Origin of the sequence: Pseudorhodoplanes sinuspersici (assembly GCF_002119765.1) — a bacterium.
In the GTDB taxonomy this organism is placed as follows: Bacteria; Pseudomonadota; Alphaproteobacteria; order Rhizobiales; family Xanthobacteraceae; genus Pseudorhodoplanes; species Pseudorhodoplanes sinuspersici.
Window position 1 is genome coordinate 1 of the sequence record NZ_CP021112.1, and the last position, 461,373, is coordinate 461,373.

At 59.9% G+C, this 461,373-nt stretch carries 431 protein-coding genes, 1 tRNA gene, 12 pseudogenes and 1 riboswitch (1 of these 445 only partly in view); of the genes and pseudogenes, 189 read left to right on the top strand and 255 right to left on the bottom strand.

The genetic code is table 11. The annotated features are described in order from the left end of the window. Nucleotides 1–23 precede the first annotated feature (23 nt). Nucleotides 24–380, top strand: coding sequence for a recombinase family protein (locus tag CAK95_RS30340; protein ID WP_198343885.1), 357 nt, complete (start codon nt 24–26; stop codon nt 378–380). Between the two features lie 122 nt (nt 381–502). Beyond that, nucleotides 503–1,033 (top strand): hypothetical protein, encoded by a 531-nt coding sequence (locus CAK95_RS00010; protein WP_086085954.1) that lies wholly within the window; start codon nt 503–505, stop codon nt 1,031–1,033. Nucleotides 1,034–1,285: 252 nt separating this feature from the next. Here the strand turns inward: CAK95_RS00010 and CAK95_RS00015 are convergent, their stop codons facing one another. The 3 genes from CAK95_RS00015 to CAK95_RS00025 form a co-directional block, all read right to left on the bottom strand. Next, nucleotides 1,286–2,527: a vanadium-dependent haloperoxidase gene (locus tag CAK95_RS00015; protein WP_157699470.1), complete on the bottom strand. Its 1,242-nt coding sequence runs from the start codon at nt 2,525–2,527 to the stop codon at nt 1,286–1,288. Between the two features lie 285 nt (nt 2,528–2,812). Beyond that, nucleotides 2,813–3,652, bottom strand: coding sequence for a class I SAM-dependent methyltransferase (locus CAK95_RS00020; RefSeq protein ID WP_086085956.1), 840 nt, complete (start codon nt 3,650–3,652; stop codon nt 2,813–2,815). Between the two features lie 37 nt (nt 3,653–3,689). Beyond that, nucleotides 3,690–4,202 carry a DUF3455 domain-containing protein gene (locus CAK95_RS00025; RefSeq protein WP_086085957.1) on the bottom strand — a complete coding sequence of 171 codons (513 nt, stop codon included), beginning with the start codon at nt 4,200–4,202 and terminating at the stop codon, nt 3,690–3,692. A 146-nt stretch (nt 4,203–4,348) separates the two neighbouring features. Between CAK95_RS00025 and CAK95_RS00030 the strand changes: the two genes are divergently transcribed. Further along, a complete protein-coding gene (locus CAK95_RS00030; protein ID WP_425349656.1) occupies nt 4,349–6,376 on the top strand; it encodes a BTAD domain-containing putative transcriptional regulator in 2,028 nt (675 codons plus the stop codon). A 227-nt stretch (nt 6,377–6,603) separates the two neighbouring features. Here the strand turns inward: CAK95_RS00030 and CAK95_RS00035 are convergent, their stop codons facing one another. The 7 genes from CAK95_RS00035 to CAK95_RS00065 all read right to left on the bottom strand — a co-directional run bounded on the left by CAK95_RS00035 (nt 6,604) and on the right by CAK95_RS00065 (nt 11,866). Continuing rightward, complete coding sequence (locus CAK95_RS00035) at nt 6,604–6,828, bottom strand: nuclear transport factor 2 family protein (RefSeq protein WP_147413748.1); 225 nt, start codon at nt 6,826–6,828, stop codon at nt 6,604–6,606. Between the two features lie 10 nt (nt 6,829–6,838). Continuing rightward, on the bottom strand, nt 6,839–7,306 hold the full coding sequence (locus CAK95_RS00040; RefSeq protein ID WP_086085960.1) for an SRPBCC family protein: 468 nt from the start codon (nt 7,304–7,306) through the stop codon (nt 6,839–6,841). A 22-nt stretch (nt 7,307–7,328) separates the two neighbouring features. Then, nucleotides 7,329–7,529 (bottom strand): hypothetical protein, encoded by a 201-nt coding sequence (locus CAK95_RS00045; RefSeq protein WP_086085961.1) that lies wholly within the window; start codon nt 7,527–7,529, stop codon nt 7,329–7,331. A 432-nt stretch (nt 7,530–7,961) separates the two neighbouring features. Continuing rightward, nucleotides 7,962–9,185 (bottom strand): acyl-CoA dehydrogenase family protein, encoded by a 1,224-nt coding sequence (locus CAK95_RS00050; RefSeq protein ID WP_086085962.1) that lies wholly within the window; start codon nt 9,183–9,185, stop codon nt 7,962–7,964. Between the two features lie 211 nt (nt 9,186–9,396). After that, the gene (locus CAK95_RS00055) at nt 9,397–10,152 is read right to left on the bottom strand and encodes a TetR/AcrR family transcriptional regulator (RefSeq protein WP_086085963.1); all 756 of its coding nucleotides are present in this window, start codon (nt 10,150–10,152) and stop codon (nt 9,397–9,399) included. Between the two features lie 188 nt (nt 10,153–10,340). Next, the gene (locus CAK95_RS00060) at nt 10,341–10,814 is read right to left on the bottom strand and encodes a MaoC family dehydratase (RefSeq protein ID WP_086085964.1); all 474 of its coding nucleotides are present in this window, start codon (nt 10,812–10,814) and stop codon (nt 10,341–10,343) included. A gap of 71 nt (nt 10,815–10,885) precedes the next feature. Continuing rightward, nucleotides 10,886–11,866 carry a Bug family tripartite tricarboxylate transporter substrate binding protein gene (locus CAK95_RS00065; protein ID WP_157699471.1) on the bottom strand — a complete coding sequence of 327 codons (981 nt, stop codon included), beginning with the start codon at nt 11,864–11,866 and terminating at the stop codon, nt 10,886–10,888. A 179-nt stretch (nt 11,867–12,045) separates the two neighbouring features. On the opposite strand from CAK95_RS00065, the gene CAK95_RS00070 reads away from it, so the two are divergent. Both CAK95_RS00070 and CAK95_RS00075 read left to right on the top strand, forming a co-directional pair. Beyond that, complete coding sequence (locus tag CAK95_RS00070; protein ID WP_086085966.1) at nt 12,046–12,840, top strand: HpcH/HpaI aldolase family protein; 795 nt, start codon at nt 12,046–12,048, stop codon at nt 12,838–12,840. A 61-nt stretch (nt 12,841–12,901) separates the two neighbouring features. After that, the gene (locus tag CAK95_RS00075; protein WP_086085967.1) at nt 12,902–13,750 is read left to right on the top strand and encodes a cupin domain-containing protein; all 849 of its coding nucleotides are present in this window, start codon (nt 12,902–12,904) and stop codon (nt 13,748–13,750) included. 21 nt (nt 13,751–13,771) lie between these two features. Here the strand turns inward: CAK95_RS00075 and CAK95_RS00080 are convergent, their stop codons facing one another. Next, complete coding sequence (locus tag CAK95_RS00080) at nt 13,772–14,737, bottom strand: Bug family tripartite tricarboxylate transporter substrate binding protein (RefSeq protein ID WP_157699472.1); 966 nt, start codon at nt 14,735–14,737, stop codon at nt 13,772–13,774. A gap of 464 nt (nt 14,738–15,201) precedes the next feature. On the opposite strand from CAK95_RS00080, the gene CAK95_RS00085 reads away from it, so the two are divergent. The 3 genes from CAK95_RS00085 (at nt 15,202) to CAK95_RS00095 (ending at nt 18,560) form a co-directional block, all read left to right on the top strand. Next, on the top strand, nt 15,202–15,684 hold the full coding sequence (locus CAK95_RS00085; protein WP_086085969.1) for a (2Fe-2S)-binding protein: 483 nt from the start codon (nt 15,202–15,204) through the stop codon (nt 15,682–15,684). Continuing rightward, entirely contained in the window at nt 15,681–17,786 is a 2,106-nt protein-coding gene (locus CAK95_RS00090; protein WP_086085970.1) for a molybdopterin cofactor-binding domain-containing protein, read from the top strand. Before CAK95_RS00085 ends, CAK95_RS00090 begins: the two co-directional genes overlap by 4 nt. A gap of 96 nt (nt 17,787–17,882) precedes the next feature. Next, nucleotides 17,883–18,560 (top strand): glutathione S-transferase family protein, encoded by a 678-nt coding sequence (locus tag CAK95_RS00095; protein ID WP_157699473.1) that lies wholly within the window; start codon nt 17,883–17,885, stop codon nt 18,558–18,560. A 76-nt stretch (nt 18,561–18,636) separates the two neighbouring features. Here CAK95_RS00095 and CAK95_RS00100 read toward each other — a convergent pair whose 3' ends face one another. The 5 genes from CAK95_RS00100 to CAK95_RS00120 are packed head-to-tail and all read right to left on the bottom strand — an operon-like array spanning nt 18,637 to nt 23,390. Then, on the bottom strand, nt 18,637–19,413 hold the full coding sequence (locus CAK95_RS00100; protein ID WP_086085972.1) for an SDR family NAD(P)-dependent oxidoreductase: 777 nt from the start codon (nt 19,411–19,413) through the stop codon (nt 18,637–18,639). Next, nucleotides 19,410–20,933 carry a class I adenylate-forming enzyme family protein gene (locus CAK95_RS00105; protein WP_086085973.1) on the bottom strand — a complete coding sequence of 508 codons (1,524 nt, stop codon included), beginning with the start codon at nt 20,931–20,933 and terminating at the stop codon, nt 19,410–19,412. The genes CAK95_RS00100 and CAK95_RS00105 overlap by 4 nt, the downstream gene beginning before the upstream one ends. Further along, nucleotides 20,930–21,388, bottom strand: coding sequence for a MaoC family dehydratase (locus tag CAK95_RS00110; protein ID WP_086085974.1), 459 nt, complete (start codon nt 21,386–21,388; stop codon nt 20,930–20,932). The genes CAK95_RS00105 and CAK95_RS00110 overlap by 4 nt, the downstream gene beginning before the upstream one ends. Further along, nucleotides 21,388–22,422 (bottom strand): NAD(P)H-quinone oxidoreductase, encoded by a 1,035-nt coding sequence (locus tag CAK95_RS00115; RefSeq protein ID WP_245303569.1) that lies wholly within the window; start codon nt 22,420–22,422, stop codon nt 21,388–21,390. Before CAK95_RS00115 ends, CAK95_RS00110 begins: the two co-directional genes overlap by 1 nt. Nucleotides 22,423–22,451: 29 nt before the next feature. Next, on the bottom strand, nt 22,452–23,390 hold the full coding sequence (locus CAK95_RS00120; RefSeq protein ID WP_120265461.1) for a DUF6282 family protein: 939 nt from the start codon (nt 23,388–23,390) through the stop codon (nt 22,452–22,454). A gap of 127 nt (nt 23,391–23,517) precedes the next feature. Between CAK95_RS00120 and CAK95_RS00125 the strand changes: the two genes are divergently transcribed. Further along, complete coding sequence (locus tag CAK95_RS00125) at nt 23,518–24,330, top strand: IclR family transcriptional regulator domain-containing protein (protein ID WP_245303570.1); 813 nt, start codon at nt 23,518–23,520, stop codon at nt 24,328–24,330. A 1,055-nt stretch (nt 24,331–25,385) separates the two neighbouring features. Further along, a pseudogene (locus tag CAK95_RS30345) lies at nt 25,386–25,553 on the top strand (FAD-dependent oxidoreductase); the annotation flags it as partial. Nucleotides 25,554–25,646: 93 nt separating this feature from the next. Here CAK95_RS30345 and CAK95_RS30350 read toward each other — a convergent pair. Further along, a pseudogene (locus CAK95_RS30350) lies at nt 25,647–25,718 on the bottom strand (hypothetical protein); the annotation flags it as partial. 59 nt (nt 25,719–25,777) lie between these two features. On the opposite strand from CAK95_RS30350, the gene CAK95_RS00140 reads away from it, so the two are divergent. Together CAK95_RS00140 and CAK95_RS00150 are read left to right on the top strand one after the other, a co-directional pair. Next, nucleotides 25,778–26,931 (top strand): IS3 family transposase gene (locus tag CAK95_RS00140; protein WP_157699474.1). Its coding sequence is split into 2 segments (ribosomal slippage): nt 25,778–26,027 and nt 26,027–26,931, totalling 1,155 coding nucleotides; the frame shifts between segments, so codons are not numbered across the junction. A 285-nt stretch (nt 26,932–27,216) separates the two neighbouring features. Then, nucleotides 27,217–27,849, top strand: a complete 633-nt coding sequence (locus tag CAK95_RS00150; protein ID WP_147413712.1) for a hypothetical protein — start codon at nt 27,217–27,219, stop codon at nt 27,847–27,849. Nucleotides 27,850–27,858: 9 nt separating this feature from the next. Here the strand turns inward: CAK95_RS00150 and CAK95_RS00155 are convergent. Next, nucleotides 27,859–27,933 (bottom strand) — tRNA-Gln (locus tag CAK95_RS00155). 200 nt (nt 27,934–28,133) lie between these two features. Between CAK95_RS00155 and CAK95_RS00160 the strand changes: the two genes are divergently transcribed. Together CAK95_RS00160 and CAK95_RS00165 are read left to right on the top strand one after the other, a co-directional pair. Then, the gene (locus CAK95_RS00160) at nt 28,134–29,918 is read left to right on the top strand and encodes an acyl-CoA dehydrogenase family protein (RefSeq protein WP_086085981.1); all 1,785 of its coding nucleotides are present in this window, start codon (nt 28,134–28,136) and stop codon (nt 29,916–29,918) included. A gap of 1 nt (nt 29,919) precedes the next feature. After that, complete coding sequence (locus CAK95_RS00165; RefSeq protein WP_086085982.1) at nt 29,920–30,672, top strand: crotonase/enoyl-CoA hydratase family protein; 753 nt, start codon at nt 29,920–29,922, stop codon at nt 30,670–30,672. A gap of 165 nt (nt 30,673–30,837) precedes the next feature. On the opposite strand, the gene CAK95_RS00170 is transcribed toward CAK95_RS00165, so the two are convergent. The 9 genes from CAK95_RS00170 to CAK95_RS00210 all read right to left on the bottom strand — a co-directional run bounded on the left by CAK95_RS00170 (nt 30,838) and on the right by CAK95_RS00210 (nt 39,994). Continuing rightward, a complete protein-coding gene (locus CAK95_RS00170; protein ID WP_086085983.1) occupies nt 30,838–31,785 on the bottom strand; it encodes a ring-cleaving dioxygenase in 948 nt (315 codons plus the stop codon). A 121-nt stretch (nt 31,786–31,906) separates the two neighbouring features. Then, nucleotides 31,907–32,461 (bottom strand): NADPH-dependent FMN reductase, encoded by a 555-nt coding sequence (locus CAK95_RS00175; protein WP_086085984.1) that lies wholly within the window; start codon nt 32,459–32,461, stop codon nt 31,907–31,909. Nucleotides 32,462–32,467: 6 nt separating this feature from the next. Continuing rightward, entirely contained in the window at nt 32,468–33,028 is a 561-nt protein-coding gene (locus CAK95_RS00180) for an NADPH-dependent FMN reductase (protein ID WP_086085985.1), read from the bottom strand. Between the two features lie 51 nt (nt 33,029–33,079). After that, nucleotides 33,080–34,174 (bottom strand): malate/lactate/ureidoglycolate dehydrogenase, encoded by a 1,095-nt coding sequence (locus tag CAK95_RS00185; protein ID WP_086085986.1) that lies wholly within the window; start codon nt 34,172–34,174, stop codon nt 33,080–33,082. Nucleotides 34,175–34,178: 4 nt separating this feature from the next. Beyond that, nucleotides 34,179–35,210: an ABC transporter substrate-binding protein gene (locus CAK95_RS00190; protein WP_086085987.1), complete on the bottom strand. Its 1,032-nt coding sequence runs from the start codon at nt 35,208–35,210 to the stop codon at nt 34,179–34,181. After that, nucleotides 35,210–36,082 carry a fumarylacetoacetate hydrolase family protein gene (locus CAK95_RS00195; RefSeq protein ID WP_086085988.1) on the bottom strand — a complete coding sequence of 291 codons (873 nt, stop codon included), beginning with the start codon at nt 36,080–36,082 and terminating at the stop codon, nt 35,210–35,212. Before CAK95_RS00195 ends, CAK95_RS00190 begins: the two co-directional genes overlap by 1 nt. A gap of 156 nt (nt 36,083–36,238) precedes the next feature. Further along, complete coding sequence (gene egtD, locus CAK95_RS00200) at nt 36,239–37,216, bottom strand: L-histidine N(alpha)-methyltransferase (protein ID WP_086085989.1); 978 nt, start codon at nt 37,214–37,216, stop codon at nt 36,239–36,241. Continuing rightward, the gene (gene egtB, locus CAK95_RS00205) at nt 37,216–38,442 is read right to left on the bottom strand and encodes an ergothioneine biosynthesis protein EgtB (RefSeq protein WP_086085990.1); all 1,227 of its coding nucleotides are present in this window, start codon (nt 38,440–38,442) and stop codon (nt 37,216–37,218) included. Before egtB ends, egtD begins: the two co-directional genes overlap by 1 nt. A 127-nt stretch (nt 38,443–38,569) precedes the next feature. Further along, on the bottom strand, nt 38,570–39,994 hold the full coding sequence (locus CAK95_RS00210) for a sodium:proton antiporter (protein ID WP_183044331.1): 1,425 nt from the start codon (nt 39,992–39,994) through the stop codon (nt 38,570–38,572). Between the two features lie 285 nt (nt 39,995–40,279). Between CAK95_RS00210 and CAK95_RS00215 the strand changes: the two genes are divergently transcribed. Further along, the gene (locus CAK95_RS00215) at nt 40,280–41,167 is read left to right on the top strand and encodes an energy transducer TonB (protein ID WP_086085991.1); all 888 of its coding nucleotides are present in this window, start codon (nt 40,280–40,282) and stop codon (nt 41,165–41,167) included. 76 nt (nt 41,168–41,243) lie between these two features. Here the strand turns inward: CAK95_RS00215 and CAK95_RS00220 are convergent, their stop codons facing one another. Both CAK95_RS00220 and CAK95_RS00225 read right to left on the bottom strand, forming a co-directional pair. Next, entirely contained in the window at nt 41,244–42,770 is a 1,527-nt protein-coding gene (locus tag CAK95_RS00220; protein WP_086085992.1) for an indolepyruvate oxidoreductase subunit beta family protein, read from the bottom strand. Further along, on the bottom strand, nt 42,767–44,908 hold the full coding sequence (locus tag CAK95_RS00225; RefSeq protein WP_086085993.1) for a thiamine pyrophosphate-dependent enzyme: 2,142 nt from the start codon (nt 44,906–44,908) through the stop codon (nt 42,767–42,769). The genes CAK95_RS00220 and CAK95_RS00225 overlap by 4 nt, the downstream gene beginning before the upstream one ends. A 123-nt stretch (nt 44,909–45,031) precedes the next feature. Here CAK95_RS00225 and dctP (CAK95_RS00230) point away from each other — a divergent pair, with 123 nt between their 5' ends. The 5 genes from dctP (CAK95_RS00230) (at nt 45,032) to CAK95_RS00250 (ending at nt 49,495) form a co-directional block, all read left to right on the top strand. Then, the gene (gene dctP, locus CAK95_RS00230) at nt 45,032–45,997 is read left to right on the top strand and encodes a TRAP transporter substrate-binding protein DctP (protein WP_086085994.1); all 966 of its coding nucleotides are present in this window, start codon (nt 45,032–45,034) and stop codon (nt 45,995–45,997) included. A 135-nt stretch (nt 45,998–46,132) separates the two neighbouring features. Beyond that, the gene (gene dctP / locus CAK95_RS00235; protein ID WP_086085995.1) at nt 46,133–47,104 is read left to right on the top strand and encodes a TRAP transporter substrate-binding protein DctP; all 972 of its coding nucleotides are present in this window, start codon (nt 46,133–46,135) and stop codon (nt 47,102–47,104) included. Nucleotides 47,105–47,176: 72 nt separating this feature from the next. Then, nucleotides 47,177–47,689 (top strand): TRAP transporter small permease, encoded by a 513-nt coding sequence (locus CAK95_RS00240; RefSeq protein ID WP_198343781.1) that lies wholly within the window; start codon nt 47,177–47,179, stop codon nt 47,687–47,689. A gap of 3 nt (nt 47,690–47,692) precedes the next feature. Beyond that, nucleotides 47,693–49,009, top strand: coding sequence for a TRAP transporter large permease (locus CAK95_RS00245; RefSeq protein ID WP_086085996.1), 1,317 nt, complete (start codon nt 47,693–47,695; stop codon nt 49,007–49,009). A gap of 24 nt (nt 49,010–49,033) precedes the next feature. Next, nucleotides 49,034–49,495, top strand: coding sequence for a MarR family winged helix-turn-helix transcriptional regulator (locus CAK95_RS00250; RefSeq protein WP_157699475.1), 462 nt, complete (start codon nt 49,034–49,036; stop codon nt 49,493–49,495). Between the two features lie 4 nt (nt 49,496–49,499). On the opposite strand, the gene CAK95_RS00255 is transcribed toward CAK95_RS00250, so the two are convergent. The 13 genes and pseudogenes from CAK95_RS00255 to CAK95_RS00315 all read right to left on the bottom strand — a co-directional run bounded on the left by CAK95_RS00255 (nt 49,500) and on the right by CAK95_RS00315 (nt 64,134). After that, entirely contained in the window at nt 49,500–51,425 is a 1,926-nt protein-coding gene (locus tag CAK95_RS00255) for a DUF2207 domain-containing protein (RefSeq protein ID WP_086085998.1), read from the bottom strand. Continuing rightward, nucleotides 51,422–51,985 carry a LemA family protein gene (locus tag CAK95_RS00260; RefSeq protein WP_086085999.1) on the bottom strand — a complete coding sequence of 188 codons (564 nt, stop codon included), beginning with the start codon at nt 51,983–51,985 and terminating at the stop codon, nt 51,422–51,424. Before CAK95_RS00260 ends, CAK95_RS00255 begins: the two co-directional genes overlap by 4 nt. A gap of 131 nt (nt 51,986–52,116) precedes the next feature. Next, complete coding sequence (locus tag CAK95_RS00265; protein WP_198343782.1) at nt 52,117–53,574, bottom strand: aldehyde dehydrogenase family protein; 1,458 nt, start codon at nt 53,572–53,574, stop codon at nt 52,117–52,119. 661 nt (nt 53,575–54,235) lie between these two features. Next, nucleotides 54,236–54,940: pseudogene (locus CAK95_RS29745) on the bottom strand (ABC transporter ATP-binding protein); the annotation flags it as partial. Continuing rightward, nucleotides 54,933–55,667 (bottom strand): ABC transporter ATP-binding protein, encoded by a 735-nt coding sequence (locus CAK95_RS00275; RefSeq protein WP_086086001.1) that lies wholly within the window; start codon nt 55,665–55,667, stop codon nt 54,933–54,935. The gene CAK95_RS00275 and the pseudogene CAK95_RS29745, both read right to left, overlap by 8 nt. Continuing rightward, a complete protein-coding gene (locus tag CAK95_RS00280; RefSeq protein ID WP_086086002.1) occupies nt 55,664–56,641 on the bottom strand; it encodes a branched-chain amino acid ABC transporter permease in 978 nt (325 codons plus the stop codon). Before CAK95_RS00280 ends, CAK95_RS00275 begins: the two co-directional genes overlap by 4 nt. Further along, nucleotides 56,638–57,504 (bottom strand): branched-chain amino acid ABC transporter permease, encoded by an 867-nt coding sequence (locus tag CAK95_RS00285; RefSeq protein WP_086086003.1) that lies wholly within the window; start codon nt 57,502–57,504, stop codon nt 56,638–56,640. The genes CAK95_RS00280 and CAK95_RS00285 overlap by 4 nt, the downstream gene beginning before the upstream one ends. Nucleotides 57,505–57,573: 69 nt before the next feature. Continuing rightward, a complete protein-coding gene (locus CAK95_RS00290) occupies nt 57,574–58,776 on the bottom strand; it encodes an amino acid ABC transporter substrate-binding protein (RefSeq protein WP_245303572.1) in 1,203 nt (400 codons plus the stop codon). 254 nt (nt 58,777–59,030) lie between these two features. Then, nucleotides 59,031–60,014: a Bug family tripartite tricarboxylate transporter substrate binding protein gene (locus CAK95_RS00295; RefSeq protein WP_086086005.1), complete on the bottom strand. Its 984-nt coding sequence runs from the start codon at nt 60,012–60,014 to the stop codon at nt 59,031–59,033. 38 nt (nt 60,015–60,052) lie between these two features. Then, entirely contained in the window at nt 60,053–61,330 is a 1,278-nt protein-coding gene (locus tag CAK95_RS00300; protein WP_086086006.1) for a TRAP transporter large permease, read from the bottom strand. Then, the gene (locus tag CAK95_RS00305; RefSeq protein WP_086086007.1) at nt 61,327–61,842 is read right to left on the bottom strand and encodes a TRAP transporter small permease; all 516 of its coding nucleotides are present in this window, start codon (nt 61,840–61,842) and stop codon (nt 61,327–61,329) included. Before CAK95_RS00305 ends, CAK95_RS00300 begins: the two co-directional genes overlap by 4 nt. 13 nt (nt 61,843–61,855) lie before the next feature. Continuing rightward, nucleotides 61,856–62,857 carry a TRAP transporter substrate-binding protein gene (locus CAK95_RS00310; RefSeq protein ID WP_086086008.1) on the bottom strand — a complete coding sequence of 334 codons (1,002 nt, stop codon included), beginning with the start codon at nt 62,855–62,857 and terminating at the stop codon, nt 61,856–61,858. A 71-nt stretch (nt 62,858–62,928) separates the two neighbouring features. Then, nucleotides 62,929–64,134 carry an acyl-CoA dehydrogenase family protein gene (locus tag CAK95_RS00315; protein WP_157699476.1) on the bottom strand — a complete coding sequence of 402 codons (1,206 nt, stop codon included), beginning with the start codon at nt 64,132–64,134 and terminating at the stop codon, nt 62,929–62,931. Between the two features lie 189 nt (nt 64,135–64,323). On the opposite strand from CAK95_RS00315, the gene CAK95_RS00320 reads away from it, so the two are divergent. Beyond that, entirely contained in the window at nt 64,324–64,857 is a 534-nt protein-coding gene (locus CAK95_RS00320; protein WP_086086010.1) for a MarR family winged helix-turn-helix transcriptional regulator, read from the top strand. On the opposite strand, the gene CAK95_RS00325 is transcribed toward CAK95_RS00320, so the two are convergent. The 8 genes from CAK95_RS00325 to CAK95_RS00360 form a co-directional block, all read right to left on the bottom strand. After that, nucleotides 64,841–65,821 carry an amidohydrolase family protein gene (locus tag CAK95_RS00325; RefSeq protein WP_086086011.1) on the bottom strand — a complete coding sequence of 327 codons (981 nt, stop codon included), beginning with the start codon at nt 65,819–65,821 and terminating at the stop codon, nt 64,841–64,843. The genes CAK95_RS00320 and CAK95_RS00325 overlap by 17 nt on opposite strands. A gap of 148 nt (nt 65,822–65,969) precedes the next feature. After that, a complete protein-coding gene (locus CAK95_RS00330) occupies nt 65,970–67,613 on the bottom strand; it encodes a CocE/NonD family hydrolase (protein WP_157699477.1) in 1,644 nt (547 codons plus the stop codon). A gap of 61 nt (nt 67,614–67,674) precedes the next feature. Further along, a complete protein-coding gene (locus CAK95_RS00335) occupies nt 67,675–68,694 on the bottom strand; it encodes a Bug family tripartite tricarboxylate transporter substrate binding protein (RefSeq protein WP_086086013.1) in 1,020 nt (339 codons plus the stop codon). Nucleotides 68,695–68,795: 101 nt separating this feature from the next. Then, entirely contained in the window at nt 68,796–70,067 is a 1,272-nt protein-coding gene (locus tag CAK95_RS00340) for an amino acid ABC transporter substrate-binding protein (protein ID WP_086086014.1), read from the bottom strand. Between the two features lie 69 nt (nt 70,068–70,136). Continuing rightward, nucleotides 70,137–71,021 carry a VOC family protein gene (locus CAK95_RS00345; RefSeq protein WP_086086015.1) on the bottom strand — a complete coding sequence of 295 codons (885 nt, stop codon included), beginning with the start codon at nt 71,019–71,021 and terminating at the stop codon, nt 70,137–70,139. A 13-nt stretch (nt 71,022–71,034) separates the two neighbouring features. Beyond that, on the bottom strand, nt 71,035–71,904 hold the full coding sequence (locus tag CAK95_RS00350) for an NAD(P)-dependent oxidoreductase (protein ID WP_086086016.1): 870 nt from the start codon (nt 71,902–71,904) through the stop codon (nt 71,035–71,037). 56 nt (nt 71,905–71,960) lie between these two features. Then, nucleotides 71,961–72,329, bottom strand: a complete 369-nt coding sequence (locus CAK95_RS00355; protein ID WP_086086017.1) for a YciI family protein — start codon at nt 72,327–72,329, stop codon at nt 71,961–71,963. 62 nt (nt 72,330–72,391) lie between these two features. Then, nucleotides 72,392–73,327 (bottom strand): fumarylacetoacetate hydrolase family protein, encoded by a 936-nt coding sequence (locus tag CAK95_RS00360; RefSeq protein ID WP_086086018.1) that lies wholly within the window; start codon nt 73,325–73,327, stop codon nt 72,392–72,394. Nucleotides 73,328–73,452: 125 nt separating this feature from the next. On the opposite strand from CAK95_RS00360, the gene CAK95_RS00365 reads away from it, so the two are divergent. Continuing rightward, nucleotides 73,453–74,124 (top strand): TetR/AcrR family transcriptional regulator, encoded by a 672-nt coding sequence (locus CAK95_RS00365; RefSeq protein WP_086086019.1) that lies wholly within the window; start codon nt 73,453–73,455, stop codon nt 74,122–74,124. A 24-nt stretch (nt 74,125–74,148) separates the two neighbouring features. On the opposite strand, the gene CAK95_RS00370 is transcribed toward CAK95_RS00365, so the two are convergent. From CAK95_RS00370 to CAK95_RS00465, 19 genes are all read right to left on the bottom strand, one after another. Beyond that, nucleotides 74,149–74,487 carry a Rieske (2Fe-2S) protein gene (locus tag CAK95_RS00370; RefSeq protein WP_086086020.1) on the bottom strand — a complete coding sequence of 113 codons (339 nt, stop codon included), beginning with the start codon at nt 74,485–74,487 and terminating at the stop codon, nt 74,149–74,151. A 16-nt stretch (nt 74,488–74,503) separates the two neighbouring features. Then, nucleotides 74,504–75,208, bottom strand: coding sequence for an ABC transporter ATP-binding protein (locus tag CAK95_RS00375; RefSeq protein ID WP_086086021.1), 705 nt, complete (start codon nt 75,206–75,208; stop codon nt 74,504–74,506). Beyond that, nucleotides 75,195–76,034 carry an ABC transporter ATP-binding protein gene (locus CAK95_RS00380; protein ID WP_342587980.1) on the bottom strand — a complete coding sequence of 280 codons (840 nt, stop codon included), beginning with the start codon at nt 76,032–76,034 and terminating at the stop codon, nt 75,195–75,197. Before CAK95_RS00380 ends, CAK95_RS00375 begins: the two co-directional genes overlap by 14 nt. Continuing rightward, entirely contained in the window at nt 76,031–77,065 is a 1,035-nt protein-coding gene (locus tag CAK95_RS00385) for a branched-chain amino acid ABC transporter permease (protein ID WP_086086022.1), read from the bottom strand. The genes CAK95_RS00380 and CAK95_RS00385 overlap by 4 nt, the downstream gene beginning before the upstream one ends. Further along, nucleotides 77,065–77,937, bottom strand: a complete 873-nt coding sequence (locus CAK95_RS00390; protein ID WP_086086023.1) for a branched-chain amino acid ABC transporter permease — start codon at nt 77,935–77,937, stop codon at nt 77,065–77,067. The genes CAK95_RS00385 and CAK95_RS00390 overlap by 1 nt, the downstream gene beginning before the upstream one ends. 80 nt (nt 77,938–78,017) lie before the next feature. Continuing rightward, nucleotides 78,018–79,184, bottom strand: coding sequence for an ABC transporter substrate-binding protein (locus CAK95_RS00395; RefSeq protein WP_086086024.1), 1,167 nt, complete (start codon nt 79,182–79,184; stop codon nt 78,018–78,020). A 20-nt stretch (nt 79,185–79,204) separates the two neighbouring features. After that, a complete protein-coding gene (locus CAK95_RS00400; protein ID WP_086086025.1) occupies nt 79,205–80,185 on the bottom strand; it encodes an isopenicillin N synthase family dioxygenase in 981 nt (326 codons plus the stop codon). A 15-nt stretch (nt 80,186–80,200) separates the two neighbouring features. Beyond that, nucleotides 80,201–80,956 carry an SDR family NAD(P)-dependent oxidoreductase gene (locus CAK95_RS00405; RefSeq protein WP_086086026.1) on the bottom strand — a complete coding sequence of 252 codons (756 nt, stop codon included), beginning with the start codon at nt 80,954–80,956 and terminating at the stop codon, nt 80,201–80,203. A gap of 259 nt (nt 80,957–81,215) precedes the next feature. Next, the gene (locus CAK95_RS00410; protein ID WP_086086027.1) at nt 81,216–81,701 is read right to left on the bottom strand and encodes a MarR family winged helix-turn-helix transcriptional regulator; all 486 of its coding nucleotides are present in this window, start codon (nt 81,699–81,701) and stop codon (nt 81,216–81,218) included. Further along, a complete protein-coding gene (locus CAK95_RS00415; protein WP_086086028.1) occupies nt 81,691–82,809 on the bottom strand; it encodes a 2Fe-2S iron-sulfur cluster-binding protein in 1,119 nt (372 codons plus the stop codon). Before CAK95_RS00415 ends, CAK95_RS00410 begins: the two co-directional genes overlap by 11 nt. Beyond that, nucleotides 82,806–83,591 carry an FAD binding domain-containing protein gene (locus CAK95_RS00420; protein WP_086086029.1) on the bottom strand — a complete coding sequence of 262 codons (786 nt, stop codon included), beginning with the start codon at nt 83,589–83,591 and terminating at the stop codon, nt 82,806–82,808. The genes CAK95_RS00415 and CAK95_RS00420 overlap by 4 nt, the downstream gene beginning before the upstream one ends. Continuing rightward, a complete protein-coding gene (locus CAK95_RS00425) occupies nt 83,588–85,942 on the bottom strand; it encodes a xanthine dehydrogenase family protein molybdopterin-binding subunit (protein ID WP_086086030.1) in 2,355 nt (784 codons plus the stop codon). The genes CAK95_RS00420 and CAK95_RS00425 overlap by 4 nt, the downstream gene beginning before the upstream one ends. Further along, nucleotides 85,942–86,841, bottom strand: a complete 900-nt coding sequence (locus tag CAK95_RS00430; protein ID WP_086091108.1) for an alpha/beta hydrolase — start codon at nt 86,839–86,841, stop codon at nt 85,942–85,944. Before CAK95_RS00430 ends, CAK95_RS00425 begins: the two co-directional genes overlap by 1 nt. Further along, nucleotides 86,841–87,476 carry a DUF1989 domain-containing protein gene (locus tag CAK95_RS00435; RefSeq protein ID WP_086086031.1) on the bottom strand — a complete coding sequence of 212 codons (636 nt, stop codon included), beginning with the start codon at nt 87,474–87,476 and terminating at the stop codon, nt 86,841–86,843. The genes CAK95_RS00430 and CAK95_RS00435 overlap by 1 nt, the downstream gene beginning before the upstream one ends. A gap of 47 nt (nt 87,477–87,523) precedes the next feature. Then, nucleotides 87,524–88,801, bottom strand: a complete 1,278-nt coding sequence (locus CAK95_RS00440; protein WP_086091109.1) for an amidohydrolase/deacetylase family metallohydrolase — start codon at nt 88,799–88,801, stop codon at nt 87,524–87,526. A gap of 397 nt (nt 88,802–89,198) precedes the next feature. Then, complete coding sequence (locus CAK95_RS00450; RefSeq protein WP_086086033.1) at nt 89,199–89,780, bottom strand: hypothetical protein; 582 nt, start codon at nt 89,778–89,780, stop codon at nt 89,199–89,201. Nucleotides 89,781–89,913: 133 nt separating this feature from the next. Continuing rightward, a complete protein-coding gene (gene acuI, locus CAK95_RS00455) occupies nt 89,914–90,900 on the bottom strand; it encodes an acrylyl-CoA reductase (NADPH) (RefSeq protein ID WP_086086034.1) in 987 nt (328 codons plus the stop codon). Nucleotides 90,901–91,111: 211 nt separating this feature from the next. Then, the gene (locus CAK95_RS00460) at nt 91,112–92,350 is read right to left on the bottom strand and encodes an MFS transporter (protein ID WP_086086035.1); all 1,239 of its coding nucleotides are present in this window, start codon (nt 92,348–92,350) and stop codon (nt 91,112–91,114) included. Further along, nucleotides 92,347–93,600, bottom strand: a complete 1,254-nt coding sequence (locus CAK95_RS00465; protein ID WP_086086036.1) for an MFS transporter — start codon at nt 93,598–93,600, stop codon at nt 92,347–92,349. The genes CAK95_RS00460 and CAK95_RS00465 overlap by 4 nt, the downstream gene beginning before the upstream one ends. 99 nt (nt 93,601–93,699) lie before the next feature. Here CAK95_RS00465 and CAK95_RS00470 point away from each other — a divergent pair, with 99 nt between their 5' ends. From CAK95_RS00470 to nadC, 3 genes are all read left to right on the top strand, one after another. Continuing rightward, on the top strand, nt 93,700–94,650 hold the full coding sequence (locus tag CAK95_RS00470; protein WP_086086037.1) for a LysR family transcriptional regulator: 951 nt from the start codon (nt 93,700–93,702) through the stop codon (nt 94,648–94,650). A gap of 121 nt (nt 94,651–94,771) precedes the next feature. Beyond that, entirely contained in the window at nt 94,772–95,890 is a 1,119-nt protein-coding gene (nadA, locus tag CAK95_RS00475; protein WP_086086038.1) for a quinolinate synthase NadA, read from the top strand. Between the two features lie 10 nt (nt 95,891–95,900). Then, nucleotides 95,901–96,824, top strand: a complete 924-nt coding sequence (nadC, locus tag CAK95_RS00480; protein WP_086086039.1) for a carboxylating nicotinate-nucleotide diphosphorylase — start codon at nt 95,901–95,903, stop codon at nt 96,822–96,824. Between the two features lie 41 nt (nt 96,825–96,865). Here the strand turns inward: nadC and CAK95_RS29750 are convergent, their stop codons facing one another. The 3 genes from CAK95_RS29750 to CAK95_RS00495 all read right to left on the bottom strand — a co-directional run bounded on the left by CAK95_RS29750 (nt 96,866) and on the right by CAK95_RS00495 (nt 101,914). After that, nucleotides 96,866–98,587 (bottom strand): cell wall hydrolase, encoded by a 1,722-nt coding sequence (locus CAK95_RS29750; protein WP_245303574.1) that lies wholly within the window; start codon nt 98,585–98,587, stop codon nt 96,866–96,868. Between the two features lie 311 nt (nt 98,588–98,898). Then, nucleotides 98,899–99,867, bottom strand: coding sequence for a TAXI family TRAP transporter solute-binding subunit (locus CAK95_RS00490; RefSeq protein ID WP_086086040.1), 969 nt, complete (start codon nt 99,865–99,867; stop codon nt 98,899–98,901). Between the two features lie 25 nt (nt 99,868–99,892). Next, nucleotides 99,893–101,914, bottom strand: a complete 2,022-nt coding sequence (locus CAK95_RS00495; RefSeq protein WP_086086041.1) for a TRAP transporter permease — start codon at nt 101,912–101,914, stop codon at nt 99,893–99,895. 231 nt (nt 101,915–102,145) lie between these two features. Between CAK95_RS00495 and CAK95_RS00500 the strand changes: the two genes are divergently transcribed. After that, the gene (locus tag CAK95_RS00500) at nt 102,146–103,510 is read left to right on the top strand and encodes a PAS-domain containing protein (RefSeq protein ID WP_086086042.1); all 1,365 of its coding nucleotides are present in this window, start codon (nt 102,146–102,148) and stop codon (nt 103,508–103,510) included. A 112-nt stretch (nt 103,511–103,622) separates the two neighbouring features. Here CAK95_RS00500 and ppdK read toward each other — a convergent pair whose 3' ends face one another. The 5 genes from ppdK to CAK95_RS00525 all read right to left on the bottom strand — a co-directional run bounded on the left by ppdK (nt 103,623) and on the right by CAK95_RS00525 (nt 110,411). Beyond that, on the bottom strand, nt 103,623–106,310 hold the full coding sequence (gene ppdK / locus CAK95_RS00505) for a pyruvate, phosphate dikinase (protein ID WP_086086043.1): 2,688 nt from the start codon (nt 106,308–106,310) through the stop codon (nt 103,623–103,625). Nucleotides 106,311–106,449: 139 nt separating this feature from the next. Continuing rightward, nucleotides 106,450–106,593 carry a DUF3096 domain-containing protein gene (locus CAK95_RS00510; RefSeq protein WP_086086044.1) on the bottom strand — a complete coding sequence of 48 codons (144 nt, stop codon included), beginning with the start codon at nt 106,591–106,593 and terminating at the stop codon, nt 106,450–106,452. A 160-nt stretch (nt 106,594–106,753) separates the two neighbouring features. Next, nucleotides 106,754–108,928 (bottom strand): glycine--tRNA ligase subunit beta, encoded by a 2,175-nt coding sequence (gene glyS / locus CAK95_RS00515; RefSeq protein WP_086086045.1) that lies wholly within the window; start codon nt 108,926–108,928, stop codon nt 106,754–106,756. Between the two features lie 3 nt (nt 108,929–108,931). Next, entirely contained in the window at nt 108,932–109,381 is a 450-nt protein-coding gene (locus CAK95_RS00520; protein WP_086086046.1) for an endonuclease domain-containing protein, read from the bottom strand. Nucleotides 109,382–109,457: 76 nt separating this feature from the next. Further along, nucleotides 109,458–110,411, bottom strand: a complete 954-nt coding sequence (locus CAK95_RS00525) for a glycine--tRNA ligase subunit alpha (protein ID WP_086086047.1) — start codon at nt 110,409–110,411, stop codon at nt 109,458–109,460. A 196-nt stretch (nt 110,412–110,607) separates the two neighbouring features. On the opposite strand from CAK95_RS00525, the gene CAK95_RS00530 reads away from it, so the two are divergent. From CAK95_RS00530 to CAK95_RS28940, 3 genes are all read left to right on the top strand, one after another. After that, nucleotides 110,608–111,390, top strand: coding sequence for a P-loop NTPase family protein (locus CAK95_RS00530; protein WP_086086048.1), 783 nt, complete (start codon nt 110,608–110,610; stop codon nt 111,388–111,390). Nucleotides 111,391–111,486: 96 nt separating this feature from the next. Then, nucleotides 111,487–112,194 (top strand): P-loop NTPase family protein, encoded by a 708-nt coding sequence (locus CAK95_RS00535; RefSeq protein WP_086086049.1) that lies wholly within the window; start codon nt 111,487–111,489, stop codon nt 112,192–112,194. Nucleotides 112,195–112,311: 117 nt separating this feature from the next. Continuing rightward, nucleotides 112,312–112,470 carry a hypothetical protein gene (locus tag CAK95_RS28940; protein ID WP_157699479.1) on the top strand — a complete coding sequence of 53 codons (159 nt, stop codon included), beginning with the start codon at nt 112,312–112,314 and terminating at the stop codon, nt 112,468–112,470. Between the two features lie 9 nt (nt 112,471–112,479). On the opposite strand, the gene CAK95_RS00540 is transcribed toward CAK95_RS28940, so the two are convergent. From CAK95_RS00540 to petA, 5 genes and pseudogenes are all read right to left on the bottom strand, one after another. After that, complete coding sequence (locus CAK95_RS00540; RefSeq protein WP_086086050.1) at nt 112,480–113,028, bottom strand: adenine phosphoribosyltransferase; 549 nt, start codon at nt 113,026–113,028, stop codon at nt 112,480–112,482. Nucleotides 113,029–113,119: 91 nt separating this feature from the next. Beyond that, nucleotides 113,120–115,339, bottom strand: a complete 2,220-nt coding sequence (locus CAK95_RS00545; protein ID WP_086086051.1) for an MFS transporter — start codon at nt 115,337–115,339, stop codon at nt 113,120–113,122. 93 nt (nt 115,340–115,432) lie between these two features. Further along, nucleotides 115,433–116,308: an S-methyl-5'-thioadenosine phosphorylase gene (locus tag CAK95_RS00550; protein ID WP_086086052.1), complete on the bottom strand. Its 876-nt coding sequence runs from the start codon at nt 116,306–116,308 to the stop codon at nt 115,433–115,435. Between the two features lie 135 nt (nt 116,309–116,443). Beyond that, nucleotides 116,444–118,536 (bottom strand): annotated as a pseudogene (locus CAK95_RS30135) (cytochrome c1); the annotation flags it as partial. A gap of 55 nt (nt 118,537–118,591) precedes the next feature. Continuing rightward, the gene (gene petA, locus CAK95_RS00565; RefSeq protein WP_086086055.1) at nt 118,592–119,119 is read right to left on the bottom strand and encodes a ubiquinol-cytochrome c reductase iron-sulfur subunit; all 528 of its coding nucleotides are present in this window, start codon (nt 119,117–119,119) and stop codon (nt 118,592–118,594) included. A gap of 257 nt (nt 119,120–119,376) precedes the next feature. Between petA and CAK95_RS00570 the strand changes: the two genes are divergently transcribed. The 5 genes from CAK95_RS00570 (at nt 119,377) to CAK95_RS00590 (ending at nt 123,617) form a co-directional block, all read left to right on the top strand. After that, nucleotides 119,377–119,856, top strand: a complete 480-nt coding sequence (locus CAK95_RS00570; RefSeq protein ID WP_086086056.1) for a tRNA (cytidine(34)-2'-O)-methyltransferase — start codon at nt 119,377–119,379, stop codon at nt 119,854–119,856. 165 nt (nt 119,857–120,021) lie between these two features. Further along, nucleotides 120,022–120,960, top strand: a complete 939-nt coding sequence (gene hemF / locus CAK95_RS00575; RefSeq protein WP_086086057.1) for an oxygen-dependent coproporphyrinogen oxidase — start codon at nt 120,022–120,024, stop codon at nt 120,958–120,960. Further along, on the top strand, nt 120,957–122,129 hold the full coding sequence (locus CAK95_RS00580; RefSeq protein WP_086091111.1) for an AAA family ATPase: 1,173 nt from the start codon (nt 120,957–120,959) through the stop codon (nt 122,127–122,129). The genes hemF and CAK95_RS00580 overlap by 4 nt, the downstream gene beginning before the upstream one ends. Before the next feature lie 82 nt (nt 122,130–122,211). Continuing rightward, the gene (locus CAK95_RS00585) at nt 122,212–122,475 is read left to right on the top strand and encodes a YodC family protein (RefSeq protein ID WP_086086058.1); all 264 of its coding nucleotides are present in this window, start codon (nt 122,212–122,214) and stop codon (nt 122,473–122,475) included. Between the two features lie 410 nt (nt 122,476–122,885). Next, nucleotides 122,886–123,617: an outer membrane protein gene (locus tag CAK95_RS00590; RefSeq protein ID WP_086086059.1), complete on the top strand. Its 732-nt coding sequence runs from the start codon at nt 122,886–122,888 to the stop codon at nt 123,615–123,617. 55 nt (nt 123,618–123,672) lie between these two features. On the opposite strand, the gene CAK95_RS00595 is transcribed toward CAK95_RS00590, so the two are convergent. Genes CAK95_RS00595 through CAK95_RS00610 form a run of 4 tightly spaced genes read right to left on the bottom strand, consistent with a single transcriptional unit; the run spans nt 123,673 to nt 126,450 of the window. Continuing rightward, nucleotides 123,673–124,929 (bottom strand): CCA tRNA nucleotidyltransferase, encoded by a 1,257-nt coding sequence (locus CAK95_RS00595; RefSeq protein ID WP_086086060.1) that lies wholly within the window; start codon nt 124,927–124,929, stop codon nt 123,673–123,675. Next, complete coding sequence (locus CAK95_RS00600) at nt 124,926–125,189, bottom strand: DUF6111 family protein (protein WP_086086061.1); 264 nt, start codon at nt 125,187–125,189, stop codon at nt 124,926–124,928. The genes CAK95_RS00595 and CAK95_RS00600 overlap by 4 nt, the downstream gene beginning before the upstream one ends. After that, the gene (locus CAK95_RS00605; protein ID WP_086086062.1) at nt 125,186–125,851 is read right to left on the bottom strand and encodes a CoA pyrophosphatase; all 666 of its coding nucleotides are present in this window, start codon (nt 125,849–125,851) and stop codon (nt 125,186–125,188) included. Before CAK95_RS00605 ends, CAK95_RS00600 begins: the two co-directional genes overlap by 4 nt. Next, nucleotides 125,851–126,450: a DUF1285 domain-containing protein gene (locus tag CAK95_RS00610; RefSeq protein ID WP_086086063.1), complete on the bottom strand. Its 600-nt coding sequence runs from the start codon at nt 126,448–126,450 to the stop codon at nt 125,851–125,853. Before CAK95_RS00610 ends, CAK95_RS00605 begins: the two co-directional genes overlap by 1 nt. 348 nt (nt 126,451–126,798) lie before the next feature. Here CAK95_RS00610 and CAK95_RS00615 point away from each other — a divergent pair, with 348 nt between their 5' ends. The 4 genes from CAK95_RS00615 to CAK95_RS00630 are packed head-to-tail and all read left to right on the top strand — an operon-like array spanning nt 126,799 to nt 133,716. Beyond that, nucleotides 126,799–127,806: an AAA family ATPase gene (locus tag CAK95_RS00615; protein ID WP_086086064.1), complete on the top strand. Its 1,008-nt coding sequence runs from the start codon at nt 126,799–126,801 to the stop codon at nt 127,804–127,806. Between the two features lie 3 nt (nt 127,807–127,809). Further along, nucleotides 127,810–128,760 carry a DUF58 domain-containing protein gene (locus tag CAK95_RS00620; protein ID WP_086086065.1) on the top strand — a complete coding sequence of 317 codons (951 nt, stop codon included), beginning with the start codon at nt 127,810–127,812 and terminating at the stop codon, nt 128,758–128,760. Further along, nucleotides 128,757–131,633 (top strand): DUF4159 domain-containing protein, encoded by a 2,877-nt coding sequence (locus CAK95_RS00625; protein WP_086086066.1) that lies wholly within the window; start codon nt 128,757–128,759, stop codon nt 131,631–131,633. Before CAK95_RS00620 ends, CAK95_RS00625 begins: the two co-directional genes overlap by 4 nt. Before the next feature lie 16 nt (nt 131,634–131,649). Further along, entirely contained in the window at nt 131,650–133,716 is a 2,067-nt protein-coding gene (locus CAK95_RS00630) for a hypothetical protein (RefSeq protein WP_086086067.1), read from the top strand. Between the two features lie 63 nt (nt 133,717–133,779). On the opposite strand, the gene CAK95_RS00635 is transcribed toward CAK95_RS00630, so the two are convergent. Further along, nucleotides 133,780–134,289 (bottom strand): GNAT family N-acetyltransferase, encoded by a 510-nt coding sequence (locus CAK95_RS00635; RefSeq protein ID WP_086086068.1) that lies wholly within the window; start codon nt 134,287–134,289, stop codon nt 133,780–133,782. 156 nt (nt 134,290–134,445) lie between these two features. Here CAK95_RS00635 and CAK95_RS00640 point away from each other — a divergent pair, with 156 nt between their 5' ends. After that, on the top strand, nt 134,446–135,426 hold the full coding sequence (locus CAK95_RS00640) for a glutathione S-transferase family protein (protein WP_086086069.1): 981 nt from the start codon (nt 134,446–134,448) through the stop codon (nt 135,424–135,426). A gap of 64 nt (nt 135,427–135,490) precedes the next feature. Here CAK95_RS00640 and CAK95_RS00645 read toward each other — a convergent pair whose 3' ends face one another. Next, nucleotides 135,491–137,128, bottom strand: a complete 1,638-nt coding sequence (locus CAK95_RS00645; protein WP_086086070.1) for a caspase family protein — start codon at nt 137,126–137,128, stop codon at nt 135,491–135,493. Nucleotides 137,129–137,438: 310 nt separating this feature from the next. Here CAK95_RS00645 and CAK95_RS00655 point away from each other — a divergent pair, with 310 nt between their 5' ends. From CAK95_RS00655 to CAK95_RS00670, 4 genes are all read left to right on the top strand, one after another. Next, on the top strand, nt 137,439–138,395 hold the full coding sequence (locus CAK95_RS00655) for a D-2-hydroxyacid dehydrogenase family protein (protein ID WP_086086072.1): 957 nt from the start codon (nt 137,439–137,441) through the stop codon (nt 138,393–138,395). A gap of 811 nt (nt 138,396–139,206) precedes the next feature. Next, entirely contained in the window at nt 139,207–140,136 is a 930-nt protein-coding gene (locus CAK95_RS00660) for a polysaccharide deacetylase family protein (protein WP_198343783.1), read from the top strand. Continuing rightward, the gene (locus CAK95_RS00665; RefSeq protein WP_157699480.1) at nt 140,136–141,329 is read left to right on the top strand and encodes an amidase; all 1,194 of its coding nucleotides are present in this window, start codon (nt 140,136–140,138) and stop codon (nt 141,327–141,329) included. The genes CAK95_RS00660 and CAK95_RS00665 overlap by 1 nt, the downstream gene beginning before the upstream one ends. Before the next feature lie 67 nt (nt 141,330–141,396). Then, nucleotides 141,397–141,606, top strand: a complete 210-nt coding sequence (locus CAK95_RS00670; protein WP_086086074.1) for a DUF1328 family protein — start codon at nt 141,397–141,399, stop codon at nt 141,604–141,606. Between the two features lie 128 nt (nt 141,607–141,734). On the opposite strand, the gene CAK95_RS00675 is transcribed toward CAK95_RS00670, so the two are convergent. The 6 genes from CAK95_RS00675 to CAK95_RS00700 form a co-directional block, all read right to left on the bottom strand. Further along, complete coding sequence (locus CAK95_RS00675) at nt 141,735–141,965, bottom strand: hypothetical protein (RefSeq protein ID WP_086086075.1); 231 nt, start codon at nt 141,963–141,965, stop codon at nt 141,735–141,737. 240 nt (nt 141,966–142,205) lie between these two features. Beyond that, nucleotides 142,206–142,439, bottom strand: coding sequence for a hypothetical protein (locus CAK95_RS00680; protein WP_086086076.1), 234 nt, complete (start codon nt 142,437–142,439; stop codon nt 142,206–142,208). 236 nt (nt 142,440–142,675) lie between these two features. Beyond that, nucleotides 142,676–142,939 (bottom strand): hypothetical protein, encoded by a 264-nt coding sequence (locus CAK95_RS00685; protein ID WP_086086077.1) that lies wholly within the window; start codon nt 142,937–142,939, stop codon nt 142,676–142,678. Nucleotides 142,940–143,290: 351 nt separating this feature from the next. Continuing rightward, nucleotides 143,291–144,898, bottom strand: a complete 1,608-nt coding sequence (locus CAK95_RS00690) for a bifunctional 3-(3-hydroxy-phenyl)propionate/3-hydroxycinnamic acid hydroxylase (RefSeq protein ID WP_086086078.1) — start codon at nt 144,896–144,898, stop codon at nt 143,291–143,293. Further along, entirely contained in the window at nt 144,895–145,710 is an 816-nt protein-coding gene (locus CAK95_RS00695; protein ID WP_086086079.1) for an IclR family transcriptional regulator, read from the bottom strand. Before CAK95_RS00695 ends, CAK95_RS00690 begins: the two co-directional genes overlap by 4 nt. Before the next feature lie 169 nt (nt 145,711–145,879). Continuing rightward, nucleotides 145,880–146,116 carry a DUF6496 domain-containing protein gene (locus CAK95_RS00700; protein ID WP_086086080.1) on the bottom strand — a complete coding sequence of 79 codons (237 nt, stop codon included), beginning with the start codon at nt 146,114–146,116 and terminating at the stop codon, nt 145,880–145,882. Between the two features lie 259 nt (nt 146,117–146,375). Between CAK95_RS00700 and CAK95_RS00705 the strand changes: the two genes are divergently transcribed. After that, nucleotides 146,376–146,666: a DUF3175 domain-containing protein gene (locus CAK95_RS00705; protein ID WP_086086081.1), complete on the top strand. Its 291-nt coding sequence runs from the start codon at nt 146,376–146,378 to the stop codon at nt 146,664–146,666. Between the two features lie 2 nt (nt 146,667–146,668). Here CAK95_RS00705 and CAK95_RS00710 read toward each other — a convergent pair whose 3' ends face one another. Both CAK95_RS00710 and asd read right to left on the bottom strand, forming a co-directional pair. Further along, the gene (locus tag CAK95_RS00710; protein ID WP_086086082.1) at nt 146,669–147,016 is read right to left on the bottom strand and encodes a hypothetical protein; all 348 of its coding nucleotides are present in this window, start codon (nt 147,014–147,016) and stop codon (nt 146,669–146,671) included. 189 nt (nt 147,017–147,205) lie between these two features. Beyond that, nucleotides 147,206–148,075 (bottom strand): archaetidylserine decarboxylase, encoded by an 870-nt coding sequence (asd, locus tag CAK95_RS00715; RefSeq protein WP_086086083.1) that lies wholly within the window; start codon nt 148,073–148,075, stop codon nt 147,206–147,208. Between the two features lie 35 nt (nt 148,076–148,110). Between asd and CAK95_RS00720 the strand changes: the two genes are divergently transcribed. After that, entirely contained in the window at nt 148,111–149,778 is a 1,668-nt protein-coding gene (locus tag CAK95_RS00720; RefSeq protein ID WP_086086084.1) for an aminotransferase class III-fold pyridoxal phosphate-dependent enzyme, read from the top strand. Here CAK95_RS00720 and CAK95_RS00725 read toward each other — a convergent pair. The 7 genes from CAK95_RS00725 to murA form a co-directional block, all read right to left on the bottom strand. Then, the gene (locus tag CAK95_RS00725; RefSeq protein ID WP_086086085.1) at nt 149,766–150,425 is read right to left on the bottom strand and encodes a hypothetical protein; all 660 of its coding nucleotides are present in this window, start codon (nt 150,423–150,425) and stop codon (nt 149,766–149,768) included. The genes CAK95_RS00720 and CAK95_RS00725 overlap by 13 nt on opposite strands. A gap of 24 nt (nt 150,426–150,449) precedes the next feature. Next, nucleotides 150,450–151,145 carry a class I SAM-dependent methyltransferase gene (locus CAK95_RS00730; protein WP_086086086.1) on the bottom strand — a complete coding sequence of 232 codons (696 nt, stop codon included), beginning with the start codon at nt 151,143–151,145 and terminating at the stop codon, nt 150,450–150,452. Between the two features lie 1,207 nt (nt 151,146–152,352). Next, nucleotides 152,353–154,680 (bottom strand): Tex family protein, encoded by a 2,328-nt coding sequence (locus tag CAK95_RS00740; RefSeq protein WP_086086088.1) that lies wholly within the window; start codon nt 154,678–154,680, stop codon nt 152,353–152,355. A gap of 139 nt (nt 154,681–154,819) precedes the next feature. Next, nucleotides 154,820–155,851, bottom strand: coding sequence for an SIS domain-containing protein (locus CAK95_RS00745; RefSeq protein WP_245303575.1), 1,032 nt, complete (start codon nt 155,849–155,851; stop codon nt 154,820–154,822). Continuing rightward, nucleotides 155,838–156,731: an N-acetylmuramic acid 6-phosphate etherase gene (locus tag CAK95_RS00750; protein ID WP_086091114.1), complete on the bottom strand. Its 894-nt coding sequence runs from the start codon at nt 156,729–156,731 to the stop codon at nt 155,838–155,840. Before CAK95_RS00750 ends, CAK95_RS00745 begins: the two co-directional genes overlap by 14 nt. 32 nt (nt 156,732–156,763) lie before the next feature. After that, the gene (locus CAK95_RS00755) at nt 156,764–157,666 is read right to left on the bottom strand and encodes a glucosamine kinase nucleotide-binding domain-containing protein (protein WP_086086089.1); all 903 of its coding nucleotides are present in this window, start codon (nt 157,664–157,666) and stop codon (nt 156,764–156,766) included. Next, nucleotides 157,663–158,925 (bottom strand): UDP-N-acetylglucosamine 1-carboxyvinyltransferase, encoded by a 1,263-nt coding sequence (gene murA / locus CAK95_RS00760; protein WP_086086090.1) that lies wholly within the window; start codon nt 158,923–158,925, stop codon nt 157,663–157,665. The genes CAK95_RS00755 and murA overlap by 4 nt, the downstream gene beginning before the upstream one ends. Before the next feature lie 127 nt (nt 158,926–159,052). On the opposite strand from murA, the gene nagA reads away from it, so the two are divergent. The 4 genes from nagA to CAK95_RS00780 all read left to right on the top strand — a co-directional run bounded on the left by nagA (nt 159,053) and on the right by CAK95_RS00780 (nt 165,399). Next, a complete protein-coding gene (nagA, locus tag CAK95_RS00765) occupies nt 159,053–160,240 on the top strand; it encodes an N-acetylglucosamine-6-phosphate deacetylase (RefSeq protein WP_086086091.1) in 1,188 nt (395 codons plus the stop codon). A gap of 245 nt (nt 160,241–160,485) precedes the next feature. Then, on the top strand, nt 160,486–161,094 hold the full coding sequence (locus CAK95_RS00770; RefSeq protein WP_086086092.1) for a TetR/AcrR family transcriptional regulator: 609 nt from the start codon (nt 160,486–160,488) through the stop codon (nt 161,092–161,094). Between the two features lie 5 nt (nt 161,095–161,099). Then, nucleotides 161,100–162,242, top strand: a complete 1,143-nt coding sequence (locus CAK95_RS00775; protein ID WP_086086093.1) for an efflux RND transporter periplasmic adaptor subunit — start codon at nt 161,100–161,102, stop codon at nt 162,240–162,242. 22 nt (nt 162,243–162,264) lie between these two features. Then, entirely contained in the window at nt 162,265–165,399 is a 3,135-nt protein-coding gene (locus CAK95_RS00780) for an efflux RND transporter permease subunit (RefSeq protein WP_086086094.1), read from the top strand. A gap of 44 nt (nt 165,400–165,443) precedes the next feature. Here the strand turns inward: CAK95_RS00780 and CAK95_RS00785 are convergent, their stop codons facing one another. From CAK95_RS00785 to CAK95_RS00800, 4 genes are all read right to left on the bottom strand, one after another. Further along, nucleotides 165,444–166,367 (bottom strand): LysR family transcriptional regulator, encoded by a 924-nt coding sequence (locus tag CAK95_RS00785; RefSeq protein ID WP_086086095.1) that lies wholly within the window; start codon nt 166,365–166,367, stop codon nt 165,444–165,446. A 243-nt stretch (nt 166,368–166,610) separates the two neighbouring features. Continuing rightward, nucleotides 166,611–168,302 (bottom strand): thiamine pyrophosphate-binding protein, encoded by a 1,692-nt coding sequence (locus CAK95_RS00790; RefSeq protein WP_086086096.1) that lies wholly within the window; start codon nt 168,300–168,302, stop codon nt 166,611–166,613. Between the two features lie 60 nt (nt 168,303–168,362). Then, nucleotides 168,363–169,799, bottom strand: coding sequence for a UbiD family decarboxylase (locus CAK95_RS00795; protein ID WP_086086097.1), 1,437 nt, complete (start codon nt 169,797–169,799; stop codon nt 168,363–168,365). Between the two features lie 56 nt (nt 169,800–169,855). Further along, nucleotides 169,856–170,827, bottom strand: coding sequence for a Bug family tripartite tricarboxylate transporter substrate binding protein (locus CAK95_RS00800; RefSeq protein ID WP_086086098.1), 972 nt, complete (start codon nt 170,825–170,827; stop codon nt 169,856–169,858). A gap of 268 nt (nt 170,828–171,095) precedes the next feature. On the opposite strand from CAK95_RS00800, the gene CAK95_RS00805 reads away from it, so the two are divergent. Next, nucleotides 171,096–172,337: an alpha-hydroxy acid oxidase gene (locus tag CAK95_RS00805; RefSeq protein ID WP_086086099.1), complete on the top strand. Its 1,242-nt coding sequence runs from the start codon at nt 171,096–171,098 to the stop codon at nt 172,335–172,337. A 244-nt stretch (nt 172,338–172,581) separates the two neighbouring features. Here CAK95_RS00805 and CAK95_RS00810 read toward each other — a convergent pair whose 3' ends face one another. From CAK95_RS00810 to CAK95_RS00840, 7 genes are all read right to left on the bottom strand, one after another. Further along, entirely contained in the window at nt 172,582–173,652 is a 1,071-nt protein-coding gene (locus tag CAK95_RS00810; protein WP_086086100.1) for an Ldh family oxidoreductase, read from the bottom strand. A 58-nt stretch (nt 173,653–173,710) separates the two neighbouring features. Continuing rightward, nucleotides 173,711–175,210, bottom strand: coding sequence for a tripartite tricarboxylate transporter permease (locus tag CAK95_RS00815; protein WP_086086101.1), 1,500 nt, complete (start codon nt 175,208–175,210; stop codon nt 173,711–173,713). A 3-nt stretch (nt 175,211–175,213) separates the two neighbouring features. Further along, entirely contained in the window at nt 175,214–175,771 is a 558-nt protein-coding gene (locus CAK95_RS00820) for a tripartite tricarboxylate transporter TctB family protein (protein WP_086086102.1), read from the bottom strand. After that, nucleotides 175,768–176,727, bottom strand: a complete 960-nt coding sequence (locus CAK95_RS00825) for a Bug family tripartite tricarboxylate transporter substrate binding protein (RefSeq protein ID WP_086086103.1) — start codon at nt 176,725–176,727, stop codon at nt 175,768–175,770. Before CAK95_RS00825 ends, CAK95_RS00820 begins: the two co-directional genes overlap by 4 nt. Before the next feature lie 101 nt (nt 176,728–176,828). Further along, nucleotides 176,829–177,575: a GntR family transcriptional regulator gene (locus tag CAK95_RS00830; RefSeq protein WP_086086104.1), complete on the bottom strand. Its 747-nt coding sequence runs from the start codon at nt 177,573–177,575 to the stop codon at nt 176,829–176,831. Continuing rightward, nucleotides 177,575–178,594: an amidohydrolase family protein gene (locus CAK95_RS00835; RefSeq protein WP_086086105.1), complete on the bottom strand. Its 1,020-nt coding sequence runs from the start codon at nt 178,592–178,594 to the stop codon at nt 177,575–177,577. The genes CAK95_RS00830 and CAK95_RS00835 overlap by 1 nt, the downstream gene beginning before the upstream one ends. A 259-nt stretch (nt 178,595–178,853) precedes the next feature. Further along, a complete protein-coding gene (locus CAK95_RS00840) occupies nt 178,854–179,837 on the bottom strand; it encodes an SMP-30/gluconolactonase/LRE family protein (RefSeq protein WP_086086106.1) in 984 nt (327 codons plus the stop codon). A gap of 302 nt (nt 179,838–180,139) precedes the next feature. Here CAK95_RS00840 and CAK95_RS00850 point away from each other — a divergent pair, with 302 nt between their 5' ends. From CAK95_RS00850 to CAK95_RS00860, 3 genes are read left to right on the top strand one after another with little or no spacing between them, the layout of a single operon-like run. Continuing rightward, nucleotides 180,140–180,559 carry a DoxX family protein gene (locus tag CAK95_RS00850; protein ID WP_157699482.1) on the top strand — a complete coding sequence of 140 codons (420 nt, stop codon included), beginning with the start codon at nt 180,140–180,142 and terminating at the stop codon, nt 180,557–180,559. A 29-nt stretch (nt 180,560–180,588) separates the two neighbouring features. Further along, nucleotides 180,589–181,044, top strand: a complete 456-nt coding sequence (locus CAK95_RS00855) for a cupin domain-containing protein (RefSeq protein ID WP_086086109.1) — start codon at nt 180,589–180,591, stop codon at nt 181,042–181,044. Nucleotides 181,045–181,056: 12 nt separating this feature from the next. After that, nucleotides 181,057–181,977 (top strand): VOC family protein, encoded by a 921-nt coding sequence (locus CAK95_RS00860; RefSeq protein ID WP_086086110.1) that lies wholly within the window; start codon nt 181,057–181,059, stop codon nt 181,975–181,977. A 102-nt stretch (nt 181,978–182,079) separates the two neighbouring features. On the opposite strand, the gene CAK95_RS00865 is transcribed toward CAK95_RS00860, so the two are convergent. Beyond that, entirely contained in the window at nt 182,080–183,402 is a 1,323-nt protein-coding gene (locus tag CAK95_RS00865) for an NAD(P)/FAD-dependent oxidoreductase (protein ID WP_086086111.1), read from the bottom strand. 210 nt (nt 183,403–183,612) lie between these two features. Here CAK95_RS00865 and cyoA point away from each other — a divergent pair, with 210 nt between their 5' ends. From cyoA to cyoD, 4 genes are read left to right on the top strand one after another with little or no spacing between them, the layout of a single operon-like run. Then, nucleotides 183,613–184,575 carry a ubiquinol oxidase subunit II gene (gene cyoA, locus CAK95_RS00870; RefSeq protein ID WP_245303576.1) on the top strand — a complete coding sequence of 321 codons (963 nt, stop codon included), beginning with the start codon at nt 183,613–183,615 and terminating at the stop codon, nt 184,573–184,575. A 20-nt stretch (nt 184,576–184,595) separates the two neighbouring features. Further along, nucleotides 184,596–186,629, top strand: coding sequence for a cytochrome o ubiquinol oxidase subunit I (cyoB, locus tag CAK95_RS00875; RefSeq protein ID WP_086086112.1), 2,034 nt, complete (start codon nt 184,596–184,598; stop codon nt 186,627–186,629). Continuing rightward, entirely contained in the window at nt 186,626–187,246 is a 621-nt protein-coding gene (gene cyoC, locus CAK95_RS00880; RefSeq protein WP_086086113.1) for a cytochrome o ubiquinol oxidase subunit III, read from the top strand. Before cyoB ends, cyoC begins: the two co-directional genes overlap by 4 nt. After that, nucleotides 187,247–187,561: a cytochrome o ubiquinol oxidase subunit IV gene (gene cyoD / locus CAK95_RS00885; RefSeq protein ID WP_086086114.1), complete on the top strand. Its 315-nt coding sequence runs from the start codon at nt 187,247–187,249 to the stop codon at nt 187,559–187,561. It abuts the gene before it with no gap. 37 nt (nt 187,562–187,598) lie between these two features. On the opposite strand, the gene CAK95_RS00890 is transcribed toward cyoD, so the two are convergent. From CAK95_RS00890 to CAK95_RS00940, 11 genes are all read right to left on the bottom strand, one after another. Continuing rightward, the gene (locus tag CAK95_RS00890; protein ID WP_086086115.1) at nt 187,599–189,152 is read right to left on the bottom strand and encodes a GMC family oxidoreductase; all 1,554 of its coding nucleotides are present in this window, start codon (nt 189,150–189,152) and stop codon (nt 187,599–187,601) included. An 11-nt stretch (nt 189,153–189,163) separates the two neighbouring features. After that, nucleotides 189,164–189,931, bottom strand: a complete 768-nt coding sequence (locus tag CAK95_RS00895; protein ID WP_086086116.1) for an SDR family NAD(P)-dependent oxidoreductase — start codon at nt 189,929–189,931, stop codon at nt 189,164–189,166. 95 nt (nt 189,932–190,026) lie between these two features. Further along, complete coding sequence (locus CAK95_RS00900) at nt 190,027–191,856, bottom strand: glycoside hydrolase family 15 protein (RefSeq protein WP_086086117.1); 1,830 nt, start codon at nt 191,854–191,856, stop codon at nt 190,027–190,029. A 339-nt stretch (nt 191,857–192,195) separates the two neighbouring features. Next, nucleotides 192,196–192,909, bottom strand: coding sequence for an ABC transporter ATP-binding protein (locus CAK95_RS00905; RefSeq protein WP_086091116.1), 714 nt, complete (start codon nt 192,907–192,909; stop codon nt 192,196–192,198). Further along, entirely contained in the window at nt 192,890–193,654 is a 765-nt protein-coding gene (locus CAK95_RS00910) for an ABC transporter ATP-binding protein (RefSeq protein ID WP_086086118.1), read from the bottom strand. The genes CAK95_RS00905 and CAK95_RS00910 overlap by 20 nt, the downstream gene beginning before the upstream one ends. Then, nucleotides 193,651–194,652 carry a branched-chain amino acid ABC transporter permease gene (locus CAK95_RS00915; RefSeq protein WP_086086119.1) on the bottom strand — a complete coding sequence of 334 codons (1,002 nt, stop codon included), beginning with the start codon at nt 194,650–194,652 and terminating at the stop codon, nt 193,651–193,653. Before CAK95_RS00915 ends, CAK95_RS00910 begins: the two co-directional genes overlap by 4 nt. Next, the gene (locus tag CAK95_RS00920) at nt 194,649–195,518 is read right to left on the bottom strand and encodes a branched-chain amino acid ABC transporter permease (RefSeq protein WP_086086120.1); all 870 of its coding nucleotides are present in this window, start codon (nt 195,516–195,518) and stop codon (nt 194,649–194,651) included. Before CAK95_RS00920 ends, CAK95_RS00915 begins: the two co-directional genes overlap by 4 nt. A gap of 8 nt (nt 195,519–195,526) precedes the next feature. After that, a complete protein-coding gene (locus tag CAK95_RS00925; RefSeq protein WP_086086121.1) occupies nt 195,527–197,161 on the bottom strand; it encodes an amidohydrolase in 1,635 nt (544 codons plus the stop codon). A gap of 84 nt (nt 197,162–197,245) precedes the next feature. Next, nucleotides 197,246–198,424 carry an ABC transporter substrate-binding protein gene (locus CAK95_RS00930; RefSeq protein ID WP_086086122.1) on the bottom strand — a complete coding sequence of 393 codons (1,179 nt, stop codon included), beginning with the start codon at nt 198,422–198,424 and terminating at the stop codon, nt 197,246–197,248. Between the two features lie 102 nt (nt 198,425–198,526). Continuing rightward, on the bottom strand, nt 198,527–199,963 hold the full coding sequence (locus CAK95_RS00935) for a glutamine synthetase family protein (RefSeq protein ID WP_086086123.1): 1,437 nt from the start codon (nt 199,961–199,963) through the stop codon (nt 198,527–198,529). Between the two features lie 30 nt (nt 199,964–199,993). Beyond that, nucleotides 199,994–201,361 (bottom strand): aromatic ring-hydroxylating dioxygenase subunit alpha, encoded by a 1,368-nt coding sequence (locus tag CAK95_RS00940; RefSeq protein WP_086086124.1) that lies wholly within the window; start codon nt 201,359–201,361, stop codon nt 199,994–199,996. A 291-nt stretch (nt 201,362–201,652) separates the two neighbouring features. Between CAK95_RS00940 and CAK95_RS00945 the strand changes: the two genes are divergently transcribed. From CAK95_RS00945 to CAK95_RS00960, 4 genes are all read left to right on the top strand, one after another. Further along, on the top strand, nt 201,653–202,924 hold the full coding sequence (locus CAK95_RS00945) for an NAD(P)/FAD-dependent oxidoreductase (protein WP_086086125.1): 1,272 nt from the start codon (nt 201,653–201,655) through the stop codon (nt 202,922–202,924). Continuing rightward, on the top strand, nt 202,896–203,684 hold the full coding sequence (locus tag CAK95_RS00950) for an IclR family transcriptional regulator domain-containing protein (RefSeq protein ID WP_086086126.1): 789 nt from the start codon (nt 202,896–202,898) through the stop codon (nt 203,682–203,684). Before CAK95_RS00945 ends, CAK95_RS00950 begins: the two co-directional genes overlap by 29 nt. 36 nt (nt 203,685–203,720) lie before the next feature. Further along, the gene (locus tag CAK95_RS00955; protein ID WP_086086127.1) at nt 203,721–204,068 is read left to right on the top strand and encodes a 5-carboxymethyl-2-hydroxymuconate Delta-isomerase; all 348 of its coding nucleotides are present in this window, start codon (nt 203,721–203,723) and stop codon (nt 204,066–204,068) included. Between the two features lie 287 nt (nt 204,069–204,355). Then, nucleotides 204,356–205,096, top strand: coding sequence for an SPFH domain-containing protein (locus CAK95_RS00960; RefSeq protein ID WP_086086128.1), 741 nt, complete (start codon nt 204,356–204,358; stop codon nt 205,094–205,096). Between the two features lie 503 nt (nt 205,097–205,599). Here the strand turns inward: CAK95_RS00960 and CAK95_RS00965 are convergent. After that, entirely contained in the window at nt 205,600–206,541 is a 942-nt protein-coding gene (locus CAK95_RS00965; protein ID WP_086086129.1) for a MurR/RpiR family transcriptional regulator, read from the bottom strand. Further along, the gene (locus CAK95_RS00970) at nt 206,538–207,299 is read right to left on the bottom strand and encodes an HAD-IIA family hydrolase (protein ID WP_183044330.1); all 762 of its coding nucleotides are present in this window, start codon (nt 207,297–207,299) and stop codon (nt 206,538–206,540) included. The genes CAK95_RS00965 and CAK95_RS00970 overlap by 4 nt, the downstream gene beginning before the upstream one ends. A 147-nt stretch (nt 207,300–207,446) precedes the next feature. Between CAK95_RS00970 and CAK95_RS00975 the strand changes: the two genes are divergently transcribed. The 5 genes from CAK95_RS00975 (at nt 207,447) to CAK95_RS00995 (ending at nt 212,527) form a co-directional block, all read left to right on the top strand. Continuing rightward, on the top strand, nt 207,447–208,598 hold the full coding sequence (locus CAK95_RS00975; RefSeq protein ID WP_086086131.1) for an ABC transporter ATP-binding protein: 1,152 nt from the start codon (nt 207,447–207,449) through the stop codon (nt 208,596–208,598). Continuing rightward, entirely contained in the window at nt 208,595–209,524 is a 930-nt protein-coding gene (locus CAK95_RS00980) for a carbohydrate ABC transporter permease (protein WP_086086132.1), read from the top strand. Before CAK95_RS00975 ends, CAK95_RS00980 begins: the two co-directional genes overlap by 4 nt. 5 nt (nt 209,525–209,529) lie before the next feature. Continuing rightward, nucleotides 209,530–210,348, top strand: coding sequence for a carbohydrate ABC transporter permease (locus CAK95_RS00985; protein WP_183044329.1), 819 nt, complete (start codon nt 209,530–209,532; stop codon nt 210,346–210,348). Between the two features lie 39 nt (nt 210,349–210,387). Next, entirely contained in the window at nt 210,388–211,644 is a 1,257-nt protein-coding gene (locus tag CAK95_RS00990; RefSeq protein WP_086086134.1) for an ABC transporter substrate-binding protein, read from the top strand. A 76-nt stretch (nt 211,645–211,720) separates the two neighbouring features. Then, on the top strand, nt 211,721–212,527 hold the full coding sequence (locus tag CAK95_RS00995; RefSeq protein ID WP_086086135.1) for a phosphodiesterase: 807 nt from the start codon (nt 211,721–211,723) through the stop codon (nt 212,525–212,527). Nucleotides 212,528–213,229: 702 nt separating this feature from the next. On the opposite strand, the gene CAK95_RS28950 is transcribed toward CAK95_RS00995, so the two are convergent. After that, on the bottom strand, nt 213,230–213,403 hold the full coding sequence (locus CAK95_RS28950; protein WP_198343784.1) for a hypothetical protein: 174 nt from the start codon (nt 213,401–213,403) through the stop codon (nt 213,230–213,232). 111 nt (nt 213,404–213,514) lie between these two features. Between CAK95_RS28950 and CAK95_RS01000 the strand changes: the two genes are divergently transcribed. Both CAK95_RS01000 and CAK95_RS01005 read left to right on the top strand, forming a co-directional pair. Beyond that, nucleotides 213,515–215,209: an AMP-binding protein gene (locus CAK95_RS01000; protein WP_086086136.1), complete on the top strand. Its 1,695-nt coding sequence runs from the start codon at nt 213,515–213,517 to the stop codon at nt 215,207–215,209. Further along, the gene (locus CAK95_RS01005) at nt 215,206–216,363 is read left to right on the top strand and encodes an FAD-dependent monooxygenase (protein WP_086086137.1); all 1,158 of its coding nucleotides are present in this window, start codon (nt 215,206–215,208) and stop codon (nt 216,361–216,363) included. Before CAK95_RS01000 ends, CAK95_RS01005 begins: the two co-directional genes overlap by 4 nt. A 21-nt stretch (nt 216,364–216,384) precedes the next feature. On the opposite strand, the gene CAK95_RS01010 is transcribed toward CAK95_RS01005, so the two are convergent. Then, nucleotides 216,385–216,840 (bottom strand): acyl-CoA thioesterase, encoded by a 456-nt coding sequence (locus CAK95_RS01010; protein ID WP_086086138.1) that lies wholly within the window; start codon nt 216,838–216,840, stop codon nt 216,385–216,387. 134 nt (nt 216,841–216,974) lie between these two features. Here CAK95_RS01010 and CAK95_RS01015 point away from each other — a divergent pair, with 134 nt between their 5' ends. The 8 genes from CAK95_RS01015 to CAK95_RS29520 all read left to right on the top strand — a co-directional run bounded on the left by CAK95_RS01015 (nt 216,975) and on the right by CAK95_RS29520 (nt 223,220). Further along, complete coding sequence (locus CAK95_RS01015; protein WP_086086139.1) at nt 216,975–218,147, top strand: ABC transporter substrate-binding protein; 1,173 nt, start codon at nt 216,975–216,977, stop codon at nt 218,145–218,147. A gap of 30 nt (nt 218,148–218,177) precedes the next feature. Then, entirely contained in the window at nt 218,178–219,071 is an 894-nt protein-coding gene (locus tag CAK95_RS01020) for a branched-chain amino acid ABC transporter permease (RefSeq protein WP_086086140.1), read from the top strand. Then, on the top strand, nt 219,068–220,006 hold the full coding sequence (locus CAK95_RS01025; protein ID WP_086086141.1) for a branched-chain amino acid ABC transporter permease: 939 nt from the start codon (nt 219,068–219,070) through the stop codon (nt 220,004–220,006). Before CAK95_RS01020 ends, CAK95_RS01025 begins: the two co-directional genes overlap by 4 nt. Beyond that, the gene (locus CAK95_RS01030; RefSeq protein ID WP_245303577.1) at nt 220,003–220,758 is read left to right on the top strand and encodes an ABC transporter ATP-binding protein; all 756 of its coding nucleotides are present in this window, start codon (nt 220,003–220,005) and stop codon (nt 220,756–220,758) included. The genes CAK95_RS01025 and CAK95_RS01030 overlap by 4 nt, the downstream gene beginning before the upstream one ends. After that, a complete protein-coding gene (locus tag CAK95_RS01035; protein ID WP_086091118.1) occupies nt 220,751–221,455 on the top strand; it encodes an ABC transporter ATP-binding protein in 705 nt (234 codons plus the stop codon). Before CAK95_RS01030 ends, CAK95_RS01035 begins: the two co-directional genes overlap by 8 nt. 59 nt (nt 221,456–221,514) lie before the next feature. Continuing rightward, nucleotides 221,515–222,228, top strand: a complete 714-nt coding sequence (locus CAK95_RS01040; RefSeq protein WP_157699483.1) for a TetR/AcrR family transcriptional regulator — start codon at nt 221,515–221,517, stop codon at nt 222,226–222,228. A 102-nt stretch (nt 222,229–222,330) separates the two neighbouring features. Continuing rightward, a complete protein-coding gene (locus CAK95_RS01045; protein WP_198343785.1) occupies nt 222,331–222,954 on the top strand; it encodes a VOC family protein in 624 nt (207 codons plus the stop codon). Beyond that, complete coding sequence (locus CAK95_RS29520) at nt 222,951–223,220, top strand: hypothetical protein (RefSeq protein WP_198343786.1); 270 nt, start codon at nt 222,951–222,953, stop codon at nt 223,218–223,220. Before CAK95_RS01045 ends, CAK95_RS29520 begins: the two co-directional genes overlap by 4 nt. 24 nt (nt 223,221–223,244) lie before the next feature. Here the strand turns inward: CAK95_RS29520 and CAK95_RS01050 are convergent, their stop codons facing one another. Both CAK95_RS01050 and CAK95_RS01055 read right to left on the bottom strand, forming a co-directional pair. After that, nucleotides 223,245–224,435: an alpha/beta hydrolase family protein gene (locus tag CAK95_RS01050; RefSeq protein ID WP_198343787.1), complete on the bottom strand. Its 1,191-nt coding sequence runs from the start codon at nt 224,433–224,435 to the stop codon at nt 223,245–223,247. Nucleotides 224,436–224,869: 434 nt separating this feature from the next. Next, nucleotides 224,870–225,730, bottom strand: coding sequence for an IclR family transcriptional regulator (locus CAK95_RS01055; RefSeq protein WP_086086143.1), 861 nt, complete (start codon nt 225,728–225,730; stop codon nt 224,870–224,872). A 163-nt stretch (nt 225,731–225,893) separates the two neighbouring features. On the opposite strand from CAK95_RS01055, the gene CAK95_RS01060 reads away from it, so the two are divergent. From CAK95_RS01060 to CAK95_RS01070, 3 genes are read left to right on the top strand one after another with little or no spacing between them, the layout of a single operon-like run. Then, the gene (locus CAK95_RS01060; protein WP_086086144.1) at nt 225,894–226,865 is read left to right on the top strand and encodes a Bug family tripartite tricarboxylate transporter substrate binding protein; all 972 of its coding nucleotides are present in this window, start codon (nt 225,894–225,896) and stop codon (nt 226,863–226,865) included. A 30-nt stretch (nt 226,866–226,895) separates the two neighbouring features. Continuing rightward, nucleotides 226,896–227,816: an NAD(P)-dependent oxidoreductase gene (locus CAK95_RS01065; protein WP_086086145.1), complete on the top strand. Its 921-nt coding sequence runs from the start codon at nt 226,896–226,898 to the stop codon at nt 227,814–227,816. Between the two features lie 22 nt (nt 227,817–227,838). After that, on the top strand, nt 227,839–228,810 hold the full coding sequence (locus tag CAK95_RS01070; RefSeq protein ID WP_157699484.1) for a Bug family tripartite tricarboxylate transporter substrate binding protein: 972 nt from the start codon (nt 227,839–227,841) through the stop codon (nt 228,808–228,810). Between the two features lie 29 nt (nt 228,811–228,839). On the opposite strand, the gene CAK95_RS01075 is transcribed toward CAK95_RS01070, so the two are convergent. Continuing rightward, nucleotides 228,840–229,631 (bottom strand): SDR family NAD(P)-dependent oxidoreductase, encoded by a 792-nt coding sequence (locus CAK95_RS01075; protein ID WP_157699485.1) that lies wholly within the window; start codon nt 229,629–229,631, stop codon nt 228,840–228,842. A gap of 146 nt (nt 229,632–229,777) precedes the next feature. On the opposite strand from CAK95_RS01075, the gene CAK95_RS01080 reads away from it, so the two are divergent. From CAK95_RS01080 to CAK95_RS01105, 6 genes are all read left to right on the top strand, one after another. Beyond that, a complete protein-coding gene (locus CAK95_RS01080; RefSeq protein WP_086086148.1) occupies nt 229,778–231,142 on the top strand; it encodes an MmgE/PrpD family protein in 1,365 nt (454 codons plus the stop codon). A 45-nt stretch (nt 231,143–231,187) separates the two neighbouring features. After that, nucleotides 231,188–232,180: an aminopeptidase gene (locus CAK95_RS01085; protein WP_086086149.1), complete on the top strand. Its 993-nt coding sequence runs from the start codon at nt 231,188–231,190 to the stop codon at nt 232,178–232,180. Nucleotides 232,181–232,208: 28 nt separating this feature from the next. Further along, entirely contained in the window at nt 232,209–233,120 is a 912-nt protein-coding gene (locus CAK95_RS01090; protein ID WP_086086150.1) for an ornithine cyclodeaminase family protein, read from the top strand. A 203-nt stretch (nt 233,121–233,323) separates the two neighbouring features. Continuing rightward, the gene (locus tag CAK95_RS01095; RefSeq protein ID WP_086086151.1) at nt 233,324–234,289 is read left to right on the top strand and encodes a Bug family tripartite tricarboxylate transporter substrate binding protein; all 966 of its coding nucleotides are present in this window, start codon (nt 233,324–233,326) and stop codon (nt 234,287–234,289) included. Between the two features lie 26 nt (nt 234,290–234,315). Continuing rightward, a complete protein-coding gene (locus CAK95_RS01100; protein ID WP_086086152.1) occupies nt 234,316–235,185 on the top strand; it encodes an alpha/beta fold hydrolase in 870 nt (289 codons plus the stop codon). A gap of 43 nt (nt 235,186–235,228) precedes the next feature. Next, entirely contained in the window at nt 235,229–235,912 is a 684-nt protein-coding gene (locus CAK95_RS01105; protein WP_157699486.1) for a cyclase family protein, read from the top strand. Nucleotides 235,913–235,965: 53 nt separating this feature from the next. Here the strand turns inward: CAK95_RS01105 and CAK95_RS01110 are convergent, their stop codons facing one another. Next, nucleotides 235,966–236,160: a hypothetical protein gene (locus tag CAK95_RS01110; RefSeq protein WP_086086154.1), complete on the bottom strand. Its 195-nt coding sequence runs from the start codon at nt 236,158–236,160 to the stop codon at nt 235,966–235,968. 307 nt (nt 236,161–236,467) lie between these two features. On the opposite strand from CAK95_RS01110, the gene CAK95_RS01120 reads away from it, so the two are divergent. Then, a complete protein-coding gene (locus tag CAK95_RS01120) occupies nt 236,468–237,127 on the top strand; it encodes a cupin domain-containing protein (RefSeq protein WP_147413709.1) in 660 nt (219 codons plus the stop codon). Between the two features lie 47 nt (nt 237,128–237,174). After that, nucleotides 237,175–237,348 (top strand): thiamine pyrophosphate-binding protein, encoded by a 174-nt coding sequence (locus tag CAK95_RS01125; RefSeq protein ID WP_245303928.1) that lies wholly within the window; start codon nt 237,175–237,177, stop codon nt 237,346–237,348. Between the two features lie 178 nt (nt 237,349–237,526). Here the strand turns inward: CAK95_RS01125 and CAK95_RS01130 are convergent, their stop codons facing one another. Next, complete coding sequence (locus CAK95_RS01130; RefSeq protein ID WP_086086158.1) at nt 237,527–238,327, bottom strand: TetR/AcrR family transcriptional regulator; 801 nt, start codon at nt 238,325–238,327, stop codon at nt 237,527–237,529. A 44-nt stretch (nt 238,328–238,371) separates the two neighbouring features. On the opposite strand from CAK95_RS01130, the gene CAK95_RS01135 reads away from it, so the two are divergent. The 7 genes from CAK95_RS01135 (at nt 238,372) to CAK95_RS01165 (ending at nt 246,107) form a co-directional block, all read left to right on the top strand. Further along, on the top strand, nt 238,372–239,139 hold the full coding sequence (locus CAK95_RS01135) for a polysaccharide deacetylase family protein (protein WP_157699488.1): 768 nt from the start codon (nt 238,372–238,374) through the stop codon (nt 239,137–239,139). Between the two features lie 71 nt (nt 239,140–239,210). Then, nucleotides 239,211–239,978, top strand: coding sequence for a glutathione S-transferase family protein (locus CAK95_RS01140; RefSeq protein ID WP_183044328.1), 768 nt, complete (start codon nt 239,211–239,213; stop codon nt 239,976–239,978). A 23-nt stretch (nt 239,979–240,001) separates the two neighbouring features. Beyond that, a complete protein-coding gene (locus CAK95_RS01145) occupies nt 240,002–240,943 on the top strand; it encodes a Bug family tripartite tricarboxylate transporter substrate binding protein (protein ID WP_280949891.1) in 942 nt (313 codons plus the stop codon). Between the two features lie 403 nt (nt 240,944–241,346). Continuing rightward, nucleotides 241,347–242,324: a TRAP transporter substrate-binding protein gene (locus tag CAK95_RS01150; RefSeq protein WP_157699489.1), complete on the top strand. Its 978-nt coding sequence runs from the start codon at nt 241,347–241,349 to the stop codon at nt 242,322–242,324. Between the two features lie 37 nt (nt 242,325–242,361). Further along, nucleotides 242,362–242,913, top strand: a complete 552-nt coding sequence (locus CAK95_RS01155) for a TRAP transporter small permease (RefSeq protein WP_086086163.1) — start codon at nt 242,362–242,364, stop codon at nt 242,911–242,913. Next, nucleotides 242,910–244,214 (top strand): TRAP transporter large permease, encoded by a 1,305-nt coding sequence (locus tag CAK95_RS01160; RefSeq protein WP_086086164.1) that lies wholly within the window; start codon nt 242,910–242,912, stop codon nt 244,212–244,214. Before CAK95_RS01155 ends, CAK95_RS01160 begins: the two co-directional genes overlap by 4 nt. Before the next feature lie 51 nt (nt 244,215–244,265). After that, nucleotides 244,266–246,107 (top strand): LysR family transcriptional regulator, encoded by a 1,842-nt coding sequence (locus tag CAK95_RS01165; RefSeq protein WP_086086165.1) that lies wholly within the window; start codon nt 244,266–244,268, stop codon nt 246,105–246,107. On the opposite strand, the gene CAK95_RS01170 is transcribed toward CAK95_RS01165, so the two are convergent. From CAK95_RS01170 to CAK95_RS01210, 9 genes are all read right to left on the bottom strand, one after another. Further along, a complete protein-coding gene (locus CAK95_RS01170) occupies nt 246,101–247,465 on the bottom strand; it encodes a UbiD family decarboxylase (RefSeq protein ID WP_086086166.1) in 1,365 nt (454 codons plus the stop codon). The genes CAK95_RS01165 and CAK95_RS01170 overlap by 7 nt on opposite strands. A gap of 14 nt (nt 247,466–247,479) precedes the next feature. After that, complete coding sequence (locus tag CAK95_RS01175) at nt 247,480–249,129, bottom strand: thiourocanate hydratase (RefSeq protein ID WP_086086167.1); 1,650 nt, start codon at nt 249,127–249,129, stop codon at nt 247,480–247,482. Nucleotides 249,130–249,140: 11 nt separating this feature from the next. Beyond that, nucleotides 249,141–250,238, bottom strand: a complete 1,098-nt coding sequence (locus CAK95_RS01180) for a thiohydantoin desulfurase (protein ID WP_086086168.1) — start codon at nt 250,236–250,238, stop codon at nt 249,141–249,143. A gap of 9 nt (nt 250,239–250,247) precedes the next feature. Further along, entirely contained in the window at nt 250,248–251,519 is a 1,272-nt protein-coding gene (locus CAK95_RS01185; RefSeq protein WP_086086169.1) for a Zn-dependent hydrolase, read from the bottom strand. Continuing rightward, nucleotides 251,519–252,886, bottom strand: coding sequence for a dihydroorotase (locus CAK95_RS01190; protein WP_086086170.1), 1,368 nt, complete (start codon nt 252,884–252,886; stop codon nt 251,519–251,521). Before CAK95_RS01190 ends, CAK95_RS01185 begins: the two co-directional genes overlap by 1 nt. A gap of 122 nt (nt 252,887–253,008) precedes the next feature. Continuing rightward, nucleotides 253,009–254,217, bottom strand: a complete 1,209-nt coding sequence (locus CAK95_RS01195) for an acyl-CoA dehydrogenase family protein (protein ID WP_198343789.1) — start codon at nt 254,215–254,217, stop codon at nt 253,009–253,011. Nucleotides 254,218–254,227: 10 nt separating this feature from the next. After that, a complete protein-coding gene (locus tag CAK95_RS01200) occupies nt 254,228–254,719 on the bottom strand; it encodes a flavin reductase family protein (protein ID WP_086086172.1) in 492 nt (163 codons plus the stop codon). A gap of 91 nt (nt 254,720–254,810) precedes the next feature. Next, a complete protein-coding gene (locus CAK95_RS01205; RefSeq protein WP_198343790.1) occupies nt 254,811–255,749 on the bottom strand; it encodes a VOC family protein in 939 nt (312 codons plus the stop codon). Between the two features lie 56 nt (nt 255,750–255,805). After that, complete coding sequence (locus tag CAK95_RS01210; RefSeq protein WP_086086173.1) at nt 255,806–256,687, bottom strand: fumarylacetoacetate hydrolase family protein; 882 nt, start codon at nt 256,685–256,687, stop codon at nt 255,806–255,808. Nucleotides 256,688–256,815: 128 nt separating this feature from the next. Here CAK95_RS01210 and CAK95_RS01215 point away from each other — a divergent pair, with 128 nt between their 5' ends. Beyond that, on the top strand, nt 256,816–257,520 hold the full coding sequence (locus tag CAK95_RS01215) for a GntR family transcriptional regulator (RefSeq protein WP_086086174.1): 705 nt from the start codon (nt 256,816–256,818) through the stop codon (nt 257,518–257,520). A 228-nt stretch (nt 257,521–257,748) separates the two neighbouring features. Here CAK95_RS01215 and CAK95_RS01220 read toward each other — a convergent pair whose 3' ends face one another. Genes CAK95_RS01220 through CAK95_RS01230 form a run of 3 tightly spaced genes read right to left on the bottom strand, consistent with a single transcriptional unit; the run spans nt 257,749 to nt 260,276 of the window. After that, nucleotides 257,749–258,480, bottom strand: coding sequence for an HAD family hydrolase (locus CAK95_RS01220; protein WP_157699490.1), 732 nt, complete (start codon nt 258,478–258,480; stop codon nt 257,749–257,751). A gap of 37 nt (nt 258,481–258,517) precedes the next feature. After that, nucleotides 258,518–259,540 carry an amino acid ABC transporter substrate-binding protein gene (locus CAK95_RS01225; protein ID WP_342587981.1) on the bottom strand — a complete coding sequence of 341 codons (1,023 nt, stop codon included), beginning with the start codon at nt 259,538–259,540 and terminating at the stop codon, nt 258,518–258,520. A 40-nt stretch (nt 259,541–259,580) separates the two neighbouring features. Continuing rightward, the gene (locus tag CAK95_RS01230) at nt 259,581–260,276 is read right to left on the bottom strand and encodes a GntR family transcriptional regulator (RefSeq protein ID WP_086086177.1); all 696 of its coding nucleotides are present in this window, start codon (nt 260,274–260,276) and stop codon (nt 259,581–259,583) included. A gap of 141 nt (nt 260,277–260,417) precedes the next feature. On the opposite strand from CAK95_RS01230, the gene CAK95_RS01235 reads away from it, so the two are divergent. From CAK95_RS01235 to CAK95_RS01245, 3 genes are read left to right on the top strand one after another with little or no spacing between them, the layout of a single operon-like run. After that, a complete protein-coding gene (locus CAK95_RS01235) occupies nt 260,418–261,581 on the top strand; it encodes an amino acid ABC transporter permease (protein ID WP_086091120.1) in 1,164 nt (387 codons plus the stop codon). Nucleotides 261,582–261,583: 2 nt separating this feature from the next. Continuing rightward, complete coding sequence (locus tag CAK95_RS01240) at nt 261,584–262,720, top strand: amino acid ABC transporter permease (RefSeq protein ID WP_425349660.1); 1,137 nt, start codon at nt 261,584–261,586, stop codon at nt 262,718–262,720. Nucleotides 262,721–262,736: 16 nt separating this feature from the next. Beyond that, entirely contained in the window at nt 262,737–263,528 is a 792-nt protein-coding gene (locus tag CAK95_RS01245; protein WP_086086178.1) for an amino acid ABC transporter ATP-binding protein, read from the top strand. A gap of 313 nt (nt 263,529–263,841) precedes the next feature. Here the strand turns inward: CAK95_RS01245 and CAK95_RS01250 are convergent, their stop codons facing one another. Together CAK95_RS01250 and CAK95_RS01255 are read right to left on the bottom strand one after the other, a co-directional pair. Beyond that, nucleotides 263,842–266,925, bottom strand: a complete 3,084-nt coding sequence (locus CAK95_RS01250) for an efflux RND transporter permease subunit (protein ID WP_086086179.1) — start codon at nt 266,923–266,925, stop codon at nt 263,842–263,844. Continuing rightward, nucleotides 266,922–267,998: an efflux RND transporter periplasmic adaptor subunit gene (locus CAK95_RS01255; protein ID WP_245303580.1), complete on the bottom strand. Its 1,077-nt coding sequence runs from the start codon at nt 267,996–267,998 to the stop codon at nt 266,922–266,924. Before CAK95_RS01255 ends, CAK95_RS01250 begins: the two co-directional genes overlap by 4 nt. A gap of 254 nt (nt 267,999–268,252) precedes the next feature. Between CAK95_RS01255 and CAK95_RS01260 the strand changes: the two genes are divergently transcribed. Further along, on the top strand, nt 268,253–268,981 hold the full coding sequence (locus CAK95_RS01260) for a response regulator (protein WP_086086181.1): 729 nt from the start codon (nt 268,253–268,255) through the stop codon (nt 268,979–268,981). A gap of 433 nt (nt 268,982–269,414) precedes the next feature. On the opposite strand, the gene CAK95_RS01265 is transcribed toward CAK95_RS01260, so the two are convergent. Next, on the bottom strand, nt 269,415–270,647 hold the full coding sequence (locus CAK95_RS01265; RefSeq protein ID WP_342588020.1) for a patatin-like phospholipase family protein: 1,233 nt from the start codon (nt 270,645–270,647) through the stop codon (nt 269,415–269,417). Nucleotides 270,648–270,718: 71 nt separating this feature from the next. After that, nucleotides 270,719–271,441 carry a response regulator transcription factor gene (locus CAK95_RS01270; RefSeq protein ID WP_086086182.1) on the bottom strand — a complete coding sequence of 241 codons (723 nt, stop codon included), beginning with the start codon at nt 271,439–271,441 and terminating at the stop codon, nt 270,719–270,721. Between the two features lie 214 nt (nt 271,442–271,655). Between CAK95_RS01270 and CAK95_RS01275 the strand changes: the two genes are divergently transcribed. Further along, on the top strand, nt 271,656–272,825 hold the full coding sequence (locus CAK95_RS01275; RefSeq protein WP_086086183.1) for an aspartyl/asparaginyl beta-hydroxylase domain-containing protein: 1,170 nt from the start codon (nt 271,656–271,658) through the stop codon (nt 272,823–272,825). A gap of 16 nt (nt 272,826–272,841) precedes the next feature. After that, entirely contained in the window at nt 272,842–273,660 is an 819-nt protein-coding gene (locus tag CAK95_RS01280; protein ID WP_245303582.1) for a DUF3313 domain-containing protein, read from the top strand. Between the two features lie 273 nt (nt 273,661–273,933). On the opposite strand, the gene CAK95_RS01285 is transcribed toward CAK95_RS01280, so the two are convergent. The 4 genes from CAK95_RS01285 to CAK95_RS01300 form a co-directional block, all read right to left on the bottom strand. Further along, the gene (locus CAK95_RS01285) at nt 273,934–274,251 is read right to left on the bottom strand and encodes a lipid-A-disaccharide synthase N-terminal domain-containing protein (protein WP_086086185.1); all 318 of its coding nucleotides are present in this window, start codon (nt 274,249–274,251) and stop codon (nt 273,934–273,936) included. Further along, nucleotides 274,241–275,008 carry a glycosyltransferase family 2 protein gene (locus CAK95_RS01290; protein ID WP_086086186.1) on the bottom strand — a complete coding sequence of 256 codons (768 nt, stop codon included), beginning with the start codon at nt 275,006–275,008 and terminating at the stop codon, nt 274,241–274,243. The genes CAK95_RS01285 and CAK95_RS01290 overlap by 11 nt, the downstream gene beginning before the upstream one ends. After that, on the bottom strand, nt 275,005–275,847 hold the full coding sequence (locus tag CAK95_RS01295) for a phosphatase PAP2 family protein (protein ID WP_086086187.1): 843 nt from the start codon (nt 275,845–275,847) through the stop codon (nt 275,005–275,007). Before CAK95_RS01295 ends, CAK95_RS01290 begins: the two co-directional genes overlap by 4 nt. A gap of 209 nt (nt 275,848–276,056) precedes the next feature. Then, nucleotides 276,057–276,698, bottom strand: a complete 642-nt coding sequence (locus CAK95_RS01300; RefSeq protein WP_157699491.1) for a methyltransferase family protein — start codon at nt 276,696–276,698, stop codon at nt 276,057–276,059. 662 nt (nt 276,699–277,360) lie between these two features. On the opposite strand from CAK95_RS01300, the gene CAK95_RS01305 reads away from it, so the two are divergent. After that, on the top strand, nt 277,361–277,588 hold the full coding sequence (locus CAK95_RS01305; protein WP_086086189.1) for a hypothetical protein: 228 nt from the start codon (nt 277,361–277,363) through the stop codon (nt 277,586–277,588). 115 nt (nt 277,589–277,703) lie between these two features. Here the strand turns inward: CAK95_RS01305 and CAK95_RS01310 are convergent, their stop codons facing one another. The 4 genes from CAK95_RS01310 to CAK95_RS01325 all read right to left on the bottom strand — a co-directional run bounded on the left by CAK95_RS01310 (nt 277,704) and on the right by CAK95_RS01325 (nt 281,358). Then, on the bottom strand, nt 277,704–277,982 hold the full coding sequence (locus tag CAK95_RS01310; protein ID WP_086086190.1) for a hypothetical protein: 279 nt from the start codon (nt 277,980–277,982) through the stop codon (nt 277,704–277,706). Between the two features lie 111 nt (nt 277,983–278,093). Beyond that, nucleotides 278,094–279,329 carry an MFS transporter gene (locus CAK95_RS01315; protein ID WP_086086191.1) on the bottom strand — a complete coding sequence of 412 codons (1,236 nt, stop codon included), beginning with the start codon at nt 279,327–279,329 and terminating at the stop codon, nt 278,094–278,096. Nucleotides 279,330–279,354: 25 nt separating this feature from the next. Then, complete coding sequence (locus CAK95_RS01320; protein WP_086086192.1) at nt 279,355–280,506, bottom strand: patatin-like phospholipase family protein; 1,152 nt, start codon at nt 280,504–280,506, stop codon at nt 279,355–279,357. Between the two features lie 30 nt (nt 280,507–280,536). Continuing rightward, complete coding sequence (locus CAK95_RS01325; protein WP_086086193.1) at nt 280,537–281,358, bottom strand: 3-hydroxybutyrate dehydrogenase; 822 nt, start codon at nt 281,356–281,358, stop codon at nt 280,537–280,539. A gap of 238 nt (nt 281,359–281,596) precedes the next feature. Here CAK95_RS01325 and CAK95_RS01330 point away from each other — a divergent pair, with 238 nt between their 5' ends. The 3 genes from CAK95_RS01330 (at nt 281,597) to CAK95_RS01340 (ending at nt 283,545) form a co-directional block, all read left to right on the top strand. Continuing rightward, nucleotides 281,597–282,091: a DoxX family protein gene (locus CAK95_RS01330; RefSeq protein ID WP_086086194.1), complete on the top strand. Its 495-nt coding sequence runs from the start codon at nt 281,597–281,599 to the stop codon at nt 282,089–282,091. Nucleotides 282,092–282,217: 126 nt separating this feature from the next. Continuing rightward, a complete protein-coding gene (locus CAK95_RS01335) occupies nt 282,218–282,646 on the top strand; it encodes a cupin domain-containing protein (RefSeq protein WP_245303931.1) in 429 nt (142 codons plus the stop codon). Nucleotides 282,647–282,915: 269 nt separating this feature from the next. Continuing rightward, entirely contained in the window at nt 282,916–283,545 is a 630-nt protein-coding gene (locus CAK95_RS01340; RefSeq protein WP_245303583.1) for a peroxiredoxin-like family protein, read from the top strand. 14 nt (nt 283,546–283,559) lie between these two features. Here the strand turns inward: CAK95_RS01340 and CAK95_RS01345 are convergent, their stop codons facing one another. From CAK95_RS01345 to bufB, 4 genes are all read right to left on the bottom strand, one after another. Beyond that, nucleotides 283,560–284,447 (bottom strand): LysR family transcriptional regulator, encoded by an 888-nt coding sequence (locus CAK95_RS01345; RefSeq protein ID WP_086086197.1) that lies wholly within the window; start codon nt 284,445–284,447, stop codon nt 283,560–283,562. A 25-nt stretch (nt 284,448–284,472) separates the two neighbouring features. Then, the gene (locus CAK95_RS01350) at nt 284,473–285,777 is read right to left on the bottom strand and encodes an NAD(P)/FAD-dependent oxidoreductase (protein WP_086091123.1); all 1,305 of its coding nucleotides are present in this window, start codon (nt 285,775–285,777) and stop codon (nt 284,473–284,475) included. 131 nt (nt 285,778–285,908) lie between these two features. Continuing rightward, nucleotides 285,909–286,703 (bottom strand): HvfC/BufC N-terminal domain-containing protein, encoded by a 795-nt coding sequence (locus CAK95_RS01355; protein WP_086086198.1) that lies wholly within the window; start codon nt 286,701–286,703, stop codon nt 285,909–285,911. Nucleotides 286,704–286,707: 4 nt separating this feature from the next. Beyond that, a complete protein-coding gene (gene bufB, locus CAK95_RS01360) occupies nt 286,708–287,502 on the bottom strand; it encodes an MNIO family bufferin maturase (RefSeq protein ID WP_245303932.1) in 795 nt (264 codons plus the stop codon). On the opposite strand from bufB, the gene CAK95_RS30355 reads away from it, so the two are divergent. Next, on the top strand, nt 287,413–287,646 hold the full coding sequence (locus CAK95_RS30355) for a hypothetical protein (RefSeq protein WP_245303938.1): 234 nt from the start codon (nt 287,413–287,415) through the stop codon (nt 287,644–287,646). The two genes, bufB and CAK95_RS30355, sit on opposite strands and share 90 nt — an antisense overlap. A gap of 8 nt (nt 287,647–287,654) precedes the next feature. On the opposite strand, the gene CAK95_RS01365 is transcribed toward CAK95_RS30355, so the two are convergent. From CAK95_RS01365 to CAK95_RS01375, 3 genes are all read right to left on the bottom strand, one after another. Further along, nucleotides 287,655–287,945, bottom strand: coding sequence for a BufA1 family periplasmic bufferin-type metallophore (locus CAK95_RS01365; protein WP_086086199.1), 291 nt, complete (start codon nt 287,943–287,945; stop codon nt 287,655–287,657). A 113-nt stretch (nt 287,946–288,058) separates the two neighbouring features. Then, on the bottom strand, nt 288,059–288,259 hold the full coding sequence (locus CAK95_RS01370; protein ID WP_086086200.1) for a hypothetical protein: 201 nt from the start codon (nt 288,257–288,259) through the stop codon (nt 288,059–288,061). Nucleotides 288,260–288,372: 113 nt separating this feature from the next. After that, nucleotides 288,373–289,083, bottom strand: coding sequence for a peroxiredoxin-like family protein (locus CAK95_RS01375; RefSeq protein WP_086086201.1), 711 nt, complete (start codon nt 289,081–289,083; stop codon nt 288,373–288,375). Nucleotides 289,084–290,290: 1,207 nt separating this feature from the next. Here CAK95_RS01375 and CAK95_RS01385 point away from each other — a divergent pair. After that, nucleotides 290,291–291,493 carry an FAD-dependent monooxygenase gene (locus CAK95_RS01385; protein ID WP_245303585.1) on the top strand — a complete coding sequence of 401 codons (1,203 nt, stop codon included), beginning with the start codon at nt 290,291–290,293 and terminating at the stop codon, nt 291,491–291,493. Nucleotides 291,494–291,651: 158 nt separating this feature from the next. Here the strand turns inward: CAK95_RS01385 and CAK95_RS01390 are convergent, their stop codons facing one another. The 5 genes from CAK95_RS01390 to CAK95_RS01410 form a co-directional block, all read right to left on the bottom strand. Next, complete coding sequence (locus tag CAK95_RS01390; protein ID WP_086086204.1) at nt 291,652–292,662, bottom strand: TAXI family TRAP transporter solute-binding subunit; 1,011 nt, start codon at nt 292,660–292,662, stop codon at nt 291,652–291,654. A 104-nt stretch (nt 292,663–292,766) separates the two neighbouring features. Next, entirely contained in the window at nt 292,767–294,719 is a 1,953-nt protein-coding gene (locus CAK95_RS01395) for a TRAP transporter permease (RefSeq protein ID WP_086086205.1), read from the bottom strand. 17 nt (nt 294,720–294,736) lie between these two features. Next, nucleotides 294,737–295,477 carry an enoyl-CoA hydratase/isomerase family protein gene (locus CAK95_RS01400; protein WP_086086206.1) on the bottom strand — a complete coding sequence of 247 codons (741 nt, stop codon included), beginning with the start codon at nt 295,475–295,477 and terminating at the stop codon, nt 294,737–294,739. Beyond that, nucleotides 295,474–297,918, bottom strand: a complete 2,445-nt coding sequence (locus CAK95_RS01405; protein WP_245303586.1) for a xanthine dehydrogenase family protein molybdopterin-binding subunit — start codon at nt 297,916–297,918, stop codon at nt 295,474–295,476. Before CAK95_RS01405 ends, CAK95_RS01400 begins: the two co-directional genes overlap by 4 nt. Continuing rightward, complete coding sequence (locus CAK95_RS01410; RefSeq protein ID WP_210190728.1) at nt 297,854–299,425, bottom strand: UbiD family decarboxylase; 1,572 nt, start codon at nt 299,423–299,425, stop codon at nt 297,854–297,856. The genes CAK95_RS01405 and CAK95_RS01410 overlap by 65 nt, the downstream gene beginning before the upstream one ends. 77 nt (nt 299,426–299,502) lie before the next feature. Between CAK95_RS01410 and CAK95_RS01415 the strand changes: the two genes are divergently transcribed. Continuing rightward, on the top strand, nt 299,503–300,354 hold the full coding sequence (locus tag CAK95_RS01415) for an IclR family transcriptional regulator (RefSeq protein ID WP_086086208.1): 852 nt from the start codon (nt 299,503–299,505) through the stop codon (nt 300,352–300,354). 57 nt (nt 300,355–300,411) lie between these two features. On the opposite strand, the gene CAK95_RS01420 is transcribed toward CAK95_RS01415, so the two are convergent. Continuing rightward, nucleotides 300,412–300,633, bottom strand: a complete 222-nt coding sequence (locus CAK95_RS01420) for a VOC family protein (protein ID WP_198343792.1) — start codon at nt 300,631–300,633, stop codon at nt 300,412–300,414. A 215-nt stretch (nt 300,634–300,848) separates the two neighbouring features. Here CAK95_RS01420 and CAK95_RS01425 point away from each other — a divergent pair, with 215 nt between their 5' ends. From CAK95_RS01425 to CAK95_RS01440, 4 genes are all read left to right on the top strand, one after another. Next, on the top strand, nt 300,849–301,337 hold the full coding sequence (locus CAK95_RS01425; RefSeq protein WP_147413707.1) for a hypothetical protein: 489 nt from the start codon (nt 300,849–300,851) through the stop codon (nt 301,335–301,337). A gap of 117 nt (nt 301,338–301,454) precedes the next feature. Further along, complete coding sequence (locus CAK95_RS30360) at nt 301,455–301,658, top strand: helix-turn-helix domain-containing protein (protein WP_086086210.1); 204 nt, start codon at nt 301,455–301,457, stop codon at nt 301,656–301,658. 83 nt (nt 301,659–301,741) lie between these two features. After that, nucleotides 301,742–302,302 (top strand): helix-turn-helix domain-containing protein, encoded by a 561-nt coding sequence (locus CAK95_RS30365; protein ID WP_425349720.1) that lies wholly within the window; start codon nt 301,742–301,744, stop codon nt 302,300–302,302. A gap of 165 nt (nt 302,303–302,467) precedes the next feature. After that, nucleotides 302,468–302,881 (top strand): hypothetical protein, encoded by a 414-nt coding sequence (locus tag CAK95_RS01440; RefSeq protein ID WP_086086212.1) that lies wholly within the window; start codon nt 302,468–302,470, stop codon nt 302,879–302,881. Nucleotides 302,882–303,266: 385 nt separating this feature from the next. On the opposite strand, the gene CAK95_RS01450 is transcribed toward CAK95_RS01440, so the two are convergent. From CAK95_RS01450 to CAK95_RS01465, 4 genes are all read right to left on the bottom strand, one after another. Further along, a complete protein-coding gene (locus CAK95_RS01450; protein ID WP_210190729.1) occupies nt 303,267–304,934 on the bottom strand; it encodes a bifunctional 3-(3-hydroxy-phenyl)propionate/3-hydroxycinnamic acid hydroxylase in 1,668 nt (555 codons plus the stop codon). A 29-nt stretch (nt 304,935–304,963) separates the two neighbouring features. Continuing rightward, nucleotides 304,964–306,823: a TRAP transporter large permease gene (locus CAK95_RS01455; protein ID WP_086086214.1), complete on the bottom strand. Its 1,860-nt coding sequence runs from the start codon at nt 306,821–306,823 to the stop codon at nt 304,964–304,966. Between the two features lie 75 nt (nt 306,824–306,898). Beyond that, a complete protein-coding gene (locus CAK95_RS01460) occupies nt 306,899–307,927 on the bottom strand; it encodes a TRAP transporter substrate-binding protein (protein WP_086086215.1) in 1,029 nt (342 codons plus the stop codon). Nucleotides 307,928–308,089: 162 nt separating this feature from the next. Then, entirely contained in the window at nt 308,090–309,049 is a 960-nt protein-coding gene (locus tag CAK95_RS01465; RefSeq protein WP_120265438.1) for an IclR family transcriptional regulator domain-containing protein, read from the bottom strand. On the opposite strand from CAK95_RS01465, the gene CAK95_RS01470 reads away from it, so the two are divergent. The 4 genes from CAK95_RS01470 (at nt 309,048) to CAK95_RS01485 (ending at nt 312,509) form a co-directional block, all read left to right on the top strand. Beyond that, entirely contained in the window at nt 309,048–309,959 is a 912-nt protein-coding gene (locus CAK95_RS01470) for a 3-carboxyethylcatechol 2,3-dioxygenase (RefSeq protein ID WP_157699492.1), read from the top strand. The genes CAK95_RS01465 and CAK95_RS01470 overlap by 2 nt on opposite strands. Before the next feature lie 44 nt (nt 309,960–310,003). After that, nucleotides 310,004–310,873, top strand: coding sequence for an alpha/beta fold hydrolase (locus CAK95_RS01475; protein ID WP_086086217.1), 870 nt, complete (start codon nt 310,004–310,006; stop codon nt 310,871–310,873). A gap of 85 nt (nt 310,874–310,958) precedes the next feature. Next, nucleotides 310,959–311,747 carry a 2-keto-4-pentenoate hydratase gene (locus CAK95_RS01480; protein ID WP_086086218.1) on the top strand — a complete coding sequence of 263 codons (789 nt, stop codon included), beginning with the start codon at nt 310,959–310,961 and terminating at the stop codon, nt 311,745–311,747. An 18-nt stretch (nt 311,748–311,765) separates the two neighbouring features. After that, on the top strand, nt 311,766–312,509 hold the full coding sequence (locus CAK95_RS01485; protein ID WP_086086219.1) for an SDR family NAD(P)-dependent oxidoreductase: 744 nt from the start codon (nt 311,766–311,768) through the stop codon (nt 312,507–312,509). Nucleotides 312,510–312,898: 389 nt separating this feature from the next. On the opposite strand, the pseudogene CAK95_RS01490 reads toward CAK95_RS01485, so the two are convergent. Beyond that, nucleotides 312,899–313,116 (bottom strand): annotated as a pseudogene (locus CAK95_RS01490) (transposase); the annotation flags it as partial. 199 nt (nt 313,117–313,315) lie between these two features. Continuing rightward, nucleotides 313,316–313,537, bottom strand: a pseudogene (locus tag CAK95_RS29765) (IS110 family RNA-guided transposase); the annotation flags it as partial. 235 nt (nt 313,538–313,772) lie between these two features. Between CAK95_RS29765 and CAK95_RS01505 the strand changes: the two are divergent. Beyond that, nucleotides 313,773–314,209 (top strand): annotated as a pseudogene (locus CAK95_RS01505) (molybdopterin-dependent oxidoreductase). Between the two features lie 90 nt (nt 314,210–314,299). Here the strand turns inward: CAK95_RS01505 and CAK95_RS01510 are convergent. Beyond that, complete coding sequence (locus CAK95_RS01510) at nt 314,300–314,578, bottom strand: hypothetical protein (protein ID WP_147413706.1); 279 nt, start codon at nt 314,576–314,578, stop codon at nt 314,300–314,302. 319 nt (nt 314,579–314,897) lie between these two features. On the opposite strand from CAK95_RS01510, the pseudogene CAK95_RS01515 reads away from it, so the two are divergent. The 7 genes and pseudogenes from CAK95_RS01515 to nhaA form a co-directional block, all read left to right on the top strand. Continuing rightward, nucleotides 314,898–314,984 (top strand): annotated as a pseudogene (locus CAK95_RS01515) (BA14K family protein); the annotation flags it as partial. 127 nt (nt 314,985–315,111) lie between these two features. Then, on the top strand, nt 315,112–315,273 hold the full coding sequence (locus CAK95_RS01520) for a CsbD family protein (protein ID WP_086086223.1): 162 nt from the start codon (nt 315,112–315,114) through the stop codon (nt 315,271–315,273). Nucleotides 315,274–315,862: 589 nt separating this feature from the next. Next, a pseudogene (locus tag CAK95_RS01525) lies at nt 315,863–316,054 on the top strand (glycosyltransferase family 4 protein); the annotation flags it as partial. 383 nt (nt 316,055–316,437) lie between these two features. Continuing rightward, a pseudogene (locus tag CAK95_RS01530) lies at nt 316,438–317,166 on the top strand (fatty acid desaturase); the annotation flags it as partial. 405 nt (nt 317,167–317,571) lie between these two features. Beyond that, nucleotides 317,572–318,003, top strand: coding sequence for a PRC-barrel domain-containing protein (locus CAK95_RS01535; protein ID WP_086086224.1), 432 nt, complete (start codon nt 317,572–317,574; stop codon nt 318,001–318,003). A 53-nt stretch (nt 318,004–318,056) separates the two neighbouring features. Beyond that, nucleotides 318,057–318,374: a hypothetical protein gene (locus CAK95_RS01540; protein ID WP_086086225.1), complete on the top strand. Its 318-nt coding sequence runs from the start codon at nt 318,057–318,059 to the stop codon at nt 318,372–318,374. A gap of 98 nt (nt 318,375–318,472) precedes the next feature. Further along, entirely contained in the window at nt 318,473–319,786 is a 1,314-nt protein-coding gene (nhaA, locus tag CAK95_RS01545; RefSeq protein WP_086086226.1) for a Na+/H+ antiporter NhaA, read from the top strand. Nucleotides 319,787–319,811: 25 nt separating this feature from the next. Here nhaA and CAK95_RS29770 read toward each other — a convergent pair. Then, a pseudogene (locus CAK95_RS29770) lies at nt 319,812–320,033 on the bottom strand (transglutaminase family protein); the annotation flags it as partial. 131 nt (nt 320,034–320,164) lie between these two features. Here CAK95_RS29770 and CAK95_RS01555 point away from each other — a divergent pair. The 4 genes from CAK95_RS01555 (at nt 320,165) to CAK95_RS01570 (ending at nt 322,856) form a co-directional block, all read left to right on the top strand. Beyond that, nucleotides 320,165–320,683, top strand: coding sequence for a VOC family protein (locus CAK95_RS01555; RefSeq protein ID WP_086086227.1), 519 nt, complete (start codon nt 320,165–320,167; stop codon nt 320,681–320,683). A 400-nt stretch (nt 320,684–321,083) separates the two neighbouring features. Then, on the top strand, nt 321,084–321,404 hold the full coding sequence (locus CAK95_RS28960) for an ester cyclase (RefSeq protein WP_157699495.1): 321 nt from the start codon (nt 321,084–321,086) through the stop codon (nt 321,402–321,404). Nucleotides 321,405–321,462: 58 nt separating this feature from the next. Further along, nucleotides 321,463–322,215, top strand: a complete 753-nt coding sequence (locus CAK95_RS01565) for a 3-oxoacyl-ACP reductase family protein (RefSeq protein ID WP_086086229.1) — start codon at nt 321,463–321,465, stop codon at nt 322,213–322,215. Nucleotides 322,216–322,253: 38 nt separating this feature from the next. Then, nucleotides 322,254–322,856 carry an NADPH-dependent F420 reductase gene (locus CAK95_RS01570; RefSeq protein ID WP_086086230.1) on the top strand — a complete coding sequence of 201 codons (603 nt, stop codon included), beginning with the start codon at nt 322,254–322,256 and terminating at the stop codon, nt 322,854–322,856. A 1,184-nt stretch (nt 322,857–324,040) separates the two neighbouring features. Here CAK95_RS01570 and CAK95_RS28965 read toward each other — a convergent pair. After that, nucleotides 324,041–324,271 (bottom strand): hypothetical protein, encoded by a 231-nt coding sequence (locus CAK95_RS28965; RefSeq protein WP_147413705.1) that lies wholly within the window; start codon nt 324,269–324,271, stop codon nt 324,041–324,043. Between the two features lie 1,141 nt (nt 324,272–325,412). On the opposite strand from CAK95_RS28965, the gene CAK95_RS30370 reads away from it, so the two are divergent. Beyond that, on the top strand, nt 325,413–325,529 hold the full coding sequence (locus CAK95_RS30370; protein ID WP_120265443.1) for a hypothetical protein: 117 nt from the start codon (nt 325,413–325,415) through the stop codon (nt 325,527–325,529). Between the two features lie 119 nt (nt 325,530–325,648). After that, nucleotides 325,649–325,843 carry a hypothetical protein gene (locus CAK95_RS01585; protein ID WP_086086233.1) on the top strand — a complete coding sequence of 65 codons (195 nt, stop codon included), beginning with the start codon at nt 325,649–325,651 and terminating at the stop codon, nt 325,841–325,843. Nucleotides 325,844–326,088: 245 nt separating this feature from the next. Here the strand turns inward: CAK95_RS01585 and CAK95_RS01590 are convergent, their stop codons facing one another. Both CAK95_RS01590 and CAK95_RS28975 read right to left on the bottom strand, forming a co-directional pair. Next, nucleotides 326,089–326,640: a DUF1236 domain-containing protein gene (locus CAK95_RS01590; protein WP_157699496.1), complete on the bottom strand. Its 552-nt coding sequence runs from the start codon at nt 326,638–326,640 to the stop codon at nt 326,089–326,091. 146 nt (nt 326,641–326,786) lie between these two features. Then, nucleotides 326,787–327,167 (bottom strand): DUF1236 domain-containing protein, encoded by a 381-nt coding sequence (locus CAK95_RS28975; RefSeq protein WP_157699497.1) that lies wholly within the window; start codon nt 327,165–327,167, stop codon nt 326,787–326,789. A 193-nt stretch (nt 327,168–327,360) separates the two neighbouring features. Between CAK95_RS28975 and CAK95_RS01600 the strand changes: the two genes are divergently transcribed. From CAK95_RS01600 to CAK95_RS01620, 5 genes are all read left to right on the top strand, one after another. Continuing rightward, a complete protein-coding gene (locus tag CAK95_RS01600) occupies nt 327,361–327,822 on the top strand; it encodes a hypothetical protein (protein WP_086091130.1) in 462 nt (153 codons plus the stop codon). 156 nt (nt 327,823–327,978) lie between these two features. Further along, complete coding sequence (locus CAK95_RS01605; protein ID WP_086086235.1) at nt 327,979–328,737, top strand: ribonuclease T2 family protein; 759 nt, start codon at nt 327,979–327,981, stop codon at nt 328,735–328,737. Between the two features lie 209 nt (nt 328,738–328,946). Then, a complete protein-coding gene (locus tag CAK95_RS01610; RefSeq protein WP_086086236.1) occupies nt 328,947–329,792 on the top strand; it encodes a 23S rRNA (adenine(2030)-N(6))-methyltransferase RlmJ in 846 nt (281 codons plus the stop codon). A 208-nt stretch (nt 329,793–330,000) separates the two neighbouring features. Then, entirely contained in the window at nt 330,001–330,216 is a 216-nt protein-coding gene (locus CAK95_RS01615) for a cold-shock protein (protein WP_086086237.1), read from the top strand. Between the two features lie 220 nt (nt 330,217–330,436). Beyond that, nucleotides 330,437–331,042, top strand: a complete 606-nt coding sequence (locus CAK95_RS01620) for a glutathione S-transferase family protein (protein WP_086086238.1) — start codon at nt 330,437–330,439, stop codon at nt 331,040–331,042. A 77-nt stretch (nt 331,043–331,119) separates the two neighbouring features. On the opposite strand, the gene CAK95_RS01625 is transcribed toward CAK95_RS01620, so the two are convergent. Beyond that, nucleotides 331,120–331,737 carry an outer membrane protein gene (locus CAK95_RS01625; RefSeq protein ID WP_086086239.1) on the bottom strand — a complete coding sequence of 206 codons (618 nt, stop codon included), beginning with the start codon at nt 331,735–331,737 and terminating at the stop codon, nt 331,120–331,122. 290 nt (nt 331,738–332,027) lie between these two features. Here CAK95_RS01625 and uvrC point away from each other — a divergent pair, with 290 nt between their 5' ends. The 4 genes from uvrC (at nt 332,028) to CAK95_RS01645 (ending at nt 335,562) form a co-directional block, all read left to right on the top strand. After that, nucleotides 332,028–334,049, top strand: coding sequence for an excinuclease ABC subunit UvrC (gene uvrC, locus CAK95_RS01630; RefSeq protein WP_086086240.1), 2,022 nt, complete (start codon nt 332,028–332,030; stop codon nt 334,047–334,049). A gap of 97 nt (nt 334,050–334,146) precedes the next feature. Continuing rightward, nucleotides 334,147–334,803, top strand: coding sequence for a CDP-diacylglycerol--glycerol-3-phosphate 3-phosphatidyltransferase (gene pgsA, locus CAK95_RS01635; RefSeq protein ID WP_086086241.1), 657 nt, complete (start codon nt 334,147–334,149; stop codon nt 334,801–334,803). Nucleotides 334,804–334,808: 5 nt separating this feature from the next. Further along, complete coding sequence (gene moaD, locus CAK95_RS01640; protein ID WP_086091131.1) at nt 334,809–335,060, top strand: molybdopterin converting factor subunit 1; 252 nt, start codon at nt 334,809–334,811, stop codon at nt 335,058–335,060. Nucleotides 335,061–335,082: 22 nt separating this feature from the next. Beyond that, nucleotides 335,083–335,562 carry a molybdenum cofactor biosynthesis protein MoaE gene (locus CAK95_RS01645; RefSeq protein ID WP_183044324.1) on the top strand — a complete coding sequence of 160 codons (480 nt, stop codon included), beginning with the start codon at nt 335,083–335,085 and terminating at the stop codon, nt 335,560–335,562. Nucleotides 335,563–335,612: 50 nt separating this feature from the next. On the opposite strand, the gene CAK95_RS01650 is transcribed toward CAK95_RS01645, so the two are convergent. Further along, a complete protein-coding gene (locus CAK95_RS01650; RefSeq protein WP_086086242.1) occupies nt 335,613–336,500 on the bottom strand; it encodes a branched-chain amino acid aminotransferase in 888 nt (295 codons plus the stop codon). Between the two features lie 239 nt (nt 336,501–336,739). On the opposite strand from CAK95_RS01650, the gene CAK95_RS01655 reads away from it, so the two are divergent. Genes CAK95_RS01655 through CAK95_RS01665 form a run of 3 tightly spaced genes read left to right on the top strand, consistent with a single transcriptional unit; the run spans nt 336,740 to nt 339,425 of the window. Next, complete coding sequence (locus CAK95_RS01655; RefSeq protein ID WP_086086243.1) at nt 336,740–337,279, top strand: MarR family winged helix-turn-helix transcriptional regulator; 540 nt, start codon at nt 336,740–336,742, stop codon at nt 337,277–337,279. Between the two features lie 36 nt (nt 337,280–337,315). Further along, entirely contained in the window at nt 337,316–338,029 is a 714-nt protein-coding gene (locus tag CAK95_RS01660) for a response regulator (RefSeq protein ID WP_086086244.1), read from the top strand. A 10-nt stretch (nt 338,030–338,039) separates the two neighbouring features. Continuing rightward, nucleotides 338,040–339,425, top strand: a complete 1,386-nt coding sequence (locus CAK95_RS01665) for an ATP-binding protein (protein ID WP_086086245.1) — start codon at nt 338,040–338,042, stop codon at nt 339,423–339,425. A gap of 69 nt (nt 339,426–339,494) precedes the next feature. On the opposite strand, the gene CAK95_RS01670 is transcribed toward CAK95_RS01665, so the two are convergent. Both CAK95_RS01670 and CAK95_RS01675 read right to left on the bottom strand, forming a co-directional pair. Then, a complete protein-coding gene (locus tag CAK95_RS01670; protein WP_086086246.1) occupies nt 339,495–339,902 on the bottom strand; it encodes a hypothetical protein in 408 nt (135 codons plus the stop codon). Between the two features lie 254 nt (nt 339,903–340,156). Further along, nucleotides 340,157–340,471 carry a hypothetical protein gene (locus CAK95_RS01675; protein WP_086086247.1) on the bottom strand — a complete coding sequence of 105 codons (315 nt, stop codon included), beginning with the start codon at nt 340,469–340,471 and terminating at the stop codon, nt 340,157–340,159. Nucleotides 340,472–340,817: 346 nt separating this feature from the next. Between CAK95_RS01675 and CAK95_RS01680 the strand changes: the two genes are divergently transcribed. After that, nucleotides 340,818–341,624, top strand: a complete 807-nt coding sequence (locus CAK95_RS01680; protein WP_086086248.1) for a L,D-transpeptidase — start codon at nt 340,818–340,820, stop codon at nt 341,622–341,624. A 98-nt stretch (nt 341,625–341,722) separates the two neighbouring features. Beyond that, entirely contained in the window at nt 341,723–342,661 is a 939-nt protein-coding gene (locus CAK95_RS30140) for a YidB family protein (protein WP_198343794.1), read from the top strand. Between the two features lie 4 nt (nt 342,662–342,665). On the opposite strand, the gene CAK95_RS01690 is transcribed toward CAK95_RS30140, so the two are convergent. After that, complete coding sequence (locus CAK95_RS01690) at nt 342,666–342,977, bottom strand: hypothetical protein (RefSeq protein ID WP_086086249.1); 312 nt, start codon at nt 342,975–342,977, stop codon at nt 342,666–342,668. 91 nt (nt 342,978–343,068) lie between these two features. Between CAK95_RS01690 and CAK95_RS01695 the strand changes: the two genes are divergently transcribed. Continuing rightward, a complete protein-coding gene (locus CAK95_RS01695; protein WP_210190730.1) occupies nt 343,069–343,209 on the top strand; it encodes a hypothetical protein in 141 nt (46 codons plus the stop codon). Between the two features lie 4 nt (nt 343,210–343,213). Here CAK95_RS01695 and CAK95_RS01700 read toward each other — a convergent pair whose 3' ends face one another. Then, entirely contained in the window at nt 343,214–343,522 is a 309-nt protein-coding gene (locus tag CAK95_RS01700; protein WP_086086251.1) for a polyhydroxyalkanoic acid system family protein, read from the bottom strand. Nucleotides 343,523–343,823: 301 nt separating this feature from the next. On the opposite strand from CAK95_RS01700, the gene CAK95_RS01705 reads away from it, so the two are divergent. Then, nucleotides 343,824–344,729 carry a 50S ribosomal protein L11 methyltransferase gene (locus CAK95_RS01705; protein ID WP_086086252.1) on the top strand — a complete coding sequence of 302 codons (906 nt, stop codon included), beginning with the start codon at nt 343,824–343,826 and terminating at the stop codon, nt 344,727–344,729. A 52-nt stretch (nt 344,730–344,781) separates the two neighbouring features. Here CAK95_RS01705 and CAK95_RS01710 read toward each other — a convergent pair whose 3' ends face one another. Further along, nucleotides 344,782–345,000 carry a hypothetical protein gene (locus tag CAK95_RS01710; protein WP_086086253.1) on the bottom strand — a complete coding sequence of 73 codons (219 nt, stop codon included), beginning with the start codon at nt 344,998–345,000 and terminating at the stop codon, nt 344,782–344,784. 308 nt (nt 345,001–345,308) lie between these two features. Here CAK95_RS01710 and CAK95_RS01715 point away from each other — a divergent pair, with 308 nt between their 5' ends. From CAK95_RS01715 to CAK95_RS01725, 3 genes are read left to right on the top strand one after another with little or no spacing between them, the layout of a single operon-like run. Next, on the top strand, nt 345,309–347,144 hold the full coding sequence (locus tag CAK95_RS01715) for an aminopeptidase P family protein (protein WP_086091134.1): 1,836 nt from the start codon (nt 345,309–345,311) through the stop codon (nt 347,142–347,144). Next, nucleotides 347,105–348,409 (top strand): multidrug effflux MFS transporter, encoded by a 1,305-nt coding sequence (locus tag CAK95_RS01720; RefSeq protein ID WP_086086254.1) that lies wholly within the window; start codon nt 347,105–347,107, stop codon nt 348,407–348,409. The genes CAK95_RS01715 and CAK95_RS01720 overlap by 40 nt, the downstream gene beginning before the upstream one ends. A 46-nt stretch (nt 348,410–348,455) precedes the next feature. Next, nucleotides 348,456–349,352, top strand: a complete 897-nt coding sequence (locus CAK95_RS01725) for an alpha/beta fold hydrolase (RefSeq protein WP_086086255.1) — start codon at nt 348,456–348,458, stop codon at nt 349,350–349,352. Between the two features lie 59 nt (nt 349,353–349,411). On the opposite strand, the gene CAK95_RS01730 is transcribed toward CAK95_RS01725, so the two are convergent. Both CAK95_RS01730 and ligA read right to left on the bottom strand, forming a co-directional pair. Next, nucleotides 349,412–349,651, bottom strand: a complete 240-nt coding sequence (locus tag CAK95_RS01730; RefSeq protein WP_086086256.1) for a hypothetical protein — start codon at nt 349,649–349,651, stop codon at nt 349,412–349,414. Between the two features lie 110 nt (nt 349,652–349,761). Then, nucleotides 349,762–351,906, bottom strand: a complete 2,145-nt coding sequence (ligA, locus tag CAK95_RS01735; protein ID WP_086086257.1) for an NAD-dependent DNA ligase LigA — start codon at nt 351,904–351,906, stop codon at nt 349,762–349,764. A gap of 106 nt (nt 351,907–352,012) precedes the next feature. Here ligA and CAK95_RS28980 point away from each other — a divergent pair, with 106 nt between their 5' ends. Next, a complete protein-coding gene (locus tag CAK95_RS28980; protein ID WP_157699499.1) occupies nt 352,013–352,168 on the top strand; it encodes a hypothetical protein in 156 nt (51 codons plus the stop codon). A gap of 9 nt (nt 352,169–352,177) precedes the next feature. On the opposite strand, the gene recN is transcribed toward CAK95_RS28980, so the two are convergent. The 15 genes and pseudogenes from recN to CAK95_RS01810 form a co-directional block, all read right to left on the bottom strand. Next, entirely contained in the window at nt 352,178–353,848 is a 1,671-nt protein-coding gene (gene recN, locus CAK95_RS01740; RefSeq protein WP_086086258.1) for a DNA repair protein RecN, read from the bottom strand. A 156-nt stretch (nt 353,849–354,004) separates the two neighbouring features. Then, on the bottom strand, nt 354,005–354,877 hold the full coding sequence (locus CAK95_RS01745; protein ID WP_086086259.1) for an outer membrane protein assembly factor BamD: 873 nt from the start codon (nt 354,875–354,877) through the stop codon (nt 354,005–354,007). Nucleotides 354,878–355,151: 274 nt separating this feature from the next. Then, a complete protein-coding gene (gene lpxC / locus CAK95_RS01750) occupies nt 355,152–356,096 on the bottom strand; it encodes a UDP-3-O-acyl-N-acetylglucosamine deacetylase (RefSeq protein ID WP_086086260.1) in 945 nt (314 codons plus the stop codon). Between the two features lie 477 nt (nt 356,097–356,573). After that, complete coding sequence (gene ftsZ, locus CAK95_RS01755) at nt 356,574–358,295, bottom strand: cell division protein FtsZ (RefSeq protein WP_086086261.1); 1,722 nt, start codon at nt 358,293–358,295, stop codon at nt 356,574–356,576. A gap of 88 nt (nt 358,296–358,383) precedes the next feature. Beyond that, nucleotides 358,384–359,706, bottom strand: coding sequence for a cell division protein FtsA (ftsA, locus tag CAK95_RS01760; RefSeq protein WP_086086262.1), 1,323 nt, complete (start codon nt 359,704–359,706; stop codon nt 358,384–358,386). Next, entirely contained in the window at nt 359,703–360,608 is a 906-nt protein-coding gene (locus CAK95_RS01765; RefSeq protein ID WP_086086263.1) for a cell division protein FtsQ/DivIB, read from the bottom strand. The genes ftsA and CAK95_RS01765 overlap by 4 nt, the downstream gene beginning before the upstream one ends. Nucleotides 360,609–360,957: 349 nt before the next feature. Continuing rightward, nucleotides 360,958–361,878, bottom strand: a complete 921-nt coding sequence (locus CAK95_RS01770; RefSeq protein ID WP_086086264.1) for a D-alanine--D-alanine ligase — start codon at nt 361,876–361,878, stop codon at nt 360,958–360,960. Then, a complete protein-coding gene (locus CAK95_RS01775; protein ID WP_086086265.1) occupies nt 361,875–363,074 on the bottom strand; it encodes an FAD-dependent monooxygenase in 1,200 nt (399 codons plus the stop codon). Before CAK95_RS01775 ends, CAK95_RS01770 begins: the two co-directional genes overlap by 4 nt. Then, on the bottom strand, nt 363,071–363,988 hold the full coding sequence (murB, locus tag CAK95_RS01780; RefSeq protein WP_086086266.1) for a UDP-N-acetylmuramate dehydrogenase: 918 nt from the start codon (nt 363,986–363,988) through the stop codon (nt 363,071–363,073). Before murB ends, CAK95_RS01775 begins: the two co-directional genes overlap by 4 nt. A gap of 10 nt (nt 363,989–363,998) precedes the next feature. Further along, the gene (gene murC / locus CAK95_RS01785; RefSeq protein ID WP_086086267.1) at nt 363,999–365,402 is read right to left on the bottom strand and encodes a UDP-N-acetylmuramate--L-alanine ligase; all 1,404 of its coding nucleotides are present in this window, start codon (nt 365,400–365,402) and stop codon (nt 363,999–364,001) included. 10 nt (nt 365,403–365,412) lie between these two features. Then, a pseudogene (murG, locus tag CAK95_RS01790) lies at nt 365,413–366,491 on the bottom strand (undecaprenyldiphospho-muramoylpentapeptide beta-N-acetylglucosaminyltransferase). Nucleotides 366,492–366,603: 112 nt separating this feature from the next. Continuing rightward, nucleotides 366,604–367,758: a putative lipid II flippase FtsW gene (gene ftsW / locus CAK95_RS01795; protein ID WP_086086268.1), complete on the bottom strand. Its 1,155-nt coding sequence runs from the start codon at nt 367,756–367,758 to the stop codon at nt 366,604–366,606. A 265-nt stretch (nt 367,759–368,023) separates the two neighbouring features. Then, a complete protein-coding gene (locus CAK95_RS01800) occupies nt 368,024–369,013 on the bottom strand; it encodes a TRAP transporter substrate-binding protein (RefSeq protein ID WP_086086269.1) in 990 nt (329 codons plus the stop codon). A 14-nt stretch (nt 369,014–369,027) separates the two neighbouring features. Continuing rightward, complete coding sequence (locus CAK95_RS01805) at nt 369,028–370,335, bottom strand: TRAP transporter large permease (protein ID WP_086086270.1); 1,308 nt, start codon at nt 370,333–370,335, stop codon at nt 369,028–369,030. Between the two features lies 1 nt (nt 370,336). After that, nucleotides 370,337–370,882 (bottom strand): TRAP transporter small permease, encoded by a 546-nt coding sequence (locus CAK95_RS01810; RefSeq protein WP_086086271.1) that lies wholly within the window; start codon nt 370,880–370,882, stop codon nt 370,337–370,339. 53 nt (nt 370,883–370,935) lie between these two features. Here CAK95_RS01810 and CAK95_RS01815 point away from each other — a divergent pair, with 53 nt between their 5' ends. After that, on the top strand, nt 370,936–374,586 hold the full coding sequence (locus tag CAK95_RS01815) for a hydantoinase B/oxoprolinase family protein (RefSeq protein ID WP_086086272.1): 3,651 nt from the start codon (nt 370,936–370,938) through the stop codon (nt 374,584–374,586). A 64-nt stretch (nt 374,587–374,650) separates the two neighbouring features. Here the strand turns inward: CAK95_RS01815 and CAK95_RS01820 are convergent, their stop codons facing one another. From CAK95_RS01820 to CAK95_RS01830, 3 genes are all read right to left on the bottom strand, one after another. Continuing rightward, the gene (locus tag CAK95_RS01820) at nt 374,651–374,959 is read right to left on the bottom strand and encodes a GCG_CRPN prefix-to-repeats domain-containing protein (protein WP_086086273.1); all 309 of its coding nucleotides are present in this window, start codon (nt 374,957–374,959) and stop codon (nt 374,651–374,653) included. A gap of 110 nt (nt 374,960–375,069) precedes the next feature. After that, nucleotides 375,070–375,984, bottom strand: coding sequence for a cation diffusion facilitator family transporter (locus CAK95_RS01825; protein WP_086086274.1), 915 nt, complete (start codon nt 375,982–375,984; stop codon nt 375,070–375,072). Nucleotides 375,985–376,119: 135 nt separating this feature from the next. Next, nucleotides 376,120–377,508, bottom strand: coding sequence for an extensin-like domain-containing protein (locus CAK95_RS01830; RefSeq protein WP_245303588.1), 1,389 nt, complete (start codon nt 377,506–377,508; stop codon nt 376,120–376,122). Between the two features lie 191 nt (nt 377,509–377,699). Here CAK95_RS01830 and CAK95_RS01835 point away from each other — a divergent pair, with 191 nt between their 5' ends. Continuing rightward, on the top strand, nt 377,700–377,924 hold the full coding sequence (locus CAK95_RS01835) for a DUF2798 domain-containing protein (RefSeq protein ID WP_086086276.1): 225 nt from the start codon (nt 377,700–377,702) through the stop codon (nt 377,922–377,924). A 568-nt stretch (nt 377,925–378,492) separates the two neighbouring features. Here the strand turns inward: CAK95_RS01835 and metH are convergent. The 3 genes from metH to CAK95_RS01850 form a co-directional block, all read right to left on the bottom strand. Beyond that, entirely contained in the window at nt 378,493–382,227 is a 3,735-nt protein-coding gene (gene metH / locus CAK95_RS01840) for a methionine synthase (RefSeq protein WP_245303934.1), read from the bottom strand. A gap of 127 nt (nt 382,228–382,354) precedes the next feature. After that, nucleotides 382,355–383,269, bottom strand: a complete 915-nt coding sequence (gene metF, locus CAK95_RS01845) for a methylenetetrahydrofolate reductase [NAD(P)H] (protein WP_425349663.1) — start codon at nt 383,267–383,269, stop codon at nt 382,355–382,357. Next, nucleotides 383,266–384,258 carry an ArsR/SmtB family transcription factor gene (locus tag CAK95_RS01850; RefSeq protein ID WP_086086278.1) on the bottom strand — a complete coding sequence of 331 codons (993 nt, stop codon included), beginning with the start codon at nt 384,256–384,258 and terminating at the stop codon, nt 383,266–383,268. The genes metF and CAK95_RS01850 overlap by 4 nt, the downstream gene beginning before the upstream one ends. A 509-nt stretch (nt 384,259–384,767) precedes the next feature. Between CAK95_RS01850 and tsaA the strand changes: the two genes are divergently transcribed. Together tsaA and ilvD are read left to right on the top strand one after the other, a co-directional pair. Further along, nucleotides 384,768–385,283, top strand: coding sequence for a tRNA (N6-threonylcarbamoyladenosine(37)-N6)-methyltransferase TrmO (tsaA, locus tag CAK95_RS01855; protein WP_086091136.1), 516 nt, complete (start codon nt 384,768–384,770; stop codon nt 385,281–385,283). Nucleotides 385,284–385,324: 41 nt separating this feature from the next. Beyond that, on the top strand, nt 385,325–387,013 hold the full coding sequence (gene ilvD, locus CAK95_RS01860) for a dihydroxy-acid dehydratase (protein WP_086086279.1): 1,689 nt from the start codon (nt 385,325–385,327) through the stop codon (nt 387,011–387,013). Between the two features lie 239 nt (nt 387,014–387,252). Here the strand turns inward: ilvD and CAK95_RS01865 are convergent, their stop codons facing one another. After that, nucleotides 387,253–388,236: an ABC transporter substrate-binding protein gene (locus CAK95_RS01865; RefSeq protein ID WP_086086280.1), complete on the bottom strand. Its 984-nt coding sequence runs from the start codon at nt 388,234–388,236 to the stop codon at nt 387,253–387,255. A 430-nt stretch (nt 388,237–388,666) separates the two neighbouring features. Here CAK95_RS01865 and CAK95_RS01870 point away from each other — a divergent pair, with 430 nt between their 5' ends. The 4 genes from CAK95_RS01870 (at nt 388,667) to CAK95_RS01885 (ending at nt 393,113) form a co-directional block, all read left to right on the top strand. Continuing rightward, nucleotides 388,667–389,566: a L,D-transpeptidase gene (locus CAK95_RS01870; RefSeq protein ID WP_245303589.1), complete on the top strand. Its 900-nt coding sequence runs from the start codon at nt 388,667–388,669 to the stop codon at nt 389,564–389,566. Nucleotides 389,567–389,692: 126 nt separating this feature from the next. Next, complete coding sequence (locus CAK95_RS01875; protein WP_086091137.1) at nt 389,693–390,616, top strand: ketopantoate reductase family protein; 924 nt, start codon at nt 389,693–389,695, stop codon at nt 390,614–390,616. Nucleotides 390,617–390,722: 106 nt separating this feature from the next. Then, on the top strand, nt 390,723–392,267 hold the full coding sequence (locus CAK95_RS01880; RefSeq protein WP_086086281.1) for a DUF4403 family protein: 1,545 nt from the start codon (nt 390,723–390,725) through the stop codon (nt 392,265–392,267). A 39-nt stretch (nt 392,268–392,306) separates the two neighbouring features. Next, on the top strand, nt 392,307–393,113 hold the full coding sequence (locus tag CAK95_RS01885; protein WP_086086282.1) for a transporter substrate-binding domain-containing protein: 807 nt from the start codon (nt 392,307–392,309) through the stop codon (nt 393,111–393,113). 92 nt (nt 393,114–393,205) lie between these two features. Here the strand turns inward: CAK95_RS01885 and CAK95_RS01890 are convergent, their stop codons facing one another. Further along, entirely contained in the window at nt 393,206–394,183 is a 978-nt protein-coding gene (locus CAK95_RS01890; protein WP_157699500.1) for a Bug family tripartite tricarboxylate transporter substrate binding protein, read from the bottom strand. A 71-nt stretch (nt 394,184–394,254) separates the two neighbouring features. Further along, a complete protein-coding gene (locus CAK95_RS01895; protein WP_086086284.1) occupies nt 394,255–395,901 on the bottom strand; it encodes an alkaline phosphatase family protein in 1,647 nt (548 codons plus the stop codon). 116 nt (nt 395,902–396,017) lie between these two features. Then, nucleotides 396,018–396,125, top strand: a riboswitch (TPP riboswitch). A gap of 47 nt (nt 396,126–396,172) precedes the next feature. Between CAK95_RS01895 and CAK95_RS01900 the strand changes: the two genes are divergently transcribed. From CAK95_RS01900 to CAK95_RS01925, 6 genes are all read left to right on the top strand, one after another. Continuing rightward, nucleotides 396,173–397,198 (top strand): FAD-dependent oxidoreductase, encoded by a 1,026-nt coding sequence (locus tag CAK95_RS01900; RefSeq protein ID WP_086091138.1) that lies wholly within the window; start codon nt 396,173–396,175, stop codon nt 397,196–397,198. Further along, the gene (thiS, locus tag CAK95_RS01905) at nt 397,189–397,386 is read left to right on the top strand and encodes a sulfur carrier protein ThiS (protein ID WP_086086285.1); all 198 of its coding nucleotides are present in this window, start codon (nt 397,189–397,191) and stop codon (nt 397,384–397,386) included. The genes CAK95_RS01900 and thiS overlap by 10 nt, the downstream gene beginning before the upstream one ends. Before the next feature lie 112 nt (nt 397,387–397,498). Further along, the gene (locus CAK95_RS01910) at nt 397,499–398,281 is read left to right on the top strand and encodes a thiazole synthase (RefSeq protein ID WP_086086286.1); all 783 of its coding nucleotides are present in this window, start codon (nt 397,499–397,501) and stop codon (nt 398,279–398,281) included. Further along, nucleotides 398,268–398,885: a thiamine phosphate synthase gene (locus tag CAK95_RS01915; protein WP_086086287.1), complete on the top strand. Its 618-nt coding sequence runs from the start codon at nt 398,268–398,270 to the stop codon at nt 398,883–398,885. Before CAK95_RS01910 ends, CAK95_RS01915 begins: the two co-directional genes overlap by 14 nt. An 11-nt stretch (nt 398,886–398,896) precedes the next feature. Next, complete coding sequence (gene thiC, locus CAK95_RS01920; protein ID WP_086086288.1) at nt 398,897–400,861, top strand: phosphomethylpyrimidine synthase ThiC; 1,965 nt, start codon at nt 398,897–398,899, stop codon at nt 400,859–400,861. A 121-nt stretch (nt 400,862–400,982) separates the two neighbouring features. Further along, nucleotides 400,983–401,492 (top strand): CC0125/CC1285 family lipoprotein, encoded by a 510-nt coding sequence (locus CAK95_RS01925; RefSeq protein WP_086086289.1) that lies wholly within the window; start codon nt 400,983–400,985, stop codon nt 401,490–401,492. Nucleotides 401,493–401,701: 209 nt separating this feature from the next. On the opposite strand, the gene CAK95_RS01930 is transcribed toward CAK95_RS01925, so the two are convergent. Beyond that, nucleotides 401,702–402,115, bottom strand: coding sequence for an NUDIX domain-containing protein (locus CAK95_RS01930; protein ID WP_086086290.1), 414 nt, complete (start codon nt 402,113–402,115; stop codon nt 401,702–401,704). A 106-nt stretch (nt 402,116–402,221) separates the two neighbouring features. Between CAK95_RS01930 and CAK95_RS01935 the strand changes: the two genes are divergently transcribed. After that, nucleotides 402,222–402,620 (top strand): hypothetical protein, encoded by a 399-nt coding sequence (locus CAK95_RS01935; RefSeq protein ID WP_086086291.1) that lies wholly within the window; start codon nt 402,222–402,224, stop codon nt 402,618–402,620. Between the two features lie 28 nt (nt 402,621–402,648). After that, on the top strand, nt 402,649–403,599 hold the full coding sequence (locus CAK95_RS01940) for a YiiG family protein (RefSeq protein WP_086086292.1): 951 nt from the start codon (nt 402,649–402,651) through the stop codon (nt 403,597–403,599). Between the two features lie 17 nt (nt 403,600–403,616). Here the strand turns inward: CAK95_RS01940 and CAK95_RS01945 are convergent, their stop codons facing one another. Then, nucleotides 403,617–404,042, bottom strand: coding sequence for a helix-turn-helix domain-containing protein (locus CAK95_RS01945; protein ID WP_086086293.1), 426 nt, complete (start codon nt 404,040–404,042; stop codon nt 403,617–403,619). Nucleotides 404,043–404,138: 96 nt separating this feature from the next. On the opposite strand from CAK95_RS01945, the gene CAK95_RS01950 reads away from it, so the two are divergent. From CAK95_RS01950 to CAK95_RS01975, 6 genes are all read left to right on the top strand, one after another. Next, the gene (locus CAK95_RS01950; RefSeq protein ID WP_086086294.1) at nt 404,139–404,630 is read left to right on the top strand and encodes a DUF2938 domain-containing protein; all 492 of its coding nucleotides are present in this window, start codon (nt 404,139–404,141) and stop codon (nt 404,628–404,630) included. A gap of 66 nt (nt 404,631–404,696) precedes the next feature. Further along, nucleotides 404,697–405,314 (top strand): class I SAM-dependent methyltransferase, encoded by a 618-nt coding sequence (locus CAK95_RS01955; RefSeq protein ID WP_086086295.1) that lies wholly within the window; start codon nt 404,697–404,699, stop codon nt 405,312–405,314. 122 nt (nt 405,315–405,436) lie between these two features. Further along, entirely contained in the window at nt 405,437–405,952 is a 516-nt protein-coding gene (locus CAK95_RS01960) for a CvpA family protein (RefSeq protein ID WP_086086296.1), read from the top strand. 130 nt (nt 405,953–406,082) lie between these two features. After that, nucleotides 406,083–406,331 (top strand): DUF2188 domain-containing protein, encoded by a 249-nt coding sequence (locus tag CAK95_RS01965; protein ID WP_086091139.1) that lies wholly within the window; start codon nt 406,083–406,085, stop codon nt 406,329–406,331. Nucleotides 406,332–406,559: 228 nt separating this feature from the next. Continuing rightward, nucleotides 406,560–407,024 (top strand): cupin domain-containing protein, encoded by a 465-nt coding sequence (locus tag CAK95_RS01970; RefSeq protein WP_086086297.1) that lies wholly within the window; start codon nt 406,560–406,562, stop codon nt 407,022–407,024. A 141-nt stretch (nt 407,025–407,165) separates the two neighbouring features. Next, nucleotides 407,166–407,588, top strand: a complete 423-nt coding sequence (locus CAK95_RS01975) for a cupin domain-containing protein (protein ID WP_183044323.1) — start codon at nt 407,166–407,168, stop codon at nt 407,586–407,588. A gap of 128 nt (nt 407,589–407,716) precedes the next feature. On the opposite strand, the gene CAK95_RS01980 is transcribed toward CAK95_RS01975, so the two are convergent. Then, nucleotides 407,717–407,917: a hypothetical protein gene (locus CAK95_RS01980; RefSeq protein WP_086086298.1), complete on the bottom strand. Its 201-nt coding sequence runs from the start codon at nt 407,915–407,917 to the stop codon at nt 407,717–407,719. Nucleotides 407,918–409,140: 1,223 nt separating this feature from the next. On the opposite strand from CAK95_RS01980, the gene CAK95_RS01985 reads away from it, so the two are divergent. From CAK95_RS01985 to CAK95_RS02000, 4 genes are all read left to right on the top strand, one after another. Then, a complete protein-coding gene (locus CAK95_RS01985) occupies nt 409,141–409,353 on the top strand; it encodes a DUF1059 domain-containing protein (protein ID WP_425349664.1) in 213 nt (70 codons plus the stop codon). A 327-nt stretch (nt 409,354–409,680) separates the two neighbouring features. Next, nucleotides 409,681–411,336, top strand: a complete 1,656-nt coding sequence (ettA, locus tag CAK95_RS01990) for an energy-dependent translational throttle protein EttA (protein WP_086086299.1) — start codon at nt 409,681–409,683, stop codon at nt 411,334–411,336. Continuing rightward, the gene (gene tam, locus CAK95_RS01995; RefSeq protein ID WP_086086300.1) at nt 411,336–412,106 is read left to right on the top strand and encodes a trans-aconitate 2-methyltransferase; all 771 of its coding nucleotides are present in this window, start codon (nt 411,336–411,338) and stop codon (nt 412,104–412,106) included. The genes ettA and tam overlap by 1 nt, the downstream gene beginning before the upstream one ends. Nucleotides 412,107–412,121: 15 nt before the next feature. Then, a complete protein-coding gene (locus CAK95_RS02000) occupies nt 412,122–413,357 on the top strand; it encodes a lytic murein transglycosylase (RefSeq protein ID WP_086086301.1) in 1,236 nt (411 codons plus the stop codon). A gap of 100 nt (nt 413,358–413,457) precedes the next feature. On the opposite strand, the gene CAK95_RS02005 is transcribed toward CAK95_RS02000, so the two are convergent. From CAK95_RS02005 to CAK95_RS02040, 8 genes are all read right to left on the bottom strand, one after another. Beyond that, nucleotides 413,458–413,763, bottom strand: a complete 306-nt coding sequence (locus tag CAK95_RS02005) for a hypothetical protein (protein ID WP_086086302.1) — start codon at nt 413,761–413,763, stop codon at nt 413,458–413,460. A 174-nt stretch (nt 413,764–413,937) separates the two neighbouring features. Then, nucleotides 413,938–414,246 (bottom strand): hypothetical protein, encoded by a 309-nt coding sequence (locus tag CAK95_RS02010; RefSeq protein WP_086086303.1) that lies wholly within the window; start codon nt 414,244–414,246, stop codon nt 413,938–413,940. A gap of 133 nt (nt 414,247–414,379) precedes the next feature. Continuing rightward, the gene (locus CAK95_RS02015; protein ID WP_086086304.1) at nt 414,380–415,006 is read right to left on the bottom strand and encodes an NUDIX hydrolase; all 627 of its coding nucleotides are present in this window, start codon (nt 415,004–415,006) and stop codon (nt 414,380–414,382) included. A 200-nt stretch (nt 415,007–415,206) separates the two neighbouring features. Next, nucleotides 415,207–415,626: a hypothetical protein gene (locus CAK95_RS02020; RefSeq protein WP_086086305.1), complete on the bottom strand. Its 420-nt coding sequence runs from the start codon at nt 415,624–415,626 to the stop codon at nt 415,207–415,209. A 243-nt stretch (nt 415,627–415,869) separates the two neighbouring features. Beyond that, nucleotides 415,870–416,100 (bottom strand): hypothetical protein, encoded by a 231-nt coding sequence (locus tag CAK95_RS02025; protein WP_147413704.1) that lies wholly within the window; start codon nt 416,098–416,100, stop codon nt 415,870–415,872. A 110-nt stretch (nt 416,101–416,210) separates the two neighbouring features. Then, nucleotides 416,211–416,948, bottom strand: a complete 738-nt coding sequence (locus CAK95_RS02030; protein WP_086086307.1) for a phosphatase PAP2 family protein — start codon at nt 416,946–416,948, stop codon at nt 416,211–416,213. Between the two features lie 287 nt (nt 416,949–417,235). Next, nucleotides 417,236–417,781 (bottom strand): hypothetical protein, encoded by a 546-nt coding sequence (locus tag CAK95_RS02035; RefSeq protein ID WP_147413703.1) that lies wholly within the window; start codon nt 417,779–417,781, stop codon nt 417,236–417,238. A 113-nt stretch (nt 417,782–417,894) separates the two neighbouring features. Further along, nucleotides 417,895–418,242: an antibiotic biosynthesis monooxygenase family protein gene (locus CAK95_RS02040; protein WP_086086309.1), complete on the bottom strand. Its 348-nt coding sequence runs from the start codon at nt 418,240–418,242 to the stop codon at nt 417,895–417,897. 119 nt (nt 418,243–418,361) lie between these two features. Between CAK95_RS02040 and CAK95_RS28985 the strand changes: the two genes are divergently transcribed. Together CAK95_RS28985 and CAK95_RS02050 are read left to right on the top strand one after the other, a co-directional pair. After that, entirely contained in the window at nt 418,362–418,877 is a 516-nt protein-coding gene (locus CAK95_RS28985) for a hypothetical protein (RefSeq protein WP_147413702.1), read from the top strand. A gap of 174 nt (nt 418,878–419,051) precedes the next feature. Then, nucleotides 419,052–419,555: a hypothetical protein gene (locus tag CAK95_RS02050; protein ID WP_086086311.1), complete on the top strand. Its 504-nt coding sequence runs from the start codon at nt 419,052–419,054 to the stop codon at nt 419,553–419,555. A gap of 24 nt (nt 419,556–419,579) precedes the next feature. Here CAK95_RS02050 and CAK95_RS02055 read toward each other — a convergent pair whose 3' ends face one another. Then, on the bottom strand, nt 419,580–420,497 hold the full coding sequence (locus CAK95_RS02055; protein WP_157699501.1) for a methylenetetrahydrofolate reductase: 918 nt from the start codon (nt 420,495–420,497) through the stop codon (nt 419,580–419,582). 193 nt (nt 420,498–420,690) lie between these two features. After that, nucleotides 420,691–421,719, bottom strand: coding sequence for an LLM class flavin-dependent oxidoreductase (locus tag CAK95_RS02060; protein WP_157699502.1), 1,029 nt, complete (start codon nt 421,717–421,719; stop codon nt 420,691–420,693). Between the two features lie 386 nt (nt 421,720–422,105). On the opposite strand from CAK95_RS02060, the gene CAK95_RS02065 reads away from it, so the two are divergent. Continuing rightward, nucleotides 422,106–422,618 carry an alpha/beta fold hydrolase gene (locus CAK95_RS02065; protein ID WP_086086314.1) on the top strand — a complete coding sequence of 171 codons (513 nt, stop codon included), beginning with the start codon at nt 422,106–422,108 and terminating at the stop codon, nt 422,616–422,618. 234 nt (nt 422,619–422,852) lie between these two features. After that, on the top strand, nt 422,853–424,007 hold the full coding sequence (locus CAK95_RS02070; protein WP_086086315.1) for a class I SAM-dependent methyltransferase: 1,155 nt from the start codon (nt 422,853–422,855) through the stop codon (nt 424,005–424,007). Nucleotides 424,008–424,144: 137 nt separating this feature from the next. Here CAK95_RS02070 and CAK95_RS02075 read toward each other — a convergent pair whose 3' ends face one another. Then, complete coding sequence (locus CAK95_RS02075) at nt 424,145–425,200, bottom strand: mandelate racemase/muconate lactonizing enzyme family protein (protein WP_086086316.1); 1,056 nt, start codon at nt 425,198–425,200, stop codon at nt 424,145–424,147. Between the two features lie 32 nt (nt 425,201–425,232). Then, nucleotides 425,233–425,478 (bottom strand): fumarylacetoacetate hydrolase family protein, encoded by a 246-nt coding sequence (locus CAK95_RS29785; protein WP_245303771.1) that lies wholly within the window; start codon nt 425,476–425,478, stop codon nt 425,233–425,235. Between CAK95_RS29785 and CAK95_RS02085 the strand changes: the two genes are divergently transcribed. After that, nucleotides 425,454–426,080: an IclR family transcriptional regulator domain-containing protein gene (locus tag CAK95_RS02085; protein WP_086086317.1), complete on the top strand. Its 627-nt coding sequence runs from the start codon at nt 425,454–425,456 to the stop codon at nt 426,078–426,080. The two genes, CAK95_RS29785 and CAK95_RS02085, sit on opposite strands and share 25 nt — an antisense overlap. A 1,072-nt stretch (nt 426,081–427,152) precedes the next feature. Here the strand turns inward: CAK95_RS02085 and CAK95_RS02090 are convergent. The 10 genes from CAK95_RS02090 to CAK95_RS02135 all read right to left on the bottom strand — a co-directional run bounded on the left by CAK95_RS02090 (nt 427,153) and on the right by CAK95_RS02135 (nt 436,379). Beyond that, a complete protein-coding gene (locus CAK95_RS02090; RefSeq protein WP_245303590.1) occupies nt 427,153–428,121 on the bottom strand; it encodes a Bug family tripartite tricarboxylate transporter substrate binding protein in 969 nt (322 codons plus the stop codon). 60 nt (nt 428,122–428,181) lie between these two features. Next, nucleotides 428,182–428,592, bottom strand: coding sequence for a rhodanese-like domain-containing protein (locus tag CAK95_RS02095; RefSeq protein ID WP_086086319.1), 411 nt, complete (start codon nt 428,590–428,592; stop codon nt 428,182–428,184). Between the two features lie 23 nt (nt 428,593–428,615). Next, nucleotides 428,616–429,122 carry an aromatic-ring-hydroxylating dioxygenase subunit beta gene (locus CAK95_RS02100; protein WP_086086320.1) on the bottom strand — a complete coding sequence of 169 codons (507 nt, stop codon included), beginning with the start codon at nt 429,120–429,122 and terminating at the stop codon, nt 428,616–428,618. Between the two features lie 10 nt (nt 429,123–429,132). After that, nucleotides 429,133–430,416 (bottom strand): Rieske 2Fe-2S domain-containing protein, encoded by a 1,284-nt coding sequence (locus tag CAK95_RS02105; protein WP_086086321.1) that lies wholly within the window; start codon nt 430,414–430,416, stop codon nt 429,133–429,135. 128 nt (nt 430,417–430,544) lie between these two features. Beyond that, nucleotides 430,545–431,441, bottom strand: coding sequence for a LysR substrate-binding domain-containing protein (locus tag CAK95_RS02110; protein ID WP_086086322.1), 897 nt, complete (start codon nt 431,439–431,441; stop codon nt 430,545–430,547). A 656-nt stretch (nt 431,442–432,097) separates the two neighbouring features. Beyond that, nucleotides 432,098–432,328: a hypothetical protein gene (locus CAK95_RS29690; protein WP_086086323.1), complete on the bottom strand. Its 231-nt coding sequence runs from the start codon at nt 432,326–432,328 to the stop codon at nt 432,098–432,100. Between the two features lie 429 nt (nt 432,329–432,757). After that, nucleotides 432,758–433,411 carry an isochorismatase family protein gene (locus CAK95_RS02120; RefSeq protein ID WP_245303591.1) on the bottom strand — a complete coding sequence of 218 codons (654 nt, stop codon included), beginning with the start codon at nt 433,409–433,411 and terminating at the stop codon, nt 432,758–432,760. Between the two features lie 252 nt (nt 433,412–433,663). Next, nucleotides 433,664–434,284: an NADPH-dependent FMN reductase gene (locus CAK95_RS02125; protein WP_086086325.1), complete on the bottom strand. Its 621-nt coding sequence runs from the start codon at nt 434,282–434,284 to the stop codon at nt 433,664–433,666. A 16-nt stretch (nt 434,285–434,300) separates the two neighbouring features. Then, a complete protein-coding gene (locus tag CAK95_RS02130; protein ID WP_086086326.1) occupies nt 434,301–435,536 on the bottom strand; it encodes an LLM class flavin-dependent oxidoreductase in 1,236 nt (411 codons plus the stop codon). 21 nt (nt 435,537–435,557) lie between these two features. Then, nucleotides 435,558–436,379: an alpha/beta fold hydrolase gene (locus CAK95_RS02135; protein WP_147413699.1), complete on the bottom strand. Its 822-nt coding sequence runs from the start codon at nt 436,377–436,379 to the stop codon at nt 435,558–435,560. Nucleotides 436,380–436,631: 252 nt separating this feature from the next. Here CAK95_RS02135 and gcvA point away from each other — a divergent pair, with 252 nt between their 5' ends. Further along, entirely contained in the window at nt 436,632–437,552 is a 921-nt protein-coding gene (gcvA, locus tag CAK95_RS02140) for a transcriptional regulator GcvA (protein ID WP_086086328.1), read from the top strand. 40 nt (nt 437,553–437,592) lie between these two features. On the opposite strand, the gene CAK95_RS02145 is transcribed toward gcvA, so the two are convergent. Next, nucleotides 437,593–438,603, bottom strand: a complete 1,011-nt coding sequence (locus CAK95_RS02145; RefSeq protein ID WP_086086329.1) for an LLM class flavin-dependent oxidoreductase — start codon at nt 438,601–438,603, stop codon at nt 437,593–437,595. A 60-nt stretch (nt 438,604–438,663) separates the two neighbouring features. On the opposite strand from CAK95_RS02145, the gene CAK95_RS02150 reads away from it, so the two are divergent. Further along, entirely contained in the window at nt 438,664–439,482 is an 819-nt protein-coding gene (locus tag CAK95_RS02150) for an IclR family transcriptional regulator (RefSeq protein WP_086086330.1), read from the top strand. 29 nt (nt 439,483–439,511) lie between these two features. Here the strand turns inward: CAK95_RS02150 and CAK95_RS02155 are convergent, their stop codons facing one another. The 4 genes from CAK95_RS02155 to CAK95_RS02170 are packed head-to-tail and all read right to left on the bottom strand — an operon-like array spanning nt 439,512 to nt 444,302. Continuing rightward, nucleotides 439,512–440,219 (bottom strand): ABC transporter ATP-binding protein, encoded by a 708-nt coding sequence (locus CAK95_RS02155; RefSeq protein WP_086086331.1) that lies wholly within the window; start codon nt 440,217–440,219, stop codon nt 439,512–439,514. Further along, nucleotides 440,216–441,991, bottom strand: a complete 1,776-nt coding sequence (locus tag CAK95_RS02160) for a branched-chain amino acid ABC transporter ATP-binding protein/permease (RefSeq protein ID WP_086086332.1) — start codon at nt 441,989–441,991, stop codon at nt 440,216–440,218. The genes CAK95_RS02155 and CAK95_RS02160 overlap by 4 nt, the downstream gene beginning before the upstream one ends. Before the next feature lies 1 nt (nt 441,992). After that, nucleotides 441,993–443,030: a branched-chain amino acid ABC transporter permease gene (locus CAK95_RS02165; protein ID WP_086086333.1), complete on the bottom strand. Its 1,038-nt coding sequence runs from the start codon at nt 443,028–443,030 to the stop codon at nt 441,993–441,995. 48 nt (nt 443,031–443,078) lie between these two features. Continuing rightward, a complete protein-coding gene (locus tag CAK95_RS02170; RefSeq protein ID WP_245303592.1) occupies nt 443,079–444,302 on the bottom strand; it encodes an ABC transporter substrate-binding protein in 1,224 nt (407 codons plus the stop codon). 43 nt (nt 444,303–444,345) lie between these two features. Between CAK95_RS02170 and CAK95_RS02175 the strand changes: the two genes are divergently transcribed. Then, on the top strand, nt 444,346–445,146 hold the full coding sequence (locus CAK95_RS02175) for an IclR family transcriptional regulator (protein WP_086086334.1): 801 nt from the start codon (nt 444,346–444,348) through the stop codon (nt 445,144–445,146). Nucleotides 445,147–445,168: 22 nt separating this feature from the next. On the opposite strand, the gene CAK95_RS02180 is transcribed toward CAK95_RS02175, so the two are convergent. The 4 genes from CAK95_RS02180 to CAK95_RS02195 form a co-directional block, all read right to left on the bottom strand. Next, a complete protein-coding gene (locus CAK95_RS02180; protein WP_086086335.1) occupies nt 445,169–446,182 on the bottom strand; it encodes an aldo/keto reductase in 1,014 nt (337 codons plus the stop codon). A 191-nt stretch (nt 446,183–446,373) separates the two neighbouring features. After that, on the bottom strand, nt 446,374–447,393 hold the full coding sequence (locus CAK95_RS02185) for a Bug family tripartite tricarboxylate transporter substrate binding protein (protein WP_245303593.1): 1,020 nt from the start codon (nt 447,391–447,393) through the stop codon (nt 446,374–446,376). 427 nt (nt 447,394–447,820) lie between these two features. Continuing rightward, entirely contained in the window at nt 447,821–448,726 is a 906-nt protein-coding gene (locus CAK95_RS02190) for an ABC transporter substrate-binding protein (protein ID WP_157699505.1), read from the bottom strand. 13 nt (nt 448,727–448,739) lie between these two features. Further along, complete coding sequence (locus tag CAK95_RS02195) at nt 448,740–449,798, bottom strand: hydroxyacid dehydrogenase (RefSeq protein ID WP_086086337.1); 1,059 nt, start codon at nt 449,796–449,798, stop codon at nt 448,740–448,742. A gap of 330 nt (nt 449,799–450,128) precedes the next feature. On the opposite strand from CAK95_RS02195, the gene CAK95_RS02200 reads away from it, so the two are divergent. Beyond that, nucleotides 450,129–451,040, top strand: coding sequence for an ABC transporter substrate-binding protein (locus CAK95_RS02200; protein WP_245303594.1), 912 nt, complete (start codon nt 450,129–450,131; stop codon nt 451,038–451,040). Between the two features lie 46 nt (nt 451,041–451,086). Beyond that, on the top strand, nt 451,087–451,695 hold the full coding sequence (locus CAK95_RS02205) for a hypothetical protein (protein WP_147413698.1): 609 nt from the start codon (nt 451,087–451,089) through the stop codon (nt 451,693–451,695). A 520-nt stretch (nt 451,696–452,215) separates the two neighbouring features. On the opposite strand, the gene CAK95_RS02210 is transcribed toward CAK95_RS02205, so the two are convergent. From CAK95_RS02210 to CAK95_RS02225, 3 genes are all read right to left on the bottom strand, one after another. Continuing rightward, nucleotides 452,216–453,691, bottom strand: coding sequence for an aldehyde dehydrogenase (locus CAK95_RS02210; RefSeq protein ID WP_342587984.1), 1,476 nt, complete (start codon nt 453,689–453,691; stop codon nt 452,216–452,218). A gap of 83 nt (nt 453,692–453,774) precedes the next feature. Continuing rightward, nucleotides 453,775–455,022 (bottom strand): amidohydrolase family protein, encoded by a 1,248-nt coding sequence (locus tag CAK95_RS02215; protein ID WP_086091146.1) that lies wholly within the window; start codon nt 455,020–455,022, stop codon nt 453,775–453,777. Between the two features lie 331 nt (nt 455,023–455,353). Next, a complete protein-coding gene (locus tag CAK95_RS02225) occupies nt 455,354–455,716 on the bottom strand; it encodes a Rieske (2Fe-2S) protein (RefSeq protein WP_086086341.1) in 363 nt (120 codons plus the stop codon). 630 nt (nt 455,717–456,346) lie between these two features. Here CAK95_RS02225 and CAK95_RS02230 point away from each other — a divergent pair. Then, nucleotides 456,347–456,751 carry a MarR family winged helix-turn-helix transcriptional regulator gene (locus CAK95_RS02230; RefSeq protein ID WP_086086342.1) on the top strand — a complete coding sequence of 135 codons (405 nt, stop codon included), beginning with the start codon at nt 456,347–456,349 and terminating at the stop codon, nt 456,749–456,751. Nucleotides 456,752–456,791: 40 nt separating this feature from the next. Here the strand turns inward: CAK95_RS02230 and CAK95_RS02235 are convergent, their stop codons facing one another. Then, nucleotides 456,792–458,531: a thiamine pyrophosphate-binding protein gene (locus CAK95_RS02235; RefSeq protein ID WP_183044321.1), complete on the bottom strand. Its 1,740-nt coding sequence runs from the start codon at nt 458,529–458,531 to the stop codon at nt 456,792–456,794. A gap of 245 nt (nt 458,532–458,776) precedes the next feature. Here CAK95_RS02235 and CAK95_RS02240 point away from each other — a divergent pair, with 245 nt between their 5' ends. Then, nucleotides 458,777–459,634 carry an alpha/beta hydrolase gene (locus CAK95_RS02240; protein WP_086086344.1) on the top strand — a complete coding sequence of 286 codons (858 nt, stop codon included), beginning with the start codon at nt 458,777–458,779 and terminating at the stop codon, nt 459,632–459,634. 138 nt (nt 459,635–459,772) lie between these two features. Here CAK95_RS02240 and CAK95_RS02245 read toward each other — a convergent pair whose 3' ends face one another. Further along, entirely contained in the window at nt 459,773–460,303 is a 531-nt protein-coding gene (locus tag CAK95_RS02245) for a MarR family winged helix-turn-helix transcriptional regulator (RefSeq protein WP_157699507.1), read from the bottom strand. A 416-nt stretch (nt 460,304–460,719) separates the two neighbouring features. Here CAK95_RS02245 and CAK95_RS02250 point away from each other — a divergent pair, with 416 nt between their 5' ends. Beyond that, on the top strand, nt 460,720–461,373 hold the 5' portion of the coding sequence (locus CAK95_RS02250) for a PDR/VanB family oxidoreductase (RefSeq protein WP_086091147.1). It continues 315 nt past the right edge of the window; only the first 654 of its 969 coding nucleotides appear in the window; the start codon lies at nt 460,720–460,722; the stop codon falls past the right edge of the window.

Genomic DNA, 461,373 nt, shown 5'->3' on the forward strand with positions numbered 1-461,373 from the left:
GTCCATCAAACCGGCAGCAGCTCATTTATCTTCTTCTTCAGAACCGGACCTACCGCGGAGAAGCTACGCATAAGGGCAACGCCTATCCCGGCGAGCATGCCGCGATCGTTGACAAACCACTCTGGGATGCCGTGCAGGCCGTGCTCGCCGAGAACCGCGTGCAGCGCGCAGCAAGTACCAATACCAAGGCGCCAAGCCTCCTGACCGGCCTGCTCTTCGACGAGGCCGGCGAGCGTCTGACGCCGACATGGTCGATCAAGAAGGGCACGCGATATCGTTACGTGTCCACATCTCTCGTGAAAGGTGGCAGCAAAGCTCATTCGACGCACCGTCGCATCCCCGCCGGAAATCTCGAAAGCGTTGTCATCGAGAGGCTTTAAAGGCTGTTTTCCAACCAGGCCGAACTGCTTGACGTCATCGAGAGCGCAAACATCGGCGGTGGCGGACAAAGACAGATGATTCAGCGCGGGCGCCAAGTGAGATCGCGGATGAGTTTGCTCACATGCCGGAGCAAAATCGATCAATCGTTAAGGCGTTGGTCCGCCGTGTGGAGATCGGACCCGACAGCGTTAAGGTCGATCTTTCGCAAGATCGCCTGGCTGCAGTGCTCCGTTCCGAGCATGTGGAGTTACCGCGCAATAAGGTGGTCGACCCATCCGACCGTGTTCTGACATTGACGGCACCTGTCCAACTGACCCGCCTTGGTCGTGAAATGAAACTTCTGGTCGGCGACTCAAGCGACAACAGAGCGCCTGATTTGAGCCTCTTGCGCATCGTCGCGCATGCGCATGATGTTCAGCGACGCCTTTCCCAGAACACAACACTCACCGTGCATGACATCGCTCGCGAAGAGCATGTCACATCTGACTACCTATATATCCTGCTACGTCTGCGCTGGCTCGCACCCGACATCACCACAGCGATCATTAACGGCCGACAGCCCCCTCAGCTCAATGCCAAGCGATTGATGCGGCTGACTGCGCAGCTACCGACCGACTGGTCCGAACAAAAAGCCTTGCTCGGCTTTCGCTAATACTGGTTAATGTCCGCAAGTATCACTAAGCCGACACGGCGACCGCATGTCCCGCCGCAACCAGCAGCCTTGCTCGGCTTTCGTTGACGATCATTCGCTGCTGATAACAGCGTGACGCCACCATGCGGGGCCGACCTGCTTCAGACCCTTGAGTGTATTTCTGTCGTAAAGGCAGCCTATCCCGATTTACGTGTGCCGCTGCGTGCGGCGGTCGACGAGTGACCGCCGCACGAATCTCAAATGCAATACAATTCAATGCGTTCGGCTTATGAACGCACGCTCGACCGTCTTCTGCGCAACTTTGCGTCCGATTTCCCGTCCTGCCTCGACGTCGAAGCGGTAGTGGATGCCAGCCCAAACACGCGCTTCAGCAGCTTCATTACCAAGCGCCATTAGACGGTCGCGGTCGCTTTGGAAAACGCTGGCAAGAAATGTTGCAGCCGCAGTCGAATAACAGCCGTGGGCCGCTGGATAGCTGGGGTGGTTAGGCGGCGCGAACAGAGGCTTAAGTTCCCCATCGAGCTGCGGCGGCCGGATATACCAGAATGTGTACTTGGCATCCCAGCAGGCGGTGCCGGCGTCTGCAAGTGCTATGTTGAGAGCCGCCAATGTCCGAGCCGTGGTCTGCCCGGACATGCCGGCTTCGAGAAGCTTAGCGCGGGCAACCTCGTTCCAATGCGTATGCGCGCGTGCGCCGCCGTGAACCTCCCAATAAGTCGCTCGGTGGTTCGTTTTGGGAGAACGTGCGAATGTCTTCAGTTCGTTAAGCGCCTCTTTCATCTGGTCAGAATCCACGGCGGGAGGTCTGGATGGACGCACCTCACCACCATGCGTCAGCACCCACGTCTGCCAAGTTCCCGCAAGTGGCGCTATGGGATTGGATCCCTTCCATTTATCTTGCCCCTCCGGCACTACGCCGCTCCATTTTGTGCCCGATCGGTCGGCTTTACCGCGCGCAATCGCAAGTTTTGCAACCTCCAAGCCAATCTTACGGCCCGCAGCCACCTCTTGTGGATACTCAACGCCGGCGAGGAGGCGTGCCTGGGTTGCTTCTTCTGCCTTGCGCGCAAAAAGCGCAGCGCGTTCTGGAAAGAGATAGCCGAGGACCTCAGCTGCAGCCGCCGACACAGCCGCATGCCCCGAAGGAGAAAGTGTCGCCAATGACGATTTTCCAGCGAATTTAAGTGCGGCATCGAGCTCCGTATCGGAGCGCTTCTTGTCCATGCGATACGAAGACGCTACTGCCAGCGCATCATCCAGCGCCGCGTGGTACAGCGCGAGATGACGCGCCGCGAGCGGCAATGTGACGAATGACGCCTGGATTTCGTCCAGAATGATTTCGTTCCATCGATAGGCGGGACCTCCCGTCGTCCACCACCGGAAACGTTCAATATCTTCCGGACTGCGCTTTGCGACGATCGCCTTGAGTTCAATGAATTCGTTACGAAGACTTGCAGATGAGATCGGATTTGCGATCTCGCTGTAGGATTTCACGAGCCATCCCTCCTGGCGGAGGACTGGGGCGTTCAACCTCTCATGTGCGAGGGCTTGTGGCCCTGCGACAGTGGTCATGGAAAGCGCACATGCAACTATTGCTGAGGCGACGGTGCCCGAAGTTGCCATAGTAATACGTCTGCGCGATTTGGCATCGGGATTGCGGGATGCGAGATTGTGTGCAGAGTGACGAATGAGCGAGACGACGGGCGCCATTTTCATTCTCCTGTGGTGGAGGTGTTGAGTTAGAATGAGGCGGCTCCGGTGCAGCCATTAAGCTGAAACTCAGTGCCGCGTAATCACGATTTCGAGGTATTCGCTCGGCACCACCATCGTGCCATCATCGGTGCGGTTGAATTGGCAGACGAGCGCCAGCAAGTCGTGCTGCAAGGCCTCTTGATTCACCGTGTCGAGCGCGGCGAAGGTCTTGAGCACCGGCCCATAGTGAGTCTTGAACACATCGAGCCAATGCTCGGGCGAGCGATAGCGAAACACGAAGTTGCGCTGCGCCGATTTGACCGAGACTGCATGCGGCTCGAACAATTCAGTGATCCGCGCACGGGTGCCCCAGAGTGCAGGCGATTTCGCGCCAGCCGGTGAAGGCATATGTTTGCCGATCGCCTTGAAAAGCTGGCCGATGAAACCGTCCGGCGTCCAGTTGGCCAGCCCGATTTTGCCGCCGCGTTTACAGACGCGGACCATTTCGGCGGCTGCGCGGTCGTGGTCAGGTGTGAACATCACCCCGAAGGTGGAGACCACGACGTCGAAGCTGTCGTCAGCGAACGGCAGAGCCTCGGCATCCGCCTGCTGAAACTGAATAGAGACGCCCTCGGCATTGGCCCGCTCTCGGCCGCGCTCCAGCAGCGAAGGGACGTAGTCGGTTGAGACCACTTCGCACCAGCGGCGCGCAGCGGCAAGCGAGACGTTGCCGTTGCCGGCAGCGACGTCGAGCACCGTCTGTCCTGCGCGGATATCGAGCGCTTCACACAAATCTTCACCGACGATCTGAAGCGTGGTGCCGACGACAGCATAGTCGCCGGAAGTCCAGGCGGCCTGCTGGGCTGTCTTGATGGCGGCGAGATCGGGCGCGGGTACGGATTTAGTCGCAAAAGCGGTTGGCGTCATGACTTTCTCCTGTTGATCGTCGATTGATCGCGGGCGTTCACCGGCGTGTGTCGGACTTCCTGAAGAAGGTGTAGTCAGCGGTGTAGGGCACGCTTAAGAGGGCACCCGCCTCGGTACAGACGCCGGCGACCACACCGCCCTTGGTGTTGATCCGCTGAATGGTCGTCACGTCGGACAGACGACCCTCGCCACGACGTGCCGTGATCGCGAGTTTGAGTAGCGGAATGTCGTTCGCGCTGGCTGCGGGAGCGCGCGCGGCGACCTTGCCTTGTACGGCGCTCCCGTCGATCAGTTCCCAGTTCGGTCCCGCATAGTGGCGGCCGACAGTCTTGCCGGAGATGAACAGTGTCGCGATCGGCTCCCGGAATTGCCAGGTGGCAGTACCGGCGGCCGGATCAGCCTTGCACTCATAGATTTGCGAGCCGACCGCATGGACGGTCGCCACCAGCGCTTCGCCGGGCGCGGAGATTGCGTCCGGCAATTCGGCCGCTACTGCCTGAATTGGCAGCAGCGACAATGCAAGCGCGGTCATGCGCAGGGTTGGTTGCATCGATGACTCCAATCGGGCGCTGGATACTGCTATGCTGCCGCTTCGCCCGAATGCTGGCGGCAGTGCTGGGCCCCCTGAGAGCACCACTCAGTCGTATCCGTTGGTAGCGGACCCATATGGTGTCGAGCGTGGTAGGCAGCGTGGAAATGCCCGTGGAATCTCACAATCCAGAGCGGATTTTGCGCAGCTCGACTTGCGAGGTGCGGATGCTTGGGCCACTGGCAGCAAGCCGGGACGGCAATGCGCTGAAGTTTCCTGCCTCGCGAAAAGTGCGGGCGCTGTTCGCCTACCTTGCTCTTGCGCCAAAGGCCGTTCAACGAACGCAGTTATGTGAATTGCTCTGGGACGTTCCAAATGATCCGCGCGGCGAGCTTCGCTGGTGCCTGAGCAAGATCAGGAGCGTTATCGACGGGCCGGACCGGCAAAGGGTCGAAGCGAGGGACGACACCGTCAGACTTGATCTGTCCGATTGCCGCATCGATGTGTTGCAAGTTGCCGCGGCTGTGAAGGACGGCGTGGAGAAGCTTGATCCGGAACGGCTACGGACACTGGTGGAGCTGTTTGGCGGCGACTTCCTTGAAGGTATGGAAATCGAACGCAGCCCCGGGTTCAACAACTGGCTGGTGGCTCAGCGACGCCGGTTTCGCGCTTGCCATGCCGCTTTTCTGGAACATCTGGTGAAGGATGGATCGGACGACGACGCGCTCGTGCATCTCGATCGATGGCTGGATCTCGCGCCCTTCGATCAACGTGTTCATAAGATCCTGCTCGAGGCGCTCGCACGGCGCGGCCGTATCCGTGACGGCGAGGAGCATCTTGCTGCAACGAGTCGACTGTTCGAGTCCGAAGGGCTCGACTCCCGGCCAATTCGCGACATCTGGCGCGCCGCAAGAGAGAAGACTGAAGTGGCGGGGCAGTTGCTGGCCGCCGCCCCGACCACACCGCCGCCACGCATCGCTTCCGAAGTCGAAACAACGGGCACATCATCGCATCGCGCATCCATCGCGGTGATGCCGTTTGGCGAGAGCGGCGCTGCATTGGGCTCGGGCCGCGATGCCGGCGGCGCGCTCGCCCATGACGTGATCACCCGGCTTGCAAAGCTCCGCAGCCTATTCGTGATCGCGCAAGGTACGGTCTTTGCCTTGCATCAGCGACATATCGGATCAGAAGAGGCCGGCCGGATGCTCAATGTGGACTACGTTGTCAGCGGATCGATGCAACGGCAGAGCGATCGCATCACGGTGACGGTCGAGCTTGCGGAGACGCGCACGGCACGCATCATCTGGGCAGAGATATTCAACCACAGGCGGACCGACGCATTTGTAGTCTTGGATGAGATCGGCAACAAGATCGTTGCGTCGGTCGCCAGTGAAATTGAAACTATCGAACGCAACCGTGCCATCCTGCGTCCACCCAATTCCCTCAACGCGTGGGAATCGTATCACCGCGGGTTGTGGCACATGTATCGTTTCAGCATGGCTGATAACGAGCGCGCGCAGCACTTCTTCGAGACGGCAATCCGTCTCGATCCGACCTTCTCGCGCGCTCATGCCGGCCTGTCCTTCACGCATTTCCAGAACGCCTTTCAAGGCTGGGCGAAGCGCGGGCCGGAAGTCGATCGCGCTTTTGAGGCGGCCGGGCAAAGCCTGATGGCGGACGACCGCGATCCTGCGGCGCATTGGGCGATGGGGCGTGCGCTCTGGCTGCGCGGCAATTCCGATCAATCCGTTCACGAACTGGGGCAGTCCGTCGACCTGAGCCCGAACTTCGCTCTGGCTCACTATAATCTTGCATTCGTCCACTCGACGAATGGCGATCCGGGCGCAGCCATTCCATCCTCTGATTACTCGCGCAACTTGAGCCCCTTCGATCCGATGCTGTTCGGGATGCTCGGTGCCCGTGCTATGGCCCTGGTGCGGCTGGAGCGGTTCGACGAGGCCGCGGAATGGGCGATTAAGGCGGCCGCTCGCCCCAATGCATTCGCGCACATCCACGCTATTGCTGCGTATTCATTGGTACTCGCTGGGCGGGTGGAGGAGGCACGCGAGTATATGGCATCAATTCATAAGACGCTTCCGCATTACGGAGTGAAGGATTTTGTGACGGCGATGCAGTTCGATGCGCTCGGCGCAGCCATGTTCCGAGACGCGGCCAAGCGCCTCGGAGCGAAGTAACCCAAAGCTAGGTCGCGATCGAAAGGGCGAAGTCGGATGGTTTGGAGAGAACCAGGCCCAGAGAGAGTATTTTCGGCCTAAACGGTCTCGGCGGAGTGCAGGCCGTCCTTTGCCTCAGGAACATAATGTTAAGTTGCCGCTGAACCAGATCGGATCGGCATATTTTGAGACAGCCCTGTACTAGGATTTTCACGCCCCGAATTGGATAGAACATCCAACGCGCACATCTAGCAAGATTGACGTAGTCGCATTGCAATTGAATCACGCAACGAGAATTGGATGCCGTCGATCGCGGAGAACAACTGTCTGATGCCGGCCTTCACCTGCTCGCGGCCTTTCATCGCCGGATTGGTGCCGACCACGACTTCGACGTCGGGGGTCAGTCCGGCCACGAAGTCTTCGAGACGCATCGCGTCGATATGGGTGTAGAGATCAGAGAACCAGTGTTTCATGCCATCCTCCTCACGCAGCGGCATAGCGCGGATCGGCCACCATCTGGCGAATGGCGCCCAGCGTGGCATCGACCGCCTTGAGGTAATCGCGCTCCATGATGGCGCGGAACTCCTGTTCCTGCGTGCTGTCCGACGGGGCATCCACAAGCTGCAGCGCGAAGGAGAAGCGCAGACGCAGGTTGTCGTCGTCGCCAAGGATTTCGTTGACGATGAACCCGTCCACATTGCCGGATTCACGTACGAAGACGACCTTTTCCTCGGGATAGAGCGTGATGCGCTCGCGCGCATCCTCGCCCCGGAACACGATGTCGCGCACGATGCTGTTCCCCGAGCGCGAGATCACGTCGCATTTCGCCATGCCGGGGACGAAAGGCAGCGCGTTCTCCGCTTTCATCACCAGACCGCGCCAGATGTCGCTGCGGCTCAGCCGCTGCTGGCCCGGCGCGTTAGCGGGAACTTCCTTCGATACGTAAATCATGCTCACTCCCTGTCGGTTGGCTTCAGTTGACGAGCGGGTCGCGGCCGCTTCCAGACCAGCGTGTTCGCGTCTGTCGCTTCTTCATCACGCCGAATTCGAGATTGAGGTCGACGAGCGCGTTGAGGCGTTCGCCGGATTTGTCGGGGCTGCAGTCGCAGCGCATCGGCTTTCGTGATTTCGGCCCGAACGCTGGGGCCGCGGTGGCGAACGGCCAATCTGCCATGTCGCTGAGCGACGGATATGCGCCTCCCGCATCGAGAGATTTTCGAGAATATTGTTCACGATATCGTCCGCTGTGGTGCTCCAAACCGCCAGCCCCTGCTTGAAGGACCACCCGGGTACATCTTCAGTGTCAGCGTGCCGCTGGACCCCTTTGCCAGTTCCTCGCCGAACACTTGAACACCAAGGCGTTGGTGTGATGTTGCGGCGGAAGGAAGCTGGCAATGGTAAGCTCTTCAGCAACGGCGGTGGCGGCCACCAGCCCCCCACCGATTATCATTGCTGCAACAAGGGTTGCGCTTCCTGAAAAACGGTTCCGAGATCAAACGGCTGCTTGGTGGGAATCTTGCTCTGCTCCCTTCAGGTGATTCGTCAGCGACTGCGCTTCGATGCGCCGTCGCGCCGGTGAGGCTGAGGCCTGTAGTCCGGTCTAGGGCTAGAAAATGCCCTGCGGCTGCAGCCCCAATTGCTGCGTTCCGTACAGCGCCGACAGCGTGTCCCAGTCGATACTGGCATGCGTGGCGGCGATGTTGGCATCGCGCCAGAACCGCTGAACGCTGTTCTTCTCGTCGGCCGCCGCGGCGCCCGACTTGTTGAAAATCTCGTTCACCACATCTGCCGAGGTTCGGCTGGCAAAGCCGTGGTTGCGCCGGATCCGCACCCGCAGTTCGATGTCGGGTGTGCCACCCGCGAGTACGATGTCCTGTCCATCGCGGAGACTTGTCACCATCAGCGTTCGCGCCGCTTCGATATGGGCCGCGGACCGGCCGATCAGGCTCTGAATCAGCGGCTGCTCGGCGACCTTCTCGAACACGCCTGGACGCGCCATGCGTTTCGCATCGCGCGCGGTCTCGGTAAAAGCATCGATCGCGCCCTGCGCCATGCCCACGATCGGCGCGACCAAAGCGGTCGGACCGAAGGTCGGATAACCGAAGCGCGCCTGACCGTTATCGGGGACGTCGAGGCCGGGTATCTTGCCGGTGAAAATGGCGCCGAGCGGCAGGATGCGATGCTTCGGCACGAAGACCCGTTCGGTGATGTGAACGGTTTTCGAGCCGGTGCCCCGCAATCCGGCGACGTTCCAGCTATTGTGATCGACCACGACGTCCTTCACCGGGACCAGGCACCACGCCACCGTGGGCGGGCCATCCTTGTTCGGGATCGCCGCCGAAAGGATGAGCCAGGTGGCGCTGTCGACACCGCTGGCCCAGGGCCAGCTTCCGGTGATCCTGATTCCGCCGTCGACCACCTCGACTTTTGGTGTGGGAATGTAGGACACCGCGAGCAGATTGTTGGTGTCGTCCCACACCTCCTGCTGCGCTTCGAGCGGGAAGAACGCGGTCATCCATCCGAAGCAGACCGCGAGCGTACTACACCAGCCGGTGCTGCCGCAGGCGCGCCCAAGCTCGAAGCCGACCTGCGCTAGCTCGGCGGGACCGTATTCGTAACCGCCGAAACGCTTCGGCTGCATCAGGCGAAAGACATTCGCATCGCGCAGCGCGTCCATGGTCTCTTGCGGGACGCGCTTTGCCTTTTCCGCGCTAAGCGCCCGCGCGCCGATCTCCGGCGCGAGCTTTCTGATTCTTGCGATGACGTCGGCGAATTCGGGCCGCGATGCCAGAGTGTGAACCGCGGCGGAGCGTTTCGCTTCCTGCTGCATTTCGCTTCCTCCCTGAAAGCGTACCGTTCGTTACGGTACGCTATACTGCACGGCTTTCGACATTTGGCAATGACAATTCGTTCGTTGCACCGCGAAGAGCGCGCGCTTTCATTCGTTGCAAACGCAACGGACTGGTGGAGCGAGAGCGTTTTGCTTTGGATAAACAAGCTGCAAGCACAGATTCGGCAGCGTCGTGCTGAAGCTTTCTCTGCTAGCGATTCGTCTTCGGCTGGGACGCTTTGGCCCGGCGCGGCGACGCGCGGCTTGTCGTCACCGTCTTGGGCGAACGCTTCGAACCGGCATCGATCGCACAGCCTGTCAGGAATACGGAGACGGCGAGTTCAACGGTCTGGTTGATCCGCTTCGCGCGATCCCTTTCACTTGCCGCCGACGTGAGCCAGCTCAGGATCTGCTCGCCGATCAGCATATCGTGCAACAGAATCGCGAGTTGGCGCGGATCCTTGTCCGCGCGGATTTGGCCGTTCTGCTGCTGCAGCGCGATCCATTCCGAAAAGATACGATAAACCGTCTCCGGGCCGGTCCGATAGAACAGCCGCCCGGCTTCGGGAAATTCCCGACCGATCGATGTCACCAGGCGATGGAACGATATGATCCGCGGCGACAGCACCATCGAGACGAAGGAGCGCGCCATGCGGGTGGCCTGCCCCTCCAGCGTCCCGACCGGCCGGGTATCGATGTTGATCGTGACGTCGGAACACAATTGCTGGACGACGGCCTCGAACAGCTTAGCCTTGTTTCCGAAATTGGAATAGATCGTCTCCTTCGAGCCACCGACGACCGAAATGATTTCGTTGATAGACACGGAATCGTAGCCGCGCTCCAGAAACAGCTTCGCAGCCGAGCGCACGATCGTCTCGCGCTTCTTGGCCGTGCTCTTGCGCATTCCGGCGGCAGCGCCGTTGCTGTCCGTCGCAGCCTGCGCGGCCGATTTTCGGAGCGAGTTCATGTCCCAAGCTATGACATGAATCGCCCTTGAGGCCAGTGGAAAAACTCGATATCGCCGTGCGCCGATGGCAGGCGTTCGCAGGGCGAGTCGCGACCCATGCAGGCGATGGTCAAGGTTTCGAGGAAATTGCCGCCCTACGGGCGGCACAGCGCAAAGACCACGGTCACTGCGGCTTTGCGAGAAGACGGTCAGGCTTTGCACGGTGCAGCCAAGGACAAAGTACCGTGCGCACGCACCTGGCCGAGCGCATAATATGTCATGACGGTCTCGTCCCGCTGGTTCAAGACCGCGACGCGGGTGCGGATCGTGCCGCGGTCTGGCTTGGATGCAGACCTGCGCACCTCGACGATCTCACGGGTGGTGCGGAGCGCGTCGCCGGGCCGCACCACCTGCTTCCAGCGCAATTCGTCAATGCCGATTCCAACGATGGGCGCATCGCCGTGACCGCCGGCTTCGACGAAGAGCCGCATCGACAGCGCGGCGATCTGCCAACCGCTGGCAATGATCCCACCGAACGGTCCGTTCTTGGCCGCATCCGGGTCGACATGGATCGGTTGCGGATCGTTCGCTCTGGCATAAGCGATCATCTCCTCTTCCCCGATCACGATCGATCCGCTCTGCCAGATTTCTCCTTCGCGAAAATCCTCGAGGTATTTCACCATTGTCCTTTCCGCACGTGTCCTTCGCGCGACCAACGCCGCTTCCTGTCCCGTCCCGCGAAAAAGCGCTCGCGTCACATCGAGATGTTCGCCTCCTTCACCACCGGGCCCCATTTCTGGAGCTCGGAGGTAATGAAGGCTTTCAGATCGGCCGGTGAACCGCCAATAGCCTGCATGCTCAGGGTCGCGAGCACTTCCTTGCCTTTCGGACTTTGCAGGAAGGCATTGGTGGCTGCGTTGAGCTTGTCGACGATCTCCTTTGGCGTACCCGCCGGCGCCGCCAGAGCAAACCAGGCGGTGGCCTCAAACCCTTTGAATCCCGCGTCCTGAACGGTCTTCACATCCGGCAGATCGCTCGAGCGTTGGGCGGAGGTCACGCCCAGCGCGCGGATCTTGCCCTCGCGCACCAGCGGCACATAGGACGGCATGAAATCCATCGCGAGGTCGACCTGGCCTCCGAGCAGGTCGTTGACCACCAGCGCCGTGCCGCGATACGGCACGGTCGTCATGTTGATCCCGAGTTCCTTCTGCAGCAGCAACGCGGTGATGTGACCAAGCGTGCCGTTGCCGGGAACGCCGACATTGAGCTTGCCCGGATTAGCCTTGGCATAGGCCGCGAGTTCCTTGATATCGTTCACCGGAAGCGACATCTTCGCCGCGATGATCACCGGCGACTTGGCGATCAGCACGATCGGGATGAAAGCCTGCTCCGGATCGAATGGCAGGCTCTTGTACATCAGCTTGTTATTCGCGAGCGGCCCGGGCGTGCCGAACATGATGGTGTAGCCATCGGGGGCGGCTTTGGCGACGGCACCGGCGCCGATATTGCCGCCTGCGCCGGCGCGATTGTCGACCACGAATTGCTGGCCAAGCCGCTCGCCGAGATCCTGCGCGAGCGCTCGCGCCAAGAGGTCTGTCCCGCCGCCCGCAGCAAATGGCAGGATCACCGTGACGGGCCGGGACGGCCAGCCTTGCGCGACCGCGCCGGCCGGTGCCGCGCACAGGCTCGCCGCAGCGATGGCAAGCGCGATCCTGCGAGTGATGCGAATATTCATGATCTCCTCCCGAGCCACGCAACTGAGCTGCGCCATGTTGTTTTGCGCACCCTAGCCGACCCGGTTTCCGGCAGCGCGCCTTTGTGGAAGCGTTTCGCCACGCGAAATAGGAGCATTCGCCCACCCGGCGCACGCTCCACATCGGGTAGCGTCCCGCCGGAATGACGAAAGGACATGACATGGCCGATCCCACGATGCTCCGCAGCCGACTGCTCGCTCGCGAGCACCTAGTCGGCACCTTCGTCAAGACGCCGACCACTCACGCGACCGAAATCATCGGCGCGCTCGGCTTCGATTTCGTCGTGATCGACGAAGAACATGCCCCCTTCGACCGCATGGCGACGGATGCGGTGTTGCTCGCGGCAAGAGCTGCCGGCACGGCGGCGCTGGTGCGCGTGCAGAGCGTGACGAATATTCTCTCTGTCCTCGATTGCGGCGCGACTGGCGTGCTGGTGCCGCATGTCGCGACGGCCACCCGCGCCCGCGAAGTCGCTGCGGCCTGCCGCTATCAGGGTGGCCGTCGCGGCTATTCGGGCTCGCCGCGGCATGCCGGTTACGGTGCTACCGGAATGTGGAAGACGGTCGAAGCAGCCGACGCCATCACCACCGTGATCGCCCAGATCGAGGACCCGGAAGCGCTCGAGGAGATCGATGCCATCGCCGCAGTGGACGGCATCGACGCGCTTTTCATCGGTCGCGGCGACCTTTCCGTCGCGCTTGGAGCGAAATCCTCCGATGCGCCTGAGGTGCGCAGGGCGGTTGAACGGATCGGCAAGGCGGCACGCGCCGCCGACAAACCCGTCTGCGTGTTCGTTGGCGGCCAGGCCGAGGCGTCATGGCTGCGTGACCAGGGCGCGACCGCGTTCGTGGTTGCCTCCGACCAGAGCTTCCTCCGCAAGGCGGCAGCCTCAACTCTGGCCGAGATGCGCGCGCTCGACACGCCCGCCATCAGTGCGCAGGCCAAGACCGCTTAACGAAGCCTGCCTTACGAAGCCTGCCTTACGAAGCTTGCTTAACAATAAGGAGACCCTGTGAATGAGCGCGCAGATCAGACCGGCCAGCGCCGGCCGCACCTATGACGCCCCGCCGCAACTGGTGGAAACCGGTAGCCAGACCTGGATCACGCGCGGCGCCAATTTTGTCGTCGCCATATCCGACGTCCGTCCGGGCGCGGTGCTGGGCCGTGCCGACAATCCCGACGAGTACATGGTGCTGCTTGGTGGTGTCGCCGCCGCCATCACAGCGGGCGCGGAAACGATCGAGGCGGCGCCAGAGTCACTCACCATCGTTCCGCCCGGGTCAAGCGAGATTGTGGCGAAGGGCGTGGGTTATGTTGTTCGCGTGCTGTCGAATCGCGCCACCGACCTTCTCGCGCAAGCGGAGAATGCCGCGACCTATGCGGACGGCGCGGCTGAGGTCGCGCCGCTGGTTGATTGGCCGCAGCCACCTGGCGGTTTCAGGCTGCGCAATTACAAGCCGTTCGAATACGACAAGCCCGACACCAATATGCGGCTGTTCCGCTGCACGAATCTGATGATCAACGTGCTCACCAAGCGCACGGCGCCGCGCGACGTCACGAAGCTCAGCCCACATTCCCATGATGATTTCGAACAGGCCTCGCTGCTGCTTGAAGGCGATTACATCCACCATCTTCGCTATCCATGGGTGCCGGACATGTCGCAATGGCGCGCCGACGAACACGTCGAGATCGGCAGTCCGTCGGTGACTGTCATCCCGCCCAAGGTTGTGCATACGAGCCGTAATATCGGCGACAAGCGCTCCTGGCTGATCGATATCTTCTCGCCACCGCGAGTCGATTTCTCGCGCAAGCCGGGATTGGTGCTCAATGCCGACGAATATCCGATGCCTGAGGGGTTGCAGTGAGGGCAGCGTTCTCGTCGACGACTATTTCTTGATCCCTGAAGACTCAATCAGCCGGATGTAGGTTTCCGAGTCCTTCTTCACGAAGGACTCGGCCTCCGCATGCGGCATATATTTTATTTCGAGCCCGGCCCCCGTGAAGGCCGTGATCACGCGCGGGTCGGCCAGCGCCTGGTCGATCAGACCGCTCAGCTTGGTAACGACAGCGTCGGGCATACCTGCGGGCCCCGAGATTGAGTTCCAAGCCTCGATGACGAAACCAGAATAGCCCAGTTCATCGAGCGTTGGCACATCAGGTGTCTGAGACGAGCGCCCGATACTGGTCGTTGCCAAAATCCGAAGGTCTCCGGATTTTTTTCCGGGCACTAATGGGCCAAGATTGATGACTCCAAGATCGATATGTTTACCCAGAAGATCGGTCACGACCGGCGGCGCACCGCTATAGGGCACGTGTGTCATCTTGATTCCCGCCATTTCCATGAAGCGGATCATCGCCAGATGGGAGACGCTTCCAACGCCCGGCGTCCCGAAAGTGACACTGTTCGGATTGGCCTTCGCCTTGGCGACCAAATCCTCAATCGACGTGATTCCGCTCTTCGCGTTCACCGCAATGCCGTTGGTACTTCTCGACACGACGGCAATCTGGGTGAAGGCCTTGTATCCATCATAGGGAACATTCGGGATCAATGTTGGATTAATCGAATATGTCGGCGGACCGGCGATCAAAAGTGTGTAGCCGTTGGGCGCCGCTCGCGCGACGAACGCGCCAGCGATCGTCGTTCCCGCTCCTGACTTGTTTTCGACGATGACCGGCTGGCCCAGGATCGGACTGAGATAATTGCTAAGCGCCTGCGCCTGCACTGCAGCCGTGCCGCCGGCAGCAAAGGGATTAATGATCCTGATCGTGCCGGTCGGATAATCCTGCGCCACTGCGGGACAGCCGATGGCGGCGATGGCGATAACGATTACGAGGCGCGTGTTTCGAAGCACTGCACTGTTTCCTCCCAAGAGAACTTTTTATGGCGTCCACATTTTTTCGGCCTGCCGGCGTGTCGTGGATCGAATTCGCATTATGTGACTGATGGCGCGCAGCCGCACGCGCCGGAAAACAACGTTCCGCGGAGCGAAACGGCATGGCAATTACAGCTTGGCAATTCATGTCAGGCTTTCGCCATTCAAAGTGAGTGCGACGCTTGGCTCGACCGAGCCGGCGGCGGCCGTGCATGAAGCATGTCCGGGCGGGCGATGGTGAGCAGGCGAATGCACATGGATCGCCAAGGCCATTTCGAGCAGCGAAACGAGAGGGATTTTAAGTTGAAAGCCTCGGAAGTCAGATCTCTAAGATAGATCCGATTTTTAAAATGGCGGAGCTTGGCGCCTGTCGATTTCAGTCGCCGATCGGATCCGCTCCCGCCCCGACGCTGACGAGAGTACCAACCGATGGCCGGTACCACATGAGCGGACCTCTCACGCTGACCGTCAATGGCTGCATGTACCAGGTCGATGCAGCGCCGACGACGCCGCTTCTCGACATTTTGCGCAACCATCTCGGGCTGACGGGCAGCCGCTACGGCTGCGGGCTGGAGCAATGCGGGGCCTGCATGGTGCTGGTCGATGGCGTGACAGCCTATTCCTGTAGCCGCGAGGCGGGCACGCTCGAGGGCCGCTCCGTCACGACTGTCGAAGGTCTCGGATCGCCTGAGGCGTTGCATCCACTGCAGAAGGCATTTCTCGACGAGCAAGCCGGACAGTGTGGCTATTGCCTGTCCGGCATGCTGATAGCAGCCAAGGCGTTGCTCGATCGCAATCCGGCCCCCACGCGAGCCGACGTCGCCACCGCGCTCGACCCGAACCTATGCCGCTGCGGCACACATCCGCGCATATTGCGCGCGGTGCTCAGGGCTGCGGCAGACATGCGCTCGAGGGCTGATTCATGACCGCGCTCACCCACAGTCTCAAGGACAATCCCCGGCTCGACCGCTGGCTCTGCTTTCAGGACGACCGCACCGTGCGCATCGCGACCGGCAAGGTTGAGCTTGGCCAGGGCATCCTGACGGCGCTTGCGCAGATCGCCGCGGAAGAGCTGGATCTCGGCATGCACCAGGTGCGCATGATGTCGGGCAACAGCCTTGAAGGCCCCGGCGAGGGCTACACCGCATCGAGCTGGTCAATCGAACATTCGGGCGCTGCTATCCGTCTTGTCGCCGCCGAGGTTCGCGCGATGGCTCTGGTCCGTGCCGCACTGCGCCTGAACGCCGGCATCGGCGAACTTGCCATTGACGAAGGCGAGTTCCTGAGGGACGGCGCACCGACCGGCCTCGATTATTGGCACATCGCATCCGAACTCGACCTTGCGGTCGACGCTACAGGTACGGTGCCGCCAAAGCCAGCGAACGCCCATCGCATCGTCGGCACAAGCGCGCCCAGGCTAGACCTGCTCGCCAAGCTGACCGGATCCGGCTTCATTCAGGACCTAGTGCTGCCAGGCATGCTTCACGCCCGCACGTTACGCCAGCCGGGTCGTGGCGCGACGCTCGCGGTGCTTGACGAAGATGCCATCCGCCGTCGCGCCGGCGGCGACATCCGTATCGTCCGCGTCGACAATTTCGTGGCCTTTGTCAGTCCTGACGAAACCGTTGTGCGTGCCGCGGCGGCGGCCGCCGCCGAGCGCGCCCTCTGGGACAATGCCGTTAAACTCCGCTCTGAACAGGCTACGCCCGACTGGATCGCCGCACAGCCCTCCCACGACCGCCTGATCGGCGATCCGTTGCAGGAGGCCATGCCCGACTGTATTTCCGTGCGCTTCACCAGACCTTTTCTGTCGCACGGCTCGATCGCCCCGTCCTGCGCACTGGCCGAGTTTAGCGACGGGATGCTCACGGTCTGGTCGCATGCGCAGGGCATGCACCCGCTGCGCGTCAACATCGCCAAAACCGTCGGCCTGTCGCTCGATCAGGTGGCTTGCCATCACGTACAGGGTGCCGGGTGCTACGGTCACAACGGTGCCGATGATGCCGCGCTCGACGCCGCCCTCGTTGCACTGGCGCTTCCCGGCCAGCCAATTCGGTTAAGTTGGCGGCGCGAAGAGGAATTCGCGCACGAGCCGTTGTCCTCGGCGATGGCGGTCACCGTCCATGCCGCGCTCGACAAAGCAGGCCGCCCCGCCGATTGGACCACCGAGATCTGGAGTGCAGCACACGGCCAGCGCCCGGGCGTCGGCGGCGCCTATTTGCTCGCGGCCGATGCGTTGAAGACGCCGCCGCCCGCGCGCAAGCCCTTCGATATTCCCGAGGATCGCGGCGGCGGAGCCACGCGCAACGGCATCCCGCTCTACGATGTCGGCTCGAAGCGAATAAACTACCACCTGGTCCACGACGTGCCGGTGCGGACTTCTTCATTGCGCGGTCTCGGTGCGACCCTCAACGTCTTCGCGATCGAGGGGCTGCTCGACGAACTGGCGGACCGCGCCGGCGAAGACCCTTTCGCCTATCGCCTCGCGATTCTTTCTGACCCACGTGCGCGCCGCGTGCTCCTGCGAGCGGCGGCGATGGCCGGTTGGTCGACGCGGGGCGAAGGCGGCAGCGGAAGTGGCATGGGGCTGGGCCTTGCCCAGTACAAGAATTCCTCGGCTTATGCCGCAGTAGTCGCCGCCGTCGAGGTCGATGAAGCCGTGCGCGTCACCAATATCTGGTGCGCGGTCGATGCTGGCCTCGTCATAAATCCTGATGGGCTAATCAATCAGGTCGAGGGCAACATCGTCCAGGCGATCAGCTGGGCATTGATCGAGGAGGTTCGGTTCGGCGATGCTGGTGTCGCCAGCCTCGACTGGGAGAGTTATCCCGTCATCCGCTTCACCGACATTCCCGAGATCCGGGTCGAACTGGTCGAGGCAACAGAACACCCGTCTCTCGGCGTCGGCGAATGCGCCGGCGGACCTGCGGCGGCGGCTATCGGCAATGCCGTTGCCCATGCGCTCGGCATACGTATCCGCGATATGCCGATGACTCGCGATAGGATCGTGTCGGCGTTGATGCAGTGATCAATCGGGACACAAGTCGACGGACAAATGTTGAATATTGCGCGCACACGCCGAGATGACCCGGACTGCGCTCACCTAAAAAACGGAGATCACCAAATGAATGATGTGTCAGCAGCGACGGATGCGATGGCAAGCGTTACGCACGAGCCCATGCTGTTCTATAGCCCTGGCGCATGTTCGCTGGCCTCTCACATCGCACTGGAAGAGACGGGCAAGCCATACAAGCCGATGGAGACGCTGCTGTCCCAGAAGCAGCACCTGACGCCGGAGTACCTGGCCGTCAACCCACGCGGCAAGGTCCCCGCTCTTATTGCCGACGGCCGGGTGATCACGGAGAACACGGCGATCCTGACCTATATCGGCCTGACATATCCCGAGACCGGCATGTGGCCGACAGACACCATCGACCAGATGCACTGCATTTCTCAGATGGCCTGGTTCTCCAACACGCCACACATCTCCCAGCGCGCCAAGTTTCGCCCGTACCGTTTCGTCGACGACGAGGGAATGCATGAGGCAGTCAGTGCAAAGGCGAAGGCGAATTATTGGCAAGACATGAAGGAAATCGACGATCTTATCGCCGGCAAGAAATGGATCATGGGCGACAGCTACACCGTGGTTGATCCCTATGCACTCGTCTTCTACGGCTGGGGCGCAAGCCACGCATTACCGATGGACGAGCTTAAGGCCTTCACCCAGCACAAGAACCAGATGCTCGAACGGCCAGCCGTAAGGGCCGTGCTGGAGCGAGAAAAGAATCCCCATTTCAAATGAGCTCTGCCGTCGGCTTCAGCCGTCCGGCGATCGAGCTCAAGGAGCGACATCGACGGGAAGTGTCCTTCGGTCAGACTTAAAGGTGCCGGCCCTCATCGACCGGCACGACAATTCCGGTCGAGCTCGTGAGATGGACGATGCAGGCCACCACCGCCCTTGCGACATCGTCCGGCGTGGTGATGTGGGCGAGCGGAAGCTTCTCAGCGGTTTTCTGCAGCTGCTCGCGGCTGCGCCCTGGCACGAAATCGGTATCGACGCCCGCTGGCGAGACGGAGAAGACGCGGATTTTCGGCGCCAAGATTTTCGCCAGTGCGACGGTGAGTGCGTCTACCCCCGCCTTTGCCGCCAGATAAGCCAGGCTGCTGCCCAATCCGGTCCGGGCCGCGATCGAGGAAATATTGATGATCGCTGGAGCCGTGCCGTGCTCCAGCAATGGCCGGAAGGCGCGCATCATGGCGAATGGTCCCCGCAGATTGATCGTAACAGTTTTGTCGAAAATAGCGTCGGTGAGCTTGTCGAGATCGTTGAGCGGAACCGGCGTAGTGGCGCCGCCGCAATTGATCAATGCATCGAGCCGCCCGTACAGCTTTTCCACGGCGGCGGCAGCCTCTGCGATGGAATCGGTCTCATCGATGGCGATGCGCATGGCGCAATGCGGCGGATCCTGTCGGCCCGCGACCTGCAAGCCGTCTACGACCTCCTGCGCCCTCGCACTGCCGCTGTTGTAGCCGACCACGACGGCCGACCCCATCGCGGCAAGGCGCGCCGCCGTTGCTTTGCCGATACCGCTGCTGCCGCCGGTGACCAGTGCGACCTTCGGAAATTGCAGTGCCGGAATGTCGATGCCGGTCATACGTGGCTCTCCCAATAGGGCCGTCGAAGCTCCTGCTTCAGGATTTTCCCGACATTCGATCGGGGCAATGTTTCGCGCTGTTCTATGGCCGAAAGCCGCTGCATCTTCCCGAGCTGCGCATTGGTCCATTCCAACAATTGGTCGAGATCAACAGCCGCCTTTTCCTTGACCACCACCAATCCGAGCGGTGTCTCGCCCCATCGCTCGCTGGGCACTGCGATGACCGCAGCTTCCGCCACATCCGGATGCGACAGCAGCTTTTCCTCCAGGTCGCTCGCATAGATGTTGAAGCCGCCAGAGATGATCATGTCTTTCTTGCGGTCGAGCAAGACGAGGAAACCGTCCTCGTCGAACAGTCCGATATCGCCGGTCCGATGGAAGACGGTCCCTTCCCCGTCGCGCCAATAGAATGCCTGATTGGCTGCTTTGTTGCGGAAATAACCCGACATCATCGTCGCCGAGCGCCCGACAATTTCGCCGCGCTTTCCGGCCGGGAGAAATTGCCCGTCCTCGTCGATGATCCGTATGTCATTTCCTGCTGCCGGCTTGCCAACGGTGTGCGCCTTATGGGGAAATTCGGAGACGTCAAGAATGCAGGTACAGCCGCCCTCCGTCAGGCCATAGATTTCAAAAAAGCGGCCTGGCCATCGCTCGACTGCCGCACGCTTGACCGCCGCAGGTAATGGCGCGCCGGTACATTGCTTCATCCGGAATGCAGAGAGGTCGCGTTTCGCAAAACCGTCCGAATCCAGAATCCGTTGATACTGCACCGGCACCAGCATGGTGTGCGTCACCCGCTCGGATTCCGCGAGGTCGAGGTAAAGTTCGGCGTCGAACTTCGGCATCAGGATCACGCGTCCGCCATGGAATAAGGTGGCGAGCAACGGCATCAGGGTTGTGTTTGAGTAAAGCGGCGTGGCGAGCAGCATCGTGCTGCCCTGGTCGATTCCAAAGAGGCTTCTGGCAGCTTGCCGGTATCGCATCGCGTGCGAGTGAACGATGCCTTTGGCAAGGCCCGTCGTTCCCGAACTGTAGATGATGTTGAAGTCTGCGTGCGGCTCACAGCTACGCGCATGCTCCAGAGGTGCACTGCGCCCGAAGCTGCGAGGGAATTCCCCGCCCGGGGTGAGCGCAAAAACCGGCACGTTGGCAACATCGCCTGCGAGTTGCTCACTCTCCTGGTGAACAATAACGAAATCTGGTTCGCAGTCGGCGATCATGCCAGAGAGAGCGTCGCGATGGGCCGAGACTGGCAGCGGCACGGCACACCCGCCGGCAGCGACAATTGCCAGGTAAGCGACGACAAGTTCGACGCTCGTCGCGCCGAAAAGCCCAATGCGGCCTCCGCCTTCGGTCGCCGCCTGAACGAAAGTCCCAGCGGTCTCGAGCACTGTTTCTCGAAGTGACTGCCAATCAAGGCTTGCGCTTCCGCAGCGCAGCGCTTCATCGCCTGGCCGCTCGAGCCCGTGCGAGAGTATTCTCTTTAAAAGGTCGCCTTCCTCGTTCAGTGCCGACATCATTCGTCCTCGATCAAAATGATGCTCCTGGCGATCAGGGCCGGTTTGTCAGACCCTTCGACATCCACCATCGATTCCAATTCGACGCGCGCACCGGCCGCATGCCGGGTGGCCTGAACAAGTGACATGGTCAGCCTGATGCGACTGCCGGCCTGAACGGGCGTCAGGAAGCGTACGCGGTCATAGCCATAGTTGAGGCCGCGGCCACGCCTGCGAATCGCAAAAATATTGCGTTGGAGCCATGGGATCAGCGAAAGAACGTAAAGACCATGCGCAATCGTCTTTCCGTCCGGCAATTCGCGCGCCGCGCGTTCGGCGTCGACGTGAATCCAGTTGTCATCTCCCGTCAGCCGCGCGAAGTCACTAATGTGTCGCTGCTCTATTGTGAACCATTGCGACGATCCTATCGGACGCCCAGCATGGCGCTGCAGGTCGATTGCGTGTTCGACAATCAGCATCAGATGGACTCTGAGCGCATCAGCCGGTCCGGAACACTTTGCGCTTGCTGCAGATCGACCAGGAGCACCACCTTGCCGATCTGCTCGTTTCGATCGAGCAGATCATGTGCTTCCCGGACCTGCTCCCATGGAAACAGAGCGTGGATTTTGCTCACGATGCGGCCTTTCTCAATGAGCGGCCAAACGTATTGCACCAGTTCGGACGCAATCGCCCCCTTGTAGGAGGCAGGCCGCGGCCGCAATGTGGAACCCGTCAATGTCAGCCGGCGGCGAACGACAGCCCGGATGTTGACTTCGGCAGTCTCGCCAAGATGGCTCGCAATGAAGACCAGGCGCCCATCCGGTTTGAGAAGGTCGAGCTGCTTCTGCGTGTAGTCACCGGCCTGCGCATCGAGCACGACATCGACGCCTTCGCCACCGGTGACGCGCCTGACTTCGCTTTCCCAGTCGCCGCGATAGTCAGTCGCGTAATGCGCGCCGGTCTCAAGACAGACTTGCCGCTTCTGCGCCGTGCCGGCGGTCGCAATGACAGTGGCGTCGCGCAACTCGCGGGCAATCTGGATCGCTGCCAGGCCGACGCCGCTCGTCCCGCCCTGGATCAGAAGCGTCTCGCCGTGTGCGAGCCGTCCAAGCCAAAAGACGTTGTTCCAGGCAGTGAAGAAGACTTCCGGTAGCGACGCCGCCTCAGCGAATGTCAGACCGCGCGGAATCGGCATGCATTGCAATGCCGGCACGCTGCAAAACTCGGCATAGCCACCGCCATTAACAAGCGCGCACACGCAATCGCCAACTTTCACATTGCTGACCTCTGGCCCTACTTCTTCAACAACGCCGGCCACATCGAGACCCGGAAGAGGAGACGCGCCGGGCGGCGGTGGATAAAGGCCGCGACGCTGCTGTATGTCCGGACGGTTTACAGCGGCGGCAAGAACGCGGATCACCACTCCGCCACCCTTCGCTTGCGGACGCGGCATTTCGATCATCCGCAACACCTCGGGACCGCCCGGGCGTTCGATTTCAATCGCGCGCATCATGCTCGCGTCTCTTTCCCGCGGGCCGCTGGTCAGGCCACCTGGAGGCCAACGATTGTGGCCGGATTGTCACGAACCATCGTCCTGACGTCGTCTTCCGAAAATCCGAGCGCGATGCACAGCTTTATTGCCTGTCTCATCCCTTCGACCGGCGTCGGATTGTCAACCTGCCCCAGATCCGAACCGATCGAGGAATGCGCAACACCCGCCGCGAGGATGTGCTCCTTCAGCTCCCGGGGAGAAAAGACATTGAACCGGGAATCGACATAGAGGCAGGCCGATTGCTCGATCAATGCGCCAAACTCGGCCATCTCCTTGATGTCATCGTAAGTGAAATGCAGGCCATACATCGGATGGTTGACCAGCAGCCGCTTCACGCCGCGCTTCTTCGCCTCCGCAAAGAGCTTCCAGATTTCCCAGACATGCAAATGACCGGATGAAAGGATGGCATCGAATTCTGCAATGGAGTCCAGAATCTCCTTCACAACATCGAGGATCTCGCCATAGCTGTCCACCACGGTGAGACCTGGCGACGGCTTCAGCTTCACATTGGAGACGAGCCGCTGCTTGCGGCTGGAGCTGCGGATGTGGTTGGCTGATTGCGCCGTCGGCATCCAGATCAGCTTTGCTCCCTGCTTGAGCTGGGCATCGACAACAAAAGGATTCAGGCCGCCGGTGCTGTTGTTGAGAACGAGACCGCTGAACATTGCAACGTTGTGATGCCCCAGCACCCGATCCATGAGGGGAATGAAGGGCGCGACGGAATAGTGATGGTCTTTGAATAAAATGCCTCTCATTCCGGCGGCCGCCGCCTCTTCGACAGCCTGGAAGTGGTCGACCTGCCGCGGCATCGTCGAGGGTCCGGAATGGACATGCAGGTCCAGCGCACCTTGCAGCAACCTGTTCGCCGTCGCGTCATCGACCTGCGCGATCAGCGCACGCGCCTCTTCCCGATATGTCACCGAAGCCACCCTTCTTCCACTGCTTGCCAGGAGATGCTTAGAACTTGACACCGTCGGGTCACAACGTAAGCATCTCGCCGTTCCGCACCGCGGAATGCGGGAGTGAGCCGTGGGAATACGATCAATCGAGCGCGCGATGAAGGTATTGCAGGAAATGAACCTGCAGCCCTACACCTCGATCGCTCATCTTCATGCCCGGACCGGCCTGCCCAAGGCGACGCTGGTCCGGATCCTCAAGACGCTGGAGGATCTGGGCTATGTCGAGAACGACCAGAGGCTCGGAGGCTATCAGGTCAGCGCACTGGTGGGTTCGCTGAGTTCGGGCTTTCACAAGGAGCCGATGGTCGTCGAGGCCGGCAGGCCATGGGCCGTCGCGTTCACGCGCAGGCATCAGTGGCCAGTCTCGATCTCGTTACTCGACCAGAATGCAATGGTCGTGCGCTTTAGCACAGTGCCCGACAGTTCGATGTCACCCTTCCACAAGACGGTCAACATGCGCCTGCCGTTGCTGACGCGCGGCATGGGCCTGGCGTATTTGGCTTTCACGCCGAAGGAGGAATTCGATCTGATCGTCGAGATGCTTCGTCGATCGGACGATCCAGAAGACAACCTGGCGCAGGATATGGACAAACTTGATCGGCTGGTTCAGCAAGTCCGGCGGCAAGGCTACGCATCGCGAGCCAAACATGTCGAGCCGAGAAACTCGAACACGATCGCCGTGCCGATCATGAACGAGGTGGGGCGCGTGGTGGCGAGCTTCGGCCTGACGTATTTCACTGCCGCGCTATCCGAGTCAGAGGCGTGCAAGCGCTATGTGCCCGTACTGAAGTCGACCTCAGCCGAAATAACTCAGGATCTCGCCAGGATCGCACGAACCTCCTCTGGATGGTCTTCAGACAGGGCTCTTGCCGACGATGCGGCAGCGGCCAATCACTCGACGGGTGCCTGAGTTCCAGAACACGCCGGATAAATAAAGAGACCGCTTTCACGTACCGGAATTGACCCATTACATGGATTATTCACGACTCGGCAGATAGTTTTTTAGAAGGTCCGTCGCCCATTTGCGCGCAAGCTCTGCGGTGAGGCGCTGATGATGTTATGAATGAACCTGTCATTGCTCTCATGGACGCAACCGGATTGATCGGGCAATACTTGCTGCATTGAGAATGCAGGCCGTCTTGTCGCAAGCAAAGCGTGCTCATCGCTTGTGCTGATGGAGCGAACGTGGGCCTGACAGTTCGCCCAAAGCCTTCGGCCAACATGTCTCGCTACGCTCTCAGCGTGCGCCGGCATTGATCAGAGCCAGCCCGGTCTGCGGATCGTGCTTGCGACGCAGGTGCTGCGGCGATTCGGTGATCATCACTTCCAGGGTCGGGCGGAGGTGTCCCTCGGCAAGGTGCCCCGCGATTGCCGCACCGCTACGCTTTCACTGGCAAGCGACCCACACGCACTTCGACAGCCGAGGTTGTCCTGCCTGGCAGTGCGTGTGGGTTTGTCTTTTTGGAGTCATTTATGAGCGCAGATGTCTCACGTGCAATCGCCTTAAGCCAAGCAGACGAACTTCGGAAGAAGGCCGCACAAGCTAAGCGCAAGTATGGCGCCGCTCACCACCGCCCGCCAAACCGATAGACCCACTCGGATGTGTTGCCAGATTTTCTCGCCGTGTTCCTTTGACGATGCCCGATAGAAGACACGGCCGGAGCCGAACTCCTGAATGAATGAGAGGTAGACCAACTCACTCGATTTGAGGGCAAAACAAGGCTCATTGTGAGAAATGAGGCCGGTTCCGGACATTCATTGGCATCAGATGCCATCCCTGCGCTGCTTGCCGGAGGACGATGGTATAACCATCGACAGGTGACGTGAGTTCCAGACAAAAGCGATCCCCAATGGATAGATGCGCAACGCGCAACCCAATCGCCTGACTATTGTCTGCGAAGCGAACGTCCACGGCTCTCAAATCTGCGGTACGCGAGATGGCGCGCCTTCACGGCTTCCCCGATGCATCGCTGGTCGGGTCAAGTTCTCGATACGATCGATTACTGCGGTTTCATTGGGCGCAATCCGGGCAACGAGCGTGTCTACGTCGCAACGGGCGATTCCGGACAAGGAATGATGCACGGCGCGCTCGCCGGCCTCGTCGAAGAGCAGGCCGGTCAGGAGGCTTGGCGCCTTGGTATTGGTACTTGCTGCGCGCTGCACGCGGTTCTCGGCGAGCACGGCCTGCACGGCATCCCAGAGTGGTTTGTCAACGATCGCGGCATGCTCGCCGGGATAGGCGTTGCCCTTATGCGTAGCTTCTCCGCGGTAGGTCCGGTTCTGAAGAAGAAGATAAATGAGCTGCTGCCGGTTTGATGGACACCAAGATAGGGTGTTTCATGAAGCCGGAGGTTGCCATGCAAAGACGGAAGTTTGGTCGCGAGTTCAAGCTTGAAGCGATAAAGCTGGTCAGGGAGCGCGGGGTCTCGGTCGCACAGGCAGCGCGTGACCTGGATGTCCATGAGAACGTGCTGCGCAAATGGGTGCGCGAGCTGGGCGCCGATCCTGCACAGGCCTTTCCCGGCCACGGACAGATGAAGCCAGAGCAGCAGGAGATCGCGCGCCTGCGCCGCGAAGTGGCCAAGCTCAAGGCCGAGAGGGATATCCTAAAAAAGGCCGCAGCCTTCTTCGCGAAGGAAGCGACATGAAGTTCGTCTTCATTGCGAAGCACCGGGGCATCTGGCCGGTGGCATGGCTGTGCAACGCATTGGGCGTCTCCCGGTCCGGCTTCCATGCTTGGCTGAACCGCTCGTTCAGTGCCCGAGCCCGTAGCGATGAAGTGATCGGCGGGCGGATCAAGGCAAGCTTCGTCAATAGCGATCGGACCTACGGAGCGCGACGCGTCTGGCGCGACTTGCTTGCCGACGGTATCGAATGCGGTCTGCACCGGGTCGAACGACTGATGCAGCAGCAGGCCTTGCGAGCCAGGCCACGACGACGGCGCTTGCCTAAGGATAACGGTGATCGCCAGATTGCAGTTGCTCCCTCGAACCTGCTGGACCGGCAGTTCGCAGCTGAGCGACCGAACCAGAAATGGGTTGCCGACTTTACCTATATCTGGACGGCCGAGGGATGGTTGTACGTCTCTGCCGTGATTGACCTGTTCTCACGGCGCGTCGTCGGCTGGTCAATGAGTGCCGGTATGACGGCTCAGTTGGTCGCGGATGCCCTGCTGATGGCGGTGTGGCGTCGTGGCAAACCGGACGCGCTCATGCATCACTCTGATCGCGGCAGCCAATATGCCAGTGACCAGTTCCAGCGCTTGATGGCCGACAGTGGCATCACCTGCAGCATGAGCCGATCCGGCAACGTCTGGGACAATGCCGCTATGGAAAGCTTCTTCTCATCGCTGAAAACCGAGCGCATCGCTCGAAGGAACTACCGCACCCGGAACGAGGCCAAGGCAGATGTGTTCGATTACATCGAGCGGTTCTATAACACGACCAGGCGTCCCTCGACGATCGGATACGTCAGCCCCGTTGAGTTCGAGCGGAAGCTGGGATTAGCTTAACTGGCTGTCCACTGAACCGGCAGCAGGCCAAATCTCGTCATCAAAGGAAAGAAGGGACTACGCCTCCGGCAAGGTGAGAAGGCGATCAAGCTGTGCAGCAAGGCCTGGCGCGTTGTCCGCCGGCTCTTTCCCGACCAGTTCAACACCGATGTCCCGGATCCTTGGTCCGGCGTCGCGCTGAAACGCCGGACCAAGAAGACGAAGCCCGCGGTCACGCGTGAGCAGGTCTATCATTTCGCGTGGGGCTGCATTGGGCTCGGAGAGCCTGAGCCCGCAGCTGCGGCGGTGATTTGCTTTGAATGGCTCCAACGCCCGGAAAATGTTCTGGCCGGCTGTGTTCGCTGGACCGATTACCGCAGCCGAGAACATCCGAACGGGATTCAGATTGAGCACCACAAAACAGGGGCTCAGGTCTGGCACCCTCTCGAAGAGGAAACCGAACAAGGCGTCATGAAATTCTATGAAGATGCCGAGGCGGTACTAGCAAAGCTGCCGCAGCGCGGCATTCCGATGATCCTGCGCGACGTCAAGTCGGTCAAGCCAAAGGACGAAGATGCGACCGCGTCGAAGCTGTACTCCTTCAGCGGCTTCGAAAAGAAAATCCAGATGCTCCGCAAGAAGATCGAAGGTGTGCCATCGTTCTTCACACTCGATGCCTGCAGGCACGGTGGCATGACCGAGCTAGAGGAAGCTGGTCTCACCGACGGCCAAGGGCGGGCGCTCTCTGCACACAGCAGCAAGGCTTACGATGGCTACGCAAAACGCACCGAAAAACGGGCTCTGGCCGCGACGCGCAAGCGCCACGCTCACGTCATGGCGGACAAGGAGCGAACAGAATTTCGGAATGGCGGGCGGAATGAATTTCGGAATGGCGATTCTACGCCGACGAAGAACGCGCGTAAGTCTCTGAAATCTTGAAAGAAACGCTGGCTGGGGCGCCTGGATTCGAACCAGGGAATGGCGGAATCAAAATCCGCTGCCTTACCACTTGGCTACGCCCCAGCAGTGTCGGAAAGGCCACGGTTCTAGCGGCGGCATTCGCTCCTCGCAATGTCTAATGTTTGGCCGTCAGCCTTGGGAGGCACTGGACCGGGCTCGGGTGACCTGAGGCCGCCAGACAACCACGATGGGCCCCGATTGACGCCTTCCGCCGGCTGCTCTAGCCGTTAACAAGACCTAAAACCGCGTCCGGAAAGAGGCCCATGTCCTATCGCGCGCCGGTTGCTGATATCGCCTTTGCGCTCAAGTACGGCGCCGGCATGAACGAAGCCTTGTCGCAGGGCCTTTACGGAGACTTGGGACCAGGCGATCTCGACGCTGTTCTGGGGGAAGCCGGGCGTTTTGCGACCGACGTCATCGCGCCCCTGAATGTGGTCGGGGACCGGCACGGCACTCCGCTCAAGGACGGCCACATCGTCATGCCGCCCGGCTGGAAAGAAGCTTATACCGCCTGGGCCGCCGCTGGCTGGAACGGCCTCGCCTCGCCCACCGCGTGGGGCGGACAGGGCCTGCCGCGTGCGCTGAACGCCGCCTGCGTCGAAATGTGGAATGCGGCGGCGATGTCATTCGGTCTCGGCCCGGTGCTGACCATGGCCGGGATCGACGCGCTGGCCTTGCATGGCAACGACGATCTGAAAAAGACCTATCTGCCGAAGCTCGTGAGCGGCGAATGGATGGGCACGATGCAGCTCACCGAGCCGCAGGCGGGCTCCGACGTCGGCGCCTTGCGAACACGGGCCGAGCGCAATGCCGACGGCACCTATCGCCTGTTCGGACAGAAGATCTTCATCACCTATGGCGAGCACGATCTCACCGACAACATCATCCATTTCGTGCTGGCACGTCTGCCCGATGCGCCGCCGGGCACCAAGGGCATCTCGCTGTTCCTCGTGCCGAAATTCCTGCTCAATGCCGATGGCACGCCGGGGCAGCGCAACGACGTGCATGTGCATTCCATCGAGCACAAGATGGGTATCCACGCCTCGCCGACCTGCACGATGGTGTATGGCGACAAGGGCGGCGCCGTCGGCTACCTGATCGGCAAGAAACATGCCGGCATGGCCTGCATGTTCACGATGATGAATGAGGCCCGGCTGATGGTCGGTCTGCAGGGCGTTGCCATTGCCGAACGGGCCACGCAACAGGCATTGCAATACGCCCGAGATCGGAAACAGGGCCGTGGTAGCGGCGCGAGCGGCACAGCCTCCGTCGCCATTATCGAGCATCCCGACGTGCGCCGCATGCTGCTGACCATGCGTGCGCTCACACAGGGGGCGCGTGCGATTTGCTACGCCACGGCTGTCGCACTCGATCGCTCTCATCTTTCGAAAGATGCGGATGATCGCAAGGCGGCCACCGATCGCGCCGCCTTGCTGACACCTATCGCCAAAGCCTTCTCCACCGATATCGGCATCGATGTCGCTTCGCTCGGCATCCAGGTGCATGGCGGCATGGGCTTCATCGAAGAAACCGGTGCGGCGCAACATTATCGCGACGCGCGCATTGCCGCGATCTATGAGGGCACCAACGGCATCCAGGCCATCGATCTTGTCACGCGCAAGCTGCCGCTGAATGGCGGTGAGACGGTCAAGACATTCATTGCCGAGTTGCGCGAGATCGCCCACAATGTGCGTGGGGCCAACAATCCCGCCTTCGGCGCGACGGCCAGTTGCCTGGGCGATGCCATCGACAGCCTTGAGAATGCAACGGCATGGCTGACGGCTCATCTCAACAACGAGACGACATCGGCTCTTGCCGGCGCAACGCCCTATCTGCGTCTGTTCGCCAATGCAGCCGGTGGATGCATGCTGGCCAATGAAGCGCTGGCGGCGATCAAACTCGGTGACGACGCTGCCAGTACAGACCACATCGCAACGGCGCGATTTTTTGCCGAGAATATCGCCGTCCAGAATCGCGGGCTCGAGGCGATCGTTGTCGAGGCCGCAGATTCAGTAACAACGGCCCCGCTTCCAGGCGATGTGGTCTGACATGTCGGCGCACATCAACGTCACCAACGAAGACGGCGTTCGCGTTATCCGCATCAATCGCCCGGACAAGAAGAATGCCCTGACCGCCGATATGTATGACGCGATGGCGGTGGCCTTGACCAGCGCCAAGCTGTCGCCCGATGTCCGCTGCATCATGTTCGCAGGCCTACCGGGTTCATTCTGCGCAGGCAACGATCTTGAGGAGTTCCGGCAGGCGGCGGAAGCCGGCGAAGGCCTCGGCGATTCCGTGCTGCGCTTTCTCCATGCCCTCGCGTCCGGCGAAAAGCCCCTTGTCGCAGCGGTGAACGGGCTTGCCATTGGCGTCGGCACGACCATGCTGCTGCATTGCGATTATGTCGTCGCTTCGCGCGAGGCCCGTTTTGTCACACCGTTCGTCAATCTCGGGCTTGTACCGGAAGCCGCGTCATCCCTGCTCGCGCCGCGCCTGATGGGACCGCGACGTGCCTTCGCCATGCTGGTGATGGGCGAGCCGCTGGACGCACAAGGCGCGGTGTCTGTCGGCCTCGTCAATGCGGTCACTGACAGCGCCGATGTCGATCAGCACGCGCTGGAGGCGGCACAGAAGATCACAAAACTTCCTGCCGAAGCAGTGCTGGCGTCACGCCGCCTGATGCGTGGCTCGCCGGAAGAGATCATTGAGCGCATCGACACGGAAGCTGATTTCTTCCGTGAGCGTCTGCAATCGCCGGAGGCGCAAGCGGCGTTCGCGGCGTTCTTTGCAAGGAAGAAATAAGCAGCTTTACCCTCCCCTGGAGGGGGAGGGTCGCGTGTCGAGCGACAGCGAGGCATGCGGGGTGGGGTGATCCTCATCGCGTATCACAAACACCACCCCACCCCATCTCGCATTTCACTTCGTTCAATGCTCGCCGACCCTCCCCCTCCAGGGGAGGGTAAAGAGTCACAACGGCCTCAACCCCGCCTCGATTTCAGCGCGGCGCTTTTCCAGGAATGGCGGCAGCGACAGTTTCTCTCCGAGAGTCTCCATCGGCTCGTCCGCTGCGAACCCCGGACCGTCGGTCGCGATTTCGAACAAAATGCCGTTCGGCTCTCGGAAATAAAGCGACTCGAAATAGAACCGATTCACCTTGCCGCTGTTCGGCACTTTCAGATCGATCAAGCGCTTGGCCCATTCGTCATATTCGTTGCGGTTTGGCGTACGAAAGGCGACGTGATGCACGCCACCTGCGCCAGGCTGCGCCGGCGGCACATTGGGCCGCGCCGCGACATGCAGTTCGGCAGCAGGACCGCCCTCACCCATCTCGTAAACATGCACGATATCGGAATCAGAATCCGGCACAGGATAATCGCGCACATGCCGCATCAGCATCAGTTCGCGGAGTACGATGTCACTGATGGTCCGATCAGGCACGGTGATGGTGATTGGTCCAAGCCCGCGGATCTGATGTTCCGCCGGCACCGGGCTTTTCGCCCAAGGATGAGCCTCGCCAATACCGCCGTCATCGATCAAACTCAGACGCTGGCCTTCGGGGTCCTCGACATCGAGCGTGAAACGGCCATCGCGTTCACAGATATCGCCAACTGTTACTTTGGCATCGGCAAGATACGTGCGCCACCATTTCAGCGTGTCGTGACCGCTCACACGCAGCGCCGTGCGCGTGATCGAATTGTTGCCGCGGCGTTCAGGGCCAACATTAAAGTCGAAAAACGTCAGATCGCTGCCGGGCGACGCGACGCCATCACCGTAGAACAGGTGATAAGCCGACACATCGTCCTGATTCACCGTCTTCTTGATCAGCCGCATGCCCATCACCTGCGTATAGAAGCGCAGGTTTTCCGGTGCGTTGGCGGAAACGGCGGTGAGATGATGAATGCCGGTGAGCTGCATATCAAATATCCTGGACGCCAATGGGGGGCTGACCGGTACGCCCTTGCGTTCAGATGTAGTCAGCCACGCTCTTTCGCGCCAGCCCGGCCTATGTTCGAACGACCGGGCTGGCCTTACGGATTTAGCCGTTGATCTGCTTCACAAATACCGCAAACGCCTCAAGCTGCTGCCTGACGATGTCCTGACCCTGCTGATCGGTGAATTCGAGCGTCTTTTCATCGAATTTCTGGTTGGCATGGGTGACAATCACCTCCGGCCGCCCGAAGCAATGCGCATCGACCGACACGAGGCATTGGCGCATATGATATTGCGCGCGCGAACCGCCGAGCAGCGCGATCGATGCGGATTGCAGCGCGACGGGCTTACCCTTGAAGGGCTGCTCCTTCATCCGCGACACCCAGTCGATTGCATTCTTCAGCGTACCGGGGATCGTCCAGTTATATTCCGGCGACACGATGATGATGCCATCGGCGGACCGGATCGCGTCGGCGAATGCGGTAACGCTGGCTGGAAACCCGCCCGTTTGAACATCGAAATCGTAATGCGGAATGTCCGCAATCGAGGGCGAAGCCGTGAAGGTCATTCCCGCTGGCGCAAGGGCCGGCAGCGCACGGATCAGCGCCGCATTATAGGAGCCTTTGCGCAGGCTCCCACAGATCGTCAAAATGTCGAGCATGTCCTGTTAGCCGCGCTTTTGGCCGTGCTGCGCGATAAACTTTTCGAAGCCCTCAAGCTGCTGCTTGATGATGTTGCGGGTGGCTTCGTCTTTCAATTCGCCGGTCTTCTCGTCGAACTTGGTCTGCGCCATGCCGACGAAAATTTCCGGCTTGTTGAAGACGAGCGCGTCGAGAAACACCATCATGGTGCGGGTGTGATACTGCATACGGGCGCCGCCCAAGGGCCCTTGAGTCGCCGACTGAATACAAACCGGCTTGTTGGCAAAGGGTTGATCTTTCAGGCGCGATACCCAGTCGATGGCATTCTTCAGCGCGCCCGGCATCGAGTAATTGTATTCCGGCGTGACCAGGATCACCCCGTCCGCAGCGCGGATAGCATCGCCCAGCGCGGTGACCGGCGCGGGCCAGCCTTCGGCCTGCACATCGGCATTATAGAGTGGCATCTCGATCGAGGGCGATGGCTTGATGGTCATACCGGCAGGTGCGAGCCCCGGAAGCGCATCGGCCAGCATGCGGTTAAAGGACGCCTTGCGCAGCGAGCCGCAGATAGTGATCACATTCGACATCGTTTAAATCCTCGCATGGTCACGATAAAAGGAAATCGACATGGCCATGCATCACGGCATGGCATCCGTCAATCCGCGGATCGCTTGATCGCTAACGCCGGCGTCCCGCGCAGTCGCAATCAAGGCATTGAATGTATCGTCCGTCAGCGGCACGCCATTGGCGATACGCTCCGCACGCTTAAGTGCTTCCGGTTCGCCGGGCAGCAGCACCGGTGCATCGGGGTCAATCGGCTTTGTGCCCTTCACATAAGACAGGAAGCGCGACAATTCGGCCGGCAGGAAATTCTGCGGATCGATTTTCGCCGGGTCGACATAGAACGAGAACATTCCTTGCGACCATCGCTTGTCCGGATTGGACGCACCGTTCCCCGTCAATGCGCCACCGAGAAGTTCGCACATCAACGCAAGGCCGGAGCCCTTGTGCTCGCCGAAGGCACGCAACGCGCCCCGGCCCTTCTTATGGTCACGTGCAGCACCAGAGCCGTAGTCACCGTAGAGTTCACGCGGATCGCCGCTGAGCTGGCCGTCGGCCGAGACCAGCGCATTCGCCGGCAATGCCTTGCCGCCCTGGCTCGCCACCAGCACCTTGCCCTCGGCGACGAGCGACGTCGCAAAATCGAGGATCACCGGCAAACCGCCCGGACGCGGCATGCCGATGCAGACCGGCGCCGTCGAAAACCGCCGTTCGATGCCGCCGAATGGCGCCACCAACACGGACCCTGCAACATTGACGAAATGCACCGAGACGATTCCAGCTTCGGCGGCCATCTCGGCCCATTCGCCGACACGTCCAACATGCCCGGAATTGCGCAATCCAATGGCCGAAAGGCCATGCTCCCGGCATTTCTCGATCCCAAGCGCGACCGCCTGCGGCGCGATGGTCTGTCCGAAACCGAACTTGCCGTCGAGGATCGCGATCACCGGCGTATCGACAACACGCTCCACAACCTGATCGGCCTGCAACAAGCCATCACGTTTCCACGATGCGTAGCGCGGCACCCGAGCAACGCCATGGCTGTCATGTCCGGTGAGGTTGGCGTTCACGAGATAGCGGCCGATGCGCGCGGATTCCTCCGGCGAACAGCCAAGCTGTGCAAAAATCCCGGCAACGAAATCGATCAGCCGGTCTGCGTTGACGATTGGCATAGCGTTATGATCCCGATCCGGACGCCAGTACGGGCGCAACGACATCTTTCCAGCTTGCCGGCACATTCTTCAATCGGCCATTGCTGTTCATGAAAGAGGCCGTCGCCTCGATACCAAAAATGCCGCTGCCGAAGTCATCCTTCAGGTCGCGGAGGATGGCTTCGACGGCGCTTGCGTTCAGCGTGTTTGAGGGTTCGTATTTCAGCCACATCACCGCCGCGCGGCGCGGATCGTTACGGATGATCGCCGATGCTTCATCGATTGCTTTAGAAAGAATTTCAGCCAGCTTCGGCTGCGACCTCAGCGTGTCGCGCGATGCTGCAATCACAAGAAATGAGATCTTGCCGCCCATAATGTCATCGGAAGACAACAGGGCACGCACCTTCGGCTCTTTCAACGCAACCTGCGTGAAGGGCGGTGACGAAAAATAGGCGGCGATGTTGCTCTTGGCCGAAGCCATGGCGTCGAGCGCATCCTGATGCGGCATCGCCACGATCTGTTGCCTCAGCCTGTTCCACGCACCGAAGGCTGATTTGTCCGCTTGCATGCGCAGATAAGCCATCTGCGGCGCTGTCAGCATCGGCACAGCAACGCGATCGTTCGATTTGAGATCGGACAGCGATTTGATACTGGGCCGCGCAGTCAGCAGCACCAGCGGCAAGGTGGTCAGGCCGGAGACGGCGAGCATGTCCCTTGATGTGTCGCGCGCCATGAGGAACGTTGAGAGACCGTAGGCGCCGGCCGCCACTTCGCCCTTGGCCACCGCCTGCTGCAGTGGGACAGCGGTATTGTAGCGCTGAATTGAAATGCGCGACGTAATGCCAGCGGCCTTGGCGTGCTTCTCAAACAGCTTCAAATCCTGCGCCAGATACAGCGGCAGGAAGCCGATGCCGTGCCCGATGCCGATTTTGATTTCAGCGGGCTGCGCCGGCCCACGTTGCAACTTGCTTCGCGCCTGCGCAGATACTGACAGCGCGACCGCGGTGACAAGCACCGCGGCCGAAACTGCGATCAGCGCAGAGCGAAACCGCCGCATCAGGCTTTCTTTTCGTCCTTGATCGGATTGGAGAGAATGCCGATGCCTTCAATCTCGATTTCGCAGGTGTCGCCATCCTTCATCCACAATGGCGGCTTGCGAGCGTGGCCAACTCCTGACGGCGTGCCCATCACAACCACATCGCCCGGCATCAGAGTCATCGCCTGGGTCAGATCGACCAGCGTTTCGGCAACCGGGAAGATCATGTTGGCGGTGTTGTCGGATTGCAGAACCTGGCCGTTCAGCCGCGTCTCGATCTTCAGACCAATGGCCCCCTCGGGCAGCTCATCGGCGCTGACGAACCACGGACCGAAACCGCCGGTCTTGTCGAAATTCTTGCCCATGTCCCATTGCGCGGTCCGGCGCTGGAATTGACGGATCGAACCATCATTGAAGCAGGAATAGCCGGCAATGCAGGAATAAGCATTCTGCATCGTCAGGTGCTTGGCCTTCTTGCCGATGACGATGAGCAACTCGCATTCATAGTCCAGCGTCTCGGACGCCAGCGGCCGGATGATCGGCTGCTGGTGCGGCACAAGCGACGTGGTGCAGCGCATGAAAATCGAAGGTGCGGTCGGCTTCTGATGACCGCCCTCCTTGGCGTGCTCGAGATAGTTCAGTCCGAGGCAGACGATCTTGCCCGGATTGGCGACCGGCAGGGCATACTGAATGCCAGCAAGCGGTACGCGGGCCGATGCCGGCGCACCTTTGGCCACGTCGGCGATCGCCTTCAGGTCGCCGCCCGAGCGGGCCAGCACGTCACCCAGATCGGCGGGGATTTTCGGATCGACGGCCTGCAGATCGATCACCTGGTCGCCCTCGACGACGCCCAGACGCAATTGTTGATTTTGCTCGAAACCGACGATCTTCATATGCAGCTTGTCCCGATGGCTTTGGAAAGGAAGGATTGGAGGGGACGGCGGGCGCCGTCTGCGGCGCCTGTTTAGCCCTAAAATCCGTCATTCGCAAAGCGGATCGGGAGTCCGCAGAGCGGGCGTTCCCGCCCGCATCAGTGGCTGCCGATTTTGCTATTTCAGAACAAGCGCATGGACCGAAAACAGGCCGGCCTTGTCGGTCCACATATCCAGCGGGGTCCAGCCGGAGCTGCGCGCGAGGTTACGGAACGAGTCCGGCGTGTATTTACAGCTGTTTTCAGTGTGGATCGTTTCGCCTGCGCGGAAATCGAATGTGGCGCCGGCGACCTTCACTTTCTGCCGTTTCCGGCTGGCCAGATGCATCTCGATCCGGCTCTTTTCATGGTTGTAGAAGGCCTGATGCTCGAACGTATCAAGCTTGAAATTACCTCCGAGCTCCCGGTTCAGGCGCCGTAGAAGATTGAGGTTGAATTTCGCGGTCACGCCCGCCGCATCGTTGTAGGCGGCATTCAGGACATCGGCATCCTTCACGAGATCCACGCCGACGACCATCACCGACCCGCGGCCCAGCACGGTCCCGGCATGGCGCAGGAACGCCGAGGCCTCATGCGGATCGAGATTGCCGATCGTCGAGCCGGGAAAGAAGCCGACCCTCGGCATGTCAGCAACGTCATTCGGCAGCGCGAACGGCTTCATGAAATCCGCGGCCACCGGCAGGATCTTCAGCCGCGGATAATCCTTGCGCAACGTCTCCGCCTCGATCGACAGAAACTCGCCGGCGATATCGACCGGCACATAGGATTTCAGCTTGTCGGCCGCGTTGAGCAGGAATCGCACCTTGATACAGGCGCCGCTGCCGAATTCGACCAAAGCGGCACCGGTCGGAAAATGCTGCACGATGGCGCGGCCATGCTCCCGCAGGACCTCGTGCTCGCTGCGCGTCGGATAATATTCGGCGAGTTGCGTGATCTCCTCGAACAGCCGCGAGCCTTCGGTGTCGTAAAAGTATTTCGGCGAGATATGTTTCGGCGTCTCCGAAAGACCCGAAACAACGTCGGCAGCAAACTGCGCGCTGTCTTCATCCGGTTCGAATTTGGCGGCAGGTTTTGCAACACCGGCGTAATAGGTCATCATGCATACTCCGCGAGCCGCAGCCCGGTGAATTGCCAGCGTGCCGGCGGTTGAAAGAAATTACGATAGGTCAAACGCGCGTGCCCCTCCGGCGTTGCCAGCGATGAGCCGCGCAACACCATCTGGTTGATCATGAATTTGCCGTTGTATTCGCCGATCGCGCCATCCGGCGCCCGATAACCGGGATACGGAAGGTAGGCGCTGCGGGTCCATTGCCAGACGATGCCGAACGCGTTGTCGATCAGATTATGGCGCGCGGCGACTTCCCATTCCGTTTCCGTCGGCAAATGCTTGCCGGCCCAGCGCGCGAATGCATCCGCTTCATAATAGCTGATATGCATCACCGGCGCCTTCGGGTCGACCGGCCGCAGTCCGCCGAGAGTCATCACATGCCACTCGCCATCGACATGATGCCAATAGCCCGGCGCATGCCAGTCATCGGCCTCACGTTTTGCCCAGCCGTCGGACAACCAGAGCGATGGCGTCGTGTAACCACCGTCAGCGATGAAATCGCGCCACTGCCCGTTCGTGACCAGGCCTCGCGCAATCCGCATCGGTTGCGTCAACGCACGATGCGCCGGACGCTCGTTGTCGAAATGAAAGCTGTCACCGTCATGACCGATCTGATGGATACCGGGCGGAATCTCGACATAGCTGTCGTCACTCTGTGCCACTGGCGCTGCCCATGACGGGTCGTAAGCCGGATGCGTCGGGTTCTGCGCGAAGGCATGCAAGATATCTGTCAGCAGCAATTCCTGATGCTGCTGTTCGTGATGCAGGCCGATCTCGAGAATCGTGAAAATCTCGCGACTCGTCGTTTCGTCCGCAGTTTCGATCAGTTGCGCGACGGCATGATCCACATGCGCGCGATAGGCGGCAACATCGGCCGCATTGGGGCGTGTGATCAGACCGCGCTCCGGACGCGCATGGCGCGGGCCAGCGGCCACATAGTAGGAATTGAACAGGAACGGGAAACGCTCGTCGAAAATCCGGTACCCCGGCACATACGGCACCAGCAGGAACGTCTCGAAGAACCAGGTCACATGCGCACGATGCCACTTCGTCGGACTGGCATCGGGCATCGATTGGACGATCTGGTCTTCCGGCGACAATGGCGCAGCGCGCGCTTCGGTCTCGGCGCGAACATTACGAAATGCCTCAAGCCAGTGATGCCGCCCTGCAGCATCAGATGACACATTCACTTCGCGCAATACATGAGACGGCATGGGTCTGGAAAACTCCCCCGATTGTGGGGCCTAGAGATGGGGCGCGTTTGAACCCTTTCCAATGTTCCGAGAGCATTATTGTTCCGCCTTTTTCGCAAAGGTGGAAAAGTGGCCTCCGAAGGGCCGGTCAGCGGAAAAATATCAACGTCACCAACAGGAAAGACGGGACCAGGATCGCCCCTGACCAGATCATATAGCCGAAGAAGGACGGCATTTTCACACCGGCACCGCGGGCAATCGCGTAGACCATGAAGTTCGGTGCATTGCCGATATAGGTATTCGCGCCCATGAAGACCGCGCCGATCGAGATCGCCGCCAGTGTCGGGGCCAAACCCGTCATGAGCATTTTCGGATCGCCGCCGGCCAGTTCGAAGAACACGAGATACGTCGGCGCGTTATCGAGAAATGACGACAGCATCCCGGTCAGCCAGAAATAGGCGACATTATCCGGCAATCCATCGGGCTGCGTGACCAATGCGACCAGCGATGCGAACGCCCCTTGCGAGCCGGCGTTCAGCATCGCAATCACCGGTACGATGCAGATGAAGATGCACGCAAACAGCAGTGCAACTTCCAGAATGGGTCCCCACGAAAATCCATTGGCGATCCGGAACGACGTCTTGGTCAGAACCAGCGATGCCATGGCCGCAACGACGAAGATCGCATCGCGCACGACATTCTGCAGTTGGACCTCGACACCCGCCAGCGAGAACGAAATACCCGGTTTCCAGTAAGCGCTCATCAGGATTGCGCCGATCACGACGCCGAGAAGGGCGAAATTGATCATGCCGTGCAGACTGAGCGGCGAATCCGGCGTCGGATCGAGCGGATGATGCAAGCGGTCCTCGCGCTTGTGCAGGACCATGTCCAGCACGAAGAAGGCAGTGAGCACGATCAGCGCGACGAACAACGTCTCAAGCCAAAGGCTCTTCGCCGTCCAGAAGAAATCGACGCCTTTCAGGAAGCCGACAAACAGCGGCGGATCACCCAGCGGCGTCAATGCACCGCCGATATTGGAGACCAGGAAGATAAAGAACACCACCGTATGCACACGGAAGACGCGATCGTCATTCGCACGCAGCAGCGGCCGGATCATGATCATCGAAGCGCCGGTGGTGCCGACGAAGCTGGCGAATAATGCACCGATCGCAAGAAGGAGGGTGTTCGCAGCCGGCGTACCGCGCAGATTGCCTTCGAGATAGATGCCGCCGGCAATCGTATAAAGCGCGAACAACAACAGGATGAACGGCACATATTCCAGCAGGATGGTGTGCAGCAGCGCATGGCTCGCGCTGGCGAATCCGGCCGACAATAAGAGGGGAATAATGATGCAGGCCGACCAGAACGCGGCGAACTTTCCGTAATGGTGCTCCCAGAGATGCGGATAGAATAGCGGGCCAGTGGCAATCGACAGCAGAATGCCGGCGAAGGGAATGGCCCAGATGAGGCTCATCCGCGCGCCGTCGAGAGCTTCGGCTGCCTGAGATGCGGTGGAGGCCATACAGAAGCATGTCGCGAGCAAAAAGACGCGCAGAAGATACTTGAATGTCATCGACGTCCGGCCCCTCCCCAGCCAGCCTGCCGACCAGCCTTCACTACCTGCAACATTGAAGCGGAGGGAGCAACGTCTCACCCCAAAGCCGCTCACGGCATCGGCCACGGGAGGATCGGCCTTGTCATGCCGATAAGAGAGCGTTTGGCGCAGCGGGTTTTGCAGCCGCCGAAACAGCCTTGTTATCCTGCTATTTGAACCGTTTCTAATGTTCACGTCGACGCGATACAACGCTTGCTTGACGGATGACAATACCCCTACGGTGGGCGCCACGAGCGTGGCGTGATGACAATTGGTCTCAATCCCTATCTGAACCAGCAGAAGGCGCAGCATTTCCGCCGTTTTGATGCGGCGCAGAGCGCAGCCGCGCAGCGTGCGGACGACAGCAATGTCGTCCTTCTGTTGCAACGCAGGCGCATGGTGGATCCTGCGGGGTTGCACGTCTTTCCGGGCGATGGCGCACGGCCGGCGCCAGAGACGTCGCGCCTTCGCAGAACGCTCTACTGGTCGGCGCTGACCGGCACTGTTCTGATGCTGCATTCGGCGGTGGTCCTGGCCTTCATGGGACACACCAAACCGCAAGCCAGCGTTGGCCTCGAAGCCATTTCGGTCGAGATCGTGCTGGGCGCACAGACCGCCGCAGGCCTCGCCTCTGCACCAAGCGAGAGTGAAGCCGCAGAGTCCGAGCCGGCATCCGAGCCGACGCCGCCCGAGCCGGAAGTGACAGAAAAGGCGCCTGAGATACCGCAGCCTACGATCGAAGCGGAGGCCGTGAAGCGCAGCAAGCGAGCGGAAAAGCCGCGCCCGCAGAAGACGCAGCCGAAGAAACCAGCGGCCATAACCGCACCCGCTTCAACCGCCTCCAGCGGCATCGGCCAAGGCCGCTCCAGTATCGACAGCAATTATCTCGGTCTCGTGGCGGCACATCTCGCACGGCATAAGCGCTTCCCGCCGGAAGCGAGCGCCACCGGCAGCACCGGCGTCGCCACCATCACCTTCTCGATCGATGGGCATGGCAACTTCATCTTCGCGCAACTTGCGCAATCGTCCGGCGTGGCAAGCCTCGATGCCGAGACGCAGGAGATGGTGCGGCGCGCCTCGCCCTTCCCGGCTCCGCCGTCTGGCCAGGAGACGAGCTTTACGGTGCCTGTGAATTTCAGCTTGAAGAATTAATTCTTCGTCGATTGCGACGCTTTCTTTCCCTCCCCCCGGCAAAGCGGTGGGGAGGGATAAGAGCGTGAGTTGCGAGTTATTGAATTGCCGCCACAGCCTTCTTCAAGGCGTCGCCGGATTCATCCACCATCCCCGCCTTGCGCAACCCGGCCAATTCCCGCGCAGCATCGCCACGCTCGCGCAGCTTCGGCAGCAGTGCCATCAGCGTGTCGTATTTTTCGCGGCCGCGCTCATGCGTATCGCCATAGCCTTTGACGAGGCCGATGCAATGCGCGATCTCGACCGCCAGCGGATAATCCTGCGGCGCGATCTCGAGCACCTTGGCGAGCCATTCTTCCTGCCGCTTGGTCTCGTCGATCCAGCGCAGCGAACGCGGACGGATCGGCTTCAGGCTGGCGACGATGTAGAGGAGCATGAAGCCGTGGATCGACGAGGTCTTCACCTTGCGGCCCTTCGTCGTCATGCTGTCGACCAATGCGCGCGCCCATTTGGTCCGCAACAGCCAGCGGCCAAGGCCGGCCGGCATGGTCTCGGCGATTTCCTGCGTCCGCGGGTGCATGAACTCGACGATCTCGAGCAACTGGCCTTTCTTGACCACCGCTTCTTCGCGCACGCGCTCGAAGCGTGAGGCGCGGATCTTCAATTCGGCAACGCGGATCGTGTCTTCATAGGCCATCGCCAACGCAAGTTGACGCGCGACTTCAGTCAGAAGCTCGTCCGACTTGCCAGGACGCGACTTCTCGATCGCCAGCACCGGCTCGAGCCGTTTCAAGTAAAGCTTGGCATAGTCTTCGTTCTGATAATCGGTCAGGCGCACGACACCGGCGCTGACGATCGGACGCGACACGATCGATAATTGGTCGTCGATCGGCGCGACCAGCGACTGCACCGACGCATCGCGCGCCTGCGGATCGAACGGCAACACGGCTTTCACCTGCGGCGTGTTGCCGGAGGCCGCGGCTTCGAAACCGGCATTGAAAGCGCGTACGCTCGGCTCGACGCCAACGCCGCCACGGCGAATCGTCGCCTCGAACGCCATGCGCTGGAACGGCAGCGCGCCAGAGCCTGCGAGCGCACCAAACAGCACCGCGCTGACCAAGCTTCCGGTCGCGTCCGCAATGCTCAACATGTCAAAAGCATGCAGACGTTTCGACGCTTCCTCGCTCGCCTTCAGGAACGCATTGCTGTCGGTGCGATCGTCCGCGAGCGCGATCCGCTCCTGCATCGTGTAGACGCGATGCGTCGAGGTGATGAGTGTCGTGCGATCCGGCGTGACGAGGCCGCGCGAAATGGCGCGACCGGCCTCCATGAATTCGGAGGCCAGCACGATATCGACATCGCCCGGCACTGGCATCAGCGCCAATACGGGCTTCTGCTCGCGGGCGGCGGCTTTTGGAAATAATTCGACATAATAGACCGTGGCGCCGGTGCGCTGCGCGACGCCGGGCACCGAGGTTTTCTGCGCCAGATAGCCGCCATGCTCGGCGAGATCGATGATCCAGTCGGCCAGCACGCCACCGCCCTCACCGCCCATGGCGAGAATGGCGATGCTGATCGGCCGGATGCGCGATGCGCCGCGCGTATCGACGAGAGGCGTGTTCATGCGCTCACCATCTTGCGCTCAAGCCGGCGCTGGAAGAAGCCGATCACCGCATCGCGGATACGCTGCTTGAAAAAGTCCCAGCGGGTCGGATTGTCGATGATCGAGGCGCGGAAGAAGGACGGACACAGGATCGCGGCATGCGCGACCTCACCGCAATTGCCGCAACCGACGCAGGAATTGATCACCTTGGTCACCGGGTCACGGCGCAGCGGATCAGGATTGGGCGCGATCGTCAGCGACGGACAGCCCGACAGCCGGATGCAGGAATGATCGCCCGTGCAGGTGTCCGGATCGACGCCGAACCGCTCGCGCACCACGCGCTCACCACGCTTCACCGCAGCACGCAGCAGCGGCTTCACCCGGCGCTGCTTGTTCAGCATGCATTCCGAGGAGGCGATGATGACCTTCGGCCCCTTCACATCGGTCGTCAGCGCCTCCCGCAAGGTGTCGCGCATCTTGGCGACGTCATAGGTGCGGGTGATGTGCTTGACCCATTCGACGCCGACACCGCGCACGGCTTTCTCGATCGGATGCTGCGTCGAGCGCGTCTCGACATTAGCCGCGGACGACAGGATATCCTGACCGCCGGTCGCTGCCGCATAGCCGTTATCGACGATCAGCATCACGCCGTCGGTCTTGTTGAACACCTGGTGGCCGACACTCGAAACGAGGCCGTTGTGCCAGAAGCCGCCATCGCCGACCACCGCGACCGGGCGCTTGCCGCCCTGCCCCGACAATGGCGAGGCGCCGGCGCCGCCAAGGCCGTACCCCATCGTCGTCTGGCCGATATTGAACGGCTGCAAAGACGCGAAGGTATGACAGCCGATATCGGCACTCACATGCAAGGGCCCGACCTCGCGCTGAACAAGTTTCATCGCCGAGAAGATCGGACGCTCCGGACAGCCGGTGCAGAAGGACGGCGGCCGGCCCTGCACATTGGTGCCGAGCGTTTCCAGCGCCGCCGGCAGGCTCTTGTTGGTCTGCGGCGGCTCATCCGGCGCAAGAAGATCAGGCCGATGGGCGATGCAGAATTTCTGCAAACCGGCCTTCAGCACAGAGCCGGTATATTCGCCGGCCATCGGCAGAACCGACTTGCCTTCAATCCTGGTCTGGATGTCCCTGCGGCGCAGCATGGTGTTGATGGCCTGCTCGATGAATTCCGGCTGGCCTTCCTCGACCACCATGATCGCTTTCTTGCCGGCGCAGAATTCCACGAATTCGTCGTCGACCAAGGGATAGGTGGCATTCAGGACATACAGCGGAATGCGACTGTTGCCGTAGACATCGGCAAGACCCATGATCTCCATGGCGCGCAGCACGCCGTTATACATGCCGCCCTGCATGACGATGCCGATGTCCTTGGCTTCGCCATCGAAAAATTCGTTGATCTTGTTGTCCTTGATGAACTTCACCGCCGCCGGCCAGCGCTGTTCGATTTTCTCGTGCTCGTGCTGATAGGTGAAGGGCGGCAGCGCGTAACGCGAGACGTCACGTACCGGATTCTGCAGCGCATCGAGACGGGAGAATTCCGACCGCTTGTTATCCTTGGCGATGAAGCTGCCATAGACATGGCAGGCGCGGATGCGAAGCTGCAGCATCACCGCCGTGTTGCTGACCTCCGAAAGCTGGAAGCCCTTCTCGACCATATCGACGATGGTCTGCACATTCGGCCGAGGATCGAGCAGCCACATCTGCGACTTCATCGCAAAAGCGTGGCTGCGCTCCTGCATGATCGAGGAGCCTTCGCCGTAATCCTCGCCGACGATGATCAGCGCGCCGCCCTTCACACCACCGGACGACAGATTGGCCAGCGCGTCGGATGCGACATTGGTGCCGACCGGCGCCTTGAAGGTGCAGGCGCCGCGCAGCGGGTAATTCACCGAGACGGCCAGCGACGCCGCAGCGGCCGCTTCATTGGCGCTCGATTCGAACCGGACGCCGAGCTCCTGCAGCATCTCGTTGGCGTCATTGAGCACGTCGATCAGATGCGAGATCGGCGCGCCCTGATAACCGGACACATACGACACGCCCGACTGCAACAGCGCCTTGGTCACCGCGAGGATGGCTTCGCCCTTGAACTCCTCGCCGGCCCCGAGCTTGAGCTGTTTGACTTCTTCCTTGAATGACCGCTCAGCCATCGCGCTCTCCAGATTGGCCGGAATGTTGCATTACCCCCGGAAGGGATTTAACCCATGATACCGCGGGGAAATTATATTCAAAAGAATATAATTCGAAACCGCACTGGCAAACAGGATCACGGCATGCGTGTGAATTCAATTTTGGCATTGTCCGCTGTTATTTTGTGCAGCGCATCATTGGCGTCGGCGCAGGAAGTCACCTTGCGGGCGGTGTCCTCCTTCAACGAGGGAAGTCAGATTTCCGTGCCTTTCGAGCGCTTCATCGAGAAGGTCAACAAGGACGGCAAGGGCGTCATCCAGATCAATTATATCGGCGGACCGCGCGCCATGCCGCCGTTCGAGGTCGGCAACGCCGTCCGCTCGAAAGTGGTGGATATCGCCAATGTCGCGGCGGCCTTTTACACCAACCTGATGCCGGAAGCCGACGCCATCAAGCTGATCAACAAGCCGGTGGCGGAGCAGCGCAAGAACGGAACCTGGGACTTGCTGAGCGACATTCACCGTCAGAAGCTCAACTCCCATTACCTCGCCCGTCTGTTCGTGTCGGTGCCCTATCACATCTATCTCAACAAGAAGATCGACAAGCTGGACTTCTCCGGGCTGAAAGTCCGCGTCACGCCGGTTTATCGCGATTTTGTCCAGAACCTCGGCGGCACGCCGATCACCACACCTCCGGGCGAGGTCTACACCGCACTCGAGCGCGGCGTGGTCGACGGCTATGGCTGGCCGATCCTTGGCATCTTCGATCTCGGCTGGGAAAAGGTGACCAAGTTCCGCATGGACCCCGGCTTCTACAGCGTCGATGTCGGCCTATTGGTCAATCAGGACACCTGGAAAGGCCTGAACGACGCGCAGCGCAAGGTGCTGACCGAGGCCGCAGCCTGGCTGGAAGCGCTGGACGCCACCGAAAATGCCGAGTTGGTCAAGGCCGAGCGCGAACGCCAGGCCAAGGCCGGCGTGCAAACGATCGATCTGGGGCCGGCCGTCTCTCAGGAATTCCTGAAAAAGGCGAATGCCCTCGCCTGGGACGCGGTGATCGCTCGCAGCCCGGAATTCGGCAAAAAGCTGCGGGCGCTGAACGGCGAGTAATGCCTCACGATGGCCGCAGGCCTTGAATTTGAAGGGGTCCTGCGGTCACTGCCGAATCTTGCAATTTGACTTCCCAGGACGAGCCGGGAATATATTCGAAAGAATATAATTCAAGAGCCATCCTGGGAGGTTTTGATGATGGATCGCAAACTCGTATCTCTTGTTTCCGCATTCGTACTCGCCGGCACGATGACGGCCGCCAGCGCGCAGGAAGTCACCCTGCGCGCTGTTACGTCATTTGCGGAAGGCACCCAATTTTCCAAGAATTTCGAACGCTTCATCGACAAGGTGAACAAGGATGGCAAGGGCGTCATCCAGATTAACTATATCGGCGGGCCGCGCGCGATCCCGCCCTTCGAGGTCGGCAATGCCGTGCGCTCGAAAGTGGTCGATATCGCCAACGTGACCGGCGCCTTCTACACCAACCTGATGCCCGAAGCTGACGCATTCAAGCTGATCAACAAGCCGACGGCCGAGCAGCGCAAGAACGGGACCTGGGCTTATATCAATGAACTGCACAACCAGAAGCTCAATTCCTATTATCTGGCACGCCAGTTCGTATCGGTGCCGTTCCACATCTATCTGAACAAGAAGATCGACAAGCCCGACTTTTCCGGCCTGAAGATCCGCGTGACGCCGGTCTATCGCGACATCGTGCAGGCGCTCGGCGGCACACCGGTAACGACCGCGCCGGGTGAGGTTTACACCGCGCTGGAGCGTGGCGTGGCCGACGGTTATGGCTGGCCGATTCTTGGTGTGTTCGATCTCGGCTGGGACAAGGTGACCAAGTTCCGCATGGAGCCACCCTTTTACAGCGTCGAGGTCAATGTGCTGGTCAATCAGGATGCCTGGAAGGGGCTGAACGACGCACAGCGCAAGGTGCTGAGCGACGCAGCCTTGTGGCTTGAGGGCCTCGATGCAAGCGAAAGCGAAGGACTGGTGAAGGCCGAGCGCGAGCGGCAGGCCAAGGCCGGCATCCAGCAGATCGAGTTCACCAAGGAGGCGTCCGATGCCTTCCTGAAAAAGGCCTATGACGTGGCCTGGGACTCGGTGATCGCCAAGTCGCCGGAGAGCGGCAAAAAGCTTCGCGCATTGGCGGGGAATTGATCTGACGATAGGCATCTGACGATAGGGGCGCCGGATCGTATCCGGCGTCCCGCAACAAGAACGAAGCGGGACGTGCAACGATTATCCGATATCTACGGGCGCCTTCTGGATGCGCTGGCCGGTGCCGCCGCGCTGCTGTTGCTGGCGATGGTGATCATCGTCACCGGCGACATCATCCTGCGCAATGTGATTGTCAAAGGCTTCGTCTGGGCCAATGAAGTCTCCGAATATGCGCTGTATCTGATCACGCTGCTCACCGCGCCGTGGCTGTTGCGGCGCGGCCAGCATGTCCGGCTCGATCTCATTCTCACCGCCGTGCCCAGGCGTGTGGCCTGGCTGATGGAAGCGGCCGCCGACATCATCGGCTTCATCGTCTGCCTGGTGATGATCCGTTATGCCTGGCTGATGACCTTCGAGGCTTTTCGCAACGGCTCGCTCACGATCAAGAATCTCATCTTCCCGGAGTGGTGGATGCTGGCGCCCTTGCCGATATCCTTCGTACTTCTGGCGATCGAATTCGTGTTTCGTTTCCACCGCCTGTTGCAAAGCCGAGATCGACGCGCGGAGGCGACTTCGGTCGCGTGACGCATGAACTGGATCGAAGCAACCATCATCCTGTTCGGCGGCCTGTGCTTCATCATGGCGCTTGGCCTGCCGGTCGCCATCGCCTTTCTGGCGATCAATCTCGTCGGCGCCTGGATTTTCCTGGGCGGTGAATCCGGACTGATCCAGTTTAACCGCAACGCGGTGCAGTCGGTCACGTCCTTCGCGCTGACGCCGATTCCCTTCTTCGTGCTGATGGGCGAGGTGCTGTTTCAGAGCGGCGTGGCGATGAAGGCGATCGACGCTTTCGCGCTGCTGATCCGCCGCGTGCCCGGCCGATTGTCGGTGATCGCAATCGTTGCCGGCACGGTGTTCTCCGCGATTTCCGGCTCGACGATTGCCACCACGGCCCTGCTTGGCAGCCTGATGCTGCCGACCATGCTGGCGCGCGGCTATCATCCGAAGATGGCGATGGGTCCGATCATGGGGATCGGCGGCGTCGACATGCTGATCCCGCCCTCGGCACTGACGGTGCTGCTCGGCAGCCTCGCCGGCATTTCGATCTCAGGGCTCCTGATCGGCGGCATTGTGCCGGGCCTGATGCTGAGCGGATTATTCATCGGCTATATCATCCTGCGAGCCTTGATGAATCCCGAACTGGCTCCGGCGGAAACGCTCGAGGCCACGCCGAGCGCCTGGGAGCGCTGGGGGCCGTTCCTTATTTACGTGCTGCCGCTTCTTTCGATCTTCGGCCTCGTCGTCGGCGCCATGTCGGCCGGCTGGGCGACACCGACGGAAGCCGCAGCCCTCGGCGCGACCGGCACGATCATCGCTGCTATCGCCTATCGCGGCCTGACGATCGACAATCTGATGAAGTCGCTGCTCGGCACGGTGGCGATTTCCGGCACCATCCTGTTCATCATCGTTGGCGCCACCACCTTCTCGCAGGTGCTGAGCTTCTCCGGCGTGGTCAACGGCATTATCGGCCTCATCACCGGGCAAGGGCTGTCGACGATGACGGTGCTTATCGGGATGATTTTGATCCTGCTGTTCCTCGGCTGTTTCGTCGATCAGGTGTCGATGATGCTGATCACCCTGCCCTTCTTCATGCCGCTGGTGATCAAGCTGGGGATCGATCCAATCTGGTTCGGCATCATCTTCCTGATCTGCATGCAGCTCGGCCTGCTGACGCCGCCTTTCGGGCTGCTGCTTTACACGATGAAAGGTGTCGCGCCGAAAACGATCACCATGAACCAAGTCTATATGGCGGCGACGCCTTACGTTCTGTTTGGTCTTTTCGTACTCGCCGCCATCATCATGTTCCCACAGCTGGCCACCTGGCTTCCAAGCTTGCTGAACTAGTCCATGAAGCAACCACACAAAAAAATGAGCAGCAAGGCTAAGCCGCACCTCGACGACCTTCTGCCGTATCTGATGAACCGCCTGATCGCGCGGATGAATCAGAACCTCGCGGAAGCGCTGCGCGAGCGCGGCTTCACGTTCCAGGACTGGCGCGTGCTAGCGGTGCTGGCCGCGCATGAAGGGGCAAACCTCACCGAGCTTGCGGAAGCCACCGTCATCCCGCAACCGAGCGTCAGCCGTCTCGTCGCCAATCTTACGCGCCGCGGCTATATCGAACGGCAAAATGGCGCGACGGATTCGCGCGTCGTGCATCTGCACATCACGGCGAAAGGACGCGGCATCTACAACAAGATGCTACCGCTTGCTGTTAAAGAATATCGCGCGGCGACGAAGGGTTTCAGCGCCAAGGAATACGACCAGTTGCGCGAGTCACTGCTGCGCATGATGAAGAACCGCAAGGTCAGCCTGCTGCCTTCTCGCAAGTAACCGCTCACCAGCCCGAGCCACCGCCGCCACCACCGCCACCGCCGGACGAGCCGCCGCCGCTCGATCCTGACGAGCCGCCGCCGCTGGAGCCGGGCGCAGTCGAGGCTGAGGCCACCGTGCTCGACAATGAGCTGCCGATACGATCAGCAAAAGCGCCCGGGTTTGACGCGATGTCGCGATTGCCCGAATACCACGCCGCGGTCGTCGCGCCCGCAGCGGCGGCTGTGGCCAGCACGCCGGCAAAGCGCTCCGCCCAGCGGTTCTCGACATCGAGCGCGACCGCGTAAGGCAGATAGCGCTCGAACAGCTCCGGCGTCTTTTCCGGCGGGTGCAAATAATTGAGCCGGTCTTCCTCGGCGACACCGAGATATTGCTTGAAGCCTTCGATCTCATCCATGACCTTGCGGCCCGCCACGGTCCGCGCTTTCAGCAAAACGAATGCGATAGCAATGACCGGAGCCACCAGAGCCGGCAACAACATCGCAAGGCTGTAAGCGCTGAAGAGGGAGTGCGTGGCCTCATATGCCGCACCGAGAATAACCGCGATGCCGGCAACCGCGAATGCTCCCGTGAACAGGAAGCCGAACAGAAACGTCAGAAACCCCGTTCGCCCGAAGATGAGACCGAGCACGAAGAAGGTCATGATGATCAAGGCGGGACCTGCGAACGCAGTGCCGAACAGCATCGCTCCGCCAAGTTCGCTGCCGTAAGTCAGAAAGATCGAGATCGCGACCGCAGCGGCCAGCAGCAGCCAGAGCATGATGCCAATGCCAGTCCAGCGGTAATTGTTGCTGAACAGCTTGCCAATATAGAGAGTGGACAATTCCCTCCGCAGCTTCTCCTTTGCGCCGCCGATCTTCTTGTGATTGGTGTTGTTCAGCGACAATGTCGCGCCTGACTTGAAGAGTTCATCCGACATCGCGGCAACGGGACGCGACACGCCGGTGCCTGCACCAACGTACTTGAGCTGCATGTCCTTGCCGACATCGACAAGCTTGGCGCCACCACGCACGGCGAGATCGAGAATGCCGGCGCTAAAGGTGCGATCGTCGAATTCCATATTCGCGACATAGCGGACTGCCGGTGCCGACATGTCCTTCGGCGGCGCGAATAGCGGAATGATCGTGCCGCCACGCGGATCGCGTCCGACTTTCAGCCAAGCATAAAGATAATAGCCGAGCAACAGCAGGAGGCCGGCGCCACCGATGAACACCGGCAAATTATCGCGCAGCCAATAGCGCGCAAGCTGCGTCTGGCTCGGCGGTGCCACGACGCCCTTTGGCCAGGCGGCAGCAACCGTAAGGCCGCTGCGTGGCGGCAACGGTCGCGTGGTGCGAAAGACGATAACGCCGGGCCGCTGCTCGATGATGGCCGCATCCTTGCCGGTCGCGCCCTGCGGGCCTGTATAGAATGCGCTCTGCGTGAAGTTGACCGGTTCCGGCAGGGTAATCCGCGCTTCGGCGACATCGATCGGAAAGGTCCAGCCCGTCCCCGTGGCGTTCCAGTAAAGCTCGTCGAAATTCTGGAAGAAGCCGATCTGCCGTGTGGTGCGATAACGGATCACGTAAGTGACCTGGCCCGGCGTCACGGTGCGGTCTGCACGGCCGATGCGAATGCGCACACCATTGCTCAGCCGCTCCAGCTTGTAATCTTCCTCAGCGCCGCCACGAGTCACCGACTCCACATTGAAACCGACCTCGACGCGGCGGCCATCGCGCACGGTGTAAACCGTCGGGAAATCACGCAAGATTCCGCGGCGAATCTCCCGCCCTTCCGCCCGCAATCGGATGGTTTCCGTGACGATTAGTTCGCCATTCCTCTCGACTTTCACATCGCTGACGAAATGCAGTATCCGCTCGTCCGCCTGCGCGGAATGCAACGAAATAGCCAGCAGCAAGGCCGCAAGCGTTGCGCGAATGAGCATCATCATGACGCAGCCCGATCAAAAGTGACTTGGGGCGTTGCGCCCTCGCCGGCCTCGATCTGGAAGAAGTCGGCCTCCTTGAAGCCGAGCGGCCGCGCGATCAGCACATTGGGAAAGGACTGGATCATGATGTTCAGATTTCGCACGCTGCCGTTGTAGTAGCGCCGAGCCATCTGCAGATTGTCCTCGATTTCGGCGAGTTGCTCCTGCAGCTTCAGGAAAGTCCGATCGGCCTTGAGATCGGGATAGGCTTCTTTCAGAGCGATCAGGCGCGAAAGCGCGCCTTGCAGTTCGCGCTCTGCATTCTCCTGGGTCTTGATGTTTGCAGCGGCAATGCTGTCGGACCGGATCTTGGTAATATCCTCGAACAGCTTGCGCTCATGCGCGGCATAGGCCTTCACCGTCTCGACCAGATTGGGCACAAGATCGGTGCGCCGGCGCAACTGGACGTCGATACCGCTCCAGCCTTCGCGCACAAGATTGCGCTCACGGACCAGACGATTGAAAATCCAGACGAGATAGATCGCGAGGGCGAGGACCAGCCCGCCAATGACGTAAAACCCCATTCCCAACGCCCCACATGCCGGCTGCCGGTGCGGTCAACCGTCCCGTTTGTAGCATCGGCAGCGGAAAAGTTCAGGTGCGGGCGCGGCGGCCGGCGTCAACCACTCTCAATATGATGTTATTTGCGGCCGCCTCAGAACATCGGCGGGAACGGCCGGCCGCCGCGATCGAGCGTGATCCAGCGTGTCTCGGTGAAGGTCTCCAGCGACCAGCGTCCGCCATGCTTGCCAACGCCTGAGGCCTTGAAGCCCCCGAACGGCACATGCGGCTCGTCATTCACCGACGAGCAATTGATGTGGCAATTGCCTGTGTCGAGCCGGTTGACGATGGCAAGCCCCCGCGCCTCATCGCGCGTCATGACGCCGGCCGAAAGGCCATATTCCGTGTCGTTGGCGATCTGCACGGCTTCATCATCCGTCCGGAACGGAATGACGGGCACCACCGGACCGAAGGTCTCGTCCTGATAGAGCTTCATGTCCGGCGTGACGCCGGTGAGAATCGTCGGTTCGACGAAGCGGCCTTCGATCTTACCGCCCACCACAACCTTGGCGCCCTTGGCGATCGCATCCTCAAGTTGCTCGCGTACCTTGCCGATCTGCTTGTCATTGATGAGCGGACCGATGATGTGTTCCTTGCTCTTGGTCGGATCACCAACCTTGAGTTTCTTGGCGCGCTCGGCGAACTTCTTCAGGAATTCATCGAAGATCTTCTCATGCACGAGCACCTTTTCGACCGACATGCAGATCTGGCCCTGATGCATGAAAGAGCCGAAATTGGCCGCATGCGCAGCGCGCTCCATGTCGGCATCGTCGCAGACGATCAGCGAATCCTTGCCGCCGAGTTCGACACAGCATTTCTTCAAGTGTGCGCCGGCCTTGGCGGCGATCTGCCGGCCGACCGCCGTCGAGCCGGTGAAGGAAATGCCTTTCACATAAGGATGCTCGATCAGTTCATCGCCGACCTCCTGCACGTGATCGCGCGAACAGGTGACGACATTGAAGACGCCTTTGGGAACACCGGCTTCCTCGAAGATCTCGGCGAAGACCAGTCCGCCGCAATAGGGCGTCTCTTCCGATGGCTTGAGCACAATGGTGTTGCCAGCGGCCAGCGGAAACGCGAAACCGCGCGACGACAGGATGCAGGGAAAATTCCACGGGCTGATGACCGAGACGACACCCATCGGTCGGCGCACAGCGGTGGAGATCTTCCCATATTCCGACGGCAGCACCTCACCGATCGGCTGCCAGGTCGAAGCCGCAGCCGCATGAAAGACTTCGGTTGTGTAGCCGGTCTCAAACATGCCCTTGCCGAACCAGCCGCCACCTTCAGCCTGCAGCGCCTCGACGATCTCCATCTTCCGCTTCTCGAAGATCTCGGCAGCCTTGGTCAGATAATGCGCGCGCTTTGTGAACGGCAACGACGACCATTCCGGGAAAGCGGCATGCGCCGCTTCGATCGCGGCGGCAGCTTCGGCTCTACTGCAATCGGGCACCTCGGCCCAGATCGAGCCGTCGGCGGGATTGAGGTCCTTGAACATCCGGCGCGCGGAGACGCGGCCTCCGGCATATTGCCCATCGAATACACGTGCCATGTCAGTCTCCTTATTCATCGTCGTCTCGTGTGCAGAGACGGAGTTATTCGCTGTCCGTCGTCTTGATATCAGCCGGCGGCTGCTCACTGAGCTTCACCACCGTCAAAGTTCCGCGGCGCGACGCGATATGTTCGGACATGATCGTTGCTGCGCGCGACACAAGCGCTGGAATATCGATCGCCGTCACCGCGCGATCCTGACCGGATTCAGCATCGCTGCCGGCACTGTTGTGGCCCAGCACGCCATGCAGGTTATCCTGCATCAGATCGGCACCGTTACGCACAAAAGCGCTTGGAACGGGACTGATGCGGCGCTGGCGCTTCACATGCTCCGCCATGCGCTGGCCGGCCGCGCGCGCCAGTTCCGATCCGCGGTCACTGATGCGCCTTGCATCCACGGACACGGCCGCTGGCGCTGCAGGCGGCGACTGCAAACCCTTACCAAGCACATCCCAGAGATCGCCCTGGCGTACAGGATCATAACGCCCGACAAAGGCACTTGGCACCGTTTTCTGCTGCCGCGATGCTGCGACGAAGGTGGACTGGATCGCACCGGCCCGCGCGGCAAGGCCTGCGATCAGCGGGCCCATCGCAGCAACATCGAGCGGCAGGACGAACGGCGCCGGCAGGCGAATGGATGAGACAGCCGGACGCACCACACCGCCGCCGAGATAAGCATTGATGACGGCGGGATCGCTCATCAGACTCTCGGCACTGCCCTCGCCGGTGATACATCCGACTTCGATCAGGTAGCCGCGATCGGCAATCTTCAGGCTCTGCCGGGCATTCTGTTCGACCAGCAGAATGCCAACGCCGGTGGCCGCGATCGATTTGAGCGAACGAAATAATTCCTTTGTCAGTACTGGCGACAGGCCGAGCGAGGGCTCGTCCAGCATCAGAATATCCGGCTGGGACATCAAAGCCCGACCAATGGCAACCATCTGCTGTTCGCCGCCCGACATCGTGCGCGCGATTTGCGATTTGCGTTCGGCGAGGCGTGGAAACAGCGTGTAAATGCGTGTGAGCGTCTCGCTTTCGCCGCTGCGGGCGCGGCCGGGAAAGGCGCCGAGTTGCAGGTTTTCGGCGACCGTCAGTTCACCGAAAATGCCGCGCCCCTCCGGCACCAGCGCGATGCCCTTTTCGACGATGCGATGCGCCTTCATGCCGGTGATGCGGTCGCCATTCATGCGGATTTCGGAGCCGGGCTCGACCTTCACCATACCGGCGATGGCCTTGAGAAGGCTCGATTTTCCGGCGCCATTGGCGCCGAGGATGACGCAGACTTCGCCCTTCGTAATGCTCGTAGAAACGCCCGAGAGCGCCTGGTGACGACCGTAACGAACGCTGAGATTTAGGACCTCAAGCATCCTCGTCGTCCCCGAGATAGGCCTGCACGACCTCCGGATCGGAAAGAACGTCGGAGACGCCGCCCTCCTTGATCTTGCGGCCCGAACTCATCACCACGCAGCGTCCGCACAGCGAACGGATGGCGTCCATGACATGCTCGACCATGATGATGGTCCGGCCTTGGCGGTTGAGCGTCTCGATCAGCGAAATGCCGATATTCAGTTCGCTTGGATTGAGCCCCGCCAACCACTCATCCAGCAGCAGGACACGCGGATCGGAGGCGAGCGCTCGGGCCAGTTCCACCCGCTTCTGGTCGATATAGGTCATCGCCGCGACCGGCACATGCTCGCGACCACGCAGGCCGACCAGCGCCAGCAACTCGCGCGCAAGCGCGTGGGCCTCGGCACCCCAGACGCGGCGACGGCCAAATACCGCGCCGGCGATCACATTATGCTCGGCGTCCATCGACGGCAGCACGCGCACGAGCTGGAACGTGCGAGCGACGCCAAGCCGCGCAATCTCATGCGCGGCAAGACCGGAGATTTTTGCGCCGCCGAGATCGATGTCACCCGCATCGGGCTTCAACGCGCCGGAGATGAGGTTCAGCATCGTCGTCTTACCGGAGCCGTTCGGGCCGATCAGCGCGAACAGCTCGCCGTCGCGGACATCGAAGCTCACGTCATTCACCGCCACAAGGCCGCCAAAGGCCTTGCGCGCACCGGAAACGCGAAGAGCGAGCGCGGTCATGCCGGCTCCTTCAACGCCGCGGGTTCCGGCTCGACTTCGGATCTTTTTCGCTGCAGCCGAGCGCGCAATTGCTCGAGCCGCCCGGTCACACCATCGGGCAGAAGATAAACAATCAGGAGGAACGCAAGACCGATGACGATGGAGGTGTCATTCGGGAACCGCACCGAAACGAAGTCCATCACGATCGTGAACGGGATGACGCCGACCAGCGGTCCCCATAGCCGGCGTGTACCGCCCAGCAGCGCCATGATGACGACGAGGAACGAGATCATTGGATTGAAGGCCGATGGCGGCTCGACATAGGCATAGCGTGGCGCCAGGATAGCACCGGCCATGCCGATGAAGGCGCCGGAAATCATGAACAGGATGATCTTGGATTGTGCGGTGTTGATGCCAACGTGGCGGGCGACGGTTTCGTCATTGCCGATGATCCGCATCGCAAATCCGAGCCGCGACCGGTTGATCAGCCAGCCGGTGACGAACACGACCACGGTCAGCGCTAGCAGCATCCAGTAGATATGCTGCTCGGTGAAATCGGTGAAGACATAAAGCCCCATCCGGTTGGTCAGCTTGATCTGCAGCCAGGACACAACCTGCCGGACGAGTTCTGCAAGACCGAGCGTGAAAATGACGAAATAGACGCCGGAAATGCGCAGCGTCGCAGCACCGACGAGACCGGCCAGAATCGCGGCGGCAACTGCGGCGGCGATCACCAGAAATGGATACGGCACATAGTCGAGACCGAGTGCGACGGCGTAAGTGCCAAGCCCGAAAAACGCTGCCGTCGCCAGCGAGATATAATGTGTCGGGCCGGAGAACAGCGTCCAGGCCGTGCAGAGCGCGGCATAGAGGACGATGTTCAGCGCCAGCGACAGGTAATAGCCCTGATCGAAAAACGGCAACGTCGCTGCGGCCGCAACAGCGACCGCACCGATCAGTGCGATCCGGATTTCCTCGGATGAGAGACGGGTCATGTCTGCTGCCTGCCGAAAATGCCTTGCGGCCGGAACAGCAGCACGAGCGTGAACAAAGCATAGGTTGCGGCCAGCGTCAGACCGGGATCGACCAGACGCGCTACGGCGGTCTCGGCAATACCGAGAATGAGTGCCGCCAGCACCGCGCCGCGCACGTCACCGACACCGCCCATGATGACGATGATGAGTGCCTTCATGGTGAAGACCACGCCCATCGATGCATTGAAGGTGTAATAGGTCGAGAGCAGCGTGCCGCCGCATGCGGTCAGCGCGCCGCCGAGCGCAAAAGCCAGCGCCGCCGCGCTGGCGACATCGATGCCGACCAGGTTGGCGGAGTTCGGATTGACAGCGACCGCACGCACGGCGGTGCCATATCGCGTCCTGTAGAGAAAGAGATAAAGCGCCCCTGCGATCAGACAGGCCGCGACGAAGGCGACGACGCGGTTCAGGCCGTAATAACCGCCAAAGATTTCAAAGCGCTCGGCGAGAAATGTGTAGGACGTGTAGGCGCCGCCGAAGCTGCGCAGCATCAATCCCTGAAACAGGAATAACAGCCCGAAGGTGGCGAGGATCGAATCCACCTCCAGCATGCCGGCAGTCTTGGCGCGATCGACCAGTGGGCGCAGCAGCCAGGTGTAGATCGCCCAATTGATAACGAACGCAGCAGGCGCGATCAGGAACAGGCCCCAGAGCGGGCTGACCTGATACGACGCAAACAGCCAGAAAGCGATGAAACAGGCCGCGACCAGCGTCTCACCGGTGGCGAGGTTCATGATGCGCGCGACGCCGTATTGCAGCGTCAGCCCCAGCGCAATGAGTGCATAGGTGCCGCCGAGCAGGATGCCGGTAATGAGCGTTTCCATTCCTCTTCCCACACGAACACATCCGGCGCAGCGTCGGCCGCGCCGGATGCAGATCGCCGGATCGCTCCCTTACTTCCAGGCTTCTTTCTTGACTGGCGCTTTCGCGCCGTCGACGCCCTTCGAGGCGGCGACGCCGTTGAACGATCCGTTCTGCCACTGACCGACCGACCACACCTTGTGGTTGATGTTGTCAGCCAATGAGATTTCACCAACCACCGTGTTAAAGGGCTTTTTCTTGATCTCGGCGATGACGGCCGCCTTGTCGGTCGTGCCGGCGCGCTCGATCGCCTGCTCCAGCACCTGCAGACCGGCATAGGTCACCGCACTCGCCCAGGAATCGGGGTCTGCGCCGGTCACCTCTTTGTGCTTCTTCCGGTATTCCTGCAGCGCCTTGGAGTCGGCGTTGATGCCGCCGACGCCCATGACGCCATTGGCATTGTCCTTGAAGCGCCCCGCATAACCCGGGAAGGCGGTGCCGACGCCGACATAGAAGGCACCGACATCGAACTTCTGGATCTGCGCCTGTTCGGTCAGCGCGAAGGTGTCCGGCGGATAGGAGAAGGCCACGAAGGCATCCGGGTTCGCGGCCTTGGCCGCGCTGATGATCGGCGCCACGTCCTGCGTGCCGAGCGGATAGGATGCTTCATAGACGATATCGAAGCCGGCCTTCTGTAGCGCCGGCTTGCCGGCATTGAAGAGCTCGAGTCCGAATGCGTCGGCGACGTTGACCAATGCCACGCGTTTGCCGATCGCACCGGAGTCACGCAGCTTCACCAACGCATCGGCAACACCTTCCGCCAGTTGCTTCGAGGTGCCGAGCAGCCAGAACGAATTCGGCCAGCGCTTGGCGAATTCGGGCACGTTGTCGGTCGCCGCGCTGGTGGTGATGTGCGGATAGCCATAACGCGCGATCAGCGGCGCCGTCGCGACATTCAGGCCGGTCGAGTATGGGGTGACGATGAAATCGACCTTGTCGACGGTTGCGAGACGCTGGATGTTCTTCACCGCCTCTTCGCCTGAGGTCTTGTCGTCGTATTCGACAAGCTCGAGTTTCATGTTTTTGCCGCCGACCTTGAGGCCGCCGCGGTTATTCACCTCCTGAATCCAGAGCTTGATGTTCGGCCAATGCGTCACCGCCGCGCCGCCCGCAAGCGGACCAGTCTTTGGCGCGCTGGCGCCGATTTTCAACGTATCCTGCGCTGCGGCAAAACCCGTCGCTGCGGCGAGCGTGGCAACACTCACAGCAAGCGTCATCATGTGTCGTCGAAACACTTTTAATCCTCCCTCTTTAACGCGCGTTGTCCGCACCTTTTCTTATCGTCGATCAGTTTTTCTGTTGGCGCAGTCCGCGCCACAGTAATTTCGCTTATCGTCAAATCAGAAGAGTGGCCACAACAGAATGCAATTACGCAGCCGTCTGCGGCCATCTGCCGCTTATCGTCGGCTGATGGAGACGGTTCGTCAAGACAGCGCGCCAGTGGGCAGGCGCGTGTTTATACGTTTACCAAGTTTGAACTGGCAGCGGCCTAGTCGGCCACGAAGCCGGACGCCTTCACGATCGGCCCCCATCGTTCGAGATCGGCACGAAGTGTCGCCGCAAATTCGGCGGGTGTTTGGTAGGCCGGTTCGTTTCCAAGCACGGCCAGCTTCTCGACAACGTCCGGTGCGCTGAAGGCCTGCTTCACCGCCTGATTGAGCTTGGCCACGATATCGACCGGCGTCTTGGACGGCACCAGTACGCCAAGCCAGGCCTCGATCACGACGTTGTATCCGGCCTCTTTCATCGTGGGCACATCCGGCAGGAATTTCGAGCGTTGCGGGCTGGTGACCGCCAGCACGCGGACTGAGCCAGCCTTTGCAAAGGGCAAGGTCTCGCCGACCGGATTGATGCTGGACGAGACATGGCCGCCGATCAGGTCCTGCAAGGCCGGCGCGCCGCCTTTGTAATGGACCGGCGTCATCGGCACCTTGGAGTCCTGCGACAACATCAGGCCGGTGAAATGCGGCGTGCCTCCCGCCGCCGTCGTGGCATAGGTCGCCCTGTCCGGGTTCGCCTTGGCCCAGTTCACGAAATCGGACAGCGTCTTGATGTCGGCAGGCACCGCCGGACCGACACTGAAAGCCAATGTGGATTTGGCAGCGGGCGCAACGGCCGTGAAATCCTTCACCGGATCGTAATTGAGCGAGCGGAAGCTGAAGGGATAGACGGTCATCGGAAAGTCCGGCGTGAACAGCAGCACGCTCCCATCGGCTTCGGCATTCTTCACAAATTCGATGGCAATGCGTGTCGCTGCACCCGTTCTATTCTCGACGATGCTCGAGGCCGCGTACCCGTCTTTCAGCTTCTCGGAAAGAAGGCGCGCCAGCACATCGGTGCCCCCTCCCGCTGGAAATCCGACAATGATGCGGACATTCTTTGCAGCATTCTGCGCCTGCACCACCCCGAAAGCGCCACTTGCAACGGCTATTCCAGCAGCCGCATTTCGCATCAAGGCTCGGCGTGTCAGCATGGCGAGATCCTCCGTTGTGACGATTGTCGGTCGAACGATCAGTTCAGCAGCACCCAGACGCCCGCCAGTGAGATCGCCGGCACATAAGTGATCAACGCCAGTGCGACGAGGTAAAGAATGACGAAGGGAATGATGCCCCGATAGATCGTGTTCAGGCTGATCCCCAAAACCGACTGGGCGACGAAGATGTTGATCCCGAACGGCGGATGGAACAACCCGATCGCCAGATTGACCATCACGACGATGCCGAAATGCACCGTATCAATACCCAGCGCCTTCACCACCGGAATCAGCAGCGGCGTCAGCAGCAGGATCGACGAGAGGGGATCGAGGAAGCAGCCAACCACCAGCAGCAACACATTGACGACCAGGAGGAACGACCAAGCCGACACTTCGAAATGCTGGATCCAGGCCACGAGCGCGGCCGGCACCTGATTGACGGTCAGCAGCCAGGAGAAGACGCCGGCGCATGACACAATGATCAGGATCTGCGCGGTGAAGCGCACCGTGGCCGCGGCGGCTTCGAGGATATCCCGCCACGACAGTTCTCGAAAAACGACAAGCGTGACGAAAACAGCGTAAACACAAGCAACGGCCGCGGCCTCTGTCGGCGAGAAAACACCACCATAGATGCCGCCGAGGATGATGGCCGGTGCGCCGAGCGCCCATAATCCGCGCATCGTCGAATGGATGAAACGGCCGACATTGAACGGCGCACCGGCGCCGAAATTGCCGGACCAGGCACGCCAGATCACATAACCGGCAATCAGCAGAGCGATCAGCAATCCCGGCAGGATGCCCGCCGCGTAAAGGCGCGGCACGGATTCCTGCGCCGCCGCGCCATAGACGATCATCGGAATGCTGGGCGGAATGATGATGTCGATCGCACCGACCGCGGTGATAAGGCCCGCCGCGAACGGCTTCGGATAACCAGCCCGCACCATCGACGGATACATCACCTTGCCGATGGTCGCGACCGCCGCGGCGCTGACACCGGATATGGCACCGAAGATCGTTGCCGTTCCGACTGTGGTGACGCCAAGGCTGCCGCGCACCGAACCGACACCGCCCTGCACGAAATCGACCAGACGCTGCGCGACGCTACCCCGCCCCATCAACTCGCCGGCATAGATGAAATAGGGGATCGCCAGCAGCGCATAGGCATTGACCGACCCGAACAGGTTCTGATGCAGGGCCGCCAGCGGGATATGCATATAAAAGACCAGTGCCACCGTGACCGCGGTCAGCAGCACCAGAAAGATCGGAAAACCGACCAGCAGGAGAACAAGCGGCAGAAGGCCGAGAGCAAAACTCATTGCGGCGTCTCCTCCTGAACGCGAGCGGGCAACGGTGCGCCCATCACCCTTTTGATCCCGCGCAGGACGACGAGCAGCGCCATGCTGCCAAACCCGATGGTGATCGCGCTATGCGGGATCCAGGTCGGGATGCGGGCGATGTCGCTCAATGCGCCAAGGGAATGGATGCGTTCGACGTAAAGAAATGACTGCCACGCGACGAAGGCGGTGACGGCAAACATCACCAGCGTCTCGATGACCGCTTCGGCCTTCTGCACCCACACTGGGCAGGCACTCAACAGCACGTCCATCCGCAGGTGTTCGCCGCGCCACGTGACGATCGCCGCACCGAGGAAGGCAATCCAGATCAGGATATAGATCTCGACTTCATCGACGCCGTTCATGGTGAAGCCGGCGACGTAGCGGCCGACCACATTGATGAAATTCAGCGAGATACCGAGAATGAGCGCCAGCGCAAGGACGCGCTCGACCGTAAAGGTGAGCGCGTCAACCAGCTTGTCGACGGATGTCATTCGGGTCGCTTTATCAGTTGTTCAAACGCTGGGCGGCCGCCGACAACACGTCGAAATCGGCCTTGATTGCAGCATTCGCACTCAGCAAGCCCGGCAACACCGACTTGACCTGATCGAGATAGGCTTTGCTCTCTCCGTCAGACAACACGATGTTTTCGCCGCCATTCTTCTTCCAGACATCGACGGTGCGGGCGACATCCTCGATCGCGAATTTCCCGACCTTCTGCTGCGCCTTGAAGGCTTCTTCACGGACCATCGGCTCAAGTTCCGGTCCAAGCGATTTCAGGAAGTTCTTGTTGGCCATGACAGGCGCTATCAGGAACGAGCCCGGCAAGGACGTCAGCCCCTTGGCGAGATCGTAATATTTGAATGCGGTGAATACAGTCGCGCTGGCGATCAGTCCGTCGATGGTGCGGTTCTGCATCGCCGACAGGACTTCGCCGAGCGGCATCGACACCGGCGCAGCCCCGAGTTTCCTGAACGGCTCGATCTGCAGGGGCGCCGCTCCCGGCACGCGGATTTTCTGACCCTTGAAGTCGGCGACGGCACGGATCGGCTTATGCGACAGCAGCATCAGCGGGCCATGCGGCAGGATCGCAATCGGTTCGACGCCCTTGGTGCCGCCGAGGGTCGAAAGCTGTTTGCGCACCTCGGGATCTGCGAACACGCGTTGCGCATGCGCCATGTCCGTAAACAGACCCGGCGCATCGAAGACCTGGAATCGCGGCTCAAGCCCAATGAAGAAGCCGCTGGCCGGCACCACCGCTTCGATTGTCCCCATCGCGGTCCCCTCGACCGTCGCCGGGATCTGACCCAGCTGGCTGGCGGGATAGAACTCCACCTTGATGCGGCCCTTGGAGCGTGCCTCGACGCCAGCCTTGAACTCCTTCGCCCATTCCTGCGACAGGTCGTTCACCGTCGGCGACGAGATCTTCATCGTGAATGTCTGTGCCTGCGCGACTGTCGTCAACAGGCACACTGCAGCGCTCAACGCCAGAATACGAAGCCGTGTCATATTTCCTCCCTTTATATCGCGCTCCGGCGTGTATCGCCGTTATTCTGTTGATGCCAAATTGTCAGAGCCGATCAGTATTGCCCCTTAGGTTCGAGACCGAAGACATGTTGTCCGTACATCGCGCTGACCGAATCCCAGTTCAGGCTGATATGCGAGCTTGCGGCATGGATATCGCGCCAAAAGCGCTGCACCGGATGATGCATGCCGAGCGCACTGCCGCCCATCGCAAGAAAAACTGCATCCACGGCCTGCACCAGGAGTTTGGTCGCGAAAGTGTGCGTTAAACGATTGCGCATGCGCATATCGACGTCGACACTTTTGCCGCTATCGACAATCTCGCGTGTTTCACGAAGATCGCGATGGATCATCAGTTGCGCAGCATCGATGGAAGCGGTGGCTTCGGCAACGCGCATCTGCACCGTGGCGAATTCGGACATGCGATTGTTGCCGCCGGCGACCGCGCCGCGGGTCGTGCGGTTTCCCACTTGCTCGATAAACGCCTTGACCGCACCGCGTGCCATGCCGAGCGCCGGCGAGACAAGGCATTGCGGCACAACGGCAAGCATCGGCTGCTTGTAGATGGGATTGGTGTTGAAGGCCGTGCCCGGCCCGCGCCCGGTAAGCATGTCGCCAAAGGTGACGATGCGATAGGCCGGCACATAGGCTTCGGAAATCACGATGGTTTTGCTGCCGGTGCCGGCCAGCCCCATCGGATTCCAGTCGTCATGAATTGAATAGTCGGAGCTCGGTACGAGGAAAAATCCCGGCTTGGCGCCGTCCCCTGTGGGGATCATGCCGCCCAGGATTCCCCATGTCGCATTGTCGACGCCGCTGGCGAAACTCCAGCGCCCGCTCAACCTGAAGCCATCACCGTCCGGCGTGGCTTTGCCAGCCGGCGCATAGGACACAGCGGCAACAGTGTCGAACGTATCGCGCCAGAAATCCTGCTGCGCCTGATCGGGATAGCAGGCCACCATCCACGGATGCACGGCGCCAAGGCTGTAGACCCAGCCCGTCGAACCGTCGCCGCTGGCAATGACCGAGACAGCTTCGACGAAGACGTCATAGCCATATTCGAAACCGCCATAACGGCGCGGCTGCATGATGCGAAACAGCTCGGCCTGTCGCATCCTGTCGACGAGATCGGCGGAAACCTGACGGGCCGTCTCGGTTTCAACGGCGCGCTCGCGCGCAATGACGGATATCTCTTCCGCTCGCCGCAACAACTCGGCAACGCTCGGAATGTCCGCACCTTTCGCTGTGGCAGCAAGCGCCATGCCCATCTCCCTGGATTTTTATTATTGAGCGAAGCCTATTGAAGGCGGACGACACCTGCAAGCATTAATTTGCATTTGCAAGTATTTTTGATCCCCGGAATGTTGCGTCGCAAAATTGCAAGCTTCCAGGAAATTTTCTTGCGCTTCAAAGGGTTCACATCTATTTCGGGATGAACATCCGGCATCATCATGTCTCGCAAGCTGAACCTTCAAGACTTCCTGCCCTATCTCCTGAACCGCGCTGGTCTTCGGATCGGCGTGATGTTTTCGCGCGACATCGAAGACTACGGCGTTACATTGCCGATGTGGCGCGTGCTGCTCGAACTTTGGCATCGCGGCGATAACCGGCTCGGCGAATTGTCCGAACGCACCAGCATCGATCTTTCAACGCTGTCACGCCTGCTCGTCGCCATGCAGCGGAAAAAATTGATTGTACGGCGACGATCGGGACTCGATGGCCGGGCGCTCAGTGTGACGCTGACGCAACGTGGCCTCGAGTTGGCCGAGTCGATCTCGCCCTATGCCATCCGCTACGAAGACATTGCGATGAAGGGCCTGAGCGATAGCGATGTCAGAACGCTCAAGGAACTTCTGAAAATCGTTTATCAAAATCTGGAAACCGCCGATCGCGAAGTGCTGCGGCAGCAGAACAGCGAGCGGCCGCGCGACAAGCCACGCGCGGCCAAAACTCCCGCAAAGCGACGCGTCAAAGCTTCAGCTTGAACAGCTTCTCGGTATTGGTGCGGCCGATCTTGATCCGGTCAGCCTCGCTGATGGTCGCGACGTCAAACCAGTCAGCGGCGTGATCGATATTCTCGAACGGCCAGTCGGTCGAGAACAGAATGCGGTCGGCGCCGATTTCGAGAATCGCATCGATCAGCGTCTGGGTGCGGAAATTGCCCGATGTCGTCAGCCAGAAATTGTTCTGGAAATACTCGCCGAGTTTCTTCTTGGCCGGATACCGCGGCGGTTCCTTGACCCAGCCGTTGCGATTGTCGACACGCCACATGCTGTAGGGCAGACCTTCGCCCATGTGGCCGAGCACGATCTTCAGGTTCGGATGCTGGTCAAACAGCCCCGATGCCATCAGCCGCAAAGAATGAACCGCTGTCTCCTGCCCAAACGCCCAGGTCGGGCCGAGCAGCCAGGGATGCCCGTCATAGATTTTTGCATCCGCCGGCAGCGGATTGCGCGGATGCAGATAGAACGGCACATCCAGCTTTTCGTTTTCCGCCCAGAACGGCCAATATTGCTTGAGATCGTAATAGACCGCGACATTCGGATCGTTGATCTGCGAGAAACCGTTGACCAGCGAACCGACGAAGCCGAGATCCCGCACGCAACGCTGCAGCTCACGAATGGCCATATCCGGATCCTGCATTGGCAACGCCGCAAGGCCCTGGAAGCGATCCGGCCGCTTCGCCACCTGCTCGGCCAGCCAGTCATTGGCCTTTATCGCAAGATCGTTGGCTTTCTTCGGATCGGGAATGGCCTGCACCGCCGGCGCATTCAGGGACAACAGCATCATTTCGATGCCATGGGCGTCCATCAGCTTCAGGCGCTTCTCGTGAATATCGAGCAGACGTACGCTCAATTCATTCCAAACCGATTCTGCCAGGAATCCCGCCGAATCCTGCAAAGTGTCCGGAATCGCGAAATGCTCCTCGAGCGCAATTTTGCCTTTCACGGCTCTTCCTCCCTGATCATCCGATAGACACGGGTTTACGTCTTTCCCAGCGTCCTAAGGCATTTTATTTTCATATGCAAATATTTTGCAGCGCGGCAAAAATGTCGCCGGTTGGAGTTCGGGCGATGTGCCTAGACTGAGTGATGCGTCAATCCGCACATGTCACAATCGGCAGCATGACGTGCGAAGGGTGTTGCGCGTCATGGTGGATCGTGTCTCGGCCCACTTTGTTCGGCGTATATTCGTGCTGGAACACGAATTCGGTGAGTTGGGAATCACCATTGGCGATCTCGACGCGAATTCTGCTGCCCTTCTTGAGGCGATAGGCCGTCGGCATCACCGCGATTTCGTAATGATAGACCTTGCCTGGCTCGATTGGTTCCGGCGCGAGGTGCAGATACCAGGGCGCGTAAGGCAACGACCTCTCCCGGTCGATCATGCGATGCGAGGCGCGCAGCCAGCCCTTGGTCACGACGCGGTTGCGCGGCTGGGCTGAAGGATCTGCGCCTTTGTCGCGCGGATATTGTTCTGAAATCTTGACGATGAAATCTGTATCGGTGTTGCTCGACGATGCATAAAGGTTCAGCTGGATCGGCCCCGCGATCTCGACATCCTGCGCAAGTTCGTCCGACGTGAATGTCAGCACATGGCCAACCGGATCGGGACGGCCATTGCGATCGAACCCGACGACGCCCGCACGCCATTGTGGATTGGGATAATCATAGGATGTCTCGCCTTCGCCTGGTTTCTCCTCACTCAGGGCGCCATCGTTGAGCGAGGAGACAGAGCCCGTCGGCCCCGCACGGAGATAGAACGGCTTGTATGAAATCTCCTTCGGCGGCCAAGTTTCGGCTGTGCGGAATGTCTCCGCGCCGGCGACGAAATATCGAACCGGAGGTTCGCTCGGATAGGAAGTCTCAAGACCTTTCAGATAATGATCGTAGAACGGCCGCAGATAGGTTTCGTGGAACGCTTCGCTGGAGAAATCAGCGACAGCGGCAAACAGGCTCGACGAGCCGAACACCAGAAGTTTCTTTGGCGACTTCGTGCGCTGGAAGCCGACAATGTTGCCATTAAGGTGGAGATCGACCTTCGACCACACGCCAATGGAAAACACCGGCACTTCGATCTTGTCGAGATTTTCAGCCGCGGCGCGCGATTTCCAGAAATCGTCATAGGTGGAATGCGCCTTCACCGCGCCGACATAGTCCCATTCCAGTAGGCGCGATGGGCCGCTCGCCGGGTATTGATTGATGCAACGCGTTGTCGAGTTGTACCACGTCGAAGGAAAAGCGCCGGGAATGCCGCCGGTATAGGCCGACGACCGATAGGTATCGACATTGCCATCATAGGGCGCGATGCAGGCGAGGCCCGGTGGGTTCTGGATGCCCATGAACCATTGCATGCGGGCATAATAGGACTGGCCGATGCCGCCGACCTTTCCGTTTGACCAGTCCTGCCGCGTGATCCATTCGATGACATCGTAGAGATCGCGCTGCTCCGCCTCGCACATGTAGCGATAGTCGCCTTCGGAACGACCGGTGCCCCGCACATCGAGATGGACGAAAGCGTAGCCGTGCTTCAGGTAATAATCGATCGGGCCGGTTTCACGCCAAAGAAAGATCGGCATCGCCGGCGCCGCGTTGTTGTCGAAACGATAAGGCGATGCCGCAAACAGGGTCGGGTATCTGCCCTCGTCTTCGGGCAGATACACGGCGGCTGCCAACTTGATCCCGTCGCGTGCTGTGATGGTCGCAATAAAGCTCGGCTTGAGATGGCTCACGTCAGTCATTCCCCAATCCATTTCCAGCACGCCGTAGCAGTCGACGTTATTCCCTTTGAATGTACAGACGTCACTGCACCTTTCGCCCAGAGGCTTTCGAAACCTGCTCGGCGGCCTTGCGATCTTTTTTCAGGAATTCGCCGAAATCCGAAGGCGAGGACATCGCTGGGTCCAACCCTTTGGCGATCAGTTGCTTTTGTACGAAATCCTGATCCTTGAAAGCAGTCGCAATGGCGTCATTCAGCGTCTTGATGACCTGCGGAGGGGTTTTTGCCGGCGCGACGAGACCGAAATAACTGCGGGTGATATCGCCGGTATAGCCCGTCTCACTGACCGTCGGAACATTGGGGATGAGCGGGGATCGCCTGTCGCCGTCCATCACCAGGGCGGTCGCTTTTCCGGATTCAATAAACGAGATCACATTGCCGAGGCCAAGGAAGACGATCGGGACACTTCCCGACAAAAAGTTGGCCATCGCATCACCACCGCCTTTGAAGGGAATCCAGACGAGGTCCGCGTTGTTCTTTTTCTTGAACTCCTCGACAAACAGCGTCTGCGACAGCCCGGGCGACGAATAGCTCAGCGTTCCCGGCTTCTGCTTCGACAAAACCGCGAGTTCGGCGAGATCCTTGGCGCCGAGCGAAGAGTTGATCGCCAGCACCTGGGTGATGAAAAACAGGTTGGTGATCGGCGCGAAACCATTCACCGGATCGTAGCCGATGTCCTTGTACAGGAACTGATTATACGTCAGCGGCTCGCCCGGCAGCAGGCAGATCGTGTAGCCATCCGGCGGCGACTCCGCGCAAGCGCGCGCTGCAATGTTGAAGGCGCCGCCGGGCTTGTTCTCGATGATGATCGGCTGCTTGAGGCTGTCACTCAGCTTCTCGCCCAACGCCCGCATGAACAGATCGCCGACACCGCCGGGGCCAACGGCAACGATGACACGGATCGGGCGGGTCGGATAATCGGCCCCTTGCGCGCTCACAATCGCGGACGTCGCCAGCAGGATCGCGGCCGTGAAAACGCCGAAGAGCACATGCATGCGCGCGCACGACATCATAGACGACAAAAGCCCTCGCCGCAGAGCCATGACTTCCTCCGAATTTTATTGCTGTGGGATGGGAAGGCGCCCCGCATTGATCGCGGTTGCAGCGCCTTCCCTCTGAAGCATATTACGCCAGGCCGCCGCCCTTACTTCTTCTCGGCGGAATAGGGATAGATCATCGTTCCGGTCTTGTATTTTTCAGGCCATAAAATTGGTTGCTTGGAGCCGTCGCGGAACTGCGTGACGTCGTTGGGCTGCACATCCTGGAACTGGGTGAACACCGTTCGCGGCTCAGACCATTCGCCGTCTTTGCCGAACGAGATTTCGCCGGCCACGGTCTGGAACTTGTTGGCATGGATGTATTTGGCGATCTTGTCGTGATCGAGCCCTTTGGTCTCGGTCACAGCCTTCGCCAGGATCTGCCCGGCCGCATAACCGAACGGCGCGAACCCGATACCATAAGGATCGATCTGCTGACCCTTGGCCTTGTCGCGATACTTCGCCAGCATCTCCTGCAGGCCCGGGAAGTTGAAGGTCGGCGCCTGCACGAAACTTTCCATGATGACGAGATTGTTCGTCAGCGGTCCAAGCTGCACTTTCAGCGGTGTCGCCAGAAGGCCGATCATGGTGCCCCCGAACATTTTCGGCTTCAGTCCCACCTCATGCGCCGAGCGGACAATACCGACCGTGTCCGGCGGATAGGCCGCCACGAACACGATATCGGCATTCGCGGCCTGCACCGCGCGCACAACCGGCGCGAAGTCCGTGGTCGTCGGCGGATAGCTGCGGTCATAGATGATCTTGAGTCCGAGCTTCTTCGCATTCTCCTTTGCGCCATCGGCTGCCGTGCGGGCGAATTCCGCATCTGCAGCGATCATTGCAACGGTCGTGGGCTTCGGATTTTGCGCCGCTGCCAGTTCGAAGAAACCGCGCGAGAAGGCCGCGACCCCCTCGGAACTGATCGGCACCATCGAGAAGTAACGGTCGTAATTGAAGTGCCGATTCACGCCGATCGCCAGCAGCGAGATTGTCGTCTTGTTGGCCTGCATGATGATCGGCATCGCTGGCGCCGTCATATTGGTGGCATAGGGTCCAAGCAGCAGGTCGACTTTGTCGACCGACATCAGCTTGGTGTAGATCGCCGGTACGTTGGCGGGCGTGCTTTGATCGTCATAATACACGAGCTCGACCGGCCGGCCGAGCAGACCGCCGGCCGCATTCACATCGTCTCGCCAGATCTCGAGCGACGTGAGAAGCTGACGCCCGTTCGGCGCGACCGCGCCAGTAAGCGACATGCTAAAACCAATCTTGATCGGATCCTTGCTTTGCGCGTGGACCGTTACGGACCACGCGATCGACAACATAACAGCAAGTGATGCGACACAACACATCACTGCCTTTTGCAGCATCCTGGACATTTCGTTTTCTCCCCTAGTTTGTACTTTTCGTACTTATTCTAACGGTGCGCCTCACGTCGGCGCCGGCACTTACTCCATCATTTCATCCGGCGGCATCGGACCCCACAGGTTGGCGGCTTCCGGCGTCTTCGGCCATGTCTTCGGACGCTGCGGATTATCGCGGTGCCAGGGGCGCGGTTCGAAATAACCAAACTCCTCATTCATCTGATCGAGCTCGGCGAACAGCTCGGTGATCATTCCGTTCGGGCTGCGATGATAGGAGAACAGGTTGTGGCCGATGCCATGACGCCCTGGCCCCCAGAGCGTGCGGTAACCATTCCTGCTCAGCCAATCGAGCGCCGTCTGCATGTGGCCCCAATCGCGCAATTCGAAGGCCGTATGGAAATGCTTGTTGGTACCGGTCTCGACAAGGTTGATGGTGTGGTGGTCCTTTCCGCAACGCAGGAACGAGAAATAGTCGCCCATCCAGTCCGACACGCGAAAGCCGAGCACATCGCAATAGAAGCGGGTGATCGCCTTCACGTCCGCGACATGGAATGCGATATGGCCGAGCTTGTGCGGCACCACGCCCTGGCTCCGGAATGGCTGGTGAAGCGGCTCTGGCCGCTTGAACACCTCCATCACCGTGCCTTTCAGATCCTCAAAGGAGACCATATCGTCGATGGTCGGCTCGGCATCCTTCTTGCGCGTCACGCGGATGCCATGCGCCGCAGTCTGCTTTTCAAAAGCATCGAGGTCATCATCAGCTCCCAACTGAAAGCCGATGCGCGTGCAGCGCGGATGCGAACCGTGCCTCAGGATCACCGAATGGTGCTCGATCGTGCTGGCCAGATAGACCGCATCTCTTTCGCGCGCGATCAACGAAAGACCGAGAATGTCGGTGTAATACTCGATCTGCCGTTCGAGGTCCGGCGTCTCGTAGCTCGCGTGGGAAATCTTCTTCACTCCGATCATGGAGGACTCCTTTTCAGTTTTTACGGGTGGTTTCGAAATATTCGAGCATGGCCGACACATCGCGCTCGCCGATATTCGGCACAGCGCGATCGAAGACGCCGATCAGGCAGTCGAGCAGATCGGTCGCGACGCCGGCGTCGGTGGCGAGATCCTTGGCCGTATCGAGATAATGCGCGAGCCCGGCGGCCGAACCCTGCTGCGGCAGAAAGCGCCGTTCGGCCATCCAGGGGGCGCGAATGCCGAACTGCAGAGAGCCGCCGCTTCCGGTCGCGACAGCCTTGATCAACAGATCCTTGTCAACGCCGGTCTTCAAGCCCAAAGCCATCGCCTGCGCTGTCCCCGCGATATGCAAAGCCACAAGAAAATTGTTGACCAGCTTGACCTTGGTGGCCGCGCCGAAATCCCCGAGATGCATGCACAATTCAGCAAAGGACGAGACGACCGGTTCGATTTTCCTTACGGCTTCGGCAGGTCCGCCAAGATAGATCACGGCTTTGCGCGCCGTTACCATGCCTGGTGTGCCGCTGACTTCGCCGTCGAGGAAGGTCACGCCTTTTTCGGCAAACGGCGCAACATATTGCTGTTTCACCGATACAGGGTGAGAGCCAAATTCAACTACGATTTGTCCCGGCCGCGCGGATTTCAAAAGCCCCTCTGACCCACGCACCACCTCTTCCAGTGCTTCGTCGTTGGGAAGACAGGTGAACACGATATCGGCCTGCTGCCCGACATCCGCAGGCGATTGCGCCGCAATGCCGCCCAGTTTTTCGAAATCGGCGAGCGAACTGCGCCGATAGCCGATCACTGTGTAACCGCTTTTGATCAGATGTTCGCAGATCGGCAGGCCGATCTTGCCTATCCCGATGAAGCCGATCTTCCGCATGTATTATTCCTCCCCATGATGTGTTTTTCTTTTTTTAATTCGCGATCGTTGTCGCGTCAGGAAATCCTGGCCGTCTGATCGGAAAAGTTCACCGTCACGCTCAGCGAGCCTTCCATCACGATCCATGGCTGCAGCGTGAAAGTACGGATGCCGTTGACAACGAACGGATCGCGCATCGCAAGCTCTCGCGCTTCGGCTTCACTGGCAGCACGCACGATCGTCATGCCGTCGCCTCTTGTACTGTCGCCGAGCGGTCCGGATGCAAACAGCTTTCCCTGACGCTCGAGATCAACCATGTATTGCAGGTGCTCGGCGAGATACGGCTTCAGGTCGAGACCCTTTCCTTGAGAAAAGATCACGAACAGCTTGAGCTTCAGCATGCCTTTCGTAAGTTCTGCGATCTTGAGTTCTGTGGCGGACGGCATCACGCAACTCCTACATTTTGGCCTTCACGCGCATTTGGACTTCAGGCGCGACCTTTTCACCCTCACGTGGCGGTATCAGCAACCATCCGGTTGACCAGCGTACCGAGCCCATCGATTTCAATTTTCACTTCGTCGCCGGCTTTGAGAAATTCACCGCGCGGCAGCCCGACGCCTGCTGGCGTGCCCGTGGCAATGATGTCACCCGGCTGCAAGGTCACGTGCCGGCTGAGATAGGCAATCTGCTCAGCGGTGTTGTGCACCATCTTGCCGGTGTTGGAATCCTGTTTCAGAACGCCATTGACCCAAAGCTTGATGCCGAGGTTGTTGGGATCCTTCACATAGGCTGCCGGCGTCAGCCACGGTCCCATCGGCGCACCATCCTCGAAACACTTCTGACCGATCCAGTCGTAAATAAACGGCGAGTTCTCCCGCTTCATCAGATCGCGGGCCGATAGGTCGTTGACGATCAGGTAACCGGCAACGGCGCTCAGGGCGTCTTCTTCCGAAATGTTTCTTGTCGGCCGGGCGATAACGGCGCCCAGTTCGGCCTCCCAATCGATCTGCCTGGAGAAATTCGGCAAACGCGCCGGCGCACCATCGCCGATGATCGAGCCGGCGGTCGTTTTCATGAAGAACCAGGGCTCCGGCGCCTTGGTCATCGATGGCGCCTTGCCGGTCGTGCGCTTGGCGATCTCAGACATCTCTTCGAGATGATCCCAATAATTCGCCCCGGCGCAGAAGAGAGCACCCGGATACAAAACCGGCGCCAGCAACTTTAGCTCGGAGAGATGCCTGCTCTTGTCCGCAAATGCATTGACCTCAACGGCACGTGCGAGATGCTGATGCGCTTCATCCCACGAGCGCAGCACGTCCATGACGGTCTTGAAGTTATGACCGAGAACATCCGGCAGGGCGAGGACGCGCCCTCTGGCCAGAATGCCCCCCTGCGGCCTGCCTTGAGCGTCAGCATAGCTGACAAGCCGGTAACCGGCTTCCATGCGCAACCTCCCAGAACGTCTTTTTGTTGTTTGGTACTGTACTGTACGTTACAGTAGGTTTGTTGCCTGATGCAATCGTAAAGTTTTGGGACTAGATCTATCCGACGTTTGATTTGGTAAACCGCATGTCTATTCAGAATACGAAGCCATCCGGGCCGGCGCGCCGCCCGCGTGGCTCTACCCCTGGACCCGGCCGGCCGGAATCGGTCGATCAGCGCCGCGAACGCATTGTCCGCGCAGCCGCGCCGCTCTTTCTTAAAAAAGGCTATGACAACGTCACGATCGACGACATCATCGGTGTCGTCGGCGGGTCAAAGGCGACGATCTACGCCTGGTTTGGCGGCAAGGAAGGCTTGTTTGAAGCGGTCGTCCGCCAGAAATGTGAGGACGTGACACTTGCGATCGATATCGACCCCCAAGGCAGTCTCGAAGAGCAATTAACGACGATCGGTCATTCCTTTCTGGCCACCGTGCTCAGCCCGCCCATTCTGGAATTTCACAGATTGATGGTTTCGATCGGACGCACGTTCCCAGACGCTGGCCGCCTGTTCTTTCAGACAGGTCCCGCATCAGCCTACAAGCTCGTCGCGTCCTGGATCGAGAAACAGCAGCAGGATGGACAGATCGAGAAGGAAGACCCGTACCGGCTTGCCGTGCTGTTTCTCGATATGCTGATCGGAGAGCATCAGCTCGGCTGGCTGACCAGCATGCCGCGCGCTGCGAAGCGCGACAAGATCGACGAGACCGTGCGGATCGCGGTGAAGGTATTCCTGCGCGGCTGCGCACCGCCACGTTAATCAGAGAAGCGCACGCGACACAGATCACTGACGATCTTTAACGCTCGCGCGGGCGAGACCGATCCAGACGTCGCTCCCCACAACACGGACGGGATAAATCTGAAGCGCGCGGAAAGACCATCCCGGCGACACCGCGCCGCTGTCCAGATCAAACCAGGCCAGATGACGCGGGCAATGGAGTTTAGCGCCCGAACAGCGGCCTTGCGCGAGATCGGCTCCCTCATGCGGGCAGGCGCGTTCGGCGGCAAAGAAGCGATCATCATCACGGACAATGACGAGATGCTGCCCTTCTACCGTCACGCCGATAATCTGCCGGTTCTCGAATGCCTCAAGACGACAGGCATGAACCCAATGTGCCGGCATTCGTGACGGACTGCTCTCAACCGCCGAGATAGGCGCGGCGCACGTGAGCATCGCCCAGCATCTGCTCGCCAGTGCCGAACTGAACGACACGGCCGGTTTCCAGAAGATAGCTGCGGTCGCACATATCAAGCGCGGCGAGCGCATTTTGTTCGACCATCAGCACCGTCGTGCCCTCGCGGCGGATATCCTCAATGATCTCGAAGATGATCTCGGTGATGTTCGGTGCGAGGCCAAGCGAAGGCTCGTCGAACAGGATCATGCGCGGCCGCGACATCAGGGAGCGTGCAATTGCCAGCATCTGCTGCTCGCCGCCAGACAACGTACCGGCGATCTGGGCGATACGCTCTCGCAATCGCGGAAGCTTGAAGAAAATCCGCTCCATGTCCCCCTTCACTGCCGTCTGGTCGCGCCGCAGGAAGGCACCCATTTCGAGATTTTCGCGAACGGTCAGATGCGGAAACACCCGCCGCCCTTCGGGGCAATGGGCGATGCCGAGAGCAAGGATCTGCCTCGGCGTGGCGCCGCTGATCTTGCGGCCATCGAATGTGATCGTCCCTCCGGCGAGCGGGAGCATGCCGCTGATCGCTTTCAGCGTCGTCGTCTTGCCTGCACCGTTCGCGCCAATAAGCGTGACGAGCTCGCCCTCCTCGACCTCGATCGAGACGTCACGCAGCGCCGTCACGGCACCATAACAGACAGTGAGGCTCTCAAGTTTTAGCACGCTTCTTCAATCCCGTTCCAAGATAAGCCTTGATCACTTCCGGATCGTTCTGGACCATGACTGGTGTTCCGGATGCGATGATGCGGCCCTGATTGAGCACAAACACCGTGTCGGAAATGCTCATCACCATCTGCATGTCGTGCTCGACCAGCAGCACGGTGACGCCATCGTCGCAGATCCGGCGAACCAGTTCCTTGAAGCGTTCGGTCTCGGACGGGTTGAGGCCGGCCGCCGGCTCATCGAGCAGCAGCAGTTTCGGACGCGCTGCAAGCGCGATTGCGAGACCGAGAAGCCGCTGCTCGCCATAAGCAAGACTGCCAGCCATTTCTCCGGCGCGTCCTTGCAAACCCACAAAAGTAAGAATGTCTTCGACTTCGGACTGCAGGCGCGCTTCCTCGCGCAGCACCGACGGCAAGCGAAGGATCGCGCCCCATAAACCGGCACGGCCGCGCAAATGCATCGCGGTCAGGATGTTCTCGGCAACCGTGCAGCCGGCAAAGATACTGGTGCGCTGGAATGTCCGAACGAGCCCGAGCCCTGCAACCTCATCCGGTGTCATATCGATGAGATTTTGCCCCTCGAAGAACACAGCACCGGCCGTCGGTTTCATATAGCCGGTGATAATGTTGAATGCCGTCGTCTTTCCCGCACCGTTAGGCCCGATCAAGCTGACGATCTTGCCTTTCGGCACCGACAGACTCATCTGCTCGAGAATGACCAAGCCGCCGATATGAACAGCAAGATCCCTGATCTCGAGCGATGCGTGAATGGGCGAAGCAGGCGCGATGGTGCTGTCCACCGTCATGTTGGGTGCAACCATCGTCATGACAGGCGTGGCCTCAGGCGTTCGGGTACGAATCGGACACTCCAGGCTGCGATCCGCTGCCAGATCTTTCCAACGGCCGGAACGATGCCGTTCGGCAGGAAGAAGACGATCAGCACGATCGCCACGCCATAGATGATCCACTGCACCTCCGGCCGCGCGTAATCGCGCAGCACTTCCGGCATCAACCCGAAGATCAGCCCACCGATGATCGGCCCGGTCAGCGTGCCTTTCCCGCCCGTCACGACCATGATGATCATGGTGACGGTGTAGATGAACATGAACACGTCCGGATCGACGATGCGCACATAATGCGTATAGAGACCGCCCGATGCACCGGCGATCGCCGCCGCGACGATGGTCGACAGAACAAGATAATGCGTCACCGGGATGCCGACGGAGCGCGCGAGACCCTCATTTTCCCGCAGGGCGATCAGCGCGCGCCCGACACGCGAGTGGACGATATGCGCAACCAGAACAAACGAGATCACCGCCACGGCCAGGATCAGCCAGTAATTCTGCGCCTTGCTGGTCAGCGTCGTCACGCCGAGACCCGGCAGCCACAATGTGAATGGCGGAATATTGTTGATGGCCATCGGCCCTTCGGTGAGATCGACCCAGTTCAGCGCAATCAGCCGCATCACCTGCGCGAAGCTGACGGTGAGAATGACGAAATAGGCGCCGCGCACACGAAAGGCCAAGCGGCCGACAACCCAGCCGAACAGGGCCGCCATCACGATGCCGGCGAGGAATGACAGCCACACCGGTTTCGCCGCAACATCGAGCACAAGGCCGAAGCCGAGGTCGACGTCAAAGCCGCGCGACAACAAGGCGCTGGTGTAAGCGCCGATCCCGAAGAAGGCGACATGCCCGAGGCTGAGCTGGCCAGTGTAACCCAGCAAAAGATTGAGACTGATCGCCGCCACGATGAAAATGCCGGTCAGGATCAACAGCCCCAGAATGTAGGGGTCGTTCATCCAGAACGGCAGCGTCGCAAAAATCAGAACGACAAGCAGGCCGAAAATCCGTTGCATCAGCCCACTCGCTCTTTGAGGGTGAACAAACCTTGCGGCCGCAAGATCAGCACGGCGACGATGACAAGGAAGCTGAACGCGTCGCGATAATCGGCCGAGATATAACCGGCGCCGAATTCCTCAACGAGCGCAATCGCAAATCCGCCGATGGTGGCGCCGACGGTGCTGCCAAGCCCGCCGAGAATGACGATGGCGAAGGCTTTCAGGCTCGCCAGATCCCCCATCGTCGGATTAACCAGGAAGATCGGGCCGAGCAACGCGCCGGCAACAGCTGCGAGCCCGGAGCCGAGCGCGAAGGTAGCCATGTAGATCGTGCCGACATTGACTCCCATGAGCGCCGCCACGTCACGATCCTGGAAAGTCGAGCGCATGGCGAGGCCGAGACGCGTGTGATTGATCAGGAAATGAAAGGCGACCAGCAGAACCACCGCGGTAATGAGCACGAAGATCTTGAGCGGCGACACCGACACTGGACCGAACACCAGCGGCTGCTGCGAGAACGGCGACGGAATGAGCTTCGCCACACCGCCCCAGATCAGTTGCTCGGTATTCTGCATGGCGATCCAAAGGCCGATCATCAGCAGCATCACCGAATCGATATCCGTCGTTTTCAGCCGCCGCAGAATGAAGAACTCCAGCGCCGCACCGACGAGAATGCCGACAATTGTTGCCAGTAGAATGGCCACGAAGAAATTCAGGCCAAGCTGGGCGACGAACAGATACGCCATATAGGCGCCGAGCGCATAGAATTCGCCATGCGTGAAATTGACGATCCGCATAATGCCGAAGACAAGCGTCAGGCCGATGCCGAGCAGTGCGTAAGTGCTGCCGAGCATCACGCCGTTCACGATATGTTGGAGAAATTGATCCAAGCTTCCTGCCCTAAGCTGAGTTGCTTTGTGCCGGCCCGGCTCATGGCGAGCCGGACCGGATCATTGGTACGATCAGCCGATCACGGCAGCGGCATCGTCACTTTGCCCTGATTGAGCAGGACGACATAGATGTTGGGTTCGTTCTGCCCGCTTTCCTGACCGGCAGGCCCTTCCTTGATGAAGGCGATGTCGCCGTTCACAGCCGGCAGCTTGGTTTTCCACAGCGCTTCACGCAGCGCTTCGGACTCAGCTTTGCCCGCGGTCTTGATCGCTTCGGCAGCTGTGAGCACGGCGTCATAGCCACGGAAGCCTTCAGTCAGACCCGGGAAATCCAGCTTGCGCTTGGTCCATTCGTCCACATAAACCTTGGCAATGTCCGGATACTTGGCCTTGTCCGGGAACCAGGGCGAGAAGAAGAGCAGATGATAGCTCGACATTTCCTTCGGCCCGGGCTGCGCGATCAACTGATCCGGAAATGAGCCGCCGGTCGTGATGATGCGCTGGGGCAATTTCAGTTCGGCCGCCTGCTTGAGCGCAAGCGTCATCTGCTCGACGCCGGTCGTGACGAACAGCGTGTCGCCGCCGGATTGCTTGATTGCCGTGAGCTGCGCCGACAGGTCGGTTGCATCCGGCGCCATGTACTGGATCGAGCCAACCTGCACGCCCTTGGTCTTCAGATACTTGCTGAATTCGTCAGCGGAGCCGCGGCCCCAGTCGTTGTTCACCGACAGGAAATCGACCTTCTTGATGCCCGGCTTGAAGCTGTCATATTTCGCCAGGAATGCCTTGGCTTCCATTTCCGATGTCGGACTGATGCGGAACACCCACGGATTGCCCGAGGTGGTGATCTTGCCGGACGAGGACGTCTCGACAATCAGCGGCACCTTGTACTCGATCAGCTTCGGCATGATCGCGAGCGTGTAGGTCGAGCTCCAAGCGCCGATCAGCAACGGCACCTTATCGCGCAGGATCAGCTTTTCGACGGCGTTGACCGCCTCCTTCGGGTTCGACTTGTTGTCCTCTAGGATCAGCTCCAGCTTCTTGCCGAGAACGCCGCCTTTCGCATTGATGACATCAACAGCGATCTTGGCTCCGTTGGCGACATAATTGCCCGAGGCAGCCACGGCACCGGTGAGCGGCTGCGTCATGCCGATCTTGATCGTCTCTTGCGCCTGCGCGCTTGTCGCGGCCAATGCCGCTCCCAATGTTGTTGTGATGGCCGTCGCTAGCAATCGTATCGTTTTCATCAATAGCTCCTGTGCTTATATCAGGCTGATTTCAGGCGGGTCTGCTGGTACTTCAGGTCACGATATTCGCCGGAATAGACCGGCGGATATTTCGCTTTCCCTGGAGGCGCGACGCATTCGATCAGTGCGTCGTAGTTTGGGTGGTGGAAGAACGCGATCGACAGGCGCTTGCTGCGTGCCGCGACACTGTCCGGCGGATTGATGACGCGGTGGACGTTCGACACCCAGCGATCGTTGGTCCAGCGCATCAGGAGATCGCCGATATTGACGACAAACGTGTCCTGATCGGTCTCGACATCGATCCATTCGCCGGTGCGGGTCTGCACCTGCAGGCCGCCGGGAACGTTCTCGCCGTTCAGGATCGTCAGCAGGCCGTAATCGGTATGATCGCCGGCACGAAGCTGGCCCGGCTTCGGCGCGGTCGTCTGTTCGGGGTAGTAATTGAGGCGGATCGCCGTGATGTGCTTGTCGATTTTGTTCTGGAAGAATGTTTCGGGAAGCCCGAGCGCCAGCGCGGTCAGCTCCATCATGCTTTCGGAGAGCTTTTCCAGCGCGAGATAGTATTTCTCCGCAGCCTCGCCGAAGCCCGCCGGATAATCCGGCCACAGATTGGGAATGAAGTAACGCGGCCCCTCGCCTTGCGTGTAATAAGGCTCTTCCGGCCAGCGCTCGCGGCCAAGATGGTAATACTCTTTCAGATCGGCAGGCGTCTCGATGGCATTGCCGGCAGATAGCGCTTCGATGCCGAGCGCGCGATAACCGCGCGGCGTCTTGCCGTCTGGATGCGCCGCTTTCAGCTTTTCGTTGAGCGGCCGCGCAAAGAAGGCATTGGCCTTGTCGCGAAGCTCATTGATCAAGGCCAGCGAAATGCCGTGCCCCTTGATCGTAAAGAATCCGATCTCCGTACAGGTGCGGTCGATCTGCGCCGCAACAGCGCGCTTGTCCGCCGCCGAGCCCTTGAGTGCTGGCTCGAGATCGATGACGGGAATGGTAATCGGCATCGGCACCTCCGGCTTTCAGTGAAAGTAAGCGCCGCCGTCCACCACCAGCGTCTGGCCAGTGATGAAGGCAGCATCCGCGCTGGCGAAGAACGCAACCGCGCCGACGAGATCCGCGGGCGTCATGGATCTTCCGATCACCCGATTGCGGAGCGACGGTTCTTTCACGCCAGCGACAAGCGCCGGGTTGCGTTCGACGCCATCACTCAATGTGAAACCAGGCGCGACACTGTTGACGAGAATGCCGCGCGGACCAAGTTCGGTCGCAAGCGCGCGCGTCAGCGACACAACGGCGCCTTTGCTGGCGACATAATGCGCCATCAGCGGATTGCCCTTGAAGGCAACGCCCGATGAGATGTTGATGATGCGGCCGGCTCCCTGCTGCTCGAAAACCGGAACCACCGCCCTGCAGCACAGAAACACGCCCATCACGTTCACATCCATGATGCGACGAAACTCGGCGACGTCGATCTGCTCGAACGGCTTCGGCTGCAATGTCGAATAGATGCCGGCGTTGTTGACCAGAATGTCGATGCGGCCGAACTCTTTTTGCGCGATCGATACCATCGCTTCGATATCGGCTTTCGATGTCACGTCGGTCTTCACGCCAACGGCGCGATGACCGTTGGCAACAAGCTTTTGCGCGCCGGCGTGCGCGTCACTCTGATCGGCAATCACGACGGCGGCGCCGCGCGCAGCGAGATCCTCGGCGATCGCGAAGCCAATGCCCATGGCTCCCCCGGTGACGATTGCGACCGCGTTCTCAAGGCTCATGCCTCAACCTCAACGGTATTTGTACGCGGCGATCTCGCGGCTGCCGCGGTCATCATTCCTGAGGGCTTTTGGCGCATTTTCATGCGCAAGGAGGGTTGCAACTCCCATGCCAGTCGTAGGCGGCTGCGGGGCCTGATTTATAACAGTTTTAGGTCGTCAGTATGCTGACATGTTTTTGAAAAATAGCAACACACTGATTGCGAAGTGAGCAATTGTCGGGAAAGTGTGCAGAGGGCTGTGGCGCGGATAAAATTTGCCGTCAGCCGAGGCGCAGCGGCGCGCGTCCGAAATCGTTACCAGCGTCAACCAATCGGGCCAGAAAATGCAGGAATGCCGCACGTTCAGCCGGCGACAGGATTTCGACCGTCCTTGCATGCGCGCGCTGCGCCGCCTGCGTCATTTGGTCCAAAAGCCGTTTGCCTTTTGCCGTCAGAACAACCCGCTTCAGCCGCCGGTCGGCTTTCGTCGTTGTCCGCCGCAACAAACCGCGCGATTCCAACCGCGCGACGACATTCGCCAGGGTTGCACGATCGACGCCGACCTCCTGCGCCAGCCGGGCCTGCTCCAGCCCGGGCTGTTCGGCGATCGCCGTCATCATGCTGTATTGAACCGGCGTGACGTTGAACTTCGCGCATTCCTCGATGAACAGCGCGGTGTGAATCTGGTGCAGCCTGCGGATCAAAAAACCCGGACGGCTGGCGAGATCGAAAGCAGAAGGCGGCGTCGTGAACTGTCTATCGGACATGAAAACGGGATAACAGGTCGCGCAACCAACGCCAAGCAACACGTGAGACAAGATGGCCTGCGTGCATTTTGGCACCGGCCGCGGGCGCTTCCTCGCCGCGCAAGCGCGCTTCGAGATTGCGCGCCACCATTGCCGCCAGTTCGGCCGCGAACACACGGACAATTGGACCTCTGCTAAACTGGGCCAACGCACCTTTCAGCGCATAGGTAACATCGATCACGATCGTGGATGCCGCAGGTCCGTCTTCCATCAGGCTGAATGTGGCTTCCGCCTGCAACCGGGTGCCGCTGGCATTGTCGCGCCCCGAACCGGCGACGCGACCGGTCCGCGCCGCATCGTCATAGGTCAGCGTGGCATCGCCGGTGAACTTCGCCTGGATCGGTCCAAGTGCAGCGACCATTTCGCCGCGAATCTTGTCGCCGTCTCGCGACAGGATGGTCGCGCCCGGCAGGCAGCTCGCGATCAGGGCTGGGTCTCGCAGCGCCTTCCACACCTCGATAGACGGCAGACCGATGTTCAACTCCTCATGCAGACCTTCGCCGGTTGGCTTCGCCGTGATCGGTATGACCTCGGCAAGCGCCGTTGGCTCAAGCGAGAACTGCTCGAACGTTCCTGTCTTCACTGCTGGCCGTTCGAGCGGTGCGACATCCGGTCGATGCGTCAGCACATGCCGGATCGCACGAACGATGCCGTTATAACCGGTGCAGCGGCAGAGATTGCCGGCAAGCTCGAGCCGGATACGGTCGTCATCGGCATCCGGCAAACGCAGAATGATGTCGCGCGCCGTCACCAGCATTCCGGGCGTGCAATAGCCGCATTGCAGTGCATGCTCGGCGGTGAAAGCCGCGCGCAAGGCGGACATGATCGGATCGTGTTCAAGGCCTTCGATGCTCTGAACCTCGCGGCCGCCGCAGGTCGCGGCGAAGGTGATGCAGGAGCGAACCGGTTCGCCATCGAGCAACACCGTGCACGCGCCACAGACGCCATGCTCGCAGCCGATATGCGTGCCGGTCAGCAAAAGGTCTTCGCGCAGGAAATCGGCAAGGTGGGTCCGCGGCGCGACTTCGGCGTTGACGGCGATGTCGTTGACTTTGAGGCTGACGGTCATGTGGCCTGCTCCATCGCACGGCGCAACGCGGTCAGCTGCATGCCGCGGCCGATCTCATCGAGGCCGCTCTGCATCAAGGCTCGTTCGGCAATGTCCGGTGCGAGATTCGCGCCATCGAGCACGATTGGCGCGCCGCCGACCGCACCGATCACCGCCCTGCGGATATTGCGCGCCGGATCGAGCAGTACCGCAGCCATGGCATGCGCAAATTCACCCGGCTTGCGGCACGCTTTGTAATAGCTCCAACGCGCATTCAGAGAGATTTTGGGAATGCGAACCGCCTGCACGATTTCTCCCGGCGCAAGCGCATTGCGGAACGGACCAACCACAAAGTTCGTCAATGCAATGGCGCGACCGCCTTCCGATGAAAGCGTCAGCACGGCCGCATCGAGCGCCGTCAATGTGCACAGCCAGTCCGCCGCCGGATCGGCATGACACAAGCTGCCGCCAATCGTACCGCGATTGCGCACCGCGCGATAAGCAATGCCTTGCGCGATGGCCGGCAGAATGCCCTTGCCAATATCCGGCACGCGGCCATCTGCAATCGCCGCATGCGTCACGCAGGCACCGATTGTCACCGCATCAGCAGTCTCTTCGACCGCAACCAACTCCGGAAGGCTCGCGATGGACACCACATGTGACGGCCGCGCGAGCCGCAGATTCAGCATCGGCCCAAGCGACTGCCCGCCGGCCATGATGCGGCTTTCGCCACGCTGCATCAGCATCGCCGCGAGCTGCGGCGCACTGGATGGCTGGTCGAGCGTGAAGGCAGCGGGCTTCATGCGGCCGCCCTCTTACGTGACGCGGCGATCGCTTCGAGGATGCGGTGCGGTGTGATCGGCAATTGGTTGATTTCGACGCCGAGGGGATGCAAGGCATCATTCACCGCATTGGCGATCGCCGCGGGCGGGCCGATCGCCCCACCCTCGCCGATGCCCTTCTGGCCAAAAGCCGAATATGGCGACGGCGTTTCCATGTGATCGACGCGCAGCATCGGCACTTCGGTTGCGCCCGGCAGCATGTAATCGGCCAGTGTAGTCGCCAGCGGCTGGCCGTGATCGTCGAACGGCATCTCCTCGTACAACGCAGTGCCGATACCTTGCGCCACGCCGCCGCAGACCTGACCATCGACAATCATCGGATTGATCAGAACGCCGCCATCTTCGCACAACGCATAATCGAGGATCTTCACGTCGCCCATTTCGGTATCGACCGAGACAACGACGGCATGCGCGGCATAGCTGAAGGTGCCAGTATCGCGCACGGTCTTGTAGCCGCTGGTGACTTCCAGCCCGCCCGTATTGACATCTTTCGGCAGTTCCTGCGGGCGCAGATACCAGGTGCGCGCGACCTCTTCGATCCTCACGCTGGCGATGCCGGTCGAGACAAGCCCGGCTTTCACCTGCACCTTGTCCGCGGGCACCTGCAACAGATGCGCGCCGATACGCGCAATACGATCCCCCAATTCTCTGCATGCAGTCGCGACGGCGCCGCCGGCCATGACGGCGCAGCGCGAGCCCCAGGTGCCGGTCGAATACGGCGTTACGGCTGTATCTCCGTGCACGACGCGGATGCGTTCGAGCGGAATGCCGAGCACTTCGTGGCCGATCTGGGCCAGCGTCGTCTCGAGGCCCTGCCCGTGCGACTGAATGCCGACGCGCAATTCGAGACCGCCATCCGGCGTCAATCGTGCAACGGCTTGTTCGAAACCGGGCACCATCGGAATGCCCCAGCCATAATAGACCGATGTGCCATGGGCGCCCTGCTCACAAAAGATCGAGAATCCGACACCGATCCGCACGGATGAGTTGGCCGTTTCCTTCTGCTTCTGCCGCACAGCCGGCAAATCGATTGCTTCCACCACGCGGCGCAAACATTCGGGATAATCGCCGCTGTCGAAATGCTTGTTGGTGATGTTGTCGAACGGCATTTCTTCCGGCTGAACTAGATTACGCAGCCGGACTTCGTAAGGCTCCTTACCCACGGCATGGGCGATGGCATCGATCACCGTTTCCATCGCGTAGCAGACGCCAGCCCGCGCAACGCCGCGATACGGCACGATGCCCGGCTTGTTGGTGGCCGACGACCAGGTGATGCAGCGATAGGCGTCGAATTTGTAAGGGCCCGGCAGAATGCTGGCGACCTGCGCCGATTCGAGACAGGCCGAGAACGGATAGATCGAATAAGCGCCGGTATCGACTGTCGCAGCCGCATCGAGCGCGATCAACCGGCCATCCTTATCCGCATAAGCCGTAATGTCATAATGATGCTCGCGGCAATTCGCATTGCCGGCCAGCTGCTCCCGGCGATCTTCCAGCCAGCGCACCGGATGACCAAGGTGCTTGGCAAGAAACGCCGCGCAGACCTCCTCCGATAGCAGCATGCCCTTGTAGCCGAAGCCGCCGCCGACATCGGGGGCGACAATGCGGACATTCTCTTCCGAGACGCCAAGGCAACCGGCGAGACCGGTGCGGATGATATGGGGCATCTGCGTTGCCGTATGCAGCACGATCTGATCGAGCCGCCGGTCATAGACAGCAACAATACCGCGGCCTTCCATCGGCGACATGCATTGGCGCGCCGTCCGCAAGCTCCGCCGTACCACGACCGGTGCGGTCTTCTTGATTTCGGAAAGGTCCGCCTCGACACGGCTTTCCAGAAAAACGTTATCGCCCCATTGTTCGTGCACGAGTGGTGAGCCGGGCGCGCGCGCCGCCAGCATGTCAACGATAGCCGGCAGTTCCTCGAAATCGACTTCCACCGCCGCCGCAAGATCTTCGGCCTCGGCCCGCGTTGCCGCCACGCAAACGGCGATCGCTTCCCCGACATGCCGCACTTTCTCATCGGCAAGGATCGGTTGGGCAGACGGCTTGAAGCCCGGCAGACCAGAATTGGCAACAATTGGCTTCACTCCGACAAGGTCGGATGCAACAAAAACATTCTTCTCAAATCCCGCAGGCTTGCGCACAGTCAGGATTTTCGCGTGCGCCAGCGGGCTGCGCACGAAGGCCAGTTCGCGCATGCCGGCGAGCCTGATATCGCCGACAAATTCACCCTTGCCGCGCAGATAGCGGTCATCTTCCTTGCGGTGAACGGAGCGGCCGACGCCGTATCCTGCCCCTTCCGTCTTCATCACGCGGCCCTGCCGGTATGGCTTTCACCGATCTTGCAAGCCCGTGCGAGATCGAGCGCGGCCAGTGTCAGTTGGCCCTCGGGGTCGGCAAGCTGCTCAAGAATGTTGAAGTGATTGGCGTGAGCGACCGGCAACAGCACACCGGGCGCGTGGGCAGCCGCACGCATGGCATGCAGGTTGCGCGAGTCGTTAACCAGTGCCGGCAGTTCGGCTGTGCCATAGGCGATGGTCATCGGCTTGTTGACCATCGGCAGTCGCAGCGGAGACAGCGTCGCAATCTCATCGTCGGTCAGTTGCAGCAGCTGGTTCAGCTTCGTATCACGCAGCGCTTCGAGATCGTAGACGCCCGATATGGCAAATCCGGCAGCAACAAGCGGGTGATCGAGCGCCATTGCGGTGAGATGGCCACCGGCCGACCAGCCCGACAGGATGACGGGACCGGCAATCCCATGCTTCGGCCCTTCGGCCTTCAACCAATCCAGCGCCGCACGAATCTCGCCCACGATGTCGCCGAGCTTGGCCTCGGGCGCGAGCGAATAGCCTGGCAGCGCCGCCGACCAGCCGTGCGCCTGCACGCCGGCCATGAACGTCGCGAAATCTTCGCGCGTATTGCGTTGCCAGTAACCGCCATGAATAAAGACAAGACACGGCGCATCCGCATTTTTGGCGGGATAGAGATCCCAGCGATTGCGCTCCTTCGGCCCATACGGAATATCGAGACCCGCAGGATGCGCCTTGCGATAGGCAGCAGAACCCCTGTTACGCTTTTCGATCAAGGCCGGACTGTCGGCAACAGCGCCATTGTTGTCATAAGCCGCATCGCGCTCGCCTTGCGTCAACGACGTCCAGGTCGAGCGCGGGTCGGCAACGGCGAAAGCCACGTTGGTCAGATCCTTCATCATTGCGGCGTATGACCCGTCTGCCAGATCGTGAGCCGGATCGGCGTCGGCTTACCGCCGCAGCAGGGATTCAGTTCCTGCGGACAATTGGAAATGACGACAAGCACGTCCTTTTCGGCGCGCAGATCGACATAGTCGCCAGGCCTGGAGATTCCATCATCGATAGAGATGCCGCCATCGCCGCTGACCGGCACATGCATGAAGAAGTTGATATTCGGTGGAATGTCCCGGCCATTCATGCCGAGATTACCGAGCGCTTCCAGGAAATTATCGCGACAGCTCCACTTGCCGGGCTCACCGTAGCGCACGGTGTTGATCTCGCGGCTGCAGCAGCCCGCAAGCGTGTCGTGCCGGCCAACGGTATCCTCGATCACCGTCATCATGGGTTGCGCGAGATCGTCATACAGCACGACGCCCTTCGTGATATAAACGTTCTTGGCCAGCTTGATCGTATTTGGCACATTGTAGCGCACATCGCTCCGCAGGGCATCGAAGATCAGCGTGTCGACAGACTGGCAGCCTTCCAGATCGACAATGCGAAGCACTGTGTCCTTCGGTATCTTTCGGTACCAATGCGTTCCGGCTGCTACGATTTCATCGCTCACAACGCGGCCCGGAATTGTTCTGGCTAGCATCGTCTCCGCCTCTGCGATGTCCAGGCACTCCGACAGGTTGTGAAACGTCAGGCCGCCACAGCCTGCGGCAGGATCGGCGCCGTTGCATCGAAACGCTCGCCTGCACGGAAGCAGAAGGCCGGCTGCAGAAGGCGCTCGGCAATAACCTGGTTCTTTTCGTTGTCGGCGAGCACGAAGCGGCCGCGCAGATCGGACAGCACAGTGACATCGGCGATACGCCCGACCTGCAGCGAGCCGAGTTCGTCGGAGCGGCCAACCATTGTCGCCGGATTGGTGGTGACCATCGGCACCACCTGCTCGAGCGTCAGGCCGAGCGCCATCATCGAACTCATCGCCTGCGTCAGGCTGAACTTGGCCTGTCCCGCAAAGGGATGGTTTTCGTCGTCGGGATGCTCGCCCGGCGTTCCGGCTGGCGCCGGCACATGCGTATTGTATCCGTGCATGTCGGCCCCCAGCGTGTCCGGCACGATACCGGCATCGAGAGCCTTGCGCGCCAGACGATACGAGAAGTGACTTCCGTGGCCGACATCGACTTTCAGGCCACGATCCAGCGCCGCCCGAATGACCGAATGCACATTGCCGTCGCGATCAACGAAACCGCCGGGATGGCGCGTGAACGGATGGGCGAGAATGTCGCCCGGCCGCAATTGCGGGATCACACGCTCGATGATGGTATCGGCATCCTCGCCATTCGCTCCACTGTCCGGCAAGCCCCAGAGTTGGCCGAAATGCACGTAGAGCGGCAATTGAGTCTGCCGGCCGATCTCGGCCGACATTTCCAGCACCTTGATACCCCAGCGCGCGAAACCGCCGATCTCGGCGTGACCCTTGATGCCGCGCACGATATCCTTGTTGGCATTCGCCGACAGAACCGTTGCATCGATGTCCACGCAATCGGGGCTGTAAAGGTTTGGATAGAGATGCCCTTCCAGGCCGCCGACCAGATAGGCCGACAGGAACGCCAGAACACGCGTCTTTGATGTCTCGGCGACAAACTTGCGAAAGCCGGGCAGCGTCATACAGGACGGCCCGCCCTGATCGATGACTGTGGTCACGCCGGATTCCACGCCGACCATGTCGGCATTCATGCCGAAACGGCCGGTCACATATTGATAGACGTGACCGTGCGTATCGATGAGGCCGGGCAGCACGATCTTGCCTTTGGCGTCGATCACCTGCTTGGCCGAACTCGGCAGGATGTCCTTCTGCACCGCAGCAATACGACCGCCCCGGATGGCGACATCCATGACGCCATTGACGTCCGAGGCGGGACAGATCACGTGCCCGCCGGTGATGACGATATCGAAGAGATTGGTGTCGGTCATGCGCATCTCCCGTTTGTCATCGGCTTTCTCGGTTCCGCTAACTCGTCAGTATACTAACGTCTTTTTTTTGCAAATCATATGCCAGTCTGAAGGCGTTGAAAACTAAGACTTCCTCGGGAGGCGGAATCGTCGCCTGCCCGCTTCCTAGGCAAAAGATGCGGCTTCCGTTGGCACCAACAAAAAAGGCGCCCACAGCGGGCGCCCCTGTTGAGTATTCGGCTGAATGATCCTCGGCCGAAGGCCGCATCATCATGCACGCGTCTCAGCAACGCGCATGATTGTCCCGGCGCAGAAATATCTAGAGAGCGTTTTCGAGCGAAGTGGGCACCGGTTCGCGTGAAGAAAACGCGTCAACAAAAAAGCTAGAGCCCGGCTTTGATTCCACCAAAGCCGAGCTCTAGCGGGTCGTGGAGCGCAGTTCCGGCTTTTCGTCCGACGATGCCGCATCATTGCCTTTCGGCAATTCTTTTTTCTCGACCGGCGTTGTTGGCGCCGCAACCGTATCCGGTTTGGCCGGCGCATCATCCGCATCGACGCGAGCCGGCGTTCGCGTGCGGGACCTCAATTGCTGTTGCGCCTCGGTCGAAGCGATTACCGGCCGATCGCGGCGGACGAAATCGCAATAGGCGAAACCAAGCCCGTTGACCGAACCGCGGAAGCTGTTGGCGCTGGTCTTGATCAGATTGAAGCACGGCTCGAACGGCATGCCCCTGACTGACGCACAAACCTTCTCGCCGACGACGCGGATCGTGTTCTGCGGCAGGACCGCATAGCGCGTCGCACCATTGCCGCGGAACTGGATCGTGCCACCCACGGAGCCATTGGCGTTGATGCGGCCGGCGCCGCGCGTGCCTTCGAAGCAGGTATAGGTGAACAGCTTGCCGACCACGAAGCTCCGCGCTTCAGAAGCGTTCATCTCCTGGGCGTTTGCTGGAAATGCCGCGAAAACTGCCGCGATCAAGGCTCCATAACGCAACATGCCGGACCCCCACACACTAGATCATGATGCTTCACACTTTTCAGCATCACGCTCTGAACAAGGCTATTAACCCGCCTCTTACCATAACGGTCATGAAATATGACCCAACTTCGTAGCCAAATCCTGAATGGATTTACTGAATATTGACCACGATCCGTCCCCGGACACCTCCCCCGAGAATCGATGGCGCCGTTTCGATGACCTGAGCCAGCCCGATCTCGGTGGTCATTGCGGCCAATTTCTGCCGGTCGAGGTCCGTTTCCAGCCTTTTCCACGCCTCTTGACGTTTGGGCAACGGGCACATGACGGAATCGATGCCCAAAAGTGACACTCCGCGCAAAATGAACGGGGCGACGCTGGCCGGTAAATCCATCCCGGCGGCGAGACCACAGGCGGCGACCGAACCGCCATAGCGGGTCATCGACAGCACGTTGGCGAGGGTGGTCGAGCCGACCGAGTCGATCCCGCCGGCAAAGCGTTCTCTGGCCAGCGGCTTTGCCGGCCCCGACAATTCCTTGCGGTCGATGATCTCTGCGGCGCCGAGGCCCTTGAGGTAATCCGCCTCCTGCACCCGTCCGGTGGAGGCGACGACCTGATAGCCAAGCGTCGCCAGGATCGCGACCGCGACGGAGCCGACACCGCCCGCAGCCCCGGTCACGACCACCGGCCCCTTGTCGGGTGTGACGCCGGCATTCTCGAGCGCCATGACGCTGAGCATGGCGGTGTAGCCGGCCGTACCAATCGCCATCGCATCGCGCGCACTGATCGTTGCCGGCAACTGCACCAGCCAGTCGCCTTTGACGCGCGCCTTCTCTGCATAGGCGCCGAGATGGGTCTCACCCATGCCCCAGCCATTGCAGATAACTTTGTCGCCCGGTTTCCAGCCGGGATGCGAGGATTGTTCGACGGTGCCGGAGAAATCGACCCCGGCGATCATCGGAAAACGCCGCACCACCGGCGCCTTGCCGGTAATGGCGAGGCCGTCCTTGTAGTTGATGGTGGAATATTCAACGCGGACGGTGACATCGCCGTCCATGAAATCCTTTTCGTCGAAGTCTTTCAGCGCGACGGACTGGCCGCTGTCGGTCTTGTCGATCACGATGGCTTTGAATGTGGGCACGGTTCCTCCGGCTTTGCGGCGTTTCCATATGGCACAATCTCATCTCCGTCATCCTGAGGCGGCCGCATCGCTGGCAAGTTTACGCCGCCAGCGTAAACTTGTCGGCGTGCGGCCCTCGAAGGATGCACGGCCAGTATGCGGGCCGTCGCCCTTCGAGGCTCGCTACACTCGCACCTCAGGGTGACGGAGCAAGAGAGGTGTCTGCCAATCTCTACGCAGCCGACGCAGCCGCGACCCTTGCAACCGGCTGTTCCTTGATCGGCAGATTGATCACTCCCGCTAAAATGCCAAGAAGAATTGCGAGCCACCAGATCGGATCGTAGGAGCCGCTGCGCTCGAACACCACACCGCCAAGCCAGACGCCGAGAAACCCGCCGACCTGATGGCTGAAAAACGCAAAGCCCGCGAGCATGGTCAGCCAGCGCGTGCCGAACATCACCACCACCAGCGCATTGGTCGGCGGAACGGTCGATAGCCACAGCAATCCCATCACCGCCCCGAAGACGAGCGAGCTTGCAACGCTGACCGGCAGCATGATGTAGATCACGATCGCGATCGAGCGCAGGAAATAGATCCCCGACAGCAGATAACGCTTGGGCATCCTGTTGCTGAGATAACCGGCGCTGATCGATCCGATGATATTGAACAAGCCGACGGTACCGATGGTGTAAGCGCCGATATCGGCGGACAATCCGCGATCCACGAGATAGGCCGGCAGATGCACGGTGATGAAGAAGATCTGGAAGCCGCAGGTGAAGAAGCCGAGCACGAGATAAATATAACTCGGATGAACCAGCGCTTCACGCAAAGCCGCCGGCGCCGATTGCAGCGCCGCCTGCTGGGCAGGCGTTATCGTTTCGGCCGGCTTGGCCAGCGCAAGCGACAGCGGCATGATCGCCAGCACCACCGCAGCAAAGATCAACAGCGTCGTGTGCCAATCGAAAGTGGCATTCAGCGCGACGGCGAGCGGCGAAAACAGGAATTGTCCGAATGAGCCTGCGGCGGTGCCGAAGCCGAACGACAAGGAGCGCCATTTCGGCTCCAGCAGCTTGCCGAATGCGCCGATCACCACGGTGAAGGACGAGCCGGCAAGCCCGAACCCGATCAGCACACCGGCGGAGAGATACATTTCACCTGGCGTCGTCGCAAATGTCATCCAGGCAAAGCCGATGGCGTAGAGCAGCGCGCCCAAACTGAGCACCAGCACCGGGCCGAAGCGATCGGCAATCGCGCCAATGAATGGCTGCGCCGCACCCCAGAGCAGCATCTGCAATGCAAGCGCCAGCGCGAACACATCGCGCCCCCAGCCATTGGCGGCCGACATCGGTGTCAAAAACAGACCGAGCGTCGAACGCGGTCCGAAGCCGAGCATGGCGATCAACGATCCGCAGACAAGAATGAGCGGGACCGATTGCCAGGCGGCCCGCCGAATGGCCGGTGTTGCTGTCATGACGATGATCCGGCTGCTGCGGTGCGCTCGACCGGCTTCTCGACGATTGGCAGATTGATGATCGCGGACGCGACGCCAAAGGCGATCGACAGCATCCAGACGAGATCGTAGGAGCCGGTATATTCAAAGGCGAGCCCGCCCAGCCACACGCCAAGGAAACCGCCGACCTGGTGGCTGAAGAAGGCGAAGCCGAACAGCATCGCCAGCCAGCGCGTTCCGAACATCAGCGCGACCAGTCCCGATGTCGGCGGCACGGTCGAGAGCCAGGTGAGACCGGTGGAGACACCGAAGATCAACGCAGACGTCGTCGACAATGGCAGCGCGATGAACAGCGCAATCGATACGGCGCGCGCGAAATACAACGCCGCGAGGAGATAGCGCTTGGGCATTCTGTTGCCGAGCCATCCGGCCGTGAGCGAACCGACGATATTGAACAGGCCGATCACCGCGAGCACCCAGCCGCCGACCTGAACCGACAAGCCGCGATCAATCAGATAGGCCGGCAGATGCGCGGTGATGAACGCGAGCTGGAAACCGCAGGTGAAGAAACCCAGCACCAGCAGAACATAGGAGCGATGGCCGAAGGCTTCCGACAAGGCGTGCCGGATCGATTGCGGTGCGTCGGCGACGGCGCCTGATGCCGCGGCTTTCGTGGCCGGTGGCGTCGCCAGCACGATCGAGAATGGCAGGATAATCAGGACCGCTGCCGCGAACGCAAACAGCGCAAAGGACCAGCCATAGTTGCTGATCAGCGCAGCGCCGAGCGGCGCGAACAAGAACTGGCCAAAGGAGCCCGCCGCCGTGCCGGCGCCAAAGGCGGTCGAGCGCATATGCTCCGGCACCAGCTTGCCCAAAGCGGCGACGACAAGATTGAACGAGCAGCCCGACAGACCAAAACCGATCAGCACGCCGGTTGTGATGTTGAACGACAGCGGTGTGGTCGAATAGGCCATCAGCACCAGGCCAAGCGCATAGAGCAAGGCGCCGCCGCACATCACCCGCACCATGCCGAAACGATCGGCAATGGCGCCGGCGAATGGCTGCCCGACACCCCACAACAGATTCTGCAACGCGAAGGCGAGCGCGAAGACATCGCGTCCCCAGCCATTGGCATCGCTGATCGGCTGCATGAACAGGCCGGTCGCCGAGCGCGGTCCGAACGCAATCAGCGAGATGACGCAACCGGACAGGATGACGATCAGCGGCGTGCGCCACGACGGCGTAGCGGACGGGGTAACCGGCATGGGCATATCGTTTTTGTTTCCGTGAGCCTGACAGGGCTTGCAAGCTAACAGCCCGATCATCATAATAAAAATGAATTATCGTGATTGTCGTTATGAGCAAAACGCATGAACATTGACGATGTCCGGGCCTTTGTTGCTGTTGTCGATAACGGCTCGGTGGGCAAAGCGGCGCTTCGCCTGAATGTCACCCAGCCGGCTATCACCCGCCGCGTACAGCGGCTGGAAGAGACGCTCGGTCTCGTGCTGCTCGATCGCGATTCAAAACCCGCCAAACCCAGCCGCGTCGGCGAGAATATCTATCAGCGCTGTCTCGCTGTGCTTCGCGCCACCGACGAACTGACCGCGGCAACAGCGGCCTCCCCGGCCCTGCCGCTTCGTGTCGGCCTCAGCTACGCGATTTCCGAATGCGTGTTTGCGGCGGCATTGGAAGCCGTGCGCGAATATCAGCCCGACCTCAAGCTTCATCTGGTCGCTGGTGCAAGTCCGGAACTCCAGGATTGCGTTTCGAACGGCACACTTGATGCGGCTGTGGTTGTATCCAAGAGCGGCTACTCCCCGCACGGTCCGCATGTCACGGCGATCGGTGAAGAGCGGGTCGCGGTCGTGGCCGCAAAATCATCCGGGCTGCCGGCGAAGGCCAAGATGGCCGACCTCGCCGGACAGTCCTGGATCATCAATCCCAATGGCTGCGGATTCCGGTCCCAACTCGAGCGAGCGTTGACCGCCGTCGGCAGCCCTCTGAACGTGATTGCCGAGACCTGGGGCAATTCGCTGCAGCTTGCCATGGTGGCACGCGGTGACGGTCTCGCGCTTGTGCCGGAGCGCATGGTCCAAACCTCGGCTTATCGTGACCGGTTGCAGGTCATCCAGATCCGCGGCTTTGAGCCTAAAGTCGCTGTTTCGATGGTCCGCGGCGAGGTGCCAAGCACCTTTTCCGGCGCCCTCGACATCATGACCGCGGCGGTTAAGTCCGTCCTCACGGCAACTGTGCCGGGCAAAAAACGCACGACTGAACCGCTCACGCGCTCTGGCGTTGCCACCCATCCGGTGCTATAGTTGTTTTGCTCCAATTGAGGATAATTGGAGATTTTAGGAACTGAATGAACCGGCGTCTCGCGCGCCGGCTGTTTTCGTACCCAAATATGCTCATAATGAGCATAATTATGAGGAGGCTGTCATGCCGCTTCTTGAATTGCGAGGGCCGGAAAGCCTTCACCCCGCAGGCGAGCGCGCACTCGCCGACATGCCGATCCCGACCGGATCGGATGCCGCAGCGCGCAAGCACGGCGTGCTGCCGATGCCCAAGCTGACATGGAACGAAGAGGTCGCGCGCGAGACCGCGCATCTCTACGAGCGCATCAAAACCATTGTGCCCGCCGTCGAATGGCCGGTCTTTGCGCCCTATGTCAAAGCGATCAACGACCTGAAGCGCGAGCGCAATGCCGTGATCCTGGCGCACAATTATCAGACGCCGGAAATCTACAATTGCGTCGCCGATTTCGTCGGCGACTCGCTGCAGCTTGCGCGCGAAGCCGCCAAAGTGAAAGCCGACGTCATCGTGCAGGGCGGCGTGCATTTCATGGCCGAGACCTCAAAGATTCTCAGTCCCGAAAAGACCGTGCTGATCCCTGACATGCGCGCCGGCTGTTCGCTCGCGCAGGCGATCACCGGTGAGGACGTGCGGCTGCTGCGCGAGCGTTATCCCGGCGTGCCGGTCGTCGTTTACGTGAACACGTCTGCCGAAGTGAAGGCGGAGAGCGATATCTGCTGCACGTCATCGAATGCTTTGCAGGTGGTCGAGAGCCTTGGCACCGACACGGTGATTTTCCTGCCCGATCAGTATCTCGCCAAATACGTCGCCTCGCAGACCAAGGTGAAGATCATCGCCTGGCAAGGTGCCTGCGAGGTGCATGAGCGTTTCACCGGCGACGAGTTGCGCGTGTATCGCGAAAGCGACCCGAGCCTGCAGATCATCGCGCATCCGGAATGCCCGCCGGATGTGATCGCCGAAGCCGATTTCACCGGCTCAACCGCACACATGATCGACTGGGTGCGCAACAATAAACCGAAGCGCGTCGTGATGGTCACCGAATGTTCGATGGCCGACAATGTGCAGGCGGAACTGCCGGACATCGAATTCGTGCGGCCGTGCAATCTCTGTCCGCACATGAAGCGCATCACGCTGCCGAAGATCCTCGAAAGCCTCGTCTACATGCAAGAGGAAGTCGTGGTCGATCCGGTCATTGCCGAAAACGCGCGCCGCTCGGTCGAGCGCATGATCAATCTGAAGAATTAAAGGAAACGCCATGCTCCAATCGTTACGCGGCAAGGATGTGGAACGCACGAGCGCAGCATCGCTCTATTGCCCCGACGCTTTCATCTCTCCACTGGAGATCGAGGATGTGGTGACGCGGGCTCTCGCCGAAGATCTCGGCCGCGCCGGCGACGTCACGTCTGTTGCAACGGTGCCGGAAGATGCGCAGGCCCACGCCATCGTGATCGCACGTGCGGCCGGCCATATCGCCGGACTGCCGGTTGTCGAAAGCGTGATGCGCCGTCTTGCACCGGATGCGCGGATCGTCGCCCATGCGCGCGATGGCGATGCGGTGTCAGCGAAAACCTCTCTGATGACCGTGACCGGCAATGCGCGCGCTGTGCTGGCGGCCGAACGCACGGCCTTGAACTTCATCGGCCTCCTGTCCGGCGTTGCGACAGCAACGGCGTCACTGGTGACGAAAGTCGCCGGCACCAACGCACGCATCGTCTGCACCCGCAAGACCACGCCGGGTCTGCGCGCGTTGCAGAAATATGCCGTGCGATGCGGCGGCGGCTTCAATCACCGGTTCGGCCTCGACGATGCGGTGCTGATCAAGGACAATCATATCGCCGTAGCGGGCGGCATCCGCCCTGCCCTCGAACGCGCGAAATCAGTCGTCGGCCATCTGGTGAAGATCGAGATCGAGGTCGACAATCTCGATCAGCTTCGCGAGGTCCTCGCCACCGGTCAAAATACGCCACTGGCCGATGTGCTGCTGGTCGATAATTTCACCGTGCCGATGCTGAAAGAGGCGGTGGCGCTGGTCGGCGGCAGGATGGTGATTGAAGCCTCCGGTGGCATCACCTACGACAACGTGGCGGAGATCGCGACAACCGGCGTCGATTACATCTCGTCCGGCGCAATCACGCATTCGGCGCCCAATCTCGATATCGCACTGGATATCGAGATTTAATCAGGACCTGTGGCGTGCAATTGAACCGTATAGATTCATAATCACCCACCGGGTTTGATTTCTTCGACCGGATCGAAGATCGATCGCCGAACGATCGGCTGTGCTTCGATGCGTTTGTCGTCCGGGCTCTTTTCAGACGGCTTCTGCGGCGTGATCGAGCCGGTCACGTCCAGCCTGTCGCCCCAGACCGGAATGTCCTCGCCCTCACCCCAACGCCGCGGCCGGTAAAAGACGTGGATGCCAAGCTTGGTGTGTTTGGTCATCGTGCGCACCCACCACGGCCTCACATAGGTCGCGTGATAGTGGGTCGCCTTGCCGACTTCCGGCAGCCAGAACTTTCCATCGAGCGCATCGCGCGCGATACGGCTGGCCGTCTCCCAGGCCGCCGGTTCGCGTACCACGTCGCGGTGATTGTCGCAGGCGAAGGTGAACTGGCAGGCCAGATGCCGATGCGCGTTCTGATAAACGACGTCGCAGACATTGCCGGGATAATACCCGGTAAAGGCGCGATTGAGCACGACCTGCGCCACCGCCATCTGACCGCGCTCGACTTCGCCCCGCGCTTCGAAATAGATCGCGTTGGCGAGACATTTCTCGTGCTTTGCGCGCGAGGCGCCCGACAGATTGAGCCGCTCTGCCGGCGTGCGCGGACGGTGGCCTTCGCCAGTGACTTCGCCTTTCGGCGCCACGGTTTCACCCGCCGTTTCCGCATCGATCGCGGCATCCGGCAACGGATCGGCCGCAGCGCGCTTGATTTCGGGATCGACATGCGGTGCGGCGAGCACCGTCGGTACTTCATCCCGCTCCCATGGCTGTATGCTGCCCTGACCGAAGCCGATGGCATGCGTGCCGAAAAACAATGTTGTCTGCTTTTCCGGCTGCGCAAACTGGACGAGGGCATCGACGACGCGATCGCCGTCATCGACACCGGGCGCTAGTTCCGCAGGCGCTTCGGTCTTGGCCTCTGCGATCGGCGCAGGCGCGGGAGCCGCGACCACGATCGGCCCATGGACATCAGCGCGGCCGGATTCCAGATCTGCCGTTTCCGTGTTCAGTTGCGGTGCCGATTGCTCTCGCCCAGCGGCAACGCGCGGCTCACTGGCATCGGGCTGCTGCTGCATCGTGGCATCAGCCGTTTCCTCGTTGGCCGGAGGAACGGCATCGGCTGCGGTTTCGTCTGGCGCATCGGCCGCCTGCAATGCGGACCCAGCAATGCGCGTCGCCCGCTCGATCGAGACAATTGCGGTCACGGCGCGATCCAATGCCGTATCAGCGGGGCTCGTCACTGAGGGAACAGCCCTGTCGCCCTTGCGTGCAGCGGTGGGTCGCAGTGCATCCGATGGCGAGGTTGCGACCGGCTGCGATGGAGCGGTCAGGCTTGCCTGATCCTTCTCGCCCGAGGCGCTCGGCTCTGGCGGCACCGTGGCCGGCTCGACGGGCGGCTTACGGATGACGGTGAGGCGATCGCCCTTCTTGCTGCGATCGACCCGCGGGAAATCATAGGCCGGGCGACGCGTCACCGTTTCGATCGGTGCCTGAAGCGAGACCGAACCCGTGATCTCGAGCGCGCCCGGATCGAGACTCGCAAGCTGCGTGAAATAAGGATCGGGGATGGCCGCCCCCATCGGCCGGGGAAAGCTGAAGGTCGCGGCGTGAATGGTGCCAAAAGCGGACGTGCGGATGTGCTGACGCCAGCGCTCCGTCACCGCCGGCTGACGCGCAATCAAGGCCGCAAGGTCCTGGTAGCCGATCGAGGTCGGCATCAGGACCGAAGCACACAGAACGAGGCCGAAGGCTCTTCGAGAAGTGCTCTTCGGCCTCCTACGCGACGCTTTCATACACACGCTCACGCAACGCAACTGATACGCAACACAGACCCTCACGGGGCAACGGCCGCGCGATGTCCGTAAATTTGTCGGATTATCGTTGCGATCGGGTTAACTATGAGCCGGCGGCGAAAAGCACCGAGATCGTAAACAATTGGTCAACACCAAATAAAACGGCCCCGCATGAACGGGGCCGCTCTAGCAAGAGAATTCACTCTCCGAATGTGTTCAGATAAGCCGTCCGGCCGCTACATCTTCGCACCTTGCTCCTTGAAGTATTTCTCCGCGCCCGGATGCCACGGGATCGTGGTGTTCTTGTTGTTCTGCGTCTCAAGCGAGATCGCCCTCGCCTCGCCATGCGCCAAGGCGACTTCGCCACGCTTTTCGTAAAGTGTTTTCACGATGTCATAGACCGTCTTTTCCGGAGTCTTGGCATCGGCAACAAGGATGTTCTGTACCACCGCGATCTTGTTGTCCTTGTCCTGACCCGGATAGGTCTTGGCCGGAATGACGCCGTCGCTGTAAATGCCGCCATACTTGGCGTTCATCTTTTCGACCACGTCGGAATGATCGATCAGCTTCAGTTTGACGCCAGGTGTCGCACCAAGGTCGGTAACGGCGGACGTCGGCAGTCCGCCAACCCAGAAATAAGCGTCGATCTTGCCGTCCTTCAGCGCGTTTGTTGACTCGGCCGCACCGAGGCGTTCGCGCTTCATGTCCTTGTCGCGATCAAGTCCGGCGGCTTCGATCACCCGGAACGCCATCACTTCCGTCGCGCCGCCCGGCGAGCCGGTAGAAACGCGCTTGCCTTTCAGATCGGCCATCTTTTCGATGCCCCTGCCTTCGACGGTCACGACATGCATGCGGTTCGGATACAGCACCATCAGGGTGCGCACATCGACCGGATTGCCTTTGAACTTGTCGACGCCCTTCAGGGCGTCGCGCGCGGCATCCACCATCGTGAACGCAACTTCGCTCTGGCCGGACCCGACGAGCTTGAGATTGTCGACCGAACCGCCGGTCACGCGCGCCGTCGCCTGTATACCCGGCAGGTGTTTGGACAGCACATTGGCCATGCCGCCGCCCATCGGATAATAAACACCGCCCGTTCCGCCGGTCGCAATTGCGATATTCGTCTGCTGCGCGACGGCGGCGCCGCTAAAAATGGCGGCGCTCAAGACAACGCCGGCCAGGATCAATCCATTCCGTTTCGACATTCCATATCCTCCCGTTTTACGCTGCTTATTTATTGCTGCCTGACGCCGGAATTGGCGGCGCTGCCGGTTGCAGACGCTGTTTCAACAATACAATGGCAAACAGAACGGCGCCAACGCTCGCGGTGTAACTGATGTCGCGGCCAATGATCGCTTCCGCGAGTGCCTCTAGCAGACTTGGAAACACCAGCAGCAAGCCAGCGAGCACCAGCAGCACGCGCTCCGGCGCCGTTGTGCGGCGGAATGCCCAGCCTTGCGCCGCGCAAGCCAGTGCACCAAGACCAACCGCCGCTTTCAGCGTGATTAGCACGATATCGACCCAGCTTCCGTCAGCCGGAAGCTTTAGCAACAGCCCCAGCCCCTGCGGATCGAGCACGAACACGAACGGCACAAGGAAGGCCGGCAATGTGTATTTCCACGCCTGCAGTGTGGTCTTGTAAGGATCGCCGCCGGTGATCGCGGCCGCCGCGAACGGCGATAACGCCGTCGGCGGCGAGACTTCGGACAAGACCGAATAATAGAAGATGAACATGTGCGCGGCGACATCCGGCACGCCGAGCTTGATCATCGCTGGGGCTGCGATCACAGCACAGATAATGTAAGAAGCGGTCACCGGCACGGCGAGCCCGATGACCCACACAATCAACGCGGTGTAGATGGCCGTCAGCAGCAGGCTGCCGCCGGCATAGTCGATGACGATCGACGAGAATTTCAAGCCGAGGCCGGTGAGCGTGACGACGCCGACGATAATTCCGGCGGTGGCGCAGGTCGTCGCAGCCGTGAGGGTCTGGATCGAGCCATCCTTCAGTGCTGTCACAAGCTTCTTCGGCATCATCGCCGTTTCGCGGGTGAGGAAGCTCATCAGGAAGACCATGCCGGTAGCGTACAGCACCGATGTCGTCGGTGAGTAGCCCCACAGCATGAACACAACGATGGAGATCAGCGAGACGAAATGAAACCAGTAACGCCGCGACAGCTCACCCAGCGAATGCTCGGGCACATAAGGCTCGCCGCGCACGCCGTAGCGTTTCGCATCGAGCTCGACCATGAAGAACAGCGACAGATAATAGAGAATGGTCGGGATCACCGCCATCCAGATCACATCGAGATAGCCGATCTTCAAAAACTCGGCGATCAGGAAGGCAGCGGCGCCGAGCACAGGCGGCGAGATGATGGCGCCAAGGCCGCCGGCTGCAAGCAATCCGCCAGCGGCGTTCTTGTCGAAACCGGCCTTCTTCATCATCGGATAGGCTACAGCGCCGATCGAAACGGTCGTTGCAACGCCGGAACCGGACGGGCCGCCAAGCAGAAAGGAGGACAAGACGACGGTGCGGCCGGCGGCATTGGGCTTGTTACCCATCAGTGTCATCGAGAAATCGATGAAGAATTTGCCAGCACCGGAATGCTGCAGGAAGGCACCGAAGATCGTGAACAAAACGATCAAGGTCGCCGAAACATCGACTGGCACGCCAAAAATGCCTTCGAGCGTGATGAACAGATGTCCGACCAGCGCATCGAAGCCATAGCCGCGGTGATTCCATGGCTGCGGCAGATAAGGCCCCGCCAGCGCGTAAGCGATGAACAGCAATGAGATGAAGGGCACGATCCAGCCGATGGTGCGGCGCGTCGCTTCGATCAACAGGACGATGAAGATGACACCGAGAACAACATCGGTGTGATTGGGCAATGTTGCCCGGTCGGTGAAATCCTCGCCGCCGACAATCGCGTAAATGAGAATGCCGACACAGGTCAGACCGGCGATGACATCCCACCAGCGGATGCGATCGCGAAAGCGCGACGCCATCGGGAACAGCAGGAAGGCCAGCAGAAGCACGAAGGCGACGTGCGTGTAGCGCAGTTCCTGCGTCGGCACGATCTCGTAGGCCGCGTAGAGGTGGAACAGCGACATCGCTACCGCGATGCAGGTGACGATAAGACCGGCCGTGCCGGTGAGCCTGTTGGTGGCGCCCTCGTCCTGCTCGATGAATTCCTCGGCCTTGCGCAGGCTTTCGGCTTCGATCGCGTCCTGTCCGGACCCTTGCCCGGACATCTGCTCGGAATCCGCCCTTGGTTCCCCTGCCATCGGCCTCCCCAACGCATTTTTGTTGGGCCGTTCATTGGACATCGCGGGTCCATGACGACACCTTGGCGGCAACGCTAACACGCGAAAACAAGGCCGAATACCCTCCTCAGACGGCCTTCCCACATCGAGAAAAGATTCTGTTAACCGTGCGGAAAGTCGCAAAGGGTAAGACAATCCCGCCTTGTCGTGGGGGATACAATGCTGGACACCTTAGCCGGGACCGAACTCGGCACGATGGGACATACGGCCTTACTGACGCTGACGGTTCTCCTGGCCGGCCTGCTGCTCATGCTGACAGGTGCCTATCTTCGGCTGCGACGACAAAATGCAAGACTGATGCTGGCGTTGAGCAATACGCCGCAAGGCCTGTGCATGTGGGATGGGGCCGGGCGGCTCCTGATCTGCAACGAACGCTATGTCAGCATGTATGGCATGTCGCCGGAGATCGTGCGACCGGGCATGACCTTGCGCGAAATTTTGAAGCATCGCGCCGAGATCGGAAATTTCAGCGACGATCCGGACCAATACATTACCAATATCAAAAAACGCATCGCCTCCGGCAAGGGAGGCATCACCAATGTCACGTCCGTCAAAGGTCGCGTCATCGCCGTGACCGAGCAACCGATGCCGGACGGCAGCTGGGTGGCGACGCATCAGGACGTCACCGAACAGCAGAAGCTCGAGCAGGAGCGCGCGACACACGCGGTGGAAGAGCAGCGCCGGGCGCTGATCGAAAGCGCGATCACCTCTTTCCGCGGCAGCATGGACAGCGTTCTTCGCACCGTGAACGAGAGCGCCGCCACGATGAAGCTGACGGCGAGTTCGTTGTTCGCCGCCTCTGGTCAGACCTCGCAACGCGCCGAGAGCGCGGTGCAGGCTTCGAACGAAGCCTCCACCAATGTCGCCACGGCAGCGACCGCAGCCGACGAAATGGCCTCATCGATCGGCGAGATCAGCCGCCAGCTTGTGCAAACGACGGATGTAGTCCGTCATGCCGTGCGCGAGGCGCAATCGACCAACGAGAGTATCAAGGGCCTCGCCGACGCGGCGCAGAAAATCGGCGATGTTGTCGAACTGATCCGCACCATTGCCGGTCAGACCAATCTGCTGGCGCTCAACGCGACTATCGAAGCGGCGCGGGCTGGCGAATCCGGACGCGGCTTTGCCGTCGTTGCTTCGGAGGTGAAATCGCTTGCCGTGCAGACGGCAAAAGCGACCGAGGACATTTCCAGTCAGATCCTGTCGGTGCAGGCCTCCACCGGCAATGCGGTCGAAGCGATTGCCCGCATCACCGGGCGGATGCAGGAGATCGAGAAATTCTCGTCAGCGGTGGCGGCCGCCGTCGAGCAGCAGAATGCCGTCACCGGCGAGATTTCGCATAACGTGTCGAGTGCGGCGAATGGCACGAGCGACATCGTCGCCGTGCTCGATCAGGTCGCCCGCGCCGCGACCGACACGCGCAGCACCGCCGAGACCGTGCTCAGCTCTTCCGACGCGGTCGAGCAGGCGGTGACAAATATGCGGACCGAGGTTGAGAGCTTTTTGAAGAAAGTGGCGGTGTAAGCAGCTGTCATTCCGGGGCGCGAGCAAAGCTCGCGAACCCGGAATCCAGAGCCAAACAAGACATGGATTCCGGGCTCGCCGCTGCGCGGCGCCCCGGAATGACCAAAACTGCTTAAGCCTGGCTGGCCACTTCCTTGCCGAGCGCCGCCTGGGCGGCCGCAAGACGGGCGATCGGCGTGCGGAACGGCGAACAGGAAACATAATCCAGCGCGACCTCATGGCAGAAGGCGACCGAGGCCGGGTCGCCGCCATGCTCGCCGCAAATACCGACTTTCAGCTTGGGCTGCACCCGGCGGCCGCGCTCGACCCCGATCTTCACCAGTTCGCCGACACCGTCACGATCAATCGACACGAACGGGTCGACGGGAACGATGCCGCGCGCGGTGTAGGTCGCAAGGAAGCTCGCCGCATCGTCGCGGCTGATGCCGAAGGTGGTCTGCGTCAGATCGTTGGTGCCGAACGAGAAGAATTCGGCGCCGCCCTCGCCTTCGGCGATCTTGTCAGCCATCAGCGAAGCGCGCGGCAATTCGATCATGGTGCCGACCTGATAGTCGAGCGTGACGCCCTTCTCCTTCGACACCGCTTCGGCCATCGCATCGATACGCGCCTTGACGATGTCGAATTCGGCGCGCGTTGCGATCAGCGGCACCATCACTTCGGGCACCACCGGCTTGCCGGTGCTCTTGGCGGCTTCGGCCGCGGCCTCGAAAATCGCGCGCGCCTGCATCTCGGCAATTTCCGGATAGGCAATGGCGATGCGGCAGCCGCGGAAGCCGAGCATCGGGTTGAACTCGGCGAGTTCCGCCGCACGGTTCTTGATCTTCTGCGGCTCGGTGCCGATCGCCTTGGCGACTTCGGCAATCTCGGCATCGCCATGCGGCAGGAATTCGTGCAGCGGCGGGTCGAGCAGACGGATCGTGACCGGCAGGCCCTTCATGATCTCGAACAGTTCGACGAAGTCGCTGCGCTGCATCGGCAGGATTTTCGCGAGCGCGGCGCGGCGGGCTTTCTCGTTGTCGGCGAGGATCATCTCGCGCACCGCCTGGATGCGGTCGGCCTCGAAGAACATGTGCTCGGTGCGGCACAGGCCGATGCCTTCGGCGCCGTATTTCAGCGCGGTGCGCGCATCTGACGGCGTATCGGCATTGGCGCGCACACCAAGCCGGCGCGCCTTGTCGGCCCAGGACATCAGCGTCGCGAATTCCCCGGACAATTCCGGCTCGATCATCTTCACCTGACCGAGGAGAACCTGACCGGTCGAGCCATCGATGGTGACAATCTCGCCCTGCTTCAGCGTCTGGCCGGCGACCGTCATCGTCTTGGCGTTATAGTCGACGCGCAACGATCCAGCGCCCGAAACGCAAGGCTTGCCCATGCCACGCGCGACCACAGCGGCGTGCGAGGTCATGCCGCCGCGAGTCGTCAGGATGCCTTCGGCGGCATGCATGCCGTGAATATCTTCCGGGCTCGTCTCGACGCGCACCAGGATGACCTTGCGGCCCTTCTCCTTCAGCGCCTCGGCTTCTTCCGATGTGAACACGATCTCGCCCGATGCCGCGCCGGGCGACGCCGGCAATCCCGTCGCCAGAATCTTGCGCTCGGCCTTCGGATCAATGGTGGGATGCAGAAGCTGATCGAGCGAAGCCGGATCGATGCGCATGACCGCCTCGTCCTCCGTGATCAGGCCTTCGCTCGCCAGTTCGACCGCGATCTTCAGCGCCGCCTTGGCGGTGCGTTTGCCCGACCGCGTCTGCAGCATCCACAGCTTGTTCTGCTCGATGGTAAATTCGAGGTCCTGCATGTCGCGGTAATGCTTTTCGAGCGTGCCGTAGATGCGCGTCAGCTCGTTGAAGGCGTCCGGCATCGCTTTTTCCAGCGACGGCTTGTCGGAGCCGGCTTCCTTGCGCGCATCCTCGGTGATTTCCTGCGGCGTGCGAATGCCGGCAACGACGTCTTCGCCCTGCGCGTTGATCAGGAATTCGCCATAGAGCTTGCTTTCGCCGGTCGACGGATTGCGCGTGAAGGCAACGCCGGTCGCCGAATCGTCGCCCATGTTGCCGAACACCATCGCCTGCACATTGACCGCGGTGCCCCAGCTTTCCGGAATATTGTGCAGGCGGCGATAGGTTTTTGCACGCGCATTCATCCATGAGCCGAACACGGCGCCGATCGCGCCCCAAAGCTGCTCGCGCGGGTCCTGCGGGAACGGCTTGCCGTTTTCCTCTTCGACGCGCGCCTTGTATTGTACGACCAGCTTCTTCCAGTCGTCGGCGGTCAGTTCGGTGTCGAGCGTATAGCCATGCGCGTCCTTGTGCTCTTCAAGAATGTCCTCGAACAGATGATGTTCGAGACCGAGCACGACGTTCGAATACATGGTGATGAAGCGGCGATAAGAATCGTAGGCAAAGCGCGGATCGCCGGATTTCTTCGCCAAGGCTTCGACGGTTTCGTCGTTGAGCCCGAGATTGAGCACGGTGTCCATCATGCCCGGCATCGAGGCCCGAGCCCCTGACCGCACCGAGACCAGCAGCGGGTTGACCTTGTCGCCGAATGTCTTGCCGGTCAGCTTGCCGACCTCGGCCAGGGCGGTATCCACCTCGCCGGCCAATTCCTTCGGGTAGCTCTCGCCATGGGCGTAAAAATAGGTGCAGACGTCGGTGGTGATGGTGAAACCTGGCGGCACCGGCAGGCCGAGATTGGCCATTTCAGCAAGGTTTGCGCCCTTGCCGCCGAGCAGGTTCTTCATATCCGCCTTGCCTTCGGCTTTACCACCGCCGAAGCCGTAAACCCATTTCGCCATCGTCTTCAGTCCTGAAAATAGTCGGGAAACCAGCCTGCTTTGGCAGATCTATTTTGGCCGGCTTGTCTTGGCGGGTTTCCCGGCGCGATTCAACCTTGACAAAAGATTCCGCCCCGCGGGTCAGGGAAGCGCCGAGCGCCTACCTGAACAGACCGAGGCCGAGCAGACCAATCGCGATCAGATAGATCGCTACGATAAAGTTCAGCAGCCGCGGCATGATCAGGATCAAAATCCCGGCAGCGAGGGCAATAATCGGCTGCAAATGAGCAATCGTGATGGTCATACGGCTCTCCGGTAGGGTGACGTTGATGAACGCGAATAGTGACGGTCAGTTCCTGGGACAAGCTCGTGACACTGCGGTCCCGGCTCATCCTGTCCGATCCTAGCTATCCGATTCCTCGTACACCGCTCGCCGCAAATACCTGCATTTCCGGCTTTCTTTTTTACCCCTCGATCTTGGAGAAATCGGCCACGGTGCCTGTGGCCTCACGAATGCGATTGAGCAGGAGCAGCCGGTTGGTCCGCAAGGCCTGGTCGTCGACATTGACGGTGACCTTGTCGAAGAAAGCGTCGACCGCCGGCCGCAGCTTGGCCATCGCCGACATGGCGCCGGCATAATCCTCGCGGGCGTAAGCCGCGCTCGCTTCCGGCGCGATGCTGACCATCGCCTGGGCCAGCGCGATTTCCTCCGGCTCCTTGAGCAGCGACGGATCGGGATCGCCGGTATAGCTGCGTCCGTCCTTCTTCTCCTCGATGCGCAGAATGTTGGCCGCACGCTTGTAACCGGCGAGCAGATTCTTGCCGTCGTCGGTCTCGAGGAATTTGGCCAGCGCTTCGACGCGGCGCACGATGGTGACGAGATCGTTTTCATTGTGCAGGGCGAGAACCGCGTCGACCAGATCGTGCCGTGCGCCCTGCTCGCGCAGTTGCACTTTCAGGCGATCGAAAAAGAAATCGCGAAGGTCCGTTCCGGTCACCGCATCGAAACTGGCTTTCAGACCTGAGAGATCGTCCTTGCCTTCGTTCGCCTTGTCGACGAAGTCGCGCACGAAGGTTTTGCCCTGATCGAGATAGCCTTCCGTCGCCATGCCGAACAGCTCGGCAAGATTGAGACGCAGATTGTTCGACAGGATGATGCGGATGACGCCGAGCGCGGCGCGGCGCAACGCATAAGGATCTTTCGAGCCAGTCGGCTTTTCGTCGATCGCCCAGAAGCCAACCAGCGTATCGATCTTGTCGGCGAGCGCGACGGCAATCGAGACCGGATCGGTCGGCACGCGATCGCCAGGGCCGGCCGGCTTATAATGATCCTCGCACGCAGCAGCAACCGACGGATCCTCGCCCTGCGCCAGCGCGTAATATTTACCCATCAGGCCCTGCAACTCGGGGAATTCGCCGACGACTTCCGTCAACAGATCGGCCTTGGCGAGCTTTGCGGCGCGCTTCGCCTTCTCAATATCCGCGCCGACCAGTGGCGCGATTTCACCGGCGAGTTTCTCGATGCGGGCGATGCGTTCGGCCTGCGTGCCAAGCTTTTCATGGAAGATGATCTGGTCGAATTTCGGCAGGCGATCTTCCAATCTCGTCTTCAGATCGGTCTCGTAGAAGAACTTGGCATCCGACAGCCGCGCGCGGATCACCCGCTCGTTGCCGGCGACGATGGCCTTGCCGCCATCGGTCGCTTCCATGTTGGAGACGAGGATAAACTTGTTGGCGAGCGCGCCATCGCGCTGCTTCACGACAAAGCATTTCTGATTGTTCCGGATCGTGGTGCGGATCACTTCCGGCGGGATCGCGAGGAAGCTGTCCTCGAACGAGCCCATCAGCACCACCGGCCACTCAACAAGACCGCCGACTTCGATCAGCAGGCCCTCGTCCTCGACCAGTTCGAAGCCTTGCGCGAAAGCAAGATTCTTGGCTTCGGTCGAAATGATTTCGCGCCGGCGCGCCGGATCGACGATGACCTTGGCTTTTTCCAGCTTGGCCATCCAGTCGTCCTGACGGCGCACCTCGATCGCGCCGGGCGCGAGGAAGCGATGGCCGTAGGTGATGTTGCCGCTTGTGACGCCGAAATTCTCGAGGCCGAAGCTGATGATTTCGGGCTCTTCGGTTTCCGGCCCGAAGGTTGCGACGATGGAATGCAGCGGACGCACCCATGTCAACGCACCGGGCTTTGCCGATGCCGCGCCCCAGCGCATCGATTTCGGCCAGGGAAAAGTCAGGATCGTCGCAGCGACGATATCCTTGATCACATCGATCGCCGGGCGGCCCGGCTTTTCGATCACCGCAACGTAAAATTCGCCCTTCTTGGGATCCTTCTCGATCTTGGCTTGATCGATCGAGGTCAGCCCCGCGCTTTTCAGAAAGCCGGTGACAGCGCCTTCCGGCGCGCCGACGCGCGGGCCTTTCTTTTCTTCGCGGATATCGGCCTGCTTGGCGGGGATGCCATGCACGGACAAGGCCAGGCGCCGCGGCGTCGCGAACGCCTTGGCGCCCTCATAGACGAGACCGGCATCGACCAGGCGATCGGTAACGAGCTTCTTCAGGTCGTCCATCGCGCGCGGCTGCATGCGCGCGGGGATTTCCTCGGAAAACAATTCAAGCAGAAGATCGGGCATGGCCTATTCCGGGCGCTGGTGCTCCCCTCCCCCTTGTGGGGAGGGGTCGGGGGTGGGGGGCGTCATCATTGCGCGCCGAATGACCTCCAGCACACCGTCGATATTCGACATCACGTCGTTGTTCCAGAAGCGTAAGACGCGATAACCATCCGCTTCGAAACGCTTCGTTCTTTCGTTGTCATAGGCGATGACCGAGGCATGTTGTCCGCCATCCACTTCAATGATCAGTTTCAAACCGTGGCAGGCGAAATCAGCAATGTAGGAACCGATCTGCACCTGTCGTCGGAAATGTGCGTCTGGAAGCTTCAGGCGATGACGCAAATGCCACCACAATGTCTTTTCGGCTTCAGTCGGCGTGTGGCGCATGGCGCGCGCAAAACGGCGTTGCGGCGATTGGGATGACCGATCCGCAACCGCCCATCGCCGTTCGCCATCCACGCGCTTCGCCGCCATCACGGCCCTCGCTCCTACCCCCACCCCTAACCCCTCCCCACAAGGGGGAGGGGAACACACCGCAATCATGGCGCTCTTACACTGCCCCTCCCGCTTCGGTCGCAAGCCAGGCTGCGCCGCAGGCTTTGGCAAGCTCGCGCACGCGCAGGATATAGCTCTGGCGTTCGGTGACCGAGATCACGCCGCGGGCATCGAGCAGATTGAAGACGTGGCTCGCCTTGATGCACTGGTCATAGGCCGGCAGCGCCATCAGGTGCCGATCGTTCTTGCCGGGATCCTTTTCGTTTTTCTGCCAGCCGGCATCGAGATATTTCTGGCAGGCGGCTTCGGCCATCTTGAATTGCTCGAACAGCATGGCGGTGTCGGCATATTCGAAATTGTGCCGCGAATATTCCTGCTCGGCCTGCAGGAACACATCGCCATAGCTGACCTTCTTGTCGTCGGTCCGGCCGTTGAAATTCAGATCATAGACGCGCTCAACGCCCTGCACATACATAGCGAGGCGTTCCAGCCCGTAAGTCAGTTCGCCGGAGACCGGCGCGCATTCAAAGCCGGCGACCTGCTGAAAGTAGGTGAACTGGCTGACTTCCATACCATCGCACCAGCATTCCCAGCCCAGCCCCCAGGCACCGAGCGTCGGGCTCTCCCAGTCGTCTTCAACGAACCTGATATCGTGGATCTTCGGATCGATGCCGATGGCATAGAGCGACTGGAGATACAGGTCCTGCAAATTTTCCGGCGACGGCTTCAGGATCACCTGGAACTGGTAATAATGCTGCAGCCGGTTCGGGTTCTCGCCATAGCGGCCATCCTTCGGCCGGCGCGACGGCTGCACATAGGCCGCGTTCCAGGGCTTCGGCCCGAGCGCCCGCAGGGTCGTCGCCGGATGGAAGGTGCCGGCCCCGACTTCCATGTCATAGGGCTGAAGGATGACGCAGCCATGATCCGCCCAATACCGCTGAAGGGCCAGAATCAGACCCTGAAAAGAGCGCGGGGGCTCCGGCGCGAGTGCGGTGGCGGAGGCTGACATTTCTGACAAAATCCAAGGAGTCGGCTTGTGGCCGCTTACCTATCGGCCGGGCCGGAACGGGTCAAGGAACCGCGCTTTACCGTGCCTTCGAAATACCTAAGCGAACCAATTGAAATAAGCCGGCCGGTTCGTCATGGTGCGCCGGACCGAAGGGCATGGGGACAAGGTCCGCCCGCTATCAGTGCGAAGGAAGGTCATGGCAAAGCCGACAGTCATCATCGTGGGGGCAGATAAGGGCGGTGTTGGCAAGACCACCGTTTCACGCACCATTCTCGACTATTTCACAGGCCGGAACGTGCCGATCCGGGCCTTCGATACCGAATCCCCCAAGGGAACGCTGAAGCGGTTCCATCCGGACATCACCGAGGTCGTCGACGTGACCCAGGTGCCGGACCAGATGAAGATCTTCGACACGCTGTCCGAGAGCAAGGTCACGCTGATCGACGTTCGCGCCGGACTGCTCTCGACCACCCTCGCCGCCCTGCGCGATATCGGGTTCCTGGAATCGGCCAAGCGCGGCCAGATCCAACTCGGCGTGTTCCACATCGTCGGCCCCTCGATCGCCTCGCTGAACGAGATCGCCGAAATCGCGCCGTTCGTGACCGACGGCAAATATTATCTGGTGAAGAATTTCATCAACGAGACCAGCTTCTTCGATTGGGACGAGACGACCTACAATTCCTATTTCAAGAAGATCAAGGACGCGGTCGACATCACCATCCCGAAACTGAACGAAATGGCCTTTGAGCAGGTGGAGCTGGCGTCGGTGCCGTTCGTCACCTTCATCGCCAACAAGGGTCCGAATGGCGACGGCGCCAATTACTCGTTCGTGCTGCGCGGCTATGTCCGCCACTGGCTCGGCAATGTGTGGGCAGAATTCGATCGCGTGAAGCTACCGGACATCGTCGCACCATCGGTGGCACCGGCCGGGAAGTCCTCGAGCGGCGAACGCGGCGGTGGCCAGGCCAAGAGCGGCTGAGGCTAGCTGCGCGCTTTGCAACCCTATTTTTAAGTGTTGTCTCTACGCGTAAACCGGTGCCCAATTTCCGGATTCTCTAAAGCGCGTTGAGCCATCATGGCGCGGCTAAAATCGATCTTCATCGTCTGCTCGCCGCGCCAGCGCGTGGGCAAGACGCTTGTTGCGCGGGCGCTGACCGAATTCGTTCTCGCCAATGGCCGGTCGGCCGTGGCGTTCGATCTCAATCCGAACAATGCCGCCCTGTCCGGCTTTCTGCCGCGCTATACGGCGCCGGCCGATATCGAGGCCACGCGCGGACAGATGGCGCTGTTCGATGAATTGATCGCCGAGGACGAAGTGGTGAAAGTCATCGACCTTGGCGATGAGGTCTTCGACAAATTTTTCACGCTGATCCGCAAGATCGGCGTGGTCGACGAGGCCAAACGGCGCGGCATCGATGTCGTCACGCTGTTCATTGGCGACCCCGATCCGCGCTCGGCGCAGAGCTATGCCGACACCTATCGCGCGTTCCGGCAGATGGCGCTCGTCCCGGTGCATAACGAGCAGATCGCCAATCTGCAGGATTACATGCAGAATTTTCCCAATCCGGTCTCCGGCGAACCGCCGGTGCGGATCCCGGTGCTCAGTCCGTTCCTGAAATCGATCGTCGACAAGCCGGGCTTTTCCTTCGACGACTATCTGGAGCGCGCCACCACGATGCGCACTGAGCTGCATGAATGGATCGAGCGCGTCTTTGTGGAATTCCGAGAGCTCGAATTGCGGCTCTTGCTGCGCGAGCTGAAGTCGTCGCTGACGCTGCGGTAATTTGTGCCGGCTGCACACCAGCACGGAAAATTCATCACTGCTTCGAACCTTCCTCCGGGCTGACGCGACGAAGTTTCAGAGACCTTGAAACTTCAACAAACATAGCCTGGAGGCGTGATGAGCATCGAATTCGCCATCATTCTCGCTATCGCCGCATTCTCCGGCGTCGCGATGCTCGGTCACCTGTTCGTGTTCGGCGCCATGTTCGCCCATGCCGATCGTATCAGCGCCCGTCACGACGAAATGCCGGAAGACCTGTCCGAGCTGACGGCCTGAGCGACAGGCTCAATGCCCTTCGAAGGATACCAGCGTGCGCACATTCACGCCGAGCGCACGCAGTTTGTCGGCGCCGCCAAGTTCCGGCAGATCGACCATGAATACCGCCGATACCACCTCCGCGCCCATCTGGCGCAGCAGTTTCACCGCGCCTTCCGCAGTACCGCCCGTTGCAATCAGGTCATCCACCAGAATGACGCGCTCGCCCGGCGTAACTGCATCCTCGTGCATCTCCATTTCGTCGATGCCGTATTCCAGCGAATAGGCGATCCGCACGCTCTTGTGCGGCAGCTTGCCCTTCTTGCGGATCGGGATGAAACCGGCCGAAAGCTGGTGCGCGATCGCGCCGCCAATGATGAAGCCGCGCGCTTCGATGCCTGCGATCTTGTCGATCTTGGAGCCCGCCCATGGCTGCACCAGTTCGTCCACCGCGCGACGGAAAGCCCGCGCCGAGCCCAGCAATGTGGTGATGTCGCGGAATATGATCCCCGGCTTCGGGTAATCCGGAATGGCGCGGATGGCGGCCTTCAAATCGTTTTCAAATGCAGGACTTGTCATCTTTATCTCGGTGGCATGGGGCGAATTGGCGCGCAATCTGGCCAACCCGGCTGCATTGCGCAACCGGCAAATTGGCTGCAGCGCGCGGCGATTATTCCTTCATTTTCTTGAGGATGGCGCCGATGACATTGGAATAATCATCGGTCCAGACCCATTCCTTTTCATCCGGCGGATTGGGCTCCCAGCCGTCGTCTTTTGCCAGTTCGCCCAGATCCGCATCGGTACGGGCGACGGCCACCACATTCGAGCCGAACATGTGGTTCTCTTCGTCATAGCCCTTGTCGGAGTCATTGGCGCGCGACACAAGGCCGTTGGCCTCGGCAATGCCGGCAATCACCGGACCAAGCGTCATGTGCTTGTTCGAGATGTGCATGAGGATGATGCCGTCCGGCTTGATCTTGCGCGCGTAGATCGCCATCGCCTCTTTGGTCATCAGATGGGTCGGGATGGCGTCGGATGAAAACGCATCGACAATGAGGATGTCGTATGTGCCGTCCGGCGTATCGGTGAGCGTCAGCCGCGCATCGCCGATAACGATCTTGGCGTCCGGTGCGCAATCGGTGAGGAACGTGAATCGATTGCGGTCCCTGGCGATCCGCACCACCGCCGGATCGATTTCGTAATAGGTCAGCGCGTCGCCGGGCTTCATCTGGCAGGCCAGCGTGCCGGTGCCGAGGCCGACTACGGCAACGTTGATCGGGCCCTGGCGCTTCAGCCGCGCGGCGTTGAGGCCTTCGGCCATCGGCGACTTGTCGTGATAATAGGTGGAGGCCACGGGCCGTCCGGTGACCGGTTTGCCGTTGTCGTCGCGGATGCGCTGCGCGCCATGCTCGATGGTGCCGTGCTTGAGGATGCGGAATTGTCCGGCATCCGATTCCATCACCTTGTGCACGCCGAAGAAGCTGCGCACGAAATCGCGCTTGCCGGCATCGGCACCGAACAGAAGAACAAACATCAGCGAGGCGGTAATGACGACGGCGAAGGTCGCCACATTACGCTGCAGGCCGAATGCCAGCACCAGCAAGGCTGCGACCCAAAGATTGAACGAATCCTCGTAGAACTCGTAGCGCCAGACGTGAGCCGCATAGAGCATCGCAGCAATGCCGGCGAGCAGCACGACCCAGACGGCCTGATAGAATTTGCTGCGCGGCCAGGCGAGGCCCGGGCGGCACAAGGCGGCTGCGATGATCAGCAGCGGATATTCCGCGACCCAGGAGAAGATCTGCTGCGCGATCAGGCCGGCGAAAATGCCGCCGATCACGCCGCCCAACGACAGATAGAGATAAAACGAGGTGAGATAACGCGCCGGCGGACGGCGGCGCGCCAGTTCGCCGTGGCACATCAGCGCCAGTACGAAGAAGCCGACGAGATTGATCGCGATCAGAACGAGGATCTGATCGGCGGAACCGAGCGCCAGTGACACAACGAGCAGAATGATCGCAATCGGCGCAATCCAAAGGATAAGCCGATGCGGCAGGATCGGTCGCGACTGGAAGGCGATGACGAAGGTTGCAAGATACAGCGCCAGCGGCACCACCCACAGGAACGGCGCAGCGGCCACGTCTGTCGAAATATGCGCAGTGATGGCGATGAGCAGTGCCGAAGGCACGGCCGCCAGGGCGATCCAGATCAAGGCATCGCGCCAGGTCGGCGGCGCCGCATCGTCGGTCGCAATGTCGGGCAGTTCGTTGCGCGAACGCAGAAGCCATACGCCACACAGGGCAATCAGCGCGATCAGGATATAAAAGCCGATGCTCCAGCCGCCGGTCTGCTGGCCGAGCCGGGAGAATGGCTCGACCGCAAAGGGATAGGCCAGCAGCGCAAGGAAACTGCCGACGTTACTGGCAGCATAAAGGAAGTAAGGGTCCTTGGCTGAGGGATGCCCCGTGCGGGCGAACCAGGCCTGCAGCAATGGGCCATTGGCCGACAGCGCAAAGAACGGCAGGCCAATGGACGCGGCAAACAATCCCAGCAACCAGAAAGCCTCGCCTTGTGCGGGGGCCCGGCCCCATCCAGCCGCAATCGCCAGCGGCAGCGCAAAGGTCGCGACGATCATGACGACGAGATGAACGGCGACGGAAACCCGGCCCGGCAGGTAATGCGTCAGCAGATGGGCGTAGGTATAGCCGGCCAGCAGCATCGCCTGGAAAAACACCATCGCCACCGACCACACCGCCGGTGTGCCGCCGAGCTGTGGCAGCACCATCTTGGCGAAGAGCGGTTGGACCGCGAATAGCAGCGCGGCGCTAACGAAGATGGCCGCAACATAGGTGAGAAGCAGGAGCCTGTTGGACGAGGCGGAAGCCGGCATGAAAGTGCTCTTGGATAGGGCATTTTTTATGCCCCATCCGGTTCTTGATCCGGCGGAGCCGCCGCTTATAGCCTATCCGCAGCGGCCGGGCAGTCACGAATTGAGAATTCGGCCCGCAACCGCATCCAGCTTTTTGACGAGGTCCGGATCCCGGGCCTCCGGTGCCGTGATCAGAGCGTTGTCGAGCGCGCGGTCGGAACCGATCGGGCAAGGCTCGTGCTCGCGCGGAAAATCCTTCGCCAGACGCGCGACCAGCCGTTTTGCCTTTTCGGCATTGCCGACCAGAACCTTGATCACGTCCTGCACCGTCACCGCATCATGATCCGGGTGCCAGCAATCGAAATCGGTGACCATGGCGACGGTCGCGTAGCAAATCTCCGCCTCGCGGGCGAGTTTGGCCTCCGGCATGTTGGTCATGCCGATGACGGAATAGCCAAGTTGCTTGTAGGTCAGGCTTTCGGCCAGCGTCGAGAATTGCGGTCCCTCGATGCAGACATAGGTGCCGTCCCGGACGACGTCGATGCCCTCCTCGCGCCCCGCCGCCGCCAGATGGATGCGCAGACGCGGCGAGACCGGATGCGCCATCGACACATGAGCGACAAGGCCTTTCCCGAAGAACGAGCTTTCGCGCTTATGCGTCCGATCGACGAACTGATCGACCAGCACGAAGGCGCCCGGCGGCAAATCTTCCCTGAACGAGCCACAGGCGGAGAGCGAAATCAGATCGGTGACGCCGACACGTTTCAACACATCGATATTGGCGCGGTAATTGATGTCGGACGGCGACAGGCGATGCCCCTTGTCATGCCGCGGCAGGAACACCACCGGCAGGCCGGCCATCTCGCCGATGCGCAGCGCCCCGGATGGCTCGCCCCACGGGCTCGCGACGTGCTCCTCGCGCACATTCTCAAGTCCGGGCAGATCATAAATGCCGGAACCGCCGATGATGCCGAGAACGGATTTGGTCATGAGCTTCACCCTCAAAAGCAATATGCCCGGCAGAGCCGGGCATATGTTTGTAGAATGTGATCGACGCTACGTGCGTCCCTTGTATTCGGTCGGAGCGCGCTGGCCCTCGAGCAGTTCCGGATGCTCCTTCACTGCCGCCCACACCTTCTTCTTGGTAAAATAAAGCAAGCCCGCGAAGATCAGCAGGAAGATCATCACCTGAATGCCGAGACGCTTGCGCGCCTCCATATGCGGCTCCGCCGCCCACATCAGGAATGCGGTGACGTCCTTCGAATATTGAGCGAGCGTCTGCGGCGAACCGTCATCGTAGGTCACCTGCCCGTCGCTCAGCGGCGCCGGCATGCCGATGGCATGGCCCGGGAAATATTTGTTGTAGCTCGTTCCCTCCGGCAGCGTGAAGTCCTTCGGCGCTTCGGTGTAACCCTGCAGCAGCGCGTCGATATAATCGGGGCCCTGCTCCTGATATTGCGTGACAAGATCGAGCAGGAACCACAGACCACCGCGCTCATAGGTCCGCGCCTTGGCGATCAGCGACAAATCCGGCGGTAACGCGCCGCCGTTGGCCGCGCGTGCGGCGTTGTCGTTCGCGAACGGCTTCGGAAACCGGTCGGCCAGACGACCAGGACGCTCAAACATCTCGCCGGCGTCGTTCGGGCCGTCCTGGATCTTGTATTCAGCCGCGACAGCCGCGGCTTGTGCCGTGGAGAAACCGGGACCGCCCGGCTCGGCCAGATTGCGGAAGGAGATCAACGACAGGCTGTGGCAAGCTTGGCAAACCTCGCGATAGACCTTGAAGCCGCGCTGAAGCTGCGCACGATCGAATTTTCCGACCGGCCCCGAGAAGGACCACGACTGCTTCGGCGGCTGCTCTTGCCCTTCGGCGGCGATCGCCGGGGCTGCCATGCCGAGAACAAGCGCGAGAGCAATGAAGGAACGTTGCATTGTCATCGTCTCTCTCCGTGCCTTCACGCTTTCTTCGGTGCCGGAGCCGACGCGCCGATCGGCACGCCGCCCTTCAGCACCGCTTCCGAAATCGAATTCGGCAGGGGCTTGGTGGTCTCGAACCGCGACAGCAGCGGCAGGATGATCAGGAAGTGTGCGAAATAATAGAAGGTCAGGATCTGCGAGGCGATTACGTAGCCGCCTTCCGCCGGCTTGGCACCGAGATAGCCAAGGCCGAGACAGACTGCGACGAAGATCCAGAAGAATTGCCGGAACAGCGGACGGAAGCGGGCCGAACGCACCTTCGATGAGTCGAGCCACGGCAGGAACACCAGGATGCCGATCGAAGCGAACAGCGCCACAACACCGAGCAGCTTGTTCGGGATCGCGCGCAGAATTGCGTAGAACGGCAGGTAATACCATTCCGGCACGATATGGGCTGGCGTCACCGCCGGATTGGCCGGGATGTAGTTGTCAGCGTGGCCGAGATAGTTCGGCAGATAGAATACGAAATACGCGAAGAACAGCATGAAGCAGACCATGCCGAAGCCGTCCTTGATCGTCGCGTAAGGCGTGAACGGCACGGTGTCCTTGTCGCCCTTCGGCTCGATGCCGAGCGGGTTGTTCTGACCGACGACATGCAGCGCCCAGACGTGCAGGACGACGACACCCGCGATCACGAACGGCAGCAGGTAGTGCAGCGAGAAGAAGCGCTGCAGCGTCGGGTTGCCGACCGAGTAACCGCCCCAGAGCCAGGTGACGACGGTTTCACCGACCCACGGAATGGCTGAGAAGAAGTTGGTGATGACGGTCGCGCCCCAGAAGCTCATCTGGCCCCATGGCAGCGTGTAACCGAGGAAGCCGGTGGCCATCATCAGCAGATAAATAATGACGCCGAGGATCCAGAGCACTTCGCGCGGCGCCTTGTAGGAACCGTAATACATGCCGCGGAACATGTGGATGTAGACGGCGATGAAGAACATCGACGCGCCGTTGGAGTGCAGATACCGCAGCAGCCAGCCGTAATTCACATCGCGCATGATGTGCTCGACCGAATTGAAGGCCAGCGATTCATGCGGCGTGTAATGCATCACCAGGATGATGCCGGTGACGATCTGCGCCGCCAGCATGAACGAGAGAATGCCGCCGAACGTCCACCAGTAATTCAGGTTGCGCGGGGTCGGATAGGCGATGAAGGACGAGTGGACGAGGCCCGCGATCGGAAGCCGCTGCTCCATCCATTTCATGAATGCGCTTTGCGGCTGGTAGGTCGAGTGTCCGCTCATTTCGGGAAGCCTTCTCGGAAGAACCTGCGTTCAGAATCAGAAAACGAAGACGGCCTCAGCCGATCTTGATCTTGGTGTCGCTCAGGAATTCGTAGGGCGGCAGCGCCAGGTTCAGCGGCGCGGGGCCCGAACGGATACGGCCGGAGGTGTCATAGACCGAGCCATGGCATGGGCAGAAATAGCCGTTATACGCGCCGGCATGGGTCAGCGGGATACAGCCCAGATGGGTGCAGATGCCAATCAGCACCTGGAAATTCGCATGCCCCGGCTTCACACGCGCCGAATCCGGCTGCGGGTCCGGCAGGCTCGCCAGGTTGACGTTGACCGCTTCCTCGATCTCTTTCTTGGTGCGGTGGTTCACGAAGATCGGCTTGCCGCGCCAGAACACCTTGATGATCTGTCCTTCGGCGACCGGCGTCAGGTCGACCTCGATCGGCGCACCGGCGGCAATCGTGGAGGCATCCGGATTCATCTGCGAGATCAGCGGCCAGGCGGTGAAGGCAGCGCCGACGGCACCGACCGCTCCGGTTGCGACGTAAAGAAAATCGCGGCGCGTATGAGCCGCTGCTGCTGTGGATGCCACGGTAAGGTCCCTCTTCCGACATGCCGGGGCCCGCGCGCGCTGCGAACCGCAAAGTGGACTTGACCGTCTTCGTCCGTCCCACGGCGGCGAGCGAACCGGCCACGTCCGACCTTCAAGAAAAGGCCTTCGGCAGCGATCCGGCGGCGTGTTATTGGCACCCTTACCGGGGGAGTGCAAGCCTGCCTTTGCAACAGAGCTAAAGAGACGCACAAGCCCTTCGACGAACGACGTAATTTTGTCATCCCGGACCCTGTAATTTGACCACCGGATACCCACTCGCGATTGCACTCTACGAGCCGGACATCCCGCAAAATACCGGAACGATTCTGCGGCTTTGCGCCTGTCTCGGGGTCGCAGCGCATCTGATCGAGCCGGCCGGGTTTCCGATCACCGACCGGGCCTTCCGCCGCGCGGCGATGGATTACCTCGATCAGGTCACGATCCATCGGCACGCATCATGGCAGGCATTCGATTCGTGGCGCCGGTCGGAACGGCTCGAACTCGCGCTGTTCACCACCCGCGGGTCCACCTCTTACCTCGATCATGACTATCGGCGGCCCGGAATTTTGATGTTCGGCCGCGAATCCGCCGGGGTACCGGAGCGAGTTGCCGAAGCGGCCGATGCCCGGCTGGTCATTCCAGTTCGGGAGGGATTGCGGTCACTCAATATCGCGATGGCCTGCGCCATGGCGGTCGGCGAAGCGATCCGGCAGACGCGCGGTCCGGCGGTGGTATGAATAAGTATATGTGCAGACAGATAATGCCGCCAGGAATGGAGCAGCCGGCCGCTTTGACCTGCCGCAAGTTGCAGGCCCATGCCCGGTGGCATGGATATCCGGGGCACGCTGCCCACTTCCACCACGATGGCGCATCATGATGCGTAAGCCTGGACCCGATCTCGCATGACCATTGCATCACAAAAGACGTCCGCCAGCGTTTACCCCCTGCCCGATCCGGCTGAGCTCGAACGGCGGAAGACAACGGCACGGACCTGGTTCGAAACTCTGCGCGACCAGATCTGCAGCGCTTACGAACAACTGGAAGACGACTTGCCGCCCGGTCTGCCGCAATCCACCCTGCCCGCGGGCCGCTTTGTACGCACGCCATGGAACCGGACGGACCACACCGGCAATCCTGGTGGCGGCGGGGTCATGGCAATCATGAAGGGCCGCGTGTTCGAGAAAGTCGGCGTGCATTGTTCGACCGTACACGGCGAATTCGCGCCGGAATTCCGAAAAGAGATTCCCGGTGCCGAGAGCGATCCGCGCTTCTGGGCCTCGGGCATCTCGCTGATCGCGCATCCCTGGAATCCGAATGTGCCGGCCGTGCACATGAACACGCGCTTCGTGGTCACGACCAAGGCGTGGTTCGGCGGCGGCGCCGACCTGACGCCGGTCCTGAACAAGCGACGGACGCAGGACGATCGGGACAGTCTCGCCTTTCATGCCGCGATGAAAAAGGCCTGCGACGATCACGCCGCGATCGCGCCCTATGAGAAATACAAGACATGGTGCGACGAGTATTTCTGGCTCAAGCATCGCAACGAACCGCGCGGCATCGGCGGCATCTTCTATGACTGGCACGATAGCGGCGACTGGGCGGCCGATTTCGCCTTCACCCAGGATGTCGGCCGCGCCTTCCGCGACATCTATCCGCAGCTCGTGCGCCGCAATTTCAAGACGCCATACGGCGAAGCCGAGCGCGAGGAGCAGCTCGTGCGCCGCGGCCGCTACGTCGAATTCAATCTGCTCTATGATCGCGGCACGATTTTCGGACTTCGGACCGGCGGCAATGTCGACTCCATCCTGTCATCGATGCCGCCGATGGTGAAATGGCCGTGATGCAGGTCCGCGAGGTCTATATCGCGGGGTATCGTTCGATTCAGGGCATCCGGTTTCCGGTCGATCCTGTCACTGTGTTCGTCGGCGCCAACGGCGTCGGCAAGACGAACCTCTATCGCTCCTTGCAATTGCTGCAGGCGGCCGCGGCCGGCACCCTTGCCCGCGACCTCGCCGCCGAAGGCGGGATGGAATCGGCGCTCTGGGCCGGCAGGCGCAACGCCAGTCTCCCGGCCCGCATCAAACTCTCGGTCGGACTCGGCGGCAGCCGTGACTCCGAACCGCAACCGACATTCGAATATGGCGTCGAGGCCGGCGTCACATTCTCCTATGAAGCCGAAATCGGCGTGCGCCAGCCGACCGCCGCCGCGTTTCCGCTTGAGCCGCAGATCAAGGAAGAGCGGCTTGTCTATTGCGGTGGTCGAAAGCCAGCCCCCGTCTTGGAACGCAAAGGCCCGCGCGCCGTCGCATTCGATGACAACGGGCGCAAGCATCCGCTCGGGACCGATCTCTTTCCAACCGAAACGGCTCTCGGCATCTCGCCGGACACGACCGATCACGCCGATATCGCAGCCGTTCGCCGGACGATGCTCGCCTGGAGATTCTATCACGATTTCCGCAGTGATCGTCTTTCACCGTTGCGGACGCCATGTCTTGCCGTCACCACGCCGACATTGGCATCCGACGGGTCTGACCTCGCCGCTGTTTTTGCAACACTCGTTCATATCCGCGAGGACACAGCCGATCTCGACCAGGTCATCGATGATGCTTTTCCGGGCGCGCGTCTCGTCGTTCCCTCCCCGGGCCGCACGGCATCGTTCGGGCTGATCATGCCGGACTATCCGAAACGGGTTTTCGAAGCCGAGGAATTGTCCGACGGCACATTGCGCTACCTCGCCATTGCCGGCGCGTTGCTGGGCTATCGTCTTCCATCCTTCATTGCATTGAACGAGCCGGAAACAAGCCTTCATCCGGATCTGCTGGAGCCGCTTGCACGCCTGATCCTGCGCGCCGGTCAACGCACCCAGATTTGGGTGGTCACGCATTCGGAACGCCTGGCGCAGGCCTTCATGCGCGAAAGCGCCGTCACACCGCGGACGGTGATCAAACGCAACGGCGCGACATGGATCGACGGACTGAAATTGTCCGGAACATTCGGCGACGACGACTGATCAATACCAAAAACAATCCGCCGTGATGTTGCTGTCATGACGCCTCGCTAGCCTTCTCGCTGCTTCACCAGAGGAGAAGGTCATGACGTTTCAGCCAGGCGATGTCGTTGCGTTGAAGTCCGGCGGTCAGCCGATGACGGTCGCGAAGGTGACCGATGAAGGCATTGAGTGCATCTGGATTGGCGAGGAAGGCGAATTGTTCCGCGAAACCCTTCCTGCGCTCGTTCTGCAAACGGCCGACATGTACGAGCCCGAGGACGACGATGAAGACGAGGCCGAACATGAGGATGACGCTGAGGATGAAAAGGCCGAAGCAGACGAGAACGAAATTCGCAAGATTGCCTGATTGATAAAACGGCCGTCGTTCCGATCGTTGGCTGCGCCGGAGCGACGGCCGTTTCATGTTCGGACTCTGCTGCGGTTGTGCGGCTCAGCATCTTCACCGAATTCGGAACGCCGGGATCGCGGCAGAATCGCTCGCAAACCATTCGCCTGATCGTGACAAAATCCACAGCGGTCTCGTTCAAAGAGGCCGAGCAATGCAGATTTATCATTCGCTAACCGTTCCGCTATGCAATTAAGCAGTAGTTAGCCACGAATTTGTTGCGACGACGCCACACTGCCTAGCGATGTGGCGCCAAGAGCGAATTGTGGCACTTTTTTAGTAAGTTCTGCCGCAATTGGTCCGTACACGAACACTGGGACGAACAAGTCAGACGTCTTGTCACACACCCAAAACAATGCGGGGGACTTTCTATGCGTTATCTTTCGACCATCGTGGCTGCTGGCCTCGTGCTGGGCACCGCTCAAGTCGCTTCGGCGGCTGACCTGGGCCGCCCGGTCTACAAGGCTGCGCCGCCAGTCGTGATGGCTTACAACTGGTCCGGCTTCTACGCCGGTATCCACGGCGGCTATGGCTGGGGTGAACTCGGCTCCAACGTCTTCAGCGGCAACGCCAAGCAGGACGGTTGGTTTGGCGGCGGCCAGATCGGCTGGAACTGGCAGGGCGCTGGTTCGCCATGGGTGTTCGGCGTCGAAGTCGACTCGGCCTGGGCGAACATCAAGGACGACGTGTCCGCCAATCTCGGCGGTGGTGTCGTTGCCAACGCGTTCAGCGAGATGGACTATTTCGGCACCGCTCGTCTGCGTGTCGGTTACGCGGTTGACCGCGTCCTGTGGTACGCAACCGGCGGTCTCGCCTGGGGTCATAATGAAATCGGTGCGAGCGTTGCGGGCCCCGGCTTTGCTGCTGGCGCCACCTCAGCCAACACGCACATCGGTTTCGCCGTTGGCGGCGGCCTGGAATGGGCTCTCGTCGACAACTGGACGGCCAAGGTCGAGTACCTCTATCTCGACTTCGGCAGCGAAAACTACTTCGGTGGCCCAGCCGCCGGCGGATTCGACGCCGACCTGAGCGCACACACCGTGAAGGTCGGTCTGAACTATCGCTTCGGCTACGGCAAAGGCCCGGTCATCGCGAAGTACTAATCGGACGGATCGTCCCGATCTTGAAAGCCCCGGCCTTGGCCGGGGCTTTTTTATTTTAGTCTTTGTTGGGTTCGGGATCCGCTTTCAATGCCTCGTCGACCATGGCCGCAATCGTGACCTGATCCTGCGGGAAATCGGCCGCGATCCAGGCGGCTTCCGCGGCGCGCAGCGCCGCGCCGAGGCCTGGGCCCTTTGCGATCCCGCGGGCGATCAGGTCACTCGCGGAGATTGGCAGCGACGGCACCGGCCAGTGCCCGGGCAAGGCGAAAAGATCGCGCCAGCGCGTATCGTCGGTTGCGTCCTGCGACCGGCTCCAGGCTAGCAGCACCCGGTCGAGGAACTTCGCAGGCCCCAATCGATAGAGCAGCGCTCGTGCCGCGGCGGGCTTCATTGCGCCGCTGATGCGCCACCAGCCATCCGCCATCGACAGCAACCGCTGAGCTTCACCGTTCGACATCCGCAGCCGCTGGAATAACCGTTCGGCGTCTTCCGACACGAACAGCGCCAAGGCGCCTAACCGCCGCACCGCATCCGGCGTGAGCTCCAAAGCGCTCTCGATCCGGACCATCTTGTCCAGCGATCCCGGCAAGGGGACGCCACCCAGGATGCGCACCAGCAATCCTATCTCTGCCATCTCGGCGACCGCCGGAACGGCGCGGTTTGCGACCAGCAGCTTGAGCAATTCGGCGCGTACCCGCTCGCGCGATAGCGTCTCCATCCCCTCGCGTCCGGCGATACATGCAGCCAGCGCCGCTTTGTCGGGTTCGCCTTCGCCATAAGCAGCGCGGAAACGGAAGAACCGCAGGATCCGCAGATAATCCTCTTCGATCCGGGTCACCGCATTGCCGATGAAGCGAACATGCCGCGCCTTCAGATCGGCCAATCCGCCAACGTAGTCATGCACAATGCCGTCGCGCGACGCCGATAATGCATTCATGGTGAAGTCGCGCCGCTCGGCATCGCGTTTCCAGTCGCGGCCGAAAGCAACCCTGGCCTTGCGGCCATAGGTCTCCACATCTTCACGCAGCGTGGTCACTTCAAACGGCTGCCCGTCGACCAGCAACGTCACCGTGCCGTGATCGATGCCGGTCGGCACCGTGCGGATACCGGCCTGTTTGGCACGGCGCATCACCTCATCAGGCAAGGCCGTGGTCGCGACATCGATTTCGCCGACCGGCAAACCCAGCAAGGCATTGCGCACAGCCCCACCGACAGCCCGCGCTTCCTCGCCATCGCGATCAAGAATGTCGAACACGCGCGCGAGCGGCCCGTCAGTCAGCCACGCAGCATCGGCCAGACGCTGCTCGGTCATTTGAATTGCCCGGGAACGAGCCTTCCGTCTTCCATATGCGGGGGCACGTATTTCGAACCGGCCGGATGCCCAGTCCAGTGCGCAAGCAAAAAGAAACTGCCAAACAGAAGCAGCAGCGCAATGATCGTCAGGATGCCGAGGACGCGCAGATTCCAGGCCGATGCGTCAATAACACCATTGCGCGTGGCCATCAGAAACAGCGCATAGATGGCAAACGGCGCAACGAACAGCAGCAATTCCGTCAGGATCGGCCGGATCATGCGCCGTAGATCCTCTCGTATAAATTCCTGAAAATACCCGCCGTCACGCCCCAGATATAACGTTCGCCGAAGGGGATCGCATAATAGGTGCGCATCAGGCCCTGCCACTCGCGACTATGGGTCTGATGATTGGCCGCTTCCATCATGAAGGACAGCGGCACCTCGAATGCATCGTCGACCTCGCCGGGATTGAGGGTCAGCGAAAACTCCGGGCGCACACGCGCCACCACCGGCACGATGCGATAGCCGAGCGTCGTCATATACACATCGAGATAGCCGATCGGATCGATCACATCGGCAGCCAATCCGATTTCCTCATCGGCCTCGCGCAGGGCGGCAGCCAGCGGCGTCGCGTCGGTCGGATCGATCTTTCCTCCCGGAAACGAGATCTGGCCGGCATGTTGCGGCAGATGCGCGGTGCGCTGGGTCAAGAGCACCATCGGCTCATTGCGATCGACAATCGGAATCAACACGGCAGCCGGCTTGATCGGACGCACCGCGGCCATCGCTTTCGATACCGGATCGAGATCGTGATCGCCGCGCGATGGCACAGCATCGGGGTCGGACAAACCAACAGGCTCTTTCAACGTCAGCACACGTCGGGCGCGGTCGAAGAAATCGCTGTGCGGGATATCCCGGGATGGGGCGGACGCCGGCGTCATCAGGTCAATTCCTTCAATGCGTCAGCCTTGGCCATCGGAAAGAACTCGCCGCCTGATTCAACGCCGAACATGGGCTCCCCATTGACATCGCGTTCCTCGCCCAGCGCCACCAGATCGTAAAACAGCGCGCGCGTCACTTTCGCCCACAGATCGCGCCTGACATGGAGATAGGGTTTCAGCCCACCGGACGAGATTTCCGGCTCGAAGCGCAAGCCATGATCGGCATCACAGATGACCCAATCATCAACATTGGTCCGGAAAAGCAAGCGCGAGCCCGCGGACGTGCTGTCCTGCCGCATCTCGACCGCGAGAAAGGGAGCGTCCTCGACAATGATCCCGATTTTTTCGACCGGCGTCACAAGAAAGTATTTGTCATGTTCACGTTTGAGCACCGACGCAAACAGCTTGACCAGTGGCGCACGGCCGATCGGCGTTCCGAGGTAGAACCAGGTGCCGTCCGACGCGATCCGGATATCGAGGTCCCCGCAATAAGGCGGGTTCCATAAATGCACCGGGGGCGGGCCTTTTTCACCAGTCTCGCGGATCGCTGCGGCAACCCCATCCAGCCCGCCGGTATCCTTCTGCCTTTGCTTCGCCATGGTTTGCCTTGACCCTGTCGTCACCCCCTGGAAACGGAGTTTTCCCCTGCGTGCAGATGATCACCGCCAGATGACCGGTCACCAGCGAAAATTAGCGTAAGCTGCTGGAAATCGGGATCTGATGGGGAGATTCGGCGTGCCATTTCGAGCCTTCCCAGTCTTCACTGGCGCGCTTGTTGCATCGTTTCCCGTAGATATATGGCCTAGAGCATGATGCCGAAAAGTACGAAGCGGTTTTCGGACAACATGATGCTCTAATGTATTGGAATTGATCACGTTTATGATCTTGGATGGATTCTACCCAAAACCCTCGTGATCTAACGGCGGGACGACAGAAGGAGCAAACGGATGCCGGTATCCGGTGAAAGCCTCGATAAGCTCGAAGACATGATCGTCCGCGCCGCCGAAACCACGGCCGCCCATGCGCGGGCCGCCAAGGACGCCGTCGGCACCGTCATCTTTGGTCAGGACAAGGTCGTCGAACAGGCGCTGATTACCATCCTCTCGGGCGGACACGCGCTGCTCGTCGGTGTGCCCGGTCTCGCCAAGACGAAACTTGTCGAAACCATGGGCGTGGTCCTCGGCCTCGATGCCCGCCGCATCCAGTTCACGCCCGATTTGATGCCGTCGGACATTCTGGGTTCGGAGGTGCTTGAGGAAAATCCGGGCGGCAAGCGCAGTTTCCGGTTCATTCCGGGACCGGTCTTCGCCCAGTTGCTGATGGCCGACGAAATCAACCGCGCCTCGCCGCGCACCCAATCGGCGCTGCTGCAGGCGATGCAGGAACTGCATGTCACCGTTGCCGGCGCACGCCACGATGTGCCCAAGCCGTTCCACGTCCTCGCAACCCAGAACCCGCTCGAGCAGGAAGGCACCTATCCGCTGCCGGAAGCCCAGCTCGACCGCTTCCTGATGCAGATCGACGTCGATTATCCCGACCGCGATGCCGAACGCCGGATGCTGTTCGACACCACCGGCGCCGAAGAAGCCAAGCCGAGAGCGGCGATGACCGCCGACGAACTGATTGCGGCGCAACGCCTGGTGCGGCGTCTGCCGGTCGGCGAATCCGTCGTCGAAGCCATCCTTGCTCTGGTCCGTTCGGCCCGTCCCGGTGCTGACGCCGATGATGCGACGAAATCCATCGCCTGGGGACCAGGGCCTAGAGCCAGCCAGGCGCTGATGTTGGCGGTGCGTGCACGCGCATTGCTCGACGGCCGTCTCGCGCCATCCATCGATGACGTCGTGGCGCTCGCAGAGCCGGTGCTGAAACACCGTATGGCGCTGACTTTCGCTGCACGTGCCGAGGGCGAAACGGTCGAGGCCGTGATCGGCCGGTTGAAATCGCGGTTAGGGTGATCGATGGCGGTCGAGCCAGACGCTCGTAAACTGGAAAATGATGCGGTCCGTCTTGCCAGCGGCAAGTCTCGTACACTTGCCTCAAGCCTGCCGCGGCTGATCCTGGAAGCGCGCCGTATCGCTGCGACCGTGATTCACGGATTGCACGGCCGGCGCCGCGCCGGATCGGGCGAGAATTTCTGGCAATATCGGAGATTCACATCCGGCGAGCCGGCGCGCCGCGTCGACTGGCGCCGTTCGGCGCGTGATGATCATCTGTATGTGCGCGAGCGGGAATGGGAAGCGGCGCATACCGTGTGGATCTGGCCGGACCGGTCGGCCTCGATGATGTTCACCTCGCCGCTGGCGAGCGAGAGCAAACTCGACCGCACGCTCGTGGTCGCCTTTGCGCTGGCGGAAATTCTGGTCCAGGGCGGCGAACGTGTCGGCATTCCCGGCCTGATGCGCCCGACCGCCAGTCGCAATGTCATCGACAAGATGGCGCAGGCGATGCTTCACGACCTTACCGAACGCGACAGCTTGCCGCCGTCCTTCGCGCCGGCGCCATTGTCGGAAGTCGTCATGCTGTCGGACTTCTGGAGTCCCATTCCCGAATTCAGGCAGACGCTTGCGCAATTGTCCGGCGCGCGGGCCGGCCTGCATGTCATTCAGATCGTCGATCCGGCCGAGGAGACATTCCCGTATTCCGGCCGCATCGAGTTCCTCGAACCCGAAGGGTTCGGCAGCGTGATTGCCGGCCGCGCCGAGACCTGGCGTGACGATTACGTCCGCAAGCTCGCAGACCATCGCGCCGCCATGCGCGAAGACACCGGCCGGCTGGGCGCCAGCTTCATCATTCATCGCACCGATCGTCCCGCGAGCGAGATCGTTCTCGCGCTGCATGCACGCATGGGTCAGGTCGATGTCGCCGCGGGCGCTCAAGCCAGAAATCCTGAAGTGGAGGTTCGCCCATGATCGGCGGATTGCCGCTTGGTTTTGCGCAGCCGCTGGTGCTGCTCGGCCTGCTCAGCCTGCCGGTGCTGTGGTGGCTGCTGCGGCTCATTCCGCCGCGTCCGCAACGTCTCGCGTTTCCGCCCGCGCGATTGTTGTTCGATATCGCACCAAAGGAAGAAACGCCGGCGCGGACGCCATGGTGGCTGACGCTGCTCCGCCTGTCGCTGGCCGCGTTGCTGATCTTCGCCGCGGCCGGCCCGTTGTGGAATCCATCCGTTGCAACATCGGGCGGTTCGACACCGGTCGCCTTGCTGATCGATGACGGCTGGGCGGCGGCATCGACCTGGGACGCACGCATCCGCACCGGCGAAGACATCCTGTCCCGCGCCGAAGCCGACGGACGCTCCGTTGCGATCATCGCCATGTCGGAGGCCGGCCGCGGCATCACATTACAGACCGCTGCTGCTGCACGCGTGCAACTGCGTCAATTGACGCCGAAGCCGCATGCGGTCGAACGCACCGAAGCGCTCCCGGCGTTGTCGCGCTTCCTCAACGCAACGCCGGACGCAGAACTGGTCTGGCTGTCGGATGGCACGCATCTCGGACGCGCGGACGAGTTCATCTCCGGTCTGTCGGGCCTGATCGGCTCGCGCACCATGACCGTGGTCGAAGGCGGCGTACCCCAGACCCTCGCGCTCAATGCCGCCAACAATGCCGCCGGGGCTTTGACGGTCAAAATACAGCGCGCCACCGCTGGCGCTGCGCAAGGCGGTATCGTGCGTGCGCTCGACCTGAAGAGCCTGCCGCTCGGCGAAGCCCGCTTCGACATCAAAGCCGGCGAACGCGAGGCGGCGGCCACGTTCGATCTGCCGGTTGAAATCCGCAACGACATCGCGCGTCTTGAAATCGCCGGTGAGCGCTCCGCAGGCGCTGTGCAATTGCTCGACAAGCGCTGGCGGCGGCGCAGCGTCGGCGTCATCACCGGCGCCACCGCGGACACCGCGCAGCCGTTGCTCGCCTCCACCTTCTATCTGCAGCGCGCCTTGTCGCCCTTCGCCGATGTGCGGATGGGCGATCGCGTGTCACCGTCCGACGCCGTGTCCCGCTTTCTCGATCAGAATATTCCCATGCTGATCCTCGCCGATGTCGGTAATGTCGTCGGCACCGCGCGCGAGAGGCTGACAAAGTGGGTTGAGGACGGCGGCGTGCTGGTGCGTTTTGCCGGACCAAGACTGGCTGCGTCGGACGACGATCTCGTCCCGGTGCGCCTGCGTCGTGGCGGGCGTACGCTCGGCGGTTCGTTGTCGTGGGAGAAGCCGCAGCCTTTGTCGGCCTTCGCGCATGACGGCCCGTTCGGTGGCATGGCGGTGCCGGGTGACGTTACGGTCAGCCGGCAAGTTCTTGCGGAGCCCGATGCGGGGCTTGCTGAGCGAAGCTGGGCGACCCTCAATGACGGCACGCCGCTCGTGACCGGCGCACGCCGGGGCAAGGGCATGGTCGTCCTGTTCCATGTCACCGCCGATACGCGCTGGTCCGATCTGCCGCTGTCAGGGGCGTTCGTCGACATGCTGAAGCGGCTCGTAGCGCTCGCAGGCTCAAACGTGACGGCTGAACAGGCCAATACCGAACGCGACCGCGAGACGCTGGCGCCGGCGCGCACGTTGGACGGCTTCGGCGCCTTCACTGCGGCACCCGGCAGCGCCAAGCCAGTCCCCGCGAACTATGCAAGCCGCGCGACGGGCGAGTTTCCGCCGGGCTTTTACGGACCACCGGAAGGATTGCTGGCCGTGAACACACTGACCGCGGCCGACACGCCGGAAGCTCTTGATGTTTCGCCGCTGAATGCACGCCGCGATGTCTATCGCCTGAGCGAACCGGTTGATCTGCGCGGGCCAATTTTCCTCGCCGGCCTCGCGCTGCTGCTGATTGATGCGCTGGTGGTGTTCTGGCTTGCAGGCGGCATCAGCCGTTTGACGCGGCAACGCCGGCGCGCGGCCGCCACTGGCATTGCGATCGCGCTCGCGTTGTCGAACATGTCTTTCCATTCTCCGGCGCAAGCGCAGACGCTGCCGCCGCAACAACGGCAGGCCGCAGCACCGGCAAAGCCCGGCCTGTCCGCTGCCGACGAATTCGCCATGAAGTCGGCGCTGGAAACGAAGCTCGCTTATGTCGTCACGGGCGATACGGAAACCGACGCCGTCAGCAAGGCCGGCCTCAATGGATTGACGCTGTTCCTGGCGCAGCGCACCGCGCTGGAAGCCGGCGAAGCCGTCGGTCTCGACATCAGCCGCGATGAACTCAATTTCTTTCCGCTGATCTATTGGCCGATCGTGGCGAATGCGCCCAAGCCTTCGCCCGAAGCGCTGGCGCGCATTGACGCTTACATGAAGCAAGGCGGCACGGTGCTGTTCGACACACGCGACGCAATCATGGCGCCGCCCGGCCCCGGCGGCGAATCGCGCAGCCCCGGCATGATGGCGCTGCGGCAGATTCTCTCTGCGCTCGACATTCCCGAACTCGAGCCGGTGTCGAAGGATCATGTGCTCACCAAGACGTTCTTCCTGCTGCGCGATTTTCCCGGCCGCTTCAATGGCGGTCAGCTCTGGGTGGAAGCCTTGCCGGCGCAGGACGATCCTGACAGCGAAAGCGAAACGAGCCGCCCTGCTCGCGCGGGCGACGGCGTGTCTTCGATCCTGATCACCTCGAACGATCTCGCCGGTGCATGGGCGATGCGGCCTGACGGTCAGCAGATGCTGCCGATGGTGGCGAATGAGCCCCGGCAGCGTGAGATGGCCTACCGCGCCGGCGTCAACATCGTGATGTACACGCTGACCGGCAACTACAAGGCCGACCAGGTTCACATCCCGGCGCTGCTGGAGCGGCTGGGGCAATGAACGGACACAACGCCTTATGAACTTCGGCATCGCCTTCGCGCCATTGGTCCCGGCCTATGTATTATGGGCCGCCGGCATCGTTGCGCTGATCATATCGGCGATGCTGCTCTTCATCCGCAGCCGCGGCGCACTGATGCGCGCCACCGCCTTCGCGCTGCTGATCCTCGCTTTGGCGAACCCGTCCTTTACGCGCGAAGATCGCGATCCCATTCCCTCCGTCGTCGCTGTCGTGATCGACAAGAGCCCGAGCCAGAGCTTCGGCGAGCGCGCGAAACAGACCGAGGAAGCGCGCACCGCGCTGAACGAGCGGCTGGCGCGCATCCCCAATCTCGATGTGCGCGTGGTCGAAGCCGGTGTGGCCGATGGCGAAACCGATGGCACGCGATTGTTCAATGCGCTCGGCGCCGCGCTGGCCGATGTGCCCCCGGATCGCATTGCCGGCGCGTTCATGATCACTGACGGCCGCGTGCATGATGTGCCAACCGATGCCGCTGCGCTGGGTTTCGCGGCGCCATTGCATGCACTGGTCACCGGCGTCGCCAACGAACGCGATCGACGAGTCGTGCTGACCACCGCGCCGCGCTTCGGCATTGTCGGCCAGTCCCAGACCATCGCCTTCCGCGTCGAGGATCAGGGCGTCGGTCCCTCCTCAGCTCGCATCACCGTGCGACGCGACGGCGAACAGATCGAAACGCGCAACGTCAATACCAATGCGCCGGTGCGCGTGCAGATCCCGATCCCGCATGCCGGGCCGAATATCGTCGAGATCGAAGCCTCGCCGTTGGAAAACGAGTTGACGCCGGTCAACAACCGCGCGGTCGTGTCGATCGATGGCGTGCGCGACAAGCTGCGCGTGCTGCTGGTCTCCGGCGAACCGCATGCCGGTGAGCGCACCTGGCGCAACCTGCTCAAATCCGACGCCTCGGTCGATCTTGTGCATTTCACCATCCTGCGGCCACCGGAAAAGCAGGACGGCACGCCGATCAACGAACTATCGCTGATCGCCTTCCCGACCCGCGAATTGTTCCAGCAGAAGATCGGCGAGTTCAATCTGATCATCTTCGATCGCTACGCGCGCCAGGGCGTGCTGCCTGTCGTCTATTTCGACAACATCGCCCGCTATGTCCGTGACGGCGGCGCGGTGCTGATTGCAGCGGGTCCCGATTATGCGAGCCAGACCTCTCTCTGGCGCACGCCGCTTGATGCCGTGCTGCCGGCCGAGCCGAGCGGCACGATGATCGAGCGGCCGTTCCATGCCCGCCTGAGCGACATCGGCAAGCGCCATCCGGTCACCCGTGCGCTGGACGGCGCCGGCGAAGAACCGCCGCATTGGAGCCGCTGGTTCCGCCTGGTCGACACCCGCAGCAGCCAGGGCAATGCGGTGATGGAAGGCCCGGACGGCAAGCCGCTGCTGGTGCTGTCGCGCGAAGGCGAAGGCCGCGTGGCGCTGCTGCTCTCCGATCACATCTGGCTCTGGGCGCGCGGCTTTGAAGGCGGCGGCCCGCATCTCGATCTGCTGCGCCGTCTGTCGCACTGGCTGATGAAGCAGCCCGATCTTGAGGAAGAAGCTTTGCGCGTCGTTGCGCGCGGCCGCGCTCTCGCGATCGAGCGTCAGACGATGGCGGAGACGGTCGAACCGGTGACGGTGACCACGCCATCCGGCGAAACGCGCACCGTGACGTTACAGCAGGCCGAGCCCGGCCTGTGGCGTGGCGAGACGCCAGCCAACGAGCTTGGCCTGTGGCGCGCGACCGACGGCAAGCTGACCACGCTGGTGAATGTCGGCCCGGCCAATCCGCGCGAATTCGCGGAAGTCACATCGACCACCGACGTGCTGCGCCCGCTCAGCCATGCGACGGGCGGCGATGCACGGCGGCTGGACGACAATGGCTCGCTCACCGTCCCGCGCATCGTCGGCGTGCGATCGAGCGAAACCTTCCGCGGCGACGACTGGATGGGTCTGAAGCTGCGCGACGCCTCCGTGCTGCGCGGCATCGGCGTGCTGCCGATCTTTGCCGGCATCCTCGGCCTGTTGCTGCTGATCGGCTCGCTGGCCGCCACATGGGCACGCGAAGGCCGATAAATCGGCCTTCGATGGCATGCGAGGGGCGGTAACTCTTCTGTCCCTCCCCGTTGGGGGAAGGGATCAAACCTCCGGCCAGTCCGGCAGGACCGCGCCTTTCACGCCCTCGAAAGCGCCCTCTGTCAGTTCGACCACCAGCAGGCGCGCCGGGTCAACAGGTCCCGGCATTTGCACCCGGCCGCGCGGGACGCGCTTGAAGCCGACACGAGCGTAATAGGGCTCATCTCCAACCAGGATGATCAGGGTGTGGCCGCGCTCCTTGGCGTTGGCCAATGCCCGCTGCAAGAGCGCAAGGCCGATGCCGCGATCACGGAAAGGCGGCTCCAGCGTCAGCGGGCCAAGCAGCAGCGCCTTGGTGCCTCCAATCCGCACCGGCGACAGCCGCACCGACCCGACCAGCAATGTACCGATCCGCGCGGTGAAGGACAGATCGCGGTCATGGCCGACACCCTCGCGGATGCGGAAGGCCGTGCGCGCGAATCGTCCCGGGCCGAAGGTGCGCTCGTGCAGACGTTCGATCGCCAGCGCGTCGTCTTCGGTTTCCGGCAGGATGGTGATGGAGAGATCGGTCATTCGGCATCGATCATGGCGGGACGGCTCGCCGCTTAGCACCTGCCGGGGCCGAAATCCATTGGCCCCTGCATTGATTTGCATGGACAGCGCCAAATTCCGCCCTTGGCGCCTCCTCCCGATCCCGCCATATCAGGCTTCACAAACAGGGAGCGCGCGATGGGTTTCTTTCTTGACGGCATCTGGCACGATCAGTGGCACAACACCGGCGCGACCAAGGGCCGCTTCCAGCGCGAAGCCACGCGCTTCCACAACTGGATCACCGCCGACGGCGCCGCAGGCCCGACCGGCGAAGGCGGCTTTACGGCAGAGGCCGGCCGCTACCATCTCTATGTCGCGCTCGCCTGCCCCTGGGCGCATCGCACGCTGATCTTCCGTAAGCTGAAGAAACTGGAAGATCTCATTTCGGTCTCGATCGTGTCGCCGATGATGCTGGACAGGGGCTGGACCTTTAATAAAGACGAAGGCTCGACCGGCGACCACCTGCACGGCGCGGAGACGCTCGGCGACATCTATCTCAAGACCAATCCGAAATATTCCGGCCGCGTCACCGTACCGGTGCTGTGGGACAAAGAGCGCCACACGATCGTCAACAATGAATCGTCGGAGATCATCCGCATGTTCAACAGCGCCTTCAATGCGCTGACGGGTGACACGACAGATTACTATCCGGAGGCTCTGCGCGCCGAGATCGATGCGATCAACAAGCGTGTGTACGAAACGGTGAACAACGGCGTCTATCGCTGCGGGTTCGCGACGACGCAGGAGGCCTACGACGAAGCCTTCGCGCAGTTGTTCGAAACCCTGGATATGCTGGACGGGCGGCTCGGCGCGCAGCGCTATCTCGCCGGCAGCACGATCACCGAAGCCGACTGGCGGCTATTTCCGACATTGATCCGCTTCGACGCGGTCTATGTCGGTCATTTCAAATGCAATCTGCGCCGGATCGACGACTATCCGAACTTGTCGAACTACATGCGCGAGCTTTATCAATGGCCGGGCATTGCCGAGACGGTCAACATCGATCAGTACAAGCAGCATTACTACGGCAGCCACAAAGGCATTAATCCGACCGGCATTATCCCCCTTGGCCCGGCGCTGGACTTCAACCGCCCGCACGATCGCGGGCGGTTTGGATAAAGCGTTTTCGAGCGAAGTTACATACCGGTTCGCGTGAAGAAAACGCGTCAACAAAAAGCTCTGATCACGGGCAGAAAATGCGCGCCGCCCCGCGTTCAGGCGTGACCTCGCAGCACGCCCTGCCGCCCACCGTAAGCGGTGAGCCTTCGGAACACGTGCGACGCGGTTCGGGACGTGTGCTGAGCTGACGCTGTTCGCGGATGCGCTCCTGCGCCCGCTCACGCACGCGCTCGCGAAGCCGCTCGCGGGGGCTCGGCTCCGGCGGCCGTGCGGCTTCACGCTTCACTGGTTTCGGCTCGGCCGGGATCGCGACGCATTGATCGCCCTCCACCCGCTCGCCGCGGCCGCAGATCAGCGGGCAGATGCGGCCCTTCTGTCCCTTCACAGCGTCGAGCGCACCAAGGGTCGCGACCTTGACATCGAGCTTCATGCCGGCACGGCGATTGAACTGATTGAGCGCTTGCACGGACTTCGGCGACCAATTGCCATCAAGAGCGCCGGGATCGCAGCCAACCCGTTTCAATTCGGTCTGCAGATCGCGCGTCAGCACACGAATATCCGGCCTGGCTTCAACCGTTGGCTTGGCCGCGTCCGACGGCGGCAAGACCGCAACCTTCTGTTCCGGTGATGGCGAGGCTGGTGCGACCGATGGAGGGATCACCGCAACATTCGGCACCGGCGGCACTGCCGGAATCTTGCTGTCGAATGTCTGCGACTGGGAGCGAGCCGCCAGCTTGTCGCGCTGCGCTCTCGCCAGATCGGCGTAGAAGCCCGATTTGTGTACCGACAGAAACGAATCCCAAGCCTCCTTGGTGCCGACCCGCTCGGCGAATTCGTAATCACGGCGCGGATCACTGCCAGATGGCGCGGCGATATTGGGTTGCGGCGCCGGCAATGATGGCTGCGCGGCAATCTCGCGCTTCGGCTCCGGCACCAGCGCAACGGTCGCGCCGCCGAGCGAGCCATAGACGAACGGCTCCTGCTTGTTGCCGGTCGTTTTGATCACTTCGTCGCGCACATAACCGAGTGCGATACGAACGTCACGGCCCGGCACCGTCAGATGATTGAGAAGCGCCGTCGTGAATGGCGAGTTGGGTCCACGTCCGTCATCCGCCGTCGAACCGGCCTTGGCCGCGAAAGCAACGAGCGTATCGCTGGTGGCTGGCTCGACCTTCGCCAATCCACTTGAAACCGCGCGCGATGCGACGCTGCGCTGCATCGTCTGGATGAACGGGTTGTCGCGGCAGGCATCGAGAATAATCAGCCGCAGCCGCCGTGCCGGCTCCAGCGCCCGCACAAGACGATCGAGCGACAGCGCTTCGTCTTCCACATCGAAATCGGTCGCCAGCCGCGCGTCGATCGGGATCAGATAATTGGTGCCGTTCACCTCGATGCCATGACCGGCGAAATACATCACCGCCACATCGGCATCGCGGGCCGCCACGGTAAATTCGCGGGCCACGCGCTTGAATTCCAGATTGCCGAGATCCTGTCTGGCCTCGACCACGTCGAAGCCGGCGCGGCGAAACAAGTCGGCCATGGCACTGGCATCGTTGCCTGGATTGGTGAGTCTGGAGGCATTTTGATAAGCGGAATTGCCGATCACCAGCGCGACGCGCTTTTCGGCCTGCGCTTCCGACGGCGCCGCCGCCGCCGCAAGGACGGCCCAGAAACCGCATAAAAGAGCCGCCAGACGCTTCATGGTGCCAGCCTCCGCATAACCCGCCCGGGCGCATGTGAATTGTACCAGTGCGTACTCACCGATCCAAGGTGGTCGCTGACCCGGGAAAGGAGGTTCAACAGAAGGTGAGCAGGTTTCGGCGGTTGCGCCGAACCGCAGGATTGATATTGCTTGCCGGCTTTCGCGACTGCTTCCAGAGCATGATGCCGAAAAGTGCGAAGCGGTTTTCGGACGACATCATGCTCTAATGTATTGGAATCGATCACGTTTATGACTTTGGATCGAATCGATCCAAAGTCATCGTGATCGAGGCATTTCAAAGGTTATCCTCATGCCGATGCGCTGCGCTGTCCTCGATGATTATCAGAATGTGGCTTTGACAATGGCGGACTGGTCCAGGGTGACCGGAGACGCCGAGGTCACGGTCTTCAATGAAATGCTGGGCAATACCGATGCGGTCGCAAAGGCTCTGCAAGGGTTCCAGATCGTCTGCCTTATGCGTGAGCGCACCCCCTTCCCGCGTGCCCTGTTCGAAAAACTTCCCGATCTGAAACTTCTCGTCACCACCGGCGGCCGGAATGCAGCGATCGATATCTCTGCCGCGAAGGATCACGGCGTCGTCGTCTGTGGCACCGACGGTGCCAAGCATCCGACAGCCGAACTTGCGATCGGTCTGATGATCGATCTCGCACGCAACATCAGCGTCGAGAATGCCCGCATGAAAGCGGGGGAAGCCTGGCAATCGACGGTCGGCCGCGACCTGTTCCAGCACACGATCGGTATTCTCGGTCTTGGCAATCTCGGCGGACGCGTCGCCAAAGTGGCGCAGGCTTTCGGCATGCGGGTGCTGGCCTGGAGCCAGAACTTGACTCCCGAACGATGCAAGGAGCTTGGCGTCGAGTATGCGACGAAGGCTGACCTGTTCCAGCAATCAGACTTCATCACCATTCACATGGTGTTGTCGGATCGCTCGCGCGGCCTCGTCAGTGCGACCGATCTTTCGATGATGAAGCCTTCGGCCTACATCATCAATACATCGCGCGGGCCGATCATCGATGAAGCGGCGCTGATTACGGCGTTGCAGGATCGCACGATTGCCGGCGCCGGTCTTGATGTGTTCGACACCGAGCCATTGCCGCGCGATCATATTCTTCGCAAGCTGCCGAACGTCATCCTGACGCCGCATCTCGGCTACGTGACGCAGGATGGTTACAAGCTGTTCTATGGCGGCACAGTCGATGCGATCCGTGCATTTCTCGATGGCAAGCCGATCCGGGTGATCAGCTAGTCGCAAACCGCGACGACGGGCCAGCAAGCGTAGCCGGATGGAGCGAAGCGAAATCCGGGATGATCTCATGCCGCAACTTCGGCCCCGCATTTCGCTGCGCTCCATCCAGACAACACCCTCACCCCGCTCGTCCCCGCGAAGGCGGGGACCCAGAGCCACAAACACCGATTTCGCCGAAGTATTCTGGATCCCCGCCTGCGCGGGGATGAGCGGATGTTGAAAGAGCCGGCAAAACAACCGCCGCCAAAATCCCACTTGACATCCACCCCAGTATATGATTTTTTTCCTATATCCCGTCCCATCCAAGGGGCGTCTGATCAGCGTCGTGAGACGTGGGGCGGGATGCGGTGGCCGTTGAGGAGCGCTGGACGTAGCGTTCTTCAGCGGAGGCCCAAGCTGCGATGATCCGGCTCACCGGCCGTGGGTCACCAGCGGAGGATAACAAGAAGAGCCGCCCGGTGTCGTCCGGTCCACGGTGTCTGTCCTCCGGGGTTGTCGCAGAGCAAGCCTCAAACACCGCGCGCGGAGCGCCGGATTCTTTCGGCGGTTCGTGGTGCTACCAATCTCATGCGCTTTACTCACATCGCGCATGGGGCCGCGGGCAGGCTGAGAGCCCGGCGTTCCGCGCGCCCTTGGATTTCAAGGGCAAGTTGCGGCGATTGGACGACGGGCGCGCCCGCGCCGGCTAAACAATAGGGCCGGCGGAGCTTTGTCTGCATGTCCCCCCGGCCGCAATCCTGATCTGCATGCTCACGCGCAGGCTTGACCCGCAGGTGCATCACCCGACAAAAAAGCCTTTCACGAAAAACAGATGGCCGGCCGCAAAACCGGCCATGACCATAACAATCGTCAGGGAGTGACCAACATGCAGCCGCGCGAGCGCGTTACCTTTTCACCGATCGAAGGCCGGCCGACGCTGAAATTTCCGGACGGCGTGCGGATGGTGATCTGGCCGGTGCTGGCGCTGGAGGACTGGGACATCTCGCGGGCGATGGCGCGCATGGTGATCGTACCGCCGCAATTGCAACCGCTCTTGCCCGACCATCCGAACTGGAGCTGGCACGAATACGGCATGCGCGTCGGCTTCTGGCGCATGAAGAAAATGCTGGAGCGCGTCGGCGCAACGCCGACGGTGACGCTCAATGCGAGGGTCTGCGAAAGCTATCCGCAGGTGGTGCAGGCCTGCGTCGATGCGGGGTGGGAATTGAACGCGCATGGCTACGAGCAGATTCCGATGCACAAGCTCGACGATCAGCGCGCCAGCATCAACAAGTCGATGGATACGATTGAGAAATTCTGGGGCCGTCGGCCGCGCGGCTGGTTCGGACCGGGCCTGACGCAGACTTTCGACACGCTGGATTATCTCAGCGAGGCTGGTATCGAGTATATTGGCGACTGGGTTCTTGACGACGAGCCGGTGACGCTGAAGACAACGCATAAGCCGGTTGTCGCCCTGCCCTACAATTTCGAGATCCACGATATCGTGATGTTCACCTCGCAATATCACCCATCCGGCATGTTCTATGACCGCGCGATGGATCAGTTTAATTGCCTGTATGAAGAGGCGGCAGAGCGGCCGAAGATCATGGCGATCGCCTGCCATCCCTATCTGTCCGGCGTGCCGCATCGCCTTGCGCATGTAGAGCGCACCTTTGCCGAGCTCCTTGGCCGCGACGGCGTGGTCTCATGGACCGGCGAACAAATCCTCGACTGGTATCTCAAGCAACAGAAAGCATCTTGATGTCCCCCCGCATTCGCTCCGCCTTTGTCCCTCACGATCTGAAAGCGCCGATCAAGGGTGCGAGCACAGGTCCCCTCGCCGGCCTCTCGGTCGTGATCAAGGACATGTATGACATCGTCGGCGAACGCAGCGGTGGCGGCAATCCCGACTGGCTGGCCGCGCAACAACCGGCAACGAAGAACGCCAGCGTCGTACAGAAGCTGCTGGATGCCGGCGCCACCATCACCGGCAAGACCATCTGCGACGAATTCTTCTACAGCCTCGCCGGCGTCAATGCGCATTACGGCACGCCGGTCAATCCACGCGCGCCGGGACGGCTGCCTGGTGGCTCGTCGAGCGGCTCGGCCTCGGCCGCCGCGTCCGATGCCTGCGATTTCGCCATCGGCAGCGATACCGGCGGATCGGTCCGCGTGCCGGCATCGTTCTGCGGACTGTACGGCATCCGCACGACGCATGGCCGTGTCGATCTCACCGGCGCGATGCACATGGCCGGATCGTTCGATGTCGCCGGCTGGTTCTCCAACGCGCCGGGCGTTTTCAGGCGCGTTGGCGAGGTGCTGCTTGGCGGCACGTCAACGGCTGCGCCGGTCTCAAAATTGATCGTACTCGATGACGCTTTCGCCGAAGTCGATGCCGATATCGCAGCGTTGATGAATGCCGCGCTGGCCGCCATGTCGGACGAATTGCCGAAAGCCTCGCATCAGCGCATCGCGCCGGATGGCCTTGAGATGTGGCGCGAAGCCTTCCGCATCATTCAGGCGCGCGAGGTCTGGAATGCCTATGGCGATTTCGTCAGCCGCACCAAGCCGAATTTCGGCCCCGGCGTCGCCGACCGTTTCGCGGCCGCCGCTACAATAACCGAAGAAGCGGCTGCGAAAGCTCGTGTCACGCAAGAGCGTGCCCGCGATCGCATCCGCGCCATCGCAACGCCCGGCACGCTGCTGGTGATGCCGACCTGTCCCTCCGTCGCGCCGCTGGTTGCTGCGCCACTGGAGGTCCACGAATCCTTCCGCGTGCGTGTCATGCGCATGACCTGCATCTCCGGATTGTCCGGACTGCCGCAGATATCGATCCCGATCGGAACGATCGGCGGCTGCCCGGCCGGTCTGTCCTTCATCGGCTGGGCCGGTGGCGATGAAGCCTTGCTCGATCTTGCCGTGCGGCTGTCGAAATATTGCGGGATCGAAGCGTAACGACAGAAGCGGAACCCTATGGCAGCCGCAGCGTTCAACACATTGCTTCCGGGGCTGGAGAGCAATCATGTTGAAGTGGGCCATTCTGTTCTTGATCCTGTCGATTGTCGCTGGCGCGATCGGCTTCACCAACATTTCGGTTATCGCCAAACGAATCGCGATGGTGTTATTCGCCCTCCTGTTTCTCGGCTTCCTGGCACTGCTTGCCTTTGCCTGGATTATTGGCGAGGCTATCAGCACCAATCGCGTGATGTTGTTTTTCCCGTCATTCGTCTGATGACAAACAGCCCTTCAGAAGAACAGCGTTGGAAAAGTTCGAGCCGGCGGGACAATGTCCCGCCGGCTTCAGACCCGGCTATGGATTCGTGTAGATCGAAGCCAAAGTCCGCTGACAATCTTCAACGTTTAGTTGCCGTGGAAATTGTCAACCAGCGGATTGGCATCATGCATCCGCGTGCCCGCCGCGCCACCGGCACGCGCGAACGCGCCACGAGCTTCGGCGGAAATCGCAGAGCCATACACGACCGGCGAGTTGCCATGGATACCGCTGTTGAGTTCTTCGCGGCCTTGCGCATTGGCGGTGGCAGCGACGGCAACAAACGATGCGGCGATGATAACAGTTCTGATAATCGACATGGTCGTCTCCCTCTGTTTGGTGTTGAACCACGGTTGCGTGGTCGAGCGTGTCGTAACGCTTCTTGTTCGCGAACAATGTGAGCGGCGTTACACTGGAGCGATCAACGGAGCGTGATCGCGGATGAAGCGGCTGTGGATTTCAAGCAACCTCTCAACAGCCAAACCGGCGGGACCATGGGCCCCACCGGTTTCGTCAGATGATCTGCCGATCGCATCATATTGCGACCGACGTCGGAATGATTAGCGGACTGCCAGCCCATGGAACATGTCGTTCAAGGGATTCATCCTCGACAGGCGATATACCGTGCCGGCCTGCGCGAACGCTCCACGTGCGTTCTGCGAAGCTGTCGTGTTGGTGGTGAATGTCGTGTTGCCGTGGAAGCCGCTATTCAGGTCTTCGCGACCCTGCGCATTGGCGGCGGTGATGGCAAAAACGAGCGAAGCAGCAACGAGAGCGGTCTTGACGATGGACATAGCAAACTCCCTCAGGAACGGTTGATGTGAAGCTCACCATTGAGCGTTCATGCCCTGTCATTCGCGACGAAGGCGGACGCCGTTACAGAGCTACAGATCAAGGGACCGTGATTACAGCTCACAGGCTTCCCCCCTTTGAAACAGCTGAGCCGGCGGGACTGTGTCCCGCCGGCTTCATCAACGGATCCCGAATCGCTCACGCGAGCCGGATCATCCGCAGGCTGATCGTAGAGTGATTAGTTGCCGTGGAAGTCGTCAAACAGCGGGTTGGCTTCGTACTGCTGCAGCTGCGGACGAACATAGTTCGTGTAGGCCCGTGCGTAGGCACCCCGTGCATTCTGCGTATACGCAGCGCGCGGCGCTACATTGTACGACTGAGACTGCGAAACGGCAGGCTCGCCATGAATGCGGCTGTTGAGGTCCTCGCGGCTCTGCGCATTGGCGGCAGCAGCGACGACAACAAACGAAGCGGCAACAAGAGCGGTCTTGATAACAGACATTGTAGACTCCTTTGAAACCCTAAGAGGCGAACCTCACCGTGAGCGTTCGTGCCTCTCGGCTCCCAGCGAGCTAAGTGGTCATCGCCAGACTTCCAATCAACGCGCCGTGATGCATCGGTGATCGACGTCTATCGAATAGGTGCACGCCGTTTGCAGCCGCAAATTGTTCATCAGACAAAAGTCGAACGAACAGATTGAGGCGTGAGGCCACAAATGGAAAGGAGAGTCGAAAATCCTAAAAAGCGAGCGCTTTGGAGAGTTTCTTTTTGCCAAACGCGACTTGCGGAGAACCCTGCCGCAATGTCGATACATTCATTTGGATTTATTCCCCGAAGGGACTGCGACGTGTTGTCAGTGCCGGAATGTCGCGTTTACCAGGGATGCAATTCTCGAAGACCCGCTATGCCACTCATCGACAGGGATACACGCCATCACATAGCGATCCGGACGCAACAGGAAGACATGATCGGGAGGTATTGCCGACCAGTCCTGAACGTCCTTTGCATGGACCGCGATTCCACTGGCGGATGAAGCGGGCAGCGATCCATCACCGATAATTATGACTATCTTCGGTTTGATTGATGAAAGAACGGGGTCGGTTACAGGCATGATACCGACCTCACCTGAGCGCATCACAATCGAAAAGCCCTCGCCTAGAACATTGTCAAGCAGCACGCTCTGTCCATCTGCCAGCAAGACCCGCGGTTGAGGGAAAAGCCGGCCGACCAGGGTTTTTTTCGCATTCCGGCCGTCCGGCACTAGGAAGCCCTCGACGAAGCGCGGTGACGGCTTGAATTTCATCTGCGCGATATAGTCGCGCGCAGGAGGATAGAGCCCCAGCAGACGAAATGCACTTTGCACCGCGAACGCCTCGGCACGGCTGCGCGGCGCCATGACACGGCCCATGCGCAAGGCCATATCGATCATCGCCCAGACATGGTCGCGCCGCTCGACTTCATAGGTGTCCAGCAGGTTTGGTCCGAGTTCTCTACGCACCACAGCCGCCAGTTTCCAGGCAAGGTTATAGGCATCGCGCAGGCCGCTATTCATCCCCTGCCCTGCGAAGGGCGGGGTCAGGTGCGCGGCATCACCGGCAAGGAAGATACGCCCTAACGACCATCGCTCGGCGATGCGGGCATGAAAGGTGTAGATGACCTGCCGCACGATCCGGCTGCCCGGATCGGCATCATGCGTCTTCAGTAGGTGCTGCACCATCTCCGGATTAAGCAGATCCTCGTCGCGCTCATGCGGATGCAGGTAGAATTCGTAGCGGCGGGTCTGGTTTGGTCCGGGCAAAGCGATACAGGGCCGCTCGGGACTGCAGAACACCTTGGTATGGCGCGATGGCGTCGGTGAGTTTTCAAGATCGACGATCAGCCAGCGCTCACCGAAACTCGACCCACCGAGCGTCGTGCCGATAGCGCGGCGCGTAGCGCTGCTCGCACCGTCGCAGCCGATGAGATAATCGCAGGCAACTTCCGCCTCGCTGCCATCGGGTTGCCGCACACGCAGAGTTACGTGTTCGGCATCCTGTTCGAACGACAGCAATTCATGTCCGAAGGCGGTCGCAACCTTTGGAAAGCGCGCCAGCGCCTCACGCAATTGCCGTTCGAGAATCGGCTGACGAAACGCATTGCGGCGCGGATAGCCATAGGGCTGGCCAGTCGGCTGCACCCGCGCGAAACATTGGCCCGCCGCCGAATAGTAATCCGATCCGTAACCCGAGACGGTCTGAGCGAACACCTCCTCAACAATTCCAGCCGCCTGCATGGTACGGAGCGATTCATCGTCGATCGAGACCGCGCGCGGCTCGTGCACCGTTGCAGTCTTGCGTTCGATGATCACACATTGGACGCCATAGACACCAAGCAGATTGGCCAGCGTCAGTCCGGTGGGGCCGGCGCCGACAATCGCCACCGGATAATGCGGCTTGAGAGCCACGCGCGTTTCTGTCGTCATGCTGGGATCTTCGCCGGAGCCTTTGCGGAAACCTTATTCTTGCGCGACGCGATGCGGCCACCCTTGGCATCGCGCATTCGTTCGATTTCGCGCGCCGCATTGATTACCGACGTGCGCAGCCGTGCAACCGCGGCATCATTCGTACGTGGCGACATCAGCACGATGCTGAGGCTGCCGATGATGCGGCCATGCGCGTCGAACAGCGGCGCTGAGATTCCGATCCGGCCGGGGTCAACTTCACCGGCGCTGACACGGACACCGTCCTTGCGGATCTCCTGCAATGCCGATTTGAATTCATCGTAGCTGCTGCCAAGACCGGCAGCGACGATCTCGCGGCGATGACTTTGCCACAGATCGGACAAAGCCCGCGGTGGCAGATGAGCGAGGATGACCTTGGAGGTCGAACCTCGAAACAATGGCCGGCGGGCCCCGCGTTCATAGGAACTGACCGGCTCGTCGGGCCGGTTGCTCTCTTCGTGAATGCACATCACCTGTTCGCGGAAATAACGGCACAGAAGAACTGTCGCGGGTTGGCGAACGCGCTTAAGCAGCCTGACCATGATGGGACGGGCGATCGCAAGCACCGGGTCAGCCGCACGGACCTGCTTGTCGAGTTCGACAATGGCTGGCCCCAGCACATAGCGATTACGTTGCAATCGCTCCAGCATGCCGCAAGCCACAAGGGTATTAAAGTAGCGGTAGCTGGTGGCAAGCGAAACACTGAGCTGGCGCGCAGCACGTTCCGGCGACCACACATTGCGGCCAGCCGTATAAAGAGACAACACGCTCAGCACCTTCCCGGCGCTTTTCATAAATCCCCGGCGCTTCCCGCTCGCTCCCCGGGACAGGCCGGCATTTGAGGGTTCCTGCCCTGTCCCTTCGAACCACGCAACCACAGCGCCGGGGCGACGTCAAAGTGAATTCACAAAAATCTCACATTTTGCGAAAATCGCTTCACCCGACGCGTGCCTGCAGAGGGGGTTATTTCCGCTTCTTGGCCGATCGCTTTTTGGCTGATCTCTTTTTGGGGACTTTCTTACCCTCGGCCCGCGCCCTCGAAAGGCCGATGGCAATGGCCTGCTTTCGACTCTTCACTTTGCCACCGCGACCGCCCGGCCCGCTGCGCGCCGTGCCTCGCTTGTAGGCTCTCATTTCTTTCTCGACGTCTTCACTGGCACTGGGGGAATATCTGCGTTTCGCTTTGCGCTTCTTTGCCATCTCAAAATCTCCGGCTCGGCCAGGAACGCCGCGGAGTGCGCGCACGTTCTCCCACCATGACAAGGTTTTCAAGACACTCAAGGCCACGATACCGGCGGATGAAGCGCTTGGCCCGCGCGCGAACTGTCTCCTTCGACGACAACGAGGCTGACGATGAAATCCTCAGCCTTGGTTTCGTCGGCCAGAAAAGCGCAACCTCCACTGGCACCGGCAGTCAATTCTTGGAGAGCGATGAAGGTTCCAATCCGGGAGCAACGTAATGCCTAGCCGCCATGCACACAGGAAGAAAAAGTGGTCAGCCGACGTCACCGAACGCAGCGACGCGCTGGATTTGAAGGACGATACCTTCAAGGGTTCACCGAAGAAAATTGCGCAGTCGCTAAAGCGCTCCGCCACACACAGCCGCCGACGCAAATCGAGTCCGTTCCGCTCGGCGATGTCGATGCTGACATTCTATATTAACCGCGCCGGCAAGAACCTGTCCGCGTCTCGCCGCAAGAAGCTGGAATCTGCGAAGGATGAACTGCGCGCCAGGTTCAAGCGCGGCTAATCTCAGGTGCGTGCCAAGGGCTGGCGAAACGATATGACAACGTGAGATGTGTCTTCCGGCAGTTCTTCGGTGACCTGCCATCCGGCTTGTCTAACAATGTCCGCCACCGGCAACATCGGGCTAACATCGGTAATTTCGCTGTAATTTATCGAATTCTGATAGCCGAACTTGTCGATCAGAACGACGAAAAGGTCGCGGCAAAAAATTCTCATTGCAGAGATTGTCGTCGTTTTTGTTTCCACAATCGCAGGCTTTTGATTGTCAGCGAATTTGAAAAGCTTGGCTTTAAGCTTTTCCTTCCGAAAATCCGCGAGTGCAATGATCTGGCCCATGCCGGTCAACGCGAACACGGCCAGAGTGTTCCAGCAGAGACCTCTCCCTAGCCACACATGGCATCACAGATTGGAGATTGAAGAGAATCCTGCAGCATGATCGTTAGTCGGACCTTAAACAGAAGGCGCATGTAGGACCGCGGATCAATATTTAGGAAATCCTATTCCGATCTATTTCCCCTCTCCTGGTTGATGGAAAACTTCTCCTCAATGAGGAATACGCATCAGCGGGCGTCCCATGCGGATTATCGCCCCCTCGCCCACATCGTCGCAAAGCTCGAAACCCTCCGGCGCAAAGACGATGATGGTCGAGCCGTGCTCGAACCAGCCCATCTCCTGCCCCTTGGTGAAATTCGCGTCGCAGACAAATTCGTTTGCGCCGCGATGCTTTATCCCCAGAACTACGTCGAGACAATGCAGCCTGATGCTGGCAACAAGAATGGCAGCGACCGGGACAAGCGTGACCGGATATCCAGAAGGCGTCAGCCTGGTTCGAATGACAGCCCGCTCGTTCTTGCAGAAGAGTTTTTCGATACGCTTCAGCGCGATCGGATTGACGTTCCAAGTATCGCCGGAAATGTAGGTAACATGCTTGACGCTGCAATCGTAAGGCGCATGGAATCGATGATACATGGAGGAGGTCAGACGTAGCGTCACATACAGGCCGTCGCGATAGGTGTCCTCAAAATCCGAATCCGGCACGAGATCTCTCAAATGATAGGGAAATCCCTTCACCTGAAACAACTCGGTGTCAGCAATCCGCCCACAGGCGCCAACGATCGCATCGCAGGGACTAATCATGACCGCCGGATCAGGGGCGATCGGACGCGCACCATCCTTGAGTTCGCGCACAAAGCAATCGTGCATGCTTTCGAAGCTGGTTTTCTTCGCCTCCGAGACATCGAGGCCTGAGAACAGCTTCCAGATGCCGATCGAGACATCCCGAACGATCGGGCTTTCAATCTTGCTCAACCAACCCACGAATTGCGTCGCCCAGCGCCGTGGAATCCGGTTGGTCAGCAGGAAGTTGAGATCCTCACGGAACGGCAGTTTTGCCATCAGCCCGTCTGTTGTCATCGTCCTGTATACTTTCCCCGTTACCGCATTCATTCATGGATTCGTCATATACGGCTTTCGCCCTTTACGCCCTCGGCGCCATTGCGCTGACGGTGCTGCTCATCAAATTCAAGGCCCGCCTCGATCTCTCGAGAGCCAAGCATCGGTCGATCGAAGGTCATGCGCGCATGTCGCGCCGCCTGGCGCGACTGCTTCCGTTCTACGAATACGACGATAGCCGCTTCTTCCGTGCCGACGACGCGCCGGCGGAAATTGAGAGCCATCGCCGCCTGGCGTTCGGCCGGCTTACGGAGCTTTACAAGACACGCTTTGCGAAGACCGCCAGCCTGACCGCCGAGGCCGCAACCGGCATTTCCGACATGCAGTTCACGGCGCGGTATCGCGTGCCGTTTCAGTTCAGCCGTCTGGTTCGCGAAAACCTGAAGGGTGGTTCGCTGCTGACCTCGTCCAGCGGCGTGACCGTGACCGATCTCGATGGCAACAGCCTCTACGATCTCACCGGATCCTATGGCGTCAATGTCTTTGGCTACGATTTTTACAAGGATTGCATCGCGAAGGGCGAAGAGCGTGTCAAATCGCTTGGCCCCGTGCTCGGCGCCTTCCATCCGGTGATTGTCGACAATGTTCGCCGGCTGAAAGATATATCCGGCCTTGACGAGATTTCCTTCCACATGTCCGGCACCGAGGCCGTCATGCAGGCAGTGCGGCTGGCGCGTTATCACACGCGCCGCTCGCACCTCGTGCGTCTTTGCGGCGCCTATCACGGGTGGTGGGGCGACGTGCAGCCGGGGATTGGCAATCCCATTCCCGCGCACGAGACTTACACCCTGAGCGACATGTCCGAAAAGACGCTGCATGTGCTCCGTACCCGCAAGGACATTGCCTGCGTGCTGGTGAACCCGCTGCAATCGCTGCATCCCAATGCCAATGCGCCGAGCGATACGTCGCTGGTGGACAGCTCCCGCCGCGCCCATTTCGACCGGTCCGCCTATGCGGACTGGCTGAAGCAACTCCGTAAAATTTGCACCGAGCGCGGCATCGTACTCATCTTTGATGAAGTTTTTCTCGGCTTCCGCATCGCCCGCGGCGGCGCACAGGAATACTTTGGCGTAGAAGCCGACATGGTCACCTATGGCAAGACGCTTGGCGGCGGCCTTCCGGTCGGCGTCGTCTGCGGCCGCAAGGAGCTGATGAAGCGCTACCGTGATGATAGGCCTGCCGACATCTGCTTCGCCCGCGGCACGTTCAATTCCCACCCTTATGTGATGGGAGCCATGAACGAATTTCTGATGCGGCTTGATGAAGCGCCCCTCGCAAATATCTATGACGGCCTTGACCAGCTCTGGAACCTGCGGGCAGAGATCCTCAACACGCGCCTGAAACAAGCCGATCTGCCGCTGCAGGTGGCAAACCTGTCGTCGATCTGGACGGTTCTTTATACCCAGCCTTCGCGTTACAACTGGATGCTTCAGTTTTATCTGCGGGCCCATGGATTGGCGCTGAGCTGGATCGGAACCGGCCGTTTCATCTTCAGCCTGAATTACACCGATCAGGATTTCACCGAAGTCGTGAACCGCTTTGTCGCGGCGGCCACCGAGATGAAGCAGGACGGCTGGTGGTGGACAGACGGGACCACCACCAACAAATCGATCAGGCGTTCATTGCTGAAGGAAATGCTCAAGCATCGCTTTCAGGTGTTCTGAGTCTTCAGCACCGGTTCAACATCGCCATCTTCGATATCTTCGTCCGGCCGATGAATGCCATGACCGGGATCGATCAGCTCACCGCGAAGCAGCGCCAGAGGCGCCTTGTAGTAGAGCTTCACGTCATGGAATGGGTCGGTGAGGATTTTCGTCGCCCAGACAAGACCAGTCTGCACATCCTTGATGAAGAATAACTGGATGGTGCGCGCCAGCAAGCCACCGAGGCCGATCGCCAGCCAGATCTTGGCCGTCTGCCGGATAAAATCGGATACGCCATGATACGGCTCGAAGATGCCGAACAGCGTTGGATCGATCAACAGCACCAACGGTGACAAGGCCCAGAGACTCATCAGCACGACCTTGCGCTGCAGATTGTAGCCGACCTTGATCTCTTCCTTGTATTCGTGCGTCGCCTGATTGTTATGATCGTAACCGCGCGGCTCGAAGAAGAAGTGACCGGCCTGACGCGACGTCATCGAAACCAGCCAGCCGACCAATGCGGAAATCACCGGGTCGAAAAACAGCATCACGTACGCGCCGAGAAAGCTCAGCGCGCTGACAAGATGGAGCGACTGATTGATCCGGCTGTGATGATAATAACGGTGATCGTCCCAGCGCTGCTCGCGAAGCGCTTCTCGAAATTGCATGGTGGCTCCCCTTGGTGTGAAAAGTTACGAATTCGCGGCTGCGAGAATATTGTGGCCGTTGGCATGGACGCTGATTTCGTGCTTGCCAAACCGGATTAGCGAGAAGTGGCCGAATGGCGGTGTCGGCCGCCGCTCTATGAGCTCAATACCAGGGGTGCGGGAAAGCCAGGCCAGATACCGCTCCCACCCAAATTCAGTTCGCCAGCCGAGCTTGCGCGCCGCTGGCGCAACCAGGTGCTCGATTGAGCGCCGCAAACCGGTTTCGTCGCTGACCCGGCTTAAGAGGATGATCTCGCCACCCGGCTTCAGAACGCGTGCGAATTCGTCGAGCGTCGCCTCAGGCTTCGGAACCGTTGTGACAACATATTGTGCCACGACCACGTCGAATGAATTATCCGCAAAATCGAGATTGCTGGCGTCCATGACGGCAAGCTGCTCGACATGGGTGAGACCAAGCTCCTTCACCCGCGCATGGGCCTTTTCGAGCATCGAGGCCGAGATATCGACGCCGACGATCTTGTTGCGCGGGGAATAATCCTGCAGCGAGATGCCGGTACCGACTCCGACCTCCAGGATACGTCCACCGATCTTCTCGGCAGCCTCGATGGCGACCTGCCGGCCGCGCTGGAATACCGGACCGAAGATGAAATCGTAAACTGGCGCCCAGCGGTCATAATCGCCAACCATCGTATCGTTGCTGAATTTTGCGTTCGCTTTCATGTGTCGCGCCAATAGACCAATTGAAGAGTGAAGCGTTCGTTCTTCGAAACGGGACTTCCGCCACGCTGTCACAGTCACGACACCGGACATTCTTCGGCCCGTCATCAAAAGCTGTTTGGCGCCGAGAAAACTCACCTGTCGGCACAAAGACCTTCAGCCAATGTCTTCCCGGGACTGTTTTAGAATCAACTCTGTGAAAGTATTAAGAAGTCACATAACAGCAATATTACAGAGACACCTTGAGCTTACGGGCAATCCATCTCCACCCGCTCATTCCCGCCAACGAGCCGCGCTTGCGCGCGCCCGATGACAACGAGAATCCAAAATGCTTCCATGAAGGTCGGCGCTGATGGTTCTCGATCCTTGCCTTCGCGGAGATGACAGCGCCGTTTCGTAGCGAAGCGCCATGCGGGCGATCGATAAAGCACCCTGGGATTTCGCTGCCCTCCATCCGGGCTACTTCTCACATCAGACAAAGCTCCGCCGCCCCTGTTTTTTACCGGCGCGGGGTACGCCGTCGTCCAAAACCGCCGCTTCATGCCCTTCGAAGAGAAGGGCGCGCGGAACGCCGGGCTCTCAGCCTGCCCGCGGCCCCATGCGCGATGTGAGTAAGCGCATGAGATTGGTAGCACCACGGAAAAGCCGAAAAGACTCCGGCGTTCCGCGCGCGGTGTTTGACGGTCTGCTCCATCGTCCCCAGTGGACGTTCCTCCACCGAAACGCCGGGCAGCTAGCCTGGCGGGACGCGGCTTGAACCGACCGCACAGCGGGTTACGTCTGCCCGCCGCACGGCCACCGCTCCCCGCCCCGCGTCTCACGACGCTCATGAAACGCCCCTTCAGCGGGACGGGATATAGGAAAAAAATCATATATCGGAGAGGATGTCAAGAGGGTTATTTGATTGTCGTGCTGTTTGTTGACTTGGCAAAATGTCTCCCCGCTCGTTCCCGCGAAGGCGGGAATCCAGAATGCATCCGAACGAGCGGTGTTTATGGCTCTGGATCCCCGCCGGAGCCTGTCATCGGGCCGCGCTATGCGCAGACCCGTTGGCGGGGATGAGCGGGGTGAGGGTGTTGTCCGCATGGAGCGCAGCGAAATGCGGGGCCGCCGTTGCGGCATGAGATAATCCGGATTTCGCTTCGCTCCCGAACCAGAGAGCAATGCCGGAATGCAAAAGAGCCTCCCGAAGGAGGCTCTTTATCAATCGCTACTTTCTGTTCATCGCGGCGGCCAAAGCCGCAGCCAAAGCTCCTTGCGGCTCGGATTTGGGCGGTGCCCCTCTTTTCTCCTGAGGACGAGACGAGAATGAGCCGCTCTTTGGTGCGGTGCCTCGCTGTTCGGACCGTGGGGCCGAGCCATCGTCATGCTTGCGCATCGACAGCCCGATCCGCTTGCGCTTGATGTCGACTTCGACGACGCGCACTTTGACGACGTCGCCCGCCTTCACCACTTCATGCGCGTCCTTGATGAAGCGGTCGGCCAATTGCGACACATGGACAAGGCCGTCCTGGTGTACCCCGATATCGACAAAGGCACCAAAGGCGGCGACGTTCGTCACCGTGCCTTCCAGCATCATACCGGGCTTCAGGTCCTTGATGTCGTCGATGCCGTCAGCAAATGTCGCGGTCTTGAATTCGGGCCGCGGATCGCGACCTGGCTTTTCCAGCTCCGCGATGATGTCGCGAACCGTCGGCAAGCCGAAACGCTCATCGACAAAAGCGCGTGGATCAAGCGCCTTGAGCGCAGCACTGTCACCCATCAACGTGCGCAAATCGCGGCCGCAGGATTCGACGATCTTGCGGGCGACGCCATAAGCTTCCGGGTGAACAGCCGAAGCATCGAGCGGTTCTGTACCATTCGGAATGCGCAGGAACCCGGCGCATTGTTCGAACGTACGCTGACCGAGACGAGTGACCTTCAATAAATCCTTGCGGCTACCGAACGGCCCGGTTGCGTCCCGGTGTGCCACGATGGCCTCTGCCAGAGACTTACTCAATCCTGACACGCGAGCAAGCAAGGCAGCGGACGCCGTGTTGAGATCGACACCCACCGCGTTCACCGCATCTTCAACGACCGCCTCCAGCGAGCGGCCGAGCCGATATTGATCGACGTCATGCTGATATTGCCCGACACCGATGGACTTCGGCTCGATCTTCACCAATTCGGCCAGCGGGTCCTGCAAGCGGCGCGCAATTGAAACAGCACCACGCAACGACACGTCGAGATTGGGAAATTCCGCAGCCGCCGTTTCGGATGCTGAATAAACAGACGCACCCGCTTCACTAACGATCACCTTCAGCGGCTTCGGCGACGGCATGCGCGCCAGCATCTCGGCGACAAGACGCTCGGTCTCGCGGCTGCCGGTGCCGTTACCGATCGCGATCAGCTCAACCTTGTGCAGCATAATCAGCTTGGCAAGCTCGGCCTGTGCGCCGAGCGCATCGTTGCGTGGCTGGAACGGATAGACCGTCGATGTGTTCAAAAGCTTGCCGGTCTGATCGACCACCGCCACCTTCACGCCGGTGCGAATGCCCGGATCAAGCCCCATCGTCGCACGCGAGCCGGCCGGCGCCGCCAGCAGCAAATCTTTCAGATTGCGCGCGAAGACCTTGATCGCTTCGTCCTCGGCATTTTCGCGCAGTTCTCGCATCAGATCGAGCGACAGCGAAAAAGCCAGTTTCACGCGCCATGTCCAGCCGACAACACCCATCAGCCAACTATCGGCCGCCCCTTGACGGCCAATATTGTAAGTATCGGCGATCATCTGCTCGACCGGTTTGACGGGCGAGGTGTCGTCAGCATCGACTTCGATATCAACGGTCAACACTTCCTCGTTACGTCCGCGCAACATCGCCAAGGCGCGATGACTGGGCGCAGTGGCCCAGCGCTCGGTATGGTCGAAATAATCGGAGAATTTCGCGCCTGCCTCTTCCTTGCCTTCGACGACCTTCGATCGCAGGAACGCCTTTTCCTTCATGTAAGTCCGCAGGCGTCCGACGAGATCGGCATTCTCGGCAAAGCTCTCCGAAAGTATGTCGCGGGCGCCTTCCAGCGCCGTCTTCACATCCGGCACATCGTCGGTGATGTAGGACGTTGCAATGTCCGCCGGCACCACGGAGCGGTCGGCAAGAATGGCTTCGGCCAATGGCCCAAGGCCGCGCTCGCGGGCGATCTCGGCGCGGGTGCGGCGCTTCGGCTTGTAGGGCAGATAAATATCTTCGAGTTCCGCCTTGGTTGTGGCGGCGGTGAGGCTGGCGGTCAGTTCGTCCGTCAGCTTGCCCTGACTGCGGATCGATTCGAGGATCGCATCGCGGCGTGCGTCGAGTTCACGCACATAGATCAACCGTTCAGCCAGCAGGCGCAGTTGCGTATCGTCGAGGCCGCCCGTGACCTCCTTACGGTACCGCGCAATGAAAGGCACGGTTGCCCCTTCATCCAACAGGCCGATAGCAGCAGCGGCCTGAGCCGGCTTGGCGCCGATCTCTCCCGCAATGATTGCAGCGATGCGTTGCACGTCAGCCGTATTCGTCGTCATGCCATTCCCGAATCGAAGAAAAGGCGGCGACCATAATTTTAATCGCGCGCTTCGGCTAGCGGTGGTTATTCACAGGTATGCCGAACCGGTGAGGCGCATCAAATCGCCCGCGATATCGGCGCAAAGCCCCATTCGGGCGTCATAAGGTATGCGTGACTTTACTCAAATGCCGCGGCTTATCGGGATCCAAGCCGCGCTGGCGCGTCGCGCGCTCGATCGCGATATAGGCCGGCAGCAGCATGGCAATGGGATCGCAGATCGGATGATCGTCGCCAATCCAGGGTAACGTTCCGGCCGGGCCGCCCGCCGCGAAGACTGTCTCGTTCTGCTCGACCAAATCATAGACCAGGTCATCGACTGTCGCAGCCGCCTCATCGTTCTGACGCAACACCAGGACTGGCGTGGCCGGGGTGACAGCCGCGCGTGGACCATGCCGCAACTCGGCGGCGCTATAGCCGAGCGCTGGAATCTGCATGGTCTCTGTCAGCTTGAGCGCAATCTCGCGCGCCGGCCCGAAACCATATCCTCGCCCGATGACGAATGCGGCGGGTGCCGTATGCAAACGCTTGCCCCACGCCGACCAGTCACAGGCAAGAGCCGCCGTCAGTCGTTGCGGAAGGCGATCGAGCGCCTGCGTCAAATCCTGATCGTCCGTCAGCGCGGCAATGAGTTGCGCGCCCGCAACCATCGACAATGCAACGGTTTTGGTTGCGGCAACGGCATGTTCCCGGCCCGCCCTCACCGGGAGAACCAGCTCGGCTTCAGCGGCAACGGGAGAGTCCACCTCATTGACGAGCGCGATCGTCAGGGCGCCGTACTCGCGCGCCAGCCTCGTCGCCGTCACCAGATCGGGGCTGCGTCCGGATTGCGATATCACGATGAAAATGACATGCCGCATATCGGATGGCCGGCGATAGGCCGTCACGACGGACGGCGCAGCCGCAGACACAAGAAGGCCGAGCCGCGTTTCGAAAAGATAACGCAGATAAACGCCGACGTGACCGGAGCTGCCCCGCCCGCAAATGACAATGAAATGCCGTTTCGATTTGCGAATGCTTTCGGCGATGGCGGCAATCTCGCCAAATTGCGCCAACAACGATTTTGTTGCCGCCGGAATCTCCGCGATCTCGCGGGCCATTGCAGTCATGGGCGGATTTTTATGTACGGTCATGAACAAGCTCGCCGATCGCCGACCGCAGATTTCCGTCATGCCGCTGCAGGGTGGATATCGCTTTATCCTTTTCCACTCCGAAGCCGAGCAAAACGGCGGTTTTGACTTCGCCATCCGCATGTTCGACGAAACGCGCGGCCTCCTCTGCGCTGCAGCCGACAATGTAGCTGACCATCCTCTCCGCGCGTTTCCGAAGCTTCGCATTGCGGGCGCGCATGTTGACCATCATTCCGCGATAGACACGGCCGAGCTTTACCATGACGCTGGTCGAGAAGAGGTTCAGGACGATTTTTTGCGCCGTGCCGGCCTGCATGCGCGTCGAACCGGCGATGACTTCCTTGCCGGTGTCGACCAGAACGGGATGGCGTGCCACATCGAATAATGGCGCGCCGGGATTGTTGGCAACCGCGATGGTCACCGCACCTGCTGCTCGCGCAGCGCGCAGCGCGCCAATGGTGAAAGGCGTCGTTCCACTGGCGGCGACGGCGATCACGACATCATCGGAACCGACCTTCGCTTCGGCAACCGACTGCGCGCCGACGCCCTCTTTATCTTCCGCGTCCTCGGCCGCCTGCACCAAAGCGTTCAGCCCACCGGCCATGAGAAACACGAGACGGTCTGGCGACCAGTCATAGGTCGGCGGCAATTCCGTACCATCCTGGACACCAATGCGTCCCGAAGTGCCCGCACCGATATAGACAAGGCGGCCACCGCGCAGCAGGGCCGGGACCGCATCATCGACCGCTGCCGCGATGGCGGGGAGCGCGCCCCGCACGGCTGCCGCCGCCGCAAGCTGACCTTCATACATCGCTTCGATCATCTCGCCGGTGGACCAGGAATCGAGATCGACATAACGCGGGCTGATCTGCTCGGTGAGCATTGAAGGTTTCGCCAGCATGTTGCTCATTGTCCTTACGAGGCCCTCGCCAGTGCGGCTCTTCGGGCCAGATATAGTGCGCCGGCAACCGCATCGCCTTCGATCGGAGAAAGGCGACGCTGCACGTCGGGCGCCAGCCACGGCTCCATCGGCGACGCCAGCCCCCCCAGCAACGCAACACGCGGCGCGCCGGATCCTACCAACTGGCGGATCAACTCGTCGATTTGTTCAGCGGCATCCCGGACAATGCGACGGCTGATCGGGTCGCCGGCATCGGCATGACGCATCACCAGCGGCGCCAGCCTCGCGTAGTCGGTTGCCGTCGCGCGATCCATCCAGGCAACGGCCTCGAATGGATCGTTGTGGAAGCGCATCATGACCTCGCGGGTGAAGCCGGTGGCAACGGCTCTGCCATCATACGCACGAAGAGCCATACGGATCGCCTGCAGGCCAAGGTCTGCGCCGCTACCTTCGTCGGAAATCGGAAAACCATATCCACCAAAGCGGATCTCACGTCCGCCGACGACGGCAAGGCCGACACTGCCGGTGCCGACAATGACGATTCCGCCATCACGTCCGCCATGTGCGCCGATGCAGGCGATATTGGCATCGTTCACGTAAATGACGGAGCGGAAGGGATGCGGCTGTGCCATGAGCTGTTCGAGCGCGCCTTTGCGACCGATTCCGGCAAGTCCTATGCCTGCATCCATGCTGGCCAGCGCTTCGGGCGGCAAGCCTGCCTCGGCGGCGGCTGCGAAACACGCCGTTTTTAGAGCCGCCATGGATTTCTCGATACCGAGCCGCACGGCGGCTGGCCCGGCAATACCTGTCCCGAGCACGCGGCCCTGGCCATCCTCAATGCGGGCACGACAACCCGTGCCGCCGCCATCGACACCGATGAACAGCGGGGCACCGCATTGTGGACGCCGCTGCTTCATGCCGCGACTCTCCGAATATCCGCGCCGCACTGAATGAGCTTCCTGTCCAGCGCCTCATATCCCCGATCAAGATGATAGATGCGATGGATGACAGTCTCGCCCTCGGCGACGAGCCCGGCCAGAACAAGACCGACCGATGCGCGCAGGTCAGTCGCCATGACTTCGGCGCCGCGAAGCTGCTCGACGCCTCTGACAAATGCTGTCGTTCCCTGAAGGGAAATATTCGCGCCAAGCCGTGCCAGTTCCGGCACATGCATGAAGCGGCCTTCAAATACGGTTTCCCGCAGCATCGATGCGCCGGGTGTTACCGCCATCAACGCCATGAACTGCGCCTGCAGATCGGTTGGAAAACCGGGATAGGGCTCGGTCACGATATCCACGGCGCGCAGCGGTTCATCGCGCGAAATCATCAACCCGCGATCGGTCGGCCAGATCTGCACGCCAGCCTGTTCCAGCGCCGCACCAACCGTTGCCATATGCTCAAGATGGGCGTTGAGCAGCTCGAGATGTCCGCCGGTGATCGCTGCGGCAATTGCGTAGGTTCCAGCCTCGATGCGATCCGCGATCAGTTCGTGCCGCGCGCGATGCAGATTATCGACGCCGCTAACGACGACGCGGTGTGTGCCGGCGCCCTCGATCCTTGCGCCCATGGCGGTGAGACAAAGCGCAAGATCGCAGACCTCGGGATCGCGGGCCGCGTTGATGATTTCGGTCTCGCCGCGCGCGAGTGTCGCGGCCATGAGCGCTGTCTCGGTGGCGCCCACCGATGGCGAGGACAGCACGATGCGCGCGCCTTGCAGACGATGTCCTGGCGTCTTCGCGATGATATAGCCGCCCTCCACATCGACATCGGCGCCGAGGGCTGCCAGCGCTTTCAGATGCAGATCGACCGGACGTGCCCCGATGGCGCAGCCGCCAGGCAGTGAAACCCGTGCAGCGCCGAACCTCGCCACCAGCGGCCCCAGCACCAACATGCTGGCGCGCATGCGGCGAACAATCTCATAAGGTGCGTCTGCGCTCCGCGCCTGGCCCGCGTCCAATCGTAGAACGCGGCCCGGCAGATGGCTCGCTGACACGCCGAATTCCTGCATCACATTCACCATACTGGTGACATCAGACAGATCAGGAACATTGCTGAGCTCCAGCGGCTCGGAACTCAGAAGAGCCGCGGCGATCTGCGGCAGAACAGCGTTTTTTGCGCCATGGACTTCGACTGAGCCCTCGAGCTTGTTGCCACCGCGAATAACCAGCCGGTCCATAAGGTTCTCGTGCTTTTCGCCACTCGTGCCACACCATTTGCAACACGCTCTTGTCAGGAACTTCGGAAACGGTGCACTAGGGCTTAGATAGTGTTGCCACTAAATAGGGTCGAAACGCAGGACCTGCATGGAACAAGGTAAAGAGCCGCTTTCACAAAAATGCGCACATGCCATCGTCGCCGACCGGATTTTTGACGGTGAACGCTGGCATGGGCCGGCGGCAATTTTAATCAATGATGGCTGCATTCATGCGGTCGTAACCACGGCGGACGTACCGGCCGAATGGCCGCAGCGGCGGCTGCCACCGGACACGTTTCTGGCTCCCGGCTTTATCGATCTTCAGGTCAATGGCGGCGGCGGCGTTCTCCTGAACGATAACCCAACACCGGACGCCATGCGGGCGATTGCGCGGGCCCATCGGCGCTTCGGAACGACATCCTGCCTGCCAACGATGATCACCGACCAGCGGCCGCGGATACAGGCCGCGATTACAGCCGCCCGTGAGGCCGCGGGTCGGGATGGCGTACTTGGAATCCATCTGGAGGGGCCTTTCATCAGTCCTGGCCGCCCCGGCATCCACCGTCCTGATTACATCCAGCACGCGAGCATGGATGACCTCGAATGGCTTGCCGGTCTTCGAGCGGCAGGGTGTTCGCTGATTACGCTTGCACCGGAATGCGTGCCGCCTGGTTTCATCAAAGCGCTCGCAGATCTCGGCGTGCGTATTGCCGTCGGCCACAGTGAGGCGACGGCTGAACAGACGGCCCGCGCGATCGATGAAGGGCTGACAGGCGTTACCCATCTCTATAACGCCATGCCGCCCATGAAAGGGCGGGAGCCGGGCATCGTCGGAATGGCACTGGCCGATCCACGTCTGATCGCCAGTCTCATTGCCGACGGGCTCCATGTCGATCCGATTGCGATCCGCGCCGCCTTCGCTGCGAAGGGCGCCGATGGAATTGCGCTCGTGACCGATGCGATGCCGACCGTCGGCGCGTCGGCCGATCATTTCCAGCTCATGGGCCGCACCATTACGTTACATGGACAACGGCTCGCATCCGAGAACGGTACACTCGCCGGAGCACATCTCGATATGGCATCGGCAGTTCGCAACGCCGTAGAGCTGACCGGAATCACACTGGAAGACGCCCTCCGCGCTGCCTCCCTCACGCCGGCCCGGTTTCTCGGCGTCGACAATGAACGCGGCATGCTGAAACCCGGTGCGCGCACCGACATTGTCGCGCTGACATCACGCTTCGACGTGATCGCAACATGGGTCGGTGGCGTGTTCGAGGCTGGCGGACATACTCAATAGAATTGAGTTGAGACTGCACTCGGGCCGCTTCCAGACCTGGCATCACCCGGCATTTCGTTGGCGAACCAGACCGTCAGCCATTAGCGGGGCCCTCCCTGCTATTTGAACGGGCCGACTGTCCTTCATTTGCTCCGGGGCAGCTTCCTCAGAGCCTTCCTGACGCCAAGCTGACGCCCTCCTCGGCCCTTGACCTTCAACAACTGATGAATTACGTTAATCGTCACTCCTCATATTGAGCATGGCGGATGAACACGCAGGTCAAGACCAAACCCGACGATACCCGAGCGCGGATCATAGAGACTGCTTTTGCGCTGTTCCGGCGTCTTGGCTACGCCAAGACCGCCGTCGCCGATATTGCCTCGGAACTCGGCATGTCGCCGGCCAATATCTACCGCTTCTTCCCCTCCAAAATCGCCATCGTTCAGGCGATCTGCCAACGCTGCCTGAGCGAGGTGGAAGAAAGAATGTGGGCGGTGGCACGCGGGCGCGGGCCGGCAAGCGAAAAGCTGCCGCGGCTGGTGCTCGAAATCCTCGCCTATCATAAGGAAAATCTCCTGGAAGAACAAAGAGTTCATGACATCGTCCTGGTGGCCATCGAGGAGAACTGGGACGCCATCATGGCGCACAAGGAGATTTACCGAACGGCCATCGAACTGATCCTGCGCGACGGCATCGAGTCCGGAGAATTAGAACCGGTCGACCCGCGCGAGACGTCACTCATTATCGCACGGGCACTCATCCCCTTTTGTCACCCGATGATGGTCGCTCAGGGCCTTCGGGACAGCCAAGACCTGGAAGCGGAAGCCCCGGCTGTCGCACGTTTTCTGCTGCGCGCTATCACCCCAAGAAAGTAATCGCCATGGTCCAGTCACCACGTGCCGCTTTGCGCCTATTTAGTGACGATTTCTTATTTTCGTCATTCATCACCCGTCAGAAATCGTGGTCGTTGGCGGGGCTCGCTGCGGCCCTTCTCCTGGCCGGCTGCCAAGCAGAGACCGCACCGGCCTCCAAGACGGAACGTCCGGTTCAAATCCAGCGTGTCGCTTTTGAAAATAGCGCCGCTGCCCGCGAGTTTGTCGGTGTTGTGCACGCGCGCTACGAGACCGATCTTGGCTTCCGCGTCAGCGGCAAGATCATTTCGCGGCCAGTCAATATCGGCGACCGCGTCCGCAAGGGTGACATTATTGCTCAACTGGACCCGCAGGACTTGCGTCTTCAGGTCGAGAGCGCCGAGGCCGAGCTTACGGCGGCGACGTCGAATCTGGCACAAGCCGCGGCGGATCTTGAACGATACACGACGCTCAAAGCGCGCGGCTTTGCCGCCATCGCCGAATACGATCGCAAAAAGGCGGCCAACGATGAGGCCGAAGGCCGTCTCTCACGGGCCCGCCGCTCTCTCGATCTCGCCCGCAATCAGCTCGCCTATGCCGACCTTAAAGCCGACGCCGACGGTGTGATCACGGCAACCCGCGCCGAGCCCGGACAGGTGGTTGCTACTGGGCAGGCCGTAGCGACGCTGGCACATCGTGGTGAAAAGGAAGCAGTCGTTGCGCTGCCGGAAACCTGGCTTGGTGACGTGCGTCAGGCCAAGGCAACAGTCCGGTTATGGTCAGACAATAACCGGAGTCTTGATGCAAGACTGCGTGAACTCTCGCCTCAGGCCGATCCCACAACCCGCACTTATGCAGCGCGTTTCACCATCCTTAACGCTGACGACAGCGTCGCGTTGGGGATGACTGCAACAGTGGCGCTTGCTCGATCGGCAGACACGCAAGTGGCGAAGTTGCCGCTTTCCGCCGTTCTCAATCGTGGCAATGGCCCCTCTGTCTATGTCGTGAACGATGCCGGCGCGCTGACGCTTCAGCCGGTGACGGTTTCCGCGTTCAACGCCAATGAGGCACTCGTGACCTCTGGCATCAAGGACGGTGATAAGGTCGTCACGCTTGGTGTGCAGAAGCTCGAGACGGGCCTTAAAGTTCGTACCGTCGAAGCCCAACGATAACGATCACCGAGCGGGCGACATTATGAAACGCTTCAATTTATCCGAATGGGCCATCACGCATCAGGCGTTGGTGCTATTCATGATTCTGCTGATCGGCGGGGCCGGTCTGTTCTCGTATTTCAAGCTTGGCCGCGCTGAAGACCCATCGTTCACGATCAAGGTCATGAACATTCAGGTCGCCTGGCCCGGAGCCACTGCAACCGAGCTGCAGAAGCAGGTTGTCGACAAGATCGAGAAGAAATTGCAGGAGCTGCCCCATCTCGACCGCGTCACCAGCTATTCACAACCCGGCGTCGCCTTCATCCAGGTCAATCTGTCGGACACAACGCCGCCACGGAAGGTCCCGTATCTCTGGTATCTGACACGCAAGAAAGTCGCCGACATGCGGGGCGAATTGCCGACCGGCATTATCGGCCCGAATTTCGATGACGAGTTCGGCGACGTCTATTCGGCTCTGTACATGATGAAAGCCGACGGAATGAGTCTCGCCGAACTCAAGACGCTTGGCGAAGACATCCGCCAGCGCTTGCTGCGTGTGCCCGCGGTGAATAAGGTTGACCTGATCGGCGCTCAACCGGAAAAGATCTTTATCGAAATCAGCCACGCGAAACTCGCAACGCTCGGCATCACTCCGCAACAGATCTTTGACAGCGTGGCGCGGCAAAACGCCGTCGCGGCCGGCGGATCGGTGGATACCTCCGCCGACCGTATTCACCTGCGCGTGACAGGGGCTTTTTCCGGCACCGATGCGATCGCCGCAGTGCCTGTTGAGGCAGGTGGCCAGGTCTTTCGATTGGGCGACATCGCGGCCGTCAAACGCGGTTACGAGGACCCACCCGCATTCCTCGTCCGCGAAGGCGGACAGCCAGCCCTTGGGCTTGGTGTCTCGATGCAGGAAGGCGGCAATATTCTTACGCTGGGGGAAGACCTCAAACAGGCGATGAAAGCCATCACCGCCGAACTTCCCATCGGCGTCGAAATCACTCAGGTGGCCGACCAGCCCCACATTGTCGATGAGTCCGTCGCCGAATTTCTCAAAACATTCGTCGAAGCACTCGGTATCGTGTTGCTGGTCAGCTTTCTCACCCTCGGTTGGCGGACCGGGATCGTTGTCGCGTTGTCAGTGCCGCTGGTGCTGGCTATCGTATTTATCGTCATGTATGCGGGCGGCCTGGACCTGCATCGTATCACGCTCGGCGCATTGATCATCGCGCTTGGATTGCTAGTTGACGACGCCATCATCGCCATCGAAATGATGGTGGTGAAGATGGAACAAGGGTTCAGCCGGGCGCAAGCGGCAACCTTTGCCTGGACATCGACCGCCTTTCCGATGCTGACCGGCACGCTCGTGACCGCCGCAGGCTTTCTGCCGGTTGGCTTTGCCAATTCAAGCACCGGTGAATATGCCGGCGGCATTTTCTGGGTTGTCGGCCTTGCATTGATCGCCTCATGGTTCGTGGCGGTGTTGTTCACACCTTACCTCGGGCTAAAGCTCCTGCCGGACTTCGCAAAGCACGCTGCCGGGAGCCATGATCCCGATTCGATCTACGACACGCGCATCTACCGAACATTCCGGCGTGCGATTGAGTTCTGTCTGCGCTGGCGTAAAACGGTCGTCGCCGCAACCGTCCTCATGTTTGTTGCAGCGATCGCGGCCTTCGGGCTCGTGCAACAGCAGTTCTTTCCGACATCGACCCGCACCGAATTGTTCTTCGAGATGCGGCTTCCGGAAGGCAGCGCAATCGGCGTCACTGACGCTGCGGCAAAGAAGGCGGAAAGCCTCCTTGTCGGTGACCCCGACATTGAGACCTACACGAGTTACGTGGGTCAGGGCGCGCCCCGCTTCTGGCTTGGGCTCAATCCCGTGTTGCCGAACGCGAACTTCGCCCAAATCGTCATTGTGACCAAGAATCTTGAGGCGCGTGATCGCGTCAAGGGGCGGCTTGAAAAGGCGCTTGCTGATGGTTTCCTGCCGGAAGCGCGTACCCGTGTCGATCGTTTCGTATTCGGTCCGCCGGTCGGCTATCCGGTCCAGTTCCGCGTCATCGGACCAGACCCGCTGAAAGTCCGCAACATTGCCGAAGACGTGCGGAAGGTGATGGCGGAAAATTCAAAACTCATTGATCCGCATCTCGACTGGGGTGAACAAGCCAAGTCGATTCAGCTCGAAGTCAATCAAGACCGTGCTCGCGCGATTGGCCTCACCCCGCAGGATGTCGCGCAGACATTGCAGACATTGCTGACTGGCTACACCGTGACGCAGTACCGCGAAGGAATCGAGAGCATCGATGTGGTGGCTCGCGCCACCCCCGACGAGCGGCTCGATCTCAGTCGTCTGCCAAGCCTCACCATTTCTACACGCAATGGTGTTGCCGTGCCGCTCTCGCAGATCGCGCGTATCAATTACCAGTACGAGGAGCCGATCCTCTGGCGGCGCAACCGCGATCTCGTGCTGACAGTGCTTGGCGACATTATCGACGGTGTACAGGCACCCGATGTCAGTAACGAGGTGCTGCCCAAGCTTCAGCCCATCAAGGATGCACTACCCTACGGCTACCGCATTGAAACCGGTGGAGCGATCGAAGAAAGCGCGAAGGCCAATGCCTCATTGGCTGCCGTCTTCCCGATCATGGCTGTGGTCATGCTCGCGGTCTTGATGATCCAGCTCCAGAGCTTTTCGCGGCTTGCGCTGGTATTCGCGACCGCTCCGCTCGGCATCATCGGTGCAACAGGGGCGCTTCTCATTTCGAACCGACCGTTCGGATTTGTTGCCCTCCTCGGCATGATCGCGCTTGCCGGCATGATCATGCGGAATACGGTTATCCTCGTTGATCAGATTGATCATGACATCGCTGCCGGACACGGGCGGCACCGCGCCATCGTCGATGCCACGGTGCGGCGCGCGCGGCCGGTGATTTTGACAGCACTCGCCGCCATTCTCGGCATGATCCCGCTCGCCGGCAGCCTGTTTTGGGGGCCTATGGCGATCACCATTATGGGCGGCCTGTTCATCGCGACCGTGCTGACGTTGCTGGTCGTGCCTGCGCTATACGCTCTCTGGTTCCGCGTAAGAGCAGACGAGGTAAGGGCAGAATCCGTTCACGGCGAGACGGGTCAAATTTTTGGACACGAACCTTTGCCCGTTGCAGCGGAATAATTTGGGCGAGACAAGTCGGTGGCCCCGACCTCGCCGGCGAGGCCTCAATCGGCCGCAGGCACGCGCGAGATTTCGGCGGCGGCCGCAACCAGTTCGGCCGTTATCACTTCGACGAATAGGCGCGCCGCCGCTGATAACGGCCGGCGCGGATTATGCACGCAGACGATCTGGCGCGTCACCCGCGGCGCGACAATGCGGTGAGCGCGCAAGCTTCCTTCCGACAGGCCACGACTGACAGCGATGGCAGGCAGGACCGTCGCCCAGTCCGAATTGCGAACGAGCTGCTCGACAGTCGCAAACGCATCGACCTCAAGCCGGATCGACAGCTCAATATCCTCATCCTCGGCGATTTTATCGACAATCAGGCGAAGTCCGTTGCGTTTGGACGGAAGAATGAGAGGCAGCTTCGCCAAGTCGCGAAACATCAGAGGCGAGCCGAGACCGCGAGCACTCCCGGCCGACGTGACGACAACCATCTCCTCATCCAGCATATCAATGGCCGGTAGATCCAACCGTCGACGCCCCTTGTTCACAATGGCGAAATCGAGAGACCCCGCTCTGACGCCTTCCATGAGAGAACTCGAATAGCCGTCGCAGGCGGAGACCTCGACTTCGGGATATTGGCGAGCGAAGACAGCGAGCGACCGTGCCAGTACGCTCGTCGCGACCGAAGCCACAAGCCCTACGACGATGCGTCCACTCACCGTGCTGGAGCGACTGACAATCTGCTGCTTGGCATCGGACAAGTCGCGCAAGATCGGCGCAAACAACCGATAAGCCAGTTCGCCTGCCGACGTCGGGACCATGCCCTGAGATGTACGCTCGAACAGCTTCTGGCCGAGTTCATCTTCAAGTTTTGTGATCTGCATCGACAGGGCCGGCTGCACGACATTCATCCGGCGCGCGGCGCGCGTGGTCGAGCCCTCCTCGAAAAGACTAACGAAATAGCCGAGTTGGCGAATATCCATGGGCGTGCTCCCGGATTTTCCGGCTATCACAAAATCTGATTTATATAAACTTCTTCATCACCGCCGCCGATACGTTAATGTTCCTAGAACCGGACTTCCTCGGCTGGCGAACACCAGGATGAGGGGCGTATAGCCACATTGTTCGGACGAGAGCGTCCACAGGGACATCCGTTCCGCCCGGCGCGGTACGCATCCGGACCCACCACCCTCAGCCAGAACGGTGCAAGCCCGCCTCAACCGAGGTCAGTGTTTCGCCAGAGCACGCTCGCGCAATTGGGTCAGCGTGGCGTTCGGCGTGATGGCGTCGGGATCGATCCGCAATTCGATGAGCGCGGGCTTGCGCTGTTCGTCGGCAAATTCGCGTGCACGAGCAAACGCGGCGGCGAACTGCTCAGTGTGAGTCACAAGCTCTCCCTGCCCGCCATAGGCCCGCGCAAGCGCCGGGAAGTCCGGATTGACGAGATCCGTTGCGTAGACACGTCCCGGAAATTCCTTTTCCTGATGCATCCGGATCGAGCCATACATGCCGTTGTTCACCACGAGAACGACGATCCCGAGTCCATATTGCGTTGCTGTCGCCAGTTCCTGGCCGCTCATCAGGAAGCAGCCATCGCCCGCAAAGCAAATCACCGGACGCTCGGGATGAACCAGCTTGGCAGCCAGCGCAGCGGGCAGGCCATAGCCCATGGCCCCGGATGTCGGCGCCACCTGGCTGCGAAAACCGGAATACGGAAAGAAGCGATGAACCCAGATCGCATAATTGCCTGCGCCATTGGTGACGATCGCGTTCGGCACTTCGAAGCGGATATGAGCCAACACGGCTCCGTAATCGAGTGAGCCCGGCATCGTGCCGGGAACGATATCGGCCAGATATTCGGCCCGCGCGGCTTCGGCCCATTCGCGGGACGATCGCTTGCTCCTCGGCTGCAAACGTGCCGCCGCTGCCGCAAATTCCGGCATGCCGGCATTGATCGGCAGATCGGACTGATACACCCGTCCAAGTTCTCCAGCATCCGCGTGAACATGGACAAAGCGCTGCTTCGGGCGCGGTACATCGAACAGAGTATAGCCGCTCGTCGTCGTCTCGCCGAGCCGCAGTCCCACAGCAATGATGAGATCGGATTGCTGAAGCCTCTTGACCAAAGCCGCACTGGCACCGATGCCGGCATGACCGACGTAATTCGGATGCCGATTGTCGAAGATATCCTGCCGGCGAAATCCCGAAACGACGGGCAGATCGAAAGCTTCGACAAAACGACACAGGCTCTGACAAGCGGACGCGTTCCAACCGCCGCCGCCGACCATCAGCATCGGCCGCTCTGCATCGGCGATCATGTCGGCGAGCCGCTCCAGATCGTCAGCACCGGGATGCGCGGCAACGCGCTTGTAGGATTGCCCATCCGGCACAGCCGCGATTTCGCCGAGCATATCCTCGGGTAACGACACAATGACCGGACCCGGCCGCCCCGAGACCGCGACATGAAATGCGCGGCTGACCAATTCAGGGATGCGCTGCGGGCGGTCGATCTCCACCACCCATTTGGCCATGCCGCCGAACATGCGCTGAAAGTCAACCTCCTGCCATGCCTCGCGTCCAAGCATGTGGCTGCCAACCTGACCGATGAACAAAATCATCGGCGTCGAATCCTGTGACGCCGTGTGGATGCCGATGGCGGCGTGGCTCGCACCGGGCCCACGCGTCACGAAACAAATTCCCGGCTTTCCGGTGAGCTTGCCATAGGCTTCAGCCATGGTGGCCGCTCCGACCTCCTGCCGGGATACAACCACATTGATGGCATTGCGGGCGCCATAGAGGGCATCGATCGCAGACAGGAAACTTTCGCCGGGAAGGGCAAACACCGTTTCGACGCCGTGAATTTTCAATGCATCGATCAGGATCTGGCCGCCCGAACGGGATGGCGCTGTCTGGCTCATGAGTACGATCTCAGCGAATTATTTCAGCGACGTGCGGATTCAAAGAGCGCTCAAGATATGTCAGCGGCCGATCCCGATTCCCAAACGCTCATAGGCACTGGCCTGATCCGGCTGCAAGGCCGTTGTGAGATCGACGCTTTCCTCACCCTTCACATGAATCCGCTTGAAGGCGAGCGGTTCGGAATCGAGCGGCGTCGTGGCATCCAGGCCCATCTTGGCACTGATCCCGTTGCGGGATGACGGATCCAGCTTGGAGCCCTGTGCGCCCGACACCACGACAAGATCCCTGTCGGCCTGGAAACGGGTGGCGATCGCCCATTCGATCTCGTCGGAATCGTCGATGTTCACATCCTGATCCACGACCACGACACGCTTGATGTCGTAGTGACCGCCAAATGCGCCCATGATGATATTCTTCGTTTCGCCATCGCTCACCTTGTTGATTTTGACAACGAGGTGATAGCGGCATGTTCCGCCGCGCGGCAGGCGCACATCCAGCACACTCGGAAAACTGCGTTGCAGATGCTGCAGCAACGTTGCCTCGCGCGGCACGGCGCCCAGGATCAGATGCTCATACCCGCCACCGACAATGGTATGGAAGATCGGCTGCCGGCGATGCGTGACGGCATCGACATGAATGACTTCGCGATCCGCACGCGGGCCGTAATACTGTGGAAACTCGCCAAACGGCCCTTCCGGTTCGCGAACTTTGGGAAGAATGCGTCCTTCAATGACGATTTCCGCATCGGCCGGAACGCGCACCGTATTGGTCTTGCATTTCACGACATCGATGGGCTGACCGAGCAATGCCCCGGCAATCTCCATCTCGTCTTCATCAAGGGCTGCGATCGCTTGCGAGGCGAGCAGGCAGACCGGATGAATGCCAATGACGATGGCGATATCCAGCGCATCGCCGGCCTCCTCGGCCATGCGAAAATAGTTCAGGGTATGACGGGGCAACAGCAGAACGCCGATGCGATCGGGCCCGCTGACCTGGCAGCGGTGTATTGCAACATTCTGGATTCCGGTGCGCGGATTACGTGCGATCAGAAGACCCGCGGTAATGTAAGGACCACTATCAAGTTCGTTATGCTTGGGAATCGGCAATAGCTTGAGAAGATCGATATTGCCGGCGTGAACGACGTCCTGCACAGGGCCGGTCGCGACCTCGCGACACGGCAAAGGTTTGCGCGCCGCCTCCTGGAAACGGGCGAGAAGCTCCTCGTCGGTCACACCGATCGATTCAGCAACCGAGCCGCGTGTCGTGAACAGGTTCGCGACGACCGGAATGTCATGACCGTCGGGCCGGGGGAACAGCACCGTCCGATCCCTTTCGAGCTTTTTGGATATCGCGGCCAGTTGATCGACCAGCGAAGTCCCCTCTCGGGCGATCGCAAGCCTGTCACGCTCTGCAAGATAAGACAGCCAACGGCGAAGATCCGCCGTCGCCTCCTGCCTGGCGCCTGCTTGTGGAAGCTTCGCACTTCTGATCGCCATATTCGCTTCTCTAGCTATCGATGCCGCAGCAACAGGGCTGCGACTTGCTTTGTGATTTAGTCAATGGTGATGTTGGCGTCCTTGATGACGCCCCGCCATTTCGCGACTTGCGACGAAATCAGCTCTTTGAACTCTTGCGGCGTCGACTTGGCAGGGTCAGCGCCGATTTCGATCAAGCGCTTGCGAACGGCCGGATCGTCCATGGTCTTGCTGATGTAGCCATGCAAGCGTTCAACGATCGGCTGAGGCGTCCCCTTGGGCACCAGCAACCCAAACCACGCAAACGACTCGAAGTCGGGCAGCCCCTGCTCCGCCATCGTCGGCACGTCGGGCAGAGCAAGACTTCTTTCGCGGCTGGTCACAGCGATGGGACGAATATCTCCTGCACTCAGCTGCGCCCAGACATTCGGAATCAACTGGAAGCTTGTCGGCACCTGACCGGACAGCATATCGACAACGATGTTCGTTGCCGCGCGATAAGGAACGTGATTCATCTTGGTTTTGGAGACCTGCTCGAACAAGGCGCCAGCCAGATGCTGTGAACTTCCGACCCCGATGGAGGAATAGTTGATCTGACCCGGCCGTTCCTTCACGTAGGAAATGAATTCGGGAACGGTCTTGACCGGTATCGCCTTCGGATTCACAACCAACACATTCGGCAGCTTGGCGACGAGCGACAACGGCGCAAAGTCTTTCTCGGGATCGTACGGCAAGTTCTTATAAAGAACCTTGTTGACGGCGAGCGGGCCGGACGCGCTGAGCAGGATCGTATGCCCATCCGGCTCAGCCGTGGCAACAGATGCCGTCCCTAAATTTCCACCCGCACCGCCCCTGTTCTCGACGACAATGCGCGAACCCAGAAATTCGCTGAGCCGCTCGGCAACGATACGCGCAATGATGTCGGTCGCGCCGCCGGCCGGAAATGGCACCACCATCTTCACGGTCTGCGATGGATAATTCTGCGCATGCACCGCGGTTGTGATTGCGAGCAGCGCCGCACAAGCGACAAGAGTCTTCCGCAACACCATAACTTCCCTCCCCGATAGGCTTCTTTCGAACCGTCACACGGTCTCTTTTTTGCGGGGCGACTTTCATACAGGAGAGGCACGAGCTGCAAATATCTATAAATGATCGCCGTATCATCAAAACTGATATCGTTGACGGCGCCGGCCCTCCTGTTGTTACAGGAGCGGTGACGGCAATTTTCATTGGTATACGGCAAGTGACATCAGACCTGATCGTTTGCGATCTCGGCGACGTTTCCTGTGCCGAACATCCATTAAGGCACTCATCTCGATGACCAAAGCTGTAACCGAGGCATGGGGAGCCGGCAGCGCCCAGGGCAAGGCCGCAAAGCGCCGCCAGCGCTATCCGACGTTGGCCTACCTGGAGAAAACCGCCCGCCGGCGCGTTCCACGCTTCGCGTTCGATTTCGTCGAAGCCGGCACCGGCGGTCATCTTGGCGTGCGGCACAACCGCGAAGCCCTCGACGGAATCCAGATCGTGCCGCGCTATGGTGCGGCCGCGTCCGTTTCCACGGACGTTGAGCTGTTCGGGATGCGCTACGCAACGCCGATTGGAATTGCGCCGGTCGGCACCGATGGCTTGATTTGGCCGGGCGCGACACTGGCGCTCGCGCACACCGCGGCAACAGCGCGTATTCCCTACATCGTTGGCACGCTGGCGTCCGCTTCGTTGGAGACGGTGGCATCAATTTGCCCCGACAGTTTCTGGTTTCAACTTTACGGCCTGCCGGCGAAAGATCACGCGGTCAGTTTCGATCTATTGAAACGCGCGGCAGCAGCGGGAGCGCATGCGCTTGTTGTCACGCTCGATGCACCGGTCCGGCCAAAGCGGCCAAAGGACATGCGCAACGGCCTTGTCGTGCCGTTCCGGCCGACGCCGCGAACCGTTTTCGATGTTGCTTCATCGCCGCTCTGGGCTTTGCAACTCCTGAAAGCCGGCACGCCCGGCTTTCCGAATGTCGAGCGATATCTGGGAACGAAACCGACACTTGCGGCATCGGCCGGATTCGTGCAGCGCGAAATCAAGGGCACGTTCAGTTGGGATGAAATGCGTCGTCTGCGCGATCAATGGCCACGCGCACTCGTCGTCAAAGGCGTGCTGCATCCTGGCGACGCCGAGCAGGCGATTGCGATCGGTGCCGACGGGGTCCTCGTTTCAAATCACGGCGGCCGGCAATCGGATGCCGCGCCGCCGGCCATCGATGTCTTGCCGGGCATTGTGGCCGCCGTCGGAACCAAAACGACAGTGCTTTTTGACAGCGGCATCCAGTCCGGGCTCGATGCCATGCGCGCTCTGGCCCTGGGTGCGCAGGCTGTTTTTTGCGGACGTGCTTTTCTTTTCGGTCTCGGAGCGCTGGGCGATAGCGGCAGCGACTATGTCGCCGATCTTCTCGCAGATGAACTGCGCGTCGCCATGGCCCAACATGGCGTTGCCACGTTCGGCCAATTGCGGAATGCGGAGCGAAGACACCCGAGCGCCTTCCGTTTCAAGAACGGTACGCCTCCGGTATAAGTCCGGCCAGTGACGCGACCGGTCCCCGCGTTGCCGAAGACTCTCTCTATGCGAAGGCACAAGAGACCTGTTCCACCGATCCCGAGCAAGGCTGCAAGAAGGGAATGACGCAGTTTCTGGACGACAAGACCTACCGTCCGGGTTTGGGCCATTATCGTCGCGATGGATAATCAAACCACGAAACTCATCACAATCGTGACGATGGAGCGCGAGTGAGCGGCCCGGCGGCAGCGCCGTGCCTTCTTCAGATCCGGTCGTCGAGTGATGCGACGCCCACCTCGTTGGCGACCGCTCGTAGACTGTCGAGCAGCGCCGTGGGACACGGCACTCCCTCGTGCAGACGCCGCGTCCGTGTCGCAAGCGCGCGATCGCCCGGAAGGCGGATCTCGTCAAAGCCTGGACGCAACTTTGATCCGGTCAGTTCGTCGCGGATGCGATCAACATCCTTTTTGAATTGATCCGGATCTCCCATCGCCTTGAGGTCGATGACAATCACTGTCTGCCCGGTATTCGTCGACGTCTTGTCGTCGGTGTTGAAATCGACCACCTCCTTGCCCATGGCTGCGCCATTGAGCGTCCCGGCAAGCAGCCCGATCATGAGCGCCAGTCCGTAGCCTTTCGGTCCGCCGATCGGCACAAGCGAACCGTGAGCTGCCTGTTTCGGATCGGTCAAAGGATGCCCGTCAGCATCGATCATCCAGCCTTCCGGTATGGCATCCCCGCGCTGCGCGGCGAGCTTCACTTTTCCATAGGCGGCATTCGTGGTGGCCATATCGAGCAGCACCGGCCCTCCCGAGCCGCCTGGCACGCCGATCGCGATGGGATTCGTGCTCAGCAGCAAATCGAGCCCGCCCCAGGGCGCCATGTGGTTTGCACTGCCGACGGCCATGTAGATGCCGATCATGTCGTGTTCGACCGGCATCATCGCATAAACGCCCGCAGCGCCGGCGTGATTGCCGTGGTGACAGCCCACACAGGCCACACCGTGCTGCGAGGCCAGCGCGATGGCTTCATCGACGCAGCATTTGACAACCAGATGGCCCATCGCATCGTCGCCATGCACGCGCGCGATACCACCGGAACGCCGGTCCACCCGGATATCGGGGTGGAGGTTGAAACCTCCCGCTTTCAGACGATCGATATAGCGCGGGAGCCGGAACACACCGTGTCCGTCGCTGCCGTGCAGATCGGCCTCGACCATCAGTGACCCGACCATGTCCGCATCCGTCACAGGCATGCCGTGCGCTGTCAGGACATCCGAAATGAATGCGCGCAGGGTTGCCGCGGGAAAGAGAAGAGGCGCTTTGACGTCCATGGGATTACTGTGGTGCCGAAAGGTAAGCTGACCGGGGCCCGGTCATGTCAGGAGGTTTTCAACTTGCGGCCGGTTGCGCGTCGCCACGGCCGCGCCAACGCAGCAGAAAGACGAGCATGCCGAACGTGAGCAGAATGAGCGTGACAGAAGCCGGACGCGCAAACAGCTCGCCCAATCCGGCCATCGAGGCGAACGCGACCGCGAGTTGGTTCTCAAGCGTCCGTCCAAGTACAAAGGCCAGCGCACAGGGAAGGACCGGTATACTCGCGGCGAGCATGATGGCCACCACGCAGGATGCCCCCAGCAGAACGTAGACCGAAGTGAGACTGTTTCCACTGGCGTAGCTGCCGAGGACCGCAGCCGCAGTCACGAAGGTCACGATCAGCCCCTTGGGCAGGCGCAATGTCAACGCGAACTGGCGCGCGAGAACCATCCCCAGGACCATCATGATCAGGTTACCGACGATGAAGCCGGCAAACAGTCCGTAGATCACCTGACCATTGGTGATGAAGATCAGCGGCCCCGGCGCAATATTGTGCATCGTCAATGCGCCCAGCATCACCGCGGCCGGCGCACTGCCCGGAATACCCAATCCGATCAGGGGAATGAGCGAGCCGCCGACCGTTGCATTGTTGGCGGTCTCCGCCGCCAACAGCCCCTGTTCCGAGCCCGCGCCGAAATCCGGGTCGCGCGTGAAGCGGCGTTCGAGCGAATGCGCCATGATGGGCGAGGTTTCGACACCGACCGCCGGCAGGATGCCGATTCCCAGACCGATCGTGGACGCGCGCAGCACGGTCCACTTGTGCGCCAATGTGGTGCGCAGCGTCTGCCAGAGACCAAAGCGGTCGCGGCCCAGAATGGGCTGCTCTCCCCCTTTCAGCGTCTCGACGGCCAGACGCATCACTTGCGGCGCGGCGAAGAAAGCCAGCAACATCGGCACGAGCGGCAATCCGCCGCGCAAGTCGGCGACCCCGAAAGTCAGGCGTTCGCCAACGGCAACAGGATCATAGCCGACCATCGCGAGCATCAGCCCGAGCGCCGCAGCGCCAAAGCCAGAAAAGAGATTCTGCGGCGATAGTAAAATAACCAGAAGCAGACTAAAAATGATCAGCAAAGCGTATTCCGACGGTCCGAAGCTGAGTGCCACGCGCGCAAGAGTCGGTGTCATGGTGATCAAAGCGATCGCCGAGAACAGCCCTCCCAGACCGGACGCGAATGCCGAGAGACGAAGCGCACGATTCACATGCCCTTTCTGCGCCAGGGCGTGACCGTCCAAAGCTGTCATCACCGACGCCGCTGTTCCCGGAATCCCAAGAACGATCGCCGAAATGCTGCCGCCATAGATGCCCGCCACGTAAAGACCGCTAAGCAGGATGAGCGCGCCGTCGGGCGGCATCAGGAAAGTCACCGGCAGAAAAAGAGCGATCGCGAGCGTTGCGTTCAGGCCGGGGATCGCGCCAAAAACGATACCGATGATGACACCGGCGATAGCTGCGAGCAGGCAATCAGGCCTGAACGCGACGACGAGTCCATCAAGCAGCGCATCCCAACCATTCATCGTTCAGAACCCGTGCAACGCTTCAGCAAATGCACGATCGATCGGCCCGAGCGGAAGGCTCACGTAGAGCGCACGCTGAAAGACCAGCCAGATCAGCACTGATATGATCGCCGCGACCGGCACAGTCACCCAGAGCCGCAATCGTTCCAGCGTCCATATCGATGCCGTGAGGGCCAGCATCGTGGCAACGAGGAATCCGATATACGGCAACAATGCTGCATATCCGATCCAGGTCCCGACAAACACGGCAAAGCGACGCCTGCGGGGCGCATCCAGGTCACGCACCAGGTTTTCGTCCCAACCGACCGACTGCGCGAACAGTGCGCGCAGCGCCGCAACTGACGCCGTGATCAATGCAAAGCCAGCGGTCAGCAGCGGGACTCCCTGATCCGGCCACAGGCGCAGACCTTCAATCGACAGGATATCGCGCAGCAACACACACGCGAGAAAAAGGATTGCGCAATGCGCCCCAATACGGACCCAGCGCGCCAGCGTCAGGGGAGCGGAGGAAGACCGCCCTCCCGCGAGCGTATTCTTCCGGCTCACCATTGAGATCGTCATTGGCTTTTCTGCGCGGACAGAAGCTTGGTGACGGCTGCCTGGAACTCAGCATATTTCGATTTGGCTGCCTTGTAGCCGATCGGCTCTACCTTGATGGTCTTCTGCAGAAACAGTTCCTTGCCCTGACCGCTGTTGAGGATGTCGGTCAGACTGTCGGCCAGGCAGGCCTTGATGTTCTCCGGCACGCCGCTCGGCGTGAGGATCACACGATAGGAGCCCCAGAAGTTGCGCCCGAACTCGTAACCTTTGGTACCGAGCGCCGGGATGCTCTCGTCTGCCCAGTAGGGAATATCGTTGGCGAATCCGATCGGCACCATCATCTTGCTGTCGAGATACTGTTTCGCTTCACCATAGAAGCTGGGCGCAAGATCCACCGAGCCGTTCAGCAGCCCGCCTAGCCGCTGCACCCCGCCCGCGAGCGGCACATTGGTCAGCTTGATGCCGTGCTTGTTCGCGAACATCTGGCCAAGCATGCCCTGTTCGCTGCCCGGCGAAACCGCATATCGCAGCGTACCACCGCCGCTCTTCGCCTTAGCAACGAGCGAGTCGACAGTCTGTCCTTTCATCGCCACGAACAGCCATGGATCGAAAGCGATGGCTTCAAGAACTTCGAGGCTTCCCGCCTTGATGCCGTTGCGCGGATCCGCATCGTTCAGAACTGCCGCGATCAGCGGCATCACACCGATCGTGTAGCCATCGGCCGGCGCCTGCGACGCGAGATAATTCTGGCCGGTTACAGTGCCCGCGCCGGTGCGGTTGGAGACGCGCATGTCCCAGCCCTTCACCGCCTTGGCGGCGGCGGCAAGCGTTCTGGACGCAATATCCACGCCCCCGCCGGCGCCGTAGGGAACCACGATCTCAATGGGCCGCTTAGGAAAATCTGTGCAGTCGGCCGCGTATGCGGAGACGCAGGTTCCGATCAAGCCGGCAATGGCCAGCGTAGATGCGAGTTTCATGAGCGTTGTCCTCCCCCTCGACGCACTTACGGCGTCATTTTCTGGACTCTTGTAGCTCTTATAACTCTTATACTAGACCTCGATTCTGCTGCGTCAAGCGATCAACCGCGATGAATGCGGTAGCTTTGGCCGGATGTATCGCAGCGGCTGACGCGCCACTCGACGGGGCGGCGTTGAAGCGCATAGGCAACGCGATCGATCTGCAGAAGTGGCGTGCCGACGGCGAGCTCGAGCAGTGCCGCGTCTTCCGGCTCAGCCCCGACAGCTCTCACCGTCTCATCGGCCTCCACGACCGTGACGCGATAGGCGACTTCATAATGGCGAAACAGGTGATCGGGCAGAGGCACTTCCGTGCCAAGTCCCGGCAGCAGCGCGTCGGAAACAACAACCTTTTCCACGATCATCGGCGTCTCGCGGAACAGACGAAGTCGCCGTAACCGCCTGACCGGAGCGCCCACGGCAATCGCGAGCCGGCGCGCCTCTTCTTCATTAGCTTGACCGAACTCGGCGCCAAGCAGTCGCGCCGCCGGCATCTCCTGGCGCCCGTCGTCTGCCACCATGTTGAAAAACAGAAACAGAGAGCGCCTGTCTTCCATCTCCGAAACGAAGGTGCCAACACCCTGCCTGCGGTAGAGTAGGCCCTCGGCGACGAGCGCATCGAGTGTTCGGCGCACCGTTCCCTGACTGACGCCAAATTCGCGCGCCAACTGAATCTCGCTGGGCAGCATTGCACCGGGCGACCAGACATTCTCGACCAGGCGCTTGCGGATAAGACTATCCACCATTTCGTAGAGCGGCACATCGCGCCGGTTCCGGTGCAAACGTCGAACTTCGCCGCGCGGCGCCACTACGCTGCCTCCGCAACAGATTGCATGGCGAGCATTCGCTCCAAAGCTCTGCAGGCAATCTCCGCTTCCGCCGCAGGCTCCAGTTTAAAGTCGCGCAAGACCGAAACGATGTCGTATTGCCCCATATCAAATGGGTAGTCGGTGCCCAGCACCACCCGCTGCGGCCCGACCTCGTCAATCAGGAAGCGCAGCGGCGAAGGTCCATGCAGGATCGTGTCGTAGATCAGCCGATCCAGAGCCTCTTTGGGATGTCCAGCGTGCTGTGCCTTGGGTTCGTCGCGCACATTCCAGCCATGGATGAAGCGGCCTGCCTGATAGGGCGTGAAACCGCCGCCATGCGACATGCAGAACGTAATACGCGGGTGTCGCGCCATCACCCCGCCGAATACCAAACATGCCGCCGCAATCGTCGTGTCGAGCGGATTACCGATGATGTTCTTGAGATAATAGCTCGTCTGACGATCGCCGCCCGCGACATGGACGGGATGCACGAGGATGAAGGCCGACAGTTCATTTGCAGCGGCCCAGAACGGTTCGAGCGCCGGATCGTCAAGATTGCGGCCGACAATGTTGGAGCCGATCATTATCCCGCGCAGGCCCTTTTCACGCATGGCCCGCGTCAGTTCATCCGCAGCCAGCGCAGGTGCCTGCATCGGCGCAGTCGCAAGCCCCGCGAAGGCGCGCGGATGCGCGGCGCACATCGCCGAGATCTGATCATTCTGAATTTGCGCGACCGCAAGCGCCGCTTCCGGCTCGGCGCTGTAAAGCAACGTCTGCGGGCAGACTGCGACAAGCTGCCTGTCGATACCGAAGCGTGCCATATCGGCAAGCCTGCGCTCCAGATCCCATGCGCCACGAGGAAACGGGCGGTAAGTCATGCCCGGACCCTCGAACACCGAAAAATCGTCATCGATCGGCGTCAGCTTCGGCGCAAGCTTCGGGGTCTCGCGCTGGAGAATTCGAATAGTCTCGATGTCGAGAACATGGGCATGAGCATCAAAGACGAGATTTTCGGACATTGACCTTTACTTTCAATCCTGTCGGTGCGGATCCGGCCGCATGCGCAGCGCAACCGATTTTCATTGTAATTCCAGCCGATTCCACACTCTTATATAACTTATATAAGAGCTATCAACAGAGCACGAATGTCAACAGGCAACCGCGAGCCAGCACGGTCCTCACGGCAGAGGCTGCAAGCATTTTACGGGAACGACTGCGATCTATTGGCAAAGGCGCTTGAACGCATCTATCGCCGCGGGACGCCTCATCCCTTGATCTTCAGGACGTACGAACGCCGGCCACCTGAAGCCTGGCTTGCCAAATCTGCGTGTCGCCGAGAATGAACAGCACATCATTGTTCGGCCCGCCGAAAGTGAAGTTAGCCACGCCCGGCGCCGTGATCTCGCCAAGCAGATCGCCCCCCGGCGTGAACACCTGCACGCCGGTTGCAGACGACGTGTAGACGCGCCCCTGCACGTCGAGCTTGATGCCGTCGGGAGCGCCGGGGCTGACGACGGCGAACAGACGCTCGTTACGCAAGTGGCGGCCGTCATGCACGTCGAAGGCACGGACATGATGCGGCAGCCCAACGTAATAAGTACCCGGAGCCTGATTGGCACCGGTGTCAGTGACGTAGAGAACGGATTCGTCCGGCGAGAAGGCAAGCCCGTTCGGTTTATTGAAGCTGTCCGCGACGACCGCGATTTCGCCCGTGGCGGGATCATGGCGATAAACGTATGCGCCGACCTGCGGCGCACCCTTGAAGCCTTGAACCTCGCCATAGTTTGGATCGGTGAACCAGACAGTGCGATCGCTCTTCACGATCACATCGTTCGGCGAGTTGAAGTGAAGTCCCCGCCATTGATCGACTACCGTCTCGACCGAGCGTGTCTTGAGATCCATGCGGCTGATGCGGGCCGGCATTTCGCGCGTGCCTTGCTCACAGATCACGAGGTCGCCGTCGCGATCGAGTGTCATGCCATTCGCCATGTTCGAGGAAGACCGCACTGTATCGAGCCCTTGCGCCTTGAAAGGAAACTCTTCGCCCACCAACTGCAGACGCTTGATGAAGATGTTCTTGGGCCCGGGCTCAGGTACTGTCGTGAAGTAGAGTGCATGCTCTGCGGCAACATACACCGGACCTTCATGGGCATTCGTCTCTATCAACACGGGTCGCTGAAAGCGCGAGCCGAGCACCGCGCGAAATTCATCGCGATAGACGGTGAACGTCGATCCGTCGTCATGATCGGAAGAATGTGCCATCGTGCCTGACCTTGTCGTAAGGATGGTAAAAGCAATCACAGAAGCAGAACTCTCCGCGACCAACGCTTACGAAGCTGACCCAATCATTAACAAAATCACCGCAGGTCGAACGAAACACGCCAAAGCCTCCTTGGACCACGAGCCAGCGCAACTCCTTGCTTTTGTCCACATAAAATTCGACTACCCGGTAGTCCCGTCCAGTAACTTTGATGCTCAGCTAACACCCATACCAGGGTTGTGATCCGCGCACGCTTCGCAGAAGATTTCAGATGTTCGCTAATTTATCGAGAGGAAGGCAATCGATGGACTGGCTGATCAACGATGCTCTACCGATACTGGCGCGGATTTTCATCGTCTGTATCTTCCCATTCAGTTTCATCGACAAGATCATCAATTGGGACAATGCGCTGAAGCAGGCGACATCAAGCTGGCTTCCCGGCGGCCCGGTTCTCTTGGTCGTCGCCATGATTGTCGAACTGCTTACGCCGCCGATGATCGTATTTGGAATCTATGAGGGCATCGCGGCATTCATTCTCGCCGGTTACTGCTTTGTCACCGGCATTGTCTATCACGCGTTCTGGACCTATCCGCGCTTCTGGTCGCCACAGAGCGAGGGTTATCCGCATATCTGGGATTTCTTCAAGAATTTCGGGCTGGTGGGCGGGCTCATCTTCGTCATGTATGAGAGCGGTTTCATCCAGTCGTTTGGCGCACTGGTTTGAGATCATGGCGATCAAGCGAGGGGCAGTGAATGGCAAATCCTGAAACTCCGAAGATCTCCTATTGGCATCTATGGACCGGCCATGACGGGAGCACGCATCAGACGCGCTGCGAGCTGACCAACTTTGATTGGCAGAGCATGGGCGGCAAGGCGGCCTCCCAGTGGAACAACCACCTGCTGTCAGGCGAGAACAGCCTCTTGTTCTGCGTCCTGCCGGTTGGCTGGAACGGAGACTGGCATGAAAATCCGAAACCTCAATGGTTGTCGGTCTTGTCGGGGCGCTGGTTTGTCGAATCGACCGACGGCACCCGCGTGGAAATGGGGCCAGGCGATCTCGCTTTTGGCGGCGATCAGAACGCCAAGCCGGATGCGCAAGGTCGGGTGGGGCATCGCTCCGGCACAGTGGGCGATGAGCCCTGTACGATCTTGATCGTCCAACTCGATCCCAAGATTTGGGCCGGCGCAAAACCCGGCGACTTCAAGTAGTGAGCAACCCCGATGCCGGTAACGCAGCTCATCGGGATTAGCGTCACGGTCGCCGACTTGGCGGGGACAGCCGCTTTCTACCGCAACTGGCTCAGACTAGAGGTTGGGCCTGAACAGATGCTGGAAGATCAGGCCTGGAACAGTCTGCTCGGACTCGCGCGAGGCACTCAAGCGCGCGCTACAGATGTCACTATAGGACAGCAGGTGATCACGCTCGTGGCGTTCGATCCGCCGGGACGGCCCTACCCTTCCGAGCGCGCCTCGAACGATCAATGGTTTCAGCATTGCGCGCTCGTCAGCAATGACATCGCGAAGGTCTGGGAAAGGCTGAAGGGCGGCTCGCCTGGACAGATCACAAAGGGCGCGCCGGTGACGCTACCTGCCAATACCGGTAACGTCACTGCATTCAAATTCCGCGATCCGGAAGGACACCCGCTGGAGCTGATCTCATTTCCGCCAAGCGTCGGCGATCCGCAATGGCAGAGCAAAGCCGCTTCGGGCATTGCCGGTTACGATCACACCGCCATCTCGATCATGGACGCCAACCGCAGCGTTGCCTTCTACACGACGCTGCTTGGCTTCAAGATCGCTGCCCAGTCATTGAACAAGGGCGCTGATCAGGATCGCCTCGATGGATTGACGGATTGCGAGGTCGATGTGGTGGCGCTCGAGCCCGCATCCGAGGTCACGCCGCATGTGGAGCTGTTGCATTATCGGATGCCGCCTGGCCGGACTTTGACTTCGGAGATGCGAGCCAATGATGTGGCGTCGGCGCGACAAATTCACAGGGTTGACGATCTCGATGCTCTTGTCGGGCGGCTTGAGGAAGAAGACGTGACCTTTGTGTCCCCAGGCGTGGTGACCTTGACGAGCGGCGGAAAGGCCGCCGCCATCCGCGACCCCGACGGGCATATGATCGTGCTCATGGAATGAGAGGAGAAATCCGTCCCGGCGGCCGCTCGCATGCCGCCCCAATGCTGCACACAGAGAGAGCCACATAACATTCGCTTGAGATGTTGATTGGCTTGACCGGTCTCATGCCTCCTCCCGAACACTGCTCTTGGCGACGGCTTCCGGCTTCACGTCCCTGATCCGGGCGCCGACGATACCAGTGATAAGCCGCGCCCCTCGCTGGAACGTGGCGAAACTCCAGGCCCAGTTCACCATCACCAGCAGGCGATTCCTGAAGCCAATCAGAAAATAAATGTGTGCGAAGCACCACAACAGCCAGGCGGCAAATCCGCTGAGCTTGATACGTCCAATCTGCGCCACCGCGCGGCTTCGCCCAATCGTCGCCAGCGTCCCGTAATCTCGGTATCGGAACGCTGGAACGGACTTTCCCGCGGCGCGGGCGGCGATTGCGTGCGCAACATAGTATCCTTGTTGTTTGGCAACGGGAGCCACGCCGGGAAGCGGCTTGCCCTCAGCGTCAACGCAAGAAGCGGTATCGCCGATGACGAAAATATGCGGGCGCCCAGGCAGCGAAAGATCCGGCTCGACTTTGGCCCGCCCCGCTCGGTCGCTCTCTGCGCCGAGCCATCGACTTGCCGGGGACGCTTCGACGCCCGCCGCCCACAAGATGGTCCTACTTTCGATCCGTTCGTCCCCCATGGAAACCCCTGCATCGTCACATCCGGTCACCTCGGTTCCTGAACGGACCTCGACGCCCAATTGCTCCAGCGCTTGCAGTGCGGAGCTTGAGAGCGATTCATCGAACTGAGTCAGAATGCGTGGTCCAGCTTCGACCAACACGATTCGCGCTGAGCGCGGATCGATGTTTCGGAAGTCCGATGCAAGCGCCCGTTTTGCCAGTTCGGCGATCGCCCCGGCCAGTTCGACTCCAGTCGGCCCACCGCCAACAACAACGAAGTTCAACAGCCTGCGGCGTTCGTCGTGATCGGGCTCGATCTCAGCCTTTTCGAACGCGAGCAGGATCCGGCGTCGCAGATAGGTTGCGTCATCGATTGTTTTCAAGCCTGGGGCATGCTGTGCCCAATCGGCGTGCCCGAAATAAGCTTGCTGCGCACCGGTTGCGACGATCAGGTAATCGAATGGGATACTCCGCCCCTCGGCGATCACCTGGTTACGCGCAACGTCGATCCCGGAAACATTCGCGAGAATGACATCCACATTGGGTTGGCGACGAAACACGGTTCGGATTGGTGACGCGATGTCGGCAGGCGATAGCGCCGCGGTTGCGACCTGGTAGAGCAATGGCTGGAATAAATGATAATTGTAACGGTCGACCAGCGTTACGCCGAACGGTTTGCCGGCCAGAGCCTTTGCCGCAGAGAGGCCGCCGAACCCCGCTCCGATGATGACCACACGGGGCCTTTGGATCGCAACTTCGGAAGCCATGACCGGTCTCCCAAACCGGAGCTTTCGATATCCGGCCTTTTCCAGAGGACAAAGTAGGTGGCGTGCCGCTCTTTGAACAGTCTGATGTGTGCCTAAGGGAAATCACGCAGACAAATGGTTTGGGATTTCCAATGAAAATGTTCCGAAATTTCCAATGAATCAGAAATCAACGCTGCTGATAACCACCGACTGCGACACGAGAGAGCATCATTGACCAGCGCGAATCTGTTTCAATACCGACCGCTCATGACAGACCGCGCTCAAGCGAACGATATGGACGCGATCGTGAAACAGGCTTTTACGCGCAAATCACGTCGAGTGGCGATAGTCGTCTGTGCTGCGCTGCCGGCTGGCGGCTGCGACCTGTCTCACTTTCCTGTCCTCGACCCCAAAGGTCCCATTACGCTGGCCGAGCGCGACTTCTTGTTGACTGCTGTCGTCCTGATGCTGGTCGTGATCATCCCGGTCTTCTTGATGACTTTCCTGTTTGCCTGGCGATATCGATCCTCCAATAGCAAAGCCCGTTACACTCCGGACTGGTGTTATTCCGCCATAACCGAGACCGTGATCTGGCTGGTTCCTGCGCTGATTGTCATCATCCTCGGCAGCCTCTTGTGGATCAAGACGCACAAACTCGATCCCTACAAACGGATTGATGCATCGGTCCGACCGCTGGAAATCGAGGTGATCGCTCAGGACTGGAAATGGCTGTTCATTTACCCCGAGCAGGGAATTGCGGTTGTCAACCAGTTGGTGTTTCCCAGCCAGACGCCGATCAGCCTGAAACTCACCTCGGATACGGTGATGAATTCCTTCTTCATCCCAGCCTTGAGCGGTCAGATTTATACGATGGCCGGCATGCAGACGCGGCTCAATCTGCTAGCCGATGCTCCCGGCCGGTTCTCCGGCCGGAATGCCCAATACAGCGGATCCGGTTTTTCCAGCCAGCATTTCCAGGCGATTGCCGCATCGCCGGAACAATTCGAAGCGTGGGTGGCGAAGGTCAAGCAATCGCCGAATAAACTGGACGATGCCACCTACCGCGCGCTTGCTGCGCCCAGCAGCCGCCACCCAGTAACCTACTATTCAACGGTCGAGCCGAACATGTTTCAAACGATCATCATGAAATATACCGGCGGCCACCAACATGCCAGCCACCCAGCCCGCGATTAGACCGGCACTGGAGCTCCCAAATGTTCGGCAACCTGACGATCGACGCGCTGCCATTCTACAGTTGGGTCGCCATGAGCGGTGCGTTGGTGACGGTGGGCGGGGCGTTGGCTGTCATGGCCGGAATTACCTGGCTCGGACAGTGGCGCAATCTGTGGAGCGAGTGGCTCACCAGCGTCGACCACAAGAGAATAGGCATCATGTATGTGATACTGGCGCTCATCATGCTGATGCGCGGTTTCATCGACGCGATCATGATGCGGAGCCAGCAGGCGATCTCGCTCAACTCTGACGGCTATCTGCCACCCGGACATTTCGATCAGATATTCAGCTCTCACGGCACCATCATGGTCTTCTTCATGGCGATGCCGTTTCTGACCGGACTGATCAATATCGTGGTTCCCCAGCAGATCGGGGCGCGTGACGTTGCCTTCCCGTTCGTAAACTCCGTCAGTCTTTGGCTCACGACAGCCGGTGCCGGACTGATCCTGGTTTCACTGGTGATTGGCAAGTTCTCGACCGCCGGCTGGACCGGCTATCCGCCCTATTCGGGAGTTGAGTACAGTCCCGGCGTGGGCGTCGACTACTGGTTATGGGCAATCCTGATCAGCGGCGTCGGCACGACACTGACCGGCATCAATTTTGTCGTCACGATCCTCAAGCTGCGCGCCCCCGGCATGAACCTGATGCGAATGCCGTTGTTCGTCTGGACGGCACTCTGCACCAGCATTCTGATGACCTTCGCCTTTCCCGCCCTGACCGTCGTGGCCTCGCTGCTGTGGCTTGATCGCACGATCGGGATGCATTTCTTCACGAATGCCGGCGGCGGCAACATGATGAACTATGCCAACCTGTTCTGGATATGGGGGCATCCGGAAGTCTACATCTTGATTTTGCCGGCCTTCGGCATCTACTCGGAAGTCGTTGCAACGTTCTCAGCCAAGCGGCTGTTCGGTTACACATCACTGGTCTATGCCACGGCGTCGATCGCGGTCCTGTCATTCACGGTCTGGCTGCATCATTTTTTCACCATGGGCGCGAGTGCGAACGTCAACGCCTTCTTCGGCATCGCAACCATGATCATCGCCGTACCGACCGGCGTGAAGGTTTTCGACTGGCTGTTCACCATGTATCGCGGCCGTATTACTTTCCATCCGTCGATGCTGTGGACACTGGGTTTCATCGTGACCTTCGTCATTGGCGGCATGACGGGCGTTCTGTTGGCGCTGCCGCCTGTCAACTATCTGGTGCACAACACCACCTTCCTGGTCGCGCATTTTCACAACATGCTGATCCCTGGTGCGCTCTTCGGATATTTTGCAGGCTATATGTACTGGTTTCCCAAGGCCTTCGGCTTTGAGCTGAATGAGCGTTGGGGCGTTCGATCATTCTGGTGCTGGCTGATCGGCTTCTACCTCGCCTTCATGCCGCTCTACGTCCTCGGCCTCATGGGCATGCCGCGCCGCATGGAGCATTACAACATAGCTCAGTGGCAGCCCTACCTGATCGTCGCCGCGCTCGGCGCGGCGCTGATCCTGCTCGGCATCATCTTTCTGATCGTCCAGCTCGTTGTCAGCGTCCGGCATCGACAAGGGACGGTCGATCTCAGCGGCGATCCATGGAACGGACGCACGCTGGAATGGCTGACGTCATCGCCGCCGGCACCCTACAATTTTGCTGTCGTGCCCGACGTGCGCGATATCGATGCCTTCCATGACATGAAAAAGCGCGGTGTCGCCTATCGCAGGCCCGACCGTTACCAAGACATCTATATGCCGAGGAGTACTGGCGCCGGCGTTTTCCTCGGCGTTCTTGCCTTCCTGCTCGGTTTCGCCATGGTCTGGCACATCTGGTGGATGGCCATCGCATGCACGATCGGCATGTGGGCTGTGATCATCGCCCGAACTTACAATGACGACACCGAATATCGCCTGTCGGCCGCCGACGTCGAGAAGATCGAAGACCGGCGTTATCAGGCTCTGGCAAGCGCCGCACGGAGCCGGAATGTGATCGCTCCCGGTCTTTCAGATCAACCGGTTACGGAAAGTCCGACATGAGCGCCGAAGCAATCGTTGCGACCGCGGACCCGGCAGCCTCTGAACCGGGGACCTCCGATGTGTATGAGCATCGGGCGTTCGGATTCTGGCTTTATCTGATGAGCGACGCGATTATCTTTTCGCTGCTGTTCGCGACCTACGTGGTGATGGCCTCCACCGGCACGGATGGCGGCCCCACGGGACGGACCTTGTTCAGCCTGCCGCACGCCTTCGGCGAAACCCTGCTGTTGCTGTTGAGCAGCCTCACTTTCGGCCTTGCCTCCCTGGCGATGAAATCCGACAAGCGGGCGGCAATGCTGTCGTGGCTACTTGTTACGTTCGTGCTGGGGCTGGGGTTCGTGCTTATGGAGATCCGCGAATTTTACGGCATGGTGCAGGTCGGTGCAGGCCCGGACCGCAGTGGATTTCTCTCAGCTTTTTTCACGCTGGTCGGCACTCATGGGCTGCACGTGACCTTTGGTCTAATCTGGATCCTCATCATGGCGAGCCAGGTCATTATCAAGGGGCTGACCGCACCCGTCGTCTCACGCTTTTTTCGGCTGGGCCTTTTCTGGCACTTCCTGGATATCGTCTGGATCGGCATCTTCTCCGTCGTGTATCTTCCGGGAGTCCTGTGAATGAACCAATCCGCCGGCAACACGCACGGGTTAAGGACCTATCTTATCGGCTTTGTGCTCGCCCTGAGCCTGACTGCAATTCCATTTGCGCTCGTTGCGACGAATGCGCTGCCGAAGTCGTCCACACTGATCATCATTGGCATTGCCGCCATCATCCAAATCCTAGTTCACTTGCGCTACTTCCTGCACCTGGATTTTAATTCGACGCCGCGCGAGAACCTCCTGGCGATCATGTTCGCCACCATTCTCATCGTCATCATGGTCGGCGGCAGCTTCTGGATCATGTTCGATCTGCATCGCCGAATGTTGACATGATCAGGCAACAATACATCAAACTCCTACCACCGCCCGCTCACGACAGTCTCTGCAAGAGGTGATCGCCCACGCGGATTGCATTGGCAATTGCCGTGAGGGACGGATTCACCGCTCCGATGCTGACGAAGAAGCTTGTATCCACGACATACAGATTGTCGATCTCATGCGCCTTGCAGTTCACATCCAATACTGAAGTTTTGGGGTCCGTTCCGAACCGGCATGTCCCGGCCTGATGCGCGCAGCCGGCGATCGGAATCTCCGTCTTCATGTAGATGTTGCGCGGGATAAGATGGTCGGGATGCATGCCCAGATGATTCAGCATCGACTTGAGCTTGTCGTACAACTTTTGCTTTGGCACCTGGTTGTTGGGAGTGTAACTCAGCGTCAGGTTGCCGGACTTGTCGACAGTGACACGATTTTCCGGATCGGGTAGATCTTCCGTTGTGAGCCAGAAATCCACAGTGTGATCGGCAAGCTTGTCGAGCACGCCCATCGGAAGCAGCGCGGTTTCGATCGGCTTCTCGCCCCGATACATCGGGCCCAGAGACTTGCCGATCATCTGGATGTTACCCATCGGGTAATCGAACCCATCCATTCCAAAATAGAAATCGTTCAGCGCGAGCGTCTTCTGGAATATGGTCGGATTGGGCTCGCGTGAGATCGCGAGCACGGCCTGGCTGTTGTGGAAGATATAGTTGCGTCCTACCTGATCCGAGCCATTGGCAAGCCCGTTCGGGTGCTTGTCATTGGCCGACATCAGCAACAGTTTGGCGGTGTTTGCCGCTCCGCACGAGACGACGACGATATCGCCACGGAAAACCTCCTCCTCTCCGCCAACTTCGGCGACAACCTCTGTGACAGCCTTACCGGCGGTATCCGTCCTCAACTTGAGCGCGGTTGCGTTGCGGAGCAACGTCACGTTGGGGAATTCGAGGGCGGGCCGCACGGCCACAACCTCTGCGTCTGATTTGGCATGCACCAGACATGGAAAGCCGTCACAGGTCTGACAGCGGATACACGTGCTGTATGCCATGTTCCGCTCGTCCATCATCACCGCACAGGGAGCGGGGAAAGGATGATAACCGGCCGCTGTCAGGTCATCGAAAAGTTGCTGAATGCGTGGTTCGTTAGAGACGGGCGGACAGGGATAGGGTCCACTGGCGGGAGGTTCGGTCGGATCCCGGCCCCTCAGGCCGTGGACATGATACATCCGCTCGGCCTTCGCATAATATGGCTCCAGCTCTTCGTATTGGATCGGCCAGGCGGGGGAGATGCCGTCGTAATGACGCAACTCGCCGAAATCCTGCTGCCGAAGACGATACAGCGCCGCGCCGAACATCTTGCTCGCGCCGCCAACGTAATAATGCACCTGTGGCTGGAACGGCCGGCCATCGCGGTCGTACCAGGTGTCGGGCGTAATATAGCGGTTCTGCTCGAAGACTGCTGACACATCCCAGTTTTTCGCCTCGCGCTTGAGCCAGTCGCCGCGCTCGAGGATCAGGATGCTCTTCCCCGAAGGTGCGAGGTGTCTGGCGAGCGTGCCGCCGCCTGCACCGCTGCCGACGATGATGACGTCAAAGCGTTTATCCATACCGATCCCCGCTAGAGACCGACGCTGCTGTGCATGATGCCGCCATCCGCGAAAATTGTGGTTGCGGTGAGATAGCTCGCGCCATCCCCGGCCAGGAAGCCGACAACACTGGCAATCTCTTCGGGGCGCGCCATACGTCCCAGCGGAATCGCGGCATCCAATTGCGCAAGCTTGGCTGGATCGTTCATCGTGCTGAGATTGATCGGCGTCGCAACAGCGCCCGGACCGACCCCCACGACAAGGATGTTGTGGCTGGCAAGCTCAAGACCGGCAGTGCGTGTGAGCATGCGCATGCCGCCTTTGGCAAGGCAATAAGCGGTGTTGCCCGGCATTGGCCAATCCTCGTGAACCGATGTGATGTTGATAATGCGACCGCCATCGCCTTGCTTGATCATCTGTTTGGCTGCGATTTGCGTACCGAAGAAGGCGCTCTTGAGATTGACGTCCATCACCTTGCCGTACTGAGCCTCGGTCGTATCCAGGACAGAGGTACGCGTTTCGATGCCGGCATTGTTCACCATGATATCCAGGCGACTGAACCCGCTCACGGCCGCATCCACGAGCTTCTGCAGATCAGCGATCTTGCTCACATCCGCCTCGACCCCGATAGACTTGCCGCCAAGCTCGGCGATCTGCCGCTCAAGCGCATCGGTCGCGGCCGGGTCAACGACATAGTCTATGACAATTCTGACACCTTGCCGCGCCAGTTCGAGGGCAATGGCCTTACCAATCCCGCTATTGCCACCCGTAACAATCGCCACCTTGTCTTTCAGCGCCATGATCGCTCCTCGATGATCGAGCTGAGGTACCGTTTCCCGACATGTGGCCGGCCAAAAAGACGCGGCTGAACCTGTATGCCGGTGTCAGCGAAGCTTCACGCATCAGTTGGCCCTCCTCGCGCACGCTGTTGTGCGGGGCCAATATTATGCAGATTCAACGCAGTCCCGATCAGGGCAAGATGCGAGAATGCCTGCGGAAAATTTCCGACCTGCCGCTTTGCTTGGGGGTTATATTCTTCCGCGAGCAGTCCAACGTCGTTGCTCAGCGATAGCAGACGCTCAAACAAGGCGCGCGCTTCCGTGTCACGTTTCTGAAGCGCGTAGTTGTCGGCAAGCCAGAAACTGCACGGGAGAAAAGCCCCTTCGCCTGGCGGCAGTCCGTCCACATTTGTCCCTGTCCGGTAGCGTAGAACAAAGCCATCGACGAGCAATTCACGTTCGATGGCTTCGACCGTTCCGCATACGCGCGGATCGGTCGCCGGCAGGAAGCCCATAACCGGGATCAACAACAGATTGGCGTCGAGATCGGTACTGCCGAAACTCTGCGTGAAAGTATTGCGGTTTGAATCAAAGCCCTGCGCGCATATCTTGGCATGCATTTCGTCTCGAACCTGCCGCCAACGGTCCAGCGGACCATCCAATTTAAATCGCTCTGCATCACGCAATGTACGGTCAAGCGCGACCCATGCCATCACCTTTGAAAGGGTGAAATGCCGCGGTCCGCCTCGAACTTCCCACATGCCCTCATCAGGTTGAATCCAAATTTTCTCCACATGCTCAATCAGCGTTTGCTGCAAGGCCCAGCCGGAGGGTGCGGGTGCAAGTCCATTTTTGCGCGCCTGGAACAGGGCATCGATAAGTTCGCCAAAGATATCAAGCTGAAACTGATCGGATGCCGCGTTGCCGACACGCACTGGGGACGAGCCTTCATAGCCGGGCAACCACGAGACTTCCCATTCGTCCAGCTGGCGCTCACCTCCAAGACCGTACATGATCTGGGTCTGATCAGGACTGCCGGCCGCACTTCGCAAAAGCCAGTCGCGCCAGGCACGCGCCTCCTCGACGTAACCTGCGGACATCATCGCCATCAACGTCATGGTGGCGTCCCTGACCCAGCAGTAGCGGTAATCCCAATTGCGCGGTCCACCCAGTTGCTCAGGCAGCGATGTGGTGGGCGCCGCGACGAAGCCGCCGGTTTCTGAGAAGCTCAGGGCTTTCAATGTCAGCAGCGACCGTTGCACGGCACCATTCCATTCGCCTTTGTAGGTGCTTTTTGCAGACCAGTTGCGCCAGAAGCTTTCGGTTCTTTCAAGCATCGGCCGCCAATCCAGGGGCGCCGGGGCAGGCAAATGCGAAGGGCCGTAACTCATCACGAAAGCGATAGATTGTCCGGCCGCCACATCGAATTGAGCTGTTGTTGCGAGATTTTCACTCAGAAGATCGACCGGTGCACGCAGCACCACCTTGTTCGGTCCGGCGACGGCACTAAGCCCTGAATTATCCTCAAGTTTTGTGACCCATGGCACTGATCTGCCGTAGTCGAAGCGCAACGTCATCATCAGTTGCATCGCGACCTTGCCGGATCGTCCTTCGACGATGCGGATCACCGATGGACTGACCTGCCCTAGGGGCATGAAATCGATCACCGCGACGCGGCCGTCTTTGGTTTCGAAAATTGTCTCCAGCACCATGGTGCTGTCGCGATAGCCACGTGTGATGCGCGGGGCGGGGTCCGCGGGACAAATCTGCCAACGTCCATGTTCGGACGTACCAAGAAGGGCTGCAAAACATGCGCTGCTATCGAAGCGCGGCCAGCATAGCCAGTCGATCGAACCGTTGCGGCCAACCAGGGCTGCGGTTCTGCAATCGCCGATCAACGCATAATCTTCAATAGCAAGCGGGCCGTCGGCTCTCCTTGCAGTCATTGTCACGTTCCAGACTTAGGGGTGGGTCACGTTACCAATGCTGGCACGCACCACAACAAGGGCTCAGCACGGTTTCGGCCGGCCCCCATCTCCTGCCACAACGGCGATGGAATCGGCCAGGTGACATCCCGCACATCGCCCGCGGATTGCCTCCATTGAGCATCCTGCGACGACTTCGCCAGACAGTGGGTTAAAGCGCGGGTAGACCGAGTTGCGCTCTGGGAATCGGGTTAACGACGGGTAAATACAGCGTGAACCGAGCAGGCATTGCCGTATACATTTGATTTGCTGGTGGCGCATGAACATAACAGGGTCCACGCCTCCCCGTGTTAAGGTCTGCTAATGAATGCCGACCCCGACGAGACGATCCACCAGCGCCCGATCGGCATGCAGCGTTTCCGGCAGCCCGGACCAGCTGAGTCGTCCACGCTCCATCACCAGCACGTTATTAGCGAAGTCCAACGCGCGTTCGATCTGCTGCTCGACCAGAACGATGGTCACTTCATTGGTGGACGCCAGTTTCGCCAGCAACGCCATCAACTCATCACAGATGACGGGCGCAAGACCTTCCAGAGGCTCGTCCAGCAACAGGATCGAGGGCTTGCCCAACAGCGTCCGGGCCATCGTCAGCATCTGCTGCTCGCCGCCGGATAATTGCTTGCCATAGTTGCCGCGGCGTTCACGTAATCGCGGAAACATCGCATAGGCCTCCTCGAGCGCGGAAACCGGCCTCCCCTTCAGACCGGCGCGCAGATTCTCCTCCACCGTCAGCGAAGCGAAGATGTCGCGTGTCTGCGGCACGTAGCCGATCCCAAGATCGGCGCGCTTGGAGGTGCGTTTGGTCGTCACATCCTCCTCACCCATCCTGATCTCTCCGCCATGACGCGCCGTCAGGCCCATCAGCGTCGCCAGCAGCGTGGTCTTGCCCATGCCGTTGCGGCCGAGCACGGCGAGACGATCACCCGCTTTCACCGAGAACGAAACGCCCTCGATAATCCGCGTTGGCCCATAACCCGCGCTGAGATTTTCGACGTCAAGCGGTGCGGCGGGCATCGGCATAGCTCCCCAAATACGCACGGCGCACGTCTTGATTGGCAGTGACCTCGTCAGGCGATCCTTCGAAAATCAGCCGACCCGCCGCCAGAACCAGTACGCGCCTGGCAAACTTGAACACGAGATCCATATCGTGCTCGATCATCAGCACGGCGATATCGGCAGGCAAACGATTGATTGCCGCAAGGATTCTGGGCGCCTCGTCATGCGGCACGCCTGCGGCCGGCTCGTCGAGCAGCAACACCTTCGGATGCAGCGCGAGGCCAATGGCCAGCTCGATCAGACGCTGTTGGCCGTAAGCAAGCTCGACGACCTTGCGATAAGCGTGCGCGTCGAGACCAAGATTGCCGAGGATTTCGCTCCACTCGGCGCGGACTTCCGGCAACTCCGTCGCGCTGGAGAAAAGCCTGCGTGAGATCCGCTTGCGCTGCATGATGGCGAGCGCAACGTTATCGGCGACCGTGAGATTGGCGAACAGCCGGGTAGTCTGGAATGTGCGTACCAGTCCGCGGCGCACCCGCTCGGGAATGCTGAGACCTGTTATCTCGTCACCTTCCATAAAGAATTGCCCCTCACTCGGCGCGATATCGCCGGTGATCAGATTGACCAACGTGGTCTTGCCCGCCCCATTCGGGCCGATCAGCGCGACACGATCGCCGGCAGCCAGTTTGAAATTGACGTCCCGGGTCACGTGCAACCCGCCGAACGCGCGCGAAACGTTGCGGGCTTCGAGAAGATCGCTCATGCGGCGCTCCCCGGCTGCCTCAAGCGGGAGATCTGCGACAATAAAGGTTCGATCAGACCGCGCGGCGCGAAAACCACGATCAGGATGAGCAGCAGGCCAACCATCGTCATCCAGTGGAACGGATTGGCTGCAGCCACGATATGCTCGAAGATCAGGAAGACGATAGCCCCGGCGAGCGCGCCCCACAGATGCCCGGCGCCGCCGAGCACCAGCATGACCAGCACTTCCGCCGAGCGCTCAAAGCTGACGCTGTCGAGCCCGACCACGCCGGTGCTCATCGCTGTCAGTGCGCCGCCGACGCCAGCAACCGCGCCGGCAATTCCATACATCAGGACAAGGCGCGGATAAATCGAGACTCCGATCATCTTGGCGCGCAAATCGTCATCCTTGATGGCACGGCACATCAGCCCGAACGGTGAATTCACCAGACGCTGCAGGAGGACAAACACAATAATGAGTAGGCTCATCGAGAGCAGGAATGCGGTGCGGCTGTACAGGTCGAAGCTGAAAATGCCGAACACCTTGCCGGGCGTAATACCCGAAAGGCCGTCGCTGCCGCCGGTAAGCCACGACAGCTTGTTGGCGAGACCGGCGACCAATTGCCCGATGGCGATCGACAGGACCAGTTGCGGCAAGGCACGAAACCGCGTGATCAGCGCGCCGGAGATAAGGCCCATCAGCGCGCCCGTGACAATGCCGACGCCCAGCAATGCGATCGGATCGGTCAGCCCCCGAATGCAGGCGATGCCGACCGCATAGGCGGCAACGCCGAACAGAGCGGCGTGACCCAGCGTCGCGATGCCGCAATAACCGGTGACGAGGCAGAGTGACAGGACGAGAAATGCAATGCCGATCAAGCGCGTGAGAAACGCCAGATCTTCCGGGAACAGAAAGTAGCCGATCGCGCCGAGGCCGGCGATGGCCAACGCACTGAATGCCTCCTGCGCGAAGGGCAAGCTGCGCCGGGCCGGAACTTGGTTCATGACGACATCGCTCATGCGTGGGACTTTCCAAATAGGCCGTGTGGAAACACGAACACGATGCCGATGACCGCAAGGTAAAAGAAGAATTCGCCGAATTCAGGCGCGAGATATTTGCCGGTGGTATCGGCGAGACCGAGCAGCATGGACGCCGACAGCGCGCCGACGATCGAGCCGGCTCCGCCGACCGAGACCACGACCAGGAATGTCACCATATAGCGTAACGCATAGAATGGCTCGATCGGCAGGATCTCGGCGCCAACCACGCCGCCGAATGCGCCAAGCCCGATCGCCAGCGCGAAGGTCGCCGCATAGATGACCTCGGTGCGAATGCCCAAAGCGTCCGCCATGTTGCTGTGATCGACCGCCGCCCGCAATTTGATGCCGAATTCGGTTTTCTCGATCAGCAGCCACAGCGACAGCGCCGTGACGAGGCCGCAGGCGATCACAAACAGCCGGTGCGTCGGCAGCGAGCGAAAGCCGATGTCAAGCGGACCATTGAGCAGCGGCGGCAGCGGGATCGATTTCAGGGTCGGACCAAACACGAAGTTAACGACGCCGATGATGAGGAAGGTGATGCCAATGGTCATCAGCACCTGCATCAACGGATCGGAATTGCGATAGATGCGGCGGTACAGCAATATTTCGAACGGGATCGAGACCAGAATGGTACCGACCACCGCGATCAGGATCGCGACACTGTAATGCATCCCCAGATCGCGAAGCGCATAGGACGCCAGATAGCCGCCGATCATGGCAAAGGCGCCATGAGCGAGATTCACCACACGCATCAGACCCATCATGATCGACAGGCCAATGGAGATGATGAACAGCACCATGCCGTAGGCAAGGGCGTCGGTCAGGATGCTGAAAACAAGACGCATAAGTGATCCTATTGCGAACGCATGGCGGAACGCCAAGGCTTTCGTCGCGGCAATACGTCGTGAACGACCTCACCGCGCACCATGGTCAGCAGCACCTGCGTCTGCTTCACCGCACGAGCATCGGCTGCGAAGGGATCGCGATCGAGCACGATCAGGTCGGCAGCCATGCCGGTCGCCAATGTGCCGCGCCAGCCTTCCTGCTTCATCGCGACGGCGCCGCCAGCGGTGTAGCTGTGAATGGCTTCGCGGACAGATACTGCTTCACCCTGCCCGATCGGCGCACCGCTGTCCGAACCCCGGTTGACGGCATCGCCAATTCCATCCCATGGCGACCATGATCCAGTTGGCGCGTCCGAACTGGCGATATAAGCGACACCGGCATCGATGACCGAGCGACCGGGATAGAAAATATCGGCGCGCGGTCCAAAGGCGCTCACAATCGAGCGCCGCATACGCGTAAGGAAGCTTGGCTGTGTTACCACAAGCGCGCCGAGCGCCTTCATGCGTTCCAGGCCACCTTTGGGCGGCACGAAATAATGCTCGATGCGATGACGGGTCTCACTTCTCGGTTGTGCGGCCTGCGCCTTTTCATAGGCCTCAATGATGCAGTTAATGGCGCGATCGCCCGTGCAATGCACCGCGACCTGCCAGCCATCGGCATGGGCGTCGCAAATCACACGCTGCAGTTCAGCCTCGTCGCGCATGAACATGCCGCGGGACGGCATATCGGCGAAATCTTCGCTCACGGCCGAGGTGCGCGCACCGACGATGCCATCGGCGAAGTATTTTAGTGTCATCGACTGCCAATTGGCGTCGCGGTAAGGTTTCAAACCCTTGGCGGCCGCCTCCGACGGATCGAGCTGGTTCATGAAACCCAGCCGCATCGGCAAGACATCGCCTCGAGCACGCATATAGTTCCAGATGGAAAACTCAGCGTCGAAACCGATTGTAAAGCCCACGGCAGCCTCCACTGCCGCGACGAGGCCCAATCTAGCACTGTCGGCAATGGTCGCGCGCAATGCGGCGATCAGCTCCGATCGGTCCAACGGCGGGGCCGCGCGAAACACCCATTCGGCTGCGCTTTCCACGGCGCTGCCGTCAAGCCGGCCGTCGGCGGCACGGCCAAACGTCCCGCCTTCGGGATCGGCGATCGTTTCCGTTATCCCCAGAGCGCGCAACGCGGCGCTATTGACGACAGCGACATGGCCGCAGAAGCGGCGGATCATGACAGGATGTTGCGGTACGGCCGCATCGATCTCGGCGCGGGTCGGCAAGCGAAGCTCGGCAAGACCGTTCTCATCGAGACCGGCCGCATAGACCCACTTGTCTGCAGCAATCTTTTCTGAGCGCGCAACGAGCAGCTCAAGTACATCAGGAATAGAGGTGACTTCGCGTGGCGTGACAGGCACCTGCAAGCGCGCATACGCAATCGCAAACAAATGGATATGCGCATCGGTCAGGCCCGGAATGACTGCGGCACCGTCAAGATCAATCGTCTCGTCGCTAACGGGCGCTTCCTGCTCCGCTCCGCTCCAGACGACTTTGCCATCACTGACAACGATACTGTCCGCGGGAGTTTCATCCCACGCCGACCGGTAAATCCGGCCATTGGTCAGTTGAAGAGTACGCGCACGCTGAGCCATGTCGAAATAATGCGAGACTTTATCTCGGCAACCGGGGCGCGCGCGGCCGATACCGCACGCGCCCCGCAACAATGAGGACGTTCGTTATTGCTTGGTCAGCGCCCAGTCCGGCTGATCCGCGAACACCACTCCGGTTTCCTTGTTAATCAACTTACCGTCGACCTTCTCAACCGTGCGCAGGTAAACGTTCTGGCGAATGTGGCGGGTTGCCGGATCAATCGACACCGGTCCGCGCGGGCTCGTCCATTTCATACCTTTCACCGCATCGACCGCTTTCTGCGGGTCGCGCTGTCCATTGGTCGCTTCAATCATTTTGTAGATGACGCGCGCACCGTCGTAAGCTGCGATACCCGTCATGCCAACATCATCGGGACCTGCGCCAGCTTTGGCCATCGCCTCGAGGAAAGACTTATTTTCCGGGGACTGATGCGACACCGCGTAGTGATAGGTCGATAGCACACCGAGGCTGGAATCGCCGATGCTCGGCAGGTCGATCTCCGTGACAATATCACCGGTCGACATCAGCTTTACGCCATCCGCCTTCAGGCCGTTATCAATATAGGCCTTGAAGAAACCGAAGGTCGGGGGACCGGACGGCAGAAAGCAGAAGATGGTGTCAGCACCCGAAGCCTTGATGCGCTGCATGATGGGGCTGAAGTCGGTGGTGTTGAGCGGAATGCGAATGGCCTCGACGACGGCGCCGCCGTCTGCTTCGAAGGTTTTCTTGAATGCGGCTTCAGCATCAATGCCCGGACCGTAGTCGCTGACCGCAATCGCCGCCTTCTTCGCACCGTTCTTGATCGCTGTCTTCGCGGCCGGCACGGTGTTCTGCCACATCGTGAACGAGGTCCGGACGATATAAGGGCTCTTTTCGACGATCGACGATGTCGCAGCATTCATCACGACGAGCGGGGTCTTGGATTCCTCAAGCAGCGGTGCAATCGCCATAGCATTCGGCGTAAAATAGATACCGGCGAGATACTGAACCTTTTCCTTTATCAGCAGCTCCTGCGCCAACGCCTTGGACTTGGCAGGGTTTGGACCCTCCTCATCCTTGTAGATGAACTCGACGGTATGGTTGCCTACTTTGTTGCCATTCTGCGCAACCCAGGCGTCAATGCCCATCCTGAAGTTCTTGCCGAATAGCGCATATGGGCCCGAGAAAGTGCCGATGACCCCAACCTTGATGACGTCGGCGGATACCGTGCCGACCATGAGGCCGAAGATGGCGAGTGTCAGGATCGATCGAGTGCCTTTATTCATTGCAGTGGTTCCCATTACAAAACGTGGAAAGCGATTGGCAAATCTATATTCAATAAACGTGCCGACTTGGGAGCGCAGGCGTCACAATAGACCGATTGGTATTCAGAACATTTCGAAATACTCCCGCTGTTCCCAGTCGGAAACCTCCGCCTGGAAACGATCGATCTCGGCATTCTTGATGTGGGTGTAATAGTCGACCATCGTTGCACCCATCCTCTCACGGAAGAACGGATCCTCCTTAAGCGCGAAGGTCGCTTCCCGCAGCGATTTGGGCAAGAGATCAGCATGGGTTTCGTACGGCGTGTCCGCTGACGGTCCAGGGTCGAGATTGCGATCGACACCGTCGAGACCGGACAAGATTTGCGACGACATATAGAGATAGGGATTGGCCGCGGGCTCGCCGACACGATTCTCGATGCGTGTTGCGCGGTCACCGGCACCGCCGAGCACGCGCAGCATCGCGCCCCGATTGTCGCGACCCCAGATCGCACGATCAGGTGCCAGCGAGTAGGAGCGATAGCGCTTGTAGCCGTTGATGGTCGGCGTCGTGAAGACAGTCGCCGCGCGCGCATGCACCAAAAGCCCCGCGAGATAACCTTGACCAAACGGCGACAGCAGCTGCGTGTCGTCGCTGGGCATGAAGGCATTCACGCCGGTCGCCCGCGACACAATCGACTGGTGCAGATGCCAACCCGATGACACCACATTCGGGATTTTCGGCCGGCACATGAAGGTGGCGTGATAGCCGTGGCGATGGGCGATCTGTTTCACGGCGCTGCGGAACAGTACCATGCTGTCGGCCGGCGTCAGGCCCACTGTCGGCGCGAAGGTGAATTCGCACTGGCTGGGACCATATTCGATTTCGACAGATCGTAACGGCAGCCCAAGCGCAATGACGTCGCGCCGGATGATTTCGAGCACCGGCTCCATCTGGTCGTAGCGCTGTTCGGTAAGATAATTGTAGCCGTGCGACAAAAGACTGACGTCCGGCGGGTTACCGGGCTGGCCCGCATCCTCCGGATTCATGCGGCTGTTCTCAACGTTGAAAATATGAAATTCAACTTCGAGACCAGCAACGAAATCGTAACCGCGCTCGCCAAGCTCGCCGAGCACCTTCTTGTAGAGATTGCGCGTTGCAAAGGATACGGGGCGACCGTCGGCGAAATGCACATCGCACAGAACCCACCCGGTTTCAGGCGACCAGGGCAGAACGCGAAATGTGGTGGGATCGGGAATCATCAAGACGTCGGCGGCGCCCTGCATTTCCGGAATTCCAAAGCCGCCGCCGGCGGTGAATACCGGAAATACCGTCTTGTGCGACGTGTCCTTGGCGAACATCGTCGTGGTAATCGTGCAGCCACTTTCGAGACACCGCAGCGCCTCGCTGGCGACCAGCGTCTTGCCGCGCAGAATGCCGTGCTGATCCGGAAACGACAGCCGGATCACCTCAAGCTTTTGCTCTTCCACCACGCGGCGCAACCGGGTGGCTGCTTCCTTCTGCTCCGCGGACCACAGACCGTGACGCTCAACGAAACTCAACGCATTCTCCCGCGGCTGTTCTGATCGAAATCACTCTGCCGCAGTTAGGTGGACGACGTTGGACCCGGGCTCGGTCTGATCGGCAGGCACCGCTGCCATCCACGGCGCACCGCGACGACGGGCGACATCGACTTCCATCCAATACGTTTCCCAGCCTTTGGTCGGTCCGATGCCGTCCATGGTGCCGGGGCCCTGAATGCTGCGCGCGGTGTCCGCATCAAGGGACATTAACGGCTTCTGGCCACCGCTGACCTTCTCGATTTCCCGACGCAACAGCTTGCGGTAGGCGATGATCGCCTTGTCGCTTGAGCCCAAATGCTCGCGGGTGCGATTTTGAATCCTGCCCATCGATTCCACTGCCCATTGGTCGTGAACATTGATGTCGGCACCCATGCCGGTATAGGTCTCGCTCTGCTGCTCGTGTGGATTGAAACCGTAATCGTTGGTCTTGTTCCTTCGCGATGTATAGTGGGGCAGCTCATAAAGCTCGAGGCGCTGCTCACGCATCTTTTTCTTGTCGACCGGCTGAGTGTAGCTGGTGAAGATCGCGTACCAGTAGCAATTCTCGTCATCCACCGGCACGTGCCACTGGGTGATTGTCATTTCCGTGCTCATCGGAATCACGAAGCCATGCGGGAATAGCTGATTGGTTACCCGCACATGGGTGCGCTCCTCATCGATCTCGCGCAGCGCAATCAGACGCAGACCATATTCGGTCGCTTCCACATTGATGATGGGGCGATCATATTCACGCAGGATCTTGGTCATCGGCAGTTCAGTGCCGGCGGACGCGCCGCGGAACTGCTTTCCATAGGAAGCCTTAACGTCCTCGTCCTCAAAGAAGCGGTGCAGAAACGAGGCGTGAGCGGGATCGATGCCGACTTCCAGCGCCTGCAGCCAGTTGCATTCGAACAGGCCCTTGAACGCAAACGTGTACTGACCCGGCGCTGCGAAGCAGTCGATTTCCGGAAATGCTGGTGGCTCGCCTTCACCGAGATAAGCCCACAGGATGCCGCCTTTCTCGACCACGGGAAACGCACGCTGTTTGATGCCGGCACAGAGCTTGGAGCTCTTCGGCTCGGCCGGTGTCTCCATGCACTTGCCCTCGACATCGAACAGCCAACCATGAAATGCGCAGCGCAGGCCCCCGCCTTCGAGGCGGCCGAACGCCAGATCGGCGCCGCGATGCGGGCAATCGCGGTCGAGCAAGCCGTAGCGACCCTCCTCGTCGCGAAACAGGACAAAATCCTCACCGAGCAGACGGACCGGCTTGATCGGCCGCTCGCCGGCGAGTTCGTCCACCAGCGCCGCTGGCTGCCAATACATCCGCATCAGTTTGCCCGCGGGCGCCTTCGGCCCGACCCGCGTGATCAGGTCATTTTGCTCTTGGCTCATCATGGTGAGGGCCCTCGAAATGAATGGTGCGCCCAGCCTGCAGCCGGAAGCATGCAAGTCGGATTGTTCGTCTATTGAACTTATGTGCGATTTTATAGCTGGATAGATTCTAAGCAAGCAGATTGTTTTGGCAGCCTCGGCGTGTTTTCTGAGCACCCCACACCACAGGCCTCATTTCCGCTCGGCATTTGCTTGCGCATAGTGAACAGTTGTTCGATATACGCTGGATCGTAAGGAGCTTGCCGTGCCTCGAACCCTCTTCCTCTTCACTGTCTGTATGCCGGGACGTCTGCCGTGAGCGGGCTGCTGATTATTGGCGCGTCCTATGCCGGCGTTCAGTCGGCAATCAGCGCGCGCGAGGCCGGCTACCAGGCCCCAATCCGTATCGTCGCCGATGAGGCCGACCTGCCCTATCAACGGCCGCCACTGTCGAAGGGCTTTCTCGCCGGCAGCGTGGCCCATAGCAACCTGATCCTGCGCGGCGCGGATTTCTTCGCCGCACAGCAGATCGACATGAAACTTGCTGCGCGCGTCGTGCGGATTGATCGCGATGCCCGCCGTGTCGAACTGCAGGATGGCGAACTCATCAACTATGACACATTGCTAATCGCCACCGGTTCACGGGCGCGCAAGCTCGTCATCCCAGGCCATGACCGCGACGGCATCTGCTATCTGCGCACTCTCGACGACGCGGTCACCCTGAAGAGGCGTCTCGAGGCTGCCAGTTCGGTCATCATCATTGGTGGCGGCTTCATTGGCCTCGAAGTCGCGGCCACGGCGGCGAAGGCGGACAAGGCTGTAACGCTGGTGGAGGCCGGCGCGCGGCTGCTGGAGCGTTCGGTGTCACCTCTTGTCTCGCAATTTCTGCTGGATCTCCATCGCAGCCGCGGCGTGGAGATCCGCTTCAACGAGACCGTCATCGGCATCGAAGACGCCGACGGTGCCGGCCATGCCGTCATTTGCAGCGATGGCCGGCGCGTGCACGGCGACCTCATTATCGTCGGCATCGGCGGCATCGCCAATGACGAACTGGCATCGGCGGCAGGCATCCCCTGCAGCAACGGCGTCGATGTTGACTCATACGGGCGCACCGGCGCGCCGAATATCTTTGCCGCCGGCGACTGCAGCAATCATTTTAACAGTTTTGCCGGACGCCGTGTACGGCTGGAGTCGGTGCAGAATGCCACCGACCAGGGTAAATCAGCCGGCGCAACCATCGCCGGCAAGCCCGAACCCTATGTTAGCGTGCCGCGCTTCTGGTCGGATCAATACGATGCCAAGCTGCAGACCGTCGGTCTTGCGGCGCCTGACGACACCGCTGTCGTGCGCGGCGATATCCATGCGGGACGGTTCTCGGTGTTCTATTACAGGGATCGGAAACTGATGGCGGTGGACAGCATCAACCGGCCGGGCGACCAGATGATCGCGCGCCGGCTGATTGCCGCCGCACGGTCGCCATCGCCGGAACAGGCGGCCGACATGTCATTCGACCTGAAGACAGTGGAGCAGTCCCGTGAAACGCGGGAGGGAATAGAGCATGCCGAAGCTGAAGCGCAGCGATCTTGAGGCGCGTGGCAATACCGACTTCGTCGAAAGCCTTGATCGTGGCCTGCGGGTATTCGAGTTATTCGGCGCCAACCGGCGCCCAATGACATTGAGCGATCTGGCTAATGCCGCCGACTTGCCCCGCGCCACTGCGCGTCGGATCTTGTTCACCTTGGAGCGCGCCGGTTACGTTGCCTGCGATGGCAAACTGTTTACGCTGACACCGCGCGTGCTGGCGCTTGCTGCATCCTACCTTTCTTCCAATCAGGTTGTCGCGGTGCTGCAGCCGGTGCTCGACCGGCTGTCAAGTGACGCCCAGGAGATCAGCTCGCTGGCGATCCTTGACGGCAGTGACGTCATTTTCATTGCCCGCGCCAGTCCAGCGCGGGTGTTTTCGGCCGGCATCGACCTCGGTTACCGGCTGCCGGCTTTCTGCACGTCGGTCGGCCGCGCCATGCTTGGCCAATTTTCCAATGACGACCTCGCGAAGGCGCTCGACGGCATGGCATTGACGGCGCTGACTCCCTTTACAGTCACCGACAAGGACTTGCTGCTGGCGACCATCATGACCGACCGCGAAAAGGGCTATTCGCTGGTCGACCGCGAGGCCGAGCCGGGCTTTCGTTCGATCTCGGTGCCGGTTAGGCGCTATGACGGCACTATTGTCGCCGCGATCAACATGGGTGCACATGTCGACCGTATTTCAACAGGAGAGATGATCGACCGCTTCCTGCCACTGCTGCACCAGGGCGCGGATTCGGTAAGATCCTTGCTGCTGTAAGCGCAGCGAATTTGTTGCCACGATCGGACAATTCAGATGCCGCATATCGTTGTTGAATATTCGAGCGAAGGGCACGCCCGGTTCGACGTCATGGAGCTGATGCAGGCCTTGCATGGCGCGGCAGCCGCCACAGGCGTGATCGAGGCGGCCGATATCAAGATCCGCGCGACGGCCTTTGCCGATTACCTGGTGGCGGGCCGGCGCGACGGGTTCTGCCACGTCTCGCTCTATTTGCTGGAAGGTCGCACCCCGCAGCAGAAAGCGCTGTTGAGCGAAACGCTGCGCGCAACATTGGCCGGATTACTGCCGCAAACGAAAAGCCTCAGCGTCGACATTCGCGACATGGACGCGTTCGCCTACAAGAAGCGGCTTAACGCCTACTAGCGGACGGCGATAGCTCCTCGCCAAATCACGCCTCAAATGCGGAGCGAATGAGTGCAGCGCAGGCCAAGTGTTAGGTATATCGAGGAAATGGCGCGCCGCACCGGGTGATGATAAGAACTATTCCTACTCCATAGCCCTCTCGAGCCCTCCTTTTCCCAAATAGCGAAGGCTTGCCCGGCGCAGCATCTAAGAAGATAATTCTGCCTTCATCGGTCTCACGCGATGTTCTTGCCGAGCGGCTACGCAAGCGTCTCCGCCATGTTACAGTGCCGCGCAACTTTTCGCGCATGCACCCGACTATAGAGACGCTGCTCCGGAAAGATGAAAAGCTACGCCAGGAAGCTGCAAATTCGGCATTTCAATTTTCCTGGAAGCAGCCGAAGTTCGATACTCCTTTTGAGCGTCGTCTCTTACTCCTCAACGGCCTATTCCTCGGATTTGCAAAGGTGGGAGGAAATGGATGGGTACGGGGTCATGACGCGCGGGAGCTCGCCATATACATGGGCGATGCGAGCGTTAGCTTTGAGCTCGACGCCCCCAGCCAGAGCCGGACCAGACGGCACCTCGCGCCCAATGAGGATCGTACGCTATGCCTATGTCTCTCCACCGCGCACAGCGCTCCGCCTGGCATCTCGTTCTCGTGGCGCGACGAGGAAGGACGCACACTCGAGCAGCAACTCACAGAAATCATAATAGGCATGGCAGTTGCGGGCGAGCATCTGCATCGCAAATGGCTCGAACAACAAGCCGCCTGGCGACGAAAGCAAAAGGAAGAGGCGGAGCTCGAAGCGCAACGACGCAAAGCGGATGAAGACAGACGCGAGCGCGAACGTATCGCCGCCTTGGAAAAAGCCAAGCGCGACGCCCTACACCGCGACGCGAAAGCTTGGCGAGAAGCCGCCGATATACGGGCGTATGTGGAAGCCGTTCGCCGGGCTGCAGACGCGCCTGATTTGATTGAGAGCTGGGCGAATTGGGCCCTACTGGAGGCGGACAAACTCGACCCATCGCGTCCGGCTGCGCCCTAGCGGTATGAAAGTTGGGCCAGTAGGCGAAAAAAAGACCGACTTAAGCCTGCGCTGAGAATGGTCGATAGAGAGTATCCTCTCGTCCTTGGATGTGAACGAGTCTCTCGCCGTCATCACAGCACTCAAACGCTAACCATGTGTGATTCGAACCCGTCTCTTGTAAGTAATCGCGAAAAAGACCGGAAAAGGATTTTCGGAGGCCAGAGACTAACCGCCGAATAGCGCCAGCTTCCTATGCGTGGTGGACTTGCCAGGACTCGAACCTGTCTCCATCTCATGATGGAACGCGTCGACTGGAAACACGCGAACCTAGAAAGCGACTAAGGCATTTATCAGGAGCTTATCGAGAGTCCTCGGGGGTCGCGGACACGCATCCCCGTTGCGTAGACGTCAAAGACCACGCCGTAAGATGACGTTGACGACGCGACAGCCAGTGAACTGCGCTGCTTGGCTGGTTTTCGACCGGCTGTCAAAATGGAGACCTTGCTATTTAAGCGCGACGGCTAGAAGCGCTTGGTCGACAGCACGTCGAAGGTCTTTGCAATCGTATCGACAGATTTGTCGTAGGTCGCGAGCGCCAGCGAAGCGATCAGCGCATCGACAACTGCAAGCTGCGCGATCCGGCTGGTCATCGCCTCGGTGCGGAACTGCGTCTCCTTTGCCATCGTGTGGAGAACGATATCGGCATGGCTCAGCAGCGGCGCCTTGCCGTAATTGGTGATGCAGATCGTGGTCGCGCCGGCCTGTTTGGCGAGCCGCGTCGCCGTCACGGTTTCGATCGTGCTGCCGGAATGCGAGATGGTGATGGTCGCAACATCGCGCCCGGTCAGCGATGCGCTGATCGCCTGGACATGCGAATCGATCACGACTTTCGTTTCGATACCGATTCGCATCAGTCGGTAATTGGTATCCTCCGCGACCGGCGCCGCGCTGCCGACGCCGTAGACCTCGACCCGCCGTGCCTTGACGATGGCCTTCACCGCCCTCGCCATCTGCGCGGTATCGAGAACTTTGAGCGTATCCTGCAGCGCCTGGATATCGCTGGCGAAGATTTTCTCCAGAACCGCGCGAGTCTCGTCGCCGCGATTCAGGTCCTCATGGATGAACTGAACCGGCTGAACCAGGTCGCGCGCCAAGGCGATCTTGATCTGCTGAAATCCGCGCGCGCCAAGCTGCTGGCACAGCCCAACCACGCTGCCTTCGCTCGATCGCGTCTTCTCGGCGACCTCGGTCACCGACATGTGCACAACGTCGCCGGCATTCGCGAGAATGAAGTCAGCAATGCGCTGCGCTGTTGGCGACAATCTCGCGCGCATCGCAGAAAGGCGTCCAACAACGCCAGTAAGCGCGTCCGCCTGCAATCCATTCGTTTCCGAGGCCCTGTTCGGATTCACCCCTTCCGGACGAACATTTTTTCGCGGCCGGAACGCCGTCGCCTTTTTCATATTGCCGCCTGCATGGCTTGTTGAGGAGTGATCTCACGATAGCCGTCGATATCATCCACTCCCAACATGGCGCCCGGATGAACACGCACGAACCGCAAGCCCATTCGCCGCGCACCGGCACCGTCGGTGTCCGGATTGTCGCCAATCACGACGCCCTGATCGCTGGCGATCCCGAGCAGATCCAGCCCCTTCAGAAACAGCGTCGGCTCCGGCTTACCGATGACGCGATAAGACAGCGGACCGGTGCAGGCCAGCAAGGCCGACAGCAATGCTCCGGTTTCCGGAACGATCTCACCGGCAAGACCGGGATGCGTGTGATCCGGATTCGAGACAATGAGTCTTGCGCCGGCCCGTATCGCGTTGGCGGCCTTTGCAAGTCGCCCATAGGTGAAACGCTGATCACGCGCGAGAACGACGATATCCGGGCGGCCCTCGCTGAGCCGAAGGCCGATGCCGCGCGCATAACGATTCAACGCGACGCTGCCGATCAGCATCACCCGCGCTTCCGGTTCCTCCTTCATGATGCAATCCAGTGTCGTCGTCCCGGCCAATACAATGCGCTCTTCCGGCACCATCAGCTTCGCCGCGCGCAAGCGGCGCGACAATTGCGCAGGCGTATGCTCCGCATCGTTCGAGACGATGACAAAGCGCCGCTCCAATCGTTCGATGAGTTGCACGGCGCCGGGCAGCGCCTTTGCGCCGCTCATCAGCGTGCCATCGAGATCGACCAGATAACCAATTTTTCTATGCGCGCTCATGCCGGCGATTCCAAAGCGTCTCGCATCCTTCGTAATCGTATTCTGAGATATTCTCAACATCATAAACAAAAATATTGAGATAGTTTCATCCAACTGTCACAGAGCGCTGTTTAGGTGTGCGGGCTTGCAAAGGGGAGATCGCGAGCGATGGCTGCCCTCAGCATTCGCCAGGCCCATAAATCATTCGGTCCAACGGCCGCAGTCCACGACTTTTCGCTGGACGTCGGCGATGGCGAATTCGTCACGCTGCTCGGCCCATCCGGCTGCGGCAAGTCGACATTGCTGCGCCTGATCGCGGGCCTTGAGACGCTTTCGTCCGGCGAGATCCTGCTGCAGGAGCGTGCGATCCACGACCTCGCGCCGTCGCAGCGCAATATCGCGATGGTGTTTCAGTCCTACGCGCTTTACCCGCACAAGACCGTCGCCGAAAACATCGCGTTTCCGCTTCTGATGCAGGCGCCGCTGCCGCTCCGTATTCCCGGTTTGCGCCGTCTTGTCCCCGGCTGCGGCGCGCTCGGTCGCCACATGACGGAGAAGGTCGCCAGCGTCGCGCATATGCTGCAGATCGCTCATCTGCTCGCGCGCAAACCGGCGCAGTTGTCCGGCGGCCAGCGCCAGCGCGTTGCCCTCGCCCGCGCCATGGTGCGCGAGCCGCAATTGTTCCTGATGGACGAGCCGCTCTCCAATCTGGATGCGAAATTGCGGACATCGACGCGTGCCGAGATCGTCGACCTGCATCGGCGGCTGGGAGCGACATTTATCTATGTCACGCACGATCAGACCGAAGCGATGACGATGTCCGATCGCATCGTGCTGATGCATGAGGGCCAGATCCAGCAGATCGGAACGCCGCTCGAACTCTACGAGAACCCGAAGAACCTGTTCGTTGCGGAATTCATCGGCCAGCCAAAGATCAACCTGCTGCCGCTGCAATTTGCGGATGGCATGCAGATCCTTGCGGACCAGATCGTCCGCGGCCTTCCCTCCCAGATCGATGGCATGCCGCTGCCTTCGCATAATATCCTTGTCGGGCTACGGCCCGAAGCCTTCACCTTGTGCGACCCGGGCGAGCCCGGAGCCCTGAACGGCAGTATCCATCTCGTCGAGGCACTCGGCAATGAAACGCATGTCCGGCTGATGCTGCGCACGACCGAGATCATTGTTCGCGTGCCCGCAGCCAGCGCTCGTGGCTTGAAAGCCGGCCAGCCGCTCGCCATTCGTCCGAACTGGAACAGCGCGCTGGCCTTCGAAGAGAGCGGTCAGCGCGTCAAGGCCGATGCATTGCGAGCCGCCGCATGACGACGACGAGCACCATAGCCCTCTCGACGTCGAACGCGCAGACGAAGCGCGAGACATCCGTCCCTCTCATCGCGAGCCCGTTCTATCTTGCCCCGGCCTTCATCCTGCTGGCCGTCTTCTTCCTGCTGCCCGCGGCGGCTACCATCGTCATCAGCTTCACCGACTGGTCATTGAGCGGCAAGCCCGTGTCTTTCGTCGGCCTGCAGACCTATCGCGAATTGCTGACCAGCGACGATTTCCAGATATCGCTGCTGAACACCCTGAAGCTCAATCTCTTCGTCATTCCGACATCGTTCATTGTCGCGTTGCTGCTGGCGCTGGCGATCCACAATTCGGCGAAGGCCGCGCCGTTCTGGCAGACCGTCTACTTCCTGCCGGTCACGACCACCCTCGTGGCGATGGCCTTCGTCTGGCAATGGGTGCTGCATCCGGAAATCGGCGTCGTCGCCTGGGTTCTGACGCATCTCGGATTTTCGCCGATCAACTGGCTGAACGACCGCAGTCTCGTTCTTTATACCATCGGCTTCATCAGCCTGTGGCAATTGGTCGGCTATTACACGGTTCTGTTTCTCGCCGGACTCATGGCCATTCCCCGCTCGCTCTATGAGGCAGCGGAAGTCGACGGCGCGCGGCGCAGCTTCGACCGTTTCCTGCATGTAACGTGGCCAATGCTGGGGCCGACGGCTCTGTTCGTCTTCATCATCACCGTCATCAAATCGTTCCAGATTTTCGACGTGGTCCGTGCTCTCACCCGCGGCGGCCCCAACAAGGCCAGCGAAATCATCCTGCACACACTGTATCAGGAAGGCTTTGTGTTCTTCCGCATGGGCCGCGCGGCTGCAATTGCGACCCTGTTCTTCCTGGTGATGCTCGCCCTCACCCTCTGGCAGATGCGGCTGCTCGATCGCCGCGTCCATTACGGGTGACATCGATGCGCCTGCACACGCTTCTTATCAATCTCGCCCTCGCAGCTGGCGCAATCGTAATGCTGCTGCCCTTTGCCTGGATGCTCAGCCTGTCGGTCAAGGACGAGTCCGATATCTTCACCTCCGATCTTCGGTTTTTTCCGACCGACTGGGACTTCGCCAATTATCTGGAAGCCATCACCACCGGACATATCGGCACATTCCTGATCAATGGCGCCATTGTCACGCTGTTCATTCTGGTTCTGCAGATTCTGACGATCGTTCCGGCCGCCTATGTGCTGGCGCGCAAGCAATTCCGCCTGCGGCCGCTCTTGTTCTCGCTGGTGCTAGCGGTACTGCTGATCCCGCCGCAGGTCACCGCCATTCCGGTCTATCTGATGATCGCGAAGGCCGGCCTGATCGACAGCTACGCCGCGCTGATCGTGCCTTTCGCGACCAGCGCCTTCGGCATTTTTCTGCTGCATCAAGGCTTCCGGACACTGCCGCAGGATCTGATCGACGCGGCACGCATGGACGGCGCCGGCGAGTTTTACGCGTTGTGGACGATCCTCGTTCCGCAACTCCTGCCGATGATCGCGGCCTTCGGCGTGTTCTCCGTCGTCGTACACTGGAACGATTTCTTCTGGCCGCTTCTCGTCATCACGCGCATCGAAAACGCCACGCCGCCGCTCGGCATTTCGATCTTTGCCTCCGATGAGGGCGGCAACGATGTCGGCCCAATGATGGCGTCGGCCACGCTCATCGTCATGCCGCTGATGTTCGCATTCCTGATCGCGCGTCGCCGCTTCATCGAAGGCGTCACGCTGTCGGGCATCAAGGGTTGAAAGCCCAACGCCTGTCCCCCACCATTCCGGAGAACTGATATGAATATATTGTCGAAAAGTCTGATCGGCCTGGCCCTGTCGGGCTGCGTCGTCACGCCACTCGCCGCGCAGCCGGTCGAGATCACGCTGGCGCATCCCTATGGCAAGATCTTCCGCCCGATTCACGAACAGATCATAGCGGAATTCAACAAGGTCCATCCCGACGTCAAGGTCGTGATCGAGGCGCCACAGCCCGACTACGAGCAGCTCGTGCAGCGCACGTTGTCCGGCATCTCACAGAAGAATGCGCCGGTCATCTCGTTCCAGGGTGTCAATCAGGTCCGGCAATTCGTCGATGCGAAACAGGCTGTCGATCTCAGCCCATTCGTGAAGGACGATCCGCGCTGGAAGGACAAGGGTTACTATCAGCAAATGATGGCGCTCGGCCGCTTCGGCGATCGGCAGATGGCCATCCCGTTCGCGATCTCAACGCCGATCATGTATTTCAATGCCGACCTGTTCCGCAAAGCCGGACTTGATCCAAACAATCCGCCGAAGACCTGGCCCGAAGTCATCGCCGCGGCGAAGAAGATTCAAAGTACGGTGCCGAATGCCACCGGCCTGTTCTACGACTACCAGATCACCGGCAATTGGGGCTTCCAGGTCCTCGTCTATTCGGAGGGCGGCAGCATGATGTCGGCTGACGAAACCGATGTCGCCTTCGACAAGGAGCCGGGACTACGCGCGGCGAAGCTGCTGCGGTCCTTCGTCGACGAAGGCGTGATGAAGGATTGGAATCGTGCGCAGGGCGAGCAAGCCTTCATCGCCGGCAATGTCGGCTTCTATTTCTCGTCGACGTCATGGCTGAAGGGCGTCGAGGACAAAGCCCGCTTCGATATGCGCACGGCTTTCTATCCGGAAAGCTCCACTGGTCAGCGGCGCCTGCCCTCGGGTGGCAATGCCGCCGTGATCATCACCGACGATCCGAAGAAGGCGAAGGCAGCCTATGAATATGCCATGTTCGCGGCCGGCCCGATCGGCACCGAGATCATGGTGAAGGGTTCGGGCTATATGCCGATGCACGAAGAAGGCACCGCCCGCCTGGCGAAGTTCTATGCCGAGAACCCGAACTTCAAGACCTCGGTCGAGCAGGTGCCTTTCATCTTCACCTGGTATGCATTCCCCGGCCAGAACACGCTGAAGATCATCGATGTCATCAAGGACAATCTCCAGTCGATCGTCTCCAAACAGGCAACGCCGGAAGCAGCATTGAAGAACGCCGCCGATCAGGTGAAGAAGCTCACCCACGGCAGCTGATTTTTTCCGACCCGATGTGACAGCGGGCCGCGCATATAACGGCGCGGCTCGCATTTCATTGAGACAGAGTGCCATCATGAAGTTCATTCACCTGACCGATCTGCATCTGGTGCCGCCCCGTCAAGCACTGTACGGCCTTGATCCGAACGAACGGCTGCAGGCCGCGATCGCCGACATCAACACTCATCAGCCGGATGCGGAGTTTGTCCTGATCACCGGCGACCTCACGCATGATGGCGAACCGGCGGCTTATGAGGCATTGAAAGCCGCGCTCGAACAACTGACGCCGCCGTGTCATCTGCTTCTTGGCAATCATGATATCCGCAGCGCTTTCCGGCAAACTTTTCCAGGCGCGCCGGTCGACAAAAACGGATTTGTTCAGAGCGTGGTTGCGACGTCGGCCGGGGCGCTGGTGCTGCTCGATACACTGGAAGCGGGGACGCATGAGGGTCATCTGTGCGCGGATCGCCTGACGTGGCTGGAGCGAACACTTGCGGCCTTAAGCGGCGAGCCGGTGCTACTCGCGTTGCACCATCCGCCCCTCGCCCTGGCGATCCCCACTATGGACACGCTGGCGCTGAGACAATGCAACGAATTGGCGACGCTGCTCAAACAGCACGGCAACATCCGCCACATGTTTTTCGGCCATGTGCATCGTCCGGTGCACGGGATGTGGCGCAGCATTCCGTTCTCGACATTACGCGGCCTCAACCACCAGGTGGCGATGCATTCCGATATCCAGACAGGCATTCCCGGCAGCCAAGAACCACCGGCCTATGCCGTGGTGTCAATCGGTCAGGACTCGATGGTGATCAATGTCCACGACTTTCTCGACGCGAGCCGCCGTTTCGATCTGTTCGACCGTAACGCCGAACGGGGTTAGGTCGCAGCGACCTGGCGTCGAACGGCATTCTTATTGTCGTGGCGGGCAGCAACCATCTGACGGCCGGAATTACTTGTTGCACCGCCTTTGCTCCAATGCCGCACCGTGAATAATGAGCTCGCCCTTTCAGTGATGGTCAAGCTCGGGATATCCGGATTGAGCGCCGCGCCTGCGAACACGTGACTCAATACCAAGGATAGTCCGCGACGCGCGCGAATGGCCCGCGTGGCCAGTGCCGCCTAGGATTCGAACCTGTCTCCAATTGCATGATCGCAAAAAGCTAGGAAAAGGATTTTTCGAGACCAGAGACTGAGCACCATAAAGCGCCGACACCCGCGTAGCTCATGTTCACAGAGACTCTTCCCGCGCCAGAAATAGACCGCTCACGCGCGAAAATCGGCGAAAATTCGGAAACATATGCAGAGATCGGAATGCGTGGTGGCCCCGGCAGGATTCGAACCTGCAACCAGACCGTTATGAGCGTCGGAGAAAACGCGCTGGCATTGGTTTTCTTGCATTTTCTTGCGGTTCGACCGCGTTCATAGACGTCTATCGTCGCCGTTTCTGAAGCGCAACTGGCGCGGCAAATCTGATCGGCCGTCTGAACGGCGGGATCATAGCTAAGCCCAACTTCGGTTATGAGGCGATTGTGTCTTTTGGGTGCCCTGCCCTCTCGCGTAAGCGCGGAACACAGCACGCCGTTTAATGTATCTGTCCAGACAGCAGCCGCCCGGCGCCTGGGACGAACGGCTCGAGCTTGAGTGCCTCCAGCATCCGAAAGGTCGTGCAGGTCGCAGCCGAAACCACCGGCACGCCGATCTTGTCCTCAACGATCTGATGGGAGTTATTGACATTATAGTCAGTTTTTTGTCTCATTTGTCAAATTGGCAAAGCCTGGCGGCGACAAGCCAGGAGGCGGAAGTGCCGGCGGACCGAAACAGAGTCGTTCCAACGTCTGGCGTCTTCCTCGCTATGGGAGGAACAGCAATGACAAGGCGGTTTGTCATTCCCGGAATTGGCTATCGTTCGGACGAGGAAAAGCAACGCCACCTCGCGAGCGGCGCCTGGCTGCCGACGACCGCCGGTGAATCCCTGCGTGACGCGGCTTCGGCCGTACCTGAGAAGGCCGCGGTCATCGCCGAGGACGGCACCTACACTTTCAGGCAATTGGACACGCTGTCGGAGTCGCTGGCCGCGGGCCTGATCGAAGCCGGGCTGAGACCCGGCGCCCGCGCGATATTTCAGGTTGGCTCGGTCAAGGAGATTTTTGTCGCGCTGTTCGGCTGCTTCAAAGCAGGTATCGTGCCGCTTTGTACACTTCCGCAATATCGCGAGATCGAGATCAAGTCGCTCGGCGAGCGTTCGGGCGCCACCGCCTATTTCGTTCAGGGTGACGTATCCACCAGCTTTGATCAGATCGGATTTGCCCGGTCGATGATGTCCGCGATGCCTGCGATCAAACATCTGATCGTGACCCGCGGAGACGTCGGAGACGGCCTGTCACTGGAGATGCTTGCGAAAAAGCACGACGTGGAGACGGCACGCGACATCGTGCGTCCGCACGCTCCCTTTCCTGATGACGTCATCATGTTCCAGCTTTCCGGCGGCTCGACCGGCCTGCCGAAGATCATCCCACGGTTTCACTCGGAATATCTTGGCTCAGCACTCGCGCTCTCCAATGCCTATCAACTCGACGAGAACGACGTCGGCATGTGGGCGCTGCCGCTGATCCACAACGCCGGCATGCTGTTCACGGTGATCCCGACCACCGTGACGCGCAGGACAAATGTGATCCGCAACAGTTTCGATGTTGAGAAATTCCTCGCCGCGATCGCTAAGCACAAGGTGACCTTCACGGGCAGCATCGGACCGGTCGCGCCGCGCATCATGGAATATCCGCGGATCGGCGATTTTGATTTGTCCTCGCTGCGGCAGTTCTTCACGCTCTCACGTGCCGATGCGCTCGAAGCGCACACCGGTATCGTCTCGGGCAACATGTTCGGCATCACCGAAGGATTGCTGACTGCCTGCGCGCCGACCGCCCCTGAAGAAGCTCGGCACCGCGGCTGTGGCCGGCCGATCGCGCCCGGCGACGAGGTTAAGCTGCTTAAGCCCGGCTCGGAGGAAGAGGTCAAGCTCGGCGAAGTCGGTGAGCTTGCCTTCCGTGGCCCGAACACATTGGTTGGCTATTACAACGATCCGAAAGCGAACGAAGCCTGTTTCACGTCCGACGGATTTTTCCGCACCGGCGATCTGCTGCGCGCCTTCGAGGTGGGCGGGCATATCCACTATGCATTCGAAGGGCGCATCAAAGACAACATCAACCGCGGTGGCGAAAAGATCGGCGCCGAGGAACTGGAAAATCTGATCGCGGCCCATCCCGATGTGCTGGACGCGCGGGTGGTCGCGATGCCGGACAAGATATATGGCGAGAAGGTGTGCGCCTATGTCGTGCCGCGACCGGGACGTTCCGCGCCAAGCGTCAAGACGCTGGGCGCATTCCTGCTCGAAGTGGGACTTGCGAAATACAAGCTGCCGGAGCGGGTCGAAAGCATCTCGGCCTTTCCGGTCACGCGGGTCGGCAAGGTGGACAAGGCCGCGATGCGCGCGGATATCGCAAGAAAGCTTGCAGATGAGGAAGCTGCCCAGGCTTCCATTCTGCCGGAGGCAAAAGAAGCATGAGCCTATCACTCAAGATCGCGATTGTTGGCGGCGGCCCTGGTGGACTGCTCTTCGCCAAGCTGGTGGCTCGGGAGAATCCCGGCTGCCGGATCGACGTGTTCGAGCAGAATCCCGCCGATGCGACTTATGGCTTCGGGATTGTGCTGGCCGATGTCGCCCTCGATTTCCTGAAGGATGTCGACGACGACCTCCACACTGACCTTCTCGCTGCAGCTGAGCGGCAGGACACGATCACGCTGTATCATCACCGCCAAGCAGTGCCGATCCGGGGCAATGTTTTTCTCGGCATTCCGCGCGTGCGCCTCTTGAACATCATGCAGAGCCACGCGACCTCGCAGGGCGTCAACATCGAGTACGCAAAGCGCATCGCATCTCCCGACGCGCTCTCCGGTTACGACCTGATCGTAGGCGCCGATGGTGTCAACAGCGCCATTCGCGATGCGCTCCAGCACGAATTCCAGGCCGTGGTGGAACCGCGCGTCAACAAATGGGCCTGGTACGGCACGCGCCGCCGGTTTGATTCCGTGGAACTGATCTTCGAACAGACACGATACGGCATCTTCATCGCGCACAGCTATCGCTATGCCCCGGACCACGGCACCTTTGTGATCGAGTGCGATCCCGACACATGGAAGCGCGCAGGCCTCGATGCGAAAAGCGACGACGAAAGCCGCCGCTTCTGCGGCGAGATTTTTTCGCGCTATCTGGAGGGCGAAGAACTGATCTCGAACCGCTCGCTCTGGTTCAATCCGAGCTTCGTAACCTCGAAGCGCTGGCATTCCGGCAATGTGGTGCTGATCGGCGATGCGTTGAAGACGGTACATCCCTCCATCGGCTCTGGCACCCGCATGGCCTATGAGGATGCGGTTGCGCTGGCGAAAGCGGTCAATGAGGGAGGCGGCGACGTCGGCGGCAGCCTCGCCGAATTCGAACGCGCGCGCAGACCGACCGCCGACGGATTCCAGGATGCGGCGATGCGATCCATCCTATGGTACGAAACGGCAGAAACGCGCCAGCACATGACGCCGCTGGAATTTGCGTACAGCTACATGATGCGCACCGGCAAGGTGAACCGCGACCGGTTACGCAGGATCGATCCAGATTTCCTCGCCGCCTACGAGGCAGAGATCGCGGGAAAGGAGCTGGCCGGTTAAACTCTGTACCCTCGACCGAGCCTATTGTGTCTGCTGCCGGTATTGCTCGAGCGGTCGACGCAGCGCGTCCGGTATCTCGATCGAACGGCGCTCAGCGCGAGAGACCATGATCGGCGTCACGCGAGCGACAAACAGATCACGGGCGGGATCGATGATACTGCGGCCGGTGACAGCGACATCGAAGGTGCGGCTACGGATGTCGGTCACGAGACAGGTCATGTCGAAGACTTGCTCGACTTCCAGCATGTTGAGGAATTCCAACGAGAGCGCCTTGATGGGGGAATCGAAACCGAGGCGCCTCATGCCCCCGAACATCGGTTCGCCGAGCAGTGAGGAAACGAGCCACTGATAGGCGGACAACGCAAATTCCGAAAAATTCGGCGTATAGACGACGCCCGCCGGATCGCATTCGCCAAACCTCACTCGCCGCCTGACCACAACCGGCAACGTTGAAATCACTTTTTCCGAGAAGTCCAAAACACGCCTCCGCTCGCATCACCATCCGTCGGAATAGTCTGCGGCAACCTGGGCCATCGACAATTCGATTTTTGGACGTTATTGTCAGTTATTCAACGATAACGACAAAACATAAGAACGCAAGGGAGGACGCCATGACATCCAGACTTTCGCTGGTTGCCGGACTGACACTCGCGGCTCTGCTGCCGCTTTCCGCACAGGCCCAAGAACCCGTGCGGCTCGGCTTCCTGTCCTCGATGAGCGGAACGTTCGGCGTGCTGGGCACCGAACAAAAGCGCGGTTTGGACATCGCGCTTGAGCATCTCGGTAACAAGCTCGGCGGGCGGCCGATCAAGCTGATCGAAGTGGACGACAAATCGAGCCCGGTGGAGGCGGCGGACGCTGCCAACAAGCTGGTCGAGCGCGAAAAGATCCAGGTCGTGACCGGCCTCGTGGTCTCCAATTCGATGCTGGCAGCAATTGATCCACTGCTGAAGAACAACGTGTTCGTGATCGGCGCCAATGCGGGACCATCACAGCTCGCCGGTGAGAAGTGTAACCAGAACCTGTTTGTGGTCGCCTTCGCCAACGAACAATGGGGCACCGGCCTTGCCGACTACCTGAACCGGACCGGCGTGAAGCGCATGATGTTCCTCGGCATGGATTATCAGGCCGGCTGGGACCACGCGAAATCCGTGGCGAAGAACTTCAAAGGCGAGAATCTCGGCGAGATCTATACGCCACTCACGCAGATGGATTTCTCCTCGGTGCTGACGCAGGTGCGCGCCGCCAAGCCGGACGCGATCTACGCCTTCTACGTCGGCGGCGCCGCTGTGCCATTCATGAAGCAATGGAAGCAGTCCGGCCTCAGCAAAACCGTCAAACTGTACTCGATGGGCGCAATCGCTGATTCCATGCTGCTGCCGGCCATGGGAGACGCGGCGCTCGGCCTGGAGACCGCCTATAGCTGGAATCCCGAAATGAAGACGCCCGGCAACCAGCGCTTCGTGGAGGATTTCCGCAAGAAACACGGCCGCAATCCGACGCAGTTCGCCATGTTTCAGTACGACGCGATCATGCTGCTGGACGCCGCAGTGAAGGAGGCAGGCCCCGAAGACGCCGACAAATTCCGTGTGGCGCTGAAGAAAGCCAACTTCCAATCGCTCCGCGGCAACTTCAAGTTCAACAACAATAACTTCCCGATCCAGGACATCATCCTGCAGCGGGTCGAAAAGACTTCAGACGGCAAGTTCGACGTCAAGTTTCTCGAGGTGATCAAGAAAGACGTGCAGGACCCTCACCACAGCTCCTGCCCGCTCAAGAGCTGATCCCGCAGCCTCCGCCGGAACCTTGTCGTCATGTCGATTGCCTTCCTCGCAGAGCAATCCTTCAACGCTCTGCAACTGGGACTGATGCTGTTCCTGATGGCGGTCGGCGTGACGCTGGCCTTCGGCACCATGCGCGTGATCAATCTGGCGCATGGTTCCTTCTTCATGCTGGCCGCCTATTTCTACGCCTGGATCATCGCGCAGACCGAAAACGGCGTCGTAGCCTGGATCGGCGCGCTCGCGGGTCTCGCGGTTCTCGCCGTTGTCATTGAGCGGGTGATCATCCGGCCTCTCTATCTCCGCGATCACCTCGAAGAGGTGCTTGCGACTTTCGGACTCATTCTCATCTTCAACGATCTCGTCATGATGATCTGGGGACGCGATCCGGTTTACGTGCCTCTGCCTGATGCCCTGTCCGGCCACATCATGCTGGGCGACATCGCCTATCCGGCCTACCGGCTCGTCATCACGGCGGTTGCCATCATCATCGGCCTCACAATCTGGTATCTGATCGCCCACACCCGCACCGGTGGATTGATCCGAGCCAGCGCCGACAACCGCACTGTGGTTCAAGCGCTCGGCGCCAACGTCGACCGGCTGGGCGCAGGCGTGTTCGCGCTCGTCGCCATCCTGGCCGGCATTGCCGGTATCATGACCGCACCGCTGATCGCCGTAACCTCCGGCATGGGAGACACAGTGCTGATCCAGTCACTGGTCGTCGTCATCATCGGCGGACTCGGATCAATCATTGGCGCGCTCGTGGGCGCTCTGCTCGTGGCCTTTGTCGAGGTCTTCGGTCGCACCTTTCTGCCGCTAGCTTTGGGCAGCACGACCGGCTTCGCGCTTGCCAACATGGCAATCTATCTTCTGATGGCTGCGACGTTGATCTGGCGTCCGTTCGGAATTTTCGGGAGGCCGCGATGATAAAAGTGCCGCTTCCCATACGCATTGGCCTTGTCTGCATCGCGGCAGCTGCAATCGCGGCACTTGCCGCGTTTGGAGATCAAACGACACTGCGCTTTGCAAGCCGCATCGCGATCATGGGGCTTGCTGCCGTGGCCGTCGATATCGTGCTGGGCTATGCCGGTCTTGTGAGCCTCGGACATGCAGCCTTTTTTGGCCTCGGCGCCTATGTGACGGGCGCGCTCGCGTTGAGCGGCCATATGGAAGGTCTGATCGTATGGCCTGTCGCCGTCGGCGCTGCAATGCTTGCGGCGCTTGTTATCGGCGCGCTAGCGCTGCGTACCACCGGCGTCTATTTCATCATGATTACGCTCGCCTTCGCGCAGATGTTCTATTACGGCGCGAATGCGGTCCCCGGCCTCGGCGGTGCTGACGGCTTTCGCCTCCCGTCGCGCTCCACGATCGGCGGGATCCCGCTCGATAATCCGCGCACCTTCTTTCTTCTGTGCGCCTTTGTTCTTGTTGCAGTACTGCTGTTCGCGCGCCGCGCGTCATTCTCTGCATTCGGCTATACGCTGCAAGCGGCGCGTGACGATGCCATACGATCTGCTGCTTCCGGCATCGAAAATTATTGGCTACGCCTTGCAGCCTTCACCATATCTGGCGCAATCGCGGGCCTCGCCGGCGTGCTCTCCGCCAATCTGACGCTTTATATCGCGCCCTCCTCCGTCTTGAGCTGGCACCTGTCTGCCGAATTGCTGGTGATGGTCATTCTCGGCATGGCCGGGACGCTTTACGGCGCCGTGGTTGGCGCCGCCATCTTCCTCGCGCTGGTCGAGGTCATCTCGCACTACACGGACTTCTGGGCGATGTATGTCGGCATCGCGGTGATTGCCCGCGTACTTCTGATCCGGGATGGCCTTCTCGTTACGCTGCGCCGGCTGGTGACAACGTGACCGCACCGCTCCTCACCACACGCGGCGTTTGCAAGCGCCTCGGCGGCCTGCTTGTAAGCGATGACATCTCGATCGACGTCATGCCGGGCGAATTACACGCCATCATCGGGCCGAATGGGGCCGGCAAGACCACACTGCTGAATCAGATCGGGGGTCAGCTCATCGCGAATACCGGCACCATCACGTTCGACGGCACCGACATCACGTCCCTGCCGGTGCAGGATCGAGCCCGGCTCGGCATCGGCCGCACGTTTCAGGTTCCAAAAATCTTTCCCAGCTTCGCCGCCGCGGACAATCCCGCCATCGGTGTTCTCGGCCGCAGGCGCCACACCTTCGGCATGTGGACGCATGTGCACAAACTTGGCGATCTCGGGGCGCAAACGGACGCTGCGCTCGCCGCCGTCGGCATCGCCGAAAAACGCTACGCACAAACCGAACTTCTGTCCCATGGCGACCGGCGGCTGGTTGAGATCGCAACTGCTCTCGCAGGACAGCCGCGCCTGCTGCTGCTCGACGAACCGATGGCCGGACTTGGGCGCGACGAATCCCTGCGGATGTCCACATTGCTCAAGACGCTGAAGGGCGGAGCCGCGATCGTCATGGTCGAGCATGATATGGATGCGGTATTCTCGCTCGCCGACACGGTCACCGTTCTTGCTCATGGCAAGGTCATCGCGTCCGGGCGACCAGCAGATATCCGCAACGATCCGCAGGTGCGCCTCTCCTATCTGGGAGCCGATGACGATGCCTGAGCCGCTGCTTGATGTGAAATCGCTGGCCGGCGGCTACGGCGCGATCGACGTGCTGTTCGACGTCGACCTTCGCATAGAGCAAGGCCAGGTGGTCGCTCTGTGCGGGCGGAACGGCATGGGAAAGACGTCCACCATCCGCGCAATCATGGGTGCATTGACGCATCGCGCCGGCACTATCCATTTCGCAGGGCAAACATTGGTCGGTATGCCCTCTCATCAAATTGCGCGGCTCGGCGTCGGCCTCGTTCCGGAGGGGCGCCAGTTGTTCCAGAGCCTGTCGGTTCGGGAGAATCTCGAGGTTCTTGCGCGCGGTTCGTCCGGCGGCTGGACCATGCAGCGCGCACTCGACCTGTTCCCGCAACTCGGCAAGATGCTGGAGCGGCCGGCCTGGCAAACCTCGGGCGGCGAGCAGCAAATGATCGCGATTTCCCGCGCGCTCATGACCAATCCTAAGCTGCTGATCCTGGACGAGGCGACCGAAGGCCTTGCGCCGCTGGTGCGCCATCAGATCTGGCAGACGCTCCATCGTTTGAAGACGGAAGGTCTAGCCCTGCTCGTTGTCGACAAGAACCTGCGCGCGCTCAGCCGAATCGCAGACTTCTGCTACGTACTGGAACGTGGCCGGACCTCATGGAGAGGCACCGGAGAACAGCTTGCGGCCGAACGGGAAAACGTCGAACGTATGCTGACCGTTTGATCGGAAAAGTCGATATGCCCTCAGCGCCGCGCAAGAAGCCTTCAGTCAAGACCGTCGCGGTGAAAGCCACGCGCGGCGGAGCGCAGGAACCAGGCCGCAAATCGGGCGTGCGGAAGGATGTTCTTTCCTCCGAGGTTCTGGATCGGGCAGTCGGCTTGTTCGCCCAGCGCGGCTTTGCCGGCACGAGCCTCAAGGACGTGGCCGACGCCGTCGGCTTGAGCCGCTCAGCGATCTACTACTATTTTCCCAGCAAGGATGCGCTGCTTGAAGAACTGCTGACCGGCGTCACCGTCTCCGCCGCCCGAATTCTGGACAACGTCGAGAAGCGCAGCGATCTGACCCCGATCGAGAAGATCGGCGTCGCCGCCCACGATCTCGTCATGTGGGTCACGGAACGTCGGCTGCACTTCATTGCCATTGACCGGAGCGAGAACGAGCTGCCACCGCCAATCCTGGCGCGTCATCGCGAGGCGAAGCGGCGCGTGCTCGGCGGCATGATGCGATTGATCGACGAGGCAGTGGCCGGAGGCGAAGCGCGCGCCGTCGATAGCCGAGTCACCGCTTTCGCCATTATCGGTATGTGTAACTGGACAGCCTGGTGGTTCGTGCCCGACGGTGAACTGACGGCCGCGACCGTTGCCGACCGGATTGCCGATCTGGCCATGCACAGTGTGCGGCGGGCCCGTCCAGCCGATGCGGCGTCGAACGATATCCGCAGTTTGACCGCCGAGATCCGGGGCATTCTGGGGCTGATCGACCGGGGAGCACCCTGACGCCATTTTTCGGCATCTATGTCAGTCAATTGACATACGCGTCAAATTGATCGATACTCCACAATCTGAAGCCCCACAAGAGGCTAGATGGAGGATTTTGCGATGACCGCTCTCGCCCCGTCTCTCTCTGGACGTTTGTCGCTGCACGGCGTCGACCACACCGCGCGCCCCACCTGGAAACTGCGCGAAACGGTGGAATTTTATCGCGACATCCTCGGCCTTCCGCTGGTGCACGCCATCACCGCCAAGGGATGGGGTCGCGAGAAGGAACAGCACGCCGATTTCATTCATTTCTTCTTCGAGAGCGGCAACGAGAGCTGCATCGCTTTTTTCTACTATATCGGCACGCAGCAACCGCCCGAACTGGTGGTTCCAAAGGGTTACATGGCGATGGCCAACCACACGGCCTGGCGCGTCGAAACGGAAGATGAATTGCTGGCCTGGCAGAAGCGCCTTGAAAACAAGGGTGTTCGGGTTAGCCGGTTCGTCAAGCACGAGATCCTTGAATCGATCTATTTCCGCGATCCGAATTTCTATCCATTGGAAATCACCCGCTCGCTGCGCGACATGGAGCAGCTCGATGCGGTCGATGCGACGATGACCATCGATGCTGCACTCGCACTGGAAGACAGCGGCCGCTGGACCAACATCGAGCAGCTCTGGCGCGCCAAGGCTGACTTCGTGCAGAAGCGTCAGCAGGAAGCCGCTCCGGCAGCCGCGTCATGAGCGGCTTCTACGTTCTGGATGTTCCGGAATTCGCTCCACTCGTGCATGCGGCGGAGCAGCACGAGCGCTGCCGCGTGCATCCGGTCATTGCTGGCTATCGCTACATCGAGTTTGACGGCGAGATCGAGATCAAACGCGATACAACAGGCCTTGGCGAAGCCGTCTGGTTCGGCTGCCTCACGGCCGGCCTTGACGGCAAGATCACGTCATTCACATCCGACGCGATCAGGCTTGCGCCGACCAACGAGCCGGTGCTCGGCGTCTGAGCGCCGGCAGTTGACGCTCGCATCTCAGCCGAATTTTTCCCTCACCCACTCTACAATGGTCTTCGCAGCGGCAGTGCGGCCGGGTTCTTCGCCTTTTTCCAGTGCGCGCCCGTGATGGTCGCCACGGAAGCGCTGGCGGACTTTGTCTGACGACGCGATAGTTTCGAAAATGGCGGCGCAATCAGCGGGAAAGACTGTGTTGTCGCCCGTATAATCGATGAGCAGACAGGGCTGTTCGACGGCCTTTGCCGTCTCGAACAGATTGGCCCGCGACGAATGCCCGGACCAGGTCGACAACCAGGCTTCGGGCGTGCAGAAACGGGAAAATCCCACCGCGCCATAATTCGTTGCAAACGGATCCTTGCCCCAGACGGAGCCCAGCTTCCGATCGGACGGATCGATCGAACGGTCCCAGCAGCGCAGGTCCGCATCGGTGCGCCAGATGGTCATGACCGACGTGTGTGCGCCCTTGCGGCGATCGGAGACAGAACCGCTCTCCTTGGCACGTTTGCGCGCAGACAGACGCTCGCTGATCATATTGCGAGCGATAGCATCGAGCCGCGTGACCCGCTCGGATTGCGCTTGGCGGAAGCGTTGAATGAAGTCGGCAGTGTATTTCGAACCGTCCGGTCCCTCTTGGAACCCGTTCGCCGGATTGAGAAAATCGAGCGAAGGGTCCACGGACAACGCATCATGCTCATCGGTGACTGACGGATCGATACACTTGAGCAGTATTTGGCCTTGGCCCGGATGTGGCGAGACGAACACGACGCCATCGGCAACAGGCATCGTGGCTTCGCCAAGGCCGGTCGGCCTTCCGCCCGGCGTCTTGTCGAAGCGGCTGGCTGAATCTTTCAACGATTGCTGATTGTAGAACGCATACAGACTCGCCCCGCCCGAATTGCCGATGAGGATGATCCGCTTGAATCCAGCGTCTTTTAGAAAATTCAGGCCGGCTGCGACGTCGAGTAGCGCAATCTCGTGCTCGAGTCGCATGTCATTTCCAACAGACCGTGCCGTCTGCGTGAATACGGCGTAACCGGCCGACACAAGATCGGGCACCAGATAGTGCGTCGCCAGAAATTCGCGAGGATGCATGATGCACAGCACGGTGTCGGCAGATTGCTTCGCATATAAAAATCCATTGACGGCCGCCCCATCCTGCGTCTGCAACGGATGCACCGTGACCATCACATCGGCTGGCAGGCCCGTCATGGTCCAACTTGCGTTGCGAAAGCCGGCCGTCGCTTCCCGAGCCATCCCCCAAACCTTTCGTCTGATATGTTTAATTATCGACGTTATCGTCTAATTCACAAGATGTCTACGGCCTAACGGCAAAAGCGAAGAGATGCGGTTCTGGACAGTTGTGGCGCTCGTCTTCATAGGGCGCCGCACTGGCTGTAGCCCTTGGCCACCGACACCGACCGCGGATCCCGACCACAATGTAGACTTTCACTAGCAGCCGGAACGGCCGGTTGATCGCCGGCGGCGGTTCTCTCGCTCGGACAGGGGTGTGTTTCGCGAGCAGGAGATTTCGTTGTAGCCAGGCATGCGGCCGAGAGCTTTTCCAACAAGGTGATCAGCGACCGGTTCGGCACCGTCTTTGCAATTGCGACACACTGACGTGGAACGCCGCGGAGCTGGTATCATCACCCCTTTATCGTAGACTCTGAAAATCCCAGCCCACGGTTCAGTTTAGCTGCACTCGCCAGCAAGAGCCCGGAAAGCTTTGCGTGACCCTTCTGGCTAAAGCGCGCCTTGGGCACGGTGATGCTGAGGCATCCGATCGCACGACGTTCCGAATTAAACAGCGGAGCGGCCAGTCCCACCGCACCTTCGATCTTCTGCCCATGCGTGAGCGCATAACCGCGTTCTCGGATATCGCGCAATTCCTTCATGAACATGGCTTTCGGCGGCAATTTGTCTCCAGATACTGGAGAGCGGTCATTGTCCTTCAGCGCCGCTTCGATTTCCGGCTCGGTCAGAAAGGCCAGCACCGCACGTCCGGTGGCACCCCAAAGAAGTGAATGCGGCTGATACATATCGATCTGATAGCGCAGTGGATGCGACGAATATTCCGCATACAATGCCATAACCTTGCGCGAAGCCGGGATGTAACGCAGCAACACGCATGTCTCGTCACTTTCCTCAACCAATGCGCGCATGATCGGCCGCGCTAGGTCGACGATCTGCACCTTCGCGGCCACCAGCGAACCGATGCGCATGAATTCCGGTCCAGGACCATACATCGCGCGTGATGGCGCGCGTTCGACAACGCCCTCCTTAATGAGAAGGCCAAGAAGGCGGTGCACGGTGCTTGCCGGCAGATTGAGTGACTGGCACAGCCACTTGATCGAAACATCACCGTCGGCCTCGGCGAGACACGCCAGCAATTTCACAACGCGCGTGACGGTTCCAGCCCCGGACATTTCCGATGCGCTTGTCGCCGGTGCACCGGCTGTCTTGAGATTGTCCTTCATTGCGGTGTTCAGACCCCGAGCTGCGCTCATTTCGCGATGCGCTATTACCAACACAAAACGACCGCACGTTCAATGAATTTTCCGATAAACGGAAAAATTGATCATTTAACGGAATTGCCGTAGTCAATGGGGTAAGGACTGAAGGCTGCGTCAAGTCAGCCGACGATAACAAGCTGGAGAGGAAAAATCCGAGATGGGTGCCACGATGAACTTGCGTCTTGTGTTCGGCCTGATCGCGCTCGCTGCCATTGGCGTGCCGGCGGCCTCAGCTCAAACTTTCCCGTCGCAGCCTATCCGCGTCGTCGTGCCCTTCCCCGCGGGCGGTGGCACAGACATCCTGATGCGGATTATCCAGGATAAATACGCCGCGCGGCTTGGCCAGCCGGTCGTCATCGACAATCGCCCGGGCGCCAGCGGCAATATCGGCAGCGGCGTGGTGGCGAAATCGACGCCGGATGGATACACGCTGCTCGTGCAGGGCACGATCGTCGGCATCTATCCGACCGTGTTCTCAAGCCTGCCCTATGATCCGTTCAAGGACTTTTCCTATATCGGCGGCGTCGCCGAGTCGCCCGCTGTCGTCGTCGTCAATCGCAATTCGCCGCTCAAGACGATCGGCGATCTCATTGAAGCCGGCAAGAAGAAGCCGCTGAATTTCGCCTCGGCCGGCGTCGGCGCGCCGCAACATCTTGCCACCGAGAAGCTGGCGCGGCTCAACAAGACGCAGCTGACCCATGTGCCTTATAAAGGCTCGGCCACGGCGACGGCCGATCTGCTCGCCGGCGTTCTGGATTTCGGATCGCTCAGCCTCAGCTCTGTGCTGACGCTCATTCAGGAAGGCCAGCTGCGCGCGCTCGCCGTCATCAGCGACAAGCGCACCAAAATGCTGCCCGACGTGCCGACGGTTAAGGAAGCCGGCTTCGGCGATGTCTCCGGCACCATCCGCTTTTTCCTTGCCGCTCCCGCCGGCACGCCGCCCGCCACCGTGCAAAAGCTCAGCGGCGATCTGCAATCGGTCGTGAAGGACCAGGACATCCAGAACGAATTCCTGAAGCGCGGCTACGAAATCACCCTCGCCAACGCGAAGGAGGTCGAGACGATGATTGGCGGGCAGCGCGACACCTGGCTGTCTGTCATCCGTGACCTGAACCTGAAATTCGACTGACATCGTTTCAGTGATTGCGAGCCAGCGCTGATGGTGACGAAACCGGTCGGCTTCATCGGATGTGGTCATATGGGCAGCGCAATGGCGCAGCGGCTCATCGATGGCGGCTTCGATGTCCTGATCCACGATATCGATCCGGCGAAGGTTGCGGTGCTGGCTGCACACGGCGCACGGCCAGCGCAGAGCGTGCGGGCGGTTGCGCGCGAAGCTTCTGTCATTCTCGCCTCTCTGCCGTCACAGGATGCCAGCTGCGCCGTCGCCACTGAGATTGCCGAAAGCGGCGCAGCCGAAGTCTATATCGAGACCTCGACCATCGGACAGCGAACTATCAAGACGATCGAAGCCATGCTGGAGCCACGCGGCATTGCGATGCTCGACATGCCGGTCACCGGTGGCCCAAGCTGGGCGCGCGAAGGACGATTGACGGGAATTCTGTCCGGGGCGCCGGCAGCGCGCGATGCGGCGACTCCCATTCTGAATTGTATTGCCGGGCGTCTCATTGTTGTTGGCGACCACGCCGGTCAGGGTCAGATCGCGAAGGTGATCAACAACATGCTGTCGCTCAGCGGCATGATGATCGCATGCGAGGCGATCGTTGCCGGCGTAAAGGCCGGGATCGACGCCGAACAACTGCTAGAGACCATCAACGCCGGCACTGGCCGCAATTCCGCGACGGCGGACAAATTTCCGAAGGCGATCCTGCCCCGCACCTTCAACTTTGGCGGACCACTCGGGCTCGGCAACAAGGATCTCGCGTTGTTTCTGGAACTGACGGACACCGGCCATCGCTCCGACTCGATCGGCCACTCCATTGCCGCGCTTTGGCAGCGCATCACCGACGACATCGGCGAGAGCGCCGACCTGAGCGAGATGGTCAAATTCTTCGAAAAGCGCGCCGGCGTCGAAGTCCGCGGCCGGACGGGCGCTGCAATCACATCTGATCAAACATGAACGTGAGAAAATGGAGCCTCCGATGACACTGCGTCTCTTCGCTCTGGCCGCGAGCCTGCTCGCCGCACCATTGACCGCATCTGCGCAATCCGATTATCCGAACCGGCCGATCAACATCATCGTCAACATCACGCCGGGCAGTGGCACCGACCTCATCGCGCGAACGGTCGCCGACGCGATGAAGGACACGCTGAAGCAGACGATCGTGGTGGAGAACCGCCCCGGCGCTGGTGGCTCGATCGGCGCTGCCGTGGTCGCAAACTCTGCGCCAGACGGCTACCGCCTGCTCGTCACCTCGTCGGCGATAGCCGCCCTGCCCGCGATTCAACCGACGCTCAGCTACGATACCGAGAATGATCTGACGCCGATCATTCCGCTTGCCGCGCTGCCGGCGGTCGTCATGGTCTCGCCGAGCAAGGGCATTCGCACGCTCAACGAACTTATCGAAAAGGCGCGCAAGGCGCCCGGCGAAGTAATGTTCGGCTCGAGCGGCGTTGCCAGCGCCTCACATCTCGAAGTGGAGCGTCTGCGCGCTGCCGCCAAAATCAAGCTGACGCATGTGCCCTATCGCGGCGCGCCGGAAGCAATCGCCGATACCGCTGGCGGCCGCGTAGACTTTGTAATCGCGCCGCTCGTCTCCGGTCGCTCGTTCATGGATGCCAAGCAGCTGATCGCGATCGCATCCACCAGCAGCAAGCGTTCGTCGCTGATCCCCGACGTTCCGACCATTGCCGAGTCCGGCCTCAACATGCGCCTGGGCGCTTGGGTCGGTCTGCTTGGGCCCAAGGGTATGCCGCCGGAGCTGGTGCAGAAGATTCATGATGCGGCGGCTAAGGCATTAGAGTCGCCAGAAGTGAAGGATCGCTTCAACAAAATGGCGGCCGAGTTGATGCCGATGTCCTCGGCGGAGTTCAGGAAGCTGATCGTGGACGAAATCAAGAGCAATAAGGAATTGCTGGCCGAAGCGATACCGGCCGACAAGAAGCCGAATTGAGGAGGCTCGCTGTCAATGCTAGGCGCGTTTCACGAGGACTTGCGTTTCGCGAAATAGGTTTCGGTATCGTATTGCGCACCGACATGCAGACCTCCGTCCACGATCACGTGCGTGCCGGTACAGGCGCGCGCGGCATCGGAACAGAAGAACAGAATCGGGGCGGCTACTTCCTCCGGCGACAGCCAGCGGCCCATCGGAACACGGCGCGGCACGTCGGCGCGGCTTTTCGCGTCGATCTTCGCATCCATCTGCGGCGTCATGATCGGCCCCGGCAGCACCGCGTTGACACGGATATTGTCGCGCGCCAACTCGAATGCGGCGTGACGGGTGAGACCGAGCACACCGGATTTCGCGGCAGTGTAGCTTACGCCATTGTTGAACGACATCTGGAAAGCCGCCAGCGAACCAACCGTCACGATGCTGCCGCCGCCAACGCGCCGCATTGCCGGCGCGACCGCCTTGATGCCGTAGAACGGTCCGCTGAGATTAAGCCCCACGACGCGATTCCAGTCGTCGGCACTGGCGCTGTCGATGGTCGTCGGGGTCCCGCCGCCAGCAACGCTGATCAGCATATCGATGCGGCCGAACGCTTTCTCGACGGCCGCGACCGCCTGCTCGATCTGATCGAGGTTCGACACATCGACCTGATGAATCGAAAGCTCATCGCCCTTCCCGGCCTTGAGCTGCTCGAGCCGCGTCTGATCGCGATCGAAAGCAGCCACCTTCGCGCCGCTCTTGAGCAGCCGATCGACGGTGGCCGTTCCGATGCCGCCCGCGCCGCCGGTGACGATCGCGACGCAACCCGAAAAATCGAAGTTCATGAAGCTCTCCAGCTGTTTTTCATTTTTTCCGGTAAACGGAATCTTATCCTGTTGAATGGAAAGTCCTGACTTGTTACCACAGGGGCAACGAGCCGCAAACGCTTCCACGTGCTGAGCCTCGTTGATCATTTCGGAGCCGCGAACAGATGCCGTCTGTGTTCACCGAACGTCTTTGCACCGCCATTCGCCGCTGCGATGGTGGCGATGTGGCGATGCGGGCGCTGATCGGCCGCGCCATCGCAGATACGCTCGGTGTCGCCGCCGCCGGTTTCGCAGAACCCGTGACGCGGCTGACGCTCGAAGCCTATCGCGGACAGGGCGCCGTCACCTGGTCCGGCGCCGTTTGTGAGAGCGAGGAAGCGGCGGTGATGATCGATGCGATCGCCGCGCATGCGCTCGATTTCGACGATGTCTATCTCGAAAGCGCGATCCATCCGAGCACCGTCATTCTTCCCGCCATCCTGCGCAGCGGCCGGGGTCACGCGCCCGATGAAATCATCGCTGCCTTCAGCGCCGGATTGATCGCGGCGCAGGCGGTCGCGGCGCGGGTCGGGCTAGGCCATTATCACAAGGGCTGGCACGGCACCGGCACCATCGGCGCGTTTGCAGCAGCGGCAGCAGCGGGGCGCCTGCGGCGCTTCGACGAGAAGCAGCTGGCGACGATGTTTTCAATCGTCGCTTCGCAATCAGCTGGACTGAAAGTCAATTTCGGCACGATGACGAAGCCCGCCCATGCCGGCTTCGCCGCGTCCGCCGGCGTACGCGCGGCGCTGTTGACGCGCGCAGGCTTCACCGCCGCCGCCGATATTTTCGGCCCCGGCGGCTATGCCGAACTCTACGGCACGCCCGATGGCCTTGAGGAGCCTTCCGACGAGGCCTATCGCCTGCGCGCCGACAAGGTTGCGCTCAAGCTCTATCCCTGCTGCTACGGCACGCATCGGCTGATCGGCATCGCCCTCGATGCCCGCGCCAAGCTTGGCAATGCTTTCTGCGACGAGCGCCTGCGCGTTCGCATCACCGTGCCGAAAGGCAGCATCGATGTGTTGCGCTACGATCGCCCGCGCACCGGCCTCGAAGCCAAATTCTCCGCGCCCTACAGCATCGCCGTATCGCTGCTCGACGGTCTGCCGACGCTCGATCACTTCACCGATGCGGCGGTGGCATCGCGCGGCGATGTCAAAGCCTGTATGGAGCGGATCGACGTCATCCAGAATGCGGCGCAGGACAGCGGCGGCGATATCGAATTTGGCCATGTCACGCTCGATGTGATCGGCAGCGACGGCGCCACGCGCGACAGCTTCACCCGCCACGCCATTCCCGGCTCGCCGGACGATCCGCCGTCGCGCGCCGACGTGATCGCGAAATTCCAGAGCGTCACGGCGATCTTCGAACGCGCCTTCAGCAAACCGTTTCCGATCCTGCAACAGGCCGCTGATATCGCCGAGGTGCGCGCCTGGCTGCCCGACCAGGACACCCGCGCATCCCTGCAGCGCGCGGTCGCCTTCCGATAAATACGCGCCGAAGCCGCGCATCATCTTCCCAAGGAGAACAACAATATGTCGTACAATGTCGAAGACATCGCCAAGGTGATGCAGACCCCGCTGAAGCTCAACACCAAGGCCGGGGCGAAAATCTTCATCATTACCGATACCAAGATCGATCCGGTGCTGTGGCAGGGCCTGTCCAAGGCGGCCAAGGATCTCGGCATGGAAGCCAATGTCGGCATCATGGAGCCGCGCGCGACGCATTCGTCCAATCCAACGAGCCCGATCCATCGCGCCGCGCTCGATCCCGATCTCGACCTCGTCGTCTATCTGACCTCGACCGCGATGGCGCATGCCACCATCACCGAAGATCTGATCGAAAACGGAAAGCAGCATCTGCTGATGGAAGAGCTGACGCCGGCGATGCTGTCGCCGGATGGCCCGGCCGGCGCGGATTATGGGGCGATCAACGAACTTGGTCTGCGCATTGCCAAGGTCTTCACCGAGGGCGACACCTGCCACGTCACCTGTCCGAACGGCACCAACCTCACCGCCAGCATCACGGGCCGGCCCGGCCGTTCGATCGCCGGCATCCCGGTTCAGCTGAAGCCCGATGGCGGCGCCGGCTGCGCCTTCCCCGATGGTGAAGCGCATGTCTGTCCGGTCGAAGGCACCGGGAATGGCGTCGTGGTGTTCGACCTCACCGCGCATTCGGTCGGTTCGATCAAGGAGCATATGAAGCTCACCGTTGTCGATGGCATGGTGACCAAGATCGAGGGCGGTCGTGAAGCGGCGATCTGGCGCGAGATTCTGGAAAAGCATGGCGACGCCGCCAGCTTCAATTGCCCGGCGGAAATTTCGATCGGCCTCAATCCGAAAGTGACGCCGACCGGCGTGATGCGCACCGACAAGAAGATGTATGCAACCTCGCATATCGGCATGGGTGATACGGTGGCGCTGGGCGGCACCTGCCACGCCAAGCTGCGTCTCGAAGGCGTCATCAGCAAGCCGGAAATTTCGGTCGATGGCCAGACGCTGACGCGCGGCGGCAAGATTCTTGTCTAATCTCTGGCTGACGCGAAAGACCTTTCCCATGCGCATGATTACGGCGGCAAAGACCATCGACGCCTTGTCGATCGCCGAGGCCGCCTCCGTCATCGCACAGGTCTATGCCGGCCTTGCCGCCGGCCATGTGGTGGCATCGTCGCCCTCGGCGATGCGCATAGCCGGGCCGCCGCATCGCATCCAGGTGAAAGGCGCAGTATTGCAGGATCTCGGCATTGCCGGCGCGCGCTTGAGCTCGCTGCGCGATCCGCGGCTGATCCTGTGGGATCTGGAAACCGGCTCGCCGATCCTGCTGCTGGAGGAAAGCTGGCTCTACACCTTCCGCACCGGCATCTCCGGTGCAGTCGTGGCGCGCTGGCTGTCGCCCAATCCCAATCCGCGCATTGCTTTGATCGGCGCCGGCAAGATCGCAACCCATATGGCGCGCGGCTTTGCCGAACTCTGCAATCCCTCATCGATCCTCGTGGCGTCGCGAACAGCGCAATCGGCGGAGCGTCTGGTCTCTGCCGTCGGCAGCAAGGCTTGCGACATCGCCATTGCGCCCAGCATCGAAGACGCGGTGCGCGGCGCCGATATCATCGCCACCATCACCACGGCCAGCGCGCCGCTGGTCGATCCGTCCTGGATCAAGCCGGGTGCGCTTGTGCTGTCGATGGGCGGCGTGCAGGAATTTTCGCCGCAGACCTTTCAGGCAGCCACGCATCGCTTCGTCGATGATCTCGATTACGCGCTCTATCAGGGCGATCTCGCCAGCTTCGTCAAAGCCGGCGCGGTTGCCGAAAGCGACATCAGAGGCACCATCGTCTCAATCGGCGAGGTCGCGGCCGGCCGATGGCAGGGTCGAGCGGCCCCTTCCGAAACCGTTTACGCGGTGATCCAGGGTTTGACCGCGCTCGATCTCGGACTCGCCTATCGCATTTATCGGAACAGCGCGGACTGATCGCGCCGCGCAGACCAGCTGGTTCGCTCACTCTTGCAAGTTGGGCTGCGCCTGCTGCGCTTGCTCGCATTACCGGGCGCACAAGCTTGCACCCCTGCCCCGCTCACGCACCGTTCCGCTTGCGCAAGTTCGGCGCATCCCCTAGCCTCAATCACATAACGGAATAACTTTCCGATTAACGGAAAGATTAGGGAGGATGAAGAATGCGCGCAGTCATTCGCTTGCTTGCGTTGATGCTCGTTGCCGCCGCAGCACTTCCCGCTGCGGCACAGGATTATCCCAATCGACCTATCCGCTGGATCATTCCTTATGCTGCAGGCGGCGGTTCCGACACGCTGGCGCGCATGATCGCGCCGGAAATGTCGAAGCGACTCGGCCAGCCGATCGTGATCGAAAACAAGCCGGGTGCTGCCTCGGCGGTGGCCGCAGCCGAAGTCGCGCGATCGGCGCCGGACGGCTACACCATCTTCTCCGCAGATAACGGCACGATGGTTTACAATCCCGCGCTCTACAAAAAGCTGGCTTACGATCCGAAGGAGTTTCGCCCCGTATCGATGCTGGCGCGCTCGCCGACCATTCTTGTGGTCGGGCCATCGACGAAAGCCTCCAGCGTCAAGGAGCTGGTCGCATCGGTGAAGTCGCAGCCCGGCAAGATCAGCTACGCCTCCGCTGGCCCCGGCAGTCCACATGCGATGGCGATGGAGCTGGTGAAAGCGACCGTCGGGCTCGACATGATCCATGTGCCCTATCGCGGCGGCGCACTCAGCATTCAGGATGTTGCGGCCGGACAAGTGCCGATGTGCATGACCGATTTTTCCAGCGGCTCCGGCATGATTGCATCGGGCAAGGTGCGCGCGCTGGCGGTGGCCAATCCCAAACGCATGCCGCAACTGCCGGACATTCCGACCTTCGATGAGCTGGGCTTCAAGGGCATCTATGCCGAGGCTTTTGCTGGCGTCGTCGTGCCGGCCGGCACGCCCGACACTGTCGTCGCCAAGTTGCAGACGGCGGTTCAGGAAGCGGTGGCCGAACCGACGATCCAGAAGCGCCTGTTCGAGATCGGCCAGGAGCCGGTCGGCGGCACCGCCGAGCAATTCGCGGGTGTGCTGAATGCAGAAACGACGCGCTGGCACAAGCTGATCAAGGATCTCAACATCTCGCTGGATTGAGAACGCAGAAGCAAAGCGCCGCACACATGCCCGTCATCCGGACAGCCTCCGATCTTCTGACCTGGTATCGAATCGATGACTTCACCGATCCATGGGCCGATGCGCCCTGGATCGTGTTGATGCATGGCGTCGCCGAAACAAGCGATGCCTGGTTTGCCTGGATTCCGCATCTGGCGCGGCGCTATCGCGTGCTGCGGTTCGACATTCGCGGTTTCGGTCAATCGTCGCCGATGCCGCGCGATTATGACTGGCCGTTCGAACGCATCGGCGATGATTTGCTGTCGCTGACGAGCCAGTTGCAGATCGAGCGTTTTCATCTCGTCTCCGCGAAAGTCGGCGGCACCATGGCGCTGCATTTTGCGAGCCGGCGGCCAAAGGCGTTGCGCAGCCTGTCGGTGCTGGGCACGCCGGTCGTCACCGCCAGCGCAACAGAAGCCGGCTATTCGCCGGATGAGATCGATCGGCATGGCGTCGGCCATTGGGCGCGGCGCACCATGGGCAATCGCCTTGGCACCGCGTTGCCGCCCGAAGCACATGAATGGTGGGCGAAGATGATGGAGACGACACCCGCCTCGACGCAAGCGGGCTTTCTGCGCGTCCTGCCACAGATCGATGTGCGGCCGCTGTTGCCGCAGATCGCCTGCCCGACGCTGGTGGTGATTACCGGCGATCCGAATAATCCGGCGCAGAACCTGACGGGCGTCGCATCAACCATCGCCTGGCAATCGACGATCGCGAAATCGGAATTGCTGGTGATCCCCAATGACTCGTTTCATGTCGCAGCGACAGCGCCCGACCGCGCGGCGGAAGCCGTGCTGAATTTCATCGACCGGCACGAGCCTGCCATGTCGACTTCCAAAACCATCGCAAGTGCCGAAAGGACCTCCCATGTGTGATTGCCCCGAACATATCCGCCCGGGCTGGAAGGGATGGATTCCGTTGCCGGCACGAAAGCCTGAGCAAGGGCGCGGCGCATGGACCGATCTGACGCATGTCATCACCGAGGATCTGTCACGCTCGCCGGCTTTTCCGAAGCCCGTGATCCGGCAGATCGTCAAGATGCCGAAGGACAATGCCAACGTCACCGAATTCCAGATGGTCTGCCATCACGGCACGCATGTCGATGCGCCGCGCCACTTTTTGAATGATGCGCCATCGTTTGATGAGATTCCGCTCGACCGGCTGTATGGTCCGGCGGTGATCTGGCGGATCGAGAAAGGCCCGTTCGGCTTGATCACGCCGGAGGATTTCGAAGCGGCGAGTCCCAAGCTGCAGCCGGGCGACATGCTGCTGCTCGATACCGGCTGGGCGCAGCATATCAATACCGAGATATATGAAGACCATGCCTCGCTGACGCCGGAGGCGGCGGAATGGCTGGTTGCGCATCAGATCAAGCTGCTTGGCATCGATTGCAGCACGCCGGACCTGACGTCGCATAAGCGGCCGAAGGGCTTCACCTGGCCGGTGCATGAGATCCTGCTGTCACAAGGCGTTCTGATCGCGGAGCATCTGACCAATCTGCGCCCGCTCGCCAATCAGCGGGTCGAGGCGATGTTTCTCGGCATCCCAATCGCCGGCTCGGATGGCGCACAGGCCCGTGTCATCGCGCGCCCGTTAATATAGCCACATGCCTTTCTAATTTGAGAGCGCTTATTCGGCGCCGCGGTCAGTCCTCATCAGATCGATTGTTCGGCCCAGCCGACGGTCAAGAGCTCAAATCTGATCAGTCGACGTAACCGTCCAGAGACGGTGAGATAGAGCGCGAGGATGGTGATCGGAGGATCGTTCTCATTCCGCCAGTTGGCGTGAGGTAACCAAGGGTTGATCAGCACCATCTGGTCGTCAGTAATCGGGCAGAGCAAGCCATTCACATCGTAAGCGCCGTCCTTTCCTTCCACTTTGATGCGGGCATGGACATGCGGGTGGCGCGGACGTGGACCGGCTGGTTTGTGCGGAAAAGCGTCACGCGGCCGAACAAGCCCTGATGAACGCCAATAACGCCGACCATCTTTCCTCTGTGCTCGCTCTCATGGGCCAGCTTTGGCGGCATCATCCACTACATCGGACAAAAAGGTAAGTTGTCGGACCAGCGGTAAGCGCCGACGGAGGCGCGCGGGTATGGTCCCGACCGACGAATGATGGCATCCAATAGAATTAACTCGATCAGGAGGTTACGGCATGACTTCTCCCAGAATGGAACTGAGATTGGTCGAGGATGTGGTGGCGGCGAACGGACGCTTGTTGTTTCCGGACGATGGCGCGCACCGCATCTGCTACGTGGTCCATGGCGAGATCGCTGCCGACGGAGCCAAACTTCGGGACGATCAAGCCATCTGCCTTTCCGGCGCGGCGGAGTTGAAGGCGGCTGCAAGCGGCGCGACTGTCTGGCGCTACGAGTTCGCAGCGGCGAATGTCCCGATCGCAACTCTTGCGTCGCATGCCGGTGTCACACGGGAGAAGCTGCGACAGACGATTGCGTGGCCCATCGCCGACCGAGTTTTGATCCGTGCTGACAGCGTGTCCTTCCCGCCAGGCGGCTGTGCCTATCTGCACAAGCACCAGGGACCCGGCATCCGCTGTCTCATCGAGGGCGGGATCAGAATAGATGCCTTGGGCCATTCGGCTAGCTATGGGCCGGGAGCAGCCTGGTTCGAGACTGGGCCCGATCCGGTATTCGCACAGGCGGCCGCCGAGCGTCCGAGCCGGTTCATCAGAGTCATGGTGCTGCCGGCAGATATCCTCGGGCGCAGTTCGATTGCGTACGTGAATCCTGAGGACCGCGAGAAACCGAAGTCCCAGGTCTACAAGGGCTATGTCGACCAGGTCATCGACATTTGACATTCCCTCTCGAGCTACGGAACCGAGGCATGCCGGCCCCCTCGAACATGCGGGAAGGCGGGCGTCTTTTTGTCGATCAGTTGTTGCTCCACAGCGTTGACACGGTCTTCGCCGTTCCTGGTGAAAGTTACCTTCCCGCTCTGGACGGACTGTATGCCGTAAAGGAACGCATCAGACTCATCACTTGCCGCATGGAGGCCGGAGCTGCCAACATGGCGTAGGCCTATAGCACCTCTCTTAACGCGCCTTGTGGAATGCAGCGGGTGTCCTGAATTGCGTGCAAAACTGGATTATGAAAAAATGAAATCCTAGGCGTGTAGGCAGAATGTCTATTGTTCCGTGGAGCTTTCCTCCGTGGGAAACAATATTTCAAAGAGATTCAATAGTTGCGCCGCCAGATCACTTTTTTGATTTTGCACGAAATCCGGCCACAACGAAGCTGACGAGTTGCTCGGTAATGTCGTGCACGCTCGATGTATCGCACAGTCCCCCGGAAATCCGGCGCAGCCGATGGTTTCGCGAGGTATCGAGAAGGATGTGGAGCATCGAACCGACCATAAAATCGAAGCCCCAGTACATGTCTGCGCGGTCGCATCCAGGAACGGCTTCCGCGAGCGCGTTCACGAATTGCGACGCAACCTCGTCGGTTTGCTCGGACACGACTTCCTCGACGAACGGCTGACGAAGTGCGAAAGCGAGGATCAGCATTCGCGCATAGTGGCGCTGCACCCCTGTGCCTTCCATGCACGCGGCGACTGTGGGCTCGATCATCGCCCGCACTACGTCTTCGAGCTTCAGCTTGCGCTTGCTTGAGTTCTTCGTCACCGCGTTCAGCGCCGAAATCCGCTGCTCATTCAGCGGCGCGATCACCGTGGCGATCGCGTGTTTGATCAATTGCTCCTTGGTACCAAAGTAATAACTGATCGCGGCGTGATTAACGCGGGCCTGTTCAGCGATGTCGCGAACCGTAACCTGATCGAAGCCTTTGTCGGCGAACAATTCGATGGCGCTGTACAAAATTCGCTGCGGCGTGCCGCCCTCCGTCAAATCGGCCCGCAACTCCTTCTTGAGCGCCACCTTGGTCCCCATGGTCTTTTCCATTGACAACAGCCTAGCCTCTCCTGTTTGATTTATCCAAATGGATAAAACAAATGGTTTAGGGAGCAAACACGATGGAGCCACAAGGGCCGAATCTGCCATCCGAGTGGCCTAAAACCCGGCCAATCGGCGTTTCCGTCAGTATCATGCTGGAAGGGTGGACGGACGACGCTGCGCCCGGCATCGGTCCGATGGGCAATCCGCTGCGCGCTGGCGTCTTCGATACGCAGGCCAAATCCTGGGCCGAATACGGTGCACGTACCGGAGCATGGCGGCTCCTCGACGTGCTCGAAGATACTAAGACGCATGCCGTTTTCTATGTCAGCGGTGTGCTCGCCGAGCGGCATCCGGCACTGATGCAAGCGATAGCGAAGTCCGGCCATACCGTTGCGGCGCATTCCTGGTCTCAGCACATCATCCCCGCCTATCAGACCCGCGAAGAAGAACACGCCGACTTGAAACGTTGCATCCAAGCCTTGCAAACATCGACTGGAAGCCGCCCGGAGGGGTGGATCAGTCCACGCGCGACGCCAAGCCAGAATACACCCGAGTTGCTCGCGCTTGAAGGCTTCTCATGGATTGCCGACGCCTTCGACCGCGACCTTCCGTACCGGATCGACACAAAGTCCGGCCCCATCACCGCCGTTCCATTTACGATGGAGGTGAACGATTTCCCGCTTTGCATCCGGTACGGACATTCGCCTGACGCCTTCGTGCGGACATTGCAGGCGCTGCTTGATGGGTGGTCCGAGATCCGCAGTCCGTTCGCCTGCATTGATTTGACTGCACACGCACACGTCTTCGGCCGTCCCGCCGGAGCGATCGCTTTCAAACAGGCCATCAGGCTCGTGCAGCAGAGCGCGGTTAGCTGGATGACGACGCACGCCGAACTCGGCCGCCTGTTCCAACGCTGAACCGCAAATCTGCCCGACGGCACCGGCCAGCGGCGACAATACTCTATCGTTGCACAACAGGAACTATGAAGATGCTCACGCTCTACAACGCCGCCCATTCGACATGCAGCCAGAAAGTCCGCATCTGCCTTGCCGAGAAAGGCCTGAAGTTCGAGGATATCAAGCTTGATATCGGAAAGGCCAAGGAGCATCTGCGTCCTGAGTATCTTAAAATCAATCCGAACGGCGTCGTGCCAACCCTGATCGATGACAGCCAGATCATCATCGATTCGAGTGTGATCTGCGAATATCTCGAAGAGAAATACCCCGATGTGCCGCTCTCCCCACCCGACCCCGTTGGGCGGGCCCGTATGCGCGCATGGATGCGATTTCTCGAGGAGGTGCCAACGGCGGCCGTGCGCGTTCCTTCCTTCAACATGGGGTTCCTGCCACGATACGAGGGAATGGACCGAAAGACATTTGAAGGCGCAGAATCCGATGTGCGGCCGATCCGCAAGCAATTCTATCGCCGCATGGGGCCGAACGGCTTCAAAAAGGAGGACGTCCAGGCCTCGCTCGAGCAAATGAGTAATACTTGCACGCGCATGAACGCCGCGCTCGAGAAAGGGCCTTGGTTGCTCGGCAGGCAATATACGTTGGCAGACGTTATTGTGGCGCCGCTCATCGATCGCATGGCCGACCTCGGAATGAGCTCGATCTGGGAAAAGACCTTTCCTCACGTTACCGCATGGTATGAGCGCACGAAAGCACGCCCCTCATTCCAGCAAACATTCTATCCAGGCGCACGCATGTCCGAATTCCTGAACCTTACGCCGGCAATCAAGGAGGATGCGCAATGAAGCGATTGACTGTTGCGATGGGCATGTTGCTCGCGGGATTCACCGCGGCATCGGCACAGCCGTTCCCAAACCGCCCGATCACAATCGTCGTTCCGTTCGCCGCAGGCGGCCCGATCGACACCACGACCCGGATCGTCGCCGAGAAGATGAAGGACACTCTTGGGCAGCCGATCGTCATCGAGAATGTCGGAGGAGCCGCCGGAAGCCTGGCGGCCGGCCGGGTCGCAAAGGCTGCACCCGACGGATACACCCTGATCACGGGAATCTGGGGGACGCATGTCGCCAATGGCGCCATCTATCAGCTTTCTTACGACGTAAAAGACGATTTCACACCAGTCGGCTTGATATCGTCGAACCCGCTCCTGATCGTATCGAGCAAGCAATTGCCGGCCAACTCGTTGCAGGACCTTGTCTCGTGGCTGAAGCAAAATCCGGACAAAGCGAGCCAAGGCACCTCCGGCGTCGGCAGCGTCGGCCATGTTGCGGGCGCCTTCTTTCACACCAAAACGGGCACCAAATTCCGATTCATCCCCTATCGAGGTCTGGCGCCGGCGATGCAGGATCTCGTCGCCGGCAACGTCGACTTGATGTTCGACACTCCTGCCACTTCTCTACCACACGTGAAGAGCGGAAACATTCGCGCCTATGCCGTAACGTCACCCCAACGCATCAAGGCCGCGCCAGATATTCCGACCGTGGATGAGGCAGGCCTTGCCGGCTTCTACATTTCGACTTGGACCGCACTCTTTGCTCCCAAAGGAACTGACAAAGATATTGTGTCCGTTTTGAACAAGGCCGTTATGATTGCATTAGCGGATCCGGCTGTCCAGAAGCGGCTTGCTGAAGTTGGCCAAGAGCCATATCCAGTTGAGCAGCAGACAACGGAGTATCTTGCACGGTTCCAAGCCGACGAGATCGAAAAATGGTGGCCAATTATAAAAGGTGCCGGAATCAAAACTGACTAACTCCGAACAAATCGATCTCTGATGCCCGCGGCATCCCCAGCACTTTGGATTGCTTGGAATCGGACTTCGTTTTGCGCGCTGCCTATCAAGCACCGCTTTTCAGAAGTGCGCGTAATACCTCTAGTCTAACAGATCCGCCTTGATCGCCCTTGCGCCATTAATAGAATTAATCACGTCCAAACGACGCTCCCCGCCTCGATCTGTGCGACCGAGCCGCGGGGAACGTAGGCCAGCCGCAGCGGCCTGTCGCGCGGTTCGTCATTTATTATCTCTGCCTTCGGCCAACGTTATTTTTTAAGCTCGGACCCAGCACGGAAGATGTTGGCTCGCTGTGTCGGGTCCGCAGGAGTAAACCGCCGTGAACCGAAAAATTGCACTTCTGTCTGCATTAGCAATGTCGCTCGTGCTATCACCTGTCCAACTCCGTGCGCAGGGCGCTCCGGTCGTCCTGAAATTCGGCAGTTTTGTCTCTCCAAAGAGCATTACCAATTCGGTTTCGGTCCCGGCCTTCATCAAGGAAGTCGAAGCGGCATCCGAAGGCGCGCTCAAGATCGAACACTATCCCGGTGGCACGCTGGGCTCGAACCCAGCGACTCAGCTCAAGCTCGTCGAGGACGGCGTGCTCGATGTCGCCGAAGTAGTCGCCTCCTACACTCCCGGCCGCTTCAAGGAGCTCGACATGTTCGAGCTGCCGTTCCTGTTCAACACTACTGAAGAAGCGTCTCTGACCGCTTGGGCACTGTATCAGAAGAAACTACTCAGCGGCTTCGACAACCTCGTGCTGCTCGGCATCGCCGAGGTCGGCCCATATACGCTGCATTCCCGCAAGGATGTTCCAACCCTTGCCAGCGCTTCGGGCCTGAAGATCCGAGCCGGCGGACCGATCTTCGGCGACACCATCAAGGCGATGGGTGCGGTGCCGATCGGCGGCATGCCGGCGCCGGCCATTGCCGAAAACATTTCGCGCGGCGTTCTCGACGCGACCTTGATGGACGGCGGCAACCTGTTCAACTTCCGCATCACCGACGCCGCGGCATTCCATGTTACTAATGTCCAGCTCGGCAACATCGCGGTCATGTTCCCGATCAACAAGGCGAAATATGACTCGCTGCCGCCCAAGGCCAAGGCCGCGCTCGACAAGTTCGGTGGCGTCTGGTTCTCCAAGCTGCTGGCCAGCAATCTCGACAAGCAGGTGCGCGGGACCTTCGAAAGGCTTGCCAGCGAGCCCAAGCAGAAGCTGATCACCTGGAGCGACGCCGACATTGCCGCGCTCAAGGCAAAGACCGCATCGATCAAGGATCCGTGGGACAAGACGGTCAACGGCGTGAACCTCTATCAGGAACTGCTGCAGGCCTTGGCCAACGTCCGCAAGGGCTCGTGACGCGTCGCCATCCTGACGACAACACGGGAGCCTCCGCGTGATCGCCGGGCTGACTGATCGGATGGCGCGCCTCGGTGCCATCATCGCGGCCACCGGGCTCCTGGCCCTGACCGTGCTCGCAATCGTGACGCTGCTGGACATCGCCGGTCGCGAGATGTTCAGCACGCCGATCAATGGCTTCAGCGATATCGCCGACCTGATCGTGGTTTTCGCTGCCGCCTCCTGTCTGCCGATCTCGCTGATCGAACGCCATCACGTCTCCGTGCGCTTTCTGGGCAGGATGAACTGGCGGCTGCGCGAGATACTGGATCTGCTCGGACACGTATTCACCCTCGGCGTGTTCATCCTGATGGCCTGGCAGGTCGCGGTCTATGCCGGCGAAGTCTATCAAAGCAGCCAAACGACCTGGCTGATCCGCATTCCGATCTGGCCATTGTGGTTCGCCACCAGCGCGATCATCGCGTTCTGCGTGCCGGCGCAGGCGATGATCGTCATCGCCCAGGCGCAGCGCGCCTTCTCGCCGGTAGCGCTTGCCGATCAATATGGCGAAGTCAGCGACGCAAAGCCCGGTACGGAACCGCTGTCATGAGTCCCATCGAAGTCGGTCTGATCGGCTTTGCTTGCCTGATCGCGGTGATCTTCCTGCAGGTTCCGATCGCTATCGCGATGGCGGTGACCGGCGCCGCCGGCTACCTGATCCTCACCGGCAATCTCTCCGGCATGATCTCCCTGTTCGGAACGGAGACGGTCAACGTCCTGATGAACAAGGACTTTGCCGTCATCATGTTTTTCCTGCTGATGGGCGGCTTCGCCGGAGCGGCCAATCTCTCCGCCGACATTTACCGCTTTGCCAATGCGTGGATGGGACACATGCGCGGTGGCCTCGCGATGGCGACGATCATCGGCTGCGGCGGTTTCGGCGCGATCTGCGGCTCCTCGATCGCCACCACCGCGACGATGGCGCGGATCGCCATGCCGGAAATGGAGCGGCGCGGTTATAGCCTTGCGCTGTGCACCGGCTCGCTTGCCGCCGGCGGCACGCTCGGCTCGCTGGTGCCGCCATCGGTGATCATGGTGATCTATGCGGTGCAAGTCGAGCAGTTCATCATCGATTTATTCATCGGCGCGATCCTGCCAAGCATCCTGTCGGTGCTACTGTTTATCGCCGCAATTCGCATTCAGCTCTATTTCCAGCCGCAGATGGCGCCGCTGTCGCCGCGGATGAATTTCGGCGAGCGGATAGCCATCACGCGAAAGACCTGGGGCGCGATCTTTGTCATCGTGGTGGTGATGGGCGGCATCTATACCGGAGTCTTCACCGTCAACGAAGGGGCCGCGATCGGGCTGGTGCTGGCGTTGGCCTTCGCTGTCGGGCGCCGGCTGCTGACGGGCGAGACATTCTGGAAAACCCTGCGCGAGCAGGCGGGCTCGATCGCGCTGCTCTATCTCATTCTGATCGGCGCCAACATCTTCGGCTATTTCATCACGCTGTCGCATATGCCCGAGGCGATGGTGGAATGGGTCAAAGCCTTGGGCATCCCGCCGATCGCGGTCATCTTCGTGCTGATCGTGATGTATATCGTGCTCGGCTGCGTGTTCGACGCCTTATCCGGCATGGTGCTGACGCTGCCGTTCGTAGCGCCGCTGGTGGCGGGTCTCGGCTACGATCTGGTGTGGTGGGGTATCGTCAATGTCATGCTGATCGAAATCGGCATGATCACGCCGCCGGTCGGGATCAATGTGTTCGTCATGCACGGGTTGCGAAAGGATATTCCGCTCGCGACCATTTTCAGAGGCATCACGCCGTTTTTGCTCGCCAATCTGGTGGCGCTTGCCATCGTCGTTGCATTCCCGGAGATGGTGACCTGGCTGCCGAAAGCGCTCAAGTAGCGTAGTCGTACGCCTTGAGGCATCCGAGTTGCGCACCGTATAACAGTACGTATGGAAACCCGCCAGCTTGCCTACTTCCTCGCAGCCTGCCAGCAGCAAAATCACATGCTGGCTGCCGAGGAATTGGGGATCGCGCCTTCGACGCTGTCGCAGAACATCACAGATCTCGAGCAGGAACTCGGCCTCGAGCTATTCAGGCTGGGCCAGGCCGGCTTCTATCCGACGATGGAAGCCCGCGCGCTCTATCAGGACTTCGAGCACGCGCTACGTGCGATCGAGACTGCGAGCGCCTATGCGCGCCGCAACGGCGAGTTGCACGAGATCCGTGTCGTTTCGTCGCTTAAATTTGCCCTCGGCCGGCTGTCGAAATCTGCCGGGCTTGCGGCCCGCTCGCTTGTCCGCATCCATCCCGAAATTTTCTTCGACATCGAGTTCGCATTGCATGATTCTGGCGCCGGCGGCCATCCGTCCGTCGCTGACGCAAGTGCAGATATCGTCATCGAATACGGCAGAGCGAATGCACGCGAAAAGGGCGAGGTGATTGCCACCGACGCGTGGTTCGCGGTGACCGGGCTCCGGCTCCCGCAATATTGGCGGACCAATGATTTGCTCGATGTCCTCAAACGGGTTCCGCTGGCGCTACCGAGACTGCCGGAGGAGGCCATTACTGCTGCCACGGCCTTCTGTCGTGATCGCGGCCTGCCACTGCCCCTGCGTCTCGACGAAGATATCGGAGGATTGCCGCAACTTGCACGGAGCGGCGATCCGTTCTGCCTCTTGGTGCCGCAAAGCATATTGTCCTCCCGATTGAAGCAACTGAGACTGTCTCTCATACCGCTGCCGAAAGATCTAAGCACGCCGATCGTCGCCCGCATTAGCTGTTCGCATCCCGCCGCGCGCGACTTTGTCATCCGCATGCGCAGTGTGCTGGCGCGCAAGGAGATCAACAATATTTACAGTCCCTCGGTCTCGCTGAAGCAGGCCCGCTATTTCCAGTCGCTCTATGAGCACGGCAACATGACCCTCGCGGCCCGCAGCCTGAATGTCGCGCAGCCGGCGTTGTCATTTCAGTTGAAGAATCTCGAGCGCTCGGTCGGCACTCGGTTGTTCGAGCGTCGCCGCGACGGGTTGTCCAGCAACTCTGTGGCCGACCGGTTCGCGGCGGTGCTGCAGAAAGCCGACCATCACATCGACGCCGCCATTCGCAAGGCCAATGAGCTTACGGCGAGCCAGCGGCACCGCATCACGCTCGGAATCGTACCACTGGCCGAACGGAGAGGTGTACTTGTCGAGGCTTTGAAGGCCGCGATCGCTGAGTGGACGGCGCTGCATGACGGTGTTGATCTGCGGATCTGGGAGGCGCCCACCGAGACGCTGCACAAATGGGTGAATTCCGGCACAGTCAATCTTGCTCTCGTCGAAACGGTGATGCCACATTCGTCCCGGATCGATCTAAACAGCCGCGACCCGCTCGGCGTCGTCACCACGGGTGATACTTTGCTGCTGCCGCCCGGCGTTGTCGCCTTTGCGCGGCTTGCCGAGTTGCCGATGCTGTTGCCGTCAAGAGAGTTCGGCATCCGCCGGTTACTCGACGAGGCGGCGGGAAAGGCCGGAATCCGGCTGCGTGTGCAGGCGGAAGTGAACTCGCTGATGATGGCGATGGCAATGATCGGCGACGGCGACTGCGCCACCGTTATGCCCTACGCCACGGTGCGCAAGGCCGTCTCGGACGGGGAGGTGCAGTTTCACAAACTTGTCGATCCAGAGGTTTGGCGCAAGCTATGCGTGATATTCCCGGCCGAGCGGTCGCTGACCGAAATTGAACGCAGCTTCGTCCGGGTATTCCGGCGTCAGCTCGCGCTCCATGCAGGCGACCGCGCTGTGGTTCAATAATCCGCAATTGTCTTTCGCACGCGGTCCATCACGCCTTTCGGCAGCAATGCGAATTCCGATCGCGAGTTGGCAGCACCGTCGCCGGGTCGGGTGGCGGCGACCATGCCGATCTTGGTCACCAGCAAATCCTCGTGCACCGGGTCGCAGCGATCGGCTTTCACGCCGGGCAGGACGATCAGGTCTTCATGGCCACGGAAGCGTGCGGCCAGCGACCATTCGACGGCGGTCGGATCTTCCGGATCGATGTCGTCATCGACCACAATCACGTTCTTGAACAGGTTGACCTGACCCATCGCCAGCAGGATCGCGCGCTTGCCTTCGCCCGGCCGCGGCCGGTGCATGCTGATGATGGCGTGCAGGCGGCCCATGCCGCCATCGGTGACGAGCACGCGGCGGACGGAAGGGATGATGCGCTGCAGAGCATCGCAGGCGACGGCCTCGATCGCGACCGCCCCGAGCAGGCAATGCTCCGGCGTAAATGCCGGTAATATCGACTGAAAAACCGGATTTCGGCGATGCGTGACGCAGCCGATCTCGCCGCCGGTGCCCGGACCGTAATCTACGTAGAAACCGTGAAACTCGGACACCAAGCCCTCCGGAACACGGTCCTCGGCGCGCAGCTCGCCTTCGAGGATGATCTCCGCATCGGCCGGCACCTCCAGATCGACGGTGCGGCATTTGACGAGCCGCAGCGGCTCACCGAGCAGACCACCGGCCACGTCATATTCGTCGTCACCCAGCCCCAGATACATCTGCGAACCGAGCAGCACCTGCGCGCAATTGCCGATCGCCACCGCGATCGGCAAGGCCCGGCCCATCGCGGCGGCCTTGTCGGCCAGGATGTTGAGATGATGGTTCTTGGCAATCCCGGCCATGATCCGTCCGCCGCCGTCGAGCCGCAGGCGGGCGATCGAGACGTTGCGGCGCCCGGTCTCCGGATCCTTGGCGACGATCACGCCGGCTGTGATGTAAGGGCCGCTCTCGCGCTCGAACCAGGTCGGCGCCGGCAGCAAGGACGGCAGATCGAGCGGGCCGTCATGCACCACCTCCTGCACGGGGGCCGGCCCCTCCTGCATCACCGGCGCGATCGGCCGCCGCAGTGCCTGCAGGATGAAGCGGTGCAGATCGGCACGCGGCGCGCCTAGCGCCGTTGCGAGCCGCTCACGCGAATTGAACACATTGCCCACGACCGGAATGCTGTGGCCCTCCACGGCCTCGAACAGTTGCGCGTCGCCCTTCATGCGCTCCATCAGCACGGCGGCGATTTCAAAGCGGGGATCGACGCTGCGGCGGACGCGATGCAGTTGGCCGTCCGCCTCCAGCGTGGTGAGAAAATGACGAAGCGCCTGCGATGCCATCGTTCGTGATCCGCTCAGGCGGGAGTCAGGCGGAAGTGCCGCACCTGCTTCGCCGCCGCTTCGTCATAGGCTTCGTCGTAGCCGGCGTCAGCGTAGCGCATGATCCCAAGCGACGTATCGTTGTCGAGCGAGAGCTTCAGGCGCTCCTCCGCCGCGCGGCTGCCATCGGCGATGAGGGTGACACCGGCGCTGGTCATATAACCTGAATATCCGCCGCCGCCGGAATGGATCGCTACCAAGTCGGCCTTGGACGCGCAATGTGCCATGGCGTTGATCAGCGGCCAGTCGGCGATGGCGTCAGAGCCGTCCTTCATATTCTCCGTCATGATGTTGGGGTGAGCCATCGCGCCAGCATCGAGATGATCGCGCGTAAATGCCACCGGCCCGTCGAGCACGCCTTCGCGCACCATGGTGTTGACCGCCAGTGCAAGCGCGGTGCGATCGCCATGACCAAGCCAGGCAATGCGCGCCGGCAATCCCTCGAACGGGACATACTGACTGGCCAGTTTGATCCAGTTGGTGACGATCTTGTTGTCGGCAAATCGCTTCAGCGCGAACTCGTCGATCTTCTTGATATCGGAGGTGGAATTGGACAACGCGATCCAGCGGAACGGGCCGATGGCGCGCGCGAAAAGCGGCCGCAGAAACGCCTCGGTGAAAATCGGGATATCGAAAGCGTCGGCGACGCCACCATGCTTGGCCTGGGTGCGGATCAGGTTGCCATTGTCGAACACCACCGATCCGGCCTTCTGAAAGCCGAGCATCGCCGTGACATGCTTGGCGATCGAGCGTGTCGATTCGCTCATCAGCCGCTTCGGATCGGTCTTGCGCAGCGACCGCGCCTCATCCAGCGTCATCGTGTCCGGCACATAGCCATAGACCAGATCATGCGCCGAGGTCTGGTCGGTGACGATATCGGGCACGATGCCTCGGGCGAGAATATCAGGATAGATCGTCGCCGCATTTCCGAGCAGGCCGACCGAAATCGGCTTTTTCTCGGCGCGCGCCTTGTCGATCATCGCCAATGCCTCATCGAGCGAGTTCGCCCGCTCATCAAGGTAGCCAATCTCCAGCCGCCGGGCGATCCGCGCCTCGTCGACGTCGATGCACAGGATCGCCGCCTCGGCCATGCGGCCGGCCAGCGGCTGCGCGCCGCCCATGCCGCCAAGTCCGGCGGTGAGGATGAAGCGGCCTTTCAGGTCGCCATGGAAATGGCGTTCCGCAATCCGCATGAAGATTTCATAGGTGCCCTGAATGACGCCTTGCGAACCGATATATTGCCAGTCGCCCGCGGTCAGTCCGCCCCAGCAGATCAGCCCCTTCTTTTCCCAGTCGTAGAAATTCTCCGCCTTGGCCCATTGGCCGATCATGTTGCAATTGGCCATGATGACGATCGGCGCATCGGCATGGGTGCGGATCAGCCCGATCGGCTTGCCCGATTGCACGATCAGGGTGTCTTCCTCATCCATGGTCCGCAGCGTTTCAACGATCTTGTCATGCGAGGGCCAGTCGCGGGCGGCCCGACCGAGCGCCGCATAGACGACGAGATTATCGGGGTCTTCGCCGACCGCGAGCACATTCTCGAGCAGGCGCAGCAGGCCTTCCTGACGCCAGCCTTTACAGCGCAGATTACTGCCGGTCGTGACTGCGAATTCGCGCTTCATTGTCTGTTTCCTTACCGCTTGGCCGCCAGCGCATAATCGGCGATGGAAATGCCGAGCGCCTTTTCGCAGATCGGATAGACACTCGGATCGGTCACGCTCGACGACAGCGGAATGTGCTCTCTGGCGACGCGCAGGATCACAAGCTCCTGGCCTTCGTGGATTTCGCCGACGCTCATCGGCACGCCATCCGGGCTGAATGTGGTGATGACGTCGGGATAGGTCGCAAGACGTTTGCCGCCGGCATCATCCACCGCCATATATTCGTTCATCACATGCAAGGTGAAGGACGCAGCGCCCGTGCCGACCGTCAGCGTACCGACATCGAAGGCTTCGCGGGTATAGGTCACGGCCTTTTTCGTCACCTTGCCGCTGCCGATCACCGCGCCATTGGTCTGCCGGCAGACGGCATCGATGATCGCCGTGCCGCCCCTGGATTCGGCGCCGATGATCGCAGCGCCCAGATCGAGCGCCATGGTGATTCCGCCAAGCGCGGCATGGTCGCGCACATAGGATGCCGGCACCGGATTGCGGCAGGAAGCGATGAAGCCGCCGGACATATCGGCAGCGGTGCGCAGGATCGGCGAGACCTTGCCGGTCGCACCGCGCACGATCAGTTCGATATAGGCGTTGTTGGCGCGGTTACCGCCGACCGCCGACTGGATCATCGGCTCCGGCGAATTGGCAAGGCCGATCGAACCCATATCGCCGGTCGGATGCGCGCGCAGATCGCCGACAGCATCCACAACCTTGCAGCCGAGCATGGCCGACGGCAGCCAGGCATTCAGCGTCGATGATTTACCGTTCTGTCCGATGATCAGGCCGGCGATCGGCGCGCCCAGTTCGTCTTCCACCAGCCGCACGGCATTGACGTAATCGACGCCGAGCATCTGCCACGGTGTGGTCGAGGCCGGCGCGCCGATCGCCGCAGCGGTGGCGACAAAATCATCCGGGTCCAGTTCGTCGATCGAGACAAGTTCGGGCTGGCCGGCATTCACCGCAGCGGTGCCGAGCATCCGGCCGTGATCGGCCCAGCCGCCACCACCGCAGGCAAACACCGCGCCGCCCTTGATCGCCGCCTCGATATCCTTCTCGACGAGTATGCGTCCCATCATCTTCTCCTAAGCGGCGCGCGGCGCCGGTGACATTCGATCAAAGCGCATCACGGCGTCGGCGATCACCGCGGTCCCGGCCGCCAGTGCGTCAGGCTCGGCCCATTCTTCCGGCGCGTGGCTTTTGCCATCGCGGCAGGGAATGAACAGCATCGCCGCCGGCGCGATCCGCGCCACAAAGGCGGCATCATGTCCCGCGCCTGACGCGATATCGGTGCTGCTGAAACCAAGCGCGTTCGCGCTGTCGCGGAGCAACTCGCGCAGGCCCGAATCGCAGGCGGTCGGACTGGTATCCGACAGGTGTTCGAAAACCGCGCGCTCGGTGCTGCTGTCGACGGCGAATTGAGCTGTCTCCGCATCCAGCCGTGCAAGGAATTCGTCCATCAGCGTCCGATTTTCGGACCGCGCATCGATGACGATCCGCGCCTCCTGCGGCACAACGTTGGACGCACCCGGAGCCACTGATACGATGCCGATGGTCGCAACGAAGTGACCCTCGCCGCGAGCAACCAGTTCGCGTGCGATGCCGTCGACAAACACGGCCGTCTTTGCCGCAGGCGTGAAGGCATCGCGGCGCAGATGCATCGGTGTTGTGCCCGCATGATCGGCGGCGCCCCGGAACACGATCTCGACGCGCGTGATGCCGACGATGGCGGTGACGATACCGACATCGATCCTGCTATCCTGCAGGACGAGGCCCTGTTCGATATGGAGCTCGAAAAATGCGGCAATGTCGCTGCGTCTGGCATTGGTGAGCGACGACACCTTGCCGCCGACGCGATCGATCGCATGCGCCAGCACCTCGCCGGACGGATCGTTATAGCCGAGCATCCGCGCTTCCATCGCGCCGGCCATGCCGCGGCTACCGATGCAGGACAGGCCGAATTCGCTCGGCTCTTCGGCGAGAAAGTCGACCACTTCGATGGCGTGGCGCAGCATGACACCCCGATCGGCCAGCGAGCGGGCAATTTCCAGCGCCGTCAGCACGCCGGCGATGCCGTCGAAACGCCCGCCGGAGGGGACGGTGTCGGAATGCGAGCCGATCATGATGGTGCCGAGCGACGGATCAGAGCCATCACGGCGGCCGATCAGATTGCCAGCCGCGTCAATGCGGGTCGCGAGCCCGGCCTCCTCGAAGCGGCGGCGCAGCCAGGCCCGCCCCTCGTCGAATAATGGCGAGAAAGAGCGGCGCGTGTAAGGCTTGTCCGGCTCGGTGATCGCCGCCAGTTGCATGAGATCGTCCCAAAGCCGCGCGCCGTCGATCGGAAGGTTGCTGGCCATTACGATCGCTGTCCGGCGCGAGCAGGCCGCACGAACTGGCCCTGGCCCGGTGGCGTCACGTCCTTGCCATCGAACACCATCCGACCGCGCAAGAAGGTCGCGACCGGGCGGTAGGTCAGCTCCATGTCCTGATAGGGACTCCAAGGCACGACGTTATGGCCGCTGGCGGCCGCATCGTAACGCCCCGGCTGGTGCGCCATAACGGTGATGTCGGCATCGCGTCCGAGTTCGAGTGCACCCTTCCGATGGCCGAGCCGGAACAGCCGGGCAGGATTGGCGGCCAACAGCCGCGCCGCCCAGCTCGGACTGAGATTGCGATCCAACAGTCCCTTCAGCAGGAAGGAATAGAGCACTTCGAGTCCCGGCACGCCCGAGGCATTCTTCAGCATGTCAGGATCGGTCTTGCGTTCTTCCGACCAACTGACGTGATCGGTCGACACCACGGTGATGTTGCCAGCGGCGAGATGATGCCAGAGCTTGTCGCGTTCGGCCCGGCCGCGCACCGGCGGATTGATCTTGGCCTTGCCGCCGAGACGCGCGACATCGTCCTCCTCGGACAGGACGAGATAATGGATGCAGGCCTCGATCGTGGTGTCGAAGCCCTGCGCCCGATAGGCCGCGCACATGTCGTAGCCGCGACCGATCGAGCAATGCACGATATGGCCCGAACACGCGGTCGCCGCCGCCAGTTCATAGACTTCGGCGGTCGCCAGCGCTTCGGTATAGGGCGGGCGCGAGCGCGCATGCGCGCGATAATCGGTGCAGCCCGAAGCCTGCACCGCCTGTATCGCCGCCCGCACCGACTCGTCATTCTCGTTATGAACGCCAGCGATCAAACCCTCGCGCGCCACCGCGGCGAAACAATCATGCAGAAGCGGGGTCGGAATGCGTGGAAACCGGTCGGGATGGGTCTCGAAGGTGGAGAATTTGAAGCCGGCGGCACCGGCCTGCGCCAAAGCCGGGATCTGCGCCGGGCCGGATTTCGGGTCGATGGTGGCGTATAGCGCGAAATCGACGCGGGCCTGTTCGACCGCCTCGCTGGCCTTGGTGGCGAGGCGCTCGGGCGTGCAGACCAGCACGCCGTCGTCGTAGGGCATATCGACGATGGTCGTGACCCCGCCAGCCGCCGCTGCGCGGGTCGACCATACAAAATCCTCCTGTCCCTTTTGCGATCGCGAATGCACTTGCGCGTCGATCGCCCCCGGCATCACGAAGGCCGAGCCGAAATCATGCCGCTCCGCCGCCAGCGGCGGCGCGCCCGATCCGACACGCTCGACAAGGCCGCCGCGCACGGCAACATAGCCACTGTCGATGATGCTGCCTGGCAGCACTACCCGTCCGGTGACGACGAGGTCGAAATCCGTCATGGTATCCACTCCATGACGAGAGCTTCGGGACCGTCGCCCGAAACCTGAAATGCATTCTGCAGAATGCTGTTATCGAATTATTCGAAGGACCGGGGCTGCCTCCCGAGATATCTGGTAGTTGCTCAAATCAGCGGCGTTATCTGCTCCTTCACACCGAGCAGCGCTTTGCCGTACACTTCGTAACCGACCTGCGGCAGCGCCACGGCATGTCGCGCAGCGACAGCGGAATCGCGCCAAATCCGCTGAAGCGGAGATGTATTGGCAAATCCTCCCGAGCCATGAGCGAAGAGGAGAATGTCGATCGCCCGCGTAATTTTCTCCGCCACCAATCCGGTGTCCGCCCTCACCCGTGCGCGGATCATCGCGTCTGGATAGCGACCGGCAATCGCCGCATTGTCGATATCGGCGGCCGCCCGATAGGCGTGCAGATGTGCGGTATCGATGAGCAGCGCTGCTTCGGCGACTTGTAACTGGAAGGCTGTCGACTGTGCCTGCGAATTAAAGAATGTGTATGAGACGGGTTTGTTCGGAGCTTTCGACAGAACGAAATTGAGCGCAGCGCGTCCCATGCCGAGTTGAGGCCCGACAAGAACCAGCGCCAATAGCGGCACGAAAGCAGAGCGGTAAAGCGCCTCTTCCTCTTTTCTTTCGGTCGGATAGTCGCCCTGGATTGCCGCCGGCACCGACATTATACGGTGGTCGGGCACGAATACGTTTTCGGCAATCAGACAATTGCTGCCCGAGGAGCTCATTCCGGCGACGAACCAGGTTTCTTCAAGCTTCAGTTCTTTGCAGGAAAAGAGCGCGAGTCCCTGGTCGACCGCCTCTCCAGCCTCATTCACAACTGGAAGGCCGAGCACCGCCCAATCGGCATGCCACGATCCGGAATTGTAAAACCATTTTCCGTTGACGATGAATCCGCCGTCGACACGCCGAGACGTCGCGCTAGGGGTCAAAACACCCGAAACCTTCGCGTCCGGATTCTTTCCGAAGACCTCGTCCTGCGCACTGACCGGGAACAAGCTGGTCAACCAGGCGCAGACATTAGAGAGCGTGACGATCCATGATGTTCCACCATCAGCCTCTCCGACAATGGCGGACAGGTCGAGCATCGACTTCATGCTGCTCTCGAGACCGCCATAGCGCCTTGGCGTCGCAATCTTGAACAAGCCGGCTCGTGTCATGGCATCGATGACGGGCTGCACCACACGGCGCTCATCTTCGCCCTTGGCGGCGTGCTCGCGTATCAGGGGTTGCAGCTTGCGCGCCTGCTCAAGCACGTCATCAATCAACGGATCAGCGCGAAAGGTATTTTGATTGACGATGTTCACCATTTCCTCCCTAGCTCGCGCATGCAGAAATTGCGTCAGCGATCGTGAACTTGCGGCCGGCGACGAGTTTTGAATTTGTCCCGAATTCTCTGGCCGTATAGATGAGCGGCAGCTCATCGTTGTGGTGAGCGGCCCTGATCAAGCCGAACAGCATCGCGTGATCGCCACCGCTGACTTCCTGATGAAGATCGCAAGCGATGAAGCCCGCGACACCGGAAAGCTTCGGCAAATCGTCCTGCCAGTGCCAGCTAACTCCTGCAAACCGATCATCGGAGCGGGCCGCGAATTGAAGCGCGATCTCAGCTTGGCGGTGACCGAGAAGATTTATCGCAAACCGCTTCGAAGACCGGATGCTGTTCAGAAGCGTCGAGCCTTCGATCAACGCAATTGAAACGAGTGGCGGATTCATTGAAAGCGACGCAAGCGACGAGACGGTTGCGCCACGCGGTGCACCGTCGAGCCGAGTGGTCACGACCGTCACCGGCGCAGGGACTTTCGCCATCAGCCGCTTAAATTCGTCAGGTTGCACGGATCCCCCCGGACAATGCCTGCTCAGAGCAGCCGATCAATGCTTGACGTCCTGCGCTTCGTAGTTATGCGTAAAGTCGGGCGGCGGCGTCGGGCCCCACAGAGAAGGCATCCTCGGCCGGGTGATCAGCGCCCTTCCAATCCTGATCGACAGGGATGTAATCGATATCCGAGGAATATTCGGAGTAGCTGCCCCAGGGATCGCGGACGTAATGGAAATAATTGGAACCAAGCACGTGCCGGCCCAACCCCCAACCGGCGGCAAAGCCCTTGTCGGCCATTTGCATTGCGCCCAGTCCGACCTCGTTGATCGATCCTACATCCCAACTGAGATGATGCAGTCCCGGTGCGTTCGATTTGGCGAGCGCAATCATATGATGATCGCTGCCATGGATACCGTGCATAAAAGCTATTCCATCACCAGAGCGGTCACTCAGCCTAAGACCGACAACGGTGGAATAGAAATTGATCGCCCGGCTCACATCGCTGGTGAAGATCAGGATGTGGGCGAGCCGCCGCGGTCTCACCAGCGGAGCCTGCGAGCGCTTCGGGGCGCCCTGTACGCCTGGCGGCGGTGACGGATTCAAGAAACTGGATTTCTCGTTCGGCGAGGTTTTCTCGGCGACCCGAATTTCAATCAGGATGCCATCGGGATCGCGAAACCAAATACCGTTGGTCTCGAAGCCGGCCGGCGGATCGAGCTGCTTGACGTCGGATTGTTGAAGCTTGACGCGAAACCGCTCGATGTCATCTTCGAAGGCACCGAATGAGACGTAAGTGAGTTTCTTGCTTGACCCCTCTCCTATACGGCCCCAGCGATGGCCGTGACCCACAGTATAGAGGCCAAGGCTATTGCCCTCTTCTCTGATGTCGAGCCCAAAAGCAGTATAGAACATCTCGGCCTGTTTGAGATCAGGCACGACCATGTTGAAATGGTCGACCGAGTGGACACCAAGTTCGCCGGAGCGGCGTGCCGGTTTCACAAAGCCGGTAATCTGGGTCATGTGCATTTCCTCCTGGCGCCGTTTTTTTATTTTGCGCACCGATCGATCGACGAGTTCTATGCCACGGAGCGCAATTCCACCGCTTCGTCCTGGATTGGGTTCACCAATATGCCAAGCTGCTCGACCTCGATCTCGCATACATCGCCCGGCTTCATATAGAGAGGCGGCTTGCGGGCGAGGCCCACACCCGAGGGCGTACCGGTCACGATCAGGTCACCGGGCATGAGTGTGATGGCTTCGCTGATGATCGAAACAAGGCTCTCCACGTCGAACACCATCTCGTCGGTGGAGGCACTCTGAACGACGTTGCCGTTGAGACGTGTCTCCAGACGAAGGCCTTTGCAGCCGGGCGGCAATTCGTCGGCAGTCACAAAGGCCGGACCAAACGCGCCCGTATTGTCGAAATTCTTGCCAACCGTCCATTGCGGCGCCTTGAACTGATAGTCGCGGATGGATCCTTCATTGGCGATCGAGTATCCAGCCACATGGTCGAGGGCGGATGACTTGGGAATGTATCGTCCTTGGCGGCCAATCACGGCAACGATTTCGCCCTCATAATCGAACTGCTCCGATACATGCGGGCGGATCAGCGGAGCTTTGTGGCCGACCAGGCTTGATGGGAATCGTGCGAATAATGTCGGATAATCCGGCTGTTTAAAGCCGCTTTCAGCCGAGTGGTCGGCGTAGTTCAGGCCGACACAAATGATTTTGCCGGGGTTTGGCAGCGGCGGCAGCAACCGTACGTGATCGAGATCAATCATCCTGCCGCGCCGGAGCTGTCGGGCGGCCTGCTCGAGAACCACTCTTCCCTGGGAGATCAGATTTCCAAGGTCACCGGGGTAATCATCGTCCTGAGAGGTTAGGCCGCGGTAGGCACCGTTGCCGGTATCGATTGCAAGGCCGGCGTGGCAGTCATCCGTAAAGGTTATGAACCGCATTGAGGGAACTCCTGCTTCCGCTCTTCTAATGCCGCGCGCAGGTCCGCGTCAACGAAAAATATATTTTCCAGATTAAATTTACTTTTTTGCTATATATGTTTTGCTGAATCAAAGGCGTAAATGGTTTCATGAAGACGAGTTCGAGCTTAACCCAAGCAGCCTACGACGCCCTTCGGGCGGAGGTGTTGACCTGCCGGCTCGCGCCTGGGACCAAACTCGTCATTGCGGATTTGTGTGAGCGGCTGGGCTTTAGCCTGGGCGCCGTTCGTGAGGCCCTCTCTCGCTTGACATCGGAGGGGTTTGTTATTGCGGAACCCCAACGGGGTTTTCGCGTATCGCCAATTTCAGAAGCGGAGCTCAGGGATTTGACCGAGGTCCGCGCCGATATCGAAAGCCAATGCCTTCGGCGTTCTATTGAGGCCGGAGATATTGCATGGGAGGGCCGAGTTGTGGCGGCTTACCACGAGCTGGCGCGAACTCCGGAGCGTGTTGCTGACGATCCCGAACGGAACAGTGAGGCTTGGGCCCAAGCTCACGGCCGCTACCACGCTGCGCTTGTCGATGCGTGCGACAGCGCTTGGCTGCTGCGCTTACGAACGCTCCTTTATGCCCAGTCCGAACGTTACAGACGATTGTCAGTACCGCTCGCTCGGCAAGAACGAGACCTTAATCGGGAGCATCGCGAAATCATGGAAGCGACTATCGGGCGCGACCCAACGCGTGCAGTGTCATTACTTCGGGAGCATCTCCTGACAACCACGCGCATTCTTCTGTCGTCGCAAGTTGTCAACCAGCCCGCGACGACCATGCCTGAAGCCGTCTCGAGCTCCTAGCGCACGTACAATCTTCCGATCACCTTCCGCAGCACATGCAAAAGAGATTTGATCTCTGCGTCGTCGCGACAGCAGTCGCAATGCTGACTCACAACATCCAATTGCCGCGATTCGAGAAAACCATCCCACGATTGGTGGCATAGAATGCTGTTGCCTTCCGGAGGTGAGATCGGACTTCGGCTCGTGTCGAGTGCGAAGGGACTGCAACAGCCTAATGAAAATAGCGACTTAGCCGACGGCAGCGAACCGCGAGCGGGCCTTGTGAAGCACGACGAGCTCGGCAAGCGACGTGACGGCCAAGTCCGGCTCCGCTTCAGTCGCGAGCGTCGCGCCGCTTCCTTTCCGATTATGGCGGCGGTTCACCCAGATCGTGGAGAGCCCAAGTTGACGCCCCGGCATGACGTCGTGATGCTTGCTCTGCGCCACGTGCAGGATGTCGTCCTTGGCAAAACCCTGGCGCTCCAGCTCTTCCAGGGCGCGCGTGAAGTGCGGCAGGCCAGGCTTGTAGGAGCCGACATCCTCCGCAGTGACCGTAAGCACGAACGGAACTTCAAGCAGACGCAACGTGCGCGTGAGCGACGAATTGTCGACGTTGGACAGAATGGCGAGCTTGTAGAAGCGCGACAGGTAGCGAAGGCTGCCAACGGTGTCGGCGAAAGGTGGCCAGTGGCCCACGGATTCCGCAAAAGCCTTTGCGCGGCTTTCATTCTTCTCCCAGCCGAACGTCCCCTCGATGTCGTGCCAGGTTCGCGCCAGCAGCTCAGGATACAGAAGAGCCGGACGGACTTGCTGGTGCTTGGCCTGATGCAGGGCAAACGAGGTGATCACGAGATCCAGCGGAGTCGCCCCACCCAGCTCCGCCATCCAGGGACGAACCAGTTCCTCCATTCCGGTTTCCCAGTCGATGAGGGTTCCGTAGCAATCGAAGGTGAGAACTTTGAAGCTGTCGAAGTCGAGCATGTAAGGCATTCTTCCCGGCAGGGTGAGGCGATCGTTCTCAGCGGATCGGCGGCGGATAGTGAATGCCGCCGTCCGTCCAGAGACGATTGAGCGTTCGCGGCAGCTTGAGAGGAGCGACATTGCGATCCCAGCTCTCGGCATAGTTGCCGACCTGCCGCACGATCCGCGCCGACCACTCGTTGTCGATGCCGAGCATCTTTCCGAAGTCGCCGGTCTTGCCAAGGAAACGCTGCACGTCGGGGTCCGGATTCGAAGCGGCCTGATCGATCGTCTTGCTGGACAGCCCCATCTCCTCGCCGATCAACATCGCGAAATTCGTCCAGCGCACGATGTCGTACCAACGCTGATCTCCCTTTCGGACCACAGGACCGAGCGGTTCCTTGGAGATGATCTCCTGAAGCAATTCGAACTCTTCGGCGCGCGACCCAAGTCCGGCACGGAACGCAGCGAGCGCCGCCGTGCCAATGGTGTAGGCGTCGCAGCGGGACGAAAGGAACGCCGAACGCAGCTCTTCGAGGTTGTCGATCACGAGCGGCGTCAGCTTCATGTTGTTGCGGCGGAAATAATCCGTGAGGTTGAGCTCGGTCGTCGTGCCGGGCTGAACGCAGACCGTCGCCCCGTCGAGACCCTTGGCTGATTTCACGCCGAGCGATTTGCGGACCAGAAAGCCCTGGCCGTCATAAAAGGTGACACCCGTGAACTGCAGACCGAGCGCAGCTTCGCGCGCGAGAGTCCAGGTCGTGTTCGACGCGAGAATGTCGATCTCGCCGGTCTGCAGCATCGGCAAGCGGTTTTGCGTCGTGGTGGCCACGAATTTCACCTTCGTGGCGTTGCCGAAGATCGCCACGGCGACGGCGCGGCAAACGTCGACATACAAGCCGCTCCATTCGCCGCGCTCGTTCACCGCCGCAAATCCCGGCAGGTTCGGCGCGGCCCCGCAGATGATCACGCCGCGAGACCGGATCGCGTCCAGTGTGGGTGAAGCACTGCCGTGCGCCGCAGCATCGCCGACGGCACCGATCGAAAGGCAGATCGCAGAAACGAACACGATATTACGCAATATCGACATCCCCCTGAAAGACGCTTCTCGCTTTTGGTGTTCAGTCCTCGTCCGGAGAAACCAATGTCTCCGGCAATTGCTCGACCATTCGATCCGACGCATCGGCAATTTGCTGGCGCGTCAGGTCGACGGCGACTTTCACCTTGCCCGCGCGCAACGCGTCGACGATCATCTGATGGCTCTCGCCCCAATCGGCCGACAGGCCGACTGCCCGCCAGACCGGAAGAACGTAACGGTTGATGGCAACCTGCAGCGCTTCGATCTGACTCAGCAGACGCGGACGTTCCGCACGCACGTAGAGGCGGTTGTGGAATTGCCAGTGAAGGGCCGCCGCCTCCAAGCCGAGCCCGGCCGCCTCGACCCGCGCAAGAATCGCTTCGGCCTCGTCGTAGTCGTGCGCCGTGAGACGCGGCGCCGAAAGCTGGAGCGCATGCGGTTCGAGCAGCAGCCGCATCTCCATCACGTCGCGGAAGTCGTCGCGCGTGAGCGGTGCGACGCGGATTCCCTTGTTGATGCGCTGAACTGCCAGTCCTTCGGATACGAGTTTCATCAGCGCTTCGCGCACCGGCACACGCGAGACGCCAAAACGCGTGGCGATGTCATCTTGGTGAAGCCGCTCGTTCGGCCCGAACACGCCGGAAAACACGGCTTCCCGCAAAGCGCGCGCGATCGCGTCCGGAAGCCCGTCACGCGACGCCAAATAACGATCCGCCAATGTTTTGAGGGTCTCAGTCATTGCCCTTGCTTTCGAATAATGCTGAATGTATTCATTTTCTAACCCGTGTCAAACAATTTCGAGTGTAAAATGACGCGATGCTCCTCACCGGAGAGCGATTTGAACCTGAATGCCGTTCTCGATCGCGTGCCGAAGTCTAAAATGCGACGGCTGCCGACCCTGTCGCTCGGCGACCCGCTGCTGCGCGCCTGGGTCTATCAGGCGTTGGCGCTTGGAATTGTCGCGCTGACGGTCTGGTACCTCACCGCCAACACGTTGCGGAATCTCGAGCTGCGTGGGATTTCGACCGGCTTCGAATTCCTCTGGCGCGAAGCGGGCCTTCCGATCGCCGAGACGCCGATCGACTACGCCCCCACCGATAGTTACGGGCGCGCGCTGCTGATCGGGATTCTCAACACGCTCAAAGTCGCGAGCCTCGGAATCGTCCTCGCGACCTTACTCGGCACGATGATCGGGATCGCCCAGCTTTCCCGCAACTGGCTTCTGGCGAAGATCTCCGCACTTTATGTCGAGCTGCTGCGCGACCTGCCGCTCCTTCTGCAGCTTCTGTTCTGGTACACCGCGCTTCAGGCGCTGCCCGCGGCACGGCAAGCCTTCAATCTCCTTCCCGGCATCTTCCTGTCGAACCGCGGCTTGATGCTGCCGGCGCTGTCGATCGACAATTTTCAACACCTCGCCGTCGCGATTGCAGCAATCGTCATCGTCATCGCGGCGGCATTCTTTTTCCGCCGCTCGCGGTTCGCCAAACGTCAGGACGGGCAGCGGCGGCGACTCTGGCCGTCCGTATTGATCCTCGCCATGCTCCTCCCGACCGCCATCTTCTGGCGCTTAGGTACGCCATTCCAGGTCGATCTCCCCACTCTGCGCGGCTTCAATTTCCGCGGCGGGACGCTCGTCTCACCGGAATTTTTCGCGCTGTTGTTCGGCCTCGTCACCTACACCGCGGCCTTCATCGCCGAAATCGTGCGCGCCGGCATCATCGCCGTCAGCAAAGGCCAATGGGAGGCCGGTCGCGCGCTCGGCCTTCATAACGGGCTGATCCTGCGCAAGATCGTCATGCCGCAATCGCTGCGGCTGATCATTCCGCCTTTGACGAGCCAGTATCTCAACCTCGCCAAGAACTCCTCGCTCGCCGTCGCCATCGGCTACCAGGACATCGTGTCGATCGCCAACACAACGCTCAACCAGACAGGTCAGGCTATCGAAGGCATCGCCATCATCATGATGGTCTATCTGACGATCAGCCTGTCCATCAGCCTCTTCATGAACTGGTACAACGACCACGTTGCCTTGAAAGGGCTCTGAGGATGAATCAATTGACCTTGCGGCCCGGCAATCTCAGTGCGGCCATCGCACCGCCGGAACGACCAACGCCCCAGCGCTGGATGCGCGCGCTGAACTGGTTGCATCTGCATCTTTTTTCGTCTTGGCTGTCGACGGCAACGACGCTTACCTTGGCTTATCTTCTCGTCCGCGGGCTCATCACCGTCATCGACTGGGGCATTCTGCTGGCCGTGTGGTCTGTCCCGCAAGGCGACAGCGAGGCATGTCGTGCCGTGCAAGGACTTGGCGCCTGTTGGGCGGTCATCGGCGAGAAATATCGCTTCATTCTGTTCGGAACCTATCCCTATGCCGAACAATGGCGCCCTACCTTAAGCGTTGCCCTTTTCATCGGCCTTTACGCGCTCTCGGGCTGGCGACGCATGTGGCGGCGCGAGCTGTTTCTGATCTGGATTGTCGGCTTGTTGGCGGTGATTGCGCTGATGCGCGGCGGAATGGCCGGCCTCAGCCATGTTCCGACGGAGCGGTGGGGCGGGCTGCCGATCACGCTGATGCTGGCAACTGTCAGTCTCGTTGCAGCCTTTCCGCTCGCGATAGTCGTCGCCCTGGGGCGACGGTCGGACATGCCGGTGATCCGGTGGCTCTGCATCGCCTATGTCGAGCTCATACGGGGCGTGCCGCTGATCTCGCTGTTATTTGTCGCCAGCGTAATATTTCCGCTGTTCCTGCCGGAGGGCATCGACTTCGACAAGCTCGTGCGTGCACAGATCGCCCTCATCCTGTTTGCCGCGGCCTATCTCTCCGAGGTCATTCGCGGAGGCCTGCAAAGCGTCGGCACGGGCCAATACGAGGCTGCCAATGCGCTTGGGCTCGGCTACTGGCGAAAGATGGGGCTGATCGTTCTTCCTCAAGCGCTGCGACGAACCATCGCTCCCCTGGTTAACACTTTCATCGCGCTATTCAAGGACACTTCGCTGGTTCTCATCATCGGAATTTTCGATCTGCTGTCGGCCGCAAAAACCGCGATCGTCGAACCGGCGTGGCAGGGATTCGGCGTCGAGGTCTATCTGATCGTGGGAGCAATCTATTTTGCCTTCTGCTTTGCGATGTCCCGATACAGCCGCTCGCTCGAGCGTCATCTCAAGGCTACCGAACACGCTTAAGGGAGATTCAGTGCCGATGCGAAGAGCCATCGCGGCCGATCAATTTGAACACAGCAACGACACGCGAGAGAGCCGGCACGACGCGGTTCAGTTCGAGGGCGTGCACAAATGGTTCGGTAACTTCCATGTACTACGCAACATCAATCTAATCGTTCAGCGCGGCGAGCGGATCGTGATATGCGGACCTTCCGGCTCCGGCAAGTCGACCATGATCCGCTGCGTGAACCGCCTCGAGGAACACCAGCAAGGCCGCATCGTCGTCGACGGCACCGAGCTCACGAACGACGTCAAGAAGATTGACGTCATCCGCCGCGAGGTCGGAATGGTGTTTCAGCATTTCAACCTTTTTCCGCACCTGACAATTCTCGAGAATTGCACCCTCGCCCCCATCTGGATGAAGAAAATTCCGAAGAAAGAGGCGGAAGACATCGCGATGCAATATCTGCACCGGGTTAAAATCCCGGAGCAGTCGCACAAATATCCCGGCCAGCTCTCCGGAGGGCAACAGCAACGCGTCGCCATCGCGCGGTCGCTCTGCATGAATCCGAAGATCATGCTTTTCGACGAACCGACGTCCGCCCTCGATCCTGAGATGGTCAAGGAGGTGCTCGACACCATGGTCCTGCTCGCCGAGGAGGGCATGACCATGCTTTGCGTCACCCACGAAATGGGATTCGCGCGCCAGGTGGCCGATCGCGTCATTTTCATGGATTGCGGGCAAATTGTAGAAGCAAATACACCCGATCAATTTTTCAGAAATCCACAGAACGAGCGCACCCGGCTCTTCCTTGGTCAGATTCTGCAATAAAAACCTCCGCGTGGTTCCCTCCTGCCAATAGAACTACGGACGATAATCTCATCTCCGATCTGGCACGTGCGTGCCGCCACACATCTTGACGCCGGGTGCTCTTTCCGGTCCTGGTTTCGACGAATTGGAGGAACGATCTCGTCTCTTGCGTAAAGGACGCACGTTTCTGCTGGCCATCACTGGATGAGTTAGCCCGGAAAGCAAGCTCACCAAGACCGATGGATAACCGAGAGACCTGCACACTTTATCCGATTGCCGTTGGATCAAATAACAAGGCGCTCAACAGGAATGACAATTGGCAGCTCACTTGTCATCATGCGCTTTGCGTTTCGCTGCTCAGAAAGCGGTTCCTGATCCACCGTTCCAGGTCGTCCATAACCGTGAAAACGGCGGGAACGTAAACAAGGCTGAGAACGGTTGAACTGACGAGCCCTCCGATAATGGCGATCGCCATGGGCGCCCGCGTCTCAGCGTCGGCTCCAATGCCAAGCGCAATCGGCAACATTCCAGCCCCCATCGCTACCGTGGTCATCACGATCGGCCGAGCGCGCTTACGAGCTGCATCCAAAAGCGCCTCGGCGCGGTCCAAGCCACTGTCTCGCTGAGCAACAATCGCATACTCGACCAAAAGAATTGAATTCTTCGCCGCAATCCCCATGAGCATCAAAATGCCTATTAGAACGGGCAGGGAAATTGACGTTCCCGTCACGAGCAGCAGACCGAGTGCTCCACCTAGTGACAACGGGAGTGCAGTCAGGATCGTGACCGGTTGAACGAATCCGTTGAACAGGAGAGCAAGGACAAAAAAGAGCAGCGCAATGCCTGAAATAATTGCAAGCGTAAAGCTGCTGAAGAGCTCCTGCATGCGCTCGGCATCGCCCTCCGGCTTGCGGATCACAGACGCTGGAAGCTGGCTGATCGACGGCAACTTCGATATCACATCCTCGGCCTCCCCAATTGTAATCCCGCTCAATTCCGCTTCGACGGTTTCGCTTCGGGTCCGGTTAATGCGCTCTATCTGGTTCGGCCCTGCCCCGAAAGTGACGTCTGCAACTGCCGATAGCGGCAGCGGCCCTTCAAATGTTGGAACCTGAAGATTCGATATGCGGGAAAGATCGGTGCGCGCATCTTCATTCAACAACACGCGGATGGGTATCTGTCTGACGTTCAAACTGAACTTGGCGAGGTCGCGGTCGACGTCTCCTATGGTAGCAATGTTGACAGTTCTCGCGATCATTGTTGTGGACACACCAAGGGCCGCAGCCTTATCCGCTTTAGGAACGATCTGCAGCTCAGGTCTCGCAACGCTGCTGGTCGCCGCGGCCCGCTGAAATCCCGGCGTCGAACGCATCTCCTGAACCAATTGCCGCACCGAACTCGCGAGCGCCACCGGGTCATCGCTCAACAACGAGACCTGAACCTTTGTGCCCGATGACCCCTCCCCTCCGAAACGTATCCGTGCGCCGGCAATCCTTGATAGCTCCGGTCCAACCGAAGCCTCAAACGCCTGTTGCGAAAGCGTTCTCTGGCTCCTCGGGACCAGGTTAATTGTGATCGTCGCTTTTCTCACCTCCCCGGCCGACATCGGCGATTCGTCGGGTCCGAACGACAGTGATGTCTGCGTTCCAAGTGCTGAATATACGGCTCCCACTTCCGGCCGCGCCCTTAAAACAGACATGACTTTCTGTGTCACAGTGTCGGTTTCCTGCAACGTCGCGCCCGGTGCCAGTTCAACGGCAAGAATGGAGCGACCTTGGTCAGCCGCCGGCATGAACTCGGCGGGAAGAAAACGAACGAGCGAAAGCGAACCCAGGAAAAATACTACGCCCGCGAAGATCGTGATCCATCGACGACGCAAGGTCCAGTCCAGCATCCACGTGTATTGCCGTACCCATGCAGGCTCCCTCTGCTCGTTACCTGTTGTCTTCAGAAGGAAAGCCGCCATCAAAGGCGTTAAAAGACGCGCGACAACAAGAGAAAAGAACACCGAACTGCAGACGGCAATTGAGAACGACTTGAAGAACTGCCCCGGTATTCCTGGCATCAGCCCAACAGGCATGAAAACCGCAATGATCGCGAAAGTCGTTGCAACGACAGCCAGACCGATTTCGTCAGCGGCGTCGATCGCGGCGTCATAGACGCTCTTTCCGGACTGCCGTACGTGTCGAACGATATTCTCAATTTCCACAATAGCGTCGTCGACCAAGATTCCGACAACGATGGCAATCGCCAGCAGCGAGATATTGTTGAGAGATTGATTGAGCGCATACATGATCGCGAATGTCGGGATCAACGACATCGGGAGCGCGACACTCGAGATCAACGTTGCCCGGAGATCGCGCAGAAACAGCCAGACGACCAAAACGGCTAGCAATGCACCGAGGGCGAGCGCTTCGAGAGCCGCATTGTATCCCTCGACCACTGCATCGGTCGATGTGGTTACTTCAACGATCCTTATTCCGGGATGGGCGGCCTCGAATTCCGTCATTCGCCTTCGCACATCCCGGGTCACGGCAATCTCGCCCGTGCCGACCGCCCGGTAAACACTGAAGCCGACGACTTCCCGATCGTTGAATCGCGCCCTCTGCCGCGGCTCAGCCCAGGACCGCTCGACGACCCCCAGATCGGCGAGCCTGATGCTCCGGCCGTCACTAAAGGCGAGACGCATGTCTCTCAGGGCTGCAACATCGAGGGCACTCCCGACAGCGCGAATCGTCTGCTCCGCCGCCCCCAACGTCACACGACCACCGGGTTGGTTGATGTTCTGACTTTTGATCAGGTCGGAGACTTCGAAGGCTGTCAGGCCAAGTGCCATCAGCCGGTCAGGATCGAGTTTGACCGAAATCTCGGCGTCGACGCCACCGGATCTCGAAATTCTGGATACGCCCGGCACGGCAAGCGCGGCCTTGGCGATGTCGTTATCGATAAACCAACTCAGATCGTCGGGGGCCATCGCCGGCGCATCGACGATGAATGTCAGGACCGCCTGTCCTGTCGCATCGACACGCTGAATTATGGGATCGAGGGCCGCCTGAGGCAATTTCGAACGCGTAGACATGACAGCATTGCGAACGTCATTCGTTGCCCGGTCGATGTCTGTTCCAATTGCGAACTCGACGTTGCTTGAGGAGATCCCCTCATTCACAGTTGAACGTACATGATTGACATTGCCCAATCCGGTGACGCTGTCTTCAATCAGGCGCGTAACCTGCGTTTCGATCTCGGTCGGCGCAGCTCCAGCCCATACGACACTGACGGTCACTGTGGGAGGATCGATATCGGGCAAGTTGTTGAGCCGAAGCTTCGAAAACGAGACGAGGCCCAATAGCGTCAGGAACAAGAACAGTACCGTCGTTGCTACGGGATTGCGGATCGCCCAGCTGGAGATCTTGTTCATCGTACGGCGCCAATTCTCACGGACGCTGTTTCGATGTTGACGGTATCGCCATCATTCAGAAATCCAGCCCCTTGAGTCACGATGCGGTCTCCCACATCCACACCCCGCAGGACTTCGACTTGGTCGGTTGTCCCTCGGCCGATCCTGACTTCCGTGAGCGCCACCAGATTGTCGGGACTGACCTTGAAGACGTGTGCCTTGGCTTCGCGCCAGACCAGCGCCCTCAGCGGAACGGTCAGCGCAAACTTGCTTTCGACCGCAATTTCCACACGCGCAAACATGCCAGGCTTCAAGTGCGTATCGCGGGAGAGCGCAATGCGGACCGTACCCAAACGAGTCTTGGGATCGACAATCGGCGAAATGATGCGAACGACTCCGTGTTCAGGCCGGCCGGTGGGACCGATGATCGTTGCAAATTGCCCGACTGCGGCAGAAAGCAGATCTGACTCCAGCACGCGGGCGTCGACCTCGATTCGGTTTTCCTGAACGAGCCGGACCATTTCGGTTCCAGTCTGCATCACCTGGCCAATCGCTACCGATCGGGATGCGATCATGCCGGCCGCAGGGGCGACAATCACCGTCTGGCGGTGCCGCGCCTCGATTTCGAGCAACTGCGCCCTCGCTGCCTCCAGCCTGGCTTCCGTCGTCTTAACGAGCGTCTCGCGCTGCTCGATCGTCTGAGCCGTGATCACACCGGACGTAACTGAACGGGCCCGTATGGCATCCGATCTGGCGCTTGCAAGGCTCGCCTCAAGTTCGTCGATCGCCGCCTTTTGCTTCAGTATCTCCGCTCTTATACGATCATCGTTAAGGCGCGCCAAAACCTGACCTTTTGCAACGAGATCGCCCTCGTCGACCGCGATCTCGGTTACGGCAAGACCGCTGGCTTCCGTGCCAACAAGTATCTCACGCCAGGCGACAACGCCTCCCATTGCGGTGATGCTCCGAATGACCTTGGTTTTCTCCACCGAAACAGCGGTGACCGTCACGGCCGCCGATGGGCCTTGCGCGTGAGCTGCGGAATAGAGAAGCGCGAAGATGGAGACGGACGCAGCGCGCATGCATTTGGCCATAGCTGTCATCCTGCATTTTCCCTACGTTCGTTTTGCAATAGGACGCATCGAGCCGCTTCGGCGGACAGGTGCGGATACCCACATAGACCGGAGGCTTTGCTCGCGTTGGACAATTCGTGTCTGATTGTCCTGGTCACGATCGATTTGTGTCGAAATGTTTCTGCAAGAGTAGGGTGTCGCAATTTGTTACGAATTGCAGCATTTTTCGACCGTACTCCGCTGTAGAACATGACCTGAAGCCATCGAATGACAACATGACCGAACACATTCCGCAAATCCTTGTCGTCGACGACGATCCGGAAATTCGAAAACTGCTCGCACGCTATATCGAAGGTCAGGCATTTCGCGTTCTCCTGGCCTCGAACTGCCGCGAACTTCGCGAGCGTATTACGACCAATCAGATAGATCTCATTATTCTTGACGTGATGCTTCCGGATGGCTCGGGCCTCGATGCATGCCGGGACTTAAGAGCAGAAAGAAACACTATCCCGATCATACTTCTGACCGCTCTCAAGGAGGACATCGATCGCATCATCGGTCTCGAAATGGGAGCCGACGACTATCTCGGAAAGCCGTTCAACCCGCGAGAGTTGGTTGCCCGCATTCGTGCTGTACTGCGACGTCACTCGAAACCCATTTCTCGGGGCCTCAGTTCAACGGCGTATATTTTCGAAGGATTCGTTGTCGACCCGCAAGGACGCAGCGTTGTGGACGCTCAAGGTAACAACATAGAGTTAACGGGCGCCGAGTTTGATCTCTTGCAGACTTTCCTTGACCGACCCGGGCGGGTCCTTTCGCGGGACCAGCTCCTTGATCTGACTCATGGCCGGGACGGTGACGTACTCGATCGTTCGATCGATGTCCTTGTCAGCCGTTTGAGACGCAAGCTGGACCCATCAGGGACGACCAGTCTCATTAAGACAATTCGCAATGGCGGATATCAACTGGTCGTTAAAGTCGAATCACAGGAACCCGTGTCGTGATCACTCTGCGGGCTAAGCTCGCTATGCTCATCGCCGCGGCGAATCGTTTCTGCGATCGGTATCTCGACGGGAGTGCTCGTCTATCCCGCGCGCACAAAGAATGTCGATGGCGCGGGACTGGGTTTGACGATCGCACATGAGAGCGTGCAGCGCGCCGGAGGCAGCATCACGATTAGAAAACGGTCCCGTGCATGGTTTGCTCCAGACTGTGAAGTTGCCGGTTGATCACATGCCACAATCCCGACCTGCCTAGAACAGCGCTGTGGTCGCTGCATCGTCCGTTGATCATGATACCTTTGCAATATTGAAGTGTCCTGCAAGGGGCTGGCTTTCGGCGTCATGGAAAAGACGAGATATCCTCGGGAATTGCACCGGCATGAAGTTCGACGATGCATTCGGCTGCTGCAGAAATCTGCATTTGCACGAGCACAACTTAGTCCGACAACGACAGAGTCAAATCCAGAGTTTCCGGACGTTTGAGTGTAGGAATCTTGGACCTCGTTGCTAACCCCGGCGGGACTTTAATCCAGCGGTAACCTTGGACCCCAGAGCGATAGCCTTCATCGTAAAGTGCTTGCATGTAGGCCTTTTCAAATGGCTCAGCCCATCTAACGCTGAAGCTGGACGGAATGGCGGCCAAGTTGAAGTCGGTGCCATCGGCCAGCGCATTGACGTAAATGCGATAAAGGTCACCAATGCTTTGGCTTTTGATGAGTGTAAACACCGACCGCCGGGAAATTGAGAAGATACCTTCCTCGACGGCTTCCCATTCGGGAGTGATCTTCCCGTTGCGGATAATGAACAGACGCCTCGCCGGGGATGCTTTTGTCGCAGAGCCGAGCCCACGGCCGGCAACTGAAGATGGCGGCACGAAGACCTGCTGAGTCACTCCACCATCAACATGCAACTCTTCATAAGTCTGGCCACCAGCCCGGACCTTGATGCGTACCGGAGGAAAGGCACCTGGGATCGACGCAGAGGCCAATAGAACCTTACGAAAAAGACTAAGCGCCTGTGGATGACCGCTCATTGCGATGCGTCCCATATCCCAAAGGACGGGCCGCTCCGCATCCAGATTTGTCGTGCCAATCAGTAAGATCCGCCCTTTTTTGCGCTCGCGGGCGACATCGCGGAGGAAAGCCTCATCGACATAGTTTGCAATCAGACTTCCGAGCGGAGAACTGTCAACCAATCCACCGCCAAATAGCGGCGCTATAATGCCAGGATCATAAATGTCACTGCGCGTGTATTTGGTAAAAATCTCCCTCAGCTGCACATCTTTCCCTTGGCCCAGATAGACGAAAGGAGCGGTGAGTGCACCTGCGCTAACACCGGTGACAACATCGAAGTCGGGTCGCGTCCCGGCATCACTCCAGCCGACCAGGAGACCGGCTCCGAACGCACCGTTGTCAGCTCCACCTGAGATCGCGACGATGTTGAATGCTCGTGATTGCTGTTCTGAGCGTCCCACCGCTGAAGTGAACGCGGCCATCTTGTGCCTTTCGGCCCTGAAGAGCGCGACGAAGGATTCGGCCGGCGCGTCACCCCAAACGCGGATATTTGGCATGCCAGCGAGTTCGGCCTCGTTTGAAAGCTGTTCCGGCACAATATTGCGGGGGAAGACGGTTGCGCATCCAGCGCCGAGTACAGCGAACACGAGCAGCACAATGGTCAATGGTATTCCGGACCGCGCACGTACGGCAGCCGCGCTTGTTCGTCGATCTCCGACACTCCGGCTCAACGTTGCCCATCCGATTGAGTGACCTTTGCGACAAGTTGGTAACCTCCATTGCGAACCGTCTTGAACATCTGATTCGATTCACCGTTCGCGAGCTTGCGTCGCAGGCGACTAATCAACACGTCGATCGAGCGATCTAACGCGTCTCCATCGCGCCCGTACACCAGATCGAACAGTTGATCCCGCGAAAGGACGCGACCGGGGCGATCAAGAAAGGTCAATAGCAGATTGAATTCTGCGCCGGTCAGCTCGACTTCGCTGCCTTCCGAATTGATCACTGACCGAGCAAAAGGATCCGCCCTGAACCCTTCGAAAAAATAGCAACTCGCGTCACTCTGTATGGAGCGGTTATCTTTGTCGCGGCGCAGTACTGCGCGGATGCGGGCGGCAAGCTCGCGCGGATTGAAAGGTTTCCCCAAGTAATCGGCAGCTCCGATCTCAAGACCTATGATCCGGTCCACGTCCTCCTTCAGAGCCGTGAGCAGTATGACAGGAATTTTTGACCGCATCGTCCGAAGGTCCCGACAAAGATCAAGTCCAGATCCGTCCGGCAACATGACATCAAGGATGATGAGGTCGACTTGGTAGTTCGAAATGCATTCGCGCGCGTCCGCACATCTAGAAGCAAGCTGAACACGCAAGCCCTGCCCTTTCAGATAGCGCGCCAAAAGCTTTCGAATTTCAAGATCGTCATCCACAACAAGAACTTGTGGGGGGTGCATGGCAGTCCGGCTGTCCGATTATGCTCTCGTCGCCGAGTAACCATAATTCACAAGGCCGAAGGAAAATTTTTTGTAACAAACGCTGTCTCCAACTCGGCTGGACTTGTTCTGACACAAAATCAGCTCTTGGCGAAACATTCGGACGTCTCTGACCAAATTCCGACTCACGCGCTCCCTTAATCAGGGCGGCGATGTTGAAACCTCGGAGATACTTATGTTGGCACTTGGGGGCCTTTTTACTTTTGTGGCAGCGAGCATCGTATACGTATATCGCTTTAGGGGAACTACTCGCTACGAGAGCTTGACGGAGTACATCCGCAAGGGTTGGCCAATCTTCACGCCTTTGAACTGCGCGTTGTATATGACAACCATGCCACGCGGATCAAAAGCCATTCTCGATCCGAATGATTTTCCGGAACTCGACTTGTTGCGTCAAAATTGGCAAACCATTCGCGATGAAGGCTTAGAGCTCGTGCGCCAGAACTACTTCGACGCCGCCAAGCGGCCCGGAACCGCGGGATATTACGACGTCGGCTTCCGGTCGTTTTTCAAATACGGCTGGAGTCGCTTCTACGTCAAATGGTACGGCTACACACATCAATCGGCAAGACGATTGTGCCCCGAGACAGTGAGGATAATAAACACAGTCCCGGCCGTGCATGGAGCCATGTTTGCCTTTTTACCGAGAGGGGCCCGGCTATCCCGTCACGCCGACCCAATTGCCGTATCCCTGCGCTACCACCTGGGCCTCTCGACGCCCAACTCCGACGCTTGCTTCATCAATGTAGACGGCCGCAACCAAAGTTGGCGAGACGGCGAGGTTCTCATGTTTGATGAGACCTACCTCCACTACGTGCGCAACGATACCGACTCCGATCGCCTTATCCTTATGTGCGATGTTAGACGACCCCAAAATCCGCTGGGGGCCGTTCTCAACTTCCTCTACCAAGGCGTTGTGCGCGCCTCAGTTGTACCCAACACGCCAGAAGACTACCGGGGTTTCGCCAATAAGATCTTTGCAGGGCTCGCGCCACTACTCACATGGAGCAAAGGACTGAAAACAGCGAACCGGTTTCTGTATCTCGTCCTCAAGTGGTCGGTGAATGCCTTGCTGATAGTGTTGCTGTTGGGAATGGCAGCGGGCGTGGTGCACTTTCATTGCGTCATGTTGAATGAGATCCTGGGCCACGTATCCACTTTATCAATAGGACCACGTAAACACCCTGGGGGTCGGAATGCGCTTTCTTGCGTCGTCGTTTGGTCACGCCTTTCTCATGTCAGGACCGTCTTTGAAATGCCAGATGGGCAAGATTGGGTGCAGGCACCTACGCGAGGATTACTCATGGCGAAAGTGCACCAAGACGTCAATGAGAGGACCGCGTAGTCCGATATTATTGGCTATGTTGGCCATCATTAGCTTATTGCCAGGTTGCGCGACTGCTCCCCTTGTACAGGGTAACAGTCTTTCTTCGTACGATGGACTAAAACAGGATGACGGCAAGATCACCAAGTCGCGGCTTCACGTGAGAAAGGATCAGGTGATGGCTGCGAAAACCGTCAACATTGTGCCAACCACCTTTCCGCCTACGATCGCACCGGCATTGTCAAATGAACAGCGGGCGCTCGTGGCGAACGCCGTCAACCGGGCCCTGTGTGTTAGCCTCAGCGATCGTTTCACCGTTGTCACGCCAGATGTCCCGGCAGACTTGACCGTGCGAAGCGCCGTCACCCATGCAACAGAAACCAACGAAGTTGCAGCGGGCATCTCCGTAGCAGCCTCAATCGGCACAAAGTTTATCGATACGAGCGTTCCAATTCCGACACCACGGATTCCGATTGGCTTGGGAGAAATCGCTATTGAGGCGGAGGCCCTTGACCGCTCCGGCCGACAGCAGGCAGCCATCGTTTGGGGTAGAGGTGCAATGGCCTTTTTTAGCACGCCGAGAGTATCGAAAGTGAGTGATGCCTACGATCTGGCCGAGGCCTTTGGCGAAGATTTTGCAAAAGTGCTCGCCAAAGGCGAAAGCCCTTTCAAGTCTAACGGCATCGATTTCCCCACTCCGGAAAAGGTCCGTTCCAAGATGGGATTCGCTCCGAAGTACGCAGCGTGCGAGGCCTATGGTCGCTCTCCAGGCTTTGCCGGCTGGGTGGGCGGCAAGATCGGTTTACCACCTGAATGGACTGATAAGGGTTCGAAGAAGGAGCCACAGGCGCAATAGAGGGCCATCCGAGCGGTCAAACGTCTGCCGCGCAAAATCATTGTTGCAGCGTGCATCTTGAAGATGAGCAGAAGGTCGCGACGCACGTCGTGATCTTCTGCTAGCTGAATGGAACGGCTTGGTTGATATTGTCAGCTTCGCCGAAGACACGAGCGCCCCCAGCGACCGCTCGCTTGGAAACCGTAACCGATCCGATAATAGAAGCCGTCGCGGGGTTGCCTATTTGTGCCGGCCCGCTCCATGGAACCACTTGGTTTAATGAGCCGACGCAGCTTATACCCGGCTCTCGCGGATCACAAAATAGACGTTGCGCAGATAGATGAAAAATCCAAACGTCTGCCCGGCGACAAAGACCGGGTCTTTGCGATGTAGTGCATAGATCAACAGCATCGCGCCGCCGGCCAGTGACAGCAGCCAGAATGCGGTTGGGATCACGCTGCGGCCTGCACGCTCGGATGCAATCCACTGGACCGCGAAACGCGCGGTGAAGAAGGCTTGTGCGACGACTCCGACAACCACCCATACGTCAAGGTTACGAACGAACACGTCTTGCATGTACGTTCCGATTATCTGCAACAGATCAACCAGCATCTGACTTCAGCTCTCTCACCCGCGGAACCACTTTGCGGCGACGAATCAACCACCACACACCCATGAGATCGAGCAGACCAACCCAGAAGCGATCCCACAAACCGTATTTTGAAACACCGCGACGACGGTCTCGATCCATAACGTCGATCTGCACGACCGCGTAGCCCTCTCGTCGCACGAGCGCTGGCAAGAAACGGTGCAACCCATCAAAGACCGGCAGCGCCAGGAATACCTCGCGCGGAATTGCCTTCATTCCACAGCCGGTGTCGGTTGTGTGATCGCGCAGGATGGTACCACGCACGGAATTCGCAATGCGCGACTGCATTATCTTGAAGCGGGTTGCCTTGCGACCGACCCGCCGCCCAGCGACGAGGCCAACCTCCGGCATACCGGCTGCAAGCCTCTGTGTAAATTCAAGGATGTACTTCGGATCGTTCTGACCATCGCCATCGATTGTCACGATTACAGCGCCGCGCGCCGCGCGCACGCCGCTCGATACGGCTATTGACTGCCCGCTCTTGCGGTCATGCGAAACTGACCTCACTTCCGGGTAAAATGTCGTCAGGCGCGCAAGCTTCGTTGCGGTGCCGTCAGTCGAGCCGTCGTCGACGAAGACTATCTCGAATGCAGTTTTGCCGCGCAGCGCCGCTAAAATCTCGGCCGCGAGGCAGGCGATGTTTTCCACTTCGTCGTGAACCGGAATCACGACGGAAATGTCCAGATCAGCCCCGCGTGCAATGATCCGAGACTGGTTCATCGGAGGCTCCGGAGGTTGCCGATTGCGCGCGCTATTCTGCGCAAACCTGGCCCCGGCATTGCGTGCACATGTCCGGCAGCGTCGACCGAAAAGACCCAGCGTCGCGCCGCAAAATAATTCCGGATCACGAGAGCGCCGAGCCCACCAATGACGACACCCATCATGACATCGGTGGGATGATGAACGGCGATAATTAGGCGCGTCGCAGAGATAACAAGGGCAAAGGTCCAGAACAGTGGCCAGAGCCGCGGCCACAGCGCGCCCAGTGCGACCGCCGCTGCAACCGCAGTGGTGGCGTGGCCAGACGGCATGCTGCCATACGCATATTCGGGAAACGGCATGCCCCCGAACAGTCGCTCACGGAAATACGCAAATGGCACATAGAGGAAGGCGTCAGGCTGTCCCGTTAGATAAGGCCGCGCGCGCCCAATCACCGCCTTCAGGGCGCTGGCCAGCAATCCCGGTAACGCTATCGCCGAAAAGAGAAATGTCAGTCTCAGCGACAGCGCCGAAAAGATCAGCCCGTCCCGCCGACTTGCCGCCACAAACCCAGCTGCGACGCACAGCGCGAGCAACCCTGCCAGCGGCCACAGGATCCAGCCCGACTTACCGTAGGCGCTGATTTTGCCGGACAGGTCGACAAGCCACCGCGGCAAATGACGCGCCTCAGTGATGCTCCAAACATCAAGCCGCAGCTTTGCGATAGCGAAGAGCGCGATAAAGGTCAGAACTCCGATCGCAACAGCAGCGACCGTGGGCCCGAATGGCCCGGTCCCCGAGGCACGGCGCGGCTTTTGAAACGCCGTAGCAACAACGGCCGAAACTGCGGCGCGTTTCATGATTGGTGACACCCCCTGATCGCTAATGCTGGCTATCAATAGTGCGATCTCGTGGCCTAAAATCGGCCCTTCGATGTATGGATGTTTCTGCCGGACTGATTTTTGTATCAAAGCACTTCGCAATGACGAGCCCGCAAGTAGCGCACGTTAACTGCCAGTCAGACGACCGCTGCCGGATACGATTGATTTGATCGTCGGCGCACACCCATCTAGGGTAGCGACACCAGGACAGGTAACAGCCCCTCCAGTTGCAAGGATCGACAAGCTGCTATCAAGGGAACGGCCATCAAGAACAAGAGCGCGTCCGCGAAGGTCATGAGCACACGACTCTGCCGTATGGTCAGCGTTTCCGTGTCTCGCCATAGGCGCAGGTTTGGAAGAAAACGCGGCACAAGTCTCAAATATTCTGCATAGGGCTGACCATGTCGCTCCAGTAGCCGACGCTCTTCCTGTTGTGTGACCATCCAGAATACCAGCGATCCGACGCATGCGCCCACCAGCGTCAACATGATGCTTCGTCCCAAAGCACCAATTCCCGCAGTGCCCAGTATCGAAAAGAAATACAATGGATTGCGCATGATCGAGTAAGGACCGTCGGTAACAAGCTCGACTGTTTTCCTTCCTGCGACATACAGCGACGACCATGTGCGCCCGAGAATACAGGCTATGATGAGGCTGAGGCCAAGCCACCCGAATGCGTCATGCGCGGCTGAATCGGACGGGTACGCCGACTCGGACACAGCAAGAATGACAGCTCCGGCAAAAACTGCGATCAATAGAATCATCTTTCGAACCGACTCAACACCAGAAATGTTGCTTCGTTCGAGACTGACCAATTCTCGCTTACTCATATGACGGCGCCCTCTCTCCATCGCCCAATCCGGACGGGTCGTTCAAATTCAAGAGAGAGTGCGCAGGCGCTCCATCCGAGAGGCTGACATCATCATAAAACTGAAGTATCCCTGCCCATTCTGCGTTCGCGGTTATGCATGCCGTTGGCAGCCCATTCGTCAGTGGCGAGAGACATAATGTTATCCCACGACGCGAGCAGCGCTGAACCAGCCGGCTGTCCTCTTGAAACGACACAAATATAAGTACATTCCCCATTCTGATCCCCGCGGAGTGTTAACACCGCATAATTGCTAGAGGGATCGTGCTCGGAATTAGGTCAGAGGTGTTTCAATGCTTCTGCTCAGCGGACTTTTGTGTCAGGAAATGTCTGATCGAGTTGAGGACAACCTTTGACACAAAATTGTCTTCTCCAGCCTGCTCCGATGGCGGGCCATCATTTTCTGCAATCGGGACGACGGCGGATTTTTTTGCCGATCTCCCCTTCGCGCCTGAACGATGCCGGACGCATAGATTTCGAGGATCACGCTGCAGGACTCTTCATTTCTCAAGCTCTCCAGGGAGCACGGATCGCTTGTTGAGATGCTGCAACACGCGTACCGCTCTTTAAGAAAGCCTAGTCCTCATCCCGAGGCACGCCCTTGATGTCCACGTCAGTTTGAACATGGACGGTTCGCCGCAGCTTGTGCAGTTCTGCGGCCGCTTCGGCTGGATCCTGAAACTGATTATTCTCAGTTGGATGGATGGCGCGCGAGGTGTCGATTCGATCGCGCCATCCTTCGACCGGTGCGCGTCAGCACCGTCGTCGTCGCCCGCGTTCATCGACGTTTGTCGTCATCGTTTCTGGGCGAAACTGGGGCGGCACTTAAATACTGTGCTGCCGCCAAGCTGAATTTGACCGCACAGATAACCACACATGTTTCGCAACGGAGCCGGCGGGACAGGAGGGCCCCACCGGCTTCGACGCCGGATCCCCCGATCGCGTCGCGATCGCGGCATCCGAATAGTTAGCGAACCATCAGCCCGTGGAACATATCGAGCAGCGGGTTCATCCGCACCATCTGGATACGCCCTTCGGTGCGCACAGCACGCGAACGCACGGTCGTGGTCTGCGCAAACGAACTGCGCGCGGACGGCGCGAATGCCGACTTCGGGCCGCCGATATAGGTGGCAGCAGAGGTGTTGCCATGAAAGCCAGTATCGAGACCGCCGCGATCGGCGGCATTGACGACGGTGGCGGCGACAACGAGCGAAGCAGCGACGAGAGCAGTCTTGGTGATCGACATTTTCAGTCTCCTTCGGTTTAAGCTACGCCCGTTATCGAGCGTCGAGGCAGGTGTAAGACGGCGCGCTTCTCAGTTGAAATATCGCTTGAGAATTGTGCTGATAGCGATGCGCTATGTAACGACGGCGGGCTGGGCGGGAAGCTTGAGCCGAACGGCAAGCAGCGCCGCAACCGCAAGCGACAGCGCGATTCCAGCAACACAAGCAAGCCAGCCGAACTGATCGAACAATTGCCCAAGCAGCGCCGTGCCTACTAGGCCGCCGAAGAAATAGCATGCGAGGTAGATGCCGCTCGCCGATCCACGATCCGTGGTCGCGGCGCGCCCAACAAAGCTGGTCGCGGCCGCCTGCGCAAAGAAGGTGCCGATCCCAACCAACGCGAGGCCCACAATCACGGCAACAAGATTAGGCAACAGCAACAGCGGCAGTCCCAGCCCGGCCAGCGCGAGTGCACCCCAGAATGTCGGACGTGTTCCGAACCGCTGGGCGGCAGCTCCGGCGAAAGGCGTGGTAATAACTGACGGCAGGAATACGAAATAGATCAATCCGAGCGCCATCATGCTGAGCGCATGCGGCTCCCGCACGAGCACAAAATTGATGTAGGTGAACGTGCCGATAAATGCGAACAGGATGCAGAAGCCGATCCCGAATGCAGCGCGCAAAGGCGGGTTTTGCAGATGTTTACTCCACAGCGCGAGCGGCGACGCCAAAGCTTCGCCACCCGGCTGCACCGGCATGGTCGAGCGGACCGAAAAATAGACCAAGATCGCCCCGGCAAGATTGAGCGCCGAAAAGAAATAGAAATTCGCCGCCAACCCGAGGTGATCCGCAACACCGGCCGAGATCAGCCGACCGACCAGATTACTCGCTACATTGCCGGTGATATAGGCGGCAAAGGCAGCGCCTGCGTCCATCGCACTGCATTCTTCCCCGAGATAAGCCAGTGTCAGTGTGAACGCCGCAGCCATGCACAGACCCTGTAAGACTCGCAGGATCGCGAAGCTGGCAAGATCGGGCGCCCAGGCCAGCAATGCGGTCGGAATCGCAAGCACGCAAAGACTTAGGACAGTGCCGGAGCGCCGGTTCAAGCGCCGGCTGAAGAACGCGACCGACACCCCTGCGACCGCCATTCCGAGTGTGCTCGCATTGACGGCGAGTCCCATGGCGGCCGGCGTCACACCGTAAGCTTTCGTCAGCGCGGGCAGAATGGCCTGTGTCGCAAACAGATCCACGACCGTCAGAAAGGCGATAACTCCGATGATGACATTACGACGGAGCGCGCGCAGCGCTCCGCCTTGTGCACCCGCAACACTGATCGCCGGCGATATGTGGGACGAGGCATGTGACATGATGGAATACCGTGGAAACCCGCGTCTACTCTGCCGCTTCCACCATCCCGGACATCAGCTCATGCAGCAGCACACCCTCGAGTGGATCGAACTCGTTCTCCCATGGCGCCTGCTCGAGCACGCGCATCGTATTCTGATAGCCAGCCTCCCAGCGCACGCGCAGGCTCGATGGACTGAAATCAACGTCCTTGGTGTGGTTCTCATTTTCAATCTGCGGCGCGAGCAGGCGCACGACGTGCATCGTCGTGGGGCATCCATAAGATGCCAGTTCCCGTACCTTCGGGAGGTTGCGGATCTCCTCCGGCAGGTACTTCGCCAGATCATTGATCACGTGGCGGAGATCGTGCATCTGCCGCTGCCGCGCGATATGACTGGCCACGCGGCTGGAATACTGGATGTCCTTGTGCCGGTTCAGCACTTCCCAGATCGTGGATGGCTCGTTGCCGACCGGATTCCACAAATGGGCGGCGAAGATCAGTGAATCCTTGCGCGGATTGTCGTCGAAGATGGCTTCGGTCGGCGTGTTCGATAGGATGCCGCCATCCCAATAGAGCTCACCATCAATGCGAACCGCCGGGAATGCGGGCGGCAACGCTCCTGATGCGAGGATGTGCTTCACATCGATTTCACCGTCACGGCTATCGAAGTATTTCATCGCGCTGGTGCGCACATGTGCCGCGCCAACGGTGAGCCTCGGCTTGCATTGATTCAGTAGCTCGAAATCGACCAGCTCGAGCAGCGTCCTTTCCAATGGCGCCGTCGAATAGAAGCCAGCGCTGTCCACCCCGAGCGGAACATGCGTGCCGAGAAACGCTCCCGGATTGGGCTCGAAGAAATCCGGGATGCCGCGCAGCAATGTTCGCCAATAAGCCACCGTGTCGGACAGACCCGTCCAGGTTGGCACGCCGAATGGCGGGCGATAGGCCATGCGAGTCCAGAATTCCTTGAGGGCGTCCAGGCGGTCGTTGCGGGCGTTGCCCGCGATCAGACCCGCATTGATGGCGCCGATCGACGTGCCGATGATCCAGTCGGGGTCGATGCCATGCTCATGCAACGCGTGGTACACGCCGGCATGATAGGCGCCGAGCGCTCCGCCGCCCTGCAGGACCAGCACGATCTGCCGATCTTGTTTCTGTCCGTCTCGCGCCGAGATCTGTGTGACCGAACCAGGTTCCATCATCTCCTCCCGAAAAATCCGCGTGGCGGCTCAATGTGCGGTCCAGCCGCCATCGACCGGCAAGGCAACACCTGTAATCGAGGACGCCGCGTCGCTTGCGAGAAAGACCGAGAGCGCGCCGAGTTCCTCGACGCTCGCAAAGCGCTTGCTGGGCTGCTGCGCCAGCAGCACGTCGCGGATCACCTGCTCGCGCGGAATATTGTGCGCCTTCGCCTGCCCTTCGATCTGCGCCTCGACGAGCGGCGTATAGACATAGCCGGGGCAGATCGCGTTGCAGGTGATGTTGGACTCCGCAGTTTCCAGCGCGGTCACCTTGGTAAGACCGACTATGCCGTGCTTGGCGGCGACATAGGCGGACTTGAACGGTGATGCTACCAGACCATGCGCGGACGCGATGTTGATGATGCGGCCGAAATTATATCTACGCATCGAAGGCAGCGCCGCGCGCGTCGTATGAAATGCCGATGAAAGATTGATCGCAAGGATCATGTCCCATTTGTCGGCGGGAAATACCTCGAGCGGAGCGACATACTGGATTCCAGCGTTGTTGACGAGAATGTCCAGCCGACCGAACGTATCGAGCGTCATCGCAATCAGATCGGCCGCAGCAGCAGCCTTAGACAAATCTGCCGGCGAATAGCGCACCTCTACCCCGAATTCGGCGATCGTCCGCGCCTGCACTTCGGCAATATCCTCAGGCTTGCCAAAGCCGTTCAACACAATCGCAGAACCCGCCGCCGCGAGCGAACGTGCGATGCCGAGACCGATTCCACTGGTCGATCCCGTGACGAGCGAAACTTTACCTTCGAGAGACTGGGGTATCTGATGAAGGCTGAGCGGCTGAAAATTCATTGACCTGATCCTTCCGTTGCAGACTGCGCGCCGCGCGTCTGGTTGCAACGAAACTGACACGGCAGGCGAACGGCCTGGAAATGCCGATTGGCTAGGGTGACGATAGCTGCGCGCTACGCTGCGGGCCCGACCATGCATGAATAGACGCAAGCTATCGCGCCCATCTGGAATTGATATTTCTGAATCAGCTCCATTTCGCATTTGATCCGCGCATCGAACATTGTGGCAGGAGATCCCGATGCACGTATTCAAATGGCTCGACAAAAGCCGCAGCCTCGTCGACCGAATCCCCACGAGCCTGATCTTGCTCACGGCGCGTCTTGCCGTCGCCAACGTCTTCTGGCGCTCAGGCCAGACCAAAGTGAATGGCCTTTCAATCCGCGAGGAGACGTTCTTTCTGTTCCGCGAGGAATACAAGGTGCCGCTGTTGCCGCCAGATGTTGCGGCCTATCTCGCAACGATTAGCGAACATATCCTTCCGATCCTTTTGGTCATCGGCCTTGCGGCGCGCCTGTCTGCCGCCGGACTGCTCGGCATGACTCTGGTAATCCAGTTCTTTGTCGTGCCCGGCGGTTGGCCCGAACATCTTCTGTGGTTCGCGTTGCTCGGGCTGATCATTGCACGCGGACCCGGAGTGATATCGCTGGATCATCTGCTCTGGAATGCCTCTGCGCCTGCGTTGTCGACGAATAGCACCGCGCTATCGACACTAGAGCGGTCTGGCATTTCCTAATCAAGCAAGGCCACTGCACCATCGCATTACTGCACGGCTCGAACGAGCCGCGGCGCAACAGAGGAGACCAAAATCATGCTCACGTTCAACTGCGGCCGGCTTCGTTCGGTTGCCGCCCTCACAATCATGGCCTCAACCGGGTTCGCCGTTGGCGCACACGCGGGCGAATGCCCGACCGGCAAATTCAAACCAAATGCGCGCGAGGCGGTCACGCTCGCAGCATCGGGTGTCAGCGACACGACACTTGGGTCGATCGATCTCGGCAAGGAAAAAGCCAAGATCAAGGGCCGCGAGCTCCGCTTCCGGAAGATGGTGATCCAGCCCGGCGGTGTTGTGCCGTGGCACAGCCACGATGACCGTCCGGCGCTGATCTATGTCGCGGAAGGCGAGATTATCGAATACGCCAGCAATTGCGCGGCGCCTATCCATCACAAGGCCGGTGAAATCCGGACCGAGAGGCTCGGCACGTCGCATTGGTGGAAGAATCTCAGCGATGCCCCAGTCGTGCTGTTCATTGCCGACGTTCGCGCGGATCCCAACGACAAGCATATGTGACGGTTGCCCTGTCCCCTCACCGGCCGTCACACCATGACGCCCCGCTCGTCCCAAGCGGGGCGTCACTTTTTGCGGCGCCAGTGCGCCGCACAACTATAGAGGGGAGCTATCGTCGATCGGGCATTTTCAGTGGAAATCGGCGGGCCCGATCGCATATGAAATATGGGACGCCCCTATCTCGCAGCACGAGCAGTTCCACGATGGCTACTCAAACCGTGGCAACCGGCCTTAAACAAGCTTTTGACCAGGCCCGCGATCTTGATGGATCAATGAGCGAGCGGCTGGACCTGCTTGCGGACGCCATGCGGCGGCTGACGCCGGACAGAGTGGCCGTCATCGACAGGCTGGTGAACCGTTTAAAGGAGCACGATGCCGGCACCAGTGCGCCCCGTGTCGGTGACGCGATGCCGCCCTTCATCCTGCCGGACGAAAACGGCCAGCTCGTCAGCCTTCAGAGCCTTCTGGATCATGGGCCGGCCGTCGTAACCTTCCATCGCGGCCATTGGTGTCCGTGGTGCCGCATCAGCATCAACACGCTGGCGCGCGCTCAGGCGCGGCTTGAAGCGGCCGGCGCACGAATGGTCGCCATCGTGCCGGACCGTGAACAATTCGCGGCCGAGATGAAGCACGATGCCAATGCGAGCTTCCCGATCCTCTCTGACATAGACAATGGCTACGCGATGTCACTAAACCTTGCGATCTGGGTAGGTCCGGAGATGGAAGCCTACATCATCGACCGCGGCCACTCGCTGCCCGACTACCATGGCAATGACAGCTGGATGCTGCCGATCCCCGCGACATTCGTGATCGGTCAGGATGGCCGTATCAAAGCACGCTTTGTCGATCCGGATTACCGCAAGCGCGCCGCCATCGAAGATTTGATCGCTGCGCTAGGATAGCGATTTTCGTGCAGTTAGTCTGTCTTGTGCGGCCATTTCGCCGCGCGCAGCATTTTCATGAAAGTTGCGGCGATCGGCGAACGCTGACGGCCAGCGACGCCGTAAAGGCAGACAGTGCGGCCAAGCTCGAGGCCCTCCACAGTCGTTCGCACCACAGTCTGCGGCGAACTGACCGTGCGCGGCAGAAAGCCGATGCCGATATTTGCTTCCAATAGCGCGAGCAAGTCCTGGTCCGAGGAGACCTCGTGGCGGTGATCAGCATTAAGGCCTTTCGTCTTCAGCAGCGCGGCAAGATCGGTGCTTCGCTCGCAATGACTACGCAGCAGGAAACGCTCGGGCTTCAGATCGTCGAGCTGTATCGTTTCCTGATTGGCCAGCCGATGCGCGCGGCTGAACACCATGTCGAAGGATTCATCGAACAGCTTCCAGGTGTCGAGCCGATCCCACGCCTCGCCGATCGATGACGCGATCGCAAGCTCCGCCTCTCCGGACTTCATGTATTCGACCAGTTGCGGACCGGTACCGCGCAGGATCTTCAGTTCGATTTCATTGAAATTTTTACGAAGCTCATTCACCTGCGTCAGGATCAGACTCAGTTCTATGCTACTCGAAACTGCGAGCTTGAGGGCACCAACCTCACCGTCGTTGATCTGGGCGGCCAGTGCCCGGGCAGCTTGCGCGCTCTCGTAGCATTGCTTTAGCAGCGGATACATCCGCTCGCCCAGTGGGGTCAGCATCGCGTGCGGGCGCTCGCGCCGGAACAGGTCGCCGCCAAGCTCGCCCTCCAGCAGCTTGATGGCGCGCGTCAGCGACGGCTGCGCAACGTTGCACTCCTCAGCGGCACGCGTGAAGTTCAGCGTCCGCGCGACGGCCAGAAAGTACCTGACCTGGTGCATTTCCATGGCGACGCCCCCCTCGGGCGATCGATCAACTTTCTTTAGAGATCAGTTCCATTCGCGAAGTTCTAGCCACATCGTCAAGAGGCCGCACGTGCAGTCCCGTGATCAGGCGGCTGCCTCGCTGAAACGTGATGTAGCTCCACATCCAGTTCAGCACGACGGTAAAGCGGTTGCGAAACCCGATCAGAAAGTAGATGTGGGCGGCGCTCCACAGCAGCCACGCAGGCAATCCGGACAGGTGCAAACCGCCCATCTGCGCCACCGCTCGCTTTCGGCCGATGGTCGCGAGCGACCCGAAGTCACGGTAACGGAAAGGCTGGATCGAGCGGCCATTACAGCGTGCAATCAGGGCTTTGGCGACATATTGGCCCTGTTGCTTGGCCACCGGCGCAACACCCGCTAGCGGGCGCCCTTCGACATCGGTCGACACTGCTGTGTCGCCAATGACGAAAATGTCGGGATGACCCGGGGCCGTCAAATCCGGTCGCACTCGCACGCGGCCGGCACGGTCCGTATCAGCGCCGAGCCAGCGACCGGCGGGTGACGCCATCACGCCGGCAGCCCAAATGATCGTGCGCGTCGGAATCACCTCCGTGCCTATTCGGACGTCCTCACAGCTACAATCGTCGACAGCCGCACCAAGCCGCACCTCGACGCCAAGTTGCTCGAGTGCGCGGCGCGCGGCTTCCGACAGCGGTTCGGTGAATGGAGTCAGGATTCGCGGCGCAGCTTCGATCAGAATGATGCGGGCGCAACGCGGATCGATCGAACGAAAATCAGCCGCAAGCGCACGCTTGGCAAGTTCCGCGATCGCACCGGCCATTTCAACCCCTGTTGGCCCGCCACCGACAACGACGAATGTCAACAGACGGCGACGCTCCTCGGCATTCGGCTCGATCTCAGCGCTTTCGAAGGCAAGCAAGATGCGGCGGCGCAGATAGGTGGCGTCATCGACCGACTTCAGACCCGGCGCAAAGGTCGCCCAGTCATCTCGTCCGAAATAGGCGTGGCGTGCGCCGGTTGCGAGCACGAGATAGTCGTAGGAGACGCGCAAACCAGCGGCAACGACTTCGCAGTTGACTGTATCCACGCCGGTAACCTCTGCCAGCATGACCTTGGTATTGCGCTGCTCACGCAGAATATTACGGATGGGTGATGCGATGTCCGCCGGCGACAGACCTGCCGTTGCGACCTGATAGAGCAGCGGCTGGAATAGATGGTGATTGTTACGGTCGATCAGTACAACCTCGAAAGGCTGACCGGCAAGCCCCTTGGCCACGGACAATCCGCCAAAACCGCCGCCTACAATCACGACACGAGGCCTAGGTCGCATCTGAATGCCTTTCATGGCGTTGACCTGGCGCAATTGCTACAGCCCGCGCGCGTAGCAACAAGCCCGAATTACCTATCTGGTCGATGCACAGCGGCTATGGTCGACGGACCGGACCCACGGTCTCTAAGGGCTCAGGCGTGCGGGCCCGCAGCGGCCGCCATTCCGGTGACAATCCCTGCGCAAATCATGATGCGGAAGGCGGTCGCAAGATCGAAAGCGTCCGAACTCGCCGTGGCTGCGGCCGCAGCACCTACGGTTTCGCCCTTGGCAATCGCCGCAAAAAACTCATAAGTTCCCGGCGGCAAATCCCAGACCTCGACATCGAAGTGCGGGCGAACGACCAGCGCCCCTTCGGGTTTCCAGGCAATAGGCTGCTCGCCGTCGTCGCGAAGATAGGCTTGCCAGATGGAGACAGCCGGAAAACGCGAGCACAACAGAATCGCCGATGGATGCATCGTCAGTCGCAGGTTCAGCACATCATCCGCGGATAGATGCGTGAACAGATCGGCAGCAAGCGGCACGGCGTCTGCGGCGTGATAGGCGCAGGTTCGCGCATTCTCTATCGCCGCAACGTCGGCAACACACTGGGCAGCAGCTCCTTCTCCCACGCTGCGAAGGAATTGCGGGAAATCCTTTCCGTATTGGGAGAGAATCGGCGAACGCGGCGGCTCGGTAACGACATAAAGACGCGCAATTCCGTCGAAGGTATCAGGCCAGAGCAGCCGGCGTGTAACGGGATAGCGTGACGCCAAAGCCCTTATCAGGCTTGCGATGACATTGTTGCGATAGACGCCGAACCGGCTGAGACTGGCAGCGCCACAGCTCAGCTTGATCGCGGCAGGCACCGGCGCATCGTTGTTCAACAACGCCTCCGCAAAATCGCGCTCAAGCCGGAATGGGGCGCTCTCACGCGCAAATACGGTCATCCAGTTAGGCCGCCGCCATGGTTGGAGACACAGCGAGACGAAGCCTGCGCGCCCTGCCCGCCTCGGCGGCCAAAGCCGCAAAATCAGGCACCTCGTTGTCCCACTCGATCAGTGTCGGCGCGGTACAATGCCTTGCAAGGACCCGACGATAAAGCGTCCACACGGCCTCGCTCACGGCACGGCCATGATCATCAATCAATAACCTTGCACCCTCGCTGTCCTGATCTTCGGCAAAACCTGCCAGATGAAGCTCACCAACATGCTCGACCGGAAATGCGTCGATATAGGCCGATGCCTCGAAGCCGAGATTGACCGACGACACATAGACATTGTTCACATCAAGCAACAGGCCACAGCCAGTCCGCGCAACCACTGCGCGCAAAAAATCGATCTCGGGCATCGTGCTTGTCGCAAATGTGACGTAGGTCGCCGGATTTTCCAGAAGCATACGTGTTGTGAGTACATCCTGTACTTGATCGATATGTGCGCAGACATGTCCCAATGTGCTCTCGTTGTACGGAAGCGGAAGTAGATCGTTGAGGAACACGCCCTCGTGGCTCGACCAGGCGAGATGCTCGGAGAACAGAAAGGGCTCGTAGATATCTATCAGCCGCTGGAGTCGTCGCAGATGGTCGCGATCCAGTGGAGCGGCTCCGCCGATCGACAGGCCGACGCCGTGGAGCGATACCGAATAGTCGGACCGGATACGATGAAGCAGATGATGCATCGGGCCGCCGGCGCCCATGTAGTTTTCCGCGTGAACCTCGAAGAAGTCGACACGCCGATCGCCTTCAAAGATTTCTCGCGCATGCTCATGCTTGAAGCCGACGCCGATCGTGTGGGGGTCACACGGCGATTTGACGTTTGTTTTGGTCCACATGAACTGGGCCTCTTTTTGTTTGGCTTCGGCGGAAGCTGGCGCGGCTGCCAGCTTCCGCCGTGACATGAGGATCACGCCGGGCGCTTGATTTCGATGAGCGATCCCGGACCGAACGGCGTCTGCGTGGTGACGCAGGTACCCTTGTTGACGAGCTTCCAGGCATTGCCTTGATAGTCGATCTTGGAGGTACCGGCACAGGTCGTGCCAGGGCCGGCGGCGCAATCGTTCTGGCCTTTCAGCGACACGCCAAAGCACTTCTCCTTTTCGGCAGCCTGAGCCGGCGCGGTGGCAATAGTCGCCAGCGCAGACGTCAGCGCCGCGGCGATCGCAAGCGACGTGATGGAATTGATTTTCTCGGACATCGACATTCTCCGTGTTCAAACGCTCGCTATTGAGCGTTTCCGGCACCGTGCCGCCTTTGTCGATGCTGTTGAAATATCGTCAGCGAATTATTCCGATAGCGGGTTGCTATCCGTCAGCGAATCCACGGGTCGCTGTTGCCGGCGTGTATCGTCGTCTCTCGCTTGGCGATCATCACGCGCTGATCTGACTGATCATGCAGCGCATCGGTGCGCGCACAGATCGCACCCATCGTCACAGCAATGCCAGCCACGAGCGCGATAACTACGATCCGGATATGGGTCTGAACACCAGCCGTTTGCAGTGAATAATGCACTGCGATGCTCCCGATGCAGGATAAGCAGTCGTATAATCTTTAGACGTCGGCAGCGCACGCGTGAAATGCCGCGTCGATAAAAGCCCGATAGCTGCGCAATATCGCGAGCGCTCTTACAGGCCGGCGCGAAGCTGCTCCAGCACACCGACAATGGTCTCCGGCTCCATGCGCTCACGGAACTCGATATTGACCTGGCGCGCCTTGACGAGCCCATCCCGCCCGACAATGAACTTCGCGGCCATCGGCAGGAAATAGCCGTCGCGACCCTGATATTGATCGAGCGCGACGCCTGCCTCCTGATAGAGCCGCTGAACCTCCGCACCGACCCAAAAGATCAAATCGAGCGAGAGTGCATAGCCAAGATCAATATCGCTGAGGACTGGAAAGGGCAGATCGTTCTCCCGAACATAGTCCGCCGTCGCTTGTGCGGTTTCGGGCATGATGGCCACGACGCTCGCTCCCAGCCCTTTGATGCGATCGTGACTGGCGGCGAGCGAGCGTAGTTCCATCTTGCAATAGGGGCACCAATGCCCGCGGTTCAAGCTGATCACCGCAGGTCCGGATCGCAACAGCGATTCTAGCGAGACCAGCCGACCTTTCTGATCCGGCATCATGAAGGATGGCATGCGTTCGCCGAGCTTCGGCCCGATGTCGCCGCGATCGAGCGCCTCCAGACGCGCGACTAGCGCATCATAAGCCGCCGCAAAATCGGGTCGCCTCGTGCGGCTTTCCCGTTCATAGGCGGATAGCTGAATGCCGAGCGGCGCCGCTTCGCGCTGCGGCCGATCTTCGCTCGGCTGATCGCTTTTTTTTTGTTTCTGCAATATTGCCTCACATCGGAAGAGCCGCAGACAGTCACTGGAAGTGAAAGCAAATACCACGAGGTGATATAGCAAGGCGCTATGGAATCTATCGTTCCGCCGTGAGAGGGCGTACCGACCGCCCGCTTAGACCATAAGCAGACCTCGCCTGACGGGAGGTGCCTTGCATAAACGACATTATAGAATGGCTGCTAGTCATTATATCTAGTTTAGCTCGCAAAGCGCTACCGCACTGTTTGCCCGTGGCAGTTCGGAAGCTTCCATCTTGCTCGACCCATCGTAAGCAAACTTGATCCGCAAGGCGGATATCGACGAGTGGCGCCTCATTGAGTCCATCAGAAATCCGGCCGGAAAAGACGGCCCGCTCGCAGGTTGTCAGACGGAACGCATCGCTTGCTGGTCGGAGATGTCGCCGCGCGCTTGCATCGCACAAAATCGAAGCGCGGCGAGCGGCGGCCCATAGCATCGTATTTTCTGCGAGGCCGCGATTTCGAAGCCAAGCTTGAGCAGTTCGCCGTGAATGCGTGGCGCTCCCGAAAAGCGGATTCTCGATGGATCAGCGCCCGCAACTCCGCCTCGATCTGAGGCCGCCCTCCCTGTGAGAGTGACTTCCAACGCCAATAGAGACGAAAGCCGGCTCCGTGCCAGCGGGCGAGGGTCTCCGGCTGGACAACGTGCGCCGCGCCGAGCACGGCTTGAGAGATTGCAAATGTGGTGGCCGGCCGATCACCGCAGATCAATCGCGCTACCCTTCGCTGCGAACCGCTTCGCAACCATGAACTGATGCAACGCATGTCCCATTCCGCCGATCAAGCCGCGGACCGCCAGAATAAACGAAGCTGTTGCCGGGTGGAACATTCGGCGATTTCGCCGCACGGCAACCGAAATGATTTGAGATTGCTTGGATCTCGTACCCGCAGCCTACCGGCAACGACAGTTGGCGTCGCAAACTCGCGACGATGATCACACAACCCACCCGCGTGCCTAACTAATCCCGGCGGCGCTGGTGCTTCCACCAAGACTCGCCGATCAAAGAAGGCCCTTCCCAGTGCCCCATTGACACCGTGAGGACGGCACGTCGCACGCTTGGCCAAGCCTGTAGCAACCCGTCCGTCTTTCTATTTGACAATTATGAATGATATTCATAATTATACAACCACTAATCACGCCAGTTCGTTCGATTAATAGGAAAATGCAGGAGGATGCCCTTGTGCAAACCAAGGCGCATGTGATCATCGCCGGTGCTGGAATCGGCGGGCTGACCGCGGCCCTCGCTCTTCTCCAACGCGGATTTGACGTCGACGTCTACGAACAGGCGTCGGAGCTGCGCGAGGTCGGTGCCGGCGTGCAGATCGCCGCGAATGGAACGCGGGTGCTTATCAATCTCGGCCTTAAGGACCGGCTTTGCCCCCTGGTTTGCGAGGCGGCCGCCAAGGAAGTGCGCATCTGGAACACGGGCCAGACCCGCAAGCTGTTCGATCTCGGCGCGGACTCGGCGAAGCGCTTCGGTGCGCCCTACTGGATGATACACCGCGGCGATCTGCATCGCGTGCTGCTTGAAGCTGTCAAGGAGTTGAAGGCCGATGCGGTGCATGTTAACGCGCGCTGTATCGGCTTCCGGCAGGATGCTCAGTCGGTCGATCTGCAATTGGCCGACGGACGCAGCATCCATGGCGACATCCTGATCGGCGCCGACGGCGTTCATTCGCAACTGCGCGCGCAAATGTTTCATTCGCCCAAGGCGGAGTTCACCGGCCTGATGGCGTGGCGCGGCCTCGCGCCGATGGACCAACTCAGCGACGAACTGCAGCGCCCAGTGGGCACCAATTGGATCGGACCGGGAGGGCACGTCATCACCTATCCGATCCGCGGCAATACATTGCTCAATTTCGTCGGTCTGGTCGAGAACCGCGAATGGACCAGCGAATCCTGGACCGAAGCCGGCACCAAGGAAGAATGCGCGGCGGATTTCGCCGGCTGGCATCCGCTGATCAATGAGGTCATCAAGAACTTCGACACTCCGTTCCGCTGGGCCTTGGTTGGACGCGAACCGCTCGAACAATGGACCCAGGGGCGCGTGACATTGCTCGGCGACGCTTGCCATCCGACGCTGCCGTTTTTGGCACAGGGCGCGATTATGGCAATCGAGGATGGGCTCATTCTGGCCCGTTGCCTGCAGGAATTTTCCAGCAGGCCGGAACAGGCGCTCATGGTTTACGAGAACCTCCGCAAGGATCGCACTACCGCGATCGTGCGCGGCTCGTTCGCCAATCTCGAACGCTTTCACAATGCGGCGCTCGCCGATCCCATCACGGCAGCGGCCCATCTCGACCACGAGTGGGAGCCGGAGAAGGTCCGGCGCCGCTACGATTGGCTGTTCGAATACGACGCAACGCAGCTCGCGCTCGCCTGACGTGGCTTGCGCAGCCGTTTTTAATGCTCCGCATTTCGTAGCCAGGATCGACGCGACCTTCTCCGTCACGATTGCCGCCCCGCAATCCATGTCGGTTAATCTATCAAAACGAAATGTCCGCGAGCGATGACTCGCGGGCATTTCGCAAGTGTTCGCGCCTATTTCTTGGCTTGCGCCAGCAACTCGTCCTGACGCTTCTGATCCGCCTCGGTCCACATTCCTTTCTCCTTGTAGAAGGCGATGGCGGCCGGATGATAGGGAATGACCGGCGCGTCGGTGACCGCGGCATCGTGCGTATATCCGCGCATGCTCGGATGTATCGGCAGCAGGTCGTCTGTACCCTTCCACAATCCGTCTAGCAGCTTGGCGATCATCGCACCCGATGCGTCCTTGTTGGCGACGATATATGAATCGTATGACAAGAGGCGCGTCGGCGCCTCGACACCCGGCGCCGCATTCGCCTTGGCAATGGTGATGCGCGCACCGGGAAAAACGATCTCCTGATAGATCGCGGCCGCGTCTGGGGAATCAGGTATGGAAAGATAGCGGACACCAATCTGGGTGTCGGCCTCGCGCGCCTGGGGCTGGCCGAGCGACGCCCAGGTCGCATCGAGCCGGTTGGCCACTAACGCCTCGATTCCATCATTGGCGCCCGCGACCGGGACCGAGGTGACATCCTTCCAGGTATAGCCGGCCACTTTCAGTGAGGCCGTCAGCGAATTGGCGATTGACAGATGGCCGCCGAAATCGCTCGATATTCGCTTACCCTTCAAATCCGCATAGGTCTTGATCGGACCTTCCTTGCGAACGAGAAAGCCCAGCATCAGGGTCGCACTGCCGGCACGAATAAGACGAAGATCGGTGTAGGCTGTCTTCTGCTCATTGTCCCCGGAGAAGGCCTGGTAGGCGCTGTTGGCCGACATGACGCCGAGCTTCACCTCGCCGGAATTGAGCACCGGCACCCAGGCGGCGGGTCCGGCGTAAGGCCGTACGATGATGTTGAGGCCACCGTATTTCTTGGCGACGACGGCGACGCCCGAGCCGATGGTATTGAATGTCGTGCCGGCACGATCCGCCGCCAAAGCCACCGTCTGCGCCGACGATGGCGCCGCATAAGCGGACATCAAGGCGACCGCGATCCCGGAAAACAATACATGCACACGTTTCATGATCTTCCTCCCTCGTTGATTTTTTTGAGTTTACATCTGTGGCCGATCCGCTCGCGCGGAGTCGATCCACGCGGAATCGGCGATTGCGCCGGTTCCGCGCGCCTTCATTCGCCGGCCTGAGCCGAAGTCTGCGAACCCTCCGGAAGCATCCGGCTGGCGAACCACTCGAACGCGACGATCAGTCCGCCGCCGACCAATCCGACGACGTTGGCGATGAGCATTTCCGGGCTCGCGAACGGCGACACCATCACCGCGCAGCCGAACACGATCAGCAGCGCGCGAAACGCCGGATTGAGCGGCCTGAACAGATAGCCGACCAGTCCCGCGGCGATGCCTATGACACCGAGCACCGCCGTCCCGAACGCGATCACGACCTCGGTCGGCCCACCCATCATCAGGAGCCCGGGGCTGAACGGAAAGACGAACGGCAAAATGAAAGCGGCGATGCCGTATCGCATGCCAGAAATCGCCGTCGTCCAGAAGTTCGAGCCAGCAATGGCGGCCGCCGTATAGGTCGCGAAGCAGACCGGCGGCGTGATCATGGACAGCATGCCCACATAGAAAATGAACAGATGGGCCGCGAGGCGATCCACGCCGAGTTGAACCAGCGCCGGCGCCACCAGCACTGCTAACATCGTGTAGATCACCGCCGTCGGCAGCGCCATGCCAAGGATGGTGCAGACAATAGCCGTCATCAGCAGAATGAGAAGGATATTGTCGCCGGCGAGCTCCAGCAGGATCGATGACATGCTGAACCCGAGGCCTGCAAGCTGAAGCGCTCCGATGACGATGCCCGCGACGGCCGTGAGCACCAGAATGTTCATGGACGTTTTGCCGGTCGACAGCAGGGCGCCGTACAAATCGGCAAGCGTGGGCCGATTCCGCGCCGACAGGCAGCCGACCACCAGCGCCGCGGCGGTGGCAGCGAGGCCGGCCTCGCCCGGAGGCCAGAAGCCGAACATCACCGTGTAGATCAGCACCGCCAGGGGAATGATGAACGCATAACCGCGTCCGAGCGTGGCGAGCAGTTTCGGCAGATCGCGAACCGCTAACCCCTTCAGGCCGCGCTTGCCCGCTTCCAGATCGACCTGCACGAAAGCCGCCAGGTAATAAAGCAACGCCGGAAGCAATGCCGCGAGGACGACCTGACTATAGGGAATAGACAGGAAGTCGGCCATCAGGAAGGCGGTGATGCCCATGACAGGCGGCATGATCTGTCCGCCGGTCGACGAAACCGCCTCGATGGCGGCGGCTTGATGTTTCGGATAGCCGGCGCGTTCCATCATCGGAATCGAGATCGGGCCGACCACCGCGACGTTGGAAACGGCGCTGCCGGACACTGTGCCGAATAGCGTCGAAGCCACGATCGATACCTTAGCCGGCCCGCCACGAAATCGTCCCATGGCGACGAGCGCCAGGTCGGTGATGAAGGTGTCGCCCTTCACCGCCTTCAAGACCGCACCGAACAGGATGAAGGTGATGATCGTATTCGCCGCGACATTGAGCGGCAGGCCGAACAGAGCGCTCGAGTCGAGATAGGAATAGACAGCGATCCGCTGCCAGGTCGAAGCCGGCACGGAGAATATGCCAGGCATCATCTCGCCGAACCGGGCATAGAAAATGAAGAAAAGCGCGACGATGACGAGCGTCCAGCCAATCATCCGCCGGGTCGCCTCACACACCAGAAAGAGCAGGATCGCGGCGAGTATGATGCGATCCGTCCTGAGCGTCGCCAGATCGTGGACCAGCCAACTGTAGTTCACGAAGACGTAGCCGCAGGTGACGAGGGAAAGAGCGGCGAAGATCCAATCATACCAAGGAACCTGGTCGCCGCGGATGGACTTCGACGCACGGACGTTGACGAAGCAACCCAGCAGCGCGCAGGCAAGCATCAACGCCAGGAATTGCTCGTTGAAGGCGACCAGTCCCAACAGATGCTGGAAGCCCGTCGCCCACAAGCAAGCAACGATCACCGGAAGAACCAGAGCCGCCTGACCGATCCATCGTGAAATGCCGTGGAGCTCGCGCTTGGTCTCGACCTCGGATGTGTCATCCATGATGTTCTTCCTGCGCTTTAGCGGGTGTCGATGAAGCGTTCCGATACGGCGCTCGAGTTCGCGACCGCGGCGTATTCCTTGATCGCCGCAAAGCTCGACTCGGGCACGAGGTTCAGGAACTGCTTGACGGCCATCAATGTCACGCGGCTGTTGGCCGCGATGCGCTGCCGGTATTTGGTGAGAACCACTTCAGCTTCAGCCGAACTGCACGCCTCGGCCGCGAGGCCCATGGCGACCGCCTGTTGCGCGTCGATGGAATCGCGCGAATAGACCATGCGCGCGAGCGATGCGCGCGAAAGCCGGTTGCCGAGCGCCGTCATGACGAGCAGCGGCGGGATATCGCGATTCATTTCCGGGATTATGAATTCCGCGGTCTCGTCAGCGATCGCGATATCGGCAAGACCCGCGAGCGCGCATCCCACGCCATGAGCGCGGCCTTTGACCACGGCGATGATCGGAACGCAGACGTCGCGGACGACGGTGTAGAATTCGAGCACCGAATCGGCGACGCGAGCGCGGATCTGGCTTGTGGTCATCACCGTTCCGGCCGGCGGCATCGGCGACACGCGGCCGGCGCAGAAATCAGAACCTTCGCCGCGCAGGACGACAAACTTCGACGACTCGGGGAGTTCGCGCAGCGCCGTTCCGAGGGCTGTCGTCATGGCCGGCGTCAGCACATTGCCGGTCTCCGGCCGATCGATCAGAATCTCGAAGCCGCCGTCGGAGGCGAGCGACGTGCGAATCTGCCCCTCGTTCATGTGGAGCCGCCTTTCGCTTCGTTGATCAGCGCCCAGATTTTTGCCGGCGTGGCCGGCATCTCGACATGGTCGACGCCGAATTCCGACAGGGCGTCGACGACCGCGTTGATCGTCGTGGCCAGCGCCGGAGTGATGCCGCTTTCACCGCCGCCTTTCACCCGAAGCGGATTGCCATTTGTCGGATCCTCGACCAGATCGACCGCGAAGCTCGGCATGTGGCCGGCGCGCGCCATCGCATAATCCATGAAGCTGCCAGTCGTGACCTGACCGCTGGCGATGTCGTAGACGACACCCTCGTAAAGCGCCTGCCCGACGCCTTGAACGATGCCGCCGTGCACCTGGCCATGGAGAATGAGGGGGTTGATCGCCTGGCCGGCGTCGTCGATCGACGTGTAGCGCACCACCTGCGTCACGCCCGTATCCGGATCGATCTCGACCTCGCAGACGGCCGCGCCGGTCGGGTAAGCCGGCATGCGGCCGGTGAAGCTTGCCGAGGCCGACAAGGGACCGCGCAGATTTTCGGGCAGCGTACCGTCTTCCTTGGCGATGCGCGCGACTTCGAAGACGTCGACGGTTTCGTTGCTATTCTTGGTGCGCAGCATGCCGTCGGTGAATTCGACGTTCTCGACCGGGACACCGGCGTGGTGCGCGAGAATATCCTTGGCCTTGGCAATGATGGTCCCACTGCTTTCGACGAGCAGCGCGCCGCCAAGTCGCATCGACCGGTCGGAATGGCTGCCGCCGCCCGATTTGACGATCCGCGTATCGCCGGAGATCAGCCGAACCTGTTGCGGCGTTATACCGAGATGGTCGGCGATCACCTGGGCGAAGCTGGTCTCGTGACCCTGGCCGGTGGATTGAGTCCCGGTGACGACTTTGACGACGCCCTCGGGCTCGACCGTGACATCGACACGCTCATGCGGAATGCCGACCGGCGATTCAACGTAATTGGCGACGCCGATGCCGGCGAGCCGGCCGCGCCGGCGGGCGCTCGCCCGGCGATCCGCGAAGCCATCCCAATCAGCGACATCGAGCACGCGATCGAAATTGCTCGCGAAGTCGCCGCTGTCGTAGGTGAGCCCCATCGCGGAGGTGTAGGGCAGCCGATCATACGGCACGAGATTGCGCCGGCGAATCTCGAGCCGGTCGATGCCGAGTTTCGCCGCGGCGATGTCCAGCGTCCGCTCCATGGCATAGGTCGCTTCCGGCCGCCCGGCGCCACGAAATGGCGCCGTTGGCACCGTGTTGGTCATCACGCCTTTAACCACCACGCTGGCATGCGGGACGTGATAGACTGTCGTCATGATGCGGAAGCTGTTGGCCATCGGCACGAAGGCGACCGTATAGGCGCCGACATTGCCGACAATCTCGCAGGCATAGCCAGCGATCCGGCCGTCGGGGTGGAAACCCATGCGAACCCGCGTGACGATATCCCGGCATTGATAGTCGGTGAGGAACGCCTCGGAGCGGGTGCTCGTCCAGCGAACCGGGCGGCCGACCCGACGCGCGGCCACGGCAAGGACCGGCTGCTCCGGCGAGAGATTGGTGCGTGTGCCGAAACCGCCGCCGACATCGGGGCAGATCACCTCCACCTTGTCGCGTTCGACACCGAGCGCTGCGGCCAGTGTATCGCGCTGCCGAATCGCGCCCTGGCTTCCAGCGATCATCGTGAACGTGCCCGTCGCCGCGTCGTAGCTGACGATCGCCGAGCGCGGCTCCATCTGCGCATTAACGATGCGCTGGTTGACGAAGGTCTTCTCGATCACCAGCGTGGACGCCGCGATCGCCCGCTCGGTCGCATCGGCGTCGCCAAAATGGGCATCGACGGCGAGGTTGTTGCCGAGGCTCTCCTCCAGGCGCGGGGCATCGTCGCGCAGCGCCTCCTCCACGCTCATCACGCACGGCAATTCGTCGTAGTCCACAGCGACGTGCTCGGCCGCGTCCTGGGCGGCGGCGAGAGTCTCCGCGACGATCATTGCCACCGGCTCTCCGAGATAGCGCACCCGCTCGACGGGCATCGGGGCATGCGCAATGTCGACGGACATATTTCCCGGAAGGGAACGGAACGCCCGCTTGGTATGATCCCGCGCGTCAGCCGGATCGGCGAAATGATCGATTGGCGCGCCGCCGACGGCAAGGTAATCGGCGCCGGTCACAACCGTCAGAACGCCGGGCTGGCCGGCGGCCTTCGCGACATCGATGCCGCGTATGCGTGCATGCGGATAAGGCGAGCGCACGAAGACGGCATGGCATTCGGCCGGCAGCGTGAAATCGTCCGTATAGCGGCCTCGGCCCTGGACCAGACGTTCGTCCTCGAAGCGCGGCAAAGGCCGTCCGATGAACGGCCCGCCGTTTCCGGTGAGCGCGGGCATGCGATCAAGCACCGACACGCGCTCCGCCGCGTGGCTTGTCGCCTGCGTCGGCCAATGTCCAGCGGCCATCCGCGGTACGCCGCAAGGTGCCGCCGGCGCGCAGATCGTCGAAGGCGCGCACAATCTCGCGGCCGTCGCGAGAGCCCGTCGCCGCCATGAGCTGCTCGAAAGTCTTCGGCCCGTCGTGCAACGCGCTCTCGATCGAGCCGAACCGCTTGCCTTCATATGTCGGCGGCTTCGGCACCTTGCTTTCGAGCGAACTCGCAACCTCGATCGGCATGGTGCAGTCGAAGCCTGCCTTGGCGCCGGCGCGCGAGCCTGCGAGCGACGGATCGAGCGGCAGCGTGCGCAGGCCCGAGATCACCACGAGATCGCGGTCCGCCTGAAAGCGCGTGGCCAGCGCCCAATCGACCTGGCCGTCCGAGAAGATGTCGATGTCGGGATCGAAGACGAAAACGTGCTTGACGTTAGCGAGCGAGCCGAAGGCCGCGGCGATAGCGTTGCGCGCCTCGCCCGGCACGCGCTGGCGCATCGAAATGCGCACATTAAACATGCCGCCCGACGAGGTGGTGGCGTAGACGTTCAACGGTTCACGGATCGCGTTCTCGAGCGCGCGCCAGACCGTCACCTCGGTGCGCAGCGCGATCAATTGCGCCGAATCGGTGAGACTGAGCTGACGCCCGGCGATGGTCGAGGTCTGGAAGATCGGATTGCGCCGGTGCGTGATGGCCGTGAGATGGAACACGGGGTTCATCTTCACCCCGCCGTAATAGCCGAGGAATTCGCCGTAAGGACCTTCCGGTTCGACATGACCCGCCGGATCGAGATAGCCCTCCAGAATATATTCGGCTTCGGCGGGCACGCGCAGATCGTTGGTCACGCACTTGACTACCGGCAGAACATCCTGCCGCAGCGACGCCATCAGCCCGACTTCGTCGACCGGAATGCGCATCGTCGCCGCCAGGTGATCGATCGGATGCGATCCCACCACGAAAGCGATCGGCAGCGGCTCGCCGCGCGCGGCCTGATATTCATAGATCGCTTTGAGATCGCTCGGCGACACGAGATCGACGCCCGCCTCACGGCGGCCGCGCAGCATCAGCCGGCGGATGCCGACATTGGTCAACCCGTTGCGCGGGTCGACAACGATGTCCATCGACGACGAGATATAGGGAGCGCCATCGAGGCCGTGCTGAAGATGCACCGGCAAAGCGGTGAGGTCTGCCTGGTCACCTGTCAGCACCACTTCCTGCGCTGGCGCCACCGCGGCCGGTACTTCCCGCGTGCCGGGCACGGAACGCAGGTTGGCGAGGACCTTGTGAAGCAGGTTTTCCTGATCGGTGCCGAAGGCCAGCGCCAGCCGCTCGCGGCTTCCGGCGACATTGCCAACCAACGTGGCGCGCTCGGGACCAACATTCTGGAAGAGAACGGCCTTTTCGTTGCCTTCGAGAATTGCAGCCACAGCGCCGAGTTCGATATCGTCTTCAATTACGGTGAGGAGACCGGCCGATGCGAGGCGCCCCAAGAATGTTCGAAGCTCGAATTCGCTTGACCCGGCGACGGCGACGGCACTCATCGGTCTTTCCGACATGCTTCCTCCCACCACACCATCGTTTTTGATTTTGTTGAACTTGATTGTATTATTGTAAAATCATGAAGAGCGTCAAGGCAAAACCAGTTCGCGCCTCCCGGACTAAGGCGGACCACGATTCCGCCGATGCGCGCCGCGGCATCCAGTCGATCGAGGTCGGATTTGCGCTGATCCGCGAGCTCAGCCTGGCACAAAGCAAGCTGCCGCTGAAAATCCTGGCGGCCCGCGCCGACATGAGCCCGAGCAAAGCCCATCTTTACCTCGTCAGCTTCACACGGCTCGGGCTCGTGGTGCAGGATGTGGTCACCCAGCGCTACGGGCTCGGGCCGGCGGCGATTCAACTCGGCATCGCCGCGATCAACCAGTTGAACGTGGTCGACGCCGCCCACAAACATCTCGAAGCGGTGCTGGAAAGCACCGGCGTCTCGGTCAGCCTGTCGATCTGGGGCAACCGCGGTCCGACGATCATCTTTCGCCTGGACGGACAATTGCCAGTGCCTATGTCGGTGCGGATCGGCTTCGTGTTGCCGCTGCTGTCGACGGCGACCGGTCGAATTTTCATGACATATCTGCCGGAACGCGAGTGGCGCAGCATTGCCAATGCTGAAGAGGCCATCGCTCCTGGAAGACTGGCCCGTACGCTACAGAAGGTCGAAGCGTTCCGCAGCGAAGGCATTACGCTGACCGAAAGCGAAACACATGAGGGCTTCTTCGGCATTTCGGCGCCCGTCTTCGGCAGCGGCAACGTGCTCTGCGCGGCCGTCACCGCGCTGGGCCTGAGCGCCGATGTCGATCTCAAGCCGACCGGCCCGGTCGCCGTGGCGATCCGCGATGCGGCACGCCGCATCAGTCGCGACCTCGGCTGCAACATGCCAGACCTCGGGCCGCCTGCACCAGTAGGCGGATCGAAATAAGCAGCGCTGCCCATTGCTGCCCGCATCGTCTCGATGCGTGGTCGTATCTGACGTCAGTCAGCCCGCGAGCATCCGCGCCTTCTTCTCCATCCATGCATTCATGCCGTCATGGGCTTCGGCCGCAGCCTTCTCCAGATAGCCCGGCTCGTCGACCCGCGCCGTCACTTCGAGGCGCAGGCCGTTCGGATCGTAGCAATAGATCGAGTTGATGAAGTGGTGGTCGACCAGATCGGTCGTCTTGACGCCGGCGTCATTGAGGCGCCGCTTGATCGCCAGCACCCCGATAATTTGATTTTGCTGGTGGGCCCGGCACCCTTCACATTTAGAAGAGTTATCCTTTTTAAACCAAATGCTTACCGATATATGAAAACATCCGATGCCAACAAAAATACCAACATCCGGTTGCGTGGAGCGGTCCTGAGGTAGTGACTAATAAGCTTGAAATTTACCTCCCGAATCGCCGCTAATAAATACTCCTCCACAGGAGCATGAGCATGACACCAGAACTGCGAGAGCAGCGTCGACGCGCTTTCACGCAGCACAGCCGCGGCCGCCCGAAAGGTTCTACTCGCGAAACATCATTGTTGACTAAGCGTACGCGCTTTGAATTTGTGCTCGCAACGGCCCTCCAAGCAGTTGGAAAAATGCCCCCAGCCCGCGCCGAGGATCTTGCAATCATCCTGGCGTCCGGACGCCCAGTGAAAGCCTGGAAGTCAGGCCGGAAAGTAGTGGTTTCGCTTGAGTATTGCGGCCTGGAGGATCGGCGGGAATATCTTGCGGCATTTTCGCGTAAGGTCGGTTCGGGCCAAGGACTTACAAAGGAAGAGATCGGCTGGATCACGCAATCATTTCTATGGCTCACCAAGCTGTTCACTGCGATTGCCAATAACAAAGACTGCTCACTCTTTATCTCTATGCTGCAAGGCCTCGGATGGACTCCCATCATCGGAAATATCGTGAACCTCTGCACGCAAAAACAGTAGCTTTACCAATTGCTTAGGCCTGAATTATTTTCCGGAGTGAACTGAAGCCATCCGTCCGTATGTTGGTGCACGTTAACAGCGCAGCACACGCGCTGAAGCACAATCAAGGACGAAACGATGATCAGTAATCCTTCCGGAAAACTCCTGAAAACTATTTATGAGGCGGCCGCTGAGCTCAATGTCGGCCGAAGCACCATCTATCAACTCATCAATCAGAAAGAGCTTGAGGTCGTCAAAATCGGCCGGTGCACTCGAATCCCAAGTGAAACCATCGGCCGATACGTCACTCGGCTGCGTCAGAATGGTCAAGATGCAGCATAGTGAGTGTACGCATGGCTGCACCGTTCCAATTGAATAAGATGCGCTGGCTCAATGCGATCTTCTACGATTGTGGCGTCACCCCGATGACATGTCGGGTCGCTTTCGTGATCGCTGATCACCTGAATAGCGTGTCAGGCGACGCATGGCCGTCAGTCGTGAGGATTGCAAACAAGCTGTGTGTGAGCACGAAGACAGTTCAACGATGCGTAAAGGAGCTGGAGAAAGCCGATTGGCTCCAAGTAAATAGACCCAGAGGTCGTACTCGCACCAATCGATATCGGCCAAACCTTCCAGGCGGGTTGGCAACCAAAGGCTACAAGGGCGACAAATCAGGGCAAGAAAGTGGACAGCGACGCCCTAGTAAACCGGAAGCACATGTCCCCCAATCCTACTTAGGGAATCTACCCAAATCCTACTTGGAAGGGACTGCCGCTGAGAGGCCGGCTGTGATGCGGGATCAAGGGACTTACGAACAGCGCATCATAAGCCGGTTGGGCACAAATGGGTTTCACTGGCTGGAAGCATTAGCCAAGGAGGATCCCGAAACGCTCACACGCCTCTGCCAGGCCGAAAAATTGGGCTTGCTATCTGATGCACAGCTAGAGGCTGTGATTTCCCGAGTAGCCTTGCGATCCGCTCCGTAACGCGGGGCGAACCAGTCTTAATTTTCTCAGACACAGCGTCCATCTTGCGATGGACGAAAACAGCGGCTTCTGGCACGCAAATGGTTTTTCTTACGGATGCCATTTGCGGAACGACGCGAGCGGCGCGAAGCACGACCACTATCTAAATCCATACAGGAACCAATCATGAAAGAACTTTCCTTTCGCGACTTCATCCTCTCTCATTCACCCGAAGACTCCGCGGCTGGCGACTTCGTAAGGGACACCAAAGCTATGAAGGAGATTCCCGACGTCACAAGTTGGGAGCAACTGCTGGCCTATCTTGAACAGTATGGCGCGTACCAGCCTGCGATTGATGCTGCTAAGGTGGTCTGGGCGCGCTACGACGTCGCGAGGAAGCCGATCCCCGTCGAACTCGGGGTTGGACTTACAGTGGCGAGGCTTACTGAGCTTCTAGCGAAAGAAAATCCAGACGCCCACGTGATCACATATAACCCGCGCGCACCGGGGCGGACTGGCCGAGTCTTGGGCTTTGCGCGGGTCACAATTGAAAACGGAGGACCGCACCGCCTAACTCCAGCCCTGATGTTAGAGGGCTAGCTGCTCATCAGAAGCACCTAGAAGCGCTCCGATTCGCCACCAGCCTGGTGCGGATCCAAATGAAACTGACTGCACAGCAGCCGACTAGTTCGGCCAGCTGCGCAGTCTTCCGCTCGCACTGACCGCGTAGCGGGTCCTCCTAGGTGACCGCACCTTGCGGCTGCGCGGCAGCCCAAAAACGCGCTAGCGGAACCGCAGCAGTTTTGACCTGACACTCCTGACAAGCCTGACAGTCCAATTGAGCGACCTTCATGCGGACGATCCTCCAGCTTGTGATATCGGTGTCTGACACAAGGCAGAGTTGTACGACCACCATATCGCCTTCTGACCCAACGGACATTTGGTGGCTGGCCAACCGGTTCACCAGTTGCTTCTCCACGACGACTCAACCAACGTTGGCGCAATTGTTGTCCGCGTTCGTGCAGTAAGGCACACCCTTTTCTGATTGCATTCTCATCGCTCGCCCGAGCGCATTTATGGCGCGCGAGATCTCCTGCGGACGACAGACCGCGGCGACAAAGCGATCCGGCCGAAGAATCGCGACGGATGTATCCTCGGTGGCAAACCATTCCTTCAGCCCGCCACTTACGTCACCGACCAGCACAGTCTCGGGGTCGACATCGTTCGTATCGGACATGAGCTCGGTCTGGGACCGCACGACGACAGTTGTGCCATTGAGACGCGACCAGACACGCCGTGCCTCGCCGTTCATATAGATGCAAGGGTCCGCCGCCCAGGCGACGATGGCGAAGCGATATCCAATGGCATCATCAAGGCGCACGACGCTTCCATTCCTCAGCGCAACGCGGGGCTGGACAAAGAGGCGTCCAACAGCATTCCGAGTTCGTCCACTTGAGACTCCGCCCACCACTACACCTTCGGTATATTTTGGCATGGGCTTGAAGCGCATCTGAACGACGTAATCGCGCACCGGTGGAATGCGGTTCAGTATCCCGAACACGACGTCACGAAACGACGCAAGCAGCCAGCTGGTCGGCGAGAAGATCCGCCCCACTAGTGTTGAGAGCGAGATCATCGCTCGTGCATGTTCTCGGCGCTCGGTCTCGTAAGTATCGAGCAGAGTAGGATCGCAGCCGTCGCGCAACACGGAAATCAGCTTCCAGCTCAGGTTATTGGCATCTCGAATTCCGCTGTTGTAGCCTTGTCCCTGCCAAACAGGCATCAAGTGCGCCGCATCGCCGGCGAGCAGAACGCGTCCGGCCCGAAACGCCTTCGCAAGTCTCGCGTGGTGAGTATAGACGCGGCTGCGAATTATGCGCGCCGAAGCCGGATCGGGCATCGCAATAGACAATATCCGCTTCAGGCCCTCCGTGCTGCACAGCTCCTCCTCGGTCTCGTTCGGCTTGACCATGAACTCAAGCCGTCGAATGCCGTGAGGCAGCGCGATCGTGACATAGGGACGGGACGGATCGCAGACCAGGATTGCGCTCGGTACACCGATCGGGTCGTTCTTGATGTCGATGACAAGCCATCGTGTGGATTCTGTCTGCCCCTCGAAGGGGATGCCGACAAGCTTGCGGGTGAGACTTCGACCTCCGTCGCAGCCGACAAGGTAGCTGGTCGTGAAGCGGCGTTCCTCCCCGTCGATGGCGCGGGCGGTGACATGAACCGCTCGGCCATTGTCGGACAGGCCGGTCATTTCATAGCCGAGACGCATCTCGACATTCTTGTAGCGCACCAGCCCTTCTAGAAGGACGCGATCAATCAGCGGCTGAATAAAGGCGTTGCGCTTGGGAAATCCGAAAGCCTCTCCCTTTGGCTTGACCATTGCAAAGGTGCGGCCCCGCGCGGTCCGGAAATCGAGCCACTGGTTGGGAAAGGTGAAGGGGATAGCCTTCTCCACGAGTCCGGCGGACTGGAACACCCGCAGGCATTCGTCGTCCATACCCACGCCTCGCGGGTAGTCGATCAGACTCGGCAGCTGTTCGAGGATCAGCACGCGGAGGCCGCTTGGGCCGACCAGATTGGCAATCATCATGCCGACGGGGCCGGCACCCACGACGATCAGATCATATTCTTCTTTTTCCAGCACTATCGTAGGCCTTTTATGCACGGAAGCCGTCAGCGCAGCACTGTCGGTAGCCACAGCGTGATCACGGGAAAGAGAATCAGCAGCAGCAGCCGGATGCTGTCCGCTATCAGAAAGGGAACGACGCCCTTGAAGATCGTGGATATCGGGACTTCTTTGCCAACCAGGCTTTTCATGACAAAGACGTTCATGCCGATCGGCGGCGTAATCATGCCGATCTCAACGAGCGTTAATGTCACGACACCCCACCAGATCAGGTCGTATCCAAGGGCGCTGATGATCGGCACGACAAAGGGCACCGTAATGATGAGCGCGGCAACGGTGTCGAACACGCTGCCAAGAACAAGGTACATCGCAACCAGGATGACGAGAATCAGCCAGGCGGGTGTCGTTGCAGGATCAATAATCGAGAGAACGGCATTGGTGATGCCGGCGAGATTGAGGAACGCCCCGAAGATGTTGGCACCGACAATCAGCAGATAGAGTGTCGCGCTGGTCGTTGCCGCAGCGCGCACGGCGGTGAAAAGACCGTGCCACGATGCGCGGCCCGACAACAGCCAGAAAAGGAATGCAAAGCCCGTCCCGACGGCGGCAGCCTCCTGAGCCGTGAAGAGTCCGCCATACAGGCCACCGATGACCAACAGAAACAGCAATCCGGGTCGCCAGGCAATGAACATCGCTTTCAGGCGCGATGTCTTCGTCTCGGCGCCTTCGGGGGCCAGTTCCGGCTTCAACCGCACGAGAGTTGAGATGGCGATCACATAGAGCGAGACCGCGAGCAGGCCGGGGATCAGACTGGCCATGAAGGAGGCCGGAATCGATTGCTCCGCGATCACACAGTAGATGATCAGGATCACCGAGGGCGGTATCAGCGCGCCCAACGTGCCGCCGGCTGCGATGCTGCCGGTCGCGAGACCCGGTGCGTAGTTCCGGCTCCGCATTTCGCGATAGGCGACGCCGCCGATCGTGGCCGTCGTGGCAACGGACGAGCCGCTGACGGTGCCGAAGCCCGCGCACCCGATGATTGTTGCGATGGCGTGGCCGCCGCGGAGGCGGCCGAAGAACGATGTCGCCGCGCTAAAGATCTGATCCGCAAATCCGGCGGCGACCGCAAGGTTGCCCATCAGCAGAAACAGCGGGACGGACGCGATGTCCGCACTCGAGAGCACGCTGGTGAGGTTGTTGGTGCCGACGAGGGCGGCCGGACTGGCGCCCAGCAAAGCATAGGCGCCGATCAGTCCCGACAGCGCCATGGCGATGCCAATTGGGATATGCGTCAGGGCCAGGAGATAGAGTGTGGTGAAGCCGATCAGGACTTTGACCACCTCATTCATCTGGCCCTGCCAGAGAATGAGCGCGCCGCCGGCCGCGGCAACAAGCAGAAGGCTGATGAGGGAGGGCGCCAGTTCACGGACGATGTGACTGGCGTGATGTTTCGTCAGCGCTCTCACATCCTCGAAGAATACCGCCGTCTGCGTTACGAAGGAGAAGGCCATCATGATGCCGGCCAAGTACCAGAACGGGGCCAGCGGCCATTGGAGGACAAGGGTTTTCTCGGAGAACTGCGCCTTTGCCGCGCCGTACGAGAATAAGAAAAGTGTGAATAGGGCGAAGGTGATTGCGGTTAGCAGATGCGCGACGACCCAGATGCCGGCCACACGTTTCGTCAGATGTCCGACCAGCTCCATGGAGACATGGGATCGCCGATAGTTTGCATCGGCGAAGGCGAGCGACATGAGAGCCGCAAAGACAAGCTCGGAGACCTCGAACATGCCCTTGATGGGCATCGACAGCGCCCAGCGCAGGACCACATCGATCATGATGACGAGCGCCACAAGAAGCAGCGCGCCACCGGCGGCATAGCCTGTAAGCGAAGCCAGTCGTTTGGTCATTGCGGCGCTCGGTCGATTCTGGGATATGATGCACCGTCTCTTGACGGCGCATCACATGGCGCGGCGATTCGTCGGTTACTTCGCCGCGGAAGCGGCTTTCACGCCGCCCTGAAAGGCTTCCAAGACAGCCGCGCCGTTCTTGGTGTTCCTCACCCAGTTGTCGATCACCTGCTTGCTGATCTCCTGCCACTTCGCGCTGTCCTCGGCACTCGGCTCGATGAGCTTATGGCCGGCGGAGCTGGCGACGACCTGGCGCACCCGGTTGCTTTCTTTCTCCAACCGGTTGCCCCAGAACATGGCGAAGTCACGCACGCTGTATTTGTCGAACGCGGCCTTCACCTTGGGCGGCAGCTGATCGTATTTGGCCTGGTTCATCACGAGGTAGATGCCGGTCGCTCCCATCGGGAGATCGATATGTGTCTTCGTGACCTCGATGAGGCGGAAGCCCTCCATCGAGAACCAGTCCGCCGCCGTGCCGTCGACGACCTTCTTGGCGAGGCTCTCGGCGAGCGAGGTGATCGGGATGTTCATCGGTGCTGCGCCAATGCGTTGGACCATGGTCGACAACACAGCGCCCGCCGCGCGCACCTTGGCGCCCTTGAAGTCGGCAAGGCCTTTCACGTCCTGCGCGTGATGCAAGCGCATGATGTCGGTCGTGGATACGCCCAGAATCTTGACGCCGTCGAAGCCATCGAGCAGGCCCTTCTCATGCAGCGCGGCCATTCCGGCGGATCCTTCGGCCGGCGCACGGATGACCTGTGGCAATTCAGTGACGCCAGCCGCGTTGAAGCGTCCCGGATTGTATGACGTTCCGCTCCAGCCGATATCAACGACACTCGTCCGCACCGCGTCGATGACTTCATTCGGCTTCGCGGCCGATCCACCAGACAGGAAGTCGATCTTGACGGCGCCGCCGGCCTCATCCTCGATCTGCTTGAACCACGGCCTGAAGATTCCGGTCGTCAGAAACGAGTTCGGGCCGACAAAGTTTGCGAACTTCAGCGTGATTTGGGTCTGAGCGGACGCGTCGGTTACATTTACGCACGTCAATGCGGCAATCGTGGCAATTGCAATTCGCCGCGACATCCTGATGCCAAGAGTCATGGAATATCCTCCCTTGCAACGAACCGGCGCTCGGTCGCGCTCTTTGTTTCGTTGCGATACGGCACGTCAGAATTGCCGTCTTGGCAATTTTGATCTGACCTTTGTTCGCAATGCGAACAGCCCGGATCAGGCTACGAATGAAAAAGGAGGCGGGGCAGTTTGCTACGCCGAAAGCGCTTTCTTGACTCTCCGGACGCAGGCTTTCAGCGGCTCGAGGTATCTGTCCGCAGCGATCTGCGGCGTCATTGCGCTGCGAAAGAAGACAATATTTACAGCCCCCACGACCCGGCCGACCCGCAGGGGCAAGGCAATGGCGCTAATGTTGATTTCGCTTTCTCCCACGGATGATGCATAGCCAGCCTTGCGTACATCGCCGATCAGCTTTCGGATCGTTTTTTTGTCCCAGATGTACTGGGAATTCGGCGCCTCGAGCTGCGCGACCACCGAAGCGGTATCGATTTCTTTCTGACTCATAACACTGAGCATGGCGCGGCCCAGCGCCGAACGAAACAGCGAGTGATGCCGGCCAACAACCGCGCGATGGACCGACATCGGGCTAAGCTTGTGCGTCGTCACTTGGACGGTGACGGCACCCTCGCTGAATGTCGCGAAATCGCTCGGCCACAATACGATGTGGGTGAGCTCGTGAATGTAAGGCGTAATCGCCTGTGCGATCAGATCGTCGTCGCGGAACCCGTCGGCGATATTCGCCATCTTTGAGGTCAGAGAAACTGCTCCGTCCTCGCCGCGACGCAGCACATACCCCATGCTCTCAAGCGTGCTGACAAGCCGGTAAGTGCTTGTGCGGTCGATATCGGTCGATTCCGCGAGTGCGCTGACCTTCATCGAGCCCTTCTGTCCGAGCGACTCCAGAATCTGCAGTCCGCGAACCAGCGATTTAACGTCCCTATATGCGCTCGACATGCCTGCACCGCTGGATGCTGTTCGCAATGCGAACACTATAGCATTGCCGATTGTCACTCGCCAGGGAATTCCCATCCTCGCCGTATCTTGCTGTGGCTTAGGTTCGCACAACCAAAGCAAGGTCAAGCTCCCGCAATTCAAGAGGAGCAATGCAGGGCAACAAGGAGGAACGTAAATGATCGTCGGCGCGGTTTGCATGTCTCATAGTCCGCTGCTCGATCGCAATCGCGCCCCAACGGACACAGAACAGCGATTCAACATTGCACTGAAACAGGCGACCGATTTTGTCGCATCGCTCGAACCGACATTGACGATCGTTTTCTATCCCGATCACGTCAACGGCTTCTTCTACAATCTCCTGCCGGCCTTCTGCATCGGCGTGGAGGGATATTCAATCGGCGATTACGGTACCGTCGCCGGCAAGCTCGATATTCCCGAAGCTCTGGCGATGAGCTGCGTCTCGAGCGTCCTGGCGCAAGGCGTAGACGCTGCGCTGTCGTATAGGATGAATGTCGATCACGGTGCGGTGCAGCCGGTGGAGCTCTTATCCAACGGCAGGGATATTTCGCGCCTCATTCCCGTTTTCATCAACTGTGCCGCGGCGCCGCGGCCGACCTTCGCGCGGGTGCACGCGCTTGGCAGCGCGGTCGGGGCGTGGGCGCGGTCATGCCCGGAACGGGTGCTGATCGTGGCGTCCGGTGGGTTGTCTCATGATCCGCCGGTCCCCGCACTTGCCACCGCGACGCCTGAAGTCCGCGCGCATCTTATCGATGGCGGCGCGCTGGAACATGCCCAGAGGATGGCGCGGCAGATCAGGGCGCATCAATTGGGCTACCAACTGGGAGCGGGGACGTCCGGTCTGCTTCCGCTCAATCCCGAATGGGACCGGAAAATGCTCGATGCGTTTGCCGCAGGTGACCTGGCGCAGCTCGACGAAATCGCCGATGAGGACATCACGGCAACCGGCGGGCGCGGTGCGCACGAGATCCGCTCCTGGTTCGCCGCGCTGGCTGCGCTCGGTCCGGATTATCGGGCGGACGTGCTCTTCTATGAGGCGATCAACGAGTGGATCACCGGAATGGGCATCCTGACGGCCCGGGCGGCCTGATCTCCCGGCCATCATCATCACGCGCAATCGAACGAAGATACCTCATGACGGACGCTGCTTACTCGTCGATCTGGTCGGACCTGACACGTGCTTCCTTTGCTCAGGGTTATCTGGACGCAGATGGCATCAGAACGCGCTATCTATCGTCTGGAACGCCGGACAAACCGCTGCTGCTGTTGCTGCACGGCACGGGCGGTCATGCCGAAGCCTATAGCCGCAATCTCGCCGCCCATGGCGAACAGTTCTGGACGGTCGCACTCGATTTCGTCGGTCATGGATGGAGCGACAAGCCCGCCATTGATTACGAGATCAAGGACTACGCAGATCATGTGCTGAAGGTTATGAAAGTCTTGAAGCGCGACAAGGCGCACCTCTCTGGCGAGTCGCTGGGCGGATGGGTGGCGGCGCATATCGCCATTCATCATCCGCAGGCTGTCGACCGCATGGTGCTGAACACCGCAGGCGGCTGGACTGCGCATCCGGAGGTCATGGAACGGATCAAACGGCTGTCCATGGAAGCGGTCAACGATCCAAGCCCTGAGCGCATCCGCAGCCGCCTTGAATTCCTCATGCACGACAAGACCAAGGTCAATGACGACCTCGTCGAGACGCGCCGTGCGATTTACTCTCAACCCGGATTTCGCGATACGATGGAGCGTATCCTTTGTCTGCAGGACATGACGATACGCAGGCGCAACATGTTCTCGGCCGAGCAGAGCCACGTGATCCGTGCCAGGACGCTTGTGCTGTGGACATCGCATGACCCTACGGCAACGCCGGAGGAAGGCCAGAAGATCGCGGAGCTGATTCCCGGTGCGAGGTACGTGGTGATGAATGGATGCGGTCACTGGCCGCAATTCGAGAACCACGATCTCTTCAACAGAATCCATCTTGAGTTTCTGACGGAACCTTAGTTGCTCCTTGTCAACGTTAAGGTCAGGCGCGGCGTAAGGGTGTGCCGCCCGCGACATATGCCATGATGGCTGGAAGATAGCGAACATGACAACGACCGAGACTATTACCCAGATTGCCGATGCCGTCTTTGAGGCCCGAAACAGCTTGAAGCAGATCAAGCCGCTACGCGAGACGTTCAGGGTCGATTCAATCGAGACGGCGCAGAAGGTCCAGGACTACAACACCAACCGGTGGATCAAGCAGGGCCGGCACATGGTCGGGCGCAAGATCGGTCTGACCTCCAAAGCTGTGCAGGAACAGTTCGGAGTCAATGAGCCGGACTTCGGTATCCTGTGGGCCGATTATGCCTTCGAAGACCGTGCGACCGTGAGCATGCGCCGGCTGATGCAGCCGCGCATGGAAGCGGAAGTCGCGTTCGTGATGGATCGAGCGATTGACAATCCGGATGCTACGCTTCCGGAACTGATTTCGGCCATTGCCTACGCGCTACCGGCCATCGAGATCGTGGACACCGCCATCGAGAACTGGAACATCAAGTTGTTCGACACGATTGCCGATAATGCTTCCGCAGGGGGATACGTTCTCGGGACCAGCCCGCGCAAGGTGACGGATGTCGATCTCAAACTTGGTGGGGTCGTGATGTCCCGGAACGCCCTGCCGGTTTCACTCGGTGTCGGCGCAGCGTGCCTCGGACATCCCTTCAACGCGACGTTATGGCTGGCCCGGAAGATGGCCTCGCTCGGTAGGCCTGTCGGAGCGGGCGATATCGTCTTGTCCGGCGCGCTCAGCCCGATGACGCCGGCTGCCGCGGGCGACGTCTATTCAGTCGAAATCCAAGGCTTCGTGCCCTTGCAGGTTGCATTCGCATGCTAACACCGGTCAGAACCGCCAATGAACAAAATTGATCTCGAAGGACGCGTCGCCGTTATCACCGGAGGCGCGTCCGGCCTTGGTCTCGCGATAGCGGAGCGGATGGCGCAGTCGGGCGCGCAATGCATCATCTGGGACTACGATGCCGATGCGTTGAAGGCGCTCCCTAAACCACTTGAACGTGCGACGAGATACAAGGTCGATGTCAGCGATCTAAGCGCAGTCGAAGACGCTGCGCGGAAAACGCTCGAAAAGCACCGGTCGATCGATATCCTGATCAACAACGCCGGGATTACAGGCGCAACCGCCAAGGTCTGGGACTATCCCGTGGACGAATGGGCGCGCGTCTTTGCGATCAACGTCAATGGCACATTCTATTGCTCACGGACTATCATTCCGCACATGCGAAAGGATGGATACGGCCGCGTGGTCAATATCGCCTCCGTCGCCGGAAAGGACGGCAATCCGAATGCGTCAGGCTATAGCGCAAGCAAGGCCGCCATTATCGCGCTGACGAAATCGCTTGGAAAAGAGCTTGCCGACACCGACATTCGGGTTAACTGCATTACCCCAGCAGCGGTCAGGACTCCGCTCTTCGCTCAGTTGCCTCAGCAGCACATTGACTTCATGCTGTCAAAAATTCCGCTTGGGCGGTTTGGTCTTCCAGAAGAGATTGCCTCTTTGGTCGCATGGCTGAGCTCGGCGGAATGCTCGTTCAGTACCGGCGCCGTGTTCGATCTTTCCGGGGGACGTTCAACTTACTAGTTCCAACTGCCCGAAAAGGCCGTCGCAATTCGACTATTATCCGCACGCTACTAGGCCTGCCCGTCTCTAAAACTCCAAACAGATTATGGTTTGAGAGAACACCCGCCTAGGTGCAGGATTCGAAAAGTAACCCTGCCCCAATCGGCGGCGACCGGAGCTCCTTTTTCGCGGCGCGCTGTCTTCGCTACCGAATGTCTGCTGCTGGTGCAAAGCGGAAATATCGGACACTCGGGTCCTTCCCTGGCCCCTCCCCTTGCGACTGCGCGGCAGCCCGAGATTTCGCCAGCGGAGGTTTGGCAAAAGTGAGTTGACACGGTTGACAGGTTGACAGCGAACAACCGCTTTTGGTCCGAGGCAATCCACGTAGCGGAGAGCTTCTCTAGAGCGGTTCACGGTTTGATAGTAGCATATCCTGCATTTGCGAAGTAGTTGTCATCGTTTGGCCGATCGTTGCGAGGAGTTCGCCAACGTGACGCCAGACATCCTTGATGGTGCGCTTCTGGTCTGCGCGCATCCCGTGCGTGATCTTGGCAAAGGTCTGCTCCATCGGATTGAGATCTGGTGAGTAAGACGGCAGATACCAGAGCCTGGCTCCGGCGGCCTTGATCATCTATGGACGGCTCTCCCGTTGCAAGTCGACTTTGAACTGATCCGCCTGGCCCGTTGCAAACATCTATCCGGCATCACCCGATAGATCGGGGCGCCCAAATGGGGAACCCTCTCACACCAGCCTCTACAAGTGGTAGGCCTCAAAGGCCTCGATGCGTCTCATTTTTCCGTCGTCTCGCAAACTTTGGGGTAGGCCTTCAGAATACGGCGCGGTACGGCTCTCCCGTTCGAAGCACGGCCCAGATAATCCGTGCGTTCTTGTTGGCAACCGCAACCGTTGCGCGGTTGAACCCGCGCCGTTGCCGAAGCTGATTGACCCACTGATTGTTATGATCGGTCTTGTTAGGAGCCGTCCGCACGACCGCTCTGGCGCCATGGACGAGCAGGCTGCGCAAGTGCGTATTCCCGCGCTTTGATATGCCCGCGTTCGTGTCGGCGAGCGACACGCCGGGCATCACCGGCGGACGTCCGGGCTCACCCGTGGCGCTGATGATGCCGCTGATGATGCCGCTGATGACGCCGGCGGAAGTGGCGAGCTTCGGGACGTTCTGCGTCTCGCCGATGTGCCGGCTATGGACGTGCCGTCCTGGCGTCTGGTCGATCGGCGGGCTGGTTGACAGGCCGCTCGAGCTGACGCTGGCGGACATTGAATCCATGCCTAGGACGGAACTGGTCGCCGTCCACGAGTGTGCAGGCCACCCGTTCAAACCTAGGACCCCTGTCCGTCGGGTTGCCAATGTCCGATGGGCGGGAGTGCGGCTGAATCTAGTTCTTCTGGCCGCGGGCATCGGTCCGCGCGGCGGTTCGTCTGGGCCCGCTGCGCCGATGGTGGGATCTATGCGCCGACCGCGACGCACTGCCAAACCTATGTGAAAGACCTGCCGTTGGCCAAAGCGATAGCCGATGAGGTCTTGCTGGCGTTCGAGCTCAACGGGCAACCGCTGCGCGAAGCCCATGGCGCACCTCTCAGGCTGGTCGTGCCTGGCTATTACGCCACGAACTCGGTCAAGTGGTTCACTGAGATTCGCCTGGAGCAGGCACACTCAGAGAGCTACTTCCCAAGACGCTCTACGACGATCGCGTTGATGTAAACGGCGTCGAGAGCCTGGTTCCGTGTGGTCCACGTCACCAAACACGATTGTTGTCGAGCCAAATGACGGCGCACTGCTTCCACGCGGGCCTCAGCGCATTTGGGGATGGCCTGGGGTCCTCATGAGGTGCGCAGGATCGAAATCAGCCCCGACGGGGCCCGATAGATCATAGTGATGGGCGACGTGCCGATCTCGGGTAAACCCGCGCCGCGTCGCGCGCGACAACAGCGAGAACCAGGCGACCTGTTCCGAGTTGCCGTAATTCCTGGCAGCGATTTCGAGAAAGTCGAATAGCGTACCCTCTTCGACAGCCAGCAAGCCATCCATGTAGGCTTCGCCAATCGACAGCTCGGGATTCAGGGCAAGCAAGTAGTCAAGATGCCGAGCGCCGAGGCAGATTGTACAGTAGGGTCGCTTACCATCGCCATATTCATGAATCCGGCCCGCGCAGGCGCAGGCTACCGGCATGAACGATTGACTTGAGGACCGCGGGAAACAGCAAGCGGCAGCCCTCCCACTCCCGTCTGGATTGGAAATCAATGGCCGCGTCTAACGTGACCGAGAACGGAGCTAATTTCGCAAATTTTCAACTTCCAAGAACTAGAACTGAAACGATTTTCGTCGGAATCTTAATCATGTCACGGCGTGCGGCCGTGAACGCAGTGTTAGCCAAACCGGCAAATGGCGTGCCTACTGTCTGCAGCGTTTCAGGTCCTATGACGTGGCCTCGGGGACCTATCTCGGCTTCGACGGCTTGCGCCATCCTTGCCACTGACGATCAAGGGCACAAGTCTTAGTGGGTTTGCCTTGGGTCAGTTGACAGCAGGAAATGATTGGAGTCTTTCTCCGCGCAATCTGCGTCTACTGCCTTGGGACTTGACCCAACATTGACGGAGGAAATCATGGATAAGGACCGAACGGCCGGGTCGGCGAAGCAGGTCAAAGGCGCTCTCAAGCAGGCGGTCGGCAAGGTAGTCGGTGATGCTAAGCTAGAGTCGGAGGGACAGGCGGGCAAGGTCCAGGACTCCATCGGCGGGCTCAAGGACACGCTCAAAGGGAAATAGGAGGCACCGCTGATTGCGGTCTGATCAAGCAGCTTGTTCCATAGGCCATTTCGTATCTTTCGGCACGTGCAGCAAGTACGGCTGAATGCCCTACCTTGAGCAATATGGATCAGATTCCGCTTCGTTCGGCTGGTAAGCTTGATCATCGCAGTGCCTTCAATGTTGAAGGCGCGCGCACGCTGTAATCGGAGCGCCAATGAACATTTTCTACATTATCGGCGTCGTGGTCGTGATTGTCCTCATTGCGGGCTTCTTGGGACTACGCGTTTGAACGAGCAGTTCGAAAGCGACTTCGGACATGATCTCCCCGTGCTGCTGATGCCACCAGGCAGCACGAGAACGAACGACCGGTGACCGATCCTGTATTGCCGGATGGCGACAGGCCTTGATCCCGTACTAAGACAACCGTCCGTTCGAAATTACTAACATTGCAGCCGCGCCGCTGAGCCCTCTCTTCTTGATGTTTGCTTGTCAGCACCGGGTGCGAAGGGGCACGGGGCAACCGGATCAATATCCGAGACATTCGGCAAGAGGCTGGAACGTTAAGGCCTAGCAGAGAGTTGAACATTCGGGGTGACTGAAGCACAAAATGAAAATCGCGCCGATCGCGCCCCTCGTCGAAAGCGTACCTCCACGCCTCTATGGCGGAACCGAGCGCATCGTTTCCTACCTGACCTTGGAACTGGTAGCGCTAGGCCACGACATGACACTGTTCGCGACCGGCGACTCGATCACCGCGGCGACGCTCGCGTCCTGCGTGCCCAAGTCGCTGCGGCTCGACGCCGGTCCGGCAACTTCAATGAGGAACAAGGAGAATTCGCGTATGACGACCATCAATATGCCGAAGAGTACCAGCCCGAAAGCCGTTCCTTCCAAGGATCAAGGCCACCCAACTGAGAGGCGGTTCAGGCTTCAAGTCGATCGACAAACAAAAGCATCGTACTCAACGCTTGTCGACGCCGAGAAAGCCGCGGCTTCGATCAAGGCGGCGCACCCAATCGTCAAAGTAGCCATCTATGATGCCGAAGAGAGCTAAAAAGTCGTGCTCGGCGTCTAGGAATGCGGGAGCATCTTCGATGCCGGGTCGGCGGCGCAATCTTGATGTTGACCTGAAATTTTCGCACGTTGCTGAGTTATTTTATACAGATCGCCGTTCTGCAAGCGAGGCATCGTCTCGTGAACGACTGGGTCGGACGAGTCATCGGCGTACTGACATTGACGCCGCACGATTTCTGGCGGCGCGCCCACGCTTGCACCATGCAGGCTCGGGCAATCTCGATCGGCGTGGAATCGGCGACATCGATACACTGACCGTGCGCGAGTTCCTGGCGCTGCCCAAGACGTTGGCTCTTATACCGCTTGTACCGGCATCCGATCGTTATGTTCGGCGTTGGGCCGGCGTATCTGTTTATCTTTCGGCATCGGCTGCCGATGGGACTGATGCGCAGTGGCTGGCAGCCGTGGCTAAGCGCGATGGCGACGAATCTTGCAATCGCGGTCCTGGTTGCAGCGCTGATCTGGCTGGCTGGCGTTGGTCCATTCCTGCTTGTGCAGTTGCCGATCACGCTTATCTCCGCCTCGATTGGTATGTCCAGCGCCAGTTCGAGGATACATTCTGGCCCATGACGAGGGTTGGAATTTTCACGAAGCCGGGCTGCACGGCAGCTCGCTGACCTGCCAATCGTCCTGCGCTGGTTTACCGCCAATATCGGCGTGCACCACGTCTATCACTTGTGCAGCCGGATTCCCTATTATCGGCTGCCACAGGTGTTGCGGGATCATCCGCAGCTTGCTGCCGTCGGGCGGCTGACACTGTTCCAGGGCCTTCGCTGTGTCCGCAAGGTTCTTTGGGATGAGGGCCGGCACAAGCTTGTCTCGTTTCGCGAGATGGCATCTGTCTCCTCGCCGCATCGCGCTTTGATTTCTGGTGAATCGTGCGGTTGGGGAGCCGTGACTCGCCCGTGCGCTGAGCGATGGAACGAAGAGGTGTGCCGAACGTTGGTTAAGGTTGGAGTGCATCACACGGCGCAGGAAATGCGTAAAGGCAATGCCACAAGGACATAATTATCATGGATATCACCACTCTTCTCATCATTGTAGTTGTCCTTCTGCTACTTGGCGGCGGCGGTTGGTACGGCCGTGGACGCTGGTTCGGCAGGTGATTTCAAGCTCCGCGAATGCAGGGTTAATGACCCAATAGCTCAATACGTTGGAGACTTCACCAGCGATCGAAGGATCGCGAGACTTTGCGAAGCACTGTTGCCTCGCGCCTCATTACATAGTTCCCAGGAGGGGATCATGACGGAAATTATAACCAACAACACCCTAGATACCGATTCTCGGAAAATCCGTTCGGATCATGAAAACCCACCGACGACGCCGATCGCAGGTATCGACGATGCCGCCTTGGCCGGGAGCGCGAGGGCCAGCAAGTTGATCGGCAGCGATGTCTACAAGGGCGACGCGACCATAGGCCAAATCAAAGATGTTTTGGTTGAGCTTGATCACGCCACGTCGACAGCATTTATCCTTTCCCTTGGTGGCTTCCTTGGGATCGGGCGGAAACTGGTTGCCGTGCCGGTTAATCAAATCAAGGTTGGCAGCGAGGGGAGGATCATGACTGACCTTACAGAAGCACAACTTGCCAATGCGCCCGCCTTCGACTTTGGAGCGGTTGATCAGCATTTCCCGGAGGACGCGACCATCCGCGCCGTTTCGCACACCGGTTAGGGACGTGTTTTGCGCTGGCTGAATTTGCACTGAAACCTGTCGATAGTACCGCAATGGCGAAGAAGCAGTCGCAACGCGCGAAAGCCGCAAACCAGATGACTAAAGATCTCGGCCGTTGGGACGACGAAGGCGGGGCGCCAGCCGTGCCGTCGCCCTTGCGCTACGATGTGGGCGGCTTGCCGGAGACGGAGCGCCGCCTTTTGGAATCTCTCGGCGCCGCCTTGGTTGGAGCGTGGCATGATCTGCCGACCGATATTCAGCGGATCATCTTTCAGCGAGCGACTGCCGACAAAGCCTATGATCCCGCAGAACTGAGCTCTCGAATCGCGCGCTTCCTGCATGATCACAAGGGCGCTTCCGGCGCCCGGTAGGCGCTGCGGCGACGCGCGCACCTATCTCCCCGGCTGGTATCCGACCAGAGTCGGACGTTTGGCAATTGCCGCCGGCAGATAGAACGAAAGTTTGTGGAATGAGTGACGGACTCGCGCAACTTCCTAGCGAGCCGGCAGACCGGGTTGCGAGACCGTTTATACGGTTTCTGCGCATCGAGGCGATGGCCGGCATCGTCCTGTTGCTCAGCGCGCTCCTCGCGCTTCTTATCTCCAATACGACATGGTCCGTACAATTCCTCGCCTTCTGGGAAATGCCCGCGGGATTCACCCTTGGCGAATTGGAATTCTCCCGTTCGCTGAAACATTGGATCAACGATGGGCTGATGACGCTCTTTTTTTTCGTCATCGCCCTCGAGTTGAAGCGCGAGCTGGTGCTGGGAGAGTTGCGCAATCCGCGGATGGCCGTGCTGCCCGTGGCCGCCGCTCTTGGGGGAATGGTGGTACCGGCTGGGCTGTTTCTGCTGCTGGTCGGCGGCGGGCCGGGAGCGAGCGGCTGGGGCACCGTCATGTCCACCGATACCGCCTTCGTCATCGGGTGCCTCGCTATCCTGGGGTCTCGCGTTCCGCAGAGCTTGCGGCTGTTCCTGCTCTCTCTCGCGATCTTCGACGACATCGGCGCCATTCTGGTCGTCGCGATCGGCTATGGCGGAAGCTTGAACTGGATCGCGATCGGCCTGGTTAGTCTCGGGCTTGCCGTCGTGGCCGGGATCGCGCGGCTGGGCATCCGCAGCATTCCCGTCTATTTCGCCGTCGGCGGCGGCATCTGGCTGGCGCTCGACGCATCGGGCATCCACGCGACACTTGCGGGCGTGATTCTCGGATTGATGACCCCGGCGCGAAGCTGGGTGAGCGACAGGCGTCTACATGCCATATTTGACCGGGTGATCGCCTATCCTCCCGGTGACCACTGGAGCGGCGACAAGGCGGCGCGCCGCGACCTCCGTCAGGCCGGCGTTGCTGCCCGCGAGGCCTTGTCCCCGATCGAACGCCTTGAATTCGCTCTCCATCCCTGGGTGGCGTTCATGATCATGCCGCTCTTCGCCCTCGCGAACGCGAGCGTCCCGATAGCGGCGGCGAGTTTCGACCACACTCTTATCACGGCCATCTTCGCTGCCTTCGTCGTCGGCAAGCCCGTCGGGGTCGTGCTGTTCAGCGTCCTGGCCGTGAAGCTGCGCGTAGGACTCCTTCCGGACGAGCTGCCGTGGAGCCTGTTAGCGGCCGGGAGCCTGTTGACCGGCATCGGTTTCACCATGGCGTTGTTCATTGCCGAACTGGCTTTCGACTCCGCCCTTCTGGACTCCGTCAAGCTTGGCGTCATGGGCGCTTCGATCGTCTCAGCGGCGGCCGGCTTCCTGGCTTTGATCTGGCTGACATCGTCTCGCAGGCAATAATACGCCAGCTGCCTGCTGTGCGGCCTCACGACAATTTCCATTCTTGTTCTGATCGGCGGAACGTCGCCTGATGCCTCATCGAAATGACACGAATTTCGACCGCCATGCCAAGGAAGGCATCGCTCATCCCCACGAAGCTGCCGGCTACGGGAGTCACCTGCCGGATGTCTCGTCCCACTGCGATGGGAATCAGATTGACGCCGCCGACGCTGCGTTTCGTCGGATCGAAGGTGATCCAGCCCGCGCCCCCGCATTCTTCGCTCGGATATCGACCGCCGGCACCGGAGGTCTTCGCCTAGTCAGCCCCACATCAGATGGTCAAAATGAAATCTATAAACTAACATTCAGATCGGACCACCAACTGGGGGCTGGTCAACCATGCTGAATGACGAAGCCATCATCCATCCCAGGCTGCAGCACATCGGTCTGACGACAGCCAATCTCGACCGTCTGGCGGAATGGTATCGTGTGGTGCTCTGCACACGGCTGGTCTATCTGTCCGGCAATCCAATCGGTGCGCCGGAGAGCGGCTTCAAGGTCCGGGCCGGCTGGTTCAGCAATGATGCCGCCAATCACCGGATCGCCGTGGTTGAAATTCCCGGCCTCGAATTCGACAAAGACCGGTCAAAGCACACGCGGCTTCAGCACATCGCCTTCGAGTATCGCACGCTCGACGACCTGCTTGGCACCTATGCCCGGCTGAAGGCGCTCGGCATCGTGCCGGTGCTGGCGGTCAATGAAGGCGCGCAGACCGCCTTCTATTACGACGATCCTGACCGCAACAATGTCGAGCTCGGCGTCAGTAATTTCGGCGATTACCGCGACAACTGGTCCTCGATCCGAGCACATGCAGAACTCGCCCGATTTCGTCCGCAAGCCGCTCGGTGTCGATGTTGATCCCGACAAGATGATCGAGGCCCGCAACGCCGGCGCGTCGCCCTGGGACATCCACAAACGCGCCTGGAAGAACGAGTTCGCCCCGGCCGAGCCCTTCAATCCGCTCGTGTTGCTCTGAACCGGATATTGAGCATCACCATGACCGAGCGTTCAGTTGAAAATGCCAACTTCGTCTTCTTCGGCGGTTCGAGCGGCATCGGCCGGGCGACTGCGATCGAACTCGGCCGCCGCAAGGCTGGGTAAAGCTCCTGACGGAAGCCTCGGCCGCAGATGCCAACGGCGCAGTCCTGCGCAATCCCAAGCGCTATCATCCCGAGCCGCTGTCGCTCGATCCCATCGACGCGGCAAAGCTCTGGGCGATCACCGAACAGATCGCGCTGAAGGGCGGCGTGAAGCTGCCATGATCGTGTTCGGAGCATCTTCGTTCCAGGACAACTTGGAGCGAAGCACATGGCCCTCACAGCACACGATTTCAGCCTTGGAACAGCGGCTATGGGCCGCCGTGCCTTACTGGCGCGCTGAGGTTCATCACCAGATTGCCGAAGGCGATCTCGTCCACACGCACAAGACCCATCACGGCACGCATCTCGGCTCTTTCCTCGGCATCGCACCGACCAGGCGCGTCACCCGCTTCTCGGTGATGGACATCATGCAACGGGCAGATCACCGACCACTGGACCGTCGCAGACGGCGCCGGGCTCCTGGCGCAACTTCGCGGTGAGCGCTGAGGCACGCAGCGGACCTCCCCAACCACCAACTCGACACTGAAAGGATATGCCATGTCCAACACCTCCCAATCCCTCGCCGGCAAAGTCGCCCTCGTGACCGGCGGCTCGCGCTCGATCGGCGCCGCCATCGCCAAGCGTCTCGCAGCCGATGGTGCTGCTGTTGCACTCACCTACAGCGCCTCGCCGGAGAAAGCCGAGCAGATCGTTGCCGCGATCGCTGCAGCTGGCGGCCGTGCCGTCGCCATCGAAGCCGACGCCGGCAATCCGGAGGCCGTGCGCGCGGCCATACGCAAGACAGTCGAGACGTTCGGCACGATCGACATTCTCGTGAACAACGCCGGGCTTGGTCTCGGGGGACCGATCGACGAGATCCCGTTCGAGACCTACGAGCGCATGATCGCCGTCAACGTGACGGGCGTATTCGTCGCGACGCAAGAAGCTGTCCGTCATATGAAGGCCGGTGGGCGCATCATCCACATCGGCTCGTCCATGACACGCTACGCCGCCTTCCCGCAGGCCTCTCTCTATACGCTCACCAAGGGAGCGATCACCGGCTTCAACCGCAGCCTCGTGCGTGATCTCGGCCCGCGCGGCATCACCGTCAACACGGTGCACCCCGGTCCGACCGATACCGACATGAACCCGGACGGCGGCCCGGTTTCCAAGATCGTTGGCCCCGGCATGGCCATTGGCCGTTACGGCCAGCCGCATGAGATTGCGAGTGTCGTCGCCTTCCTCGCAAGCCCCGAGGCCGCGTTCGTCACCGGCGCCGACATCGTCGCCGACGGTGGCCTTACCGCCTGATCCAATCGAACTCCAACGCAAAACAAAGGATACGTATCATGAAAAGCATCGGCATTCTCGGCGCAGGCAATATCGGTCAGGCGTTCGCCAGCGCGCTTGCAAAGAACGGCATCGGCGCCACCATCGTCAACAGCCGCGGCCCGGAAACACTCGCGGCACTCGTTCGCGAACTTGGCCCAGGCATCACCGCCGGCGCGCGCGAAGAAGTGGCGTCCAAGGACATCGTTCTCGTTGCTATCAATTGGTCGAAGCTCCCGGGCGCGCTCGCGGGCCTGCCGGATTTCGCCGGCCGGATTGTCATCGACGCGAACAACTCGATTGAAGGTCCGCTGTTCAAACCTGCGGAGCTCAGCGGGCGTACCTCGAGCGAAGTGTTCGGCGGTCTTGTGCCCGGCGCACGCGTTGTGAAGGCCTTCAATCACCTTCAGCCGCATCTGCTTTCCGGCGATCCACGTGCCGAGGGCGGTCGCCGGGTGCTGTTCTACTCAGGCGATGATGCGGCGGCCAAGGCCGAGGTCCGCGCGCTCATCGATCGGCTGGGCTTCTCCGGTATCGATCTCGGCCCGCTCGCCATTGGGGCTCGCCTCGTGCAGTTTCCCGGCGGCCCCCTGCCAGCGCTCAATCTCGTCCACTTCGCCTAAGCCGCGGCTCTGGCCGCGAAAGAGACCCCGACTCCCAAGAAGGGGAAGAAGCGAGCGTCGAAACGCGTTTGAGCCGAGGGCATTCTTTCAAGGTGGCCGATGTCGGACTGCTTTCATGCGCCGCCAGCGGGACCCGACAAGGTCTTGGACGTGCGGCACCAGACACTCGGTCCGAGATCGTGAGACGTTTCCAGTGATCGTGGAAAATCGACACCGTGGGGGTCTCCGGTGCTTAATCGGAGAAAGCGCGGGAACCTTTTCCTCAGATCAATCGGCATCCCATTGGAACCATGGGTCGTATAATGCGTCGTATGGCGCGACCAACCGGTGTGCCAGTCGCGCCTTAGTCGTGGGCGGCGAAACCTCCAAAGGCGCGCCGCGTTTTTGCCGAAGTCCTACGCGGCGGATGAACTGAAAAGCAGGTGCAACAGGCGCTGGATTGCGGCTAGAGTTACCAAATGGCCCGTACGGACATGCCTGCCGCCATTGCGGAGGTTTTTATCACAAACCAGCTTGAGCGGAGGCCTCCTCCGCGCCCGATTACTTTCGGGAAAAGCTCACTTCAAGACCTCGCAGGCCTTATGGCTAACCACCATTCGGACGTTTTACCCCGTCTGATTCAACTGGCGCCGGAGATTTGCGACGCCGATTCCGCAGGTGTCAGCGTTCTCGACGGGACCGTGTTTCGTTGGCTTGCGCTACAGGGAAAGTTGGCAGTTTTTGAGGGCGCAACTACGCCGCGCGATCATAGTCCTTGCGGCGTTTGCCTCGACAATCGCAACGCCATCCTGATGGAGCGACCTGAGAGGGTCTATGAGTGGATTCGTGAGGCTAACATTACAGTGCCTGAGGTCTTCTCGTTCCGCTTTATGTGGGCGCAAGGACCTAGGCACCCTTTGGGTCGTCGCGAAGGAAGGCCGTAAATTCGACAAGGGTCATGCCAGAGTTCTCACGGAGCTCGCCAGTTTTACGGGCGAACAGCGGTTCTTCGGAAACGATCGTGTCGCCACCAGATCCCAAGAAGTAGATCGCCCTCAGCGGAGCCTCGCTTAACGGCACTACTCCGATTTCCCTGCCGTCGGAGACGGCCATAAGAATTGAGAGCGAGCAATGTTCCTTACCGACACAGGCCAAATAAACAGCACCAGTTGCTACGCACTTGCCCCGCCCTCATTTTCCCAGCGCTATATCCAGCTAACTGTTGGATCTGAAGTTGTATCGATAGTTAAATCCCGCGCCGGCGGTTGAAATCGCTTCCGTCCTTCGCCGTCAAGCCAGTCTTCAATATCGGCTAGATCGTTGAGCGCTTTCTGGCGCTTTAACTGCAGGCGACCTTCGTCGTGAGAATGTGCTGTTTTCGAGCGGGCTCGCGCGTCTTCAGCGCGGTCGCGGTAATCGTCAGCCTGTCTGGGCATCGGAGCCTCCGTTTACGAGCCCCGCATTCCAATATAGCAACTTCAACGATAGGCCGCCAGGCATGGATCTTCCTCGATCAAATTCTGAGCATTCATCGACCACATTTGCTATCTTCGCTGGCCCTTCAATCTTCATTTAGCACGCATCGGCGATTTGCGCGTAGCGCTGAATCGGCATCCGCGAACCGCCGAGTGTTGGCTCAACCTGCCCCGTCACCAGCAGCGATCCGATCCTGTAGGCGCCGGTGGCTGAGAGACCATAAGCACTCCCGCCTGAGCATCCCGCGGAGAGCGGTCATGCCAAACCACTCCGAAAGCACTCGTCAACACATCGCGGCATTAGACGCCGAGATCCTACGTCAGCAGCACACAACCGATCAGCTTCGCGCAACCTGGCATCCGTGTTCTGATGTTGAGCGGCAGCTGCAGGTATTAAAGGAGAGTGTCGCTCTCTTGAAATGAACCGGAAGAGCCAACGCGAATTACAAGTAAGTCAGCGTCCGTCGGTCCCTTGCCAGTCGGATATGGACACCACACGCACTCGAACAGCTTGTTCTACCGATTTCCCACGAATGCGTTTGGGGATGACTGTAACGCTCACAGTTCTGTAAGCGAGGCTCGCTGAATGTCCGCTTCACGCCGTCAGCAGATCGGAATGCAGAAAGCCCGGCCATCCCAACGACCGGGCTCCTGGGTAGACCTTATTATCGGCCCGAGGACCGCTAAAGTGTCTTCTGCCAGCGTTACTCCGATTTCACTACAGACAGAGATACAGTAACAACGCGGTGGCGTGAGAAACGTTCCACACGCTCAATCGGCATCTGAGCTTACACGCTGAGCGTCATCAGCGCACCCAGCGAATCTTCCTGCACACTCCCTTATAGGGCGCATAAACGGACGAGGCTGATGCCTTCTACGATGCAGGCTGCGCCTCGGCATCTTCTACTTGCCGTTCACGGCTCGAGGACGGTAGAGCCGAAATGTGTAATTCCACCCTGCGTAATCGGCAGGCAATTCCCGATCTTGCCGTGGCAGCCGCCAAACTGGGTGTCGATCGCGCAATCAGCGCTCTTCTTGCCGGTGATACTGTTGACCGAATAGGCGTCGTAATCGTTCTTCTCGAAGAAGCGCTTTCCGCACCATCGACTGCTGGCGAAACGACGGAAGATGGTTTCATCACACGGAGAAGGGTGAAAGGAAACAGATTGATCCGGATTACGTGACGCACTGGATGCCAGCGCCACCTGCGCCGCGCTAACACTTCACTACATGTGGTGTGACCCCGCTCGTTTTTCACGGCTTTTGATTTGATTCCCCTAGCCTCAGCACTCATCGCAATTCTCACGTCCCGACCCCATATTAGTGTGAGGATCACCGATGATCATCTTGCGTTTTGGACGTAAATTGAAATTGCCTTCGACACGATTCATCAAACATCAGCTTTTGATGATGATGTTGCAGGACGAGATACTGTCCTCTCCCTCTGAAAAGCCATTCAATGCAGTGAAATCACCCGCCATTGCAAAAATGAGACGACTGGCTGCGGAACGACCGAAAACCGGGGCGGACTAAATAAGATCTCTTGAAGATCCATCACAAGCAGTGCACAAAGGACACTTCAATGCCCCCCTATACAAGACCCCATAGGCCCACCCGAGGAGCCGAAGACCGTTCTTATTGGTCATAACCTTCGTCCGTTATTTTGCCCGCGGAGCGGTGCCGTTTTGCTGGGGGACTTACTGACATCGCGAGATGTTCGCAAGCACCAAACGGCGACGATGTGCGGTCACCGTTTCAGCTACGATAGCGCGATTTAATTATTCGATAATTGCCGCGACATACCGCAAATTGGCATCAACAATCACAATCTTTTCGCCGAACTTTACGTAACGATACGGCTTCATCCATGGCATTTCGGCGACGATGCTGTCCGGCATTGGATTGAGCTTGACTGTTGCCGGCAACACGATGGCTTCCGAAATTTCAAATGGAGCCTTGGTGGCGTTAGGGTCTTTGTCTTGCGCGATCGCATTGACAATCGCCTGTTTTTGTTCGGCCGTAAAATTGAATGTATGGCTCAATATGGGCTGTTGGTCGTGCCGAAAAATCGCCTCGTTATGCGCCGCCGTTTCCTGTGAAGACGGCACGACCTGACCCGCGGCATTCGGTTTCTCGTTGTTGATCGGCTGCTCGGGCGGTGCAAGCCCAACAGTTGATTCCGGATTGTCAGCTTGCGGTCCAGCAAGCGCCGGGATCGTGGAGCCCTCTGGCTTTGCCATCGTGGGATCGGCACCAGCCTCGGCCGGGCTCGGCTTGATGGGTCCAGTATCCTGAGCGGCGGCCAAACTTGTCATCGCCAGAATGGCCATGACGGCAAGCAAGGCACAGCGGACATGTGAGAACTTGCTCATGATCGAATCCTCCTCGCAATCATTGCGAGACGCGTTGCTCATTCACAAGGAACAATGCATCGTTTGCAAAGCCGTTCCGCCGAGGCTGCAAGTCGAACCAGTGATCACGGTCTTTTGGCAATGACGTCGACAACCCTGCGTGTCCGCGGATCGACAATAACGACCTGATTGATCACCCGTGCCAGGCGGAAGGCTTCGACCTTGGGCGCCAGCTCGATAATCGTTTTCGGCATGTCTTCCAGGACGACATTTTCCGGCACCACCGCGCCGACCACCGGTTGAAAATTTGGCGGCGCCTCGTTTTTGAAATTCTGGTTGGTCACGCTGATCAAGATTGCCTGTTTCTGCGCGTCCGTCAGTTCAAGCCGTGGAAGGTCTTTCGCGTTATCCTGTGCCAGCGCAGCCATAGGATGAAGCAGCAGAATGGCCGCAGTTCCCACCATGCAGGCGCGCCCTATCAACATGCGGCGCAGATCGGTCTTCATTCGGCTCTCCTGACGGACGACAACCGAACCCGGATCAGATTCGTTCCGCGGGGCTCGGGAGACGCCGTTTTGGCGAGCGTCGATGCCACACATGGCAACGATTTGTGTGTTCGGGCCTCGATGAAGCGCGGAACCTCTTGACCGGAACCGTGCGGAGCGGCACCGTCCGCACAATCCGGGGATGGGGGTCTCCATGTCGATGAAACGTCGCCTTTTCGTCATTGCCGCATTAGGAACGATGCTGTCGGCTTTGCCGCAAGCTCCCGCCCAGGCCGCCAATTGGCTCGAAAAGAATTTCTGGCTCAGCGGCCCCCGTTATTCCGGCAAGTTGCCGGAATGCGATAACACCATGGCCCTTGCAGAGATCGCATCCCGCTTCGCGGGCAAGGAATACCGTTTCTGGAATTCCGGCCTGACGATCGTAAATTTCGACGCCGTCCGCGAAACCGGGAATCGTTCGTGGAATCCCGACACGATTCCGCGGCGTTTCTGCTCAGGCCGGGCCTTGCTGTCTGATGGCGTCTGGCGGCCCGTGCACTACCTGATCGGCGAGGATTTCGGCATGATCGGCGCAACCTGGGATGTGGAATGGTGCGTCGTCGGGCTGGACCGGAACTGGGCCAACAATCCTGCCTGCCGGATGATGCGGCCTTAGCGGCCACCCATCTGATGATTCGGCGTTAAGGACACGCCGTTAGGATACCCTCCGATCGATTTTTGTTTTGTTCTTGAAATGTTCCGCGCGCCCCGCTAGCGTGTGGAGGTGAACGGTTGCGCGAATTTGTATCGGGCGTTTGTACTGGGGGCTTCAATGGTCGCAGTTGCTTACCGCGTCGGCATTGTCCTGGCGTTCGTTTTCATCCTCATCATTGCAGCGTCCGCGCAGGACGCGCAGCCAGGGGCCGCTGCTGGTGAGGTTTCGGCACCGGAACGCTTCACCCAGTTCCAGCAGGACCGCTTCCGGCGCGAGAGCCGTCGGCAGGAGCCCGGCCAATTCGATTTCTATGTGCTCGCTCTGTCCTGGTCGCCCACCTTCTGCGAATCTTCACGCGAGCGGAATGGCGGCCGCTCAAATCAGCAGCAATGTGGTGAGCGCCCCTATTCGTTCGTCGTCCATGGGCTCTGGCCGCAATATGAACGCGGCTTTCCGCGCGAGTGCCAGGTGCCGGCGCCGCGCCTCAATCGTAACATCGTCAATTCCATGCTCGACCTGATGCCGAGCCCGCGTCTGGTGTTCAATGAATGGGATAAGCACGGCACCTGCTCCGGCCTCGATGGTCAGGAATATTTCGACCTGGTGCGCAAGGCGCGCGAGACCGTGAAAATTCCAGAGCAATTCCACGACCTCACCGGCTACAAGATGGTCGCGCCGGACGATGTCGAACAGGCCTTTGCCGATGCCAATCCAGGCCTTTCCCGCGACGGAATTGCCGTCACATGCGACCGGCATCGCCTCCGCGAAGTCCGGATCTGCATGTCCAAGGATCTGCAATTCCGTGATTGCGCGGAAATCAACCGCCGGTCGTGCCGCCGTGAAAAGGTGGTCATGCCGCCGGTGCGTGGCGGCTGAGGCGCTGCTAGTGCAGTGTTTCTGACGTTCCGATCACCCTCGCGGTCATCTCTTCCATCGAAACGTCAGAAACAAAACCGCACTGGAATCAAAAAGTTGCTAGTGTCCTTTGTCTCCAACGCTTCGCTCAAGAAGTCGCTGCAAGGACTACGAAGCGTTGGAGACAGGACACGAGTTGCGAATAAATTTCGTGGCCGTTATCGGTCGCAATGAATTATCGACACGCCTTCCATGCGGGTAATTTTGCCGATGTCGTCAAGCACGCCATCCTGGCCCGCATCATCCTGTATTTGCAGAAAAAGGATGCCGCCTTCCGCGTGATCGACACACATGCCGGAGCGGGCCGCTATAATCTGCAAGGCAATGAAGCGATCCGCGGCGGAGAATGGCAGGACGGCATCGGCCGCATTTGGACGCACCAATTCACTCCCATTGTTGCGCAATTGCTGGCGCCCTATCGCAATGCGATCGCAGCCTTCAATCCGGACGGGAGACTTGCGATCTATCCCGGCTCACCGCTTCTGGTCCGTCACTGGCTGCGGCCGCAGGATCGGCTGATCGCCTGCGAGCTTGAGAGTGGCGCGGCGCAGGCGCTCGCCCGCCATCTGCGCAACGATCTGCTCGCCAAGGCCGTGACCATCGACGGTTGGACTGCGCTCAACGCCTATATCCCGCCGAAGGAAAAGCGCGGCCTTGTCCTGATCGATCCGCCTTACGAAGAACGCGACGAACTCAAACGGTTGGCGGGCGCGCTCGCGGCGGCCCACCGCAAATGGAGCACCGGCATTTTTCTTGCCTGGTATCCGATCAAGGATTTGCGCGAGATCGCAGCTTTCATCCGGACGCTTGAGAAAAGCGGCATCGCCAACCTGTTGCGTATCGAGCTCGTTCGCGATGGCGTCGCTGACGGTAAACTGCGCGGTACAGGTTTGATGGTCATCAACCCGCCCTGGACTTTGGCAGAAGAAGCGAAAATTTTGCTGCCTGCCTTGGCCGAAATATTCTGGCCGGGCGACAAAGCCACCCTTCGCGTCGGCCCGGTTCCTGCAACTTAAAGCCGCTTTTCTGCTGTATTTCCCTTTTCAGCCGCCCGGCATTGGTCTTTACTTGCGAACTGGCTTTGACGTTCCGCCCTCTTAGGGGGGCCGGCGGAGTGACCGAGGCCCCATGAAAGGCTGACGCTTTCCCCGTGTGTGAATGTCCGGCCGAGCCGCCGCGCCGTGGGGGACGGCGGCTTAGCAAATGCGGGAAAGGAGTTCCCCGATGGCTCAAACGGGAACCGTCAAGTTCTTTAATGGCGAGCGTGGTTATGGCTTTATCAAACCGGATGACGGTGGCCGTGATGTGTTTGTTCACATCACCGCCGTGGAACAAGCCGGGCTGAAGTCTCTGACAGAAGGACAACGGATCAACTTCGACGTCGAACCCGACAAAAAGGGCAAGGGACCGAAGGCCGTCAACCTCGTGATCACCGGCTAAACACGAGGCGTCCGGTCAAGACTGCAGGCCTTGCGTACCTCAGTGCGGCAGCCATCGCCACCGCACCTCCTGAGAACTTTTTTTGTAAAGATCCCGAAGCAGACTGTCGTTCCGGCTTCGCACCCCGGTAGCGCCGATAGATTCCGTAGCGCTATGCATTGCAAAACCATGCCCTGCGTCTGATACAACGCAGCGTGAATCAGCCCCCGGAATATCATCCATGATCCTTCGTTCGCTGCCACCTTCGCCATTCGGGCGAAAGGTCAAGATCGCCGCCAGCCTGCTCGGGTTGTCGGACCGCATCCAGATCGTCCCGGCCGACACCAACGATGCATCGGATATTCTTCGCCGGCAAAATCCGCTCGGAAAAATTCCGACGCTCATTCTGGATAACGGCGAGACGCTGTTCGACTCTCGCGTCATCGTCGAATATCTCGATCATCTCGCCGGCGGCGGCCGCATCATCCCGCGCGATACGGAGGCACGCTTCGCCGCCTTGCGTTTGCAGGCGCTGTGCGATGGCATCATGGATGCCTCGATCCTGCGCGTCTACGAAGTGCGGTACCGGCCGGAGGCGATCCATCATCAGCCGTGGCTCGATTACCAGAGCGAAAAAGTCACACGCGCCTTCGCATCGCTCGAAGCCGCACCGCCCGCACTCGATCCAATGCCGAATGTCGGTCAAATCACCCTGGCTTGCGCGCTTGGCTATCAGGACCTGCGGTTCAAAGGCGTGTGGCGCGAGTCGTATCCGAAACTGGTCGCCTGGCTCGATCGCTTTGCGGCGCAGGTGCCAGCCTTTGCGGCGACGAAGGTCGAGCCCTGACATACCTGAAATGAAAAACCCCGGCGATGTCGCCGGGGTTTTGTTCCCTGATCCAGGACGATCGCGGAGCCTGGTTCTCAGAACCGATAATTCACACCGAAGCGGACGAGATTGCCATCGAAGCCATTGTCGGTGCCGGTGAGCGAATAGGCGCGGTCGGCGTAATTGAGATAGAGGTATTCGATCTTCGCCGACCAGGCCGGGTTCAGGGCGAACTCGACGCCAGCGCCGACCGTCCAGCCGAGATGCGTCTTGCTTTCCGACATGCCGAAGGTCTCAGCCTCGAAGCCGCCGAACGCGAGACCGCCGGTGCCGTAGAACAGAATGTTATTGTAGGCGAGGCCCAGGCGGCCGCGCACGGTGCCAAACCACGGATTTGAGAATTTCCACGGCGCAAAGACGTCTTCAGCGCCAGAGAGATTGATATCGGCTTCACCGCCGAAAACGAAGTTGCCGTTCTGCCAGTTCCAGCCCGCTTGCAGACCGCCGACGACGCCGGACGGCTCGGTCGGATTGTTGGACATGCTGCCGCCGAGATAACCGATGTTGGCGCCGAGATAGGGGCCGGTCCACCGGAAGGCCGGCGGCGGCGGGGCATAGGTCTGATAACCGGGCTGCAGGTCGGCGGCATTGGCTTGGCCGGGCGCGGCGGCCAAGAGAATAGCAAGGATGGCTCCGAGCAGCGTCTTCTTCATTTTACTCTCCACGCTTCGACCTTTGAGTGCGGGTTCGCGCCGATTTTTTGGCGCTCAGCGGTCGAAATCCCGCATTAACTGCGTGGGATTTATCGCAATCTTTAAGTTAAGCGATTATGAATCGTTTACGATTACCAAGCGCATTACTAACAATCTCTTAAAATATGCTGGTTCCACTTAATAATACGTTGACTATACTTCAGCCGCTGTCGTGGTCGGAAACGTGGCAAACCTTCGATCTTTTACAGGCTTGCGCGGTGCAGCCGTCATGGACAATTTAGCGCCATCCCATGAATGGCCGGAAAACCGATATCGAGCCTGAGCTCGAACTCGCCGATGAGGACGAGGACCAGAGCCTGCCGCTGCCTGAGCTTGAGGGCACGGCGGACAACTCTGCCTCGCCCGGCGCAGGCCGCACGGTCATTGCCTCCTATCTGAAGCACGCGCCGTCATCTGCGGGCGTCTACCGCATGCTCGATGCCGCCGGCGACGTGCTCTATGTCGGCAAGGCCAAAAGCATCAAGAAGCGCCTGGCCTCCTATGTGCGGCCGACCGGACATGACACGCGCATCGCGCGAATGATCGCCGCGACGGCGTCACTCGAATTCGTCTCGACGCGCACGGAAACCGAAGCGCTGTTGCTGGAAGCTAACCTGATCAAGCGTTTGCGGCCGCGTTTCAACGTGCTGATGCGCGACGACAAGTCGTTTCCTTATATTGTCATCACCAGGGATCATCCGGCACCGCAAATCCTCAAGCACCGCGGCGCGCGCACGCATGTGGGTGATTATTACGGACCGTTCGCGTCCGTCTGGGCAGTGAACCGCACGATCACGGCGCTGCAACGCGCATTCCTGATCCGCTCCTGTTCCGATGCGGTGTTCGAAAGCCGCACACGGCCGTGCCTGTTGCATCAGATCAAGCGCTGTTCCGGCCCCTGCACCGGCGAGATCTCGCCGGAGGATTACGCTGAGCTCGTTCGCGAGGCGCGCGAATTCCTCTCCGGCAAGAGTTCGGCGGTGAAGGGAATGCTTGCGGCGGAAATGGAAAAATCGTCGAATGCGCTCGATTTCGAGCGCGCCGCGATCTATCGCGACCGCCTTGCGGCCTTGTCGGCGATTCAGTCGCAGCAGGGCGTCAATCTGCGCGGTGTCGAGGATGCCGACGTGTTCGCCATCCATCATGCCGGCGGGTACAATTGCGTGCAGGTCTTCTTCTTCCGCACGGGACAAAACTGGGGCAACCGCGCTTACTTCCCGAAAGCCGATCGCGGCGTCGCACCGGACGAAGTGCTCAACTCGTTCATCGCGCAATTCTACGATGACAAACCGGTGCCGCGGACCATCCTTGTCTCGGAGGAATTGTCCGAACGCGAATTGCTGGCGAAAGCGCTGTCGACCAAGAGCGGTTACAACGTCGAGATCCAGAAACCGAAGCGCGGCGAGAAACGCGATGTGATGGATCACGCGCTCGCCAATGCGCGGGAGGCGCTGGCGCGCAAGCTTGCCGAAACATCGTCGCAGCAGATTTTGCTGAAATCGCTGGCCGAAACATTCCAGCTTCCGGCCATGCCTCGCCGCATCGAGGTCTACGACAACAGCCACATCCAGGGCTCGAACGCCGTCGGCGGCATGATCGTCGCCGGGCCCGAAGGCTTTGTGAAAAACCAATACCGCAAGTTCAACATCCGTTCGGAGGATCTGACGCCCGGCGATGACTACGGCATGATGCGTGAGGTGCTGGAGCGGCGATTCAAACGTCTGCTCAACGAGCATCCGCGTAATGGCGGAAGCAACAATGCTCTGGCCGAATCGCTGGCTGCAGGATCGAGCGCAGTGCCGCGCAGCGAAGATTCCCCCTGGCCTGACCTCGTCATGATCGACGGCGGTCAAGGCCAGCTTGCCGCAGCACGCGAAACACTGGCCGCGCTCGGTGTCACCGATGTGCCACTGGTCGCGATTGCCAAGGGCCTCGACCGCGATGCCGGACGCGAGATGTTCTTCATTCCGGGGCGCGAGCCGTTCCGGCTACCACCGCGAGATCCCCTGCTCTATTTCGTCGAGCGGCTGCGCGATGAGGCCCACCGTTTCGCTATTGGCTCGCATCGCGCAAGACGCAAGCGCGATATTCGCGAGGGTGGGTTGCAGGAAATTCCGGGCATCGGCCCAACGCGCAAACGCGCGCTGCTTCATCATTTCGGTACGCTGAAAGCGATCGAACGTGCCTCGCTGACCGACCTTGCCAAGGTTCCAGGTATCAATGCCGATACCGCCCGCAGAATTTACAACTATTTCCACGGACGGCCGGCATAACGGTGGCAAATCGCTGTTTCACACGGGGGATGGGACAAATAGGCCGATCCAGCGTGAGCGGGTTGACGCGGCAGGGTCGGAAGTGTTCGGTGACTTGATGGACTCCGTATCCACGCAGCGCATTGCCGGGCGGGCATTTTCCCTGCCCAATATTCTGACTTATTGCCGCATCGCGGCTGTGCCGCTGGTCGTGGCCTGCATGTATTGGCAGGCCATCCTGCAGGGCGGGTTGTGGCTGCGCGTGCTGGCACTGGTGATCTTCATTGCCGCGGGTATCACCGATTTTTTCGATGGCTATCTGGCGCGCTCCTGGGGCCAGCAATCGGCGCTCGGCCGCATGCTGGACCCGATTGCCGACAAGCTTCTCGTTTCTGCCTGCCTGCTGATGCTCGCCGCGGATGAAACCATCAAGGGCTGGTCGCTGTTCGCCGCCATCATCATCCTGTGCCGGGAAATCCTGGTGTCGGGCCTGCGCGAATATCTCGCCGAATTGCAGGTCAGCGTGCCGGTGACCCAACTCGCCAAATGGAAGACGACCCTGCAGCTCGTCGCCATCGGTTTCCTGCTGGGCGGCGAAGCGGTGGATTACAGCCTCCCCTCCGCCATGCTCGACTGGCGCTGGAAGATCGGCGAAGACCCCTTACCTCTTACGACAACGGTCGGCATCGTACTGTTGTGGATTTCGGCGCTGCTGACGCTTTATACCGGCTGGGACTATTTCCGGGCCGGCCTGCGCCATATCATCGAGGAATGATGAGCCTGAAGCTTCTGTATTTCGCGTGGGTCCGCGAGCGTATCGGCAAGACCGAGGAGGAGATCACCCCTCCGGCGGGCGTGGCGACGGTCGCGGACTTGATGAACTGGCTCGCCGAACGCGGTGAGGAATACGCGCATGCGTTTGAGAACCGCAAGGTGATCCGCGCCGCGATCGACCGCAACCATGTGCAACCGGGCGCCGCCATCGCCGGGGCGCGCGAGATCGCCTTCTTCCCGCCGATGACCGGCGGGTAAAGCGCAATAAGCAGAGCGAACGATGATCGCGACGATCCGCCTGCAAAGCGAAGACTTCGACGCCGGCGTGGAGAGCGCAAAGCTCACGCAGGGCCGGTCGGATATCGGCGCGGTCGTGACGTTCACCGGCATCTGCCGCGACCATGAAGGCGGCCGTGGCGTTAACGCGATGACGCTCGAACACTATCCCGGCATGGCGGAAGAGGAGATTGCGCGGCATGTCGCCGATGCGCAGGTCCGCTGGCCGCTGCTCGGCGTCACCGTGATCCACCGCTATGGGCGCATGCTGCCCGGCGACAATATTGTGCTGGTCGCAACGGCGTCCTCCCACCGGGACGCCGCCTTTGAGGCCGCATCATACTTGATGGACTACCTGAAAACCCGCGCGCCGTTCTGGAAACTGGAAGAACGTTCCGACGGACAGGATTGGGTTGTCGCCAAGGATGCTGACGACACCGCAGCAGCGCGATGGGTGCGGAGCGACAAGGACGCGGCGGAGTAGCTGCTTATGGCCGTCCCGCGCAAGCGGGGACGACCACTTGTTAAATCATGCTAAGCCGCGCGCGATTTCGGCTGCACTTCGGCCGTGTAGTCGTCCATCAACTGCTTGGTGATGGTGCCCGGCGTGAATTTCCAGTCGGCGATCTCTGCCACCGCGGTGACTTCCGCGGCGCTGCCGGTGATGAAGCATTCCGAGAAGCTCGTCAGCTCGTCCGGCAGGATGCGGCGTTCGATCACCTCGAACCCACGGCGCTTGGCAAGCTCGATCACCGTCTTGCGGGTGATGCCGTCGAGGAAACAGTCGGCGATCGGCGTGTGGATCTTGCCGTCCTTGACGAAGAAAATATTCGCCCCGGTGCATTCGGCAACACGGCCCTCCCAATCCAGCATCATCGCATCGGCATAGCCGCGCCGTTCGGCGCGGTGCTTGGAGACGGTGCAGATCATGTAAAGACCGGCAGCCTTAGCCAGACACGGCGCCGTGCGTGGATCCGGCCGGCGATACTCGGCAAGATCGAGCTTGATGCCCTTCAGGCGCTGCTCGGGATCGAAATAGCTCGGCCATTGCCAGGTCGCGATGGCGAGATGGATCTTGTTACCCTGTGCCGACACGCCGAGCTGCTCGGAACCGCGCCAGGCGATCGGGCGCACGTACGCGTCCTTCATGCCATTCTTCTCGATGACGAGCCGCTTGGCCGCATCGATTTCGGCGACGCTGTAGGGAATCTCGAAATCGAGAATGTTGGCCGACCGCTTCAGCCGCTCGGAATGCTCCGTGCACTTGAAGATTTCGCCGCCATAAGCGCGCTCGCCCTCGAAGACGGCGCTCGCGTAGTGCAACCCATGGGTCAGCACATGGATTTTGGCTTCCGGTCCCGGCACAAGCTTGCCGTCGAACCAGATCATGCCTGGCAATTGGTCGAAGGGGACGGCCATCACGTTCCTCCTGAAGGGAGCTAGGCCGCGGCGGGGTCCGTCAACGGAGCCCGATTTTGCGTCGCGGGCCAAGTCCCATTATGGTTTTTACCGGCTCGTGTAAAAAAATCGATGTCAGAACCAGTCGAATTTCGCTGCCAGTATCGCCAGCAGGATATTTCGTTCTCGCTGCTCTTTCGGTAACAATCTGCCAGAAATATGTCAATATGGCTGACATAACTGACCTTTGGTGCCATACCATCATGCCAGTGCCTCAAGTCCGCGACCGTACCCATTCCGCAGAAGCAACGCCGCCCCGTGGCAGCGGCGAACCGGTCTGGGATTTGATCGAGCTGCTGTTTTTCGCCTACCGCGATTTCGTGGGTGACGCCGACGAGGCGCTGGCCGAATTTGGCTTTGGCCGTGCCCACCACCGCGTCCTGCACTTCGTGACACGGCATCCGGGTATGAAGGTGGCGGATCTGCTGGAGATCCTCAATATCACCAAGCAATCGCTGGCTCGTGTCCTCAAGCAACTGGTCGACGAGGGCTATGTCCTGCAGAAGGAAGGCGCCAATGACCGCCGCCAGCGCCTTCTTTATGCCACGCCGACGGGCGAAGCGCTGGCCATGAAACTGGCGGGTTTGCAAACACAACGGATCGCGCGTGCCCTCGACGATATCGGACCCGGCGCGCGCGAGGAGGCCCGCCGCTTTCTGATTGCAATGATCGATGGCCGGGAACGCGAGCATGTGCTGCAGCTCATTGCGCGCGCCGACCGGTTGAGACAAGGTCAGCCCTAGTGCAAGCGTCGAAAACAGGACACTAGAGGGCATTCCATGGCTCTTGGCGCTGCACCCGCAATTCCCGCCGACGACGCTCCACACCTTCTCGTGGTGGACGACGACCGGCGTATTCGCGATCTCTTGTCGCGCTTTCTGGCGTCCGAAGGCTATCGCGTCACCACCGCGGTCGATGCGGCCGAAGCCCGCGCGAAACTCGGCGGACTGCATTTCGACCTTCTGATCCTCGACGTGATGATGCCGGGCGAAAGCGGGTTCGACCTTGCGAAGTCGCTGCGCGAGACGTCAACGGTGCCGATCCTGATGCTGACAGCCCGCGACGAAAGCGCCATGCGCATCGAAGGGTTGCAGATCGGCGCCGACGATTATGTCGCCAAACCATTTGAACCGCGTGAACTGTCGCTCCGCATTGGCAATATCCTGAAACGGGCGCAGCCCGTCGTGACACCACAGGTCGAATCCGTGCGCTTTGGCGACTTTGTCTTCCATATCGCACGCGGTGAATTGCGGCGCGGCGAAGAGATGGTGCGCCTGACCGATCGCGAACGCGACATGCTGCGCATTCTGTCGGCGACACCGGGCGAAACCGTGCCACGTTTGTCGCTCACCGGCAACGACCCGGCCGCTAACGAACGGGCCGTCGATGTGCAGGTGAACCGGCTGCGCCGCAAGATCGAACGCGATCCGGCCAATCCGCTTTTCGTGCAGACCGTCCGCGGTATCGGTTATCGCCTCGTCGTATCTCCGTGAGGTCACGGCCGTGACCAGTCTCGATGTCGGCATTGCCACGATCCGCTCCGCCGCCAATCGAGTCAGCGTGGCGTGGGACCGGCTCGGCAAGGCGCTCAAGCGCTTCATGCCGACCGGGCTTTATGCCCGTGCGCTGCTGATCATCATCGCACCGATGGTGATCCTGCAATCGGTCGTCGCCTTCGTGTTCATGGAGCGGCACTGGAATTCGGTAACGCAGAAATTATCGGCATCGGTCGTGTCGGATATCGCAGCGCTGATCGATGTCTATCGTCTTTATCCGCAAGATCCGCAAAACAACCAGATCCGCAAAATCGCGCAGGAACGGCTCGGCCTTGTCGTCGATTTCCTGCCGGCAACGGAAATGCCGCCGCCGGGACCAAAACCATTTTTCTCGCTGCTCGATCAGGCATTGTCGGTGGAGCTGACCAAGATCAAGCGCCCGTTCTGGATCGACACCGTCGGCCGCTCCTCGCTCGTCGAAATCCGCATCAAGCTCGACAATGCGGTGATGCGGGTATTCGCTCCCCGCAGCGCCGCTTACGCGTCCAATTCGGAAATCTTCCTGTTCTGGATGGTCGGCACCTCGCTGGTGCTGCTGACTGTCGCGATCATCTTCCTGCGCAATCAGATCCGGCCGATCCTGCGCCTTGCCGATGCCGCCGAGGCGTTCGGCAAAGGCCGCGAGGCGCCGAATTTCCGGCCCCGTGGCGCGCGCGAAGTGCGGCGCGCAGCCGTTGCCTTCATCGAAATGAAGCTGCGCGTCGAACGCGCGATCGAGCAGCGCACCACCATGCTCGCGGGTGTATCGCACGACCTGCGCACGATCCTGACGCGCTTCAAGCTGGAGCTTGCCTTGCTTGGCGATGCGCCGGAGCTCGACGCGATGAAGAAAGACGTCGACGAGATGCAGCGCATGCTCGAGGCTTATCTCTCCTTCGCACGCGGCGACATGGGCGAGCAGTCGACGCCGACCGACATGGCCGCGTTCCTGGAGGAATTGAAGGATGACGCCGAGCGCACCGGACACAAGGCGACAGTGGAGTTTTCCGGCCTGCCGATCGTGACGGTGAAATCGGCGGCGTTCAAGCGCTGCCTCGCCAATCTCGTTACCAATGCGGCGCGCTATGCACACTCCATCGCTATCACCGGCAGCCGAGATCATCGCTGGTTGACCATCACAATCGACGACGACGGCCCGGGCATTCCCCCTGCGATGCGCGAAGAAGTGTTCAAGCCATTCCTGCGCCTCGATAACGCACGCAATCAGGACAAGGGCGGCACCGGTCTTGGCCTTGCCATCGCCCGCGACATCGCGCGCTCGCATGGCGGCGATATCATGCTTGGCGATTCACCGCTCGGCGGCTTGCGCGCGACAGTGCGCGTGCCGGTGTAAGCACAAATCACCGCAGACAAAAAAGCCCCGGCTATGCCGGGGCTTTTTCAGCATTCGCTGCTTGGACGATTACGGGCAGAACCATACCGGTCCGACCAGGATGCAGCCACGTGTCTGCCAATCCCATGGACGCGCACCATAACGGCGCCAGCCGACCGGAGCATAACTGTAGCGATGACCCGCGACCCATCGGCCGTGACGATAACCATGACCCCGCCACTTGTCACCGCGATGACCATGCCACTTATTGCCACCATGCCATTTGTTGCCACCATGATGCTTGCCACCACCATGATGTTTGTTGCCACCATGATGTTTGCCACCGCCACGGCGCCCTCTGCCATCGCCGTCTTTCTTCACCTGAACGACGGACGAATCGACCGACAGCACATTCGGACCGACGGGCGCAGCAGAAGCGGGCACGATCAACAGCGCCGACACAAATAGCGCCGGCGCGATTTTGGAAACCAGAGACATGCGTTCTCCTTGGGGGTGAGGAATCGTCGGCCACGCAGGGGTTGTGAAACCGAACCGGGGGAAGCTAGACCGTGTTTCTTTAACGAAGGGTAGCGGAGCGGGATATCCTTGATTGCGAGGTCTCAACGTATCGTGATCTAAACGAGATTGGTCCAGTGGATCGGTTCGTCGCAATTGCAGGCGACAAAACCAATTCCACAGGACCGCTCATTTACTCCACGAGTATCGTACTATCGCGTTAGCGACTTGAGACGCTAGCGGGGTTTCGGGGCCGGCTCACCGGCAGGCTCTGCACCCGATTCCTTGGAGCTCGGTTTGACGTTGGCGTTGATGCCATCCTGCGTCGAACCGGTCGTATCGCTGCTCGGCGCGGGAGCGGTCATACCAGAACCCGTTGTCCCTCCGCGCTGGCCGCCGGTACTCCGCGGCTGATTTTCGGCGCCGCTCGGTTCAGCACCCGACTGCATCGAACCCGGATTTACGTTGCCGGGAGGCGGTGTCGTCTGGGCGGCCGCGACCGACGCTGCCAGAACGCCGGCAGTGGCCAAAAGCGCGATCTTGCGAATCATCAGAACTCTCCTCTGCGTTGGTTCAATCTTCCGCGGCAGAATACCTCGTGTTATTATCGAGGTTTGCCAGCCACACTTGGTCAATACTTGCGGCGTGCGAGCGTTCCTGAAACTCCAAACAATCTTTGCGCGTATCGGGCTTAAATTAACGGAACGAATCTTAGATTGCCGATTGGGGGGATGACGCGTTTGTGAGTGCTTCGTAAGCAATGCCGATGCGCATTGTTTCAATTTTCACTGCAAATGCAGCAATCCTTCAATGCGAGTCCTTAAGCGCATTTCGCAATTGAGCCTTATTTTTCTCGTGGGACCTGGTTATATTGCGTTGCCGTATTGAGGTGAAAACATGCGTATCTGCGTTCCTGTGCTTGCTGCTCTCGCGACAGCTTTTGCCGTATCGCCGGCCCTCGCCGATCTCAAAATCACCGTAGACAAGACCGCACAGACGCTCACCGTCGCACGCGACGGGCAGGTTTTGCATACGTGGCCGGTGTCGACCGGCCGCACCGGCCGGTTCACACCGACGGGCAATTTCCGGGCCTTCCGTATGGAGAAGGATCATTACTCCAAGGAATTCGATGACGCGCCGATGCCGCATTCGATCTTTTTTACCGAACGCGGCCACGCCATCCATGGTTCGTATGAGACGAAGAAGCTGGGACGCCCCGCCTCGGGCGGTTGCGTGCGGCTTGCTCCGGAAAACGCAAAGACGCTGTTCGAGATGGTTCAGGCGGAAGGTGTCCTGAAGACCAAGGTGGAAGTGGAAGGCGATGAACGCGTGGCTATCGCACGTGCCAATCGGCAATTGACTCAGCCCGAGCGTCAGGCGTCACGCGGGCGCACCGGACTGCCGCCGCAATATGCGCCACGTGAAGAAGATGAACAGCAGCGGGCGCAAACGCAGCCTCGGCGTGAGCGCTATGCCGCACCCCGTGGCTATTATGATCAGCAATTCGGTTATCAGCAGCGGCCGTCTCAGGCACCGCAGCAGCAACAACAATATTATTATGATGGCTATGCGTGGCGCCCCTACAACGGCGCGGCCTATCGCGCCCAGGCGCAACCCTATTACGGCCAGCAGCGCCCCTATTATCCGCAGCAGCAATATTACTATCAGCAGCGCTACGGATACGGTTACGGTTACGGCGATTGATCGCGTGACCGGGCTTTGCGTCGTCACCGTTCCGTCTTGATTGCGCGGTTCTCTTGCGATCGAACTGACTCGCCAATGGTGCTTTCGCAGGAGACGGAATGATGGGCGTGCTGGATGTCATCCTTGGCCGCGACGAACAGGGCAATCCCTCGAAGATCAACATGGCGCTGATCGCGCTGCTGCTGTGGCGCTGGTACCAAAGCACGCAGCAAGCCGGAGGTGAGGCGCAGCCCATGCCCTCGCCGCTGCCGTCTCCACGCAATCGAGCACCCGTTCCGGACGCGCCGACACATATCCCGAGCGGCGCGCCAGCACAGATCCCATCGCCAGGCACGGGCGGCAATAGCGACAGTGACTTCGGCCCGTTGATTGAATCGACCAAGCGTATGCCGGACTTCCAGCGTGGCGGCAGCAGCGGCGGTATGGGTGGCGGTGGCATGGGTGGCGGCGGGCTCGGCGATATCCTGGGCGACATTCTTCGCGGTGGACAGGGTGGTGGTGGCCGGGCCAGCGGGCCGGGTGGCGGCGGCCTGGGTGATATTCTCGGCGACGTTCTCGGTGGCGGTCGCGGCATGCCGGGCGGCGGCGGACGTGGTGGGCCTGCCGGCGGTGGCGCTCTGGGCGACATCCTTGGCGATATTCTCGGCGGCGGACGTGGCATGCCGACATCGCGAGTCGCCGGTCCGCAGGGCGATCCGCTCGGCGGCGTTTTAAGCAGCACAGGCGGCGGTCTCGGCGGATTGCTGGCGGGCGGTGCGGCCGGCGGCATCCTCGGCGATTTGCTGAAGCAGTTCGATCAATCCGGCCAAGGCGCGGCGGCACGCTCATGGATCTCGAGCGGCGAGAACGTGCCGGTGGCACCGAATGACATCGAAAAGACCTTCGGTTCAGACATCATCAATCAGCTCGCCGGCCAGTTCGGCATGAACAAGGACGAGCTGCTGCAGGGTTTGAGTCAGACTTTGCCCGGTGTGGTCGATCAGCTCACACCGAATGGACGTCTGCCGACGGAAGACGAGATCGCCCACTGGAAATAGGCAGCTATTGTTTTTCGCCCGGCGGATTTTGCCCCGGCCATTTCCGTTCAAGCCAACGCAGCAGCCGTGCCATCGGCGGCTGCAATGGCGGGACATCGATCGCGAGCAGAAGCAAGCCGAGCGGCAGCATCCAGATGCCAAGGATCGGCAGGAAGCTGAAAACGCCTCCGAGGATCAGAAGGCCGGACGAGGGAATACGCCATAGCCGCGCGTTAGGTTGTCTGAGAAAAAACGACGCGCGCGCAATTCGCAGCGGCAGCCGCTGTTCGAAGCGGTGCAGCAGGGCGTGGAAATCAAGCTCGGTTTGCATGGTCATTCTGTAGGGTCGTGAACTCACATTGTGGCAATGCTGTGCGGCGCTTCAATGGCCGACGCCGAGCGTGACCATTTTCGATATGATGATGCGCATGCAGGCGCTGCAGGAAAAATTGCAGACGCAGCGCAAAGACCGACGCAAATTCGCGCGCGCCAACCCGCTCATCCCGAAAACGATCGCTTGTTTCGTTGAACGAAGCACCGTCGCTCGACGAAGCCGGACAGGGATCTGACACGCTATTTCTTTTCCAGCAGCAACTTGCCGCGTGCGCGGATCGCCGTTTGCGCAGCTTCGGCAAACTTCTGCAGCAGCCATGGCAACGTCACTTCCAGTTTGACGTGATCGTCTGCGACGTCGACCGTGCCGGCCGCCGCCTGCCCCAACGCGCGGACGCGAAAGGTCAGCCGGTCTCCCGACCAGATCTCCTCATCGACCTTGAGCACAGGAAAGCTCGCCGCAGCCCCGGTGAGGCCAGGTTTCAGACGACGCAGCGCTTCCTCTTTGCCAAGGCGATGCGGGATGGAAACGACGATGGGCTTCGACATGGTCTACTGACCGCCTCCTCCTGGTCGGGGCGCCACCACTTTCAGGGAGGTTATGTAGGCAATCCGGCACGGACGGCCAGTGTCCTCCCGCCGCACCCAACGGCCGCAGGCTTCTGTTGACGAAGAACGGGCAAAAGTGCCGCGGAGGACCGAAAACGGGGCTCCACCTGCACCGTGGCAGTTGTGGAGGGGCTGTTGGCATGCTGTGGAACATCGGCAAATCCGGCCGTGCCATCGGGCGCGCCCGCCCCCCTGTGAGTTCCAGCCTGTGAAGAGCGGGCGCAGCACCGACAAAAGCAGCATGACGTCCAGTCCAGAGAGCCGCGACGAAACCAGCCTCGCCCGCATTGTCACCGACAAGGCCACCGCCAGCCGCATCGCCGACCTACTGGGCGAGACGCTTGATCCTGAGCTTTGCGCTGTCTCGATCTTCGAGACTCCGGATGGCTGGGCCACCGAAGCGATTTTCCATGATGATGAGACCCGGGAACTGATCGCCGATATCGTCGCACGTGAACTCGGCCCGGCTGCGCAAGGCCAGATCGAAATCACGACCATTGAAAAGCGCGACTGGGTCGCCGCCAGCCTCGAGGGTCTCGTTCCGGTGCACGCCGGCCGCTTTGTCATCCATGGTGCACATGATCGCGCTCGCGTGCGGCTGAACCAGATCGGCATCGAGATCGAAGCCGCGCTGGCTTTCGGGACCGGCCATCACGGCACGACGCGGGGCTGCCTGCTGGCTTTCGACGCGATCCGCAAACGCGCGCGGAACGCGCATGCCTGGCGCATTCTCGATATCGGTACCGGCACCGGCGTGCTGGCCATTGCCGCGGCGCGCGCCCTCACCATTCCAGTGCTAGCAAGCGATATCGATCCGATGGCGGTTGCCGTGGCGCGCGAAAATGCACGGCTCAATCACGTGCCGTCGCTGGTCAGCGTGTTCACCGCCGCCGGCGCGCATGCGCATCGTTTTCGCTTGGGTTGCCGCTACGATTTGATCTTTGCAAATATTCTGGAAGCACCGCTGCGGCGCATGTCGGCGACGCTGTCGAACCTCGTGGCGCCCGGTGGATTTTTGATCCTCTCCGGCCTTTTGCCCGCGCACGCTGTCGGCGTGATCGCGGCGTATCGCCGGCAGGGGCTGGTGCTGGAATCGCGGCTGACGCTCGACGGCTGGGTGACGCTGACGATGCGCCGCGGTGGATGACAAAACGCCCCGGATGGCCGGGGCGTTTTTTGAACTCGAAGCCTTTGACCAATCAACGGGCGAAAGGAAGGTCCTTTTCGCTGCGAGCCAGGCGATCGCCCGCATACTCGAATTGCGTCGGCAGCAGATGCTGATGCATCGCGATCTCGCGTTCCGCCTGGCGCATGCGGCCGGCAACGAAAGCGGCCCAGGCGCGGGCGAACAGGCTCGTCTTCGGCGCGGCAGCGCTCGCCGGAAGGGTGGCGGTAGAACCGACGGTCATCGCAGTCATGGTGTCTCTCCTTGTTCAAATCCAATGGACACCCAGGGTCGTCCTCCAGACTTTCTGCAGTGCAACATAATGACGGCAAGCCCTTCGCACATGCGAAAAGAACGCATGGCTCGCCTCCGAAGACCGCATGAAATGCTTCATATTTTGGAAAGCAACGGCACTTCTACGAGCATGAACGGCATTGCCGCAGCGCAATATACTGCAGCGCAAAATGCCGCGGCTCATGCAGTTCACGACATAATCTTTCGCGCCATGACTGGCAGGCGATCTGATAAGGCATGTGCATCAACGAGATAGAGCCCGCGACGATGTTTTCAGCCAAATTCCAGACCTTCGATGATGTGGCGGACCCGGCCGCCGCTGCGCCGCGAATCGCCGCATTGCGGGCGAAATTGCGGCAAAACGGGCTCGACGGTTTCGTTCTTCCCCGCGCCGACCGGCACCAGAACGAATATGTGCCGGAGAGCGAGGAACGGCTGGCTTTCCTGACCGGCTTCACCGGCTCGGCTGGTTTTCTGATCGTGCTTCTCGACAAAGCGATCCTGTTCACCGACGGCCGTTACACGCTGCAGGCCCGCGAGCAGACCGATCCGGCGATCTTCTCAATCGTAAACATGGTCGAGACATCACCCGCGGCCTGGATCGAGCAGAACCTGCCAGCCGGCACCACGCTTGGCTATGACGCCTGGCTGCACACAGCCGAGGGTGCGGAGAAACTCTCCAAGGCCTGCGCCAAGGTCGGCGCGACGCTGGTGCCGGTGAAGAACAATCCAGTCGACGACATCTGGAAAGGTCGCCCTGCGCCGCCGCTCGGCGCCGTCGTGCTGCATGATCTGCGTCATACCGGCGCCGCCACCAAGGACAAGCTGCAGAAGACTGTCGCCGAGATCGGCAAGCAGCGCGCCGATGCGCTGGTGATCACCGATCCGCACAATATCGCCTGGCTGTTCAATATTCGAGGCTCGGATGTCGCGCATACGCCGCTGCCGCTCTCCTTTGGCCTCGTGCCGAAAGACGGCCGTCCGTCGATCTATATCGACGGACGCAAACTCTCGAACGCGGTGCGCGACCAGCTCGAACAGACGGCCGATGTGCGTGAACCGGACTCGCTGACCAGCGACATCGAAAAGCTCGGCAAGACTAACGCGACGATGCTGCTCGATCAGGCGACGGCAGCGGATGCGCTGGTGAAACAGGCCGAACAAGCTGGTGGCAAGATCGTTCGCGTTGCCGATCCCATCACCGCACTGAAAGCGGTGAAAAACGAAACGGAGATCGCCGGCGCCCACAACGCGCAAGCGCGTGACGGGGCGGCAATGGCGCGCTTCCTCGCCTGGTTTGATCGCGAAGCACCACGCGGCCAACTCACCGAGATCGCGGCGGTCGAAGCGCTGGAAACATTTCGCCGCGAGAGTGGCGCACTGAAAGACGTGTCGTTCCCGAGCATATCCGGCGCGGGGCCGAACGGCGCCATCGTGCATTATCGCGTCACCCGCAAGACCAATCGCCCGATCAAGCCCGGCGAATTATTCCTGATCGATTCCGGCGGCCAATACGACGATGGCACCACCGACATCACCCGTACCATTGCCGTCGGTACACCGACTGAGGAAATGCGCACGCGTTTCACGCAGGTGCTGAAAGGTCACATCGCCGTGGCGCGCGCGATATTTCCCGACGGCACCAGCGGTGCCCAACTCGATACGCTGGCGCGGCAATATCTCTGGCAGGCGGGCGTCGATTTCGAACATGGCACCGGCCACGGCGTCGGCAGCTATCTATCGGTGCATGAAGGCCCGGCGCGGATTTCCAAGCTTGGAACCGTGCCGCTGAAGCGTGGCATGATCCTGTCCAACGAGCCTGGCTATTACAAGGCCGACGGCTTCGGCATCCGGATCGAAAATCTCATTCTCGTCGTTGCGGCGCCGGTCATCGCGGGTGCCGAAAAGCCGATGAACGCATTCGAGACGATCACACTGGCGCCGATCGACCGCAGCCTCATCGATGTCAGGCTCATGACAGCCGAGGAGATCGCCTGGCTCGATAGCTACCATGCGCGGGTTGCAGAGACGATTGCGCCTCTGGTTGATAAGGATACGCAGGCTTGGCTGAAGGCCGTGACCCGGCCGCTGGGCGACAACTGACCGAGTTTCCTTTCGTGGATGCATCGACACCAAAAGCCGCAGCAGAGGCGGCCGACCCGGCTTCGCGTCCGGCGCCGATCGGACTGATCGTGCTGTTGATGATCATGAGCGCGATCGGCCCGGTCTCGCTTAACATCCTGACGCCGGTGACGCCGAGCCTTGCCGATATCTTTGGAACGCGGGTCGAAACAGTTCAGTTGACGCTGTCGCTTTATCTCGTAGGACTGGCGATCTCGCAATTGCTGCTGGGACCGCTGTCCGACCGCTTTGGCCGCAAGCCGGTACTATTGCTTGGCCTGTTCATTACCACCGTAGCCAGCATTGCCGCGGTTTTCTCGACCTCCATTCAGATGCTGATCGTGTTTCGCATTCTGCAGGCGTTAGGAGCCTCATCCGGTCTTGTGATCGGTCGTGCGATCATCCGCGATCTCTATGCGCGCGAACGCGCCGCCTCGATGATCGGACTTGTCACGACGGCGATGGTCGTTGCACCAATGGTGGCACCACTGATTGGCGGCCTGCTCGATAAGGCGCTGGGCAAACATTATGGCTGGCAAGGCACGTTCGTGCTGGTTGGAGCGTTCGCTGGCGTCGTGATGGTCTGGGTGATAGCCGGTTTGAAAGAAACCCGGCCCGACCACATCACCGGCGGCGGGCTTCGCTTCATCGGGCGGGAGAGTCGCGAACTGTTCGCGAATCGCCGTTTCCTCGGCTATGTGCTGGTCTGTGCCATCGGCACGGCGACTTTCTTTGCGTTTCTTGGCGGCGGCCCGCATGTCGTCGTCAGCATCATGGAGCGCTCTGCGTTTGAGTATGGCCTATGGTTCATGCTCACGGCTGGCGGCTTCATGCTCGGCAATTTCGTGACGGCGCGGAATTCGCAACGTTACGGCATCGATCGGATGATCCATTTCGGTTTGCTCAGCATGCTCGTCGGAGCCGTGCTGATGATGGCGACAGTCGCGCTCTGGCCGTATGACGGGCCGTGGACCATCTTCCTGCCGCAGATATTGATCTCGTTTGGCAACGGCGTGTTTCTGCCAAACTGCGTCGCCGGAGCCGTCAGTGTGCGTCCTCAGGCCGCGGGCACGGCATCGGGCATCACTGGTTTCTCGCAGATGGCGGTGGGCGCTGTGGCCGCCCAAGGCATGAGTCACCTGGTTGCCACCGCCGAGACGGCAATGCCGCTCTCGATCGTAACGCTGGCCCTGTCAGTGGTCTCGAGCGCGGCGTTCTACGTGTTTCTTACCAAGCGGGGAACGTAATTACGCGGTCTGAAATTGAGCTCCAGCCCCCGTGAGGGAACAGCTCATGTTTTCTGGCTTCGAGAGTACCGGGATAGAGACAGGCGAAGCTCGCATTTTCCTGCGCCGGGCAGGTGCTGGCACACCGCTGCTGTTGCTGCACGGATTTCCGCAAACGCATGCGATGTGGTCGAAGGTGGCATCACTCCTCGCGCCGCATTTCACTGTCATCTGTCCCGACCTGCGCGGCTATGGACAAAGCTCCTGCCCGGAATCCACGCCTGACCACGCTCCCTATTCGAAACGCGCCATGGCGTCCGAGATTGTGGCCGTCATGGAGCAACTCGGATTCGCGCGATTTTGCGTCGCCGGTCATGATCGCGGCGGCCGCGTCGCCTATCGTCTGGCGCTCGATCATCCCGAACGTGTCAAACGTCTCGCCGTCCTTGACATCCTCCCGACGGCCGACGTCTGGAATCGGGCGGACGCGAAGTTCGCTCTTGGCTACTGGCCCTGGCTGTTGCTGGCGCAGCCCGAGCCTTTGCCTGAGCAACTGATTGCGGCTGCGCCTGCAGCCATTGTCGACACCGCGCTTGACGGCTGGGGCACGCCTGCCTCCGCGTTCGATCAGGAAACACGGAGCGCCTATATCGACGCTCTGCGCGACCCGGTGCATATCCACGCCATCTGCGAGGAATATCGCGCCGCAGCCACCATAGACCGCGAACATGACATCTCGGACAGAACCAACGGCCGGCGCATTGCTTGCCCTGTCCTCGTGCTCTGGAGCGGACGCGGTCCTTTGAACACCTGGTACGAGGCCGCCGGCGGACCGCTCGGGATTTGGCAAGACTGGTGCAACGAACTAAGCGGTATGCCACTTGAAGCCGGACATTTCTTTCCGGAAGAGAAGCCGGACCAGACGGCACACGCATTGCTGGAATTCTTCAAACCGCATCGCTGACGCGCCACACATCAATGGCTCCTCCGGGAGCGCATCAAGCATTTGGATTCAATCGCCGCTCATTCCGGCTCACCATGCTCGGCCATGCAGGCACGATAGATGTAAAACTCAGTATTGCCATATTCCCATTCTGGATATTGCGCGGCCCGGGCGCTGCATTCATGGATCGCTGCGGCGCGCGCCGCAGTGACGATGAAATGGCCCTGCGCGTCGTAATGGCCCTGGGCTTTCGGGAATATCAAACCAAACGCGGCGTAAGCTGCAAAGGCGGCAGCCTTGTACGGATCTGAAATGTCCACAACGTTTCTCCTTCCAAGTCACGCCCCGCTAGTGGGTACGTGGTGCCTGGGAGAAAACACGTTTGATCAATCTTGCCGCAAAAACACAGGCGACTGAAAACCCGCAGACATTATTGTCCGGTCATCGTCAGCCATTCGTCCTCCGTCAGCACCGTGACGCCGAGCCCCTGCGCTTCGGTGAGCTTCGAGCCGGCACCGGGACCAGCCACGACATAATCGGTCTTTTTCGACACCGAACCCGCGACCTTGGCACCCAGCCGTTCGGCCTGAGCCTTGGCTTCATTGCGGGTCATCTTCTCCAGTGAGCCTGTGAAGACAACGGTCTTGCCGGCGATGGCCGTATCTTTCTTCGGCTTCTCGGCGTCCAGAATCATCACCTGTTTGGTCAGGCGCTCGACGATGCCGCGGTTATGGCTTTCGCCGAAATAGGCGGCGACCGCCTGAACCACAGTGTCGCCGATCTGATCCAGCGCATCCATATCGGCGATGGCGTCCGCGTCACTCTTCGCGACCTTCAGACAGGCATCGTGGAATGCATCCCACGAGCCATAGCCGCGCGCCAGCGCAAGCGCTGTCGTCTCGCCGACATGGCGAATGCCGAGCGCGTAGATGAAACGATCGAGCGAGATTTCGCGCCGCTGTTCGATCGCCGCGAACAGATTGCGCACTGAAGTTTCGCCGTATCCCTCCTGCTCTTCCAGCCGGATCGCCCTGTTGCGCTGTGACAGCGTAAAGATATCTGCAGGTTCTCTCACCCATTCCTTCTCGAAGAAGAACTCGATCTGCTTTTCGCCCAGTCCGTCGATATCGAATGCACGCCGGGAAACAAACAGCATCAGATGCTGGATCTTCTGATAAGGACAAGCGAACTCGCCGGTGCAGCGCGCGCGCGCGCCTTCCTCGCCCGTGGCGGTTTCTTCGCGCACGACATCGGTGTGCAGCGGGCACGGGCAGGTCTTTGGAAAATGGTAGGGCTTGGCGTTTTTCGGCCGCTTGTCGATGACGACATCGACGATCTGAGGAATGACGTCGCCGGCGCGCTGAACAATCACGGTATCGCCGATACGGATATCGCGGCCATCGCGCAAAGGTTCGCCTTTGCCGCCGATGCCCTTGATATAATCCTCATTATGTAACGTCACGTTCTGCACGATGACGCCACCGACACCAATCGGTTCAAGCTTGCCGACCGGTGTGAGGGCGCCGGTGCGGCCGACCTGTATCTCGATGCCCTTGAGCACCGTCATGGCACGCTCGGCCAGGAATTTGTGCGCCATCGCCCATCGCGGCGTACGCGAAATGAAGCCGAGCCGCTCCTGCCAATCGATGCGGTCGACCTTGTAGACGACACCGTCAATGTCGTAATCGAGATGCGAGCGCTGCTCTTCGATCTTGCGATGGAACGCAATGAGTTGCTCGACCGAATGACACAGCTTGGCGAGCGGATTGGTCTTGAAGCCGCAGCTCTCGAACCATTTGACCATGCCCGACTGCGTGTCCGCCGGCATGTCGCTCATCTCGCCCCAGGCATAAGCGAAGAAACCGAGCGGGCGCGATGCAGTAATGTTCGGGTCCTTCTGACGCAGAGAGCCGGCCGCCGAGTTGCGCGGGTTGGCAAAAACCTGCTCGCCGGCCGCCTGCTGGCGCTCGTTGAGTTTGAGGAAAGCCTGCTTGGTCATATAGACCTCGCCGCGCACCTCGCAGATCGGCGGCACATGCCGACCCTTCAGCTTCTGCGGCACGTCATGCAGCGTGCGGATATTGGCGGTGACGTCTTCGCCCGTCGTGCCGTCGCCGCGTGTCGCCGCCGTAACCAGTTCGCCATTCTCATAACGCAGCGACATCGACAGGCCGTCAATCTTCGGTTCGGCGCTGAAATCGATCCTCTCGTCTTCGCTCAGCTTGAGGAAACGGCGGATGCGCGAAGCGAAGTCGATGACATCCTGCTCGCTGAAAGCGTTGTCGAGCGACAGCATCGGCACGGCATGCCGGACCTTCTTGAATCGGCCGGTCGACGCAGCGCCGACGCGCTTCGACGGCGAATCCTTGCGGATCAATGCGGGAAAGCGCGCCTCGATCTCATTGTTGCGCTGACGCAGGGCATCGTATTCGGCATCGGAAACCGTCGGCGCATCCTGCTGATAATAGCGCTTGTCGTGCTCGGCGATCAGCTTGGCGAGCCGCTGCAATTCACCCGCGGCTTGCTCTTCGGTGAGCTTGTCGGTCGGCGTCAGAGGGGATGCGCGTTTGGCCATGGTATGTTACTTCGTCGTTCCGGGGCCGGACCTTGTCTTATTTGTCATTGCCCGCGCAAGCCAGCAATCTGCTACCCACGAGCATGTGAGACAGCAAAGACCTGCGATGAAACCCTGGAAACTCGTTGTCGCCGCCGGCGCGATCACGCTGGTCTTCATCCTGTTCGTGGGGATCGAACGCCAGCGCAATTGCCGCTATGCGGACGGCACGCATTGCGGACTGTTCGGGACCGCCCCCGGCAAGTTCGGCGATCCGCGGTGAGGCCGCCGGCTACGCCGCCGCCTTGATCAGCCGTTCCGCCGCGGCACGGGCCTCATCGGTAATTTCGGCGCCCGCCAGCATACGGGCGATTTCCTCGCGGCGGCGCTCCGCAGCGACCTCATTCACACGCGTCGCCACACGCTTGCCCTTATCGAGTGCGTCCTTGGCGATGACGTAATGGCGGCTCGCGCGTGCGGCGACCTGCGGTGCATGGGTCACGGCGATGGCCTGCACGCGTGACGCAAGCTTGGCGAGCCGCAGGCCGATCGCGTCGGCAACGGCGCCGCCGACCCCGGTATCGATTTCGTCGAAGATCAGTGTCGGCGCAGAGCCCTTGTCGGCGAGTACCACCTTCAATGCGAGCAGGAAGCGCGCGAGTTCGCCACCCGAAGCGACCTTCATCAGCGGGCCAGGCCGCGTGCCCGGATTGGTCTGCACCCAGAATTCGACGCGATCAAAGCCATGCGGCCCTGCCGCATCCTTGTCGCTCATGATCGATGTGGAAAACACCGCGCGCTCCAGCTTCAGCGGCTTGATCTCGACATTCACAGCCTTGTCGAGCTTCGCCGCCGCTTTCACCCGCGCCGATGACAAGGCTGCGGCCGCGTCGCGGAAACGCGCCTCTGTTTCGGCAGCGACCCTTTCCAGCACCGCCAGCTTTTCCGCGCCGGCATCGATCAGCGCCAGATCACTCGCATACTTCTCGGCCAGCAACGCAAGACGATCGACCGGCATGTTGTATTTGCGGCCGGCGGCTCGCAACGCGAACAACCGCTCCTCGATGCGTTCCAACTCCGCTGGATCGTAATCGGCCGCACGAAGCGCCGCTTCGAGATGGACACGGGCTTCTTCGATCGAATTCAGAGCCTGATCCAGCGCCTTGATGGCTGGATCGGTCAGCGCCGGCGCTTGCGCCGAGCGGCGCTCCAGCCGGCGAATGGCGGCAGAGAAGCCCGGAACCGGCGATGCATTGCCAGCGACAGACTCATAAGCATCCTGCAGATCGCCAGCGATCTTCTCGGCCTGCATCATGGCGGTGCGGCGCTCGGCCAGCGCTGTCTCCTCACCTTCCTCGGGCGCAAGCTTGGTCAGTTCACCCACGGCATGCCGCAGATAATCGGCCTCGCGCTGCGCCCGCTCGACCTCGGCGCGGTGACTTTGCACCGCCTCCGCTGCAGTACGCCGCGCATCCCAGAACCGCGCCACCCTTTCGGCATCGTCATCGAGACCGGCATAGGCATCGAGCAGCCGGCGATGCGTCGCGGCATCGACCAGTGCGCGATCGTCGTGCTGGCCGTGAATTTCAACCAGCATGGCGCCGAGACTTTTTAATACCTGCACCGACACTGGCTGGTCGTTGATAAACGCACGCGTTTTGCCGTCGGCGGTCTGGACGCGGCGGAGGATCAGTTCCTCGTCGGGATCGATACCCTGCTCTTTCAGCAGCGCGCGCGCGGGATGTTTGGGCGCGAGATCGAAAACAGCGGTCACCTGCCCCTGCTCCTGGCCCTGGCGCACCAGCATCGCATCACCGCGGCCGCCGAGGGCCAGCGCAAAGGCGTCGAGCAGGATGGATTTGCCGGCACCGGTCTCGCCGGTCAGGACGACGAGCCCCTTGGTGAAATCGAGATCGAGCTTCTCGATCAGAACGATATCGCGGATGGACAGACGGACGAGCATCTCATTTGCCTTCGCATTGCCCGGTACCCGATCAGATTCGCGGATGAGGAATCCATTCGCCGGACATGCAGCTATGAAGACTCAACAAGATGAACATAACAAGAACAAAACGGCCGCGACAGCGGAAAATGATCGCGACTCGGGAAAATCCGGCTGTCAGCCGGTCTTCCGCCCCTGGAACAGCTTGCTGATCCAGGAGGCCTTGTTTTCGGACGGCTCGACACCGCCGGACTGAACCAGCTTGTAGGCGTCCTGATACCAGCGGCTGTCCGGGAAATTGTGGCCGAGCACAGCCGCCGCCGTCTGCGCTTCCTGCACGATGCCGAGCGCCATATAGGCCTCGGTCAATCGCATCAGCGCCTCTTCGACATGCCGCGTGGTCTGATATTGCGTCACCACCATCTTGAAGCGATTGATGGCGCCGGTGAAATCCTTGCGGTTAAGGTAGAAACGTCCGATCCCCATTTCCTTGCCGGCAAGCTGATCGCGCGCCACATCCAGCTTCTTCTTGGCGCTGACAGCATATTCGGAGGTCGGGTAACGGCGGATGACCTGCTCCAGCTCCTGCATCGCTTTTTCGGTGCGCTGCTGGTCGCGCGTCACGTCCGGGATGTTTTCGTAATACGAAGAGCCGATCAGGAATTGTGCATAGGCCGCGTCCGGGCTGCCCGGATGCAGCGAGACATAGCGTTTCGCGGCAGTGATCGAGTCATCGTATTCTTTTGCTTCGTAATAGGAATAAGCCTGCATCAGCAGCGCCTTGCGCGCCCAGTCCGAATACGGATGCTGACGGTCCACTTCCTCGAATTTCTTGGCCGCAGCGGTGTAGTCGCTCTTCCGCTGCATCAGATAGAGGCCTTCGTTGTAGAGCTGATCCGCCGGATCATCGGGGATCATCACGTCCTTGTCGCCCGCGCAGGCGGCAAGACCACCGACAACCGCCACAAGCGCTGCAAGACGCACCAAACCGCGGCCGGTCGAGCCGACGGACGTTCTGAGCGCTGCAACAATCCCCGAACTCGCACTCATGCGCACGAAACGACCCTCAAACCGGGATGCTGATCCCGGAACAACCGGGCCATGTGTCGGCCCCCAAAAGCCACGTCCTCTTTAGCGAAAACGCGAAGCTTCCCCAAGCGTTAGCAAAGACCTTAGCCAAAGATTTCGTAAGCTTGGATTTCGTACGATATTGAGCCGGGATTAAGGCGAGGACTAATCCCGACCGCCAATAATCGTGTCCGGGAGGATAACAGCGTGCAAGCGCAACCGCGGCGCCACCCGATCCACCTCAACCCATAGGGCTTTAGGAGACGTCCGGGCCGTAGGCCGGGGCGACCATCCCGGCAACCTCGGCATGACCACGGACGGGCCGGCGTTCATCCGCCTCAACCACCGCATAAGCGGTCGGATCGGACATCAGCGCCACCAGCACCGCATGATTGAGCCGGTGGCCGCCACGAACCGAGCGATACGCGCCGATGATCGGTGCGCCAGCCAAAGCCAAATCGCCCACAGCGTCCAGCGCCTTGTGGCGGACGAATTCGTCCGCATAGCGCAGGCCTTCGGTATTGAGGATACGGTTTTCGCTGAGAACCAAGGTGTTTTCGAACGAAGCACCCAGCGCTTTGCCCGCGCTCCAGAGCGCCGACACATCTTTCATGAAGCCGAAGGTGCGGGCGCGGGACAAATCGCGACGGAAAGCATCGGCCGTCAAGTCCATTGCGATCGACTGGCGGCCGATCAACACGGAGTCAAAATTGATCTCGATATCGATGCTGAAGCCGCTGTCCTGCGGACGGAGCTCCCCGAACGCCTCGCCCTTGGCGACGCGGACCGGCTTCAGCACCTTGATGTAACGGCGGGCCTTGGAGAGAGAGACAATCCCGGCCTGATCGATGGCCGCAACGAACGGCGCCGCGCTGCCGTCCATGATCGGCACTTCCGGGCCGTCGACTTCGACGAGCGCGTTATCGACGCCAAGGCCGCGGAGAGCGGCGAGAACGTGTTCGGCGGTCGAGCACAGGACGCCCGATTCGTCGCCAAGCACCGTTGCAAGCTCGGTTGCGGTGACGGCGCGGTAATCAGCGCGGACTTCGCGCTCGCAGCCAGCCGCATCGGTGCGGGAAAAAACGATACCAGTGCCGGCATCGGCCGGATTGAGAGTGAGATTAACAGGCAGACCGGAGTGAACTCCGATACCAGAAACCGTAACCTGCTCACGCAGCGTGGTTTGCCTTGCGGCTCTCATACGCTCGTTCCGTCTTTAGTTCGGCTGAACGCGACGCAAGACCTGCGCAGCGCAATCCCCCGAATGACCCCAATAAACGTCTGACTTGTTTTCGCCCCGAAATCCCGAGCATGTCCTACGGACTGGTCCCCAAACCGTTGCTCGAATCCCCCGGGCCAAAACCCCTTTGATGTTCGAACCTTAACCCCAGCTCCGACTCGTCCAAAGTCACGCTTTTTTACCGTTTGTTACCTTGATCCGGCCGCATTCACGTCCGCGGCGCGCCTTATTTTATGGCAGCATGTGTTAATTAAGCAACAAATGTTACCGAGGGGTAACGTTATTTCGGATCAATCCGAATCAAAAATTTAGCGATTTCAGAGGGTTAACGAGAGGACTGTTTTCCGCAGATTTATCCCCAGGCAGCCAATTTCGAGCTCATTAAGCAAAAAGCCCCGGCCATGGCCGGGGCTTTCCGTATCCGTTTGTTACAATTCGTCAGTTCGCCTGACGCCGCAGAAAAGCGGGGATATCGAGCTGATCGTCTTCCGCCGGGTGATTCACGGGTGCCTGGCGGCCATGCATGTCGAGGCCCTGCTGTCCGCGACGGGCATATTCGGAGACCGGGTCCCGATTCTCCCCGCCCCGTGGATCGAGCGGGCGCGGAGCCGGCGGACGCTGCTGCGGCATGCGCTGCATGGGCTGCATCATCGGCCGGGCATCCATCGGTTGCGGCTCATGACGCACAGCCGGCTCCTCCGGCTCCTCCGATTTGCGGCCGAGACCCGCAGTCGCCAAGCGCTTCAACAGCGACATCCGCTGCTTTTCGGGTTCCGGCGCCTGTAACTCGCCGCGTTGCGCCATGATTTCGCGCTGAGCCTGCGGCGGCAATTCATCGATGCGCGGCATGCGCGGACGCTGCTGAATGCGTTCCGGCTGTGGCGGAATGAACGTCCCGAAATTTTCTTCCACCGGCGGCGGTGGCGGTGCCGGCTGTTCGATGAACAGCGAAGGTTTCTGTGGCGTCGGACGAATGGTGACGTCGTCGATCGCGGTTTCATGTCCGGACGACGCCTGACCAAGCGCGGCCGCAACCGCAGCGGTTGCCGCAGCGTCTATGGACGCATGCGCTTCCGCCAGAGGCGCAGGTGCGGGACGCGGCGCCTGGGCCACCCGCTCGACACGCTCGGCCTGACGCGGCGCTTCGGGGGTCGCGCGCTTGACCGGCTCCGCCGGCTTGGCAGCAGCGGTCGGCTGCTTGTCGATACCGGTTGCAACCACCGACACGCGAATGATGCCTTCCAACGCTTCGTCAAAGGTGGCGCCGACGATGATGTTGGCGTCCTTGTCCACCTCTTCGCGGATGCGAGTGGCGGCTTCGTCGACTTCGTAAAGGGTCAGATCCCTGCCACCGGTGATCGAGATCAGCAGGCCCTTCGAGCCCTTCATCGAATTGTCGTCAATCAGCGGATTGGAAATCGCCGCCTCGGCAGCGGTGATGGCGCGCTTCTCACCCGACGCCTCGCCGGTCCCCATCATCGCCTTGCCCATCTCGCGCATCACCGCGCGGACGTCGGCGAAGTCGAGATTGATCAGGCCTTCCTTGACCATCAGGTCGGTGACGCAGGCAACACCCGAATAGAGCACCTGGTCGGCCATCGCGAAGGCGTCGGAGAAGGTGGTCTTCTCGTTGGCGACGCGGAACAGATTTTGGTTGGGGATAACCAGCAGCGTGTCGACATGCTTCTGCAATTCGGTGATGCCGGCTTCCGCATAACGCATGCGGCGCTCGCCCTCGAACTGGAACGGCTTGGTCACGACGCCGACGGTGAGAATACCCATCTCCCGCGCGATCTTGGCAACCACCGGAGCGGCGCCGGTGCCGGTGCCACCGCCCATCCCGGCTGTGACAAACACCATATGCGCACCCGAGAGGTGATCACGGATCTCGTCGACCACTTCTTCGGCAGCGGCGCGGCCGACCTCAGGCTGAGAGCCGGCGCCGAGGCCCTCAGTCACCTGCACGCCCATCTGAATCTTCCGGGCTGCCTTTGAGGTGGAAAGCGCCTGCGCATCCGTATTGGCGACGACGAATTCGACACCCTGCAGACCCGCGCTGATCATGTTGTTGACGGCATTGCCGCCGGCACCGCCGACCCCGAAAACGGTGATCCGCGGCTTTAACTCGCGGATATCCGGAGCTGAAAGATTCATTGTCATGGCTGCCTCTTCAATACGCGGGCGTGGATAACTTCCCGGCAAGGACCGGTCCGCCGCCGGCCATTCCAGAGATTCTGCAAACCGGTCATCAGAAGCTTTCTTTCAGCCATCGTCCGACCCTAGAGATGTAACCGCCCGATCCTGTCATCACCTGCCGCGTTTTCCGCGGTTCGAAGTGCTCGAGATGCGCCGCTTGCGGATAAACCAGAAGTCCCGCAGCGACTGCGAAGGCAGGCCCTTTTGCTGCTTCCGGCAAACCGGACATTCCCAAAGGTCTTCCAACGCGCACCTGTCGTCCAAGAATGCGCGATGCGAGCTCCGGCAGACCGGTGAGCTGACTGGCACCGCCGGTCAGGATCACCGTGCCTTGCGGCTCCGCCGCGAACGGAGAAGCCGCGAGCCGGTCGCGAATCATTTCCAGGATTTCCTCAACGCGCGGCCGGATAAAGGGCACCAAGGCTGCGCGTGAGACGACCTGCGGTGGTTCGCGAGAATCGGAGCTCATCGCAGGAACTGGAATCATATCGCGCTCGTCGCTCATTCCAGCCACAACTGTGCCATAGAACGTTTTGATTCGCTCGGCGTCTGCAACTTTTGCATTGAGTCCGCGCGCAAGATCCATGGTCACGTGGTGACCGCCGACGGCAAACCCGTCGATGTGGATAAATCGTCCACCGGAAAATACCGCGATGGTGGTCGTACCGGCACCCATATCGACGACTGCCGCACCAAGATCGGCTTCGTCATCGGCCAGTGCCGAGAGCCCCGCCATGTACGGCGCAGCGACCATGGCCTCCACAGAAAGATGACACCGCTCGATCGCCAGCATCAGATTGCGCGGTGCAGCGATATCCGCAGTAACCACGTGCATATCGAGACCGAAGTGGCGGGCCAGCATGCCGCGCGGATCGCGGATGCCATGGACGCCGTCAATGGCGTAACCGAGCGGCAGCGAATGAACGACGATGCCACCTTCCCGGCCGGAATGCCGGCTCCCGGCCGCAAGCAACCGGGCGATATCGCTCTCGCGAATGGATGGCCCGACGACATCGACCGAGGCGGTAAAGCGCTCGCTGCCGAGCCTGCCTGTGGAAATCGATACCGCCACCGATTCAAGATGCACCGAAGCCGATTGCTCGGCGATGTCGACCGCCTGACGGATCGCATGATCGGCGGCATCGAGATCGGCGACCTTGCCGGATTTCATGCCACGGGCTTCGACATGGCCGAAACCGATGATCTCAATCGAATGGGACCTGCGCCGCAGCACATCCTGCGCGCCACGCGGCTCGAGCCTCGCAATCATGCAGACGACTTTGCTGGTGCCGACATCGAGCGCAGCGACAATCGCCGCCCGCTTCGGCGAGACAGGCTTCATCTTGGGGGCGAAGCCGAGTTGCAGTGCGTTCATGCGTCGCTGCCCTTACGCTTCGGTGTTGTTTTACTTTTGAGGGCCTCTGCCCGCGCGGCGGCGGCGGCATCGGACAGACGTACGGTGATGCGGTCACGGATGCGCAGGTCGACCGCGGTGATGTCGCGCGACAAAAGCTGCCTGTCCTTGTCGAGTGCGATCAGCGAGGCGATCGCCGTGACGGGATCGGCTTCCGGCAAACGCACGTCAATGCCGTTCTTCAGTTTCAGATTCCACCGGCGGTCGGCGACGAGGATATAGGCGCGAACCTGCTCGCGAAGCGCCGGATAATTGTCCATGACGGCGAGGAAGTCGGCCGCCTTCTCATTCGCGCCCTGACCGACGACCAGCGGCAGATGCGCGACATGCGGCGCAACGAATGGCTCGACCACGGTGCCGTCGCGCGACACCACCTGCACGCGTCCGTTCTTTTGCCACAGCGCAAAGGCCTGACGCTCGGTGACGGAGACATGCAGCCGATCGGGGAACAGTTTAAGAATGGTGGCATCGGCGATCCACGGATTGGCCTTCAGCCGATTGCGCGCATCGTCGGCATTGAGAAAGAGCAACGACGAACGGCCGGTGATACCGGCAATGCCAAGAATTTCCTCGCGCGTCAGCTGCTTCTCGCCGCTCAGCGCGATCGATGTAATCTGGAAACCAACGGCATTGGCGATGGAATCGCGCGCGTCCGCCAATTGCTCGCGCACCACATCCGCATGGCCGCCCTGAATGATTCCATAACCGATGCCGGACAGGATAACGGCCATCGCGGCGAATGTTCCGGCGCCACGCGGCAGTTTCCTTTCCAGAGAAGCCGAGAAACGATACAGCGCACGCTCCGCACGCCGCAGACCCGGGGCCCGCGTCATCGATTGAGCGAGGCGTCCTCGATCACGCATCGAACAAGCTCTTCAAACCCGATACCAACCTGCAACGCGAATTCGGGGATGTGTGATGGCTCGGTGATGCCAGGAATCGTATGGCTTCCCAGACACGCAAGACCTCCATCCCCCGCTACAATCCCTGTAGCGAACTTGCGCATCTCACGTTCCCACAGCCCGATGAGCGGCTGAAGCGTGATCAATGCGCGACGGTCAGTCTTCGGGCCTCTTGGTAAACTTTTAGTAAAGTTTGAGATAAGTCCGCTGGAACTGGTAACGTTTATCGTTCAAAAGCGCACCGGGCCGTTGCCGGTTACCTCGACACGGATGTTAAGCTGTCATGCTCTTAGGGCGTGACGCAGGCGCATCATCGATTGAACGACGCGTCCTCGATCATCCATTGGACAAGATCTTCAAAACTGATCCCGGCATACGCCGCCAGTTCGGGAACGAGCGAGGTTTCCGTCATGCCGGGGATGGTGTTGACCTCAAGACACGCGAGACCGTCGATCCCCGGACGGCTGTCGTCGTAACGGAAGTCAGCACGCGTCACGCCACGGCATCCCAGCGCATTGTGAGCGGCAACGGTGAGCGTCTGAACCGCCTGATAAACGTCCTTCGCAATCTTCGCCGGCAACACATGCTCCGACCCGCCCGGCGCGTATTTCGCTTCATAATCGTAGAAACGCACTTTCGGTACGATCTCGATCACGTCGGTGGCCTGGTCCTTGACCACCGCGCAGGTGAGTTCCTTGCCCGGAATAAAGGTCTCGCACAGAAGCATCTCGCCGAAGGTCCAGTCCTCACGGAAGAGTTCCTGCGGCGGATGATCGTGACCGTCGGTGACGATAAAGACCCCGACGCTGGAGCCTTCCGCAATCGGCTTGATCACATAGGGCCGCGGCAGAACATGCTCCTTGGCTGCCTCGAGACGCGACACCACCCGTCCCTGCGGCACCGGCACACCGGCGGCTGCCAGCATCACCTTGGCAAGATCCTTCTTCATTGCCAGCGATGACGCCTGCACGCCCGAATGCGAATATGGAATGCCGAGTATCTCCAAGACGCCCTGAATGGTGCCGTCCTCGCCCGGACGTCCATGCAACACATTCAGGGCAACATCCGGCTTCAACCGATCGAGCACGGTCGCGACATCGCGGGCGACATCGACGCGGGTGACGCGATAGCCAATCCGTTCCGCCGCTTTCGCGCAGGCTTCACCGGACCACAGCGAGACTTGGCGTTCCGACGACCAGCCGCCCATCAAAACCGCAACATGTTTCGTCATGCAGCCTCGCGTTTTTGCGGCAATTTGAAGCCGTCATAAAGCCAGGCGAGGCAGTCATACATGTCCTGCTCGCCCTTTACCGACCATGTCGCGCGCGCCACTTCGCGCTCGATACCGCCGACGTGATACCAGTTGTCCCAGTGATAGCGCGACTCGAACTGCACACGCGCAGTGCGCAGATAGCGCGCCCGCTCGTATTGCTGGAATGCCTCCGCGATCTGATTGCCCGAGGTGCCGTCCAGCAATTCCGCGAGACAGACCGAGTCTTCAATCGCCATGCAGGCGCCCTGCGCGAGCGTCTGTAACGTCGGATGCGCGGCATCGCCCAGCAATGTGACGCGGCCCTTGCTCCAGGGCCGGATCGGATCGCGGTCGGACGAGACCCAGCCACGCCGCGACAGATCCATCATCGCCCAGAGATTCTTCATGGTTGGATGCGAGTCGCGGTAGACATGCGCGAGATCAGGGTGCGGGCTTTCGGTGTCGGTCGGATCCATGTTCAACGTCTTGAACACAGTCACGACGTTGAACAGGCTATAGTTGCGCAGCGGATAGTGCACGATGTGGAAGCCATCGCCTGACCACAGCACAACATCGTCGCGGTCGACATCGAACGTCACGTCATCCATCGGCACGATAGTACGGTGCGCGACATAGCCGATCGTGCGCGGCGGTCCTTCATTGCGCATCTGCTGGCGAATGGTAGAACGGATGCCATCGGCGCCGATCAGCGCTGCCCCATCGAACTGGCGCCCATCCGCAAGCTCGACGCGCACACGATCACCCAGATCCTCGAACGCCTTGACGCCCGCATTCGCGATCATCTCGACATTGCCGAGCGCGCGGCAGCCGTCCAGCAGCGCCTGATGCAGATCGACCCTATGGATCACGACATAAGGACGCTTGAATCTCTTCACGAACGAATCGCCGGTCGGAATGCAGGCGATCACCCCGCCATCCACCGAGTCGAGCATCTTGACGTTCTTTGGCCGGATCGCGCTCGCCATCACTGCGTCGGTGACGGCGAGCCGGTCCAGCATCGAAAACACATTGGGACCAAGCTGAATGCCGTAACCGATGACGCCGAATTCCGGGGCCTCTTCCAAAAGCTGCACGTCGAAGCCCTTGCGGCCGAGCGCCAATGCGGTGGCAGCACCGCCGAGCCCGCCGCCGACAACCAGAACCGGATCGCTCATGCCTCGACCCCGATCCGTTTGATCTCCCAGTCCAGCGTCACGCCCGAATTCTCCTTCACCCGTTTCCTCACCGTTTCACCCAACGTTTCTATGTCTTTTGCCGTCGCCTGACCGCGGTTGATCAGGAAGTTGCAATGCAGGTCCGACACCTGCGCATCGCCGACCACCAATCCGCGGCAGCCTGCGGCATCGACCAGTTGCCACGCTTTATGCCCTTCCGGATTCTTGAAAGTCGATCCACCGGTGCGACTCTTGATCGGCTGTGTCGCTTCGCGTGATTCGGTGATCTTCTCCATCTCGGCTGCGATCGTCGCGCGATCACCCATCTGTCCTTCAAACAAAGCCTGCGTGAAGATCACGTCATCCGGCGCGCCGCAATGCCGGTACGTATAATGCATGTCGGCATTGCTGTAGACGCGGATTTTGCCGCTGCGGTCGACGCCGCGCGCTTCAACAAGAGCGTCCTTCGTTTCGCGGCCATAGGCGCCGCCATTCATCCGCAGCGCGCCACCGATGCCGCCTGGAATGCCACGCAGGAAAGCCAGACCAGCGATGCCATTTTCCTGCGCGGCGCGCGCGACCTTCACATCCGGCACCGCTGTTCCGGCGCGAATGCGCGTGCCCTCGACAACGATTTCATTGAAGCCGCGCCCGAGGCGGATCACGACGCCAGGTACACCGCCGTCCCGTACGATCAGGTTGGAGCCCAGGCCAATGACGATGACTGGAATTTCGTCCGGCAGATTTTGCAGGAAGTAAGCGAGATCGCTTTCATCCTCCGGCATGAACAGCACCTGCGCCGGCCCGCCGACGCGGAACCATGTCAGCTCCGCGAGCGGCTGATTGGCGAGCAAGCGGCCGCGCAAATTCGGCATACGCGATGTCAGATCGGCGGTGATGTCGGGGAATGTCATTACCGAAAGCTCACCCCAGTGCCTTCAACTCGCCCGGCAGCGCATAGGCCCATTGCGTGATGTTGCCGGCGCCGAGACACACGACCATATCGCCGGGCTGCGCCATACCTCGTACCATCGATGCAAGACTGTCCGAATTTGGCAACGCCGACACATTGCGATGTCCGCGCGCCCGCATGCCTTGCACCAGATGATCGCGATCGATGCCTTCGATCGGCGCTTCGCCGGCGGAATAGACATCCGCCACGATCACTGCATCGGCGTCGTTGAAGCAGGTGCAGAACTGTTCGAACAATTCCTTCAACCGCGTATAGCGATGCGGTTGCATCACGGCGATGATACGGCCGGCGCTGGATTCACGTGCTGCGCGCAGTACGGCTGCGATCTCGACCGGGTGATGACCGTAATCGTCAATCACCGTGATGCCGTTCCATTCGCCGGTGCGGGTGAAACGCCGTTTCACGCCGCCGAACGACGCCAGCGCCTTGCGGATTTGATCGTCCGGCACAGCAAGATTATGTGCAACCGCAATCGCCGCGGTGGCATTGAGTGCATTGTGACGACCGGGCATCGGCAGGGTGAGATTGTCGATCACATGCTCGGCCTTATCGTCTCGTCCACGGAACACGACAGAGAATTTCGACGCACCATTGGCATGGCTGAGATCGACCAGCCGCACGTCGGCCTGCGGATTCTCGCCATAGGTGATGACTCTACGATCCTCGATGCGGCCGACCAACGCCTGCACTTCGCGGTGGTCGGTGCACATCACCGCGAAGCCGTAGAACGGCACATTCTCGACGAACGCCTTGAAAGCATTCTTCACCGCGGCGAACGTCTTGAAGTGATCGAGATGTTCCGGATCGACATTGGTCACGATCGCAACATCCGCCGGCAGTTTCAGGAACGTGCCGTCGGATTCGTCGGCCTCCACCACCATCCATTCGCCGGCGCCGAGCCGCGCATTGGTGCCATACGCATTGATGATGCCGCCATTGATCACGGTCGGATCGAGATTGCCCGCGTCGAGCAAAGTCGCCACCATCGATGTCGTCGTGGTCTTGCCATGGGTTCCGGCAATCGCCACCGCAGACTTCAGCCGCATCAGTTCGGCCAGCATCTCCGCACGCCGCACGACCGGCAGGCGCTTGGCGCGCGCCGCAATCAATTCCGGATTGTCGCGCTTGATCGCCGTCGACACCACCACCACGGCGGCGTCCTCGACATTCTTGGCGTCATGGCCAACGGCAACCTTGATGTTCTTGTCGCGCAGCCGCTTGACATTGGCGCTCTCGGAAACGTCCGAACCCGTCACGGTGTAATCGAGATTGGCCAGAACCTCGGCAATCCCGCTCATACCGATCCCGCCGATCCCGACAAAATGGATCGGGCCAAGTTCGCGCGGCAATTTCATAGGCTATTCCTCAAGACTTGACGCTGACTGTTCTTAATACCAGATCGGCCAGTCGTTCGGCCGCGTCAAGCACGCCGATCCCCTTGGCCGCCTGCGACATCGCCGACAAACGCCCGGAATCCGCCGCCAGCACATCGATTTCCGCCGCCAGCCGGTCCGGCGTGAAATCGCGTTGCAGAAGGCGGATGGCGCCACCGGCCTTTTCCAGGACGAGGGCGTTGGCCGCCTGATCCTGATCCAGCGCGTTGGGCAGCGGCACAAGAATGCCCGGCCGGCCGATAGCCGATAATTCGGAAACCGTTCCCGCGCCGGATCGGGACACCACAAGATGGCTCGCAGCGATCCGCGCCGGCAGATCGTTGAAAAAGGGCGCGATCTCAGCCGCCACCTGCGCCTTGGCATAAATCTCGCGCACGCGGGGAATATCCTCTTCACGCGTCTGCTGGGTGATCTTCAGCCGCATCTGCAGATGCGGTTCCAGCTTGGCGACCGCAGCCGGCACGATATCGGCCATGATGCGCGCACCCTGACTGCCGCCGAACACAAGCAGACGCAAAGGGCCGTTCGGCTGCACCGGTTCATACGGTGCCTTCGCAGCCTCGATCACCGCAGGCCGCAACGGATTGCCGATACAAGTGGTCTTGATCGCCAGCGCCTTGTCCTTGTCGGTGACGCCCGCAAAACCGGTTGCGATCGCACTGACCCGGCTTGCGAGAAATTTGTTGGCGCGGCCCATCACGGCATTCTGCTCATGCAGCACGGTTGGAATATTTTGCAGGCTCGCCGCCAGGACCGGAGGCACAGACGGATAACCGCCGAAGCCCACCACGACCGACGGCCTGACCCGGCGCATCAGCATGACCGCCTTGGCAACGCCATAAGCCAATGTCGCGCCGGTGCGCATGAGCGAGATCGGATCGCGGCCGCGCACGGTAGCGCTTGGCACGACATAAAGGGATTTAAAATGCTCGCCGAATTTTGCCGCGCGGTTGTCGGTGGCGAGAACAGTTGAGACGTCCCGTTTCGACAGCGCCGCGCTCAGCGCCTCGGCCGGAAACAGGTGCCCCCCGTGCCCCCTGCGGCGACCATCACAAGCGGTTTGGCGCCAGCCGCCATCGAACCTTCATTCTCGATCATGCGGAGAGTTTAACCCGGCTCGCGCGCTTGTGCGAACCGGCTTGTGTGCACATGGCAAATGATTTCAGGCTGCACGCGCAGCCGGCACCGCGCCGCCGCGACGCCCGAATTGTTCGGCTTGCGGGCGCTCGCGCGTCAGCGCCAGGACCATGCCCATCCCATAGGCTAGCGACAGCAGCGACGAGCCGCCATAAGAGATGAACGGCAGTGTCATGCCCTTGGCCGGAATGAGATGCAGGTTCACCGACATGTTGATGGCCGATTGGGCGCCGAACAGGATCGCGAGCCCCGACGCCGCATAGCGCGAGAAGGGATCTTCGGCCCGAAGGGCGCGCGTCAATGCGCGGATCACGATGAAAGCGAACAGGCCGACCACAATCAGACACAGCACGATGCCGAACTCCTCGGCCGCCACAGCGAAAATAAAGTCCGCATGGCTGTCCGGTAGAATGCGCTTCACCGTGCCTTCGCCCGGCCCCTGCCCCAGCCAGCCGCCGCGCACGAAGGATTCCACTGCATTGTCGATCTGGAACGTGTCACCGGATGACGGGTCCATGAACCGGTTCAGACGCCGCGCGACATGCGGCACAGCGTAATAGGCCGCACCGAGACCGAGGAGCGCCGCGCCGGCCAGGCCGCCGACCCAGATCACCCGCATGCCCGACATGAAGAACAAGGCGCCCCACACCATCGCGATCAGCATGGTCTGTCCGAAATCCGGCTGCATCATCAGCAGCGTCACGACCGAGCCGAAGAGAAGAAGAGCGAAAATATTGGCGGGCATTTCCGGCTTGCGCGCCGATTCACCGAACAACCAGGCGATCAGGATCACGAAGGCGGGTTTGACGAATTCCGACGGCTGGATGTTCACGCCGAGAAGCACGATCCAGCGGCGCGCACCCTTGATCTCGGTGCCAAAAACCAGGGTGGCAGCCAAGAGCACCATGCTGATGGCGAAGACCACGAGAGCCAGCCGCCGGATCTGCCGTGGCGACAACAGCGAGGTGCCGAGCAGGATCGCAATGGCCGGGATCAGGTAGAAAATCTGCCGGTTCACGAAATGAAACGGATCGAGCCCGAGCTTGGTCGCTACCGGCGAACTCGCGGCCAGCAGCAGGATGATGCCGGCCAGCATGAGAGCGCCGAGCGCGCCCAGCATCAGGCGATCGACCGTCCACCACCAGACCGCGAAGGGCGTGCGTTGCGCGCGCGAAACCATGAGAAGCCCCCCGGCCTGGTATCCCTCGAACTCGAAATTTGCCAATCACCACGCCAGATCGCTACCTCGCCCGATTGTGGTTTAGTTTTAATTAATGATCGGGTGGCGTGTGGATGCGTGAGCGGACCTTTTCCGCATTCACGCTGGCGCGCTCGCACCCAGAACCGGCCATCGGTCCCGGCTTGCCCCAAATGGGGCAATCAATAAACCCAGCAGCGGACCTAGGACCGGAGCCGCTGCCGGGAATGACCGAACAACGGCGAGCTTACATCTTCTTGTAGTTCGCAATCACCGCTTCGCCATCGGGGCCGGCCTTCTTGGTCCAGTCCGCCGTGAGCTGATCGCCGATCTTCAACAGCCCGGATTTCAACGCATCCGGCGGCGGCATCACTTTCATCTTATTGGCCTTGAGCTGTTCGAGATACCAGCTCGCTTTTTCCTCGGCGAGTTTCCAGCCCCGCGGCTCGGCGGCAGCAGCCGCTTTCAGAACAGCCGCTTGCGTGTCCTTGTCGAGCGCATCGAATGCCGCCTTGTTGACGAAGGTGAGATTCTTCGGAATCCAGGCCTGTGTGTCATAGAAATGCGACATCGTCTCCCAGGCCTTGCTGTCATAGCCGGTCGAACCCGAGGTCATGAATGCATTGACCACGCCGGTCGCCAGCGCCTGTGGCAGCTCGGCCGCCTGGATGGTGACCGGCTGCGCGCCGACGAGTTCGGCGATGCGCGATGTACCGACATTATAGGCGCGCCACTTTAGGCCTTTCATGTCGTCGAGCGTATTGAGATCCTTCTTGGCGTAGATGCCCTGCGGCCCCCATGGCACCGCGAACAGAAGCATGAGGCCTTGTGAAGCCAGCTTCTTTTCGATCGCCGGTTTCGAGGCCTGCCACAGCTTGTAGGATTGCGGATAGCTCGTTGCGAGAAACGGGATCACGTCGATGCCGAACAGCGGATCCTCGTTCTCGTGGACCGAGATCAACACCTCGCCCGCCTGCGCCTGACCGGTCATCACCGCGCGCTTGATTTCCGGCGCCTTGAACAATGACGCGCCGGCATGGACGGTGATTTGCAACTTGCCGGCGGTCGCTTCGTTCACGTCCTTGGCGAAGGCGAGCAGATTGACCGTATGCGGATTGTCGGTCGGATAGGCCGACGGCAGATTCCACTTCGTTTGCGCCGCGGCCGGCGCTACGAGCGACAAGGCGAGCGTGGCAGCACCGATAAATTTCAATGCGCGAATATTATGCAAGGACATGAGCACTCTCTCCATCAAGCGGGAAAAGCCATCCTCGGCAGCACCATCACGATATCAGGAAATACCGTGATGATGGCAACCGCCAACACGAGCAGAAAGAAAAACGGCAGCGACGCCAGCGCGACGAAGTTGGAATCCTTGCCGCTCATCGTCTGCAAGACGAACAGATTGAACCCGACCGGCGGCGTCACTTGCGCCATTTCGACCACCATCACCAGAAAGATGCCGAACCAGATCGGATCAAGCCCGGCCTGTTTGATCATCGGAATGACGATCGCGGTTGTCAGCACGATCATGGAGATGCCGTCGAGCGTCGTGCCCAGCAGCGCGTACATGATCGTCAGCGCGGCGATCAGCGAATAGGCGCTGAGCTGCAGGCCGCCGACCCAGGAGGCCAGCGCCATCGGAATGCCGGTATAGGCCATCGACGTGCCCATATAAGTTGCGCCGGCAAGGATCAGCATGATCATGCAATTGACGCGGGTCGCCCCCATCACGCTCGCCCAGAATGTGTCCCATGTGAGCGCGCCTTGCCACCATGCAATCGCCAGAGAGCCGAGCACACCCCACGCCGCGCATTCCGTCGCGGTCGCCCATCCGGTGATGAGCGAGATGAACACGAAGCAGATTAGCAGCAGAACCGGAATGAGGTTCAGCGATTCCGCAATCCTTTTGCGGAACGGCATCGGCGGATCGGCCGGAGGCGTGCTGCCGGGTTTGAGCAACGACCGGATGGCGATATAGCCGGAATAAAGCACCATCAGCAGCAGGCCTGGCAGAAAGCCCGCCAGAAAAACCTGGATGATCGAGACATTGGCCTGCACCGAATAAACCACCATCATGATCGACGGCGGTATCAGCAGCCCGAGCGTGCCGGAGCCCGCGAGCGATCCAAGCGCAAGCTTTTCATCATAGCCGCGCCTCTTCAGCTCCGGCAGCGCGATTTTAGCGACTGTCGCGCAGGTTGCGGTGGACGAACCCGACACTGATCCGAACAGGCCGCAGGCCAGCACATTCACATGCATCAGGCGGCCGGGCAGCCAGTTGAGCCAAGGCGAAAAACCGCGAAACATTTCTTCCGACAGCCGCGTGCGAAACAGGATTTCACCCATCCAGATGAACAGCGGCAGGGCGGCGAGCGACCACGACGCGCTCGAGCCCCAGACTGTCGTCGCCAGCACGCTGCCGGCCGGAATCGCGCCGCCCGCAAAGTGCATCCCCGCCCAGCCGGTCGCCAGCAACGCCACGCCGATCCACACGCCGCCGGCGAGCAAAACGATCAGAAATCCGAACAGGATCGCTGCGATGGAGAGCAATTCCACGTCACACCGCGCTCTGGATCGCTTGTTCGACCACTTCTTCGGCGGTCTTTGGCTTTGGCTTTTCGTAATGCGGCGGATAACCGCGCAGCACGTGGATCAGTTCGTCAATAAAAGCGATGAACAGGATGGCGAGACCACCGCTGTAACCGAGCTGGGGAATCCACAAGGGAATCGCGATCACGCCCTGCGACATGTCGTTGAACTGCCAGGATTGCCACGTCATCACGCCGGCGTGCCAGGCGAAGAAGCCGGTGAAGCCGGCGCCGACGATCAGCGCGACGATTTCCGCGACGTGCTTCGCCTTGCCCTCAAGACGGTCGATCAGAAGACCGACGCGGATCATCTCGCCATGACGGAAGGTATGTGCGAGGCCGAGAAACGCCGTTGCGGCCATGCACCAAGCCACGAAATCGTCACCGGCCGGTATATTGAGACCCAGCGGCCGCCCTGCCGACAAAAGCATCATCAGAACGAAGATAGCGATGAGAAAAAGACCGGCGAGATAGCCGGAAAAAAGATAAAGACGATCAAGGAACAGCCGGACCATAATCACCTCTCGCGCCGCCGATGATGGCGCAATGCCTGTGCAATGCAAGAGTCATGACAAATCGAAACTGGGACTTCTGGATCGACCGCGGCGGCACCTTTACCGACATTGTCGGCCGCAAACCTGACGGTGCGCTGGTGGCGCACAAGCTGCTTTCCGAGAATCCGGAAGCCTATCGCGATGCCGCGGTGCAGGGCATTCGCGACCTGCTCGGACTGAAAGCGGGCGAGCCGATCCCCGCCGGCCTCGTCGGTGCGGTCAAAATGGGCACGACGGTCGCGACCAACGCCCTCCTGGAACGCAAGGGCGAACGCACGCTCCTGATCACGACCAAGGGCTTCCGCGACGCGTTGCGCATCGGATATCAGGCCCGGCCGAAGATCTTCGCCAAGGAAATCGTCAAACCCGACATGCTGTTCGAACGCGTGATCGAGGTGGATGAGCGCGTGCGCGCGGATGGTATCGTTGAACAGGCCCCCGATCTCGATGCCGTCCGGCGCAATCTTGAAGTTGCGAAGGCGGACGGCATCGACGCCGTCGCCATCGTGTTCATGCATGCCTATCGCTATCCTGAACACGAGCAGCAGGTCGCCGCACTCGCCCGCGACATGGGCTTTGCCCAGGTGTCGGTCAGCCACGAGGTTTCGCCGCTGATCAAACTGGTCGGCCGTGGCGATACGACTGTCGTGGACGCGTATCTGTCGCCGATTTTGCGGCGCTATGTGACGCAGGTTGGCGATGAGTTGGAAAACGGCGCAGCAAACTCCAGTTCACTTCTCCCTTTGCGGCGGAGAGAACACGGCGGAGCAAGCCCAAGACTCATGTTCATGATGTCATCCGGCGGCCTCACCGCCGCCGAGCTGTTCCAGGGCAAGGATGCGATCCTGTCCGGCCCCGCGGGCGGCGTTGTGTCGATGGCGCAGACCGCGCGCGAAGCCGGTTTCAATCGCGTCATCGGCTTCGACATGGGCGGCACATCGACAGATGTGTCGCATTTCGACGGCGAATATGAACGCGCCTTCGAGACCGAAGTCGCAGGCGTGCGCATGCGCGCGCCGATGATGCTAATCCACACCGTCGCCGCTGGCGGCGGCTCGATCCTGCATTTTGATGGCGCACGCTTTCGCGTCGGCCCCGATAGTGCCGGCGCCAATCCCGGCCCCGCCTGCTATCGCCGCGGCGGGCCGCTCGCCGTCACCGATGCCAATGTCATGGTCGGCAAGCTGTTGCCCGACTATTTTCCGAAAATCTTCGGCCCGCAGCAGGATCAGCCGCTCGATGCCGACACCGTGCGCGATGACTTTTCCGCACTCGCCAAAGAGGTTGGCGACCGCAAGCCGGAAGATATCGCCGACGGCTTCATCAAGATCGCGGTCGAGAACATGGCCAATGCGATCAAGAAGATTTCCGTGCAGCGCGGCTATGACGTCACGCGCTATGCGCTCAACTGTTTCGGCGGCGCCGGCGGCCAGCACGCCTGTCTCGTCGCCGATGCGCTCGGCATGACCAGCGTGCTGATCCACCCGTTCTCGTCGTTGCTCTCTGCCTACGGCATGGGCCTTGCCGACATTCGCGCAACGCGTCAGCAGGCGATCGAGGAGCCGCTCGGCAACAAAGCGCTGGCCGCGCTGAAACGGATGGCCAAAAAACTCGGCAAGGACGTGAAGGATGAAGTCGCCGGCCAGGGCGTTGTCGCCAAAGCCATCGATGTGATCGTACGTGCTCATATCCGCTACGCCGGAACCGATACGGCCTTGGTGGTGAAAGCCGGGACCATACCGGAGATGACCCGCGCCTTCGAAAAAGCCCACAAGGCACAATTCGGCTTCATCGACCGGTCCAAACAACTCGTGATCGAAGCGGTTTCGGTCGAAGCCATCGGCGGCGGCGCGAAGTTCAAAGAGAAGGTGACGAAAACAACGCGCGGCAAACTCCCCTCGCCCGCACGCCGCACGACATTCTTTTCCGCGGGCAAATGGCACAAGGCCGCGGTCTATACGCGCGACCAGTTGAAGCCGGGCCACAAGGTCAAAGGCCCCGCCATCGTCATCGAGCCGCACCAGACCATCGTGGTCGAGTCGGGCTGGCAGGCGGCGCTGACCGCCAAAAATCATCTCGTTCTCACGCGCATCGCAAAATTGAAGCGCCAGAGCGCGGTCGGCACCAAGGCCGATCCGGTGATGCTGGAAGTGTTCAACAATCTCTTCATGTCGATCGCCGAACAGATGGGTGTCGCGTTGCAGAACACCGCCTATTCGGTGAACATCAAGGAGCGGCTGGATTTCTCCTGCGCGGTGTTTTCCGGCGACGGCGCGCTGGTGGCGAACGCGCCGCATATGCCGGTGCATCTCGGTTCGATGGACCGCGCGGTCGAAACGATCATCCGCGAGAACAAGGGCAAAATCAAACCGGGCGATGTCTATGCCATCAACGCGCCCTATAATGGCGGCACGCATCTGCCGGATATCACAGTCTGCACGCCGGTGTTTGACAAAGGAAAGCGCAAGATCCTCTTCTGGGTCGCCTCCCGTGGCCACCATGCCGATGTCGGCGGCATCTCGCCGGGTTCGATGTCGCCCAACGCAACCACCATCGAGGAAGAAGGCGTCTATCTCGACAATTTCAAGCTGGTCGATCGCGGCCGCTTCCGCGAGAAGGAAATCAGCACCGCGCTGACCGGTGCAAAATATCCCGCCCGCAATCCCACGCAGAATATCAACGACCTGAAAGCGCAGATCGCCGCCAATGAGAAAGGCGTGCAGGAGCTCGCCAAGATGGTGGCGCAATTCTCGCTGCCGGTCGTGCAAGCTTACATGAAGCATGTGCAGGACAACGCCGCCGAAAGCGTGCGGCGCGTGATCGACAGGCTGCACGATGCAGAACTTTCCTACGAGATGGATCAGGGCACTGTGATCCGCGTGAGGATCACGGTCGACAAGAAGAAACGCGAGGCCACCGTCGATTTCACCGGCACCTCGCCACAGCAGCCGACAAACTTCAACGCACCCGAGCCGGTGACGCGCGCTGCCGTGCTCTATGTCTTCCGCGTCATGGTCGACGACGACATTCCGATGAATGCAGGATGCCTGCGGCCGATCAACATCGTCATTCCGAAACAAACGATGCTGACGCCGGAATATCCGGCCGCCGTTGTCGCCGGCAATGTCGAAGTTTCGCAAGCCGTCACCAATTGCCTGTTTGGCGCTTTGGGGGCGCTTGCGGCGGCGCAGGGCACGATGAACAATCTCAATTTCGGCAATGCCCGCTATCAATATTACGAGACGATCTGCTCCGGCTCGCCGGCGGGGCCGGGCTTCAACGGCACCGATGCCGTGCACACGCACATGACCAACACCCGCCTCACCGATCCGGAAATTCTGGAATTCCGCTATCCAGTGCTGCTGGAGGATTTCCACATCCGCAAAGGCTCGGGCGGCCGCGGCCAATGGCATGCGGGCGACGGCATCCGCCGCACCATCCGTTTCCTTGAAGAGATGGAATGCACGATCCTGTCCGGCCATCGCCGCGTGCGACCATTCGGTCTCGCCGGCGGCGAAGCCGGTCAGGTCGGCGAGAATGCGGTTCGGCGGAAGGATGGACGCGTCGAAATTTTGAAAGGCTGCGACGCCACCACGATCGATGCCGATGAGGCGATCATCATCCAGACGCCGACGGCTGGTGGATACGGGAAAACGTCGGCATAAGTTTGTGCGATCGCCAGACGGCGATCGCACATTGTTTCAGTTTCACGAGAGTGAGCGGATCAGATCAATAGCCGCGGTACGGCTTGCAGAGTCCGGACTGCACAGTAAAGCCCTTCGGGCAAGTTCCGCGCGGTCCCGGATAATATTGCGGCTTGCCCCAGCGATCAGGCCCGGCATAAGCGAAGCTGCGCGGCGCATAACGCGGCGGTGGAGCCATATAACGCGGCGCAACCACGACTGGCGGGGCCGCGCGCGCCGGCACACAGCGATATCCATTGTAGTACCAGCCGCGACCACAGCCGTCGCGCGCCTCGGCCACGCCGGCAAATGCCGCGACCGCTGCGAGTGCAAGCAATAGCTTTCGCATATCCATTCGAGTCCTTTATTCCAATCGCTCTGGGTGCATTAGCCAGACACGGATGAATGCCACCTAAATGCGACTGCGGCAGAATGCAGCAGCCGCGATGGAATTCGCAACCTCGATCAGTGCGACTCGTCGTCGGCTCCTTCGCCCGTCTCGATCTGCAGCGTCGGATGCGCGATGCCGAAGCGTTCGCGCAGTTCATGCGCGGCCTCTTTGAAAAACGTATTGCCGGGATGACCGCCCGGCATCACGAGGTGCGCGGTCAGCGCGACCTCGTTAGTGCTCATGCCCCAGACATGAACATGATGCGCACGCGTGACGCCGGGCAATTGCTCAAGGCAGGCTTTCACCTTTGACAGCTCGATATGCGCAGGCACACCCGCCAGCGCGAGATTGATCGAGTCGCGCAGCAATCCCCATGTCGACCACAATACGATGGCGACGATGACAAGACTGGTCACCGGATCGAGCCACAGCCATCCGGTCAGCATCATCGCCGCGCCGGCGATGACGACACCGAGCGATACGCCGGCATCGGCCACCATGTGCAGATAGGCGCCGCGGATATTGAGATCGGTCTTGCGTCCCGACACGAACAGCCAGGCGGTGAAGCCGTTCACCAGGATGCCGATCCCAGCAACGACGATCACGGTCATGCCTTCGATCGGCTTGGGCTCCGAAAAGCGCCCAATCGCTTCCCACGCAATGGCTCCGCACGCAAAGATCAGCAGCAGGGCATTGCCGAGTGCGGCGAGGATCGACGAACTGCGCAAGCCGTACGTGAAGCGCTCGGTCGGCGGACGCTTGGCCAGCACCGCCGCGCCCCATGCGACCAGCAGGCCGATCACATCGCCGAGGTTGTGCCCGGCATCCGCCAACAGAGCTGTGGAGTTGGAGATGACGCCGAAGATCGCCTCGATAACAACGAAGCCAAGATTGAGCGCGGTGCCGAGCGCAAAGGCAAAGCCGAAATCCTTCGGCGCATGCGAATGGCTGTGCGAATGGTCGCCGGCGGCGTGGGTGTGATCGTGCATGCTAAATCTCCGCCCTCATCCTGAGGAGCATTGCGGAGCAATGCGTCTCGAAGGACAAGGACGACCACATCCTTCGAGACGGCAGCTTCGCAGCCTCCTCAGGATAAGGCCGAACAAAGGTCGGCGAGTATAACATCAATGCGCCGGCCGTGGCCCGTCGTCCTCGATCCAATCGTCGTCATCCGCCGACAGGATGTTGCGGACCTTCGACTTTTTCTTCGGACCGCCATTGAGCGAGGCGCGGCGCGTTTTGCCGACCGAGCCGGTGACGCCGGGATCGGGCCGCCAGGCATAACCCCGCTCCTTGGCCACACGCGCCGCAACTACATCGCCTGGAATCTGATCGGGATTGCAGATCTTGTGACCGCTGGCGCGCCGCATCAGATCGACGTGGATGTGGTCGTAGTGAAAGCGGTTGGAGCCCGGCGCCAGCACGGTGTTGAACTGATCGCAGGCTGCACCCTGCACGTCGCGCAGGAAGCCCTGCTCTTCCGGCGATCCTTTCCAGCCGTTCTTCACGGTGATGCGCCGCCCGTCCGCCAAGACGAAAGACGCGATATCGAGCGCATTGCCGAAGGCATGCTCGGAAATGCGCGCCCCGCGCTGACCGTTCATGCCGCGGCAGGAATAGGCGGAAATCTGCCGGATCTCCGTGACCGGCTGGCGAAACCAGCGCTGCGCCGCCGGCTGCACCGAATCCAGAATCCAGCGATCGAGCGCGGAAACGATCGGACAGGCGAGCGTCGCCGCCGGCTTGATCTCGACAGGACCAACAGCAGCGACGGCGCCGCCGAGCGGCACAGACATCGGTGCCGATGCTTGCGACGGCATGCCACGGAATGGCGGTTGCGCAGGCTGCCGCGGCATTGCGGATGCAGTCGCACGCCTTGTCCGCACGGGCTCATGATCGAGCGGCGGTGGCGCATCGTAGACCGATGAACGGCGTGAACCGGTCGACGGCACGCGGCCGTAGTCCGGCTGCGCATCCGGCGAGCCCGCGCGCATATAATCGTCCTGCAGGCTTGCCGACCCTGAGCGCGTATGATCGCTCTGCGCATCGGGCGGACCGGCGCGATCGTAGATGCCGCCGCCGGATGGCGGCGTGATCGGCATCGGTGCGCCCGCATTGGATGAAAGCGGCTGACGTTGCACCGGCGCCGGCCGCATCGGATTCGAATATTGCTGCTCGCCGGGATAAACCTGCTGCGGCGATGGCGGCGGTGTGTAGCGCGGCTCGTTCGTGACCGGCCAGCGCTGCGCCCCCCCATTCGATGAACCGGCATTGGGAACATCGCCAGGCGGACGCAAGTCGCCGGAATAGCTCAGCATCGGGCTGTCGCCGAGCGCCGCCACCTTCATCGGGAAATCGGCGCCGCACATGCCCGGTCCATTGATCGGTTCGATCCGGACGATGGTGCCGCTCTCCTTCACAGCACCCGATTTCAGGCAGGCTAGCTCGGCCTCCTTCCGCCACGGGTCGCGCTGCATAAGATAATGGCCGGCGCACCCCGCCAGCGCGAGCACGCACGACAATCCAACGCACAAACGCCAATGATTACGCAATACCCGCCACATGAAGCGGACAATGCGAAGCTGACCGTTAACGGGTCATCAACCGCGTCGGAACGGTATTTCTTATCGTTACCAAAATATCACTGTCCCTTGACCTCGCCGCCCGCTTGCGATCACGTCCGCCCGCAAAAGGGGAAACTGGAATGGATTGGCGGGTTCGGGCACTGACCGCGATGTTCATGACCGCCGTGATGGTGGCGATGGTGACGCTGATCGTCACCTGGCTGAATCTCGGGTTCGATCCGGACTTCATGCGGCAATGGGGCAAAGCCTTTCTCATCGCCTGGCCGATCGCGGCGATGACCGGGTTTTTCGTGATGCCGGGGGCACGCGGGTTGGCCGAACGGATGGTCCAAAAAAGAAATTAGATCTGCCGCCAGTCGTTAAACCGAAAATTTACAATTTTTGATTGCAATCTATTGCGGTGCGTTAACGAGTAAAATCAATGACTTAGCGGCGCTGATCACAGGCCCGTGAATTTTTTTTACATAGAAATTTCAGCGACTTAGCACGAATTCACGCATCATTTCGAAGTGTTACGCTGGCACTTTTGCGCAACTCGCGCGTTGGGGGCTTCGAGTTCTTCTGACCATCTGTTAACCTTTGTTCCAATGACAGCGAAGGGAGGCCTTATGGACCTTACCTTGAAACTCAACGTCCTGGCTGTCTTCGCCGTGTTCGCCTTCGTGGGCGCGGTGTTGCTGGGAGCGTTCTGATTTCGGGTGTGACCCTATAAGACCAACAAACGCCGCGCGCGTATCTTGGCGGCGAGAGTTCACCGGACACCGGAGCGGGATTCATCCCCTCCGGTGTTCGTGTTTTTGGGCTTTGACATTTCGGTCGAGAGGCAAGCATGCGAGCCGGAATCAGGGAAAACAGGCACTCGCGCCACCGATTCCGGGGCCGATCCGCCGTAAACTCCCGAAATGGCCGCTTCTACGCCGCCTTCGACTTATCCGTGACCTTGGCCTGCGCCAGCGGATCGTAGTTCAGCACCGGCGCCAGCCAGCGTTCGCATTCGGCGACACTCCAGCCCTTGCGGCGGGCATAGTCTTCCACCTGATCGCGCTCGATCTTGCCCACACCGAAATAGTGGCTCTGCGGGTGGCTGAAATAGAGCCCGCAAACCGAAGCGCCCGGCCACATGGCGAAGCTCTCGGTCAGCGAGATGCCGATACGCTCACCATCGATCAGCTTGAACAGCGTGTCCTTCTCGGTGTGGTCAGGCTGCGCCGGATAGCCCGGCGCCGGACGGATGCCCTGGTAGCTCTCCGCGATCAGCTCGGCCGGCGTGAATTTCTCGTCCGGCGCATAACCCCAGAATTCCTTACGCACGCGCTCGTGCAGATGCTCGGCAAAGGCTTCGGCGAGGCGATCGGCCAAAGCCGACATCATGATCGCCGAATAATCGTCATTCGCGCGCTTGAAACGGTTGGCGATGACATCTTCGCCAATGCCCGCGGTGACGGCGAAGGCACCGACGTGATCCAGCACGCTGCCTGACTTCGGTGCGACGAAATCGGCAATCGAGACATTCGGCCGCCCGTCGCGCCGCGCAATCTGCTGACGCAGGCCATGCAGCGTGGCGATCTGTGATCGCCCTGCTTCGTCATACACGCGAATGTCGTCGCCATCCCGTGCCGCCGGCCAGAAGCCGATCACCGCCGAAGCCTGCACCCATTGCTCGTCGACGATCTGCTTCAGCATCGCCTGCGCATCGTTGAACAGCGAGCGCGCAGCCTCACCGTATTTCTCGTCATTGAGAATGGTCGGATAGCGGCCGGTCAATTCCCATGTCGAGAAGAATGGAGTCCAGTCGATATAATCGACCAGCTCTGCCAGCGGATAATTCTGCAGCACCTTGGTGCCGAGGAATTGCGGTTTCGGCGCCAGCGCCTGCGCCGGATCGAGCTTCAGCGCATTGCCTTTTGCTTCGGCGAACGACAGCCGCTTCTTGTCCTCCTGCCCGCGCGCATGCGCGGCTGCGATCTGCGCATATTCCGCCCGCGTGCTCTCGACATAGGCCGCCCGGCCGTCTTTCGACATCAGCGCTTGCGCCACGCCGACCGCACGGCTGGCATCGGTGACATAGACGGCCTGGCCGTTGCGATAATTCGGATGGATCTTCACCGCCGTATGCACGCGGCTGGTGGTCGCGCCGCCGATCAGCAGCGGCAGATCGAAATTCTGCCGTTCCATCTCCGCCGCGACATGGCACATCTCGTCGAGCGAGGGCGTGATCAGCCCTGACAATCCGATCAGGTCGACCTGCAGCTCGCGCGCGGTCTCCAGGATCTTGGCCGCCGGCACCATGACGCCGAGATCGATCACCTCGTAATTGTTGCACTGGAGCACGACGCCGACGATGTTCTTGCCGATGTCATGCACATCGCCTTTCACCGTCGCCATCAGGATCTTGCCGTTGGAATTGCTCTGGCCTTTGTCGTTCGCGGCCTTCTCCGCTTCCATGAACGGCATGAGATAGGCGACCGCCTGTTTCATCACGCGCGCGGATTTAACCACCTGCGGCAGGAACATCTTGCCAGAGCCGAACAGGTCGCCGACAACGTTCATGCCGTCCATCAGCGGGCCTTCGATCACGTCGAGCGGACGATTCGCCTCCAGCCGCGCCGCTTCGGTATCTTCAGTGATGAAATCGGTGATACCGTGCACCAATGCATGCGACAGCCGCTTGCCCACAGGCCATTCGCGCCAGGCGAGATCGGCTTCCGCTTTCTCGCGGGTCTGTCCGAAGAAACGCTTGGCAATGTCGAGCAGCCGTTCCGCAGCGTCCTCGCGGCGATTGAGCACCACGTCCTCGCAGGCCTCGCGCAGTTCCGCATCGAGGTCGTCATACACTGCCATCTGCGCCGCATTGACGATGCCCATATCCATGCCGGCCTTGATGGCGTGATACAGGAACACCGAATGCATCGCCTCGCGCACCGGCTCGTTGCCGCGGAACGAGAACGACAAATTCGAGACGCCGCCCGACACGTGCGCATGCGGCAGGTTCTCACGGACGAACCGCGCCCCCTCGATGAAGGCGACGCCGTAATTGTTGTGTTCCTCGATGCCGGTCGCCACCGCGAAGATATTCGGGTCGAAAATGATGTCTTCCGGCGGAAAGCCGACCTCGTTGACAAGGATGTCATAGGCGCGGGCGCAGATCTCGGTCTTGCGCTCGATGGTATCGGCCTGTCCCTTTTCATCGAACGCCATCACCACCACCGCAGCACCATAGCGGCGCACGATCTTCGCATGATGGATGAAGGCGTCGACACCTTCTTTCATCGAGATCGAATTGACGATGCACTTGCCCTGAACGCATTTCAGGCCGGCCTCGATCACCTGGAATTTCGATGAATCGATCATGATCGGCACGCGCGCGATGTCCGGCTCGGCGGCGATCAGATTGAGGAAGGTCACCATCGCCTGTTCGGAATCGAGCAGGCCTTCGTCCATGTTAACGTCGATGATCTGCGCGCCGTTTTCCACCTGATCGCGGGCGATGGCGAGACCGGCATTGTAGTCGCCATTGGTGATCAATTTCCGGAATTTCGCCGAGCCGGTGACATTGGTGCGCTCGCCGACATTCACGAACGGGATTTCCGGCGTCAGCGTGAATGGCTCGAGTCCGGAAAGCCGCAACCGCCGTTCGGTCACCGGGATCGCGCGCGGCTTCTTGTCGGCCACCGCTTGCGCGATGGCGCGCATATGATCCGGTGTCGTACCGCAGCAGCCGCCGACGATATTCACAAGACCCGACGCTGCAAACTCCGCAAGGAGCCCGGCCATGTGCGCGGGGCTCTCGTCATACATCCCGAATTCGTTCGGCAGGCCGGCATTCGGATAGGCACAGGTGAGCGTATCGGCGACCTGACTGAGCTCGTCCATGTGCGCGCGCATTTCCTTGGCACCGAGCGCGCAGTTCAGACCGACCGAGAGCGGCGCGGCATGACGGACCGAATTCCAGAACGCTTCCGGCGTCTGCCCCGCAAGCATGCGGCCCGACAGATCGGTGATGGTTCCGGAGATCATCACCGGGATCTTTTCACCGCGCGCTTCTTCCAGCTCGGCAATCGCGTACAGCGCAGCTTTAGCATTGAGCGTGTCGAAAATGGTCTCTAGCAGAAGCAGATCGACGCCGCCTTCCAGCAGAGCCTTCGCCTGTTGGGCATAGGCATCCTTCAATTCGTCGAAGGTGACCGCACGAAAGCCCGGATTGTTGACGTCGGGCGACAGCGAGGCGGTGCGATTGGTCGGGCCCATCGCGCCGGCGACAAAACGCTGTTTGCCGTCCTCCTTCCGCGCGATCGCCGCGGCCTCGCGCACAAGAACGGCAGAGGCGCGGTTCAGCTCCGGCACCAGCCCTTCCATGCCGTAATCGGCCTGCGCGATCACGGTCGATGAAAAGGTGTTGGTGGAAACGATGTCGGCGCCGGCCCGAAAATAGGCGAGATGGATGTCGCGCACGGCATCGCCCTGCGTCAACGTCAATAGATCGTTGTTGCCGCGCACGTCGCGATGCCAGAGCTTGAAGCGGCTGTTCCGGAATGCCGCCTCGTCGAACTTGTGCTGCTGCAGCATCGTGCCCATGCCGCCATCGAGCAGCAGAATGCGCTCGGATGCGAGGGAGCGGAGGGCGGTTTCGGCGGGGGATGATTTCAGAGAGGTCACTATCGACTCCCACATACTCTGTCATGCCCGGCCTTGTGCCGAGCATCCACGTCTTTCTTGAAAGCAAAATCGCGGATGGCCGGGCCAAGCCCGGCCATGACGACAAAGCGGCGACAAATCACGCGGCCTCCTTCAAGGCCGGACGCAGGCCAAGCAGATGGCAAACCGCGTAGACGAGATCGGCCCGGTTCATCGTGTAGAAATGGAAATCGGTGACACCGCGATCGACGAGATCGAGTACCTGTTCGGCGGCCACCGCAGCGGCGACCAACTTGCGCGTCGCCACGTCATCGTCGAGGCCATCAAATCGCTGTGCGAGCCAGCGCGGGATCGAAGTGCCGCAGCGCTCGGCAAAATTGCGCACCTGCTTGAAATTCTGCACCGGCACAATGCCCGGCACGATCGGGATATTAATGCCGCGGGCGCGCACGCGATCGAGATAGCTGAAGTAAAGGTCGTTATCGAAGAAGAATTGCGTGATCGCGCGTGTTGCGCCGGCATCGACCTTCGCCTTCAACATGTCGAGATCGACTTCGGTGTCACGCGAATCGGGATGCTTTTCGGGATAGGCCGAAACCGACACCTCGAAATCGCCAATGCGCCTGATGCCGGCGACGAGATCCGCCGCATTCTGGTAGCCGCCCGGATGCGGAGCATAATGCGCACCGACGCCGCTCGTCGGATCGCCGCGCAAGGCGACGATATGGCGGACGCCGATCTCGCGATAATTTTGGACCACCGCATCGACATCGTCACGCGTGGCATCGACACAAGTCAGATGCGCAGCCGGCGTCAGCGCCGTCTCATCCAGCATCCGCTTCACCGTCGCATGCGTGCGCTCGCGGGTCGAACCGCCCGCGCCATAGGTCACCGACACGAAATGCGGGGAGATCGGCGCAAGCCGCTCGATCGCCTCCCACAGCGAACGCTCCATCTCTTCGGTCTTCGGCGGAAAGAATTCGAACGACACCCGCAGCTTTTGACCGCGTCCGTTCATCAAACGGCTGGCGCGTGGAGCAATGGCCTTCATCATGCGACCTCCTGCCGGCTGGCGATCCGCACACGTTTGTCGCGTGCGAGCCACAATGAGACGGCGACCTTGCCGTCGGAATCCTTGTCGGGTGCGATATTTCTCTGCAGCGTCACGTCGAGATCGGCCGCCGTGAGCCATTGCGAGACAATCTCCGGCGCAAAGCCAAGGCGGCGATGCGCGTGTTCCTCGCGCAGGAATTCGAGATCGTGGGGAGCGAAATCAATCACCAGCAGACGGCCGCCCGGCACCAGCGCACGCGATGCTTCCTTGATCGCGCGGGCGCCATCATCGAGATAATGCAGCACCTGATGGATGATCACGACATCGAAGGAATCGCGCGGCACCGACAGATCGTAGATGTCGCCCTGCCGCACGCTGCAGTGGCGCAGGCCGGCGCGTTCGAGATGCGCGCGCGCCAACAGCAGCATGTCGAGCGAAAGATCGATGCCGAGGCCGCGGTCGATTTGTGGGCCGAACAATTCCAGCATGCGACCGGTGCCGGTACCGAGATCGAGCAGCGAACGAAACGGCTTGTCGCCGAGCGCCTTCTGAATGGCCTGTTCCACCGCATCGTCGGCGGCATGCAGCTTGCGCAAGCGATCCCATTCCGCCGCATGCTCGCGGAAGTAATTCTGCGCGGCATCTGCCCGCGCCTCGCGCACGGCGGTCAGGCGTTCGCGGTCGCGGGCGATGACCGGATCATTGATGTCGAGGCGCTCGACCAGCATCCGCGCGATCACAGCACTGTCGCCGTGATTGGCCAGATGGAAGAAGGCCCAGGCGCCCTCGCGATGCCGCTCGATCAGGCCGGCTTCCGCGAGCAGCTTGAGGTGGCGCGAGATACGTGGCTGCGACTGGCGCAGGATCTCGGTGAGATCGGACACGGTCAGCTCGGCCTCAGCCAAGAGCGCAAGAATGCGCAAGCGCGTGCCTTCGGCCACCGCCCGCAGTGCATCGTGCATCGTGTCGAAAGCCAGCGAGCCGGCCATATGCCTCTCCAGGGCGGCGCCAATCGATATAAGGATATCTTTATACGTTAATTCGTTGGGCGCAAGCCCACAATTTGGCCCTTTTGGAGAAATCTGCCCCCCTGGAAACCTTACCTCTTAAGGTGAATGCCGGGTTTCACTCGACAAATCTGTGAATAAAGGCTGTTTCCGCCCGGGCGACACAAAAGGGCGAGTGCACATCGCCCAAACAGGGAGGGCGACCATGAAAATCATGGTGATTGTTCTCGTCGTTGCGGCGTCGCTGCTCAGCATCGCCGCCGTGTCCCTGATCAGTTCTGCCGCTTTTGCGGAGAGCAGACAGGTCCAGCAGCCAAATCGCTGACGACGAAACACGGACGCCAAGTGCGTCCGGTTGCAAAAAGACGATCTTGCGGGTCCTGCGGGCGGCGCCAATGCCGCCTGCTTTGTTATTCGCCGTTATTCTCCCCGCGCTCGGCATGCATTGCACACGTGGCAAGCCTTCGCCTTTTGGCGTAAAGCATCGGCCGATGTCTGACACCACGACCCCGCCCAAAGATCCGTTCGGCATTCGCGACGGCGAAATCGCAACCGATCTGCCATCCACATTCGATGCCGGCCTCTATTTCATCGGCCGCATTCATACGCCGTGGACGCGGCGCGAGGACTGCCCGAAGAATGCCGGCGAATCCGACGCCGTCTGCACCATCGAACTCGATCCACGCTATGCCAGGGCGCTCGACAAGGTCGAGACCTGTTCGCACCTGATCGTGCTGTACTGGATGGATCGGGCCCGCCGCGATCTCGTGGTGCAGACCCCGCGCCATTATGGCGAGGGGCGCGGCACCTTTGCGTTGCGCTCGCCCGTGCGGCCCAACCCGATCGCGCTCAGCGTGGTGAAGCTGCTCAAAGTCGAGCGTACCACGCTGTCGATTCAGAATATCGATTGCCTCGACAACACGCCGGTGCTCGATATCAAGCCCTATTTCGCATCCGTCGATTCAAAGCCTGACGCCACCGTCGGCTGGCATCGCGACAAAGATTGAAATTCTGGACTGATCTCAAGGACATTAGGAGACTTCGTAACATGCGCCTGCGCTCGGATATCACGCGCAACGGACTGGATCGCACCGCCCACCGCGCCTTCATGCGCGGCATGGGCCTCGACGACGAAGCGATCGCCAAGCCGATGATCGGCGTCGCCTCGATGAAAGGCACCACCACGCCCTGCAACATGACGCATTTCCCGCAGGTCGAATCCGCCAAGGAAGGCATCGCGGCAGCCGGCGGCACGCCGCGCGAATTCACCACCATCTCGGTGTCGGACGGCATCGGCATGAATCACGAGGGCATGAAGTTCTCGCTCGTTAGCCGCGAGGTGATCGCCGATTCCATCGAAGCCGTGGTGCAGGGTCATGCCTATGACGGGCTCGTCGCGTTCGGCGGCTGCGACAAGACCTTGCCCGGCGCGATGATGGGGATCGTTCGCTGCAATGTGCCATCGGTGTTCGTCTATGGCGGTTCGGCGCTGCCCGGCCGTCTGCGCGGCAAGGATGTCACCATCCTCGATGCCTATGAGGGCGTCGGCGCGGTGCAGACCGGACAGATGAAGGAAGAGGCGCTCGCGGAAATGGAGCGCATCGCCCTTCCCTCCATCGGCGCCTGCCCGGGACAATTCACAGCCAACACCATGGCCATGGTATCGGAGGCGCTCGGCCTCACCGTGCCGAATTCGGCGATGGTGCCGGGCGTCTATGCACAACGTTCGGCGATCGCCCAGCGCGCCGGCGAGATCGTGATGGATATTCTGAAACGCGGCGGGCCGCTGCCGCGCGAACTCGTCACCCGCAAGTCGCTCGAGAATGCCGCCGCCATCGTCGCCGCGACCGGCGGCTCAACCAACGCGGCCCTGCATCTGCCGGCCATCGCCAACGAAGCCGGCATCTCATTCACGGTGGACGACGTGGAGCAGGTCTTCGCGCGCACACCGCTGATCGGCGATCTGAAGCCGGGTGGCCGTTTCCTCGCCAAAGACGTACACGATATTGGCGGCGTCTCGATCATCATTCGCGAATTGATCCGCGCCGGTCACATGCACGGCGACTGCCTCACCGTCACCGGCCGTACGCTCGCCGAGGAACATGCCGCTGCGCCCGAGGCCGACGGCGAGGTCGTGCGCAAAACCGAAAACGCCATCCGTCCTGATGGCGGGCTTGCCGTACTGAAGGGCAATCTGGCGCCGGACGGCGCCTTGCTGAAAGTCGCCGGCCTGAAGTCACTGGTGTTCGAGGGCACGGCACGCGTATTCGATGGCGAGGATGCCTGCACCGCGGCCGTGCAGAAGCGCGACTACAAGGAAGGCGAAGTGCTGATCATCCGCTATGAGGGACCGAAGGGCGGTCCCGGCATGCGCGAGATGCTCGGCACCACCGCAATCATCTATGGCCAGCAGATGGGCGAGAAAGTCGCGCTGCTCACCGACGGCCGGTTCTCTGGCGCCACACGCGGTCTTTGCATTGGTCACATTGCGCCGGAAGCCGCTGTCGGCGGACCGCTCGCACTCGTTCAGAATGGCGATCGCATCCGCATCGACGGCCATGCCCGCCGGATCGACCTGCTGATCGACGACGCCGAAATGGCCCGCCGCAAGGCGGCCTGGGTGGCTCCGGCGCCGCGGCATCCTGCGGGTCTGTTGGCGAAATATGCCGCGCTGGTGGGGCAAGCCGACAAGGGCGCGGTGACCCATGCGGGCAATGCGGAATGGCCGGAAGTGTAAGCAACACCGTCGCCGCAATGTCGGTCGGCTCCCTCTCCCTTTGGGAGAGGGTCGGGGTGAGGGGTTAAACTCTCACTATGGAAATAACCCCTCACCCGATTTGCTTCGCTACACTCGCAAATCGACCTCTCCCAGCGCAAGTCGGATGTTTCCGACTTGCGCCGTTTCAATACTGACCGAAGTCGGGAACACCCGACTTCGGTCGGGAGAGGTGAAGAAAAGCAAATGGCGATCGCGCCTTACTGCATCGGCGCGACGATCTTCGGATGCTTCAGCGTCGAGGCATCGAGCTTCTTCGGCAGCATCTTGGCGTCGGTATAGACATCGAACATCGCCTGGATGCCTTCGAAATTCGGCGCAGCGCCCGGCTCACGCGCGAAGTCGTTCGGCTTCAGGAGATAGGTGTCGAGCACCGGGATCGGCGCCTTCATTACTTCCGACACGACCTTCATCGTCTCGTCGCGATTTTCGACCGCCATCTTCATGGCCGCGGTGATATCCTTCACATAGGCGCTTGCCAGTTCCGGGTTCTTGTTGACGAAATCCTTCCGGCAGGCTTCGAGGATGTGCACGATATTCGGCACCACTTCCGACAGCGAGAACAGCTTGCGCAGGCCGCCCTTGGCTTCCGAGCGCGCGGCAAAAGGCTGGTTCATATTGGACGAGTCGACGCGGCCGGACCGAATGGCGTCTTCAGACAGGGCAAAGCCGACCTCGACCAGCTTGATATCCTTTTCCGGATCGATGCCGTGCTTGCGCAGCATCATCTGGAACGGGCCATAGGTACCACCGCCGATAACGCTGATCGCCACGGTCTTGCCCTTGAGGTCCGCAACGGTCTTGATCGGCGAGTCTTCCTTCACCGCCCAATAGACCGAAAAACTGCCCGGCCGCTCGCCGACATGCTGGGCCACGACATAAAGGTCGAGGTTGCCCGTCGCCATGCCCTGCGCGATCGGCAGCACGCCCTGCGTCGCGCAATCGAGCGCGCCGGCCTGCATCGCCGCCGCCATCGGCGAGGTGCCGTTAAACTGCGACCATTCGATATTGTAGACCTTGCCCAGATTCGGGAATTTATCCGGACGCTTCATCATCCAGTATTTGGCTTCCTCAGCCGGGATGGTCCACCCGACCCGAATGGTGGGAATAGCCTGCGCAAAAGCCGCTGTTGATGTGGCGACAGCGCCAAGAGCCAGACCCAGAATTGCAGCACGGCGAAACATAGTGAATTCCTCTCTACAAGTACGAGCGGCCACCGGACATGCCGTCCGGCGGTACCGTCGACCCCGGCCGGCATGGAACAATGCCTAGCGCCGCTCCGCAAGCTCAGATGTGCATCTGCGGCCGTTCAAAGCTTGGGCGGGCACAGCCCGTGCGCAGTGACCGGCAGGAACGGAGCGTCTGACGCAGACGCGGCCAGCGGCCCCGAGTGAAGCTGATGGCGCGTCCTCGGGGGCAGGGAAACGCAGATCCGCTCAAATTTTACCGTTCGGGATAAACGGGCTGAAATGCCCATGTCCTAAAGGTGTTCCTGACGCGGCCCAAATTATCGTGAAGGAACCGGTCCGCGGTTCCCCACTTAGCTTTGTCGATGAGGCCATGTCCCAGGGGCCGGTCCCGCACAGCGAGCCCGGCAGAGGTGAGGGAATTGCCATGAGGACGACTAGGCCAGCGTTTGCGACAGGTGCGTTCTGCATCGCATTGCTTGCACTCCAGAACCCAGCTTCCGCACAATCATCCTATTATTCCGACCCGGCCGCCCGCTATTACGCCGATCCCGGCACCCGGTATCAGACGTCGATTTTCCGCAGCGCCGCCCCGCGCCAGGATGCGATCGAGGAAGAAGAGACTGTTTCTGAATTGCCCGCGCATCTGCGCCGACAGATCGTGTCTTATCGGACCTCCGAAGCGCCCGGCACGATCGTGATCGATACGCCGAATACGTATCTTTATTACGTTCTCGGCGGCGGCCGTGCGATCCGTTACGGCATCGGCGTTGGCCGCGATGGCTTCCGCTGGTCGGGCACGCAGACTATCGGCCGCAAGGCCGAATGGCCGGACTGGAATCCGCCTCCGGAGATGATCGCACGCCAGCCCTATCTGCCGCGCTTCATGGCTGGCGGTCCGACCAATCCGCTCGGCGCACGCGCGATGTATCTCGGCAATACGATCTATCGCATCCACGGTACCAACGCGCCATCGACGATCGGCACGCGCGTCTCGTCGGGCTGCATCCGCCTGACCAACGAAGATGTGACCGACCTTTACAAGCGCGTGAAGATCGGCGCCAAGGTCGTGGTGCTGCCGGATCACGGCCGCGCACCGGCGATGGTCAAGCGGACCAGTCCGCAAAACGCAGCCCAAAGCGAGCAGCGTCCGGCCGCGCAGAGCGACCGGCGTCAAAGCGTGGTGATCGACGTATCGTCGGCACACCGGGCGCATGCCACGCCAATGCCAGCCACGCCTTCGGCACCATCAGCCAATTCCGTTGCGGTCACGCAACCTGCTCCTGCCGCGAAGAAACCGCATCCCATCGATGCCCTGCGGATTTGATGAAACAGCGGAAGCGCATGCGAAGACCGTAACACACCGATAGAGAAATTTCTTTCGTCTCGATACTGGACTTCTCTCTCCGTCGACTGAATGATCCGTCCGCCAGAAAAGCGGACGGATTTTTTCATGCGCATTGCAGTGATGGCGGCCGGAGCGGTCGGCGGATATTTCGGCGCCCGCATGGCCGCAGCCGGTCATGACGTGGCCTTCGTCGCCCGTGGCGCACATCGCGATGCCATCCGCACCAAAGGCCTTATCGTCGAGAGCCCGCTTGGCAATCTGCATCTGAAGGATGTCAACGCCACCGACGACCCACGCGCGGTCGGTCCCGTCGATGTGGTTCTCTTTGCGGTCAAACTGTGGGACACCGAAGCTGCCGCCGAACAGACGCGTCCGATGGTCGGGCCAAATACGCGCGTCATCACCTTGCAGAATGGTGTCGACAGCGTCGAACACATCGCCCCGATCCTCGGCGATGATCATGTGATCGGCGGTTCGACCTATATCGTCACCACCATCGCAGAGCCGGGCGTGATCCGCCACAGCGGCCCAGGCGCGCGCATCGTCTGCGGCCGGCTCGACGGCCGCGATGACGGCACGCTCAACCGCTATGCCGCAGAATTCAAAGCCGCCGGCATCGACTTCAATGTCACCACGACGATGAAGACCGACATGTGGAAAAAGTTCGTGCTGCTGTCCGGCACCTCCGGCATCACCGCCAGCACCCGCCGGACCATCGGCGACATTCTCGCCGATCCCGACATGAAAAATCTCTTTCACAAGCTGATGTCGGAAGCGGTCGCGGTCGGGCGCGCGTCCGGGGTCGACCTGCCGGCGAATTATGCCGATGAGCAGATGAAGACGGCGCAAGGCTTTCCGCCCAGCATGCGCGCCTCCATGGCCAACGATCTCAACAACGGCAACCGGCTTGAACTCGACTGGCTCGCCGGCAAGGTGGTCGAATTGGGCCACAAGTTCAGCGTGCCGGTGCCGGCCAGCGAAGTGATTTACGCGGTGCTCAAACCGTACCGGATGGGCCGTCCGGATTAACGTGTGGCGCCGTATTTTGGCGCCGCACTTTCGCCGGTATGCGAGGCTGGACTCGCCGGGCAGACCGTTCTCGCACTGAAACGGATCCGCCGGGGGCCGTGACATCATGTACAAGCTGATCGGCGGTGGCATCGCGATTGCGGTGGCGTTCTTCTTCGGGACGCTCTGGGCGATGGACCGCTTATCGTCACCCGAGCCGCAAAAGCCGATCATCGCGGAAAAGCCACCATTGCCGCCGGCGACACGGTCGTCGGTCATCGTCGCGCCGGTCTCGATCGCGCTTCCGGCCATCCGGCAGGCGATGGAACAGGCCACGCCGCGCAATCTGACGGGCAAACCGGACACGCAGCTCGGCAAATTGATGGCGCAGGCAGAGATCGGCTATACGCTGGACCGCGAGCCGCTGACGCTGACGGGGCGCGCCGATGGCCTCACCGTCGCAACAACGCTCAATGGTTCGCTGCGCGTCAGCGGCAAGGCGGCCGAGCAACTAAGCAACATCACCGGTGCGCTTGCCGGACTGCTCGGCGAAAAGGCCGGACGTGCCACGAAGGATACAAGCGGCCGCGTGCTCGATCAGCGCGCCGACATCAAGGGCCATGTCGCCGTCACGTCGCGTCCGACCATCACAACCGGTTGGCGGCTTGAGCCGAATCTCAATGCGCAAGTGAAAATCAGCGACGCCAACATCCAGCTTGCCGGCCTGAAGCTGAACGGCGGGAAAGAGGTCAAGCCACTGGTCGATCGCGCCGTCTCCGAACAGATGGCCGTCCTGCAGAGCCGGTTGCGCAACGATGCCTTCATCGAACATGCGGCGCGGCGCGAATGGGCCAAGATCTGCCGCTCGATCTCGCTCGGCGCCGCCGATGTGGGACGCCCTGCTCTGTTTCTTGAAATGCGCCCGACGCGCGCCTTCGCCGCGCAACCCATCGTCGATGCCAACAACGTCACCCTGACGCTCGGCATCGAGGCCGATACGCGCATTGTCGCGCAGGAAACCAAGCCGGACTGTCCCTTTCCCGGCAAGCTCGAACTCGTTGCGCCCAAGGATCAGGGCCGTCTCGCCATTGGTCTGCCGATCGACGTGCCGTTCTCCGAGATCAACCGGCTGCTGGACGCGCAGATCAAGGGCCGGACTTTTCCTGAAGAAAAAAATGCAGCAGCCAAAGTCACGGTTCAGCGCGCCACGGCGGCGGCAATGGGCGACCGTATGCTGGTGTCTCTTCTGGTGAAGGCGGTGGAGCAGAAAAGCTGGCTCGGCCTTGGCGCCCAAGCGACCGTGCACGTGTCGGGAAAACCCATGCTCGATCAGACCCAGCAGACCCTGCGGCTTGAGGATGTCCAGCTCGCAGTGGAATCGGATGCTGCTTTCGGACTGCTCGGCGCAGCGGCGAAAGCGGCGATGCCGCAATTGCAGGCCGCGCTGTCGAAGAACACGGTGATCGATCTGCGCCCCGCTCTTGCCAATGCGCGCCGAAACATCGACAAGGCGCTTGCCGATTTCCGTCAGCAGGCCGATGGCGTGAAGGCGGATGCGACCATCACCGGACTGCGGCTTGTCGGCATCGCGTTCGATTCCAGGATCGTGCGGATCACCGCTGAGATCGATGGCGTCGCGCGCGTAGCCGTGACGAAGCTGCCGCAGAAATAACGACACTGAACAAAAACGATTTTTTGGGGAGAGACGCCTATGATTGCGACGCGAAGAGCGGTCATCGCGTTATTGACGCTCGTTGTATTGTCCGTCGCCGGCTTCCCGGCAACAGCGCAACAGGCTGCACCTGAACTTCAAAAGCTCCTTGCCCCAAGCGGCAAGCTGCGGGTCGGCCTTTATCCCGGCACGCCGACATCGATCCTTGATGCGACATCGGAACAGCCGCGCGGCGTCGGCTATGAACTTGGCAAGGCGCTCGCTGCCAGGCTCGGCGTGCCTTACGAGCCGGTCGTCTTCGCCAAGAATGCCGAAGTGCTCGAAGCTGTGAAGACCGGCGCAACCGATATCGCCTTCACCAATGCCTCGGCCGCCCGCGCGAAGATCATGGATTTCAGCCAGCCCTATCTCGAGATCGAGCTTGGCTATCTCGTATCGAAAGACTCAAAGATCGCCGATGTACCGGACATCGACACCAAAGGCGTGCGCGTTGGCGTCACGCAAGGTTCGTCATCCGATGGCGTGCTGTCGCGCGACCTGAAGAATGCCGAAGTCGTCCGCGTCGTCACGCTGAAGCAAGGCATCGAGATGATGGGAGAAGGCAAGATCGACGCCTATGCCACCAACAAGGCAACGCTGTTCGAAATGTCCGATGCCGTGCCCGGCTCGAAAGTGCTGGATGGCCGCTGGGGCTTCGAGCGCCACGCCATCGCGATTCCGAAGGGACGTGACCAGGGCCTGCCCTTCCTCCGCACCTTCGCCAATGAAGCGATGACGCAAGGCCTTGTGAAGGCAGCCGTCTCCCGCGCCGGCTTGCGCGGTGCCAACGTTGCTGCCGCACAATAGCTCGAGGCCGGCGCTGACGGACGGACGCAGAGACCTGCATTGTTTAGTGCAACGACAGCGGGCTCCTGCGACCGTATTGAAATCGGCCGCGGCTAGTTCTCCGGCGTGAACCCCGACGCCTTCACCGCCGGTGCCCAAAAGGCAGAGTCGCGCTTCATGATCACTGCGAGCTCGGCTGCAGACGTCCCGGTCGGTTGCAAACCGAAGGCAAGCAGGCGCTCGCGCACGTCGGGCGCCTTGACCGCCTCAACGATCACCTTGTTGAGCTTTTCGATGACATCCGGCGGCGTTTTGGCCGGCGCAAAAACTCCGTACCAGCCGGTCGCCTGCAGATCATAGCCAGCCTCGCGGAAGGTCGGAATGTCGGGCAGAAATTGCGAGCGTTGTGCGTCCGAGGTGGCGAGCACGCGGATGCGGCCGCCCTTATGCATCTCGACGAGATCGGAATTGGTGGTCACCACGATCGGAATTTGCCCGCCGATCATGTCCGTGAGAGCCGCTGCCGATCCTTTATAGGCGATGTGCCGGAAATCGAGCCCGGCACGCTGGCCGAACAGCGCGCCGAGAAAATGCGGCAGTGTTCCGGCCGCGGGCGTTCCGTAATTGGCCTCCTTCGGGTTGGCCTTGGCCCAGGCGACCAACTCCTTCAACGTCTTGGCTGGCACATGCGGACCGACCGCGATGCCGAAATCGAACGTGCCGAGCTGCGCCACCGGCTGGAGGTCGGTGAACGGATCATAATCGAGCGACTTGTAGACATGCTGATAGACCGCGACCGGCGCAATCGGCACGAGCAACAAGGTCATGCCATCAGGCGCGGCATTCTTCACCGCTTGCACACCCAGCCGCCCGCCCGCCCCGGTCCGGTTCTCGACGATCACCGGAGCCTTGAGCCCGGCACGCATTTTGTCCGCGATCAGCCGCGAGAGCGCATCGCCTGATCCGCCCGCAGTGAAAGGAAACACGATGCGGATCGGCTGCTCCCCGACCTGCGCGAGCGCGGGCATCCCATGTGTGGCGGCGAGAGCGCCCGTGAGCGCGATCGACAACACGAATTTGCGGCGATGCATGATGCCCTCCCAATCGGCCTTGATTCTCGGTTTTGGCTTTTTCGCAATGCTACGTCGGCGACACCGGCAAATCATCCGCCACCGCGATATGAACTCCATAAGTCCTGCGGAGTCTCACTTTCGTCCCAGACTCCGATCAGGATGCCGCGTCGCTGCGACTTTCCTCGCCCGGCGAGAATCTGGCGCTCGGAGATCGTCGTGCGTTGCGATTGCCGCAACGCCCAGTCCGACAAAGCCGCCGCCAGCCGCTCGCGCTCATGCGCATAAGCGGGGTTGGCGCCAAGATCGCGGTACTCGCAAGGATCGGATTCCATATCGAACAGCATCGGACGGAAGCCGACCGCGTGGACGTATTTCCAGCGCCGGTCGGCAGCCATGAACAGCCGTGCATCGCGCGGTGCCACGCCGAGCTTCATAGCGGCAGGCAGCATGGAATAATCGTATTCGCTGAAAACGATGTCGCGCCAGTCTTTCGGATGTTCGCCTCGCAGCCATGGATGCAGCGAGCGCCCCTCCAGCCGGTGCGACTGCTCCTGCGGATCGGCGCCAAAGCTGTCGAGGAAAGTCGGCAACAGATCGATCGATTCCACCAGCACATCGCAGACTGATCCGCGCGTCGCGTCGGCAGACCGCGAAGGATCGTAGACGATCAGCGGAATTTTCACCGACGGCTCGTGAAACAGGTCCTTCTCGCCGAGCCAATGGTCGCCGAGATAATCGCCGTGATCGGAGGTGAAAACGATCAGCGTGTTGTCCATCAGCCCACGCTCGCGCATGAAGCCGAACAGAAGGCCGAGCTGATCATCGATCTGCCGGATCAAGCCCATATAGACCGGGATCACCTCGCGCCGCACCTCCTCGCGCGCAAAATTCCGTCCGACCAGATGATTCATGAATTCGCGATAGACGGGGTGCGGATCGGCGCGCTCCTCCTCGTTCTTCACCGCCGGAATGACATCGTCGGCGCTGTACATGTCGTTATACGGCGGTGGCGCGATATAGGGCCAGTGCGGCTTGATGTATGACAGGTGCAGGCACCACGGCGCGTCTCCCGCCTCGGTGATGAAGTCCATGGCGCGGCGCGTCATATAGGGCGTCTCGGAATCCTCCTCGGCGACGCGCGCGGGCTTGCGCGCATGCCGCATCGCCCAGCCGGATGCGAGTTCATTATCGCTGCCCTGCGCCGCGTTGGCGTAGTCGTGCCAGGGATTGTCGCCGGGATAGCCTTTGTCGTTGAGATAGGAATTGTAGCGCGGCAGCCGCGGGTCATAGCGACCATCGGGACCGATACCGTGCAATCCGTCGTCGCGCTCGTAAGGATCGAAGCCGCATTCGGACACCCGCACACCGATGATCGACTGCGGGTCGATGCCGAGCCGCTCCATGCCTTCGGCGTCCGGCTGCATATGCGTCTTGCCGACCAGCACCGTCTGAACGCCGAGCGGGCGGAGATAATCGCCCATGGTCATCTCGCCGACCTTCAGCGGAAATCCGTTCCAGGCGGCGCCATGCGACTGCACGTAGCGGCCGGTATAGAAGCTCATGCGCGAGGCTCCACACACGGGCGATTGCACATAGGCGCGGGTAAAACGCACGCCGCGCGCCGCCAATGCATCGATGTTCGGGGTGCGGAGCGTCGGATGGCCGGCGCAGGACAGATAGTCGAAGCGCAACTGATCGCACATGATGAACAGGATGTTTTTGACGTGACGTGTCAAGCGGCGGCCCTTCCCCGTGTCTCGCGGAACTTGCCCATGGAATGCGGGAGCCGCGGCGAAATGGCAATGGCTAACGTCCCCACGCGTTGACACCCGCGCCTATACGCTTACATTAGCCTCGTTCCGAGGGGAGTCCCGAAGAGGGGCTGAGATTCCGCATAATGCGGTAACCCTTTGAACCTGATCCGGGTCATGCCGGCGAAGGGACAGGGATATGCAGTCAAAGTTCGATTCGTCGCGCCAACAGGCGCAATATCCGTCATCACATCCGATGGCGCGATCCTCCACCCCATCCGAAACGCCTGTCAGCATCGTCGGTGCCGGCATTGGCGGCACATGGCAGGCGCTGCTGTTCGCCAAGGCGGGCCATCCGGTCACCGTGTACGAGCGCAGCGGCCGCGACCTTACCCAATCCACCAGCGTGCATGCCGGCGGCATGCTGGCGCCGTGGTGCGAACAGGAAGCGGCGGAACCTATCATCACGCGGCTGGGGGCCCGCTCGCTCAGCCTGTGGCGCGAGCACGTGCCGGACACCGTCTTTAACGGTTCATTAGTCATCGCCCATCCGCGCGACCGGACCGATTTCGAGCGCTTCGCGCGCATGACCGCCCATCACGAGCGCATCCACGACAATCGCATCGGCGAACTCGAGCCGGCGCTCGGCGGCCGCTTCCGCGAAGCGCTGTTCTTTGCAGAGGAAGGCCATGTCGAGCCGCGCCGCGTGCTGCCTTCACTGCATGAACAGCTCACCGCGCATGGCGTCGCGATCCGGTTCGACAGCACCTGCGAGCCGCGCGATCTCGACGGCCTCGTGATCGATTGCCGTGGGCTTGCCGCGCGCGAAGACGTGGCAACCGAAGCGGCGGGCAACCTGCGCGGCGTGAAGGGCGAAACCATCATAGTCGAGACCAATGAAATCTCGCTGTCGCGCCCGGTGCGGCTGATGCATCCGCGCTGGCCGCTTTATGTCGTGCCGCGCGCCGACAATCGCATCATGATCGGCGCGACCTCGCTTGAAAGCGAAGACAACGGCATGAGCGTGCGCTCGGCGCTGGAATTGCTCAGCATGGCCTATGCCGTACATCCGGCCTTTGCCGAAGCCCGCATCGTCGAATTCGACAGCGGTTTGCGGCCGGCCTATCCCGACAATCTGCCGCGCATCACGATCGAAGGATCGCAGATCGCGGTGAACGGGCTTTACCGCCACGGCTTCCTCATCGCGCCGGCGCTTGCCGAAATGACGCTGGCCTATGTCGCGCGGGGCGCAATCGATAACGAGGTTATACGATGCAATTGATCGTCAATGGCGAACGCAGGGATATCGCAGCCGCGCATGTCGATGCCCTGCTGCGTGAACTGGAATTCGAGGGCACGCATTTCGTCGTCGCCGTGAATTACGAGGTCGTGCAACGCGCCCGCTGGGGCGAAACCGCGCTGAAGGATGGCGACGAGGTCGAAATCCTCACGCCACGGCAAGGGGGATGATGATGTTTCCTCTTCACCCGCTCATTCCCGCGAAGGCGGGAATCCAGCGTGAAACCCTGGGCCCCCGCCTGCGCGGGGACGAGCGGAAAGTTGGCAGCATGCGAGGACCATTATGCTGACCCTCTACGGCAAAACCTTCTCCTCTCGCCTCCTGATCGGCACGGCGCTCTATCCCTCGCCCGCGATCATGCAAGAGGCGATCCGCGCCTCGGGCGCGCAGATTGCCACTGTCGCCCTGCGCCGCGAAACCGCGGGCGGCAAATCCGGCAACAACTTCTGGTCGCTGATCCGCGAACTCGAGGTCGCCGTGCTGCCGAACACCGCCGGTTGCCGCTCGGTGCGCGAAGCCGTCACCACCGCGCAGATGGCGCGCGAATTGTTCGGCACATCGTGGATCAAGCTGGAAGTCATCGCCGACGACGAAACGCTGCAGCCCGATGTCGTCGGACTGGTCGAAGCTGCAAACATTCTCGTTAAGGATGGCTTCGAGGTCTTCCCCTACACGACCGAGGATCTTGGCGTCGCGCAGCGCCTGGTCGATGCCGGCTGCCGCGTGGTGATGCCATGGGCGGCGCCGATCGGCAGCGCCCGCGGGCTGATCAATCGCGACGCGCTGAAGCTCATGCGGGCACGGCTGCCCGACATCACGCTCGTTGTCGATGCCGGGCTCGGCGCGCCGTCGCATGCCGCCGATGCGATGGAGCTTGGCTATGACGCCGTGCTGCTCAACACCGCCGTCGCGAAAGCGGCCGATCCGGTCAACATGGCGAGCGCGTTCAAACTCGGCGTCGAAAGCGGCCGCATCGCCTATGAAGCGGGCCTGATGGGCGCGCGCGATTTCGCCTCTCCATCCACTCCTGTCATCGGGACCCCGTTCTGGCATGCCGTATCCTGATCGCTTCTATCCTGTCGTCGATACGCTTCCTTGGGTCGAACGCCTAACGCGGCTTGGCGTCGGCACGGTGCAATTGCGTGCAAAGGATCTGTCGCACGCGGACGCTCTGCCGTTGGTACGCGCCGCGCTCGCGGCGACCAAGGGCACGAACACAAAACTTGTCGTCAACGATTACTGGCAGGCGGCGATCGAGGCCGGCGCGCAGCATCTGCATCTCGGCCAGGAGGATCTCGCCGAGGCCGACATTCCGGCGATCCGCCGCGCCGGTCTTACGCTCGGGCTCTCCACGCATGACGACGAAGAACTCGACAACGCGCTGCGCCACGATCCCGATTATGTCGCGCTGGGTCCGATCTATCCGACCACGCTCAAGGTGATGCGCTTCGCTCCGCAAGGGCTCGACAAGATCGGCGTCTGGAAAAAGCGCATCGGCAGCATTCCGTTGATCGCCATCGGCGGCATCACGCTGGAGCAGGCGCCCGCGGTGTTCAAGGCCGGCGCCGATTCCATCGCCGTCGTCAGCGACGTCACCCGCAATTCCGATCCGGACGCGCGCGTGCGCGCCTGGCTCGAATACACAACGCAACCGGCCGTGCCGGCCTAGAGGAGAAGACAATGAACAGGCCCGTCTCCCCGAACGATCTCGTGACGCCGAAAGTCACCACCGGCCCCATTCAGGGTTCGCGCAAAATCCATGTGACGCCGGACGCCGCGCCGGACCTGCGCGTTCCCTTGCGGGAGATCCTGCTGACGCCGGCCGCCAATGAAGCACCGGTCCCGATCTACGACACGTCGGGCCCCTATACCGACAACGATGCCGTCATTGATGTCGAGAAGGGCCTGAAGCGCGTCCGCACCGCGTGGGTGAAGGAACGTGGCGGCGTCGAGGAGTACGAAGGCCGCGAGATCAAGGCCGAGGACAACGGCAATGTCACCGGCAAACATCTCGCCCGCATGTTCCCGAACACGCCCAAGCCGATGCGCGCCATCGGCGATGCCAAGGTGACGCAATATGAATTTGCGCGCGCCGGCATCATCACCAAGGAAATGATCTACGTCGCCGAGCGCGAAAATCTCGGCCGCAAAAAGATGCTGGACCGCGCCGAGGCCGCGCTCGCCGATGGCGAGAGCTTCGGCGCATCGCTGCCCGCCTTCATCACGCCGGAATTCGTGCGCGACGAGATCGCCCGCGGCCGCGCGATCATCCCGAGCAACATCAACCATGGCGAACTCGAGCCGATGATCATCGGCCGCAACTTCCTCGTTAAGATCAACGCCAATATCGGCAACTCGGCGGTCACCTCTTCGGTCGAAGAAGAGATCGAGAAGATGGTGTGGTCGATCCGCTGGGGCGCCGACACGGTGATGGATCTCTCCACCGGCCGTAACATCCACAACACCCGTGAATGGATCATCCGCAACAGCCCGGTGCCGATCGGCACCGTGCCGATCTATCAGGCACTGGAAAAGGTCAATGGCGATCCGGTCAAGCTGGACTGGGAATGCTACAAGGACACGCTGATCGAGCAATGCGAACAGGGCGTCGATTACTTCACCATCCATGCCGGCGTGCGGCTGGCCTATGTGCCGCTGACCGCCAATAGAGTCACCGGCATCGTTTCGCGCGGCGGTTCGATCATGGCCAAGTGGTGCCTGTCGCGGCACAAGGAAAGCTTCCTCTACGAACGCTTCGACGAGATTTGCGACATCATGCGCAAGTATGACGTGTCGTTCTCGCTCGGCGACGGCCTGCGGCCCGGCTCGATCGCCGACGCCAACGACCGCGCGCAATTCGCCGAACTCGAGACGCTCGGCGAACTGACGCAGATCGCCTGGAAGAAGGGCTGCCAGGTGATGATCGAAGGCCCCGGCCATGTGCCGATGCACAAGATCAAGATCAACATGGACAAACAGTTGAAGGAATGTGGCGAAGCCCCGTTCTATACGCTTGGGCCGCTCACCACCGACATCGCGCCGGGCTATGACCACATCACCTCGGGCATTGGCGCGGCGATGATCGGCTGGTTCGGCTGCGCGATGCTCTGCTACGTCACGCCGAAAGAGCATCTCGGCCTGCCGAACCGCGACGACGTCAAGGAAGGCGTCATCACCTACAAGATCGCCGCGCACGCCGCCGATCTCGCCAAGGGCCATCCCGCGGCGCAGCTCCGCGATGATGCATTGAGCCGCGCGCGCTTCGACTTCCGCTGGGAGGATCAGTTCAATCTCGGCCTCGATCCCGACACCGCGCGTGAATATCATGACGAAACGCTGCCGAAGGAAGCGCACAAGGTCGCGCATTTCTGCTCGATGTGCGGTCCGAAATTCTGCTCGATGAAGATCACGCAGGATGTGCGCGACTATGCGGCGAGCCTCGGCGATAACGAGAAGACCGCGCTTGGGCTAGACGCTGCTCAAGCTGGCATGAAGGAGATGTCGGACAAGTTCAACGCCATGGGCCAGCAGGTTTATGTCGACGCTGACAAGGTGAAGGCACCGCACACCACGGCACTCGATTCTGAAGCAACTCATGCCGCCCGGAACGCCACGCTGGTGAAGGAGAGCAACAAGGCGTTGTAGGCCACTCCGTCGTCCCCGCGAAAGCGGGGACCTAGACACGCATGGTGGGCTAAGGCGCGTAGCGCCAAGCCCACCATTTTCTTTGAGTGGCTTTTTATAATTGCGACGCAGGACTTTTCATATGGAACGGCTTGGAACGAAACTACTTCCTGCCATTATCTTCTCGTTTTCGATTGCAGTTTCTGGCTGTGCGACGAAATACCAGGAGACGGGTCTTACGGGTGGCTTCACGGACAAGATGATTGATCAGAACACTGGTATCATCGTGATATCGGGAAATGGATTCACATCCGAAGAGAAGGTCAGATCGATGCTAATGTTACGGGCGTCCGAGATGACCGTTCAGAACGGACATCAACGATTTTCGTTGCTTACAATCGAAGATCAGGCCGCTTTGGATGCACAAAAAGCCGGGAAGCTTCCCGCGTACTTGCGCGAGAAGGCAGCTCGCGAAAATTTCGGACCCAAACTTACGACGACGACCACAACAGTTTTTAGCACCTATGCCACTCTGCCAATCAACAAATCGGGGGGAGGATTCTTTGTGGTCATGTACAAGGGGAACCAAGGCGGCGCGTACGAAGCTGGCCAACTGATAGCAGAACTGAAGCCGAAGCTTGCGAACAACTGAGCGATCAGGAAAGAACGCAACGATTCACGGTAGGTGACGGGCTGCTTCGACGGGAGGGCCGATAGCGAGGCGCAATCGCGCATCCCTCACAGACTGGACATAGAGACGCGATCATATCACAACGCCTCTTCGCACTCCCAGAAGTCACGCGCTTGAAGTTACCGTATGATGCGCAGCGAAATCTGGGACGGTGTTTCGCGCCATAAAAATTATCGTTTTAACCTTCGCATCCTCACCGCATCCCGCACAATCTCATTGTGATCGAACGCGAGTTCAAGCTCGCGCCAGTCAACGCGGAATTGCGCTTCTGTCGCGTCATCGCCGGCTGTCGGCGCGCCGTCCTCGATCACCACAAGATAGGCAATGCTGATGGTGTGGCCGCGCGGATCGCGCTTCGGGTCCGAATAAACGCCGATCAGCCGCAGGTCTTTGGCCGTGAGGCCGGTTTCCTCCAAAAGCTCGCGGCGCGCCGCCGCCTCGGTGGTCTCGCCGTAATCGACAAAGCCGCCAGGCAAAGCGAACTGCCCCGCGAACGGCGGATTGCGCCGCCGGATCAGCAGCAGGCGGTCGCGGTCGTCGAATACGACGCAGTCGACGGTGATGCTGGGGTTCTTGTATGTCATCGCAGCTGCTCTCCTGACTTGACCTGAACGCGTCTCCGGTTGCCATGATGGCATCATTCATTGGCCGCCGCGTGAACCACAACGCTGCGACGAGCGACCATCAGTCATGACGTCCGACCTGGCCCACGCCCGCGCCATTCTCGCCGCCAATAATGTCGCGGCCGAAGGCTCGTTCATGCACGCCATCCATGAGCGCGAATTCTTCGACAAGGAAGCATTCTGGCGCCTCTACGACGCGATGGCCGTGATCGCGGCAACGCCGCCGCGCCGGCGCGGCCGCAACACCCGGAAGAACGCCGCGCGCGTGCAGCGAGAAATCCTCCTGCACGTCATCTATCATCTCAACCCGCGCGACGGAGGCCGCATCGCCGGATTTCCAACCGGCGACCTGCATCTGTGGCTGGAGCGTGTGGGATGGGTTTTCGATCCGGTGGTGCTTGGCGTGACGGGTTATGGCCCGGCCCGCTTCGACGATGATCTTCGGCCTTCGGCCGACGAGTCATGATATGGTTCGGCATTCAAGGAGGCCCTCTATGAATCCGCTTCGTGCTGCTGCCTTCGCCGTCCCGTTTCTCGCGACTTTGCTGGCCATCGACGGCGCGGCCGCGCAGGCCCCCTCATCCACGTCCTCCGCTCCCTCGCTCACCGAAAAACTCAATGCCTATGTCGGCTGCATCAACCGGCTGTCGGAGCGCTCCTATTCGTCGCGCTCGCGCTATTTCAGCTGGGCCAAAAAAAATAGCGGCCCGACTGGCAAGGAGCGGATCATCTACGGCACCTACACCATCTACGACACGTCGGATTGCCGGAAGACGATCGAGAAAGCCAATGCGCTGGAGCCGCGCGATGCCGAACTCGAAGCCGCCGCGTCAGCTTATGCGGATGCAGTCGGCAAACTCGAGCCGCTGCTGAAAGAGGCCGACGACTATTACGCGCAGGAGAATTACAAGGACGACAAGATGGCCAAGGGCAAGGCCCTGCATCCCCGCCTCGTCGCCGCCTGGGATGCGTTCGCCAGCGCCGACAAGGCGCTGCGCAGCGGCGTCGAGGCCATCAACGACAAACGCGCGGCCGAAAAGCTCGCCGCGATCGAGCAGAAGGAAGGCCGCAAGACGCGCTATCATGTCGAGGCGCTGATGATCAACGCCAAGCGCGTGCTGCGCGCGCAGGATGCGGAGAAGCCCGATCTTGCCGCGATCACGCAGGCGCTCAACGACTATGAAAGTATCGTCAAGGCCACCGAGCAGCTATCCGGAGCGGACGGCAATCCCAAGATCGGCTCGTTCTTCATCGGCAATGCCAAGTCATTCCTCACCACATCGAAGCAGCTGATGCGCCGCGTTCGCGACAAGGTGCCCTACAGCTCCGGCGACAGGATGATGCTGAATGCCGGCAGCGGCTGGATGGTCGAAGGCTCACCGCAGCGCCTGTTGCGCGACTACAACCAGTTGATCGACAGTTATAATCGCGGCGTCGGGATTTAAACACGCTCGGCCCGCCGCTACCCCCTGCCCCGCCGCACCGGCGGAGTGAGCCGGCCGGCCCCCGCGAGCCGCAGCATGCGCTGGAATGTCGGGCATTCCATATGGCTTGGCGCCGGACAGACCGCGGCATGGCGAAGTCCGTCGCGCATCGCTGTCAGTTTGCGGATCATGCGATCAAGATCGTCCGCCTTCGCCGTCAGTTGATCACGCCGGATCCGCGGCTTGCCGTCAGGCGCAAACATGGCCGCGATCTCTTCGAGCGAAAACCCCGCGGCGCGCCCCAGCGCAATAAGCGCAAGCTGCTGCATGACGCCCGGCGCGAACAGGCGCCGCAGGCCGCGCCGTCCGATCGACGTGATGAGTCCCTTCTCCTCATAGAAGCGAAGTGTGGAGGCGGGCGTTCCGGAGCGCCGGGCGACCTCGGCGATATCCATGCTTTTCAAGAGCTTGACCTCAAGTTCACTTGAACTTGTATAGTGGCGCTGCCGGTCGCCGAACACAAGCGGCCGAACCGGGCCGGGGGCCGAAGAGAGGCTGAGATGGAGTTTGTTCTCCGCGCGGTACTGATGGGCGTTGGGGCGACGGTCCTGATGGATCTGTGGGCGGTGTTTCTGAAAAGGGCCTTCGCCATCTCGTCGCTCGACTACGCCATGGTCGGACGCTGGCTTGGACACATGGCCGCCGGCCGCTTTACGCATGCGCGCATCGCGGCGTCTCCGGCCATTCGCGGCGAGCGCGCGATCGGCTGGGCGGCGCATTACGCGATCGGGATCATCTTTGCCGGCCTGCTCCTGATCGCCTGTGGACCCGGCTGGGCTCGCAGCCCGACGCTCGGGCCGGCCCTCGCAGCCGGCATTCTGACAGTGGCTGCGCCCTTCTTTATCCTGCAACCCGGTCTGGGGCTTGGCATCGCTGCATCACGGACGCCGAAGCCGAACCTCGCTCGCATTCGCAGCCTTGTTACGCATACCATCTTCGGCTTTGGGCTTTATGGTTCAGCCGAGATCCTTGCGAAAGTCATGCCGCCATAACGAAGACGATCCGAAGGCGCGCACACGATCTGATCACAGACACCGAAAATCTGCAGGGCAACCATCATGACCAACACTTCAGAACTCCAGCACTGGCAGGACCGCTATTCGACGCCGGATTATCGCTTCGGCAAGGAGCCCAACGAATTTCTGGTCCGCTGCAAGCCGCTCTTGCCGCGCAGCGGAAAAGTTCTGGCGGTTGCCGATGGCGAAGGCCGCAACGGTGTCTGGCTGGCCAAACAGGGGCTCGACGTCCTGTCGATCGATTTCTCGCCGGCCGCGCTGGCGAAAGCCCGCGCGCTCGCGGCCGAGAACAAGGTTGCCGTCACTTTCGAGGAAGCCGACGTGCACGCCTGGCCTTATCCGGAAGAGACATTCGATGTCGTCGCCGAGATCTTCACGCAATTCTCGACGCCAGCACAGCGCGAACAAAAATGGACCGGCATGCGGCGCGCGCTGAAACGCGGCGGCCTCTTGATCGTGCAAGGCTATACACCCAAGCAACTGCAATATGGCACCGGCGGCCCGAAGCAGATCGAGCACCTGTATACGCGCGATATGCTGGAACGCGCCTTCGGCGATCTCGCGGATGTCAGCATCGTCGAGGAAGAGCGCGAGATGCACGAGGGCGCCGGACATTCCGGCATGTCGGCAATCATCGGGCTGACCGCGCGAAAACCGTAACGACACGCATGCCGTAACGAAAAGGGCCGGGCTTTCACCCGGCCTTCCCATGATCGCAACACATACCGCCCCCTCATCATCGATGCATAAAAATTTTACGGCTCGCGCCGATAGATGCCGGCATGAATCTCTTCGATGCCGCCATCGTCGCCGCCGCTCTCGTCGCAATCGTCATGGGTTACCGCTCCGGGCTGCTCCGCAGCCTGGCGACGATCTTCGGTTATGTCGCCGCTGCGCCCGTCGCCATCATGCTGACGCCGAAGCTCGCGCCCTATCTTCCCGCGATGATCCCGTCCGCCGGAGAATCGAATGGCATTTTGTTTTTTGTCATCTTCCTCGTCGTCGGCATCGTCATGGCGGCCTTGCTTCGCAGTTCCGTCAGCGCGGCGGTCGGGGAGCATGTCAGCACGCCGGACCGCATCGCCGGTGCCGCGCTCGGCGCCATCCGCATCCTGCTCCTGGCGGTGCTGATGGTGCTGGTCTTCGACCGGCTGGTCTCGCCGAAGCGTCAGCCGGGCTGGCTCTCGCAATCGCAATTGCGTCCGGCTTTGTCTTATCTCGGTCAGCAGGGCGTGCGGAGCCTGCCGCGCGAGGTCACGGCGCAGCTCGACCGATTGAAGAAAGAGCGCGGCTTATAGTCCCAGGACCTCGTCCGCTGCGAGAATTGGCAACAGGCCACACCCGGCCATGCGCCGGTTTCCCCTTGCGTGTGCGGAAGCGGATTTGCAAATCTCCACCAGAGACAACGCAATTCCAGAGGCTGGTTCCATGACCCATCTGACATATCGCATCGTCCAGCATGACGGCGGCTGGGCTTACAAGGTCGGCGATGTGTTCTCGGAGAGCTTCCCGAGCCACGCCGCCGCCCTCAAGGCCGCAAAGAAGGCCGCGCAGGAGCAGCGCGTGCCCGGCCGCACCGAAGTCATCGAGTGGGAGGACGCGGACGGCAAGTGGCATACCGAAACGGCCCCGGGAGGCGACCGACCGGAAACGGACGTAGACGACACCAGAGGCTGAGCGTCCGTCCCGTTTTTGCGCCCGCTGCCTTGTTTCTTTTTTATAAGCGGTAGCGCGACTTTATAAGCGTTAGCGCGACGCATCGCATGCTATCCGGGCGCGATAGCATGATATGTTCTCGTTTGTTCTCGAAGAACGAATCGCGTCCCTTGTTTTTCGTCGATTGCGAATCTTAAGAAAGTGCTGCGACGCGTGAAGACGACAGCAGCGTTCACGAGGAACACGCTTATGGTTGATCGTTTCCTAATCGCCGCGTCCGCGGCGCTTGCGTTTGTGTTCGTTCCACATGCCGTCATCGCGCAGGATGCGCAGCCCGCAGTCAAGACAGAAGGCGGCACGGAGACGAAGGGTTATCCCGCCGTGCCGCTGCTCTCGACCGGCACCACAGTTGTCGGCGAAACGATCCACTATCCATCCGGCACCGCGCATGTGACGGCCTCGATCGTCACGCTCGCGCCCGGCGCGCGCACGCTCGTTCACAAACACGGCGTGCCGATGTTCGCCTATATCCTTGAAGGCGAGATCACCGTCGATTACGGCGCCAAAGGCAAGCGCACCTATCGCCAGGGCGACGCACTGATGGAAGCGATGAACGTCGCGCATTTCGGCGAGAATACGGGCACGCAACCGATGCGCCTGATCGCCGTCTATATGGGCGCGGACAACGCCAAGGATGTCATTCCGGTGAAGTAGACGGATTGTTCTTTTTGCAGATCCGGCGACGCTCAATTCGCCGAGAGTTTGCATCGGACTTTAGCGACTGCACAGACACAAAGAATACGGATAGCAAGCACACTCATCCCGCATTTTATAACCATTGCGGGAAACGTGATCATGGACGTCGTCGCATCCAACAAGCTTGAACGAACCAAGGTGTGGGGACAGGACGATCCTTCGGTCCAATGGGCCGGTGCTTTCGCCGCCTGCGGCGGCAAAGGCGCGACCCAGTCGTCGACGATCGTCTACGAGATCGAGCCGGGCGCACGTCTCGGCTGGCACACCGATGCCACTGAGGAGACTCAGTACATCATCGCCGGGACCGGTGAACTGCATATGGAAGACGGCACCGTCCACCCGGTCGGGCCAGGCAGCATTTTCGTTCTGCCAACACCGATCCGGCATGACCTCGCCAATACCGGCAAGGAAACGCTGCGTGCAGTCGCCTTCTTTGCAGCGGCAATGTTTACGCAGACTTTCGACAATGTGATGATGCCGCCGAAGACGCATGTTCTCGGCACGCCCAATCGCGAAGGCTGAGGAAGACGCCAGCCGCGACAATCATCCCGCTCGACCTCGCGCAGGTGGAGACAGGCGCATCATTCTCCCCAACTTTTCGAATGACGCGCGCCCGATTCGGCAAAAGAACAGGGCCAGCAGAGTTTTGTCTATTCGCGCGGCCGCCCAAGCCGGCGCAGATTGGCGAGCCGCTGCATAGCGGAGCGTTGCAGTTCACCGCGGCGCACGTCTTCGACCAGCGTGCGACCGACAAACGTTGCCGCCTGTTTTACGTCGGCGGCGTTCCCCCGCATCGCCGCGGCGGCACCTTGGCGCATCGCACCGCGACGTTCATTGCAACGGCATCCCATGACACAAGCTCCAGACAATGATTTCAAACCAAAAATCAACAGATCAAAATCGGCGAGGTCAGATCGCTATGGCGTCATCATCTACGATCTTCGAGACAAAAAGCAACACGCCGGCGCTATCTCGCTGCCTCACCACACAAGTCCATCAACGGTTTCCAAATGCTGTGGTGATGTGCCAACACTTGCTTTCGCATGAAGGACACATCATCCCGCTGCGGTTCGGCAAGAAACACTTTGTTTCACCGGCTTTTTTGCATGCCCCGTCCGCTAGCGATAGACGCCCCGCGTTGTCACGCGCAGCCGCGACGGCGGTAAAGGATTCGTTTCGATCGGCGCACCGTTTTGCACGATGGCAGGGCCGCACCGCCGTTGCATAGGGTGAGCCAAGCGCAGCAAAGCCCATCATCTTCATGCCGCCTGACATATGCGATGAATTTCGCGGATCAGCGCGCCGGACAAGGTACGGCTCGTTGCGCGCCGTTGTTTTTGCGCAGTCCTACCCCAGCCGCCGCTCATTCCCGCCAACGGGCCGCGCTCGCGCGCGCCCGATAACAAGCTCTGGCGGGAATCCAGAATGCATCCGAACGAACAGTGCTCGTGGCTCTGGATCCCCGCCTTCGCGGGGACGAGCGGTTGTGGGGACATTTTGCCGAGACAACCAACCAAGCGACGACCCGCCAAACATCCCGCTTGACATCCTCCCCGAGTTATGATTTTTTTCCTATATCCCGTCCCGCTGAAGGGGCGTTTCATGAGCGTCGTGAGACGCGGGGCGGGGAGCGGTGGCCGTGCGGCGGGCAGACGTAACCCGCTGTGCGGTCGGTTCAAGCCGCGTCCCGCCAGGCTAGCTGCCCGGCGTTTCGGTGGAGGAACGTCCACTGGGGACGATGGAGCAGACCGTCAAACACCGCGCGCGGAACGCCGGAGTCTTTTCGGCGGTTCGTGGTGCTACCAATCTCATGCGCTTACTCACATCGCGCATGGGGCCATGGGCTGGCCAGAAAGCCCGGCGTTCCGCGCGCCCTTGCGCAAGCAAGGGAAGAAGCTGCGGTTTGGAAGACGGGCGCGCCCGCGCCGCTAAACAACAGGGGCGTCTCGCCATGCCCGACGCCCGCCCGTCTCTCGCAATCGCTGTTCAACCCGCAAGCACAGGCGTAAAATGCACCACCGGCCGACAGACCGGACATCCGACGCAGATCGTTCAACCGTCACAGGAGGAACTGATGCGGAAATTCATCGATTGCCGCGCCTTCCCGAGCGAAATGAATTGCACGGTCGCGCTCAGCGCCGACACTGAAGGCGAATTGCTGGAAGCCGCCGCGCAGCATGCGGTCGCGGTTCACGGCCACACTGACAATGCCGAATTGCGGGACATGCTTCGCAGCATCATGCAGGACGGCACGCCGCCGCTCGAAGCGCCGCAACGCGCCGCCTGATATGTTCACCCTCCCACTGAAGTCGCATGTTTGCGACTTCAGTCCATGCGAGGTCCCAGGTCGGAAACATCCGACTTGGGCTGGGGGAGGGTCGGCGCGTATCGAACGCAGGTGAGATACGAGCCGGGGTGGGGTGAGTTTTGAAAGCAAGTCACCCCACCCCGCTGCTCGCTTCGCTCACAGCGACCCTCCCCCTCCAGGGGAGGGTAAGACCCCGCCTTGCCCTTTTCCGGCTCCGCCGTTACTTAAGCCCCGCATCTCCGAAAACATCGCAAAATCCGGCGCTCCACCGCGCGGAACGCATCCGCCCAGAGGGTTCTCACCGAAATGAACGGCCGCCAATTCATCTATTTCATGCAGGGGCTGACCAAGGTCTATCCCGGCAACCGCAAGGTGCTCGAGAATATCCACCTGCAGTTCTATCCGGACGCGAAGATCGGCGTACTCGGCGTCAACGGCTCGGGCAAATCGACGCTGCTGCGGATCATGGCCGGCATCGATACCGACTATTCCGGCGAAGCCTGGGTCGCGGACGGCGCACGCGTCGGCTACCTGCCGCAGGAGCCGCAGCTCGATCCCGACAAGACCGTCCGCGAGAACGTGATGGAAGGCGTCGCCAAGCAGAAGGCGATCCTCGACCGCTACAACGAACTGGCGATGAACTACTCGGACGAGACCGCGGACGAGATGACCAAGCTGCAGGACGAGATCGAGGCGCAGGGCCTGTGGGATCTCGATTCCAAGGTCGACCAGGCGATGGATGCGTTGCGCTGCCCACCGGATGATGCCGACGTGACATCGCTCTCCGGCGGCGAGCGGCGGCGGGTCGCGCTCTGCAAGCTGCTGCTCGATGCCCCGGAATTGCTGCTGCTCGACGAACCGACCAACCATCTCGATGCCGAAAGCGTCGCCTGGCTGGAAGGTCACTTACGCAACTATCCTGGCGCGATCCTGATCGTCACCCACGATCGCTACTTCCTCGACAATGTCACCGGCTGGATTCTCGAGCTCGACCGCGGCAAGGGCATTCCCTATCAGGGCAATTACACCTCATGGCTCGGCCAGAAGCAGAAGCGCCTTGCGCAGGAGGGCCGCGAGGAAGAATCGCGCCAGCGCACACTCGCCGCCGAACAGGAATGGATTTCGGCGTCCCCCAAGGCCCGGCAGGCCAAGTCCAAGGCACGCTTCCAGCGCTATGAGGATCTGCTCAAGAAGGCCGGCGAAAAGCAGACGACGACGGCGCAGATCATTATCCCCGTTGCCGAACGGCTGGGGCAGAATGTCGTCGACTTCGAGGGTCTCACCAAAGGCTTTGGCGACAACCTCTTGATCGACAATCTCACCTTCAAGCTTCCGCCCGGCGGCATCGTCGGTGTTATCGGGCCGAACGGCGCCGGCAAGACCACGCTGTTTCGCATGATCACCGGCCAGGAGCAGCCGGATGGCGGCACAATCAAGATCGGCGAGTCCGTCCATCTTGGTTACGTCGATCAGTCGCGCGATGCACTGGATGGCTCCAAGACCGTCTGGGAAGAAATTTCCGGCGGCGTCGATCAGATCCTGCTCGGCAAGAAGGAAGTGAACTCGCGCGGCTATTGCTCGGCGTTCAACTTCAAGGGCGCCGACCAGCAGAAGAAGGTCGGGCAGCTCTCCGGCGGCGAGCGCAACCGCGTGCATCTTGCCAAGATGCTGAAATCCGGCGCCAACCTGCTACTGCTCGACGAACCGACCAACGATCTCGACGTCGATACGCTGCGTGCGCTGGAAGAGGCGCTGGAGGATTTCGCCGGTTGCGCCGTGATCATCAGCCATGATCGCTGGTTTCTCGACCGCATCGCGACCCACATGCTCGCCTTCGAGGGCGATTCACATGTTGAATGGTTCGAGGGCAACTTCCAGGAATACGAGGCCGACAAGATGCGTCGGCTCGGCACCGATTCCACCATCCCGCATCGGCTCAAGTACAAGAAATTTGCGCGCTGATGGCAGACTGGAACGCGCAGCAATATCTCAAATTCGAAGATGAGCGGTCGCGCCCGGCGCGCGACCTGCTGGCGCAGGTTCCACTCACTCAAGCCGGGAAGATCTTCGATCTCGGCTGCGGGCCCGGCAATTCGACGCAATTGCTGGCGGAGCGTTTCCCGGATGCGGCGATCACCGGCGTCGATTCATCGCCGGACATGCTGCGGCAGGCGCGCGAGCGTCTGCCGCATTGTTCTTTCGTTCAGGCCGACCTGAACGACTGGTCGGCACCGGACGACACCGACCTTCTTTTTTCCAATGCCACTTTCCAATGGTTGCCGGACCATGTCGCCGTACTGCAGCGGCTTCTGAAGACGCTGAAATCCGGCGCCATCCTGGCGATGCAGGTCCCGGATAATTGGGACGAACCGAACCATGTCTGGATGCGCGAACTGGCCAGGGAAGAGCCGTGGGTGAAATTGCTGCCGCCCAATCCGCGCGACCGCATGAGCCTGCCATCGGTACACGACTATTACGATCGCATCCGCCCGCATTGTGCGCGCATCGATATCTGGCATTGCATCTATGAACATGTGTTGGATGGTCCCGAAGCGATCGTCGAACTGGTGAAAGGCACTGGCCTTCGTCCCTTCATCGATCCGCTGCCGCCGGAGCAGCGTCAGACCTTCATCGAGGCCTATACGGCGCGGATCGCGGCCGCCTACCCGCTTCAGATGGATGGCAAAGTGCTGCTCCGGTTTCCCCGTCTGTTCATGGTCATGGCGCGTTAGGGAGACGGCTTACCAATGATAATCCAGATCGTTGTTCGCCTGTGTCTGGTGCTGTCGGTGGTCGCCGCGGGTGGTTTGCCGGCGCACGCGCAGAGCGATGCCAACTTTCAGAAATTCCTGCAATCGCTGTGGCCGGATGCGCAAGCGATGGGCGTCTCGCGCAGGACGTTCGATGAGGCAACCCGCGGGCTGAAGTTCAACCAATCGCTGCCCGACCTCGTCATTCCGGGGAAGCCGAAGGAGGCGCCGCGCGGACAGGCGGAATTCGAGCGCACGCCGGCGCAATATCTGTCGGAATCATCGCTCGCCCGATTGACGGCACAGGGACAGAAGCTCGCCACCGAGCACAAGGCCACATTGGCTGCGATCCAAAAGCGCTTCGGTGTGCCGCCGCCCGTTGTGCTCGCGATCTGGGGACGCGAAACCAATTACGGCAACGTCAAGCTGCCCTACAACACGATCGAGGTGCTGGCCGCTCAAGCCTATATGGGCCGGCGCAAGGAGATGTTCCGGCGCGAATTGCTGCTGGCGATGAAAATCCTGGAGGAGCAGCATGTCGCCTTCAAAGACATGAAGGCATCATGGGCGGGCGCGATGGGACACACGCAATTCCTGCCGACCGATTTTCTCAAGTATGCGGTGGATCAGGACGGCGACGGCCATCGCGATATCTGGACCTCGGTCCCGGATTCGCTCGGATCGGCGGCGAGCCAGCTTCTCGCCAAGGGCTGGGATCGCGGCAAGCGCTGGGGCTTCGAAGTGCGCCTGCCTGCAAATGTCGATTGCTCCATTGCCGAGCCCGATACCAAGATGACGGTCGCCGAATGGATCAAGCGCGGCTATGCGCCCCTGACCCACAAGCCGACTCGCGAGGAACTTGGCGAGGAAGCTTCATTGTTTCTGCCAGCCGGCCTGAAAGGGCCGGCGTTCCTGACGCTGAAGAATTTCTACGTGTTCAAGGGTTATAACTTCGCCGATCTCTATGCGCTGTTCGTCGGCCACCTCTCCGATCGCATTGCCGGCGGCAAAAACTTCGCAACGCCATGGGGCAAGATCGAACAGGCGCGATCCGACTATATCGAGACAATCCAGCGGCACCTGACCAAGGCCGGTTTCTACAGCGACAAGATCGACGGCAAGGCCGGGATGAAAACGCGCTCCGCGCTCGGCGCCTGGCAGAAGGCGGCGGGCCTGCCGCTGGATTGCTGGCCCTCGCGTGCTCTGGCCGAGCAGATGCAGGCGGCTCGATAGCACCATGCCCGAACACGCATTGCTCACAGCGCATCTTTCAAATGAAAAATCCGGCGAGCTTTCACCCGCCGGATTTTTTGAAGATCAGGTTTGGTGTGGATCAGTTACACACCTGGACGCGACGCACCTGCCAGTAATAACCATCCCAGTAGCGCTGCTTCACCCAGCGGCAAGCCGGTCCATAATAGACCGGGGCCGGAGCGTAATAGACCGGAGGCGGCGGTGGCGGGGGAGCGTAGTAATAGGGAGCCGCTGCCGCGCCGATGATCGCGCCGGCGGCAAGACCGCCAAGCACACCGGCGGCGACTGCGCCGCCACGGTTGCGAGCATCCGCCTCGCTTGTCACCGCGACCATCGAGCCCGCGATCGTCAACGCGGCGACGAGCGCGATAAACCATTTCCTCATGAACGTTCTCCTTCTGGGGTGCGGCTGGGGAACCGGTCGGATTCGCAGCCCGAGGTTGCAGCCTAGCTACAAAATCTTACCCGACCTAGGGTTCCACGCTATTTTGTCGCAAATTTGATAGTGTCACTGTCCCGCCGATAGCGCAGGAGAGAAAAGCGCTGCGGTTGAGGGCTTTTAATGACAGACGCGGATATTCTGCCGACGCCATGCATATCCGTCCCATACGCGTTGCCGACGGAGCACACATCCAGGAGGCGGCCCGAAATAGGCCGGCTCGGGCACATAGACCGGTGCGGGATAACCCGGATAATAACCGTAGCCGTAATACGGATAGGCGGCGCTGCCGATAATTGCACCCGCAGCAAGACCACCGATAATTCCTGCCGCGACCGCGCCGCCACGCCGCGCTTCGGCCTGGCTGGGCGCGGCGACCGCAGCGGCAAGCGCTATGGTCGCAACTGCGGCCATCATGGATTTCTTCATCTCTGCACCTCCGCAATTGCGGTGACGATCGCCCAAGCTGACTGTGACGGCCTTTGTTGAACTCAAGATGAACGGAGCGTGGTCATTTCGACGCTCCCCTTTGAACGAGCCTGCCTTACCGCCCAAGCCTGCCTTACCGCCCAAGCCAGCGCCAGAGCGCCTGCACGAATTCCCTCGGGGTCGCCCCGGCTTTGACCCTTAGGCCCCCGGTCTCGTCCGAATGTCGCCGTAGCCCAGGGCCACCATTCACGGGCTTCACCACAGGTTTGCTAGGCGCAGGCGGTGCAGCCCGCTGCTTTCTGCGCCTGTCCTTTGCCTCTCGCAGTTGCTCGCGCGTTTGCGGACCAACCCTGGTCAGAAATTCCCGCTCCCGCTCGTGGGTCAGTTTCTTGATCGCCTGATCCAGCGGCAGCCAGCGAACCGCGCTGACGTCCTTCATGAGCTTGGCGACAGGCTTGCGGCTCGCCTCCATGCGCCAAAATTTTACAACTTTCGGACGGCCAGACGTCACATAGGCGAGTGAGCCGAGATATTCCTGGATGGCGACGTCATGGCCGGTCTCCTCGATCACCTCGCGCCTTGCCGCCGCGATAGCCGTCTCGTCCTTGTTGAGCTTGCCCTTTGGCAGCACCCAGCTCTTCTGGCGACGCAACCGCACGACGGCAAAAACCGGTTTGGCGCGGCCGCGCGTAACAATGCCGCCTGCCGCCAGGATCGGATCACGATTTGTGCTTTTCGTTTTCGTCTTCTTCTTCGCCATGGCTCATCGTCTCGCCGAATCTCAAACGGCGACACGATCATATCGTGCATTGAAGCCGTCGATAGAAGAATGAGGCACCATATCGGCACCTCAATCACCTGATGAGAGAGCCGCCATCCCAGCCACACTCACCATGTCCGGGTGTCGGTTTGGTGACAAGCGTCAGCACATACCCAGACATACTCGATCTCACAGACATCCTAGACCGCATCGTCTGGATTGAGGCCATAACGTTTGCACAGAGCGCGCACAACATGGGCATCGGCACCGCCATGAATGGCACCGACCACAGCAGATTTGACCCGTCCGTTCTCGGCGCCGAGGACAGCGATATAGAGCTGATTGCCGCTATAGCCCGGCAAATCGCTCCTCGCATTCACCCATGCGCAATAATTGACGTCACCGGAGCCGGCATTGCCGGGAAACTTGGCCCAATGGAACTTGGCTGAAGCCGGGTCCTTGATGACCCGGCCGACGGCCTCCGCAACCACCTTCTTCTCATCGGAGGCAAGGTCGCGATAGCTCAGAGTCGAAGGCGAATTGCCCGATTGTGTCACACATCCCGCGAGGGCCGCCGCGGTTATCAGGAGTGCAGAGAAAATGGCGGGCTTTGAAAACATCCGGAGCCTCACTCACGCAAGGAATTCTGGCGCTCATTGTGGTTTGATCCCCGCTTCCTTGATGATCGGCCACCATTTGTCAATTTTCGCTTTGCTGAGCCGGCTGAGGATGTCCGGATCGGCCAGCGTCTTCGCCATCGCCCTGTTGAGCCTGGTCACGATGCCCTTGGGCGCCTCCCCCCTTCGGCACCCAGAAAGGTATGTCGCGCTAGGCGTGATGCAACGACAGTATCGTGAAGATCATCACGACGCCAATTGCGCCCACCACAACGCTATAAGACCAATCGCAACCACGATGAGGGCCGGCGCCGTGCGGTTCATCCAGATGTTTCCGAATGGATGATGCTGGCCGCAATAATAGCAGCGCTGGAATTTCACGAGGATCGGCTCTGAAAGTGGAATGCTGGTGCCACAGCCTTTGCAGTCGCGATGGGTGTCCCCTTCCGACATGCTGGCGGTACTCGAACGCAACATACAAAACCCCACCACTCGCTGCCCTTAAGCAGGCGTCATCTCACGGGAGTTCACTACGGAGTGTAGGGATACGGTTTTGACAATATGTTAACCGTGCTTGCTGCACGGCATCATTTGCCATTCGCATTAGGGCTTTCGATCTGGCCACGGCTTTGCAGCCAGGTGGCGAGCAACCAGCAGCCCATCGCCCATGCTGCGCCGGCGCACCAACCGGCAAGCACGTCGGTCGGCCAATGCACTCCGAGATAGAGCCGGCTGAGGCCGACCAGAATCGTGAGGAAAATCGCGAGCGACAGCAGATAGGCTTTCAACCGCCTGCGGCCTTGAATACGCGTCAACAACGCGCCGAGTGTGAGAAATGTCACCGCCGACAGCATGGCATGGCCACTGGGAAAACTCATTGTTTTCACGTCGACGAGATGCGCCACCAACTCCGGCCGCGGCCGCGCAAAAACATGTTTCAGCAATTCGCTGAGAATACCGCCTCCGGCAATCGCAAGGAAAACAAATGCCGCGGCAGCCCGTTTTCCGTCGATCAGAAGATAGATAATGACGCTCAGCGTCACGATTGTGAGCACCGAGAAACTGCCGAGGCTGGTGATATCGCGAACGGCACCTTCGAGCCAATCGGGGCCGATCGGGTCGGCAAGATCGTTCGGATTGCGCAACATGCGCAGCACGCGTTCATCGAAAGAACGCGTATCGCCGTCGAGCACTTCACCGGCTAATTTGCCGAAGCCGAACAGCAGCGCCGCAATAACTGCAAGGCTCGCATAGGGCACGAGTTCTTCGAGCGTGCGCCCGCGAATGGAAGACCACCAGATGGCGATACGGGAATTCACATTCATCCTGTCGTTATCACTCCGCCCTTTGATGCGACCGCCAGACAGCAATGCTGACTGACTGCCCATCTTTCCGATTTTTGCATACGCAACACTCTCTTAAGATTCGAATCGTGACGCAAAACACGTCTGCGATTCGTTCTCCGCGAACAAACGTGAACCTTGTTTCAATTTAGGACGAAACGGCTTGGAGACAACGGCTTGGAGACAACGGCTCGAGACAATGCAACACGGCGCATACAATCGCGTGCCGCGCAGGAGATACGGCCAACTCAGGACATCTTTGTTAGAATCTAGCTGACCTTGGGCCTCTGCACGGGCCGCGGCGGGCAGCCTGCATAGACAGCGTCAATCGCCTTCTGCGCACCTTCAACCTTGAAATCCGCCGTGCTCAGAAACTCCGTCAGGGAAAAGACCTGCACGATGAGATTGCTCGCCGTCCGCATCTCGTCGACGAAACGCACAACCTCGTCCTGATCCTCGATGACGATGGTTTTGGAATCGCGCAGGATGCGGACATTGACGTTATGTCCGGGATTTTGGTCAAAACGATAGGACAGACGAGAATTGCGATTCGAGCCGACCTTGGTCAGGAACTTGAAATAGACCACCGGCGCATTATCGAAACACAGCAATTGCAGATCTGCCAATTCAAGTTGGAAAGGCTCCGCTTTGTAACTCCGAGAGCGGGTCAGCACGCTGGCTTGATAACTTGGCTTGTCCGAAACGCGATCAATCTTGCCTTCGATGATCCACTCGCCGGATTTGTAACGCGTCAGCGTCGGATCGCCACTGCAGGCACCAAGGGCCGAAATCAGATACAACGAAGCACTCGTCATGAAGCGCTGAAAATACTGACGCACAACACGCCCCCAAGTAATACCTCCAGTTTGACTCGGCGAAGCGCCGCACGCAATGGGCGTCGATCAGGAAATTTAAATCAAAACGGGAGCTAGCCCCATCCGGTCCTGCCGCTGGATGCCGTGATCGCCAGAATCTGCACGGTCTTCGGCAATTCGATCAGGAATTCCGGATCGCGCGGAAGGTGGTGGATACGGGTCGGGTCGTCACCGGCGAAGCGCGACATCGCCTCTATACTCTCCCAGTAGGAGATCGTGATGAATTCGCTGTCGGCCTCCCGATCCTCGCGGAAAAGCTGGACGCCAAGGGCTTTTTCCTCCAGCGGCCGGATGCCGTGTTCGTAAAGATAGTCCGCATACTCGTCGGCTCGATCGGCAGCGACCCGTCCGCGCCAAATTCGTGCGACCACAGGTTTAACGTTCTTTTTTCCATCGTGCATGGCAGCTCCTCTCCTCCGCGGAACCAGCGCGGCGTCACCTTTGTTTTCGGAAATGGTCACGGGCTTTCATACGGTATCTAAACACCATGAAGTGAGAGCCGGGTGCTTTGGCTCGTGGCTTGCTTGTCCATCGCGTTGCCGGGTTACTCCAGCAAAGAAGAAAAGCCATGTCACATCCGCTGACCAACTGTAACGAGTCGCCGGAGCCTTCTCTTCCGGTGTCGAAATCCAAAGTCTCTGTTCAGAGAATGGAGTCCAAGCGACGGTCTCGCGTCGCTCAAGCTGCCGGGCTTGCGGCTCTTGCCGCACTAATGATCGTGGGCGTCGCAATCGCTGGCGAGCACCATTCCAACCCCTGGCTGCTTTCTTGGATTCCTGCGACCTGTTGCGTCACCAACGATTGCTGCTGGGAAGTCAGCGAGCGAGAATTGCGGTCCCTGCCGGACGATGAGTGGGAAGTCCGTTCGACCGGCCAGATTCGCAAGCGCACCGCCTATTCGCCCGACGGCAAATTCTATCGTTGTGCGTGCGATTACGACAATGTCGATAAGCACTGGATCAAACATCAGGGCGCCAACACGCGCTGTATCTTTGTTCCGATGCGATCGGCTGCGGCGTCTTTCTTCCGCCGCTAGCGGGGGATTGACGACGGCCGGGGTTTCTCCCCGGCCTCGAAATGACTGCCGTTCGCAGTTTATTGCGGAACGGACACGGGGTTGTGTTTCTCCTCGTACAAACCAGTTAGACCGCCTTGACGATTTCACCTCGGCGGAGAAGATTCATGTGCCGGTTTGAGGGGGAAGATTGCCATGATCTTGGGATTGTCGCCGGAAGGATTTTTATTGCTGCATGTTGCGGTCAGTATGGTCGGCATTTTTTCCGGCTTTGTCGTGATGGGCGGAATGTATGCTTCCAACAAGCTCCCGGTCTGGACCGCGATTTTCCTTTTCACCACGATCCTGACGAGCGTAACGGGATTCCTGTTTCCGATCACGATTTTCACACCGGCGCTGGCCGTCGGCCTCCTGTCGATGATTATTCTGCTTGTGGCGGTCTTGGCGCTTTACATCTATCGACTCGCCGGCTGGTGGCGATTTGTCTATGTCGCAAGCGCACTGGCTGCCCTCTACCTGAACCTCTTTGTCTTCATCGTGCAGAGCTTCCAGAAGGTCATGTTTCTTCAGCATCTGGCACCGAAGCAGGCCGAGCCGCCTTTTGTCATCACGCAGAGTGTGGTCTTGCTGACCTGCGTCGTTCTGGGGGTGATCGCGTTGTGGAAATTTCACCCGGAACGGCGGCTTCAGACAGTCTAGTCCAGCAGGATTATTGCAGCGTCGTTACTTGCCTTTGCGCTTGCGGAATTCAGTGATGACGTCCGGCACGGCATCATCGTTGTTCGGGGCCATGATATGCGCACCGACGACGCCCGGTATTTCGGAAATCTCTAGGAGATAATCGCCAAGGATCGCCTTGCCTTCAGCGATCGGATCCGAAGCGGTGTCCATGCGTTCGATCATCGCGTCCGGCACGATCGCGCCAAACAGCTTGTTCTTGATCCAGCGCGCCGATTTTCCAGAGCGGAACGGAACCACGCCGACGATCATGGCAAGTTCGGGCAGAATGCCTTCTTCCGTCAGCCGTTCGGTGTAACGACGCAGCACACCGGCATCCATACAGAACTGGGTCTGTGCAAAACGTGCGCCGGCTTCGACCTTGCCCTTCAACGAAACAGGCTTCCAATCCGGTGCGGGATCGATCGGCGCATCGGCCGCGCCCAGAAAGAAATCCGGCTTGCCGCCGACCTTCTTGCCGGACGGCAGCTCTTGCGCATCGCGCATCCGCGCAGCCGTGAGCAGCAATCCGCGCGCATCGATATCGAAGACCGGCTTCGTATCCGGCTGATCGCCGAACTTCGGATCGTCGCCGCGCAGCGCAAGCAGATTGCGCACACCCACGGCCGCAGCGCCCATCAGCGCCGCCTGCAGACCGAGCCGATTGCGATCGCGGCATGTGAGCTGAAGGATGGGCTCGATCCCATTCTGCAGAAGGATCGTGGCCGCCGTCAAGGAATCCATGTGGGCACGCGCACCGGCACCATCGGTGACGTTGACGGCATCGGCAAGGCCGCGGAGCGGGAGAGCCTTCTCGAGCAGGTCGTTGCTGTCGCAGGAGACCGGCGGAGTGATTTCGGCGGTAAGAACGAATTTACCGGATTTCAGCGCATCTTTGAGATGCACGATGTTATGGGATGCCATCGGAACCACACTGTGCAAGAGGAATACGCAGGAAGAGCGGCGGAACAGGCCCCAATCAAGGCTCTGCGTCAAGCATGGATGGCGCGTGGCAACGTTGCGCGATTTGACGTGACGATGAGGGGCAAGCGTTTTGCCCATCAATCTTCTTTCATAAGCACCACCGCGACAGTCAAATCCGACGCTGCATATCCGTTTATGCCGAAATCCTCTCCACGAAAGCCGGCGCGACTTCACGCGCAAACAATTGCACGGAGGTCGCAGCCTCATCATGGGACAAATCGCCAAACATCATCTGTGCCAGCACATAATTGACGCCGCTCTCTTCATGCAGACGCGCGATATAGTTGCGGACGGTCGAGGGTGAGCCGGCGATCCCATGACCGATCGCTTCGAGTTCGTCATAGGTCGTCGGATAAACCGGTGACAGCACGAACGGCACGCCGGAGCGTTTCCACAGCATCTCGATCGCGTCACGCCAGATGGCATAAGCGCGCCTTGCCATCGCCTTGGCCTCGGCATCGGTCGGCGCGACGACGATGTGGCGGGTGATGCCCATCATCGGGATGTCCGATCCCTTGCGGCCAAGCTCGGCCCAATCCTTGCGATAGCGATCGGTGATGGCGCGCGCTCGCGCGGCCGGTCCAAGCGATACGACATTGACGGAATTCGGCGCCGCCCAACCGACCGCATCGGCATTCGGCGCGCCATACCAGATCGGCGGATGTGGACGCTGAACAGGCTTGGACTGAACGATGTAATCCTTGAAGTTATAGAACTTGCCTTCGAAATTCAGGATATCGGACTCGCAGGCCTTCATGATCACCGCGAAGGCCTCGTGGTACATCGCCGGCGCCTGTGCCGGATCGATGCCATAGCGCTGATGTTCGACCATCGCCGCGCCCCGGCCAACCCCGAACATCATCCGGCCATTGCTCATATGATCGAGCATGCAGACTTCTTCGAATACGCGTAGCGGGTGATACATCGGCAAGACGTAAACAAGTGGACCGACCCGGAGCCGCTTCGTTCGCTGGAATGCCGCCGAGACGAATACGCTCGGTGATGGCACCCAGCCAAGCGGCGTCGAATGGTGCTCAGCCATGTGGAAGCCGTAAAAACCTTCACGGTCCATCAACTCCACCAGCTTGAGGCGCTTTTCCAGCATCTCACCAAGCGGCAATCCATCGGCATCGAGATGGTCGAAAATTCCGAATTTCAGCACAAAACAACTCCTTGTCGTGTCCAGGCCTGTTTTGATTTATGGCAACAAATGCCCAAAAAGGCCGTTGGAGACAATCGCAATTCATGCCGGCATTCAAGGCAGCGACCGTTCTGTCCATGTTCGATACCGACGTAACAACGTGCAATTCACAGGCGACGACGGTTCTTGGATATCAGTCAGCCCGTCGGATTCTGTTTGAAATAGATTCGAAAAATGCAGTTCTTTCTTCGTTGTTCTAGGGGAAAACGATCCTCGATTGCGGCGGAATTGGTCCTGCATGCGGCCGAGATGGCGACGGAAATTATCCTTAAGATGACAGATGATTTCGGAATGGCAGGAGTGCCTTTGTTCACCGGAAGATCGGTGGTAAATCCACCGCACCCGCCATGATACGAGCTGCCCTCGCTTTCCTTGCCGTTCTGATCGCAACGCCGGCCGCCGCGCAGGTGAAGCCGACGGCCGTGCTCCTCAACGGCCTCGCGATGTATCAGCCGAATTCCATGACGCCGCTGGCCCCTCTGGCCGATGACTTGCGGCGTCAGGGCTGGCGGGTAATCATGGACACGCATTTCATGATGCGGGCCGATGACGAGGAACCGGTCGTCATTATTGGACACAGCGCCGGCGGTGGTAAGGCACTCGAATTTGCGGCACGCCAGAAAGAACGCACCCTGTTCGAGCCCACCGTCATCACGCTCGACGCAGCGCCTGCGTGGCGATGTCCGGTCAAGACCTGCATCAACCTGAAGACCCCGTTTTATCCTCCGGTTGCCGGCGCAATGAACATCGATGCTGGCCGGCTGAGCAACCCGCTTCTTCCGCATGTCACGGTGGCGCTGAGCGAAGCCGCGCGCCGCATCATCCTGCGGGAAACCGCGCGGCTGCTGCCGAAGAAGTGAGTACGGAACTTCATTCTCGTCTCTGATGCGGCTGCTCGGGGCTCAACGGGATGTCGATCCCCCGCAGAGTAAGTTGAACCGCGCTCCGTACCATAGCACCGAGGAGTTTATAAAAAACATGTTTACAACTTCAAGATGGTGAGCGCGTCCGCGGAGCGCGCAACTTAAGCTAGCACGTAGCTTTGTCGCACGGAGCAAGAAAGCCAAATCACTTTGTCTGATAGGGGCTGTGCTGTGAGCGGTTTTGAGGATGCGGCTTGGTTATTCACGTCCAATGTAACTAACCGCGGGATTCTCGGACAGGACTTCAACGAAGCAGCACTGCTTTGGAAGGCCACGCGCGCTTCGCAAGGACCGATCCTAGAAGTCGGCAGACGCCATGGCGGCTCAACCGTCTTACTGCTCATGGCCAGCGACAGCCGCCACATCACCAGTATCGACAGCAATCCGCGCCACTTGCCCGAGAGCGACAAATACTTTCAACGCCCCGAAGTGGCGAAACGCCTTACTCTGCTGACTGACACTACTCATGTGCCTGTCGTGGGGACTTTCGGCTTCCTGTTTATCCAGGGTGACGACACTTATGAAGGCGTTAAAGCTGATGTGATCGCCCAATGGGACTCTTTGCAGCCTTTTGGAGTCACCCAGCCAAGCGTCGTTCTCCATGATGCCGTCCCGAGCAACCAGGGTGAAAATGGGGGATCGCCCTCTCATTGTGGCGTAAAAGACGTCTGTAACGAACTCGTGCAATACGGAGCCGCAGAGGTCATTGAGGCGGCCGGATCAAGTCTTTGGCTGAGAAAGCTTTCCCACCTGCCGAAAGCATTTCGTGGATCGACCCCCACCGATGTGTTCGAAAGCGCGAAAATACTCATCGCGGAACTTCGAAATCGTCGAGAGCCTGAAAAAAACTGGAATGCATTTCGAACGCTCATAGAACTTAATTGCGATACCGTTACGACGACGTTTTCCTCACGCTGGCTTGTTTCAATCTGCGATACCTACGCCGACTACGCAGAACCAAAGCGCAGCCGTAATGCGCTCCTGATATCCTTGCTATTCAACATGATCCGGGTTTCTGACAGTCTTTACGAATCGAAAGACATTCGCGGCGATCGCATCGATGCCATCAAGAATGATCAGCTCCCGCTATTCGACGGCTTTGTAACCCTGCACCTCGACAAACAAGACACGTTTCTCAACCTCGCCAAACGGCTGACGAAGGCGTTGAGTGATGACAAGCTCCTGTACGGGATTTTTGTCGAACTGTTGGAGCGGGCAAAGCGTAATGACAATTTACTGAGTCGTTTCGCTGGAAACTCAGCGCGGCCGGATTTGGTACTCCCGCTCAACGCGCTAGAGATCGCCGACAATTACGGCATCCGCTGAATGTGACGACGACAGCGGCCCTCAAGGCGCTCGAGATGTCCTTGAGCTTGGAAAGTAAAATCGTGTCTGGTCCAACGCTCGCCCTACACAAGCTTTTGCGCATCGTCGCTGGCCCTCGGGTGGCGTAGCTGACACGCTTAGTGCCTGATCCTTAGACCGTGGCCAGGCTCGTTCAGCGCCGCCATCATGCCGTGGTCATCTATACGCGGCCATCCCTCAAAGGCCTCCTCGATCAGCGGGAAGTCCTCCAGAAAGAGGCAACCACCGAACGCACCATTAAGGTGCACAAACAACCCTGGCAGAAAATGCGGCGCAACGGTCACGCCGGCCGCCGCGGCGAAGCGCGCAGCCTCGCGGCAGGGCGTCAACCCGCCCGCCATCGCCAGGTCGGGCTGCAGATAGCTGCAATAGCCATCGGCGACGGCCACGGCGAAACGATCCAGGCCCTGTAGATGTTCGCCCGTCGCGATCGGCGCACGTCCTTGTAGCGCGCCGAGTCTTCGATAACCAAGTACGTCGCCCGCCGGCAGCGGCTCCTCGACGAAGGTGACGCCGAGATCCGCCGCGCAGGAAAGCAGTCTCGCTGCGGTTTCCATCGTGCCTTTCTCGTTGGCATCGACCATGACGGCTACATCATCGCGGACCGCTCTACGCACGGCCCCGATCACTGCCGCATCGCGTTCGTTGGCATTGACCCGCGGTTTCACGCCCTTAAACCCCATCGCTGCATAGCGCTGCGCAAGATCGGCAGAGGCCTCGATTTCGCCATCCGGGCTGAAGCCGCCGCTGGCATAGACCGGAACCGCGCCCGGTTCGCCGCCAAGCGCGCGAACCAGCGGGACGCCTTCGCGCCGGGCTTTCAGATCCCAGTTTGCAACATCAAGCGCTGCGAGCGCGATGACATTGGGACCGCCGCCGGTGCGGTTAAAGCTTTTGTCGATTTCCGCCCAGTGTGATGCAGGATCGGCCACCGGTTTGCCGATCAGGAAGCGGTCAGCCAGGTTTTGAGCGAGGCCGGCAATGAGGCCACCTGCTCCGCCGCCGATCACATAGCTGAACCCGAATCCCGTGGCGCCGTCGCTGTCCCCGATATCGGCGGTGACGATATCCACCCCTGTGACTCGCGATCCCCCGCGAGGTTTGTCGAAACGCAACTCAACAAGTTTGATCTCAACCGAGGAGATTGTCGCCATCGTGCACCATGCTCCGGCTCAGTCAGCGGCGGCTACGAAACGCTGACCCGCATCGTGCCGATCCGATCGATCCAAGCCTCCATCACATCGCCGCAATTGACCGGCGCAACTCCGTCCGGGGTTCCGGTCATGATGATGTCACCTGGGTACAGCGTGTACCAATGGGACGCCAGACTGATCAACTCCGGAATTCCGACCAAGAGATTGCGTGTGGACGATTGCTGACGTGTTTCATCATTGACCTTGATCCAGAATGGCAGGTCATTGGGATTTTCGATCTCGTTCGCCGGGGTACGGCATCGGTTCGCTTTCGATCGCGCTCGGCCTTGCCGGCCTGCGCGGCCTTGATCCCCTCCGCCTTGCGCTGCGCGAAATTCCCGCCTTTGCCGAGGAAGTAAACGAAACGATCGTGGTGTCGATCTGGGGCGATGCGGGTCCAACGGTCATCGCCATTCAGGAAAGCCGGCGGCCCATCACTTTGAACGTACGTGCCGGTTCAATCCTGCCATTGCGCCGTTCGGCCGCGGGACAGATCTTCGAAGCCTTCATGCCCGAACAACTGACCGCACCTGTTCTTGAACGTGAACTGAAGGCAACCCAGCAGCAGACACGTTCGTCAAAACATCTGCTACCGCTGGCCGAAATCCGCCGCCGACAGATGGCCTCCGTCAAAGGCGATCTGATCCCCGGCATTCACGTGCTTGCCGCACCGGTATTCAATCACATGGGTAAGCTTTCCCTTGTGGTAGGCATATTGGGTCGTCAGGAAATGCTCGATGTCGACTGGACGTGCATGCCTGCTCTGATGCTCAAGACATTCACTGAGCGGCTGTTATCTGAACTCGGCTTCAAGCCGGCAGCGCTCTCGACAGAGAAGTAGAACGGCAACTTTCGATTCCGTCGCGCGGTGCGCAAACCACGCTAGGATGCCGGCAATCGTTTCGATAGCGACTGGATCGTCGCTGGATAGCATCCTGAGCCGAGACACCTATTCTTCGACCGAAAGCCAGAACACATATTTAATAAAGCGTGGCGCTTGTTTATGAGCGGCGCCGGCACATAACACTCCGAGCGAGGATTCCAGTTCAACCTATTGAGTCAGAACGTCGCATCGTCCTCCGCCAATTCTACGTTGTAGCTTTCCTCCTGCTGCTTCCACGAGCGGAATTTCGGTGCCGTGGAACGGCAAACAAAAAGCCCCCAAAAACATCATGTTTTCAGGGGCTTGATGATTGGTTGCGGGGACCCACAACGCCCGGCCGTTGCAAAATAGAGTTCAAAACGCGAAAGGCGACCCTTCCGGGTCGCCTTCTGCGCAGTCGCAAGTATCGGTGGTTGCGGGGGCTCGCAACACCCGATTCTTGCGATTGATTGAGAAGGCCGTCCCAAGGCTGGCAGCATAGTCCAAGCGTTGCTGCATCAGCTTTGAAAAAGCCAGTCAGCGTACCCAGCCTCTCCAGGGTACGGATGCCGCGAACGGGTGCGAACCGTGCCGTGTGTCATTGAACGGTAAGAGGGTTGATCTTAAAAGAGTTCTACTTAATCGGCGGCGCGCTCGGGTGATAAAGAACGAGGTCGGCGAAGCGACTGTTGTCCAAGGGGGATCTACTTTTCTTATATGCCTCTGAAACGGCGTGACTTTTCGGGCGGCAACTTCTAGTATACGTGGCAGCGTACCCGGCGTTTAGCGCGGCAGGCGACCTCTACGCGTTAGCATCGGAGAGGATTTCTGCTTTTGCTTGAATCTCAGGCCGGGCCGAAAGACAGCCGCTAAATACCAAAATTTAGACACTCGTGATTTCTTCCATTCATAGCCGGTGAATGTGGCGGACTCCTCGCTGGAGCGCGCGCGCGCCGGCTTCATTGCTTTACGACCAAATCCAGAGAAGGTGTTGGCGCTTGCGTGCCGGAGCAGTCTCCTTCCGGAGATTGGTATTTCCGACCAGTAATTATCACTCCGAAATCGTCGCCCCCGAAATTCGGATCACATCAGCCCATTTCTCAGTTTCCTTTTTGAGAAATTTCGCAAAGTCATCGCCTGTTAGATCGCCAACTGGCGATCCCATTCCCTCAAATTTCTTCTGTACATCCGGACGAGCGAGGGTCTTCTTCACATCGGCTATGACCTTGGCAACCACGTCGGTGGGTGTACCAGCCGGAGCAAATAACCCGAACCATGACGAAGCCTCGAAGTCCGGCATGCCGGCTTCAGCAAAGGTCGGCACGTCCGGCAGTGATGGCAGCCGCTGCGGACTCGCAACGGCAAGCGCACGCACGGTGCCAGATTGCACATGCGGAATAACGGTCGGCAGATTGTCGAACAGGATCGGCACATGCCCTGCAATCAGATCATTCATCGCGGGCGCTGCACCACGGTAAGGTATGTGCGACAGCCGCACATTCGTCATCTTCTTGAACAGCTCGGCGGCCAAGTGGTGCGTGGAGCCGACGCCCGAAGAAGCGAAATTCATTTGGCCATTCTTTTCCTTCGCGAGCGCAATCAGCTCGCGGACGTTTGTCGCTGGCACCTTCGGATTGACGAGCAAGACGATCGGCACTGTCGCGACCAGCGCGATCGGGCTGAAGTCTTTCGTCGGCGCAAACGGCAGCTTCTTGTACAGAGATGGGTTAATGGTCAACGGCCCAGGCGAGGTCAGTAGAAAGGTGTAACCGTCGGCGGCAGACGTCGCCGCAGCCTGCGTGCCGATGTTGCCGCCTCCCCCGGCCCTGTTCTCAACCACCACACCATGCGGCCAAATCTCCGCCAGCGCTTGCCCCAGCGTGCGCGCCGCGCCGTCATTCGAGCCCCCAGCCGGGTTCGGCACAATGAAACGGACTGGTCTGTCCGGAAAAGTCTGCGCCTGCACCGTCGTTGCGGCCAGCATAAGCGCCAGCACGCATAGCGTGACAGCCTTCTTCATCCTCATCCTCCCTATCGCGCGCCGGTTTGGCCCGGCTTCTGCGTATTGTGAATGCTTCAGTCAGGGCTGTTTCCAGGGCAGCCCCGCAAATTTCCAACCCTCACGCGTACTCCGATGGCCCCGCTCATCGACGGGACCTTCGAACCCACCCGCGATAGAATAGGCGTGTCGATACCCGGCAGCGGCCGCTGCACGTGCCGCAGCAAGACTGCGCCCGCCGCTGCGGCACAGGAAAAGCAGCATGTCATCCGGTGACGCCGATGCTCTCAGCTGATCGATGAAGCCTTCATTGACCGTCATTGTCGGAAAGACGTGCCAGCAGATTTTCAGGAGCGGCTTGCTGGTGCCGGCGATGTCGGGCTCCCCAACATAAAGCCATTCGGGCTCGGTCCGAACATCCACAAGCCTGGCTGACGGTCGATCGACCAGCGCATGCCAAGCCTGTTCCGGTGTCAATTCATCCGCGTGCATCGCGCGCCATGCTCCGCGGTTTGCTAGATCGGAACAACCATCAGGATGTCGATCTGCCGCGAATCCAGCACGACGATGCGCTCCTGAAATTTGGCAACACCTTTCTCGACGACGATGACATCGAGATATCGGCCCGTCGCGAATGGCTCGGCTCGTCCGTCCTGCATGATACGGGCGACCTGAAAGTTGCAGCGCGCATTATAAGTGCCTTGCGTCGCGCCCATCGCGAACAGCGGTCGATTGACCATATGATTGTAGCTGTGCGGTTCGAATATATTCGCGGTATGGAACGCCTTCACGCGATCCGCCATCATACCGCGACCGACACAGCGGATGATTCCGATTGGAAGGCCGGCGTCGTAATTCTCCTTGGTCGTGAGATGATACATCCCTGACTCGGTGAAGAATTGCGGCCAGCGCTCGATGTCCTCGTCATCGAGCGCGTAGGCATAGTCGAAGATGAGATCCTCAAGAATTTCCCGAAGGGCCGGATCGAACTGCTCTGCGCCGCGGCTTGCAATCTTGTTCATCTGCCGCTCCTCAGAATCCCATAATTCCGCGATAGCCCTGCCAGAAGCCGCGAACCGCGGTCTCCGTGGCGCGTGACTGCTTTTCCGACGCGACCTGCCGTCCGCCCATCTCCATGAACGAGGCCGATTGCGGACTTGTCCGCGTTCCACGTTGAACGAACTCATTGATGCAGCCATCTTCGAGCGAGACGAGGCCAGCGGCGCCGGTCAGATTGCTCTGCATGACACGCATATTCGACTGCTCTTCGGAATCGCGCTCGTAGCCGAGGTAAATCCAGAACAACTCGGTCTTGTCGACACCGCGCGGAGCAAAAAATCGGATCGCCAGCGAGTTCAGCGTGAATTGCACGCACAGATTGGGGAAGATGGTCTGGATGCTGTGCGTGATGCCGTCGTCGAATTCCTCCCATGCCTCCAGCAAGCCCGGCCCCTCCAATGCCGAGTCGTAGTTGGCAGAATGCACCTTCGACTGAGCGTATTCTTCCGCCTCGGTCATCTTGGCGCGACGTGCAAAACTGATGTGGTGCCACTTGCGATCCGACAAGATGATGCCGCCGTCCATATCGAGCCGGTTGACCTTGAAGGTCGTGTAGAACGTGTGCAGCAGCGTCGCGTGATAGGAATCGCGCAGATTTTCGGCGTAGAGCTTCCAATTGTTATGGATGATCTGGCTATGGGTGCCGAGGACGCGCAACGGGCGACCGAGGTTGCGCTTGATGAAGTTCGCCATTTCGTCACCGAGATAGCTTTCCACCCCGCCGATATCGTCGGCGAAGGTGCCAAACACCATGCCGCAAAAGATCTCCACTTTGAGCGGCTGCAGGCGATGGTTCTCAACCTTGAAATCGGCGGGCATCCCGCCATGGCCGCGAATACCGTTGCGAAATGCAACGCCTTTCAGGCGGCCATCGAGTTCATAGTTCCAGGCGTGATATACACAATTGAGAGTGGCGACATTGTCCTTCTTCTTCAGGCAAACCAGCGCACCCTTATGTGCGCAACGGTTGACCAACGCGTGTATCTTGCCCTCGCGGTGGCGCGTGACAACGACCGGGATTTCGCCAACCGTTGTCGTGCGATAATCGCCCGGATTGGGAATCTCCACTTCGAGGCAGAGAAAGCTCCAGACCGGACCGCGGAAAATCCGTGCCTGCTCCAGTGCATAAATCTCCGGATCGGAAAACAAGCGATACGGCGCCCTTGTGACGCCCTCGGCAGGCCATTCAAACGGTTCGGACAGGGGCGCGGTCGGGTTTGCCGAAGCTGTGGCAGATTGCGGCGAAGCAGCAGACATAGCGTTTCCTTCTAATCGCCGGCGTGATGCCGCCCGGCTCTTTAGAAACGCTATCAACGGGGGATTGAGTGAGCCAATAACGGCTCAAGGCAAATAAATAAGTTTTACTTATTACCAATTCCCGCCGGTTAGCGCCCACGCAATGTCCGCCTGACTTTTTCGACGAATGAAACGACGGCTGGCGCGGGCTCCGATTTGCGAAAAACGAGAGCGAGATTAGACATCTCCTGGATGTTGGCCAGCGGCCGGTAAACGATGTCCGGGATCGGCAACGTGCCGAGCGACTTTGGTACAAAGGCAACGCCGAGACCGGCACCGACAAGACTTGCGATCGCCGCAAATTGTTGTGCGCGTTGGGTGATACGCGGCACGAACTGGTTCTTGCGACAGATATCCTCGACCTGCGCATGGAAGCCGACGCCTTCCATGTAACGCATCGCGATGAAGGATTCCTCCGCCAGCTCTGCGATCGGAATGGCGCGCCGCTTGGCAAGCCGATGCTCCGCCGGTATCGCGACGATGATCGGCTCGCTGAGTAATGTGAGCGACGTCAGGCCGACGGGCCATTGTTTCACCGGGAGCCGCAGGAAGCCGATATCGAGGTGCCCGCTTTGCAGATCATCGAGCTGCTGGCGGATGCCCAGCTCATGCAAATGAAGATCAACATTGGGATTGGTTTTGCGATAGGCCGAGATCGTGCGGCTGAGAATTCCCGAGAACGCGGCCGACCCGACATAGCCGATTTCGATCAGCCCCTTCTCGCCGCGACCGGCTTGGCGAGCGATCAGTTCGGTTCGCTCGGCCTGTTGCAAAGTCCGAAGCGCCTGTTCGAGGGTCAATCGCCCCGCGACCGTCAGTTGGACCGACCGCTTGGTGCGGTGGAACAGGCGTACGCCGAGCTCACGCTCGAGGTGCTGAATGTGCTGAGTGAGCGCCGGTTGAGCAATGCCGAGACGCTCCGCAGCACGACTAAAGTGCAGTTCCTCAGCCAGAACCGCCAAGCATCTAAGATGACGAAGTTCCACAATGGCTATCTATTACACTTTCGCACTAACAATCCAAGGAAAGCCTTACGCGTGGTGAAGAAAACATTTGATATGCAAATTTATACGCACTCACGATGCTGATGGAATTTTATCAGATATCCGTTCAGTGATCATAACTCGTGGAAGGTCAGTATTCGCACGCGGGAGTGACGGCATCAACGACGCCTCACATATGAGAAGAGAGACTTTTCTCAGAAATCGCGCTACCAACTCTCCTAAGCTGGCGATTGCATTGAACCAAGGCGCGACATAGGGACCACACCATTTCGAGCATTTGACATGCTGGCGTCTTCCCTCCTCTGCAGCCTGCATTTACTCGATCAAGTCTTCTATTTCGGCTTTGATCAGCAGCGCTGTTGCTTTTGAGTAAAAGCGACACATCGTAAAAGTGCCGCCCGCGATATAGAGCCCCGGCTGCGCGGTGTGCACCCACATGTTGCGGAGTCCATTGTCCGTGCCCAATCCCCAGAGCGGTCCTACACTTTCAGCCATTTCAGTGCCAAACAGGCTTTCGACAGCTTGTTGAAGGGCCGATAACTGGTGCCAAGAACTATGAGGTCGGTCTTTAGTTCTTCCCGTCAGTGAAGACCACCCCACTCTACAAGCCTTTCAATTTCGACCCCGGGGTTGAGTTTTTATCTTGCCTTCAATGATAAGCTCGGATGCCCCACATCGACGTAGCACCCTCCAAGATAGCGGACGAGTTTCAAGAAGAAGCCTGTTTCATCCTCTCCGTTGTCGAGCTTGACTCCTACGTTTTCTAGTCCCTGTAACAACTCCCGGTCGGCCTCCGCCATCTTCTTGCTGAGCGGGCCACGCAGTCTTCGCAAAAGATCGTGTGGCACGGATGCCACCATCAGATCCATGTCTCCGACTGGACGAACCCCTCATTATTTCGATAGGCAGGACACGCGATCGCTGACTGATCAACTGACGACCGTAGTAAAGAACGCTGAATCATAGTGACGTCCGCGCCTCGCAAGTAGGCCTCCTGCGCAATATCGTGAGCACTGGTACCTGATCCAACTACCAGGACAGTTTTTCCTGCAACGTCAACGTCGCTACCGTGCTCGCGAAAAGTAATAAAATAGGCTAACATAAGCGTACAATTGCCGAATACACGCATCTCAACTGCTATGAGATAGTGGTCTCAATCGCCACACAAAAACCGTGCCACCTTTGCAAGAGGACGCACGGTTCTGCAGTGCAGATCACGATTGACACTTCTTTGCTTCTGTCAATCAACTCCAATAACGTCATTCTATTCGAGCGCCGAGCCACGATGAGCCCCGCTTCTAGGGAACGTAGTTGTTGTGACCAACCCTGCGCATGTATTGAATTGTCTCCTCCAACGAGACGACATCGGCATACTTCGCGTTGAGATCGAACAGGCTTTGATCATGAGCTTTCTTTGAACGATCTCCTACCGCTTCGCTCACCACCATTGGACGAAAGCCGCTTTGGACAGAGTCAACGGCCGTCGCCCGAACACAACCACTTGTCGAGCAACCGGCAATAATTAGAGTGTCCACTCCCTGGCTGGTCAGCCGCGGAGCAAGATCTGTTCCGAAAAAGCAAGACGAGTATTTCTTTAGGAGCATGCCATCCGATGCACGCACATCTAGACGTTCGTCAATTTCGTGCCCATTGGTACCTGCAGCCAAGTCGGCTATTCCCCTCATTTTTAGGCGCCAAATACCGGCATCGCGATTGTCCGTCTCGTCATATCGGACAGTAGAGAAAATCACAGGAAACTTTCGATCGTGAGCGACCGCCAACAACTTCTGCGTCGCAACGATTTGCTCACTAAGATCAGATCCTAGCGGCCTACCCGGATCAGTGAACGCTCTAATAATGTCGATAACAATCAGCGCCGGATGAGATCCAAACCCAATTCTCATACCGAAGCCCCGTCTGGCGAAGATTTCCTCCTCGTTATCTGTGCTCAAGCGAATCTCCTCCGTCGTCGATCGGCTCATTTTATGCGAACACCATAACTTCTCTAATGCGCCCCCGCGCAATGGCTGAAATCAATGCCAAGAGCGCGCATTGAACCTATACCCTCTCATGGAGAGCCGATCGACTTTAACGTTGTCGATCACACGGCTCTACTATGTCCTCTTTCTTGCTCCGGCAACAATCGCTCAGTTCTGCGCTCTTACGCGCAGAACCTCCAAGGAACTCACTCGGTTCTACAAGCATCAGGCAGCGGCCGCCGACCTCCTTAGCGTAGCAAAATCGACGACTTGTCGTCCGACAATATGAAGTTGAGCTTCAATCGTCGAGTCTACGCACCGCCCATTGAAATCGAACGGCGCATTAACGGTGTTTATGACCACACCCATGGGAGTCGGCCAACCGCGCAGCGAATGCACAATTGAACGCATGGCGGCCAGCGTCTGACCGCCAGCTTGCCAACCTGCGCAAGTCACGACACAGCCAACTGCAATCCCATCAAGATAAGTGCGCTCGGCTTGGCGAAGATCTTCTGTGTAATCAATCGCGTTCTTCACGAGACCCGAAATTGACCCGTGATAAGCGGGCGACGCTAGTATTAGCCCATCACACCGCTTTAATGCCTCAACCAGCCTTAGTGAGGCATCGCTTCGCTCGCCTTTCTCCGGCGCATAGATTGGCACATCGAGAGCAGGGCCTGCGAAAATCTCAGTATCGGCACCCTGCTTGCTTGCCGCCTCAAGCGCTAAGCGCAGCGCGTTCTCGGTGCTTGAGCCAGGCCGCGCTGTCCCTCCAAGTCCAACTATCAGCGGCCGAGCACTGCTATTAGACCGTCCGCCCAGGTATAGGGTATTATCGGAGTTCATTGCTGCTCCACAGTATCTAGGTTTGGGCAACCAAGGCTGATTCCTCGAAGCGCTTTACCAATTCCTCTGTCTGGCCGCCCTTGTCGAGTTCAGCCAGGCGCGGAAGCACTTCTTTACTGAAGAGAGTCATGCTTTTCGTCGTGTCCTCATGACTCAGCACTCCTCCGTGCATCATTGCGAGCAGATGACCAAATCCGCCAACATAGTCATACAACTCGCGTATCTGCTCGAACACTTGGTCGGGCGTTCCCGCAAACACTGCACCTGCCTTTATCAGTTCAGGTATCGACGCCGTCGAATATCGAACAGGATTTCCGTCTCGGTCTGTCTGGAATGCAGATCCTGTGATCCCTTGTTGTCCGCGCCTCACCTCCGCCACCCTTGCCGCGACAGGCTGATAACCAGGCGGGTTTCCGAAAGATGGATGAACAATTCCAGTTGTATCCAAGTAGCCCTTTACCTGTCGCGCAAAGCGCTGACCCTCTTCCTCAGTGTCGCCAACGCCAACTAAAACCATGTACCCGAACCGATCCAGCGCTGGAGCCGGTCGACCAAGATCGGCGAGATGTGCACGGTAGGCGCCGAAAATGCTTCTGCCACTTCTCGCATTAATGCCTGCGGCGACGACATACCCGCGGTCCGCAATGGGTCGCACACTGTGAGGAGAGAACGCCGTAATCCAAATAGGCGGACACGGCTGCTGGAAGGGCCGTGGCCAGATATTGACGTGCCGGAAATGAAAGTGATTACCCTCCCAATTGAAAGCACCATCATGTGTCGTCAGCGCCTTGACGATTAGGTCGTGCGCCTCCCAGAACCGCTCTCCGATGCTGGCAGGATTAACATTTGCAGGCGCAATCTCGGTTGGATATCCCTTTACGAGACCAAGTTCGAGACGCCCCCGCGACACGAGGTCCACATAGGCGGCCTCTTCCGCAACGAGCACAGGATCATGCCGGACGCCGATCGGCACACCCAACGTAAGCAATCTTGCTCGCTTTGTTTCTCGTGCCAACATTGCCATAGGCAACATTGTTGAGGCAGTAACGCATGTAGGCGTGCTGTGGTGCTCGTTGACCCAGATGTTGAGGCCAAGCTCGTCACACAGCGCCCACTCATCAATGTACCGATTGATCAGTTCGGCACCGACATTCGGATCAAAATGCTTGTTCGGAAGCGTCACTCGGAGCGACCGTTGGTCCGCGTCCCACGCTTGTGGGTAGGGGTTCTCGGAAAAATGATAAACTTGCATTATTCACCCTCAATCGCACCGTTAAACAACACTTGCAGTCGGCGCGACACGTACATTGTAGTGGTCACGCAGAATGCGGACGAACTCTTCCGTTTGCTCTACGTGTGGAAAGTGGCCGGCACCATCCAATGTGTGATGAGTACAGAGAGGAAGATAGCTACTATACGCTGTGTAGTAGCCGTCAAAGACAACGCGATCTTTAGCGCCTGACACCAGAAGTGTCGGTATCTTAATTCGATGCAGCCAGTTCTTTAACTGTGGGTTGTGCATGTAGGGTTTCCAACAGAAGAACGCGAGGGATTCACGACTCCGGAAATACCCCGTCAGATCTTCGTCGCTCAATGATGCTAAATCCTGATACCCTTGGCTCGGATCCGCATAGGCAATCGCTCTGAACTCTTCATCTGTAAGAGCGAAGACGTCTTCTATGTCACGCGATTCTCGATCCCGCACTTTGATTCCAAGAGGAGCAGAAAGAACCAACTGCGAGAAGGCTGAGGAATTTCTCACCATCATCTCGGCCGCGATCCATCCGCCGAATGACGACCCGACAAGAACTCCATTCTTGATGTTCTGCTGTTCCACGAGGTCGAGATAGAGATACGCCAGGTCGGAGATCTCACGAAGACGCTCCCCCCGAGACCGCCGTCCGAAGCCCGGATGCCAAGGGGCTATTACGGTGAAATGCTTCGCGAGCGCCTTGATATAGGCGTCCGTCGGCACATCCGGCCCCTCTCCTCCATGAAGAAAGAGTAGCGTCGGCCCATTACCCACGGTGATCAGATCAATGTCGCAACCGCTTACAGACGTAGTCAGGCGACGCTCCGCCATGCTGTCATTCACCAAGTTCGTTTCCTCAATCTACGACCAGCTTCACCGACTGCCAGTATTCTTAAAGATTTGTCTGGCGGATCTGCTTTCTCAGAGCACTGCCGTTGGGAGACCAGCAACACACCTTAGGGAGAACACCCGCGTTAGCGCTGAACTCTCAGAAGCAATAGAATAAGAGCGGTTTTGACTGGCGATCGCAAATGAGTTATCGTCATTTATTCATTCCTCCAGCTCATCAACTCTAGCGGTTAATCGCCCTCCGCCGTGAAGCGAACCCTGCCATCATTGAGCACGCTTGCTGTTTTTGAGGCGGCCGCAAGGCACAGCAGCTTCACTCGAGCTGGAGAGGAATTGGGACTTACACAAAGTGCCGTTAGTCGGCAGATTGCTCATCTCGAGAGATTTCTTGGCGTGCATCTTTTTGAACGGATCAGACGACGCGTCGTTTTGACCGACGCCGGCACGACTTACGCAACCAAGATTCGGAGCGCGCTCGATCACGCGGAAGCCGCAACGCTACAAGTTCTCGCATCCAAGAGTGGTGAGCATGTTCTACACATTTGCTCCCTTGTAACGTTTGCATCGCACTGGCTTACGCCAAGGCTTGCATCCTTTGCGAAAGAACACCCCGACATCGCTCTTCAGATCTCAAGCTACCACCATCGTTCGTTCGACCTTGTGGCGAACGACGTTGATGTCGCAATCCATTACGGCGAGCCGTCGTGGCCAGACGGCCTCGTGGATCGACTTATGGAGGAAGAGATTGTTCCTGCCTGTAGCCCGTCCTATGCAAAATCGATAGGCCTTAGGTCAGCCAAGGGCCTCGGAAGAGCGACTCTACTTCAGCAGACCACACGGCCAGACGCATGGATTGATCTACTTGCGTCGTTAAAATGCAGCGATATTAATGCGTTGCGCGGACCACGATTTGCGCTCTATTCAATGCTGATCGAAGCAGCAATGGCTGGGCTTGGAATTGGAGCAATCCCCCAGTTCCTAATTGAAGATCACCTTGCAAACGGCCAACTCATCCGTCCCTTCAAGGGGTCGGTGCGAAGCCGATACACTTATTATCTTGTCTATCCAGAGGCGAAGCGACAGCTACGAGAAGTCAAAGCCTTCAGAACCTGGATATTGCGAGAGGCACGAAGAGAAAATTTCAAAGCTCGAAAGCCGTCAACCTAGATGTCGAAATAGGGCGCGTTCTTCGATCTGGTTCATTGGCTCATGCCGCACTTGCGGACACTTGGTTATTCACTGCCGGCGTCACTTCGCTCATAAGTCTGTTCATAGATTCATGAACTCGTTCGGTCGGCAAATTCCCAAAATTTTGTAACGTCATCACGTGTTGAACGCCCATCTGTTTGAGCGCAACAAGCTTATCCTCTACCGTCTTAACGGATCCAAAAAGATGGATGCCATTTTTCATTGCGTCATCATAAGTCGACTTCCGCGCGTAAAGTCGAGTGTCCACATAGAGATCGAAAGCATCTGCAGCAGTTTCGCGAGCCTTCTGGTCTGTTTCAGCAACATGCGTATGCAATGCGAGCGCTAGACTGTTGTCGTCCGCCGGCACGCCTGCTTCAACTCGGCCGCGACGGAATTCGGAAACAATTTCGGCAATGTCTTCGAACTTATCAACCGACGCATACGGAACACAAAGCAGATTATTACCTTGTTTTCCAACGTGGTACGCGGCCTCTTTACGCAGGACGGCAACATAGATTGGGACTGAAGCTTGGATGGGCGTGACGTTCAGCTTAACATCTTTGAAATTATGGTATTGACCGGCATGACTGCAACGCTTGCCCGAAAGCAGCTTTTTCACCGCGGCCAGCACTTCGTCGAAGCGATCACGCTTTTCAGCTGGATCAACCCCATAGCCCCCGAATTCGTGCGGTAGATACCCAGAACCGACGCCATACATAAGGCGCCCCCCCGACAAGAGGTCCACCATCGCGTAATTCTCTGCGATGGTAAGGGGGTTATGGAAAGTGAGGATTGAGATCGCCGTTCCCAATCGCAGACGTTGCGTGCGCTGCGCTATTGCCGCGAGCATAATGGCTGGGTTCGGCACGGCGCCGTATTCATGGAAATGGTGCTCTGCAACCCAGAATGTGTCATAGCCCAACCCATCAGCGAGGACAGCTTGGGAAATAACCTCTTCATAGAGCGCGGCCACTGATCGGTTATGAGACGGATAATGATCTTGCACGGAAAAAATCGAGAGACGCATGCCACCCTCTTTTACGTAATGTGATATCATTTACGTATTATGTAAATATGGGATCGATGCATGTCAACTTCAAAATCCGCCCCCGGTGACTCGGGTGAGGCTGCTGGACTCGAGCGCGGAGGCGTCCAATCCGTAGAGATTGGAATGAAAATTCTGAAGGTCCTCGCAGATGCGGGAGGGAGCGAAAACCTTGGAAAAATCGCGACTTCGGCCGGCGTGCCTCCAGCGAAAGCGCACCGATATCTAGTCAGTCTCATGCGTTCAGGATTTGTAGAGCGGGATTCAAAGAACCGGTACGTAGTTGGACCCGAGGCCCTTCGCATTGGACTTATCGCTTTGGCTAGGATCGATGTCGTCGAAGTAGCCGATGCTGAATTAAAGTTACTCAGGGATAAGATTCAGGGAGCATTGCTCCTCGCTATTTGGGGAGCCAGCGGGCCAACTATCGTCAGATGGATTGAATCAACTCGGGACGTGACCGTAAACGTCCGTGCGGGCTCCAACATGCCGCTTCTGCGATCGGCGACAGGCCAAATCTTTGCGGCTTACCTACCTGAATCGATTGTGTGGCCACATATTGACCGTGAAATAGACGAGATGAAACGCCGAAAGCTTGCCGCTCCGTCGCCAAGTGAGGTCAGGCGCCGCCTAGAGAAGGTGCGGACCGTAGGACTTGCCCACACGGGCGGGGAAATGCTGCCAGGCGTTCTCGCATTGGCAGCGCCACTATTTAACAATCAGCATGAGCTTGTGGGCGCGATCGCCGCACTCGGACCAAACGGCTTCTTCGATGACTCGATTGATGGTGAAAATGCTCACGAACTGCTGTACACGGCTCAGGCTATTTCGCAGCGCTTAGGAGCACTAATCACTGCTTAATATCACTGCGCCACAATTAGTTTAGCGCCTCATCCAAGATACGCGCGTTCGAGCCGGGGATCATCGAGCATTGCACTAGCAGTTCCCTCGTGCGTGATTGATCCTACTTCAAAAACATATGCGTAATCCGCCACCTCTAAAGCTGCGCGCGCATTTTGTTCAACGAGCAACATAGAGGTCCCCCGCGCCTTTAGTGCAAGAATAACTTTAAACACATCCTTGATGATAAGAGGAGCAAGTCCAAGGCTGGGTTCATCAAGCATGAGCAGTTTTGGATTAACCATCAGAGCTCGCCCCATGGCAAGCATTTGACGCTCCCCACCAGACAGCGTCGCAGCCATCTGTGTCCGGCGCTTCGCTAAAACTGGAAATAGATCGCCGATCTCATCGATCCGTCGTGACGCCGCTTGACGGTTTAACCTAAAACCTCCCAATCTCAAATTATCTTCGACCGAGAGAGAACCAAACAGTTCTCGACGTTCCGGAACGAGCGTCATTCCATCTGCTACACGCTGCTCCGTCGGTATCTTTTTTAGCGATTTCCCCTCAAATAGAATACTTCCTTGCGATCCCACAATGCCAATCAATGCATTTAGTAGAGACGACTTCCCCGCACCGTTAGAACCAAGCACAGCCACCACCGAGCCTGGCTCAACTTGCAGAGTACACTCACGAACCGCATGCACTCGGTCGTAGGATACGGACAGATTCATAACCTGAAGAATTGGACTTATCATGTGACGCCACCGAGATAAGCCCGTATCACTTCGGGATCAGCACGGATCGCATCAGGCCGGCCCTCAGCCAGCTTCGATCCGAAATTCATAACGATCAGCCGGTCGACCAAGCCCATTACAAACTCCATATCGTGCTCTACCATCAGGATCGTGATCCCCTCCGCACGTAGTGATTGTAATAACTCCGCAAGTTTTTCCTTCTCACTCTTTCGCAGCCCAGCGGCAGGCTCATCGAGCATCAGCAAGGCAGGTGAAAGGCAGAGAGCGCGGGCCACTTCAACGATGCGCTGCTGCCCAAGAGCAAGAGTTGTCGCAGGCTCGTACGCTAACGCAGAGAGCCCTACCCGCTCCAGCTTGTTGTAAGCTTCAGCGAAAGCCGCACCATCTTCACTTGAATTCAGCGCAAGTGTTCCCCGGATCGCACCCGATCGGGTGCGCAAATGTGTGCCGAGCACAACATTCTCAATAACTGACATTTCAGGAACAAGCTTTACGTGCTGGAAGGTCCGAGCCACGCCGAGCTGCGCGACGTCCCGCGAAATCCACCTGGAGATGTCCTGCCCTCGATAGACTACGCGCCCGCTGTCCGCCTGGATAACGCCCGTCAGAAGATTAAATGTGGTGCTTTTTCCTGCACCATTGGGGCCGATAAGGCCTACGACCTCTCCCGCGGATAACTGCAAACTCATATCTCTGACAGCATGCAATCCGCCGAATGATTTACTGAGACCTTCCACGTTGAGAAGTATTGTGTTTCTCTCGGGCAGTGGCGCAATGGGAAGCTTCGGCCCTTCCTCCATCTTGAACTTGCGCTTCTTCGAACTCTTCTTAGTCGTTCGTATAATCTTAGAAAACGACGGCCATACCCCCTCAGGAGCCCACTGCAAGAGCGCCACGAGCGCAATACCAAAAACGACCGCTTCAAAGTTCTGATTGCTCCCAAACACGTGCGGAAGGACGTTTTGTAGCTGATCTTGAGTCAGCGTGACTATCGCGGATCCAAGAAGCGCACCCCCAATGTTTGATACGCCACCGACAACTGCCTTTAGCACGTACTCGATACTTACACTGAGCCCGAACGGAGTTGGATTGATTGCACGTTGAAGATGCGCGAACAGCCACCCAGAAAGTCCTGCCAGACATGCGGAGTAGACAAAAGCAACCTGTCTGGCTGCTGTCGAGTTAATACCATTTGCTTCCGCAACAGTTCGCCCACCGCGGAGGGCTCGAACTGAACGTCCAACCCGACTGTACAAGAAATTGTGGGTCGCAAGCATGGAAAGAAGTACAGCCACTAGAATCACATAGTAGAACTCGCTCGGATCTCGGAGCGGCATTCCAAAGAATGAAACCGGCTTTATGGACGTTATGCCATCGAAACGACCTAGAAGATCTGAAACACCGAACGCATAGAAAAGCGTAATGCTCCACGCAATTGTCGCGAGCGCCAGATAGTGACCTGAAAGCCGTAACGTCACCACCCCAATTAAGTATGCTGAAAATCCTGTCAGCGCTATTGCGGGAATTAGCGCAACCCATGGGGATACCAGATTGGCAGACAGAAGAGCTGCCGTATACGCGCCTACACCAACAAATGCCGCTTGGGCAAAGGATGTAATCGATGCGCAACCGGTCAATACCACCACGCCCATAACAACGATCGTGCTTATACCGATCGTGTTGAGGAGGGTAATCCAGAACCTAGGGACAAACGGCAACACTGGAAGCAGCGCGAATAGAAAAATGATCGCTATTACGATTACCCTACGCATGTCATTCCTCTTCGTCGACGTGCTTTGACGAATAGGAGCGCCACAGCAGGATTGGCACCATCAAACTGAATACAATGATCTCTTTGTACTCACTCGACCAGTAGCTGGAAAATGATTCGATCACGCCAACCATGATCGCGCCGACAACAGCAACCGGATAACTTACCATGCCGGCGATGATCGCCCCGATAAATGCTTTCAATCCAATTACAAACCCGGAGTCATAGTAGACTGTCGTCTGAGGAGCGATAAGCACTCCGGCCAGAGCTCCGATAAAAGCAGCCGCCGCAAAGGCGATTCTTCCGGACCGGTCGATCGGAAGACCAACGAGACGAGCGCCTAGACGATTTACTGCGGTAGCAACCAGGATTTTACCGGACAATGTTCGGGAGAAAAACAGATATAGCGCTGCCACCAGAACCACGGTTACCCCGATTATCCACGTGGATTGACCGCTAATGTTCAACGCACCAAGCTGCAAAGACGCGCTGACCCACGACGTTGTCCGTGACCCTTCTGGCCCGAAGAAATAAAGACCCAGACCCGTCAGCGCCAAATGAACGCCAATTGCAGCGATCAATAGAGTTAGTATTGATGCATCGGCTATCCGTTGGAATGCAACGCGGTAAATAAAAGGCCCCATAAGCGTGACAATGGCTACGCTAAGAACAACTGAATAGAGCAATCCGAACTCGCGTGAAGGCAACCATACCGTAAGGCACAGCAATGCAAACGGCGCAACGATCGTTTCGAGCAAGAGCCCAACCAAGCCCCAGCCCCGATTCTTGGTCGGCTCGAGCCAGAGAGCAACGACAGCAGACGCAACCCCTAGAACTACCAGCAAGTATACAGTTGGAGGAACTTTTCCTTCCTCAATCATTGCCAGGGTAAGTGCACCAAATGCAATGAACTCACCCTGGGGAAGAAAAATGATCCTCGTCACTGCAAAAACAAGGATCAATGCCAGCGCGAGCAGCGCGTAGACGGCGCCGTTCACGATCCCATCCTGACAGAGGATAAGAAATATATCGGTATTCAAGATCCGCTCTTCTTATTGGAGGCGCCTAAATACTACTCAGCTTTCTCACTACTGGAGAAGCTTCCACTTGCCGTTTTCGATCACAACCATTACTCGCGCACGATTGTCGAACCCGTTGTGATCGTCCTTACTCATGTTCACTACCCCATGGGTGACCGGAACATTCTTAAGAGTTTCCAGGGCATCACGAAGAGCTGCACGAAACTCCGGTGTGCCCGGCTTCGCATTCTTAAGTGCAACAGGGATGGCCTTCTCCAAAAGAAGAGCAGCATCCATCGCGTGCGCGCCGAAAGTCGCGACACTCCCGGGACCCCATGTATCTTCGTATCTTTTTACGTAATCCAAGGCGATCGACTTCGTCGGATTGCTATCCGGAAGCTGGGCGGCCACTAGCATTGGACCAGTGGGCACAAAGGTCCCCTCAAGATCCTTTCCGCCAACGCGAAGAAAGTCCGTGTTGGCCACACCATGATTTTGGTAAATAGGCTTCTTGTAGCCCCTTTCACGAAGCGTCTTTTGCGGTAAGGCTGCCGGTGTCCCCGATGCAGCAATCATTACAGCGTCGGGATTTGCTGCAATAACTTTCAGCACCTGCCCGGTTACACTTGAGTCTGTTCGCGCATATCGTTCGGTAGCGACAAGTTTGATCCCGGCCTTTTCTAAGGCACGCGTCATCTCAGCCAGCCATCCATCTCCATAAGAATCACCAAAGGTCACAAGTGCGGCTGTTTTCGCTCCAGACTTGGCCATGTGCTCAGCTATCGCGTCGGCCATAACAAAATCATGCTGTGGCGTCTTAAACATCCACGCACGCTTCTCATCCATCGGCAAGACTATTCGTGGTGAGCTCGCTACCGAGATGAACGGCACCCTCGTTTCAGAGGCGACCTCCACCAACGCCAAGGAGACAGGCGTAGTACTTGAGCCAATGACCGCATCAACGTTCTCTTCTGCGATTAACTTGCGGGCGTTAGAAACACCCTTCGCGGTGTCGGACGCATCGTCCAAAACGATCCATCTGATCTTTTCCCCGCCTGCCTCGGTTGGAAAGAGTGAAATGGAGTTTCGAACTGGGATACCCAATGAGGCCGCCGGCCCAGTGGTTGAAATTGTGAGCCCGATCTTGACCTCCGCCGTGGCGGCATCGATCCCTGAGCACGCTGCTAAAATCAAAACCAAAAGCGTTGAAAGCCTGATCACACTCCCCTCCCTTACTTGTTGCGTTTCCTCGGTCGTTCTATCTATTTTGTAACGCGTTTCGTTTTTTTTCAAACGCGTCTTATTTTGTCAACCCTCTGGTCAGACAGGACCCCCCATGAAAACCGGCGCCACTGTGGTAGAGATCAACGAAAAATTTGGTGTTCAGACGGTGGATCTCGGCGTTCGCGTCCTAAGTGCTCTCGCGGAGTTGGGCGGCGAAGCTTCGCTTGCAGACATAGCGCGGTCCACCGGGTTAGCCCGAGCCAAAGTGCACCGCTACCTAGTAAGTCTCACGCGCTCCGAGTATGTGGAACAAGACAGTGTCACAAGCCACTACAGATTGGGCGGTGAAGCTCTGCGGGTTGGTCTCGTTGCACTGCAACGAGTCGATGCGGTCGAACTTGGCAGCCCTCTACTTCGGCAACTTGCCAATGACTTAGGGCAAACTGCGCTACTGGCCGTATGGGGTAGCGGCGGCCCGACAGTCGTTCGCTGGTTTGAGTCGCGCCAATTGGTCACCGTGAATGTGCGCATCGGGTCGGTCCTACCCGTCCTGCGCTCCGCAACAGGAAGGGTTTTCGCTGCTTTTCTGCATCAACGTGTTGTTCAGCCATGGATCAAGCGTGAGTTGAACTCGAACAGGAAAAACTTCCCTCAAATCGCGAACACGGGAATTGCAAATAAGATCATTGACGAAACACGGACGCAGGGGCTCGGACACGTCCAGGGCACAATGCTTCCTGGAATAGTATCTTTAAGTGCTCCTGTATTTAACGCCCAAAGCGAACTCGCAGTTGCAATGACTGTCCTGGGGCCTGTCGGCGCTCTTAATGATTCTCCAAACGGTCCGGTTGGGGCCGCACTAAAGGATGTAGCAAATAAGCTCTCACGTCGGCTCGGAAAAACGAACAGTTGACTTTGCTTTCCGGGGACATTTTTTACTTCGCGCTGCCTAGGACGGCTGCTAGTCCAGTCGACTTGGTTGCCTGCGCGGTGTAACAAGATTCGAGTTTCTTCAAATCTTCCAACGGCAACTCCAAATCTACCGCAGCAATAGCCTCATCCAAATGGGAGTCTTCGAGAACGCCGCAGATTAATGTACTAATGGCTGGATTCGAGAGCACCCAACTCATTGCGACACGCGCGACGGGTACATTCAGGCGTGCCGCAATGTCACTTGCGACGTTCAGAATTGCTCGATCCTGACTCGTTCCATAAAGCGAATGCGCCTTCGCGTCTGTTTCAGCCCTCAACGCATCGCGTTCACTCAAAGCGCCACCCGTGCGGTTCCCTGCGAGCCAGCCGCGAGCCAAAGGCGAATAGACCATTATGCCAAGATTTTCGTGCCGACATAGCGGAATTAGATCACGCTCATCCTCTCGATAACATAAGTTGTACTGAATTTGCGCCACTCTTGGCTTGGCGTTACATGCGTACTTTCCAAAATAGACGGCATGCGCCGCTTTCCAGGCAGGCAGATTAGAGAAGCCTACATACAGCACCTTGCCGCTGCGTACCAATTCCGCCATCACGCCCATTGTTTCTTCAATAGGAGTGAACGGATCCTCTTCGTGGATCATAAAAACATCAATGTAGTCAGTTTGTAGTCGCTTCAGCGATTCATGGACAGAATCCAAAAGGTGCTTCCGAGACAATCCTCGGTCATTTTGGTCAGGGCTCATCGGCAACCCCGCTTTCGTAGAAATCACAACCTTCTTCCGATCAGTAAGGCTACGAATCGCATTCCCTAGAAATTCCTCGCTGCGACCGTATGAGTAAAAATCAGCGGTATCGAAAACATTGATGCCCGCCTCCAGGGATCGCTTTACAAAATGCATCGAGGCTTCGGATGGCAGCGTCCATTTCTGCCACTCGCGTTCGCCAAACGACATCATTCCCAAACAAAGCTTTGAAACCTTGATCCCTGAATCACCAAGATTGGAATATTTCACGCGTTCCTCCGAATGCCCCGCGCGCACTACCGGTCAAAACCGAATCGCGTTCTTGCGATGAGGCGAGATGCATGCTGTCGGGTCCTGAGCCGCTAGGTACGCTGTACAGGCGTGTCAGTAGCTATCGAGGCATGGTGCGCCTCAATAGCGTCCTGATCGCTATCGCTCTCTGTACCGTGTCCGTTCGGCCGTTATTGTTTCGATTTTTCACCAGTGTCCTTGATGACTTTGGCCCATCTCGCGAGGTCGGACTTCACCAACGCAGTGAGATCGTCCGGTGTACTGGTCTTTGGTTCAATTCCTTGAGCGGCCAAGCGTTCTCGTACGTCTGGAAGAGTGAAGATTCTCCGAACCTCCTCGTTGATTTTCACCACGACATCCCGAGGAGTGCCCGCTGGTGCAACGAGTGCGATCCAAATGTCGGTTTCAAAACCGGGCAGGTCCTCAGAAACTGTAGGGACGTCTTGCAAGTACGGCAACCGCTTGTCGCTCGTAACTGCTACAGCGCGTAACTTTCTATCCTTGACGAGAGGAAGCATCGTATTGATGGCGCCAAACGCTAATTGAACTTGGCCTGAAATCAAATCGGTGATCATCGGGCTTGCCCCGCGATAGGGCACATGCTGCATCTTTACTCCGGCCATTGATGCGAAAAGATCGCCGGAAAGATGCTGCGGCGTGCCGTATCCGGCCGAGCCAAACGTCAACTTCTCCGGGTCACTTTTTGCGAGAGAGATCAACTCCTTAACCGACTTCACGGGAAGAGTAGAAGGGACAGCCAACAGGACCGGAATTGTTCCAACCAAGCTGATTGGCGCAAAATCTTTTAATGGATCGAATGGCGTTCCATCGTTCAGCGTGGGATTGATGGAAAGTATATTATTCGCGGCAATCAGGAGGGTGTAGCCATCTGCTGGCGATTTCGCTACGAGGTCCGCACCAATGTTGCCTCCCGCGCCCGGCTTGTTTTCAACGACAACCGGCTGCCCCCAAGCCTCCTGGAGCTTCTGAGCAACTGTTCGTCCGAGCACATCATTGCCTCCGCCGGCCGTAAACGGAACAATAATTCTAATCGATCGCGATGGGTAGTTCTGCGCAATTGCTTCAGAATGACCGATCATTCCGACAATCAATAGCGCAAATAGCCCAACAAGCGCGTCGCGCACTAAGCGTTCAACAGCGCCTCCGATTTTAAGGCTCTTCTTAGTCATAGCTATTCCACGATCACAGATGTTGATGATCTTAAGCGAACCGCTTTCGCCTAAGCGCTCTAACCTTGCCAGTTCACGAATTCTTTGAAGCAGAGATGCTTTCTGAAAAGCCGCCCAGTTCCATCGAAGTTGTAGGCATCATGCTGCATTGAGCCGGAGCGCAAATGCTCGTGTCCAGATCTTGATTTCTTCCACAATTCCCTCCCTGAAGAGCAGCTTCGCGCTGTCGATTATGTTTCTTAGCCTCTCAAGTCGCGACACTTAGTGTTCTAACCATCAAGACTCTTAGTTTTCTAAGTATCTAATCTAGATCAAGATGTCAAGAAGAGTCGATTGTGCGCCGCAGCAATACAGTGGCGGTGGCCGCGAGATTTCTAAAAGCCGCGCCCCTTAAGCAGGCGAATTCACAACAGAATATCGCCCTCAACTATTGTGATAGGCGCCTCGCTTCGCGCAGATAGTCCGGTTCCACGTAGGCGCCCGGATCGCGGGATGCTGCCTCTGGCAGGATCCGCTCTGCAATGAGGACATCGATCACCTTCGCTAAGCCTGGCTGGCTGATCGAAACATCGCGGGTAATAGCGTTTGTCTCTGTGTAGTATTCCCACGCCCGTTCGGCATACTTTAGGGGCGTGGGCAACTCCCTTGCTGCAATTTCTGCCGCGCCTTGCTTGTTACGAAACACCCATTCTGTCCCACGAATCATCGCTCTCAGGAAGCCAACGACCGTTGAACGGTTCGACCGCGCCCATCGGGTATCCGTATTAATCGACACAAACTGCCAATCTGGGATGTAATCGACAATACTTCCGAGATTCCTCAGCCCTACTTCCTCGGCAACGTAGCTCCACGGGATCGATTGGAGACCCGCATCAATCGTTCCGTCGATGAGCGCTTTGTGACGCGGGGGTACTCCACCGGTCTCCTTAACTCGATAATCGCGAGGATAACTGAGACCATGTTTCGACAACATTTCCTTGATCTGGAAGAACGTGCCTTCGGTCATATTTAAAATGCCGATTGTTGCTCCGCGCAGATCTTCGACACGCTCGAACCGACCCCTTGCGATTAGTGAATGAGTAAGCTTGCCGGTATTGCCGCCGATAATGCGAAGGGTCCCACCACTCACCGCATTCTCAATTGCCGCCTCGGGCGTGCCGATAACAATATTGAGGTCTCCACCCAGCAACAAAGGAACCTGCGACCGATTTCCGTAGATTATTGTTTCTACTTCGATCCCTTCGTTCGAAAAGTAACCCCTCTCGATCGCCGCCCAATAAGACACGTTGAAGAATGTCCGTGACACTATTCCCACGGTAAGTTTTGTCGTCATTTGTAAAGTCCCGCTATTGGGGCAGTTGCGCAGGGGTTGATCCAAAAATCTCCTTAAATCGCGCGCTATACCGAGACCAAGCCTGTGGGTTGACGAGTCTCGGAGGCACCTTTCCAGAGAACACATCTATCCACTGAGATGCTGCGCTTGACGCCATCATCTCCAACGCTTCATGGGTGATCCCAGCATTGTGGGGTGTCACAACAACATTATCAAACTGAAGCAAAGGGTGGTCATACGGGGTTGGCTCTTGGAGAAATACATCAATACCTGCGCCAGCGATGTAAGCTCGTGCGATCGCCTGAGCCAATTCTTCTTCGTTATGAATCCCACCTCTTGCGGTATTGATGAAGAAGGCGCTGCGCTTCATCAGTTTGAATTCCTCCGTTCCGAACATATCCAGCGTTTCAGCCGATCGCGGACAATGCAATGTCACAAAATCTGATCTCTCAAGAAGCTCGACTAGATTCGTTTTCTTGGCGCCGCGAGCTGCAATTTGATCCGAGGAGAGAAAAGGATCGTACGCCAACACTGTCATCCCAAATAGACCTCCACACAGTTCCGCGACTCTAGTCCCAATATGGCCTATTCCAACTATACCCACTGTTCGATTTGTGAGGTCATTTCCAGCCAAGGCGTATCGTTCAGCCGGGACCGAAGATCTCCGCATCATACGATCTGCCAGGCTGATCTTCTTTGATAAGCAGATCATAAGACCAAGCGTATGCTGGGCTACAGCCTCACGATTAGAGCCAGATTGATTAACAACAATCACGCCGGCGGCATCGCACGCTCCGACGTCTATGACATCGTGCCCCGCCCCCGTAGAACTCAGAGCCACTAAGCCAGGACATCGCTTTAAGAGTTCACCATTTCCAAACCAAGGAGCCTTAAGCTCGGTACGTGCTTGTACCTGATATCCATGAGCCGTCGCCAATTCTGACCAATTCTCTGCCTCTGGCCTTGAATATTTCAGCATTATCAGGTCGATGTTCGATTGCGGCTTGAGCATGCGCTCAGCGACGGGGGAGACCCACTTTTCAAAGAAAACAAGCTTGCTTTTTGTTGCCATTGAGCACCTGCGCTTACGAACCCTAGCCGTCCATCTTCATCAGCTAGGCTGGTCGGGCGACCCTCGCTAATAAAGTAAACTGTGCGCACCTCATGAAAGTAGCCCGGTTCATGGGCTCGAGCCGCGGCTTTTCTCCTAAATCACCAATGCACTAAAAGCATGGCCTTTACTTAGTGTTCTAAGTTTATATATTCGAAGACAACAGCGAATGGCAAGAACCTACTCTTTTCATAAGTCATCCGACGGGAGGCGCAGATTCCAAAACTATCTCTTTCGATCGCCATCGGCGATTACGACCGCAACCGCCCGTTGATCGATGGCGCCGTGCAGATGGATGGCGTTGATCCGGTATTCATGACGCTGTCGCCGGAAGAGATTTTCTTTCGCGCGTTCCGCAATGCCGATTTCGATATCTGCGAAATGTCGCTGTCGAGTTCGACGGTGAAAGTCGCCGACGGCAATTTCCCGTATGTCGGCATTCCCGCCTTCCTGTCGCGCTGTTTCCGGCATACCTCGCTCTATGTGCGCACCGATCGCATCAAGAAGCCGGAAGACCTGAAGGGCAAGCGTATCGGCCTGCCGGAATATCAGCTCACCGCCGTTGTCTGGGCGCGGGCGCTGCTGGAAGACGAATTCGGCGTGAAGCCGTCTGACGTCACCTTCGTGCGTGGCGGCATCGCCGAGCCGGGTCGGCCGGAGAAGATCAAGCTGAACCTGCCGAAGAACGTCACGCTCATCGACGCGCCGGAGGGCAAGACCATTTCCGGCATGCTGGCATCCGGTGAGATCGATGCCTTCATGGCGCCGCGTGCGCCGGCGCTGCCGGCGGATACGCCGAATGTCGGCTGGCTGTTCCCCGATCCGATCGTGGCGGCGAAGGATTATTATTGCCGCACCAAGATCTTCCCGATCATGCACATTGTCGGTGTGCGGCGCGAGCTGGCCGAGAAGCATCCGTGGCTGCCGGCCGCGGCGCTGAAGGCGTTCGAGCAGTCAAAGGCCAAGGCCGTCGCGCACCTCAGTGAGCCGTCGGCGACCAAGGTGACACTGCCCTTCGCCGAAGAGCGCGTGATGGAAGCCAAGGAACTGATGGGCGAGGATTACTGGTCCTATGGCGTGCCGGCCAACCGGCATGTGCTGGAGACGTTCTTCCGTCACCATCATGCGCAAGGGCTGTCGTCGAAGCTGGTGACGGTAGAGGATCTGTTCCATCCGTCGACGCTGGAAAGCGTCAAAGTTTAGATATCAGGACAGGGACCTACTTCTGGGCATGGGACGTTTTGACACGATGATCTCAGTCGGAACACTAGGCCGCTTTTGTGGTGACAGCCTCGGTCGCTTCCAAGGCTGCGCCAAGGACATGCAGCGGCGTCAGAAGGGGCTGATCGACAATGCGCAATGGCGCGCGCGGCGCCTGCGGCTGTCTGCACCCGTGGCGATCGCAATTACTTCGGCAACTGGCATTTCCGATTGCCCGAGGATGGGCGGTCGTGCCGCTTCGCCATGCTCCAGAGCGGCCGCAAGGCCAGCCAGAAGCTCGTTCGGCGTGCGGTTGATCTTGAACTCGCCGAGATACGCGGGCGCGCTGGCGAGGTTCTGCGCCAGGACACAGCAAACAGATCAACGCCACCTTCCGGTCGCCGGTACCAAGCTGCATGTAACGATCGACCAGCTGGACCTGCCGGACCATCCCGAGCGCCTGCGGCCTGTCAAGGCGATGCCCGGACGGGTTGTCGGCATCGACCTCAATCCTGGCACGATCGGCCTCACCATCGTCGAGAATGCGGAGATTGCGCGCCGCGGACTGGCGGCGCGCTGCAAGCTCAAGGATGTCCTGCCGGCTTCCGATGAAGGATGGCTGCGCGGCCGATGGAAGGAATCGCGCGCTGCTTGCTGAAATCGGAAGCTGGGCGGACCTTCGATGCGGTTTCAAAGCCCCGAAGCTTGGCATTCGCCGCCACATCCGGACGTCAGCCCGGATCCGGAAGCCCGTGCGACGCACGGGGTCGCGGTGCGACGGCTTGGCCGGCGCCGGCGGCCCGGACTGACCTGTCAGCGGCAAGTCACTCTGCAGACATCGTGCGGCGGACCTGATCGCCCGCTGGAATCCTTCAAACGATTCCACACGAAAATCCGGATAGCCGAATGTTCAACGCATCATTGTGATCACGGCACAAATCAGCCCATCACACGCTTGATGACGGTATCCAGACAACGAACTCTCAATGCAACGCCTAAGGACGAAGTCCCGCGAAGCGTTACCTGGATTGACTTCACCTCATTCCCGCCCGCTCTTGCAGCCTTGTACTTGCATCTACGTGCGATACCGCACCAATCAGAACGATTGAGCTTACTTGAGTGGATATTCTGGCGCTCAGTGATGGGCGAACAAACGCCTCCTGTTGAACACTGCTCTTTTAGACAGCAAACATCTCGGATCGGGGCCATGGAATGGGCGCTCTACTTGTCGAGACGTAGTAGCTCTTCTCGGCCATATACGTTCGCATTCCCGCTATGCCGCATTCTCGTCCGTAACCACTCGCTTTGACGCCGCCGAAAGGCATGTTCACGGCTGTAATCTTGTAAGTGTTTACCCACACCATTCCAGACCGAATTCGCCGCCCCATCCTCAGAGCCTTCGGAAAGCTTTCCGTCCATACACCACAGGCAAGCCCAAATTCGGTTGAATTCGCAAGATTGACGAGCTGTTCCTCATCGTCAAACGGAATAACACAGGCAACGGGACCAAATATCTCTTGTTGAGCCAATGGATGATCATTCTCCACCGCGAGTACCGTCGGCTCAAAAAAGGCGCCCACGTTGTACTTCTCACCAAAAGGCCGTTTACCCCCGCAAAGAACTTCGATGGATGAGTCAGTTGAAAGCATCGCTTCGACAAGGTCGCGATGTTCGAAACTTGAAAGCGACGCAACGTCAGTGCGGGAGTCGAATGGGTCCCCAACGACCAACGTTTTAACAGCCTTTACCAAGAGCTCTACGAACTTGTGGTAAATCGCCCGCTCGATAAACACTCGGGACCCCGCAATGCAGGATTGGCCGGCGTTGTGAAAAATTCCAGCCATCACGCCATGAAGTGCATGTTCAAGATTGGCGTCCGCGAAGACAACGTTCGGTGACTTTCCACCCAATTCAAGAACAACGGGCACTCCCCGGGCACCTGCCGCCTTGGCGATATTCCGCCCTGTCTTGGTTCCACCAGTGAACGTTATCATGTCGACGCCAGGGTGTTCCACCAATGCGCGACCAACGTCCCCTTGCCCCGTGACGACGTTCACGATACCCGGCGGGAACTCCGCTTCCAAGGCTAGACGAGCATACTCAAGGCCAATCTGGGGGGTCACTTCCGATGACTTTAAGACAACAGCATTTCCTGCAGCTAGGATGGGCGCCAGCTTCTGCGCTTCCAGCGTGAGCGGCGAATTCCAGGGCGTGATCGCAGCCACAACACCGACAGGCTCATACTCGGTGAAGCCGAAGTACTCGCCGCGACTGGGAACAACACTTGACTCTAACGTCTCGGCCCCAGCGGCAAAGAAACGAAAGAACTCCGCAGCCGCAGTCGCCTGAGCAAGACTTTCCTTTAGAGGCTTCCCATTGTCCTTTGTCTGAATCGTCGCAAGGTGGTGGGCGTCCCGCTCAATAAGACTTGCGAACTTAGACAACAGCATTGCGCGTTTATAGCTGGGCATCTCGCGCCACGCTGGCAGTTCGAAAGCTGCGCGTGCAGCATTCACTGCATCGTCGACATCCTGGGCGGACGCTATCGCAACTTCAGCCACAATCGATCCGTCAGTGGGGCAGATCGAAGTGAGAGCCCCCCGCCCTTCAGATCGCCACTCATCTCCAACCAAAAATGGTTTCATAGCGTTCATCCGTAAACGACAAATAATTTGAACAAGATGGCCTCATTCGCCCCGGGCACCCGAAACAGGTCCATTCTACTTGGCGTAATAGGCTAGTCCGCCGCCGTCTGGCGGGCGGCGAGTTTCACGTCAGAGAAGACCGGGTTAAGCTTGAATAGACGCTGAGCATTCCCGCCCAGGATATTCCGCTTTGCGTTCTCACTTAGGAAGGGCAGGTCATAGATCGTGCTGGGAAGGTCCATGTCCCAATGCGGATAATCGGACGAGTACAGCAGTTGCGTCTCAGCTCCGATCATCTTAAATGTCGATTCCAACATCTCTATATTGCCGACCATTTCCATCGGCTGAGACGAATAGAACATCTCGCGCATGTACTCGCTCGGCTTTCGCTTCAACAGAGGCGCCTCTGACGTCCGCATCATATATTCATTATCGAGACGTTGCATGAGAAATGGGATCCATGCCAATCCGCTCTCAATCCAAATAGTCTTCAGCTTAGGGAATCGCTCCGGCAGACCATTGATGATCCAGTTTGTCATGTGGACCATATTGCAGAGCGTAAAACCTAAGGCGTGAACTGAAATGAACTTATTGAGTTGAGCCAGTGACTGGTCATTCCAATTGTAGATAGCATGGAACGCGAGAGGCAGATCGCGTTCCTGGAGCGCAGAATAGACCTTCATATAGGCATTGTCGTGTACTGGCCTGTTGCGATTGCCTGTCGCCATGAAGCCGATCACTCCGGTCTTCCCAGAGAACTCCTCCACCATGCGCAACGCTTCGTCTGGAGCATTAAGGGGCAGATAGAGCATGGAGCAGAGACGCGGATCCCTCGCAAGAACGACCTCGCAAAGCCACCGATTGTAGGCCCTTGCAAGGGCAACCTCGACATCGAGCTGCGGATGTGTCGACAATCCGAGCATGGGAGTAGGAAACATGCAGGCCATATCGACGCCGAGAGCATCCATCCAACGCCGCATCAGCGTAATCTCACGATGCTCCTCAGGTGGCGTCTTCTCGTTTGCTCGACCAGGATACCGAGTAATTCTTCCCGCCATGTCTTGTGAACCAACCATGTGAGGAACAAGACCGCTGCGCCCAAGTTGGCCTCGCGCAAGCCCAGCATGCTTGATAACCGGATCCTCCATAAAACGCAGAATTTCCGGCAACAAATCCGTTTCATAGTGATGCGAATCGCAATCGACGATCAAAAAGTCCTTATAGTTGCGCTGTTCCGCCTGCCGGGCCGCGTTCCTAAGGAGCTTCGTTGTGTTGAACTCTTCGACCGACGGATCGTGAAGCGTCTGATCGATCTGCCCTTTTACATCGACGTATGTCATAGCAATTCCTCTCTTATCGTTCTTCTCGGCGAGCAAGCGGCCTCGCCAATACAGCTACTAAGTGGCTCGCTGACCCTTTACGGACTGCCACATGCTCAATTCAAAGATTCCTACATTCACCGCTTCAAGCATCGCTGTCGCAGTTATGGCAACATCGGTCGCCGTAACCGCATTGGGGGTGAATGGAGCCAAGCCGCCGCCGCGTTCTACGCGTGCAGCGTAAGCTCGAACGGCGCTAGTAAGAATCGTCTGCAACGCCGCATCCGAAATCATATCGACCGGCCCCGCGACAACCGCATTCAGAATACCAGCTGCTTCCTGGAGCGTTGTCTCAGACACGGACATAGACGCAACCATCGCGCTCGATCGTATCATACCGCTTTAGACGGATAGTCGAGTCGCCAACGCATTCGCCCGTCGCAAGCCGATATTCATATCCATGCCACGGACATACAAAGTGCGGCTCATTTTCGTCGAAATCATTACGCTTGAAGGCTTGATCTGCATCCAAAACTGCGACGACACGAGGAATAATCATTCCTTCGCAGGCGGGTCCGCCTTGATGCGGGCAAAGATTCTTATAAGCAACGAAGCCATCTTTGTATCGGAAAACACCGATCTCAACATTATCAACCGTGATGATTCGTGAGCCTGATTTCAACTCATCGGCACGACACACAAGAACTTCAGCCATCTTCCTCTCCGGTTCTAAATCACTTTTGGGGTGGAGCGTCGGCGGCCGACCTTCGGGAGATCGATCCGATGTCGGCCAGGCAGCCTTGGTCAGGAGCGCCGCTTCATCATGGATGTTAGTCCATGGAATATCGTCGTCTCGCACAACCGCACTCCTCCCCGCGGCCTGCCCCCAACGGGCGCCGGCCGGACCAATTATTAATTAGTTATCTAACTAAACATTCCTTAGCCTCATGCTGTCAAGAAATATTCTTATTCGTCAGTTTAAAGGTGAACTGACATCCTCACTTCCCACGCGGCTCACCCGAAACGCCATTGTGTCGATCGGCGCGGTGCTTTCGAATGAACAAAGCAATGCACCAGTCATGAGAGCACGGGCGATTGACCGCAAGTTTGCTCACCTATAGGTTGGTCAAGCACTTTTTATTGTTCTCGATCTGGAGCATTTCATTTGCCGAGACGGCCAACGAGTCCTCGCCTAAAAAATGCTCGTGCGAACTTGGAATCTAGAACGAAAGAGTTTGCGACCCGAGATCGTCAAGGATCGAGCGATCTGCAAGCGATACGTGATCCTCTGCATGACAATATCCCTCTGCTGCTTCGTCGGACATCACGCTATTTTCGTTTGGCGATGCAAGAACAGATGCGTCCGAAGGGTCTGGGCTATTCGCATTGGATCTTCCTTCGATCTCTTTGGATTGAGGATGAGATTACGCAGCGCGAACTTTGCAAGCGCATCGGCTCTACAGAACCCGCCGCGGTGATCGCGCTTTCTCAGTTGGAACGAACTGGGTATATTCAGCGCACACGAAACAAGACTGACATGCGACAAATTCTCCTGTCGGTTACGCCAAAGGGTACACAGCTCCGCGACGAACTTCTCCCGTTTGCTTTTGAGCTAATCAAATGGGGCATCAAAGACATCCCTAAAAGCGAGCTAGAGACCTTCAAATCCGTGCTTAAGCGGATTGAAGGCAATATGGCATTAGTGTTTGGTCGGCAGGTAGAAATACCCCAAGGGAACCTAGACGATTGAGTTCCTCACCAGCCGATGATCTGCGTGAACTTAGCCACTCTCACCTTAGAGTTTGCGCGCTGCCCAACTCCGGCATCTCGATGTTCAACACGGCACATTTCCCGCCAAGCACATAGCGCTTTGCCTCAAGGAGCGCGTCGCGAAGTTCGCTAGTGACGAGAACCCGTTTCGAATACCCATCTACTAAGTTCGCTGCTTCTTCGTATTTTGAACCTGTGATATTCACCCCAAAATAGCTTTGATCCATCATCGAAACCCCGCTTGGGTAGAATCGATCATGAAAATACTGCATTGCAGAATACTTTGAATTGTTCAGCACGATGACAAGCACCGGCAGCTTGTGCTCTTCCGCAAAGGCCAGCGCGGGTATGATCGGATTGTACATGAACGTGCCGTCTCCGACGAGAAAGACAACAAATCGTTCACGGAGCGCAAGCTTAACCCCTAACGCGTAGCCAACTCCTTGACCCAAGCCGCTTGGGGCTCTGAAAAAGGTTTGAGGGTCACGCCAATTCAGATGCGCGCGCAAAGCATTGGAGTGCATAATGGTCTCATCAACGTAGGCACTCTCTTGCGGCAAACATTCTCGCATCGCCTTCGCCAGAGCAGGAACGGATATTATTTCGCTTTGTTCCGCTTCTGCTTCTGCCGCGGCCAGAACCTCAAGATTGCTTCTGTGCCTGTCGGCCCACAGCCTTGTTCGTTGCTCTTTCGCCCTCGTCTGCAACCCGGCGCGCTGAACGGATTGGCTCAGCAACTTCAGAATCGACGCCACGTCACCTTCGAGATATCGGTCCGCGTACATCGTTTGGTAGACCATATGATTTTTAAGCGAATTCTCCGCTACTGATACAACAGTAGCGCCTTTTGGCGTATTGCTCGGAGGGTACCATGGCGCTCGACATTCGACTAAAAGACAGAGGTCAATTTCGTCTAAGAAAGGCCTCACATCCTGCCCAGCGTAAAGAGGATTAGATTTCGGAAAGTTGCCGAAAAATGCTCCCTGCCCCTCAACAACTGGAATCCCGGCTCCTATCGCCAACTCTTGTAACGCCTCAAAGGCCTCGTTATGGGCACCCAGATTTTCAACATATATTATCGGCGACTTCGCCTCGACAATCAGCTTCGCTACACTCTCGATATCAGCTTCTAGTGGTTGCACCTTAGGACTCGCTGCGACCGCGGTTCGGTGAGGTGGATTTTTCCAGTCCTCAAGTAGCGTTTCCATTGATACACAAAGGTAGGTAGGACCTTTAGGCTGGCGTTGGGCCAATTCCGCGGCTCGCACAACGCTTTGATAGAGAGTTGCGCTATTTGGAACCTGTTGCGCCCATTTGGTGATGGGCTCCGCCAATCTTTGGTTGCCACCAACAACGCTGAGATTCCGATACCATTGCGAGCCCGGATCGAACGAGGTCTCACCAAAGCCCAATGCCTCTCCTGACATAATCAGCATGGGAATTTCCATTGCGCGGCACGCATTTATGGCCATGGCCCCTTGAAGAAGCCCTGCACCAGCGTGCAAAACAACGACCTGAATTCGGCCGGTTATTTGCGTGTATGCCGCAGCCATAGTGACTGCCAAAATTTCATGACCGCAGTCCAAGTAGATTGGACCGTCAGTTTCATTCCTTTTTTGGCGAGCAAGCGCTTCCCAAAGTGATGGCCACTCAGAACCGGGGGAAGAAATAATATAATCGATGCCGATGTTCCGAAATGCCTCAAGAACCGCCTCTCCGCCATCGGGATAGTTTGTGGTTCTCAGAATATCAGAGGTCATGAGCGCTTCTCTTCCCCGCTCGGTGAGCATGGCGCCGTGAACCCAGCACCCTCAATTTCCGAAGCTTTTCCCCCTTGGCGCAAGTCTTGCGCCAAGGGGTCGAATTGATTAATTAGATAACTAATTATCTGTGCGCCATTGAGACGTCAAGGCGTATGGCCCTGAGGTTGCGGCAGCCGAAAAGCGGCTGCACCGGCCCCTTCAAAGCTAGGCGCGAATATGACGCGCCAGATGGACAGACACTAATGACGATCGACAATAACGCAGCCTACAATAACCGGGCGCACGTGCCCGAACTCCCGCAAATCATTGCGCAATGGGAAAAGGACGCCGCAACCTATCGCAACGCTATGTCCAGGCAGGGACGGGCTGAACTTGACGTACGCTATGGCTCAACCAGCCGACAGATTGTTGATCTTTTTCACGGTGAGAATGACGCGCCGTGGGCCATCTTCATTCATGGCGGCTATTGGCGGGCCCTCAGCCCGAAGGAACATAGCCATCTTGCTCGCGGGCTGACTGAGCGCGGAATTAATGTCGCGATGGCCGGGTACGACCTTAGCCCGCAAGTAACCCTCGCCGAAATCATTGAACAAATGCGCGCTGCGACACTGTTTTTGTGGAAGCGATTCGCCCGGCACATGACGGTGTATGGCCACTCCGCCGGCGGTCATCTAACGGCTTGCGTGATGGCAACTGACTGGACCAAGCTCGACGCAGGTGCGCCGCGTGATCTTTTGCCGACCGGTCTGGCCATCTCGGGTGTGTTTGACCTCACACCATTGGTCCACACCGACATGAACGCCGATTACAAGCTGGACAATGCCGGCGCGCGCGCATCATCACCGCTGTTCTGGCCAGCACCGACAGGCAAGACGCTCGATGTGATCGTCGGAGCCGCCGAATTGCCAGAATTCGTACGGCAATCGAAAGCGATTGCCGACACATGGGGCGCCGAAGGCGTGAAAACCAGCTACGAAGCTGTGCCGGGCAAACACCACTTCAATGTCATCGCGGATCTAGCCGAGCCCAAAAGCGCCATGGTCGAGCGGCTCGTCACCCTCTGCAGAAGACAAAAGCAGCAGATTGATGATCCTGGGTGAGCATCAATAGAACTGCCGCCGGCACCCGCGAAACGACTATTCCAGGAAACATCATGGGACGATGTTGCTGGGTAATGGCGCGTCTTTAACAGAAAGCGAAAGCGAGGCCAGGGTACAGACGTCTGAACGACGCTATGGCTAAATCAATCGTGTTTCATCAAGTTGAGACAAGCTGGCTTGGATATTTCGCTGAACATCTGCAAGCGCAGCCAGCAAACTCTTTGTCTCGGCAGCAGAAAACCCATGGACTGCCGTCGCTACCACAGACCGCGCAAGAGGCATCAATTCGCTTTTCAAGTCCCGTCCTTTCGGACTGAGATAGACATGCATACGACGGCGATCATTCTTGTTTTGCGCTCGTCGAATGAGACCACTGCGCTCCATACTTAAGATTGCGGTCAGAGTAGTGGGCTCCGTTGTGCCCACCCGTCTTGATAACTCCCGCTGGGTTAGCCCGTCCTCGTTCCAAAGGGCGCGCAGGAAATACCACATCCCAAGGCTGACGCCGTAGGGTTCGATTTTAAGCTGTAAGAAACGCTGCAAGGCTCGGTGGGTGGCGCGAACCTGGTACCCTACGCTCTCCTCGAAAGGTAAATCGATCTCGGCCGACATTTTCACACGAGTTTGGCGCGGCTGGACTTTTTTCTTCGTTCCTTGACTGCCAGTCACCTCGTTAGCTCCTTTGCAACCCATCCGCGGAATCGTATTTCGGACACCCACGTGCAATTATAGGATAATGGTCCTTGTTTGAGCAATTGATTTAACGACGTCCCCGGGGCGCATCAAAATGTGGCCAAGACAGCATTAAAACTAGCCAACTTCCGTTCTTTCTTCCCAAGTTCCCCAGTCGCCAGCGCATCGGTCATGACAGCGCTTGCAGAGGCTACAAACAGTCGATCCGCTTCAGATTCTCCGTCCGGGACGCTGGAGAGCGTGTCGACAAGTTTGCTGCGCACTATTGATAAGCACCGGAACTAGCCGGCTTCTGTCACAGAGGCAGAAAGGCATCCCAACTATCCCCGCTCTAGAAATCTAGGACTTGAAGGCCGTTACTTAGTATTCTAAGTTTCTGTAAAAGGATGGCTATGAAGTCAGAATCAGGCACGAGCGAACTCATTGTGAGGGTCTCAAAAAAAGACGAAATTGCCGATGGCATTTTCATGTTTGAACTCAGGTCCCATGAGGGCACCGAACTGCCCGCATTCACGGCCGGCTCACACATAACGGTTTCAACGCCTTCTGGACAAAAACGCCGCTACTCCTTGTGCAACGATAGCAGCGAACGCGACCGCTACGTCATAGCCATCAAGCAGGAAAAGAACGGCCGCGGAGGCTCGTTAAGCTTTACCAGAGACGTTAATGTTGGGGACGTTGTGTCCGTGGAGGCGCCGGCAAACGAATTTGAGATGTCGGCGGCCGAACCAAGGAACTACATCTTCGTTGCGGGCGGGATTGGCATTACACCCATAAGGTCAATGATTTTGCAATGCGTTCGGAACGGAAAGCAGAACTTCAAGCTCTTCTATTTCGCGCGCACCCCAGAAATGATGGCATTCCGGGAAGAATTCGAAGCGGCTGCATTCGCGCAAACGGTCGTGCTTCACAACGACAATGGCGATCGGGATCAGGCCTATGATCTGTGGCCAATACTTGAAGAGCAGAAAGGGGCCCATCTCTACTGCTGCGGCCCTCGCGGATTAATGGATAGCGTTCGCGATATGACTGGCCACTGGCCGGAA

Bases quoted from the DNA above. Each gene is read 5' to 3' on its own strand.
- CAK95_RS00815 (WP_086086101.1), bottom strand. From the start codon at position 175,210: ATGAATGGTTGGGATGCGCTGCTTGATGGACTCGTCGTCGCGTTCAGG.
- glyS (WP_086086045.1), bottom strand. From the start codon at position 108,928: ATGCCCGATCTTCTGCTTGAATTGTTTTCCGAGGAAATCCCCGCGCGC.
- CAK95_RS01410 (WP_210190728.1), bottom strand. From the start codon at position 299,425: ATGAGTGCCGTCGCCGTCGCCGGGTCAAGCGAATTCGAGCTTCGAACA.
- CAK95_RS01400 (WP_086086206.1), bottom strand. From the start codon at position 295,477: ATGAACGAGGGGCAGATTCGCACGTCGCTCGCCTCCGACGGCGGCTTC.
- CAK95_RS00930 (WP_086086122.1), bottom strand. From the start codon at position 198,424: ATGAATAAAGGCACTCGATCGATCCTGACACTCGCCATCTTCGGCCTC.
- CAK95_RS01815 (WP_086086272.1), top strand. From the start codon at position 370,936: ATGACAAATCGAAACTGGGACTTCTGGATCGACCGCGGCGGCACCTTT.
- cyoB (WP_086086112.1), top strand. From the start codon at position 184,596: ATGTTCGGCAACCTGACGATCGACGCGCTGCCATTCTACAGTTGGGTC.
- CAK95_RS00170 (WP_086085983.1), bottom strand. From the start codon at position 31,785: ATGCAGCTCACCGGCATTCATCATCTCACCGCCGTTTCCGCCAACGCA.
- CAK95_RS01145 (WP_280949891.1), top strand. From the start codon at position 240,002: ATGTTGCTCGCGGGATTCACCGCGGCATCGGCACAGCCGTTCCCAAAC.
- CAK95_RS00105 (WP_086085973.1), bottom strand. From the start codon at position 20,933: ATGATGTCGGCACTGAACGAGGAAGGCGACCTTTTAAAGAGAATACTC.
- cyoD (WP_086086114.1), top strand. From the start codon at position 187,247: ATGAACCAATCCGCCGGCAACACGCACGGGTTAAGGACCTATCTTATC.
- CAK95_RS01970 (WP_086086297.1), top strand. From the start codon at position 406,560: ATGGTTGATCGTTTCCTAATCGCCGCGTCCGCGGCGCTTGCGTTTGTG.
- CAK95_RS00915 (WP_086086119.1), bottom strand. From the start codon at position 194,652: ATGAGCGATGTCGTCATGAACCAAGTTCCGGCCCGGCGCAGCTTGCCC.
- CAK95_RS00275 (WP_086086001.1), bottom strand. From the start codon at position 55,667: ATGACCGCGCTCGCTCTTCGCGTTTCCGGTGCGCGCAAGGCCTTTGGC.
- CAK95_RS01765 (WP_086086263.1), bottom strand. From the start codon at position 360,608: ATGCGTGATCGAGGACGCCTCGCTCAATCGATGACGCGGGCCCCGGGT.
- CAK95_RS00520 (WP_086086046.1), bottom strand. From the start codon at position 109,381: ATGGCGGCGAAGCGCGTGGATGGCGAACGGCGATGGGCGGTTGCGGAT.
- CAK95_RS30360 (WP_086086210.1), top strand. From the start codon at position 301,455: ATGATCAGTAATCCTTCCGGAAAACTCCTGAAAACTATTTATGAGGCG.
- CAK95_RS00245 (WP_086085996.1), top strand. From the start codon at position 47,693: ATGAACTGGATCGAAGCAACCATCATCCTGTTCGGCGGCCTGTGCTTC.
- CAK95_RS00690 (WP_086086078.1), bottom strand. From the start codon at position 144,898: ATGACGACAGAAACGCGCGTGGCTCTCAAGCCGCATTATCCGGTGGCG.
- CAK95_RS02085 (WP_086086317.1), top strand. From the start codon at position 425,454: ATGGCAGGTCATTGGGATTTTCGATCTCGTTCGCCGGGGTACGGCATC.
- CAK95_RS00350 (WP_086086016.1), bottom strand. From the start codon at position 71,904: ATGCGGAAGATCGGCTTCATCGGGATAGGCAAGATCGGCCTGCCGATC.
- CAK95_RS01955 (WP_086086295.1), top strand. From the start codon at position 404,697: ATGACCAACACTTCAGAACTCCAGCACTGGCAGGACCGCTATTCGACG.
- CAK95_RS02210 (WP_342587984.1), bottom strand. From the start codon at position 453,691: ATGAACGCTATGAAACCATTTTTGGTTGGAGATGAGTGGCGATCTGAA.
- CAK95_RS01315 (WP_086086191.1), bottom strand. From the start codon at position 279,329: ATGTCACATGCCTCGTCCCACATATCGCCGGCGATCAGTGTTGCGGGT.
- CAK95_RS00110 (WP_086085974.1), bottom strand. From the start codon at position 21,388: ATGCTGATTGTCGAACACGCAATCGACCTGCAGCGCCATGCTGGGCGT.
- ilvD (WP_086086279.1), top strand. From the start codon at position 385,325: ATGCGCCTGCGCTCGGATATCACGCGCAACGGACTGGATCGCACCGCC.
- CAK95_RS01260 (WP_086086181.1), top strand. From the start codon at position 268,253: ATGACCGAACACATTCCGCAAATCCTTGTCGTCGACGACGATCCGGAA.
- CAK95_RS02125 (WP_086086325.1), bottom strand. From the start codon at position 434,284: ATGAACTCCGATAATACCCTATACCTGGGCGGACGGTCTAATAGCAGT.
- CAK95_RS02175 (WP_086086334.1), top strand. From the start codon at position 444,346: ATGAAAACCGGCGCCACTGTGGTAGAGATCAACGAAAAATTTGGTGTT.
- CAK95_RS01165 (WP_086086165.1), top strand. From the start codon at position 244,266: ATGGAAACCCGCCAGCTTGCCTACTTCCTCGCAGCCTGCCAGCAGCAA.
- CAK95_RS01455 (WP_086086214.1), bottom strand. From the start codon at position 306,823: ATGACCAAACGACTGGCTTCGCTTACAGGCTATGCCGCCGGTGGCGCG.
- CAK95_RS00490 (WP_086086040.1), bottom strand. From the start codon at position 99,867: ATGTCGAAACGGAATGGATTGATCCTGGCCGGCGTTGTCTTGAGCGCC.
- CAK95_RS00165 (WP_086085982.1), top strand. From the start codon at position 29,920: ATGTCGGCGCACATCAACGTCACCAACGAAGACGGCGTTCGCGTTATC.
- CAK95_RS00635 (WP_086086068.1), bottom strand. From the start codon at position 134,289: ATGACCGATCTCTCCATCACCATCCTGCCGGAAACCGAAGACGACGCG.
- CAK95_RS02035 (WP_147413703.1), bottom strand. From the start codon at position 417,781: ATGACGAGTGCTTCGTTGTATCTGATTTCGGCCCTTGGTGCCTGCAGT.
- CAK95_RS01625 (WP_086086239.1), bottom strand. From the start codon at position 331,737: ATGAAGAAGACGCTGCTCGGAGCCATCCTTGCTATTCTCTTGGCCGCC.
- CAK95_RS02025 (WP_147413704.1), bottom strand. From the start codon at position 416,100: ATGTTGCGTTCGAGTACCGCCAGCATGTCGGAAGGGGACACCCATCGC.
- CAK95_RS01080 (WP_086086148.1), top strand. From the start codon at position 229,778: ATGCCGTCTGTGTTCACCGAACGTCTTTGCACCGCCATTCGCCGCTGC.
- CAK95_RS01570 (WP_086086230.1), top strand. From the start codon at position 322,254: ATGAAAAGCATCGGCATTCTCGGCGCAGGCAATATCGGTCAGGCGTTC.
- CAK95_RS01645 (WP_183044324.1), top strand. From the start codon at position 335,083: ATGATCGCGACGATCCGCCTGCAAAGCGAAGACTTCGACGCCGGCGTG.
- murB (WP_086086266.1), bottom strand. From the start codon at position 363,988: ATGACATTCCCCGACATCACCGCCGATCTGACATCGCGTATGCCGAAT.
- CAK95_RS01220 (WP_157699490.1), bottom strand. From the start codon at position 258,480: ATGCTCGACTTCGACAGCTTCAAAGTTCTCACCTTCGATTGCTACGGA.
- CAK95_RS01800 (WP_086086269.1), bottom strand. From the start codon at position 369,013: ATGTCCTTGCATAATATTCGCGCATTGAAATTTATCGGTGCTGCCACG.
- CAK95_RS00640 (WP_086086069.1), top strand. From the start codon at position 134,446: ATGGGTTTCTTTCTTGACGGCATCTGGCACGATCAGTGGCACAACACC.
- CAK95_RS01065 (WP_086086145.1), top strand. From the start codon at position 226,896: ATGGTGACGAAACCGGTCGGCTTCATCGGATGTGGTCATATGGGCAGC.
- CAK95_RS02225 (WP_086086341.1), bottom strand. From the start codon at position 455,716: ATGGCTGAAGTTCTTGTGTGTCGTGCCGATGAGTTGAAATCAGGCTCA.
- CAK95_RS01245 (WP_086086178.1), top strand. From the start codon at position 262,737: ATGCGAAGAGCCATCGCGGCCGATCAATTTGAACACAGCAACGACACG.
- CAK95_RS01775 (WP_086086265.1), bottom strand. From the start codon at position 363,074: ATGAGCGATCCGGTTCTGGTTGTCGGCGGCGGGCTCGGCGGTGCTGCC.
- CAK95_RS01285 (WP_086086185.1), bottom strand. From the start codon at position 274,251: ATGCTGGTTGATCTGTTGCAGATAATCGGAACGTACATGCAAGACGTG.
- CAK95_RS00440 (WP_086091109.1), bottom strand. From the start codon at position 88,801: ATGACCGACACCAATCTCTTCGATATCGTCATCACCGGCGGGCACGTG.
- CAK95_RS01365 (WP_086086199.1), bottom strand. From the start codon at position 287,945: ATGTCCGAGAAAATCAATTCCATCACGTCGCTTGCGATCGCCGCGGCG.
- CAK95_RS01240 (WP_425349660.1), top strand. From the start codon at position 261,584: ATGAATCAATTGACCTTGCGGCCCGGCAATCTCAGTGCGGCCATCGCA.
- CAK95_RS00835 (WP_086086105.1), bottom strand. From the start codon at position 178,594: ATGTCCGAAAATCTCGTCTTTGATGCTCATGCCCATGTTCTCGACATC.
- CAK95_RS28960 (WP_157699495.1), top strand. From the start codon at position 321,084: ATGATCGTGTTCGGAGCATCTTCGTTCCAGGACAACTTGGAGCGAAGC.
- CAK95_RS01585 (WP_086086233.1), top strand. From the start codon at position 325,649: ATGATCATCTTGCGTTTTGGACGTAAATTGAAATTGCCTTCGACACGA.
- ftsW (WP_086086268.1), bottom strand. From the start codon at position 367,758: ATGGTTTCGCGCGCGCAACGCACGCCCTTCGCGGTCTGGTGGTGGACG.
- CAK95_RS00175 (WP_086085984.1), bottom strand. From the start codon at position 32,461: ATGCTCGACATTTTGACGATCTGTGGGAGCCTGCGCAAAGGCTCCTAT.
- CAK95_RS00030 (WP_425349656.1), top strand. From the start codon at position 4,349: ATGCCCGTGGAATCTCACAATCCAGAGCGGATTTTGCGCAGCTCGACT.
- CAK95_RS00335 (WP_086086013.1), bottom strand. From the start codon at position 68,694: ATGGCTCTGCGGCGAGGGCTTTTGTCGTCTATGATGTCGTGCGCGCGC.
- CAK95_RS00920 (WP_086086120.1), bottom strand. From the start codon at position 195,518: ATGCGTCTTGTTTTCAGCATCCTGACCGACGCCCTTGCCTACGGCATG.
- CAK95_RS01835 (WP_086086276.1), top strand. From the start codon at position 377,700: ATGGATTGGCGGGTTCGGGCACTGACCGCGATGTTCATGACCGCCGTG.
- CAK95_RS00045 (WP_086085961.1), bottom strand. From the start codon at position 7,529: ATGGCAGATTGGCCGTTCGCCACCGCGGCCCCAGCGTTCGGGCCGAAA.
- CAK95_RS01340 (WP_245303583.1), top strand. From the start codon at position 282,916: ATGAGCGAGCGGCTGGACCTGCTTGCGGACGCCATGCGGCGGCTGACG.
- CAK95_RS00160 (WP_086085981.1), top strand. From the start codon at position 28,134: ATGTCCTATCGCGCGCCGGTTGCTGATATCGCCTTTGCGCTCAAGTAC.
- CAK95_RS01095 (WP_086086151.1), top strand. From the start codon at position 233,324: ATGCGCGCAGTCATTCGCTTGCTTGCGTTGATGCTCGTTGCCGCCGCA.
- CAK95_RS00340 (WP_086086014.1), bottom strand. From the start codon at position 70,067: ATGTCCAGGATGCTGCAAAAGGCAGTGATGTGTTGTGTCGCATCACTT.
- metF (WP_425349663.1), bottom strand. From the start codon at position 383,269: ATGATGAAGGCCATTGCTCCACGCGCCAGCCGTTTGATGAACGGACGC.
- CAK95_RS01180 (WP_086086168.1), bottom strand. From the start codon at position 250,238: ATGGGACGCATACTCGTCGAGAAGGATATCGAGGCGGCGATCAAGGGC.
- CAK95_RS01925 (WP_086086289.1), top strand. From the start codon at position 400,983: ATGGAACGGCTTGGAACGAAACTACTTCCTGCCATTATCTTCTCGTTT.
- CAK95_RS01590 (WP_157699496.1), bottom strand. From the start codon at position 326,640: ATGGCCATTCTGGCGATGACAAGTTTGGCCGCCGCTCAGGATACTGGA.
- CAK95_RS01060 (WP_086086144.1), top strand. From the start codon at position 225,894: ATGGGTGCCACGATGAACTTGCGTCTTGTGTTCGGCCTGATCGCGCTC.
- CAK95_RS00380 (WP_342587980.1), bottom strand. From the start codon at position 76,034: ATGACGATGGTTGCACCCAACATGACGGTGGACAGCACCATCGCGCCT.
- ftsZ (WP_086086261.1), bottom strand. From the start codon at position 358,295: ATGACAATGAATCTTTCAGCTCCGGATATCCGCGAGTTAAAGCCGCGG.
- CAK95_RS00315 (WP_157699476.1), bottom strand. From the start codon at position 64,134: ATGGCGCTTGCTGCCACAGCGAAAGGTGCGGACATTCCGAGCGTTGCC.
- CAK95_RS02050 (WP_086086311.1), top strand. From the start codon at position 419,052: ATGATCTTGGGATTGTCGCCGGAAGGATTTTTATTGCTGCATGTTGCG.
- CAK95_RS02075 (WP_086086316.1), bottom strand. From the start codon at position 425,200: ATGGCGACAATCTCCTCGGTTGAGATCAAACTTGTTGAGTTGCGTTTC.
- CAK95_RS01745 (WP_086086259.1), bottom strand. From the start codon at position 354,877: ATGAGTGCGAGTTCGGGGATTGTTGCAGCGCTCAGAACGTCCGTCGGC.
- CAK95_RS02190 (WP_157699505.1), bottom strand. From the start codon at position 448,726: ATGACGACAAAACTTACCGTGGGAATAGTGTCACGGACATTCTTCAAC.
- CAK95_RS01680 (WP_086086248.1), top strand. From the start codon at position 340,818: ATGCGTATCTGCGTTCCTGTGCTTGCTGCTCTCGCGACAGCTTTTGCC.
- cyoC (WP_086086113.1), top strand. From the start codon at position 186,626: ATGAGCGCCGAAGCAATCGTTGCGACCGCGGACCCGGCAGCCTCTGAA.
- CAK95_RS00600 (WP_086086061.1), bottom strand. From the start codon at position 125,189: ATGATCCGGCCGATCCTGACGGAATTGCTGCTGTTCGTTGCGCCGTTT.
- CAK95_RS00590 (WP_086086059.1), top strand. From the start codon at position 122,886: ATGCGTTATCTTTCGACCATCGTGGCTGCTGGCCTCGTGCTGGGCACC.
- CAK95_RS02090 (WP_245303590.1), bottom strand. From the start codon at position 428,121: ATGAAGAAGGCTGTCACGCTATGCGTGCTGGCGCTTATGCTGGCCGCA.
- nagA (WP_086086091.1), top strand. From the start codon at position 159,053: ATGGAACAAGGTAAAGAGCCGCTTTCACAAAAATGCGCACATGCCATC.
- CAK95_RS01275 (WP_086086183.1), top strand. From the start codon at position 271,656: ATGTTGGCACTTGGGGGCCTTTTTACTTTTGTGGCAGCGAGCATCGTA.
- CAK95_RS00500 (WP_086086042.1), top strand. From the start codon at position 102,146: ATGCTGGACACCTTAGCCGGGACCGAACTCGGCACGATGGGACATACG.
- CAK95_RS00090 (WP_086085970.1), top strand. From the start codon at position 15,681: ATGACCGCGCTCACCCACAGTCTCAAGGACAATCCCCGGCTCGACCGC.
- CAK95_RS01020 (WP_086086140.1), top strand. From the start codon at position 218,178: ATGTCGATTGCCTTCCTCGCAGAGCAATCCTTCAACGCTCTGCAACTG.
- CAK95_RS01690 (WP_086086249.1), bottom strand. From the start codon at position 342,977: ATGACCATGCAAACCGAGCTTGATTTCCACGCCCTGCTGCACCGCTTC.
- CAK95_RS01985 (WP_425349664.1), top strand. From the start codon at position 409,141: ATGCGGAAATTCATCGATTGCCGCGCCTTCCCGAGCGAAATGAATTGC.
- CAK95_RS01705 (WP_086086252.1), top strand. From the start codon at position 343,824: ATGACGTCCAGTCCAGAGAGCCGCGACGAAACCAGCCTCGCCCGCATT.
- CAK95_RS02010 (WP_086086303.1), bottom strand. From the start codon at position 414,246: ATGAAGAAATCCATGATGGCCGCAGTTGCGACCATAGCGCTTGCCGCT.
- CAK95_RS01910 (WP_086086286.1), top strand. From the start codon at position 397,499: ATGCTGACCCTCTACGGCAAAACCTTCTCCTCTCGCCTCCTGATCGGC.
- CAK95_RS00035 (WP_147413748.1), bottom strand. From the start codon at position 6,828: ATGAAACACTGGTTCTCTGATCTCTACACCCATATCGACGCGATGCGT.
- CAK95_RS00330 (WP_157699477.1), bottom strand. From the start codon at position 67,613: ATGACTGACGTGAGCCATCTCAAGCCGAGCTTTATTGCGACCATCACA.
- CAK95_RS00125 (WP_245303570.1), top strand. From the start codon at position 23,518: ATGAAGGTATTGCAGGAAATGAACCTGCAGCCCTACACCTCGATCGCT.
- CAK95_RS00415 (WP_086086028.1), bottom strand. From the start codon at position 82,809: ATGACCGTCAGCCTCAAAGTCAACGACATCGCCGTCAACGCCGAAGTC.
- CAK95_RS01185 (WP_086086169.1), bottom strand. From the start codon at position 251,519: ATGGCCAGCAACCTTCCGATCGACGGCGCGCGGCTTTGGGACGATCTC.
- CAK95_RS00700 (WP_086086080.1), bottom strand. From the start codon at position 146,116: ATGGCAAAGAAGCGCAAAGCGAAACGCAGATATTCCCCCAGTGCCAGT.
- CAK95_RS00675 (WP_086086075.1), bottom strand. From the start codon at position 141,965: ATGTCGATTATCAGAACTGTTATCATCGCCGCATCGTTTGTTGCCGTC.
- CAK95_RS01025 (WP_086086141.1), top strand. From the start codon at position 219,068: ATGATAAAAGTGCCGCTTCCCATACGCATTGGCCTTGTCTGCATCGCG.
- CAK95_RS01915 (WP_086086287.1), top strand. From the start codon at position 398,268: ATGCCGTATCCTGATCGCTTCTATCCTGTCGTCGATACGCTTCCTTGG.
- CAK95_RS00615 (WP_086086064.1), top strand. From the start codon at position 126,799: ATGCCGGTATCCGGTGAAAGCCTCGATAAGCTCGAAGACATGATCGTC.
- CAK95_RS01900 (WP_086091138.1), top strand. From the start codon at position 396,173: ATGGCGCGATCCTCCACCCCATCCGAAACGCCTGTCAGCATCGTCGGT.
- CAK95_RS00625 (WP_086086066.1), top strand. From the start codon at position 128,757: ATGATCGGCGGATTGCCGCTTGGTTTTGCGCAGCCGCTGGTGCTGCTC.
- CAK95_RS00855 (WP_086086109.1), top strand. From the start codon at position 180,589: ATGGCAAATCCTGAAACTCCGAAGATCTCCTATTGGCATCTATGGACC.
- CAK95_RS00750 (WP_086091114.1), bottom strand. From the start codon at position 156,731: ATGCTCACCGAGCAGATCAGCCCGCGTTATGTCGATCTCGATTCCTGG.
- CAK95_RS00805 (WP_086086099.1), top strand. From the start codon at position 171,096: ATGACCAAAGCTGTAACCGAGGCATGGGGAGCCGGCAGCGCCCAGGGC.
- CAK95_RS00265 (WP_198343782.1), bottom strand. From the start codon at position 53,574: ATGGCACGTGTATTCGATGGGCAATATGCCGGAGGCCGCGTCTCCGCG.
- CAK95_RS00430 (WP_086091108.1), bottom strand. From the start codon at position 86,841: ATGAAGGATCTGACCAACGTGGCTTTCGCCGTTGCCGACCCGCGCTCG.
- CAK95_RS00345 (WP_086086015.1), bottom strand. From the start codon at position 71,021: ATGATCGGAGTGAAGAAGATTTCCCACGCGAGCTACGAGACGCCGGAC.
- CAK95_RS29750 (WP_245303574.1), bottom strand. From the start codon at position 98,587: ATGCCGACCTCGATCGGCTACCAGGACCTTGCGGCCTTGATTGCGCGT.
- CAK95_RS00705 (WP_086086081.1), top strand. From the start codon at position 146,376: ATGCCTAGCCGCCATGCACACAGGAAGAAAAAGTGGTCAGCCGACGTC.
- CAK95_RS00840 (WP_086086106.1), bottom strand. From the start codon at position 179,837: ATGGCACATTCTTCCGATCATGACGACGGATCGACGTTCACCGTCTAT.
- CAK95_RS00680 (WP_086086076.1), bottom strand. From the start codon at position 142,439: ATGTCCATCGTCAAGACCGCTCTCGTTGCTGCTTCGCTCGTTTTTGCC.
- CAK95_RS28980 (WP_157699499.1), top strand. From the start codon at position 352,013: ATGAAACCCTGGAAACTCGTTGTCGCCGCCGGCGCGATCACGCTGGTC.
- CAK95_RS02150 (WP_086086330.1), top strand. From the start codon at position 438,664: ATGTCAACTTCAAAATCCGCCCCCGGTGACTCGGGTGAGGCTGCTGGA.
- dctP (WP_086085994.1), top strand. From the start codon at position 45,032: ATGCGTGTGAATTCAATTTTGGCATTGTCCGCTGTTATTTTGTGCAGC.
- CAK95_RS00850 (WP_157699482.1), top strand. From the start codon at position 180,140: ATGGACTGGCTGATCAACGATGCTCTACCGATACTGGCGCGGATTTTC.
- CAK95_RS00630 (WP_086086067.1), top strand. From the start codon at position 131,650: ATGAACTTCGGCATCGCCTTCGCGCCATTGGTCCCGGCCTATGTATTA.
- CAK95_RS01655 (WP_086086243.1), top strand. From the start codon at position 336,740: ATGCCAGTGCCTCAAGTCCGCGACCGTACCCATTCCGCAGAAGCAACG.
- CAK95_RS00115 (WP_245303569.1), bottom strand. From the start codon at position 22,422: ATGATGCGCGCGATTGAAATCGAACGCCCGGGCGGTCCCGAGGTGTTG.
- CAK95_RS00465 (WP_086086036.1), bottom strand. From the start codon at position 93,600: ATGCCCATGCCGGTTACCCCGTCCGCTACGCCGTCGTGGCGCACGCCG.
- CAK95_RS00595 (WP_086086060.1), bottom strand. From the start codon at position 124,929: ATGACCGAGCAGCGTCTGGCCGATGCTGCGTGGCTGACTGACGGGCCG.
- CAK95_RS00060 (WP_086085964.1), bottom strand. From the start codon at position 10,814: ATGGTGAAATACCTCGAGGATTTTCGCGAAGGAGAAATCTGGCAGAGC.
- CAK95_RS00285 (WP_086086003.1), bottom strand. From the start codon at position 57,504: ATGGAAACGCTCATTACCGGCATCCTGCTCGGCGGCACCTATGCACTC.
- CAK95_RS02015 (WP_086086304.1), bottom strand. From the start codon at position 415,006: ATGGCGAAGAAGAAGACGAAAACGAAAAGCACAAATCGTGATCCGATC.
- CAK95_RS01205 (WP_198343790.1), bottom strand. From the start codon at position 255,749: ATGACCCAGATTACCGGCTTTGTGAAACCGGCACGCCGCTCCGGCGAA.
- CAK95_RS02065 (WP_086086314.1), top strand. From the start codon at position 422,106: ATGATACGAGCTGCCCTCGCTTTCCTTGCCGTTCTGATCGCAACGCCG.
- CAK95_RS29520 (WP_198343786.1), top strand. From the start codon at position 222,951: ATGAGCGGCTTCTACGTTCTGGATGTTCCGGAATTCGCTCCACTCGTG.
- CAK95_RS00085 (WP_086085969.1), top strand. From the start codon at position 15,202: ATGAGCGGACCTCTCACGCTGACCGTCAATGGCTGCATGTACCAGGTC.
- CAK95_RS02005 (WP_086086302.1), bottom strand. From the start codon at position 413,763: ATGAGGAAATGGTTTATCGCGCTCGTCGCCGCGTTGACGATCGCGGGC.
- CAK95_RS01405 (WP_245303586.1), bottom strand. From the start codon at position 297,918: ATGGCCGCTGGACATTGGCCGACGCAGGCGACAAGCCACGCGGCGGAG.
- CAK95_RS01255 (WP_245303580.1), bottom strand. From the start codon at position 267,998: ATGGCCAAATGCATGCGCGCTGCGTCCGTCTCCATCTTCGCGCTTCTC.
- CAK95_RS00745 (WP_245303575.1), bottom strand. From the start codon at position 155,851: ATGACCGTACATAAAAATCCGCCCATGACTGCAATGGCCCGCGAGATC.
- CAK95_RS00940 (WP_086086124.1), bottom strand. From the start codon at position 201,361: ATGATGAGCCAAGAGCAAAATGACCTGATCACGCGGGTCGGGCCGAAG.
- CAK95_RS01520 (WP_086086223.1), top strand. From the start codon at position 315,112: ATGGATAAGGACCGAACGGCCGGGTCGGCGAAGCAGGTCAAAGGCGCT.
- CAK95_RS01935 (WP_086086291.1), top strand. From the start codon at position 402,222: ATGACGTCCGACCTGGCCCACGCCCGCGCCATTCTCGCCGCCAATAAT.
- CAK95_RS00460 (WP_086086035.1), bottom strand. From the start codon at position 92,350: ATGACAGCAACACCGGCCATTCGGCGGGCCGCCTGGCAATCGGTCCCG.
- CAK95_RS00195 (WP_086085988.1), bottom strand. From the start codon at position 36,082: ATGAAGATCGTCGGTTTCGAGCAAAATCAACAATTGCGTCTGGGCGTC.
- CAK95_RS00405 (WP_086086026.1), bottom strand. From the start codon at position 80,956: ATGAGCCTTGAGAACGCGGTCGCAATCGTCACCGGGGGAGCCATGGGC.
- CAK95_RS00055 (WP_086085963.1), bottom strand. From the start codon at position 10,152: ATGAACTCGCTCCGAAAATCGGCCGCGCAGGCTGCGACGGACAGCAAC.
- CAK95_RS00790 (WP_086086096.1), bottom strand. From the start codon at position 168,302: ATGAGCCAGACAGCGCCATCCCGTTCGGGCGGCCAGATCCTGATCGAT.
- CAK95_RS00360 (WP_086086018.1), bottom strand. From the start codon at position 73,327: ATGGAAGCCGGTTACCGGCTTGTCAGCTATGCTGACGCTCAAGGCAGG.
- CAK95_RS02160 (WP_086086332.1), bottom strand. From the start codon at position 441,991: ATGCGTAGGGTAATCGTAATAGCGATCATTTTTCTATTCGCGCTGCTT.
- CAK95_RS01355 (WP_086086198.1), bottom strand. From the start codon at position 286,703: ATGACCGTATTTGCGCGTGAGAGCGCCCCATTCCGGCTTGAGCGCGAT.
- CAK95_RS00305 (WP_086086007.1), bottom strand. From the start codon at position 61,842: ATGACATCCGTCGACAAGCTGGTTGACGCGCTCACCTTTACGGTCGAG.
- CAK95_RS01390 (WP_086086204.1), bottom strand. From the start codon at position 292,662: ATGAAACGTGTGCATGTATTGTTTTCCGGGATCGCGGTCGCCTTGATG.
- CAK95_RS01175 (WP_086086167.1), bottom strand. From the start codon at position 249,129: ATGAAGCGCGAATTCGCAGTCACGACCGGCAGTAATCTGCGCTGTAAA.
- CAK95_RS01600 (WP_086091130.1), top strand. From the start codon at position 327,361: ATGTCGATGAAACGTCGCCTTTTCGTCATTGCCGCATTAGGAACGATG.
- CAK95_RS00960 (WP_086086128.1), top strand. From the start codon at position 204,356: ATGCACCCGACTATAGAGACGCTGCTCCGGAAAGATGAAAAGCTACGC.
- CAK95_RS02155 (WP_086086331.1), bottom strand. From the start codon at position 440,219: ATGATAAGTCCAATTCTTCAGGTTATGAATCTGTCCGTATCCTACGAC.
- thiC (WP_086086288.1), top strand. From the start codon at position 398,897: ATGAACAGGCCCGTCTCCCCGAACGATCTCGTGACGCCGAAAGTCACC.
- CAK95_RS00670 (WP_086086074.1), top strand. From the start codon at position 141,397: ATGTTGAAGTGGGCCATTCTGTTCTTGATCCTGTCGATTGTCGCTGGC.
- CAK95_RS00100 (WP_086085972.1), bottom strand. From the start codon at position 19,413: ATGACCGGCATCGACATTCCGGCACTGCAATTTCCGAAGGTCGCACTG.
- tsaA (WP_086091136.1), top strand. From the start codon at position 384,768: ATGTCTGACACCACGACCCCGCCCAAAGATCCGTTCGGCATTCGCGAC.
- CAK95_RS00965 (WP_086086129.1), bottom strand. From the start codon at position 206,541: ATGAAAAAGGCGACGGCGTTCCGGCCGCGAAAAAATGTTCGTCCGGAA.
- dctP (WP_086085995.1), top strand. From the start codon at position 46,133: ATGATGGATCGCAAACTCGTATCTCTTGTTTCCGCATTCGTACTCGCC.
- CAK95_RS01460 (WP_086086215.1), bottom strand. From the start codon at position 307,927: ATGACTCTTGGCATCAGGATGTCGCGGCGAATTGCAATTGCCACGATT.
- CAK95_RS00190 (WP_086085987.1), bottom strand. From the start codon at position 35,210: ATGCGGCGGTTTCGCTCTGCGCTGATCGCAGTTTCGGCCGCGGTGCTT.
- CAK95_RS00355 (WP_086086017.1), bottom strand. From the start codon at position 72,329: ATGCCGTCCGCCACAGAACTCAAGATCGCAGAACTTACGAAAGGCATG.
- CAK95_RS00470 (WP_086086037.1), top strand. From the start codon at position 93,700: ATGAACATTGACGATGTCCGGGCCTTTGTTGCTGTTGTCGATAACGGC.
- tam (WP_086086300.1), top strand. From the start codon at position 411,336: ATGGCAGACTGGAACGCGCAGCAATATCTCAAATTCGAAGATGAGCGG.
- CAK95_RS00720 (WP_086086084.1), top strand. From the start codon at position 148,111: ATGGATTCGTCATATACGGCTTTCGCCCTTTACGCCCTCGGCGCCATT.
- CAK95_RS00435 (WP_086086031.1), bottom strand. From the start codon at position 87,476: ATGCTAGCCAGAACAATTCCGGGCCGCGTTGTGAGCGATGAAATCGTA.
- CAK95_RS01540 (WP_086086225.1), top strand. From the start codon at position 318,057: ATGGCGAAGAAGCAGTCGCAACGCGCGAAAGCCGCAAACCAGATGACT.
- CAK95_RS00365 (WP_086086019.1), top strand. From the start codon at position 73,453: ATGTCTATTCAGAATACGAAGCCATCCGGGCCGGCGCGCCGCCCGCGT.
- CAK95_RS01535 (WP_086086224.1), top strand. From the start codon at position 317,572: ATGACGGAAATTATAACCAACAACACCCTAGATACCGATTCTCGGAAA.
- ettA (WP_086086299.1), top strand. From the start codon at position 409,681: ATGAACGGCCGCCAATTCATCTATTTCATGCAGGGGCTGACCAAGGTC.
- CAK95_RS01875 (WP_086091137.1), top strand. From the start codon at position 389,693: ATGCGCATTGCAGTGATGGCGGCCGGAGCGGTCGGCGGATATTTCGGC.
- CAK95_RS01290 (WP_086086186.1), bottom strand. From the start codon at position 275,008: ATGAACCAGTCTCGGATCATTGCACGCGGGGCTGATCTGGACATTTCC.
- CAK95_RS00985 (WP_183044329.1), top strand. From the start codon at position 209,530: ATGCGCCTGCACACGCTTCTTATCAATCTCGCCCTCGCAGCTGGCGCA.
- CAK95_RS01820 (WP_086086273.1), bottom strand. From the start codon at position 374,959: ATGGATATGCGAAAGCTATTGCTTGCACTCGCAGCGGTCGCGGCATTT.
- CAK95_RS01950 (WP_086086294.1), top strand. From the start codon at position 404,139: ATGGAGTTTGTTCTCCGCGCGGTACTGATGGGCGTTGGGGCGACGGTC.
- CAK95_RS01280 (WP_245303582.1), top strand. From the start codon at position 272,842: ATGTTGGCCATCATTAGCTTATTGCCAGGTTGCGCGACTGCTCCCCTT.
- CAK95_RS01045 (WP_198343785.1), top strand. From the start codon at position 222,331: ATGACCGCTCTCGCCCCGTCTCTCTCTGGACGTTTGTCGCTGCACGGC.
- CAK95_RS01140 (WP_183044328.1), top strand. From the start codon at position 239,211: ATGCTCACGCTCTACAACGCCGCCCATTCGACATGCAGCCAGAAAGTC.
- thiS (WP_086086285.1), top strand. From the start codon at position 397,189: ATGCAATTGATCGTCAATGGCGAACGCAGGGATATCGCAGCCGCGCAT.
- CAK95_RS01715 (WP_086091134.1), top strand. From the start codon at position 345,309: ATGTTTTCAGCCAAATTCCAGACCTTCGATGATGTGGCGGACCCGGCC.
- nadA (WP_086086038.1), top strand. From the start codon at position 94,772: ATGCCGCTTCTTGAATTGCGAGGGCCGGAAAGCCTTCACCCCGCAGGC.
- CAK95_RS30365 (WP_425349720.1), top strand. From the start codon at position 301,742: ATGACATGTCGGGTCGCTTTCGTGATCGCTGATCACCTGAATAGCGTG.
- CAK95_RS01700 (WP_086086251.1), bottom strand. From the start codon at position 343,522: ATGTCGAAGCCCATCGTCGTTTCCATCCCGCATCGCCTTGGCAAAGAG.
- CAK95_RS01870 (WP_245303589.1), top strand. From the start codon at position 388,667: ATGAGGACGACTAGGCCAGCGTTTGCGACAGGTGCGTTCTGCATCGCA.
- CAK95_RS01480 (WP_086086218.1), top strand. From the start codon at position 310,959: ATGACAACGACCGAGACTATTACCCAGATTGCCGATGCCGTCTTTGAG.
- CAK95_RS00795 (WP_086086097.1), bottom strand. From the start codon at position 169,799: ATGGCGATCAGAAGTGCGAAGCTTCCACAAGCAGGCGCCAGGCAGGAG.
- CAK95_RS01475 (WP_086086217.1), top strand. From the start codon at position 310,004: ATGACGGACGCTGCTTACTCGTCGATCTGGTCGGACCTGACACGTGCT.
- CAK95_RS00645 (WP_086086070.1), bottom strand. From the start codon at position 137,128: ATGAAGCGTCTGGCGGCTCTTTTATGCGGTTTCTGGGCCGTCCTTGCG.
- CAK95_RS01865 (WP_086086280.1), bottom strand. From the start codon at position 388,236: ATGTTTCGCCGTGCTGCAATTCTGGGTCTGGCTCTTGGCGCTGTCGCC.
- CAK95_RS02020 (WP_086086305.1), bottom strand. From the start codon at position 415,626: ATGTTTTCAAAGCCCGCCATTTTCTCTGCACTCCTGATAACCGCGGCG.
- CAK95_RS01620 (WP_086086238.1), top strand. From the start codon at position 330,437: ATGATCCTTCGTTCGCTGCCACCTTCGCCATTCGGGCGAAAGGTCAAG.
- CAK95_RS02195 (WP_086086337.1), bottom strand. From the start codon at position 449,798: ATGGCAACAAAAAGCAAGCTTGTTTTCTTTGAAAAGTGGGTCTCCCCC.
- CAK95_RS01310 (WP_086086190.1), bottom strand. From the start codon at position 277,982: ATGTCGATCACCAAGACTGCTCTCGTCGCTGCTTCGCTCGTTGTCGCC.
- CAK95_RS00540 (WP_086086050.1), bottom strand. From the start codon at position 113,028: ATGACAAGTCCTGCATTTGAAAACGATTTGAAGGCCGCCATCCGCGCC.
- CAK95_RS00655 (WP_086086072.1), top strand. From the start codon at position 137,439: ATGCCGATGCGCTGCGCTGTCCTCGATGATTATCAGAATGTGGCTTTG.
- CAK95_RS01000 (WP_086086136.1), top strand. From the start codon at position 213,515: ATGACAAGGCGGTTTGTCATTCCCGGAATTGGCTATCGTTCGGACGAG.
- CAK95_RS01470 (WP_157699492.1), top strand. From the start codon at position 309,048: ATGTCTCATAGTCCGCTGCTCGATCGCAATCGCGCCCCAACGGACACA.
- CAK95_RS00395 (WP_086086024.1), bottom strand. From the start codon at position 79,184: ATGAAAACGATACGATTGCTAGCGACGGCCATCACAACAACATTGGGA.
- CAK95_RS01555 (WP_086086227.1), top strand. From the start codon at position 320,165: ATGCTGAATGACGAAGCCATCATCCATCCCAGGCTGCAGCACATCGGT.
- CAK95_RS02100 (WP_086086320.1), bottom strand. From the start codon at position 429,122: ATGAACAAGATTGCAAGCCGCGGCGCAGAGCAGTTCGATCCGGCCCTT.
- CAK95_RS01200 (WP_086086172.1), bottom strand. From the start codon at position 254,719: ATGGCGAAAGTCCCTGCGCCGGTGACGGTCGTGACCACTCGGCTCGAC.
- CAK95_RS01055 (WP_086086143.1), bottom strand. From the start codon at position 225,730: ATGAGCGCAGCTCGGGGTCTGAACACCGCAATGAAGGACAATCTCAAG.
- CAK95_RS02185 (WP_245303593.1), bottom strand. From the start codon at position 447,393: ATGACTAAGAAGAGCCTTAAAATCGGAGGCGCTGTTGAACGCTTAGTG.
- CAK95_RS01725 (WP_086086255.1), top strand. From the start codon at position 348,456: ATGTTTTCTGGCTTCGAGAGTACCGGGATAGAGACAGGCGAAGCTCGC.
- nadC (WP_086086039.1), top strand. From the start codon at position 95,901: ATGCTCCAATCGTTACGCGGCAAGGATGTGGAACGCACGAGCGCAGCA.
- CAK95_RS00730 (WP_086086086.1), bottom strand. From the start codon at position 151,145: ATGAAAGCGAACGCAAAATTCAGCAACGATACGATGGTTGGCGATTAT.
- CAK95_RS00775 (WP_086086093.1), top strand. From the start codon at position 161,100: ATGGTCCAGTCACCACGTGCCGCTTTGCGCCTATTTAGTGACGATTTC.
- CAK95_RS02105 (WP_086086321.1), bottom strand. From the start codon at position 430,416: ATGTCTGCTGCTTCGCCGCAATCTGCCACAGCTTCGGCAAACCCGACC.
- CAK95_RS01130 (WP_086086158.1), bottom strand. From the start codon at position 238,327: ATGGCAGATTCGGCCCTTGTGGCTCCATCGTGTTTGCTCCCTAAACCA.
- CAK95_RS00075 (WP_086085967.1), top strand. From the start codon at position 12,902: ATGAGCGCGCAGATCAGACCGGCCAGCGCCGGCCGCACCTATGACGCC.
- CAK95_RS02000 (WP_086086301.1), top strand. From the start codon at position 412,122: ATGATAATCCAGATCGTTGTTCGCCTGTGTCTGGTGCTGTCGGTGGTC.
- CAK95_RS01230 (WP_086086177.1), bottom strand. From the start codon at position 260,276: ATGACTGAGACCCTCAAAACATTGGCGGATCGTTATTTGGCGTCGCGT.
- CAK95_RS01135 (WP_157699488.1), top strand. From the start codon at position 238,372: ATGCTGGAAGGGTGGACGGACGACGCTGCGCCCGGCATCGGTCCGATG.
- CAK95_RS01015 (WP_086086139.1), top strand. From the start codon at position 216,975: ATGACATCCAGACTTTCGCTGGTTGCCGGACTGACACTCGCGGCTCTG.
- lpxC (WP_086086260.1), bottom strand. From the start codon at position 356,096: ATGAGAGCCGCAAGGCAAACCACGCTGCGTGAGCAGGTTACGGTTTCT.
- CAK95_RS00250 (WP_157699475.1), top strand. From the start codon at position 49,034: ATGAGCAGCAAGGCTAAGCCGCACCTCGACGACCTTCTGCCGTATCTG.
- CAK95_RS00535 (WP_086086049.1), top strand. From the start codon at position 111,487: ATGGCGCGGCTAAAATCGATCTTCATCGTCTGCTCGCCGCGCCAGCGC.
- CAK95_RS00385 (WP_086086022.1), bottom strand. From the start codon at position 77,065: ATGCAACGGATTTTCGGCCTGCTTGTCGTTCTGATTTTTGCGACGCTG.
- CAK95_RS28965 (WP_147413705.1), bottom strand. From the start codon at position 324,271: ATGCCCAGACAGGCTGACGATTACCGCGACCGCGCTGAAGACGCGCGA.
- asd (WP_086086083.1), bottom strand. From the start codon at position 148,075: ATGACAACAGACGGGCTGATGGCAAAACTGCCGTTCCGTGAGGATCTC.
- recN (WP_086086258.1), bottom strand. From the start codon at position 353,848: ATGCTCGTCCGTCTGTCCATCCGCGATATCGTTCTGATCGAGAAGCTC.
- CAK95_RS00425 (WP_086086030.1), bottom strand. From the start codon at position 85,942: ATGAAGACGGAAGGGGCAGGATACGGCGTCGGCCGCTCCGTTCACCGC.
- uvrC (WP_086086240.1), top strand. From the start codon at position 332,028: ATGAATGGCCGGAAAACCGATATCGAGCCTGAGCTCGAACTCGCCGAT.
- CAK95_RS02205 (WP_147413698.1), top strand. From the start codon at position 451,087: ATGATCTCAGTCGGAACACTAGGCCGCTTTTGTGGTGACAGCCTCGGT.
- CAK95_RS00925 (WP_086086121.1), bottom strand. From the start codon at position 197,161: ATGGCTCAGCGTGCGCGTACTCTTCAACTGACCAATGGCCGGATTTAC.
- CAK95_RS00545 (WP_086086051.1), bottom strand. From the start codon at position 115,339: ATGCCGGCTTCCGCCTCGTCCAACAGGCTCCTGCTTCTCACCTATGTT.
- CAK95_RS00070 (WP_086085966.1), top strand. From the start codon at position 12,046: ATGGCCGATCCCACGATGCTCCGCAGCCGACTGCTCGCTCGCGAGCAC.
- CAK95_RS01425 (WP_147413707.1), top strand. From the start codon at position 300,849: ATGACACCAGAACTGCGAGAGCAGCGTCGACGCGCTTTCACGCAGCAC.
- CAK95_RS02240 (WP_086086344.1), top strand. From the start codon at position 458,777: ATGACGATCGACAATAACGCAGCCTACAATAACCGGGCGCACGTGCCC.
- CAK95_RS01335 (WP_245303931.1), top strand. From the start codon at position 282,218: ATGGCCTCAACCGGGTTCGCCGTTGGCGCACACGCGGGCGAATGCCCG.
- CAK95_RS01880 (WP_086086281.1), top strand. From the start codon at position 390,723: ATGTACAAGCTGATCGGCGGTGGCATCGCGATTGCGGTGGCGTTCTTC.
- CAK95_RS01660 (WP_086086244.1), top strand. From the start codon at position 337,316: ATGGCTCTTGGCGCTGCACCCGCAATTCCCGCCGACGACGCTCCACAC.
- CAK95_RS00660 (WP_198343783.1), top strand. From the start codon at position 139,207: ATGGCCGGCCGCAAAACCGGCCATGACCATAACAATCGTCAGGGAGTG.
- CAK95_RS28950 (WP_198343784.1), bottom strand. From the start codon at position 213,403: ATGAGACAAAAAACTGACTATAATGTCAATAACTCCCATCAGATCGTT.
- CAK95_RS01120 (WP_147413709.1), top strand. From the start codon at position 236,468: ATGACTTCTCCCAGAATGGAACTGAGATTGGTCGAGGATGTGGTGGCG.
- CAK95_RS01695 (WP_210190730.1), top strand. From the start codon at position 343,069: ATGCAGGCGCTGCAGGAAAAATTGCAGACGCAGCGCAAAGACCGACGC.
- CAK95_RS01930 (WP_086086290.1), bottom strand. From the start codon at position 402,115: ATGACATACAAGAACCCCAGCATCACCGTCGACTGCGTCGTATTCGAC.
- CAK95_RS01670 (WP_086086246.1), bottom strand. From the start codon at position 339,902: ATGTCTCTGGTTTCCAAAATCGCGCCGGCGCTATTTGTGTCGGCGCTG.
- CAK95_RS01100 (WP_086086152.1), top strand. From the start codon at position 234,316: ATGCCCGTCATCCGGACAGCCTCCGATCTTCTGACCTGGTATCGAATC.
- CAK95_RS00970 (WP_183044330.1), bottom strand. From the start codon at position 207,299: ATGAGCGCGCATAGAAAAATTGGTTATCTGGTCGATCTCGATGGCACG.
- CAK95_RS00610 (WP_086086063.1), bottom strand. From the start codon at position 126,450: ATGGCGAAGCAAAGGCAGAAGGATACCGGCGGGCTGGATGGGGTTGCC.
- CAK95_RS01305 (WP_086086189.1), top strand. From the start codon at position 277,361: ATGGACGGTTCGCCGCAGCTTGTGCAGTTCTGCGGCCGCTTCGGCTGG.
- CAK95_RS02215 (WP_086091146.1), bottom strand. From the start codon at position 455,022: ATGACATACGTCGATGTAAAAGGGCAGATCGATCAGACGCTTCACGAT.
- CAK95_RS00065 (WP_157699471.1), bottom strand. From the start codon at position 11,866: ATGAATATTCGCATCACTCGCAGGATCGCGCTTGCCATCGCTGCGGCG.
- CAK95_RS00900 (WP_086086117.1), bottom strand. From the start codon at position 191,856: ATGACTGCAAGGAGAGCCGACGGCCCGCTTGCTATTGAAGATTATGCG.
- CAK95_RS01885 (WP_086086282.1), top strand. From the start codon at position 392,307: ATGATTGCGACGCGAAGAGCGGTCATCGCGTTATTGACGCTCGTTGTA.
- CAK95_RS01565 (WP_086086229.1), top strand. From the start codon at position 321,463: ATGTCCAACACCTCCCAATCCCTCGCCGGCAAAGTCGCCCTCGTGACC.
- CAK95_RS01050 (WP_198343787.1), bottom strand. From the start codon at position 224,435: ATGACGGGCCTGCCAGCCGATGTGATGGTCACGGTGCATCCGTTGCAG.
- CAK95_RS01005 (WP_086086137.1), top strand. From the start codon at position 215,206: ATGAGCCTATCACTCAAGATCGCGATTGTTGGCGGCGGCCCTGGTGGA.
- CAK95_RS00890 (WP_086086115.1), bottom strand. From the start codon at position 189,152: ATGGATAAACGCTTTGACGTCATCATCGTCGGCAGCGGTGCAGGCGGC.
- murA (WP_086086090.1), bottom strand. From the start codon at position 158,925: ATGGACCGGCTGGTTATTCGCGGTGGCAACAAGCTCGAGGGCTCAGTC.
- CAK95_RS00255 (WP_086085998.1), bottom strand. From the start codon at position 51,425: ATGATGATGCTCATTCGCGCAACGCTTGCGGCCTTGCTGCTGGCTATT.
- CAK95_RS00210 (WP_183044331.1), bottom strand. From the start codon at position 39,994: ATGACATTCAAGTATCTTCTGCGCGTCTTTTTGCTCGCGACATGCTTC.
- CAK95_RS00370 (WP_086086020.1), bottom strand. From the start codon at position 74,487: ATGCCGGCACATTGGGTTCATGCCTGTCGTCTTGAGGCATTCGAGAAC.
- CAK95_RS30355 (WP_245303938.1), top strand. From the start codon at position 287,413: ATGAAGCAGATGATGCATCGGGCCGCCGGCGCCCATGTAGTTTTCCGC.
- CAK95_RS00010 (WP_086085954.1), top strand. From the start codon at position 503: ATGCCGGAGCAAAATCGATCAATCGTTAAGGCGTTGGTCCGCCGTGTG.
- CAK95_RS01485 (WP_086086219.1), top strand. From the start codon at position 311,766: ATGAACAAAATTGATCTCGAAGGACGCGTCGCCGTTATCACCGGAGGC.
- CAK95_RS01415 (WP_086086208.1), top strand. From the start codon at position 299,503: ATGAAGAGCGTCAAGGCAAAACCAGTTCGCGCCTCCCGGACTAAGGCG.
- CAK95_RS01330 (WP_086086194.1), top strand. From the start codon at position 281,597: ATGCACGTATTCAAATGGCTCGACAAAAGCCGCAGCCTCGTCGACCGA.
- CAK95_RS01610 (WP_086086236.1), top strand. From the start codon at position 328,947: ATGAATTATCGACACGCCTTCCATGCGGGTAATTTTGCCGATGTCGTC.
- CAK95_RS00780 (WP_086086094.1), top strand. From the start codon at position 162,265: ATGAAACGCTTCAATTTATCCGAATGGGCCATCACGCATCAGGCGTTG.
- CAK95_RS00785 (WP_086086095.1), bottom strand. From the start codon at position 166,367: ATGGATATTCGCCAACTCGGCTATTTCGTTAGTCTTTTCGAGGAGGGC.
- CAK95_RS00185 (WP_086085986.1), bottom strand. From the start codon at position 34,174: ATGCCAATCGTCAACGCAGACCGGCTGATCGATTTCGTTGCCGGGATT.
- CAK95_RS01075 (WP_157699485.1), bottom strand. From the start codon at position 229,631: ATGAACTTCGATTTTTCGGGTTGCGTCGCGATCGTCACCGGCGGCGCG.
- CAK95_RS00685 (WP_086086077.1), bottom strand. From the start codon at position 142,939: ATGTCTGTTATCAAGACCGCTCTTGTTGCCGCTTCGTTTGTTGTCGTC.
- CAK95_RS00550 (WP_086086052.1), bottom strand. From the start codon at position 116,308: ATGACCAAATCCGTTCTCGGCATCATCGGCGGTTCCGGCATTTATGAT.
- CAK95_RS02235 (WP_183044321.1), bottom strand. From the start codon at position 458,531: ATGACCTCTGATATTCTGAGAACCACAAACTATCCCGATGGCGGAGAG.
- CAK95_RS01215 (WP_086086174.1), top strand. From the start codon at position 256,816: ATGAAGACGAGTTCGAGCTTAACCCAAGCAGCCTACGACGCCCTTCGG.
- CAK95_RS00400 (WP_086086025.1), bottom strand. From the start codon at position 80,185: ATGCCGATTACCATTCCCGTCATCGATCTCGAGCCAGCACTCAAGGGC.
- CAK95_RS01090 (WP_086086150.1), top strand. From the start codon at position 232,209: ATGCGCATGATTACGGCGGCAAAGACCATCGACGCCTTGTCGATCGCC.
- CAK95_RS00495 (WP_086086041.1), bottom strand. From the start codon at position 101,914: ATGTCCGGGCAAGGGTCCGGACAGGACGCGATCGAAGCCGAAAGCCTG.
- CAK95_RS01325 (WP_086086193.1), bottom strand. From the start codon at position 281,358: ATGAATTTTCAGCCGCTCAGCCTTCATCAGATACCCCAGTCTCTCGAA.
- CAK95_RS00955 (WP_086086127.1), top strand. From the start codon at position 203,721: ATGCCGCATATCGTTGTTGAATATTCGAGCGAAGGGCACGCCCGGTTC.
- ftsA (WP_086086262.1), bottom strand. From the start codon at position 359,706: ATGAACGCACTGCAACTCGGCTTCGCCCCCAAGATGAAGCCTGTCTCG.
- CAK95_RS01125 (WP_245303928.1), top strand. From the start codon at position 237,175: ATGCGGGAAGGCGGGCGTCTTTTTGTCGATCAGTTGTTGCTCCACAGC.
- nhaA (WP_086086226.1), top strand. From the start codon at position 318,473: ATGAGTGACGGACTCGCGCAACTTCCTAGCGAGCCGGCAGACCGGGTT.
- CAK95_RS00620 (WP_086086065.1), top strand. From the start codon at position 127,810: ATGGCGGTCGAGCCAGACGCTCGTAAACTGGAAAATGATGCGGTCCGT.
- CAK95_RS00040 (WP_086085960.1), bottom strand. From the start codon at position 7,306: ATGATTTACGTATCGAAGGAAGTTCCCGCTAACGCGCCGGGCCAGCAG.
- CAK95_RS01320 (WP_086086192.1), bottom strand. From the start codon at position 280,506: ATGGAACCTGGTTCGGTCACACAGATCTCGGCGCGAGACGGACAGAAA.
- CAK95_RS00320 (WP_086086010.1), top strand. From the start codon at position 64,324: ATGTCTCGCAAGCTGAACCTTCAAGACTTCCTGCCCTATCTCCTGAAC.
- CAK95_RS00820 (WP_086086102.1), bottom strand. From the start codon at position 175,771: ATGACGATCTCAATGGTGAGCCGGAAGAATACGCTCGCGGGAGGGCGG.
- CAK95_RS01770 (WP_086086264.1), bottom strand. From the start codon at position 361,878: ATGACGAAACATGTTGCGGTTTTGATGGGCGGCTGGTCGTCGGAACGC.
- CAK95_RS00770 (WP_086086092.1), top strand. From the start codon at position 160,486: ATGAACACGCAGGTCAAGACCAAACCCGACGATACCCGAGCGCGGATC.
- CAK95_RS00450 (WP_086086033.1), bottom strand. From the start codon at position 89,780: ATGTTGCGTTATGGAGCCTTGATCGCGGCAGTTTTCGCGGCATTTCCA.
- CAK95_RS00740 (WP_086086088.1), bottom strand. From the start codon at position 154,680: ATGACGACGAATACGGCTGACGTGCAACGCATCGCTGCAATCATTGCG.
- CAK95_RS00665 (WP_157699480.1), top strand. From the start codon at position 140,136: ATGTCCCCCCGCATTCGCTCCGCCTTTGTCCCTCACGATCTGAAAGCG.
- CAK95_RS02030 (WP_086086307.1), bottom strand. From the start codon at position 416,948: ATGAATGTGAATTCCCGTATCGCCATCTGGTGGTCTTCCATTCGCGGG.
- CAK95_RS00725 (WP_086086085.1), bottom strand. From the start codon at position 150,425: ATGCAATTTCGAGAAGCGCTTCGCGAGCAGCGCTGGGACGATCACCGT.
- CAK95_RS00025 (WP_086085957.1), bottom strand. From the start codon at position 4,202: ATGCAACCAACCCTGCGCATGACCGCGCTTGCATTGTCGCTGCTGCCA.
- CAK95_RS02095 (WP_086086319.1), bottom strand. From the start codon at position 428,592: ATGCACGCGGATGAATTGACACCGGAACAGGCTTGGCATGCGCTGGTC.
- CAK95_RS02130 (WP_086086326.1), bottom strand. From the start codon at position 435,536: ATGCAAGTTTATCATTTTTCCGAGAACCCCTACCCACAAGCGTGGGAC.
- CAK95_RS01605 (WP_086086235.1), top strand. From the start codon at position 327,979: ATGGTCGCAGTTGCTTACCGCGTCGGCATTGTCCTGGCGTTCGTTTTC.
- CAK95_RS01940 (WP_086086292.1), top strand. From the start codon at position 402,649: ATGAATCCGCTTCGTGCTGCTGCCTTCGCCGTCCCGTTTCTCGCGACT.
- CAK95_RS01850 (WP_086086278.1), bottom strand. From the start codon at position 384,258: ATGGCCGGCTCGCTGGCTTTCGACACGATGCACGATGCACTGCGGGCG.
- CAK95_RS00050 (WP_086085962.1), bottom strand. From the start codon at position 9,185: ATGCAGCAGGAAGCGAAACGCTCCGCCGCGGTTCACACTCTGGCATCG.
- CAK95_RS00605 (WP_086086062.1), bottom strand. From the start codon at position 125,851: ATGACGCCGGCGTCCGCCCCATCCCGGGATATCCCGCACAGCGATTTC.
- CAK95_RS00095 (WP_157699473.1), top strand. From the start codon at position 17,883: ATGAATGATGTGTCAGCAGCGACGGATGCGATGGCAAGCGTTACGCAC.
- CAK95_RS00910 (WP_086086118.1), bottom strand. From the start codon at position 193,654: ATGAGCGATCTTCTCGAAGCCCGCAACGTTTCGCGCGCGTTCGGCGGG.
- CAK95_RS00975 (WP_086086131.1), top strand. From the start codon at position 207,447: ATGGCTGCCCTCAGCATTCGCCAGGCCCATAAATCATTCGGTCCAACG.
- CAK95_RS00280 (WP_086086002.1), bottom strand. From the start codon at position 56,641: ATGACCCGTCTCTCATCCGAGGAAATCCGGATCGCACTGATCGGTGCG.
- CAK95_RS01270 (WP_086086182.1), bottom strand. From the start codon at position 271,441: ATGCACCCCCCACAAGTTCTTGTTGTGGATGACGATCTTGAAATTCGA.
- CAK95_RS00020 (WP_086085956.1), bottom strand. From the start codon at position 3,652: ATGACGCCAACCGCTTTTGCGACTAAATCCGTACCCGCGCCCGATCTC.
- CAK95_RS00980 (WP_086086132.1), top strand. From the start codon at position 208,595: ATGACGACGACGAGCACCATAGCCCTCTCGACGTCGAACGCGCAGACG.
- CAK95_RS00260 (WP_086085999.1), bottom strand. From the start codon at position 51,985: ATGGGGTTTTACGTCATTGGCGGGCTGGTCCTCGCCCTCGCGATCTAT.
- CAK95_RS01350 (WP_086091123.1), bottom strand. From the start codon at position 285,777: ATGCGACCTAGGCCTCGTGTCGTGATTGTAGGCGGCGGTTTTGGCGGA.
- CAK95_RS00810 (WP_086086100.1), bottom strand. From the start codon at position 173,652: ATGGACGTCAAAGCGCCTCTTCTCTTTCCCGCGGCAACCCTGCGCGCA.
- CAK95_RS00755 (WP_086086089.1), bottom strand. From the start codon at position 157,666: ATGAAGCAGCGGCGTCCACAATGCGGTGCCCCGCTGTTCATCGGTGTC.
- CAK95_RS01210 (WP_086086173.1), bottom strand. From the start codon at position 256,687: ATGCGGTTCATAACCTTTACGGATGACTGCCACGCCGGCCTTGCAATC.
- CAK95_RS01710 (WP_086086253.1), bottom strand. From the start codon at position 345,000: ATGACTGCGATGACCGTCGGTTCTACCGCCACCCTTCCGGCGAGCGCT.
- CAK95_RS00905 (WP_086091116.1), bottom strand. From the start codon at position 192,909: ATGCCCGCCGCACCGCTTGACGTCGAAAATCTCAGCGCGGGTTATGGG.
- CAK95_RS00180 (WP_086085985.1), bottom strand. From the start codon at position 33,028: ATGTCGAATGTGATCACTATCTGCGGCTCGCTGCGCAAGGCGTCCTTT.
- CAK95_RS00215 (WP_086085991.1), top strand. From the start codon at position 40,280: ATGACAATTGGTCTCAATCCCTATCTGAACCAGCAGAAGGCGCAGCAT.
- CAK95_RS01890 (WP_157699500.1), bottom strand. From the start codon at position 394,183: ATGCATCGCCGCAAATTCGTGTTGTCGATCGCGCTCACGGGCGCTCTC.
- CAK95_RS00865 (WP_086086111.1), bottom strand. From the start codon at position 183,402: ATGGCTTCCGAAGTTGCGATCCAAAGGCCCCGTGTGGTCATCATCGGA.
- CAK95_RS01085 (WP_086086149.1), top strand. From the start codon at position 231,188: ATGTCGTACAATGTCGAAGACATCGCCAAGGTGATGCAGACCCCGCTG.
- CAK95_RS00895 (WP_086086116.1), bottom strand. From the start codon at position 189,931: ATGGCGCTGAAAGACAAGGTGGCGATTGTTACGGGTGGCAATAGCGGG.
- CAK95_RS01300 (WP_157699491.1), bottom strand. From the start codon at position 276,698: ATGAGTAAGCGAGAATTGGTCAGTCTCGAACGAAGCAACATTTCTGGT.
- CAK95_RS00420 (WP_086086029.1), bottom strand. From the start codon at position 83,591: ATGAAGCCCGCTGCCTTCACGCTCGACCAGCCATCCAGTGCGCCGCAG.
- CAK95_RS00800 (WP_086086098.1), bottom strand. From the start codon at position 170,827: ATGGTGTTGCGGAAGACTCTTGTCGCTTGTGCGGCGCTGCTCGCAATC.
- CAK95_RS00950 (WP_086086126.1), top strand. From the start codon at position 202,896: ATGCCGAAGCTGAAGCGCAGCGATCTTGAGGCGCGTGGCAATACCGAC.
- murC (WP_086086267.1), bottom strand. From the start codon at position 365,402: ATGAAATTGCCGCGCGAACTTGGCCCGATCCATTTTGTCGGGATCGGC.
- CAK95_RS01395 (WP_086086205.1), bottom strand. From the start codon at position 294,719: ATGGATGACACATCCGAGGTCGAGACCAAGCGCGAGCTCCACGGCATT.
- CAK95_RS01250 (WP_086086179.1), bottom strand. From the start codon at position 266,925: ATGAACAAGATCTCCAGCTGGGCGATCCGCAATCCCGTAGCAACGACG.
- CAK95_RS00860 (WP_086086110.1), top strand. From the start codon at position 181,057: ATGCCGGTAACGCAGCTCATCGGGATTAGCGTCACGGTCGCCGACTTG.
- CAK95_RS00825 (WP_086086103.1), bottom strand. From the start codon at position 176,727: ATGAAACTCGCATCTACGCTGGCCATTGCCGGCTTGATCGGAACCTGC.
- CAK95_RS02200 (WP_245303594.1), top strand. From the start codon at position 450,129: ATGGATGGCGTTGATCCGGTATTCATGACGCTGTCGCCGGAAGAGATT.
- CAK95_RS00225 (WP_086085993.1), bottom strand. From the start codon at position 44,908: ATGGCTGAGCGGTCATTCAAGGAAGAAGTCAAACAGCTCAAGCTCGGG.
- CAK95_RS01825 (WP_086086274.1), bottom strand. From the start codon at position 375,984: ATGCACGATCACACCCACGCCGCCGGCGACCATTCGCACAGCCATTCG.
- CAK95_RS01965 (WP_086091139.1), top strand. From the start codon at position 406,083: ATGACCCATCTGACATATCGCATCGTCCAGCATGACGGCGGCTGGGCT.
- CAK95_RS28940 (WP_157699479.1), top strand. From the start codon at position 112,312: ATGAGCATCGAATTCGCCATCATTCTCGCTATCGCCGCATTCTCCGGC.
- CAK95_RS01345 (WP_086086197.1), bottom strand. From the start codon at position 284,447: ATGGAAATGCACCAGGTCAGGTACTTTCTGGCCGTCGCGCGGACGCTG.
- CAK95_RS01615 (WP_086086237.1), top strand. From the start codon at position 330,001: ATGGCTCAAACGGGAACCGTCAAGTTCTTTAATGGCGAGCGTGGTTAT.
- CAK95_RS30140 (WP_198343794.1), top strand. From the start codon at position 341,723: ATGATGGGCGTGCTGGATGTCATCCTTGGCCGCGACGAACAGGGCAAT.
- CAK95_RS02230 (WP_086086342.1), top strand. From the start codon at position 456,347: ATGCAAGAACAGATGCGTCCGAAGGGTCTGGGCTATTCGCATTGGATC.
- CAK95_RS01070 (WP_157699484.1), top strand. From the start codon at position 227,839: ATGACACTGCGTCTCTTCGCTCTGGCCGCGAGCCTGCTCGCCGCACCA.
- CAK95_RS01170 (WP_086086166.1), bottom strand. From the start codon at position 247,465: ATGGCATCGCAGGCGCTTCGTCATTTTCTCACCACGCTGGAGGCGGAC.
- CAK95_RS00585 (WP_086086058.1), top strand. From the start codon at position 122,212: ATGACGTTTCAGCCAGGCGATGTCGTTGCGTTGAAGTCCGGCGGTCAG.
- CAK95_RS01035 (WP_086091118.1), top strand. From the start codon at position 220,751: ATGCCTGAGCCGCTGCTTGATGTGAAATCGCTGGCCGGCGGCTACGGC.
- CAK95_RS01465 (WP_120265438.1), bottom strand. From the start codon at position 309,049: ATGCAAACCGCGCCGACGATCATTTACGTTCCTCCTTGTTGCCCTGCA.
- CAK95_RS01235 (WP_086091120.1), top strand. From the start codon at position 260,418: ATGCGACGGCTGCCGACCCTGTCGCTCGGCGACCCGCTGCTGCGCGCC.
- CAK95_RS29690 (WP_086086323.1), bottom strand. From the start codon at position 432,328: ATGGATCTGATGGTGGCATCCGTGCCACACGATCTTTTGCGAAGACTG.
- CAK95_RS00410 (WP_086086027.1), bottom strand. From the start codon at position 81,701: ATGTCCGATAGACAGTTCACGACGCCGCCTTCTGCTTTCGATCTCGCC.
- CAK95_RS00510 (WP_086086044.1), bottom strand. From the start codon at position 106,593: ATGACCATCACGATTGCTCATTTGCAGCCGATTATTGCCCTCGCTGCC.
- CAK95_RS28975 (WP_157699497.1), bottom strand. From the start codon at position 327,167: ATGAAGACCGATCTGCGCCGCATGTTGATAGGGCGCGCCTGCATGGTG.
- CAK95_RS01960 (WP_086086296.1), top strand. From the start codon at position 405,437: ATGAATCTCTTCGATGCCGCCATCGTCGCCGCCGCTCTCGTCGCAATC.
- CAK95_RS01160 (WP_086086164.1), top strand. From the start codon at position 242,910: ATGAGTCCCATCGAAGTCGGTCTGATCGGCTTTGCTTGCCTGATCGCG.
- ligA (WP_086086257.1), bottom strand. From the start codon at position 351,906: ATGGCCAAACGCGCATCCCCTCTGACGCCGACCGACAAGCTCACCGAA.
- egtB (WP_086085990.1), bottom strand. From the start codon at position 38,442: ATGCCGTCTCATGTATTGCGCGAAGTGAATGTGTCATCTGATGCTGCA.
- CAK95_RS01440 (WP_086086212.1), top strand. From the start codon at position 302,468: ATGAAAGAACTTTCCTTTCGCGACTTCATCCTCTCTCATTCACCCGAA.
- CAK95_RS01295 (WP_086086187.1), bottom strand. From the start codon at position 275,847: ATGAAACGCGCCGCAGTTTCGGCCGTTGTTGCTACGGCGTTTCAAAAG.
- CAK95_RS00220 (WP_086085992.1), bottom strand. From the start codon at position 42,770: ATGAACACGCCTCTCGTCGATACGCGCGGCGCATCGCGCATCCGGCCG.
- CAK95_RS00525 (WP_086086047.1), bottom strand. From the start codon at position 110,411: ATGTCAGCCTCCGCCACCGCACTCGCGCCGGAGCCCCCGCGCTCTTTT.
- ppdK (WP_086086043.1), bottom strand. From the start codon at position 106,310: ATGGCGAAATGGGTTTACGGCTTCGGCGGTGGTAAAGCCGAAGGCAAG.
- CAK95_RS01190 (WP_086086170.1), bottom strand. From the start codon at position 252,886: ATGACGGATTTCGACCTCGTCGTCACCGGACGGGTAGTGCTGCCAGGC.
- CAK95_RS02055 (WP_157699501.1), bottom strand. From the start codon at position 420,497: ATGGCATCCCATAACATCGTGCATCTCAAAGATGCGCTGAAATCCGGT.
- CAK95_RS01975 (WP_183044323.1), top strand. From the start codon at position 407,166: ATGGACGTCGTCGCATCCAACAAGCTTGAACGAACCAAGGTGTGGGGA.
- egtD (WP_086085989.1), bottom strand. From the start codon at position 37,216: ATGACCTATTACGCCGGTGTTGCAAAACCTGCCGCCAAATTCGAACCG.
- CAK95_RS00300 (WP_086086006.1), bottom strand. From the start codon at position 61,330: ATGAGTTTTGCTCTCGGCCTTCTGCCGCTTGTTCTCCTGCTGGTCGGT.
- CAK95_RS01980 (WP_086086298.1), bottom strand. From the start codon at position 407,917: ATGGGATGCCGTTGCAATGAACGTCGCGGTGCGATGCGCCAAGGTGCC.
- CAK95_RS01810 (WP_086086271.1), bottom strand. From the start codon at position 370,882: ATGGTCCGGCTGTTCCTTGATCGTCTTTATCTTTTTTCCGGCTATCTC.
- CAK95_RS00695 (WP_086086079.1), bottom strand. From the start codon at position 145,710: ATGAAAAGCGCCGGGAAGGTGCTGAGCGTGTTGTCTCTTTATACGGCT.
- CAK95_RS02145 (WP_086086329.1), bottom strand. From the start codon at position 438,603: ATGCGTCTCTCGATTTTTTCCGTGCAAGATCATTATCCGTCTCATAAC.
- CAK95_RS00995 (WP_086086135.1), top strand. From the start codon at position 211,721: ATGAAGTTCATTCACCTGACCGATCTGCATCTGGTGCCGCCCCGTCAA.
- CAK95_RS00295 (WP_086086005.1), bottom strand. From the start codon at position 60,014: ATGCTGACACGCCGAGCCTTGATGCGAAATGCGGCTGCTGGAATAGCC.
- hemF (WP_086086057.1), top strand. From the start codon at position 120,022: ATGACCATTGCATCACAAAAGACGTCCGCCAGCGTTTACCCCCTGCCC.
- CAK95_RS02040 (WP_086086309.1), bottom strand. From the start codon at position 418,242: ATGCACGATGGAAAAAAGAACGTTAAACCTGTGGTCGCACGAATTTGG.
- CAK95_RS00990 (WP_086086134.1), top strand. From the start codon at position 210,388: ATGAATATATTGTCGAAAAGTCTGATCGGCCTGGCCCTGTCGGGCTGC.
- CAK95_RS00530 (WP_086086048.1), top strand. From the start codon at position 110,608: ATGGCAAAGCCGACAGTCATCATCGTGGGGGCAGATAAGGGCGGTGTT.
- CAK95_RS01675 (WP_086086247.1), bottom strand. From the start codon at position 340,471: ATGATTCGCAAGATCGCGCTTTTGGCCACTGCCGGCGTTCTGGCAGCG.
- pgsA (WP_086086241.1), top strand. From the start codon at position 334,147: ATGGACTCCGTATCCACGCAGCGCATTGCCGGGCGGGCATTTTCCCTG.
- CAK95_RS00310 (WP_086086008.1), bottom strand. From the start codon at position 62,857: ATGACACGGCTTCGTATTCTGGCGTTGAGCGCTGCAGTGTGCCTGTTG.